432 protein-coding genes, 2 tRNA genes, 1 pseudogene and 3 riboswitches (2 of these 438 only partly in view) are annotated in these 461,373 nt (G+C 38.8%); of the genes and pseudogenes, 214 read left to right on the forward strand and 221 right to left on the reverse strand.

Annotated elements, in window-relative coordinates; genetic code table 11:
- Positions 1-628, reverse strand: partial view of an NADPH-dependent F420 reductase gene (locus tag K2F45_RS15830; RefSeq protein WP_248931848.1) — the 5' portion only. The gene continues 119 nt to the left of window position 1, outside the view; the window shows 628 of its 747 coding nt (coding positions 1-628); its start codon is at positions 626-628; the stop codon falls past the left edge of the window.
- A 345-nt stretch (positions 629-973) separates the two neighbouring features.
- Here K2F45_RS15830 and K2F45_RS15835 point away from each other — a divergent pair, with 345 nt between their 5' ends.
- The 3 genes from K2F45_RS15835 (at position 974) to K2F45_RS15845 (ending at position 3,681) form a co-directional block, all read left to right on the forward strand.
- Complete coding sequence (locus K2F45_RS15835; RefSeq protein ID WP_248931849.1) at positions 974-2,098, forward strand: NtaA/DmoA family FMN-dependent monooxygenase; 1,125 nt, start codon at positions 974-976, stop codon at positions 2,096-2,098.
- A gap of 177 nt (positions 2,099-2,275) precedes the next feature.
- Entirely contained in the window at positions 2,276-3,295 is a 1,020-nt protein-coding gene (locus tag K2F45_RS15840; RefSeq protein WP_248931850.1) for an LLM class flavin-dependent oxidoreductase, read from the forward strand.
- 89 nt (positions 3,296-3,384) lie between these two features.
- Entirely contained in the window at positions 3,385-3,681 is a 297-nt protein-coding gene (locus tag K2F45_RS15845; RefSeq protein ID WP_248931851.1) for a winged helix-turn-helix transcriptional regulator, read from the forward strand.
- A gap of 68 nt (positions 3,682-3,749) precedes the next feature.
- Here the strand turns inward: K2F45_RS15845 and K2F45_RS15850 are convergent, their stop codons facing one another.
- Complete coding sequence (locus K2F45_RS15850; RefSeq protein WP_248931852.1) at positions 3,750-4,082, reverse strand: hypothetical protein; 333 nt, start codon at positions 4,080-4,082, stop codon at positions 3,750-3,752.
- 335 nt (positions 4,083-4,417) lie between these two features.
- Between K2F45_RS15850 and K2F45_RS15855 the strand changes: the two genes are divergently transcribed.
- The 10 genes from K2F45_RS15855 to K2F45_RS15900 all read left to right on the forward strand — a co-directional run bounded on the left by K2F45_RS15855 (position 4,418) and on the right by K2F45_RS15900 (position 11,639).
- Complete coding sequence (locus tag K2F45_RS15855; protein ID WP_248931853.1) at positions 4,418-5,224, forward strand: SDR family oxidoreductase; 807 nt, start codon at positions 4,418-4,420, stop codon at positions 5,222-5,224.
- Positions 5,225-5,297: 73 nt separating this feature from the next.
- On the forward strand, positions 5,298-6,209 hold the full coding sequence (locus tag K2F45_RS15860; RefSeq protein WP_248931854.1) for a helix-turn-helix domain-containing protein: 912 nt from the start codon (positions 5,298-5,300) through the stop codon (positions 6,207-6,209).
- Between the two features lie 67 nt (positions 6,210-6,276).
- Positions 6,277-6,855 (forward strand): TetR/AcrR family transcriptional regulator, encoded by a 579-nt coding sequence (locus K2F45_RS15865; protein WP_248931855.1) that lies wholly within the window; start codon positions 6,277-6,279, stop codon positions 6,853-6,855.
- Between the two features lie 36 nt (positions 6,856-6,891).
- A complete protein-coding gene (locus tag K2F45_RS15870) occupies positions 6,892-7,506 on the forward strand; it encodes a hypothetical protein (protein ID WP_248931856.1) in 615 nt (204 codons plus the stop codon).
- 45 nt (positions 7,507-7,551) lie between these two features.
- The gene (locus K2F45_RS15875; protein ID WP_248931857.1) at positions 7,552-8,334 is read left to right on the forward strand and encodes an SDR family oxidoreductase; all 783 of its coding nucleotides are present in this window, start codon (positions 7,552-7,554) and stop codon (positions 8,332-8,334) included.
- An 86-nt stretch (positions 8,335-8,420) separates the two neighbouring features.
- Complete coding sequence (locus tag K2F45_RS15880) at positions 8,421-9,197, forward strand: SDR family oxidoreductase (protein ID WP_248931858.1); 777 nt, start codon at positions 8,421-8,423, stop codon at positions 9,195-9,197.
- Between the two features lie 27 nt (positions 9,198-9,224).
- A complete protein-coding gene (locus K2F45_RS15885; protein WP_248931859.1) occupies positions 9,225-10,229 on the forward strand; it encodes a saccharopine dehydrogenase family protein in 1,005 nt (334 codons plus the stop codon).
- A 196-nt stretch (positions 10,230-10,425) separates the two neighbouring features.
- Positions 10,426-10,953 carry a DNA-3-methyladenine glycosylase I gene (locus tag K2F45_RS15890; RefSeq protein WP_248931860.1) on the forward strand — a complete coding sequence of 176 codons (528 nt, stop codon included), beginning with the start codon at positions 10,426-10,428 and terminating at the stop codon, positions 10,951-10,953.
- 4 nt (positions 10,954-10,957) lie between these two features.
- Entirely contained in the window at positions 10,958-11,299 is a 342-nt protein-coding gene (locus tag K2F45_RS15895) for a nuclear transport factor 2 family protein (protein WP_248931861.1), read from the forward strand.
- A gap of 19 nt (positions 11,300-11,318) precedes the next feature.
- Positions 11,319-11,639 carry a nucleoside triphosphate pyrophosphohydrolase family protein gene (locus K2F45_RS15900; RefSeq protein ID WP_172392200.1) on the forward strand — a complete coding sequence of 107 codons (321 nt, stop codon included), beginning with the start codon at positions 11,319-11,321 and terminating at the stop codon, positions 11,637-11,639.
- Between the two features lie 384 nt (positions 11,640-12,023).
- Here the strand turns inward: K2F45_RS15900 and K2F45_RS15905 are convergent, their stop codons facing one another.
- Positions 12,024-12,869, reverse strand: coding sequence for an alpha/beta hydrolase-fold protein (locus tag K2F45_RS15905; RefSeq protein ID WP_276521418.1), 846 nt, complete (start codon positions 12,867-12,869; stop codon positions 12,024-12,026).
- The gene (locus tag K2F45_RS27375; RefSeq protein WP_276521419.1) at positions 12,862-13,269 is read right to left on the reverse strand and encodes an alpha/beta hydrolase-fold protein; all 408 of its coding nucleotides are present in this window, start codon (positions 13,267-13,269) and stop codon (positions 12,862-12,864) included. Before K2F45_RS27375 ends, K2F45_RS15905 begins: the two co-directional genes overlap by 8 nt.
- Before the next feature lie 212 nt (positions 13,270-13,481).
- Here K2F45_RS27375 and K2F45_RS15910 point away from each other — a divergent pair, with 212 nt between their 5' ends.
- Both K2F45_RS15910 and K2F45_RS15915 read left to right on the forward strand, forming a co-directional pair.
- On the forward strand, positions 13,482-14,060 hold the full coding sequence (locus tag K2F45_RS15910) for a hypothetical protein (protein WP_088161882.1): 579 nt from the start codon (positions 13,482-13,484) through the stop codon (positions 14,058-14,060).
- Positions 14,061-14,336: 276 nt separating this feature from the next.
- On the forward strand, positions 14,337-14,693 hold the full coding sequence (locus tag K2F45_RS15915; RefSeq protein ID WP_075993037.1) for an NINE protein: 357 nt from the start codon (positions 14,337-14,339) through the stop codon (positions 14,691-14,693).
- A 74-nt stretch (positions 14,694-14,767) separates the two neighbouring features.
- Here the strand turns inward: K2F45_RS15915 and K2F45_RS15920 are convergent, their stop codons facing one another.
- On the reverse strand, positions 14,768-16,801 hold the full coding sequence (locus K2F45_RS15920) for a right-handed parallel beta-helix repeat-containing protein (protein WP_248931862.1): 2,034 nt from the start codon (positions 16,799-16,801) through the stop codon (positions 14,768-14,770).
- A gap of 375 nt (positions 16,802-17,176) precedes the next feature.
- Here K2F45_RS15920 and K2F45_RS15925 point away from each other — a divergent pair, with 375 nt between their 5' ends.
- The 3 genes from K2F45_RS15925 to K2F45_RS15930 all read left to right on the forward strand — a co-directional run bounded on the left by K2F45_RS15925 (position 17,177) and on the right by K2F45_RS15930 (position 18,741).
- Positions 17,177-17,899: a metallophosphoesterase gene (locus K2F45_RS15925; RefSeq protein ID WP_147420879.1), complete on the forward strand. Its 723-nt coding sequence runs from the start codon at positions 17,177-17,179 to the stop codon at positions 17,897-17,899.
- 218 nt (positions 17,900-18,117) lie between these two features.
- Positions 18,118-18,249, forward strand: a complete 132-nt coding sequence (locus tag K2F45_RS27475) for a DUF7660 family protein (RefSeq protein ID WP_420833025.1) — start codon at positions 18,118-18,120, stop codon at positions 18,247-18,249.
- Positions 18,250-18,333: 84 nt separating this feature from the next.
- Entirely contained in the window at positions 18,334-18,741 is a 408-nt protein-coding gene (locus tag K2F45_RS15930; RefSeq protein ID WP_075993040.1) for a GNAT family N-acetyltransferase, read from the forward strand.
- A 54-nt stretch (positions 18,742-18,795) separates the two neighbouring features.
- On the opposite strand, the gene K2F45_RS15935 is transcribed toward K2F45_RS15930, so the two are convergent.
- Entirely contained in the window at positions 18,796-19,206 is a 411-nt protein-coding gene (locus K2F45_RS15935) for a hypothetical protein (protein WP_075993041.1), read from the reverse strand.
- Between the two features lie 1,045 nt (positions 19,207-20,251).
- Positions 20,252-21,199 carry an Rpn family recombination-promoting nuclease/putative transposase gene (locus tag K2F45_RS15940; protein WP_248931863.1) on the reverse strand — a complete coding sequence of 316 codons (948 nt, stop codon included), beginning with the start codon at positions 21,197-21,199 and terminating at the stop codon, positions 20,252-20,254.
- A gap of 778 nt (positions 21,200-21,977) precedes the next feature.
- Between K2F45_RS15940 and K2F45_RS15945 the strand changes: the two genes are divergently transcribed.
- The 5 genes from K2F45_RS15945 (at position 21,978) to K2F45_RS15965 (ending at position 25,255) form a co-directional block, all read left to right on the forward strand.
- The gene (locus K2F45_RS15945; RefSeq protein WP_248931864.1) at positions 21,978-22,559 is read left to right on the forward strand and encodes a Crp/Fnr family transcriptional regulator; all 582 of its coding nucleotides are present in this window, start codon (positions 21,978-21,980) and stop codon (positions 22,557-22,559) included.
- A 61-nt stretch (positions 22,560-22,620) separates the two neighbouring features.
- On the forward strand, positions 22,621-22,986 hold the full coding sequence (locus K2F45_RS15950; protein WP_232475547.1) for a DUF4406 domain-containing protein: 366 nt from the start codon (positions 22,621-22,623) through the stop codon (positions 22,984-22,986).
- A 31-nt stretch (positions 22,987-23,017) separates the two neighbouring features.
- Positions 23,018-23,803 (forward strand): PhzF family phenazine biosynthesis protein, encoded by a 786-nt coding sequence (locus K2F45_RS15955; protein ID WP_248931865.1) that lies wholly within the window; start codon positions 23,018-23,020, stop codon positions 23,801-23,803.
- Between the two features lie 93 nt (positions 23,804-23,896).
- Entirely contained in the window at positions 23,897-24,301 is a 405-nt protein-coding gene (locus K2F45_RS15960; protein WP_075993047.1) for an NUDIX hydrolase, read from the forward strand.
- 15 nt (positions 24,302-24,316) lie between these two features.
- Complete coding sequence (locus K2F45_RS15965; RefSeq protein WP_248931866.1) at positions 24,317-25,255, forward strand: proline dehydrogenase family protein; 939 nt, start codon at positions 24,317-24,319, stop codon at positions 25,253-25,255.
- Between the two features lie 109 nt (positions 25,256-25,364).
- On the opposite strand, the gene K2F45_RS15970 is transcribed toward K2F45_RS15965, so the two are convergent.
- From K2F45_RS15970 to K2F45_RS15995, 6 genes are all read right to left on the reverse strand, one after another.
- Positions 25,365-25,688, reverse strand: coding sequence for a hypothetical protein (locus K2F45_RS15970; RefSeq protein WP_248931867.1), 324 nt, complete (start codon positions 25,686-25,688; stop codon positions 25,365-25,367).
- Between the two features lie 449 nt (positions 25,689-26,137).
- Positions 26,138-27,277, reverse strand: a complete 1,140-nt coding sequence (locus K2F45_RS15975; RefSeq protein ID WP_088161885.1) for a hypothetical protein — start codon at positions 27,275-27,277, stop codon at positions 26,138-26,140.
- Between the two features lie 33 nt (positions 27,278-27,310).
- Positions 27,311-27,778 carry a toxin-antitoxin system YwqK family antitoxin gene (locus tag K2F45_RS15980; RefSeq protein WP_088161886.1) on the reverse strand — a complete coding sequence of 156 codons (468 nt, stop codon included), beginning with the start codon at positions 27,776-27,778 and terminating at the stop codon, positions 27,311-27,313.
- 645 nt (positions 27,779-28,423) lie between these two features.
- On the reverse strand, positions 28,424-28,744 hold the full coding sequence (locus tag K2F45_RS15985; protein ID WP_075993053.1) for a hypothetical protein: 321 nt from the start codon (positions 28,742-28,744) through the stop codon (positions 28,424-28,426).
- Positions 28,745-28,822: 78 nt separating this feature from the next.
- The gene (locus K2F45_RS15990) at positions 28,823-30,025 is read right to left on the reverse strand and encodes an FAD-dependent monooxygenase (protein ID WP_075993054.1); all 1,203 of its coding nucleotides are present in this window, start codon (positions 30,023-30,025) and stop codon (positions 28,823-28,825) included.
- A 228-nt stretch (positions 30,026-30,253) separates the two neighbouring features.
- On the reverse strand, positions 30,254-30,697 hold the full coding sequence (locus tag K2F45_RS15995; protein ID WP_198385921.1) for a hypothetical protein: 444 nt from the start codon (positions 30,695-30,697) through the stop codon (positions 30,254-30,256).
- Positions 30,698-31,074: 377 nt separating this feature from the next.
- Between K2F45_RS15995 and K2F45_RS16000 the strand changes: the two genes are divergently transcribed.
- The 7 genes from K2F45_RS16000 (at position 31,075) to K2F45_RS16030 (ending at position 35,772) form a co-directional block, all read left to right on the forward strand.
- On the forward strand, positions 31,075-31,773 hold the full coding sequence (locus K2F45_RS16000) for a DUF1963 domain-containing protein (RefSeq protein WP_248931868.1): 699 nt from the start codon (positions 31,075-31,077) through the stop codon (positions 31,771-31,773).
- 325 nt (positions 31,774-32,098) lie between these two features.
- Positions 32,099-32,677: an ATPase gene (locus K2F45_RS16005; protein WP_075993057.1), complete on the forward strand. Its 579-nt coding sequence runs from the start codon at positions 32,099-32,101 to the stop codon at positions 32,675-32,677.
- Positions 32,667-32,849, forward strand: a complete 183-nt coding sequence (locus K2F45_RS16010) for a hypothetical protein (RefSeq protein WP_088161889.1) — start codon at positions 32,667-32,669, stop codon at positions 32,847-32,849. Before K2F45_RS16005 ends, K2F45_RS16010 begins: the two co-directional genes overlap by 11 nt.
- 574 nt (positions 32,850-33,423) lie before the next feature.
- Complete coding sequence (locus tag K2F45_RS16015) at positions 33,424-33,750, forward strand: hypothetical protein (RefSeq protein ID WP_157698482.1); 327 nt, start codon at positions 33,424-33,426, stop codon at positions 33,748-33,750.
- 235 nt (positions 33,751-33,985) lie between these two features.
- Positions 33,986-34,531 carry an HAD family hydrolase gene (locus tag K2F45_RS16020; RefSeq protein WP_248931869.1) on the forward strand — a complete coding sequence of 182 codons (546 nt, stop codon included), beginning with the start codon at positions 33,986-33,988 and terminating at the stop codon, positions 34,529-34,531.
- 51 nt (positions 34,532-34,582) lie between these two features.
- A complete protein-coding gene (locus K2F45_RS16025) occupies positions 34,583-35,116 on the forward strand; it encodes a hypothetical protein (protein WP_157698483.1) in 534 nt (177 codons plus the stop codon).
- 98 nt (positions 35,117-35,214) lie between these two features.
- On the forward strand, positions 35,215-35,772 hold the full coding sequence (locus K2F45_RS16030) for a hypothetical protein (RefSeq protein ID WP_088161893.1): 558 nt from the start codon (positions 35,215-35,217) through the stop codon (positions 35,770-35,772).
- On the opposite strand, the gene K2F45_RS16035 is transcribed toward K2F45_RS16030, so the two are convergent.
- The 3 genes from K2F45_RS16035 to K2F45_RS16045 all read right to left on the reverse strand — a co-directional run bounded on the left by K2F45_RS16035 (position 35,741) and on the right by K2F45_RS16045 (position 37,575).
- Positions 35,741-35,977, reverse strand: coding sequence for a hypothetical protein (locus K2F45_RS16035; protein WP_088161894.1), 237 nt, complete (start codon positions 35,975-35,977; stop codon positions 35,741-35,743). The two genes, K2F45_RS16030 and K2F45_RS16035, sit on opposite strands and share 32 nt — an antisense overlap.
- Positions 35,978-36,032: 55 nt before the next feature.
- Entirely contained in the window at positions 36,033-36,788 is a 756-nt protein-coding gene (locus tag K2F45_RS16040) for a DUF6882 domain-containing protein (protein ID WP_198385922.1), read from the reverse strand.
- Positions 36,789-36,909: 121 nt separating this feature from the next.
- A complete protein-coding gene (locus K2F45_RS16045) occupies positions 36,910-37,575 on the reverse strand; it encodes a DUF4844 domain-containing protein (RefSeq protein WP_248931870.1) in 666 nt (221 codons plus the stop codon).
- A 65-nt stretch (positions 37,576-37,640) separates the two neighbouring features.
- Here K2F45_RS16045 and K2F45_RS16050 point away from each other — a divergent pair, with 65 nt between their 5' ends.
- Both K2F45_RS16050 and K2F45_RS16055 read left to right on the forward strand, forming a co-directional pair.
- A complete protein-coding gene (locus K2F45_RS16050) occupies positions 37,641-37,913 on the forward strand; it encodes a DUF6934 family protein (protein ID WP_088161896.1) in 273 nt (90 codons plus the stop codon).
- Positions 37,914-37,943: 30 nt separating this feature from the next.
- Positions 37,944-38,105, forward strand: coding sequence for a hypothetical protein (locus tag K2F45_RS16055; protein WP_157698484.1), 162 nt, complete (start codon positions 37,944-37,946; stop codon positions 38,103-38,105).
- A 9-nt stretch (positions 38,106-38,114) separates the two neighbouring features.
- Here K2F45_RS16055 and K2F45_RS16060 read toward each other — a convergent pair whose 3' ends face one another.
- Positions 38,115-38,510, reverse strand: coding sequence for a DUF6896 domain-containing protein (locus K2F45_RS16060; protein WP_088161897.1), 396 nt, complete (start codon positions 38,508-38,510; stop codon positions 38,115-38,117).
- Between the two features lie 463 nt (positions 38,511-38,973).
- Here K2F45_RS16060 and K2F45_RS16065 point away from each other — a divergent pair, with 463 nt between their 5' ends.
- The 7 genes from K2F45_RS16065 (at position 38,974) to K2F45_RS16095 (ending at position 42,775) form a co-directional block, all read left to right on the forward strand.
- Positions 38,974-39,318, forward strand: a complete 345-nt coding sequence (locus K2F45_RS16065; RefSeq protein ID WP_157698485.1) for a hypothetical protein — start codon at positions 38,974-38,976, stop codon at positions 39,316-39,318.
- A 20-nt stretch (positions 39,319-39,338) separates the two neighbouring features.
- Entirely contained in the window at positions 39,339-40,085 is a 747-nt protein-coding gene (locus K2F45_RS16070; RefSeq protein WP_088161899.1) for a metallophosphoesterase, read from the forward strand.
- A 13-nt stretch (positions 40,086-40,098) separates the two neighbouring features.
- A complete protein-coding gene (locus tag K2F45_RS16075) occupies positions 40,099-40,518 on the forward strand; it encodes a hypothetical protein (protein WP_248931871.1) in 420 nt (139 codons plus the stop codon).
- A gap of 140 nt (positions 40,519-40,658) precedes the next feature.
- A complete protein-coding gene (locus K2F45_RS16080) occupies positions 40,659-41,240 on the forward strand; it encodes a hypothetical protein (RefSeq protein ID WP_088161901.1) in 582 nt (193 codons plus the stop codon).
- On the forward strand, positions 41,227-41,715 hold the full coding sequence (locus K2F45_RS16085) for a hypothetical protein (protein WP_157698487.1): 489 nt from the start codon (positions 41,227-41,229) through the stop codon (positions 41,713-41,715). Before K2F45_RS16080 ends, K2F45_RS16085 begins: the two co-directional genes overlap by 14 nt.
- A 111-nt stretch (positions 41,716-41,826) precedes the next feature.
- A complete protein-coding gene (locus tag K2F45_RS16090) occupies positions 41,827-42,132 on the forward strand; it encodes a hypothetical protein (RefSeq protein WP_157698489.1) in 306 nt (101 codons plus the stop codon).
- Positions 42,133-42,136: 4 nt separating this feature from the next.
- On the forward strand, positions 42,137-42,775 hold the full coding sequence (locus K2F45_RS16095; protein ID WP_088161904.1) for a hypothetical protein: 639 nt from the start codon (positions 42,137-42,139) through the stop codon (positions 42,773-42,775).
- 55 nt (positions 42,776-42,830) lie between these two features.
- Here K2F45_RS16095 and K2F45_RS16100 read toward each other — a convergent pair whose 3' ends face one another.
- The 3 genes from K2F45_RS16100 to K2F45_RS16110 are packed head-to-tail and all read right to left on the reverse strand — an operon-like array spanning position 42,831 to position 46,958.
- A complete protein-coding gene (locus K2F45_RS16100) occupies positions 42,831-43,415 on the reverse strand; it encodes a hypothetical protein (RefSeq protein ID WP_248931872.1) in 585 nt (194 codons plus the stop codon).
- A gap of 28 nt (positions 43,416-43,443) precedes the next feature.
- Positions 43,444-44,766: an HlyD family secretion protein gene (locus K2F45_RS16105; protein WP_088161906.1), complete on the reverse strand. Its 1,323-nt coding sequence runs from the start codon at positions 44,764-44,766 to the stop codon at positions 43,444-43,446.
- Positions 44,766-46,958, reverse strand: a complete 2,193-nt coding sequence (locus K2F45_RS16110; RefSeq protein WP_198385923.1) for a peptidase domain-containing ABC transporter — start codon at positions 46,956-46,958, stop codon at positions 44,766-44,768. The genes K2F45_RS16105 and K2F45_RS16110 overlap by 1 nt, the downstream gene beginning before the upstream one ends.
- 152 nt (positions 46,959-47,110) lie before the next feature.
- Here K2F45_RS16110 and K2F45_RS16115 point away from each other — a divergent pair, with 152 nt between their 5' ends.
- The 6 genes from K2F45_RS16115 (at position 47,111) to K2F45_RS16140 (ending at position 52,124) form a co-directional block, all read left to right on the forward strand.
- A complete protein-coding gene (locus tag K2F45_RS16115) occupies positions 47,111-47,848 on the forward strand; it encodes an IspD/TarI family cytidylyltransferase (protein WP_276521420.1) in 738 nt (245 codons plus the stop codon).
- Positions 47,808-49,007, forward strand: a complete 1,200-nt coding sequence (locus tag K2F45_RS16120) for a LicD family protein (RefSeq protein ID WP_248931874.1) — start codon at positions 47,808-47,810, stop codon at positions 49,005-49,007. The genes K2F45_RS16115 and K2F45_RS16120 overlap by 41 nt, the downstream gene beginning before the upstream one ends.
- Before the next feature lie 8 nt (positions 49,008-49,015).
- A complete protein-coding gene (locus tag K2F45_RS16125; RefSeq protein ID WP_248931875.1) occupies positions 49,016-49,969 on the forward strand; it encodes a hypothetical protein in 954 nt (317 codons plus the stop codon).
- Between the two features lie 10 nt (positions 49,970-49,979).
- Positions 49,980-50,393, forward strand: coding sequence for a hypothetical protein (locus K2F45_RS16130; protein WP_075993066.1), 414 nt, complete (start codon positions 49,980-49,982; stop codon positions 50,391-50,393).
- A gap of 166 nt (positions 50,394-50,559) precedes the next feature.
- On the forward strand, positions 50,560-51,327 hold the full coding sequence (locus K2F45_RS16135; protein ID WP_075993067.1) for a T6SS effector amidase Tae4 family protein: 768 nt from the start codon (positions 50,560-50,562) through the stop codon (positions 51,325-51,327).
- Positions 51,328-51,338: 11 nt separating this feature from the next.
- Positions 51,339-52,124, forward strand: coding sequence for a hypothetical protein (locus K2F45_RS16140; protein ID WP_145330703.1), 786 nt, complete (start codon positions 51,339-51,341; stop codon positions 52,122-52,124).
- 58 nt (positions 52,125-52,182) lie between these two features.
- Here K2F45_RS16140 and K2F45_RS27480 read toward each other — a convergent pair.
- A pseudogene (locus tag K2F45_RS27480) lies at positions 52,183-52,380 on the reverse strand (integrase core domain-containing protein); the annotation flags it as partial.
- 108 nt (positions 52,381-52,488) lie between these two features.
- Between K2F45_RS27480 and K2F45_RS16145 the strand changes: the two are divergent.
- The 3 genes from K2F45_RS16145 (at position 52,489) to K2F45_RS16155 (ending at position 54,243) form a co-directional block, all read left to right on the forward strand.
- Complete coding sequence (locus K2F45_RS16145) at positions 52,489-53,244, forward strand: immunity 22 family protein (RefSeq protein WP_248931876.1); 756 nt, start codon at positions 52,489-52,491, stop codon at positions 53,242-53,244.
- Positions 53,245-53,352: 108 nt separating this feature from the next.
- Positions 53,353-53,760, forward strand: coding sequence for a GNAT family N-acetyltransferase (locus K2F45_RS16150; protein WP_075993070.1), 408 nt, complete (start codon positions 53,353-53,355; stop codon positions 53,758-53,760).
- A gap of 24 nt (positions 53,761-53,784) precedes the next feature.
- Positions 53,785-54,243, forward strand: a complete 459-nt coding sequence (locus K2F45_RS16155) for a DUF695 domain-containing protein (protein WP_075993071.1) — start codon at positions 53,785-53,787, stop codon at positions 54,241-54,243.
- 522 nt (positions 54,244-54,765) lie between these two features.
- On the opposite strand, the gene K2F45_RS27570 is transcribed toward K2F45_RS16155, so the two are convergent.
- Together K2F45_RS27570 and K2F45_RS16165 are read right to left on the reverse strand one after the other, a co-directional pair.
- The gene (locus K2F45_RS27570; RefSeq protein ID WP_237241702.1) at positions 54,766-54,945 is read right to left on the reverse strand and encodes a hypothetical protein; all 180 of its coding nucleotides are present in this window, start codon (positions 54,943-54,945) and stop codon (positions 54,766-54,768) included.
- A 451-nt stretch (positions 54,946-55,396) separates the two neighbouring features.
- Positions 55,397-55,738, reverse strand: a complete 342-nt coding sequence (locus tag K2F45_RS16165; RefSeq protein ID WP_075993072.1) for a winged helix-turn-helix transcriptional regulator — start codon at positions 55,736-55,738, stop codon at positions 55,397-55,399.
- 89 nt (positions 55,739-55,827) lie between these two features.
- Between K2F45_RS16165 and K2F45_RS16170 the strand changes: the two genes are divergently transcribed.
- A complete protein-coding gene (locus K2F45_RS16170) occupies positions 55,828-56,337 on the forward strand; it encodes a dihydrofolate reductase family protein (RefSeq protein WP_075993073.1) in 510 nt (169 codons plus the stop codon).
- 153 nt (positions 56,338-56,490) lie between these two features.
- Here the strand turns inward: K2F45_RS16170 and K2F45_RS16175 are convergent, their stop codons facing one another.
- Both K2F45_RS16175 and K2F45_RS16180 read right to left on the reverse strand, forming a co-directional pair.
- Positions 56,491-57,066 carry a Crp/Fnr family transcriptional regulator gene (locus K2F45_RS16175; RefSeq protein WP_075993074.1) on the reverse strand — a complete coding sequence of 192 codons (576 nt, stop codon included), beginning with the start codon at positions 57,064-57,066 and terminating at the stop codon, positions 56,491-56,493.
- Between the two features lie 12 nt (positions 57,067-57,078).
- On the reverse strand, positions 57,079-57,456 hold the full coding sequence (locus K2F45_RS16180) for a nuclear transport factor 2 family protein (protein ID WP_075993075.1): 378 nt from the start codon (positions 57,454-57,456) through the stop codon (positions 57,079-57,081).
- A 156-nt stretch (positions 57,457-57,612) separates the two neighbouring features.
- Here K2F45_RS16180 and K2F45_RS16185 point away from each other — a divergent pair, with 156 nt between their 5' ends.
- Entirely contained in the window at positions 57,613-57,867 is a 255-nt protein-coding gene (locus tag K2F45_RS16185) for a hypothetical protein (protein WP_248931877.1), read from the forward strand.
- 361 nt (positions 57,868-58,228) lie between these two features.
- Here the strand turns inward: K2F45_RS16185 and K2F45_RS16190 are convergent, their stop codons facing one another.
- From K2F45_RS16190 to K2F45_RS16250, 13 genes are all read right to left on the reverse strand, one after another.
- Positions 58,229-58,654 carry an SMI1/KNR4 family protein gene (locus K2F45_RS16190; protein WP_075993076.1) on the reverse strand — a complete coding sequence of 142 codons (426 nt, stop codon included), beginning with the start codon at positions 58,652-58,654 and terminating at the stop codon, positions 58,229-58,231.
- A 453-nt stretch (positions 58,655-59,107) separates the two neighbouring features.
- Complete coding sequence (locus K2F45_RS16195; protein WP_248931878.1) at positions 59,108-60,340, reverse strand: IS256 family transposase; 1,233 nt, start codon at positions 60,338-60,340, stop codon at positions 59,108-59,110.
- Positions 60,341-60,464: 124 nt separating this feature from the next.
- Complete coding sequence (locus K2F45_RS16200) at positions 60,465-60,872, reverse strand: hypothetical protein (RefSeq protein WP_075993077.1); 408 nt, start codon at positions 60,870-60,872, stop codon at positions 60,465-60,467.
- 55 nt (positions 60,873-60,927) lie between these two features.
- Positions 60,928-61,176, reverse strand: coding sequence for a DUF7710 domain-containing protein (locus K2F45_RS16205; protein WP_075993078.1), 249 nt, complete (start codon positions 61,174-61,176; stop codon positions 60,928-60,930).
- A 299-nt stretch (positions 61,177-61,475) separates the two neighbouring features.
- Positions 61,476-62,132: a hypothetical protein gene (locus K2F45_RS16210; protein WP_248931879.1), complete on the reverse strand. Its 657-nt coding sequence runs from the start codon at positions 62,130-62,132 to the stop codon at positions 61,476-61,478.
- 38 nt (positions 62,133-62,170) lie between these two features.
- On the reverse strand, positions 62,171-62,497 hold the full coding sequence (locus K2F45_RS16215) for a hypothetical protein (protein WP_248931880.1): 327 nt from the start codon (positions 62,495-62,497) through the stop codon (positions 62,171-62,173).
- A gap of 80 nt (positions 62,498-62,577) precedes the next feature.
- Positions 62,578-63,003 (reverse strand): DUF4844 domain-containing protein, encoded by a 426-nt coding sequence (locus K2F45_RS16220; RefSeq protein WP_075993082.1) that lies wholly within the window; start codon positions 63,001-63,003, stop codon positions 62,578-62,580.
- Between the two features lie 131 nt (positions 63,004-63,134).
- Entirely contained in the window at positions 63,135-63,872 is a 738-nt protein-coding gene (locus K2F45_RS16225; protein ID WP_075993083.1) for a hypothetical protein, read from the reverse strand.
- A gap of 17 nt (positions 63,873-63,889) precedes the next feature.
- Positions 63,890-64,810 (reverse strand): tetratricopeptide repeat protein, encoded by a 921-nt coding sequence (locus tag K2F45_RS16230; RefSeq protein WP_248931881.1) that lies wholly within the window; start codon positions 64,808-64,810, stop codon positions 63,890-63,892.
- Positions 64,811-65,212: 402 nt separating this feature from the next.
- The gene (locus tag K2F45_RS16235; RefSeq protein ID WP_248931882.1) at positions 65,213-67,876 is read right to left on the reverse strand and encodes a carboxypeptidase-like regulatory domain-containing protein; all 2,664 of its coding nucleotides are present in this window, start codon (positions 67,874-67,876) and stop codon (positions 65,213-65,215) included.
- Positions 67,877-67,882: 6 nt separating this feature from the next.
- Positions 67,883-68,638, reverse strand: a complete 756-nt coding sequence (locus K2F45_RS16240) for a GLPGLI family protein (protein ID WP_075993086.1) — start codon at positions 68,636-68,638, stop codon at positions 67,883-67,885.
- Positions 68,639-68,713: 75 nt separating this feature from the next.
- On the reverse strand, positions 68,714-69,001 hold the full coding sequence (locus tag K2F45_RS16245; RefSeq protein WP_248931883.1) for a hypothetical protein: 288 nt from the start codon (positions 68,999-69,001) through the stop codon (positions 68,714-68,716).
- 202 nt (positions 69,002-69,203) lie between these two features.
- Entirely contained in the window at positions 69,204-69,353 is a 150-nt protein-coding gene (locus tag K2F45_RS16250) for a heavy metal-binding domain-containing protein (RefSeq protein WP_248931884.1), read from the reverse strand.
- A 342-nt stretch (positions 69,354-69,695) separates the two neighbouring features.
- Here K2F45_RS16250 and K2F45_RS16255 point away from each other — a divergent pair, with 342 nt between their 5' ends.
- The 3 genes from K2F45_RS16255 to K2F45_RS16265 all read left to right on the forward strand — a co-directional run bounded on the left by K2F45_RS16255 (position 69,696) and on the right by K2F45_RS16265 (position 73,077).
- On the forward strand, positions 69,696-70,508 hold the full coding sequence (locus K2F45_RS16255) for a helix-turn-helix domain-containing protein (protein ID WP_248931885.1): 813 nt from the start codon (positions 69,696-69,698) through the stop codon (positions 70,506-70,508).
- A gap of 293 nt (positions 70,509-70,801) precedes the next feature.
- Positions 70,802-72,268: an alpha/beta hydrolase-fold protein gene (locus K2F45_RS16260; protein WP_248931886.1), complete on the forward strand. Its 1,467-nt coding sequence runs from the start codon at positions 70,802-70,804 to the stop codon at positions 72,266-72,268.
- A 281-nt stretch (positions 72,269-72,549) separates the two neighbouring features.
- The gene (locus K2F45_RS16265) at positions 72,550-73,077 is read left to right on the forward strand and encodes a hypothetical protein (protein WP_248931887.1); all 528 of its coding nucleotides are present in this window, start codon (positions 72,550-72,552) and stop codon (positions 73,075-73,077) included.
- 89 nt (positions 73,078-73,166) lie between these two features.
- On the opposite strand, the gene K2F45_RS16270 is transcribed toward K2F45_RS16265, so the two are convergent.
- The 3 genes from K2F45_RS16270 to K2F45_RS16275 are packed head-to-tail and all read right to left on the reverse strand — an operon-like array spanning position 73,167 to position 74,460.
- Complete coding sequence (locus K2F45_RS16270; protein WP_088161914.1) at positions 73,167-73,490, reverse strand: hypothetical protein; 324 nt, start codon at positions 73,488-73,490, stop codon at positions 73,167-73,169.
- A gap of 6 nt (positions 73,491-73,496) precedes the next feature.
- A complete protein-coding gene (locus K2F45_RS27490; RefSeq protein WP_420833002.1) occupies positions 73,497-73,691 on the reverse strand; it encodes a DUF1330 domain-containing protein in 195 nt (64 codons plus the stop codon).
- Positions 73,666-74,460 carry an SDR family oxidoreductase gene (locus K2F45_RS16275; protein ID WP_248931888.1) on the reverse strand — a complete coding sequence of 265 codons (795 nt, stop codon included), beginning with the start codon at positions 74,458-74,460 and terminating at the stop codon, positions 73,666-73,668. The genes K2F45_RS27490 and K2F45_RS16275 overlap by 26 nt, the downstream gene beginning before the upstream one ends.
- A gap of 125 nt (positions 74,461-74,585) precedes the next feature.
- Here K2F45_RS16275 and K2F45_RS16280 point away from each other — a divergent pair, with 125 nt between their 5' ends.
- Positions 74,586-74,933, forward strand: coding sequence for a winged helix-turn-helix transcriptional regulator (locus tag K2F45_RS16280; protein WP_075993094.1), 348 nt, complete (start codon positions 74,586-74,588; stop codon positions 74,931-74,933).
- Between the two features lie 152 nt (positions 74,934-75,085).
- Here the strand turns inward: K2F45_RS16280 and K2F45_RS16285 are convergent, their stop codons facing one another.
- Both K2F45_RS16285 and K2F45_RS16290 read right to left on the reverse strand, forming a co-directional pair.
- The gene (locus K2F45_RS16285; RefSeq protein WP_248931889.1) at positions 75,086-76,018 is read right to left on the reverse strand and encodes a DUF4267 domain-containing protein; all 933 of its coding nucleotides are present in this window, start codon (positions 76,016-76,018) and stop codon (positions 75,086-75,088) included.
- A 69-nt stretch (positions 76,019-76,087) separates the two neighbouring features.
- Entirely contained in the window at positions 76,088-76,666 is a 579-nt protein-coding gene (locus K2F45_RS16290) for a Crp/Fnr family transcriptional regulator (RefSeq protein ID WP_075993096.1), read from the reverse strand.
- 541 nt (positions 76,667-77,207) lie between these two features.
- Between K2F45_RS16290 and K2F45_RS16295 the strand changes: the two genes are divergently transcribed.
- From K2F45_RS16295 to K2F45_RS16315, 5 genes are all read left to right on the forward strand, one after another.
- Entirely contained in the window at positions 77,208-77,804 is a 597-nt protein-coding gene (locus K2F45_RS16295) for a Crp/Fnr family transcriptional regulator (protein ID WP_115049191.1), read from the forward strand.
- Between the two features lie 173 nt (positions 77,805-77,977).
- Positions 77,978-78,574 (forward strand): hypothetical protein, encoded by a 597-nt coding sequence (locus tag K2F45_RS16300; RefSeq protein WP_070565714.1) that lies wholly within the window; start codon positions 77,978-77,980, stop codon positions 78,572-78,574.
- 189 nt (positions 78,575-78,763) lie between these two features.
- Entirely contained in the window at positions 78,764-80,011 is a 1,248-nt protein-coding gene (locus K2F45_RS16305; protein WP_248931890.1) for a helix-turn-helix domain-containing protein, read from the forward strand.
- Positions 80,012-80,102: 91 nt separating this feature from the next.
- A complete protein-coding gene (locus K2F45_RS16310; protein ID WP_075993099.1) occupies positions 80,103-80,798 on the forward strand; it encodes a hypothetical protein in 696 nt (231 codons plus the stop codon).
- Between the two features lie 18 nt (positions 80,799-80,816).
- Positions 80,817-81,719 carry a hypothetical protein gene (locus tag K2F45_RS16315; protein WP_075993100.1) on the forward strand — a complete coding sequence of 301 codons (903 nt, stop codon included), beginning with the start codon at positions 80,817-80,819 and terminating at the stop codon, positions 81,717-81,719.
- Positions 81,720-81,764: 45 nt separating this feature from the next.
- On the opposite strand, the gene K2F45_RS16320 is transcribed toward K2F45_RS16315, so the two are convergent.
- From K2F45_RS16320 to K2F45_RS16330, 3 genes are all read right to left on the reverse strand, one after another.
- Positions 81,765-82,622: a helix-turn-helix domain-containing protein gene (locus K2F45_RS16320; protein ID WP_145330711.1), complete on the reverse strand. Its 858-nt coding sequence runs from the start codon at positions 82,620-82,622 to the stop codon at positions 81,765-81,767.
- A gap of 236 nt (positions 82,623-82,858) precedes the next feature.
- On the reverse strand, positions 82,859-85,123 hold the full coding sequence (gene ggpS / locus K2F45_RS16325) for a glucosylglycerol-phosphate synthase (RefSeq protein ID WP_075993102.1): 2,265 nt from the start codon (positions 85,121-85,123) through the stop codon (positions 82,859-82,861).
- A 1-nt stretch (position 85,124) separates the two neighbouring features.
- Positions 85,125-86,114 (reverse strand): NAD(P)H-dependent glycerol-3-phosphate dehydrogenase, encoded by a 990-nt coding sequence (locus tag K2F45_RS16330; protein WP_248931891.1) that lies wholly within the window; start codon positions 86,112-86,114, stop codon positions 85,125-85,127.
- A gap of 4 nt (positions 86,115-86,118) precedes the next feature.
- Between K2F45_RS16330 and K2F45_RS16335 the strand changes: the two genes are divergently transcribed.
- Complete coding sequence (locus K2F45_RS16335; protein WP_216640370.1) at positions 86,119-87,606, forward strand: mechanosensitive ion channel family protein; 1,488 nt, start codon at positions 86,119-86,121, stop codon at positions 87,604-87,606.
- A gap of 353 nt (positions 87,607-87,959) precedes the next feature.
- Here the strand turns inward: K2F45_RS16335 and K2F45_RS16340 are convergent, their stop codons facing one another.
- The 5 genes from K2F45_RS16340 to ligD form a co-directional block, all read right to left on the reverse strand.
- On the reverse strand, positions 87,960-88,640 hold the full coding sequence (locus K2F45_RS16340; RefSeq protein WP_075993105.1) for a DUF421 domain-containing protein: 681 nt from the start codon (positions 88,638-88,640) through the stop codon (positions 87,960-87,962).
- Between the two features lie 228 nt (positions 88,641-88,868).
- The gene (locus tag K2F45_RS16345; protein WP_088161924.1) at positions 88,869-89,732 is read right to left on the reverse strand and encodes an SDR family oxidoreductase; all 864 of its coding nucleotides are present in this window, start codon (positions 89,730-89,732) and stop codon (positions 88,869-88,871) included.
- 109 nt (positions 89,733-89,841) lie between these two features.
- Positions 89,842-91,956, reverse strand: a complete 2,115-nt coding sequence (locus K2F45_RS16350; protein WP_248931892.1) for a catalase — start codon at positions 91,954-91,956, stop codon at positions 89,842-89,844.
- Positions 91,957-92,109: 153 nt separating this feature from the next.
- Positions 92,110-93,021 (reverse strand): cation diffusion facilitator family transporter, encoded by a 912-nt coding sequence (locus K2F45_RS16355; RefSeq protein ID WP_075994853.1) that lies wholly within the window; start codon positions 93,019-93,021, stop codon positions 92,110-92,112.
- A 16-nt stretch (positions 93,022-93,037) separates the two neighbouring features.
- Positions 93,038-95,800, reverse strand: a complete 2,763-nt coding sequence (gene ligD, locus K2F45_RS16360) for a DNA ligase D (protein ID WP_248931893.1) — start codon at positions 95,798-95,800, stop codon at positions 93,038-93,040.
- Between the two features lie 310 nt (positions 95,801-96,110).
- Between ligD and K2F45_RS16365 the strand changes: the two genes are divergently transcribed.
- A complete protein-coding gene (locus K2F45_RS16365) occupies positions 96,111-96,674 on the forward strand; it encodes a YciE/YciF ferroxidase family protein (protein ID WP_153848118.1) in 564 nt (187 codons plus the stop codon).
- A 188-nt stretch (positions 96,675-96,862) separates the two neighbouring features.
- Here K2F45_RS16365 and K2F45_RS16370 read toward each other — a convergent pair whose 3' ends face one another.
- Entirely contained in the window at positions 96,863-97,048 is a 186-nt protein-coding gene (locus tag K2F45_RS16370) for a hypothetical protein (protein ID WP_075993108.1), read from the reverse strand.
- Positions 97,049-97,294: 246 nt separating this feature from the next.
- Here K2F45_RS16370 and K2F45_RS16375 point away from each other — a divergent pair, with 246 nt between their 5' ends.
- The gene (locus K2F45_RS16375; protein ID WP_248931894.1) at positions 97,295-97,579 is read left to right on the forward strand and encodes a hypothetical protein; all 285 of its coding nucleotides are present in this window, start codon (positions 97,295-97,297) and stop codon (positions 97,577-97,579) included.
- 164 nt (positions 97,580-97,743) lie between these two features.
- Here K2F45_RS16375 and K2F45_RS16380 read toward each other — a convergent pair whose 3' ends face one another.
- Entirely contained in the window at positions 97,744-98,244 is a 501-nt protein-coding gene (locus K2F45_RS16380) for an RNA polymerase sigma factor (RefSeq protein ID WP_248931895.1), read from the reverse strand.
- 413 nt (positions 98,245-98,657) lie between these two features.
- Here K2F45_RS16380 and K2F45_RS16385 point away from each other — a divergent pair, with 413 nt between their 5' ends.
- Positions 98,658-98,810 (forward strand): lmo0937 family membrane protein, encoded by a 153-nt coding sequence (locus K2F45_RS16385; protein ID WP_120333750.1) that lies wholly within the window; start codon positions 98,658-98,660, stop codon positions 98,808-98,810.
- 52 nt (positions 98,811-98,862) lie between these two features.
- On the opposite strand, the gene treZ is transcribed toward K2F45_RS16385, so the two are convergent.
- The 3 genes from treZ to treY are packed head-to-tail and all read right to left on the reverse strand — an operon-like array spanning position 98,863 to position 107,007.
- Complete coding sequence (gene treZ / locus K2F45_RS16390) at positions 98,863-100,680, reverse strand: malto-oligosyltrehalose trehalohydrolase (protein ID WP_088161926.1); 1,818 nt, start codon at positions 100,678-100,680, stop codon at positions 98,863-98,865.
- A 13-nt stretch (positions 100,681-100,693) separates the two neighbouring features.
- Positions 100,694-102,802 (reverse strand): glycogen debranching protein GlgX, encoded by a 2,109-nt coding sequence (glgX, locus tag K2F45_RS16395; protein ID WP_145330725.1) that lies wholly within the window; start codon positions 102,800-102,802, stop codon positions 100,694-100,696.
- 8 nt (positions 102,803-102,810) lie between these two features.
- Complete coding sequence (gene treY / locus K2F45_RS16400) at positions 102,811-107,007, reverse strand: malto-oligosyltrehalose synthase (protein ID WP_248931896.1); 4,197 nt, start codon at positions 107,005-107,007, stop codon at positions 102,811-102,813.
- Between the two features lie 205 nt (positions 107,008-107,212).
- Between treY and K2F45_RS16405 the strand changes: the two genes are divergently transcribed.
- The gene (locus K2F45_RS16405; RefSeq protein WP_083663667.1) at positions 107,213-107,695 is read left to right on the forward strand and encodes an adenylyltransferase/cytidyltransferase family protein; all 483 of its coding nucleotides are present in this window, start codon (positions 107,213-107,215) and stop codon (positions 107,693-107,695) included.
- 15 nt (positions 107,696-107,710) lie between these two features.
- Positions 107,711-108,193 (forward strand): adenylyltransferase/cytidyltransferase family protein, encoded by a 483-nt coding sequence (locus K2F45_RS16410; protein ID WP_201669027.1) that lies wholly within the window; start codon positions 107,711-107,713, stop codon positions 108,191-108,193.
- Between the two features lie 668 nt (positions 108,194-108,861).
- On the opposite strand, the gene K2F45_RS16415 is transcribed toward K2F45_RS16410, so the two are convergent.
- On the reverse strand, positions 108,862-109,503 hold the full coding sequence (locus K2F45_RS16415; protein WP_075993115.1) for a DNA alkylation repair protein: 642 nt from the start codon (positions 109,501-109,503) through the stop codon (positions 108,862-108,864).
- Positions 109,504-110,095: 592 nt separating this feature from the next.
- Here K2F45_RS16415 and K2F45_RS16420 point away from each other — a divergent pair.
- Positions 110,096-110,452 carry a VOC family protein gene (locus K2F45_RS16420; protein ID WP_248931897.1) on the forward strand — a complete coding sequence of 119 codons (357 nt, stop codon included), beginning with the start codon at positions 110,096-110,098 and terminating at the stop codon, positions 110,450-110,452.
- Positions 110,453-110,603: 151 nt separating this feature from the next.
- A complete protein-coding gene (locus tag K2F45_RS16425; RefSeq protein ID WP_248931898.1) occupies positions 110,604-110,837 on the forward strand; it encodes a hypothetical protein in 234 nt (77 codons plus the stop codon).
- 223 nt (positions 110,838-111,060) lie between these two features.
- Here K2F45_RS16425 and K2F45_RS16430 read toward each other — a convergent pair whose 3' ends face one another.
- Positions 111,061-111,642, reverse strand: a complete 582-nt coding sequence (locus tag K2F45_RS16430; protein ID WP_248931899.1) for a hypothetical protein — start codon at positions 111,640-111,642, stop codon at positions 111,061-111,063.
- Positions 111,643-112,047: 405 nt separating this feature from the next.
- On the opposite strand from K2F45_RS16430, the gene K2F45_RS16435 reads away from it, so the two are divergent.
- From K2F45_RS16435 to K2F45_RS16470, 8 genes are all read left to right on the forward strand, one after another.
- Entirely contained in the window at positions 112,048-112,869 is an 822-nt protein-coding gene (locus K2F45_RS16435) for a helix-turn-helix domain-containing protein (protein WP_088161931.1), read from the forward strand.
- Positions 112,870-112,946: 77 nt separating this feature from the next.
- The gene (locus K2F45_RS16440; protein WP_248931900.1) at positions 112,947-113,546 is read left to right on the forward strand and encodes an NAD(P)H-dependent oxidoreductase; all 600 of its coding nucleotides are present in this window, start codon (positions 112,947-112,949) and stop codon (positions 113,544-113,546) included.
- A 227-nt stretch (positions 113,547-113,773) separates the two neighbouring features.
- Positions 113,774-114,766: an SDR family NAD(P)-dependent oxidoreductase gene (locus K2F45_RS16445; RefSeq protein WP_075993121.1), complete on the forward strand. Its 993-nt coding sequence runs from the start codon at positions 113,774-113,776 to the stop codon at positions 114,764-114,766.
- A 143-nt stretch (positions 114,767-114,909) separates the two neighbouring features.
- On the forward strand, positions 114,910-115,719 hold the full coding sequence (locus K2F45_RS16450; protein ID WP_075993122.1) for a helix-turn-helix domain-containing protein: 810 nt from the start codon (positions 114,910-114,912) through the stop codon (positions 115,717-115,719).
- 141 nt (positions 115,720-115,860) lie between these two features.
- Positions 115,861-116,328, forward strand: coding sequence for a hypothetical protein (locus K2F45_RS16455; RefSeq protein WP_248931901.1), 468 nt, complete (start codon positions 115,861-115,863; stop codon positions 116,326-116,328).
- 253 nt (positions 116,329-116,581) lie between these two features.
- Positions 116,582-116,956 carry a hypothetical protein gene (locus K2F45_RS16460; RefSeq protein ID WP_248931902.1) on the forward strand — a complete coding sequence of 125 codons (375 nt, stop codon included), beginning with the start codon at positions 116,582-116,584 and terminating at the stop codon, positions 116,954-116,956.
- A 264-nt stretch (positions 116,957-117,220) separates the two neighbouring features.
- Entirely contained in the window at positions 117,221-117,769 is a 549-nt protein-coding gene (locus K2F45_RS16465; protein WP_075993125.1) for a hypothetical protein, read from the forward strand.
- A gap of 24 nt (positions 117,770-117,793) precedes the next feature.
- Positions 117,794-118,573, forward strand: a complete 780-nt coding sequence (locus K2F45_RS16470; protein ID WP_083663668.1) for a DUF4241 domain-containing protein — start codon at positions 117,794-117,796, stop codon at positions 118,571-118,573.
- 161 nt (positions 118,574-118,734) lie between these two features.
- On the opposite strand, the gene K2F45_RS16475 is transcribed toward K2F45_RS16470, so the two are convergent.
- Positions 118,735-119,820 carry a DUF4274 domain-containing protein gene (locus tag K2F45_RS16475; protein ID WP_075993127.1) on the reverse strand — a complete coding sequence of 362 codons (1,086 nt, stop codon included), beginning with the start codon at positions 119,818-119,820 and terminating at the stop codon, positions 118,735-118,737.
- A 149-nt stretch (positions 119,821-119,969) separates the two neighbouring features.
- Between K2F45_RS16475 and K2F45_RS16480 the strand changes: the two genes are divergently transcribed.
- From K2F45_RS16480 to K2F45_RS16505, 6 genes are all read left to right on the forward strand, one after another.
- Positions 119,970-120,647 carry a hypothetical protein gene (locus tag K2F45_RS16480; protein ID WP_248931903.1) on the forward strand — a complete coding sequence of 226 codons (678 nt, stop codon included), beginning with the start codon at positions 119,970-119,972 and terminating at the stop codon, positions 120,645-120,647.
- Positions 120,648-120,672: 25 nt separating this feature from the next.
- Positions 120,673-121,356, forward strand: a complete 684-nt coding sequence (locus tag K2F45_RS16485) for a hypothetical protein (RefSeq protein WP_075993129.1) — start codon at positions 120,673-120,675, stop codon at positions 121,354-121,356.
- A 263-nt stretch (positions 121,357-121,619) separates the two neighbouring features.
- Positions 121,620-122,549, forward strand: a complete 930-nt coding sequence (locus tag K2F45_RS16490; protein ID WP_088161934.1) for an alpha/beta hydrolase — start codon at positions 121,620-121,622, stop codon at positions 122,547-122,549.
- 79 nt (positions 122,550-122,628) lie between these two features.
- Positions 122,629-122,871 carry a hypothetical protein gene (locus tag K2F45_RS16495; RefSeq protein ID WP_248931904.1) on the forward strand — a complete coding sequence of 81 codons (243 nt, stop codon included), beginning with the start codon at positions 122,629-122,631 and terminating at the stop codon, positions 122,869-122,871.
- A 225-nt stretch (positions 122,872-123,096) separates the two neighbouring features.
- On the forward strand, positions 123,097-123,360 hold the full coding sequence (locus K2F45_RS16500) for a hypothetical protein (protein WP_248931905.1): 264 nt from the start codon (positions 123,097-123,099) through the stop codon (positions 123,358-123,360).
- A 540-nt stretch (positions 123,361-123,900) separates the two neighbouring features.
- Positions 123,901-124,629: an MBL fold metallo-hydrolase gene (locus K2F45_RS16505; RefSeq protein ID WP_248931906.1), complete on the forward strand. Its 729-nt coding sequence runs from the start codon at positions 123,901-123,903 to the stop codon at positions 124,627-124,629.
- 180 nt (positions 124,630-124,809) lie between these two features.
- Here K2F45_RS16505 and K2F45_RS16510 read toward each other — a convergent pair whose 3' ends face one another.
- The 3 genes from K2F45_RS16510 to K2F45_RS16520 form a co-directional block, all read right to left on the reverse strand.
- A complete protein-coding gene (locus K2F45_RS16510) occupies positions 124,810-125,655 on the reverse strand; it encodes a GNAT family N-acetyltransferase (RefSeq protein ID WP_088161976.1) in 846 nt (281 codons plus the stop codon).
- A gap of 131 nt (positions 125,656-125,786) precedes the next feature.
- Complete coding sequence (locus tag K2F45_RS16515) at positions 125,787-126,593, reverse strand: hypothetical protein (RefSeq protein WP_075993134.1); 807 nt, start codon at positions 126,591-126,593, stop codon at positions 125,787-125,789.
- A gap of 215 nt (positions 126,594-126,808) precedes the next feature.
- Positions 126,809-126,994: a winged helix-turn-helix transcriptional regulator gene (locus tag K2F45_RS16520; protein ID WP_317042057.1), complete on the reverse strand. Its 186-nt coding sequence runs from the start codon at positions 126,992-126,994 to the stop codon at positions 126,809-126,811.
- A gap of 605 nt (positions 126,995-127,599) precedes the next feature.
- On the opposite strand from K2F45_RS16520, the gene K2F45_RS16525 reads away from it, so the two are divergent.
- Both K2F45_RS16525 and K2F45_RS16530 read left to right on the forward strand, forming a co-directional pair.
- Positions 127,600-128,541, forward strand: a complete 942-nt coding sequence (locus K2F45_RS16525) for a hypothetical protein (RefSeq protein WP_088161977.1) — start codon at positions 127,600-127,602, stop codon at positions 128,539-128,541.
- Positions 128,542-128,825: 284 nt separating this feature from the next.
- Positions 128,826-131,687, forward strand: a complete 2,862-nt coding sequence (locus K2F45_RS16530; protein WP_216640371.1) for a response regulator — start codon at positions 128,826-128,828, stop codon at positions 131,685-131,687.
- A gap of 357 nt (positions 131,688-132,044) precedes the next feature.
- Here K2F45_RS16530 and K2F45_RS16535 read toward each other — a convergent pair whose 3' ends face one another.
- Entirely contained in the window at positions 132,045-132,998 is a 954-nt protein-coding gene (locus tag K2F45_RS16535) for a transporter (protein WP_248931907.1), read from the reverse strand.
- A 538-nt stretch (positions 132,999-133,536) separates the two neighbouring features.
- Between K2F45_RS16535 and K2F45_RS16540 the strand changes: the two genes are divergently transcribed.
- On the forward strand, positions 133,537-134,568 hold the full coding sequence (locus tag K2F45_RS16540; RefSeq protein WP_248931908.1) for a transglutaminase-like domain-containing protein: 1,032 nt from the start codon (positions 133,537-133,539) through the stop codon (positions 134,566-134,568).
- A gap of 149 nt (positions 134,569-134,717) precedes the next feature.
- Here the strand turns inward: K2F45_RS16540 and K2F45_RS16545 are convergent, their stop codons facing one another.
- The 5 genes from K2F45_RS16545 to K2F45_RS16565 all read right to left on the reverse strand — a co-directional run bounded on the left by K2F45_RS16545 (position 134,718) and on the right by K2F45_RS16565 (position 138,954).
- A complete protein-coding gene (locus tag K2F45_RS16545; RefSeq protein ID WP_075993139.1) occupies positions 134,718-135,557 on the reverse strand; it encodes an AraC family transcriptional regulator in 840 nt (279 codons plus the stop codon).
- An 81-nt stretch (positions 135,558-135,638) separates the two neighbouring features.
- Positions 135,639-136,340, reverse strand: coding sequence for a peroxiredoxin-like family protein (locus K2F45_RS16550; protein ID WP_075993140.1), 702 nt, complete (start codon positions 136,338-136,340; stop codon positions 135,639-135,641).
- 164 nt (positions 136,341-136,504) lie between these two features.
- Positions 136,505-137,803: a spondin domain-containing protein gene (locus K2F45_RS16555; protein ID WP_075993141.1), complete on the reverse strand. Its 1,299-nt coding sequence runs from the start codon at positions 137,801-137,803 to the stop codon at positions 136,505-136,507.
- A 102-nt stretch (positions 137,804-137,905) separates the two neighbouring features.
- On the reverse strand, positions 137,906-138,469 hold the full coding sequence (locus K2F45_RS16560; protein WP_248931909.1) for a dihydrofolate reductase family protein: 564 nt from the start codon (positions 138,467-138,469) through the stop codon (positions 137,906-137,908).
- 272 nt (positions 138,470-138,741) lie between these two features.
- A complete protein-coding gene (locus K2F45_RS16565) occupies positions 138,742-138,954 on the reverse strand; it encodes a PepSY-like domain-containing protein (RefSeq protein WP_248931910.1) in 213 nt (70 codons plus the stop codon).
- Between the two features lie 560 nt (positions 138,955-139,514).
- Between K2F45_RS16565 and K2F45_RS16570 the strand changes: the two genes are divergently transcribed.
- Positions 139,515-140,624 (forward strand): serine hydrolase domain-containing protein, encoded by a 1,110-nt coding sequence (locus tag K2F45_RS16570; RefSeq protein WP_248931911.1) that lies wholly within the window; start codon positions 139,515-139,517, stop codon positions 140,622-140,624.
- A gap of 68 nt (positions 140,625-140,692) precedes the next feature.
- Here K2F45_RS16570 and K2F45_RS16575 read toward each other — a convergent pair whose 3' ends face one another.
- From K2F45_RS16575 to K2F45_RS16590, 4 genes are all read right to left on the reverse strand, one after another.
- Positions 140,693-141,463, reverse strand: a complete 771-nt coding sequence (locus K2F45_RS16575) for a hypothetical protein (RefSeq protein ID WP_248931912.1) — start codon at positions 141,461-141,463, stop codon at positions 140,693-140,695.
- A gap of 81 nt (positions 141,464-141,544) precedes the next feature.
- Positions 141,545-142,012: an SRPBCC family protein gene (locus K2F45_RS16580; RefSeq protein ID WP_248931913.1), complete on the reverse strand. Its 468-nt coding sequence runs from the start codon at positions 142,010-142,012 to the stop codon at positions 141,545-141,547.
- Positions 142,013-142,184: 172 nt separating this feature from the next.
- The gene (locus K2F45_RS16585) at positions 142,185-142,823 is read right to left on the reverse strand and encodes a hypothetical protein (protein WP_075993146.1); all 639 of its coding nucleotides are present in this window, start codon (positions 142,821-142,823) and stop codon (positions 142,185-142,187) included.
- A gap of 317 nt (positions 142,824-143,140) precedes the next feature.
- On the reverse strand, positions 143,141-144,031 hold the full coding sequence (locus K2F45_RS16590; RefSeq protein WP_248931914.1) for a DMT family transporter: 891 nt from the start codon (positions 144,029-144,031) through the stop codon (positions 143,141-143,143).
- 111 nt (positions 144,032-144,142) lie between these two features.
- On the opposite strand from K2F45_RS16590, the gene K2F45_RS16595 reads away from it, so the two are divergent.
- The gene (locus tag K2F45_RS16595; RefSeq protein ID WP_248931915.1) at positions 144,143-145,558 is read left to right on the forward strand and encodes an aminotransferase-like domain-containing protein; all 1,416 of its coding nucleotides are present in this window, start codon (positions 144,143-144,145) and stop codon (positions 145,556-145,558) included.
- 62 nt (positions 145,559-145,620) lie between these two features.
- Here the strand turns inward: K2F45_RS16595 and K2F45_RS16600 are convergent, their stop codons facing one another.
- Positions 145,621-148,257, reverse strand: a complete 2,637-nt coding sequence (locus K2F45_RS16600) for an alpha-L-rhamnosidase (protein ID WP_248931916.1) — start codon at positions 148,255-148,257, stop codon at positions 145,621-145,623.
- A 160-nt stretch (positions 148,258-148,417) separates the two neighbouring features.
- A riboswitch (TPP riboswitch) is annotated at positions 148,418-148,513 on the forward strand.
- Between the two features lie 59 nt (positions 148,514-148,572).
- On the opposite strand from K2F45_RS16600, the gene thiS reads away from it, so the two are divergent.
- From thiS to K2F45_RS16640, 8 genes are all read left to right on the forward strand, one after another.
- Positions 148,573-148,779 (forward strand): sulfur carrier protein ThiS, encoded by a 207-nt coding sequence (gene thiS, locus K2F45_RS16605; protein ID WP_075993149.1) that lies wholly within the window; start codon positions 148,573-148,575, stop codon positions 148,777-148,779.
- A 51-nt stretch (positions 148,780-148,830) separates the two neighbouring features.
- A complete protein-coding gene (gene thiC, locus K2F45_RS16610; protein ID WP_248931917.1) occupies positions 148,831-150,645 on the forward strand; it encodes a phosphomethylpyrimidine synthase ThiC in 1,815 nt (604 codons plus the stop codon).
- Positions 150,642-151,259: a thiamine phosphate synthase gene (locus tag K2F45_RS16615; RefSeq protein ID WP_248931918.1), complete on the forward strand. Its 618-nt coding sequence runs from the start codon at positions 150,642-150,644 to the stop codon at positions 151,257-151,259. Before thiC ends, K2F45_RS16615 begins: the two co-directional genes overlap by 4 nt.
- On the forward strand, positions 151,205-151,837 hold the full coding sequence (locus K2F45_RS16620) for a thiamine phosphate synthase (protein WP_248931919.1): 633 nt from the start codon (positions 151,205-151,207) through the stop codon (positions 151,835-151,837). The genes K2F45_RS16615 and K2F45_RS16620 overlap by 55 nt, the downstream gene beginning before the upstream one ends.
- Positions 151,834-152,604 (forward strand): thiazole synthase, encoded by a 771-nt coding sequence (locus K2F45_RS16625; protein WP_075993153.1) that lies wholly within the window; start codon positions 151,834-151,836, stop codon positions 152,602-152,604. The genes K2F45_RS16620 and K2F45_RS16625 overlap by 4 nt, the downstream gene beginning before the upstream one ends.
- 10 nt (positions 152,605-152,614) lie before the next feature.
- Positions 152,615-153,739, forward strand: coding sequence for a 2-iminoacetate synthase ThiH (gene thiH / locus K2F45_RS16630; RefSeq protein WP_075993154.1), 1,125 nt, complete (start codon positions 152,615-152,617; stop codon positions 153,737-153,739).
- A gap of 4 nt (positions 153,740-153,743) precedes the next feature.
- The gene (locus K2F45_RS16635; protein WP_182981953.1) at positions 153,744-154,454 is read left to right on the forward strand and encodes a HesA/MoeB/ThiF family protein; all 711 of its coding nucleotides are present in this window, start codon (positions 153,744-153,746) and stop codon (positions 154,452-154,454) included.
- Positions 154,455-154,600: 146 nt separating this feature from the next.
- Positions 154,601-155,842, forward strand: a complete 1,242-nt coding sequence (locus tag K2F45_RS16640; RefSeq protein WP_083663830.1) for a YaiO family outer membrane beta-barrel protein — start codon at positions 154,601-154,603, stop codon at positions 155,840-155,842.
- Here K2F45_RS16640 and K2F45_RS16645 read toward each other — a convergent pair.
- From K2F45_RS16645 to K2F45_RS16685, 9 genes are all read right to left on the reverse strand, one after another.
- Positions 155,839-159,261 carry a sulfatase-like hydrolase/transferase gene (locus K2F45_RS16645; protein ID WP_248931920.1) on the reverse strand — a complete coding sequence of 1,141 codons (3,423 nt, stop codon included), beginning with the start codon at positions 159,259-159,261 and terminating at the stop codon, positions 155,839-155,841. The genes K2F45_RS16640 and K2F45_RS16645 overlap by 4 nt on opposite strands.
- Positions 159,255-160,322 carry a HEAT repeat domain-containing protein gene (locus tag K2F45_RS16650; protein WP_075993156.1) on the reverse strand — a complete coding sequence of 356 codons (1,068 nt, stop codon included), beginning with the start codon at positions 160,320-160,322 and terminating at the stop codon, positions 159,255-159,257. The genes K2F45_RS16645 and K2F45_RS16650 overlap by 7 nt, the downstream gene beginning before the upstream one ends.
- A gap of 13 nt (positions 160,323-160,335) precedes the next feature.
- Positions 160,336-160,692 carry a response regulator transcription factor gene (locus K2F45_RS16655; RefSeq protein ID WP_075993157.1) on the reverse strand — a complete coding sequence of 119 codons (357 nt, stop codon included), beginning with the start codon at positions 160,690-160,692 and terminating at the stop codon, positions 160,336-160,338.
- A 4-nt stretch (positions 160,693-160,696) separates the two neighbouring features.
- The gene (locus K2F45_RS16660) at positions 160,697-164,617 is read right to left on the reverse strand and encodes a response regulator (RefSeq protein WP_075993158.1); all 3,921 of its coding nucleotides are present in this window, start codon (positions 164,615-164,617) and stop codon (positions 160,697-160,699) included.
- Between the two features lie 321 nt (positions 164,618-164,938).
- The gene (locus tag K2F45_RS16665) at positions 164,939-166,093 is read right to left on the reverse strand and encodes a TIGR03364 family FAD-dependent oxidoreductase (RefSeq protein ID WP_075993159.1); all 1,155 of its coding nucleotides are present in this window, start codon (positions 166,091-166,093) and stop codon (positions 164,939-164,941) included.
- A gap of 32 nt (positions 166,094-166,125) precedes the next feature.
- Positions 166,126-167,463, reverse strand: coding sequence for a DUF5690 family protein (locus K2F45_RS16670; RefSeq protein ID WP_075993160.1), 1,338 nt, complete (start codon positions 167,461-167,463; stop codon positions 166,126-166,128).
- A 186-nt stretch (positions 167,464-167,649) separates the two neighbouring features.
- Complete coding sequence (locus K2F45_RS16675) at positions 167,650-168,228, reverse strand: helix-turn-helix domain-containing protein (protein WP_075994857.1); 579 nt, start codon at positions 168,226-168,228, stop codon at positions 167,650-167,652.
- 155 nt (positions 168,229-168,383) lie between these two features.
- Positions 168,384-168,857 carry a glycoside hydrolase family 16 protein gene (locus tag K2F45_RS16680; RefSeq protein ID WP_172840707.1) on the reverse strand — a complete coding sequence of 158 codons (474 nt, stop codon included), beginning with the start codon at positions 168,855-168,857 and terminating at the stop codon, positions 168,384-168,386.
- Positions 168,858-168,992: 135 nt separating this feature from the next.
- Entirely contained in the window at positions 168,993-169,478 is a 486-nt protein-coding gene (locus tag K2F45_RS16685) for a nuclear transport factor 2 family protein (protein WP_075993162.1), read from the reverse strand.
- Positions 169,479-169,845: 367 nt separating this feature from the next.
- On the opposite strand from K2F45_RS16685, the gene K2F45_RS16690 reads away from it, so the two are divergent.
- From K2F45_RS16690 to K2F45_RS16700, 3 genes are read left to right on the forward strand one after another with little or no spacing between them, the layout of a single operon-like run.
- The gene (locus K2F45_RS16690; protein WP_075993163.1) at positions 169,846-170,772 is read left to right on the forward strand and encodes a ring-cleaving dioxygenase; all 927 of its coding nucleotides are present in this window, start codon (positions 169,846-169,848) and stop codon (positions 170,770-170,772) included.
- Positions 170,772-171,110, forward strand: coding sequence for a GNAT family N-acetyltransferase (locus K2F45_RS16695; RefSeq protein WP_335682284.1), 339 nt, complete (start codon positions 170,772-170,774; stop codon positions 171,108-171,110). The genes K2F45_RS16690 and K2F45_RS16695 overlap by 1 nt, the downstream gene beginning before the upstream one ends.
- Positions 171,111-171,133: 23 nt before the next feature.
- Complete coding sequence (locus K2F45_RS16700; protein ID WP_075993165.1) at positions 171,134-171,766, forward strand: alpha/beta hydrolase; 633 nt, start codon at positions 171,134-171,136, stop codon at positions 171,764-171,766.
- Between the two features lie 67 nt (positions 171,767-171,833).
- Here K2F45_RS16700 and K2F45_RS16705 read toward each other — a convergent pair whose 3' ends face one another.
- Positions 171,834-173,117 (reverse strand): Gfo/Idh/MocA family protein, encoded by a 1,284-nt coding sequence (locus tag K2F45_RS16705; RefSeq protein WP_248931921.1) that lies wholly within the window; start codon positions 173,115-173,117, stop codon positions 171,834-171,836.
- A 574-nt stretch (positions 173,118-173,691) separates the two neighbouring features.
- On the opposite strand from K2F45_RS16705, the gene K2F45_RS16710 reads away from it, so the two are divergent.
- Together K2F45_RS16710 and K2F45_RS16715 are read left to right on the forward strand one after the other, a co-directional pair.
- Complete coding sequence (locus K2F45_RS16710) at positions 173,692-173,883, forward strand: cold-shock protein (RefSeq protein ID WP_046672944.1); 192 nt, start codon at positions 173,692-173,694, stop codon at positions 173,881-173,883.
- A 187-nt stretch (positions 173,884-174,070) separates the two neighbouring features.
- Positions 174,071-175,195 carry a DEAD/DEAH box helicase gene (locus K2F45_RS16715; RefSeq protein WP_248931922.1) on the forward strand — a complete coding sequence of 375 codons (1,125 nt, stop codon included), beginning with the start codon at positions 174,071-174,073 and terminating at the stop codon, positions 175,193-175,195.
- Between the two features lie 63 nt (positions 175,196-175,258).
- On the opposite strand, the gene K2F45_RS16720 is transcribed toward K2F45_RS16715, so the two are convergent.
- From K2F45_RS16720 to K2F45_RS16730, 3 genes are all read right to left on the reverse strand, one after another.
- Positions 175,259-177,526, reverse strand: a complete 2,268-nt coding sequence (locus K2F45_RS16720; protein ID WP_075993167.1) for a cation:proton antiporter — start codon at positions 177,524-177,526, stop codon at positions 175,259-175,261.
- 176 nt (positions 177,527-177,702) lie between these two features.
- The gene (locus K2F45_RS16725; RefSeq protein ID WP_075993168.1) at positions 177,703-178,425 is read right to left on the reverse strand and encodes a LytR/AlgR family response regulator transcription factor; all 723 of its coding nucleotides are present in this window, start codon (positions 178,423-178,425) and stop codon (positions 177,703-177,705) included.
- Complete coding sequence (locus K2F45_RS16730) at positions 178,415-179,155, reverse strand: histidine kinase (RefSeq protein ID WP_157626133.1); 741 nt, start codon at positions 179,153-179,155, stop codon at positions 178,415-178,417. Before K2F45_RS16730 ends, K2F45_RS16725 begins: the two co-directional genes overlap by 11 nt.
- Before the next feature lie 304 nt (positions 179,156-179,459).
- On the opposite strand from K2F45_RS16730, the gene K2F45_RS16735 reads away from it, so the two are divergent.
- Positions 179,460-179,678, forward strand: a complete 219-nt coding sequence (locus K2F45_RS16735; protein ID WP_075993170.1) for a hypothetical protein — start codon at positions 179,460-179,462, stop codon at positions 179,676-179,678.
- Between the two features lie 123 nt (positions 179,679-179,801).
- Here K2F45_RS16735 and K2F45_RS16740 read toward each other — a convergent pair whose 3' ends face one another.
- On the reverse strand, positions 179,802-180,980 hold the full coding sequence (locus tag K2F45_RS16740; protein ID WP_248931923.1) for a thiolase family protein: 1,179 nt from the start codon (positions 180,978-180,980) through the stop codon (positions 179,802-179,804).
- 320 nt (positions 180,981-181,300) lie between these two features.
- On the opposite strand from K2F45_RS16740, the gene K2F45_RS16745 reads away from it, so the two are divergent.
- A complete protein-coding gene (locus K2F45_RS16745; RefSeq protein WP_075993171.1) occupies positions 181,301-182,476 on the forward strand; it encodes an acyl-CoA dehydrogenase family protein in 1,176 nt (391 codons plus the stop codon).
- 30 nt (positions 182,477-182,506) lie between these two features.
- Entirely contained in the window at positions 182,507-184,618 is a 2,112-nt protein-coding gene (locus tag K2F45_RS16750) for a 3-hydroxyacyl-CoA dehydrogenase NAD-binding domain-containing protein (protein WP_075993172.1), read from the forward strand.
- 198 nt (positions 184,619-184,816) lie between these two features.
- Here K2F45_RS16750 and K2F45_RS16755 read toward each other — a convergent pair whose 3' ends face one another.
- The 10 genes from K2F45_RS16755 to K2F45_RS16800 all read right to left on the reverse strand — a co-directional run bounded on the left by K2F45_RS16755 (position 184,817) and on the right by K2F45_RS16800 (position 199,312).
- Positions 184,817-186,268, reverse strand: coding sequence for a bifunctional 2-methylcitrate dehydratase/aconitate hydratase (locus K2F45_RS16755; RefSeq protein ID WP_075993173.1), 1,452 nt, complete (start codon positions 186,266-186,268; stop codon positions 184,817-184,819).
- A 123-nt stretch (positions 186,269-186,391) separates the two neighbouring features.
- On the reverse strand, positions 186,392-187,543 hold the full coding sequence (gene prpC, locus K2F45_RS16760; RefSeq protein ID WP_075994858.1) for a bifunctional 2-methylcitrate synthase/citrate synthase: 1,152 nt from the start codon (positions 187,541-187,543) through the stop codon (positions 186,392-186,394).
- 10 nt (positions 187,544-187,553) lie between these two features.
- Positions 187,554-188,429, reverse strand: coding sequence for a methylisocitrate lyase (gene prpB / locus K2F45_RS16765; protein ID WP_075993174.1), 876 nt, complete (start codon positions 188,427-188,429; stop codon positions 187,554-187,556).
- A gap of 433 nt (positions 188,430-188,862) precedes the next feature.
- Positions 188,863-190,374, reverse strand: a complete 1,512-nt coding sequence (locus tag K2F45_RS16770; RefSeq protein WP_075993175.1) for a SusD/RagB family nutrient-binding outer membrane lipoprotein — start codon at positions 190,372-190,374, stop codon at positions 188,863-188,865.
- A 46-nt stretch (positions 190,375-190,420) separates the two neighbouring features.
- Complete coding sequence (locus tag K2F45_RS16775; protein ID WP_075993176.1) at positions 190,421-193,654, reverse strand: SusC/RagA family TonB-linked outer membrane protein; 3,234 nt, start codon at positions 193,652-193,654, stop codon at positions 190,421-190,423.
- A 271-nt stretch (positions 193,655-193,925) separates the two neighbouring features.
- Complete coding sequence (gene prfH, locus K2F45_RS16780; protein WP_075993177.1) at positions 193,926-194,549, reverse strand: peptide chain release factor H; 624 nt, start codon at positions 194,547-194,549, stop codon at positions 193,926-193,928.
- Between the two features lie 4 nt (positions 194,550-194,553).
- Positions 194,554-195,945: an RtcB family protein gene (locus tag K2F45_RS16785; protein ID WP_075993178.1), complete on the reverse strand. Its 1,392-nt coding sequence runs from the start codon at positions 195,943-195,945 to the stop codon at positions 194,554-194,556.
- A gap of 523 nt (positions 195,946-196,468) precedes the next feature.
- The gene (locus K2F45_RS16790; protein ID WP_075993179.1) at positions 196,469-197,782 is read right to left on the reverse strand and encodes a PDZ domain-containing protein; all 1,314 of its coding nucleotides are present in this window, start codon (positions 197,780-197,782) and stop codon (positions 196,469-196,471) included.
- Between the two features lie 598 nt (positions 197,783-198,380).
- Positions 198,381-198,460: transfer RNA gene (locus K2F45_RS16795), tRNA-Leu, on the reverse strand.
- A gap of 114 nt (positions 198,461-198,574) precedes the next feature.
- Positions 198,575-199,312, reverse strand: a complete 738-nt coding sequence (locus K2F45_RS16800) for an SIMPL domain-containing protein (RefSeq protein WP_075993180.1) — start codon at positions 199,310-199,312, stop codon at positions 198,575-198,577.
- A gap of 94 nt (positions 199,313-199,406) precedes the next feature.
- Here K2F45_RS16800 and K2F45_RS16805 point away from each other — a divergent pair, with 94 nt between their 5' ends.
- On the forward strand, positions 199,407-202,226 hold the full coding sequence (locus tag K2F45_RS16805; RefSeq protein WP_075993181.1) for a S9 family peptidase: 2,820 nt from the start codon (positions 199,407-199,409) through the stop codon (positions 202,224-202,226).
- Between the two features lie 175 nt (positions 202,227-202,401).
- Positions 202,402-204,591, forward strand: coding sequence for a glutamine synthetase III family protein (locus K2F45_RS16810; RefSeq protein WP_075993182.1), 2,190 nt, complete (start codon positions 202,402-202,404; stop codon positions 204,589-204,591).
- A gap of 106 nt (positions 204,592-204,697) precedes the next feature.
- Here the strand turns inward: K2F45_RS16810 and K2F45_RS16815 are convergent, their stop codons facing one another.
- Positions 204,698-207,148: a TonB-dependent receptor gene (locus K2F45_RS16815; protein WP_248931924.1), complete on the reverse strand. Its 2,451-nt coding sequence runs from the start codon at positions 207,146-207,148 to the stop codon at positions 204,698-204,700.
- A 343-nt stretch (positions 207,149-207,491) separates the two neighbouring features.
- On the opposite strand from K2F45_RS16815, the gene K2F45_RS16820 reads away from it, so the two are divergent.
- The 4 genes from K2F45_RS16820 to K2F45_RS16835 all read left to right on the forward strand — a co-directional run bounded on the left by K2F45_RS16820 (position 207,492) and on the right by K2F45_RS16835 (position 213,675).
- Positions 207,492-209,519 carry an FUSC family protein gene (locus K2F45_RS16820; RefSeq protein WP_075993184.1) on the forward strand — a complete coding sequence of 676 codons (2,028 nt, stop codon included), beginning with the start codon at positions 207,492-207,494 and terminating at the stop codon, positions 209,517-209,519.
- A gap of 181 nt (positions 209,520-209,700) precedes the next feature.
- Positions 209,701-209,813, forward strand: a riboswitch (SAM riboswitch).
- Between the two features lie 255 nt (positions 209,814-210,068).
- Positions 210,069-211,379 (forward strand): O-acetylhomoserine aminocarboxypropyltransferase/cysteine synthase family protein, encoded by a 1,311-nt coding sequence (locus K2F45_RS16825; RefSeq protein ID WP_075993185.1) that lies wholly within the window; start codon positions 210,069-210,071, stop codon positions 211,377-211,379.
- A 33-nt stretch (positions 211,380-211,412) separates the two neighbouring features.
- On the forward strand, positions 211,413-212,456 hold the full coding sequence (locus tag K2F45_RS16830; protein WP_075993186.1) for a homoserine O-acetyltransferase family protein: 1,044 nt from the start codon (positions 211,413-211,415) through the stop codon (positions 212,454-212,456).
- A 37-nt stretch (positions 212,457-212,493) separates the two neighbouring features.
- Positions 212,494-213,675, forward strand: coding sequence for a homoserine dehydrogenase (locus K2F45_RS16835; RefSeq protein WP_248931925.1), 1,182 nt, complete (start codon positions 212,494-212,496; stop codon positions 213,673-213,675).
- A gap of 65 nt (positions 213,676-213,740) precedes the next feature.
- Here K2F45_RS16835 and K2F45_RS16840 read toward each other — a convergent pair whose 3' ends face one another.
- Positions 213,741-216,071 (reverse strand): GH92 family glycosyl hydrolase, encoded by a 2,331-nt coding sequence (locus K2F45_RS16840; RefSeq protein ID WP_075993187.1) that lies wholly within the window; start codon positions 216,069-216,071, stop codon positions 213,741-213,743.
- A 299-nt stretch (positions 216,072-216,370) separates the two neighbouring features.
- On the opposite strand from K2F45_RS16840, the gene K2F45_RS16845 reads away from it, so the two are divergent.
- The gene (locus tag K2F45_RS16845) at positions 216,371-217,702 is read left to right on the forward strand and encodes a glucosidase family protein (protein ID WP_248931926.1); all 1,332 of its coding nucleotides are present in this window, start codon (positions 216,371-216,373) and stop codon (positions 217,700-217,702) included.
- A 68-nt stretch (positions 217,703-217,770) separates the two neighbouring features.
- Here K2F45_RS16845 and K2F45_RS16850 read toward each other — a convergent pair whose 3' ends face one another.
- Entirely contained in the window at positions 217,771-218,508 is a 738-nt protein-coding gene (locus K2F45_RS16850; RefSeq protein ID WP_232475551.1) for a GntR family transcriptional regulator, read from the reverse strand.
- 90 nt (positions 218,509-218,598) lie between these two features.
- Between K2F45_RS16850 and K2F45_RS16855 the strand changes: the two genes are divergently transcribed.
- The 3 genes from K2F45_RS16855 to K2F45_RS16865 are packed head-to-tail and all read left to right on the forward strand — an operon-like array spanning position 218,599 to position 223,074.
- A complete protein-coding gene (locus K2F45_RS16855; protein ID WP_075993189.1) occupies positions 218,599-219,936 on the forward strand; it encodes a sugar porter family MFS transporter in 1,338 nt (445 codons plus the stop codon).
- A gap of 54 nt (positions 219,937-219,990) precedes the next feature.
- The gene (locus K2F45_RS16860) at positions 219,991-221,745 is read left to right on the forward strand and encodes a class I mannose-6-phosphate isomerase (RefSeq protein WP_075993190.1); all 1,755 of its coding nucleotides are present in this window, start codon (positions 219,991-219,993) and stop codon (positions 221,743-221,745) included.
- A gap of 30 nt (positions 221,746-221,775) precedes the next feature.
- Positions 221,776-223,074, forward strand: coding sequence for an amylo-alpha-1,6-glucosidase (locus K2F45_RS16865; RefSeq protein WP_075993191.1), 1,299 nt, complete (start codon positions 221,776-221,778; stop codon positions 223,072-223,074).
- 375 nt (positions 223,075-223,449) lie between these two features.
- Here the strand turns inward: K2F45_RS16865 and K2F45_RS16870 are convergent, their stop codons facing one another.
- From K2F45_RS16870 to K2F45_RS16885, 4 genes are all read right to left on the reverse strand, one after another.
- Positions 223,450-224,862, reverse strand: coding sequence for a c-type cytochrome domain-containing protein (locus K2F45_RS16870; protein WP_237241716.1), 1,413 nt, complete (start codon positions 224,860-224,862; stop codon positions 223,450-223,452).
- On the reverse strand, positions 224,859-225,731 hold the full coding sequence (locus K2F45_RS16875) for a sugar phosphate isomerase/epimerase family protein (RefSeq protein WP_075993192.1): 873 nt from the start codon (positions 225,729-225,731) through the stop codon (positions 224,859-224,861). The genes K2F45_RS16870 and K2F45_RS16875 overlap by 4 nt, the downstream gene beginning before the upstream one ends.
- 4 nt (positions 225,732-225,735) lie before the next feature.
- On the reverse strand, positions 225,736-227,235 hold the full coding sequence (locus K2F45_RS16880; protein ID WP_075993193.1) for a DUF1501 domain-containing protein: 1,500 nt from the start codon (positions 227,233-227,235) through the stop codon (positions 225,736-225,738).
- Between the two features lie 176 nt (positions 227,236-227,411).
- Positions 227,412-230,168: a DUF1553 domain-containing protein gene (locus K2F45_RS16885; RefSeq protein ID WP_075993194.1), complete on the reverse strand. Its 2,757-nt coding sequence runs from the start codon at positions 230,166-230,168 to the stop codon at positions 227,412-227,414.
- A gap of 518 nt (positions 230,169-230,686) precedes the next feature.
- On the opposite strand from K2F45_RS16885, the gene K2F45_RS16890 reads away from it, so the two are divergent.
- Entirely contained in the window at positions 230,687-232,924 is a 2,238-nt protein-coding gene (locus K2F45_RS16890; RefSeq protein ID WP_075993195.1) for a glycosyl hydrolase family 95 catalytic domain-containing protein, read from the forward strand.
- A gap of 87 nt (positions 232,925-233,011) precedes the next feature.
- Here K2F45_RS16890 and K2F45_RS16895 read toward each other — a convergent pair whose 3' ends face one another.
- Positions 233,012-233,647 carry a nitroreductase family protein gene (locus K2F45_RS16895; RefSeq protein ID WP_075993196.1) on the reverse strand — a complete coding sequence of 212 codons (636 nt, stop codon included), beginning with the start codon at positions 233,645-233,647 and terminating at the stop codon, positions 233,012-233,014.
- Positions 233,648-233,982: 335 nt separating this feature from the next.
- On the opposite strand from K2F45_RS16895, the gene map reads away from it, so the two are divergent.
- Both map and K2F45_RS16905 read left to right on the forward strand, forming a co-directional pair.
- Positions 233,983-234,744: a type I methionyl aminopeptidase gene (map, locus tag K2F45_RS16900; RefSeq protein ID WP_075993197.1), complete on the forward strand. Its 762-nt coding sequence runs from the start codon at positions 233,983-233,985 to the stop codon at positions 234,742-234,744.
- A gap of 713 nt (positions 234,745-235,457) precedes the next feature.
- Complete coding sequence (locus tag K2F45_RS16905; protein ID WP_075994860.1) at positions 235,458-236,243, forward strand: alpha/beta fold hydrolase; 786 nt, start codon at positions 235,458-235,460, stop codon at positions 236,241-236,243.
- 76 nt (positions 236,244-236,319) lie between these two features.
- Here the strand turns inward: K2F45_RS16905 and K2F45_RS16910 are convergent, their stop codons facing one another.
- The 6 genes from K2F45_RS16910 to K2F45_RS16935 form a co-directional block, all read right to left on the reverse strand.
- Positions 236,320-237,618 (reverse strand): cryptochrome/photolyase family protein, encoded by a 1,299-nt coding sequence (locus K2F45_RS16910; protein ID WP_075993198.1) that lies wholly within the window; start codon positions 237,616-237,618, stop codon positions 236,320-236,322.
- 161 nt (positions 237,619-237,779) lie between these two features.
- The gene (locus K2F45_RS16915) at positions 237,780-238,835 is read right to left on the reverse strand and encodes an NAD(P)-dependent alcohol dehydrogenase (RefSeq protein ID WP_075994861.1); all 1,056 of its coding nucleotides are present in this window, start codon (positions 238,833-238,835) and stop codon (positions 237,780-237,782) included.
- A 480-nt stretch (positions 238,836-239,315) separates the two neighbouring features.
- Positions 239,316-239,579 (reverse strand): hypothetical protein, encoded by a 264-nt coding sequence (locus tag K2F45_RS16920; protein WP_157626134.1) that lies wholly within the window; start codon positions 239,577-239,579, stop codon positions 239,316-239,318.
- Between the two features lie 182 nt (positions 239,580-239,761).
- Positions 239,762-240,349 carry a TetR/AcrR family transcriptional regulator gene (locus K2F45_RS16925; RefSeq protein ID WP_248931927.1) on the reverse strand — a complete coding sequence of 196 codons (588 nt, stop codon included), beginning with the start codon at positions 240,347-240,349 and terminating at the stop codon, positions 239,762-239,764.
- Between the two features lie 32 nt (positions 240,350-240,381).
- Positions 240,382-240,948, reverse strand: a complete 567-nt coding sequence (locus K2F45_RS16930) for a DUF6624 domain-containing protein (RefSeq protein WP_248931928.1) — start codon at positions 240,946-240,948, stop codon at positions 240,382-240,384.
- Positions 240,949-241,066: 118 nt separating this feature from the next.
- On the reverse strand, positions 241,067-241,870 hold the full coding sequence (locus tag K2F45_RS16935; protein WP_075993202.1) for an AraC family transcriptional regulator: 804 nt from the start codon (positions 241,868-241,870) through the stop codon (positions 241,067-241,069).
- Positions 241,871-241,943: 73 nt separating this feature from the next.
- Between K2F45_RS16935 and K2F45_RS16940 the strand changes: the two genes are divergently transcribed.
- Positions 241,944-242,999 (forward strand): SDR family oxidoreductase, encoded by a 1,056-nt coding sequence (locus K2F45_RS16940; protein WP_075993203.1) that lies wholly within the window; start codon positions 241,944-241,946, stop codon positions 242,997-242,999.
- A gap of 140 nt (positions 243,000-243,139) precedes the next feature.
- Positions 243,140-243,823, forward strand: a complete 684-nt coding sequence (locus K2F45_RS16945) for a dihydrodipicolinate reductase C-terminal domain-containing protein (protein WP_075993204.1) — start codon at positions 243,140-243,142, stop codon at positions 243,821-243,823.
- A 530-nt stretch (positions 243,824-244,353) separates the two neighbouring features.
- Here the strand turns inward: K2F45_RS16945 and K2F45_RS16950 are convergent.
- Together K2F45_RS16950 and K2F45_RS16955 are read right to left on the reverse strand one after the other, a co-directional pair.
- Entirely contained in the window at positions 244,354-245,493 is a 1,140-nt protein-coding gene (locus tag K2F45_RS16950) for an acyltransferase family protein (protein ID WP_075993206.1), read from the reverse strand.
- 105 nt (positions 245,494-245,598) lie between these two features.
- On the reverse strand, positions 245,599-246,291 hold the full coding sequence (locus K2F45_RS16955) for a hypothetical protein (protein WP_248931929.1): 693 nt from the start codon (positions 246,289-246,291) through the stop codon (positions 245,599-245,601).
- Positions 246,292-246,841: 550 nt separating this feature from the next.
- Between K2F45_RS16955 and K2F45_RS16960 the strand changes: the two genes are divergently transcribed.
- Both K2F45_RS16960 and K2F45_RS16965 read left to right on the forward strand, forming a co-directional pair.
- On the forward strand, positions 246,842-248,041 hold the full coding sequence (locus K2F45_RS16960; protein WP_248931930.1) for a transglutaminase-like domain-containing protein: 1,200 nt from the start codon (positions 246,842-246,844) through the stop codon (positions 248,039-248,041).
- Between the two features lie 75 nt (positions 248,042-248,116).
- A complete protein-coding gene (locus K2F45_RS16965; protein ID WP_075993208.1) occupies positions 248,117-248,569 on the forward strand; it encodes a DUF1569 domain-containing protein in 453 nt (150 codons plus the stop codon).
- Between the two features lie 60 nt (positions 248,570-248,629).
- Here the strand turns inward: K2F45_RS16965 and K2F45_RS16970 are convergent, their stop codons facing one another.
- Entirely contained in the window at positions 248,630-249,076 is a 447-nt protein-coding gene (locus K2F45_RS16970; protein ID WP_075993209.1) for a GNAT family N-acetyltransferase, read from the reverse strand.
- Between the two features lie 247 nt (positions 249,077-249,323).
- Here K2F45_RS16970 and K2F45_RS16975 point away from each other — a divergent pair, with 247 nt between their 5' ends.
- Positions 249,324-249,869, forward strand: a complete 546-nt coding sequence (locus K2F45_RS16975; protein ID WP_075993210.1) for a hypothetical protein — start codon at positions 249,324-249,326, stop codon at positions 249,867-249,869.
- Between the two features lie 111 nt (positions 249,870-249,980).
- Here the strand turns inward: K2F45_RS16975 and K2F45_RS16980 are convergent, their stop codons facing one another.
- Positions 249,981-250,184 (reverse strand): hypothetical protein, encoded by a 204-nt coding sequence (locus K2F45_RS16980; protein ID WP_145327083.1) that lies wholly within the window; start codon positions 250,182-250,184, stop codon positions 249,981-249,983.
- A gap of 286 nt (positions 250,185-250,470) precedes the next feature.
- Here K2F45_RS16980 and K2F45_RS16985 point away from each other — a divergent pair, with 286 nt between their 5' ends.
- Positions 250,471-250,671, forward strand: a complete 201-nt coding sequence (locus K2F45_RS16985) for a YqaE/Pmp3 family membrane protein (protein WP_075994862.1) — start codon at positions 250,471-250,473, stop codon at positions 250,669-250,671.
- A 34-nt stretch (positions 250,672-250,705) separates the two neighbouring features.
- Here the strand turns inward: K2F45_RS16985 and K2F45_RS16990 are convergent, their stop codons facing one another.
- Complete coding sequence (locus tag K2F45_RS16990) at positions 250,706-251,491, reverse strand: alpha/beta fold hydrolase (RefSeq protein ID WP_075993212.1); 786 nt, start codon at positions 251,489-251,491, stop codon at positions 250,706-250,708.
- A 45-nt stretch (positions 251,492-251,536) separates the two neighbouring features.
- Positions 251,537-251,971 carry an SRPBCC domain-containing protein gene (locus K2F45_RS16995; RefSeq protein WP_083663671.1) on the reverse strand — a complete coding sequence of 145 codons (435 nt, stop codon included), beginning with the start codon at positions 251,969-251,971 and terminating at the stop codon, positions 251,537-251,539.
- Positions 251,972-252,278: 307 nt separating this feature from the next.
- On the opposite strand from K2F45_RS16995, the gene K2F45_RS17000 reads away from it, so the two are divergent.
- A complete protein-coding gene (locus K2F45_RS17000; RefSeq protein WP_075994864.1) occupies positions 252,279-252,725 on the forward strand; it encodes a hypothetical protein in 447 nt (148 codons plus the stop codon).
- 1 nt (position 252,726) lies between these two features.
- Here K2F45_RS17000 and K2F45_RS17005 read toward each other — a convergent pair whose 3' ends face one another.
- The 5 genes from K2F45_RS17005 to K2F45_RS17025 form a co-directional block, all read right to left on the reverse strand.
- The gene (locus tag K2F45_RS17005) at positions 252,727-253,173 is read right to left on the reverse strand and encodes a hypothetical protein (RefSeq protein ID WP_075993213.1); all 447 of its coding nucleotides are present in this window, start codon (positions 253,171-253,173) and stop codon (positions 252,727-252,729) included.
- Positions 253,174-253,262: 89 nt separating this feature from the next.
- Positions 253,263-253,757 (reverse strand): hypothetical protein, encoded by a 495-nt coding sequence (locus K2F45_RS17010; RefSeq protein ID WP_075993214.1) that lies wholly within the window; start codon positions 253,755-253,757, stop codon positions 253,263-253,265.
- Between the two features lie 29 nt (positions 253,758-253,786).
- Entirely contained in the window at positions 253,787-253,966 is a 180-nt protein-coding gene (locus K2F45_RS17015) for a hypothetical protein (RefSeq protein ID WP_157626137.1), read from the reverse strand.
- Positions 253,947-254,705: a DUF1266 domain-containing protein gene (locus K2F45_RS17020; protein ID WP_075993215.1), complete on the reverse strand. Its 759-nt coding sequence runs from the start codon at positions 254,703-254,705 to the stop codon at positions 253,947-253,949. Before K2F45_RS17020 ends, K2F45_RS17015 begins: the two co-directional genes overlap by 20 nt.
- Positions 254,706-254,738: 33 nt before the next feature.
- On the reverse strand, positions 254,739-255,386 hold the full coding sequence (locus K2F45_RS17025) for a hypothetical protein (protein WP_075993216.1): 648 nt from the start codon (positions 255,384-255,386) through the stop codon (positions 254,739-254,741).
- A gap of 224 nt (positions 255,387-255,610) precedes the next feature.
- Between K2F45_RS17025 and K2F45_RS17030 the strand changes: the two genes are divergently transcribed.
- The 3 genes from K2F45_RS17030 (at position 255,611) to K2F45_RS17040 (ending at position 257,537) form a co-directional block, all read left to right on the forward strand.
- A complete protein-coding gene (locus K2F45_RS17030; protein ID WP_075993217.1) occupies positions 255,611-256,135 on the forward strand; it encodes a Crp/Fnr family transcriptional regulator in 525 nt (174 codons plus the stop codon).
- A gap of 51 nt (positions 256,136-256,186) precedes the next feature.
- Positions 256,187-256,744 (forward strand): DinB family protein, encoded by a 558-nt coding sequence (locus K2F45_RS17035; RefSeq protein ID WP_075993218.1) that lies wholly within the window; start codon positions 256,187-256,189, stop codon positions 256,742-256,744.
- Between the two features lie 166 nt (positions 256,745-256,910).
- On the forward strand, positions 256,911-257,537 hold the full coding sequence (locus tag K2F45_RS17040; RefSeq protein WP_157626138.1) for a hypothetical protein: 627 nt from the start codon (positions 256,911-256,913) through the stop codon (positions 257,535-257,537).
- Between the two features lie 325 nt (positions 257,538-257,862).
- Here the strand turns inward: K2F45_RS17040 and arsC are convergent, their stop codons facing one another.
- On the reverse strand, positions 257,863-258,213 hold the full coding sequence (gene arsC / locus K2F45_RS17045; RefSeq protein ID WP_075993220.1) for an arsenate reductase (glutaredoxin): 351 nt from the start codon (positions 258,211-258,213) through the stop codon (positions 257,863-257,865).
- Positions 258,214-258,396: 183 nt separating this feature from the next.
- On the opposite strand from arsC, the gene K2F45_RS17050 reads away from it, so the two are divergent.
- A complete protein-coding gene (locus tag K2F45_RS17050) occupies positions 258,397-259,305 on the forward strand; it encodes a helix-turn-helix domain-containing protein (RefSeq protein WP_075993221.1) in 909 nt (302 codons plus the stop codon).
- 82 nt (positions 259,306-259,387) lie between these two features.
- Positions 259,388-260,389: an aldo/keto reductase gene (locus tag K2F45_RS17055; RefSeq protein ID WP_075993222.1), complete on the forward strand. Its 1,002-nt coding sequence runs from the start codon at positions 259,388-259,390 to the stop codon at positions 260,387-260,389.
- A gap of 123 nt (positions 260,390-260,512) precedes the next feature.
- On the opposite strand, the gene K2F45_RS17060 is transcribed toward K2F45_RS17055, so the two are convergent.
- The 8 genes from K2F45_RS17060 to K2F45_RS17090 form a co-directional block, all read right to left on the reverse strand.
- On the reverse strand, positions 260,513-262,249 hold the full coding sequence (locus K2F45_RS17060; RefSeq protein ID WP_075993223.1) for a HAMP domain-containing sensor histidine kinase: 1,737 nt from the start codon (positions 262,247-262,249) through the stop codon (positions 260,513-260,515).
- Between the two features lie 24 nt (positions 262,250-262,273).
- The gene (locus K2F45_RS17065; RefSeq protein ID WP_075993224.1) at positions 262,274-263,395 is read right to left on the reverse strand and encodes a histidine kinase; all 1,122 of its coding nucleotides are present in this window, start codon (positions 263,393-263,395) and stop codon (positions 262,274-262,276) included.
- 62 nt (positions 263,396-263,457) lie between these two features.
- Entirely contained in the window at positions 263,458-264,543 is a 1,086-nt protein-coding gene (locus tag K2F45_RS17070; protein WP_075993225.1) for a porin, read from the reverse strand.
- Positions 264,544-264,590: 47 nt separating this feature from the next.
- The gene (locus K2F45_RS17075) at positions 264,591-265,157 is read right to left on the reverse strand and encodes a K(+)-transporting ATPase subunit C (RefSeq protein WP_075993226.1); all 567 of its coding nucleotides are present in this window, start codon (positions 265,155-265,157) and stop codon (positions 264,591-264,593) included.
- 25 nt (positions 265,158-265,182) lie between these two features.
- A complete protein-coding gene (kdpB, locus tag K2F45_RS17080) occupies positions 265,183-267,192 on the reverse strand; it encodes a potassium-transporting ATPase subunit KdpB (RefSeq protein ID WP_075993227.1) in 2,010 nt (669 codons plus the stop codon).
- Between the two features lie 25 nt (positions 267,193-267,217).
- On the reverse strand, positions 267,218-268,903 hold the full coding sequence (gene kdpA / locus K2F45_RS17085; RefSeq protein WP_075993228.1) for a potassium-transporting ATPase subunit KdpA: 1,686 nt from the start codon (positions 268,901-268,903) through the stop codon (positions 267,218-267,220).
- Positions 268,904-269,044: 141 nt separating this feature from the next.
- The gene (locus K2F45_RS27495) at positions 269,045-269,122 is read right to left on the reverse strand and encodes a potassium-transporting ATPase subunit F (protein WP_075994865.1); all 78 of its coding nucleotides are present in this window, start codon (positions 269,120-269,122) and stop codon (positions 269,045-269,047) included.
- On the reverse strand, positions 269,123-269,500 hold the full coding sequence (locus tag K2F45_RS17090) for a DUF7674 family protein (RefSeq protein WP_075993229.1): 378 nt from the start codon (positions 269,498-269,500) through the stop codon (positions 269,123-269,125).
- An 831-nt stretch (positions 269,501-270,331) separates the two neighbouring features.
- On the opposite strand from K2F45_RS17090, the gene K2F45_RS17095 reads away from it, so the two are divergent.
- The 3 genes from K2F45_RS17095 to K2F45_RS17105 all read left to right on the forward strand — a co-directional run bounded on the left by K2F45_RS17095 (position 270,332) and on the right by K2F45_RS17105 (position 272,154).
- Positions 270,332-271,063, forward strand: coding sequence for a 3-keto-disaccharide hydrolase (locus tag K2F45_RS17095; RefSeq protein ID WP_075994866.1), 732 nt, complete (start codon positions 270,332-270,334; stop codon positions 271,061-271,063).
- A gap of 383 nt (positions 271,064-271,446) precedes the next feature.
- Entirely contained in the window at positions 271,447-271,638 is a 192-nt protein-coding gene (locus tag K2F45_RS17100; protein ID WP_248931931.1) for a hypothetical protein, read from the forward strand.
- Between the two features lie 54 nt (positions 271,639-271,692).
- The gene (locus K2F45_RS17105) at positions 271,693-272,154 is read left to right on the forward strand and encodes a hypothetical protein (protein WP_145327074.1); all 462 of its coding nucleotides are present in this window, start codon (positions 271,693-271,695) and stop codon (positions 272,152-272,154) included.
- A gap of 75 nt (positions 272,155-272,229) precedes the next feature.
- Here the strand turns inward: K2F45_RS17105 and K2F45_RS17110 are convergent, their stop codons facing one another.
- From K2F45_RS17110 to K2F45_RS17125, 4 genes are all read right to left on the reverse strand, one after another.
- Positions 272,230-272,700: a hypothetical protein gene (locus K2F45_RS17110; RefSeq protein WP_075993232.1), complete on the reverse strand. Its 471-nt coding sequence runs from the start codon at positions 272,698-272,700 to the stop codon at positions 272,230-272,232.
- A 160-nt stretch (positions 272,701-272,860) separates the two neighbouring features.
- On the reverse strand, positions 272,861-273,178 hold the full coding sequence (locus K2F45_RS17115; RefSeq protein WP_075993233.1) for a DMT family transporter: 318 nt from the start codon (positions 273,176-273,178) through the stop codon (positions 272,861-272,863).
- Positions 273,179-273,256: 78 nt separating this feature from the next.
- Entirely contained in the window at positions 273,257-273,814 is a 558-nt protein-coding gene (locus tag K2F45_RS17120; protein WP_248931932.1) for a Crp/Fnr family transcriptional regulator, read from the reverse strand.
- A gap of 17 nt (positions 273,815-273,831) precedes the next feature.
- On the reverse strand, positions 273,832-274,374 hold the full coding sequence (locus K2F45_RS17125) for a DUF4269 domain-containing protein (protein WP_248931933.1): 543 nt from the start codon (positions 274,372-274,374) through the stop codon (positions 273,832-273,834).
- A gap of 123 nt (positions 274,375-274,497) precedes the next feature.
- Between K2F45_RS17125 and K2F45_RS17130 the strand changes: the two genes are divergently transcribed.
- From K2F45_RS17130 to K2F45_RS17140, 3 genes are all read left to right on the forward strand, one after another.
- Positions 274,498-274,866 (forward strand): DUF1801 domain-containing protein, encoded by a 369-nt coding sequence (locus K2F45_RS17130; RefSeq protein ID WP_075993236.1) that lies wholly within the window; start codon positions 274,498-274,500, stop codon positions 274,864-274,866.
- 189 nt (positions 274,867-275,055) lie between these two features.
- On the forward strand, positions 275,056-278,322 hold the full coding sequence (locus tag K2F45_RS17135; protein WP_075993237.1) for a TonB-dependent receptor: 3,267 nt from the start codon (positions 275,056-275,058) through the stop codon (positions 278,320-278,322).
- A gap of 63 nt (positions 278,323-278,385) precedes the next feature.
- Positions 278,386-279,330 (forward strand): MBL fold metallo-hydrolase, encoded by a 945-nt coding sequence (locus K2F45_RS17140; protein ID WP_248931934.1) that lies wholly within the window; start codon positions 278,386-278,388, stop codon positions 279,328-279,330.
- 42 nt (positions 279,331-279,372) lie between these two features.
- On the opposite strand, the gene K2F45_RS17145 is transcribed toward K2F45_RS17140, so the two are convergent.
- On the reverse strand, positions 279,373-279,972 hold the full coding sequence (locus K2F45_RS17145; protein WP_075993239.1) for a nitroreductase family protein: 600 nt from the start codon (positions 279,970-279,972) through the stop codon (positions 279,373-279,375).
- A 142-nt stretch (positions 279,973-280,114) separates the two neighbouring features.
- Here K2F45_RS17145 and K2F45_RS17150 point away from each other — a divergent pair, with 142 nt between their 5' ends.
- The 3 genes from K2F45_RS17150 (at position 280,115) to K2F45_RS27505 (ending at position 281,145) form a co-directional block, all read left to right on the forward strand.
- The gene (locus K2F45_RS17150) at positions 280,115-280,411 is read left to right on the forward strand and encodes a winged helix-turn-helix transcriptional regulator (protein WP_198385931.1); all 297 of its coding nucleotides are present in this window, start codon (positions 280,115-280,117) and stop codon (positions 280,409-280,411) included.
- A gap of 108 nt (positions 280,412-280,519) precedes the next feature.
- Positions 280,520-280,987: a Crp/Fnr family transcriptional regulator gene (locus tag K2F45_RS27500; protein WP_420833026.1), complete on the forward strand. Its 468-nt coding sequence runs from the start codon at positions 280,520-280,522 to the stop codon at positions 280,985-280,987.
- A 41-nt stretch (positions 280,988-281,028) separates the two neighbouring features.
- Complete coding sequence (locus K2F45_RS27505; protein ID WP_075993241.1) at positions 281,029-281,145, forward strand: DUF418 domain-containing protein; 117 nt, start codon at positions 281,029-281,031, stop codon at positions 281,143-281,145.
- Positions 281,146-281,252: 107 nt separating this feature from the next.
- Here the strand turns inward: K2F45_RS27505 and K2F45_RS17155 are convergent, their stop codons facing one another.
- Complete coding sequence (locus tag K2F45_RS17155) at positions 281,253-282,161, reverse strand: NAD(P)/FAD-dependent oxidoreductase (protein ID WP_075993242.1); 909 nt, start codon at positions 282,159-282,161, stop codon at positions 281,253-281,255.
- 10 nt (positions 282,162-282,171) lie between these two features.
- Positions 282,172-282,780, reverse strand: a complete 609-nt coding sequence (locus K2F45_RS17160; RefSeq protein WP_075993243.1) for a class I SAM-dependent methyltransferase — start codon at positions 282,778-282,780, stop codon at positions 282,172-282,174.
- Positions 282,781-283,046: 266 nt separating this feature from the next.
- Here K2F45_RS17160 and K2F45_RS17165 point away from each other — a divergent pair, with 266 nt between their 5' ends.
- Positions 283,047-283,709, forward strand: coding sequence for a DUF1349 domain-containing protein (locus tag K2F45_RS17165; RefSeq protein WP_075993244.1), 663 nt, complete (start codon positions 283,047-283,049; stop codon positions 283,707-283,709).
- A gap of 45 nt (positions 283,710-283,754) precedes the next feature.
- Here the strand turns inward: K2F45_RS17165 and K2F45_RS17170 are convergent, their stop codons facing one another.
- The 4 genes from K2F45_RS17170 to K2F45_RS17180 all read right to left on the reverse strand — a co-directional run bounded on the left by K2F45_RS17170 (position 283,755) and on the right by K2F45_RS17180 (position 288,059).
- Entirely contained in the window at positions 283,755-284,534 is a 780-nt protein-coding gene (locus tag K2F45_RS17170; protein WP_075993245.1) for a helix-turn-helix domain-containing protein, read from the reverse strand.
- Positions 284,535-284,569: 35 nt separating this feature from the next.
- Positions 284,570-287,125, reverse strand: a complete 2,556-nt coding sequence (locus tag K2F45_RS17175; protein WP_075993246.1) for a BamA/TamA family outer membrane protein — start codon at positions 287,123-287,125, stop codon at positions 284,570-284,572.
- Between the two features lie 90 nt (positions 287,126-287,215).
- Positions 287,216-287,446, reverse strand: coding sequence for a GNAT family N-acetyltransferase (locus K2F45_RS27510; protein ID WP_420833027.1), 231 nt, complete (start codon positions 287,444-287,446; stop codon positions 287,216-287,218).
- Positions 287,447-287,603: 157 nt separating this feature from the next.
- On the reverse strand, positions 287,604-288,059 hold the full coding sequence (locus tag K2F45_RS17180; RefSeq protein WP_075993248.1) for a DUF1572 family protein: 456 nt from the start codon (positions 288,057-288,059) through the stop codon (positions 287,604-287,606).
- A gap of 500 nt (positions 288,060-288,559) precedes the next feature.
- Between K2F45_RS17180 and K2F45_RS17185 the strand changes: the two genes are divergently transcribed.
- From K2F45_RS17185 to K2F45_RS17245, 13 genes are all read left to right on the forward strand, one after another.
- Positions 288,560-289,873 (forward strand): ATP-binding protein, encoded by a 1,314-nt coding sequence (locus tag K2F45_RS17185; protein ID WP_075993250.1) that lies wholly within the window; start codon positions 288,560-288,562, stop codon positions 289,871-289,873.
- Between the two features lie 90 nt (positions 289,874-289,963).
- Positions 289,964-290,563 carry a TetR/AcrR family transcriptional regulator gene (locus K2F45_RS17190; RefSeq protein WP_046674552.1) on the forward strand — a complete coding sequence of 200 codons (600 nt, stop codon included), beginning with the start codon at positions 289,964-289,966 and terminating at the stop codon, positions 290,561-290,563.
- 78 nt (positions 290,564-290,641) lie between these two features.
- Positions 290,642-291,844: an efflux RND transporter periplasmic adaptor subunit gene (locus tag K2F45_RS17195; protein ID WP_075993251.1), complete on the forward strand. Its 1,203-nt coding sequence runs from the start codon at positions 290,642-290,644 to the stop codon at positions 291,842-291,844.
- Positions 291,845-291,858: 14 nt separating this feature from the next.
- The gene (locus K2F45_RS17200; protein WP_075993252.1) at positions 291,859-295,047 is read left to right on the forward strand and encodes an efflux RND transporter permease subunit; all 3,189 of its coding nucleotides are present in this window, start codon (positions 291,859-291,861) and stop codon (positions 295,045-295,047) included.
- Positions 295,048-295,053: 6 nt separating this feature from the next.
- On the forward strand, positions 295,054-296,499 hold the full coding sequence (locus K2F45_RS17205) for an efflux transporter outer membrane subunit (RefSeq protein ID WP_157626139.1): 1,446 nt from the start codon (positions 295,054-295,056) through the stop codon (positions 296,497-296,499).
- 286 nt (positions 296,500-296,785) lie between these two features.
- The gene (locus K2F45_RS17210) at positions 296,786-297,268 is read left to right on the forward strand and encodes a DUF4822 domain-containing protein (RefSeq protein WP_075993253.1); all 483 of its coding nucleotides are present in this window, start codon (positions 296,786-296,788) and stop codon (positions 297,266-297,268) included.
- A 384-nt stretch (positions 297,269-297,652) separates the two neighbouring features.
- Positions 297,653-298,756 carry a sensor histidine kinase gene (locus K2F45_RS17215; RefSeq protein ID WP_075993254.1) on the forward strand — a complete coding sequence of 368 codons (1,104 nt, stop codon included), beginning with the start codon at positions 297,653-297,655 and terminating at the stop codon, positions 298,754-298,756.
- Positions 298,756-299,517 (forward strand): LytR/AlgR family response regulator transcription factor, encoded by a 762-nt coding sequence (locus tag K2F45_RS17220; protein ID WP_248931935.1) that lies wholly within the window; start codon positions 298,756-298,758, stop codon positions 299,515-299,517. Before K2F45_RS17215 ends, K2F45_RS17220 begins: the two co-directional genes overlap by 1 nt.
- Positions 299,518-299,759: 242 nt before the next feature.
- Complete coding sequence (locus tag K2F45_RS17225; protein ID WP_248931936.1) at positions 299,760-300,878, forward strand: efflux RND transporter periplasmic adaptor subunit; 1,119 nt, start codon at positions 299,760-299,762, stop codon at positions 300,876-300,878.
- 122 nt (positions 300,879-301,000) lie between these two features.
- Positions 301,001-304,162, forward strand: a complete 3,162-nt coding sequence (locus K2F45_RS17230) for an efflux RND transporter permease subunit (RefSeq protein ID WP_075993256.1) — start codon at positions 301,001-301,003, stop codon at positions 304,160-304,162.
- A 1-nt stretch (position 304,163) separates the two neighbouring features.
- Positions 304,164-305,600 carry an efflux transporter outer membrane subunit gene (locus K2F45_RS17235; protein WP_075993257.1) on the forward strand — a complete coding sequence of 479 codons (1,437 nt, stop codon included), beginning with the start codon at positions 304,164-304,166 and terminating at the stop codon, positions 305,598-305,600.
- A gap of 291 nt (positions 305,601-305,891) precedes the next feature.
- On the forward strand, positions 305,892-306,761 hold the full coding sequence (locus tag K2F45_RS17240) for a DMT family transporter (RefSeq protein ID WP_075994868.1): 870 nt from the start codon (positions 305,892-305,894) through the stop codon (positions 306,759-306,761).
- 234 nt (positions 306,762-306,995) lie between these two features.
- The gene (locus K2F45_RS17245) at positions 306,996-307,361 is read left to right on the forward strand and encodes a VOC family protein (protein ID WP_075993258.1); all 366 of its coding nucleotides are present in this window, start codon (positions 306,996-306,998) and stop codon (positions 307,359-307,361) included.
- Positions 307,362-307,433: 72 nt separating this feature from the next.
- Here the strand turns inward: K2F45_RS17245 and K2F45_RS17250 are convergent, their stop codons facing one another.
- The 3 genes from K2F45_RS17250 to K2F45_RS17260 all read right to left on the reverse strand — a co-directional run bounded on the left by K2F45_RS17250 (position 307,434) and on the right by K2F45_RS17260 (position 311,620).
- Positions 307,434-308,660 carry a DEAD/DEAH box helicase gene (locus K2F45_RS17250; protein ID WP_075993259.1) on the reverse strand — a complete coding sequence of 409 codons (1,227 nt, stop codon included), beginning with the start codon at positions 308,658-308,660 and terminating at the stop codon, positions 307,434-307,436.
- A gap of 201 nt (positions 308,661-308,861) precedes the next feature.
- Entirely contained in the window at positions 308,862-310,049 is a 1,188-nt protein-coding gene (nhaA, locus tag K2F45_RS17255) for a Na+/H+ antiporter NhaA (protein WP_075993260.1), read from the reverse strand.
- 590 nt (positions 310,050-310,639) lie between these two features.
- Positions 310,640-311,620 carry a hypothetical protein gene (locus tag K2F45_RS17260; protein WP_157626140.1) on the reverse strand — a complete coding sequence of 327 codons (981 nt, stop codon included), beginning with the start codon at positions 311,618-311,620 and terminating at the stop codon, positions 310,640-310,642.
- Positions 311,621-311,892: 272 nt separating this feature from the next.
- Here K2F45_RS17260 and K2F45_RS17265 point away from each other — a divergent pair, with 272 nt between their 5' ends.
- Complete coding sequence (locus K2F45_RS17265) at positions 311,893-313,518, forward strand: ABC-F family ATP-binding cassette domain-containing protein (RefSeq protein ID WP_075993261.1); 1,626 nt, start codon at positions 311,893-311,895, stop codon at positions 313,516-313,518.
- Positions 313,519-313,647: 129 nt separating this feature from the next.
- Here the strand turns inward: K2F45_RS17265 and K2F45_RS17270 are convergent, their stop codons facing one another.
- A complete protein-coding gene (locus tag K2F45_RS17270; protein WP_075993262.1) occupies positions 313,648-314,634 on the reverse strand; it encodes an endonuclease/exonuclease/phosphatase family protein in 987 nt (328 codons plus the stop codon).
- A 203-nt stretch (positions 314,635-314,837) separates the two neighbouring features.
- Here K2F45_RS17270 and K2F45_RS17275 point away from each other — a divergent pair, with 203 nt between their 5' ends.
- From K2F45_RS17275 to K2F45_RS17285, 3 genes are read left to right on the forward strand one after another with little or no spacing between them, the layout of a single operon-like run.
- Positions 314,838-316,013 (forward strand): glycosyltransferase family 4 protein, encoded by a 1,176-nt coding sequence (locus tag K2F45_RS17275; RefSeq protein WP_248931937.1) that lies wholly within the window; start codon positions 314,838-314,840, stop codon positions 316,011-316,013.
- Positions 316,001-317,002, forward strand: a complete 1,002-nt coding sequence (locus K2F45_RS17280) for a lysylphosphatidylglycerol synthase transmembrane domain-containing protein (RefSeq protein ID WP_075993263.1) — start codon at positions 316,001-316,003, stop codon at positions 317,000-317,002. The genes K2F45_RS17275 and K2F45_RS17280 overlap by 13 nt, the downstream gene beginning before the upstream one ends.
- A 49-nt stretch (positions 317,003-317,051) precedes the next feature.
- Positions 317,052-318,143 (forward strand): glycosyltransferase family 4 protein, encoded by a 1,092-nt coding sequence (locus K2F45_RS17285; RefSeq protein ID WP_237241719.1) that lies wholly within the window; start codon positions 317,052-317,054, stop codon positions 318,141-318,143.
- A 70-nt stretch (positions 318,144-318,213) separates the two neighbouring features.
- Here K2F45_RS17285 and K2F45_RS17290 read toward each other — a convergent pair whose 3' ends face one another.
- The 6 genes from K2F45_RS17290 to holA all read right to left on the reverse strand — a co-directional run bounded on the left by K2F45_RS17290 (position 318,214) and on the right by holA (position 325,584).
- Positions 318,214-319,443 carry a sterol desaturase family protein gene (locus K2F45_RS17290; protein WP_248931938.1) on the reverse strand — a complete coding sequence of 410 codons (1,230 nt, stop codon included), beginning with the start codon at positions 319,441-319,443 and terminating at the stop codon, positions 318,214-318,216.
- Between the two features lie 341 nt (positions 319,444-319,784).
- A complete protein-coding gene (locus tag K2F45_RS17295) occupies positions 319,785-321,368 on the reverse strand; it encodes an MDR family MFS transporter (RefSeq protein ID WP_075993264.1) in 1,584 nt (527 codons plus the stop codon).
- A gap of 2 nt (positions 321,369-321,370) precedes the next feature.
- Positions 321,371-322,474 carry an HlyD family secretion protein gene (locus K2F45_RS17300; protein WP_075993265.1) on the reverse strand — a complete coding sequence of 368 codons (1,104 nt, stop codon included), beginning with the start codon at positions 322,472-322,474 and terminating at the stop codon, positions 321,371-321,373.
- A gap of 14 nt (positions 322,475-322,488) precedes the next feature.
- The gene (locus K2F45_RS17305) at positions 322,489-323,799 is read right to left on the reverse strand and encodes a TolC family protein (protein ID WP_075993266.1); all 1,311 of its coding nucleotides are present in this window, start codon (positions 323,797-323,799) and stop codon (positions 322,489-322,491) included.
- Positions 323,789-324,406: a TetR/AcrR family transcriptional regulator gene (locus K2F45_RS17310; protein WP_075993267.1), complete on the reverse strand. Its 618-nt coding sequence runs from the start codon at positions 324,404-324,406 to the stop codon at positions 323,789-323,791. Before K2F45_RS17310 ends, K2F45_RS17305 begins: the two co-directional genes overlap by 11 nt.
- Positions 324,407-324,576: 170 nt before the next feature.
- A complete protein-coding gene (gene holA / locus K2F45_RS17315; protein ID WP_075993268.1) occupies positions 324,577-325,584 on the reverse strand; it encodes a DNA polymerase III subunit delta in 1,008 nt (335 codons plus the stop codon).
- A gap of 411 nt (positions 325,585-325,995) precedes the next feature.
- Between holA and K2F45_RS17320 the strand changes: the two genes are divergently transcribed.
- The 8 genes from K2F45_RS17320 (at position 325,996) to K2F45_RS17355 (ending at position 335,880) form a co-directional block, all read left to right on the forward strand.
- Positions 325,996-326,457, forward strand: coding sequence for a type I restriction enzyme HsdR N-terminal domain-containing protein (locus K2F45_RS17320; RefSeq protein WP_075993269.1), 462 nt, complete (start codon positions 325,996-325,998; stop codon positions 326,455-326,457).
- 169 nt (positions 326,458-326,626) lie between these two features.
- Positions 326,627-327,328 (forward strand): ATP-dependent Clp endopeptidase proteolytic subunit ClpP, encoded by a 702-nt coding sequence (clpP, locus tag K2F45_RS17325; protein ID WP_046674530.1) that lies wholly within the window; start codon positions 326,627-326,629, stop codon positions 327,326-327,328.
- A 2-nt stretch (positions 327,329-327,330) separates the two neighbouring features.
- Positions 327,331-328,581 (forward strand): ATP-dependent Clp protease ATP-binding subunit ClpX, encoded by a 1,251-nt coding sequence (gene clpX / locus K2F45_RS17330; RefSeq protein WP_075993270.1) that lies wholly within the window; start codon positions 327,331-327,333, stop codon positions 328,579-328,581.
- A gap of 123 nt (positions 328,582-328,704) precedes the next feature.
- Positions 328,705-329,538 (forward strand): AMP nucleosidase, encoded by an 834-nt coding sequence (locus K2F45_RS17335; protein ID WP_075993271.1) that lies wholly within the window; start codon positions 328,705-328,707, stop codon positions 329,536-329,538.
- Between the two features lie 244 nt (positions 329,539-329,782).
- Entirely contained in the window at positions 329,783-330,946 is a 1,164-nt protein-coding gene (locus K2F45_RS17340) for an efflux RND transporter periplasmic adaptor subunit (RefSeq protein WP_248931939.1), read from the forward strand.
- A gap of 77 nt (positions 330,947-331,023) precedes the next feature.
- Positions 331,024-334,176: an efflux RND transporter permease subunit gene (locus tag K2F45_RS17345; RefSeq protein WP_075993272.1), complete on the forward strand. Its 3,153-nt coding sequence runs from the start codon at positions 331,024-331,026 to the stop codon at positions 334,174-334,176.
- Entirely contained in the window at positions 334,176-335,642 is a 1,467-nt protein-coding gene (locus tag K2F45_RS17350; protein ID WP_075993273.1) for an efflux transporter outer membrane subunit, read from the forward strand. The genes K2F45_RS17345 and K2F45_RS17350 overlap by 1 nt, the downstream gene beginning before the upstream one ends.
- A gap of 25 nt (positions 335,643-335,667) precedes the next feature.
- Positions 335,668-335,880 (forward strand): DUF6965 family protein, encoded by a 213-nt coding sequence (locus K2F45_RS17355; protein WP_075994871.1) that lies wholly within the window; start codon positions 335,668-335,670, stop codon positions 335,878-335,880.
- A 33-nt stretch (positions 335,881-335,913) separates the two neighbouring features.
- On the opposite strand, the gene K2F45_RS17360 is transcribed toward K2F45_RS17355, so the two are convergent.
- The 7 genes from K2F45_RS17360 to dinB all read right to left on the reverse strand — a co-directional run bounded on the left by K2F45_RS17360 (position 335,914) and on the right by dinB (position 343,860).
- A complete protein-coding gene (locus K2F45_RS17360) occupies positions 335,914-336,291 on the reverse strand; it encodes a response regulator (RefSeq protein ID WP_075993274.1) in 378 nt (125 codons plus the stop codon).
- Between the two features lie 251 nt (positions 336,292-336,542).
- Positions 336,543-336,746 (reverse strand): YwbE family protein, encoded by a 204-nt coding sequence (locus tag K2F45_RS17365; RefSeq protein WP_046674525.1) that lies wholly within the window; start codon positions 336,744-336,746, stop codon positions 336,543-336,545.
- A gap of 270 nt (positions 336,747-337,016) precedes the next feature.
- Positions 337,017-338,342, reverse strand: a complete 1,326-nt coding sequence (gene rseP, locus K2F45_RS17370; RefSeq protein ID WP_075993275.1) for an RIP metalloprotease RseP — start codon at positions 338,340-338,342, stop codon at positions 337,017-337,019.
- 16 nt (positions 338,343-338,358) lie between these two features.
- Positions 338,359-339,516: a 1-deoxy-D-xylulose-5-phosphate reductoisomerase gene (locus K2F45_RS17375; RefSeq protein WP_075993276.1), complete on the reverse strand. Its 1,158-nt coding sequence runs from the start codon at positions 339,514-339,516 to the stop codon at positions 338,359-338,361.
- A gap of 15 nt (positions 339,517-339,531) precedes the next feature.
- A complete protein-coding gene (locus K2F45_RS17380) occupies positions 339,532-340,338 on the reverse strand; it encodes a beta-carotene 15,15'-monooxygenase (protein WP_075993277.1) in 807 nt (268 codons plus the stop codon).
- A gap of 153 nt (positions 340,339-340,491) precedes the next feature.
- Positions 340,492-342,618, reverse strand: coding sequence for a S9 family peptidase (locus tag K2F45_RS17385; RefSeq protein ID WP_248931940.1), 2,127 nt, complete (start codon positions 342,616-342,618; stop codon positions 340,492-340,494).
- Positions 342,619-342,762: 144 nt separating this feature from the next.
- Positions 342,763-343,860: a DNA polymerase IV gene (dinB, locus tag K2F45_RS17390; protein ID WP_248931941.1), complete on the reverse strand. Its 1,098-nt coding sequence runs from the start codon at positions 343,858-343,860 to the stop codon at positions 342,763-342,765.
- Positions 343,861-344,098: 238 nt separating this feature from the next.
- Between dinB and K2F45_RS17395 the strand changes: the two genes are divergently transcribed.
- Complete coding sequence (locus K2F45_RS17395) at positions 344,099-344,506, forward strand: hypothetical protein (RefSeq protein ID WP_075993279.1); 408 nt, start codon at positions 344,099-344,101, stop codon at positions 344,504-344,506.
- Between the two features lie 152 nt (positions 344,507-344,658).
- Here K2F45_RS17395 and K2F45_RS17400 read toward each other — a convergent pair whose 3' ends face one another.
- The 3 genes from K2F45_RS17400 to K2F45_RS17410 are packed head-to-tail and all read right to left on the reverse strand — an operon-like array spanning position 344,659 to position 347,153.
- Complete coding sequence (locus tag K2F45_RS17400; RefSeq protein WP_335682243.1) at positions 344,659-345,615, reverse strand: exonuclease; 957 nt, start codon at positions 345,613-345,615, stop codon at positions 344,659-344,661.
- A gap of 1 nt (position 345,616) precedes the next feature.
- Positions 345,617-346,192: a dephospho-CoA kinase gene (gene coaE, locus K2F45_RS17405; protein ID WP_172840709.1), complete on the reverse strand. Its 576-nt coding sequence runs from the start codon at positions 346,190-346,192 to the stop codon at positions 345,617-345,619.
- Between the two features lie 10 nt (positions 346,193-346,202).
- Complete coding sequence (locus K2F45_RS17410) at positions 346,203-347,153, reverse strand: YbbR-like domain-containing protein (protein WP_075993280.1); 951 nt, start codon at positions 347,151-347,153, stop codon at positions 346,203-346,205.
- A 426-nt stretch (positions 347,154-347,579) separates the two neighbouring features.
- On the opposite strand from K2F45_RS17410, the gene K2F45_RS17415 reads away from it, so the two are divergent.
- Both K2F45_RS17415 and K2F45_RS17420 read left to right on the forward strand, forming a co-directional pair.
- Positions 347,580-348,251, forward strand: a complete 672-nt coding sequence (locus K2F45_RS17415; RefSeq protein ID WP_075993281.1) for a hypothetical protein — start codon at positions 347,580-347,582, stop codon at positions 348,249-348,251.
- A 6-nt stretch (positions 348,252-348,257) separates the two neighbouring features.
- Entirely contained in the window at positions 348,258-348,458 is a 201-nt protein-coding gene (locus K2F45_RS17420; RefSeq protein WP_075993282.1) for a helix-turn-helix domain-containing protein, read from the forward strand.
- A 98-nt stretch (positions 348,459-348,556) separates the two neighbouring features.
- Here the strand turns inward: K2F45_RS17420 and K2F45_RS17425 are convergent, their stop codons facing one another.
- Positions 348,557-349,546 (reverse strand): BtrH N-terminal domain-containing protein, encoded by a 990-nt coding sequence (locus K2F45_RS17425; protein WP_075993283.1) that lies wholly within the window; start codon positions 349,544-349,546, stop codon positions 348,557-348,559.
- A gap of 1,378 nt (positions 349,547-350,924) precedes the next feature.
- On the opposite strand from K2F45_RS17425, the gene K2F45_RS17430 reads away from it, so the two are divergent.
- From K2F45_RS17430 to K2F45_RS17435, 3 genes are all read left to right on the forward strand, one after another.
- Positions 350,925-352,157: an IS256 family transposase gene (locus tag K2F45_RS17430; protein WP_248931878.1), complete on the forward strand. Its 1,233-nt coding sequence runs from the start codon at positions 350,925-350,927 to the stop codon at positions 352,155-352,157.
- 609 nt (positions 352,158-352,766) lie between these two features.
- On the forward strand, positions 352,767-353,048 hold the full coding sequence (locus K2F45_RS27515; RefSeq protein WP_075993285.1) for a DUF6266 family protein: 282 nt from the start codon (positions 352,767-352,769) through the stop codon (positions 353,046-353,048).
- A 36-nt stretch (positions 353,049-353,084) separates the two neighbouring features.
- A complete protein-coding gene (locus tag K2F45_RS17435) occupies positions 353,085-353,285 on the forward strand; it encodes a hypothetical protein (RefSeq protein ID WP_075993286.1) in 201 nt (66 codons plus the stop codon).
- Between the two features lie 216 nt (positions 353,286-353,501).
- On the opposite strand, the gene yajC is transcribed toward K2F45_RS17435, so the two are convergent.
- Genes yajC through K2F45_RS17455 form a run of 4 tightly spaced genes read right to left on the reverse strand, consistent with a single transcriptional unit; the run spans position 353,502 to position 356,422 of the window.
- A complete protein-coding gene (gene yajC / locus K2F45_RS17440; RefSeq protein ID WP_075993287.1) occupies positions 353,502-353,819 on the reverse strand; it encodes a preprotein translocase subunit YajC in 318 nt (105 codons plus the stop codon).
- 26 nt (positions 353,820-353,845) lie between these two features.
- Positions 353,846-354,307 (reverse strand): DUF1573 domain-containing protein, encoded by a 462-nt coding sequence (locus K2F45_RS17445; protein ID WP_075993288.1) that lies wholly within the window; start codon positions 354,305-354,307, stop codon positions 353,846-353,848.
- A 27-nt stretch (positions 354,308-354,334) separates the two neighbouring features.
- Entirely contained in the window at positions 354,335-355,282 is a 948-nt protein-coding gene (gene nusB, locus K2F45_RS17450; RefSeq protein ID WP_075993289.1) for a transcription antitermination factor NusB, read from the reverse strand.
- A gap of 60 nt (positions 355,283-355,342) precedes the next feature.
- Entirely contained in the window at positions 355,343-356,422 is a 1,080-nt protein-coding gene (locus K2F45_RS17455; RefSeq protein WP_075993290.1) for a Glu/Leu/Phe/Val family dehydrogenase, read from the reverse strand.
- Positions 356,423-356,603: 181 nt separating this feature from the next.
- Here K2F45_RS17455 and K2F45_RS17460 point away from each other — a divergent pair, with 181 nt between their 5' ends.
- A complete protein-coding gene (locus tag K2F45_RS17460; protein ID WP_075993291.1) occupies positions 356,604-358,385 on the forward strand; it encodes an ABC transporter ATP-binding protein in 1,782 nt (593 codons plus the stop codon).
- A 94-nt stretch (positions 358,386-358,479) separates the two neighbouring features.
- On the forward strand, positions 358,480-358,824 hold the full coding sequence (locus K2F45_RS17465; RefSeq protein WP_075993292.1) for a magnetosome magnetite crystal formation protein family: 345 nt from the start codon (positions 358,480-358,482) through the stop codon (positions 358,822-358,824).
- Between the two features lie 96 nt (positions 358,825-358,920).
- Here the strand turns inward: K2F45_RS17465 and K2F45_RS17470 are convergent, their stop codons facing one another.
- From K2F45_RS17470 to K2F45_RS17495, 6 genes are all read right to left on the reverse strand, one after another.
- Positions 358,921-360,162, reverse strand: coding sequence for an MFS transporter (locus K2F45_RS17470; protein ID WP_248931942.1), 1,242 nt, complete (start codon positions 360,160-360,162; stop codon positions 358,921-358,923).
- Positions 360,163-360,375: 213 nt separating this feature from the next.
- Entirely contained in the window at positions 360,376-361,470 is a 1,095-nt protein-coding gene (locus K2F45_RS17475) for a dipeptidase (protein WP_237241722.1), read from the reverse strand.
- A 1-nt stretch (position 361,471) separates the two neighbouring features.
- Positions 361,472-362,578 (reverse strand): D-TA family PLP-dependent enzyme, encoded by a 1,107-nt coding sequence (locus K2F45_RS17480; RefSeq protein ID WP_075993293.1) that lies wholly within the window; start codon positions 362,576-362,578, stop codon positions 361,472-361,474.
- A 10-nt stretch (positions 362,579-362,588) separates the two neighbouring features.
- On the reverse strand, positions 362,589-363,053 hold the full coding sequence (locus K2F45_RS17485; protein ID WP_075993294.1) for a RidA family protein: 465 nt from the start codon (positions 363,051-363,053) through the stop codon (positions 362,589-362,591).
- A 30-nt stretch (positions 363,054-363,083) separates the two neighbouring features.
- Positions 363,084-364,412: a GntT/GntP/DsdX family permease gene (locus K2F45_RS17490; RefSeq protein WP_075993295.1), complete on the reverse strand. Its 1,329-nt coding sequence runs from the start codon at positions 364,410-364,412 to the stop codon at positions 363,084-363,086.
- A 234-nt stretch (positions 364,413-364,646) separates the two neighbouring features.
- On the reverse strand, positions 364,647-366,104 hold the full coding sequence (locus K2F45_RS17495) for an aminoacyl-histidine dipeptidase (protein WP_075993296.1): 1,458 nt from the start codon (positions 366,102-366,104) through the stop codon (positions 364,647-364,649).
- A gap of 128 nt (positions 366,105-366,232) precedes the next feature.
- Between K2F45_RS17495 and K2F45_RS17500 the strand changes: the two genes are divergently transcribed.
- A complete protein-coding gene (locus tag K2F45_RS17500; protein ID WP_075993297.1) occupies positions 366,233-367,717 on the forward strand; it encodes a glycoside hydrolase family 130 protein in 1,485 nt (494 codons plus the stop codon).
- On the opposite strand, the gene K2F45_RS17505 is transcribed toward K2F45_RS17500, so the two are convergent.
- Positions 367,689-369,902: a glycosyltransferase family 4 protein gene (locus tag K2F45_RS17505; RefSeq protein ID WP_075993298.1), complete on the reverse strand. Its 2,214-nt coding sequence runs from the start codon at positions 369,900-369,902 to the stop codon at positions 367,689-367,691. The two genes, K2F45_RS17500 and K2F45_RS17505, sit on opposite strands and share 29 nt — an antisense overlap.
- Positions 369,903-370,264: 362 nt before the next feature.
- Between K2F45_RS17505 and K2F45_RS17510 the strand changes: the two genes are divergently transcribed.
- Entirely contained in the window at positions 370,265-370,855 is a 591-nt protein-coding gene (locus K2F45_RS17510; RefSeq protein ID WP_075993299.1) for a sugar O-acetyltransferase, read from the forward strand.
- A 64-nt stretch (positions 370,856-370,919) separates the two neighbouring features.
- Here K2F45_RS17510 and K2F45_RS17515 read toward each other — a convergent pair whose 3' ends face one another.
- From K2F45_RS17515 to K2F45_RS17525, 3 genes are all read right to left on the reverse strand, one after another.
- Positions 370,920-371,336, reverse strand: a complete 417-nt coding sequence (locus tag K2F45_RS17515) for a GNAT family N-acetyltransferase (protein ID WP_248931943.1) — start codon at positions 371,334-371,336, stop codon at positions 370,920-370,922.
- Positions 371,317-372,840, reverse strand: a complete 1,524-nt coding sequence (locus K2F45_RS17520) for an NAD(P)H-hydrate dehydratase (protein ID WP_248931944.1) — start codon at positions 372,838-372,840, stop codon at positions 371,317-371,319. The genes K2F45_RS17515 and K2F45_RS17520 overlap by 20 nt, the downstream gene beginning before the upstream one ends.
- A 180-nt stretch (positions 372,841-373,020) precedes the next feature.
- Complete coding sequence (locus K2F45_RS17525; protein WP_248931945.1) at positions 373,021-376,443, reverse strand: trifunctional glycoside hydrolase family 18/polysaccharide deacetylase/glycosyltransferase family 2 protein; 3,423 nt, start codon at positions 376,441-376,443, stop codon at positions 373,021-373,023.
- A gap of 165 nt (positions 376,444-376,608) precedes the next feature.
- On the opposite strand from K2F45_RS17525, the gene K2F45_RS17530 reads away from it, so the two are divergent.
- Together K2F45_RS17530 and K2F45_RS17535 are read left to right on the forward strand one after the other, a co-directional pair.
- Positions 376,609-377,448, forward strand: coding sequence for a DUF4846 domain-containing protein (locus K2F45_RS17530; protein WP_075993303.1), 840 nt, complete (start codon positions 376,609-376,611; stop codon positions 377,446-377,448).
- Positions 377,449-379,110: 1,662 nt separating this feature from the next.
- Positions 379,111-379,731, forward strand: coding sequence for a hypothetical protein (locus K2F45_RS17535; protein WP_248931946.1), 621 nt, complete (start codon positions 379,111-379,113; stop codon positions 379,729-379,731).
- 160 nt (positions 379,732-379,891) lie between these two features.
- Here the strand turns inward: K2F45_RS17535 and K2F45_RS17540 are convergent, their stop codons facing one another.
- Positions 379,892-380,371: an SRPBCC family protein gene (locus K2F45_RS17540; RefSeq protein WP_075993305.1), complete on the reverse strand. Its 480-nt coding sequence runs from the start codon at positions 380,369-380,371 to the stop codon at positions 379,892-379,894.
- Positions 380,372-380,486: 115 nt separating this feature from the next.
- Here K2F45_RS17540 and K2F45_RS17545 point away from each other — a divergent pair, with 115 nt between their 5' ends.
- Together K2F45_RS17545 and K2F45_RS17550 are read left to right on the forward strand one after the other, a co-directional pair.
- On the forward strand, positions 380,487-380,987 hold the full coding sequence (locus K2F45_RS17545; RefSeq protein WP_248931947.1) for a GNAT family N-acetyltransferase: 501 nt from the start codon (positions 380,487-380,489) through the stop codon (positions 380,985-380,987).
- A gap of 9 nt (positions 380,988-380,996) precedes the next feature.
- Entirely contained in the window at positions 380,997-381,842 is an 846-nt protein-coding gene (locus tag K2F45_RS17550; protein WP_075993307.1) for a metallophosphoesterase, read from the forward strand.
- Between the two features lie 34 nt (positions 381,843-381,876).
- Here the strand turns inward: K2F45_RS17550 and K2F45_RS17555 are convergent, their stop codons facing one another.
- On the reverse strand, positions 381,877-382,458 hold the full coding sequence (locus K2F45_RS17555; protein ID WP_075993308.1) for a TetR/AcrR family transcriptional regulator: 582 nt from the start codon (positions 382,456-382,458) through the stop codon (positions 381,877-381,879).
- A 61-nt stretch (positions 382,459-382,519) separates the two neighbouring features.
- Here K2F45_RS17555 and K2F45_RS17560 point away from each other — a divergent pair, with 61 nt between their 5' ends.
- Positions 382,520-382,705 carry a hypothetical protein gene (locus K2F45_RS17560; RefSeq protein WP_075993309.1) on the forward strand — a complete coding sequence of 62 codons (186 nt, stop codon included), beginning with the start codon at positions 382,520-382,522 and terminating at the stop codon, positions 382,703-382,705.
- A gap of 826 nt (positions 382,706-383,531) precedes the next feature.
- Here K2F45_RS17560 and K2F45_RS17565 read toward each other — a convergent pair.
- Complete coding sequence (locus tag K2F45_RS17565) at positions 383,532-383,957, reverse strand: cold-shock protein (protein WP_075993311.1); 426 nt, start codon at positions 383,955-383,957, stop codon at positions 383,532-383,534.
- Between the two features lie 370 nt (positions 383,958-384,327).
- Between K2F45_RS17565 and K2F45_RS17570 the strand changes: the two genes are divergently transcribed.
- The gene (locus K2F45_RS17570) at positions 384,328-384,609 is read left to right on the forward strand and encodes a GNAT family N-acetyltransferase (RefSeq protein ID WP_070565582.1); all 282 of its coding nucleotides are present in this window, start codon (positions 384,328-384,330) and stop codon (positions 384,607-384,609) included.
- 52 nt (positions 384,610-384,661) lie between these two features.
- On the opposite strand, the gene leuS is transcribed toward K2F45_RS17570, so the two are convergent.
- Entirely contained in the window at positions 384,662-387,445 is a 2,784-nt protein-coding gene (leuS, locus tag K2F45_RS17575; RefSeq protein ID WP_248931948.1) for a leucine--tRNA ligase, read from the reverse strand.
- Positions 387,446-387,663: 218 nt separating this feature from the next.
- Here leuS and K2F45_RS17580 point away from each other — a divergent pair, with 218 nt between their 5' ends.
- Genes K2F45_RS17580 through K2F45_RS17600 form a run of 5 tightly spaced genes read left to right on the forward strand, consistent with a single transcriptional unit; the run spans position 387,664 to position 391,363 of the window.
- Entirely contained in the window at positions 387,664-388,542 is an 879-nt protein-coding gene (locus K2F45_RS17580) for a cell division protein FtsX (protein WP_046674489.1), read from the forward strand.
- A gap of 2 nt (positions 388,543-388,544) precedes the next feature.
- Positions 388,545-388,784: a DUF3098 domain-containing protein gene (locus K2F45_RS17585; RefSeq protein ID WP_075993313.1), complete on the forward strand. Its 240-nt coding sequence runs from the start codon at positions 388,545-388,547 to the stop codon at positions 388,782-388,784.
- Between the two features lie 22 nt (positions 388,785-388,806).
- Complete coding sequence (locus K2F45_RS17590; protein WP_075993314.1) at positions 388,807-389,601, forward strand: undecaprenyl-diphosphate phosphatase; 795 nt, start codon at positions 388,807-388,809, stop codon at positions 389,599-389,601.
- 9 nt (positions 389,602-389,610) lie between these two features.
- Complete coding sequence (gene truB / locus K2F45_RS17595; RefSeq protein WP_075993315.1) at positions 389,611-390,333, forward strand: tRNA pseudouridine(55) synthase TruB; 723 nt, start codon at positions 389,611-389,613, stop codon at positions 390,331-390,333.
- Positions 390,334-390,388: 55 nt separating this feature from the next.
- Entirely contained in the window at positions 390,389-391,363 is a 975-nt protein-coding gene (locus K2F45_RS17600) for a bifunctional riboflavin kinase/FAD synthetase (protein ID WP_075993316.1), read from the forward strand.
- Positions 391,364-391,452: 89 nt separating this feature from the next.
- Here the strand turns inward: K2F45_RS17600 and aroQ are convergent, their stop codons facing one another.
- On the reverse strand, positions 391,453-391,872 hold the full coding sequence (gene aroQ, locus K2F45_RS17605) for a type II 3-dehydroquinate dehydratase (RefSeq protein WP_248931949.1): 420 nt from the start codon (positions 391,870-391,872) through the stop codon (positions 391,453-391,455).
- A gap of 275 nt (positions 391,873-392,147) precedes the next feature.
- Positions 392,148-393,821, reverse strand: a complete 1,674-nt coding sequence (locus K2F45_RS17610; protein ID WP_237241726.1) for a gliding motility protein RemB — start codon at positions 393,819-393,821, stop codon at positions 392,148-392,150.
- 195 nt (positions 393,822-394,016) lie between these two features.
- On the opposite strand from K2F45_RS17610, the gene K2F45_RS17615 reads away from it, so the two are divergent.
- From K2F45_RS17615 to K2F45_RS17630, 4 genes are all read left to right on the forward strand, one after another.
- A complete protein-coding gene (locus K2F45_RS17615; RefSeq protein WP_075993318.1) occupies positions 394,017-395,432 on the forward strand; it encodes a glycoside hydrolase family 125 protein in 1,416 nt (471 codons plus the stop codon).
- 53 nt (positions 395,433-395,485) lie between these two features.
- The gene (gene murI, locus K2F45_RS17620) at positions 395,486-396,310 is read left to right on the forward strand and encodes a glutamate racemase (protein ID WP_075993319.1); all 825 of its coding nucleotides are present in this window, start codon (positions 395,486-395,488) and stop codon (positions 396,308-396,310) included.
- 70 nt (positions 396,311-396,380) lie between these two features.
- Positions 396,381-396,626, forward strand: a complete 246-nt coding sequence (locus K2F45_RS17625) for a hypothetical protein (protein ID WP_075993320.1) — start codon at positions 396,381-396,383, stop codon at positions 396,624-396,626.
- A 154-nt stretch (positions 396,627-396,780) separates the two neighbouring features.
- A complete protein-coding gene (locus K2F45_RS17630; protein WP_075993321.1) occupies positions 396,781-398,034 on the forward strand; it encodes a PQQ-dependent sugar dehydrogenase in 1,254 nt (417 codons plus the stop codon).
- A gap of 606 nt (positions 398,035-398,640) precedes the next feature.
- On the opposite strand, the gene rlmH is transcribed toward K2F45_RS17630, so the two are convergent.
- On the reverse strand, positions 398,641-399,114 hold the full coding sequence (rlmH, locus tag K2F45_RS17635; protein WP_075993322.1) for a 23S rRNA (pseudouridine(1915)-N(3))-methyltransferase RlmH: 474 nt from the start codon (positions 399,112-399,114) through the stop codon (positions 398,641-398,643).
- Between the two features lie 475 nt (positions 399,115-399,589).
- On the opposite strand from rlmH, the gene K2F45_RS17640 reads away from it, so the two are divergent.
- On the forward strand, positions 399,590-400,483 hold the full coding sequence (locus K2F45_RS17640; protein ID WP_248931950.1) for a DUF3078 domain-containing protein: 894 nt from the start codon (positions 399,590-399,592) through the stop codon (positions 400,481-400,483).
- Positions 400,484-400,611: 128 nt separating this feature from the next.
- Here the strand turns inward: K2F45_RS17640 and dnaB are convergent, their stop codons facing one another.
- Positions 400,612-402,222 carry a replicative DNA helicase gene (gene dnaB / locus K2F45_RS17645; protein ID WP_409994077.1) on the reverse strand — a complete coding sequence of 537 codons (1,611 nt, stop codon included), beginning with the start codon at positions 402,220-402,222 and terminating at the stop codon, positions 400,612-400,614.
- Positions 402,223-402,607: 385 nt separating this feature from the next.
- On the opposite strand from dnaB, the gene ubiE reads away from it, so the two are divergent.
- From ubiE to K2F45_RS17675, 6 genes are all read left to right on the forward strand, one after another.
- On the forward strand, positions 402,608-403,348 hold the full coding sequence (gene ubiE, locus K2F45_RS17650) for a bifunctional demethylmenaquinone methyltransferase/2-methoxy-6-polyprenyl-1,4-benzoquinol methylase UbiE (protein WP_120332660.1): 741 nt from the start codon (positions 402,608-402,610) through the stop codon (positions 403,346-403,348).
- Positions 403,349-403,412: 64 nt separating this feature from the next.
- Positions 403,413-404,174, forward strand: a complete 762-nt coding sequence (locus tag K2F45_RS17655) for an SDR family oxidoreductase (protein WP_075993324.1) — start codon at positions 403,413-403,415, stop codon at positions 404,172-404,174.
- Positions 404,175-404,184: 10 nt separating this feature from the next.
- Complete coding sequence (locus K2F45_RS17660) at positions 404,185-404,634, forward strand: GatB/YqeY domain-containing protein (protein ID WP_075993325.1); 450 nt, start codon at positions 404,185-404,187, stop codon at positions 404,632-404,634.
- An 88-nt stretch (positions 404,635-404,722) separates the two neighbouring features.
- Complete coding sequence (locus K2F45_RS17665; protein WP_083663676.1) at positions 404,723-405,175, forward strand: GNAT family N-acetyltransferase; 453 nt, start codon at positions 404,723-404,725, stop codon at positions 405,173-405,175.
- 11 nt (positions 405,176-405,186) lie between these two features.
- Positions 405,187-405,561: a DUF423 domain-containing protein gene (locus K2F45_RS17670; RefSeq protein ID WP_075993327.1), complete on the forward strand. Its 375-nt coding sequence runs from the start codon at positions 405,187-405,189 to the stop codon at positions 405,559-405,561.
- A gap of 6 nt (positions 405,562-405,567) precedes the next feature.
- Positions 405,568-405,630, forward strand: a riboswitch (Fluoride riboswitch).
- A 36-nt stretch (positions 405,631-405,666) separates the two neighbouring features.
- Complete coding sequence (locus tag K2F45_RS17675; RefSeq protein ID WP_075993328.1) at positions 405,667-406,905, forward strand: voltage-gated chloride channel family protein; 1,239 nt, start codon at positions 405,667-405,669, stop codon at positions 406,903-406,905.
- Positions 406,906-407,146: 241 nt separating this feature from the next.
- Here the strand turns inward: K2F45_RS17675 and mgtE are convergent, their stop codons facing one another.
- The 4 genes from mgtE to K2F45_RS17695 all read right to left on the reverse strand — a co-directional run bounded on the left by mgtE (position 407,147) and on the right by K2F45_RS17695 (position 410,499).
- Complete coding sequence (gene mgtE / locus K2F45_RS17680; protein WP_075993329.1) at positions 407,147-408,463, reverse strand: magnesium transporter; 1,317 nt, start codon at positions 408,461-408,463, stop codon at positions 407,147-407,149.
- 170 nt (positions 408,464-408,633) lie between these two features.
- Positions 408,634-409,344 carry a dipeptidase PepE gene (pepE, locus tag K2F45_RS17685; protein ID WP_248931951.1) on the reverse strand — a complete coding sequence of 237 codons (711 nt, stop codon included), beginning with the start codon at positions 409,342-409,344 and terminating at the stop codon, positions 408,634-408,636.
- A gap of 104 nt (positions 409,345-409,448) precedes the next feature.
- On the reverse strand, positions 409,449-409,625 hold the full coding sequence (locus K2F45_RS17690) for a type II toxin-antitoxin system antitoxin (RefSeq protein ID WP_075993331.1): 177 nt from the start codon (positions 409,623-409,625) through the stop codon (positions 409,449-409,451).
- Positions 409,626-409,635: 10 nt separating this feature from the next.
- On the reverse strand, positions 409,636-410,499 hold the full coding sequence (locus K2F45_RS17695; RefSeq protein ID WP_201667805.1) for an SPFH domain-containing protein: 864 nt from the start codon (positions 410,497-410,499) through the stop codon (positions 409,636-409,638).
- 97 nt (positions 410,500-410,596) lie between these two features.
- On the opposite strand from K2F45_RS17695, the gene K2F45_RS17700 reads away from it, so the two are divergent.
- The 5 genes from K2F45_RS17700 to K2F45_RS17720 all read left to right on the forward strand — a co-directional run bounded on the left by K2F45_RS17700 (position 410,597) and on the right by K2F45_RS17720 (position 416,708).
- Positions 410,597-411,079 carry a DNA-deoxyinosine glycosylase gene (locus K2F45_RS17700; RefSeq protein WP_075993332.1) on the forward strand — a complete coding sequence of 161 codons (483 nt, stop codon included), beginning with the start codon at positions 410,597-410,599 and terminating at the stop codon, positions 411,077-411,079.
- A gap of 53 nt (positions 411,080-411,132) precedes the next feature.
- Positions 411,133-412,311, forward strand: a complete 1,179-nt coding sequence (locus K2F45_RS17705; RefSeq protein WP_248931952.1) for an AIR synthase related protein — start codon at positions 411,133-411,135, stop codon at positions 412,309-412,311.
- 64 nt (positions 412,312-412,375) lie between these two features.
- The gene (locus K2F45_RS17710; protein ID WP_201667802.1) at positions 412,376-412,813 is read left to right on the forward strand and encodes an ATP-dependent zinc protease family protein; all 438 of its coding nucleotides are present in this window, start codon (positions 412,376-412,378) and stop codon (positions 412,811-412,813) included.
- A 57-nt stretch (positions 412,814-412,870) separates the two neighbouring features.
- Complete coding sequence (rimK, locus tag K2F45_RS17715; protein WP_070565651.1) at positions 412,871-413,806, forward strand: 30S ribosomal protein S6--L-glutamate ligase; 936 nt, start codon at positions 412,871-412,873, stop codon at positions 413,804-413,806.
- Between the two features lie 160 nt (positions 413,807-413,966).
- Positions 413,967-416,708 carry a DUF3857 domain-containing protein gene (locus K2F45_RS17720; RefSeq protein ID WP_248931953.1) on the forward strand — a complete coding sequence of 914 codons (2,742 nt, stop codon included), beginning with the start codon at positions 413,967-413,969 and terminating at the stop codon, positions 416,706-416,708.
- A 70-nt stretch (positions 416,709-416,778) separates the two neighbouring features.
- On the opposite strand, the gene K2F45_RS17725 is transcribed toward K2F45_RS17720, so the two are convergent.
- From K2F45_RS17725 to thrS, 5 genes are all read right to left on the reverse strand, one after another.
- Positions 416,779-417,228, reverse strand: coding sequence for a DUF3060 domain-containing protein (locus K2F45_RS17725; RefSeq protein WP_075993337.1), 450 nt, complete (start codon positions 417,226-417,228; stop codon positions 416,779-416,781).
- Positions 417,229-417,480: 252 nt separating this feature from the next.
- On the reverse strand, positions 417,481-417,825 hold the full coding sequence (gene rplT / locus K2F45_RS17730; protein WP_046674462.1) for a 50S ribosomal protein L20: 345 nt from the start codon (positions 417,823-417,825) through the stop codon (positions 417,481-417,483).
- Between the two features lie 98 nt (positions 417,826-417,923).
- Positions 417,924-418,124 (reverse strand): 50S ribosomal protein L35, encoded by a 201-nt coding sequence (rpmI, locus tag K2F45_RS17735; RefSeq protein ID WP_002993964.1) that lies wholly within the window; start codon positions 418,122-418,124, stop codon positions 417,924-417,926.
- 39 nt (positions 418,125-418,163) lie between these two features.
- Positions 418,164-418,724, reverse strand: a complete 561-nt coding sequence (gene infC / locus K2F45_RS17740; RefSeq protein WP_075993338.1) for a translation initiation factor IF-3 — start codon at positions 418,722-418,724, stop codon at positions 418,164-418,166.
- Positions 418,725-418,735: 11 nt separating this feature from the next.
- Positions 418,736-420,661, reverse strand: a complete 1,926-nt coding sequence (thrS, locus tag K2F45_RS17745) for a threonine--tRNA ligase (RefSeq protein WP_075993339.1) — start codon at positions 420,659-420,661, stop codon at positions 418,736-418,738.
- A 710-nt stretch (positions 420,662-421,371) separates the two neighbouring features.
- Between thrS and K2F45_RS17750 the strand changes: the two genes are divergently transcribed.
- Complete coding sequence (locus K2F45_RS17750) at positions 421,372-421,995, forward strand: 7-carboxy-7-deazaguanine synthase QueE (RefSeq protein WP_075993340.1); 624 nt, start codon at positions 421,372-421,374, stop codon at positions 421,993-421,995.
- Between the two features lie 103 nt (positions 421,996-422,098).
- On the opposite strand, the gene K2F45_RS17755 is transcribed toward K2F45_RS17750, so the two are convergent.
- The 3 genes from K2F45_RS17755 to K2F45_RS17765 form a co-directional block, all read right to left on the reverse strand.
- Positions 422,099-423,346, reverse strand: coding sequence for a hypothetical protein (locus K2F45_RS17755; protein ID WP_075993341.1), 1,248 nt, complete (start codon positions 423,344-423,346; stop codon positions 422,099-422,101).
- 135 nt (positions 423,347-423,481) lie between these two features.
- A complete protein-coding gene (locus K2F45_RS17760; protein WP_075993342.1) occupies positions 423,482-424,558 on the reverse strand; it encodes a Gfo/Idh/MocA family oxidoreductase in 1,077 nt (358 codons plus the stop codon).
- Positions 424,559-424,574: 16 nt separating this feature from the next.
- Positions 424,575-425,165, reverse strand: a complete 591-nt coding sequence (locus K2F45_RS17765) for a phosphatase PAP2 family protein (RefSeq protein ID WP_075993343.1) — start codon at positions 425,163-425,165, stop codon at positions 424,575-424,577.
- A gap of 579 nt (positions 425,166-425,744) precedes the next feature.
- Here K2F45_RS17765 and hisG point away from each other — a divergent pair.
- The gene (gene hisG / locus K2F45_RS17770) at positions 425,745-426,596 is read left to right on the forward strand and encodes an ATP phosphoribosyltransferase (RefSeq protein ID WP_120332653.1); all 852 of its coding nucleotides are present in this window, start codon (positions 425,745-425,747) and stop codon (positions 426,594-426,596) included.
- A gap of 21 nt (positions 426,597-426,617) precedes the next feature.
- Positions 426,618-427,904 (forward strand): histidinol dehydrogenase, encoded by a 1,287-nt coding sequence (gene hisD, locus K2F45_RS17775; RefSeq protein WP_248931954.1) that lies wholly within the window; start codon positions 426,618-426,620, stop codon positions 427,902-427,904.
- A gap of 98 nt (positions 427,905-428,002) precedes the next feature.
- Here hisD and K2F45_RS17780 read toward each other — a convergent pair whose 3' ends face one another.
- From K2F45_RS17780 to K2F45_RS17790, 3 genes are all read right to left on the reverse strand, one after another.
- A complete protein-coding gene (locus K2F45_RS17780) occupies positions 428,003-428,917 on the reverse strand; it encodes a YARHG domain-containing protein (protein ID WP_075993346.1) in 915 nt (304 codons plus the stop codon).
- A complete protein-coding gene (locus K2F45_RS17785; RefSeq protein WP_236582812.1) occupies positions 428,914-429,483 on the reverse strand; it encodes a DUF2306 domain-containing protein in 570 nt (189 codons plus the stop codon). The genes K2F45_RS17780 and K2F45_RS17785 overlap by 4 nt, the downstream gene beginning before the upstream one ends.
- A gap of 80 nt (positions 429,484-429,563) precedes the next feature.
- Positions 429,564-430,808, reverse strand: a complete 1,245-nt coding sequence (locus K2F45_RS17790) for an ABC transporter permease (protein ID WP_172840710.1) — start codon at positions 430,806-430,808, stop codon at positions 429,564-429,566.
- Between the two features lie 184 nt (positions 430,809-430,992).
- Here K2F45_RS17790 and queA point away from each other — a divergent pair, with 184 nt between their 5' ends.
- Both queA and K2F45_RS17800 read left to right on the forward strand, forming a co-directional pair.
- The gene (gene queA / locus K2F45_RS17795; protein ID WP_075993349.1) at positions 430,993-432,042 is read left to right on the forward strand and encodes a tRNA preQ1(34) S-adenosylmethionine ribosyltransferase-isomerase QueA; all 1,050 of its coding nucleotides are present in this window, start codon (positions 430,993-430,995) and stop codon (positions 432,040-432,042) included.
- A gap of 87 nt (positions 432,043-432,129) precedes the next feature.
- Positions 432,130-432,813 carry a 2-C-methyl-D-erythritol 4-phosphate cytidylyltransferase gene (locus K2F45_RS17800; RefSeq protein ID WP_248931955.1) on the forward strand — a complete coding sequence of 228 codons (684 nt, stop codon included), beginning with the start codon at positions 432,130-432,132 and terminating at the stop codon, positions 432,811-432,813.
- Positions 432,814-432,817: 4 nt separating this feature from the next.
- On the opposite strand, the gene K2F45_RS17805 is transcribed toward K2F45_RS17800, so the two are convergent.
- The 8 genes from K2F45_RS17805 to K2F45_RS17840 all read right to left on the reverse strand — a co-directional run bounded on the left by K2F45_RS17805 (position 432,818) and on the right by K2F45_RS17840 (position 439,698).
- Positions 432,818-432,973, reverse strand: coding sequence for a lmo0937 family membrane protein (locus K2F45_RS17805; RefSeq protein WP_104382583.1), 156 nt, complete (start codon positions 432,971-432,973; stop codon positions 432,818-432,820).
- A gap of 78 nt (positions 432,974-433,051) precedes the next feature.
- Positions 433,052-433,819, reverse strand: coding sequence for an MBL fold metallo-hydrolase (locus K2F45_RS17810; RefSeq protein ID WP_182984051.1), 768 nt, complete (start codon positions 433,817-433,819; stop codon positions 433,052-433,054).
- Positions 433,820-434,175: 356 nt separating this feature from the next.
- Positions 434,176-435,303 carry a glycosyltransferase gene (locus K2F45_RS17815; protein WP_248931956.1) on the reverse strand — a complete coding sequence of 376 codons (1,128 nt, stop codon included), beginning with the start codon at positions 435,301-435,303 and terminating at the stop codon, positions 434,176-434,178.
- A gap of 6 nt (positions 435,304-435,309) precedes the next feature.
- Positions 435,310-436,260, reverse strand: a complete 951-nt coding sequence (locus tag K2F45_RS17820; RefSeq protein WP_075993353.1) for a glycosyltransferase family 2 protein — start codon at positions 436,258-436,260, stop codon at positions 435,310-435,312.
- A gap of 98 nt (positions 436,261-436,358) precedes the next feature.
- On the reverse strand, positions 436,359-436,961 hold the full coding sequence (locus tag K2F45_RS17825) for a DUF4199 domain-containing protein (RefSeq protein WP_248931957.1): 603 nt from the start codon (positions 436,959-436,961) through the stop codon (positions 436,359-436,361).
- Positions 436,962-436,965: 4 nt separating this feature from the next.
- The gene (locus K2F45_RS17830; protein WP_075993355.1) at positions 436,966-437,640 is read right to left on the reverse strand and encodes a hypothetical protein; all 675 of its coding nucleotides are present in this window, start codon (positions 437,638-437,640) and stop codon (positions 436,966-436,968) included.
- Positions 437,641-437,644: 4 nt separating this feature from the next.
- Positions 437,645-438,913 (reverse strand): dihydroorotase, encoded by a 1,269-nt coding sequence (locus K2F45_RS17835; protein ID WP_248931958.1) that lies wholly within the window; start codon positions 438,911-438,913, stop codon positions 437,645-437,647.
- 215 nt (positions 438,914-439,128) lie between these two features.
- On the reverse strand, positions 439,129-439,698 hold the full coding sequence (locus tag K2F45_RS17840; RefSeq protein ID WP_075993357.1) for a UbiX family flavin prenyltransferase: 570 nt from the start codon (positions 439,696-439,698) through the stop codon (positions 439,129-439,131).
- Positions 439,699-440,047: 349 nt separating this feature from the next.
- Here K2F45_RS17840 and K2F45_RS17845 point away from each other — a divergent pair, with 349 nt between their 5' ends.
- On the forward strand, positions 440,048-440,698 hold the full coding sequence (locus tag K2F45_RS17845; protein WP_248931959.1) for an ankyrin repeat domain-containing protein: 651 nt from the start codon (positions 440,048-440,050) through the stop codon (positions 440,696-440,698).
- Here K2F45_RS17845 and K2F45_RS17850 read toward each other — a convergent pair.
- Together K2F45_RS17850 and ribD are read right to left on the reverse strand one after the other, a co-directional pair.
- The gene (locus tag K2F45_RS17850; RefSeq protein ID WP_248931960.1) at positions 440,695-441,978 is read right to left on the reverse strand and encodes a DUF2851 family protein; all 1,284 of its coding nucleotides are present in this window, start codon (positions 441,976-441,978) and stop codon (positions 440,695-440,697) included. The genes K2F45_RS17845 and K2F45_RS17850 overlap by 4 nt on opposite strands.
- A 66-nt stretch (positions 441,979-442,044) precedes the next feature.
- On the reverse strand, positions 442,045-443,091 hold the full coding sequence (gene ribD / locus K2F45_RS17855) for a bifunctional diaminohydroxyphosphoribosylaminopyrimidine deaminase/5-amino-6-(5-phosphoribosylamino)uracil reductase RibD (protein WP_248931961.1): 1,047 nt from the start codon (positions 443,089-443,091) through the stop codon (positions 442,045-442,047).
- Positions 443,092-443,125: 34 nt separating this feature from the next.
- Here ribD and prmC point away from each other — a divergent pair, with 34 nt between their 5' ends.
- From prmC to K2F45_RS17870, 3 genes are all read left to right on the forward strand, one after another.
- The gene (prmC, locus tag K2F45_RS17860; RefSeq protein WP_248931962.1) at positions 443,126-443,986 is read left to right on the forward strand and encodes a peptide chain release factor N(5)-glutamine methyltransferase; all 861 of its coding nucleotides are present in this window, start codon (positions 443,126-443,128) and stop codon (positions 443,984-443,986) included.
- A gap of 115 nt (positions 443,987-444,101) precedes the next feature.
- A tRNA-Lys gene (locus K2F45_RS17865) sits at positions 444,102-444,174 on the forward strand.
- A 647-nt stretch (positions 444,175-444,821) separates the two neighbouring features.
- Positions 444,822-445,859, forward strand: a complete 1,038-nt coding sequence (locus K2F45_RS17870; RefSeq protein ID WP_248931963.1) for a LacI family DNA-binding transcriptional regulator — start codon at positions 444,822-444,824, stop codon at positions 445,857-445,859.
- Between the two features lie 95 nt (positions 445,860-445,954).
- On the opposite strand, the gene K2F45_RS17875 is transcribed toward K2F45_RS17870, so the two are convergent.
- From K2F45_RS17875 to K2F45_RS17890, 4 genes are read right to left on the reverse strand one after another with little or no spacing between them, the layout of a single operon-like run.
- Positions 445,955-446,800 carry a hypothetical protein gene (locus K2F45_RS17875; protein WP_248931964.1) on the reverse strand — a complete coding sequence of 282 codons (846 nt, stop codon included), beginning with the start codon at positions 446,798-446,800 and terminating at the stop codon, positions 445,955-445,957.
- On the reverse strand, positions 446,797-447,180 hold the full coding sequence (locus K2F45_RS17880; RefSeq protein ID WP_070567719.1) for a GntR family transcriptional regulator: 384 nt from the start codon (positions 447,178-447,180) through the stop codon (positions 446,797-446,799). The genes K2F45_RS17875 and K2F45_RS17880 overlap by 4 nt, the downstream gene beginning before the upstream one ends.
- Before the next feature lies 1 nt (position 447,181).
- Positions 447,182-447,991, reverse strand: coding sequence for a hypothetical protein (locus K2F45_RS17885; protein WP_248931965.1), 810 nt, complete (start codon positions 447,989-447,991; stop codon positions 447,182-447,184).
- Complete coding sequence (locus K2F45_RS17890) at positions 447,975-448,826, reverse strand: ABC transporter ATP-binding protein (RefSeq protein WP_248931966.1); 852 nt, start codon at positions 448,824-448,826, stop codon at positions 447,975-447,977. Before K2F45_RS17890 ends, K2F45_RS17885 begins: the two co-directional genes overlap by 17 nt.
- 723 nt (positions 448,827-449,549) lie before the next feature.
- On the opposite strand from K2F45_RS17890, the gene K2F45_RS17895 reads away from it, so the two are divergent.
- Positions 449,550-450,026: a glycosyltransferase family protein gene (locus K2F45_RS17895; RefSeq protein ID WP_248931967.1), complete on the forward strand. Its 477-nt coding sequence runs from the start codon at positions 449,550-449,552 to the stop codon at positions 450,024-450,026.
- On the opposite strand, the gene K2F45_RS17900 is transcribed toward K2F45_RS17895, so the two are convergent.
- From K2F45_RS17900 to K2F45_RS17910, 3 genes are read right to left on the reverse strand one after another with little or no spacing between them, the layout of a single operon-like run.
- Entirely contained in the window at positions 450,027-450,803 is a 777-nt protein-coding gene (locus K2F45_RS17900; protein ID WP_088162209.1) for an enoyl-CoA hydratase/isomerase family protein, read from the reverse strand.
- Entirely contained in the window at positions 450,804-451,643 is an 840-nt protein-coding gene (locus K2F45_RS17905) for a hydroxymethylglutaryl-CoA lyase (RefSeq protein ID WP_248931968.1), read from the reverse strand.
- A 6-nt stretch (positions 451,644-451,649) separates the two neighbouring features.
- Positions 451,650-452,798: an acyl-CoA dehydrogenase family protein gene (locus tag K2F45_RS17910; protein WP_070567729.1), complete on the reverse strand. Its 1,149-nt coding sequence runs from the start codon at positions 452,796-452,798 to the stop codon at positions 451,650-451,652.
- A 154-nt stretch (positions 452,799-452,952) separates the two neighbouring features.
- Between K2F45_RS17910 and K2F45_RS17915 the strand changes: the two genes are divergently transcribed.
- The gene (locus tag K2F45_RS17915; RefSeq protein WP_248931969.1) at positions 452,953-454,560 is read left to right on the forward strand and encodes an acyl-CoA carboxylase subunit beta; all 1,608 of its coding nucleotides are present in this window, start codon (positions 452,953-452,955) and stop codon (positions 454,558-454,560) included.
- Between the two features lie 91 nt (positions 454,561-454,651).
- Here K2F45_RS17915 and K2F45_RS17920 read toward each other — a convergent pair whose 3' ends face one another.
- Both K2F45_RS17920 and K2F45_RS17925 read right to left on the reverse strand, forming a co-directional pair.
- Entirely contained in the window at positions 454,652-456,580 is a 1,929-nt protein-coding gene (locus K2F45_RS17920) for an acetoacetate--CoA ligase (RefSeq protein ID WP_248931970.1), read from the reverse strand.
- Positions 456,581-456,702: 122 nt separating this feature from the next.
- The gene (locus tag K2F45_RS17925; RefSeq protein ID WP_248931971.1) at positions 456,703-457,749 is read right to left on the reverse strand and encodes a ferredoxin--NADP reductase; all 1,047 of its coding nucleotides are present in this window, start codon (positions 457,747-457,749) and stop codon (positions 456,703-456,705) included.
- 262 nt (positions 457,750-458,011) lie between these two features.
- On the opposite strand from K2F45_RS17925, the gene K2F45_RS17930 reads away from it, so the two are divergent.
- Positions 458,012-458,728 (forward strand): superoxide dismutase, encoded by a 717-nt coding sequence (locus tag K2F45_RS17930; RefSeq protein WP_248931972.1) that lies wholly within the window; start codon positions 458,012-458,014, stop codon positions 458,726-458,728.
- Between the two features lie 53 nt (positions 458,729-458,781).
- Here K2F45_RS17930 and K2F45_RS17935 read toward each other — a convergent pair whose 3' ends face one another.
- Complete coding sequence (locus K2F45_RS17935) at positions 458,782-459,180, reverse strand: SRPBCC family protein (protein WP_248931973.1); 399 nt, start codon at positions 459,178-459,180, stop codon at positions 458,782-458,784.
- A gap of 19 nt (positions 459,181-459,199) precedes the next feature.
- Positions 459,200-459,850, reverse strand: a complete 651-nt coding sequence (gene pyrE, locus K2F45_RS17940) for an orotate phosphoribosyltransferase (RefSeq protein WP_070567741.1) — start codon at positions 459,848-459,850, stop codon at positions 459,200-459,202.
- 22 nt (positions 459,851-459,872) lie between these two features.
- Here pyrE and K2F45_RS17945 point away from each other — a divergent pair, with 22 nt between their 5' ends.
- The 3 genes from K2F45_RS17945 to K2F45_RS17955 form a co-directional block, all read left to right on the forward strand.
- Positions 459,873-460,460: an NUDIX domain-containing protein gene (locus tag K2F45_RS17945; RefSeq protein WP_232475558.1), complete on the forward strand. Its 588-nt coding sequence runs from the start codon at positions 459,873-459,875 to the stop codon at positions 460,458-460,460.
- Between the two features lie 58 nt (positions 460,461-460,518).
- The gene (locus tag K2F45_RS17950) at positions 460,519-461,235 is read left to right on the forward strand and encodes a 3-ketoacyl-ACP reductase (RefSeq protein WP_248931974.1); all 717 of its coding nucleotides are present in this window, start codon (positions 460,519-460,521) and stop codon (positions 461,233-461,235) included.
- A 119-nt stretch (positions 461,236-461,354) separates the two neighbouring features.
- On the forward strand, positions 461,355-461,373 hold the 5' end (the start) of the coding sequence (locus K2F45_RS17955; protein ID WP_248931975.1) for an NADH:flavin oxidoreductase/NADH oxidase. 1,043 nt of this gene lie beyond the right edge of the window; only the first 19 of its 1,062 coding nucleotides appear in the window; the start codon lies at positions 461,355-461,357; its stop codon lies off the right edge, out of view.

Genomic DNA, 461,373 nt, shown 5'->3' on the forward strand with positions numbered 1-461,373 from the left:
CCTTTTCTGCTGTATCCATCAAGGATGCTATTTCCTTTTGAGTTAGATCTGTACAGTATACCGGAGATCCAGGCTGCTGTCTCCAGGAATCAGACAGAGCGCCAGCATCAAATGCATCAAATCCGGTTTCATCGATCAATTTGATTGCAACCTGTCGATCTATATCCCTATCTGCAGATATTGGAATTGCTATACGCTGAGGAGCCCCAGAAGGTTTGCCATTCACGGCAAAAGAGTGAGCCCCAATTGCATTCCAAGCTTTAGCAAAGGGACGTCCCAACTGCTGTTTCACCCATAAACTTTCTACCTGCCCACTTTCAATGCTGTCAATGCTACCATCACGCGCAGGGTAATAATTAGAGGTATCTATAATGGTAGTTGCTTCCGAAACAGCAGAAAATAGTGGTGCTATAGCGGGTATACGGCTTAACGGAATAGATATAATGATAACATCTTTGTTATCAATAGCTTGCTGGATGCTGACTGCCTGCGCACCATTTGCGAGAATATCCTTTGCAATATTTTCTGGTCCCGAAGAATTTGCTACATCCACATTATGACCTCCTTCTGATAATTTTAAAGCTAATGTTTTGCCAATAAGGCCGACACCGATTATTCCTATATTCATATCTTAATATTTTAAATATTTAATTTTAATTAACTCCACGCATGTCCTTTACAAATCTGACATGTATTTTTAATCCTTGAGCTTCAAGTATTAAAAGATAATGAGACAAATCTACAGAAACTAAACTTTCCTTTTAATAGTACTTTCCCAAAGGAAAGTAGATTTTTAATTTAGTATGGAAAAAACATATTCCCTTATCAATAGATCAATTTCACTTTCCTTTAGGTAACTACTATATTTTGGTTAGTAATTTTGCTGTAATTTTGTAAGATGTAAAAATGTTTGGATCGATACTTTAGAAAATCTCGAGTTGAGATAAGGCATTTAAATAAATCACCAAGCAATATGGGTAATAAAAAGAAATTGAAACTTGCCGCCATTATCGAAGGTACAGGTTGGAATCATACCTCTTGGCAACATCCGGATATGCCGGCAGACGCAAGCGAAAACATCGACTTTTATGTTCAGCAGGCCAAACTTGCGGAAGATGCCAAATTTGAAAGTTTATTTTTGATTGATGTCAGCCACGTTGGTCCAGGAAATATTCCGCATTATCTGAGTATGTTCGAAGGCGTTTCTATCATGTCTGCCTTAGCCATGAAGACCGAACGAATAGGACTTTCTATGACGGCTTCAAGTTCTTATACAGATCCTTATAATGTAGCGCGTCAGGTTCTGTCTTTAGATAAAATAAGTCGAGGAAGAGCGTCACTGAATGCCATAACTTCCAATCCGGGAGGGATGGTCAATTTCAGTCGGGGGCACTTGTCGAAAGCAGACCAGTATCCTATGCATCGCGAGTTTTTAGAAATTATAAGGAACTTGTGGGACACCTATGAGGACGATGCATTTGTAAGGGATAAAGAAAATGGAATCTTTTTGAATCCGTACAAAATGCATTTAACAAACTACAGGGGGAAATATTTTTCTGTCGAAGGTCCGTTGAATATAAGCCGTTCTGTTCAGGGAAGACCTGTTTTATACACTGCTGGCAGTTCACCAACATTTGTTGACATAGCTACTACTTACACGGATGGTGCTTTTGTAGGCGGTTTTTCGCTGCAAGAGATAAAACATACGGCCATGGCACTTAGAAAAAAATTGGATGAGAAGAATAGAAATCCAGACAACTTTGTGATCGCGACTTCGCAAAATCCAATCGTGGGAAGAACGGATGCTGAAGCTCATCAAAAATATATGGAGCTGGCGGCACTGAATCCGTATCAGCGAATTGCACCACCGCTATTTTTTGGGTCTGCCGAAAGTGTTGCTGATGAAATTCAGAATTGGTACGAAGGGGGAATTATGGATATGCTGATGATCAAACAAGATCATCCGTACGGTCTCAGAGACTTTATCGAATTGGTCGTTCCTATATTACAAGAACGAGGAATCTTCCATACCGAGTATGAAGAAACAACACTTCGTGGAAACCTCGAGCTTCCAAAACCAGCATTCAGAAATTTTTAATCACATCAATCTATTTGCTTTTCAACATGGGAGCAATTTAAACGGATTCAGTGTCTTTTGTTAATTGCTATCAATAATAAAGTTTCAATTGATAACTTTGTGTTGATTTATTTGATAAGAGGTTAGGTGCTGTTATTCGTGTTATCTGTTATTTAATAAAATCAAAATTTCGAAAAAATGAAAAAACATATCGCTCACTCCATTTTAGAACTCGCCATCGTATCAGAAGGCAGTACATTTAGACAGACATTACAGCAGTCGCTGGAACTGGCTAAAGTGGCAGAAGCAAATAATTATAAACGCTATTGGTTTGCGGAACATCATAATTCGGCTTCGGTAGGCAGCAGTGCCACTTCGCTACTCATACTTTATGTAGCCGAAAACACCAGTACAATAAGAGTAGGGTCGGGTGGCATTATGCTACCCAATCATTCGCCTTTGATCATTGCGGAGCAATTTGGAACTCTTGCTCATCTTTATCCTAACCGAATTGATTTAGGTCTGGGAAGAGCGCCAGGTACAGATACGCTGACGGCTCAGGAGATCCGATCGGACTTTATGAAAGCAGCGCACTCTTTCCCTGCGGAAATTGAGAAAATTGAACATTATTTTTCAAAATCCAACAGTACGGGTAAAGTAAGAGCACCGATCGCAGAAGGTGCCGATGTTCCCATTTACATCTTGGGATCAAGTACGGATAGTGCACATCTAGCTGCTCGAAAAGGATTGCCTTATGCATTTGCAAGCCATTTTGCCACAGATCATTTAATGTCGGCATTAAAAATCTATCGGGATGAGTTTCAATCTTCCGAAATGATGAAAAAACCTTATACAATTGCGGGTGTCAATGTGATCATCGCTGATACGGATGAAGAAGCACAAAAATTGTTTACATCACTGATCAGGATGTTTTTGGCTATTTTGACAGGATATTCTCAGCCTTTGCATCCGCCTACAGAAATGACCGATGAACTGAAAGACATTTTCCATCATCCAAGTGTACATAAGATGCTTAAATATTCCTTTGTGGGCACTAAGGAAACCGTTAAAGAACAGACGAAAGCGTTTCTTGAACAAACGCAGGTTGACGAACTTATTGTCGTATCAACGATTTATGACATAAAGGATAGAATTAAGTCGATAGAAATGTTTGCTGAAGTAATGAAAGAAATCAATGAGGTCGATAGCGCAATCTAAAATTAACGTAATTGGCTCATCAGTATAATAAAAACAAAACAATGGCACAAAAAAAAATTCACTGTGACTGTCTAGAGACTATAAAACCAGTGCGAGATACTTTGGATGTTATCAATGGGAAATGGAAAATACCCATCATCATATCAGTTGGTGTTGGCAATGATCGCTTCACAGATATCCAGGAGAGTATACCCGGAATCTCACCGAAAGTATTAGCGAAAGAACTTAAGGATCTTGAACAGCATAAATTGCTGAAAAGAATTATCATTGATGAGTATCCAATAAAGATCTCCTACATACTTGAGCCTTATGCAGACACTCTAACCCCCATTATTTATGCACTTAAGGATTGGGGAATAAACCATAAGAAAAAGGTGACGGAGTAATTTTTTTCAGGCAAGAATTTTAAAAACACTCCTAAATCCGGGGAGACGTCACTTTTGACTACTGACATTCAATTGTCACAAACCAGATTTAAATGTGAGTGGTAATGATACGATTTTGCGGAAAGCACTTTTATAATGCTGTAAACCATGCTTGATTTGCCACTTGCATCGTCAGACTGGTACCCAACCGTAATCCTACAGCTGATGCTGCCCATCAATAAGGTGTTCCTGCTTCCCGTATAGGTATGGGAAAGTTCCAGTTTTTTGGTAAGCTCCGTCAATACCAATAAATTTGGTGCCCAGTTAGAAAATTTTCTCGTGTAAGGCGCATAATTCTGAAATGTCGCTGATGTCTGTATTCTCAAAGCGGATCCCGAGAAGCAATGTCCATTCGTTTCCAAGATCAAAATTTAAGGTAGCATAGGCTGAAAAAAAAATCTGCTATTTGTACTGTATACTTCCGGAGCGATTAGTATCTACTGGCAGTGCGCTGTTAAGAACTTCATAGACGCTCCATACTCCTGATAGTGGTCGGTATTGCTATATCGGTTAAATAATAACAGGATATAGGATTGGTAATATACCACCTACAAATAGCATTGAAATATTTGTCCTCCGTAGAAAAAAATTTCCATTATTACACTATCGTCATTTTGACTTACAATACTACGCTTTAGATTAATCTCAGGCTTTTTGCAATGCCCACTTTTGTATAGTTAAATAAAAATAAAGAGACATGCAAAAGACAATTTTCATTACAGGAGCCTCTTCAGGTTTAGGAAAGGCGACAGCTAAATTATTTCACACAAAGGGCTGGAACGTTATTGCAACGATGCGAAACCCTGAAAAGGAACAGGAACTGAAAGAACTTCAAAATGTAACCTTAATAAAATTGGATGTTACCGATGGTGTGGCAATTCAAAAAACAGTTTCGTCTATTTTACAATCCCATTCTGTTGATGTAGTATTGAACAATGCCGGTTATGGTCTGATAGGTCCGCTGGAAGCTTTGACCGATGAGCAAATTACGTCACAAGTGCACACCAATCTGCTGGGTGTAATTAATATAACTAGAGCATTTGTTCCTTACTTTAGAGAAAAGAAAAATGGAATATTCATCAATATTACCAGTACATTTGGCTTATTGGGGTATCCAACCTGTTCAATTTATAATGCCACCAAATTTGCAGTAGATGGTTTTTCAGAGGGTCTGGCCTACGAATTGGCACAATTTGGCGTTCAAGTCAAAGTAGTAGCACCGGGCGGAATGCAGACTGATTTTGCAGGGAGATCATTACAAGGAGGAATGCATAATGCTTACTCCCAGCTGGTGGCGAAAGTAAGTGAAGGCTATAGCGCGGAACAGCTCGCCAATTATACAAAGGCAGAAGACGTGGCCCAGATTATTTATGATGCAGCCACTGATAACAAAAAACAGCTCAGGTATATAGCAGGCAACGATGCTATTGGTCTATATAAGGAGCGTTTGGAATTGACACCCGAAGGACAATTCGAAAAAATACGTTCACAATTTATATTTTAATTTCGTTGTTTCTGTCAGATTTAACACCAACTTGGCAGAAACGACTTCTTTATGAATTGCTTAAATTTGTACTATGAAAAAACAGCCGGTCATATTCAGTTCGCTATTCCAATTGCATAAGGCAATGGGCCAAGCGGCACCGTCACATCCACTGATCAGTATAATGAACTATGGAGATGCTATATTTGACCCAAAGGATTTTGAACACGGGATTATACTCGACTTTTACAAGATATCTTTCAAGACAAGCTTTTCAGGAAAACTGAAATATGGTCAGGGATTTTATGATTTTGAATCGGGCGGTATGTCATTTATAGCACCCGGTCAGTTATTAAAAATGCAGGACGAAGAAGCGGATTTTAGTGGGATGACACTCCACATCCATCCCGATTTTATTCGACACTATACATTAAATACGCAGATCAAACAATATGGCTTTTTTGCCTACTCGGCTGCGGAGGCTCTTTATCTTTCGGAAAAGGAAAAAGCAACCATTCTGAGTATTTACAGATTCATTCAGGAGGAACTGAGCGAACGTATCGATAAATTCAGTCAAGATGTGATCATTTCACAGATTGAACTTTTGCTCAATTATGCCAACAGATTTTATGATCGCCAGTTCCTGACCCGAAAGGCGGCAAACAATGATATTCTTTCAAAATTGGAAGTGTTGTTGGAGAACTATTTTAAGGAAGATAAATTATTGATCAAGGGACTGCCAACCGTCCAATCAGTGGCAGAAAATCTTAATGTTACACCACGGTATCTAAGCGATCTGCTGCGCAACCTAATCGGATTGAATACCCAGCAGTTCATCCACGAAAAAGTAATAACAAAGGCGAAAGAATACTTGACAAAGGATAAACTGACCATCGCTGAAATCGCATATCATCTAGGATTTGAACATCCGCAATCTTTCAATAAACTCTTTAAAAGTAAAACTTCGTTGTCCCCTTCTGACTATAAAAAGAGCTTATTGAATTGACTAGAAGGAATAAATATTAAATTTTGAAATGATTGTTTCAAATATTTTTATATCTTTGCACTTGAATATGGCAAGAAATGTTGAATTTGACGAACAATTAGCGGTTTCCAAGGCAATGGATGTCTTTTGGAGAAAAGGCTATAATGGCACCACGATGCGGGATCTGACCGAGGCTATGGGTATCAATAGTAGCAGCCTTTACAATACCATTGGCGACAAGCACGAACTTTTTATCCGTTGTATAAAGCATTATACCGAGACAAGGATGAAAGAAGCCGTAAAGCAGTTGGAGCCCATTAAGTCTCCAATAAAAGGGATCGAAAAATTTATCCAATCTTCGGCTTATACCATTACAAATGAACCCAACAGTTGCTTGGCCATTAAAACTACTTTTGAAGTCGCTGCAACCGATGAGCAGGTGCAAAAAATCATTAAGGCTGACAATGAATTTACTTATAAACTTTTGAATGGCTTGGTCGAAAAAGCGATCCAAAAGGGAGAAATAACGGTAAGTCAAGATGCAGCTATGCTGACGGATTATATCATCAATCATTTTAGTGGCTGGCACGAATTTTTTATCATCCATAAAGACAAAAACCGCATTAAAAGCATGGCAAAGTTCCTGATCAAACAGATCAATCAATAATTTTTTTACCAAAATCTGAAACAAACGTTTTAAAAAATGGATATACTGAAAGAATACAAACATTACTACACAGCAGACGAAAAGCCTGAACTAGTGGAAATAGGCGAAGTTAGCTATGTGTCTATTCTTGGAGCAGGTGCTCCTGGAACTATTCTCTTCTATCAAAAGAAAGCAGCAATTAAAAAGTTTGTTACTATATTGGAACAGCAATATGCTAAAACCGATTTCGCATTTTCGAGCAAAGTGGTAGAAATATTCTACTGGTTTGAAGAGCAAAAAGTGGGATATGTAGATATCGGAAATTTCTATACCACTGTTGATTTAGACCTGTTGCTGTACCGCATTGTGATCCGCATTCCAGCTTTTATAAAGGCTGAAACCATACAAGAGATTGCGCAAACAGCCAATCTCCCTTTCGCAAAAGACTTTGAGCACTTTACTTACACCGCAGGAACTTGTGTACAGCTTTTACATAAAGGACCTTTTGCTGGAGAATTGCAAACATTGCCCATACTCCAAAAATTTGCGACGGAGAATGGATTTAAGAAATCCGGAATGCACCATGAAATCCACTTGACCCCTTTTGAGTCGGGGCAAAGTCAGGATCATCTGCAGACCATCTTGCGTGACCCAGTCAGTAAACAATACTAATTTTTTAATCAAATCTGAAACAAATGTTTCAATAATTTATCAATAATGGAGAACTCAACTCAAGAATTAAGGGGCAAGATTGCACTGGTTACGGGTGGAACAAAAGGTATTGGAAAAGCCATAGCAGATAAGTTGGCGTCCAATGGCGCAACAGTTGTGATAACAGCACGAAAACCATCCGAGGAAGAAACCGGACATCATTTTATAGCGGCCGATCTGACCGATAATAGCAATATTGCTGAGTTGTCAGGAAAAATCATCGAAAAATACGGAACGCTAGATATCCTGATTAATAATGTGGGCGGTACTTCTTCTCCGGCAGGAGGATTCCAGATGCTCAGTGACGATGATTGGAACAGGGATATCGAACTCAATCTTATGGCTTCTATCAGGCTGGATAAGGCTATGGTTCCAAAGATGATCGAAAAGAATTCGGGAGTTGTGATCCATATTTCCTCACTCAATGGCAAGATACCCTTGTACCAGTCCAATTTCTCTTACGGCGTAATGAAATCGGCGTTAAATGCCTACAGTAAAACACTTGCCAATGAAGTAGCAAAGAATGGTGTTCGGGTAAATACAGTTTCCCCGGGCATGGTCAAAACAACAGCTATGGAAACTTTTTTGGAAAGCTATGCAAAGACCATTAGCAAAACTGTAGCAGAAGCTTCACAACAACTTATGGATAGCCTGGGCGGGGTACCGTTGAACCGTTTGGCTGAACCTGAAGAAATTGCCAATATGGTGGCCTTTTTGGTATCGGATGGTGCAGGATACATCACCGGAGCTAATATAGTTGTTGACGGGGGTACTTATCCAACTGTTTAATGACCGGTTAGTTTAAGTATAATAAAAAAAATAATAAGATCGGAAACATTGATTTCGACATATCAATCAATTTAAAAAAAGATAAAATGGAAAAAGAACTTATAGGCAAAGTAGCCCTGATAACAGGAGGTACAAAAGGCATAGGCAGGGCAATCGCCGAAAGGTTGTCGGAAGCTGGGGCACTCATAATTGTAACGGCCAGAACCCGCCCTATAGAAACACACACAAAACATCATTTCATTGCAGCAGATCTGACTATTGCCGCTCAAACCGATAAGATGGTTAATGAAATCAACGAAAAATTTGGTTCAATAGATATTCTGGTCAATAATATGGGTGGTTCTACCAGTCCCTCGGGCGGGTTTGGAGCCCTTACCGATGAACATTGGGAAAATGACCTGCAATTAAACCTTCAATCTGCCGTACGCATTGATAGAGCAATATTGCCGCAGATGGTAGAAAAGAAGAGCGGTGTAATCATTCACATTTCTTCAGTCACAGGTACACTTCCGGTATATCAATCGCTAGGTGGCTATGCAGTTGCCAAAGCAGCTCTGAATAATTATAGCAAAAGTTTGTCGAAAGAATTTAGCCCAAAAGGGATCAGAGTGGCTACGGTCTCTCCGGGAATGGTAAAAACAGATACAATGGATGCCTACCTGCAATCACTGGCCAAAACATCGGATTTGAGCGTAGAACAGGTAACACTAGATTTGATGGATAGCCTCGGCGGAATACCGCTGGGAAGGATGGCCCTGCCGCAGGAAATTGCAGAACTGGTTGGCTTTCTGGTATCTCCAAAAGCATCTTATATCACCGGTGTAAATTATATTATTGACGGAGGGACAAATCCATCATTATAATTCTTAATCCTTAAATAATATCAGCATATGGACAACAAGAAAAATAAGCTCCTGATATATGGGGCAACAGGATATACTGGAAAAATCATTGCAGCCAGGGCAAAGGAATTGAATATTGATTTTGAGGTTGCAGGACGAGAACCCGATAAAACGCGAAAACTGGCAGAAGAATTAGCGGTTAATTATCACATTTTTGATGTAGATACCGAGTACACCTGGAAAATTGCATTAGATGGTAAACAGGCTCTAATCAATGCCGCCGGTCCGTTTAAATTTACTGCCGAACAAGCAATGAAAGCCTGCCTGAAAGCTGGTGTTCACTATTTGGATATTAGTGCGGAACTGGACACCTACCGATTGGCACAATCGCTGAATAGAGAAGCTCTGGAAGCTGGAATACAATTAATATCCGGAGCTGGACTTTTTGTAAGTTATGACGCTTTGGTGGTGCATCTTTCAAAATTAGTGACTGATCCCGAATATTTGAAAGTGGGTTTCCGACACTACGGCGGCTTTTCCAGAGGTTCGGTTTTAAGCAGTAAGAATATTGCCGATTTAGGTATATTAGTGCGTAGAAATCATGAAATTATTGATCATCCCGATCCACAGTCAAAACTTTTTTCGTTTGGCAAAGAGGAAGTGGAATGTATGCCAACGCCTCTGGGAGGAATTATTCTTAGCTATAAATCCACAGGAATTCCAAATATTGAAGAGTTTTTTTCCTTAAATCTGCCCGCCAATGAACTTCCTGATTTAACTGCCGAAAATCTGCCTGATGGACCAACAGCTGAGGAGCGAGCAGCGGGGCGAAATGGGATTTCAGCTGAGCTTACCGCTAAAGACGGGAAAGTAGTAAAAGCTTATGTAGATGCTCCATCGGGATATGACCTTACACCGCTTTCGGTAGTAGCTGTGGCACATCGCATCTTGAATGGTGATTTTAAAGTGGGCTATCAATCACCTGGCTCGGCGTATGGTGAGGATATCATCAACGATATTCCCGACACCTATTTAATAGACAATAATGCCTAACAATAAAATCAAATTTAAAAATGGGCGATGAACAGCAGATCCATAACTTAATTGTCCGATACACACATTATTTAGATAAAATGTTCGTCAAAATGGCAACTAACTCTTCCATTTTGACGAACTTTACCTTCGCACCTTAGTCGATCTTTGTACCAACGTAAATTAATAAACAATGAGTTATTGCGACTACATACCTATGATGAAGGAACCCAACCGGAGCCTTCATCAGAATTATCATGACAATCATTACGGATTTCCCATTCATGATGACAATGAGCTTTTCGGTCGCTTGATTATGGAAATAAATCAAGCGGGGTTGAGTTGGGAAACTCTCCTTAAAAAAGAGGAAAATTTCCGTAAAGCCTACGATGATTTTGACGTCAAGAAAGTGGCTGCTTATGACGGGAAAGATCGCGAACGGTTGCTGAATGATGCGGGAATTATCCGTAACAAATTAAAGGTTAATGCAGCCATTGAGAATGCGAAAACCTTTCTACTTCTGCAAAGGGAATATGGTAGTTTTGAAAAGTGGCTGGAGCACCATCACCCAAAAACCAAAGGAGAATGGGTAAAACTGTTCAAAAAAACATTCCGTTTTACCGGTGGAGAAATCGTAAATGAGTTCCTAATGAGTATTGGTTATCTCCCCGGTGCTCACTCCCCCTCCTGTCCTGTGCATAGAACTATATTAGAGACAAATCCAATGTGGGCTAAACAACAGTAATGATATGAATATAAAGACATTTATCAAAAATTTAATTGCTACGAGCAATGCATTCAATACTGAAAAATATCTTACCTTTTATCTGCCAGACGCTGTTTTAGATGACTCTTCGGTAGGAAGAATATTTGAAGGGCATAAAGGAATTCAGCAGTATTTTGATTGCTACTTTATCGGATACAATACACATACGGAACAGGCAGAACTGAAAATAATTGATGAAGCAAATGCTCATTTAGCTGTACAGTTCACAGGAGATTTTTCCGAAGGTAAAATTGAGGGTACCTTTGATTTTAAATTTAAGGAAGGCAAAATAGCCTTTGTAAGGGCAGATTTAATTCATTTATAATAACAACAATAGCAAAGATATGAATAAAGATAGTTTTGACGAAATCATTCGCCGCAGTATGGAAATTAGAAGAAAATACCGCCAACTGGAATTGATGCACCATGGAAGTGAATGGACTGTGGAAGAAGATGCTCTGGCTTATTTAACGGATGCTGGATTGGTAGGCAGAAACATTATGTCGCAACAACAACGTTGGCCGAAAGTAGATTCTGAAGCGCAATTGGAACATAAACTTGGTGAAAACATTTGGTGGCTGATTGTCTTGGCAAAAAGATCTGGAATTGACATCCGGAAGGCCGTTGATCAATTTTTAATCAAAACAGAGGCTGCTTTAGAATGAGCAGATTTCTTAATAATATGCCCACCATTTCGCTTTAAAAGATGGATATTATGTTCGGTTGCTGCGATTAGTAAATATAGTTAGTATCGTCATATCACAAATACAGTATACACTAACTTGAGCATGTCTGTAGCTCCGCTTGTAATTCCCTCTTCTTCTCATCGCTGATAGAGCGACTTCCGAAGAAATCTACATAAACTAGCACCGATAATGCTAAAGATATCGCTGCTGATAAAAACATTGGCAACAATTGGAATTGGTCCTGGTTATTATCATGGTATTCTACTTTTCAATCAGGTAAGGTTAATACCCAATCCGAATATACATTATTTATTGCGGGCGAAGTGGTATAAAATGCTGGTTTCGCGTTCCTATGTCCAGCATTTAGTTTCTCTGTTTTATTTTGCTATTTAATTCTTCTAGTTTCGTTTTTGCAGTATTATTAGTTGGAGAAAGTGTCAAGATTTTTTCATAACACTTTTTTGCTTTATCAATATAACCCCTGACTGTGTAGGCCTCGGCTAAGCTATCCCATACATTGATTGATTGCGGATAATTTTCCGTATTCAGCTCAAAAATAGAAATTGCTATATCAGGTAGTTGCCTATCATAAAGGGCAACATATCCAATTGTATTTACAAAACTTTGGTCCGGTTTAGTATCAAAGAAAAGTTCCTTTTTTATTTTTGCACTGTAATTTACCAATAAATTGGGGTCTTTTGTTACTTCATTTATATCAATATTATATGGCTCGAAGAGATATCTAAGGCCATAATATGTAGCAGGAATTGTTACTGTTAAATGCTTTTCGTCTTCAAAATATCTAAAGTCTACCTTCAGATCTGGAGATTTATTCTCTTTCAGTAATTTATAAAATTGATTTCCCCATTGATAATGCCTCTTATCCTCCTGCATATTATTGGCTAATGCAATGTATATCCTAGCTTTTAGGTCGACTCGATTCGCCAAAACTTCTTTACTTCTTTTCCCAATATAATTATGATCCCAAAACCAAGAGGGGTCGATAAGTAAATAATAACTAAACAGCTGTGGATTTTCTAACAGGCAATGTAACGCAAATAGTCCACCCAATGAGTGGCCGATAATCATACTCTGTGGAACGGTTCTGAAAGATTTATTTATTTCCACCATTAATTCATTCTCCATAAAACGCATGAAATCATCCGCTTTTCCGCTACTTTTAAATGCAGAAATATCTTCCCTATCCAAATAATTCAATGAATTTGTAGGAGTAAAATTCTTTCGTTCTATCGGTATTTTCTATTGATACAATAATAAGTTCAGGTATTTGCAGCTTAAGATTTGCATCTGAATGCATCGATTGTGCAATCCCCGACACTTCTAAAAATTTACTTCTGTCCCCATCTAAAACATAGGCAACGATGTATTTTTTGTCGACATTGTTTTTATAGGAAGCCGGTAAATAAACAGAATAATTTCTCCTTTCATTAAGTATTTTAGAGTTTATCGTATAGCGCTGTCCAATCACTAAAAAATTGTCATGTGATTGCGCAAAAGAATTGCTAAGGCTAAAAATAAAAAAACAGATTATTGTGGTTATAGTTCGGCTCGTCAGTATATCGCTGGAAGTCATCCGTATTGTTGCCATTAAAAAGGATTAAATAGATCTTATAAATACAAGTAAGCTTTAAATTTATGTAAAAATTTTAGATTTATAATATCTTCATGCATGATTTTAGGGAAAGAACGCAGCATTCTGTTTGTTCTAAACCTTATCATATTGAAATTCGTTTTTTTATTGCATATTAGCCATCGAAAATTGGACCATTTGAATTGGTACACCTATAAAACAAATTGAATATGGATAGGCCATATAGCGGTATTGCAACCCATTACGAAACTCCAACGGGGTATTCCATTATTGTCCCGGCAAAAAAGCATTTACCTATTATCATTATTTTTAGTTTATGGCTAGTTGGTTGGATACAATCAATTATTTTTTTTGCCCCGACACTTGAAAACTTTTACGATACCACTGGCGGTTTAAGCTTCGAGGGAATATTTTTTATAGTTTGGTTGATGCTCTCGATGGCAGCGGGCTTATTTGTAATGAAAACGTTGATGTGGTACCTCATTGGAAAAGAAATTATTACAATAGATCGCGAGCAAATAAGTATTGCCAGAAAAAACGATATTCTATTCAGGCATAAGATTTATGATCTACAAGAAGCGAAGAAATTTCATGTTGAGGAAGAACATTTTGAGTTTGTTTTTTGGAACCAGGGGAATAGTTTAGGTATTTTTAGAAACAGAGGCACTATTCGATTTGAATATGGTTTTAAAACCATAAAATTTGCAAATGATATGGATCAAGCTGAGGCAAACCATATCTTGGAATCATTACGTGCGTCGGGCTATCTGACCACCACTAATTTTTGATTAAATTTTTTATGAATACGGAAAGCACCTTCGATTTAAAAAAATTCATACCACATGTGTCCTAAATAAATTTTAGGAGTCGGTTTCTGTGTTACAACTATAGATTTTTTGTTTATTTGAATTTTGCCCCCAAAGTTACGATTAAAATAGCCTTACATACAATTTAAGGCCAAGATATCGGTTGAATGGAGGATTGGTTACGGGAAACCGTAAGAATGCCTAACAGGCAATCCGTAGGTTTGAAAAGACAATACAAACCGCATTAATCAATAACATATGAAAGATAAAACAACCGCAGCTTTAATGGCATTTTTCCTTGGAGGATTTGGTGCACATAGATTTTACCTCGGGCAAACCGGATTAGGTGTCCTTTACCTCCTTTTTTGCTGGACGCTTATACCCGCATTTATCGCTTTGATTGATTTTATCGTTTTTCTCTCCATGAATAAAGAGAGTTTTGATATGAAATATAACCGTGTATATTTTTCACAGCCCATTATTCATAATTATATACCCACTTCACCCATTCCCCAAAAGGATGCTGCGACTGAAATAGAGCGATTACATGGATTGATGGAAAAAGGAATGATTACAAAAGCAGAATTTGAGGATGCAAAACGTAAGCTGCTATAAAGGTATAAAATAGATCGAAAAGTCTCCCTTAACGGTCGTTAAGGGAGACCGAAGCAATAAGCCTTTCAAAAAAATTATGCCTGTTGGCCACTCGCTCTATCAGCAACCAATTTGGCATTCAGCGAACCGCGTACCTCACTAGTCAGAATGCGAAGCTCATTGTATTTTCCGATCAATGTATTTAGGTCAGTGACAATTTTTGGTAGTGTATCCGCTACCGAATCTGTAACTGCATTTGGCAATGGGCTTGCTGAACCTCCTACTGCTGCCGACTTTTTCACTAAGCCTGGAACCGTATTATTGGCCTCTAATATAATATTCTGATCCAGCACCTTTACTGCTGCCCCAACCTCATTGGAAACGCGCTGCGCAAACTGTCCGATCAGCATGTTATTTTTAATATAGGTTTCAGACAGCGACAAGGATGCACGAATACCGATCGACAAAGCATTCGCTGTTTGTAATATGGTATTATCCTCAACGACGATATTGGCACTGGCGGAAACGCCCGTGACATAAATACAAGGACCATTCGTCTTACCCGAAGTGTTGAAATTGTTAATGACATTCCCCTTAATAATACAATTGGACAACATCCCGCTATTGGAAAAGAAGCCCATGCTCAAGTTGGTACTATTATTATTGTAAATAAACAGATCGCTACAATTACTATAATTGTACGCCATCACCGAAGTTCCTATTTGCTTATTGATCGTGTTGGAATAAACTTTAATCTTGGAGCTATTGCCAGCGGATACCATGGCATGCATTAAGGTATCAACAGTATTGGCATGCACGGTTAGCCCCTGTACTTCTGTTTGGCATAGCACAAAGTGGAACGATCGCCAGGAGAAGTTAGAGCCAACCACAACATCAAAGACGGTATCGAGTTTGATCGAAGTGATGTCAAGATTGGTTTTAAATGTATTGCTGCTTATATCAATCACCTTTGCAGAACCGTAACAATAGATAAATGCTGTAATCTGAGGTACTCCATCAAATTCATAAACTAACTGATTATTTTTAATGGAGATATTCTTGGTAATCATATCATCCTTAAGCCTTTCGGCATTCACCTTGATCAGTGCGCTTACCGTCGCAGATTTTTGTTTAGTTACCTGAATGGTATTATTGTAAAAATTAACGTTCTCGATCATCGTATTTGTCCGCATGCAATTGCTTTCGAAATCATGCCCGACATTATTCAGGAAAGTATTATCATAAATATTGACGTTCAAAACGCTATTATTTTTATTCGGCTCAATGTCTATTCCATCCATGGGGAATTTGCCCTTAATCACTCCTGTATTGCTGATCCTCGACTTTGAAATACTGATGTTGCTTCCTTTCGTTACCGTAATACCCTGACGTCCATTATTGTCCACGATTACATGTTCTACAGAAATATTAATGCTCCCCCCGTCGGCAGTTTCTGCACCGCCTATACATATGCCATCGCCACAACAATTCTCAATCGTGATATCCTGAATGCTGATATCGCTACAGCCATCGACAATATTTATACCGTGCCCCCACTCACTCGAAGTTTCAATATGTGTTGCATTATCGCCGGTTATACGCCCCCTACCAAACACACCGCTATCGACGACCTCCGAAAATAATATAATTGCATACCGGTCATTGTTATTGGTTCGAATAGCGATCGTCGCATTGAGCTCCAAATAAACATGTGACTTCATCAATATACCTGGTCCATAATAGCTCGCTGGCAAACTTAAAAGCACATCTTGGCTGACTTCAACTATTTTTACGTTATTGTTTTGCGCATACACAATGGCACGGTTGATTCTTTCAAGACAATCGACAACGCCACCTATGGCACCAAAATAACTCACATCAACCCGATCACAAAATTCATGGATAAGCCCGATTCCACTAACTACAATTAGACTGCCACCATCGTCTGCCCCAGGCCCCGGAGTAGCCGCAGCCAGATAGTACTTGATCGGTGCTGGGGTATCCCCTTTTTCGTAATAGCCTAATAGCTCCACTCCTTCGTAGGTACCGTTTTGCAATGCTGTGATTTCAATGGCTGATATGCCTTGCATAGCTGCCAAAGTTTCCTTAACTAAAAATTGATTTGCCATATTTCTTTGATTTAAATGATATAGGCAAAAGTATGTTTGCTGCCAGGTCGATCTGAGAGAAAATAGGGCTTTGTAAGCGGTAGTTGGACGATACCGAAAAGTTGAAATGATTACGGTTCCTATCCGTTATTTTAAAAGAAAAATGCGATATTTTTTGGAATACCGCACTTTAGGTTTTTGTTATATGTTATTTAATTATTTTGCCAATATGCCTGCAGCCCTTAGCTTCGCTTTTAAGTCCCGCAATTCGCTCAAGATCCCTTGTACTTCAGTAAGGTATTGGTTTGGAAGTAGGATTGGATATGGGAAACCATAGTACATTAAGATTAGAATTGACATAAGCCGTCATTACACGGACAACTTACAAGAAGCAACTTGGCAAAACAGCTCCACTTTCGTATATTCGATATGGCTATGTTACTTCGCGAAGTCGCCGCACCATTATATACTATGCTGAAAACTACGATACATACATTCAACGACCTTGATAAATGGTTGTCCGACAACTTTTATTTTGAAGACGGACACGTTTTGGCAATAAAAGAAAATCCGCTTGAAATTATTGTTGGTTATAATGTGAAAGCAAATTACAAGGCAAATTCAGAAAGACACATTTTGCCTTTCAAAATCATTCCATCAAAAATTTACGAATGGACTTTTGACAAAGATCTAGCAAATGTTGGTGACGACAACTATATTGAATATATTGAAGCACAAGAAGTTGAAAATGGAATTTGCTTAGAGTTCTCTACACTTGCGACTTTTCGACTTGTTACAAACAGCCTTGAAATTGAAGAACAAGAGCTAATAAAAACAACATTTAAGCCTTGGACAAGCGAAAAAGAAATGTATTTGACCGCTGACCTTTCTGAAATTCCGAGACCTTTATTTTGGAAAGAAAAATTAAACAAATACGGACACGACATTCTGTTTCGTTATTATTCAGGTGAAGAAAGACAACCAGAGCAAGTTCCTTACCCAGACTATCAAGGTTACTATATACAACTTGCGGAGAGAATTAGCTCGACACAAGAAGGTATTTTTCTCAAGCATATAAAAGTAGAAAACGGAAAATTTAGTTTGAATTCTGAAAACTAGGACGATGAATTGAAAGATGTTTGGAACGACTTAACAGCAATTCTTGCAGACTTTCCTAATGCTCAAATCAAAAGCGGAAATTGCGAGTTTAACGGGGCAAAATGGAAACAATATTTAGCTGACAAACTATTACCGACAACAGAATGACAGGAAGCACAGCATATAACGGTGGCGACTTAATTCGCTTGCCTTAAGCCTCCGCGCCATTACCCGACTTTCTGGAGGCTTTGGCCTCATACGCAGAAGATATTCAAGGGTATTATGATAATACAGACGCAAATGTAGATGCTGAGAAAGCTGCGTGGTCAACATTTGCTGATATTTTCAAGGGAGCTAAAGTTTACGAGTAATAGTAAGCATTTCTTTCACATATTCGCATATTTACCAGCGAAGAATATTTGCTTAAAATACCAACGAAAACTACAGAATAATATATGAACATACAGCTAAGTGTCAATAGAGATTTAAACGCAAACGACATACTACAACTTTATCAAGCTAACAAATGGAGTGCAGCCAATAAACCAGAACTACTGATCAAAGCACTCTTAAATTCGCATTCCTTAGTTACGGCATGGGATGGTACGACATTGGTAGGTCTAGGAAATGCTATTTCCGATGGATACCTCGTGGTTTATTATCCACATCTACTGGTGCTACCCTCTTATCAAGGCAAAGGTGTTGGGCGTTTGATTATGGATAAAATGCAAGAGATGTATAAGGGTTTTCACATGCAGATGCTTACTGCTGATGGAAATGCTATCGACTTTTATAAAAAGAACGGCTTTGAACGAGCAGGTCAAACAGAGCCTATGTGGATCTATAAAGGTAATGATCACTGAGAGAAGGTTAATACTTTTTCATATGTGTATATTCGGGTGGAAGGGGAAAAAAAACTATGATGTGACGTCGTGATTAATCTTCCAGGAAAACTTTTTACAGTTATCAAGGTTTTCAAATTCAAATGATTCTATCCAATCATATTTTCCATCCTCATCTTGATATAAAACTAAATTGTCAGCTTTAATATTTTCAATAAATGATGATAATTCTGCAACACAAGCTTCTAAATCATCTAACACATAACATGGAATATGACTATGAATATCTGTTTTTCCATTTGGATCTTCGATTCCAATAGTTATTTCGGTATTATATGTTGCAATCCAAATTGAAAATATTCCGGATTCACTTTTCAAATCACAATCAAAAGATCCGTCATCTTGAAACTTTATTGTCTGAGCAAACTGTGGATAATTTCCTTCCAGGAATTTAAGTATTAATTTCGAAAATTCTCTTTGTTCCATTTAGTACTTGATTTACAACTATGTCACATAACTCTTAAATATACGCAATTTGCCAAATTAAAAAGTTAATTTTACCGTCGAACATGACTTCTGATCATCCAAAAGTAACGTTTAAAATAGCCTTACATACAATTTAAGGCCAAGATATCGGTTGAATGGAGGATTGGTTACGGTAAATTGTAGCTGATTAATCATTAATCCCAATTAAGGAATTTGTGAAGACTGATTTTATATTTTGCCAATACAAATACTGTTTTGTAAATTCAATTATTAGGAAGCCAATTTAATACCTAAATATCATAGCAATTAATTTTAGAGCATTCATCACATTATCATGGAACTAAGGGAGATAGAAAAAAACTATGAAAGAATGTCGGATAACAGGCTCATTGAGGTTATTACCACAAATGCGTAGGGAATTCAGCCGGAAGTAGTTAGTATCATAGAAAATGAAATTAAGAAGCGCAACCTCGACCCTGATCTTTTAAATAGCTTAATAGCCCAAAATGAACAGCATTCTATTGAAGATATTTATCATTATGCGGAACTGCTGCGGAATTGTCCCTGCCCTATCTGCAACAATACTCGGGACAAGTTAAATGGGACAATCTACCACAGTATCAAAAGCATCATAGTTACGAGCATTACCGAAACTAGATGGGTCATTGCCTGCCCGGATTGTTTGGACAAGCAAAATCGAAAAGCCATTGTGTCTTGCTCACTTCTTGGTTGGTGGGGAATTCCCTGGGGGATACTGAAAACCCCCGTGTACATCTATAGAAATTTAAAGGTAAAGGGAGAAAACAGGATCAGCGATCCAAACGGTCCGCTCCTTTCATTTACGGCTGACAACATAGGTCAAATAAAAGCTTTCGAGAATAATCCTGAAAAATTGAAAAATGTTATTAAAGATTTAAGATAACGATTAATACAAATTAACAATAAAAAGACCTTATAACAGTATAGCAACCCTTTATGAAACCCCAACTGGATATGGTGGTTGGCATTCATCTATTGGTGGAGCAGTCATCCAAAATAAAGAAACTTAGAGTTTTTCGACCTCTTCGACAGAAAGTCCAGTGCCCTTAGCAATATCAGCTATAGGTAGCCCCATTTCCTTAAATGCTTTAGCAGTCTCAAGAGCTTTTTTACGCTCTCCTTCTGCTAGTCCTTTGGCTTTACCTTCTGCTAGACCTTCTGCTAGGCCTTTAGCGTGACCTAAAGCTTCTCCGGATTTCTTGGCCGAATTAAATACGCTCTCAGCATCACGCTTATGTTTTAAACTTGCTTCGTATGACATTAGCTCCTCCTCCGTTAATTTACCTATCTCTCCTATCTCAAAGATAAGACCAAATATTCTTTTATCCAAAAATGATGGCAATCTATCCATGGTACTCAAATGTTTAAGTAAGTACAACCACTGATCCATAACTGTCTTTAGTTCTTCTGGCTGTTTATTAAATAATGGAAGCGAAATAATTTTATATCCCAATTTATCATAGAATATTTCTTTGGTCAATTTGTCACACAGCGCAACATCATAGAAATAAGGCCGCTCTGTGACACGGGATATACCAGAACTTCCATTTCTATCCATGTCAAACTCCAAAATACCAATAAAGTAAACCTCCGGTAGGTAATAATCACTACCCTTCTTACCTCGCGCTAATTGTTTATTGATGAGACGTGAGGTATAGTACACTGCACGGTCCTTAAAAAATTCTTGAAAGAGCTGCTGCATCTCAATGATGAAAACCTCACCATCGCTGCCGATACAATGTAAATCAAATACAACACGACGCATTTCCTCATAATCACCATCATGTTCTACAGGCTTATATCTTAGATCGGAAATTATCTTCTCTCCATGAAATAGACTATTGAGAAACTCAATCAGTAAGATTTTGTTGTCCTCCCTACCAAAGTAAAATTTCCAACCGAAATCGGTACGTGGATCTACATACCTACCCAAATGTTTTTTTGATCTAGCCATAATATTTATTAATTGGTTATCAGCCAAATATACAACAATAAACTGAATAATACTAAAATAATTAGTAAAAAAACATAAGTAGACAAGTAACATATGCTTGTTGACTGCTTGCTCTATCGGCAACTAATTTGGAATTCAGCGAACTACTAATTCGGGAAATCGTCGATTCAGAAAGGTCAAATCTAAACACATAGCGCATAAAGTTTTCAGAACGCTTTATTTAACCAGGGTATCCCTCTCATTTAAGGGCTTTCCAACTAAGACAAGTAAACCATTTTCAGAAGCTTCCCTGACAGAAGAAGATGCTTGTGGATCAACTGTATTAGTTTCAACATCGCATTTATTATACAATAGTATAATAAATATTAGCAAAAAATATCTATTTATCATTTTTCCTGAATATTAAAGAACGCGGTAAATTCTTATTCACTTTTTTGATTGTTTCATACATTAAATTAGGTATAATATTATAAAATATTGGTGTTCCAACACTTCCTCCATATTTATAAATGTCTCGATCAAAGGTCTCAATTCCAAAGCTGTTTACAGTTCTATCAACAGCTTGACCACAATTAGCAACAGTATATCGTAATAGCTGATCCAAAGTTAAACAAAAATGGATTTGTGACCTCTCAGCGTAATATTCAAATGATCAAAATTATCCGTATCGAATGGTAACCGGATGTTGAATCTGGATGGTCAATGGTATCGAAATCTCCAATATAATAAGCTGAACAAAAAAACAAAAATCACTACATTTGATTAAGATAGAATAAGAATGGAACATGGGTTAATTTTGGAGAATATTGCTAAGCACATAACATTAGACGATAATGAAGTTGCAGAATTTCTTAAGTTATTAAAAAAAGCAAAAATACCGCGTAGAAGTATGATATTAACTCAGGGACAATTATGTAATTCCATTTATTTTGTTGATACTGGAGCATTACGGGCATTCTACCTTGATGTGTCCGGCAGAGAATCGACTATTATGTTTGCCATAAAAGACTGGTGGATAACAGATATGTACTGCTTTATAAATGCACTTCCCGCCATGCTTACCATTGACACTATTGAAGAAAGCGTCATCTATCAGCTGCAAAAAAATGATCTGGAAAAACTCTATTTAACAGTACCAAAATTTGAACGTTTTTTTAGGATCTTGATGCAAAATGCCTATATAAGGGAACAATTGCGTGTGATTCAAAATCTCTCGTTAACCGCCGAAGAACGCTTTGACATATTCCTGAACAAATATCCTGATGTTGCCAATAAAGTGAAGCAAAAACAAATTGCTTCCTATTTAGGAATCACACCTGAGTTTTTAAGTATGATCAAGCGAAAAAAGCGGAAGTCTTAAAGTAGTTTATTTTTTTTCAAGTTTGGACACCTTTAATTTGCAGTAATTAACGAATGTAAATATGATGCTAATATTAATTGCGGGCCCTTATCGAGGTGGCACTAACGACGATCCGGTTTTAATGAAAAAGAACCTGGACAACCTTGAATCATTTGCTTTAGAAATCTTTAGAAAAGGGCATATACCGTTCATTGGTGAATGGATGGCACTTCCATTGATAAAATTAGCAGGATCAAAACATGTTGGAGATCAGCACTGGAATGAAATCCAATATCCTATAGCACATCGGATGCTCGAAAAATGCGATGCCGTATTGCGAATCAAAGGAGAATCAAAAGGAGCTGATCAAGATGTACGGTTAGCCCAGGAAAGAGGATTGAAAATTTATCATTCCGTAGAAGAAATTCCAGCATCGGAGCTTCTTTAACCAAATGTTTTACTAACAAAAAATATACTTTATGGAGTTAGAAATATATCAAGTCGATTCTTTTACAGAACAGGTTTTTCATGGTAATCCCGCATGCGTTGTTCCTTTAAAAAACTGGTTACCCGACGAAACACTTTTAAAAATAGCTCGTGAAAATGCGGTTGCCGAAACTGCTTTTTTTATCGATAAAGGTGATATTATACACCTGAGATGGTTTACGCCCGAGATTGAAATGGATCTATGCGGGCACGCAACCCTTGCAACAGCCCATTGTTTAGTTGCACACCTGAGTTATCAAAAAAACAGAATTATTTTTGATACGCAGGTGGGACCGTTAAAAGTAAATGTAGAAGATGGTGTTTATTATATGGATTTTCCTTCCAGAATGCCAGAACCTACTGCCCTGCCCGATATCATTGAGAGATCATTAAATATCAAGCCAAAAGAGGTATTCAAATCTAGAGACTATGTATTACTGTATGAATCTGAGCAGGATATAATAAATATCAGAATTGACAGATCCATTTTTGACCTTATCAATCTTGATCCGGGAGGCGTAGTAGTAACAGCAGCAGGGACAGACAGCGATTTTGTTTCAAGATTTTTCACCCCACAGTCTTCCATTCTTGAAGATCCAGTTACTGGCTCAGCGCATTGTTCGCTTATACCATTCTGGGCTAAAAGATTAACAAAGGATAACCTTTTAGCCCTGCAATTATCAGAAAGAGGTGGAAAGTTGTATTGTGAAAACAAGCCTGATCGCGTAATTATTGCTGGTAAGGCAAGAACATATTCTGTTGGACGCTTTTGGATTTAATTTCATTGTCAATAAAAACAGTTTAAAATCAATCTGAAGGCACATACACAAAGGCTGGCGGACAGCGCATTTTAAATTTATTAATTTTATAAGATGAAAGATAACATTATTGACAAAGTTGCTTTAATCTGTATAGTTGAAAAGAAAGTATTAACAGCTCTTTCCCATTCAAAATCAAAGCTATATCTGCCTGGTGGCAAGAGAGAAATTGGTGAAACAGATTTAGAATGCTTAAAAAGAGAAATTCATGAGGAACTTAATGTCCAAATCAAAGAAGATTCAGTGCAATATTTTGAAACTTTCGAGGCTCTTGCCGATGGTAAAACTGATGGTATATCAGTAAGGATGACATGTTATTTTGCTGATTATTCCGGAAATCCTGAACCGACAAATGAAATAGCATCATTGGAATGGATAACCTATCAGGATAGGGATCGAACATCAGCGGTTGTAAAGATCATATTGGATAAGTTAAATGCTTTGAAGCTTATACATTAATTTTAATATTATTAGATGGAACAATTACTATCAATCGGTGCTGAAGCATTAAGGAAAGCTGCATTAAATGAAGATGCAAAAGCTTATGTTTTAAATAACGAAGCACTCTACAAGCTAATGAAGAAAGCCGCTGACCGATACATTGGCGGTGAAAATCTTTCGGAAACTTTAATAAAAGTACAAGATTCAAATGATACCGGTTTTAAGTGTTCGATCGAGTATATGGGTGAAAGCACTCGATCTATTAAGGAAGCGGCAAAAGCGACGGATGAATTTTTGGATATCTGCAAAGCAATCGAGCAAAAAAATCTCAGTTCCACGATTTCACTGGACCTTTCGCACATTGGACTAGAAGTCTCTGAAAGTCTTTGTTATGAGCACTTATCTAAAATATGTGAAACAGCAAAGGACAGGGAAGTTATTATTAGTGCTGAAGGAACAGACAGAACTGACCGCATTTTGAAACTCTATCAAAATGGTTCAAAGAAGTATGCCAACCTGTCCATTACCTTACAAGCCTACCTCCATCGGGCAACTGATGATTTTGAAGCAATGTGTAATGAAAGGGGACGTATCCGTATCGTAAAAGGAGCATTTGAAACTGCTAAAGGACTGTCCCTACCACGTGGACAGGAACTCAATGACCGCTATATTTATTTTGTCGAACAGCTACTTTCAAAAGGCCATCCCTGTTCCATCGCAACCCATCATCATGAAATACAACAGGAAGTAAAAAAACTTATAGATACGCTAAAACCAAATAAAGAACTCTACGAGTTTGAAAGTCTTTTCGGAATCCAAACCGATCAGTTGGCCCAATTGAAAGATGAAGGCTATCCAACAAAACTCTATTTCGTTTACGGTCAGGAATGGTACCTTTATCTCTGCAACAGATTAGCTGAATATCCATTAAATTTGTTCAGAGCATTGCAGGATATTGTCGAATCAAAATAGCAATTATTAGTAGAAAGTTCATCAAAACGATGAATTTTCTATTAACACAAAATTTATTTCATTAATTTAATTATTGCACAGCTCAAATTTTTCAAATGAAAAATGAGGATCAATTCGAATCGCTCACTTTCCCACAGGACATAAAAAAGAAGTTTAGACGCTGCAGGCAAAATCTTTCCAAACAGACAAAACCAACATTAATAAATATGCCAAAGGCTGTATTTTTCTTGGCACAAACTTCCACTACCTGGCGTTTTACATGATGATAAAACAACTCAGGCACATCCTTATCAAAGCGAAGTATAAGAGCGTCAATGCACGCTTCCTTGATGTCATCGGCAAGTACACCGAATGACAATTGCCACACTACCTGAGATTTCCTGAAAACATAAAAAGCAAGACCATTTTTGCTGTAAAGATGATAATCTTTCATGCCCATGCTTTTATCATGCACAGTAATTTGACCGTACATTACCCGATTTCGGCAAAAGATTTCTAGCGGTTTCATTTTACAATACTACTAATAATATTAGTAATATTGTATACGGTAAAGATATTTAGGGTTTCCCATTTTTTATATGTAATCGGATGTATTAAGCCTATCATAGCCCTATAATAGCAGCGCAAAAATTGTCTGGACATGTTGCTTGAGCGTCTCTATGAGACGATTATACATTTCCTGCATCTTCTTCTCATAGCTGGTAGAACGACCACCAAAGAAATCTACATGGCTCGCTCCTTATAACTAAAGACAGTGGTGCGGATGACAACATAGGTAGCTATTGGAATGTTGGAATTGGTTGGGGTTGCTATCATAGCGTTCTATCGTTCAATCGGGCAAAGTCAATACCCAAGCAATCGGCCAAATGTTATATCAGAAAGCTATTTAACAAACATTCCGGAAAGCAACATACTTTCGTTAAAATTCAGGGTTACTGTATAAGGGGGCGTTTTGATTTCAATATAATTGGCAAAATCCACCGGATGATAAATTATTTTAAGCTTATCTAACAACTTAAGCACTTCTTCAAATTGTAAGCCTGGTTTTAAGTTATTTTCAAATGAGATGTTGACCTTTCTAAAGTCGTTGATGGCGTAACCATTGATAGTGTTTTCCTTTTGGTTCTCCGGATCACTTTTACTGACAGCAAAAAAAAGATTGAAATCATGATAAGTATTCTGATAATAGATCTCGTTGGTTTTTCCGGTAGTGCCATCAATTTCTGTCACTCGTTCAAAACGCTTATTTATAGGAGATTTCGTAAATTCTTCTTCCGTTGTTTTGCCAACAATCAAATTGTTTATATTCCAGTTCTTATCAATTTTCAGCGTGGGTTTGTCTCTAACATCTTCCGGTTTGGTCGCATTTTTTAGCAAGTCCGCCATATATTTTTCATTGTTGCATCCGCCAAAATCAATTAAACCATTCATGATATCCCAGTAACACGTTTTAGACAAGTTTGTGTTGTTCAAAATGATTAACCTATCGTAGTCTGGCGCGTATAAAATAAATTTATTTTGGGGCTTTAAATTCCAGTATAAACCATTGTCGGTATTTGGATTTTTTGTCCCTTTGCCATATTTTACCTCTAGTTTCTTTAAAATACTCGCCTTTAGCTGTTGCGTCTTGAGCTCAATTCTTACGCCATATATTTTATCATCAGCAGCGTATCGTTTTAAAGATTCTTCTAATTCACTTGCGGTTTTGGCTTGTTTGAGATCAATATGTCCACCGCCAAGACGTGTAATACTATCTGTTTTTAATGTTTCCGAATTGATTTGAAAAATAATCCGCTGCCCTGCTAAATCAATTCCATCGAAACTATACCTTTGTGATTTTTCAACCTCCAGCAACAGACTGAAGGGATACTCTACTGTCTCCACACCAATTAATAATCGATCATCATATTTACTGATTTGGTCAATCGGCTCATTTAAGTTCAAGTTTGCTAAATCTATTTTTTCTTGACCCCTACAAGAGATAACAAAGGGTAAAATAGCTAGTAATAATAATATCTTCATGATTCTTATTCTTTTTTAATAACAGGCAAAACACTACTTTTTACTGGATCTTTCCCACCTTAATCTCCGATCACCAAAAGGTTCTGTTTTCCCTTTTTTATAAATAACCCGTTTACGAATTGTTCCATCTTCTTTATAGTAAAACCATACACCTTCCTTAAGGTTGTTTAGATATGTGCCCCTCTCTGCCAGCTTCTTATGTCTATAAACTTTGGCCTCCCCATTTTTAAAACCATCTATAAATGGCTCGAAATTGGTTTGGAAACCATTAAATTTTATCGCATAATTCCCGTTTAAAGGCTCTCCCGTTTCCTTTAAACAGGTTTTATCAGTAGCATCATCGTATTCGGTTTGCTCAAGTTCAATATTGATCCATGTCTGTGCAAAACCATTACTGATTGGAATTAAAAAGAAAAATAAAAAAAAGATGCCGGCAAGCATCTTCCTTAAAGCAGATAGCTTTAAAATTAAAATCGATGGAATTAATATTACTTTATTCATTTGTCAGGATGCTAAAATGTTGATATTATTGTTTAAGATTTCAGCTTCATTTACCAAACAAATTTAGCTGTAAATTTTAGAGCTAAATGAACGGATTACGATTCACTGGGTATAAATAACGATTCGTGGCCATTTGCTTTTTTCCCTTCCTCGATGGGACGTTGAATTCATTATGCTGCTGCCCAATCTTAAGTTTTTCTATTCAAAGAATGGCTTCGAATAAAAACGGCCACGAGCTGTATCACCCTATGATTTGTTTAATTAATACATGGTATTATTTCTTTTAAACTCTTTTTGAATTCAAGGCTTTGCTCCATTGTGTTTTATTGCATCTTGGACATGCCTTGGAATCATTCTCAAAACTAAATACGACATGGCCGCAATACATGCATGCGAATAGCCCTTCAGCACTGAATACATCAACCTTTTTGAAAGATGACGGGAATAATGGCAGCCCATACCTCACATCACTATCAGCATAAAATAAAACGCTTAGCGTTCCATCAACTTCTAGAATCCCTTCCTTAACCTGTCCCAAATGTTCGATATTCGTATCCTTCCACCCCAATGTTGATCAATTATTGTAAAAACAAAGTAATCATCAAACCATTAAAAACAACCAAATACCACTTTTTAGTGGTCGTTTTATTCATAATATTCGATCTTTCTTTTTATTAAAATTCCACCTTCAAATTCGTCTTTAGGATTTCTTTTAATAATCTGCTTTTGTTCAACCCAATTTTCATAATGATCATAAATATATGAATAGGTTGATGATTGTATGGTAGGGCTTTCTTCAGATCTGCTTTTTTCTTCTTCTATTTCGCCATGTGAATTGTATTTATAATTTTTTGTTTCTTTAAAATAAGAAGAATTTAGCTCGATTGGTTTATTTGAATTGTCATATCTGATATCAACAACCCCTGATATATTGCCATCAAAATTGTCAGTTTTTTCTTGAATCATATTTTTATTCCGATCATATATTTTAGTGACAATAGAAACTAACAAAAACTCTTTTTTTGTTTCGCGGCTAAGTGTTACCTATTCGTAATCTGGTAGTATAATTTCTTTCTCTCTATTCTTCTTATTGTCTTTTTTATCTCCTGAAAAAACGCGCATCAACCATTTTACAGGTTTGCTTCCAACAATGGCTATCAATTGATTTAGGAGTGCAACTCCGACTCTCGACTCCGGATATACTACACGAGGAATTCCCGGAGGCAGCTTTTGACACTCTTGAACGTAGGGTTTCATTATTTTTTCGTAGTTACGGAAAGCCTCTTCATAATTACCTGCTCTATAAAGCTCTCCAGCAAGGATATAGGCTCCTGCCACGGCAAGGTCTGTACCTTTTCCTGCTATTGGTGTAGCACACCAAGCGGCATCACCTGTAATGACAACCCTTCCCCTAGTCCATTTATCAGTCTTGACTTGGCTGACCCTCTCAAAATAAAGATCTTCACTCTCTTTTATCTCATTAACTAATCGTTCAGATTCCCAGCCTGCACCTTGTATACGATCAATAAGCGCTCTTTTCTGATCTGCTTCACTTAGGTATTTATACGCGTTCTCTTTTGCCAGAAAAGTTACCGAAGCCCTTGTCTTTCCATAATTATCAGGCCTCAACATAAATACAATGCCCTTTGGCGCATTATACCAACGTGCCCACCGACTGTCGGTATTATTTCGAAGGATAGTAAGATAAGCGGTATATAAACCTAAATAGTTAAAACGAGGACGACCGCCAAAGGCAAGATCACGCGTTGCAGAACCGATACCTTCAGCTATAACCACAATATCAAAGACACCCTTCTTTCCACTTGCAAAATCCACCTTTACCTCATTTTCACTTTCTATCAAATCAATGATGTGATCACCAAAAATATATTCTACACGCTTCGCGGTGAGATCGTACAGTATCTTAACCAGATCGCCACGTAGGATCTCAAGTTCCTGAGTCATGCTCATTGAACTATCAGATGGAAATTCTGCTATTGTATGATTGTCGGAATTAACGAAACGTAGCCCAATCTCGGTGGTATTATGTGCGCGGATCTCTTCTAAAATACCCATCTTAAGCGCAATTTCTTTTGCTGGTCCTTTCACGTCTATATTCTGTCCACCCAGTCTCAAGGCTGCTGCACGCTCTATCACGGTAACCTCGAAGCCGTACCTATCCAGCCAGTAAGCCAATGTAGGACCGGCGATGCTAGCACCCGAAACTAATATTTTTTTGTCTTTCATAATTATAATTTTCAATTTTTTGATTAGACAAACAATCTAAAGATCAAAGTAGTTCAAAAATACACGCAAATTTTTCACACGGGTTCTATAAAAATCCGAAAAAGCAAGTAAAGCTTTTTTTGTGTAAAAACACACTATAAAGTCTCGGTACTTTATACCGGCATATGAAAGACTGAACACAAAAAATGCTGTAATCGAAACTGCAACAAGTACTGAAAGAATTTATAGCTAATGAACTAAGCGATATTTACTCCAAAAAGATGACCTATTAATGCAGTCACACCCATTGCTATGGTACCCCAAAAACAGATCCTGCCCACAGCAACGCCTATATTTGAGTCCCACGTGATCATCGGTCAATAAGCAATTTTCTTCAAGGTGGTAATTGAACTGCTTAGTGAAGGTGTCATACTGAATACTTCCTACATAAGCATTATTGAGATAAATATGCCAAAGGCTGTACTTCTTGGCCCGAACTTCCACTACCTGGCGTTTTCCATGATGATAAAACAACTCAGGAACATCCGTATCAAAGCGAAGTATAAGAGCGTCAATGCACGCTTCCTTGATGTCATCGGCGAGTAGACCGAATGCCAATTCCCACTCTCCCTGAGATTTCCTGAAAACATAAAAAGCAAGACCATTTTTGTTGTAAAGATGATAATCTTTCATGCCCATGCTTTTATCATGCACGGTAATTTGAGCGTACATTACCCGATTGCGGGAATCCGTAGCCAATCTATTTATTCAGTAACTTTAATGAGACAAACAAATTAAGCAATAAAAGCTCCTCTCGTTAACCACCAAAGGAGGCAATCTTAGCGAAATATGTTCATACGTATAAAGCTCACAAGATTGGACAGATTCCTATCCCGGTCTATCAAGGATAGAAACTGACTGAAAACACTATCCGCCACTTTTTTATACGAATTATCTTATCGTTTTGGACGGTAGTGGTAATATATATGTGAGGATGGATTGGCGAAACTTTTAGTATATTAGTTTCGCTAATACAGTTATTACCTGCAATTGCCCAAACGCGATTCACAATGAATAAAGTAGAAAAAATAAAGCAACAGATTGTAAGAAAAGCTATAGAGTTTAAAACAGGAGGTTTTAGGCCAACAAATTCTATTTCTGAAAGTTGGATAGGAAAAGTTTACTTATACAAAGAAGATGAAGAAATTCCGAAAGACAAAAATGGAAATCTAATGTTTCCTCTGTTCCAACTTTGCTTAGAAGATATTGAAATTAGACCTGATATTTTAGCTGATACAATGGTGATTACTGTTTTTATAGCAGAAGAACTTCCAATGGATATAACTGCCAACGGAAATGAATGGCTTTTGCGAGAATATAAAAAATCAGACAAATTAATAATTAAAGAATTAAACAATCCTGATTCAGGACTAAAACCATTTCCCCTAAAACCTTCAAAAATAGAAGAAGATTATCCTGTGTGGGATGGAGGTGGTTTAACAAGTGAAATGGAAGATGAAATATTAAAACTTGAAAATTCGGGAGTAATTGAAGGTTATTATGATATAGCTGACAATCAATATGGACACAAACTTGGAGGTTACCCAAGCTTTTGTCAACCGGGTGTTTATTTTGGTAACGACTTTGAATTTGTATTTCAAATTGCATCCGACGACAAAGCAAATTTGAATATAGTTGATAGCGGAACGATGTATTTTGCTAAAAATGCGAAAACAGAAGAATGGAATTTCTACTGTGACTTTTATTAAAAAAACAGCAGATAACATCCATTTGGCAAAATCTAGTAACTTTATAAAAGCCCGCAATATTTTATTTTCGCAGCATTGACCTTCAAGATATCGAATTCTTTGGAACAGGAAATAGAAAGTGTGACTACTTCCGCTTTGTGCCACTTTCCCTTTAGAAAAGAGCAAATAAGCGCAAAATAATCTTAAAAGGTAATTTCCGTCTACAAAATCTTTCTTAAAAAGATTTGGAAAACAATAAATACAGAAGAACCACACCGAAATAACCAATTTAAAATAAGAAATTAAAATTCGGTCAATTTTCCCTAATTTGACAAAAAAAACGCATATGCCAAATATCTACATTATCTCTGGGTGCAATGGAGCCGGAAAAACAACCGCTAGTTACACTGTGTTACCTGAGATATTAGATTGCAGAGAGTTTGTAAATGCCGACAATATAGCAGCAGGTATTTCTCCTTTCAATCCACAGAGCGTAGCTGTATCAGCTGGTCGAATTATGTTGGAGCGTATCACGGAGTTAATGAAGACTAGAGCTGATTTTGCATTTGAAACAACGCTTTCGACTCGAAGCTATAAAAATTTAGTAATCGAAGCTCAAAAAATAGGCTATTCAGTAACTGTACTCTATTTTTGGCTCGACTCCCCTGCACTAGCCATACAACGTGTAAAGAAAAGAGTAGAAAACGGAGGACACAATATTCCATCTGATGTGATAGAAAGACGTTATCATCGTGGTTTAGAAAATTTGTTTAACATTTATATTCCAATATGTGATCGCTGGTTGGTTTTTGATAACATGGATTTAATCCCCGAAATTATTGCTCAGGGTGATAAATTTGGAGAATTCGTTTCAAATAGCGAAATTTGGTCAACACTAAAATCGAAATACTATAATGAACGATAAGGTAAATATTGAAAATATTAATCTTGCTGAACGAATTCGTTTAGGAGTGCAAAAGGCTTTACGAAAACTAGCCGAAGAAAGTGCTGCAAAGGGTGAGAGTTTGGTGGTAAAAGTTGATGGTAAAATTCAAGAAGTACCTGCAAAGGAACTACTTATAAATTTACCAAAATAGTTTCTTCTGTAAACTATTTAACTAGGCCCCCGGCTATACGCCAAAAAATCTTTAATTCCTTAACGCGTATATTTATTATCTGGAGTTTCTCTTCTGTCTCTTGATTAAAATAGCCTTACCACTGCATATAAATCTCTGATATATCATACCGAGTGGCTTCATGCTTCACTGCTTTTAGATAGACCATCTATTCCTTGGCAAAAATTCCAGTCGGACTTTGACTTCGCCTGCATGTACCCCGAAATCTAAAGCGCTATTCCGTCCCTGTGGTAAATCGATAAAGTTTTCAATGCACCACCATGCTTCGTAATTTGGGGTAACTTTTGACCACACACGTCACATTCGAACTTTCTATCCTTTTTCATCGAATATCGTCCTTTATCCACTTTAATTCCCCACGTTGTATCAGGGCTATATACTTTTGCACGTGATCATCGGTCAATAAACAATTGTCTTCAAGGCTTTCTCAACTTCAAAAAATCTCAATTCCTTGTCAATATCTAGTGGTATCTCCATAAAAATTCCGATAGCTTCAGATTCCTCATTTAATGGCGCATCCACTAAATTATAACAAGTGACTTGGCAAAACAGCTCCACTTTCGTATCTTCGATACAGCTACGACAAGTCGCCGCGCCAATTACCTACAAGCATAACACGACACATCAAGAAAACACAATTGCATTTATGACACCGACAGAAAAACTGACATCCATTTTGACAGAACAATATATTTCAGAAGATGGCGACGAATATAAAGTAGAACTAAAAGAAGGTTTGACCAACCAACAGATTGACGAATTAGCCAAACGACTGCCGACAGGACAAATTCCGCCAGAGAAACAAATGATTATCCGATCAGAGTCTACGACCATGAATATGATGGTGATCTCGACGGACTGAGCGAAATTATCTTTTCGTCATTCAACAAGATGTTGGCATGCTTAACCCATTTTTTAAACGAAACTAATACAAGAAAAAATTTTGAAGTGATCGCTGACTTTTATACTATCGACCCAAACGGTGCTGGGTCTACGGGTCAATCATATTGGGAAAGCTGGATAGCAATGGGCCGGGCGAACTTTGAAGAATTTGGATATTAAAGTCAGAACACCGGAAATGAACCGGTATAAATCATATGAAGGAAACTCTTTTGGTATTGGATTTGGACGAAACATTGCTGTACGCTACAAAAGATAAGCTGGAACAGCGGGAAGACTTTGTTGTAGGGCCTTATTATGTATATGTTCGTCCAAATTTAGACTATTTTTTATCAGAAATGGCTGGAGATTTTAAACTTGCAATTTGGAGCTCTGCGGATGATGCTTACGTGCATGAGCTCGTTGATAAAATAAAACCAGACGCTGTCGATTTTGAATTTATCTGGGGAAGATCTCGCACAACAAAAAAACGGATCAGTGTGACTGATGAATATTATTACGTAAAAAGGTTATCCAAAGTAAAACGCAAAGGCTTCTTATTGGAAAGAACGCTTATAATAGACGACACCGCTGAAAAATCAATGCTGAACTATGGCAATGCAATCCAAATAGCTGAATTTACAGGGAACGCCAACGATGATGAGTTACTCCTATTGGCTTCTTACCTAAAACAATTAAAGAATGTACGGAATGTCAGACAAATCGACAAAAGATATTGGAGGAATCAAGATTTTCCGACATAGATGATTATAATAACGATCGGGGTTCATGAAGTAAAATCTAAAAACAGGAAAATGCAAATTATTAGAATAACCACGACTTCACTCTGCTGCATTTTGGCGGGCTTTATTTCTTCAGTTTTCATAAAATGGGATTGGTCATTTATCCTTATTCCGACATTAATATCATTAGCCGTATCATTAAGCAATTTTGATAGGATCAGTTTTCCCAAGAAATTGATAGGCATACTCCTACATTGGTTTTTGAGTATTGTTATCTTTATCATCACGATTGGCATCACTGTATTTATTCTTTCTCCGATGGGAATGCATGCGATGTATATTGGTTCGGCTTTAGCTGCCATACTATTTGCATTTATTACAAATATAAACTTGACTTTTCCAAAGTTCTGGCTGTCAATGGTGGTTATATTCGTATTGTCTTTACCAGTATGGCCGATAGCAGATTATATGCACGCCCATCCAACATTTAAATTAGCTGCGCTAAATGGGCGTGAAAATATCATCACGATATGGTGCTCACTTGTTGGATTTGGAGTTGCATTGGGTATACATTATAAGAGGTACAATTCCGATGACAACTCATGACTGCGATAAATTGATTCATTTTAGAAAAAGTCATGATATATGGTACAATTTTGTTACGCTAGAGTGTCTAGCAGATAACTATAGACTTGAATTAATACATGTCCAAAGATAGCGTAAAAGGCAATTCAGTAAACTCTGCTGATTATATAAAAGGCTTGCCATTTGACTACATCGAAACATATTCCCTCCAGCGCGGAGAGGAATACAATGCAGTGATCCAAATTCTAAAACCGGAACGACATAATTTAAAAGTAAGAAAGGAGAAAAGCAATAATCTGACCGACACCGAAGAAATTCGACTGAGCGAACTTGACGCGCCATTAGGTTTAACACAGTACTTAATTGATAGTACAGGTCGATTTCATTTTTCTAGTCAAAGAATCAATACTTTCCAGCATGGTAATGAGACAATCAGTCTACTAAAGAATATTTTACTTAAAAAAACAACGAACGTCAACAATTGGATATGTGCCCCCGTTTACAGGGATGCTATTGTGTTCTACAAAAGCTATGGCGAAATCGTATCTGTTTTGAATATCTGTTTAAGTTGTGAATCAATGGCGCTAGATAGTTCCAATCAGGTTAAAGCCGATAGTAGCACATATGAAATGCTTAGACAGTTTTTTAAGGAGATAGGTCATCCTGTAGAGTCATGAATTTTTCCTTGGCTTTCGTCTCTATCTCACCTAGATAGGCTACATCGACTTCATTCAGGTAATCCTTCTTATCACTCAGATTAAACTTGAATGTCTTCCCTACAACGTTTTTGGATAAAACAGACAATACGATCTCCTCTGTATCTCGAAATTGTCTCGCGCAAGACAAACAAAGCAGAATAGAAATAATTAAAAGCTTATTCATACATCTAATAATTTTGCAATGCTAGAGAGTTAAGCTCAAGAAAATAATCGTCTGTTTAAAGACAATTAAAGGATTTTAGTTCAAAGTAGCAATATTCACAGACCAGTTTGATCTTTGCAAACTCTTCAGCGTATTCGTTCCAACCGTTATTTCTGATCCTGACCTTTTCACATTCATCACACCATGCTTGAAAATCGTCATCTTCACTAAGTTCCATCCCCTTATATGTTTCAAAAGCCTCCTCAAAACCTTTCGGATGCTCCACGTTAAGATGCCGACAAACAAACGCTGGCCTTGACCGCCCATGGATTTTGCATTCAACTTTTGCCTGGTTAAAATGGACAACTTCCCGCGAATCTTCTTCCAAAACAGCGGTAATTAGAAGATAGCTTTGAAGTTTTTCGGTGGGAGCTCTATAAACTCCTATCCCCTCCAGAATGGCAAATGATATCGCAGCAAACTCCCAACAATCATATTCATCGGCCGAGAAAGTGCCTGCTGTCAATTTCGGGTAATCGTGTTCGAGGCCAAATTCCCTAACAGCAAATGTGCTGTCCTTATTAGGCTCGCAACTATGATCATTGAACCAACTCCACATCCATGTTTCTGACGTAAGTGAAAAGGTACCAACGGGAATATATTTTAGATACAATTGATCTGTACCGTCATTGTATAAGCGCAAGAGTGCAAGTTCAGCATCATAATACCAATGCTGATAGCTGCCGATACTCAACTGTTCCATAAACCTCTCCTGGATCTGCATAAGTTCCCGACATTTTTTACCGGCAAACTGTTCGTAATCTATTTTCAACGTTGTGTATCTTTAATTTGTGGCAATTTTTATAATATTTTGAGCTTATCATCTTGGTTCATTTACCAATTTGGCTACAACGGTTGTCCTCATCTATTATGTGCCGCCCTTCTTCGCTCTGTCATTTTTTTCTAAAGAATTTTATTTGTTCAAGTCTCACGTTGGCTTGCTCCTCTGTATATTCCGCTTTCGGCAATTGCTCAATTGATTTATAATTACCAAAACGCATTACTTTAATATTTGGACCTGTCGAAAGTAAATTAAATTCATTGCAATTGTTATATTGAATAATATTCCAACTATAGTCCGGAATACCTTCTTCTTTTTTTATAATGAATGTCTCAAGTTTTGAACCACATTGAGTAAAGTCTTGAGATAAAATTTCAACTATATTGTCTTGTCCTTTGAAAAATGAAGTCAATTTAAATAGTGTATTAAGCACTTTTCCATAAAGCCATCCATTTAAGTTGTCTTTAAAGTCAACTGAAACAATTTTTGAAAGTTTGTCGAAATAATCGCAGATAAATTCACGCTCTTCTGTATCATAATCTGAACGATCAATGCTGCCCAACGATTTTTTTAATACGCTTTTGAGTTGTATTGGTTTATAATCGGAATTTACAGCTTCAATTAAATTATTAGCACAATCGTTGAATAAACTTTGAAGTCGGTCGCAGGTTTCACTATCAGATGGGTTTAGTCCCCGTTCTTCCCAAGCAGAAATAGAAAACTTGTCCCGCAGTATAAAGGCATTTAATTTATTTAGTGTTGTCTGTTTGTTTGTCATTAAAATTGTCAGTTTGGTATTTAATCTTTCGGCCTGTTAGGATTGTACTTGCTTAATATTCTTCCATGAAACCAAATTACATAAAAAAATGGACTGTTTCTGCTCGACGCTTATATCTGCAGGTTATTGCTTTGATTGACTTTATTCATAAACATCCTCAAGTCATCGTAATGGCAAAAGGTAGTACGGCATCTAGAACGAGATTGTATCAAATGGGAATAGCGGAATTTTGGGAAGATATTCAAGAAATATTTGAAGTGAAAGCCTATTATAAAGACAGGTGGGAATCCTTTGAGAGAGGTAAAAATTATGATGCGTTTTTTATATTTAAAAAATAATAACGAACTTTGTATCAGGAGGTTTAAAACATGAGCACAAATACGAATAAAAAAGATAAAAATAACGCGGATATGACGGTTCAAGATCGTCAAAATATTTATAATATATCTTCATTTTTTAAGAAAAAAAACGAAGATGCTATTGAATTTCTGAAAAAGCATCCTATACCTAAGGAGTATATTCGAAAATAAAATTTTGTGTTAAATCTGGTATATTTCCCAAACCACGCCACCCAATACCAATTTGACAAGAGTGCCATCTTCAACCAGTGTATGTAGCACCTCATGTAATTCCAGCTCCTCCATTTTCACTATTCCATATGCTTTATTGGTCAAAATAAATTCACGCATTTTCCATAGGCAGAACTTTATGGAATATTCATTTGTAGGCATAAAATCAAATTCACATATAACACCGTCTTTCTCTAAACGGCAACCCGCGCCGTGAAACTGATATTTGAGCTCATCAATATGCCCCGAACGATTCCCGCTGCTCTTTTTTTCAAATTCTTCCATGTTTGGAGAAAACTGATGTTTGAAGTCATTAATGAAAGCAACATAATCATTCAATACCTTCCTGATAATTAGATTAATCATTTTGTATCAAGATACAAAATAGATATGTAAATTAGCTACTGAGTTATATATTAATAAAATGTGGATTTTCTCGGTTCGTGAGTTATCATTTATATGTACCCGCTGTCGTTTGATTCTGGTAATCTAGCATTAGAAAATAGTACAAGAAAAGCTAAATAATAACTAATATGTTTCCCATAGATCATGAATTCAAAATGGTATACGCACTGTACATACTGCTATTCTGCTATATCAGCTATAGGTTGGTAATTGGTAGCAGAGGTGAAAAAGTTCGACTGATATTCATTGTGTTCATTAGCGTTGTATCTAATATTTTTCTATATATAGACCCCGCTAATTTTCAGGGTGGAGCATCGTTAGGTGTGCTATTTTACTCATTAATCATTTGGTTGTTAACCACCCTATTAACAGTTGTCAATTGTATTTTTTCAAGTTGGAAGAAGGAAACTTTACCATTATAGTTATGGAAAAAGATAAACAAGATTACATCATAAACTATTACCTTCATTTGATGTCCCCAAAAGAAAAGCTTGCTTATAAACATGCGCATTCACTTTTAAAGATAGATCAAAAGGCAGATATTGATAAAATAAAGAGAGTTTACTTTAAAGCTGGATGGCTAACCATAGACGAAAATGCACTAAGTTTATTGAATAATGGACTAGAGAAATTTAATGAAGATACAGCAACGCGTATTATGCATGATCATGCTTCTGAAATTTTTTTTAATTACTGCCCCAATTGTGGGACGCTAGCCAGAACTCCAACAGCAAAACAATGTCGTTTTTGTTATTGCGACTGGCATTGAATTGACTAACATAATCTACAATGAAAATCCACATCGTTAGCGACCTGCATAGAGAATTTGGATACAACGATATCAATCTGAATATAGCAGATGTGCTTATACTAGCGGGAGATACTGATCTAGGAGTAAAAGGGATCGGCTGGCTCAAATCACTTTCTTTGGATATACCGATCATCTATGTGCTGGGCAATCACGAATATTATAAGGGAGCGTATCCGAAAACACTCCATAAAATCATGGACGCTGCAAGCAATTCAAATATTCATGTGCTGGAAAATGAATCTTTGGAGATCGACCACGTTTGTTTCCATGGCTGCACACTCTGGACTGATTTTTCCTTAAAGGGCAATCCAGCTGCATATGGGGCGCTATGCCAAAGCCGTATGAATGATTATAAGAAGATCAGACTAGGTGACAATTATGCCAAATTAAGAAGCATCGATACGTTTAGAATCCACCAAACTTCAAGGCAATGGCTGGAGCATAGTCTTAGTGTCAATCAAGCGAAGCATAATATCGTAGTGACGCATCATGCGCCGAGCATTCGATCCTTACCAATGAAGTATTTGGACGATCCGATCAGCGCTGCCTACGCCTCGGATATGGAAGACTTTATAATAAAGCATCAGCCTTCCTATTGGATCCATGGCCATATACATACTCCTGCAAATTATAAAATCGGCAACACCGATATTATATGCAATCCACACGGCTATATCAATGAACCGTACAACGGATTTAATAAAGATCTTATTATTGAGATATGAACAAAAAATGAGTATGGAACAACTCGAAGTCCTATGGCAGGGAAAAGTTAATAAATTTCCATATCGGATATATACATCCGCAACGAAAAACGACGTCGAAACGATGAAGGATTTTGAGAAACTAAGTCTAATGACGCGTCATCACGATGGGTACATTCGTGAGGTAGCTATCGTGAAATTAATGAAGCTTTTTCCCTCGGCAAGCATTCCATATCTAGTGCAGCTATTAGGTGAATATGTTATGGAAATTCATTTAACCATTATCGGACAGATCATCCCACAGCAAAAACTTTGGATAAATGACTTCTTTACTGAAAACTTATCATATGAAAGGACAATTCGAAATAGAATAGTAAGCTATTGGAATTGTTACTACAGATTTGATTATATCAAGTTGAAAAACTATCCAGCTTTTCAATTTTTATGCGATTGAGTCTATAATCAATACGACAACTATTAATGGGAAATTACTTAGCACTTCCACTCCACCCGTTTGCGATTTATTAATAAAAAATATTAGCCATAGATGGATAGTCCAGCCTAATTTTGTAAATTAAACGCATAAGCCATAGGATGAAACAGTTCATAAAACTATCCCACATTTCTGCCCTTATTATCCTCGTTGTTGGATGCAAGGATCCTTCTCGCACAAAGACAATGGATTTTGGTCTATTTACGCTTGAAGTTCCTTATAAGTGGCAACAGGTCAAACAAGACGGTATAGACAGTTATGTTGGCGCGATGGCTATAGACAACACGGATACCCTTTACTTTGATCTGGGCATGTATTCAAATAGTTTGACAGAACCAAATATTCAGGTAATTACAAGGCAAATGATGGAGGAAAATAACTTGGACTCCTCCGATTTCATTGTTGTTAAAGATATCATGTCGATGAATATTGATGCAGATCTGTACAGAAAACAAAATGTATCCTGGGATACCATTGATAACAGAAGAGCGAAAATCGTATTTCCGAGAATATCCGGAAAAGGAATCACCGGAGTGTATATCGGCAGCCTATGGGGAGACTCTTCAAAAGTCCGGTTTAATCTCCATGGAACAGATCTAAAAACGCAAACAGAAGAGGATCTTGTCAAAGCGATAAAAACATTGAGATTCCATAAACGTAATATAGATAATGAAGAGAATTAACGCTCCCCTATTTGTACACCTCAGTTTTATGGCTTTGACATTTTATGTAGCATTAACAGACGGTGATTGGCTGAGGTATTTTACGGGGAGTTTAAATTTTAATCTAATTATTTTTGGATTGCAAGTTGCAGGACTTATTTATGCAGGATACCTACAGGCGCAAAGAAATAGAAAGATATTCTCCATATTCTGGCCAGCATTGATTGGGTTGATCATACTTATATCGTGTGTACTCATCACGGGAAATTATCAGTTTAATACCCATATAAATATCACGATTTTATGGCTGATTCCTGAGGCCTATTACATAACATATGATGTTTTAATAGCTTATCTCATCAAGGAAATCCCGCTACCATTGAATATAAATTGGCAATTTCAAGCGAAATGCATTTATATTATTCTCTCAGCCATATCTCCCTCGATCGGATATACTATATTTAAATTGAAAAGAGTACGCTCAACACGTAAATAGGAATCTATGGAAGATAATTGGAGTAAATATGGATTTTCAAGTTCTATGGGGCCAAAATTAAGGAAACTAGTGCAAATCCAGCTTGCTAACGAATTAAATAATTTGTTAGGTATGAGTTTTAAATTTGACTTTGACTGGTCAGAATCCTGTATAGAAGGGCATGATGGAATGTTTCTGGATGGTAGCCTGGAGAATTACTCGGGTATTATATTGACCGACAAGCAAGCATCAATTAAAGCCGATGGCTGGATGGACTTTATTCAGGAAGGGGATTTCTTCCTGGCTTATTGGGATCAAATAACTGTTTGGCAAAATGATAGGGAACTATTCTCAAAAGATTTTGGAATCTCCAGCTTCGCCTTTGAATTAGTTCCCGAGGAATTGCGCTGGCATCTGAAAGAAGTCAGAAAACATTAAAGAAATGAAAAATTTGGACGAAAAAGTTTGGTATGCATGTTATGGTTCCAATCTGCTGCAAGAGAGGTTTCTTTGTTATATACAAGGTGGCCAGCCCGCCGGTGCAAACACATCCTATATTGGATGTGAGGATAAGACGTCGCCGATCGACAGTGAAGAAATGTATATTTCCTCAGAGCTATATTTCGCGAAGGTCTCGAAAAATTGGAACGGAGGTATTGCCTTTATTAGAACTACATTTAATCCTACTGCGTCTACTTATGGACGAATAAATTTGATAACAAAAGGCCAACTGATAGATATTGCTAGACAAAAGACAAATACAAGTACCAGCTTGGAAATTGACTTTGAAAAGGCAGTTAAAAATGGCTTTCATATTTTTAAACAGCCATCTTGGTATGGCAATCTATTATACTTAGGTGAGCACAACGGGTTTCCTATTTTTACGATAACAAATGAACAAGATTCACAGTCCTCGACTAAACCTAGCAATGATTATTTAAAAACAATTATTGATGGACTTCGGGAATCACATTGGCTGGACAATCCTGCCATCTTTGATTATCTGAAGACCAAACACGGTATTATAGAAAATTATTCTGAAGAAAAACTCAGGTCTATTATCGGTGAAAAGCAGAACTAATTTATTTAAATTAGAGGCTAAATACTGCGAAAAATTATATTGAGCCAAAATGAAATCAACGGAAGTATATCAATTTTTCCTTCGGAATCTTACCGTTTTTATACAACATTAGTTGCTTTAAATAGAATCCGACGCCATGACCATCAAGATAATCAAGTTTAGAAAGTGTTTCATCTATTTCCTGCTCACTAAACCATTTTACATTTTTCTCTCCTATGATACTGTCTTTAATTTGTTCATCTATTTTTTGAAACTGTTTTAATGTCATAACTTTAAAAGGAGAAATGCCGGTAAATCCAAAGTATACCTCGTTAACCCTTAAGGTATGTGGATCAAAATATATCGAGACAAAAATTTCTGCCTCTTTGTCAAAATCACTCAGTTTTGACTCATCCATATACCTTATTAAAATATCTCGAATTGTATCAATATAATTTACCTTTAATATATTACCATTAAAAGAAGCCGTATGTTTGATTCCATAATATTTGTTGTTTTTATCGCCAACAAGCGTATAGCTCATGTCAGCATTCGATGCATATGGTCTTTTTTCATTATGGTAAAATGTCTTTATCTCGAAACATATGCTACTTGTCAATATACAGGTAACTGTAGCAACTATTTTAAGAAAATCCGTCATAAATAACTATTGAAATAATGATCTTTATTCAGGTTGAATATCCATTATTTTTTTTCGAGAGCATATACTTCAGGTTATCAAATATGCGCTCTATCAGCCGTCTATCCCTGGTAATAATCTCTGCAACCCCTTTCAGCTCATATTTAAATTGTAATCGCTGAGCGTAATTTGTTTTTAGTCCATCGGGCAACTCTACATATATAAGATACTGTTCCAGATCTCCCTGACTAGTCTGCTGGATATTGGTCATTAATGATATCTCCTGAACAACGCCCCTTAAAGAGCCATATTCATTATAGGGGAAATTATCGAGCTTAATAATAACTTCTTGTCCTTTTAAGACCTTGCCAGCACCTGAATTGGGAAGACGCACATGGGCAACAATTTTACTGTCAGCCGGAACGATAGAAAATACGGCCTCTCCAGACCTAATAAAATAATCATCGTTCCAGAAATTTAAATATTGCAGAATCCCGTCTCGGGGAGACCTAAATATGTAATTCTCTTCAAACGATTTCAGGGCCATCGATAGCTCATGATAGGAAGATGTCAGCTGTAACGTCAGAGACTTTTCAACTTCATCTTTTTTAATCTGCGTCTCCGTAATTGCATTCTGCGTCCTGAAAAGTTCAAGCATAACCTGAGACGCCTCTGCCTTGGTATTGACTTCTGTGTAGGCCGCATTAATATGGTTTATTTTGTTTCGTTCAAATTCTGCAACACTGATAACTTTCTTTTCCAGGAGTATAGAATCTCTTTTGGCAAAATTCTCAATGTATGAAGTACTGTTGTGCGAAAGCTCCGCCTTTTTTCTTGATGTGCTCAAAATATTTTTTTGCTCATTGAGCAGTTCATTATACGTCCGCAACTGGTGGTCCAGTGTCTTATTATTATAATAATTTTTATATTGTTGAAGTGCATCGAGTAAAGCATAGTATTTATTATTTATTGCCCCCAAGTAAACTTTGCCGGGAAGCGATAGATTAATCAGCGAAAATCTATCGTTGATATCAATGCCTTCAACTAGTTTATTTACGAGCAGGATATCACCCATATTCGCAGGATTTTCTAGGTAGCCGATGATATCACCCTTTAATACCTCCTGTTGATTTTCTTTCTGTAAAATTAGTTTACCCGATGCCGGACTCACAACTTTTACAGCAGGATTTTCGGTGTTGATTGACACAGTCCCCGACTGCACATCAGGATAAGTAATCAGATAACCGAAAATAAGCAGTAAAAATATACTTACCATTACGATGATGGTTATCTGGACACCGAACTTCTTTGGCATCCTGTTCACAATATGGTCGAGTTCCTCTGTTTTTTTGACCTTATGTAAATCTTCCATTAATTTAAGCTTATCTGTGAATTGATGAGTTGATAATAGTGTCCTTTTCTTTCCATGAGCAGATCGTGACTGCCAATTTCTGCGACTTTTCCATCCCTCATGACGACGATCTGATGGGCTTTCTGAATGGTGCTTAGCCGATGTGCGATGACGACCACCGTTTTCTCCCTAAAGATCTTGTCCAAAGCTTCCACAATTCTTTTCTCGTTACGTGAATCAAGTGAATTGGTGGCTTCATCCAAAAACAGGTAGTCAGGATTTTTATAAAGGGCGCGCGCGATTAATATCCGCTGTTTCTGTCCACCGCTCAGCCCCCTCCCCTGCTCACCCATCATTGTTTTATAACCTTTGGGCATATCTTCTATCTCTTCCCTGATATTGGCAGCCTCCAGAGCCTTTTCCAATCTTTCAATATCTATATTATCATCTCCAAGAACAATATTGTTGATAACCGTATCATTGAATATCTTACCGTCCTGTAATACGACACCACATTTGGAGCGCCAATAATGCAGCGGGATATTATTGACGTTTAAATTTCCCAGATAGATCTCTCCGTGATTCTGACTGTAAAGTCTTAGTATCAGCTTCATCAGTGTTGTTTTACCACTTCCACTATCTCCTACAATAGCCGTTACTTTCCCGTGCGGTATGACAAGGTTAACCCCGTTTACGATATACGGATTTTTTGGTGCGTATTGAAAATAAAGACTTTTTAAAACAATGTCTTTCCCTTGAGGCAAAATCGTCTCATTAAAAGAGCCAACCTGCTCCTCGTCTTCCAAACCATGTATTTCGTTGATACGGGCAAATGAAATTTTCGCAAATTGGGCCGAAATGATAAACTGTATAAATTGTTGTATGGGAGCATTGAGCATGCCGATTATAATCTGGGTGGACATCATGATCCCAAAACTCATCTCTCCCTGAATCACCGCTTTTGCGCAAACAATTGTAATGGCAACATTCTTAAGGTTTTCAATAAACTGTCCACCAAGGTTCTGATAATTGGTTATAGACAGAAGTTTTAGATTTACCTTATAGAGCCTTGCCTGTAAGTTTTCCCACTTCCACCGTTTTTGCGTTTCATAATTATTTACCTTAATATCCTGCATTCCCGTTATCGTCTCTACCCAGTAACTCTGATCTTTTGCCATAAGACCAAAATAGTTGGTATCCAGCCGCCGCCGAATGGCCAGAAACCCAAATATCCAAAGGAAATAGATCACACTACCAGACACAAACACCCAGAATATAAAGGTATTGAAAGTCACAAGTATAACTGCAAAAACAATGAAGGTTAAGCCTGAGAAGATCAGGTTAAGTGAATTACCCATAATGAAGTCCTTGATACGCTGATGATCTTGTGCCCGCTGAAGAATATCACCTATCATTTTGTTTTCAAAAAAGCCAATGGGAAGTTTCATAAGCTTGACCAGATAATCAGAAATCAAAGAAATATTGATGCGGCTTGTGAGATGGAGAACAATCCAGTCCCTTACTGCATTGGAAAGTGTTGTGGCTAAAAGTATGGCAATATTTGCAAAGAGCATAATATTGACAAAATTCATATCCTGGGTGCTTATACCTATGTCAATTATTGACCGCGCAATAAAAGGGATGATGGCCTGAAGCCCTGTGACAAAAAGCATCACAATAAAAAGGTTAATAATACTCAGCCGGTATGGCTTAAAATATTGGAATATAGTATTAAAGCTCTTCTTCCGTCTGAAATTCTCTTCCTGGTGAAGATCAAAAAAATTACCGTCAGGCTCAAATCCGATCACCACCCCTTTCTTTGTTGTCGATTTATACCAGTTTTTAACAAACGTTTTTATGGGGTGTTTCACTAGTCCGGCACTGGGGTCAGAAACGTAAAAATACTTTCTATCTACTTTATATACGATCAAAAAATGGGAATCTTTCCAATGAACAACAACAGGAAGCGGAACATCGTGTTGCAACTGTGCGAGCGTACACTTAACACCCCTGCTTTTGAGCCCTATTTTTTCAGCTGCATGGATCAGGTTAATAATAGAGATCCCCTCTTTGGTGGTACCACATAATTCTCTTAAAAAATTTATTGGATAGAACCGTCCATAATATTTTGCAATCAATCTCAAGCAGGTCGGGCCGCAATCCATCTTATCCATCTGGATTTCAAATGGGAAACGCTTAAAAAACACCTTCATAAAATCTTAGGCTATTAAATTTACGTACACTTAATGTTAACAACATATTAATTTTATACTACTTTTTGTAAATAAAAATGAAAATTACTAAATTTCATCGACACAAAAAGAAGATTAAAGAAATTTTATAGCTCTTAAAAGATAAATAATCAATGCACCAAAATTATATAGTGATACTTGCAGGAGGTCTTGGGGAAAGATATGGAGGCGTTATGAGCAAGCAGTTTCAAGCCATAAACGGTGTTCCGGTGATTATTAAGACCATCTGTAAATTCTTACAACGTTTTGAACCGCAAAAGATAAGAATCGTGGTCAACCCTGACCACATTGCGCACTGGAACAAGCTTAAACTTGACTATCCGATTATCCGTGAAATAACATTTATTGACGGTGGCGAACAAAGATTTCATTCGGTAAAAAATGGATTAGCATCTATTGACTCCAGTGACAACGACCTGATAGGAATACATGATGGCGTACGCCCTTTTGTTACCTTAGAAACCATCGATCATGCTTACACCACCGCTTCTCAGTACGGTACCGCCGTGCCTGTCTTTAATGCGGTCAACACTATTCGGATAGCAAAAGAGAACCAGAATAACGCACTTGATAGGCAGTACGTCAAGATTGTCCAAAACCCGCAGGTATTCCGTTCCAAGATTATAAAAACCGCATACTGCCAAAACTATACGCCCGACATGCTGGATGATGGAACTATCGTCGAAAAGGCGGGCTACAAAATACAGCTCTGCCAGGGCAATTACGAAAATATAAAGATAACACATCCACAAGACCTTTACATCGCAGAAGGACTTGACAGATTGCTCGCTAGCAGTTCAATTGAAACAAATGGAAAAATATACGGTAACTCCTACACTAAAATATTATAAGAACGACTACAAAAAGTCGGCAAAAGAGGGATCGGATCAACTAGCTCTGGGAGAAGATTATCAGAGCAGGTATGGAGCAAAGATTCCTGATTACGAAGTCAATTTATTTCAGGTCCATCATGCGATCTGGAAAGACTTTTTGGAAAACTCCACAAAAGACTATTGCCTGATCCAGGAGCATGGCACCGCAATTTTGAAGGATCTAACGGAAATAAAATCGGTATTGCTGGAACAAGATCTAAATTTCCACGTCTTATTTCCCTTTGACCTCATTAACTCAGACACACGTCTTAAAATGCCAATCGCATTCAGCAGATTTGGATTTTATTGGGGTACTTCGTCCTATATTATCTCGAGAAAGTCCATAAAGGAACTCATAGAGAAATGTTCGGAAATAAGGTGGCCCTTAGCAGAACAATTTCTAGAACTGGGAATTGACCGTAAAATCAAGATGATTGCCGTTGATACCGACTGGACTATGTTCTCCGACCGAAAGGCCCCTTCTTACCTGGCAAGAAAAAACAGTATGATCGAATACATTAGGTCGTACAGTGTCTGGGAGAAGGACGAAATAAGTCAAGTTCGGGGAATCTTAACCTACCTTTCGGAAACCGCCGCATCACTGGATGTAAAGATATTTCTGCACGCTGGTACCTTACTCGGATCGATCAGGCATAGCGGAAAAATTATGCCTTGGGACGATGACATCGATCTCATGGTAAAAAAAGAAGATCTCATCAAATTGATCCCCGCTATCCGGCAGGATGGTATATATAATGTGACCGAATGGACATGGTCAAAAACAGGAAAAACATATTATAAGATCTGGAAAGAGGGCGGTTATAAAACAGAAGGCTATGAATACACTTTTCCCTTTGTCGACATCTGGTGGACTGAAGAAATCGGGAATAAAATCCATACCAATGACGGGTATGTTTTTGAGAAACAGAGCTACTTTCCATTGCAGCCTATCGAATTTGAAAATGCTAAATTCTATCATCCCGCCGTGGCAACAGATATACTGGACACAATGTATAAAGGCTGGAGAAATGAAATCAAGATATTTTCGTGGTCGCATAAATTTAAAAAGCACAGCGTCAAACAGATCAGCGTTCCCATCACCACAGACAAGAAAGGAAGATTTACAAATTATAAATGAATGAAAATATGAAAAGAAAGCCTATTTTAAATTTTTTCGACATTGCAAGCGATGTCGACCTGTTACCCGAGAATGAGCTATTTAAATTAAAAGGTGGTGACAGTGATATCGCATGGGAAACCGAAGGCCCTGAAATTGATGTATATCCCCCGGATGGTGGTGGTGACGATGACAATTGGGACGATGGTGGTGATGACGGTCCTGAAGAGCCATGGGATGATGAATGGGATGAAGACTGGGATGGTGATGATCACGGCGATGGCGGAACCGATAATGATGAGGAGGAACAACCGAAATGTACCTGTACAAAAGGAATTGTGGGACTTGGCTCTGGAGGGATTGTTGACTATTCTAATCATTTGGGTACTTTTAGAAGTGCAATAACTGCTGATTTAAATAACCCAAATACAAACCAGGCATTCAAAGACACGTTAAATGGACTGAATCAGATTTTTAACAGGATCGAGAGTTCTAATTTTAATCTGGTGATCAACTTTGGTGATGCCGATGGCAGCGCAGCGTATACATCACTCAGCGGAAATAAAGATGTTAAAATTACAATGGATCAGTCCGAATTGGTTTATAAAAAGGATATATATCTTGCCGGCACCGAAATCCTCCTTCATAAGAAGGGTGATTTAAACTATGCCGCTTTTAATGAAGTATTAGCTCATGAATTAAAGCATGTTGAGCAATTTTTAGATGGCAGGATCGGTTTTAACATGTTTGATAATGAAATAAAACTAAAATACGGCATCGAGGATGAAGTTGAAGCTTTCGCATTTGCAAATAATTATGCAACTTTTGGTAATCCGCCTGTTGAAATAAATGAAACTTGGGTAAAAAACCAGACGATCACAGTAACTGGTGCCGATGGTCAACCTCAAACGATCAAACCATACGCAAACTTAGGTGATGGTGGAAACTGTCCGATCCACGGCGTATCCTCTAACCCCAATTAATAGATAACAAATGAAGAATAACATTTTAACAATTGTAGGAATTTGCCTTTTAACATCTGCTTTTGGTCAAAAAAAAGAAAAGGAGTTATCGATACTTCAGACTTTGGTTGAAAAAATACATTTGGATCTCCGTGATGTTGCAATGATGTCTGGTGTTCCAAGTAAGACATCAGTCAATTGGGCTAAACTGGTTTATGTTCAGCAGGAAGACTCCATATTCAGAGTTCCATTTGACAGTCTCACTTCACCAAAATGGAATCATCTAGCATATGATATTACAGTCGAATTCGATAGGTTTACAGAAAACCGAACTCAGAATCTTCAAGGAGTAATCGTTCTAAAACGCATCAGTCCTGAAAGAGAGGAAAAACTCCGAAACTGGATGCTTAAAGAAATGGAAAAGGAGAAAGCTTTGAAGAGATAAATACTGCCGTATGACATCTTAGATCTGAAATATAAAGCCTGGCGCGAAGAAATAAGGTTATTTTCTTGGTAGCATAAGTATAAGAAGCATAGTATAAAAACAGACCACCGTGCCTATTATAACCGATAAATTAGGAAGATTTACAAATTACAAATAATTAAAAATTATGAAAAGAAAACCAATCTTAAACTTTTTCGATATCGCAAGCGAAATTGATCAATTACCAGAAAACGAGCTTTTTAAATTAAAAGGAGGCGATAGTGATATCGCATGGGAAACAGAAGGTCCAGAAATTGACGTTTATCCTCCTGAGGGTAGCGGTGACGATGACAATTGGGATGATGGAGGAGATGACGATTGGGAAGATCCTTGGGATGATGGAAATGACGAAGATTTTGAGGATTATGATGACTTAGGCGATGGCGGAATCGATAACAATCCTGATAATGATCCCGATGCAGATGAACTACCTGAATTATGTTTTGATGCTATTTGGGATGCTTATCCACATAATGTAAATGGTCAAACCCAACATCCAAGCCAAGATGATTACGCAAACCAATGTGCTATTCGCGTGGGAGCGGCATTAAAAGAAGTATATGATGTTGACTTCGGTAGTTATGGTACAGAATTTGACGACCCTTTATCATCAGAAGGTTATCCTATTAGGGCGGCTAACTTAAAAAATTATCTAGTTGATGACTATAAATCAAAAGGTATGGAGAGCCAAATAAAAACATATAATTCGACAAATGCATTCCTTGATTCGGCATCTTCAAAGTTAAATGGTATAGTTTATATGCAACGTGGTGGAGTAAATCACATTGATGTATTTAAAGGCGATGAAGGAAAAAACGAAGTAGGATCTCTTTGGTTATCAGGAAATGTTGACAAAGTGATCTTCATTCCTATAGATAATTCAGCATGTCAATAAAATTTTTTATTATGAAGTTTACTAAAATATTAGTTTTACTCTTTCTCTTTATTGATTTTTCTGTTGGTTTTGCACAGAAAAAAATAAATGTAAATACAGCCAAAGAGTATTGGTTTTCTGATAGATTATCAGACAGCCTCTCGGAAAAGAAAACACCCGATCCAAGCCAAGGCTTTCCTATACAGGCATTTTTAATACAGAAAGATAGATTATACTATCAACCGGCAATAGGTGACGACCTGATTCCCGTTTCTTTAACACCTGTGAAAGGCTCGGATAAATTATATCTGAATATCGGCGAAACAATGACAAGTAATCATATGTATGATTATTCATCAGATGGAAAGGATTTCTTATTAACAAAAAGGGCAAATGAAATGCTTTTAACTGTTAATGATAAAAGTGGAAACACTGTAGATTCTATCAAATTTATAAGACCTACAGATTTCATGATGAATAAAGACGTATCGGAAATTTACTTTGCACATTTGATAAACGGTACTTATAGATTAGGCGATTCTAATGATGAGGTCTCATTTGATATGGACGGAAATTTAAAGGGGATTAATAGCTTTTCAAAATGGAATGTGACTAGAGCTGCGGGAAAGATAAAACCTCGGGTAAACAGTCCCCATGCGTTTATAGTCCTTCAAACCTCAGGTGTTAAGCAAAAGGAATCATTTGTTGTCATCTTTGACGAACTTATTAAAACAATGAATTTCTTTAAATATAATATTCTTAAAGATGGATCCTACAGTTTAGAAAAGGAACCCTATTATATATTGAAACAAAGTTAGTTTATCCTATTTCCAGTAACTCTTTAAATCACTGGAAATAGGTTTTTATTTTCCCACGTTAGGAACGTGTAAAACCATAAACGGACGATACAGTGCATTTGTGGGGAGTTTGGAAATCCAAACTGCTGTGTGGTCGCTGCAAATTATAAACTTTAATAATTTTATCGATGCTTTTGGCTGCGTCCTTATGATTTTGGTATACTCGCTTGGGATAGAATTCATTTTTAAGAATACCATTAACACGTTCAGCTAGCGCGTTATCATAAGGCTACCACGCTGCGTCATACTAATCGCAATGCCATAAAGCCGGAGCATTGCTTTATCTTTACCATTGCTAATTCTGATTCTTAAATTACATCACAGGATGAAAAAAATACATGTATGGTTCGGAAAGTTTAAAACGGAGAAAGAATTAAAAAAATATCTGGATCAAAATGACTATCTGGAAGCATGGTCTGTTTATGACAACGAACCGCCAACCGGAAACGAAGAGGACGATAAAGAACCAAATACGGAGTTACGCTGTGATTTTTGCAAGGAAGTTCATTTGGATAACTATGATGAAGATCTCATGATAATGAAATATTATAAGAACTCTCTAAATATCAAAACCATTGCAAATGATATTGGTGTAGATAAAAATGAGTTAGAAACATTATTAAGAGGACATAGTTTCATTGGTTTTAACGCTGTTGTAGCTTTTGAAGACAATGACCTAGATGAAAAAGATGCTTCACGTTCTGAAACGATAAAGTACATTGGGAAATTGGCTCAGTTTTCTCACCAGTCTTTATCTGATTATGAGGTTCATTATTTATGGATAGGAGACAATAAAATTGATAAAAAGAATATTCTCCAACAAGCGGCACTAAATAAAAAGGATATTATAAAACTGAATTATTACCATACTTCAAAAAGCGAAAAACTTGACGAGATACTGATTCTCCAAATAGAAGATTACAACATTGCCGAAAAGATGATTCTCAAAGCTGAAGAGCTGAGAATGATCACCGCCCATTCCGTACTTGAACTTGTTGTAAAAGGCTCAATTGAAATACATGGTGAAAAAATTGCCGATATGCTCGGTATGAAATATATTGGAAAATTTGACAAGGAATAAAATCTAATTTGTTTTTTACGGTTCGTAATCGTCGATTTTCACCTGTTCGCATATTTACGAACGAAGAATATCTGCTTAAAAATACCAACTAAAACTACAGAATAATAGATGAACATACAGCTAAGTGTCAATAGAGATTTAAACGCAAACGACATACTGCAACTTTATCAAGCTAACAAATGGAGTGCAGCCGATAAACCAGAACTACTGATCAAAGCACTCTTAAATTCGCATTCCTTAGTGACTGCATGGGATGGTACGACATTGGTAGGTCTAGGAAATGCTATTTCCGATGGATACCTCGTGGTTTATTATCCACATCTACTGGTGCTACCCTCTTATCAAGGCAAAGGTGTTGGACGTTTGATTATGGATAAAATGCAAGAGATTTATAAGGGTTTTCACATGCAGATGCTTACGGCTGATGGAAATGCTGTCGACTTTTATAAAAAGAACGGCTTTGAACGAGCAGGTCAAACAGAGCCTATGTGGATCTATAAAGGTAATGATCACTGAGAGAAGATTAAGGTTATAAAATATATGGCAGAATTTAAAGTAATAATACCCGATGAATCCTATTCATTGCTTAATTTTCGACAAGATGATTTACCTGGAGTAGCCGTCGTCAATACGGCATTAAAGGAATTTGAACCAAAAATAGTTTTCTCATGGCATTTATCAATTATGATAGATCTAGACGATTTAATCGACAATGGAATGCCTTCAAAAAGTGAAATTGAAGTAATTGACAACTATGGCGATTATTTAGATAATGAAATAAAAGGAAAAAATAAGAAAAGGCCTAACGCCTTATTTCTTGCAAGAATAACCTGGAATAAAACTCGAGAATTAATTTGGAGAGTCTACGATCCTGAAATCTCAAATAGCTTTCTGCAAGAAATTATTACATCCAACTCCTCCCCTAGACAGTTTGAATATCGAATCGATCCTGACGATAATTGGGAATTGGCAAAATGGCATTTGACAGATTGGGAGTAGTAAATTCTTGAAGAATTGGATATTTAAGAAAACATCGACATCGCCGTATCTATAGAATCCTTAAAATTTATGAATAATAATGAGCAAATAATACTTTTTTTCCATTTGGATCTTCAATTCCAATAGTTATTTCGATATTATATGTTGCAATCCAAATTGAAAATATTCCGGATTCACTTTTCAAATCACGATCAAAAGATCCGTCGTCTTGAAACTTTATTGCCTGAGCAAACTGTGGATAATTTCCTTCCGGAATTTAAGTATTAATTTCGAAAATTCTCTTTGTTCCATTTAGTACTTGATTTACAACTATGTAACATACTCTTAAATATACACAATTTGCCAAATTAGAAAGTTAATTTTAAAGTCTAACATGACTTATGATCACCCAAAAGTAACGATTAAAATAGCCTAAAATGCAATTTTAGGCCAAGATATCGGTTGAATGGAGGATTGATTACGGGAAACCGTAAGAATGCATAACAGGCAATCCGTAGGTATGAAAAGACAATACAAATCGCATTAATCAATAACACAGGAAAGATAAAACAACCGCAGCTTTAATGGCATTTTTCCTTGGAGGATTTGGTGCACATAGATTTTACCTAGGGCAGACCAGATTAGGTGTCCTTTATCTCTTTTTTGCTGGACACTTATTCCCGCATTTATCGCTTTGATTGACTTTATTTTGTTTCTCTTCATGAATAAAGAGAGTTTTGATTTGATATATAACCGTGTATATTTTTCGCACCCCATTATTCATAATTATGTACCTACCTTTTATCAATGAGATAATTTGCAACTTTTTTAGGAGAAATTTGGCTTCGATACCCCCCCAGATTATCAAGAGGTTCCCACCTACTTCTATCCAAAGACAGGTCAATCTGGTTCAAATAGGCATATAAAAATACTGCAAAAGAATATTTAATTTTCATCTTTCTAATTCTGTTATGTTTACCATTTCCACCAATTCTTATTAAAAACCGGATTAGTTCCTTTCAGATCTAAGGGAGCACCCACTCTTACAATGCGACCTGATAACTTTTATGGACACACTGTCCGTGGCTGTAATTCGGGGATAAATCGATTGCAGTTCTAACCTAAAACATAATTTTCACTAATTTGTCTCTAAGGGGAATCTTACTAAATCGAGTCATTTTGCTTTAATTTTATCTCTATGCTTTAGACCAAATTTAATTAAAGCATTGGCAACTTCCTGCGTTTCTTTAGCATAGGCGGTAAGCGCATAAGAAACGGTTACAGGTTTGGTGTCATTAACCGTTCTACTAATCAGTAAATTGTCTTCTAATTCCTGAAGTTCCTTGGATAGAATTTTTGGGGATATTCCCTGAGCCATCTCTTGCAGATCTTTAAACCGCATTGTGCCGTGTTGCTGCAAATTGTTCAGGATACAAAATTTCCATTTACCACTGAGCAATTCAATGCCATCTTTTAATGCCAATATAGTTTCTTTATCAATATTTTTATTGCTCATATGATAGTTACTTTCCTAAAGGTAATGAATAGTGAATATATATTGAATATCCAATAGTTTTGTTGAACAGAAATTTAAGGAAAATCATTATGAAAGTAACAGTAATCGCAAATATTTCAGCTAATGGAAGAATTTTGATATCCGATAATCCGCATCATAAGCTGCCACCGGAAGCAATGGAATTTTACGTACATTTTGTAAGGCAGGTTGGAAATGTAGTGATAGGATTGAAAACATTTGAAAATTTTCTAAATTTTCCAGATCAGATAAAAGATCATTTTAATGGAATAGAAATCATCATATTGGCCGATAAACCTTATACGGCTGATGGCTACAAGACTGTAGCAAGTCCTGAAGAGGCAATTGCATATATGTCTGCAAAAGGAGTGCGGGAAATAGCCGTTGGAGGCGGAGCAGGTACTTTCAACGCTTTTTTGGACAAGGATTTGGTTACCGATATTTATTTTAACGTCAGCCCTATAATCACTGGAGCTGGAGCAATTTTAGCAAACAATGAGGAGTTAAGTTCAAAATTCAAGTACAAAGGACAGAGGCTTAGAAACGGTTTTCTTCAATTACATCTAACTAAAGAATACTGAATAACAACAGACAAAACATGTCCTTCAAAAATAGTTGAATGGCGGAAAAAAATCCGCTAATATTATTTCTTTCGGATCTATATCTTTCGATTGGCGACTGTATCCACAGACATATCAATGATAATAGAAAAAATCTTAAAACATATCACTAAATCACCCACCATTCTTGCGTCTTATATTGCTCAGGAAAACAGTAGTGATACCTAAATACGAAGCAATATATTTCTGTGGAATTCTAAGTTCTAGTTTAGGATATTGTTTACCAAACCAGGCATACCTTTTGGATGCATCTTGCGATAGTATCAGGTGCATTCTGCGTTGAAACAAACCAAAGGCATTTTGAAAAAGTAAGCGAAAAAAACGTGCTAACTTCGGGATTTTGTTTAACAATAACTCGTAATCTTTGGCTTCAAAAGCCAATATTTCGGTATCCTCCAAGGCTTCTATGGCAAACTTGGATGGCTTGTTGCTGCTAAAACTATCAATTTCGTTCATCCACCAGTTTTCTGGAGCAAAAAGAACGGTCGCTTCGTTGTTACCATCATAAGCATACAATCGTAGGCAGCCTTTTACTACAAAATAAATATGCTTACAATACGCCCCTTCCCGAAGCAAATGAACACCCTTATGTACTTGAATGGGTTTGACGTAAGATGCTACGATGTGTTGCTCCTCTGCCGTCAGGATCACGTGTTTTGCGAGGTTAGAAAAAAGCGTATTGTATAGCATAGTCCTTAATTCTTAGTCCTTTTTGTTGGCTGGATGATCGGCAGGAAGCTTATAAAAACTGATCAACTTGGTAATTTTAAAGTCTTCATTAAATTCAAAATAATCATCGCCCACATTTGTTTTACCATCTACCGTTGACTGCCATTGATAACGTACATAGTTGTGATGAAAATCAAATTTTCCTATAAGATCAAAACGGCGGCTCGGAGCCATAGGCAATGTGTCGATGGCAAATTTAAGCAATTCATCCAGACTATTTAAGTGAAAGTAAGGATCGATGTAAATCCCATCTTTGTGCCATACTTTGGCAAATTCCTCGCCATAAGCTTCAGCTGTATTTTGGTTCCAGGCATGTAGATACTGTTGTATCATTTTTTCTACGTTGTTCATACTATTTAATTCTTTTCTACAAAGTAACAGCGTATTTTCTAGCGGCTCGTTAAACTAGTTTATTAAATGAGCTCAATCAAATTAAGATAAATTTTATTTCGTTACGCTTTCTGGAATTACTATTTTTATAAAGTTTACAACTTAAAATAAAAAACTATGCTTTTTAAAATCAAATCTGTGCTATCATGTCTTTTCATATTTGCCGGTATAATAATTATAGCAATTAGTTTTAAAAAAGATAAATCAATCAAATTGAATCATGAAATTACTATAATTGATAAACAAAAAGGTCTTTTTGATACTAATTTATTGATTTTGGGAAGTGTATTTATTCTTTCGGGTTCAATAATTTTATCAAGGATAGAGGTTATTAAAAACCAAAGCGGACTGCCCCATCAAATGTCAAAATAAAACTTGCTGTGTTTAGTTATTGTCCATATAATTAAGCTACCTTGTTGATAAGTTTAGTAACCTTTTTATAAATTTCTGTAATTTGGATTAATCTGCAGCACACCATGCTTCGTAATTTGGGGTAACTTTTGACCACACACGTCACATTCGAACTTTCTATCCTTTTTCATCGAATATCATCCTTTATCCACTTTAATTCTCCACGTTGTATCAGGGCTATATATTTTTGCACCTGATCATCGGTGAATAAGCCATTGTCTTCAAGCTGGTAATTGAACTGCTTAGTGAAGGTGTAATATTGATATCAGCCCCACTATTGCCAATACGATTAGGGTCTCTGATGCTCTTCACGTAATAAGTTTCATTTGAACCATTCTTGTCCGTTGTCTAATCGTTGTAAAAAGTCAGTAAAAGAGATTCCAATTTCAATATGATATTGTTTGTCCAAATCAATAAAAGGCGTAAGTACTACCCTAATTGAATCATCAACTGTCTGTTCAATTGCAATAAATTCACTACTTCCATTTCCGCCAATTGCCAAAGTCTTTGGAAGGTTCTCAAAAATTTGATAGTCGGTATTGACTCCAATTAATTCGTCAATGTCCCAAAGTCTCACGAACTCTGATCCTATAAACAGTTCAAAACCCGAGTAATTCTGTAAAAAAAACAAGTAATCGTTAGGAAGATTGAAGTTCAAAATTCTTTGTATTTGTTCAATTTTTGTTTTGGCTTTTTGAGTGCTTTTTGGAAAATTGTATTTCAATAATAGTTCATTGACTGTTTTCATATGCTAAGTTACTATTTTTTGTAAAGTTCTATTTTTCTGTTGTCATATTTTCTCGTCCTGAAAAACTTTACAGATCAGCAAATGTTTTCTTAAAGCTTTTGGAAAGTTGGAATTGGTGGTGGTATACTGATTTAATAGGCTTACAGTTATTAGCTTTTAAGATGATTACAAACTGTATGGCTAAGGTATGGGTTTGAAAGTCGGAATGGCTACGGGAAACTATAGCTAATTTATTCAACATAGTTAATAAGACAATAAAGTAACTAACATAGCCTCCCTTGTTAACCGCAAAGGGAGACTATGATGGTTAGATGCTCGCTTTACAACGCTAGGAATCGAATGATAAACTACATTGCTGGAGAGTTTCATTGACTGGGGTAGTGTAAATTGAACTGTGTCACATCACTCCTTTTAGGGTTCGTTCTCGGAGGCTGAAAGCCTCGAGAGCGAACCCTAAAAGGAGTTGCCGAAGGCTTTAATCCTGTCCCCAAATTTAATATGTAATTGTTGCATTGTCAATCCCCAATTCCGAATAGGCATGGTCCATTTTTTTGATATATCCTTGATGGTCAGGTAAACTAGCTTTAATAGAGCCTGATCGGATGTAAATGCTCCCTTGGTTTTTGTAATTTTTCTGACCTGCCGGTGCATCGCCTCGATGGCATTTGTCGTATAGATAGCTCTGCGGATATCGGGCGAATACTCAAAGTAAGTAGAGAGGTTCCCCCAATTATCCAGCCATCCTTTTACAGATAAGGGATATTTCTTGCCCCATTTCTCATCAAACTCCAATAGTTTTTCGTAGCCCTGATCCTGACTATTTGCTTGATAGATAGGCTTTAAATCTGCAACAACGGCTTTTTTATCTTTTTCCGGAACATACCGCAGACTTGAGCGTATCTGGTGAACTATGCAAAGCTGTACCTGGGTTTTCGGATAAACAGCTTCGATAGCATCGGGAAAACCCTTTAATCCGTCGACGCACGCAACCAGAATATCTTCTACGCCGCGCTGCTTCAGATCGGTCAGTACCGAAAGCCAGAACTTGGCCCCTTCATTTTCCGAAAGATAAATGCCGATCAGGTCTTTACGACCATCCCTGTTTACCCCAAGTATATTGTACACCGCACGGGTCTGGACACTGCCATTGTCTTTAACTTTATAATGCATACAATCCAGAAAAACAAAGGGATATACCGATTCAAGCGGACGGTTTCGCCATTCGTTCAGGGCAGGGATAACCTTGTCGGTAATATTGGAGATCTCCGTAGCAGATATATCCATGGCGTACATCTCCTTAACATAACCCGAGATATCCCGCGTACTCATGCCCCTGGCATACATCGCTATAACGTTGCCTTCCAGTTCGTCAGTGATAATCAACTGTCGTTTAGGAACTATTTTTGGCTCGAATGTACCGTTTCGGTCCCGGCCGCTCTCCAGTTCAAAATGTCCTGATTGAAGGCTCCTGACCGTTTTTTTCGTCTTCCCATTTTTACGGTTGATCTCTCCGGAAGCTCTATTCTCCTGTAGGTGGTGGTCCAGCTCTCCCTCCAACATGCTTTCCAGAAGGTGTTTCAGCATCGGAGCAAAAACTCCGTCTGTACCGCCCATTTTCTTGCCATCATAAAGGCCTTTCATTGCTTCCTCTTTGAAGCTTTCGAAGTCAAAATTGTCTTTACTCATATTCTGTGTCTAAATATAGAAATTCTTTATTTGACACAGTTCAGTTTACACCCTCTTGACTGGCATATACTGAAACAACTTATCCTCCTTGGACTGATTCCTTTCACGAGTAAGGTTAATGATGCTACATGTGGCGGAATTCAGGAACAACTGTTTCTACCCATTCCTCTTCCATGTATTCTACAACTTCATTATAATTGTCCTCTTTCGGCAAGACCATTGTAAAATTTTGGTGCCAGGTCCCTTCCAAATCCAGATGCTGATAAATATAAAATACATCGCTATTTGAAAGCTTGACGAAGTAACTTGTCAATTCATCTTCTTTAATTTCTGTAATGTGCAATGAATCTTTTTCAAGTTCTTTATAAATTAGTTTATTCCAATTTTTCCATCCATCAAATTTAGGAGCATCAGTATATATAAAATTCGTCGAATCGAACAGCAGGTATAAACCGTCCAAATCAAACACAACCTTAAGCCCATAATTTCCTTCTTCAAAATTGTAAAAGATATTTTTCAGAATTCTTGTCATATTATTTATTTTCTAATTCGACACGGCAATGTTGGCTAAATGCTCACTTTGTCGTCTAATTTAAACCATGACTTGCGGAAGTAAATTTTTGGATAAAACTGGGTTCCATTTGAGCTTGTTTTTTCACACTGAAAAAATCATTAAATAATGCCCAGTCGTAAACCCCTTCATCAATTGGATATGCTGTTAAAACTCCTGATAACTTATGTCTATCTATCCATATTTCCGCCTTTTCAATTGAAGTAAAAACTCCACTTGAAAACCGCCCTCCTTCTCCATGAAAAACCCAAATTGTATCTAACATATTGCTTATTTTTTAAAATTACCCTGGAAATCTTGTATGCAGGACAGTGCGACCTGGACTCTTTTCTATCTGCTCAAAATCATCTATTTTTCTACAATTATTGAAAATAACCATTTCGATGTGCTCACATTCATTTACGTCCTTTACAGATTGTAAGTTTCTGCCGTAGTCGATACGAAATGTTCTTAGATTTTTGAGCCTCTCGATACCTTCCAAATTTTGCACATTAGTATAATGGACCAATATTTCTTCCACATTGGGAAAAGCATCCAAATTCACATGGAGGAAGAATTGCTTTATTATAAAATTTTAATTTTCCACATTTCTATATTTTGTCTCGATTTATTGCGGATAGTTATATAATTGTTGCCATCCCATTTATAATCTAAATAATAAACTATTTCACCACCGCTAGGCTCACCTTCTGTTATCAAATCTCGATTGATTTCACGACCAGTTTTGTCAAATAAAACCCAAAATAATTTAAAACAGTTAATCTCCCATTCACACCAAAGTCCTAATTTCCATTGACAATTTGGTGAGCGTTTGTATTTACTATTTATAAAGAATTTGTAATTTAAATCGTTGTCAAGACAGTATTTATATGCTTTCAGTAATGGTTCAGTATCCCACTTTTCCAATCCACAAATAGTTGTCATTCCGGAATGAATCAAATCAAGCTGTAAAGACTTCTTTTCAAATGGATTCATTTCAAAATACTGGTCAAAATTTATTTGCTTATAAACTTCGCGAAAACCTTTATGCGATGTTATTTTATCCACCTCTGAAGGATCCTCTCCAACAGAAATCATACATTTTCTGACATCATCAGTATTATATTCACGAAGAAATGACCAATACATTTCGGCAATACTCCAACATTCTTTATTAAATTCTCTAAAATTTTTACCTGGTAAAAATTTCGCTCTCAGACTAATTTGACTTAATTTCATCATATCCACTATTTACTTGGAAGCGAGATATAGTTATTTCCCTATGCATCATGAATCGCGTAATTATAGAGTAATTCTGCCAGTTCTTCATTAGAAAGGGATCTGTTTTGACTATTATTTGCATCTTCAATGGCATCTAAGAAATAATAAAAATCAAATAAATTATGGTAATTTATTCCATTATCTGAATATGCTATACTACCGCCAGTTTTCTCGATTTCAAAATATCTCAATTCATTATGAATATCCAATGGGATCTCCATAAAAATCTCAATCACTTCGGATTCCTCATGTAATGACTGCAGATGGCAGAATTCTTTGAACGAACCACCATCCCTAAAAAAATCAATTAATTCTAAAAGCTCCATGATAAAGATTGTTAGGGGGTAATACTTTTAAATGCTCCAATTTTTCGGGGAGAGGTAAGTTTTAGTGCAATAGTCTAATGTTAGAAGTTTCGGTTATAAACCCCATTATTTAGTACGCCTCCAGAACTTTTCAACTCTACCGCATCCATAATCTTTTCAAAATAACCAGAAACATACTCCCTATCCTCCGTATCTAAATTAAAAGTTTCGAACCTTTGGAGGCTTTCTTTTAAAAGTTCTTTATATTCAGCCTCGTCAAAATTATCCTTTGTGCCTTCAATAAAGTCATCAATACTGTCGTTAAGCAAGTCTGATAAAACTTTTTTGTCATGCCTTTTTTCTAAACCTGGATAAAAAGCACTTGCCTGAAATTTGGGTTCTTTCTTTAGTATCTCAAGGTTTTTTGTATGTTTAATTGAATAGTTTGATTTCTTGTTACAGGCAAATACAATCAATATTATTGAAATTGCTGTAATAAATACTGAACTTACTTTTAATTTTCTCATAAATTAGAATTCCTGTTTTATCTTTTTATCTTAAAAAATCTCTCCAAATCCGCTTTGAATTTTTATTTATTGAAACCTCGGCACACACTCCCGTCGTACATCAATTTGACAAACCGGTATTATATGCGATATTACTTTGATGCTCTGACTTCTTTAAATATTCCTCTATCAGAGAAATCACTACTTTCTATTTTACTTTCTGGACTAAGAAAATAGGCAACTGTCTGAATAATCTCCTTATTTAGAGGGTTTAAAGTTGTTTGGTTTATTACAATTCTAGTTATTTTTCCAGCTTCATTTTCACTTAAATAAACTTCTCCCTTTTTTAGTTTCAATTCATCTAAATGCGTCTTATACACGCTTTTAATATCATTAAGATTGAAGAAGTAAATACTATCTTTTGTTTCAATAAACTTTTCGAAAACAAAATCGCCTCTTAATCCTCTATCTTTTTCGCTTAAACCACGATATTGAAATACAATATTTTCAATAGCTATTCCTTCAGATTTTAATTTATCTATTCTAAGTGGTAAATAATTTGGTTTTGTTTTATAATACTCGTCACCACAATCATTTTTACATTCGTGTTTTATACCAGAGATTTTATTTTTGCTTGGAATTTCTGAAAGATTATACATAGGAAGAGTGTTATCTAAATTAATTTTAAAAGATTGTGTAGAATCGATAATTATAAAACCAGATATGTGAGAATCTCTTCCCCCCCAAGCATCATATTTATAAAGTAATTTAGACGACCCCTCTATTTTTTGTACATATAATTCAGTAATATCCCATTCACTAGATAGGTCAAAACCACAGCTATTTAAGAGGATAGTAAGTATAGATAAAAATAAAAACTTAAATTTCATTTTTATGAGCAGTTTTTCTATTTGCAGTATTCATTAATTCGTTCTTTCGCATATTCTGCTCCGTTGTCCAATGCTTTATTCCAATTTTCGCAAGCTCTCTCTTTGTCTTTTATATTGAAATAAGTGTTGCCTAAATTAAAATATGCCTGTTGTTTTGCTTCCTGCTCCAGTTTGTCAAGTTGCAAAACTGTCTCATAGTCAGCGATTGCACCTTTATAATCTCCATTTTCGTCTTTAAGTCCACCACGATTTATTAAAGCACTCGCAAATTTTGGTGCAATTTCTATTGCTTTGTCGTAGTCTTTAAGTGCCAATTTCCAAGTGTATAGCTCGTTTTTTACGATAGCTCTTGAATAGTAAGCATTTGGGTCTTTGGGGTCAATTTGGATTGTTAAGCTCCAATTAAATATTGCTCCGCTTAAATCTCCATTGTTATAACATGCTAAACCTTTGTCAAAATAATAGTCCGCCTTTGTTGAGTCAATTACTGGAAATTTCTGCTCCTTTGGATCAAAAGGTCCACCGTAAGCATCAAGTTTTGCGTCAAATTCAAAACCTCTTTTATACATATCCAAATCCCAAAAAAGTAAGTTGTCGGCTGTCATTGGAATTTCATTTGTCTCTCCGTTTAGTTCCCATAATTTTCCGTATTTCTTAACTTCTTGAACAGTGTATGGATAGTGTGCCTTGATAAATTCTCCAAGCTTTTGTAAGTTCTCACTTTTATCTGAGATAAAAGTAAAGTCCATTTTTGTTAAGCAGTTGTCTTTAAGACCACTCTTGACCATACTATTAAAAACGTCTTCGGCAGAAACCATTTCTTTGGCAAATCCGCCAACAAAATTGTCCCAGGTGAAGAATGTCTGTTCCATTTTCTTTTGTCCGTAGGATATTAAGGTTGTTAATAAAAGTAATAGTGTCAATATCTTATTTCTCATTCGTGGTGTAAGTTTTTAAATCGACCAATAAAGCTGTTCGCTTAGCAATCTGATATGTCCCTTCAATTTTTTTGATTGATATAGTGATCATCTTTATAACTATTAAAATCAACATAAATGCTACTGTTATTAGTTACTATTATGGCATTATACTTTTCAATCGGGCAAGGTTAATACCCAAGACTAATATACATTCTTTATTCTGAATTAATAGGTCTACAGCTATTAACTTTCAAGGTTAATACAAACTGTAAGGCAAAGGTATTGATTTGAAAGTAGGATTGGTTACAGGAATCCGTAGGCTCTAGGCATTCAACCCTAATTTAGTATGCAAAGTTGAGGCGACATTGAACCAAATCATCCATGATGTGCATAGAATGGCTACGGGAAAACGTAAGAATATTATAGACTATACGATAAACCCAATAGGAAAATACGGGGCATCGTATAGATGATTTTTTCGGAACTGATGTACTCTGTCAGTACCGCAGTGCGGTAGCTCGTATTTTTTAACACATTTAGCCCTTGAATATAAAAACTGAATGGAGATTTTACTTTCTGGTAACGCAATTCAAAATTTCCATTTATAGTAGTTGGATCAGCACTGCTATCCCCCAGCCCTGTCTTCAAGAGACTCCAATCTGTCTTAAATACAATATTCTTCAGCTGATATTTCCCGGTAATGCTCCATTTATTAAGCGCGACCTTTTGACTATCGCCCAAACTCTTCTGCCAACTATCTGTTCTTGTCCAGGCCACTTTTACATCTGCCAACTTTGGTATAAACCATCTTAAGGAAAGATCTGTTGAAACTGTATTCTGACGTAGATAAATCTCGCTGTTATCGATACGCTGCGCTAACCTCATATGGATATAGGACAGGAATACACCAGGTTCAAACCTACCGTATCTTATACTATAGCCCCCGATATTGGTGAAATTGAGATCAGGTCGATCAAACAACTGCACCGTCTTCAACTGCTCGTAGGAAGAAGTCAAAAGGCTGTTCCCTTTGATCTTATCTTTCAAAGTCAATGCACTGTTAAAATGGATTACCCGAAAGTCCGTAAGTCTAAAATTGTTATAGGTAAAAGTAAGTTTATGGAATGTCTGTCCCTCCAGCAGGATATTTCCCCGGGACAAACTATTGTAACCTGTGATCCAATAAGACGGATTAAGGTCCATTGCTGTCGCAAAAGTATAACCCCTTCGGTAATTAAGGCGAAATCCATCCAACGCACTTTTCCCATATTTAAGATCCAGCTCCGGTTGTAGAAACCATTGCCCATGACGATCATCGTTTGTTGGAGTCTGATTGATTAAGTATAAATAGTACTGCTTTAAGGAAAATAGTATTTTTAACTTATCAAAGTCCAACCGATAGCTCCCACCCAAATAATTGCTGCTGTTTCGATAATACTGCTCGTGGTCAAATATGTGCGCACCCGTTGTATCCTGGGCTCCAACTGACTGTCCATTCTGCCGTAATAATTCATTTTGGGAGTTCGCTTCCAGATGAAGCTGCTGGTTCTGATTGATGACCCAATAGTATTTATAAGACCCATTGAAAAGATGCATCTTCCGCTCTACAGGTCTCACTATACTATAGTTCGCCATAGAATCAAAACGTATGAAGCCACGTAGGAAAAGGCTGTCCGAAGAAAGGGAGAAATTATCTTTCTCTGAGGTATACTGGTGCTGAAAAGCAAAAGAACTGTAACTTCGCAAAGAATGCTTCCAGCTCCCTTCGAGATATTGTTTTAAAACAATGGAATGTCCATCCTGGATTTGTATACTATTGTTGTCTACTCCAAATCTGTCAATGACATTGTTCATATGTACCTCCTGCCTGGGCATTGTCCAGAATGTACCCAGGTTGTAATCCAAGCTAAAATAGGGATTTGGCTTAAAATTGCTCGAAATATTGAAAGACGCCTGTCTATTGACCTGCGAAGAACGCATATTGGTTTGTTCTGTATACCGAAGATCGGGAAAAGAATAATGATTAGTGCCATCTAACATGGTACCCAACCTGTTTTCGGCATACACGCCATAGAGGTTTACGCTAAATTTCTTCTTTAGTCCCTTTTGAAAACCGTTGAATGCGGCGAACTTATTGATGTTCTTTATCACATTTCGATTGTCGCGATCATATCCAGCCAGGTTATTCTTATTAACTGAATTAGAAAAATATTGCAATTCGGCACCCTGAACCCGATCAATATCTTCTTTGGAGACCGGTGAAGTACCGATATTATTGATATCCCCAATAAAAGACATGGTTTTTTCCGGTGAGTAATAAAATAGGGCGGCGTGTTCCTTGTAGGATTTTTCGCTCCCCAATGACGATTCAAGATCCCCAAAGATGAAATTCTTCTTATTCTCTTTCAGTTTGATGTTCATGGCGAGCTGATCATTTACCTGCACACTTTTCAGCAGGTCGTTCTGGGAAAACCTACTGATCATTTCAACCCTGTCCACTGCTTTTGCGGGAATATTCTCGATAGCGAGCTTACTGCCGCCACCAAAAAAGCGTTCATTTTCCACCAAGGTTACATTGACCTGCTTCCCCTGAAAACGCACTTTTCCATCTTCAATGGAAAAGCCAGGCATCTTTTCAATAAGATCCTGTAATTTTCGGTCGGTACTGTCCCGGAAATAGTCAGCAGAAAAACGGATCGTATCTTTGGCAATTTCAACTGCACGGTATTGGTAGTCGATCTTTACTTCTTCAAGTCTCTTGACGGATTTTAATAATTTGAATTTTTGTTCTGCCGATCGAATATCCAAGGTATCAACAACTTTCTGATAGCCTAACCTGGAGATCGTAAGCTCAATTTTTCCTGTGTTCGAAAATTCGAGCTGAAAATGTCCCTGCTGATCAGTTTTCTGAAATACGGGAGCAATTCCGGAAGAAGGAATACGTTTGATCACGATACTTGCGTTCTCCAACGGTTTGTCGCTGTCATCCACAACAAGGCCTTTAAATAGCAAGTTTTGTTGCGCCAGTAAACTATTGGTCAGTAGACATAGGAGAATAAATAATAGTATATATCTAAACTTCACAAGCTATTAATAGGGAATATTCAAATCTTTGGCTTTTTCATATAATCTAGTACGCCACTCTTCTTTAGTAATAATTTCTTTATTTGGTAATGGTGCAATCTCAGGTTTACTTGCAAAATTCAATTCCTTCAATCCATAAAGAGTTCCACCTTCTTGAAATTCAAAGATCAGTCCTGGAAGATTCCGTGTGTATATAGGACCAAAGGATACCGGAATATCAGGGCAAAACCAAGCTATAACGAGCCTTTTCTTTATCTTAGTAACTCCTTCCTCGATATAGCTTGTTTCCCTATTTCCCGTTGCTTTATAACAGATGAATTCACCTATCTGCTTAGTTTCAGCGCTAATTTTCCAATCAAAATTATTATTTGTTTTTAGCATTAAACCCTTTTTATCAAGCGGGTTTTTCATATCCCGATCAAAATTATAGCAATACGCTGTATCCTGCCATGTAGAATCCCTATATCCTATTAAAGTCTCAGTACTCCTTACATCTGCCTTGGCCAACTTGTCAATTTCTTTACTTTTGACTCTGGTAAATAAGGACCTGCTTGCTGTAAATTCAAGTTTAAAAGTCATCATGGAAGCGATTTTCGGGACAAAAGAATGGGCGCTCAATATCCAAAGCTCCTCTGGCGTGTTAAGTGAACTATCGGCGCTTTTTATTACTGAATAATATGCATAGCCGGAAGTTCCCTGACCTTGGCTTTTTAAAATAAAAAATAATAAAAAAAAAGGAAGTAGAGTTCTGTGTAATCTCATTCTTAAAATTATTAATATGGCTGGATAAATCCAGCCATATTTATGAAATATAAATTTACCAAATTAATAATGACATTATGTCTGCGGCAATGAAGAGTGTGTACCATCTGCACACTTTTCCATTTCAATCTGCAAAATGTCATCCAATACATCTTGTGGATATGCCCCAACCATCTGACTCCCTCGAATTAGTACTTGTATAACGCAAATTACCCTCGGATCTTGAGCTTCAACCAGCGCATTTTCTTGTTTGGTAGGAGTTTCTTCAACCAACACATTTTCATGTTTGACAGGAGCTTCTTCAGCGATGGTTGATGCTTGAACTTGGCTCGCTCCAAAGATAACACCACCTAGTAGCATCATCTTTAAAATACTTTTTTTCGTAATTTATATTTAATATAATATCGAATATATTTATAAAAATTATGATTATAAGGCGGTTTTTTGAAATCTACACAAATGTGTAGCAAACAAAAATCGTACTAATTAATTAAATTCCCCATAACTGCAATTATTTAAATATTTATCACATAACACGCTTAAGAAATTATCGACTTATAGTAAATTACACGAATAAGCGACCGCCAAATAAATCGACATAACTCGCTCCTATATCGCTAAAGACAGTGGTGCCGATGACAACATTGGCCGCTATTGGATCATTATAGCGTGAAATCTCCCTCCCTTCGATGGAATTGGTCGTGGTTACTATCATGGCATTATACTTTTCAATCGGGCAAGGTTAATACCCAAGCCTAATATACATTATTTATGCTGAATTAATAGGCTTACAGATATCAACTTTCAAGATGATTACAAACATTTAAGGCTAAGGTATTGGGTTGAAAGTAAGGTTGGTTACGGGAAACCGTAGCTGATTTAGGACAGTTCGATAGTGAATTATATTAGACTAAAGTAGCCCTTTACTAACCGCTAATCTCCAACAAAGCTGTATAGGTTTTTTCCCAATCTCCATTATTATTTAGCCGATCAGATATATGTTAACTTTTTTCTTATTTTTGAAATTATTGCAGATTTGCGAGGTAGAAAGTTAAAAATGAAGGAATTATTTCAAACATTCAAACCAAAAAATCCTATAGTCAAAAAGTATGTTGATTATTACTATTTGGACATTAAACCAAATAATGTGATCAATGAATTCCTATGTTTCCCCCATTTTAATAATACAATTTCAATTTATAGATATCATGTGAGATTGGAAAATGGAGAAATAAAATTTGATGATAACGCAAAACCATTTCAGATTTTCACCCCTATTCGGGAAAAAGTACTTAATGTAAAACAATCTGGAACAGTTTACAGAATCGTCATTGTATTTCATCCTTTAGGTATTCAGCAATTTTATGAAAATTTAAATTTTGCAGATTATATAACAGATTACGAGTTTTTCGGTCCAAAAGAACTAAAAGAAATCTTTTCTACAACTCAAATAAAACGTATTTCAGATTTTTTAGACAACGCTTTATTACATCGTTTTAAAAAATTTGAGAGCCCAATTTTAGAACAAGCAGTTCAATATATTTTCAGTAATGACGAGAAAATATCTGTCACAGAACTTTCAACTTACATTGGAATCAGCAGACAACATTTAAACAGAGTCTTTCAAATTAATTTGGGAGTTTCCATCAAAAAATTTTACGAAATAGTTCTTTTTAGACAGTCCGTTAACAAGAAACTTTTTGAGAACCCTGAAAGTAGCTTCACTGAAATTGCTTACGAGTTTAATTTCAGCGATCAATCTCATCTCAATAAAATCTATAAAAACCTCGTTGATAATTCACCAAGAAACTTTTTTAGCAAAGGAACTATTTTAGGAAAAGAAGATACTTTTTGGCATCTGGATCCTTAACGAGTAATGTTCCATTTTTACAAGTTTCCGAAATAGTTTGTCTGTAGATTTGCCTCATTAAATTTTGATTTATGAGATATTGTATTGTTTTATTTTTAGTTCTGTTAAGTTTATTTGCCCAAGCACAGGAAAATTATTCAACTTTGATTCGAAAAGCGGTCGAAAACAAAAAAAATGCAAAAGATTCAATTGCGTATCTTCATGCATTAGGATTGTACGAAGACGCATTCGCAAGATTTCCGGATAGTATAGATCAATTTAGCCGCTATAACGCTTCAATCTTAGCTTATAAATTGAATAATAAAGATAAGGCATTTACCTATTTATCTCCGCTGGCAAAGAAGGAAACCGACTGGAAAACTTATCCCGCTTGGAATTACATAATTAGAGATTATGCTTCGGAAGAATATAAAGATCTAATAGGTGACCCAAGATGGCAAATTTTGAAAAGCGATGCTATTAAAAATAAAGATCGTTTTTACAGCCAATTAAAAGTAAAGGAAGATGAATTTTTCAGCATAGAGCAAACTAATTTAGATAAACTTCAGGATAAAAAATCTCTTTATGGGAAAATAAAAAACTTTAATCCCTACAAAGCGAAAAAGAATCAGGATTATTCTATTTCATTCAAAATAAACGATTCAACCAAAACTTCTTTTTTTATTCATTTACCAAAAAATTACAATCCTGAAAAGAGGTATCCCCTGCTTTTCTTTCTCCACGGAGCAGTAAGAAATAATGCATTGATTGATTATCAGTTTGCCGATTGGAATTTAGGTGGCTGGAATAGGTATTACACAAAATATGCAGAGCAAAATGATGTCATTTTAGTTTTTCCAAAAGGGAGCAGGCAATACAATTGGATGACATCAAATGAGGGCTTTTTTATGATTCCAGAAATTCTTCAAATTATCAAGAAAGCAGTCAACGTTGATGACAATAAAGTTTTCATTTCGGGACATTCTAACGGAGGAACGGGGTCGTTTTCATATCTGATGAAACAACCTACACAATTTGCAGGTTTTTACGGATTTAACACTTATCCAAAAATTTTCACTGGTGGTACTTTCGTTGAAAATATTAAAAACCGTTCATTTATCAATTTTTCAACAGATGAGGATTATTATTATCCACCAAACGCAAATGATGATTTAACAAAATTAATGAACGGAATAAATGCCGATTACAAAGATTATCGGTACAATGGATTTCCGCATTGGTTTCCACAATTTGACGAATCTGAACCAGCTTATCAGATTCTTTTTAACGACCTAATACCCCGAAAGAGAAACCCTTTTCCGAAAGAAATATCTTGGGAATTCGATGATGAAAAATACGGAAATATTGATTGGTTTTCTGACATAAAATTAGATACCTTAAGCCAAAAATCAAATTGGCACAAAGAGCTAAATTTTAAAATCAGCCAATGGTTGAAATATGACAAAGACGATAGCTTAATTGTTCAGGAAGTTGATAAAAAAGCTTTTGATTTTCCAAGAAGATCAGGAAAAATAAAAGCTGAATATCAAAACAACATTTTCAGAATTAAAACTTCTTCTATTAAATCATTTTCAATCAATATTTCGCCTGAAATGGTCAATCTGAAGAAGAAAGTAAAGGTTTACGTAAATGGCAAGTTGTATTTCAATAAAAAAGTAAAGTACAATCGTGAATATATGTTGCAGAACTTTGAAAACAACCAAGACCGAGAACAAATTTGGATAAATCGTATTAACCTTAATATATCCCAAAATATGTAAGTGTCCTTTTCATCAAAAGGTTGTTAAAAAGAATATCTACAGCTCTTAATTTCAAGATGATGACGCATTGTTAAGGCTACGGTATGGGTTCGAAAGAAGAGTTGGTTACGCGGAAGAACAGTCGATTCGTTCGGCAGTTTTAACAAAAGAAAAGGCCTCCTGAAATGCAGGTTTATATCAATGCCCAGCTTGGAGCGAATCTTGCGAGAGTAGCCAATATGGTAGGAACTAATCCTGGGACGGGAGTGAAAAACTGGGATCCTAATTGTAAATAAATTCAGATGCGAAAGGAACAAATAACGGAGCAGTTAAAAGAGTATTATCCGGAGGGTCTTACCCTCGACGATATCATGGCTTATTCCTCTTCAGAACCTTACAGTAACCGGAAACGATGTATTGAATCAGCCTGGTCAGACCGCGGGCAATGGGAACAATTAAAAGAATCCCTTACCGACCTGTCTGCTGAAATCTGGGACTACTCCTTCTTAGGGGGAAGCCCTTCGTATCACTTTTCCTTCCGCCTTGAGCAGAATGAAGACATTTTATACTCTTTATTTGTCAGTGTTATCTTACCCTATTTTGCGATCAGGATAATGAGCCTTTCCAATCGGGAAAAATCATTTACCTCTGTAAGCGATACTGATTTTCAGGTATTTGAAAAGCTGAAAAAGAAAGTACAAAATGTTTTCCCCGCGCATCTGATAATTAAAGATGATAGGTTGCTACAAACTAAGGTTGATATCTTCGAGGCAGATGGGGAAAATCCTCCGTCAATACAGCACCTTTTATTCTCGACGATAGAAACATAGTTACAGCAGCACTATTCCGCAGTCTTTCTCCAGATCAACCCACTCTTCGATAAATACCACCGATACCCTTTGGTCCATAAAATTTCTCCTTATCCTGTAATTTTTAGAAATTGGATTTGATTACCAACAATATTGAGCCGGTAACTCAATACAATAGGGCTTCCAGGAAAATTACCTGAGACTTCCGCTTTCAAAATACTTTGATCCTCATTCTTCTCAAAGCTGATAGGCTTCATAATTGACTTATAGTTTTTATTTGCATCTGAAATCCATTTTTCGATCTCTTTTCGTCCATTGTGCATTTTGCCCTCATCATAAACTACTGCTGTTTCGGCGAAACACTTGGCATATGCAACGCTATTGTAGCTCGCTTGTGCTGCCACTAAATCTATTAACACTTTTGGTAATTCCATGATTTCTTATTTTATCTGATCACCTTCGAGAACTTCAAAGTCTCCATAAGGAGAAAGAACTTCAATTGGGTAACCCTTCATAGTCTCCCTGATCAGGCTCCAATATTTCTCTAGCTCTTTTTGATCAATAGTTGTGATTCTTGTAAATATTATGTATGCTGGCATATGACTAAATTCAAACGGTTGGTATTGTCCCGCCATCGATTACAAATTCGGTTCCGGTGAGATATCCTGCTCGTGGTGATACTAAAAAACCGACCAACTCCGCAACCTCTTCGGGTTTTGCCGGCCTGCCAAAAGGTATTCCTCCCAGGCTATTCATGACCTGTTGGATTGCTTCCTCAACACTAATACCGTTTCGCTCCGAAATTTCCTGCATCATTCCCGTTGCACCATCTGTCTGAATCCAGCCCGGCGAAACAGTTAAAACTCGTACTCCTTTCGGAGATACTTCATTTGATAGATTTTTACTGTAATTTAACAAGCCTGCCTTTGCTGCCGCATAAGGTAATGTTGAATCATGTAGTGGTAACCTAGCTTGTATGGAAGCGATATGAATAATGACACCATTTCCCCTTTCTAACATATGAGGCAAAAAGCCTCGGTCTAAACGGACCGGCGCAAGCAGATTAGTATGAATAGCCTTTTCCCAATCTTCATCGCTCAATACTGAAAAACCTCCGCCTTCTGCATCTGAACCGCCCAGATTATTGACGAGTATATCCAACCTTCCAAATTTTTGAAGAACTTCTGAAACTATTTTTTTGGTTCCGGCAGATTGGCTTAGATCAGCAGAAATAAAATGTAACTTGTCGTTGGCTTGTTTAGGGGTATTTCTTGCCGCAATAATAACCGTTGCGCCTGCATTTAACAAGCGCTCAGCTATTGCCTTTCCCGCGCCTTTTGTACCACCTGTCACCAAAGCAAATTTACCCGATAACTCCTTGTTGAAATCAACTATATGTTTCATTATTGAAATATTTTTATACAAATTTCCGACCTATAAACAGTTTACACAAGTACGGAAAAACGAATTGCATAGGGATAAATTTATCCCATATTGTATATTTTCGAACATTGACTTAATTTTGGAATATGTACGAAAAGAAAATACCTTTAAGTCTCAACTGTGGTTTAGACCTGATTGGTGAAGTTCTCTATGGTAAATGGAAAATAAGATTATTGTGGTTTATCAATGAAGGGTACAAACGCCCAAGCGAACTCCAGCGCAAAATACCGGATGCTTCACGAAGAGTTCTAAATGTTCAGCTAAAAGAACTTGAAGAGCACGAATTGGTTGCAAAAGTTATTTACCCTGTTGTACCACCTAAAGTGGAATACAGTCTTACAGAATTTGGGAAGACTTTAATCCCTGTAATTTCTGCACTAGGAAATTGGGGTGATGAGCATCAGGAGCGTCTAAGGAAAGTAATTTTGAAATAAAACATCCAATTTCCCTGAGGGAAATTCAAAAAAATGACGTGCTAAATATCAAAAAAAGTCGATTCTTCATTTAGAATCGACTTATATACATACGCTAACTATGATATATGACGTAAAATTTGCGACCTCGATAACGCTGGTGGCCAGCTTCATCATTTCAGATCACCATAGCCTTGTAGACCAGTTGTCTTACAATAGGCTTCCTCAAGAATTTTCAATCGTCCGCTTTTTATTGCAATTTTCGCAACAATACTCAGAAGAGGTTCTACAATTTTCATTACTCCTGTCATCTTGGAGTTATTCAGGTAAATGAACAGAGCCAGGTCTGAAAAATTCTTTGGAATTCCGTTCCCGTCCGTAAGACCATCCTTTGCCAGCCCCAATAGAATCAGTGCGGCCTTCTCAAATTCAATATTTCCTGGATCGATGGTTGTCCGTAACCGGCACACACCTTTAGATCTATTATTAAAAAGATGTGTTTCATTAGCCGATATGAAGATCTTATCCCCCGACTTGAGTTGGTAACGTTTACCGCTTCTACCCACTTCCAATTCACCTTCAAGGACTTCAAACCTTTCAGAAAATAGTGTATGATAATGCCATGGCGTTTTTGCTCCGGGGAGTAGATCACATTCACTTATAGTAGAACCACCATTGGCCGCAGAATGAATAAGATCAAAAGATACTTGATTATAAGGATTGTCGGTTCTCTTTTTTTGCATTAAAAGCACCGGCCCCACTATAATGCAGATCAATACAGCTATCATATGAGCTATGCCATGCTGCCAGTCGCTGCCATTTTTGCCCATTACAATCATGAAATCGCCTAAGGGCACGACGGTCGCTGCTAGCAACGCTATGGCCAGTGCTTTCCTTTCATTTGCCAATACTAAAAGCACCAGAAGAATACCAGAAAATAGATCGCGAATTCCTTTGATGTAGTGAAAGGAATAATCAGCATGTGTATTAGTAGAGATACCGTAATCGAATTCAGCGTTAAGCGGTGAAAACAAAAATCTTAGACCTATAAATAGTAAACCTATTCCGGTCAAAAATGAAATGATGTAACATATTCTTGTTGCCATAATATATAATTTTATTGACAACAAAGTTATCTGGACCGATTTCACTATTCATGCACCTAAGTTAATAACTCAGTCCCTCCTCGTATTTCGGCTCCGGATACGGCTTAACGATTGTGGTTTCACCCCGACGTACGAAGCAATATAATATTGAGGAATTCTTTGTACTAGCTCAGGGTATTCTTTTATAAATTTCTCATAACGAATTTCGGGAGAATCAGTATAAAAAGAATTAAGCCCTTGAAGGGTCTGAACAAAAACCTGCTCTATCACTAACCTGCCGAAACGTTCGCCATTCTTGATCTCAGAATAAAACACTTGAAGATCATTATAAGAAATTACCAATAGTGTACAATCTTCAAGAGCTTGAATAATCTGCCTAGATGGCTTTTGGGGAATAAAACTTTCGTTATTGCAGACAAAATCCATTTCTTTACCAAATCCATATGTTTTCTCCTCCCCATCATTGTTGATATAATACTGCATAACACCGCTGATAATAAAACCAACATAACGGCAAACGTCCCCTTCACGCAAAAAATATTCACCCTTCCTGTATTTCTTTTCCCTAAAAAGTTTTGAAATCAGGTCCCTATCTGCTTGATTAATGTCTATTGCATCTGTGACCGTTTTTAATAATATATTTATCATAATAGCGACGTATTGGTTCTTTAAAGATCGTAAAAATTTTTATGCCAGGATCAGAAAGTCAAAGGGTGATCGGGATAGCTGGTGTCCTATAACTTAAAGGAAAGCTTGCCGAAGAAAATGCTGCAAAGGATGAGAGTTGATGGTAAAAATTGACAAAAAAAACAATAAGCCCCTACAAAGGAGCCACTTATGAAGTAGCCAAAATAGTTCCTTTATTTCGACACTTATAACTTATTCTCAGATTTGGACTTATCTGGAAATTTTATTCGTTGAGGTCGGCCAGGGATCTCGATACGGAATCGGTAGAGATTATTCTCACCGCAGCTACTGGGATAACGCTTCGGTTTCAAAAACGAAACAGAACAATAAATACAGACGACTATTATTGCCGCTACAAATTCAGGCACAATAATACCAAGATAAAATCTATCATATATATCTAGTGGTCATTGATATCGAAATATCCAAAGAAGAAGAAAAATCAATTTTAGCTATTTAAAATATACGTTATATTTATTCGAATATAGCCCCGCTAAAGCAAATGACAGAAACAGAAAAATATCTTGCTGACTTTAAAACAGCTGTTACAAGCGTATATCCCATTTCGGATAAGGCATTTGATTTATTGGCTGAAACGGCCTACGTTCAGCAGTTTAAGAAAAATGAAGTTTTACTTAGGGAAGGGCGTGTCGCCAATGACATTTTCTTTGTCTGTAAAGGAGCCTTAAACTCTTATTTTATTGATGAAAAAGGAGCTATCTGGAATAAATGGATTTATTTGGAGAGGGATTTTGCGAGCACAAGATTTTCGGCAATCATAAAAACGCCCAACGATTTTAAACTGCAAGCTATTGAAAACACTACTGTGGTATGTATGCCTTATCATCAAACAAGAGCAGCTATCAATCAAAATGATGAACTAAAAAACCTTTACATTGCCTATTTGGAGAAAAAATGGATCGTCATTAATGAAGAAAGAGAAATTTCTTTACTGACCGAAAGTGCAACCACAAGATATCTCAAATTGCTGGCGGCACATCCGGGAATTGACAGCAGAATTCCACTACAATATATTGCTTCGCACCTGAGCATTACCCCAACACAGTTGAGCCGAATACGTAAAGGGCTAACCAAATAAAAAAATCATTACGCTCAACCTATGTAGAGTGCGTTTTCGAAATCACACTTTATTTTTGCTTATTATCAAACAATAATAAAGGATACTATTAAACTCTTTGAAATAGAACGCATCGTACTATTAATTGAAGTTTGGAATAGGAGACCGTAATAATTAACAATTGAAATTAAATTATGCAAACAATTTCCAAAACACTAAAAATATTTCTAACCGCACTTATTCTTTCCAATATCGTACTGATGGCTTGTGTGGTCTACTTTTTTCTGAACAACAAGCACAGTTTAAGCGCGGAAAGAATAGATATCAAGGACAGATCTGGAAATAATCGTGTCGTTATTGCAAACACAGATAACATTCCGCAACCTATTATCAAAGGGAAAACATATAAAAGGGCTTACGCTCCCGCGGGCCTGATTTTCTATGATAAAAATGGAGACGAAAGAGGCGGTTTGGCAATTACCGATAATGAAGAGACTAACCTGAATGCACTTGCATTTGATTATCAGAATGCCGATGCCATTGGTATCCTGGCACAGGATAATAAACACGACAATTATTTCAGGGCTGGTCTATTGATTAATGATAAAGATCTATCCGGTAAGCCGGGGCATAATATTAACCGGATAAACCTACTAACAGAGAATGGGAACGCTTCTTTGGTGATGAAAGATAACAATGAGATACCGAGAATTATTTTAAAGGTGGACAGTCTGGGTAACCCTTCTATCGAAATGTTGGACGATAAGGGAAAAGTGAAATGGAAACAATAAGCTATAATCGAGAACTGTGCTGTCATTGATAAAATCACTATCTCCGCTTAAGCGATCGAAGCATAAACCGAAAAACGAAAAAGCAACCTATATCAGTAATCTCATTCGACAGCAGTTTGATATTGTATCGCATGGAACCCTAACAGATTTATCCGTTTGGATGGACACGGACAAGACCAGTAAAGATCATTGCTAATTTGTAAAAAAAAGCTTATTCGTCGCCCCGCTATCCGTAAATGGTTGGATCGGGGTACTTATATGGATGATGTAGCACCATTTGATCAATTATGTTTAAATTCACGTTACAATGATAACTTGCTACGGCCCATGATCAATATACTCTATACCTTTCATGCTTTTTCAGCGGGTGCATTTCTGTTGCTCGGCACCTTAATCGTTATGGGTGTCAACCACAGTTGTTCCCACGCAGACCGGTGGCTTGGGACTTGGTATTATTTGATGGCATGCTTATTTACCCAGCTTTTTCTTGAAGGTTTTCATATCGAGAGCAATGGATTGATCCATACGCTGGAACTCCCGCGATGGGCTACACTCCCCTGCTTCTACCTGGCCGTTCACTACATGGTCAAACCAACAGCAAAAATTCGGTATTGGGGACTACATTTTTTTCCATTCCTCGCTTTCGTTTTCTTCTCCATCATCTATTTAATACCCGGACTTTTTAATAGACACATCCATCCGCCTCAATTACCGCAATGGATCATCTTTGCTATCAAATATTTCTTTTTTGCACAATGTATCTTTTATTGGATTGCCTGTTATAACCTCTTTAAAATACACCAGAAAAACATTCGCCAGCTATCTTCCTATACGGAAAAGATAAACATGGCCTGGTTAAAGTATCTATTGATTGCGCTATTATTGATGATTGTTGTCCGTCTGCTGGCTATGGTTCATTTAGTTTTCAGTGCTGTCGCCCCAATTTTATATTTTATGGGCGCAGTGGCACTTGGGTACGCAACGCTAACACAACGGTCAATTTACACAATTGAGTCTACAGAAAACCTCATCAACAAAGCGCAGCATAAAAAGGTTAAAGCCGAAGAGCGGCTGACAGCACAACAAGTAGACGCATTAAAAGAAAAACTAGTACAGAAAACAACAGCTGAAAAGCTATATCTCGACCCGGCTTTAACACTATCGTCTCTCGCTGAGCATATCGGGATCAATCCGCACGATCTGTCCTACATCATAAACAATGGACTGCAGAAAAATTTTTACCAGTTTATCAACGAGCTTCGCACGGAGGAAGCGAAACAACTTTTATTATCCGAAGAGGCCAAGCTACTTGATATGTTTGGAATCGCAATAAGGGCAGGTTTCAATTCAAGAACAACCTTTTATGCCAGCTTCAAAAAAGCAACAGGCATTACGCCGACAGAATATATGAAAGTCAATAGTAAACAATCAAACTAACTCGGCACAATGAAGTTTGTTCGATTGCATCCATTCGGACGGTTAGCCTATCAAAAAGACCTACTCTTGTATCATATCAACAAAAGAAATTATGATACAATACACCAAACCAAGCGGGTACTCGAGAGCGATCCGCCAATTTTCCAAAGCAACATATGGTCTTCTGGTGGGAGCATGTTGTCTTTTTGCTTCGATTGATACATTTGCCCAGTCCGCCTCTAAAGATAGCCCCCAGCAACAACAGTTGGTTCCACTAAAATCATTTCAAGGCTACTACCAGCTACCCAATAAAGTAGCTTTCATTGCTTTCGAGGAGCAAGATAACAACCTGTATGCGACACAGCTGTGGGATCAGAAAAAAAGATATCAGCTGGTCCGCAAAGATGATACGCATTTTGAATCCAAAAACGAAGGCTATGCCATAGAATTTTTAAAGGATGATTCCGGCGATTTTAGCCAAACCAAGATACTGGGTAGGATTTTATGTGAGCGCGTGCCATTTGACCCCACTAAAATCGCGAGTTTAACCGCATCTCAACTGAAACAACTTGCCGGAACTTACCTCAAGGTAAATGACAACAACTTTAAAATTCAAATAGATCCCTCCTCAACAGGCCTAACGCTTACTCAATTGTGGGATAACAAAACAATTTCATTTACCCCACGATCGGAATTTTTCTTCCTCAATGATGATGGCACCTTTCCATTGACATTTTCTGTTGCCAATGGAAAGGTAGAGCAGATGCAGTGTTTCGAAAATGATCTTTGGCTAAAAACTGATCAATAATCCTAATAAAAAAATATTATGAACAGATTTATTGCCTGCTTATTCCTGCTGCTGGGTACAGCTCAGCTTAGCGCCCAACAGGTGGCGGATGAACAGTTTCATTATCCCATCACCGATCCGCACCACCGGATCGGTGATGGACCGCTACTCCTATTTGACGAGGCACACAACAATCCGGTTACTTTGAGAGGAGCCTACGCTCCTTTTTCAGATCTCCTTCTGGCTGATGGATATCGCCTCCGAAGTGCTAAAGAAAAAATCTCTTACGATCAACTAAAAGAAGTAAAAATCTATATCAGTATAAATGCCTTATATAATCCGGAAAACTGGAAATTACCCACCTATTCAGCCTTTACCGATCAGGAGATAGAAACTCTCCGCCAATGGGTATTTGATGGTGGAAGCCTATTTCTAGTCACCGACCACATGCCTTGTGGCGGATCTGTACAAACGCTCGGTGCGGCATTTGGTATTCATATCGTGAACGGTTTTGCCTTACCTAAGAATGGACGTCCCGAGATCTTTTCAAAGGACAGAGAAACACTGTTATCAAATTCTATAACCACTGGATCAGGTAAAGAAATAGACAGTATTATGTGCTGGGGCGGAACTGGCTTTATCGTACCAACGACGGCACGTATTATTTCTTTATTAAATGAAGAATATGACATCTACCTACCCAATGATGCGAATCAGATAAAAAGGCCTATTCCAGACAATATTCCCCGATTGTCGGGCAAAGGGTTTGCAAACGGTGCTTACCTGCAGTTCGGGAAAGGGAGAATTGTGGTATTCGGAGATGGTGCTCCTTTTTCGGCACAACTCCATGGCATCAAAAGTGAAAAAAGAGGAATGAACCATCCGGCCGCAAAACAGAATGCTCAATTTTTGCTCAATATAGTTCATTGGCTTGACCAATGAACTGATTTGGTTAGGCTAATGCTGATTCCTCTGGGAATAAATTTGTCATATAATTGATATACGATAGTCGAGTGGACTAATTCTTGTTTTCTTTTTAAACAGTCTGGTTAATGACTGAGGTTGATCAAATTGCATTTTTTTAGCGATTTCAGCTACTGATAAATCAGTTTCAGCAAGTAATTCCTTTGCTATTTTAACAATAAAATTATCAATATGATACTGTGCTGTATTTTTAGAAGTTTTTAAAGAAACATCATTGAGAAATCGTGTTGTACAATTTAGTTTCCTGGACAATAATGTTAAACTAGGAAGTAGGGACAAGCATTTTCTTTTGCTATCAAAAAGAGTGTGCAGCTCGCTCATGAAATCTTTTTGTAACGCTCTAAACTCATTCAGCTTATCTTCCATTAACTGTTGATAAAACCTTTGCATATGTTGTAAAAGCAAATCAAGATAAGAAATAAGTATTTTAGACTGCGTTTCACTCATGGGCATCTTAGTCTCGAGGTCTATCAGTTCAAAGATATTTTTTATAAGTCTGTAATCGTTATTCGATAAGATCATCGATTCCTGAATGGAGTATTCTAGAAACCCAAATTCTTTCAATTTATTTCGCAGACTATATCCTGTAAATAGATCTGAACGGAATGCAAAATAAGCCCCTTCTTTAAAATATCCTCTTATTTCTTGGACCGGAAAATACTGGCTGCTGAAAAATAATAAGATATGTTGTCCACGATGATCCTTATTTGAACATCCAAACACAATCAAGAAATATTTATCATCAATCCATCTTTTGGCAGAATCAAAAAATTGCTCCTCATTTCCAAAATTGTCAAAATAATAACTGAAGCTTGCACTGAAAGCATTTTGAAATTCATTATTATTACCAGTATTTATCATATTTTATTTTTTCTTCGAGACTTTGCGCGTTATTTTTTATTGAATTATTCCCTCAAGAAAAACCCTCGTTAAAACAATTTTGTTTGTAAAATAGAGGGATTTCCTAAAGGATACATCCAGCAGCTTCGTTTTCAACGTTATTTTGTCTTCTATTCAAGAAACCAGATTAACACGGATTTCTAATTCTTTTTTTCTAAGATGACTAAAAAAGCACGTTTGACACCTAAGACTAGCAGTTACTTCTTTTCAGGAACAATTGCCTTACCCGATTTTTCGAGCTCTTTCACAAAATCCCGCCCCCAGTAATGGATATCGTAGTGCTCAATATGCTCGTACAGCCTGCGCGCCCTGACCTGAGCCTCTCCGGGTTCCATGACCAAGGCTTTCAACAGTGCATCTTTCATGCTCTTACGGTCGTAGGGATTGGTCAATATGGCATAAGGCAATTCGACCGAGGCACCTGCAAATTCTGAGAGCACGAGAATCCCGGGAGTCTCCAATAACCCATGGGTCGCAATGTATTCCTTTGCGACTAGATTCAGTCCGTCCCGCAGAGGCGTGATCCAGGCAATATCACTCAGCGCATAGTGTTTGACCACTTCCTCAAAAGGTAAGGCCCTGTAAAAATATTGGATCGGGGTCCAGTTCATCGTTGCATATTTACCGTTGATCTCACCCACGGCCTGATTCACCTGATCCCGAATTTCGTCATAGATCGTCATCCCCTGTGATGGCGGCGTACAGACATTGACCAGTTCTATCTTGCCCCTAAATTCTGGGTATTCGGCCAGAAATTCACCAAAAGCCTGGATTTTTTCCAAGGGGCCTTTGACGTAATCCAGGCGCTCGATGGATATGATACGCGTTATTCCCGATCCGGCTTTGTTTTCTTTGAGGGCATTGATCTCGGTCTTAACCTTATCATCTGTCAAAATCTGTTCGATATGATCCCTGTTGACCCCCACCGGCTGTGCGCCAAGCCTAATCTGCCGGCCATCTACCTCTATGATCTTGGTCATCTGATCGACGCCGAGCGCACAGCTATAGGTCAGGAACTGATTGGCGACATCAACTTTTTTGACCACTTTAAATGGTGTATGGCTACGGATCACATCCACAAAATTCTCGACATAACGGGGGATATGAAAACTGATAAAATCACAGAGCAGCAGGCTGCCGATAATCTCTTTGCGCCAGGGAATAATATTGAAGATATCTGCTGCCGGAAAAGCCGTATGATGAAAAAAGCCAATTTTCAGATCCGGGCGCATGGTCTTTAAAAAAGAAGGCACCATCCACAGATTATACTCGTGGATCCAGACCAGTGCCTCCTCGTCGGCCTCGCGGGCAATCCGCTCGGCAAAGCGCTTGTTTATCATCAGGTAATGTTCCCAGTCCTCGTGGTTGAATTTTGCCCGGTCCACAAAGGAAAAGATCGTCGGCCAGAACGCCTCTTTGGAGAATACACGATAGAACTTATCGATATCCTCTTTAGACAGCGATATGGTGGAAGCGACCAGATTAGGGTATCGGCTTTCGTCCACCAACTGATTTGGAACCGGCTTTCCGTCCTGTTGGATGACTTCCTCCCCGATCCAAAGACCGGAGCGTCCCTTTTCAAATAAGCCCAGCAGCGAAGGAATGATGCCGTTCGGGCTTTTGGGCGTTACCCTTACCGTCTTACCGTTTACCGACTCCTTTTCAAAAGGCAGCCGATGGTACACCATCACCAGCTGGTCTGATTTTTTGGATTTTCTTTTTCGAGGCACCGATTTTTGTTCCCCGCGGATCAGCTGCTGAAACGGGCGGTATTTACCCATGTACTCCAGTATACCGCCCGCTCCAGCGGCCTCTGCACTGTACGCTGTATCCAACTGATCAATGGCCTGCAGCAGCCCCGGCTCAGATTTTCCGACAGCAACACCACGAAAGCCGATTTCAAACAAGGCCAGATCATTCAGTGTATCGCCAGCTACCATCACATCATCTGGGTCAACGGCCAGAAATTCAACCAGCTTCTTTAATGTCGTACCCTTATTGACCCCTCTGGGGAGCAAGTCCAGGTATTTATCGGCCGAAGTAATGATGTCGCATTCGTACCTGTCCGCTACCTGCTGCACAAGGCTATGGTCCACGCCGGCTTCAAAATAAAAGGAGCTGCGGCGCTGCTGCGGTACATGCTGGTAATTCAACTGCGGTATTTCCTCCAACGCCGACCGGATGGCATAAGTCTGCGGCCATTTTTCCTCGATCTCACTCTGCAGCGGCTCAATTGCTTCCAGGCTATGGCCGTTAACGACCGTGGCGCCCACATCCGCAATAATGAAATCTGGCACCGGAATAAGCGGATCGCTCAGCAGCGGCAATACCGACTCCAGCCCTCTTCCGGTGACAAAGACCAGCTGCATATTCGGGCTAGTTTTTATCAATCTATATAATCTGAGGCGGTCTTCCATCCTTCCGCCCAAAAAAGTTCCATCTAAATCTGTTGCTAATAGCATATTATTTTATATTCCTTTCTAAAAGTTTAAATTCATCAATTGCGGCCATATGGTTGTATAGCACACGATATGTTGTCTGCAAGAGGGGTAAATTGAGCCCGAGGCTCGAGACCGTCGCCATCAGCCCCCGGGTTGCAAAATATCCCTCAGCAACCATTCCCATGAGTTGACGGGCTTCGAACACCGAATATCCCTGGCCAAGGTATTTACCGAAAGTCCGGTTACGGCTATGCGCGGAGTAGCCCGTCACCAATAGGTCGCCCAAATAGGTGGAACTGCCCAGTCGGACATCGGGCGCACCAAGGGAATGCAGCAACAGCCCCAGTTCGTCAATCGCATTGGCCACAAGCACCGCCATAAAGTTGTCACCGTAATGGAGTCCTTCGGCCATGCCACAGACGATGCCGACGACATTTTTGTAAATAGCGGCGTACTCCACGCCCAGCATATCGGGGTTATAGTTTACCTGCATATAGCTTGAAGCGAAGCCCTTGGAAATCTTACTGATAAAGGATTCGTTGGGACCGCACAGGGTCATATAGGTTTTCTTGTTCCGTGCGATTTCTTCGGCATGGCATGGTCCCGCAATGATTGCTTGCTGAAAATCTTCCAATTCAAAATACCTAGCGAGATAAGCACTGGGAAGCAGGTTGTCCGGGCCGACGGTTCCTTTAATAGCGGTGATCACAAACTTTTCGGCAAGGTCCTTTTTGGGGATTACGGCGCAAACTTTGTCCAGATGCGCACTGGGCACGACGAAAAGAATTACTTTCGATCGGGCCACGATCTCGTCCAACTGATCGGACGCATAAATTTTTGTATTGTCAAGTTTTAAAAACGATAGGTAGTCAGGGTTAACAGCATCCCGGTTTATCGAGCGAACCTGCTCTGAACGCCGCAAGTACCAGTTGGTATGGATGCTATTTTCTGTCAAAATTTTAACCAGGGCCGTGGCCCAACTCCCACCACCTATCACACTAATCTCATTCAAATCGTTGGGGGTTTTAAAGACGCGAAAAAGAAAATTTTCGGCATCGGGTTATCTATTAATTTACCAATATACGCAAAAATTAATCAATAAGCAAACTTTAGGCGTTAAAACAGGGTTAAAGGGGTATTTTCCACGCCAAAATCCGTGTTTATATTTCTTCGTAAATTTGTTTGTTCATATGAAAAATTTAAACATGCTTAACTTCAGTGAACAATCATCAAGTTCAATTTATCAGTACATTTTTAATTTCTTTGGCAAATTGGGTTTATCCGAGCAGCAGGCACATATTGTTACGGCCACCGGATTACTTTTTGCTTTTGCGGTGCTGCTCTATGCACTCGATTATATCATGCGCAAAGTATTTTATTCCGCATTGAACCGGATTGCCCGGAGGACCTCGACCAAATGGGATGATTATCTGTTGGAAAACAAGGTGCATGTACGCGTGAGCCGTACCCTAATCGTGCTGCTCACACGGCAGCTGCTTCCGGTGATCTTCATTGGTTTTCCGGTGCTGATAGCGGCTATTGTCAAGTTTCTAGATATCGTGGTATTGTTCACCATCTACCATTTGGCCAATAGCTTGTTAAAAACCTGCCGCGATATTTTTCGTGGTTCAAATGCGTTTAAGGACAAACCCATCGACAGCTACCTGCAGGTGGTACAGATCTTTTTAATTTTTGTGATCGGTACACTGGTCGTTTCCCTGCTGACCGGCAATTCACCTTGGTCCTTTCTAGTCTCACTTGGGGCGGCGTCCGCCGTCCTCATGCTCGTATTTAAAGACACTATCCTGGGCTTTGTGGCCAGTATTCAGGTGTCGGCGAATGACTCGGTCCGTGTAGGAGACTGGATAGAAATGCCCAAATACGGTGTGGACGGCGACGTGCTGCAGATCAACCTCAACAATGTGAAGATACAGAACTGGGATAAGACCATTGTCACCATTCCGACCTATACCCTACTGAGCGATTCATTCAAAAACTATCGTGGAATGCAGGAGACTGGTGGCCGTCGGATAAAGCGGGCATTGAACATTAAAATGTCTTCGGTGCGCTACCTCAGTGCGGAGGAAATCACGGCATTAAAAACGATCCGGCTGCTGGCTCCTTATATCGAAAAAAGAGAGCGCGAGATTGCCGAGTACAATAAAACCTGGCGTACAGACAGCTCCTCGCCCGTCAATGGTCGCAGGATGACCAATATCGGCCTGTTCAGGGCCTATGTACTCGCCTATGCCAAACATAACCCCAATATCCATCAGGAACTTACTTTATTGGTCCGTCAGTTAGCCCCTAGTGAATACGGTATTCCGCTGGAACTCTACATGTTTACCAAGGGGACACAATGGGCCTATTTCGAAGATACGATGGCCGATATATTTGACCATCTACTAGCTGCCATTAAGCACTTTCACCTGCAGGTATTTGAACTGCCTGCATCGGACGACCTGCGGCTGCTCGGCGCGATGGCCCCCCGTTCCCAACAGTAGCTCCTTTGTTGCGATAAACCTAAGCTTGCCCGGTGGTTTCAATCTTATTGCCGCTGGGCAGCTATCAAAAGACCGGCTAAATTGGTTTCCCATAGTTTAGCATACGGGCCTTCTTTGCCGGCATTTAGAGGCCTGACATCATACATTCCATATCGTAAATAGTTTTCACTATATCAACAGGATATATTTTCAAAAGTACAGTGTAGATTCGGCGATTCAGATTGAAGAGTCTATATGTCACAAACTTCTTCCCAAATGGTATTTTCATCTGATCAACCCTTAATCCTTCGAATAAAAACGGTCTTACTGCACCATCCTATGATATGTTCAAATAATACATGGTATTATTTATTCTAAACTCTTCGTGAATTCAAGGCTATGCTCCATTGTGTTTTATTGCATCTTGGACATGACTGGGAATCATTCTCAAAACTAAATAAAACATGACCGCAATACATGCATGCAAATGGCCCTTCGGAACTCGATACATCAACCATTTTGTAAGATGATGGGAATAATGGTAGCCCATATCTCACATCATTATCCGCATAAAATAAAACGCTTAAGGTTCCATCGACTTCTAGAATCCCTTCCTTAACCTGTCCCAAATGTTCTACATTTAAATTTCTCAGTTCAGAAAAAAATTCCATATGTGAAAAGTTATTATCCTTTTCATGTTTTATATCAAAGACACCATCTTTTACTACAGGTAAAACTTTACCTTCCAATAAATGGGCAATCTTCTCTGATCGGGAGGCGAGCCAGGTTATCAACCTATAGACGAAAATTACACCTATAAAAACAACAATCGCATGAAAAATCGGTATGTCTTCTTGAAACATTGGATCTCCCGCAGCTGAGCCCAAACTGATAATAATCGCAACCTCAAAAAGAGTTAACTGTCGAACTCCCCTTCTACCCGAGAGCCTTAGAATTATCAATATTAGAAGAAACATTATTACTGTTCTCGCTCCTATTTCAACAAGAAAGGAGATTTCCACCCCCTCAGCAAATATTTTTTGTATATCAATCATAACCTTTTAAAACCAAAAATCTTAATGTGGCCTCCGCACATTCAATCCTAAAACATTCCTCCGGTTGCAATAGTTCCTTACTCAGCAAAAACAATATATATAAATTATTGATTGTTAAGAAGCAATTAGTTTGACGAAAATGCGCAATTAGCCGAAGCGTGTTACCTCTCGGTTTTCAAAGATCGCCCGGTAGACGACTTCCTGGGCTGATTATGAGTTATACGTTTACTAACCATTTACGACTTCTCCTCCATTGGGATGTAAAACTTGACCGCTCATAAAATGTGAATCTTCGCTGGCTAGAAATAGAAAGCTTGGCGCAATTTCATTAGGCATTCCTGCCCTGTTCATTGGAGAGTCGCTTCCAAATTCGGAGTTCTTTTTAGGATCAAAAGATGATGCTATCAATGGTGTCCATACCGGACCTGGAGCAACAGCATTGACCCGAATTCCTTTAGCTATAAGATTTGCTGACAAACTCCGTGTGAACGAAATTATTGCACCTTTTGTTGCAGAATAATCGATCAACTTTGGACTGCCTCGATAGGCAGTGACCGAGGATGTATTAATTATGCTTGCTCCCTTCTTAAGATAAGGTATGGCATACTTCGTAACCCAGAAATAGGAAAAGAAATTATTCTGAAAAGTATTGATTAACTGCTCAGTGGAAATTTTCTCAATTGATTCTGTTTCCCAGTGAAGCCCCGCATTATTAACTATAATATCAATTTTCTTATGCGCTTTTATTGCAATTTCAATGACTTTTTTACAGTGATTTTCTTTTCGCAAATCACCTTTAATCAGCGCACATTTTCGAGAGAAGGATTCAACCTCTTTTTTGGTTTGTTTTGCATCTTTTGTTTCACTAAGATAGGCTATAACAATATCAGCACCCTCCTTCGCAAATAACAGAGCGACAGCTTTGCCGATACCGCTATCTCCGCCCGTAATCAATGCTACCTTATTTTTTAATTTTCCTTCTGCAGGATACTGTATTGGAGACGTGTCAGGAATTGGTACCATATTTATTTCCAATCCCGGTCGCTTTTGCTTTTGCAGCGGTCGAATCTTTTTACTTGCTTCTTTTTTCATGCTACTTCTTGTAAATAATTATAAGCAATTTCTGATTTCCGGTCCTCCTTCTATTCGACTACAACAAATAGTCGTTCTACCGAAGGACTATTTGTTGTATATCAAGAAATCAAGAAGGTACCTTTCTGGATTTTTCTCTCTCCCAAACACGGTGGCCTTTCATTACCGCTATAAAATCTTCTGTTAAATTGTCCTTGCTTTCGAAAATAACGCCTTTATCTTTTTTAATAAATGATCTTTCAGCTAACTCTTCAGCACCTTGTGCAAATGCCAAGGCCTTACAGTGTCGGTAACCTTCATTGATAAAATGAAGGTAATCGGCATTTTCCGCAAGAGTTTTGACCGATTCGCCTGCTGCTGTGTAGAATGCATCGTAACAAACTGATGCCTCCGTAAGATAGGAATGTTGGATATCTTCTTCTGTCCCTTCCTTGAACCGGATCTTTCCTACATGAGATGCGATTAGCACTGCTTGCGCCCCTTCCCTTTCGAGTGCTGTTTTCATTTTATCTATGGAGGATTTGCTAGCTCCATGATCAACAAGAAAAGCAACCTTTCTACTCTTGATCGTACCCTCGCCGTCTTTTACTTTCATACTCAAAGCAGCAGACTTTTCAACTTCGGGTTTGACTGGTTTAAGCGGATATTCGGGATGGTTCTGACGTGCAAATTTGAGGGTTAAAGGATCAAGTTCTTTTGGCGGTGTAAGCCCGAGGTTTGAACCAACATTTTTTGCTAATCCTTGGTCTATCTGGTTCAAAATAGCCAGTTCTCGCTTTCGTATATTGACATCATTTACTTTCGAAAGCTCAAAACTCAGGGCATTGACCATGTGATCCTGTTCTTCTGGGCTCTGTGAATTAAAAAATAGTCTTGCTTGTGTAAAGTGGTCTGCGAAGGAATCTGAGCGGGCCCTAATTTTCGAGCCATCAAAAGGTTGCTTATGGGATTCAAATCCTACTCCATCATTGAGCATTGCATGATAAGGACAGCCTGCAGCTTTACTATTAGGGAAATAACTCACGGCACCTGTAGGAATCTCAGACCGCGCAAAACCATCTTTTTGGTTATTATGTTTGCCGGTTACGGGACGATTGATAGGAAGCTCATGGAAATTCGGACCACCTAATCGATAATTTTGGGTATCCATATACGAAAATATTCGCCCTTGCAAAAGCGGATCATCCGAAACATCTATACCTGGCACTAACCTTCCGGGATCGAAAGCGGCTTGTTCGGTCTCTGCAAAAAAATTCTCTGGATTTCGATTTAGTGTCATCGTTCCGACAATCTGAACAGGCACCAGTTCCTCTGGGATAATCTTTGTCGCATCCAGAATGTCAAACGAATATTTAAATTCATCCGCTTCAGGAATTAATTGAACGCCGAGATCCCACTGCGGAAAATCGCCCCTTTCAATAGCTTCATAGAGATCTCTTCGATGAAAATCAGCATCAAATCCTGAGATCTTTTGGGCTTCGTTCCAAGCGACTGAATGTACTCCTAATCTGGGTTTCCAATGAAATTTAACGAATGTGCCTTTTCCTTGGGCATTCATAAATTTAAATGTATGGACACCAAAACCTTCCATCATCCTTAAACTTCGGGGTATTGCACGATCTGACATCGTCCACATGATCATGTGTGCAGATTCGGGCATCAGTGATACAAAATCCCAAAAGGTGTCATGTGCAGATGCCGCCTGAGGCATTTCGTTGTTCGGCTCTGGTTTTACGGCATGGATGAGATCTGGAAAATTCATCGCATCCTGAATAAAAAAAACTGGGATATTGTTTCCCACAAGATCGTAGTTACCTTCTTCGGTATAGAATTTAACAGAGAAACCTCGTACATCTCTAGCAAGGTCGGTAGAGCCTTTGAAACCTGCTACTGTGGAAAATCTAGTAAAAAGAGGCGTTACCGTTCCTTTTTTTAAAAATGCTGCGCTTGTATATTGAGATAGGTCAGCGGTCGCTTCGAAAATTCCATGAGCTCCTGATCCACGCGCGTGAACGACACGTTCTGGTATACGTTCGCGGTCAAAATGCATCAGCTTATCAAAATAAATATGATCCTGTTGTAATGATGGCCCCCGCTCACCCGCCTTTAATGTATTGTTGTTGTCGGAAATAGGCACACCATCATTGGTGGTCATAATCTGCTCGGAATTATCCACTAAATGCTGATCTATCTCAGCAGTTTTTAAATTCTTTTCTTTTTTCATATCTAATGCTCTTCTGGTTTGATCCATCAGGTGAACAAAACCAAAGTCTGAAAGGTTTGGCAGGTATTTACATTTGCCAGGATTACCGACAATTCTGACGCTATTGGCCTGAAGATGATGTATTGATTGCGTGTTAAATGGGCTTGTATTTGATTATTCTGGTTGAATAATCACAAAGTGTACAAACTTAAATTCATTTTTTATATCCTCACGAATCCGGCGTATCGCCTCGGTGATTTCCTCTGTTTCAAGATGATCTTCAAAATCAATAATAAGCATCAATACAACGTACTCTGGCGATTGATAAGTGGATAGTATGTTTTTAGTTTTTATAACAGCCGAATCCTTTTCAGCAAGCTGGGCAATTTTCAATCTTGTTTCTGAAGCAATTCCCTCTCCCATTAATAAGCTTCTGCTTTCTCTAGCCAATATAAAGGATACAAAAACCAACAACAAGCCTACGATTACTGAAGCTAGGCCATCTAATTCAGGAATCTGCAAGTAATGACTTAGTCCCATGAGTACCATAACGATTATTAGCCCTGCCACAGCTGCACCATCTTCAAAGACCACAAGGAAACTGGAAGGATCTTTACTCTTAATAATTGCATCCCACCACCCCATACCATTGCGGGTTTTATTGAATTCTTTTAAAGCAATAAAAAAAGAAGTTCCTTCAAAAATTAAGGAGAGTATGAGTACAATATAATTCCAAAAAGGATCGCTCATTAATTCGGGTTCCATGATATGAGCTACACCCTGGTAAATAGATAATGTACCACCAAGCCCAAAAATCAGAATGGAAACAACAAAAGACCAAAAGTATAGTTCTTTGCCATAACCAAAAGGATGAGACTGGTCGGGTGACCTCTTACTTCTATTCAAGCCATAAAGTATGAGCAATTGATTTGCTGTATCTACCGTTGAGTGAATACCCTCTGAAATCATGGAGGAACTATTTGTAAATGCTCCTGCAATGAATTTAGTTAATGCAATTAATACATTCGCCGCGAGTGCACTGTATATTGATTTTTTATTACTGGTTTTTAATTCCGGATTATCCATGGAGGTTTTGATGCGTTTATTTCGTATATTTTTCAATTACTTTTTTGAGATCAATACCTTTACCAAGGACAGGCTTAAAAATATCACCTTCACTATTCATCCTTTCTATGGCATTCAAGAGATGAAAATCACTTATTTTCAGCCCCTTCTTAACTTCATCCCAATGAAGCGGCATAGATACCGTTGCACCGGGTTTAGGACGGACAGCGTAGGCTGCAGCAATGGTTGCATGGGGTCTATTCTGTAAAAAATCCAGATACATTTTTCCTTTCCGATCCTTAATGGACCGTTCTAAACTGGTGAACTTGGGCAACTCATTATGAACTAATGTGACAATCACCCTGGCAAATTCCTTGGACTGATCATAGGTGTATTTCCCCCCGAGCGGAATATAGATGTGAAGGCCAGTAGAACCGCTGGTCTTACAATAACTTGGAACGCCCATATCATCTAGGATGCTCTTCGTTACCTGTGCTGCCTCAACGACCTGATTAAAGGAATTTTTATCCGGGTCTAAATCGATAATACAGAATGATGGATTTTCGGGCTTTTTGACCGTACTACTCCAGGGGTTCATCTCAATGCAGCCAAGATTGACCATGTAAAGCAGCGTCGCTTCATCTTTTCCGACCAGATAATGCTTATCCTTGTTATCAGTCTCGCTATGGTAAAGATATGTCTCCGCCCAGTCCGGAGCAGTATCCGTTACGTTCTTGAAATAGAAACCTTCACCTTCAATACCATCGGGAAATCTGTTCATGCTTTGGGGACGATCTTTTAGATAAGGCAATATAAATGGAGCTGCCTGATAATAATAATTGATAAGATCTCTTTTTGTTATTCCCTCTTTTGGCCAAAAGATCTTATCTAGGTTCGTGAATTTTAACTCATGCCCATTGATCTTTTTGACCTGCGTATTATCTTTCGGATTCAATAGGGTCTTACGCTCACCTTTACTTCGCGGTTTAATCATTTTATCTTCCATGTCATTAACGAATTCTGCTATAGGAGATTCCTCCTCCAAAATAACTTTCTTAGGACTTTTGTCCTCGCGTATTCCATCAAAAGAAGGATGCCGCATTACGCCATCACTTGTCAATTCCGTAAAACTAACCTCACAGACGAGCTCGGGTTTAAGCCAGGTCACCGAGGCGTGTGGTGGATTGGGTCTAAAGCGTGATGGTTTGTTTAAATCTGGTTCTTCACTGAAAGGCGTTTTAGAAATGATCAGCGGTTTAAAACGCTGCATCATCTGCTTCTGTAATTTTTCATCGAAACCTGTACCGACTTTACCTGTATAGACTAATTTTTTTCCTTCATAGACACCTACAAGAATACTACTGAATAACTTACTGGAGTTATCATTCAGCATGTATCCGCCTATCACGACCTCCTGCCTTTTATTCGCCTTGATCTTTAGCCAGTCCTTTGAACGGTTATGAACATGGTATATACTATCTTTTCGTTTGGCCATAATTCCTTCAAGGCCCAGTTTCCTGGCTTCTTCGAGGAACTGGGTTCCCGAAGTTTCAAAATGTTCACTGACTAGAATACTTTTCCGTTCTGGTAAGATTTCCTTTAATATAGTTTTTCGTTCAAGCAGCGTAAGATCTTTTAAATCTTGCCCATTGTACCAGAGGATATCAAATACGTAATAAACCAGATCGCCATCTGCTTCACTGCGCCAATTTTGTAAAGACCCGAAATTGGCCTTTCCGTTTTCACCAAGCACCACTACTTCCCCATCCAATATGGCATTTAATCCAAGCTCCTTTAAATTGTCATAAATGGGATAGAATTTTTCATTAAAGCTTTTATCGTTGCGAGACTTCAATTCCACTTCCCCTTTGTTCATAAAAGCTACCGCCCGATACCCATCCCATTTTACTTCATAGATCCATTCTTCATCATCAAAAGGCTTATCGACCAATGTGGCAAGCATGGGCTCAATGTGGGAATAGAATTTTTGCTTTGGTGTATTTTTTAACAAATCTTGAAGATCTGTTTTTTTCGAAGATTTATTTTTTGGAACTGCATCAAGCTGATCATTGATAAGCTCAGATGCTTTGGCTTTTACGGAGCGTTTATCTTTAACGGTACTGTCTTTTTTAATGATACGTTCTCCATATACATGATCTGGAGATTGCTCCATCTGCGCAATGGATTTGCCAGATAGCACCGACTTATCTTTCGTCGTAATGTCTTTTTCACTGGCATATTTATCATCCAGTTTTATCAGCAGCCAGCCGTTATCTCCCCTGCCCTTGGCTTTAACAAGAGCAAATTCACCTTTGAGTTTTTTGCCATTGAGTTTGAATTTTAGCTTACCAGAATACAGCTGATGTAAAAGTTCTTTTTCTTGTTTCGGAACATCCTTAAAATCGCCTTCAGCAGGTTCATAGCTACCTTCGTCCCAGACAATAACTGTACCGCCGCCGTATTGCCCTTTTGGGATGATTCCTTCAAAATTCCGATAATCATAGGGATGGTCTTCAACCATCATGGCAAGACGTTTTACACCTGGATCGACTGAAGGCCCCTTAGGTACCGCCCAGCTTTTCAGAACACCATCCATTTCAAGACGAAAGTCATAATGGAGATGTGAAGCATCGTGTTTCTGAACCACAAAGCGTAATTCTGTTCCACTTGGTTTCCCGCCGAAGGGTTCCGGGGTTTTCTCTTCGGTACGCTTTTGCCGATATCTAGCTAATCCAGTAACTGTATCTTTAGGTGATCTGTTTCTAGCTGTTTTTCCCTGTTTTGATTTATTATCGGCCATGATCGGTATTTTAAAAATTAATATATTGGTAAATAATAAAATGCATATTACGCTACCAGTTAATTCGATTTTGATATAGCACAAAACTCAATACGAAATGGTTTTCTCTCATTTATCAAATTGCTGTTTATGGCCTGATGAATATTAATCTGAACAATATTGGCATGCGAAAGATTTTGCTACCAGGATTGTACCCAAACTTAGAAGAGAATATCGCTTTCGTTTTTATTTGATAACAGTTAAATATATTTTATTGAACTAAAGTGGTTTGGGCTGGGTTATCTATGCAATAACACTTAAAATTTTTATTATGGCAACTACGAAATCTGTACCGGCAAAAAATGCCACAAAAAAACCTTCTGGTAATACCGGAAAAATGAAAGACAGTGAATTCCACGAGTTTTTTGTCGATGAACTAAAAGACATTTATTGGGCCGAGAAACACTTAGTGAAAGCTTTACCCAAAATGCAGAAAGCTGCAACTAGCGAAAAACTCGCTGCTGCTTTTGAAAAGCATACCAAGGAAACTCAGAAACATATAGAAACACTTGAACAGGTATTTGAGCAATTGGGAGAAAAAGCTGTTGCTAAAAAATGTGACGCTATGCAGGGTCTACTTGATGAAGCCGATTCGATCATTTCTGACACAGAAAAGGATACTTTTACCAGAGATGCAGGCCTCATCCTTGCAGCACAGAAAGTAGAACACTACGAGATCGCTACTTACGGTACTCTTCGCACATTTGCAGAAACGATGGGACACGACGATGTAGCTTCACTGCTCCAAAAAACCTTAGACAATGAGAAGGATACCGACGAAGCATTAACAGGGATAGCAGGCGGTTTCGTAAACGACAAGGCTGCACAAGAATAGCTGAAATACAGCAAAAACCTTGGCCAACAGCTAAAGGCTTTTTACGAAAACAATGCGAGGTATATAGTTGTTATTTATATTCTCAACTATATTAAGTAAAATTCATGTGTGAGGGTCGGACTTGATAATCCGACCTTCATTAATTTTTAGCAAAAGCCGAAAATTAGACTTCCAAAAATGAACCGCCTTTAAGACTCGTCTTTCGTGTTCTTCACAAGACTTATTCCTGATGAGAAGAAAATAAGCGCCAAAATGCCGACTACTGCCAAATTCGTATAGGCATTACTTTTCATGATCAGTTCATAGCCGGTATAGATTAGCCCTACAATACCCAATACTGTGAGAATAGTTCCAAATATTCTTTTTACGTTCATGATGAATATATTATTTTTTTGAATCCTTTTTGCCTGAAAATTTTTCTATTTCATCCTCAAGCTCCTGCTTTTAATTACTGATATAACACGTCTCAAAAACAAATAGATTGCTTTTGCGAAATAAATTATTGGATCGCCAAAAAAACAAAAATGGTATACGACTGTTAAAATTATCGCAGATCAAAATTCCAAAATTTATGATCTGAGATAAGATCACTATAACTTTAACTTTCAATTTGTAAGATTATGAATGGTATTATTTTTCATGGTACTGAGATTCATTATGGTGGCATAGCTGAGTTCTTATTCAGCCCGGAAATTGGTTATAATGCGATGCCAGCAATTATCGAATTCCTCGGCGGCGAAAAAGCCTACGCCGAAATTATTCACGCTCTTCCTTCAGAGATCACGATTACGGTGGGTGAACATTCAACCGATAAGGAAGAGAAAGTGCCCCAGGAAACCTGGCTACTTCGCTATGATAAAAAAGAGGACAATTGGAAAATAGCTAAAAAGCTGCAGCCGGGATGAACCTTCGCCGGAGTGCAGTCATGTTCAGTTGATGAACATACGATTTCCGCAAAGGAACTATTGTTTTGAAAGTATACGAAAGAAAGGCTGACCTTAAAAGGTCAGCCTTTCGCAAATATCAAACTAAACTGAAACGTTAGCTCTTGTTTTATTTGTTGGAATTGTCAATTTAACCGGTAGACCTTAAGCTGTTTTTGCAGCTTTTTTCTTACCATATGGATTCGAGTTTTTATTGTACCTTCTGGCATATCAAAATAGGATGCAATTTCATGGTATTTATAACCATCTAAAAACAAACGAAAAATTTCATAGTTTTCCGCCGTTAAGCTGTTCATCGCCCGTTCGATATCTTCGGCCATAAACTTATTGATCCCTTTGTTGAGTTCTATTGTATTTGTACTTTCCAAGACCACATATTGATCTTGAATTTCGGTGGTACGCTTTGCTTTTCTATACTTATTGATGTAAGTATGTTTCATAATTACATATAACCAGCTCATTAGCTTCGGATGCTGAACAAAATTGTCTATGGACTTCAATGCGCGTATCCACGTTTCTTGGATCAGGTCTTCCTTTTCATCCGGATCAGCTGTAAATTTAGCAGCAAAATGATTAAGTAAACTTCTTTTTTCGGTGATGAGTATATTTAAATTGTGGTTGTTCATAACTTATCCTCTTTCTTTATTCAACTGATTGTTTAAAATGATTTTACAAGAAAAGGATAACAAGAAGAGTGCTAATTTTGAGGGCCAATTTGCATGTAAAATAAATAGCATTGTTAGTGGTAAAAATACGTTGTCCTTATTTACAAAGCCTATTAAGCAAATTTTAATGGATTTTTGCCCTTAATTTTAAATACAGATAAAAAAATAAGCAAATAATAAAAAAAGACAATAGGGTATTTATATATAGGGAAATGTTATAAATACGTTTATTCTAAAGTGTTATTTGCAAACCAGTTTGCTAGTCAGTCGCTAAAAACTGTACACTTTATTGATAACTAACAACTAACGTTTAAATTTTATCCATTCAAACCATAATCCATCGAAGGCTGTTCTACTGCAAAAACAAATATATTATGGGAAATTTATTATATATCATTGCTGTTATTTTAGTCATTATTTGGGCGTTTAGTTTCTTTGGAGGTTATGCTACAGGTAATATAATTCACGTTTTATTAGTTATCGCCATTATTGTCGTTCTGTTACGTGTCATCCGAGGGGCTGCTTAACGAGAGATAAAAATCTGATGTATGGTATATAAAATTTTTATATACCATACATCTAGATAGAAATATAGACCTGACCTGACCAAGGCTTTAGCGATGCGACAGTGATTTGAGCATAATCAGTATCTGACAAAACCGCGGCATCCATTTCATTCGTATTAAATATAATTTTCCATTGCAGATCTTCAGGCAGCGTTACCTGTTGTACAGTGGCAGAAAAATTCATCATTGCAAATAAAGAACTATCGCTTTTCTTCATCGCTAAGATAAGTACTTTTTGCTCCGGGAGGCATTTGGCCGTCATTTCATCGCGCTGTATATTTTTCAGCACAGGATTGGTTTTACGGAATGCTATCAGGGATCTATAATAAGATAAATGTTTCTGATGGACCTCGCTATCCTGTTCGTCCCAATTCAAAACGGTATTCCTAAATATCGTCTCGTCCTGCGGATCGAGAAATTCTGAATCTTCAAAAAAATCTTCAAACTCTTTTTTTCTTCCCTGTCTCACCTGCTCTACAAGTTTGGGGTCACTATGACTGGTAAAATAGGGAAAAGCTCTTTCTGTACCCCATTCTTCTCCCATGAATAGTAAAGGAAGATACGGGGATATGAACACGGCAAAGGCCATAAGTCGCGTTGTTTCTACAGGATAGAGTGAAGCCGCGCGATCGCCCATCATCCTATTGCCGACTTGATCATGATTCTGGCAGAAAACTATAAAATGATCCCCTTTGATACCGAGAGTGTCCGTTCCAAAGAATTTTTCCCGATGGGGAGAATAGTTACCATCGAATACATATGCTTTTTCATAAGCTTTTGCGAGATCGGCCAATCCACTAAATTCCTCATAGTACCCTTTTTTGGGTTCGCCCACGCTTACTCTTAAAGAGTGGTGAAATTCATCTAGCCATTGTGCGTCCATCCCGAAACCATTTTTCGCTAATGGGTCTAAAAATCGTCTATCGTTGAGATCGCATTCAATAAAAAGAAAATGGCTTTTTTCGGATTTAGCAATAATTTCATCCGTTTCCTTACGAATTTGCTGAAGGATATGAACAGCGTTAAAATCCTTGATTGCATGTACCGCATCCAAACGCAGCGCATCGATATGAAAGTCTTCAAACCACATGCGTACATTGTTCAGTACCAAATCCCGCTGTCCATGACAATAGCTATCGTCATAATTCAGCGCATTACCCCAGGGCGTATGGTATTTGTCGGTAAAATATGGGCCATAATTCGAGAAATAGTTTCCCTCTGGCCCGAGGTGATTATAGACAACATCCAAAATTACCGCAATATTGGCCTCATGACAGGAATTCACAAGCCTTTGAAATTCCGAAGCGCCACCATAGGAATGCTGCACTGCAAAAGGAAAAACACCATCGTAGCCCCAATTTCTTTCACCAGGAAACTGTGCAACAGGCATAATTTCAATAGCAGTGATCCCCAAATCTTTCAGATAGGGAATCTTTTTGATAACACCATCAAAATCATGGGATGAGGTAAATGTTCCTACATGAAGCTCGTAAATAATAAAATCAGACAATGCTGGAGGCCGATAGTCATTATCGGTCCAAGAAAAAGTAAGATCAACGACTTTTGAGGGACCATGTACACCTTCTGGCTGGGAGAGCGAAATCGGATCCGGCAATTCGTTGCCATCGACACTGATCCAGTATAAATCTCCAGCTGTTAACAAATCAGTCTCCGCGTACCAATAACCATATTGTTGGGGCTTAAGCGCGATCTCCATATCTTTTTGATAAAATCGGCAAAGCACATTCTTTGCCATTGGAGCCCATACGCGAATCTGCCAAAGGTCACCATTGCGACGAATACCCAATTGTTGAATTCCTGTCTTGCTCATATATATCCCCACTTTATTGTGACTGAAATAAAAGTATAGAACGTGAGGGCACTAAAATAGCATCTCCTGCTGAATAGTTTCCAAAGCTTTCTATCGTATCATTATTCGTATCTAAGATCTTAAACCAACCAGCACCATAATTTTCACCGGGGAGCGTGTAGGTTACATCTTCCCAATACGCATTAAATAACAGGTAAAAATTAGCATCCACGATTTTCTTTCCATCGGTATCTACTGATCTAATTCCCGCACCGTTTAAAAACACAGCGAGTGAGCGCGCATAGTCTTCCTGCCAGTGATGATCATCCATCTCAGATGCATCTGGAAGAAACCATACGATATCTTCAACACCTGTACCGCGGATAGGCAATCCTTGAAACCATTTGCGACGACAGAATACCGGATGTTCTCGCCTAAAATGGATCAATTTTTTAGTGAAGTCCAATAAAGATACGTCCACATTGTCCCAGTTGAGCCATGAAATCTCATTGTCCTGACAATAGGCGTTATTATTGCCCTGCTGTGTTCGCCCATGTTCATCGCCAGCGACAAGCATAGGTACTCCCTGGGAAAGAAATAATGTGACGAGCATGTTTCTTTTTTGTTTTTCTCTTAGGTTATTTACCGTAGAATCATCTGTAGGTCCTTCTGCCCCACAGTTCCAGGAGCGGTTGTGGCTTTCTCCATCTTTATTATCCTCACCATTAGCTTCATTGTGCTTTTCGTTGTACGATACCAGATCGTGGAGCGTAAATCCGTCATGAGCAGTAATGAAATTTATACTGGCGGAAGGTGTACGATTGTCTCCCCGGTATAAATCGGACGATCCAGTCAGGCGATTAGCAAATTCAGCGATCATACTGTCCGCTCCGATCCAATAATCGCGGATACAGTCACGATACTTTCCATTCCATTCGGCCCAACCGGCGGGGAACTCGCCGACCTGATACCCCCCTTCTCCAATATCCCATGGTTCGGCAATTAGTTTAACCTGTGAGATCACGGGATCCTGATGGATAACGTCAAAGAAAGAGCTCAATTTATCTACGTCATGGAGCTCCCGCGCTAATGCTGATGCCAGATCAAAACGGAATCCATCAACGTGCATTTCCTGCACCCAATAGCGTAAACTATCCATGATCAACCGTAGTACGTTAGGCTGGCGGGTATTCAATGTATTGCCTGTTCCAGTAAAATCCATATAATAACGTGGATCTTCAGCCAAACGATAATATGAAGCATTGTCAATTCCTCTAAAAGAGAGTGTTGGCCCCATTTCATTTCCTTCTCCAGTATGATTGTAAACGACATCAAGGATAACTTCTATCCCTGCCCCATGAAGTGCCTTTACCATTTCCTTGAATTCCACGACCTGTTCTCCATGGGTACCTGAAGCAGAGTAGCGTACATCAGGGGCAAAAAAACCAACACTGTTATATCCCCAATAGTTAGTTAGTCCTTTATCCTGTAGGTGACGGTCTGTAATAAAATGGTGTATAGGCAATAATTCTATTGCAGTGATCCCCAATTCCTTTAAGTAATTTATGGTGACAGGATGCGCCAAGGCAGCGTATGTTCCTCTTATTTCTTCGGGAATCTCCGGATGAGTTGCTGTAAAACCTTTTACATGTGTTTCATAAATCACACTTTGGTGCATCGGTATACGCGGAGGATGGTCGTCCCCCCAATCAAAATGACCGTCTATAACTACGGATTTCGGGACGAAAGGAGCGCTATCAGTTGTATCCAAACTCAAATCGTCCTCTCCTATATTGTACGCAAATAAAGCATCATTCCATTGTACGACACCCGAAATTGCTTTTGCATAGGGATCAATCAGTAATTTATGCGGGTTAAAACGATGCCCCTGGGCCGGATCGTAAGGACCATGCACACGATAACCGTATAGTTGTCCTGGTTTAATTCCCGAAACATAAATATGCCAAACTTGATGCGTCTTCTCCGTTATTTTAAATTTCTCGATTTCTTGTTGGTTCGAACTATCATAGAGATAAAGTTCGACAGCTTCGGCATTTTCGGAGAAAAGGGCAAAGTTAACCCCTTCTCCATCGTAAGTTGCGCCTAAAGGATAAGGGCTTCCAGTATTGATTTTTGTTTCCATCTTTATGTTTAACGGTTGTATAATTTTGTATAATCATTTAATCTCGCCTGAAGTTTTGGAGAAAAAGCCCTTTTCTGCATGCGCCACAGCCAATTTCCGGTCGTACTGGCAGGTCGGTTCATACGACACGATCCATCAAGATTGAGGATATCTTGCATCGCAACAATGACTGTATCTGCGACAGAAGCGTAAAGTGATCGTATGAGGACCTCATTTACATTTCCACTGTCAACAATTTGTCCAAAATAGGTATTGATATTTATTTTACTCGATGATTTAAGATCTTCACCATACCAAGAAAGTGTCGTATTATTATCGTGTGTTCCAGGATAGGCAACAGAATTTCTGCAATAATGATGTGGAATATGTGGTGAATGTGCCATATCGTTATCAAAAGCGAACTGTAAAACCGCCATGCCCGGAAAGTTGTATTGATCGCGCAGATCATATACCTTCGCATCGATATCTCCAAGATCTTCAGCGATAAAAGGCATGTCATCTAAATGAACTTTTACTTGATCAAAAAAATCCGAACCAGGACCTGTTGACCAACGTCCATTCTTGGCGGAAGTTTCTTCAAAGGGAACTTCCCAATAGGAAGAAAATGCCCTAAAATGATCAAGCCGTAACCTATCAAACAGCGCGCAATTGTGTGACAGTCGCTCAATCCACCATTTGTAGCCATCTTTTTTGAGCGATCCCCAATGATAAGTCGGCATTCCCCATAATTGCCCCGCTGCATTAAAGTAATCAGGCGGAACCCCAGCAACATTTTTAATAATACCATTTGCTCCTATGGAAAAATAGTGCGGATTGGCCCAAACATCGGCAGAATCATAGGCAACATAAAATGGGATATCACCAATAAATCTTATGCCATAATCGTATGCGTACTTTCTTATGGCATCCCATTGTCTGAAAAATAGGTATTGAAACCATTTTTCCTTTCGCAATTCATCTGCGAATTCAATTGCAAAATCGTTAAGTGCGGCGCTGTCGCGATGTTTGTATTGTGTTGGCCAATCGTACCAAGGACGATTCCCATGTCTGTTTTTTAGAACTTTGAAAAGCGCATAATCCTTAAGCCACGAAGATTCACGGTCTACAAATTCGGAGAAATCAAGCGCATGTTGAACAGAAAGACTATTAAATGCCTTCTCCAAAAGTTTGTATTTTGTGAACACTATAGCAGCAAAGTCTATTGTTTTAGAACTATTTCTTTTTAAAGTCTTTAGTTCCCCTCTTTCCAATAAGCCAAATTCTAGTAATTCGTTTAAATCGATGAATAACGGATTACCTGCTCTACTACTTAGGGTGCTGTAAGGAGAATGGTTTTGCTCAACATCTGTCGGCCCTAAAGGAAGTACCTGCCACCAGCTTTGGCCGCTATAATGCAGCTGTTTAACAAAACGACGAGCTCCGGATCCCAAATCACCAATTCCATAGGATGATGGCAATGAGCTGATATGCATCAAAACACCCGCACTACGCTTAGGTGGGGCACTTTTGTATTTTAAAATAGCCATTGGAAGATCCCTAAAAATGGCATTCACTGAAATTTCTGTGCCTTCGCCCACTATGTCAAATAGCATGTGATGCCAGGTCACGGAATGATTTACGGAAAGATGAACGCTCGTATCTGCCCAGTCAAATGAGCCAGGTACGAATTTGGAGATTTTACCGATAGCAGCCAAGTGTAGCGGAAGTACTACGATCATCCAATCATCGCCAGATCTACGCGCGAATGCCAAAATATGTTTACGATAACGACCGCTTACTTTTAATGGAATATAACTGCTATCTGATGCAAGTGCAGCATCATGCTTTCTGAGTTTTACCAATTCCCTAACTAACCATAGCTTAATTGTCCCATCGTATCTATTTTGCCATAATTGTCTAATTCGACTGTCGTTGGGCATATTTTCAATAGCCTTCAGCAGATTTTCACTTAATTGATAATCTATCGGTCGTCGATTGTCGGGATCAACAAAACTATGGTTCCAGAGTTCCGACCCCTGGTAAATATCAGGTACACCGGGACAAGTAAATTTCAAGATTTGCTGTGTAAGCGAGTTTAAAATCCCGAAATCAGCTACCGCTTCAATAAATTGATAAAAGCTCGTAAAAAATGGACGATCTTTATCAAGCAAAAAAGAGGCAAATTCCCGAACAGCGTCTTCATAGGTTAAATTTGGATTTTCCCAGCTCGAGCGCTCTTTCCCTTCGCGTAGATATTTAACCATGTAGTCCAAAAAACGTTTTTCAAATACGTCATATGCTTCTCCATGCTGTTTTTCCATTGGATAAGAGGCTACCAGCGACTGATAAATAAAATATTCATCATTCGGATGTGGGAGGTCTTTTCGATATTCATTCCAAACCACATCTTGCCAGATCTGAACCTGTTTAACCCATTTCTGAGCCATAGCAGTGAGGACTAATAAGCGACTTCGCGAATCCTCACCACGTTTGGTGTCGTGTGTAGAACTTGCATTGATGGACAGTGGCCAAAATTTTTGCCTTTCCTGCATTAATCTGTGGAATTTCTTTTTACTTAGCCCCCAGTTATCCGGATGATCGCCGACTTCATTGTGTCCTATAAAACGGTTGTATGTATACATTAACGTATCTTCCACACCCTTAGCCATTACTGGGCCCGCCAACTGCATACATCGGAGAAAAAAATCAGCCACAACAGTATGGCTCAGCGATTTTGAATCTGCCTGTGCTTGCTCAAACAGTTCTCGAAATTGATTAACCAGCTTTTGATCGAGCTCGGGCTTTCGGGTCAACTTTTTAAAAAGAGAAGACAGCAGATCAAAATTGTTTGCCACCAGTGGAAAGCTTTCGTCATATAATCGATAAACAGGGAAAAATCCTAGAAAAGAGGTTAGAATATCTTTTAAAGGCCCTAGCTTATTCGGACTTTTAACGGCTAAAAGTGATGCCAATGACCGGGCCAGGTTATTAAGCTCGCCCTGCATGTATTCATCGAGAATTATGCTCTTTTTTATATACTGTTGTTTTTTAATGGATAGATTTTCTCCAATGACTTTTCTATAATACTTATCCAATATTTTCTTTCCCGATTTACAGGAGCAAACATTATTGGAAACCGACAAAAAATCGTAGCCTGTTGTTCCCTGTATAGGCCATTCGAGTGGAAGTTTCTCCCTCTGTTCAAGTATTTTTTCAGCAACGATATAAGTTTGTGGACCGATTAATTTCCTCAAATTAAATAAATAGTCAGTAGGTTTATAAAGTCCATCAATATGATCAATCCTTAATCCATCAAACAGTTCTTCATCGACAAGTTTTTTTATCAGCTTATGAGACTGCTCAAATACATGTTTGTCTTGTACATTTAAACAAATCAATTCATTGACCGTAAAAAAACGTCTAAAATTTATACGTTGATTTGTAAACCACCAAGGACAAAGCTCATAAATCTGACTAGCTACCAGTTCGTGAATACTTTCCAGATTATTATTAAATTGATCAAGGACATGCTTTAATTTCTCATTAGAAAGGTTCTTAAAAATATGGACACGCAGCTGTCTCCATTCCTCGACATCTCCATTAGCTTGAACCGTATTTATTTGAACCAGAAGTCCACTAAAATCCGATTGGCTCTCTTTTAAATAATCATTAAGGACGAAAAAATAGGATTCAGGGGAAAGTGGATAAAGGTTTTCCTGATAAGAAAGCCGAAGACTATCGTCTGAGAAAACGACAGCAATTTCATGGTTTGAAATCGCTTCGTCTAAAGTCTTAGACAAGATAGGCACCATTAACTTTCCTTTCTCGAATAAATTGGAACTATAGCAGGTATCAAAAAAATGGCTAAATTTTGATGTCTGTCCAAATTCGAGCAGATTCATTAGCCATTCATTCGAGGGATGAAACGCCATATGGTTAGGAACAATATCCTGTAACCATTTGATATGATATTCACTTAACTCTTTTTTAATGGATCTCAGCTCGTCCAGCGTACCAAGTTCACTATTTATTTTATTCAAATTTGTGCCGTCATAACCATGCATACTCCCTGGTGTTGACTGAAAAATAGGTGCAGCATAAATTGTATCAATGCCCAGGTCTCCTAAGTAAGGAATGATTCTTTTGAAGTCGGAAAAGTTAAATTCTTTGTGAAACTGAATTCTGTAAGTAGTCTTTGGTGTATTTATAGATACATTTCTATTCATCTGCATGGCTCGCTGAATTTCATTTTAGATCAGAACGTCGGCCAGCAATTTTAGTTCATACGAATTTCAAAAAAGAGAGATGGAAAAAGGTCTAAGAAATCTGAAAATACTGCAGAAAAAAAATAATTTAAAATTAAAACGAATCTTTTTGAGCTACGTTCTACCTATACCTCTTCAATAATTGCAGTTTATAAAATAATATAAAATGAAAAAAATAGGAATTACGTTTTCTGCTTTTGATCTGCTCCATGCAGGTCACATTAAAATGCTCGAAGATGCCAAAGAACATTGCGACTTTCTGATCTGCGGCCTACAAACCGATCCAACACTTGATCGTCCAGAGAAAAACAAACCAACACAATCTGTATTTGAACGCTATATGCAATTAAAGGCATGTAAACATGTAGATATGATTATTCCATATGCAACAGAACAGGATCTGGAAGATGTACTACGTTCGTTCAAAATACATGTGCGGATTTTAGGCGATGAATATATGGATAAAGCATTTACAGGAAGGCAATATTGCGAAGAAAAAGGAATAGAATTGTATTTCAATAGACGGGAAAACAGGTTTTCGAGTTCTTCTTTACGCCGAATAATTGCATCGAAAGAAAGAGTCAGTCCGGGTTCTGTCGTGAACATAAATGAGGGAGTTAACTACGCCTTAAAGCGTATAAATGCATAAACTAATAATGAATATATGAACGTAGGTATTATTTTCGGCGTATTCGACATGTTACATGTGGGCCATATTGTTGCACTACAGGAAGCTAAGAGCAAATGTGATTATTTGGTTGTAGGACTTAAAACCGATTCAAACATACAGAATGCTGAATCCCAAGATGCAGCACAAACAATGGTTGAACGGTTTATCAAATTGGAGGGTTGTCAATTTGTTGATGAAATTATTCCTTTTGAATCGGATAAAGACATCACGGATATGCTTCAGTCGCTGCCCATTCACAAGTATTTTATAGGTGAAGAATATAAATTGGTCGATTTTTCAGGAAAGGATTATTGTATCTCGGAAGGAATCGAAATATGCTATACCAAAAACAAAAATAGGTTCTCGAGCCAATCACTTCGAAAAACTGTAAGTGATAAAGAAGCCGAAAAGGGAGAAAATGCTTTTCAGCACAAATCTGACATGCTATCCCTAAATCAACGTATACCTCAATTTTAAAGGTGTCAATATATCGGTAGCGATAAGTAGAAAGCTTGTAAATAACAATAATATCGTTAGATATGGAAAAAATCAATATTGGTATTATTACGAATTTGAGAAAGCTACTGTTCGCCTACCGTATACTTTTTTCTGAGCATATACAAAGTCCGGCAAATATTGTACTTGAAGCAACTTCTATTGATTCTATCAGCAGCAATTCTTACATCAATGAAAGGCCAGAATTGCTGTTGATAGATTATCGCCTCGTATTTAAAGACACAGCACTTTTCTTTTCGTTTGTAAATTATTTTTATCCCGACACGGTCGTTTTACTCATTGTACATCAAACTTTTCTTGGGGAAGCAAAGCGATGTACAAATTATGTCCAATCGGTTTTATCCCCTAACCTGGACATTAATCAACTTTTTATGCTTATAAGAAATTCAGTTTTACAGTCTAACATTGTTAAACAGTGAATTCCCTTTTTTTAAACTAGATCATAATTCACAAAGAGTTAGATAATCATTTTTTATAAAAAATAGATGTGTAATTTAGATACTGAGCTATATATTAATACAATAGGGATTTTCTCGATTTGTAAGCTATCATTTATATGTATTCTACTAATAGGCCTATTATCACAGGCTTTTGGTCAGTCAGTTGTGGATATTCGAAAAATAATGCTTTTATAGCTTTCGTTTATCGCTTTCAATGACAATAAATTCTGGTAAATATTCAGGTGTACAACCTTTTGAAACCATTTTCCCTTTATAAAGTCCAGTTTTTTCGCCAAGTGCTATACAACGATTTCGATATTTTTTTTCATAAACTCCAATCCAACCTGTTGTGAAATTCATTGCCCATTGCACTTCCGGCTCTTCTTTTTCAATTTTACTTTCAATTTTAGTAAGTAATTCTTCGCTGTTGGGTTGTGGTTGTCCAGTCCAGCGCAAACGGCCTTGAAAATACCAATAAATTCGTCTTTTTAGCGAGGACTGGTTATCTGCCCAACTTTCTATTAAAGCAATTGTCTTTTTGTCTTTTGTTAGTTGGTTCGCCATGAGCCAATCAATCATTTGAAGTTTCTCGTTTTCGTTATGTTGCTTAATGTCCGCAATTAATTGATCAATCACTTCTTCGGTTAAAAGTTTCTTGTCCATAATCAAGATTGCCAATTGACGAGCAAAAAAAAGCTTGGATGACCAAAGTTCCATTGCCAATTCGTGGTCTTTTTTAATATCCTTGGCAACAATTCGTAAGTCTCCAAGTTTCGTGTTCTTTTCAGTGATCTTTGTCAGTATATTTTCTAATTTATGTGAAAGTTTCATTTCAGTCCTGTTATTTGTTTGACGTCATTTTCACGGTTGCTTGTAACGGTTCGGCAGCTTGGTGAAGACGGCCCTTTCGCAGCACCAACATGTCAAGCTACGACATAAGTTCTTTTAGAGCCGAAAAGTTTCTGCCCCCAAGTCCTCCCCGCTTTTGGCAATACTATTCTATTTCATCAGAATTCGATTTAGTAAATTTTCTAGATTCTTTAAATCAACTTCTTTGGTTGATTTATCACTAAACTCTCTTTCTGTTAAAGAAAGCACATTGACGTAATTATAATAATGTCCCATAGTTTTTTAGATTTAAATTGTGAAGATATTATTTATTTTGGTTGAGCTTTGGTTTAAAATTACAGCCAACGGGTCGCGTATTGGCGATAGCCGCGGATTAGAAATCCTTCAATCTTTCAAGAAAAGCAACAGCCTTTTATTATCTTTTAAATTTATAAAAAAGGAAAGATAAAAAGCCATTTCGACTAAAAAAGAATAAAATGATAATGTTCAGTATAAAATGTGCAAATCTTGCCATAAGATAAGAGTATTGATTTAGCATTTTGATTACTTTGTATAGTACCTAAAGTCACAAAATATGAACACAAAATTTGAGGCAGGAATTAATATTGCCCTAAAAATTCCCAAAAGCAAATATGAAAAGACAGTCGTTTTTTATAGGGATGTTTTAAAGTTTAACGTGGAGGAAAAGCCGATTAACAACCCAACTGTGTCGAGGACATGTGAAGTAAAATTCGGCAATAATATTATATGGCTTGACTGTGTGGACAATTACACACATTCTGAAACTTGGTTACAGCTTATGGTTCCTGACGTAGAAATGGCGACAGCATATTTACTATCCAACGGGGTGGAAACCTGTGATGAAATTGAAGAATTACCGGAAAATATGCATTGGATTACTGACCCAGCCGGGACGGTATTCAACCTATAAAAAACGCAAAAAAAATAACGAAATCCACTGGGTAGCGTATTTTACAGATTTAAACAATTTTATTGCTGAATGGTATTATTTTTCATGGCACCGAGATTCATTATGGCGGCATAGCTGAGTTCTTATTCAGCCGGGAATTGGTTACAAGGCGATGTCAGCAATAATCGAATTCCTTGGTGGCGAAAAAGCCTATGCCAAAATTATTCCCGCACTTCCTTCAGAGATCACGATTACGCTTGGTGAACATTCAACCGATAAAGGAGAGAAAATCTCTCCAGAAACCTGGCTACTTCAATACGATAAAAAAGAGGACAATTGGAAAGGAAGTTATCTGTTAAGGATAGTCTTCAAAATGTGCAGATTCTTTTCTGTCAATCCGCTATAAGGAGATGTCAATACTAACCTTGATTTTAATGCTTGTTGGGACCAAAATTAAGGGAACTAGTGCAAATCCAACTTGCGGATGAACTAAATAGTTTATTAGATATAAACTTTAAATTTGATTTTGACTGATCAGAATCCTGTAGATTTTTCCAGACTTATTGGGACCAAATAACAGTTTGGCAAAATGATAGGGAACTATTCTTAAAAGGGCTTTCTCGCAAAGGCTACATACCAGGAGGAGTGTGATAGGTCATGATTTCCGTACCATTAGACTTTTTCACAATCTCCTTTGTATTTCTAAGTATTAATGTATGACTTCCAAGTTTGCTATATGATACAAAGTCTCCATCCGGAGTTTGTTTGCATATAACAAACATATGCCAGCCACCATCTGCCGGAAGGGAGATAATAACCTTTTTCCCAGACTTCAATTCATTTTCTATCGTTTGAAAAAGGCTGTCCACAGGAAAGCTAGAATCTCGGGGTAAAACAAATTTTTGAGTAAAAGTAATACCGTATAATTCTTTATTGTCAAAATCCCGGAAAGAACCATCTGCTTTGTTTTGCCATTTAATTTGTAAGCCGTAAAAATCAAAATCCACCACTTTGTAATACTTTAAGATCATTTCGATAGCAGATGGAATGCAAGACATTTGAAAGAGTTGATTGTGGTTATTTATGACAGTATCAAAAAAATCGTAATTGTTGTTGTTGTTGTTGTTGTTGTTATTATTTGTTTGAGCCTTCGCATGAAAAATAACCGCTGTGGATATTAGCATGACTAAAATAAAGTGCATCCTTTTCATAATTAACGTATTTTTGATTAATTGACCTTCCACGTGGCAGACAAAAACTTTGATGTGCGAAAGTAACAAAATGGAACAGCTTGCTTTAAAATCTTCATTGGTTATCTGATGTTTTCTCAAATATTTTGAGATATCGTTTAAAGTTTTACAATTATAGAAAAATACATTAAAAGCAAAAATTTTAGTAGCCTTTCTGTCTCAATTTTTTGTCGATTTTTATCATTATTAAGCCGCTGTGAAGGACAAATAAGAATGCACTGTTCAGATAGTCAAAAGTGGAGTTTCCGGCTTTGTCTCCCTGTGGTAGGAAAAATACTGGGCGGGTTATAAAGGAATAAAGAGCTTTTAAATAATCCAAACTATGAGGATCAAAAACATAGATTTTTCTTATATTGGTAGTTATAAATGAAACCAAAGGAAGAAACATATCGTAGTTTCAGAATTTCTGCTCCTAAAGAGTTTGAAACAGTGTTCTCTCATTTCTATTATGCTGAAAATAAGTCTGAACATACCATAACCAAAACCCTTCTCCCTTCTTTTCAAACCATTATGGTTTTTAATTTCGGAGTTCAGGCATTTTTGGTTTCCAAGCAAAAAACAAAAATTGAAGTTGACAAATGTATCGTTTTGGGACCTATTAAATCAGCATTTGAATACAGCCTTCCCCCCGATTCCATTATCCTAGTTGCTAATTTCATGGCTGATGCATTTTATCGTTTTTTTGGCAAAGCATTTCTATCTGATCATTTGCCTGTTCACCCAGATGAAGCTATGGAAGAAAATTGTTTTACCCGTTTATGGTTTCAATTAGATAGTATTTCCGCCACAGAAGAAAAGGTAGACCATATTCTTAATTTCTGCAAACCCTATCTTAATCAGCAGAATGCCACCTCTACGCTATTGGCTAATTTCAGATCGGATACGATGAACTCCATCAAATCCATTGCTGAAGAAGCTAGACAAAGTGAAAGAAACATCCAATTGATCCATAAAAGGCACTTTGGCTTCAGTGCAAAGGAAGTGAATCGATACCATCGTTTTGTTAAAGCCATTGAATTGATTCAGCAGACAGATTTTTCTAAAGAAAAAGTCAACTGGTTTGAAATCATCGATCAATGTGGTTATTATGATCAAAGCCAGCTTATTCACGACTTTAAACATTTCATTAATCTTTCGCCTAAGAATTACCTAAAATTCCAGCAGGATATTTGCCGGGCTGATGAATAACCCGTTTCGTTTTCTTACAATTTTTGAGGTGTTCCCTATTTTACTTTTGTACTGTTCAATCAATTAAAAGTAACGGTATGAAACATCTTATTATTTACGCCCATCCCAATCAGGAAAGTCTGAATGCTCAGTTTAAACAATCTATTGAAAACGTTCTGCAACAACAGAAGCATAAAGTAATTACCAGAGACCTGTATCAACTGGGATTTGACCCTGTATTATCATTGGAAGATATGGACGGACAACGAAAAGGCTACGTTAATGAACTTATCAGACAAGAACAGGAGTATATTTCCTGGGCAGATGTGGTCACCTTTATCTATCCGATTTGGTGGACCGGCATGCCGGCCATTATGAAAGGGTATATCGACAGGGTATTCAGCTACGGGTTTGCCTATCGTTATGATCAGGGAATACAAAAAGGATTATTAGCCGGAAAACAGGCTATAATTCTCAATACCCACGGAAAATCCCACGAAGAATATACCGCTATCGGTATGGATAAAGCATTATTACTGACATCTGATAAAGGTATCTATACGTACTGCGGTTTTCAGATCAAAGAGCATCTCTTTTTTGATAAAGCTGACCGGGCCACTCCTGAAGTCGTTGAAATGTGGCTTGCTTCAATCAGTAATGTATATACGATTATGGATCCTCAACTTTCTAATCATTAAAACTGATGTATTTTGCTTATGAGGATTCATGGCTTGGGAGTAATGTAACACTTGCCCAAAACATCGAAATAGAAGGCAGAATTTTGAAGATCCTGCCTTTTTTCTGCTTATATCCTGATCAAGATCCCCTGCCCTTTTGAACAAAGTTAATTAGGCCTTTTGAACAAAACAGAACACATTGATCCGTCCTAATTTTGTCTCAGTAATAACAATTAAATGTATCCAAAATGGAAAAGAATAATTATCAGGGAGCTCAACAACAACCTATAGGTTCGGGCTTCAATGTAAAATCAACGGCTAATGATGTGATTCAAAACATCGATCTTACCGGCAAAACAGCTATCGTAACAGGCGGCAACACAGGGATTGGACTGGAAACCACAAGAATACTCGCCGCAGCCGGAGCTACCGTAATTGTCGCTGCACGTGATATCGACAAAGCAAAGAAAAATCTGGAAGGAATATCCAATATTGAAATTGCAGCAATGGATCTAATGTCTCCCGCCTCTATTGATGTTTTCGCAGAAAATTTTGTCGCTTCAGGAAGACCTTTACATTTACTCATTAACAATGCAGGTATTATGTGGGTCCCTTTGCGTAGAGATGAACGGGGTATAGAATCACAACTCGCTACCAACTATTTAGCCTTGTTTCAGCTCAGCTCCAGATTATGGCTTTCCCTTAAAAAAGCCAACGGAGCGCGAGTGGTTAATGTTTCCTCTCATGGCCACTATTTCGCACCTTTTAATTTTGATGATCCTAATTTCCTGCACAGAGAATATGAAACATTACAGGGCTATGGACAATCCAAGACCGCAGTCAATCTTTTTTCAATGGAATTGGACGCTCGAGGACAATCTGTTCATATCAGAAGTTATGCGGTTCATCCCGGTTCTATCGGCGACACAGAATTGGGCAGAGAAGTCCCATTGGAGCTATTCCACAAAATGGGGTTTGTGGATGCAGACGGTAATATGTTACCCGAAGTAGCTGCATCGCTAAAAACGATCCCACAAGGAGCTGCCACAACGGTATGGTGTGCAACAAGCCCTATGCTTGATCATATTGGCGGCGTTTATTGTGAAGACGGAGATATCGCAGTAGTCTCATCAGATATTACCGTCCAAAAAGGGGTACATCCCTATTCACTGGATGAAACTAACGCCAAAAGACTTTGGAAACTCACCGAAGAGATGACAGGTATCCGTTTCAATCCATAAATCCATTTATTACTTTCAAGCATAAAAGAGAGGCAAGATGGCCCTTCTGCCTCTCTATTTTCAGCAATGAACTTTTAAACAAAGTAAATTATGTTATTTCTTATATTTACCTCATTTATTTCTTTCATAAAAAAGCAAAAATCATGGAATACCAAGCCCGATACATCACCGAAGATATAAAGCTTTCCAGCTACGAAGACCAATTTTTTAAATCGGACATTATGTTTGACCAACATATGTTGGTCTGGTTTCTTTCCGGAGAAACCAAGATTGTACAGGCTGATGCCACCTATCTATTTGGAAAAGGGGATATCTTTTTAATTCCTAGAAACCAATTGGCTACAATAATTAATTACCCTAAAGATGGCGAACCTCACAAGACGGTAGTCATGCATTTATCATTAGAAACATTAAAAAATTTTTATGCTGGTAAGACCATAGATCCCCAAGCACAAAATTCACCGAAGATTTTTTGTTTCAATAATCATCCTCTCCTAGAAAGCTGTCTAGCTTCGCTTATCCCTTATTTTGACATGAAAGATATCCCTGAGGATATTGCTGCGATTAAAATTACCGAAGCCATCAGCATTCTCAGAACCCTGGATAAAAGGATCGATCAATTACTTGCTAATTTTGAAGAACCCGGAAAGATCAACCTAGTCGATTATATGGAGAAGAATTTTATGTTCAATCTTCCGCTGGAAAAGTTTGGTTACCTCACTGGCAGAAGCCTCACAACATTTAAACGGGATTTCAAAAAAGCATTTACCATGACCCCACAACGATGGTTAACTTATAAACGTTTGGAGCTTGCCTATTATCAACTAACAGCAAAGAAAAAAAAGCCTCTGGAAGTTTGCTATGAGGTAGGCTTTGAAAACCTTTCCCATTTTTCATTCGCCTTTAAGAAGCAGTTTGGATTTGCACCAAGTCTGCTGAAAAGTATTTCCTGACGCCAATTCAATTTGAATTAATCAAAATCCATTGCTTAATCCCTACTACGCTTTTCGAGCACTGGAACAGATCCAGTTATTTCGTAAAAATTTGTATAAAACCGTTGGAACAATATTCCCATTATTCTTTATTTTTAGACTATGAGTGATTATACTATTTCGCTTGTGCCAAGAGTGTCCAGGTACGCTTTCGCTGAAATTGCTGTAGATGATATTTTAAAGTGGTTAGTTTCGAAAGATATCGTCAAAGCTGAATTATCGGAATGCACACTGGGCAACCTTGGATATGCATTTTCTGACGGTGCTCAATACATTGTATTTGAGCCTCATTTCCTTCCACACCAACTTGATGTAAATGGTCTGGAAATAACAACTGAGCGTACTATATTTAATACCGGACAAAATGGTATCGATCGTATAGTATGCCCCAATTGTACTGAAAATATTGTAGACAATGAATGGGATCTGGATCCCTGGTACCAGGGTTTTACCGATAACTTGTTGTGTCTCCGATATGCGGCACTGAAAGTGACATCCATCAATATGTTTTCGAACCACAGTCGGGATTCAGCAATCTTGGATTTACATTTTGGAACTGGCCTGAATTGAAACCTGAATTTATAGTTGAATTGCAGGAAAAGTTAAACTGTGACCTGGTAGTTGTAGGGTCCCACATTTAGTCATCATGGAAAAAGACAACAATGAAGGAAGAAGTATCATTAGAGGAAGTGGTATGCTCCATGTCAATTAGGGTGATGAAAAAAATGGATCAGTACTATTTTTTCAGGGGGAAACGATCTTATTAGGAATTTGTAATGTTCCCTTTGCTTTATACACAACAACTCGGTTTGACAGAAATACCTTGCCAAATGAACATGTTAAACACCTTGACCAGCTTGAAAAACTATTTCTAACAGGTGATTATAGCAGTAGAAGGGTAAAAGAAAACAGTCCATATGATATCCCGTTATGGATAAATGACCTTGAAAATATAAGTTTGTTGTATTTGGATCATTTTGATTTAATTGGTTTGACCAACCTAAGGATAAAAAACCTAAAAACACTGGTTCTTAAAAATGCTCATATTATTGATATTCCAAACCTTCTAATTGAGCTATTAACTTACAAAAACCTAACTCATATTGCTTATGATGCGTCTTGTATTCCATTAATCGACCAATTAAGAAAGCATCATGCTGGAGGGATTACTTTTGAGCTCTTAGATGGTTCGAGCTAAATTTATCCACCAATCTAAAAAGTGACGCTGCAAATTTGATTGCAAATGACTGATAAGCTCGATCTCTTTTTAAATGAGAAAATAAGTTAAAAAAACGCTAAGAGTTATGATCTGGGATAGCACCAAAAGTAAGACAGAAAATTTCTTAGCGATTTTTTAAAAGTTCTATTTGAAGAAGCGTATTAAGATTCTTATTAGCTACTACAATCTATTTTTTATACTTTTATCGTTAGGATTTAGAGAAATAACCGTTCACTTTCAAAGATGAAAAGGATCACGAATTCAATCACATCTTCTCATTATATACAGAGTTTTGCATTTGACCAGGTTGAGACCTATTCCCTCCAGCGCGGAGAGGAATACAATGCGGTGATCCAAATGCTAAAACCAGAACGTAATGGGTTAAAAGTGAGAAAGGAGAAACGAAACAATCTGACCGAAATCGAAGAAATTCGACTGAGCGAATTGGACAAGCTATTAGGTGTAACACAATATTTAATTGATGATACAGGGCAGTTTCATTTTTCGAGTCAAAGAATCAATACTTTTCAGTATGATAATGAGGTAGTCGGTCTACTAAAGAATATTTTACTTACGAAAACAACTGACGTGCCCAACTGGATGTGTGCCCCCATTTACAGGGATGCTATCGTACTCTATAATAGTTCGGGCGAAATTGTATCAGCACTGAATATCTGTTTAAGTTGTGAAGCAATGGCAATAGATAGCTCCAATCAGGTTGTCGCTGATTGCAGCACATATGAAATGCTCAGAAAGTTTTTTCAGGATGTTTCTCATCCTATAGAGATATGAACTAAATAAAGAAAATTATTTCCCATGCACAAAATAACAATAACAATATGTCTGATGGCCGTTGTGCTATTTTTATACATTTCAAGAAACAAAGTTCCACGTAATACTAACGATGTCATTGTACAAACAGCCAAATTTGACCTGACGGATACCATACCGAAAATAACCATTAAGGATACATCGCTCACATTCCCACAGATATTTGAGGGAAGTTTCACGAAGGCCACAAAAGTAGCGCAATTCGGTACGGAAATAACTTTTGATAAGATAGCTTTAGGAAATCTAAAGGTATCATCAGGCCAGATTATCGCAACTGATCCCGTTACCTTAAGGGATGCGGCAGCTTTTAGTGAAAATTTTCCTGTTGGAGAGTTTCCAGTCGAATTGGCAATGGCCAATATTAATGCCAATAAGGATCGAAGGGTCGCATTTGCACGCGTAAAATTCTCAGATAAGCCCATCCAAGAATGGGAGTTTGCGTTATTACCTGGAGAGACTTCTATCCCCCTCAAATCCAAAGAAATATATGGATATGGAGTAGACGCAGGACTAGGTCTTTTCGTTGATCAGGCAGCTAAGAATAGTCTGAATACGCTGCTCGGTAAAAATTGGGACATTATATTCTCCGAAAAATTCGAGGATTATTTAAATTACAGCTTTCAAAATCACAATGCCATCTTTTTCTCCACGGGGTATGGAGATGGTTTTTATGCGACTTACATCGGAAAGGACAGCGAGGGTACAATTTGTCAGCTGTTGACTGACTTTAATATTGTACTGTGGCGGAATGTTGCAGAATATTGATATTTATTATAGTCCGTAGTTTAGCTGGAGATTTCAAGCATTGAGACCATGCGATTCCGAAGCGAATTGATTGGTCATCAGTTTTCGAATCTGGAGGGTCAATGGCATCGAAATATCCAGCTAAGTCACTAAAGTCACTGTAATATTTCAATTCATAGCGATTACTCCAATGAACAATTGCTGATCAAATTTTTAATCACTTCGTTATTCAGATTTTGCTGCTGATCTGAAACAACTGAGAATGAAAATAAAACGCCGCCTTTTTCCACTAAGATGAGCCTCAGGAATTTTAAATTTCCGACATCATTTATTTTGACCTGCATGCCTTTACTGACAGCAAACCAAGTATCACTATGTTTGATGCGGGCTATCTTATCAAAATTTTCTTCAACAGCAACTATTTCAATAAAAGCCGGAATATAGAAAAACTCATTGCGCATCATTGTAGAAACATTGGTGGCCGCATTTTCCAGCTGTAATGCTTGGCTATTAAATAGAAAAAGAACCACTAGAATATCATCATTCTCAATGACAAGATCCGGCTGCATTATGACCTTTCTTAGTTTCTTTTCATTTGCTCCAAAACGGTCTTTTATAACCGAAGGAAAAGTATAACAATCTATAAAACTCTTTATCGTATTGTCCTTTACTATCCTAAAATCTCCTTCAGGTACCTTAAAAATAAAATTACATCTGTCAGTTATCAGCTTTAGAGCTTGAGATGATTTTACAGTTTTTATTGTGCCATTATAGAACTTCAGATCCCTGCGGTGAAAATTATCTGCAAATGATGTTTCGAGTTTTTTTCCCCTGGGTTTATTAAACAGAACAGCATCCTCCTTAATGTATTTTTTTAACTCTTCTACATCAAAAGATAAAGCACCAGGGTCACTAACGGGATCATAATAGAATTTTTCATGCTTGTAGAATCCATTATCTAAATGGGTAATAATAGCCTTGATCAGTTCGAAATCACCTGACCTCTCAGCATCCGTTAAATAACCTTCAACATCAGCTCTATGCAAGATCATCTTAACAGTCGAAATATCACAGTAAGGATGGGTTACAATAGCAAGTAGCAGATCATTCCCATCGTCGTAATTGTGATTTTTTGCAATAAAATCAAGTTCGATAGGTTCGTTGATTTCCTCCAACAGCTCCCTATCAAGCACATTTTCTTTAAAACTGTATTCAAAAAATGCTTTGCTTAGAAAAGCTGCTCTTTTTTCTGATATCTTATACTTCATCTACTAAAATTCTATTAAAATTTTGGCTAAAGATAGTTGGAAATTTACCGACTATTGTCGGCAAAACTATTTTACACTATTTCGTTTAAAAAGCACAACATAGTAACCAAAGTGATATATTTGCAACCTTAAACAATTAACTAATATTTATGAAATTAAAATTAGCCTATTTAATGCTTATAGCGATAGCATTTGTATCTTGTAAGAAAACAACCGAGGTAGAGATGTCTCTCTCCAATAGTGGAAAACTTACTTACAAATTAACTGACGCAAACGGTAAAGGCCTATCTAATGTAAAGATATCCTTGTTTGATCACTTGGACAGCTATTATGCAAGCAACAGTATATTAATCGATGAGCGTCGCACCGACGGAAACGGCCAAGTTGATTTTGGTGATCTAAATCCGAAAAGTTATCTAATAGTCGCTGATTCGGCAAAAGTAAACAATGTAAATTATACTGTTAGAGATTATGTTCAGGTCACCACTGGTATGACAAAGAACAAAGAGACCAAAGTGACAGACTTTTCAGGAACATTAGTCGTTAAAGTAACTTCCTATAACACGAATCAACCCGCAAAAAATATAGGTGTTCTCATCATTCCTGTTAATAACTACGAATATGAGCAATATATTTCAAAAAACTTAGCTAACGCAGAATTTAAAGGTGTGACTGGCGAAAATGGAATTGCTACATTAAAGATCGCATCTGGCAAAGATTATGTCGTCTTACTCTATAATACAACAACCTTGTCAAACCTTAACTGGGGCACAACATCCATTCAAAAAGGTATGACGATGAACTATTTTGCAGGTTTTTATCAATAATTAGCTGATAAAAAACTTTAATGATATGAAAGGCTATTTTTTTATTGTGCTCACACTGTTGATTGCAACAGTCTCCTGTCAGAAGGAGGTCGTTGTCAAACTGGCGGAAGGGGAAATTACGGGAAAACTAAACTACAAATTGACAGACGATACTGGTAAGGGATTGTCTGGTCTCAAAGTTTACATTTATAACCCTGGGAGCAAGCAAGATCCTAATTCACCGATAGATTCAGCTATTACGAGCAGTGTTGGCGAAATCAATTTTACGGATTTGTTACCTAATAATTATCAACTAAGGACAGATTCTATAAAATTAAATAACAACGATTACAGCGTCGATGAATATGTACAGATTACAGCGGGTATAGAACGTAAAAAGACAACAAAGGTAACTGATTTTTCGGGCACCCTGATAATTCAGTTACTATCGTACGAAACCCGCACCCCTATCCAAGATCAGGGAGTCGTCGCATTTCCTGTCAATAAGATCCATGTCACCTCTGATAATATCGCGGATATAGTAAAAAGCTCGACGCTGAAAGGGCTGACGGATAAAAATGGATGCGTAAGCCTAAAAGTACCAGCTAACCAAATTTTTGATTTTATTGTTCACCACAAGACATATGGTAACTATGGCTGGGGGTTTGGTTCTTACCAGGTAGCTAAGGGTAAAACGTTAAATATAACACTCTACAGCAGTTTTCTTTAACACAGTAACATTTCTTCATAACACTTACTGCCGCCTGAAAGGCAATCGACTTTTATAAAAAGAACGCTTTTGAACGAGCAGGTCAAACAGAGCCGATGTGGATCTATGCGGTGATGATTGACTTACGAAGATAAACTTACAATAAGCGTCTCGGCAAAACAGCTCCTCTTTCGTATCTTCGATACGGCTACACTACTTCGCCAAGTCGTTGCCCCATTGCCGATAATTTTATCTGAATTCATAACTGAACATAGCACCTTAAAATGAAAAAAATTTTTTTACTACTTTTTTGTACGCTAACATCAATAATTGGAAAAGCTCAAACGGAAAAGATTTACTCAAAAACATACGGAAAGAGTGAAAATCCGACAATAATTTTCATTCACGGCGGACCAAGAGGAAACTCGACACTCTTCGAGGGAACAACTGCAGAAAATTTAGCCGGAAAAGGTTTTTATGTTATCGTTTATGACAGACGTGGTGAAGGTCGTTCAATCGACACAACTGCAACATTTACTTTTCAAGAAGCAATTAGTGATTTAAATAGCATTTACGAAAAATATAACATCAAAAGAGCAAATATCATTGCTCATAGTTTTGGTGGTTTGGTTGGAACACTTTTTACAGAACAAAATCCTGAAAAAGTAAGTTCATTAATTCTTGCAGGTGCACTTTTTTCCCAACAAGAAACGTATAACCATATTTTGGAAACGACACGAAAAATCTACAAAAAAAAGAATGACACTTTAATGCTTTCCAAAATTTCTGAAATTGAAAGATTAGCTAAAAATTCGGCTGAATACAGAAAGCAATGTTATGAAATTGCAAGTATGAACAACTATTTCAAAATGCCATTTCCGACAAATGAAGCAAACCAATTGCGGGAAAATTATGAAAATAGTGAATATGGAAAAAGCAATATCCGAAATGACGACGCCCCTATTTTGTTCTATAAAAATGAAAACAAAAATAATATTGACACCAAACCTATTTTAAAAAAACTAGAAAAAGAGAATGTAAAATTATTTGCAATTTATGGTTTGCAAGACAAAATCTTTTCAGAAAAGCAATTAAGTGATATGAAGAAAATAGTTGGAAAACAGAATTTCAAGACAATTGACAATTGCTCGCATTATCCATTTGTTGACCAGCAAAACCCATTCATTGAAATAATAGAAAAGTGGATTAAATAAAAAACTACCACCAACAAGGTATTAGCAAAAAGTTAGCTGCAAGCATAACAAAACACACCAAGACAGCAAAATTGAATTTATGACACCAATAGAAAGACTGACGTCCATTTTGACAGAACAATATATTTCAGAAGATGGTGACGAATATAAAGTAGAACTAAAAGAAGGTTTGACCAACCAGCAGATTGACGAATTAGTCAGACGACTGCCGACAGGACAAATTCCGCCAGAGATAAGAGAATTACTAAAATTTGCAAGCGGTTTTGAATTTTTCGGATTTGAAGAAGTCACATTTGACGGAGTAGGTCAATTTGGATTTTAAGAGTTTTTTCCTAATTCAGTTCAACTTGCGGGAGACGGACTCGGAAATTTTTGGATTTTAGATGTTGACAACAGTGGAAGTTGGGGAAGCGTGTTTTATGTGTGCCACGCCCCAGCTGTAATCGTAAAACACTCGGACAACTTAACTCAGTTTATAGAACACATCGACGATTTTGGAAAAAATGGGAATAAGTCAAACCTTGATATTATTCACGAAAAAGTGGTTATGGATATTTGGAGCAAAGGAGATGGATTTATTGAACTTGAAAATGCAAGACAATCTAAAGACACAACTTTGAAAAACTTTGCACTATCACTTCCTGACAATTTTGTAATTGCAGACTTGAGAAACAAACAAATTCAGAGCGGATTTGCGTGGGGCAAATTCGGGCCGAACATTGACAAAGCAAAACGACACGAAACGGAATTAATTTGGGGAATTGAGAAGCCAATTAAAAAAGGATTTTTATCAAAATTATTTGGACGATAATGATATCTGACAATTTTTAGGCGTAGCCAAAGTCAGATCAAGTAGTGGTGGTTACACTCATGCTACCTGCGGTAAGTCTTGTCTTCTCTTTACCCACCCTACTTATTTATATTTTAGTCATCTACGGGCTTAACAAACATAGTAAAATGGGCACAAAATGGTTACAACTAATTTTGGTTTCTACCACAATTCTTGGCATTGGCGCCACAATCTATTTGTTTAATACCGTTGGAGTTATGTAACCAATAATCTGCTATTCAATCGCTGCAATTCTCTCTAGTTACTTTCTTGAGTTAGAAAAGGATGATTTGGAAAATTCAATAAACTTTCAAATCCAATAGCTTTTTAGACCATTCTTAAACATGTATTAAGGGCAAACGTTGAAAAATCAAGAATTGGGTATTCCGTCTTGAAATTTCGTTGATATCTCTACGGGAACCGTAATTAATTCAATAGAATGAGGATTTTGCTTTTGGGATGTTTAGTTTTGTTTAATACGCTTTATCGGTCAATAGCATAAGTGAGATTAAATAACAACAAATGAAAATATATCCTTTAAAAGACGGTGATTTCAGTGTAGATAAGAACAAAAATTTCACCTATCTAGAAGATACGGAAAACGATAAAAATTTAAAGATGGCGGTGCAGCCTTTTCTTATTGAAACAGCTGGCAATCTAGTGCTACTAGATGCAGGATTAGGCTGGATGGGAAACGGTATCCCAAAAATTCATAGCAACATGATAAAAGCAGGTTTCCAACCAAAAGATGTCAAGCTAGTTATGCTTTCTCATTTGCACAAAGATCACATTGACGGACTTGTGAATAGAGAGAAAAATGATTGGACGCTTAATTTTCCAAATGCCGAAGTCTATCTGCAAAAGCGTGAATATGATTTTGCGCTCTCAGAAGAAGGGAGTCCTTCTTTTGATTTGGATGTTTTGAAGTTCATTGTTGAGAATGCCAATATTGTCTGGATGGATTCTGATAAAGGAAGTATTACTTCAGAAATTGATTTCGAAGTGACTGGCGGACATACCCCTTATCATCAGGTTTTCTGGATTAAGGAAGATGGAGAAACCGCTTTTTATGGTGCAGACAATCTTCCTCAAATGGGATATCTAAACTATCAAATAGCATTTAAAACTGATTATGATGGCAAAAAAGCAATGGAAAAACGGATCATTTGGAAGCAAAGAGCACAAGAAGAACAATGGAAAATCCTGCTTTACCATGATATTGAAAATGAAATAATTAGACTTGGTAAATAGTTTCCTATTTCAAATCCTCACTCATCAACGTTAATTTTTTAGAAAAGACAATAAAAAAATCATCTGCATCGTTACCTGATATTTAAATCAACAAGTAGTTTTGCATCCCTATTAATTTCCTTTTTTTAAACAAAAAAGAAAATGGGATCGTGAGAAAAGAAAAAAGGAATCGGAAATTTGTCACAGCCTTTTGATCATTTCATATTGCTTTCCAACTGGTTCAATATTCACGGATTTCAGAAAAGCTGTCATAGATTCACAGCTAATGTCTGTATTGATAATTTTTATAGCGTCAGTTTGCATAGTCTCTATTATATGCTGAAGCAATAGGGTACCAGCACCTTTTCTTCTGTGTTCTTTATTTACCGCCAGTTGTGTAATATCTCCTGATCCTGGCTCAAATACGCAATATCCAATCAGCTTATCCTCTGAAAAAACGCCTGTGCAAATAAAATTGTCGAAAGACCTACGAATTGATTCAATGCTATTTTGCCAGGATGGTTTAAAATCCCAAAAAGTTTCAATTTCAGTATATTCAAAAATATCTATTGGTTTTATATTAAAGGTTGAACTTTTGGCCAATAAAGTAATTGCCTCAATCTTTTGCTTAAAATAAAAGAACTTTCGGACCACAGTAAAGCCGATCTTTTTATAAACCGATACGGCACTTTTATTATGCTGCAGTACTTCCAGCAGATAATTATGGACTCCAGCCTTCTTCAGATAGGGAATCGAATAATTAAATACCGATGTGGCAAGTCCTTGTCCCTGATAATTTTTAAGAGTACCTGTCCCCGTATCATAAGCCGTTAAAACCTCATCGAAATCACCGATCCCGTTAAAGGTGAAAGATACGATAGCATCACCGTCAAAAACCCCAAAGGAAAGATCAGGCCTAAAACCGCGCCTCTTGAGCATAGCCAAGAGCTGACTTTTATCCAATTGCATTTCATATTCGGCAAAAGCTCTCTGAAATGCATAAAACAAAATTTCAGGATCTATTTTTTCCAGGGATCTAATTTCCATAATCAAAGTGGCCGACGGTAAAAATTGAAATGAAATATAAGACAATTTTTACAAACAGCTGCTTTTTAAGTAGAAATCTCCAAGCAGAAACCAGTTTAGACATTCTAAATTAATCCTGTAGTACGCAAACTTTACCTGTTTTCATAATAATCTGTACGACGGTAATAATGAATGGTCGAATTAGATTTTTTCATCCTATTATTGTAGTCTTTTCTAAACAAAAACGCGATGATTACAATGAATAAGAATAGTAATAAATAGACAAACAATATATCGTACAGCCAAGATCCCTGCAGATAAAAAGAATCGTCTGCAAGGCAAAACTTCTGCTGTTCAGTATTTTGTGGATTGTAAAACAATATGTATTCCTTATTAGTTATTATTCCATTTGCTCTATCCAGCAGTTCGGTTCGCATCTGCTCAAAACGTCGCTGGCTCACAATAGGTAAAAATGCATACTGCTTTTCCGCCTTATCTAATTTCCGCAAGTATAGCTGTCCATTGGCAGTATATCGGTATTCGACATTTAAATAGGCGTATTTTGTCTTGCCTCTATGTATTTTAGATTCGAAGTTTATGATAGCGGGCGCTGTTGCAATCCAGCTCGGATGCGTCCGCGCAAACTCTTTACGCTCCAAAGATGGACTTACAGAAAAAACGGAAATTATTAAAACATACACTGCTGCCAACAGAACAACAAACGCTATGCGATTGCCACTTCGCATTGTTATGCGCTTTCCATTCACATTATAGCGGACTTCATCCCGACCATCTCCTTTACCTAATTTGCTAAGGATTATTTTTTGCAAAGGGAAATAAAGCAGAGAAGAGCATACCAGCGCGTAAACAAAATAACGGTAACTGTTGCCCCAGAAAACGATGACAAAGATGAAGGCAGCAGCCACAGACCATTGAAGAAATTTGCCAATTGATTTCATAACCCTTTGTTCAGATGTAAGCACTAAGCATAGCAATAACTTTTTTAGTTTATTCCGTTGCAGCTCTCTATTATTCCAAAATAAAAATAAGGTATTCGACAATACCCATGGCCCTCTATTTAAAATCCGTGAGCAGAAAATTACGATTCGCTGAACAGTGGTAAATTTTGCATACCCACCTATTCTGAAAAAGGCGACTATCCTCACCCTTTTTATCATTCTGAAATTCTTTTTAAAATTACTCTTCTCAGTCTATCTTCATTCTGGTCTCCCCAATATCCAAGTGCGGAAATTACTGGGATCAGCGTCATTCCAAAATCTGTGAGTGAATATTCTACTTTTGGTGGTACAACAGGATAAATTTTCTTGCTGATAAGTTCATGGTCTTCCAGTTCTTTCAGCTGGGTATTTAAAACCGTCTAGAGGCATCTGGTATTTTATGCTGCAATTCACTGGGGCTTTTATGCCCCTTTAAATTGATAATGGCCTAAGAACTTATAATAAAACTTAAGTATACCTCATTTTATCGCATAATATATCGTCCTATATAAGACTCATATCGTCCTGAAAGGTCTAAATCAAAATATTTCTGTCCGTAAATCATGCATGAGAAGCAAGACAGTCTAATAATTAGTATCATCAAAAAAATAGTATTTATTGATTTTTTCACAGAGAACTGTTGCATTAAGATACAAATTAGTTATGTAAATTAGCTACTTAGTTATATAGAAATACAATGGGAATTTCCTGGGTTCGTAAGCTATTATTTATGTGTATTGTATCGATAAGTATGTTATCACAGAACAACATATGAAATTGAATAACATCCTTTTTAACGAATTTTAAACGATAGTCAGCGAATTGTAAACGGTTTACACTGCAAAAATTGATATTTTTACATTTGACAATTACCAATACTTCTTAAGCAATACGGCTAGTATATCGGAAAGCTGTTTAATAGCGTTGGCCGAAATATTAAACCAACACGCTCCAACAAAATTGACTTATGAAAAAATATATGTTATCAATTATTGTTTTACTGACTTTAGCCTCTTGTAAAGGACAAGAAAGTAAGACAGAAATTTTGGATAAACTAAAATATAATGCGGACAAGAGCAACTATGGTATCCAACCGACGTTTTATTATCCTACTGAAATCTCAATAAATGATTATCCTGTAGTCAAAGGGCTTGAATTCTTTGGAAACACAATTCCAAACTTTATTGACATTGCGATCAACAAAAATGGCGAACAAGAGTTAAAAATACTAATTGACTTATCCAATTATAAAAAGCAAGGAAATCCGATTTTAAAAATTCTATTAGTCAGGTCAGCCCAAGGAATATCAATCATTTCCAATGAATCAGATTTTCCCAAAGAAAATATTTTAGTAAATTATGAATTATCAGATGATGATATTACTCAAGAAAACATTAAAAGTGGTTACTTCTTGAAAACGATAAAGTTTAATGCCAAAATTCCTGTCGAACTATCTTCCTTAAATAAATCAGTTCAATTAAAGAATTCAACAGAACTACTTGACAACCTGTATAGTGCTCTTACCAACCTGACGAAAGATTTAAATGATAAAAATAGCAATAACGTTTTGGAAATTATCCAAAACGCAGAATTTGAGGTGGCACAATTACGAGGGATGAAAAAAGAATGGATATTAAAAGAAAGAGAAGCTCTTCTATCAAATACTTTTACATTGCTACCAAAGGATAGTTGCGACGTCAAAATTTATGGAAACGGAACAATGGCAACTCTTGTGAAAAAGAATTCAGAAATAATCAAACAATCGGCAATAACTTCAAAATTTACCAAAGGTTTCCCTAGCGGTAAAGTTGTTCAATTTTATAACTTTTATTACAACATACCGAAAGGAAAGGAAGAATTAGAATTAATAAGATTTGACGGTTATGCAATAACAAAATACAAAAAATAATAAACGCTATCGGCAGAAAAGCTGTTGTTTCAGGCTAGCTAAAGTGGAATCGCATGATCTCAATAGGTGAAATCTCCAATATCAGCTATCTCGTAGAAACATGATGAAAGCCATCAAATATTACTGACTGATTAGAGATACAATTCTACTTTTTTAGTATCTTAACAGTAAACTACCGACCAATGCCAAAAAAAATTATAAGAAATCTCCAGATAGGTGTAATGCTTTCTTTGATACTACTGATTGCGGGTTCTATAGCATCTTATATTAGCATACATAACCAGATGGAGAGCAGGAAAAGCCTCTTAAAAACGAAGGAGTCTATCAGTTTAATAAAAGATATTTTAAACACGCTGTTAAATGCCGAAACAGGCAATCGGGGATATCAGCTTACCGGCCGTGAAAATTTTCTTGAACCTTTCAATAAAAGCAGGAATGAATATCCGCTGCTTGTTGCTAACAAAGATAAATTTAATCTTAACGATAAACGCCAGATTAATATCCTTCATGAACTGCTGCATACCTCAGACAGGTTGATGAAAGAATATGTCTTGTTGATTGATAATCGTACTAAGGGAATAGTAATGACTCCAGAGGAACTTGTTCAAAACAAGATGGCCATGGATAAATGCCGAATGCTCGTTCAGGAATTTGTAAAACACGAGGAAGTTCAGCTTGCCCTAAAAAATGAAGATCTGAATAACTCCACCAAACGGACCGTTTTATTCATTATCTTTTCAGCGGTTGCGGCCATTGGCGTCACCATTTTCGTTTATATTCAACTAAAATCGGACATTATGCGCCGCGATAAGTTGGAAAAAGATCTGTTTTATACGAAGGAAATGCTCGAGGAAACAAGCGCGGTTGCCCAAGTGGGAGGCTGGGAAGTCAATATAAAGAGCGGAAAGCTCACCTGGTCTCAAAGTGTACGAGAAATTCATAAAACTAACATTAATTTCCAACCAACTTTTGAAAATGTCCTTGGATTTTACGAAGGAAAAAACAGAGAGAGAATAGAATTTCTATTCAACAGAGCAGTACAACAAGGGATCTCTTTTGATGAGGAGCTACAACTTCTGCGTAATGACGGTGTCACCATCTGGGTAAGAGTAAAAGGAATTCCCGAATTTGAAAATGAAGTTTGCCACAGGGTTTTTGGAATTATTCAGAACATTGATGCCTTCAAAAAAATGTTTCTGGAAGTTGCTCAGAAGGAAGCTATGATGCAGTCCTGTGCTACAGATGTTCCTATTCCTTTGGCGATGCTTGACAAAGCCCTTAACTACGTTGCCGTCAGCAGCAGATGGCGAGATGAATTTAGTATGAATAATGTCGACCTTATCGGCAATAACCTGTTTACAATATCGCCCAATATTCCCGAAGAAAGAAAAAAGATTTACAGGAATGCGCTTTTGGGAGAAACGTACATCGACGGGGATTTTGCACTAAAGGTGGAAGGAAAAGAAGAAATTCAACATTACGATCTTAAAGTCGGACCCTGGTATCTTACAAAAGATGAGGTTGGAGGTATAATTATTTCCATACAGAATATTACAAATGCCGTAAAAATAAACGAGGAACTGAAAAATGCCAAGGAAACTGCAGATATAGCCAGCAGGGCAAAATCCGAATTCCTGGCCAATATGAGTCATGAGATCCGTACTCCCTTGAACGGAGTTATTGGTTTTTCAGACCTCCTCCTCCGGACACCACTGAATGAAACACAGACGCAATATCTAAATTACATCAATGAATCAGGGGAAAACCTCCTTAGCATCATCAATGATATACTGGATTTTTCTAAAATAGAATCCGGAAAAATGGACCTTTTGATTGAAAAAAGTGATGTGTATGATATGTTAAGCCAAGTCATCAATGTTATTCTTTATCAATCCCAGAAAAAAAACATCGAACTTCTTCTCAACGTTGAGCCTGGCCTCCCAAAAATACTTTTCATTGATGAAGTCAGATTAAAACAAATCTTGATCAATCTGTTAGGAAATGCTGTAAAATTCACAGAAAAGGGCGAGATCGAACTAAAAGTAGAGAAATTGCGCATGGATGATCATACGATTGCCTTGCGCTTCTCGGTAAGAGATACTGGAATCGGCATTCCTATAGAGAAACAGAAATATATTTTTGATGCCTTTACCCAGGAAAACAGTTCAATCAGTAAACGATTTGGCGGCACAGGACTGGGACTAACCATCTCGAACAATATCTTGGGATATATGGGAAGTCATTTGTCGCTGACCAGCGAAATGGACAGCGGTTCTGTATTTTTCTTCGATCTTGAGGTTCCTTACGAAATGTCTGAATGGAAAGAAGAGGATGAAACGACAATTAAAACTGCCTTAGTGGTGGATGATAATGAAAGCAACAGGATTATTCTTGAACACATGCTTACCTATAAAAATATCAAATCCACGTTAGCTTCTAATGGAATGGAAGCCTTGGATATCATGTTGAAAGGTGAGCGGTTCGATGTCATTCTGATGGATTATCATATGCCTATCATGTCCGGATTGGAAACAATAGAAAAAATAAAAGGCTTGTTAAATCAGCGAAAAGAAGTTGCTCCATTTATAGTACTTTCGTCTTCTTCGGAAGAACTGGATATACTTACATCGGTTAGGAAAATAGAAAATACACATTTGCTATTGAAGCCTATAAAATCACATGATCTATACAAAACCCTTAAAAAGGTAGACCGAAGTACAGTAATAGAAATTATTCAGGATCAGACTGAGAAAGATTCGCATGCATTTGCACGAGAGTTAGACGTACTTTTGGTTGATGATAACCCAGTGAATATGGTCCTGAACAATAGGATAATGAAGTCTCTTGCTCCCAATATACTTCTAACGGAAGCAGCTAATGGTTTACAGGCTTTGGAAGAATGCAAAAAAAAGCAGTTTTCCCTTATTATTATGGATGTACAAATGCCGATCATGAGTGGTATTGAGGCAACACAACATATTAGAATGCTGTCTGCATATCAACATATACCTATCATAGGCGTTACCGCTGGAAATGTGCTGGGGGAAAAAGAAAAATGCCTTGAATCCGGAATGAATGACTTTCTTCCCAAACCGATACGGCGGGCAGACCTTCTTGAAGTACTCAAAAAATATATTAGTGTTTAGTAATTATGGCTGTTCGAATCTGAATGGTCAACGGTATCAGAATATCTACTAAGATCAAGAAACAGGAGATCCTCAAATAAATACTAACACGATGAAGTCTCAGCGAGTCTATTAAATGAATCTTGAATACAAAATAAAAAGGAACGTAAATATTACTCTTATTTAACTAGAGTCTAAAAAATAGATGAAGTCCGAATGCTGACGGCACAAGCTCCTGAAAGGTATAAGCTTTTATTATGCACAAGCTTTCTTAAATATCACATTTCAAAAAATCAGAGTTGTATTGAAATGTGAACGATCAAGGAATCATATGTTTTGGCATTTTTTGGTAATTATTCTTTGTTTTTTGAATGTCAGTTACTTTGCTGGTATCAAGAAATTTACGCCTGTTTGAAAAGCAATCCCACCAAATCTATTTTCAGTCGCAAAATTCTGCGTTACTCGAGCCATTATACCGATTCTATGAGGTACTATCCAATACGATCCGAATGCACCTATTCCCGCATTCTGGTCAGAAAGAAAACTTCCTTCCGTTCCTTTATCATCGGATATTTGTTTGGAATAATTGCCAAATACCCCTACTTCATTTCCCCGAGCATTCAGTAGATACGAACCACCTAAATCAAATGTAAGATGACTTCCTTCTTTAAAGTCAGTGTTTTTTTGCCACTGATTGATTTCTAATGTAGGAGCAATACTTAAATTGATCTTGGAAGTTGCTTTGTATTTTAGGGCACCACGTATATTATGTGACCAATACCCATGTCCCCCATTATCTAAACTACCATGCTCATATTTCCCAGTCGGCGCCCATACGCCATAATTTAACGCATATTGAAACCTTCCCTGCTTCCATGATAACCAGATTGGTTGCACATACATGTCGCCAAATCCTAAACTCTTATTGGTAAAAACATAGCTTCCAGGACCTGTCTGTTGCGAATAGTAGTCCAAAGCAATATTGGCGGTAGGACTGTTTATTGTCGGAATTACCATCAGTCCCCAATTAGCACCCAAAATCTTTCCCTTTCCTCCGTAAATTGCCATTAGGATAAAAGAATGCGTGATCACCTTTTGTTCAATTTGTAAAGCAGTAGGATTTCCAGGAACCGGATTAATCAAGTGATCTGTCTTTTTACCCTGACCATTGAAATAATTCATATTGGCATAACCATACCATACCGGTATAATAAAGCCTTCATGCGGAGCAAAATAATCGTTGGGATTAAACGATGAACCGTAGTAATGCCCCTGACCATAAAGTTTCATCATGGACTGGATAAATAGAAACACATAAAATATCTTTTTCATTTGACAATCATTAATCCCTTATAATATCGTTCAAAATGTTAACAACTCAATAGGTTTATTTGTTGCATTTTTCAAATAATTTCATATCAATATTCACCCGTGCATCATTGATACCTCCTACTCGCGTAGAGCTTAAATGGATTAAAGACGATCTTCGATCACGGCGAATTAAGCAACAACTATTTAAAAGTATTCAGATAATATTTTACAAGCCAAATGTAATATTTCACATGGTATAGTTGTCTTAAAGCAAAAATCTATTGTATAAAATCGCAGGACAAAGCTTTTTAAGCGCACACATTACAGTTGATATTTATACAATAAAACTATTTACTTTAACTAAAACCTCCAATGAAACTATTATTTAACCTTCTTCTTTTCATGCTGCTGACCCACCTGTGTATTCGCGCAGACAGCTTCGACGACATGGCATAAATTTCTCTCAGAGTTTAAGAAGTCAGAACAGGAATATAATAATTATTATCCGGCAAAGGATTATCAAAAAGCAGCCACAGTATTAAACGCCATTGCAGCCAAAATGGAAAGCTTACAACTATCTGAAAAAGAAAAGCAGGAATATCAAACAACTATAAGCGAGATTAATGCGAATATAAACTACAACCTTGCCTGTTTGCAATCATTACTCAATCAAAAAAAACAAGCTGTATCAAGTTTTGAAAAGGCAATTTTGTGGGGATATACTGACTATCGTAATGCTTTAAATGATCCTGATTTAGATAATCTCCGTAAGGAAAAAAAATTTGTAAAAGCATTAGGCGAACTGAAACAATACGATAAATTGACCCTTTTGCAACAATCAGGCGGATATGTTTCTGCAAATAGTGACTCTTTGCCGACATTTACCTACCAGGTAACAAGCAGTCCTAATTTATTAGCGGTAAAAAGTTTTTTCAACTTGGACTCGATAGCCGGTAATGGCGACGAAATTTCGAAAATCCGTAATATCATGTTTTTTGTAGCAAATAACATTAAATATGACGGCAGCAATTGGGCACTATGTGAGTTTGACGCAATCGATTTTTACAACTACCACAAGGCAACAGGAAAAGGTATCAACTGTCGGCACAAAGCGATGACATTAAATGAAATGTATCTCGCGATGGGATTTAAGTCACGCTATGTTACATGCATGCCAAAAGACGACAAAGATACTGACTGCCATGTGATCAATAGCGTATATGCTGAAACTCTAAAAAAATGGTTGTGGATGGATCCTTCCCATGGTACATTTGTGATGGACGACAACAACAATTTACTGAGCATTGAAGAAGTTAGGGAGCGTTTAAAAAATAATCAATCGCTCAAGCTAAACGCAGAGTCCAAAGTAAATAAACTTTGGTACCTGGATTATTATATGGCAAAGAATTTATACTGGATTCAATGCACGAATAAAAGCCAGTTTAACACAGAAAGTAGATATAGGCCCGTAGCCCCTGATCTGCAATATATTTCTTTAGTTCCTAGCGGGTTTGACAAAAGCAGTAACAAATATTTAAAAAACAACGTGATTACGTTTGATCCTGCCTACTTCTGGAGATCCCCGCAATAAATAACAACACAATAAAAATAGAGTTTGCAAGCAGTCAGCTCTAATTGAAATCAACTGGCGTAATTTATAAATGCAGGGGAATCACATAGTCTCATTGAACGAAATCTATGTTGTCATAAACATGAAGAAAAAGTCTCCCTCTTTGATGATCAAAGGTTCTTAAATGCAGAAATATTTGTTCCGGAATACATCTTGAAAAACCGGCTAAAATGAGCAGGACTTTCAAAACCAAGTTCGTAAGCGATCTCTTTCGCTGACTTCTCGGTATAATGGAGATACCTTTTAGCCTCAAGAATTATTCTGTTGCGGATTAGAACGGATGGCGCCGACTGTTTCAACAGCGCAAATACATTGCTTAGTGTTTTTGGTGATTTGTTGAGTGCAGCCGCATAGAACCTGACTTCATGTTCCTCTTTAAAGTTACATTCTAGTAGCAAAGCAAACTTTCTCACAATATCCATTTTTTCGTCGGGGAATAGCTGATAACTTTCACTTTGGAGCTTTGCAATTCTTGTGGTATTGATGATCACTCTCTTAAGAAGGGTGCGCAGCATTTCACCCTGGAAATTATCTTTTACCATCATCTCATTTGAAAACACATTCTCCAGATGAGACATTTCTTCCACAGCAGTTTCATTTAATACAATGAACATTGGATGTCGAATACCATAGAACAGAAAACCAACGCAACCGACCTCAGCATCGTGATCAACGATACAATAGAACTCCCTATTAAACTGCCAGGCAATCAGCACATCGGGCTGTTCAAATACAAAATGTTGATTGGAAACCAAGGGAAGTATACACCTTGATGGCATCGTATAGCTGATCTCATCGATCGTCACTTTTTGTTCGCCGCCCTTGTTATAAATAAATGTATTGATAGGCAGGGAATTCGCATTACGAAGTCCCCTGCCTGAAAACTGGTTGTTGTCACTGTGCATCACAAACAGTGCTGCTGTTGCGTTATCGCTATACTCCCTAATCATGTTGTCATTTACTTACAGCATTTCAATTCGCTTAAATTTAATCATTTTCTTGTAAGAGCCTAACGCCCACAAGCTAGAAATTTAAAGGTCTTCTTTAATACTGCTTGCAGCAGCAAGCAGCAGATTGGAGGATAATCTTTGTTTAAAATCGGGATTGATAAATTCAAAATGAATTGTTCCCTTTTGATCAAGTATAAATACTGATGGAACCGGAAGCAGCAAGTCGGTGTCTTTACCTCCAGTTGTTTTCGGTAGCATCTCCCAGTAGTCTTTCGGAGCTTTAAACGCAATCCCCATTTGTTTCGACAGTGAAAGATCTGCATCCGATAAAAGTGTGTAGCTTAATTTTTCTTTCGCTGCAGCTTTCATTAATCCCTCGGATTCGTCTGTACTTATGGCAATCAACTGATACCCCATTTCTTCCAAGCCGGGAAAGGCCTCTTGTAAGCCCGAAAGCTGTCTGGTACAATAAGGACACCAGCCACCGCGGTAGAAAACCAAAATGGTCGGCTTTTGGGAAATCGCTCTATTGAGATCAAACCTTTTACCTGAAACGTCTACCAATACTGCCATCGGTATTTTTTCTCCACACAATAACGGACTGATGTCTTCCGGATTTTGCGGAATTCGATAAGGGATTTGCTTCATATCCATTTTATCTATCCTGCTGTCAGCTCTCCGCATGCTGGACCGCTCCTGCGCATTGGCTATGCTTGCGATGCAGGTCGTGAACAACAGCAGCGCAACAAACGCAGCTAATTTTGTTTTTATAGGATTTTTCATTTTATAATACGTTTATTACTTAATAAATATTGAATCGATACTTTTTGTCCATGGAAACTCAATCGATACTTTGGCCACTGCATTTAATAGGTTGCTGATCGTCCTGTCTCCAATAAGGACAATAATAGCCATGAGATTTTCGTTCGTATAACCGGCCTCAAAAATTAGTTGATTGTTACTTTAATAATGCTAGAAATTGATGGCAGTGTGGTGAACCCATTTGGATTAGGTACTTCTCCGATTGGTTTACTTTCGGTCACAGGAGTGCCACCTAATCCTGCCTGCTCATTGCCAGCTCCGGGAAACTGATTAATCGCTGTCCCATTGTCAAACAATCCAATTGAATAGGATACATCTCCTTTTACTGTTGCATCAATTCCATTATTTTTTGTTGCAAAGAACCAATCGTTGGAAAGGCCATACATGCTTGCAATGGCAATTCGATCTCCACTTGCTATACTTAACTGCTGTGAAACGCTACTTCCTGCCTGCGCTCCGATTTTAGGAAGTAATACTGTTGAGCTAGCCGCCGGAAGGATATAAACCGCTTTTACACCGGAGAGTGTTTTAAGATAAGCCGCCAGGCCCGATGCATCACCTTTTTGCGCTAAAGCTTTCAGTCCTTTACCACGGTCATTTTCACCGATTTTATATATTGGGTTTTCGATGCCTTTATATAGCACCACCAAAACTGGAGATAATGGTGTAAAAATACCTGTTTGCGTATCAATGTAATTCCCCAACACGCTATTGTCTCCCATCTCCGCAATATTTGTCAAGCCATTTACACTTGGTTTTCCTACTTCAAATAATGGATTAGGATTTAACAGGTTGCCTCCCACGTTATATGAAATCGCCCAAACTCCGGGACTGAAGGGGGTCGGATTGGTCGTACCGCCCGAGACATTAGTGATTATAAGTGTAAAATTGGAATTACCTTCATAATGAAGTGTTGCTTTCATTAAAGTAGAAGCTGGAGCATAAGTATTGCCCTGTGCATCGGTTCCGTTTACTTCCGTAATAGCTCTTGGAGCAGTTTCTGTTGTTCCCGGGTGAATTACAGCTGCACCTGGCATCTGATTGATACGAGTACCATTATCCCATAATTTAATCTGTGCCGAAACATCGCCCTCAACCGGAGTTCCATTGTCCTGATACAGCTTTATGCCAGGATTTTCGGGAGCAAAAAACAAGTCATTCGACCAACCATACATCGTTGCAAAGCTCAGCGCTTGTCCTTTGGCTGCAGAAAACTTAATGGAAATTGCTTCGCCAGGCATAACCACTGGCGAAGCACCAGTGTTTTTAAAGCTACCGGACTCGACCAATGGTTTTGAATCCAATACATTTTCTATCGTAATAGTTGTCGCCGACGTTGATGGCATAGCATCATTTTTATTGCAAGCGATAATTAGCAAAGGGATTGCTGCCATAGCCCACAAAATTGAATCTTTATGTTTCATAATGAATTCTTTTTAAATTACATTACAAATGTAAATTTCATGGGAGGAGCTGTAGGTATCTGAATTTCCCGCTGTGTTGCCGATATTTCCCGAGGGAATAATTTATGAGGAAGTAGATGTTGGACTGTACTGATAGTACAGGAGGACTGAACCACTAGAGAAACACCTTGTTTTTAATAGTTTAAAAACTATTCTATCGCTTATATGTTCAAATAGTGAAAGCCCCTGTCCTACCACAAGGGGATAAATGCACAATTGAAGTTCGTCGATCAAATTGAGATTCATCAGCTGGACAATTAAGCTTCGACTCCCAACCAAAATATCTCTACCGGGTTGCTGTTTCAATTTCAATATTTCATCTTTTAGCATCCCTTCGGCCAATTTTGCACTCGCCCAGTCTACATTTTTTAGCCTGTTTGAAAAAACAACTTTTGGAATTTTATCGATAGCCAATGCAAAGTCATCCATTGATTTTTCACCTGAGGGATTTTTCACAAAAGGCCGCCAGTATTCCATAAGCTGATAGGTAATCCTACCATATAAAATGACATCAGCGCTATTTAACAGATGCGTATAATGAAGATGTATTTCCTCGTCGGGAATGCCAGCTGTATGATCACAAAACCCGTCAAGGGTCATATTGAATGCTGCAATTACTTTTCTCATGTCCTTCCAATAAGCTTCTTTTACACCGTAAATCTAACATTTTACACATTGAATAGGCTTTGCATAAGACAAGAAATAAACCGGGGTAATGATAGAAAAGAAAGCTAACGTTTCAAAGAATAAATAATAGCCACCGAATAAAATTGCAGGTGGAAGGAATTAAAACAAAAAAGTCAAACCACTAAAGATAATTACCGTTGAAGGGGGAGCACAATGCTGAGCTCCTGCCCCTTTTTTAAAATATGAAGTCTATTTCAGATCATCGAAGCAGGCTAGTCACGATCTGTTCTCACAAATTGTCCATTGAAATCGAAAATAAGAGCATCTCCACCCCTGATATCTATTCGATATGAACTGCGTTTTTTTTCGATAAACTCAACCTGATTCCCAGGATAATTTTTTATGATAAAAGTTAAAATACTCCTTCTGACATCCTGGGAAGAAAGTTTTTCACCCTTGCCGGTTACTAAATTCCAATTGACCATATGATTAAGATTTAAAATGTTATAATAATCTAAACCTATCCATCAATTTGGGAAAGAAATGGGAATTATTTATCTATTTTCCCAATCTAAATCCAACCGTTATACCGCCAACAGGTGTAAATTCGCTTTGGCTTCAACTGCTGTATTCGTTTGTGCAAAGGACATTGAGGCAAAAGCCACCGTCATAAAGAGTGTAAAATAATTTCTTTTCATTAATAATTAATAATTTGACACCGCAAAGATATTAAAATAAATAATGTGTAAAAATCAAACTCCTATTGTCAAATCGAAGGCATTTCGCTTCAAAAATAGAACATCAATAAATACAGACTCAGTTTATTAAATAAGCTCGATGTGCTATTTCACATATTTAACCATCAAGATTATTATTTTAATTCTTATTTTCACAAGCGCAACAGGCAACGAAATCCGTTACCCCTACTGCGAAGTCGATGCATTTGCAGGTGCAGAGGCGATTGCTAGTGAAGTAGCAAAGAAATATACTTAGCAAATGCTCAGAGAGTTTTTGAGTCTGAGGCACAATGTTTAGAAAAGAACATATGAAAAAAATAGTGTTATTAAATACCTTGTTTACTCCGTTGATCGGATTTGCTCAATTACAGACCGTTTTTAAGCAAAAAGTAGATTCAATTTATAATAAAAATAAGGATGCAGTAGGGATTATTGTTCATGTAGAAGCACCGAAACATAATATTTCCTGGAGCTATGCAAAAGGTGTAGCAGACACCAGCACGAACCAAGCGCTAGAAGACCAACAGCCCGTTTTGATTGCAAGCAACACGAAACCCTATGTCGCTGCAGCAATCCTAAGATTGGTAGAAAAAGGTGAACTTTCTATTGATCAACCAATTGCAAATTTATTATCAAAAAAAACATGTCATTTATTTGAAAGCGATGGTTATAATCTAGCGGTAATTACGATAAAGAATTTGCTCTCACACACTTCGGGAATTCAAGATTATGTAGATGAAGCTTATTTTGAATTCGTCAATCAGCATCTTAAATATAAGTGGAAAAAAGACGAGCAGATCAAAAGATCCATCGATATCGGAAACCCTCAGCCTGTCGGTGAAAAATTTAGTTACGCTGATATTAATTATCTACTTCTTACCGAAATTATTGAGCAAAAAACACAGCAGCCATTTTATGCAGCCATCCGAAACTTACTTAGATACAGAGAATTAAATCTAACAAAGACATGGTTTATAAACTTAGAACAATATCCTGAAAACACCTTGCCTCTCGCCCATCAGTACGCAAGCAAGTACAACTGGGACTCTTATACCATTGATCCTTCTTGGGATCTCTACGGAGGCGGTGGGATAGCAGCGACAGCCAAAGAGGCAGCCCTATTTTTCCAATATGTATTTGACGGGAAAATCATTCAGGATAAACAACTTCTTGAAGCGATGCATACCTACGTCTTACCACCAGATAAATCTAAATACTGTTTGGGAATTTATCATTTTGACATGGGGTTCAACGCTTACTATCATGGCGGTTGGTGGGGAACAGATGTCATCTATTCACCGGAGTCTGATGCGACTATCACTGTCTTTACGCTGCAAAAAGGATTTCAGCATGTCATCAATCCATTTATCGGAAAAGAATTTCAAAAGCTATTGATTGCGGAATCAGCAATAAAATAGCAGCTGACTACAATACGATGGAAAGTTTAAACTTTGATTGCCAAACCACTATCATTTACTAATAAGCACTAGACAGGCAGTCGTTTACGATATTGGATATAGTATACAATTACATTTAGCAAAACAATAAGAGCCGCTATTATAGCCGCTGTATATCCAGTGCTATTAACTAATTTATTGGCAACTGAAATTGCTATTAAAGCCCATACAGCTACAAGTCCAAATAAGGGCATATGACGTTGCCATATCATCAATAAGTGAATGATTAATGCAATTACAAACATGATAATAACCCATGTTGTAGCTGATAATCCAAAACCGTCCCAGCCTATCTTCGTGAGATAGGCTGCAATGTCGGCAATCAAAGCGACAGAAATCCAGCCTGCATAAAGTTGAAAAGGGAACTTAAGAAATATGCGCTTGCTGCGTGCAGCATGAAGCGCAATAGATTGAGTATGATGAATTATCTTTAATAGCGACACAAAAAGTAAGATCATCAATAAAATAGTTAAAAAGGTATAGTCATACAACCAGGTAATGACCCATAGACTATTTGCTAGACAAGAAATCAAAAACCACCATCCGACTTTTAAAACTACTTTTTCCTTTTCGTTTGTCTGTCTGACAAAAGGACCAAAATAAATTACAAATCCAAACAACCCTAAATAAATGAGGCCCCATATGGAAAAGGCATATCCCGCGGGTGTAAATAGATTTTGATATTTAGCAGAAACCGTTGCCATGGTCTCCCCATTAAAAATTCCCGTATTGGATAGGTAATTAATAATCACCGTGATGACCAAAGCAACTCCATTGGTTATTTGATAGATTTTCTTCATTGTATACAGCATAAGATATGTTGAAAAGCTCATCTGACCTCCTTCTCACCGGTCACGTGAACTGCAATAGACTCGTTATCACTAATTCTTAGTTTGATTAAATAATTTTTCTAAAACCTGATAACGGTAATCGAAGATTTGCTCCAACTTTTTTTTAACAAAAACTCCATGCACAATTGTGCCTAGAATTCCCAAAGGCAATTCATAATCTACCCTGTCTTTTACGAGCACTCCTCTTTCATTCGGAATAAACTCATGAAAATGATTCCAATAGGCATAAGGTCCCTTTAGTTGAAAATCAGTAAAACTTTTATTCTTTTCCACTTGCGTTATTTTGGTCTTCCACTTCAGCGGAAACCGAAGGATCGGAGATACCAAATAATCAATAATCATTCCTTCAGCAATTTCTTGCCTACAAAAGTTTGAGACGACAACAAACCCCATATCTTTTGGTGTAATTTCTGAAAGATTCATGGGTGAAGAAAAAAAAGACCAAGCGGTATCCAAATCGCAGGCCAATTGTTGTTCTCTATATAATTTGTATCTCATCTTATTTGAACTAACTTTATTGCTTGTCAATATAACAACATTACCGCAATTTAGTTTACAAATATACTATAAAAAACATTTAAAGAAGCTATATCGTCAACACAAAGAATAATTATACACCAATACTACTGTTTGATTTGAAGCTAGCTTTTAAATATATTTTTATCGATGGTTATTTAGCGGACATATCCTTTTCTAGAGCCTTAACAAGGGCTTTCGTATAACTTTTAGAAAAATCAGCTAAGCTGGAAGGGTTGATTGTTTCAGACTGCACACTCCAAACCAGTTGTTCGGAACTAACGTCATATAGATTGCTTTCCAGATAGTACATTTTATCCGTGGTATAATATCCCGGATCGTATGCAATCGGGTACCAATGGGAGTAATAGCTCCAAAAATTACCATACCATCCAAACCTCGGATAAGGCATATAAGGTCCACTTCCCGGTACATATCTGGTCTCGCTGGTTTTGTCGATCAGGGTAACAGTGAAAATAGCATCCGCATTCAGACTGTGTACTGCTTTCATCACTAAATCTTTATTTTGACTTTCATCTTTGGTGAACGTGCGTTTAAAAACATCAGTACTTTTAATAGCCTTGTAGCCATGCATGGAAGCCGCTTCAGCCAAATTGGATTCAATGACCTCCTGTGCTTTAGCATGGTTTGTCATCGCAATAATGAATATTGTTTGGTATTGTTTTGGAGTCAGATCTCTATTTTTATAGATATCTGTTATCCTTGTGGAGGTACTACAAGCCAACAATAAGAAGCTTGAGACAATTGCGGTTAAAAATGACTTCGATTTCATATGTTTTAAAAATTAGTGTCCTTTTGAAGTGTAGCAGAGAGTCTCTTCGTATTTTCCGTGGGATAAGTCAGTACATCGATCTATTTTGGGTAGTCTTAGCGTAAAAACTGTAGAACCACCTATTAGACAACAAATTTACACTGACAATTGTTTTGCAGTTATTAATTATAAAAGAAATACTTTAATTCTTAATTGATATTATCAAAAAAGATCCTTAAGAAGTAAGGACACCACTCATTAGGGATTAAATTTCATCATTCAGGCAAAATCTGATTTCTGTAATGAACCTATAAACCAGTTCTCTTTTTCCAATGCATTTATTGGGCAAATTTCTTCGTCGCTACGACACAGAGGATAACACCAACTGTTACGGCAAGCATGCCAACACTGACTTGTTCATGAAGAAGCCAGGCGGCTAAAGCCAAACCAAAGAATGGCTGTAATAACTGTAACTGTCCGATGGTTGCCGTGCCACCTTGAGCGAGTCCTTTATACCAAAAAACAAAGCCAATAAACATACTGAACAAAGAAACATAGGCTAAACTAGCCCAGGCGTCCATAGGTACAGCATCAAAAGTGGATGGAAGATAGATAAAAGTAAGTGGCAACATCAGCGGCAGCGACAAAACCAGGGCCCAGGAAATGACCTGCCAACCACCCAGCGTCTTGGTCAATTTAGCGCCTTCAGCATAGCCCAAACCACAGAGAATGACAGATAAAATCATTAAAACGTCCCCTAAAGGCGAGGCTGTTAGTCCTTGTGCCAGCGCATAGCCGATCACCAGTAGGCTCCCTAAAGCAGAGAACAGCCAAAAGATTGGCTTCGGACACTCGCCACCACGTATAATACCAAATACGGCTGTCGATACGGGCAAAATACCGATAAAAACGATAGAGTGCGCAGACGTGATGTGCTGCAGGGCTAAAGCGCTCAGTAAGGGAAATCCAACGACACATCCTATTGCAACGATGCATAGCGAACCCAATTTTTTTCTTTCTGGTCGTTTTTCCTTAAAAACCATCAATGTTACCAGTGCCAATATACCTGCAATCGAAGCTCTGGCTAGCGTCACAAATACGGGGTCAAATGCTAAAACCGCCATTCGTGTTGCCGGCAACGAACCGCTAAATAATAGCACCCCGATAAAACCGTTTAACCAACCGCTTGCGGTATTTTCTTGTAATTTACTTATACTTAATTCTGCCATGTTTCCATCTTTTACACAAAGTTCGTCCATTACAAGAACTAAGCACAGTCACAGTTTTTGATAATTCAACGGACACAGTTACCTTTGAAGACAGATATTAATCCTTATTTTATGAAAAAAGATTATTTGTATAATGAAATAGCAGACAATATTGCCAATAAGATTAATTCAGGTGTCTTAAAAGCCGGCGAGAAACTACCTTCAGTGAGAAATCTAAGTGCTGAACACGGTATCAGTATAAATACCGCAAAAAGGATATTTCTAGAGCTGGAAGGACGTTCACTTATACGGTCCAAACCTCAGTCCGGCTACTTCGTTAGTCCTCCAAACTATTTGCAGCTTCCTTTGGCCGCAGCCAGTCAACCTATTCCAATCGCCAATAACCGAGAACCAGATCAATTAATGAATAAGGTGTATTCAACCATTGGGCGCCGGGATTTAACCTTATTTTCGATCGGTGTTCCTTCGGGAAGTCTCCTGCCTACCGCAAAATTGAAAAAAGAAATCGTTCTCGCTACACAGGAGCTCAGCGATGGTGGCACAGCATATGAGCCCCTGCAGGGCAATATAAAATTACGTCGTATGGTAGCTGTACGTTCATTGGCCTGGGGTGGAAATCTAAACGAAGATGAGGTCGTTACCACCAACGGCTGTATGAATGCTTTGGTTTTATGTCTGATGGCCTTAACCAAACCTGGAGATACACTGGCTCTTGAAAGCCCCTGCTATCCGGGTATCCTCCAACTTGCCGTTAGCCTGGGACTTAAGGTGCTGGAACTAGCCACGGACCCCATCACGGGAATAGACATTGAAGCCCTCAAAAAGCTATTGCCCGAAATCAAAGTCTGCTTACTGGTTCCCAATTTTAACACCCCTCTGGGCTATTGCATGCCGGATGAGAACAAGCGGGAAATTGTATCACTGCTAGCAAAACATCATATCCCGCTGATCGAAGATGACACCTACGGCGACCTCCATTTTGGTATCCAACGCCCCAAATGTTGCAAATCTTTTGACCTCGATGGCAATGTACTCTGGTGCGGATCAGTTTCAAAGACATTGGCTCCGGGCTTCCGTGTCGGATGGGTCGCTCCTGGAAAATACAAGGAGCAGATTATCAAACTAAAACTAATCCATTCCCTATCATCTACAACGATCATCAACGAGGCGGTGGGAAATTTTCTATTAACAGGAAAGTATGAAAACCACCTACGTAAACTCCGTAGATCATTAACAGAAAACTACCAGCAGTATGCCGCTATCATCGCGGACCATTTTCCGGAAGGCACTAAAATAAGCCGCCCACAGGGCGGACTCGCCCTATGGGTTGAATTTCCAAAACACATCGATACAGGCAAGCTATACAATTATGCGCTTAAACTACAGATTAGCATTTCACCGGGAAGGATCTTCACCTTGCAGGATCAATTTCACCATTGCATGCGGCTCTGCATTGGTTTACCCTGGAGCAATGAAATCGCCTTAAAATTAAAACAGCTTGGTAAACTCGCAAAAGCCCTCCAATAGATTATAACATTAAAGAATAAAACCAACAGTCAAGACAGGAAACAACAAGTCGAAGCCTATGCTTACTTGAGTTCCAGTTCCAGCCTGTGTTTACCAGCCTCCAATTGGACGATATCGCTGCTTCTAACATTATCCGGTGGATAAAATGTTGCCGTCGCATTAGCAGGTATTTGGATATTATATACGATCATTTTATCCGTTAACTTCCATTCGGAAACAATTTTACCGTAGGGTGAATCGTAAGAAATAGAAGATTCTTTCAATTCCTGGGGGAAGATAGGTTTTAAGAGCACATGTTTAAATCCAGGTTGTTTAGGATCTGGCAGAATCCCGCCGATAGATTTAAAAAACCAACCACCGATTTCGCCAAACATCATGTGGTTGTCTGAAATATCCCGTGTTGCTTTTAAATCCCAGTTCTCCAACAATGTTGTCGCTCCATTTACAATCCACCATCCCCAAGACGGGTAGGTATCTTGTACCGCGACCTTATAGGCTGTCGTTGCGTAACCGTTATCTTTTAACGCATTCAATAATGCTTTAGCACCCAATACACCTACATCCAAATGAAAGTTGGTCTCTTCCACTTTCTTATTCAGGTTGGCTGCAACGCGGGCTTTCATTTCATCGGGTACAACACCCCAATAGAGTGGTACACTCAGTTCGGTCTGTGTTCCATTGCTATAAACACCTTTGGAAGCATCTAAAAATTTAGCGTTGATGGCCGTTTTAATTTTCTCGCTTAGCAGTTCATATTTTTGCTGATCTGCTGTGTACCCAAACAATTTGGCCGCAGCAGCCAAGATGGTCGCATCCACATAAAAATAAACAGATGAGGTCAACTCCAGATTGGACTGTGACTTAACCGGCACCCAGTCTCCACGCCCAAAAGTTGTTAAGCCAGACGGGCTGATTCCATCTACATAATCGACATAGCGTTTGATATTTAGATAACATTCTTCTAATGCACGTGGGTCTCCATAAAACTGATAGATCTGCCATGGAATGATGGCAATGGTGCTTGTCCAATCCAAACCATTTGCGGTACCATAGCCCCATCCGCCAGTTGGAATAATATCGGGTAAGACACCATTCTCCTGTTGTTCATCACGATGATCTGCCATCCACTTTTCATAAACTGTTATCCCGTCAAAATTGTAAAAAGCTGTTTCAATCGCTAGATGCCCATCCCCTGTCCAACCGTTCTTTTCGCGCTGCGGACAGTCTGTAGGATAGCCCATCAAATTGGACAAGTAGGCATTGTTGGTCGCTTCCCATAGTTTGTTGACCAACGCTGATGATGTCTTAAGCTGTCCAATAGCAGGCACATCACTATGCATAAAATAGGCGGTCACAGCCGAACTATCCAACGCGATCGCTGCACTACTACTAATTTCGACGTAACGAAATCCCTTGTAACCGAACTTGGCCATAAACTCATCATCCCGACCACTTAAGGTCAATATATCGGTCTGAAAGGGCTCCTTTTCCTTATCGCCCCGATTATAAACATCAATATTGGACTGATCAAGATGCCCATCCGCCAACAACCGCTCACCATGCTTGATACGCAGCATAGTACCCGCAGCTCCTTTCACCTTAATTTTTGTAATCCCGGCCATATTCTGGCCCATATCGAACACATAGGTACGTTGGTCTATCTTTGTCACTGATTTCGGCTTATAGGACTTCACGAGCCGAATCGGTACCATCTGTTGGGAAACGATATGTGCAGATGGCGCATTTCTATACTGAACAGCCTGCCAGGCCGAATCATCGTATTTTGGTTTATCCCAGTTGGGTATTTCCAGTCTTGCATCGTAATGCTCACCAGTGTAAATATTATTATAGGTGATTGGTCCTGACGCTGTCTTCCACTGCTTATCCGAAACAATGGTTTCCGTCGTTCCATCTGTATAAACGATTTTCAGTTCTAAACAGAATGTTGGCCGGGCCCGCCATGGTGCTTTATCAAAATTCCAAACGGCCAGTGGTTGATGATTATACCAGCCATTCCCCAAAACAACGCCAATGGCGTTCTCTCCTTTTTGAAGCTGCTGGGTTACGTCCGTCACGACATACAATGTCCGTCGGTCAAATCGAGTATACATTGGATCCAGACGATGGTCGTTAACGCGCTGGCCATTAATGGAAAGTTCATATAATCCTGCTGCGGCAATATATGCGCGGGCAGATTTTATCTGCTTATTTGCCTTAAATTCTGTTCTAAAATAAGGCGTTTCTCGCGCATGAATATCCTTATTGTCGCTGATCCATTTTCCTTTCCAAAGGTCCATTCCCATCATGCCCGTTTCGAACGATGCTATTTCTGAACGTGTTGATACACCATCCTTATCCCATACTTTAACCTTCCAGAAGTACTTGGTCTGTGGCTTTAACTGTGCGCCATTATAGGACACTAACATAGCCGAGCTGAACTGTTTGCCACTATCCCAGTTATCTTTGGTCTCTCGCAGCAGTGCCAGCGAATCTTGCCCTAAAAAGATCTGATAAGCCTGTTGTACCGCACCTTTACGTTGGTCCTCAAGTCGCCAGCTAAGTCTTGGGTGAATTGCATCAATACCCAATGGATTGACCAAATGTTCGCATGTCAACTGCACGGCGCTGCAGTTGTTTTTAGGTTGGGCATAAGTGTTGCTAGCGATACACAACAATGTTGTCAATAAAATCCTACGCATTAAAAGATACTATTCTTGGTGGTTGTTAAATTGTTTTAGCTGATTCAAAAAACTAATATATCAAATATTTCCCACATACTGACCTGTACTTTCCTGTACAATAAACCCAAGTCTGCAAAATAAAATTCTTGCAACTTTCATAAAAATAACCTTATCTTAGTCACAACTTTAGGGGTGTCTGCTCGTGCAGGCTGAGATTTTACCCTTAGAACCTGATCCGGATCATACTGGCGTAGGGAAAAGTGAGCTGTCTACAAGGTGCATTGCTGTGCCTTTGTGTAGCCATTCCTAAAGTTTTACCAAAAAAATTAAGGAATGGAACTTACAATAAACCATCAGATTCGATTTTTCGACCCCTCGCTTACTTCATTGGAAGGCTTGTTGCTTTTGGAATTATCCGGCCAAACTCAGGGCGTGGCTGTAGCTATTAACAACAAAGTCATACCCAAAAAGGACTGGGCTACGACACCACTAAAACCGCACGATCAGATTATTTTAATCACCGCGTCCCAGGGCGGATAGCTATTCCCCAAAAATCAATCGAACCGAGTAATTCACCCCAATAAGAAAAAAATGACAGCTGAAAAAATTACGCAATCGCCCTTTCCAAATGCAAAGAAAATTTTTGTATCCGGAAAACTATTTCCTATTCAAGTCGCTATGCGTCAAATCTCCTTGAGTCCAACCAAATTAACGAATGGAGAAGTAGAAATTAATCCCCCGGTAACAGTCTATGATACTTCTGGACCATATACCGATGACACCATCCATATCGATATCCGAAAAGGCCTCCCGCGCCTTCGCGAACAGTGGATCTTAGATCGTCAGGATGTCATACAGCTGCCTGGCACCAGCTCTGAATATGGACAAAAACGCCTTTCTGATCCAACGTTGGATGAACTCCGATTCGCGTATAGCCATAAACCGAAAATAGCCTCTGCCGGCAGGAATGTCACCCAATTACATTATGCAAAGCAAGGCATCATTACCCCAGAAATGGAGTACGTTGCTATCCGTGAAAACCAACGTATCGAGCAGCTCACGGCCAGTACCTCCGGAATGGATCATCAGCATAAAGGACAGAATTTTGGTGCCAGAACACATGATAAAGCAATTACACCAGAATTTGTCCGTGAGGAAATCGCTGCCGGAAGAGCAATCATCCCCAATAATATCAATCATCCTGAAAGTGAACCCATGATTATCGGGCGCAACTTTCTTGTTAAAATTAATGCCAATATTGGCAATAGTGCTGTAAGCTCAAGTATAGAGGAAGAAGTTGAGAAAGCAGTATGGGCCTGTCGTTGGGGAGCCGATACCATCATGGACCTGTCCACTGGCAAAAATATTCACGAAACCCGCGAATGGATTATCCGTAACTCGCCCGTTCCAATCGGTACAGTACCGATCTATCAGGCGCTCGAAAAAGTGAAGGGGGTGGCCGAGGACCTTACCTGGGAAATATTCAAAGATACCTTGATTGAACAGGCCGAACAGGGTGTTTCTTACTTTACCATACACGCCGGCGTACTGCTTCGTTATATCCATCTCACCGCTTCTCGAGTAACGGGAATTGTCTCCAGAGGAGGGTCTATCATGGCCAAATGGTGTCTTTTCCACCACAAAGAGAACTTTCTCTATACCCATTTTGAGGAGATCTGTGAGATTATGAAGCGATATGATGTTGCTTTTTCACTTGGCGATGGTCTCCGTCCAGGAGCCATTGCGGACGCCAACGATGCGGCTCAATTTGCGGAGCTCGAAACACTGGGCGAGCTCACCAAGATCGCCTGGAAACACGATGTTCAGGTGATGATCGAAGGTCCGGGCCATGTTCCTATGCAATTGATCAAAGAGAATATGGACAAGCAATTGGCTTGTTGTGACGAAGCACCATTTTATACCTTGGGCCCCTTAACAACTGATATTGCTCCAGGTTATGACCACATCACATCAGCCATTGGAGCTGCGATGATCGGATGGTATGGATGTGCGATGCTTTGCTATGTGACGCCCAAAGAACATCTGGGCTTACCAAATAAAAAAGACGTTAAAGACGGTGTAATCACCTATAAACTAGCTGCCCATGCGGCCGATTTGGCCAAAGGACATCCAGGTGCGCAATACCGTGATAATGCCTTGAGTAAGGCGAGATTTGAATTTAGATGGGAAGATCAATTCAACCTTTCCCTCGATCCAGATACAGCACGTGAATATCATGACGAAACATTGCCGGCAGATGCGGCCAAAGTGGCTCACTTCTGCTCCATGTGCGGTCCCAAATTTTGCTCGATGAAAATTACACAGGAAATCAGAGATAGTGCCGCACAAGGGATGCTGGAAAAATCGCAGGAATTCATCGCGCAAGGAAAAGAGATTTATTTATGATCATCGCTTTGACAGCAGCAGAAACGATTCCTTCTGAAAAAGTGATTATAGATGCTTTGTTCAAAGAAGGACTCGATATCCTGCACTTGCGCAAGTATCATTTTACAGACCTACAAATGTCCCAATATGTGGAATCTATCGATTCCACATACCTGGACAGATTGGTCCTACATTCTCACCCTCACCTATCGGCTGAGCTCGGAATCGCACGTATTCATATGAACGAAAAGGATAGAAAGGATAGATCAACAAATCAAATGCTGCCTACAACAATCTGTTCGACATCGGTGCATGATATCGATCAATTCAATAGCCTTGATGAATGTTGGGCCTATGCTTTTTTAAGTCCATTATTTCCGAGCATCTCAAAAGTGGGGTATGGCGTGTATAATGCAAGGTTGGATCAGCTCCCGTCACGCTCCAACTTTACTGTTCGTCTCATCGGTCTTGGAGGGATAAATCAAGATAACTGTCTTATCCCGATGCAGCAAGGTGCAGATGGAATTGCCTTATATGGTACTTTATGGAAGCACCCTGATCCAGTTCAAAATTTTATAGCATGCAAACAAAAACTATGGAAAAACTCCAATATATATCGCAGGGACAAACATTAACTGAACAAAAAAATAACATACTGAAAGCGCTGGATGCGGGGGCCAAATGGATACAGATCAGATGGAAGAACGCCGATGAAAAGAGCCGCTACATGCTTGCAGAACAGATCAAGCAAACCTGTTCTGAATTTGGTGCCAGCTGTATTATCAATGACCATCCTTTGCTTGCAGCGGCTGTAGATGCTGATGGCGTGCACTTGGGACTGGATGACTGCAGCGTCACAGCTGCCCGGAACATATTGGGTACAGGAAAAATAATCGGCGGTACTGCCAATAGCTTTGCGAATGTAAAACAAAGAATAAGTGAACATTGTGACTATATCGGACTCGGACCATTCAACTATACCATAACAAAACAAAAACTAAGTCCCCTATTGGGGATTGCAGGATATGAAAACATCATCCAACAAGTCCGCCTAGAAGGCTTGCCCCCTATTCCAATATTCGCAATTGGCGGTATAAGCCAACTTGAAGATATCCAACAGCTATTAGAAATTGGAGTTTACGGTGTAGCACTCTCCGGAATCGTAACCAAGACTCCAAACATTGTTTCATCCATCAATAAAATTTTATTATGAGCAACCTACATATAGCCGATCGCGTATTTGAATCCAGATTATTTCTTGGTACGGGCAAATTCGGTAATCTCACAGAAATGAGCGATGCCATTGTGGCTTCGGCCTCCCAATTGGTCACCGTTGCCCTCAAACGAATCGACCAGACCAACGCAGACGACAGTCTCATCAGTGCGCTCGATCTGGCGGCAATCCATTTGCTTCCCAATACTTCGGGAGCACGAACTGCTGAAGAAGCTGTGCTCGCAGCCCAACTTGCACGGGAGGCATTGGAAACCAACTGGGTAAAGCTGGAAATTCATCCCGACCCCCGTTATTTACTGCCCGATCCTATTGAAACCCTGCGTGCAACTGAATCGCTGGCCAAACTGGGTTTCGTTGTCATGCCCTATATTCACGCAGATCCAGTACTTTGTAAAAGATTGGAAAATGCAGGTACAGCAGTTGTTATGCCTTTAGGTGCTCCTATTGGTAGTAATAAAGGGCTTCGCACACTGGACTTTCTCGAAATTATTATTGAGGAGAGTAATGTCCCTGTGGTTGTAGATGCTGGGATCGGAGCTCCATCCGATGCCGCCAAAGCCATGGAAATCGGAGCGGATGCAGTCTTGGTCAATACGGCAATTGCGGTCTCGAATAATCCGATACGTATGGCCGAAGCATTCAAAGAGGCCGTTATCGCTGGCCGAAAGGCTTATGAGGCCGGTTTAGGAAAGATCGGATCACAAGCAATCGGTTCGAGTCCCTTAACTTCATTTTTATTTGATTGATGATTCACTTATGACAGATTTCAAAACGATACTCGATGAATACTCCTGGAATGACGTCCACATGCAGATTTATGACGCTACCAATCAGGATGTACAACATGCGTTAGAAAAAGACCATTTAACGCTCGCTGACTTTAGGGCGCTCATCTCACCGGCTGCAGCACCGTATCTGGAACAAATGGCACAAAAAACACAACAAATCACCCAACGTCGCTTCGGTAAAACCATACAGCTCTATGCCCCTCTTTACCTGAGCAATGAGTGCCAAAACATCTGTACATATTGCGGTTTTAGCATGGACAATAAAATTAAACGCAAAACCCTCAGCAACACCGAACTATTACTGGAGGCGATGACACTTAAATCCATGGGAATCAACCACATTTTGCTAGTCAGCGGAGAAGCCAACAAAACGGTCGAGATCAATTATTTCCTAAACGCTATTCACCTTTTAAAACCTCATTTTTCACAGATATCCATTGAGGTACAGCCACTGGAAGAATCCGAGTACCGACTACTACAGACCGCAGGTGTATATGCAATTTTGGTCTATCAGGAAACCTACCATCGGGAAGTTTACAAACAATATCATCCGAAAGGAAAGAAGTCCAATTTTGACTATCGTTTGGATACGCCCGACCGTATAGGCCGGGCTGGAATCCATAAAATCGGTCTGGGGGTATTACTTGGGCTAGAGGACTGGCGGGTGGACAGCTTTTTCACCGCGGCACACATTGCCTATTTGCAAAAACAATATTGGCAGACACGCTATTCCATTTCCTTTCCACGCTTACGACCAGCCGCGGGTTCTGTTGAACCAAATTTTCATTTGGCCGATCGTGATCTGCTGCAGTTGATCTGCGCATATCGTCTGTGGAATGAAAATTTGGAAATCTCCATTTCAACCAGAGAAAACCAAACCTTCAGGGATCATATCATACCCATTGGCGTAACCACAATGAGTGCAGCTTCAAAAACCAATCCTGGAGGCTATGTTGTCGATCCCCAAGCTTTGGAACAATTTGAAGTAAGTGATGAAAGAAATATGGAAACAATAAAAAATCAAATCCGAAAAATGGGCTATTCTCCAGTGATGAAAGACTGGGAAAGCAATTATGCCGGTATAGTACGTTAAATACATGAAAAAAGATAACATTTTTGATCGCTATAGCAGACAGATTTTTATCGAAGAGATTGGCGTTGCCGGACAACGGAAGATTATGGATGCCAAGGTATTGGTCGTCGGTGCAGGCGGACTCGGGAGTCCTGTCGTTCAATATTTAGCCGCGGCCGGTATAGGCAAACTTGGGCTGGTTGATTTTGACCGGGTTGAAATCCACAATCTTAATAGACAGATCATTCATTCCGAAAATAATATACACCAAGCAAAAACAGAAAGTGCCACAGCCTATGTACGACAGCACAATAGCACAATTGATTTTGAACCCTTTCAGGTAAAAATAGATGCTGACAACGCGCTAGCAATGCTCGCGCCCTATCATATCATTGTCGATTGCTGTGATAACTTTACAACGCGCTATCTGCTTAATCAGACCTGCCTACAACTCGATAAACCTTTGGTATACGGTAGCATCTATGGTTTCGAAGGCCAGCTGGCTGTCTTTAACTATCAGGGTAGTAAAAACCTATTAGATATCTTTCCAACACCGCCCGATCCGGAGCAGGTTCCAAATTGCGATAAAAATGGGGTGCTAGGCCCCCTGCCCGGTATTATCGGCAGTATGATGGCCATGCAGGTACTTAAAATAGTAACCGGATTACCCGTAGATAGCAACCAGTTAACGATTGTTGACACATTTCATTGGCGTTTTTCGAAACTCCTATTCTAAGGATTATTTCGGAAGACGTACCACAAAATGAGATAGAACGCTTTAAAAGAGCTCAAAAATTTATTTTAAAACAACTAGCGACAAACAAAATTTCCTAATTTTAGTTTATATATTAGCAAGCTTAAATGTCAAATTTACGATCTGGAATGAAAAAAGTAATTTATCCATTACTCTCCCTCTCTTTATTACCCTTATTTTCTGTCGCGCAAGAGACGAAACTCACCGCTGATGATCTATTTGTAAAAGCGCGAAAAGTAGCTTTTGATTCAAAAGATTATCCGCAAGCCATTCAATTATCAAAACAGGCCCTACTTCAAGCACCAGATTACACGGATATTAGCATTTTTCTCGGACGTCTTTATACCTGGTCGGATAAAATTGATTCGGCACGAACCATTTTTACAGAACTGGAAAAAAAGAATGCAAGTGATGAAGATTTCTTTTTAGCCTACGCCTCATTGGAATATTGGAATGATCAGACTGACAAAGCGATTGCAATTACAGACAAAGGGCTTAGCATACATCCGCAGTCTCAGGATTTACTTCTTTTAAAAGGTAAAATAAGTTATGGCAATGATCATTATGAGGCAGCCGAAAAGGCAATTAATAGTTTATTGGCAATTAATCCTAAAAATACGGAAGCAAGAGCGCTGGCAAAAAATATTGAAGAATATACGGCTAAAAATGCAATCGGTCTGACGTACAATTTCGTATATTTTGACAAACAGTTTGATCATAATTGGCACATTGTTGGATTAAGCTATAAACGGGCAACACCAATAGGATCCGTTATTTTCAGAACGAACTATGCGAATAAATTTGCAGAAAATGGCGTCCAATTTGAGATGGAGGCTTACCCACGGCTTTCAAAAATATTTTACCTATATGTCGGTGCTGGATATTCCAATAATGTGGGGATTTTTGCGAAATATAGAACTGGTGTGTCTCTCTATGCCAATCTTCCGAACAGCTTTGAGGGGGAAATCGGATATCGTCAGCTTTATTTTAGTGACAATATCTGGATGTACACGGCTTCAGTCGGAAAATATTACCAAAACTTTTGGTTCAATCTGAGGACTTACCTTACACCGGGCGAAAAGAATATTTCCCAATCCTATACCGGAACAGTCCGCTATTATACAAAAGGAGCAAATGATTACTTCGGATTTAGTGCCGGAACGGGTCTGAGCCCCGAGGAAAACCGAAATAATCTATTGGACAACGCTTCCTATAAATTAAAAACATTCAAAGTAGGTGCCGAGTATAATTTCTCCGTTAAGCAAAGTAACTTATTTTCAATTTCGGGCACCTATTATAACCAAGAATTCAGGCCGAAAGAGCGAGGAAATCAATTGGACATCATCCTTGGTTATATTCGAAAATTCTAGTTGTTTTTTGTTCGATTAAAGTAATTTGTATAAACACTATCCGGAAGAAGTCGCTTTTGCGTATAAAAAAGTTTGTTCTTGCGCTTAAATAATTCAAAGCGCTTGGACAATTCTTCTTTCGCATTATCCGCGGCGGCATCTTCATTGAGCACACCATCCAGTTTATACAGTTGTCCATCGGAAAGATGGTAACTGCCTTTCACAAAATCATTCAATTGATTTTTACTCTGCATCATGGCTATACCATCACCCTGTGCCGATGCACCCTTATCGAGCCCCTGACCGATCCATGTAACCTGGGTAGGCGTTTTAAGCCCAAAATTCTCGCGATAGTAGGCCAATATAGAAGGCGCGACATCAAAATGGCTAACAAAATTATGAAAAGTCTTTGGCTCTTTTAAAAGTGGTGAATAAATCAACAAGGGAACATGATAACGATCGATTTTGCTTTGTAAGGGTATCTCAGGCATCGCGTGGTCTCCAGTTATGACAAAAATAGTATTTGCAAAATCTGGTCTCTTTTTATATTCTTTAAAAAACTGCTCCATCGCATCATCCAAATTCAGTACCGAAACAAGTTGGGTACGGTTTTCCAAAGCCCACTTTTTTTGTTCCGGTGTAAGGTTCAATGTTGCTATACGTTGATCAAACAATTGCTCATAATGAGCCGCATTATTGATCAAAAACGGATTATGGGTTGATAGCGTTAAAAGCACATGGAAATAAGGGTGTTCCTGTACTTTCTGCACTTCAAGAAGTTTGCTAAAGACAGCTTGATCTTCATATCCCCAGCTCTCCCCACCCTTTTCGGGCAATTTTTTATAGGGAGGTCCAAATGCCGCTTGGTCCATGAGCATATCTATTTTATTATAATCCATGAACTTTTTCATGAAATCAAAATTAGAATGACCACCATAGAAAAATCCAGTATTGAATCCATTGCTCTTCAGAATATTAAAGAGATTGAAGTTGTCTGGCAAGGTGTCTTGTTCCAGGAATCCATGTGTCGCAAAAGGCAACGAACCTGTTATGGTCGGTAAAACGGAAAATGTCCGACCTGAGGAACTCATATTATTATCCCAATACAAAGACTGTTGCTTCAATGTACCTATAAAAGGTGTAAAGTTGCCAATATAACCATTTTCAGCACTATAGGCATGTCCTAAACCCTCGATAACAAGAATGACCAAATTGGGTACTTTCGCTGTTTTTTGCATGTATGTCCCCAGGAAATCTTTCGTGTCCTCTTTTTTCAAAAAAGGAAATTTAGTATCTAATACTTTTCCATCATCGCCGTCTTTACTGAACATCGCGAGCATCCCCGGGTGTTCATCCACGTAATTGGATAAATTGGAGTCGAAAAAATAACGCCATTTACTCCGGCTTGCATTGGCTACGAATTCATCTTTTTCGGCGCGACCTCCCAAAAGCGAAGCCGAGGAGATGAAAAACGATATGATCCCCAAAGATAACAGTGCAATACTAGCATAGGACTTTTTGAATGTTTGCTTATTGGCAATCCAAAGGGGGACCCAAGAGATTACAATCAATAATAAAAGCAAGGCAATATTGGTAAAACTCAACATACCGCTAGCCTCCAAAATTTGCTTCATCTCTTCCGAACTGTAATAGAACATATCAGCTCCAAGCAAATTTCTGGATTCGCCAAAATACAGAAACAAGATGAATTGCATAACGACAATAAACGAGAACGATATGACCATAAGAAGTCTCGCCCAAAAACTGCTTATGAACTGAAGCAATAAATAGCCGATTCCCAAACAGGCCAAGGCTTGAAAGATGAACAGGGTGTTATCCAAAAACAGGTACTTCCCGGCATGTGACTCCGAAAGCTGAACAAATCGACGACCGTACCACCACCATTCTACTCCAACGGATAACATATACAGCGCAAAGACCACCAACATAACAGGCCCTAAGCTCTGTAACGACAGATTTAATCGCTGACCGAGGTATTTCCAAACCGACTCATTCGCATCTTTTTGTTGAAAGCCTTGTCGCGTCATTTCTCCCCAGCCATGCTGCTTCCGAAAATAATCAACAACCCCCTGTACTCCAGCTTTAACAACAATGGGATGAAAGTATAAAGGTTCTAATATCGCCGTAGTAATTAGCGTGGAGAGATCTCTTTTCTTAGAATAAACCTGATGGCTAACAAGATCAACCAAGATTGCATAGATCGAATATAAAATTCCGGAAGCAATCACCAATGCAAATAGCGCAAAGAAAAATGGCCAGTTGATGATGCCCAGAATAAAGAAGATTATAAAAACTATATAGCCGGTAAATTCGACAATGGGCCCCAGGAATTCAAAGAAAAACCAATAAGGCATACTGACCATACCAAAACGGCCATATTTCGGATTGAACATGAGCTTCCGATGTTTCCATAAGGTCTCCATTGTGCCCCGCATCCAACGATTACGCTGTTTACGTAATACTTCTTTTGACTCGGGTACTTCGGTCCAGCACAATGGATCAGGAATGTTGACCACCTCGTAGGCTTGCTTTTGCTCCTCCATATAACGGCGCATACGAACAACAAGCTCCATATCTTCTCCTACCGTATTTCGGTCATACCCCCCACAAGCCAATACGATCTCCCGGTCAAAAGCGCCAAATGCCCCGGAAATAAGAATTAAACCCGAAGCCCTTGACCAAGCCATTCGACCTAAAATAAAAGCACGGATGTACTCTAAGGCCTGCGTACGCCCCAACCATGATTTTGGAAGATTAACGTCCACGACAGAACCATTCACGACATTACAGTTATTGGCCAAACGTATAACTCCGCCGCAGGCTATAACGCGTTTGTCGGTCTGTTCCAAAAATGGCTTTGCTAATTTTAGAATAGCATCCTGTTCCAAAATACAATCTACATCAATACAGACGATATAATCTCCAGAAGAAATATTAACGCCGACGTTGAGCGCATCAGCCTTACCGCCATTTTCCTTGTCAACAACAATCAGCTTCTTAAATGCTGGATTTTTGCTCTTATAGATTCCCCTTATATCCTTGGTCTCAATATTTCCCTGAACAAAAAAAGACGTTGGCTCAAGTTCATAAGAGGCGATCAATTTCAAAATTGAGTCGTCTTTACTACCATCATTGACGATGATAATTTCCAGATTATGATAATATAGCGACAATAAAGAACGTACATTTTCAACGATGGTCATCCCCTCGTTGTAGGCTGGAGCAATCAGACTGAATGTAGGCGCGTTGGGGTTGGTCGCAATAATACTATAATCCGTAAACGTATTATTGTGTTTGTAACGAAACACCGCTCCATAAGCGTATAGCCCTATCCACGTATAGATAATGAATACTGCTGCCGAATAAAGCAAAAATAACCAAACTATAATTTCGTATACGATATGGGAAAACTCTAACATTTTTTCTCTTGCAATGCGTGTTTAATAATTTGTGTAAGTTCGTCGTATGTATCTTCACGTTGTGAAATTTCGCGGAGATAATGTTCTTCTCCCAGCACAACAAGTACTTCTGCAGCAGAAATTTTAATTGACACTTCGCTATGGTTCCAAAGTTGATCCTTTAGAAAATGCTCACTTTCTCTACTTTTGGCAATTTTCATCGCTTTAAGGATTTCAATCTGGACTTCGATGGGTTGCAGATCAAAATTCTGTATAAATTGCTGAATTGTCCCACTGTTCTCAATGGCCTGCAATGTTCGTATGGCTTGTATACGCACCTTCGTAGATGGATGATCCAATAGGTTAAAAACTTCCGTATAAAAAGTCATCAATCTAAATTTTCGGATCAAGCGCAATGTAAATATGACAACCGAATCATTTGAACTCTTAAGCCAGGTATCCACATGTAACTCCGAGAGTTCGGGTATTTCATGAATAGAAAACAATAAACGTAATTGTTGCCAGTCGGATAAGGGGCGATCAAAATGATCCAAAAAACCAAGTCCCTCATACCCTTTGAAACTTACGATTGCATATTGTGCCTCTTGATATACCGCAGTGCGGGAATCATTAAGCTTGGCTGTTATCTCGGGGATTGCTGATTCGACATTCATCGCAGCAAGCTCCTGAACCCCACCGGCAACCAAATAAGCTTTTCTATGGCGAAGCTTTCGCCAAGCTTCATCCTCCAATTTAAAATCTTGAAACAACCTATTGATCGATTGTTTAGCCCCACCAGAAAATTTTCTATCAGAATCAACTAATACATCCAAAAAAAGAGCTCGAAAAGAAGGTTCTTTCAAATACTCCGCAAACTGCAGGTCTCGATCGCCATTCTCATCGCCACCAACAATAGTCTCCATAATTTTGTACTCGATGATCTGTCGCCACGATTGCCTATTATGAAGGATTCTATAGCTATAGAAGCTGTATCCCAGTACCGTGATAATCAGCAATAGTACTAAAATCAATACGATAACAATCGCCAAAATAAGCTCATGTAGCTCGATATTGTGATGCATAATTTAGTTTTATTTATTTATTTATTAGGCGTTTTATCCTAAGAATCAGTTCGTTTGGACTAAACGGCTTAACCATAAAATCAGATGCGCCTAGATCAAATGCATCGACCACGACCTCCTCCTGGCCCATGCTCGATAATACGATGACCGGGATTTTCTTTCCGATAGTCTTTATTGCTGAAAGAATTTCAATACCGGAAGCAAAAGGCATCATAATATCCGTTACAACCAAATCCAAATCCAGCTCATTAATTTTCTCGATGGCTTCACGACCATTTCTGGTCAGCACCACTTCGTGTCCCTCTTTTACTAATTTGTGTTCAACAGTACGTAGTATCAATTCGTCGTCTTCCGCTATTAAAATCAACATATCATTATTTATTTAAGATTTTTCCAATTAATTCCAATCCGATATCCATTTCCTGTTCGATTGCCACAAAAGCGATGGCAAGCTCTGTTTCAATCGTTGGGCTAGTCTCCAAGTCTTTGGTCATTTGGGCCAACTTGATAAGTCCGGCTGTCGATGAAGTTCCCCGCAACTTATGAAGGAGTTCCTTGATGCGTACAATATCGTTTGTATCTATTGCCTCCTTTAACTGCTTTCTAGACCCCGTTATTTCCCGCACGACCAAATCCAGAAAAAAGGTTAAAAATGCGGGATCATCACCGGCCTGTTCTTCGAGGCGCTGCATATCCAAATGCTCATCCAAATCCTCTAGATCTGAAGCTTCGGCAGCACTAGGTTTTACCGATAACATCGCCTTTTCCAGGGCCTTGAACAAATCCTGTTGTCGAATGGGTTTAGCGAGAAAGTCCGACATCCCCGCATCGAGACAGCGTTCCTTTTCGCCAGAAATATTACCTGCAGTAACACCGATAATGGGTGTTTCAGCATAAGCTGCCATTTGCCGGATCTGTTTGGTTGCTTCGATCCCATCGACTTCGGGCATCTGAACATCCATCAAAATAAAATCAAATTGTTTTTCTTTGCAAGCTTGAATGGCTTGTGCTCCATCAGAAACTTCGGTTAAATGTGCTCCAGGCATTATGCTTGCCATCATGCGTAAATTAAGGGCCATATTAACGGCATTGTCGTCTGCCAACAACACTTGAACGTCTTGACCGTACGAATCCGATGATAACGATAAGTTTGCATTCGCCTTTAATTGCACGGCATCCTCCCTATTCTGCTGTATCGCCCTTCTTAAAGTCGAATACAGTTCCTCAGATTTAATCGGCTTAAGTAGACAGAATGACCGCTCCTCCTGTCTAAATGCTGAAATTACCTCATGCTCTTCAGACGAAGTGTGCAACACGATCAAAGGGATACCTTCTTCCTGTTTTTTAAAGAGTTCTTTGATTTTTTCTATCGTTTCGAGGCCCGATAAGATCGGCATATGGTAGTCCATTAAAATAACATCGAAACGTTCCCCTTTCATCAGCAACTGTAAGGCTTCCATGCCGTTTTCTGCGAGGACAGATTCGACGTTTTTATAGGCCAGCATATGCTGCAGGATAATCCGATTATTAGCATTGTCATCGACAACGAGAACACGATTTAAAGGTAAAGCTGTATCTTCATCTTCCATTTCTTCACATCGGACCTCGATATCAAAATAGAACGTCGATCCGACACCCAGTTCGCTTTCCAGATTCAATTTACTTCCCATGTATTTCAAGAGGTTGTTGGAGATTGTCAAACCGAGTCCCGTGCCGCCATATCGTTTACTTACTGAGCTATCTTCTTGCGTAAAGGCATCAAAGATGCGTTGTTGTTTCTCTGGCGGAATTCCTATCCCGGTATCTCTAACCGCAAAACGTAAGGTTAATTTATTCTCATCATTGCGAAGTTTGCTGATCTTAAATTCGATTTCGCCTTTTTCCGTAAACTTAACTGCATTACCTAATAAATTCACCAACACTTGCTTAATACGTGCCTCATCAATCCAAACAAAAGCCGGCAGTCCCTGCTCAATGTTCAAAAGCAGTTCGACTTCTTTTCGTTGTGCTTGATAGAGAACAACATTAATAACCTGATTGGCTACATCATATACGTTATACTTATCGACAAATAATTCGAGTTTACCCGATTCAATTTTTGAAAAGTCTAAAATGTCATTAATAATATTGAGTAAGCTATTTCCCGATTCATTGATATAGCCGAGGTATTGTAGCTGTGTATCATTTAACGGTGTTTTTAATAACAAATCGGAGAATCCGATCACACCGTTTAAAGGCGTTCGAATTTCGTGACTCATATTGGCGAGGAATTCGGACTTTGCTTTACTCGCCAGATCGGCCAGTTCCTTCGCTAACTTTAATTCATCATTTATTTTTACCGATTCCGTGGTATTTTGTGTAAAAATAATGATCCCACCTATACTTCCATCAGCAAGATGCCAAGGTCTTACTTCCCAATTGAAATGTTGCGCTTCGGCAAGTCCACCAGCCTGTATGACCTCATCCGTATTCTTATAAGGTATTCCCTCCAGCGCATCAAGGTAGATTTTTTTTCTATTTTCTGGGATATTTGGGAACAGTTTAAAAAAGTTACTATTTGGCGGCAAGCTTGCCCCTTCGTGAAAATCTTCTAACCATTGATTACTTACCGAAATATAGTTAAAGTCTCGGTCAAACATAGCAACCGAAGCAGGAACATAATCCACAAACGCACGTAACATCGATTCTTTGCGTTCCAGCTCCAAGTATAGCGATTTACTTTGATCGATATCCTGAATAATTCCAAAAACACGCTTACACACATCGTTTTCAAATTCGGGAATACCCTTTACCCGTACCCAAATTGATTCGCCATCTTGCTTTAATAGACGCAATTCCGTATCGTAAGGTGTTCTTGATGTAATGGCATCTTCAAAAATTCCACGCAAAATAACCTGGCTTTCCGGCTCATAAAATCCGATTGCATGTTCAAAATCAGGTGTAAAATCAGGAGCCACACCATGAATTAGCTTCGTGGAGTCGGACCAATAAACCTTATTTTCAACTAAGTTGACCTCCCATCCGCCAACCTGAGCGACAGCATTGGTCTGCTCCAGGATCTGTTTGGTATGCAAAAGATCATTTTCAAGTCGCAATCGATCCGTCATATTCAAGGCTGTACTGACAACATAAGATCGCCCATTTTCATCCGTTTCCAACATATTGTGGTATAGCCAAGAAATATCTTCACCATCTTTTGTTTGGAGAACCATCATTCCAGAATCCTCTTTATTGCTGGCAATGCGCTTGAGATATTCCTCAACCAGACCCACATGATGAGACGGAACCAATTTCTTCAGGTTAAGTCCTTTTACCTCTTCTTTGGCATACCGCAATATCTCTCTTCCTTTTTCATTGACGGATAGAATATTACCGTCCAAATCATGCATACTCATGAGGCCAATCGCATTTTCAAAAAAGCTACGAAATCTACGTTCGGAATTCTCCAACTTGAGTTTTTCTTCGCGTTCTTTTGTTACGTTTCTGCCAAAGGCCAGAATATCATGGTTTATCGGATCATATTTGAAATGCCATTCAATTTCTACAACTTGACCATTTTCTGTTTTAGTCCTACTTGTAGATTGAACGCCGTATTTTGTTTCCTCAACTCGACCTAAGTCCGACACTAACTCCCTTTCAGTGTCTCCCAATAATGTAAAAATAGATTTGCCTAAACTATTCGATCTGGACAATCCCAAGACTTTACTAAATGCAGGGTTAACTTCTCTTACCTTGCGCGTCTCATCCAATACACAAATAATATTGTTCGTCAAGTGAAAAATTTCGGAGAAATAACCAGCCTGTACTTTTCGTTTTTTTCCCAATAATATTTTGGTTACTGCCTTGCCAAGCTCCTCCAACGAGTCTTTTTGTTTATCCGAAAGCTTTTTCGAATGGAAATCAATGACACAGATTGTTCCAAGAGCATCGCCATCATCATCCAAAAGAGGAACTCCGGCATAAAAACGAATATTTCCTTCGCGAATTAATGGATTGGAAGACGAGCGTGGATCTTCAAAAGTATCTTCAATAACAAGGACCTCCTTGCTCATTATGGTATATTGACAGACCGTATTCTTCCTTTCAACGGTATCCAGCTCCATCCCAACACAACTTTGAATACGTTGTGTTTCTTCTTCCATCATGGCAATTAAAGATGCAGGGCAATCTGTAATCAGACAGGCTGCCTGCGCAAAAACATCCAGCTCAGGGTCTTTCCCGAGTCCCATTAACTCATAGGACTTTAATTTTTCTATCCTTCTTAACTCATTTTCAGGAAAAACATTATTTGCCATTCACTTCTAATATTTAGATCTGGTTTATTGTGACCGTGAAGTTAATAAAAACATTGTTTAACGCCTAAACAATAAGGAAATATTGATCAGATAATGTTTTATAAAGAACAAACAACTGGTAAATTAGTTGATGCAATAAAAAGATTTACCAGACATCCTTTTCATAATTTAGTTATTTACTAATTGAATTTTATAAAGCTTGACCTTATTAAGAAAGACAACTGTATATTTTATGAAGTCTGTACAAACTGATCAAATAAATAGCTTAAAAACGAAAGAGCCCCGCTAGATGTGATAGCGGGGCTCTTCAATATATTTAAATTAAAAAAGTTTTCCAATACTCTGTTCGGCATAGCCAGCACTTGCTGTCATTCCCTTCCCTCCAATACCGGTTCTGACATGTATTCTTGGGCTAACGTCGATTTCAAGAATATGATCTTTGTGCTGCGAATAATAACCTGCCCAAGAAGATGAAATCCAGGTACGCTCCATTGGCATGATACGGTTGGCTTCTGCAATCATTAATTCATTGATATAGGAGCTTACTGAGAAGCCCAGTTCATCCAGTCTGTTGCCCGCTGCATATTCATGCGAATCACCGATAATAATACTACCATCCGTGGCCTGTTTAAATAGGATATGAATTCCATAATTGCGCAGCTCCTGATAGTGATCAGGCATTGGAATTGTCTGAAACGATGGACAATATTCTTCAAAACTCTCGTATCGACGAATGGTCAACCCAGTTAAGATATTCCCCGGAAGATGTATATGAGCGATAGGCTTTGTACGCATCATTTGCAACTTGCTAATTTCAAGCCCGCTATTATCAAACAAGGAACGATATAAAATTTTAAACTCGTATCCATTGCAGATAAGCAATTTCTTCCCTTCAAAGTTTTCTAGCGTGCTGCTTGTGACAACAACAGCATCATTTTTATCCTCGCAGGCCACAATTGTCGTATCGTATTTCAACGTATAGTCCACAAACTTATTTTGCATATAAATATGCAGTTGTCTAATCATTGACTCGGGTTCTACACTGAGTTCCTGCGGAAAAAAGATAGCTTCTTTAACATAATCAGCATTCATTACGGGATATTTCAATAAAACCTGTTCCTTTGAACAAAGTTCATGATCATATCCTTTTCCCTCATAGTGCTTAGATAGCTCGTGAAGCACCTGAACTTCATCACTATCCGAAGCAATATAGATGCTGCCGTTATTTCTAACAGATATATCCATCTCTTTCTGAATAGACTGATATATTTCAAGTCCTCGCACACCATAATCAAACCATTCGCCTGCCATCCCCGATGGCACTACCTGTCCGAAATTACGAACAGTAGATCCCACGGGGAAATTATCTTTTTCGAGTTGGAGCACGCGTAATCCCATTTGTAACGCATGATAGGCATGAAAGGTCCCTAAAATCCCCCCCCCAACAATAATTAAATCATATGTATTTGTTTTCATCTTTATAAATAGAATATCATAAAAAAGTATAGTTAACTAATTTGCACTTCTCCTTTTGTGGTATGCCAAGGGGCCAACAACTCACCATCACTTCCTTTCATCTGTTCTTTTTTTCGAATAAAATAGAGTAGAGAGAAGATACCCAAAATAGCTCCGATAATAGAGGCTAAAAAGACCAATTGAATAAAGTAATTTCCCCAAGTAACAGAATTTGGCATAAACTCTTTGTTTACCAATATCAGAAAACTACCCAAATAACCGATAGAGTCAGCCATATACATAACAAAACCGATGTTACTTTTCATACGATATGTTGCGATCATTCGCTCAAAAAATATCGCATTGTAAGGGATGTATGCCATATACAAGCCCAAACCGACGAGCAACATCCAACTTAAACCGTCAATCCATTGTTTCGTAAACAAATAGGTAGAAATACCTGCAGTCAGAAAACCTATAATGATCATATAGTGGATCAACTTAAATGCTTTAAGATTATTTTTAACCATGATTAGACAACTTACCAGCAGCAGTACAATCAAGGAGATAGTCCCATCAACTTTTGCAAAAATGCCCGCCCCTTTCACATGTAACATCTGCCAGATTTCAACCTCAAAATTATCGCGTACATCACGTAAAATAGTAAGCATGGTGTAAACGATAATAGTCAAAACGATACCCGGCATAAAGGTTTTAAAAAAGTGTTTTCGCATTTTACTATCCATCGCAATGCGTTCCGTCCGTAGCCTCTTATCCTCTTCTGTTGGCCCTGGAGCATTTTCCAATATCCATACACACAAAACAAAGGGCAGAAAAAACAGTAAACCCGTCAAAAATGGCATCCAAAACTCGTTAACATGAAAAGAAGACATCAACCACCGTCCAACCGTTTTTATCAGTCCTGACGCGAAAATCAAGCTCACAGACATCACTGCCCCCATAATCTCTGTAAACCGCCTTCCCTCTAAATAACTAAATACCAAGCCCCAAACCATTCCCAATGGAAAACCATTGATAAAAAGAAAGACAACATTCCAAGGTCTCGGACAAACTGCAAATGCCAAAAGTCCTATCCATGAAATACAAATCAAACCGATTAAATATCGCCCTCTATTACGCTGTTTACTTTCAGAGATAAATTTAATGCCATAAAACTTGGACAACAAATACCCCAGCATTTGAATGACCACCATACAGACTTTATAATCGACACCAAAAACAGTATCATTTGCAAAAGCAGATGCCGTAAATGACTTTCTAAATGAATACATACTCGTGTAACATAAAAATGCTGTAACAGCCAGAACAATAGCCACAGATTTCTCATCCAATCTATTTATGCGTCTTTTTATTCGTTGGTTTAACTCCATATTTAAACTTGTTAACAGACCTCATTGTCCGCAATCAAAAGTAAATTTTGGAAATTAACACAAGACTAAACTTTTGTTAAGTATTTATAAACAAATATAAACATCCCTTTGCGATACGAAAAGTATAAAATAAAAAAAGCATCACTGAATGATTCAATGATGCTCTGACAATTAACAGGTTGTCCTCTATTTCTTATTTTCAAAAAAGTATACAATTAGCATAACGGCCTTTTCACTTCCAACATTACGCGGTGTATGTGACAATCGTCCATTAAAAAAGATCGAATCGCCCTCTTCTAAGCTTATTTTTTGATCATTGAAGATGTACTCAACCTGTCCGCTAATGATATATTTATATTCATAAGCTTCGGTCTCAACCATTGGTCGCTGTGCATCTGGAAGCAACTCCAAAAGAACAATGTCCATGGTCGAACTATCCATCGCAGATGTAAAAATCCTTTTATAATGGAAACCAATCGCCGACTCTTTTTCAAACGGACTATACGTATCTTTTTTCCGAACGACCACAGGACCTGAATCCAATTCAGAATTAAAATCTTTAAAAAACTCATTAAGATCAATATTCAGTGCATTGATGATATTAATCAATACGAGTAAGGAGGGTATTGTTCTATTATTTTCAATCTGCGAAATAAGTCCCTTGCTTACCCCCGCTCTATCAGCAACTTCCTGTATGGTAATTCCTTTTTCTTTTCGAATTTCCTTAATCTTATTACTAATCTTGAATATCGTATTATCTTCCATAATTTGGCCAAAAGTAAACATTTTTCCTATGTCGCGTATATTAAGTTTTTATCACCTAATCATAGGCCACCTCTAAAATTAGGATATTTCACTGTTATCAGAAAACTGCGGTTCAATAGTCGGCGATATTGTACTCTTCTGATTTGATCGAAGCGCTACCAAAATGTTTGGGATTCTCCTTTTGCCCCAGATCTAAGGTGTAGTATGAATGTCCACATGGCGGGCCATGCCCCTTTTGCACTTCCAAGTTTAGCTCGGATTTCTATACGCCCGTACTGAAAAGCAAACTTTCCCTTACTCCATATCCCGCCTGTCAAAAATGGTCTTGAATCTCTATTTTTGTCTGTATTTTTAATTCCTTTAAGAATCAACTCTCCATTTTCCCATCCAAAACAGGCGTCATCTGTACTCATGTGTCGATTCCAGTCAGCTCCGCCTGCTGGAATCCGGGACCATTTACTACTGTCTAGCTTAGGGGAATTAAAGTGCTCTTCCCATACCAGCTTCCATTCCTTAACCTCGCGATCTTTCTTTTGCACATATACATAAGGATGATCTTTGGGACTATAATGAACACCACATGCAGAAAACAACAGATAAAAAAAACTTAGTCCTAGGACTCTTTTCATGATTAACATTAATTGTTTGCGAAAAAAATGAGTTAGGCCTAAATTTAGACATAATTTACCATACCTGATAGATTCCCGAACAATTAAGAGGGACTAAAACGCAAAGGAAAAAGGAAATGTAATTTTTTACTATCCTTAAAACATAGGATGTGCGTTTGCTGCATTTTTAGGAACATCTTGCTGTGCATCCCAATGCTCCACAATTTTACCTTTTTCTAGCCTGAAGATATCAATAGTCGATTTAAGACTACCATCTGGATTCTTATTTTTTAGGTGAATGAAGACCAAATCTCCATCCGAAGCAATGTGTTGCACATCAATCTTCGTTTTAGGCTGTCCTTCAAACCATTTCGCCGCAGCGAGCTTAAATGCTGCTGCTCCATCCGCAACAGAGGGATTATGTTGGATATATCCGGGAGAAATGTACTTATCAACTGCAGAAACATCCTTATCACCAAACATTTGCTGATAAAAATCTAAAACGATTCTTTTGTTCTCTTTGTTTTCGTCAAGTTGTTTTTGTGCAGCCTCCTTTGATTCATTTGTCTGTGGCTGCTGACAGCCTAGCGTTAGCAATAAAACAGAGAAAGTCATGACCTTAACTATTGTTCTATTTTTCATCTTTAAATCTATTTTTAATTGAAGTCTTCGATTTCCACCTCACATTAGCACAATCCAATTTACCTAAATTATACAATATATAAGGCTTTTATTTGAGTTCATTTACACGATTAAATATTGGCATGAAAATTGGATTTACTGTCTATAGTATAATATTCAGAAATATACATTTCATAAATTTAGGTTAATAATTGGTTAGGTTAAACACCTGAAGCCCCCAACTTCAGGTGTTTTTTTATAGATTTTCGAAAATCACTATCGCCTAAAAAACAAAATTGCCAATTATTGCTTTTATTAATCTAGTTCAATAAAATTCCCTGTTGGTCGGCGTAACTTTACATTAGTTAAGAAAATAAAATTATCAGCTATGGAAAATAAAATATTAGGGTTACATCACATTACTGCGATAGCAGACAACGCAAAGCGAAATCTCGATTTTTACACGAGAGTACTGGGTGTACGCCTTGTCAAAAAAACAGTTAATTTCGACGACCCTGGCACCTATCACTTCTACTTCGGCAATGAACAGGGCGAACCAGGAACGATCCTTACATTTTTCCCATGGGAAGGTATCGGAAAGGGTACCGCAGGAGCAGGAATGGCAACTCATATTGGCTATGCCGTACCTCAAGGAAGTTTGGATTTTTGGAAAAATCGCTTAGGGGAACATCAGATTAGTTTACAGGAAAGTGAAATTTTTGGAGAGAAGCTAATTTCATTTAATGATCCCGATGGATTGCAGCTTCAGTTTATTGAAACGAAAGATGATAGAAAGGCATGGACAACGACTGACATCAATAGCGAACATGCACTAAAAGGCTTCCATAATATCACACTTTCATTAAAAGAAGCAGATCCGACGCTAAAAGTATTGACCGATATTTTGGGTTATTCGCTGCAACAACAACAAGATAATCGTTATAGGTTAACAACGGATAGCATTGATACAGCTAACATCGTTGACATAATAGCGGATAAAAATCTGCCATACGGCAAAAATGCAGCCGGTACAAACCATCATGTCGCATTTCGGGTAAAGGACGACAATGTTTTGATGGAGTATCGTGAAAAGGTGCTTTCAGCAGGGTTAGATATCACACCAAAAATAGATCGAGATTACTTTTTCTCACTCTATTTTCGTGAACCTGGTGGTGTCTTATTTGAAATCGCGACAGACAATCCCGGATTTACGGTAGACGAACCGCTATCCAGTTTAGGATCGGCACTCAAATTGCCAAAGCAATATGAAAGCTACCGTTCGCAGATTGAACAGACATTGCCAAAAATCGATTAATTAAATTATATAAACATCATTATACAAACGAGGAAGTTATGGAAAGAACTGAAATTGTATTAGACAAAAATCAACGTGGAGAGCTCCAATTATTCTCCGATGAACGCAAAGCAGGTTTGATGAGTATCGCTATCATTGACGGTAATCTCGTTGTTTACCATACAGAGGTGGACGAAGCCTATGAGGGAAGAGGATTTGCAAAAATACTGCTCGAGAAATTGGTATCTCATGCGCGCGAAAACAACATGAAAATTGTTCCATTATGTCCTTATGTAAATGCGCAGTTTCATCGTCATCCAGAACTATATCAAGACGTTTGGTTTAAAAAAACGGTATAAACTATCCTACATGAAAGCATAAAATGAGTCATTCAATAAATATTAAAACAGCTGGTAAAAATTTAGAACAGACAGAAAAAGCCATTGTCATGATCCATGGTCGTGGGGGGAGTGCAGAAGACATCCTTGGCATGTCATCCTATCTTCATGTCGATAATTTTGCACTACTTGCACCGCAGGCAGAAAATCACACTTGGTACCCCTACTCTTTTATTGCTCCCGTACAAGAGAACGAACCCTGGTTGAGTTCCGCAATTGATTTGATCGATCATACAGTTAAACTAGCTTTAGACAATGGGATCCGCGCCGAAAATATCTATTTTTTTGGTTTTTCTCAGGGCGCCTGTTTAACACTAGAATACCTTGCACGGCATGCGCAGCGCTATGGTGGGGCTATAGCAATTATAGGTGGGGTAATCGGTGAAGAAATTAACAGGGATAATTACACGGGTGACTTTGCACAAACGCCTATTTTTATTGGCACGAGCGATCCTGATTTCCATGTTCCTCTTGAGCGGGTTGAAGCTACGGTATCCATCTTAGCACAAATGAATGCCAATGTAAAGCTCATGGTATATCAAGACGCGGGACACACCATCAATCGCGAAGAGATCGATCTCGCAAACGAATTCGTTCTTCAAGAAATACAGAAGTGATCCATTGGTAAACAGTGATCCATTGGTTGTTGATTATAATAATTAATCAACAACCAATTTTAAGGCATTATACTTTTGGGTATTTATAGCCGTTATGATAAACCGAAGCTAAGTATTTATTTGCTTTCTGATCGGTGAAATGCTGTTTATCTTTATTCCAGTAGAGTTTTTGTCCAGTCCTGAATGCAATATTTCCGAGCTGGGAAAAGATGGCAATATGCGCCCCCACTTCAATTGGTGCATGAAGTACTTCTGGATTACGTTGGCGAATTGCTGCTACAAAATTTTCCATATGTTTGTCCAGTCCATTATCTAAAGAAGGTTGGATAGTGACCGCTTCCATCCTCCCTTTTTCTGGAATAACCTCCCAGCCCGACCTGTTCAAGACCAGCGTACCATTGTTACCAATAAATGCGACGCCATGATTACGGCTATAAGGTCCGAGATCAATTCCTTTGGCATGTTCCCATTGGATATTGAAGCCATCAAACTCGTACACAGCAGTCATCGTATCAGGTGTTTGTCCAGCATCGTCTGGGAACGCAAACTTACCTCCAGAGGCCATAATAGATTTTGGATCGGAAACCTTCATCCCAAGTAAAGCATAATCCAACATATGCACGCCCCAATCTGTCATCAAACCTCCCGCATAGTCCCAAAACCATCGAAAATTAAAATGGAATCGATTCGAATTAAATGGTCTTTTTTGTGCCGGCCCTAGCCATTCCGTATAATGTACACCTGCAGGAACCGGTTCATCGGGCACGATGGGAATAGCACTTTTCCACCCTTGATAAGACCACGCTTTTACCAATCTTATTTTGCCCAATTTACCGGAATGAACAAAATCAATGGCATCCTTAAAATGTTGCTGACTTCTTTGCCATTGCCCGACTTGTACAATAGCCTTATTCTTTTTTGCTGCCTGAACCATTAATTGACATTCAACAATGGAGTTACCGATGGGCTTTTCGACATATACATGCTTTCCAGCATTTACGGCATCTACCATTTGCAGGCAATGCCAATGATCCGGAGTTGCAATAATAACCGCGTCCACAATCGAGCTATTGAGCATCTTCTTATAATCTACAAACGTTTCGACCTGTATATTTCTTTTTTGAAGTTCTTCTGCTCTCTTTTTAAGAATATTTTCGTCCACATCACAAAGTGCAGTACACACCAAACCATCATTCTTTAACAATGCATTCAAATCAGACCAGCCCATACCATTTACACCGATTAATCCAACCCGGATGGATTGATCTAAAAAGTTTGAACCTTTAGCATTAAAAAAAAATGACGATGCAGCTAAAACAGTGGACGTTTTGATAAAATCTTTTCTATTCATTGGATATTGGTTTAAGTTTTGTTTTTACTGGATAGCATCTAAATTCTCAATACGAATAGAATACATACGCTTGGATGAATACCCTAAATAAGAACTGCCTTCTTAATTATTAAAAACAAATTGCTTCGATGAAAATACAAAAATGTATTTAGGTGCTCGCAAAAAGCATTGTAAAATATATATAGACAAACCTAGCGTAACCCTATGAAAAAAACGAAAAAAATGGTCGAGTTAGAATTACTCGACCATACATCTACCTATGAAAAACATGCCCTTGGGAGGGGCGGTTGAAGTTAATACTAATTTCCCTAAGAACAAACATTTAGAAAAAATATTTATCTAAATAATTAATAATACCATTAATAACAACATCATGAGTTGACCATGTTACATTGCTTGGCGAGATTGTGTTTTATTATACATTTATGTTCGATAAATTCCTTCCGCTAACACCGTTTCAATCAACATCTCGTTCAAAAAAAGACTCAGTTATACAACATATTTTATAATTCATTAAAAAAAATAAAAGATTAATCATTTATTATGCCTACCTTGCCGCACTTAATTAAAAATAATGAATACAGGTAAAATTAAATTTTTCAATGAAACTAAAGGTTTTGGTTTTATTACACCAGAGGATGGTAGTGCAGATGTTTTCGTACACGTTTCTGCGCTTAAAAACCAAGTATCTGAAGGCGACGTTGTTACTTATGATGTAGAAAGAACTCCAAAGGGGATCAGCGCTACAAATGTAAAATTGGCGTAATCCAAAAAATACACTTTCTTGTTAATGGGGTAATTCTTAATGACTTATCCCATTTCTTTTTCCTATTCTTCCTTTACAATTTTTCAGCAATCTTTTACTTTTCCGTTGAAGACTTTTAGTTTTCAAATAAAAAGCATAAAAAGGATTCTCAGAGGTTTTATTTAAGACAAATTCGAACATACTATTTATGGAATTTAAACAACTCAGTTTAATCGCTCCGCTTTTAAAAGCAATAACAGAAACAGGATACACACACCCTACAGCAATTCAACAAAAAGCCATTCCAATTGTATTGCAAGGCAACGACCTTATCGGTTGTGCACAAACAGGAACCGGAAAAACGGCCGCTTTTGCTCTTCCGCTTTTACAACGTCTTGAAGAAACTAAGACATTAGGTAAACTCGTTCCCATTAGAGCTTTGATTCTTACGCCAACACGTGAACTAGCCATTCAAATTGGAGACAATATCAACTTATACCGAAAATATCTAAAACTAAACTATTGCACTATTTTCGGTGGAGTAAGCCAAGAAAAGCAAGTTAAAGAAATTAAAAAAGGGATCGATATTCTTGTTGCCACCCCCGGGCGCTTATTGGATTTAATGAACCAAAAAATAGTTTCTCTAGATAAAATCGAGATCTTGATATTGGACGAAGCGGACAACATGCTTGACATGGGTTTTATCCATGACATCAAGAAGATCCTCGCCAAGGTTCCTTCAAAGCGACAAACATTGTTTTTCTCGGCGACAATGCCTCCTAATATCCGTAAATTCGCACATGGAATACTACATAAACCTGTCGAGGTTGACGTCACACCGGTAAGCTCAACGGCTGAGAAAGTAAATCAATCTGTATTTTTTGTAGAAAAGAAGGAGAAGATCAGATTATTGACAAGCCTATTAAAAAAGCTGAAAAATGAGCGCACTATTGTCTTCTCCAGAACAAAACATGGTGCCGATAAAATCGTTAAGTTGCTTGCTAAAAATGGCTTGAGAGCAGCGGCCATTCACGGAAATAAATCGCAAAATGCAAGACAAAAAGCTTTAGGTGAATTTAAGGACAGTCATCTAAAAATTTTGATCGCTACCGATATTGCGGCTAGAGGAATAGATATCGAACAACTCCCTCTTGTCATCAACTATGATCTTCCCAATGTACCTGAAACCTATGTCCATCGCATTGGTAGAACAGGAAGAGCTGGTCAGGAAGGAAAAGCCATTTCTTTCTGCGATGTGGAAGAAAGACCGTATTTAGCTGATATTGAAAAATTAATCGGGTTAAAAATCAAGATAGAAAAAATGAATAAATAGGCCTTTATAGCCCATGAACAAAAAGCGGCTAGATCAATGGATCTAGCCGCTTTTTGTTTTTATTTATGGCTTACGATCCGCCATCAACAATGTCGATGGCGTGAAAGGAAGCCAATGTACTTTTTTATTGACAATTTTGTTCCAGCTGGGCAGGCTGATCAACATTAAGTCCTGTTCCTGCCAGGCCTCCCTATTTAATTCTCTTTCAGTTATTGTGAGGTGGTTTGGAACAAGTTGTTCCAACTGCCTAAGTTTTTCTTTGAACCCCGCAGTGTTTCTCAATACTTGATTGAGATCCCAAACGATAATTTGGGCATCCGAATGTTGAATCAGGCGCTGTATCATTTCACATAGAAATTCATCATTTTTCAAAACAACAGGAACTATCACTCGCTTCGCCTTCACAAAGTCTTTATCAATTAAAATGCCTACCATTGCATTCACTTTGGCGTTGATCTGCTGATTTCTGTCAAATGTCGTAAAGGGAGACTCGGCATTTGTAACCGTATGGAATAACTTTTCAGGATTTACAATCCGCGTAGTAAAATCTAAAAATCGTCCCAATAAACTCCCCTCATAGATGGATTCGCTGACACCCAAAAGTAATAAATCCTGATCGCGCTCATTGGAAGTTTGAACAATCTCGCTATCGATATCACTAGAAATTTTAAATACTGTCTGAATAGGCTGTTCGAGTTGCTGAGCGACCTGCTTGATTTCACGAAAACTATCCAGTTCCTGGGTTTCCACCTCATAATGATGTAATTCGTTGGAGGGTTCAATATGTAATGCAGTAATTTCAGCATTCTTTTTCGATTTCAACGTTAAAGCATCAGCTAGATACAGTAGTGAAATCCCGGTATTACTTTTCGCAAAAGACAATAAAATCTTAAATTTTGATTTATCCTGGATATCTTGCTGTAATAAACTTTTCTTTGGTCTATAGAGAAAATTGATGAGATCTAAGGATGGCCCTGTCATAAAGGTGGTCACTAAGGCCATAACGACCATCATCGAAAATAATTCAGCACTTAAAACGCCAAGATCGTATCCAATATTGAGGACGATAAGCTCCATCAAACCCCGCGTATTCATTAACGCGCCGATACTCAAACTATCTTTCCAGCTTTGACCGACAAAACGTGCCGCCAACGTACTACCTGCAAATTTCCCAATAACCGCGACCAAAATAATACCAACGGTAATCATCCATAACTGAGGATCATTAAGTAGACCGATCTGCGTACGCAGTCCAGTATAGACAAAAAATAAAGGCAACAACAACAAAGTAGAGACATCTTCGATTTTTTCGATGAATGCTGTTCGGAATCGACTTCCTTCGGGCATGATTGCTCCCGCCATAAATGCACCAAAAAGGGCATGGATACCGATTACTTCGGTTGCATAAGCAGACAATAACAGCACAATAAAGAAAATAGCAACAACAGGTTTACTCAAAGCTTCCTTACTCCCTTTAACCTCTCCTACGCGCATCAAAAATGGGCGCACGATCTTAATCATAATGAGCACATAAGCAACAGCAAGCCCTATTGTATACAACGCACTGGCGAAATCGCCGGCTTTGACGATTGCAATTACGACAGCGAGTATACACCAAGCCGTAATGTCGTCTGCAGCCGCGCAGGTAATCGCCATTGCACCTAGCTTACTTTTTTGCAATCCTCTTTCTTGTATAATTCTGGCAAGGACAGGAAATGCTGTGATACTCATGGAAATACCAATAAACAAGCTATAGGATAGAAACTCTACATTTGTAGGTGGATGGAATAGGTATAAAAAATAAGCCAATGAAATTCCCAACGTAAATGGGATCACAATGCTTGCATGAGAAATGACAACAGCATCATGCGCTTTATTTCGCAGCACATTCAGATCCAGCTCCATTCCAATGATAAACATAAATAAGATTAGCCCAATTTGACTCAAAAACTGCAAATTACTGAGCGATTCTACAGGAAAAAGTGTATGCGAAAATTCAGGAAAATAGAGCCCCAGCAATGATGGTCCCAATATGATACCTGCGAGCATCTCTCCGATTACCACAGGCTGCTTAATCTTAATGCAAATCCAGCCCATAATACGTGCCGCGATAATGATCGTCACGATTTGAGCCAATAATATCGCTAGCGGATGCTGCAGACTATGGAATAAAGTTGATGTAAAATCCTTCCAGGCACCTTGACTTGTTTTCTCCCCACGCAGTAGTTCTGGAGCCTCTAGCTGTGCCCCCAAATGAATCACCCAATACATCACCCCAAGTAATGTACCAACTAAAACTACATAGAAAATTGTATTCTTATATTTCCTCATCTTCAATAGCAATTAAAATAAATATAATGACAATAGCATACTAAGTCCCAACCAATATTCTCTAAACAAGGAGGGATAAAATACAGTCTCAACAAAAATATAATTCTGTAAGAGTTTTAGTGCTTTTCAGCTGCTAGGTGGAAGGAAATATGTAATGAAACAAAAAAAAATTGTAATCAACTGAATTTCTCGAAAAACATTTTCTTGTACGATTCCCCCAAATTAAACAAAAGAGGCATATCCTGTTCGTCAAACAAGTTGCTTGTTATTTGATCAGCGGAGAAAAATTTAACGATCTTGGTTGCAATGATCTCTTTTTTATTGATGCGTATAAAGTCATGCTCAGGCAAAATCTCCATCAACTTATCGAAGCTTATATTTTTCAACAAAATGAACGAACCATCAGCCAAATAAACTGTTTTATCACGGCTGTCTACTTCAGCTATTTGAACATAGTTAATCTGATCGAAATACAATACCGTTTTTCCTTTATTCGTATTAAACTGTGCAAACGAGACAATTTCAGCTTTATTATTGATTATTTGTTCTACTTTCATAATGGCCTGCTGAAGACGTTGCAGAGATATTGGTTTACGCATGTAATCTACAGCATTAATATCAAAAGCATCGCTCGCATATTGTTTATATGCGGTAGAAAAAACAATCGGAAAATCCTTGAGTTCTCTGGCTACATCAAATCCATTAAATTCCGGCATTTCAATATCCAGAATACAAAAATCAAAACTTAGTGAACGGTATTCTCTCAACAATGCTGCTGGTTCATTAAAGGTTTTCACCACCTCTACCCCTGGAATTTGCTCACAGAGCATTTTCAAGAACCTCAAGCTTGGTATTTCATCATCCAGAAGAACACATTTCAAACTTCTTTCAATCCGCATACAATCTAATTTGAAGGTTGGCAGTATAGACATCATTTTCTACAAATCGACGCAGTTGATGTCTACCTGGATAATACAACATGAGACGCTCTTCCAACGTTTTGCTGCCTATTCCACTTTTGGCCTTTTGTAGGGGCGAACGTTTTGAAATTCGATTGCTCACAATGAGCTCCAGCAAACCATTCTTAAAGGTCAGCATGATAGAAATAAAAGAATCAGGGCCATGGAAATCTGCATGTTTAAATGCGTTTTCAATTAAATCCACAGACATCAAAGGGACCAATGAAGGTGTATTCAACAAGGAACTATTTAGTTCATCAATATCAAACTTAACGCGTATATCAAATAAGGGACTCAGTTTTACCTTATTAATCTCAATGAGATTACGCGCAAACTCAATCTCTGCTTTAGGTGAAACGAGTTCATCTTCACTTTCATACAAAACGTAGTCCAATACCATAGCCAACTTATCCATGGTGTAATAGGTTTGATAGGCATGTGAAAGTATTCCGTTCAATGAATTTTTAAGCAAGTGGGGATTTAATTGGGCCCGATGGAAATCGTCAATCTTCTGATTGTCCATACGATTAAAAAGCTCCTTTTGTCGTTTATTTTCTACCTCAAGTTTCCTATATTTTTGTCTTAACAAGAGGTACAAACCCGATATTAAAGCAACAATTGCCAGCAATAACAGGATGATTATATTCGAGGTCTCAGTCGTCATGTTCATTTCAAACTTACTTAAAATTTCTATACCAATGAAAACGTCGTATTAGAAAATCCGAAATCCACATATAGACTTGTTCGATTACAATAAAATGAAATCCGGTGTTTTAAAGGCAATCTAACGACTATAAAATTTCCATATATTTATTACAAAAATTAACAGTTTCATTACAATTTAGTCATTTCAAAGCATTAATTTAAGATTATTATCCTTATATTGAGACTATTGTAATTAGCCGATCAAATGATTGTCTACGCTATTTTGGTTAAACCCGCCTGATTTTTAATCAGGCCTAATATGAAACACTATGGAAAAGCTCATTTTCGAAACTAATGCACAACATCCCAGTCTTGTAGACAAAATCAAACAAGCTGTTGAAAAACTGAATGGCATCCACGAATGGAAGCTCGACTTGGATTCTATTTATAATCTGTTAACCATAGAAGGCATTCGACTCAACCCAACGGAAATCGAATCAGAACTGGCGCTCCATGGAGTAGAGGCAAGCCGTCTATATGAGGAGTAGAAGTACGACCCTGTATAGCAAATAAAATAAGTTTCCAGGAAGCTATGTGGTTAAAAACACCCGAATTCAATAAGCGTGAGCTTCTTCCAGATAAAATTAAAGCAATCTTATCTGGAAGAAGCATCAAATCTTTTTAATAATCATTGCAGAGGCACCACCGCCACCATTGCATATCGCTGCCAGCCCTACTGATCCCCCCTCCTGTCTTAAGATGCTGCTTAGTGTTACAACAATTCTAGCGCCCGAACATCCCAATGGGTGCCCCAAAGATACCGCTCCTCCATAAACATTTACTTTGTTCATGGGTAAACCCAAAATTTGTGCATTCACCAAAGCCACCACGGAAAAAGCTTCATTATATTCAAAATAATCAATGTCTTCTAGTGTCAATCCAGCTTTTTTTAACACCTTTTCTGTGGCTACACTTGGTGTAGTCGTAAACCATTCCGGAGCCTGTTCAGCATCAGCATAAGCAATAATCTCTGCTAAGGGAACAAGTCCAAGTTCTTCCAATTTCTCGCCAGACATAAGCAGCACCGCAGCAGCACCATCACTTATTGTCGATGCATTTGCGGCAGTTACAGTCCCCTCTTTTTTAAAGGCGGGCTTAAGCTCAGGTATCTTATCAAAATTGACCTGCGAAAACTCTTCATCGCGCGAAACGACGACGTCTCCTTTACGACTTTGTATCGTTATAGGTTGAACCTCGTTTAAAAACTTATTTTTTTGCCAAGCGTCCAGGCTTCTTTTATAGGAACTTATCGCATAAGTATCCTGTTCTTCACGGCCAATACGATATTTCTCGGCACACAACTCTGCAAACATTCCCATTGCATCATTCGAATAAGCATCGCTCAAACCATCACGTTGTAAACCATCAACAAGACTCTGAGCTCCAAATTTGGCCCCCCAACGCATACTATTCGTATAATATGGCACCCTACTCATGCTCTCCATCCCACCAGCAATCACTATATCAGCATCTCCCAATAGAATACTTTGCGCAGCAACAGCTATTGCTTTCATTCCACTAGCACATACTTTATTAAGGGTCGTTGCAGCGGTATGATCCGACAAACCTGCTAACCGGGCTACCTGCCGGGCAGGCGCTTGTCCCAAATCAGCTTGCAAAACAGTACCAATAATAATCTCATCCACTATATCGCGGGAAATACCCGCCTCATCAACTACAGCCCCAACAACCTGGGCCGCAAGACTTGGCGCCGAAATAGATGACAAGGCACCACCAAAACTTCCAATTGGTGTGCGTTTCGCTGCAACGATAAATACACTCTTTGACATGATATAAAAAGTTTATAATTGTTCTGCTAAAATTTTGAGGGCTTATTGCTAGCATATCCCCAACAACCCTTCCTAATCTTAAAGATAAAAAATATAACAGATAACCCACAACAAGTCGGTTTTATTTTTTTTATCAAAACAGAATAAATAGAAAAAAAATAATGCAAAAACTTCCCTACTTAACCAATTGAACGAAAAATAAAGAATAAAAATTTGCAAAAAGCCAAGGCTTTTCGTTAAATTCGTTTAGATAACATCCTACTAGATGGTCATTCAAAAGACCGCCTTACATAAGATAACCAAAAGCAAGATAAACGATTATGCAGACAATCAAGTTTACAGCTGAGCATCAGATTTTTCGCGATACACTTCGCGCATTTATTCGAAAAGAAATTACACCTTACGTCGATGATTGGGAAAAACGGGGTGAGATCGACCGAAATGTGTGGAAGAAAATGGGTGATATGGGATTGATGGGACTCAATTATCCAGAAGTTTATGGTGGACTAGAGCTTGATTTTTATTATTCCTTGATACTCTGCGAAGAATTATCGTATTGTTTTTCTGGAGGATTTACCATTTCCGCACTTGTCATTCAGTTTATGTCGGCTCCATACCTACTGAAATATGGATCAGAAGATCTGAAAATACGCTATCTTAAACCGGTTATTGCCGGTGATATGGTCAGTGCTGTTGCTATTACTGAACCCGGGGCTGGTTCTGACGTAAAGCAGATCAAAACAACAGCTGTCCGGGATGGCGATTTTTATATTGTCAATGGATCTAAAACATTTATTACCAACGGTTATTACGGTGATTTCTTCATTACAGCAGTCAAAACTGCTTCTGATCAGGGAACAAAGGGTATAAGCTTATTACTTATTGACAGAAATGCAACTGGGGTCTCGTCAAGCAAAATCAATAAACTAGGCTGGCACGCCTCTGATACCGCCGAGCTAGGGTTTAATAACGTACGAGTCCCTATTTCTCATCTCATCGGCATGGAGGGAGAAGGATTTCGCTATTTAATGGATGGACTTCAATTGGAAAGGCTTACCGCAGCTATCCATAGTCTCGCTACCGCAGAATCCGCATTTCAGTATACACTTGATTATATCGCACAACGTGAAGCCTTTGGAAAAAAAATCCAGGAATTTCAAACAATACGGCACCGAATCGCACAAATGGCAGCAGATATCGCTACCACGAAAGCCTTTGTCTACCATTGTTGTGATCTCCAGGACCAAAACGAATATGCAGTCCAAGAATGTTCCATAGCGAAGCTACAAGCAAGTGAGCTCGCCGTCAATGTCGTAAACCAATGCCTCCAATTATTTGGTGGTTATGGGTTTACAGAAGATTATAAAATCGCACGTTTATATCGCGATGTCCGTGTCGGCACCATTATCGGGGGAACCTCAGAAATCATGCTTGAAATTATCGCGAAAATGACAATAGATCATGTGACTTATCAATCAGGAAAGTCAAAACAATAGAAAGCTTTTTAAAAATTATCACCAAGCACAATGGATGAAAATAAATCTTATATGACCCACACGCTCTTTCGTGTAGAACAGGATAATCATCACATCATTACAATCCATCCGCTATCGACAGCAGCTCCCGAGCAGTTGGACATTATAGACTATCTCACGCAATTTGTTGATTTGGTTACGTTCATTCTCGAACGGGAAGATACCATAGGTGTCGTATATAGCTGCCCGATTCAAGACAAAGAAATCGAATATACGCAATTATTTGAGCAGTTTTCTTCAAGCCGCTCAAGACCTTCGGACTTATACAAGCTTACATCAAAAGTATTGCATTGGGAAACGTTTAAAAAACCCATTGTATCTATTATTTCAGACAATTGTACAGCTATGGCCCTAGCGACGATGCTATGGTCTAATTGTCGTATCGCCTCCGAAAAACTTCAGTTTGGCTTTCCGGAGAGTAAGTATGGTTTGTTTACAGCTTTTGGTACAACGATCTATTTACCAGCATTGATAGGTACTGAAAATGCCCTAAATCTGCTGACACAAAGCAAACTTCTGAGCAGTGAAGAAGCGCATAAACTTGGGTTAATCAATGAATTGACGCAGAAGCCAAGCGACAGCCTATCATTAGCAATAAACTGGATACTTAATCTACCCAACACCAATGCTGGCCATCACACGGAACAAACTGACGAACTGAAGCCTGAAGCAATTCTTACTATCCAAAAAAAAGCACGCGGTTTGTACCCTGGCACAAACGCAGTTATTGAATTACTAAGAAAAAACCCGTCATCCACAGCGGTTGAAGCTAGTGAGAGAGAAGCAATTTTATATCTGGAAGTCTTAAATCGCCCCGAACCACTCAGCATGGTCCGTACACTTCACTATGCTGTCCAATTGGCAAAATCACCCAATAGAATAAAACATCTCGACAACTATAAGTTAAATAAAATAGGTGTACTGGGTGCTGGGATGATGGGCTCGGGGATTGCTTATGAGGCCGCCCGGGCAGGAATAGAAGTTGCTTTAAAAGACGTTACACTTCCCCAAGCCGAACGGGGCAAAGCCTATTCTAGCCAGGTTTGTGAAAAATCATTGGCTTTAGGAGCCATGAGCCCATCACAACGGGAGCAATTGCTTGCACGCATAAAACCAACTGACCAAGTCGATGACCTTAATGGATCTGACTGCATTATAGAAGCTGTATTTGAAGATTTCCACCTAAAGGCTGAGGTTACAAAAGAAAGCCTACCCTATTTAAACGAAAATGGCTTTTTCGCTACAAATACCACTTCATTGCCTATTACTGAGCTTGCTAAAGCAACCAATGATCCTAAAAAATTTATAGGAATGCATTTCTTTTCGCCTGTTGACCGCATGCCCCTTGTCGAAATCATCTGCGGTAAACAAACCGAGCAAAAAACCTTAGAGAAAGCACTTATCACAGCTTTACGCCTCAATAAAATTCCAATAGTCGTGCAGGATGGTCCGGGTTTTTTCACCTCACGTATTTTCTTCAATTATTTACTCGAAGGTATTACAATGGTACTGGAAGGCATCTCACCGACACTGGTCGAAGAGGAAGCGATGGCTGCAGGATTTGCCGTGGGCCCATTGGCAGTATTGGATGAGATATCATTGGAATTGATGCTACACGTTTATGATCAATTACCCGGTCTGCATGCCAGCCAAAAACGTGCATATACCTACCTCAAAGGAATGGTCGATCAGGAACGAAAAGGAAAAAAATCGAGCGCTGGATTTTACGATTATGACGTTGAAACCAAAAAGAAAACCATTTGGAAAAACCCTGTAATTGCATCTGCAAAGGAAAATGTAACACCTTCAATTATCCGGAAACGTTTGTTGCATGTCATGGCATTGGATAGCTATCGATGTCTCGCAGAAGGCGTACTCAACCAACCCATCGATGGCGATATTGGTTCTATTTTAGGTGTAGGGTATGCATCCTATACAGGTGGAGTATTTGGACATATCGACCGTACAACGCTTCCTACTTTCATTGCTGAATGCGAAGACTTTCAGGCCAAAGGTGAGCAATGGGATATACCAGAATCTTTAAGAGAACTGGCAAAAGAGAATTTCAGATTTTATAGCGGTTTTGACTCAAATTGGCGATAGATTAGCCAATCTATGTTCTTTCGTCTAAAGAAGCGTGCATAAGCTGTTTAAGTGCACTAAAGTACAGGTAATCATAAAAACAACAAAACAAAAGGTTGCGACCTTAAAAAGAATATTCGGTGTAGTTTAACGCTGTAATAGAAACGAAAGCAGGGGTGACAAAACAAATAGTTTGATCACCCCGTCCTCTCTATATCATTAGCGTACAAACAGATCCATCAGCTGCGAGACATCCTGTTCGAGAAAAGTATCGTAGTCCAAAGTAGCTGTAAGTATTTCCTTTTGCTGTTTTTCAGAAAATACCCGAGCAAGATTTGTTTTGTATTTTTCGATTAATTTAGGAATTCCCTCTGCCCTCCTTCTTGGATGGCCTATCGGATATTCAACGACCAATTCAGGCAATATTGTACCGTCAACCAGTTCAATTGTCAAAGCATTTGATATGGCACGTTTCTGTGGGTCGTGATAATCAGCGGTGAATTGAGCATCTTCCACGCAGGAGATCTTATCGCGCAGTATATCAATTCTTGGATCCGAAGCGATATGATTTTCATAGTCATCAGCCGTCAAACGTCCAAAGATTAGAGGCACAGCAACCATATATTGGATACAATGATCGCGGTCGGCAGGATTATGCAAAGGCCCCTTTTTATCAATAATCCGGATAGCAGCTTCATGTGTACGAATGGTTACACGGGCGATATCTGAACTGCTTTTTCCAAATTCTTTCAGTTGTTGATTGAGCTGCATTGCCGCTTCGGCAGCTGTCTGTGCATGGAATTCTGCGGGAAATGAAATTTTGAAGAGAATATTTTCCATCACATAAGATCCATATCCTCGCTGAAACTTAAATGGATTCCCCTTAAAAGACACATCATAAAATCCCCATATTGGTGCTGTCAAAACAGATGGATAGCCCATTTCTCCAGTTTTTGCGATCAAGGCCAATCGGACAGCACGCGAAGTTGCATCGCCGGCTGCCCATGATTTTCGGCTACCGGTATTTGGCGCATGCCGATAAGTCCGTAAGGCTTGTCCATCAACAAAAGCCAAAGAAACCGCGTTGAGCAGCTCTTCTCTTGTGAGGCCAATGAGCCTACCTACGACCGCTGTTGAAGCTACCTTCACCAAAATAACATGGTCTAGCCCCACTTTATTAAACGAGTTTTCAAGTGCTAAGACACCTTGTATCTCATGGGCCATAATCATTGCCTCAAGAACCGTCCTAGCTTTCAGCGGTTTTTGCCCGTTCGCAATATTCGTTCGGCTCAACCAATCTGCCACTGCTAAAATTCCCCCTAGATTATCGGATGGATGTCCCCATTCTGCTGCCAGCCAGGTATCATTAAAATCCAACCATCGAACAATCGTGCCGATATTGAATGCTGCCTGAACGGGATCCAATTGAAAATCTGTACCCGGCACCCGAGCACCGTTCGGCACAATGGTCCCGGCCACAACTGGCCCCAACAATTTGGTGCAGGCAGGATAGGTCAATGCTTCCAAGCCGCAGCCAATGGTGTCAAGAAAACAGTAAAAGGCCGTATTCCAAGCGACTTTTTCCTCAATTTTATAATTTAGGACATAGTCCACAATGTCCACTAAAACCTGATCTGGTTGTGGTCTTTCATTTGATATTGCTGAACTCATTCGTGTATTTCGTATAAGACTCTCGTTCTATTTATTAATATAATTCGTTTTTTCCTGCGCTAAATTCTTCCTCAGAGCCCCCTGTTCAAAAAGCACCTTTTAACGCCTTTTCCCGACCCGAATTTACCGTTCGGAAAGAGGTACAAACGGTCTGTCATCGGGACCAACATAGTTTGCACTCGGCCGGATAATTTTTCCATCTTGACGCTGTTCGAAAACATGCGCTGACCAGCCAGTAGTACGCGAGAGAACAAATAATGGCGTAAACATCTCCGTTGGAATGCCCATAATATGATAGGACACCGCAGAATACCAGTCCAGGTTCGGAAACATTTTCTTTTCTTCCCACATGACTTTTTCTAACCGCTCAGCGATCAGGTAGAGCGTCATGTCGCCCGCTTCTTCCGACAGCTCTTTTGCGACTTGTTTTATCACTTGATTTCTTGGATCCGAGATTGTGTATACAGGATGGCCAAAACCAATAATGACTTCTTTGTTTGCCAATCGCTTCCGGATATCCGCTTCCGCCTCATCAGCATTTGCATAACGACTCTGAATTTCGAAAGCGACCTCATTAGCTCCGCCATGCTTAGGTCCACGTAGCGCACCTATTGCGCCAGCGATGCAGGAATACATATCTGATCCTGTACCGGCAATTACCCGAGCTGTAAATGTAGATGCATTAAACTCATGTTCGGCATATAAATTGAGTGAAATCTGCATCGCTCTTACCCAAGAAGACGACGGCGATTTTCCGTGTAGCAGATGCAAAAAATGCCCGCCCAACGTTGCATCTGATGTCTCTACCTGCACCTCACGTCCATGCTGACTAAAATGATACCAGTACAAGAGTGCTGAGGCCATCGAAGCCATCAGGCGAGTTGCAATGTCACGGGCACCAGCAATGGGATGACTGTCTTTCTCGGGCGAAACACTGCCGAAAAAAGAAACATAAGTCCGTAAAACATCCATGGCATGTGCCGTCGATGGCAACTGCTTGAGGACCTGTTGAACAGTAATAGGCAGACCACGTTGACTGATCAGCTGACTTTGATAAGTGACGAGCTGGGCCTGTGTTGGTAGACTTCCATAAATAAGTAAATAAGCGACCTCTTCAAAACTTGCCTGATGCGCCAGATCTAAAATATCATAACCCCTATAATGCAGATCATTACCACTTTTTCCGACAGTGCTCAAAGCCGTATTACCAGCTGCTACACCAGAGAGTGCTACACTTTTTTTGGGCTTAAAACCTGTGCTGTTTGTCTCTTCCATCTGAATATAATTATTTGTTAAACAATTGATCCAATCGATTTTCATAGGCATAATAATCAATACTTCTGTATAACTCTTCTCTCGTCTGCATGTCGTCGATTACATTAACCTGCCCGCCGTCTTCCCGAATATGACGATAAACAGTTGTAGCCGCTTTATTAGCGGCGCGGAAAGCAGAGAGTGGGTAAAGAACAATAGAAACATCGGCTTGACGTAGTTCATTCAGGCTAAACAACGGTGTTTGTCCAAATTCGGTGATATTCGCCAAAATGGGAAGGCCAGTTGCTGCACTAAATTGAACGTATTGCTCCAGATGATGTACTGCTTCAGCAAAAATAAAGTCCGCTCCAGCTTCTTTATAAGCCACCGCTCTTTCCAAAGCAAGTTCAAGGCCTTCAGAAGCAAGTGCATCCGTACGTGCACCAATGGCAAAATGCTCGTCCGTTCGTGCATCCACGGCCGCCTTTAGGCGGTCAACCATTTCAGATCGCGAGACGAGCTCTTTCCCAGGCCGGTGACCACAACGTTTAGCCCCCACCTGATCCTCCATGTGAACTGCCGCCGCGCCCACTTTAATTAAAGACTTTATTGTACGTGCCACATTGAATGCCGAAGGACCGAAGCCAGTATCAATATCCACCAGCAAGGGTAGTTTACACACATTTGTTATGCGATCCACATCAATCAAAACATCCTGAAGTGTTGTAATCCCAAGATCTGGAATTCCAAGTGAACCTGCTGCAACACCGCCTCCAGAAAGATAAATAGCTTTAAAACCAGCCTGCTCAGCCAAAAGCGCATGATTAGCATTAATCGCTCCAACAATTTGTAATGGTTTTTCATTCTTGATCGCTTCCTTAAAAAGGAAGCCCGGGGATTTTATCATAATATCGAATTTGAAATTCCAAGCCCTATAACCTCCTTTAGATGCAGGTTACAGCGACTACTTAAGTTTACTTAGTCTGAAGGAATTCTTTTGAGGCCCTTCCTCTTAAAGATACTAATTATCACCGCAATAAAACAAATTATTTTCTACATTAAAGGTCAATGACAGAAGAAAATACGGTAATAGCCCCTATTAATTATAAATAAATTATTTCAGTGGTAAAGCTTCCCCTCAGTCTGCTAAATGGCCTTACAACCGTGTACTATTTTTTCTAAGGGAGGATACATGATCAATTAAAAAGCCTCAGCTTTTGATGTTGAGGCTCTATCCGAAATGTTAACAGGACTCCTTGCTACAAAGGGTAGCAAAATGTTATCTAAACGAGTAAAAAAAAGCGGGATCTTTCGATACCCGCTCAATAAAGCATTTTAAACTAGTTTTTACCGTTATTTTTAGCCCACCATAAGCGTTTTCCCCAGTTATAATCCACAGTCCCTTGTGCAGCGGCTGTAACGTTATCCTTGTTATATAGGTATTCATTATTCGGATAAGGCAGTCGAAATGGTTGATCTGTATGTGGAGTTGCTGAATTTTGAATTTTTGAAGGATAGTTGGTGCTAGGAATTCCCGTCCTTCTATACAAACTCCAGGCTTCAAAATTTTCTTTAAATAAAGCGACCCACATATCCCAATAGATACGATCCTTTGTTCCATCAAATTTTCCCGCTCCGGCTAGATAAGCATTCACAGCTGATTCAGCAACCTCATTATCTTCCATAGAAAGCCTAACGGCTGTTTCATAGGCTGCTTTAGCCGTAATTCCAACATTATAACCCAATAATGCGGCTTCCGCCAACATATAATAAGTTTCACAGGCTTTATAAAAAGGTACTGCCCCAGCAGGATTATTGATGTAATGTAATCCAATCCATGAAATTGACGTTGATGGCGAAGGATTGGTTAACGAACCATTAACAAATCCAACATATTTACCGGCATTATTTTTCTGAGCGATCGACTCAATCCGAGGGTCGTTCGTTTCCGTTAAATGATTGATAAAAATATCGAACATTCCCCAGTTATTGATGCGTTTACCGTAAATACCAGACTCATACCAAGGCTCCATATAGGGCAGTGTTCCAGGGAAAAACATTTGACAACTTTCCGAATTGGTTTCAATGATTGGATATTTCGTCTTATTTCCAGCAATTTCTTCAATCGTAGATTTAGCCAAAGCCGGGGCAACAGAAGAAATACGTATTGCCATCCGTAAGCGCAGCGAATTACAAAACTTCTGCCACCTTAACATTTGTGTTTTTACATCTGGACTACCACTATTAGCCTGTCCATAGATCACGTCATAGTTACCAACATCATCCGTTCCAATACCAGCTGCCAACTCATCAGCAATGGATTTAAGATCCGCCAATACTGCAGGAAAAACGTCCTCCTGTTTATCGTATTTGGCTTTCAATACCGAACCATCTTCTGGCCGACCTTTAAATGCCTCTGAATATGGAATATCACCCCATCCGTCCAATAAATAGGACCACATATAGTTATTCCAAATTCTTGCTATAGCCCTAGTATTTTTATACCCTTCAGCTTTATCATCTGTCTTTTTAAGCAAGTCTTTCATTTGGGTGATATTATAATAACAAGCGGCCCAACGATTGCCATAAGTATTATTTGTCGGAATCAATCCACTCAGGTTATCGGGATATTGAATTTTGACAATATATCCAGCAAATGTACCATAACCATCAACGTCGCCACCAAATTGGTCTCCAGCATTTCGCATCACGTTGACCAACATATTTTGTGGTGGAACATCATTTAATGCATCCGGATCGGTATTAATTTTCTCAAAATTCTTGGTACAACCTGTCACCAAAAGAACGGCTAATAAAGGCGTGTATTTTAATTTTTTAATAAAAGTATTCATAATCATAATTTTTTGAGGGTTCTATATCTTAAACTCTATCTGTCGATTAAAATGTAAAACCAAGTTTAAGACCTATACTTCTTGAGTTTGGAACACTGGCTTGCTCAAATCCTACACCTCTAGAATCGCTAGATACACCTCCGCCTTCCGGATCTAATCGCATCGTATTCGATTTATGCACCCAAAGCAACGCTAAATTGGTTCCTGTAACAGAGATATTAGCACGCTTAATCCCTTTTATTTTACTATACAAATGTTTGGGTAAATTATAAGAAATATAGGCCTCTCTTAATTTCAGAAAAGAACCATCAAAAACATACATTTCGGCAATGCCTCCATTTTCATACCAGTCTTGTGCTGAAGTCTCAATGGTATTTGCAACCCAGCCTCCTTTTCCGTCCGACATTGCAAACCTTTCGTTTTTCATCACGTCACGACCGGCAAGAATAGCACGTTCACGAATGCCATCTGCAGCAGTAATTTCCGCTATACCCGTCGCATAACCATGGGACATTGTTTGTGACCAAATATCTCCCCCCTTACGGAAATCGAGCATAAAGCCGAATCTAAAATCTTTAAAGGTGAAGTCATTACGCATCGAAGCCAAGAAGTCCGGCACAGCATTACCAATCACTTGACCATCAAGTGGTGTAGAAACCAGACCGTTGGAACCCACTTTAATAGCACCTTTCATCGGTCCATCTGTTACACGATCATAACCTGGCCCTACCAAACTACCCCAAGGATGCCCAACAGAAGCCATATTGGAAATACCCCAAGTCCAACCCTGCCTCAAATCATCCAAGCCTAATTCCGGGTAAAGTTCTATAATCTTATTTTTATCTTTTGAAAAGTTGACAGTCGTTGTCCAATTTAACCCATCTTCACGCTTCAGGATATCACCGCGTAATTGAACTTCAATCCCCTTGCTCCGAATTTCTCCGGCATTTAAGAAGATACTGCTAAACCCAACCACATTGGAGGTAGGTACAGAAAGTAATTGTTTTTTATTTACTTTTTGATAATAGGTAAGGTCCAAATGAAGACGGTCTTTGAATAAACCCAGCTCAGTACCAATTTCATAAGAAGTAATGGCTTCAGGTTCTAGGCCTTCAATCGCATAGACCATGCTTTTATACATTTGCGCCAGGTTATTATAAGCGTCTGTTTGTGCATAATAATAGTTTCCATTTTGATAAGGTTGTGTAGCGTTACCCACTTTCACCAGATTAAATCGCATTTTCCAAAAATTCAAATAATCACTTTTCAGACCTTCAAATGAAGCTGTTGGGATCCAGCTTAAACTTGCCGAAGGATAGAAAAAGGATTTCTTTAACGTTGAAGACCAGTCGTTCCGTGCGGTCAAATCTAAATACAATTGATCTTTCCAGCCCAAATTAGCCTGTCCATATACCGAATTGGAGCGGCCTTTTGAATGGTCCATAAAGGTGTAAGCATCACCAATTTTATTCGAAATGGTATAGACACCCAATACATTTAATCCTTTTGCGCCTATTGTATTTGTTTCAAATTGATAATCCCGGTAGTTGGCACCCAAAATACCGCTTAAACTCAGATCGCCAAATTGTTTATTAAAATTTGCAATAAAATCTGCATTAAAATCAGAATTGCTATTTTTTATTTCATTGAACTTACCATCTTGGTTATCAAAGTTAAAATACGTCGTTTCAAACATATGGGTATTATAGTAATCCAATCCTACACGCCCCTCGAATTTTAAAAAATCAAAAGGTTGATAATATAAGGAGGTCTTACCGAAAACACGATTCATCTTCATTGCATTGCGCGATTCGTGCATCGTATAAAAAGGATTCATATGGTAAGCGGAATTCCAATTGTAATAGGTATAATTCCCTTGTGCATCTTTTTGATCCCAATTTTTTTTCAGGTCCTGCATATCCACCTGACGGCCAAACCAGATCAGGCCATTCATTGGATTGGCAGCATCATATCCCTGCGTGACCAAATTGTTACTTTCTGTACGCGTAAAATTACTCATGATATCATAAGATACTTTATCACTGACCTTATATTCATTGTTCAGCTGCGCGGTATATTTTTTCTGATCTGTATTGGGAACCGTTCCCTTTTGATCCCTAAAGGAAATAGATGCGCGTGTAGACGATCGATCTGATTTGGAAAGTAATGAAACATTATGGTTTTGAGAAAAACCGGTTTGAAAGAACTCTCTAACATTGTTTTTATGTGAATTCCATGGGGTTGCCTGGCGTACACCATTCACAACCGGACTGTTAAACTGTGGTATCAACAAGCCAATGTCCATGCGAGGACCCCAAGATTCATCGATATTATCATTAACCCCAATGTTTCCTGTACCATCAACATAACTGAATGAATTCTGCGTTACATAATCCTGATAGGATAGATTTCCGCCAAATTTCTTAAAACTGTATTCATCCCCACGTGATCCCTGACCGTATAAATTTTGGTACTTCGGTAAATTGGCCGCCCTGTCGATGGAAAAATTTCCGTCGTACGAAATCTGCACTCCGTTTTCGGCGCGTTTTCCAGATTTTGTCGTAATCATAATAACGCCTGTACCAGCACGCATACCATATAATGCTGCAGCCCCACCTTTCAGTACGTTGATGCTTTCGATATCATCTGGATTAATGTCGTTTAAACCCGAACCGTAATCCACCCCAGTATACGTATTATCACCACTACGCTGAGAATTATTTGTAATAGGAATACCGTCCACTACAATAAGCGGCTGCTGATTTGCCTGCAACGATGTATTTCCACGAATTGAAATACGCGCTGAAGAACCTATCGCTCCACCAAATTGGTTCACCTGTACACCTGCAACTTTACCCGCCAATGCTCCTGTTAGGCTATGTTGCCCGGCATCTGTCAATTCTTTCGCTTTGACCTCCTGCGTGGCATAACCCAGGGATTTTTTCTCTCTTGTGATACCTAATGCGGTAACCACGACTTCATCTAAATTCTCTGCTGAAGATTCTAATGTAACGTTTAAATTCGTTTGATTATTCAGTTGAAACTGCTTGGATTTGTAACCAACTGCAGTGACATTTAAAACTCCTCCACCTGTATATGTTAATGAAAATCCACCATCAATTCCTGTCTGCGTGCCGGCACCGCCTCGAATGGTTACCGATACTCCCGGTATTGGTTTGCCGTCCTGATCCAACACTTTGCCTTTAAGTGCTGTTTGGGCATAAAGCGCAGAACATACTAGTATATTGGATGCTAGTATTGCAATACTTCTTTTGTTCATAAGCTAGTCTCTGTTAGTTAGTTTAAAATGCTTTTATAAAATCTAATTTATGCAAATGTTAAAACAGAGCTCGCTATGATATTGACCAATATTACCCATATTTTAACCTCAAATGTTAAAATATTACAACCTCCAAACAATAAACCCATATCACCCAGCTTGAACAAACAAACCACAAGCACCTATTAAACAAGACAATACCACTAAAAAAACAAACCCTTGCCAACATATTGACAAGGGTTTTCGCTTCAGTAAAAACAATACAAATTACTTAATTTTCAATAAATTTCTGTCCAACAAAGACCCGTTTCGCCTGTCCCCGCGTCACCTCGATTTGGTTTTTCCATTTTTCTTCTTTGGCTGTATTTAACTCAACACTTTCCAAATCCCGCAGACGTGCAGCCAAGCGCAGCATTGCGATCTCTTTATTCTGCAATTGTGATCTCGTATCCATCACCTGAACACTTATCCCTGTCGGAGCATGCGTCGCTCTAACGCCAGAACTTACTTTATTGACATGCTGTCCACCTGCACCGCTACTTCGCATCGTTTGGAAATTTACATCCTTCACATCCAACACCTTTTTCTTTTCACCCGGATGATACGTTTTAACTTCGACAAACCAATTCTTCCGTTTGTGTAAAGGACGAAAAGGGCTTTTACACACCCAACAGATTGTACCAATCCAATGATCAATCAATTGATCCATATCTTTTCCTCTCAATCTGACGATTAACGAACAAGGAAGTCCATCCACTTCTTCTTTTTCTATTTCCGTGACCTCAACTCCTACTCTACTACATTCAGAAGAGATTCTGTCGACTACCAACCTAACGGCCATATTACATTCCTTAGGACCTCGTCCCGAAGAAATTTGTAAATACCTTTCATTCATAACCTTATTTGTCCATACGTACAATCTTCGGACTGAACGTTCCGAGAACAGTTACCAACTCCTGCTGTAATTTCATCACCCGATGAATATCTTTATATGCACGGGGTGATTCATCCAATGCGCCGCCAATCAATTCCACACCATGTGCATCCAGATCTTTCAGCATAGCGCTTTTTGTCAAATTATTTTTGCAGGCAGATCTCGACATGACACGCCCCGCTCCATGGGAAGCAGACTGTAAACTTAAGGGGTTTCCCGTTCCCTCCACAATGAACCCTGGTGCTGTCATCGAGCCGGGAATCACCCCCAGCACGCCCTTGCCTGCAGGTGTTGCTCCCTTCCGATGAACGATGCATTCCTCCCCATTCACAAATTCCTTCCATGCGAAATTATGATGATTTTCGATCGTTACCACGGGATTACCGCCAAGTGCTTTCGCCAAACGTCGGTGGATGTCTGCATGACAGGCCTGGGCATACTCTCCAGCCAAATTCATTGCCATCCAGTATTCTTGTCCTTCTTGGCCTGCTAAATCTAACCAGGCCAAATGTTGGACATGACGCGGTAATGGACATTGTTGTGCTGCAAGACTTGTGTAATGCTTAGCGATATTCGCCCCCAAACCTCGAGAGCCACTATGGGATAAAATCCCCAAGTACTGTCCTGGATTTATCCCCCATTCCTCCCGCACGGTTTGAAGCTCAACAATGCCCAATTCGACAAAGTGATTTCCACTACCAGAAGTCCCAAATTGTCTGTAAGCTTTACCCAACAGGGATTTTAATAGTGGGATTTCCTGAAATTCAGTTCTACTGAAAACAACATGGTCATGCTTATCACGATGTGTGTCATTTAAACCAAATTTGGTATTTTCCTTCAATATATTTTTCAGTTGGAATTCCCTTCCTTTGAAATAACTGCCTGGTAAATCGAATATCGACAGGCTCATCCGACAACCAATATCTACGCCTACACCATACGGTATAACGGCATTTTCTGTGGCCAGTACTCCGCCGATGGGAAGTCCGTACCCTGTATGTGCATCCGGCATCAGTGCACCTTGCCTTGAAATAGGCAATCTCAGTGCATCATACAACTGTCTTTTTGCCTGCTCATCAATTTCATTTTCACCAAATATGCTAAATGGAGCACAATGTGAATGAAGCTCCTGCATGCGTACTTCAACAGGTTTAACAAGTCCTTCAGAGACCTTTCCCCATATTTTATGCCCCATAAATCGCTCCGGAGCTTCTATCAATTCAGTAAGTTCAAGAAGAATGTTTTCTTTATTTTCCTTCTTTCGATACCTTGTGATCAGCCCTAAAGCTGTATTAACTATATTATTTTGTGGAAAACCTATTTTTACTAGATCTTTTCCCGCTAATTTACTTCCCATTTTTATAAAAAATATAAATAATTAGCCATCAATTTCCTCTTGGAAATCGGCAGCCTTTTTGAAAAAATTTCGGGAATATTCTTTTGGGGATTACGATTCTATTAAGCATTTTTTCTTAATGCACAGTCAATTACTCCTATAGAGTCGAACGCACCTGTTTTTCAAAAACGCTGCAGCCCTGAAGAGCTTTGAATAGCTAAATAGAAACGAAAATCCGGAAAATTAAAAAGCCCGAATGAACTTCGGCTTTTTCATCTGTATAAATTGGTTTTTCAAAAGAAGTAAAGCGACCTGATTATTCACTCCAGCGGATTGAACAGACACGATGCGCTCCTATTTCGAAGAATATCTTAAATAGGACGAAAAGCACGAAGATTGCTTTCGGCAAATCCATTTGCCTTAAAAGCTTGCTGTGTTATTATTCTAGCGACCAACATATCTTTTCGTGTATAAATTATTAAAATAGTATTATCAAGTGCAAATATAAGCAAGTTCAGTTTAAAATGGAAAAATTCGCAAAAATTTAATCCGAGTTAAATGGAAGCGGATCCTTTAACACAAATTTAAAATCGAGTGTTTTCTCGCCTCTGGTCACTCGAAAATGCATTTCCTTTCCCTCTTCTGATTTAAAAAGATTGTGAATTGACTCCAGGGAAAATGACGATGCAGCTCTACCATTGATCCGTACAACCTTATCTCCAGGCATTAGTCCTGCGATTGCCGCAGGCGAAGCATCACGAACGGTCGCAATTTTGTACATATTTCGAAGTACAAAGCGATACTGTACGCTGCTACCCATTCTTACCTCTGTACCACCATCTTTTTGCAAAACGACAGGTATTTCTTCTTTTTCGTATTTAATGCCATCATGTATAATCTCCAAGCCACTCATATTCAAATAATAAAAGCGGTCAAAATCTTTATTCTTATGAAGATATATCGACTTGTTGGGATAATCAAATACGACTTTAAATCGGCGCAACAACTCGTTGCCAATGGAACCTATCCTACCACTTACAAATGTTGCATGCTGTAACGAGCTCAGCTCAGGATATGCCACAAGCGGGTAATTCATTGTAAATGGCCCAAGTTCGAGCGATCGGATTCGATTTCTCTTTCCATAAATCTCACCGTTAAACCCCTGCCCTATGTAGTCATCGATAAATGGGGGTTTAATATCAAAATTGTTTAATTTAGAAGGAATAAGCATCAAAGCATCGCTATTTCCCATATCGATCAATACACGACCATCAATAGAAACATCCCCCTGTTTAAAAGCAACCGAAGTATAGGGACGACTATTTAAAATATCCAGCGGCAAACGCTGCATCTTGTCAAGTCCCTTGGGCCGGTTCGCCTTGGCATATAAGGTAATACGATGTTTTTGAAAATCCATTTCCATCATTTGGTTTTCAAAAAAGCGACTTCCCATAATTCCATTAACTTCCACGCCTATCCGGGTAGAGATATCAATATGCGCATTTTGAAGAATATAGATCGGTTGGTCTAAATCTTCATATACCCCAGCAATATTCACCTGATTATGTATGGATAAATAGCCATCCAACCCCTCTTCCCTGCCCAGTCCCTGAAATTTATTAACAAAAACAGCGCTATCAATTGACTTTAATGTTTCGCCAAATATCATGGTTTCTTTAACCCCCGTATCCAACAGGAAGTTCATCATATATCCATTTACCTGTACAGGTATAATCACCAGGTTATGTACGAAAAGAAAAGGAATTTTAACATTCTTTTTTCCGTTTAAGACAAACCCCACTTGCCCATGAGTAATGAAAAAACACAGCAGTGCCAGCGATAAAAAAACTGTTTTCATCCAAGTTTATATTTGGTATTTCCAATTTAAACAAGAATATTCAGATTAAAGAACGTTTATAAAAAAAAGCCCATTTCTTATTGCCATTTCGACGGTAGTTAATTTATCCTTCTTATCTACAAGTCTGGTTCAAGATTACACCTACTTTACCGTTTCTGTGCTATTTCTTTGCTGTTTTATTGCTGTTTTATTGTTAAAATACCAAAGAAACACCAAAGAAACGGCAAACGAATACCGAGGAAGGTCTAATGAAAGTAGCTACAATAAGCGAAGAAACACCAAAGAACAAGCAATAGCTGCAGCAACTTAGAATCAAGTAGTGACCAAATTAGATCTTAAGACAGTGCTTATTCAGTGCTTGCTCAGTGCTCGTTCAGTGATTGTTCAGTGATCATTCAGTGCAAATTGAATAAGCACTGAATGATCACTGTCTAAAGATTGATTGAAAATTGTTATTAGATATAAATTGATATTAGGATGTATCTGTTTTAGTACCTACCTTGATTAGTTATAATCCGGAACTTGAGGCAATCTTCAGGTCAGATGCAGCATAGGCGCACAAAAAAAGCCTCTTTACAGTAAGTAAAGAGGCTTTTAGTACCCGGAGCCGGAGTCGAACCGGCACGGTTTCCCACTGGTGTTTGAGACCAGCGCGTCTACCAATTCCGCCATCCGGGCATATCCGTTTGGGATGATGCAAAAGTAGGTTTTTTATTGAAAAGGAGAAAACTTTTTGAACAAATTTTCAATGAAAACCAATATAGAACTGAAATTCAGTCGAATAATTTTTCATTAGTTACTCAAAAAACTTGCTTTAACCGTGATATTAGCTGTTTTTTTTCTCGAGCTTGTATTAAATGCACCGCCAGAAGAGTACTCTTCATTGTCGTTTTGTCCTGTTATCTGAAAAATTCCGAGATCGGCCTTTACCAGATTACCTAATCCGGCATTCGATTCCTTTGCAATATTGTCTGCACGTTGATGTGCATTTTTTGAAGCCTGTGAAATAAGTTCCAATTTCAGATCCTCTAGCTTGGAGTAATAATAATTGGGGGTGCTGGAGCTAAGTTCTATCCCTTTGGAAATTAATGTCGATATTTCTCGTGAGGCATTGTCCACTTTATTTAAGTCTTTTGATTCGACACTTACGGCCTGCGATAAGGTATAACCGGAAAAAGTATTATAACCATTCCCCTTTCCATCTGTATGATATTCGAAATCTTTGGCAATATTAACGGCCTCGAAACGGATCTCGTCGGCTTTAACCCCCTGTTGTACTAAAAAATCCCGCACCAAATCACGATCAGTGGCCAATTGTGCTGAAGCGGCACTCAATTCATAATTCTTTCGGCTAAAAGTAGCACTCCATTTGACTAGATCGGATTCGAAATCTTTTTTGGCATTACCATTAACAGTGATTGTCTGCGTCGATTTAAACTTATAGCGATAAGCTGTACCCAATATCCAGGTGCCAAGCAGGAGCACAGCGCCCATTATAATCGAAATAATAACAGCGGATGATGATTTCATAACCAGTTTTTTATGTTTACGTAACAATGAATATACCAAAAAATCGATGTTTATTTATTTTTTATGAATAAATTGCGACAAAAAGGTTTAAAATATGAATAAGAAAAGTATCTGTATTCCATTTTGTTTTCTGGCAGCATTCGCTGCCCATGCACAAAAGAAACCATTGGATCATACGGTATATGATAGTTGGCAAAGCGTATCATCGCCCTATATCAGTAAATCGGGAAAATTTGTCCTGTTCCAGGTCGTACCACAAGAAGGCGATAATCAGCTTTTTCTCAAAACCAAAGAAAACAAAGAACTCATTCAAATTCCCCGCGGATATAATGGAAAACTGACAGATACTGAAAACCATCTGCTAAGTTTGGTAAAAGCGCCATTTGCCGTAACCCGCGAAGCCAAAATCAAAAAGAAGAAAGCCGAAGAACTCCCAAAAGATTCATTGGCGATCTACAATTTAACGACTTCATCCCTTGTCAAATTTGCGCAGGTAAAATCCTACAAAATTGCCGATCAAAACAACAATTTCGTTTCTTTTCTTTTCGACAAGGAAATAAATGAAAAATCTGAAACAAAGACGGCCACTGATGCCCCATCAGCAAAGAAAAGCAGCGATAAAAAGAAAAAAACGGTTGCCACTCTTGCTTTATATGATTTAAATTCTGGTGATTCGGTACAATTTTCATCCGTAGACCAATACGAATGGAATAAAAACGGATCAAAAATTGTTTTTTCAAAAAAAACAGATTCTAAAGATAGCCTGTCAAAAGATTCTGGAGTCTACCTCTACGAAATAGCAACTAAAAAGCTTAAAAAGATATCAAATGGAAAAGGCAATTATAAAAATTTCAAATTTGATGAATCAGGCAACCAGCTCGCTTACCTAGGGGATCTCTCCAATGAAAAGGCATTGCTGAAAAATTATAATTTATATTACTATTCAAATGGTATAGATACAGCCCAATATCTCGCAACAAAAACCAGCAATGGTATACCTAAAAACTGGGCCGTTAGCGGGGATGGGGATATCCGTTTCAGCAAAAATGGAGAGAAGTTATTTTTCGGCATAGCACCAATACCGCGTGTCAAAGACACCACTTTGGTTGATTTTGAGCATGCTAAAGTAGACGTTTGGAACTGGCAAGACGATTATTTACAACCCATGCAGTTGGTAAATTTAAAGAAAGACCTTGCAAGAAACTTCTTAGCGGTCACTTACCCCAAATACAATCGTAACATTATCCCCCTAACGGACCAAACATTCAACTCCACCGCACTTACACCGGACGGAAATGAAGAGTATATCTTAGCGCGTACTGATTTTGGCAAGCGCATCGCAAGCCAATGGGAAGGTAGAACAAGAGATGACATCTATCTGGTTTCGACAAAAACAGGAAATAAAGAGTTAATCCTTTCAGACTTTTCGGGAAATGCAATCTTAAGTCCTGACGCAAAATACATCGTATATTTCGACCAAGATAAAGGAACCTGGAATTCCTATCAGGTTAGTTCAAAGAAAAAAACAGTTCTAAATGACGGTATACCGGCGTCCTTTGCCGACGAGGAAAATGATATGCCTACCTCAGCACAAGGATACGGCATGACGGCGTGGAGCCCAGACTTTAAAGGGATTTACGTCAATTCGAGATATGATATCTGGTATTTTAACTTGGACGGATCCAACAAATCCATCTTGACAAACGGCTATGGAGCTGCTTCCCAGACAACTTTCCGCTACTTGCCTTTAAAAAGAGAAGAGGATCGCGAACAAGCCACAACACTCGACTATAAAAAGGGTGGTTTTCTAACGTCTTTTGACAATAAAACCAAAGAGTCTGGTTTCTACCAGTTCAAGGGACAACATAACGATCCTAAACGTCTTTTGGTAGAGGCAAAAACGTTCAAGAATATCAGCTCATCAGCAGATCAACAGACGATACTGTACAGTAAAGAGGATTATATGAATTCACCTAATATATATACCAATACCATTAAGTTCAAAGACGAATTACAGCTATCCAATATTAACCCCCAACAGGCTAATTACAATTGGGGTACAGCGGAGCTTGTTCACTGGACAACGCCTGAAGGAAATCAGGCTGAGGGAATTCTTTATAAACCAGAAAATTTTGATCCTGCAAAAAAATATCCCATTATAGCTTATTTCTATGAAAAGCTTTCCGATGGATTATATACATATCAACCTCCTGCTCCTACGCCATCACGTTTGAACATCCCCTATTTTGTAAGTAACGAATACCTTGTATTTGCACCAAATATAAGCTACAAAACAGGTCACCCTGGTCAATCAGCTGAAGAATACATCAATTCGGGGATGAGATACCTCGCTCAGAATGCATGGGTTGATAGTACGAAGATGGGAATACAAGGTCAAAGTTGGGGCGGCTATCAAGTTGCTCACCTCATTACACGGACCAATATGTATGCTGCAGCTTGGACTGGTGCTCCTGTTGTCAACATGACATCTGCCTATGGCGGAATACGCTGGCAGACCGGTATGTCGCGTCAATTCCAATACGAACATACACAAAGCCGCATCGGAAAAACCCTATGGGAAGCTCCGGAACTGTACATCGAAAACTCACCTTTATTCCATTTGGATAAAGTTAAAACTCCCGTTGTCATTATGGCCAATGACAATGATGGGGCCGTACCATGGTATCAAGGCATTGAAATGTTTACTGCATTGCGCCGATTAAACAAACCTGTATGGATGCTGAATTATAATGGTGATGAACATAACCTCATGCTGCGACAAAACCGCAAGGATATACAAATTCGCGAGCAGCAGTTCTTCGATCATTTCCTAAAAGGTGCCCCCGCTCCTGCTTGGATGAAGAAAGGAGTACCTGCCACCGAAAAAGGAATAGACTGGGGATTCGAATTATAACACAAAACAATAAAAAAGGTGTGATTTATAGAAATCACACCTTTTTTATTAGCCAAAAACCATAATTTTTGAATTATTTCACAAAAAACATCAAAAAAAATTTCAGTTTTCAATAAAAACACAATATTTTTGAAAAACAAAATCAACAAAACTGTAATTTAACTACAAAATACAAATGTCGAACCTAAGATTCAAAGCAGTAGAAGCAGCAGGCTCACGCCAAATTGCTTCATTTGAAAAAGTTGAAACTAAAAAAGCAACTGACATCTACGGAAAGAATGTTTTTTCCGTAAACAAAATGAAAGACTACCTTCCTAAAAATTCATACAAGGAGTTAGTTGCATCCATTGAAGAGGGACAGATTATTTCAAGAGATTTGGCTGAACACATTTCACAGGCCATGAAAACTTGGGCACTTAACCACGGCGTTTCTCACTACACACACTGGTTTCAACCGCTGACAGGTTCGACTGCTGAAAAACACGATGCTTTTTTTGAGCCAGATGAAAACGGTGAAGCCATTGAAAAGTTTACAGCTGACGCACTGGTTCAACAAGAGCCTGATGCATCTTCTTTCCCAAATGGCGGTATCCGTAACACGTTCGAAGCTAGAGGTTATACAGCTTGGGATCCATCTTCTCCTGCCTTCATTTACGAAACAGGCGCTGGTAAAACATTATGTATTCCAACAGTTTTTGTTTCCTATACGGGTGAATCATTAGACTATAAAGCTCCTTTATTGAAAGCGATCAACGCTGTAGATAAAGCGGCAACAGATGTTGCTCAATATTTTGATAAATCGGTCACTAAAGTAAATGCTTCTCTTGGTATTGAACAGGAGTATTTCTTGGTTGACCTTTCCTTATATAATGCTCGTCCAGATCTTCAGTTAACTGGCCGTACGTTATTTGGCCACATGTCGGCAAAAGGCCAACAATTGGAAGACCACTATTTTGGTGCAATTCCAGAGCGCGTATTAGCTTACATGGTGGATTTGGAAAATGAAGCGTTAAAATTAGGCATTCCTTTAAAGACTCGTCACAACGAAGTTGCACCTTCTCAATTTGAATGTGCTCCAATGTACGAAGAAATCAACTTGGCTATCGATCACAACCAATTGTTGATGAATCTCATGGAACAAGTTGCTTTAAGACACAACTTCAAAGTATTGTTGCATGAAAAACCATACTCCGGTGTCAACGGATCTGGTAAACACAACAACTGGTCTTTAATCACAAATACCGGTGTAAATTTATTATCTCCTGGAAAAACGCCTAAAAACAATTTGATGTTCTTGACTTTCTTTGTCAATACCATTAAAGCTGTTTATGAATATGCTGATTTGATGCGCGCTTCTATTGCTAGTGCAAGCAACGATCACCGCCTAGGCGCAAATGAGGCTCCGCCAGCAATTATTTCGATTTTCTTAGGCTCTCAATTGGATGAGCTTTTAGAAGAAGTTGAATCTGCTCGTGTTGCTAAAAAAGTAAAAGCAGAGGCAAACTTATGGCATGGTATTCCTAAGGTTCCTGAATTGAAATTGGACAATACAGACCGGAACCGTACTTCGCCATTTGCTTTTACAGGTAACAAGTTTGAGTTCCGCGCTGTTGGTTCTTCTGCAAACTCTGCTTTACCGATGACCGTATTGAATGCAATCGTTGCAGCACAATTGATCGAGTTCAAAACGGAAGTAGATAAACAAATCAAAAAAGGCATTAAAAAGGATCTTGCGATCTTAAATGTTGTCCGCAAATACATCAAAGATTCAAAAGCAATCCGTTTCGAAGGCAATGGATATAGCGAAGAGTGGGAAAAAGAAGCTGAGGCACGTGGTCTTTCTAACATCAAATCTACACCTAAAGCATTAGATGTTTATGTAAAAGAAGAATCTTTAGCCCTGTTTGAATCACTAGGTATTTATACTAAACGTGAATCAGAAGCTCGCCACGAAATCTTGCTTGAAAACTTCTATAAAAAATTACAAATTGAGGCACGTGTCATCGAAGAGATGGTTAATAACCAAATTGCTCCTGCATGTTTCATTTATCAAAACGAATTGATTGAAAATGTCAAAGGATTAAAAGACCTTGGTCTAGCGCAGGCAGCATTCAGCTCTCAATTGAACTTTGTAGAACGTATTTCAACACACGTAAATACCATCCTAGAGCAGGCGGAAGCAATGCGTCAGGAACGTAAAAAAGCAAACCAAATTGATGACGTACGTGAAAGATCAATCGCTTACGATGAATCGGTTAAACCATATTTCGATGTGATCCGTTATCATGTCAACAAATTGGAGAAAATTGTTGATGACAAAAAATGGCCTCTTCCAAAATTGAGAGAGATCTTATTTTTAAGTTAAGATAACTTCTCTAAAACAAAAAGAGCCTGCGATACCGCAGGCTCTTTTTGTTTTAGGGAAACGTTCGTTATCTCTTGCTCCTTATCTCCCCTCACAACAGTAGCTCCTATTTTTTTAAACGATTATCTTCATCATTATTACCAGCCTTCTTATTGACTGACTTAATATTCATATTACCAAAACGATAAGAAACTGACAATCGGATAACCCGACTATCATATCCATTGCGGATACGATAGTATCCATTTTCCTGATAACTCGACAATCTGCGCTGACCTCTTGTATTCAACACATCATTTACAGCCAACTTCACATTCAATTTTTTGTCAAGAAATGTTTTTCCAGCACCAAGATCGATACCATAGTAAGACTGAAAACTAAATACCCCATAAACTGCTGGCGAAAAATAATTGGCTGTCAGCTCCAGGTTTGTTGTTTCCCCAATTCGAATATCATGATTGGAACTTACCTGGAAGGATAACTTTTCCAATTGGCGTTGCGCTCCGGAGTGCTCATCAAAACTAAACTTATTATAAAAAGCGCTGGCATTGTTAGAAATACTCCACCATTTAAAAAGTTTAACTGGTATATTGACATTCATGTTGTAATAATCAAAATAAGCCAGGTTTCGGTCTGTCTGTGCAATAGCTTTGGTCTCCGAATTGCTTTCTATGACCTGAGTGATGGCATCGTTGGTCCTCTTGTAGCCCAAACTCAATAAATAGCGCTCTTTAAAAGTATAATTTACTTCATACGAATTAGTATATTGTGGATTTAAATAAGGGTTGCCATACTGATACGTGTATTGATCCAAATAATACACAAAGGGATTCAATGACCCATAATCAGGGCGGTCAATACGTCTGCTATAACTCGCACCAAGCTTGTGATTATCATTAATCTGTTGCTGTACAAATATGGATGGAAAAAAATCGGTATAGGTCCGTTTTGTTTGTTGCCCTAGCGTCACCGAATTTCCCAGGGAGCTCGTATTTTCAACACGCAGTCCAGTTTGTACGGAAAACTTTCCGAACGATTTATTTAGGCTGAAATAAGCTGCAGCTATATTTTCAATATACAAAAACTGATTACTTTGACCATTATTTTGCACAAACTCGCCTTGCTGATCCTGATCTTCGTACAACAAATTATTATCTGTTTTTACGCGGCTATATTTTAAGCCCGCCTCAAGTTTCGTCGTTTTATTAAAAGGATGCACAAAATCAGTTTTAAAAACTAATATGTTTGTCTTAGAAAGCATATCATTCCGGAAAATATTCGGTGATTTAAATTCTTCCCAATTTGCGTCCAGAAAACGGTTTCCAACAGTGCTATTGTCATTATTTTTCGAATATGAATAATCCCCATTAACGGTCAATTCAGTCCCTAAAGTATCAAATGTCTTTTTGTAGTTAAGATTATAAGTGAGGTAATGGTATTTAAAATCTGACAAATTGCTTCCTAATACAATCGAATCAAGCTTTCCTTTTTGAGAGGCGATCAGATTGCTTCCCTCGCGTGTTGAATGGCCATTGCTTACATTACCATTAACCACAAATCCAATGATTTCCTGTTTTCCCAGGTTAAAATCTGCCGCAAATTTGAAATTATGGCCTCGATAACGGAATTTCGAATAAGAATCCGAATTGAAAAAAGTCGTTCCATTTTTGGTATCTACAGCCCTATCGATATCTAAATCATTAAATCCTAAGGCATTTGCGTAGTTATAAGAAGAAAATAAGTTTACCCAATTGTTACGATGGTTTATTAGAAAGCCACCATCCGCCTTTGTATATTTACCTTGCCCTAAATTGAGGTTTAAACTAACATTACTTCCAAATTGCGTATTCTTCTTTGTCTTAATATTAATGATTCCTGCATTCCCTGCGGCATCATATTTTGCGGGTGGATTGGTCAGTACTTCGATCGACGCTATTGCATTGGAAGCCGTATTTTCCAATAATCGCGATATTTCATCAGCAGAAAGATAAGTAGGCTTACCATCAATCATGATAATCACATTACTTTTTCCACGTAGATTGATCTTTTTGTTGTCTAAAGTTACTCCTGGAACCTTTTGCAGGAGCTCCAATGCGTTATTCCCTGTTGCCAAAATACTGTTTTCGACATTGAGGACAACTTTATCGAGATGACTTTCAATCAATGGCTTCTTACCGATCACCTGTGCCTCACTCAACACTTTACTTTCCATTTGTAAACGAATCGTATCCAGCACCTTGAGATCTCCCGTACTTACAACCATTTCAGCAGAACGATAAATAGCATACCCTACCGTGGACACCTGTAGGCTATACTTGCCCTCGGGAATCGCAGATAACACAATTTCTCCATTTTCGTTGGATAAAGTTCCTTTTAACAAGATATCATTGGGCTTCCGAAATAGTGAAATATTTGCAGCCACAATAGGCTGGTTGTCTTGTCCAACAACGACTGTACGTAATCTTCCGCCGTCAGACTGTGCTGAAACGGGTCCGGCAATAGAAAACAGGAATAAAATAAGAGAAAATAAGAGCAATTTAATTTTTTGTGGTTTCATAATGTAATTTCTTTAGGCTATCGATTAGATAGTCAACTTCATAATAATGACAACAAACCTCGTGTATTCATTACACGTTGACTAGTAGAAATAGATAGATCGTCCGATTCACTCGGTAGACAACCAAATAACATCGGTAAACCATATCCCTCACTGATCGATGCTAAAGCCGGTGAAATCATCCCAGCTAATCTTGAATCTCCAAAAAGCACAGCGCAAGAAAAGCACATCGAATCAAAATAAAAATTCAAAAAATAAACAAAAATCAAAACAAATAAATTGTACACAAAAAATATCAAGCATAATATTTGTATTTTTACACAGAAAATTAGTAAACTGATTAATGAGCACTGTATCATTGAAGAAAAGATTCTACCGTATTTATATCCTTATGATACGATTTATGCATGGCGAGCATTCTGGAGACGCATTACGTAATGTTTCCATCAGCATCTTGCCAAGTTTAGCGATCTACTTATTGGGAGCGCAAGCGAGCACGGCAATTGGAATCGGTGTCGGATCGTTATTAACAACACTCACAGATCCTCCTGGAAACAGAAAGGATAAACTTTCTTCTGCTCTCGTATGTATTCCCACCTTTTTCGTTGCATCATTGTTTACAGCGATTGTATTTCCGTATCATTGGCCCTTGGTTATATTGCTAGCGGCGGCCGGTTTTATATGTACGTTATACGGTCTTTTTGGAGCTCGTTATGCTGCAATTGGAAACATGACATTGATTCTCATGAGTTTTGTGATCGGAATGGCCCCGCAACACCCCCTTGCAGTTAGTTTACAGATTACAACAGGATCCATTATATATTACTTTTTTAGCCTTTTACAGGCCTATATACAACCTTATCGCTCGCTAAAACATGCGATGGCCAATGGTTTTCATGGATTATCCCAATTTCTATTGATACGATCCCAGTCTTACGATCCCGATATTCCTTTGAATATAACGTACAGTCGTGTAGGCAAAATTCATGGCCAGATCAGCGAACAGCAGGAACAAATCAGGTCCCTTCTTTTTCGAGAAAAAAAAATCATAAGCCAACAGTGGCATAAAAGCAATTATTGGCTCAGTCAAGTTTATGGGTTAATTGACCTCCATGAGTTAATTATTGCACTTGATCACGACTATGATGCGATTCGCAAAAACCTTGCAGACACGGGCAGCCTCCCTTTAATCCGTCAAACAATCAAATTATTAGCTTTAGAAATTGATAGCTTTTCACAACCTAACAAGAGGTTTCGGTATGCACATCAATTATATCACAATAACTTTAAAATTAATGCCCTCTTACAGGATTTAAAAGAAATTCAAGAAGAGCAGGCCGGTCAAGCAAAAAGTATATTATATTCGATCATAAGCAACATCGAAGCAATTATTGAAGTGCTCAACCGAATTCAGGTGGCTTTTTATCAAAATCAGGAAATCCAGGATAAGATTGACAGCAGTGAGTACCAACAATTTATCAATCGACCTTTGCGCAATCTTGCTGATCTAAAAAGTAAACTCCATCTGAATAACCCGCTTTTTCGATTTGCCGTTCGGATGGCTCTTCTTTTTGGAACAGGCGCATTGATCGGTATTTTATTTTTAGATTTTAAATATACCTATTGGATCTTACTGACGATCGCTATTGTTGCCAGACCAGCATTTTCAATGACAAAAAAGCGTAATATAGAGCGTATTGTAGGCACATTCTCGGGTATAATCGTTGGCATATTCTGCTTAATTGCTATTCATTTTCTCCCGGCTCTTCTTACCATAGCTGCATTAGGTCTTTTCGGATTCTTTTTATTCAATCGATCTAATTATATGGTCAGTGTCATCTTTATTACCTTGGGAATTGTGATTGCACTCAATTTGTTTGAAGGCAATATCAATCTCATTTTAGGCAGCCGAATGCTTTTTACACTTATTGGAGCATTCTTGGCTATAGCAGGTTATTTCTTGATACCTGTACGCCAGAGCACAGGCATGGTTCAGCTGGCAAAAGAGGTATCTCTTTACAACGAACATTATTTCCAGATCATCAATAACCGTCTGTCGGACGAGAGACAAAGTTCGTTTGATATACGGCTGGCTCGCAAAAAAGCGCAGACTGCCATGGCCCTGTTTTCAGACGCTATCAATCAAATGAAAAAAGAACCCGAACACAAATGGATGGATTGGTCACATATACACCATTTTCAGGCACTCTCTTATCAGGTCAACTCCCATTTGGTGGGTCTTTCGCTATCGTTAAGCAAAAAGACGAATCGCCACCTGACGTATGACATCCATAGTAGAATTGATGCACTTAAACCTCTTTTAACAGATTTAAATCAAATTGCAGAACGGATCAACTTAAAGAAATCATAATACCCGATTGGCAGTTACTTATCAAGTTTCATCGAACAATATGCGATCCGATCCGTATGTTATTCAAAATTCCTTTAACTAAAAAACAGCTTTTCTTTTGCTTTAATAAAAAAAGAGTTTATATTTGTATCGTCTTCGAAAGAAGATTTCTAATCAACACCTCCCTTAATCAGTAGGTCTTGATTTATAAAGAAGTGGCGAGAGACTGGCTCAATGACCCACTGGCAACCTTCAATTTGTTTGAAAAGGTGCCAATTCCTGTCCAAAACAATATCGTTTTGGAGCATATAAATAACATAAGACAATGATTATTAAACTACTGAAGTCCATTAAAAATTCAGGTTCAACACAAGTGAGCCGCACGATAAGCGAAAGTGTAAGCCATCATACAACTGTATTGATGCGAATGCGTATGCATATGCACTTCCACGCTTGTTAAGAATCATTTCCTTTTTCTTGGATAAAGATTTAACAGACCCTTCAAGGAGGTGTGTATGCTTCTCTTTTTACTTAGCAATTTCTTTTTGAACCCTTAAAATCTGATATATTATGTCTTCAAACAAAAATTTAAAATTCGAAACTCTTCAGGTTCACGCTGGCCAAGTCGCTGACCCTACTACGGGATCTAGAGCAGTTCCTATATATCAAACAACATCTTTTGTATTTGAAAATGCCGAACACGGCGCAAACTTATTTGCATTAAAGCAGTTCGGCAATATTTATACACGGATTATGAATCCTACCACGGATGTTTTCGAACAACGTATTGCGGCACTGGAAGGTGGAGTCGCGGCTGTTGCTGTTGCATCTGGCCAGGCGGCACAGTTTATTGCATTAAATAATATCTTGGAAAGTGGTGACAATTTTGTTGCCGGATCCAACTTATACGGCGGTACATTCAACCAGTTTAAAGTTTCTTTTAAACGTCTGGGCATCGAAGCTCGATTTGCAACGGACGCCGAGGCAGATAAAATTGAAGCCCTCATTGATGATAAAACAAAGGCCATCTATGTTGAAACAATTGGAAACCCAAGTTTCAATATTCCAGACTTTGAGAAAATTGCTGCAGTAGCAAAAAAATATGACTTACCGTTAATCGTCGATAATACTTTTGGAGCTGGGGGATATTTATTTAAACCTTTGGAGTATGGTGCGAATGTGGTGGTTGAATCGGCTACTAAATGGATCGGTGGACATGGTACAAGCATTGGTGGTGTCATCGTCGACGGCGGAAACTACAATTGGGGCAATGGAAAATACCCTCAATTTTCCGAACCATCTGAAGGCTATCATGGCTTAGTTTTTTCCGAAGTTTTCGGTGAAGGCGGACCGTTTGGAAATATTCAATTTGCCATTCGGGCACGTGTGGAAGGGCTTCGGGATTTCGGGCCAGCACTCTCTCCTTTCAATTCATTCTTATTATTACAAGGGCTTGAAACCCTGTCTTTACGGGTGCAACGCCATGTAGACAACACTTTAGAGGTAGCTAAATGGCTTGAGGCGCATCCACAGGTAGAAAAAGTAAACTATCCGGGCTTAAAAAGCTCTCCGAGCTTCGCTAACGCACAAAAATACCTTAAAAATGGCTATGGTGCAGTGCTTTCTTTCCAGCTCAAAGGTGACGCAGCACAAAAGGCCAATAGCTTTATCGACAGCTTAGAATTGATCAGTCACCTGGCCAACGTCGGTGATACGAAGTCATTGATTATCCATCCAGCAGCGACTACTCACCAACAATTGAGTGATGAAGATCAAGCCAATGCCGGAGTGTTCAAAGGTTTATTACGTCTTTCTGTAGGAATAGAACATATTGATGACATCAAAGCTGATTTACAACAAGCTTTTGATAAAATTAAATAATCAGATTTTTTCGGCTTAAAACGTAAACGTAAAATGAGTAAGCATATTTATCTGCACCCGGAGCCTTTTGTATTTGAAAATGGAAGAGAGCTTACTGATTTACAAATCAGTTATGAAACATTTGGCAAACCCAATGCAGATCGCAGTAATGTGATCTGGGTTTGCCATGCACTAACGGCCAATGCGGATGTACTGGATTGGTGGTCAGGTCTTTTTGGAACAGGTGAACTATTTGATTCAAACGATTATTTTATTATCTGCGCCAATGTCATCGGATCAGCATATAATAGCAGTAATCCGCTATCTATAAACCCTGCTACTGGACAACCTTACTACTTATCTTTTCCTGAATTTACAGTAAGGGATTTGGTCAAAGCCCATCAATTTCTTGCAGACCACCTGGATATCAAACAAATAGAGATCCTTATTGGGGGCTCATTGGGCGGTCAACAAGCATTGGAATGGGCCGTATCACGCAGTATAGCCATCAACCATCTAATCGTCGTTGGAACAAATGCCGTCCATTCAGCATGGGGTATTGCATTCAATGAAAGTCAACGTCTTGCCATTACTACTGATCGAACCTTTTATGCGAATCATCCCGATGGCGGAGCTAAGGGTTTAAAAGTTGCACGCGCTATGGCACTGTTGTCTTACCGCAACTATACAACGTATGCCAACACACAAAAGGAGTATGATAACGAAAAACTCGATCATTATAAAGCATCCTCCTATCAAAACTATCAGGGTGAAAAATTGGTAAAACGCTATAATGCGTACAGCTATTACTTCCTAACCAAAGCAATGGACAGCCATAATTTAGGTCGTGGAAGAAAATCTATCGAATCCGCTTTAGCGAGCATCGACTGTCCAACTTTAGTGCTGAGCGTCAATACAGATTTGTTGTTTCCTCCACAAGAGCAACAATTCATCGCTCAACATATTCCGAATGCCCACTATCAGGAGATCGAATCTACTTATGGCCACGATGGGTTTTTGATCGAAACAAAAAAACTCACGAAAATCATCAGCAGCTTTCTGCGGAAACAAAAAGAATACATCAACGAATTAGTATAAGAGAATAAATAATATATAAGAGAATTTAAGAAGAGATATGAGTAATAAATTAACAATAGGGATGTTTGGGTTTGGTGTAGTAGGCCAAGGTCTTTACGATATCATCAAAACCAAAAACCTTAATCTGGAAATCAAAAAATTTGTCATTAAAAACGGAGATAAAAAGCGCTCGCTACCAGCAGATCTATTTTCTACCGATGCCGAAACAATTTTAGGTGACCCAGAAATTAATACTGTTGTCGAACTAATAGATGATGCCGAAGCAGCCTATCAACTAACTGTTCGTGCCTTGAAATCGGGAAAAAATGTGGTATCTGCCAATAAAAAAATGATTGCCAGCCATTTGGAAGAGCTGGTTGATATCCAACATGAATACGGCACCAGTTTATTGTATGAAGGTGCCGTTTGCGGAAGTATTCCCATTATACGGAATTTAGAAGAGTACTATGACAATGAATTACTTCATTCTGTCAGCGGTATTTTTAATGGATCTTCCAACTATATTTTATCTAAAGTTTTCAATGAAAACCAGCAATACACAGACGCTTTAAAGAAAGCGCAAGAACTTGGTTTTGCAGAAACAGATCCAACCCTTGATGTAGGTGGATTTGACCCAAAATTTAAAGTATGTATTGTTGCTTCCCATGCGTACGGAATCTATGTCAAACCAGACGATGTCTTTAATATTGGTATTGACAAATTGAGACAGCAAGATATTCGTTTTGCTAAAGAAAAGAACCTCAAGATCAAATTGATACCAACAGCAAAAGAGATCGACGGCAACAAAGTTGTACTTTATGTATTACCACGCCTAGTAGGCAAAGACAGCATGCTCTATAATGTGGAAAATGAGAACAATGGTGTATTGGTAAAAGCGGCCTTTGCAGACGAACAATTTTTCTATGGTAAAGGGGCCGGTGGCCACCCTACGGGTTCTGCTGTACTATCGGATATCGCTGCCCTTCGCTATGGATACCGTTATGAATATAAAAAACATTTAGAATCCAGCACATTAAATTATAGCCAAGATTATTTAATTAAGGTTTATTTGAGATACACAGATGATACGCTGATTGAAAAGTTAAATTTCAGTGAAATCACAGAACGATATTACGCACCAGATTTCAAATATGTCATAGGACATATTAATCTTCAACAAATCGCAGCTCACAAAGCCGATTTGGATCAAGAGGGCAATTTTATTGCTGAAATCGCGTAGGCAATCAACAAACCAACCTACCTTGAAAATAGCCCCGAATGGGGCTATTTTTTTATTGCTTAAATTTAGTTGCCTTTCAACTTGACATCTAAAATCCCACCTTCTACCAGGCGTTCAAAAGGAAGCTGCCAACCTTTCCACAGGCGGTTATTCAACCGAACCTGATCAACAATATAACTATTGGGTTGCTCCTTCTTCACCTGAATGATAAATTTATTTTTTCTTAATTTCTCCGGTAATTGTATCGTTACCCGATCAAAAAGTGGCGCGCCAATCTGAAGCGCGGGCTTCTCGGTGGTGAGACTTCGTACGTCGAATAGGCCGATACTCGACAAGACATACCATGCGCCAAGCTGTCCTTGGTCTTCGTCTTGTCCGTAGCCATAACCGTGTATTGCATCATTACCATAAAATTCATTGCAAATTGCCCGTACCCATTTCTGACTTAAATCAGGTCTACCAGAAAAATAGAATAACCAAGAGATATGCAGGTTCGGTTGATTACCATGATTATAAAGACTTTCAATCCCTGCGAAAGCGTCAATTTGTGTACCGCCTCCAAACACATTCTTCTGCGACACCGTAAAAATACTATCCAACCGCTGATTAAACAGATCCTTTCCAACCAGTTTAACCAATTCCTGTGGGGCATGCGGAACATAGAAGGTATACTGCCAAGCATTTCCCTCCTGAAATCCACGCCATGGTTCATAAGGGTTAAAGTTTGAAATAAATCGCCCAGTACTATCCTTTGGTCGCATAAACTTCGTCGTAGTATCGTACAGATTGCGCCATCCATCGGATAATCCCTGAAATTTAATGTAGTCTTTTTGGTGCCCCAATGATTTTGCAAACTGTGCGGCTGCAGCAGCAGAAAAAGCATATTCCAAGGTATGCGAAGCACCAAATGGAGATCCATTGGTCATTAATTCGGGACTACCATTATCATCTTTTATATAGGGTGAATAGCCCTTGCGAACGAAAACTCCTACATCTAACTTCCCCGCTCCAGGCAGACGGTCTTTCCCTTCCAATTCATTTTTGCGCACCGCAGCATAGGCAAGATTCACATCATAGTCACGAATACCCACATTATACGCCGCTGCAATTGCCAAACCTGTAAAATTAGTCCCTACACCCGAAACGTATTTACTGTTGGCAATACCGTCTCCTAACCAACCGGCATCGCGATAAACCAACAATTGACTCTGAATCCAGTCGTTGTAATAGTCCGGATAAGCAATGGACCATAACTGTGTCAAATTCCAAAATGCGCCCCAGATCGCATCGGTATTATAATGATGATGAATAGGTTGCCCCTGTTTATTTAGAGCAATCTGCCCTACCGAGCCATCATTTTTGGGATATGCACCATTGACGTCGCTTGCAAGCCCACGACCAAGTAAAGCATGATACAATCCAGTATAAAATTTAATGCGGTCGTCCACTTTCCCCCCTTCCACCAAAATTCTTCCCAGTTCACTATTCCAGGTTTGCAAGGCATTTTTCTTTGCCGTATCAAACGACATATCTTTTGCTTCTTTAAGCAAATTCAGTTGTGCATTTTCCACGGATGTATAAGACAAACCGGTCTTGACTTCGATAGATTCCCCTACCTGGGTATCAAATTTCAGGAACAAGCCAGCCCCTTTTCCCTTTATACGACTATGTTGATCGAAAGTTGTGGAATCTCTAAATGTCCCAAAAGATTTAGGCTGTTTGTTTATCTCCGCGAAGAAAAACATCTTAACGTGAGCACCCTGCTGATATTTTTGTACGTATACAGGGTTGGTAACCACATATCCCCAGACGCGCTTTTTGTCATAATTCACTTCAGCATCAACGACCGGGCCACTTTCCCCCATAACATGGCCAATATCGAAAATAAGGTTGGCTTCTTCAGTTTTTGGAAAAGTATACCGATGAAAACCGACGCGCTTGGTTGCAGTGAGCTCCGCAAGTATATTATAATCTTTTAACTTGACGCGGTAATAGCCAGAAGTAGCAAACTCATCTTTCTTATCGAAAGCAGAACGATAGCCGCTTTGTGGACGATCAAGTTGACCAGGAGTTGTCTTCAATTTTCCAACGGACGGTGCAAATACCACTCCGCCTACTTGGAATTCGTGAAAATTAGCGAATCCTTCTATTGACCCATGCCTATCATCGTACCCCACAGCTTCCCAGCCTGACTTGTTCCCATAGCTTCCATTTGTGCTCGGAGCGAGCTTAGCCATTCCAAAAGGCACTGCTGCTGGTGTATAAAAGAAATACCGGCTATGAACGGATCCAATATTAGGTTTTACAAAAACGGTCAGATCTGTTTTCTGCTGTGCGAAAACAGCTGCCGTACTAACAAATAAACTACAAAAATAATAAATGATACGCTTTACCATTGTTTTCAATTAGGTTCTACAGCAAACTTACAAAAAAATAGAGTATGTATAAACATGATATCTATTTTCTTACGCGATTTAAATACGAAAGCGGCCTCACCATACTGCCTAAATTTGTAAAATTTTAAATACTAACCAAATAAAACGTTATTAAAGCTTAAATAATGACATTTTTCCATAACTTTGATTGTACATACATACTAAAAACATAACCAGTAAATAAATTCAAAAAACACACATTGGACGGCTGATCTTCGATCAAAAGCCCTGAAGTAGATGAAAATTACAATAAAACCACAATGAAAAAAAACACCCTATTTTTTAGTCTAATACTTCTGTTACTCGGAACCCAACTAGCTGCACAACAAACAAAACCCGACGGTATAACTCAACTTAAGTTGGCAAAAAGCATTCTCGCGGATCAAAACTTAAAATATGTCGACAGCCTTGCCCGAGAGGTCATCAAAGAAGGTTTCAATGCTGGAAGTGGCTATTCACAGATTTGGGCCAGGGATCTCAATACATTTATTGAAACCGCCTTGGAAGAGCGGTCCCAAGCGGACATTAGAGGGGCCATTTTAGTATTCTTTCAGATGCAACAGCCTAATGGTGAAATGGTAGACGGCTATGTCCTTAAGAAGGATTTTACCTGGCACGATGACACACCTTATTATTCAGAAAATGCGCCAGGCCATGTTGGATTTAAAAATACAGTAGAAACAGACCAGGAAACGTCACTCATCCAACTGCTCGGTAAATATATCCTGAAAACAAAGGATTACAGTATCCTGGAGGAGTCTATCGGTGGAATTTCTGTCAAAGATCGCATCCAACTCATGTTGGATTATTTGAAAAGAGAACGGTTCAACCACAAGTATCAATTGCTTTGGGGTGCGATGACGGCAGATTGGGGAGATGTACAACCCAACGATAGCTTTGGTTGTGACTGGAATGAGCTCTCCAATGAGGCGATCGATATTTATGACAATGCGATGTTTATTATTGCATTGCAGACATTGATTGATATTCAGCCCAACTCTCCGAAGGTGACAGAATGGAAGGGATTAAAAAAGAGTCTCGAAACAAACAGTAGACGTCATTTATGGGATAAGAAAAAACAAAAATTCATCCCTCATCTCTACCCTAAGACATCTCCTATCCCAAAAGGATTTGATGAAAATACGATTCATTATCATGGGGGCACCGCCATCGCGATAGAAGCCGGGTTACTTTCCCTTTCAGAAATAAAAACAGTTAATACGCAAATGCTGGAAAACGTGCGGTTATCTGGCATGCCGAGTATTGGATTGACCTTATACCCGACCTATCCGGTTGGATTTTTCATCGGAGGAATGGCTCAGCCTTACCAATACCAAAATGGTGGTGATTGGACTTGGTTCGGCGGACGGATGATCCAGCAACTCGTTTCAAACGGTTTTTATCAAGAAGCCTATGCAGAACTCCAACCGATGATCGATCGGGTTGTGAAAAACAAAGGATTTTACGAATGGTATGGTCAAAATAACATCCCTAGCGGATCAGGGAAATTCAAAGGTTCAGCAGGAGTGCTCAGTAAAGCAATAGCGCTCCTAGAAAGCTGGGCAGAAACTACCGTAGAAAAGAATCATTAAAAGAAAAGAATAAATAAATGAGCTATTCACACATCCTATTATCCATTCAAAAAGGATGTGTGAATTACTTAATAATCTCTTCTGCTTTCAACAGTATAGGTAAAACTTTCCGCACGGTAGAACCCTAAATTATATTCAATTGGCTTTCCAGATTGGTCAAATACGAACCGCTTGCGGGACAAAATAGGATCACCGATATTAATCTCCAATTTATCCGCTATAAATTTATTTGCAGCCATTGCATCCAACTCTTCCTGAGAAAGATCTGCAACGACATGATAATCGGCTTCTAAGATTTCATATAGAGGCCGCTTAAAATCTTCATCGCCGTTTAAACCTATACGTGGATGGAAATAAGAGATAAAATAAACAAATGGGTCATCTTTCTTTCCTCTCAGACGTTCTAGTTTTAACAGCTTCTGATCCTCATCTACATTAAAAAACTTCGAAACAGCTTTATCCGGAACAACCCAGCTGACGTGAAGTTCAAAATTCTTCACCTCAATCCCACGATTTTTCATCTCTTGTGAGAAACTCAACCAATTTTTGGATTTTGAACTGAATTTAGAACTAGCCACCTTCGTTCCTATCCCCTTCTTTCTAATTAGCAGCTCCTCATATACCAGTTTATTGATCGCTAAACGCAAAGTAGAACGGGAAATTGCCAATCTTTTTGCTAATTCAATTTCATTGGGTAATAATTTCCCTTCTATATATTCAGGCTGCTTAATTAATTCGCGTAACAAATTCTCAGCTTGTATATGCAGCGGAACAGGACTTTTATGATCTATTTTTAAATTCATCATTTGGATTGCTTGTGCTAAAATAAGATTTTTTGCATAATTAAAAAAATAGATATATGTTTGTATGTATATACATACTAATATAAACCGCAGATGTCAAAGAGATTTATCATCATTTTATGTATCGTTTCACTTGGAGGACTCCTTTTCGGTTTCGATATGGCTGTAATTGCAGGTGCTTTGCCGTTGGTGAAGCAATTTTTCGGGCTATCTCCTGCTCAAGAGGGCGTTTTTGTCAGTTCAGCTTTGCTAGGCTGTATTGTTGGTGTATTTTTCACAGGACCATTAACAGATAAATACGGCCGAAAACCAGCCTTTGTTACTGCGGCCCTGCTTTTTTTATTCTCAGCAATTGGCTGTGGATTCAGTCCTTCTTACAGCATATTGATTGTGAGTAGAAGCATTGGGGGCCTGGGTGTTGGAATAGCCTCAATTGTTGTGCCCTTATATCTCGCGGAAATATCGCCAAGCAAATTTAGAGGAAGATCAGTCACCTGTTACCAGCTCGCTATTACATTCGGTATCTTATTTGCCTATATCAGCAATTACCTGATTCTTGAATATACCTCCGCCCAGCAAAATGAACTGTGGCGAACTATGTTTTTAGTTGGCGCAATACCGGCTTTATTGTTATGCATTGGAGTTTACTTTATTCCTGAAAGTCCGCGTTGGCTTTCTAAAAATGGACGAGACACTGAAGTTGCAGCGATCAGTGCCACATTAGGACTATCGGATATACAAGAGGTCAGCCATGTTTCCTCGAAAGGAAATCTACGTGATCTGTTCTCTCCTATTTATCGCAAGGCCTTTCTATTGGGCTTATTCCTCCCTTTATTTTCACAGCTCAGTGGAATCAACGCAATTGTTTATTATGGTCCGAGCATATTGCTTGAATCAGGTATTTCATTAAACAATTCCTATCATGCCCAGTTATTCTTTGGAGCCGCCAATGTGCTATTTACTTTCTTCGCAATCTGGAAGGTTGATAATTGGGGCAGACGTCCCTTATATCTTTTGGGAACTGTGGGTGCTACCGTGAGTTTGCTGGTTACTGGTTATCTTTTTAATCAAGGTCAAGTCAATAATATCGCATTGATTATCGCGATACTTTCATTCTTATTTTTCTTTGCTTTTTCCATTGGCCCACTAAAATTTGTCGTCGCAGCCGAAATTTTCCCTAATGCCATCCGGGCTCGTGCCATGGGTATCAGTATTATGGTGATGTGGATTTCCGATGCGATCGTGGGGCAACTAACGCCTATTCTTCTCGCTTCCTGGGGCGCCCGCTATACGTTCTGGTTGTTTGCATTTTTCTGTGCCATCGCATTCCTTGTTGTACTTGGATTTCTTCCAGAAACGAAGGGCAAACCTTTGGAGGAGATCGAAAAATTCTGGATTGAAAAACACAACAAAAAATCAACAAACAAGTAAGCAAAAAGCTATTTACTTCAACATCATTCATTTGCAATAAAAAATTACATCAATATGTATTCTAATACTCAAACAAAACCTTTTCAGTACGAAATCGCACCGACGTTTCCAGTTCAAGGATCCTTATCAAATTCTTACCAAGATCTTGTTGCACATCTCATTACACATAATATACATAGCATTGATGGTTTTGTAGGTGTTAACTGGGACACAATCATCCCCAACCTGGAGCAAGAATTTGAAAAACAGGGCATAGCCACACGATTTATTGCGATGGATTCTGCCTTAAAATCGGAATCAGCCATCCAGGATATTGTCTCCCCCTACCTAGGCGGCAATGACCCATTGTTCGGAAAAAAGGCCGGGATTCAGCTCATTGAATACTTTGATACCGAAAAGCTAGCGGATTTTCAAACAATATTAGCGAACTCCAATTCAAAACAAGGTGAATATACCATCTTTTATGGTCCTGGCGCATCATTAGTCGATACGTCTAGTCAACTGATGTTTATTGATCTGCCCAAAAATGTGCTTATTCAACGCATGCGGGCGGGCGAAGCTTTAAATTTAGGCTGTTCAACACAAACCAATCAAAAGGAAACCTATAAGCGTTATTATTTTGTCGACTGGGAAATATTGAACCGACATAAAAGATCCATCTTGTCCCGTGTCGAAATTCTTGCCGATCAACAATCATCACACAACTTACCATGGATTACAGGGAAAGATCTACACAATACTTTGCAAGCCATGTCCAAAAATTACTTCCGCGTACGACCAACTTTTGAACCCGGAGTATGGGGTGGACAATGGATGAAAGAGCACCTTACAGGCATCGATCAGGATGTCAAAAACTATGCGTGGTCCTTCGAAATGATTGTCCCAGAAAATGGTATTTTGCTCGAAGCAGATGGACATACTCTCGAAATTTCATTCGATCAATTGATGTTTCAAGAAAGTGCCAATGTACTCGGTCATGCACAGCAACGTTTCGATGTTGAATTCCCAATACGCTTCAATTTCCTGGATACCTTTGATGGCGGCAACCTATCCATTCAATGTCACCCCAGTCCAGCTTATGCAAAAGCAGAATTTGGAGAAAACTTCACACAGGACGAATCATATTATATCGTTGATAGAAAAGAAGACGCGCAAGTGTATCTGGGCTTTCAGCAAACAATTGATGCAGACAAATTTCGCTCAGCTTTAGAAGAGAGCTTCCATAGCGGAATAGCTATGGATATCGAGCAATACGTTCAAAAATTCGAATCCAAGAAACACCAGTTATATTTGATTCCACATGGTACCGTACATTCTTCCGGCGTGAACAATCTCGTACTCGAAATCAGTGCAACACCTTATAATTATACCTTTAAAATGTACGACTGGGTGCGTCCCGATTTAGATGGGAAACCACGTCCATTAAATATCGATAGAGCATTCGCTAACCTCAATTTTAGCCGGAAAGGTGATGTCGTAAAAAACACACTGCTATCTCAGCCCAGTGAAAAAGTCCTTGATGCGCAAACAACAAGAATACATTTGCCAACGCATGAAGATCATTTCTACGATGTTTTTAGATACGAATTCGATCAGAATGTTTCGATTGAAACGCAGGGACAGTGTCATATCATGATGCTTGTCGAGGGCGAGGCAATTGAGCTGACGACAGCAAATGGCATGAAAAGGGTCTTCCATTATGCCGAGACTTTTGCCGTTCCTGCTGCTGCTGGGTCCTATACATTGCGTAATTTAGGAAACGGTAAGGCCAAGGTTATCCAATCTTTTGTCAAAGAATCCAAATGTTAATTAAACCATTTATTATAAACAAACAGCACAATGAGAACTATATTTTTTGCATTATCTTCATCGCTCCTATTACTGTCCTGCCAAAACGCGGGCAGTAAAGTTTCTACGAACAATTTACAAGACAGCATCCAAAAAGATAGCAGTTTCCATATTGTCAAAGATATGGCTACGAACATCATCAAAAGCGGATTCAATGCGGGGGATGGATACAGTGAGGTATGGATTAGAGATTACAACACATTTATCACCTTAGCAACAAAAGTACATCCCCATGAACAGATCAAAGATCAATTGGCTTTGTTCTTTAAACTACAAGGTTCTGATGGTAATATTGCCGACGGTTTTGTCAAAAAGTCCAGCTTAAAAAATGGCGTATCGGACTATTACACAATCACCAGCTCCTTGGCTCCTGATTATGCTGCACATAAAAACACCGTTGAAACAGACCAGGAATCTTCTTTAATTCAAGCGGTACACAAATATATCGTTGCTACTAAAGACAAAGCTTTTCTCAATGAAAAAATTGGTGATGCAACTGTAAAGGATCGCATGGAACATGCTTTGCAATTTTTATTGGACAAACGTTATAATGATACTTATGGTTTACTTTGGGGTGCAACCACGGTTGATTGGGGCGACGTTCAACCCGAGCATGACTGGGGTGTACATCTAGATGAAAATTCGCATATTGCTTTGGACATCTACGACAATGCGATGTTTTTGATCGCCCTTGACAACTACATGGATCTACTTCCTGAGAAAAAAGAAAAATGGGAAAAAATCAGAGCTTCCATAGCAAGTAACACCATGAAACACCTTTGGGATGAAAAGAACCAAAAGTTTATTCCCCATATTTATATCAAAGGCTCTCCATTTGCAGCTGATTTTGATGAAAATCAAATCTATTATCATGGAGGAACAGCTATCGCTATTGAGGCAAATTTACTCAGCAAAGAGCAAATAAAAGTTTCATTGGATAAAATGATTAAAAATGTAAAAGACGCTGGTGCGGCAACAATTGGACTCACCGTGTACCCAACTTATCCTGCAGGTTCATTTAAAAACAAGGGCATGTATCCGTATGGTTATCAAAATGGTGGGGACTGGACCTGGTTCGGTGGGCGTATGATTCAGCAGCTCGTTAAAAATGGTTTTCAACAGGAAGCTTATGAACAAATACAGCCGATGCTTGCCCGTGTTATCAAAAATAAAGGTTTTTATGAATGGTACACAAAAGATAATAAACCAGAAGGTTCAGGAACTTTTAGAGGTGAAGCAGGTGTGCTTTACGATGCTATCGAATTACTAGAACATGCTGGCACGAAATAAAAACAGCTTATCGCGATGTAAAAAGAGCAGCAGGAAATTTGCAGTGCCCCCAAAAAGTTAGACACTTTCTGGGGGCATTTTTTCTGAAAGTGTCTAATCTTATTGGCCAGAAAGAACCTTCAGTTTGCTTTCATTGCTGTTGATGTCTACGAAGTCATGAAGGTTTTATTTGAAATCGTCACCTTAGCATTCCTATTTTATATTACGCTAAAGCCTTTTCCGCATTCTCCTTTGTATAGTCGTTTCCTATCCGCTAAAATATCCTGTTTATTTTCCTTAAATTACTTGTCCTTCTCGCTCAATCGTTAAATTGTACAAGAGCATTCCATTTGGATCGCGGATTTTCATCGTGTAGCCAACAGGTCCAATAACAGCTTAAAACCTAATTGTATCGGTTTCAATAAAAGGCAAACTATAATTACCGGTATCTGCCTTAATCTTAGCATTCAACTGCTTTATTGCGACGACTTCCTGATTTACCGTCTTATAAAGATAGACGTTCTTTAAACTCGGAAGCTCGTTCAGTTTTGATAGACCTTTTGATGTAACTTTTGTGCCTGTCAGATTCAAATACGTTAATTTTGACAGGCCTTTCAGCTGGCTCAATCCAGCATCGGAAATTTTTGTATTTTCCAGATGCAGACGGGAAAGAATGGGCATTGCCGAAAATGTTGAAAAAGCAAGATCTGTAACAGCCGTATTTCCTAATTTCAGCTGTACAATATTATCCTTAATGGCTAACAATTCCTGTAGGTCCCTATCATTAAATTGAGGATAATTAATCGCATTAACCAACACGAAGTTATTATCTCTTGCAACTTGGATGATCTTAATACCCTTAGCCTGCCAAGCATCAACTTTATCTTTTGGCAAAGCTGGTGCTGCTGGTAGATCAGCATACAATACAGCAGACTCCTCTTTTTCCCCTGTTTCCAATTTTTTCAACAAATGAGCTATTTCCTCTGTTTGTGGTATTTCATGCACTTTTTTATCAAAATTGGCTCCTTGGTCAATCCACCAGGCAATCAGTTTTATCTGATCAGCGGTTATCGGTGTACGACCTTTAGGTGGCATACGTTTCTTATGTCCCTCGGGCAACACCAATCGGGCATATAATTCACTCTTTTTCGAATCATTTGCATTTAGTACTGTGCCGTTCTCTCCTCCTTTTAACAAATTCTCTTTTGTATCCAGTGCCAGCCCCCCTTCCTGCTTTCTTTGCCCGTGGCAGCTTTGACAACGCTGTTTTAGAATAGGTTGAATAATTCCCTTATAGGCTTCTGCTTCCTGCGCATTTTGAACGATAAGAACCTCCTCTTTATCTTCTTCCGCTTTAAACAGCTTTTTAAGTGCTACTGGCATAGCTTCCACAAAGTAACCCTTTCCATGTGTCAGTGTTCCACCGTAGTGTCCAGTCACCCCAATTAAGAGCACCAGGATGAAAAAAAGCCAAAAGCGAAATGCACCAGAAGATTCTTTACGATAAAGAAACCAAAGCCATAAACTACTGATAGCCACGGCAATTCCCAGCCATTTGTGATAGCTCAGGACATCCTCCTCATAACCTCCATTTCGTGAAAGCAGATAACCCGATAAAGCAGCTACTATAGCAGCGATAGTCCCTAGGAATAAGGAGAGCTTAATAGCAGGCAAATACATATCACCGCCTTTAAACCGAGTCCTAATTGCCATAACAAAAGCCAACAATAATATGCCGATCGGTAAATGGACCAAAAGCGGGTGAAATCGTCCCAAAAAGCCCAATAATTCATCAAAGAAAACTATCATTCTTTATATCTGTCTTTGAGTAAATGCAACATATAAACATTGATTGACCATTGATCGGCCACCGGTTGTTGTGTAAATGGTAATGTGGGTAAATAACCCGCTGGACCAAACTCGGTCGTTATGGTCAATAACTTCACCCCATTTTCCTTGTGCTTAGCAACAACTTTATCCCACCAGGTCAAATGTTGTGCAACGATACTCTTCCATTCAGGAGCCGCGGGGTCATTGACTTGTGGTCCTTCAGGATGCCCAATTCGTGCATGAATGTGCTCCGTTCTGGAAAGTGCTTTTGTTACAGCCTCGGGCTGATCAGAAAGCATTGATTCATGCACATTGCACCAATGCGAGATATCCAATGCAAGTTGTAAGGTCGGAATCTTCTCTAAATATTCTTTTGTCACATGAGCTGCAAAACTAAATCTTCCGCGATGAGTCTCATGATAAACGGGGATGTGGTACTTATTTTTAGCCGCATCGGCAAGCTCAATCAATGTTTTATTCTGCTCAAACGAGTAATAATCTTTACCTGTATGGCAATTGATATAATCGGGTTTCAGCTGTGCTGCTTCATCCAAATTACGCTTAAAACTTTGTTTATATTCCTCGTAAGTTCCGCCCGATCCGCCTGAAAGCAATCCTAAACTCAATCCATATTTATGTAATGCATCAATCATCTCCTTGCGCTCATTTGGACTACCGGGTAACCAGGATTCAACACCATCGTAACCAGCATTTTTCACCCGGAGACAGAATGTATCCCAAGAATCGCTATTTCCCCAATTGGTGCAATAATATTTGATGTGTAACTGCTGGGCAGTCATGGATAGAAAACTGCTCATAAATAAAATTAATACTAGAAATTGTTTCATGTTTTTAAATTATAGCTTGAATAAGTTCACCCTCCACATCTGTCAATCGGAATGGCCTTCCTTGAAAATCGTATGTAAATTTCTCATGATCAAAACCCAAAAGGTGGAGCATGGTCGCATGGACATCGTGTACAGAACTGCGCCCTTCTACCCCAGCGAACCCAATATCATCGGTTTGACCGTAACTTATACCATTACGAACTCCCCCGCCCGCCATCCAGATGGTATAGGCGTCGGTATGATGATCTCGTCCCAGGAATGGCATATCGCTGTTGTCCCTATTTTCTTGCATCGGTGTGCGTCCAAATTCCCCGCCCCACACAACTAGTGTTTCTTCCAGCAAACCACGTTGTTTGAGATCCATAATCAATGCGGTCATTGGTCGATCTATCTCCCGGCATTTATTTCTAAAGCCAAGATCAATCGAATCTGCGGGATTTGTACCGTGACTGTCCCAACCCCAATCAAATAACTGCACGAATCGTACCCCCTGTTCTACAAGTTTTCGAGCCAAAAGGCAATTATTGGCAAACGATTCTTTACCCGGCTCAGTTCCATACAATTCGTGAATATACGCAGGTTCATTATTGATGTCCATCACTTCAGGAACTGCAACCTGCATTTTATAAGCCATCTCATATTGTGCAATCCGCGACAAGGTTTCTGGGTCTTTAAAGGTATCGTATTCTGTTTTGTTGACATTATTTATGGCATCAATCAAATCACGCTTCATATCCCTTCCCATCCCTTCAGGATCGGCAATATACAATACGGGATCACCCTTTGAACGACATTGAACGCCTTGGTATACGGACGGTAAAAATCCACTTCCCCAGACACTTTTTCCTGCATCCGGTGTTTTACCTCCCGATGTTAACACAACAAATCCGGGTAAATTGCTATTTTCAGATCCCAGACCGTAAGTTACCCATGAACCAATGCTTGGCCGGCCGAGACGGGCACTTCCCGTATGCATAAACAATTGCGCTGGACCGTGATTGAACTGATCGGTATGCACGGCCTTCAGAAAACTCACTTCATCAACAACTTTACTAAAGTGAGGCAAATGATCTGATACCCAAGCCCCACTTGCTCCATATTGTTTAAAAGTAGCCTGTGGCCCTAACATTTTTGGAACCCCACGAATAAAGGCAAATTTCTTTCCTGCGAGCAAGGATTCCGGGCAAGGTTGATTATGTAATTTCTGCAATGCAGGCTTGTAATCAAATAACTCCAATTGCGACGGAGCGCCGGCCATATGCAGATAAATTACGCTTTTAGCCTTACCTGGGAAATGGGGAGGCTTGGGTACCAGCGGATTGAGTGCATTCAGATCCAACTTTTCTGCTGATTTTGACTGTCCCCATCCATTACAACTCGTCAACAAACTCCCTAAAGCAATACCTCCGATACCTGCCACACAGTCCTTTAAAAAATGTCTCCTTGTGACAGCCTGCAATTCAAATTGTTGCGCTTCTTTTATTAGCTTATTTAGATCTTTCATCTGACTATCATTACGTATGAACGGTCTGTGTCACTAAATTTTTAGTCCGCAGCTTTAGCTCATTTCGGTTTATATTCTTATTATTTCATAGGCCTTATCCTTCTTAACAAGAGACTTCGTTTTCATACGAAAAGCCCTTATCCAGAAGTTTCAGTCCATATTTATTATTTCATTATTTATGATTTCGTTAAAAACTCGTCCAGATTCAACACTGCATTGGCAACAAGCATGTAGGCAGCTTTTGAAGGCAGGACCTTTACATTGCTTTTTGCTAAATCTTCATTCAAAAATTTGGCTGCTGAATCAGGCTTTTTGCTGAAATCAATCAACGCTTTTTGATAAAGATGTTCCAGCTCTTTGAGTTTCTTTTCATCGGCATCCTTCAACATTGCACGTTTATAACCGACACGGATACTATTTCTAAGGTTTCCATTTCCCTCCTTTTCCATAATAGCCCCCAGATGTTTAGCTGCTTCGAGATAAACAGGATCGTTTAATGTGGCGAGCGCTTGTAGCGGTGTATTGGTACGGATTCGGTCGACCAAACAAACCTCCCGACTAGAAGCATCGAAAGAAACAAAGGAAGGATAAGGACTCGTACGCTTTAAAAACGTATAGATGCCCCTTCGGTATTGATCTTCTCCAGCACTTTTCACCCAGGCCTCACCGCTGTATACAGTCATCCATACCCCATCCGGTTGGTATGGCATTACACTTGGTCCATACATTTTATTGCTGAGCAATCCACTTACGGCTAAAGCCTGATCACGAATCTGTTCGGCAGATAACCTAAAGCGAGGTCCCCTTGCCAAATAATAATTCTGTGGATCCTTTTCAAAATTGGAATTGTTCAGGCTAGAGGACTGCTTATAAGTTCCGGATAATACCATCTCGCGGATCAATTTTTTAATACTCCACTTTTTGGTATTCATCAGATCTAGGGCAAGATAATCTAGTAATTCTCGATGAATCGGCGGAATACTCTGTGTGCCCATATCTCCCAATGGTTCAACTAGCCCCCGACCAAATAGTTGAGCCCATACGCGATTAACTAAAGTTCGCGCTGTCAATGGGTTTTCCTTACTGACAATCCACTGCGCAAAACCCAAACGATTGCGTTGAGCCCCCTTAGGGAAACTATTCAGTGACGCCGGAACCGTGGGCTGCACTTCCGCACCTAGGGACAAGCGGTTACCGCGTATAAATACATTTGTCTTACGATGCATGTCTTTGGGATTTTCAATCATGATTGGTACTCCCTCAGGTTGCATATTGACCAACTGGAGAAAAGTTTTTTGAAAATTCATATTATCCAGTGACTTTTCATGTGGAAAGTTCTCGCGAAATGCAAACCATTCAATCATGCAGATCGGCTGTCCATGAGCGACAGATGGATTCTTGAAAACCAGATATAAGTCATGTACACCACGAGTCGCACTTATGGGAGACTGAATAACCTGTCTTCCATTCGTACTCGGTAAATCAATAACGGCAAGTATTGGTCCGCTAGGTTTATCCAAGTGAATTTCCAATTTTCCTCCTACTGCACCTGTCCAGAAATTCATGAAGAATTGTTGTTTATTATTCAGGTTTATTGCCCTTAATCGAGCCGATCCTCCAGTTCGCACCCCCAACCATTTCGTATCATAAAGCGCACCATCTACTATTTGGTCGCTGTAATGCGCATGGACTTTGGGCTCAAGGGTGTGAAGGAATAGATCTGTTGATTTTACCAAGCTTGCATTTCCTGTCGTCGACAACCACCTCTTTATACTGTCAATTCGCTTTTCATCCTGTGTAGTATAAAAACGCAGTTTAGGATGATCACCTTGGGTATCTTCATCTCTGGTGTTGTTAAAAAAAGCTAACGATTTATAATATTCTTCAAATTTAAACGGATCATAAGTATGACTATGACATTGCACGCATTCGAAGGTCGTACTCAACCATACTTGATAAGTTGTATTTAAACGATCCAAAACCGCAGCCATCCGAAATTCCTCACTATCGGTCCCACCCTCATCATTATTCATGGTATTGCGATGGAAGGCGGTTGCGATAAGCTGATCCTTGGTTGGCTCCGGCAGCAAATCCCCGGCAAGCTGTACAATCGTAAATTCATCATAAGGCATGTCCTTGTTTAAGGCCTTGATGACCCAGTCCCGATAAGTCCATATCGTGCGCGAGCCATCCTTTTCGTAGCCCTTCGTATCGGCATATCGTGCCATATCCAACCACCAACTCGCCCACTTTTCGCCATATTTCTGAGAAGCCAACAGACTGTCTACCCGCCGGGTATAAGCATCATCACGCTGGTCTGCTTCAAAGGCTTGAATCTCCGCCAACGAGGGTGGGATACCAATTAGATCCAAATACACTCTTCGGAGCAACAATGCTTTATCGGCTTCATCTGCAAAGGACAATTTCTTCTCCTTCATCTTATCCAAAACAAAAAAATCTATCGTATTGTTCACCCCTTTGGGCTTTACACCAAATATACTGAGCAACGAAAAAGGTTTAGGGACCTCCGTTTCCTTAGGTGTTGTATAGGCCCAATGCTCTCCCCACTTAGCTCCTTCATCGATCCATCTTTTGAGTATATCAATTTCATCGTCATTCAGTTTAGGGGCATTGTAAGGCATACGCAATTCAGGATCATCGGAAATCAGTCTCTTTACCAGTTCACTGTGTTCGCCATCGCCACGAATAATTGCTGATTTGCCTGACTCGGCTTTGGCGAATGCCTCATTTTCAAAAAGAAAACTTAAACCACCATTTTTTTTAACCCCACCATGGCACGTGATACAATGTTTATTCAATATCGGTTTAACATCAGCGCTAAAATCAACTGGCTCTTTTTTTCCAAAAGTCAAAATGCTTGTACCAATAAGCACAAGCGCCAATAATATTAGCACCAAAATCTTTTTTTTCATAGCCTGGGGATATATCTATTCTGTATTATTTTAGGTTTATGCACTAAACGAAATGAATAATGATTATTTTCTTCGTTAAGTGGAGCCGAAACTATTCCATAAATGTGCTCGTTTCGAGTAGGATAAAATTAGAGAACAACACTGGATTATACTAAAACTAGATTAACAGAAACATAAACAATATTACCCCTTGCCCTTGCGAGATTTTCTGGACACTATAGACCCACCTGCTCAAAAGGTTGATTTAAGACAGCATAACGTACTTTCCTTGGTTAAACAGCAGACAATAAAACAACACTTTTGCGACATATTTATTCGAATCAAAAAGTATAACAATTTCGATACGAATTAACTTTTTTAGTTTTCTGCACTGCATACAACCACCGCTAAATTTGCTATTAAAATGATTTCAACAGGCTCAAGGGCATCGCATAGATAAAATAGTATGCAAAAAAGTAACAATAGTGTCAGTATCTCCCCTTCCAGAGTTTTAAATTTACAAGCTAACCCTTTCAATTATGAAATATCTTTATTTAATACTCTTCTGTTCGTTTACAGTGTTCTCTTTCGGTCAACCGACACCGGACAACAACCTCCATTTCGATCAGTTAGCTTCGCGGTGGGATGAAGCCATTCCGTTGGGAAATGGTCAATTGGGTGCACTGATTTGGAAAAAAGATAATACGATTCGATTTTCACTTGATCGCGCAGATCTATGGGATGAAAGAAAGGCCTTTGCAATAGAAAACCACAATTTCAATTGGGTCCAACAACAAATAAAAAACAACAGCTATGGCATTGTACAAGAGTGGGGAGACGCTCCTTACGATAGATCCCCCTATCCCACCAAGCTTCCAGCAGCGTCGCTGTTCTTTGACTTAGCGAAATTTGGCCCTGTCGTTTCGAACGTACTTGACCTGGAACAGGCCACCAATATTCTTAAATTCAAAGATGGTCGGATATTAAGAACCTTCATACACGCCTATAAACCCTTTGGCTATTTTGAAATTACAGGAAACAATGTGAGTGAACTTGTTCCTCAATTAATTCCCCATCAATATGAAAATAGCGCAAACAAAGATGAAAACAAAAGCGTTGTAGAAGGTCAAGATTTAGCAAGATTAGGATATAAGCAAGGAAATATAACCAGAACCAGCAATTACGAAGTGCTGCACCAAAAAACTTATGACAATCATTTTTTTGAAGTTGTATTGAGATGGGAAAAAATATCAGCTAAAAAACTGATTGGATATTGGACAATCGTCAACGATCAAAGGGCAAACCCTTCTGAACTTTCCCTCAAAAAATACACCGAAGAACAAGTAAGCCATTTGCATTGGTGGTCAAACTATTGGTCCAAATCAAGTATAACTATTCCTGAAAAAAATCTTGAAAAGCAATATTATCTTGATATGTACAAGCTCGGTGCTGTCGCAAGAGAAGGCGCTCCAGCAATTACGCTTCAGGCCGTCTGGACGGCAGATAATGGTGGCCTCCCCCCTTGGAAAGGAGACTTTCACAATGACCTTAACACCCAATTGAGCTATTGGCCAGCCTATTCGGGGAATAGATTAGCCGAAGCCAAAAGCTATACAGATTGGCTCTGGAAGATCCGCAAAAAAAATCGCGACTTTACGAAGCAATATTTCGGTGTCGATGGGCTGAATGTACCCGGTGTCCTTACTTTAAATGGAGACCCTATGGGTGGATGGATTCAGTATTCTCTTTCTCCTACGATTGGTGCTTGGGCGGCCCAACATTTTTATTGGCAATGGAAATATAGTATGGATAAAACCTTTCTAAGAGAACAAGCCTATCCCTATATCATTGAGTCTGCGACTTACCTTAAGAATATAACCACATTAAAAAATGGACTCCGTTACCTGCCTTTGAGTAGCAGTCCCGAATACAACGACAATAGTGTATCAGCGTGGTTTGACAACTGGACCAATTTCGACCTTAGCTTAGCGCATTTTCTATTCCAGGCTGCTACTGAGGTGAGCACAGCAATGGGAAAACCGCAAGAAGCGCAAGCTTGGTTAAAATGTAAGGCCCAACTACCTCATTATGCGACGGATAAAACCGGACTACAAGTTGCTGTAAATCTTCCAATGAAACATTCCCATCGGCATATGTCTCCCTATATGGCAATTTATCCATTGGATTTATTAGACATCAATAATCCGCAGGAAAAAAAGCTCATCGAAAGTTCCCTAGATCATATTGAAAAACTGGGTACCCGTGCGTGGGTAGGTTATTCCTTTGCATGGATGGCTTGTTTACACGCGCGAGCTAAACAAGGAAAGGAAGCCGTTAGCAATCTTCAAAAATTTGCACAGAACTTTTGTTCCACCAATTCCTTTCATCTGAATGGCGACCAGAAAGGTGGGCAATATTCAGACTTTACGTATCGACCATTTACGTTGGAAGGCAACTTTGCATTTGCGCAAGGAATACACGAATTGCTCATTCAGAGCAAGAATAACTATGTAGAAATCTTTCCAGCCTTACCTGCTGAATGGGCAACAGCATCTTTCAAAAATTTAAGAACGATGGGCGGATTTATCGTAAGCGCTGAGAAAAAAGGAGATAAAATCGTTATGCTGAAAATAACTGCGACCGAAGATGGTACCTTTCGAATTTTTGAACCCAAGACGCTCATGCATGTCAGTACGAAAAAGACCTTACAGAAAGATAACACCATACAATATGTGAAACTAAAAAAGGGGCAAACAGTAAACTTATGTAGTCTATAAAGGCGGTCCCTATGTAAGTTGGAGGCAACTATAAAAAAAGCGTTTCAACCAAGTGTTGAAACGCTTTTTTTAATACTGTTCTGCAATTTATGCGAGTTCAATCAAAAATTCCTCTTTCGGAAGTCTAAATTTTTTCAGCTTCAGCAACCAATCTTGTTCTTCCATCCGATAGCCTAAAGGAAGCATAACTGCACTCTTCAATCCCAGTTTATCTAAACCAAGCAGTTCATCCAATTCGGCATTTGAAAAACCCTCCATAGGGGTTGCATCAACGCCTAATTCAGCTGCCTGAGCGATTGCCAAACCAAAAGCAATATAGGCTTGTTTAGCCGCATGGGCTGCTTGTTGCTCAACGGATAGGCTTGATAACTGTGCTTTCAATCTATTTTTATACTCGTCAGTGGTGTCTAAAGGTAAACCTCTCAAGGCATTCATCTTGTCGAAGGTACTATCAATACGTTCGTCCGTATAGCTATCCCATCCTGCGAAAACCAATAAATGTGAGCTATCAGCAACAATTTGTTGGCCCCAAGCCACAGGTACAATTTTTTCTTTTAATTCCTGATTCGTAATCACAATCACACGGAACTGTTGAAGTCCAGACGAGCTCGGAGCCATACGTGCTGCCTCCAAAATCTTATCCACATCTTCCTGAGCGACCTTTCTTGTAGGGTCGTATTTTTTTGTGGCATAACGCCATGCTAGGGTATCTAATAAAGCCATTTTATTCTAATTTAAATGATCAATAGCAACATCATAAAGTTATGTAAAGATACATAAAAAAATAAATGTCTAAACATCAAAACAAAAGACTAAAACAATAAAAACTAGGACAAAAACACAATGCTTTTCGGCATTTGTTACTAGACTTTTAATGCCCAAACACAGTATATTTACTTGTAATCGCAAGCAAATGCCTATTTTATTCAAATTTATTAAGACCTTTGTACTGGTTTATATCCGATCAAAACAAAATGACCTTTAATCATTGTTCCCGGTAGTTATAAATAACAAAATAAAAAACAGAGCTCACCTGCTCCACAATAAAAACATCAGCGATGTCTATAACGAATGAAACAGAACTAACAGGCATACAAAAAGCGAGCGATGCCGTTGCCATCACCTTAAAAGCTATGATAGCACATGCTCAAGTGGGTATGTCCACGAAAGAGCTTGACGAATATGGAGCCGAAATATTAAAAAGCATGGGTGCAAATTCTGCTCCTGCTCTTACCTATGGTTTCCCGGGCTACACCTGTATCAGTATAAACAACGAGTTTTGCCACGGAATACCTACCGCGGAAAGGCTATTGCAAGAAGGTGATTTGATCAATATCGATGTATCTGCCGAACTGGATGGATATTGGGCCGATAATGGTTGTTCCTTTGTTATAGGAAAGGACATATTTCAACACGAAAAATTGGTAAAAGCATCAAAAGAAATTCTTCAAAAGGCAATCAATACTATTCGTGGTGGTGTGAAAATAGCCGATATTGGGCATCTCATAGAAACTGAAGCGAAAAAAAGAGGTTATAAAGTCATCAAGAACCTTGGCGGACATGGTGTAGGAAAAAGTCTTCACGAGGAACCCGATGAATTGCTTAACTATAAAAATCGCTTCGACCAACGAAGATTTCGAAAAAATACCGTTGTTGCTATTGAAACCTTTATTTCAACGACCTCCACATACGCGACCGAACTCAACGACGGCTGGACAATGGTTGGGGACAAAGGTGGATTCATGGCTCAACATGAACATACAATTCTCATTACCGATGGCGCTCCTGTTATATTAACAGCACAGAATGCAATTTACTAAGCAGGAATAAGAAGGCACCTATAGGTCTTTTCGAACAAGTTATTGAAAGCTATCGAAAAGACCTATTTTCTTTGCAACAAGACTTCAAGCTTGCGGTGGCGTACATAGTCCCTTCATCTCAGAACTAGAGGTTGTTATAAAAATTAAGGGGCCTCTCATAACGAGAAAACCCCCAAATAATATATTTTTATGGCTAAATAATTTTTGTCAATACCAAAGACTAATCTTACTGGATAAATGGCTACGGCAGTAAATGTAGCGTATTCTTCCCAACAAAAAAGTGATGAAAATCACTTTTACCAAAAATTTTATTTCCATTTTCAAAATTCAGCTTCTCTCATAACATCCCCCCCAACTCATCTATGCTCTGTTAACTGTTTTGATAACTATTTTGAGAGACACCAAACATTGGAAAGACTTTTACTATCCAAACATGTGTCATCCATCCTTTACTTCTTGCTTAGTTGTCTTAATAAACATTGGGATTGCTCATCTATTTTATGAATTAAGTTTACACAAAATTAAGGTGGACATGGCGGCGATGAACTACCAATAAATCACCAAATACTACCATTTTGATAAGAGCGACAAGATGGGATCAAGTGGGATTTATATAAATGTTTTACATAATTTCGATCAAAAAATCACCAACAAAAGCTAACTTCGCTGCATATACACATCACAGAGAGGTAATAATTGCAATAATAGATAGCATGGCATTGAAAGAATTACAACACAGCAAAATATATGGCGCAGATAACGGTGGCACTCCATTAATTGTTCTGCATGGGCTTTTTGGTATGGCAGACAACTGGGGATCCTTTGGTCGTAGTTTCGGAGAGAAAAGACAGGTACATTTACTCGATCTTCGTAATCACGGACGAAGTTTCCATAGTGAAGATATGTCGGTGGAAGTTATGGTAGAAGATCTGCTGGCCTATATAACATCCATTGGAGCAGATAAAGTACTCCTATTGGGCCATTCTTTGGGCGGAAAAGTAGCGATGCAATTTGCTATTGATCATCCCGAAAAAATTGAAAAACTGATCATCGCTGATATAGCCCCTAAAGCTTATCCTCCACATCATGAGGATATCTTCGATGCGCTATCTGCTGTCGATATCACAACACTGGAAAATAGGAAAGATGTACAAATAAAGATTGAACACTATTTGAGTGATCCGGGAGTGATCCAATTTTTATTAAAAAATGTATATATCAGAGAAGATCGGAAATTAGATTGGCGCTTTAATCTGGATGTTTTAAAAAATAAATATACGGAGTTCATCACTGTCGGGGTCAAATCAGGAATATTCAACGGTCCCACATTATTTCTACCTGGAGAGAAATCAAGATATATATTACCTGAGGATAAAATTAAGATCAGGGAACAATTTCCAAATGCCGTGTTTAAGACGATTCCCAATGCCGGTCACTGGGTTCAAGCCGAAAATCCACAGGCATTTGACGCATTTGTTGCCGAGTTTTTAGATCAATAAAAATTAGCTACATCGAATGTCCACTCCTATCTATTGGTTCTTACCACCTTTAGTTAGGAGTAGACATTCAATACTATTATTTCAACGCCTTTGCGTAGGTCTTTATCGCGCGATCACGGGCAAACTGATGGTCAACAATAGGCTCACAATAGTCTGAAGTGTCTAATTCAGGAACCCATTGTTTTATATATTCCTGATTTTTATCGAACTTCTCAGCCTGAAGCGTCGGATTAAAAACCCTAAAGTACGGGGCTGCGTCACAACCACTACCGGCGGCCCACTGCCAGTTACCATTGTTGGCCGAGAGATCATAATCATTTAGCTTTTGTGCAAAGTAGGCCTCTCCCCATCTCCAGTCGATCAAAAGGTGCTTACAGAGAAAACTGGCTGCGACCATTCGTACGCGATTGTGCATATAACCCGAACTATTCAATTGGCGCATACCCGCATCTACCAAAGGATATCCAGTGTCTCCGTTGCACCATTGCTGGAATTCTACCTCGTCATTGCGCCATTGTATGGCATCGTATTGCTTTCTAAAAGATTCCGTAACAACATGCGGATAATGGTAGAGGATCTGCATAAAAAATTCACGCCAGATCAATTCAGACAACCAGGTCGCATTGTGTTTTAAAGCAAAAGTAACACATCGACGAACACTGATTGTTCCAAAGCGAAGTGCAATCCCCAATTTGGTTGTACCCATTAATGCCGGATAATCGCGGGTGGTATCATAATGGTCAATAATCGTCGCATTCAGCTCTGGTTCTTCAAAAATAAGGTCAGTTTCCAGAAACCCCAAGTCCGCCAAAGAAATAATCTGCTGATGGTTTTGCTGAAAGAAAAATCCCGTTGTGCAGGTATAGGAAAGATGGTCCTCAGGACGTAATTTCTCCCGCCATTTTTTTGCATACGGCGTATAAACCGTATAGGGTGTTCCATCGTTCTTTAAAATATCTCCTTTATCGAAAATAACCTGATCTTTCACAGCTTTGAAAGGAATTCCCATAGCTGTACAAAGCTCGAAAATCTCTTTGTCCCGACGAATTGCTTTCGGTTCATAATCCCGATTACAATAGATTCCCTGCACATCAAATTTTTCAATCAGCTCCCTGAAGATAGTAATAGGTTTACCGTAGAACGTATTCAAAGTTGCACCGCTTTCTCCGAGTATGGTATTGATACGGATTAAAGCCTGATGGATGTAATGAAGACGTCGATCTTTTTTATCCTCCAATTGCATTAGAATATCCTCGTCAAATATGAATATAGGTAATACAGGATAGCCCGAAGCTAAGGCGCGAGTAAGCCCAGCATTATCATTCAGACGTAGATCCCGACGAAACCAAAACACAATAATTTTATCTTTTTCCATAAAAACGACTAATAGTTGAATTCACTACCCCATGTTAACAATTTTAAAGGGCAAAAGGTTAGCTCGATAATCTAGGTGTAAAATACCTATATAAACAAACTGAACCATCAAAGGTACTCGAAATTCCCCTTGATGGTTCACCATTGAATAATTTTATTGCGTTAGTTTTTCAAACTCGCCATGTCAATAACAAACCTGTATTTAACATCGCTTTTCAATAGTCTATCATAAGCATGATTGATATCCTGCATTTTAATCAGCTCTATATCAGAGATAATATTGTGTTTACCACAAAAATCAAGCATCTCCTGTGTTTCGGCTATCCCACCGATCATAGAACCTGAAAAACTCTTACGTGTTGGAATCAGACTAAAAGGAGCCACAGGAAGTGGATGTTCCGGAGCGCCAACAAGAGTCAAGGAACCATCTCGTTTCAATAAACTTAAATAGGCATTGATGTCATGTTGTGCAGAAACACAGTCCAAAATGAAATGTAATGTTCCTGCATGTTCCTTCATTTGTTCTGCATCAGTTGACAAGATCACCTCATCGGCACCTAAACGTTTGGCGTCATCAACTTTAGAAGCAGACGTTGTAATAACAACGACCTGCGCTCCCATTGCTTTTGCGATTTTGACTCCCATGTGTCCCAAGCCACCGATACCTACTATACCAACTTTTTTTCCTGGTCCCACATTCCAATGCCTCAAAGGTGAATAAGTGGTAATTCCAGCACATAATAGAGGTGCTGTCGCTGCGAGATCCAAATTTTCAGGAATGTGGAGCACAAAATCCTGATCTACTACAACACGTTCAGAATAACCACCAAATGTCTGTTTATTAAGGTGCTTATCGTGTCCGTTGTATGTTTGGATATTTCCATTTTCACAATACTGTTCCAGTCCTTCCTTACAACTTTCACATTCGCGACAACTATCGACCATACAGCCTACACCGGCCAAATCGCCAACTTTAAACTTGGTTACAGCGGATCCAACTTTAGTAATTCGACCCACAATTTCATGACCGGGTACATTCGGATAAACGGTTCCGCCCCATTCATTTCGCGCTGTATGTAAATCCGAATGGCAAACTCCACAAAATAAGATATCAATCTCGACATCTTTATCCTTCACTTCACGGCGTTCAATATCCATCTGTTTTAGATCAGCCGTTGGTGCGCTTGTTCCAAAAGCTCTAATTGAAAATGTACTCATACTTGATAAAATTGTTGTTTTCTGTTTTAAATAAATGCATAAAATTCCCATGATACAACACAGATTCCATCCGCACGATAAAATTAACCAATGGATGTGAAAAATGTTTTGAAGGAACGATATCAAAAGTAAAAAGTAACTTTCAGAATGATTTTGCTATAAAGCTCAAATTGATATTTCTTTACGGCTCATCGCATCATGCCTGAACATCTCTAATAGGCTAGCTTTGTAAAGCGGACAGACTAATCAGTATCCTCGACTTGCACAAATTGCATTGCCAAGCCCTGTTTCTGGCATATATTCAGAATAGAAAATTCCAGTCGGGTACTAATCCGCAGAACAAGCAAAAATTGCTGGTCATCCAACAATAAATCAATATTTTTTATCTCCGGGAAACTCTGATAGAGAAAATGATAAATCTCGCTAGCTTTCCACTTCAGCTTACGAGATAAAGAATAAACAACTTTATACATATTTAGATTATTTCAAAATTTTAACGGCAATTTGTTGTAATTGGTGGTTCAAAAAACGCATCTGTTTCAGTTCCTCAAAATCTCGGGCTAGTCGAACCTTTTTATTTTCATTTTCCAGCGCAAGAGCTAGGCTATCCAAGCGCTCCACATCGTTGTGTATTAATAAATAACAATCAATATCTGGATCCAACAACCCCATCATTTCAGGGCGGATTGTTTCCTCTGTCTCCACCATAACCAAAACGCATCTTTCTGATGCAAAGCTATCCACCGACTTTCCTACTTTCGCATTTAACACCATAGTTGTAATCCTGTTTATTGTCTGTATAAAAAGAATCGACCAATCAAAATAGACATATTTTGTATTTTTGTCGAAACAAGCTTCAAAAAAAAGAACAATAAATCTACATCCTTACTGTTCAAAATAATTACTTCGCGCTACCCTCCGAATTGCTAGCGTAGTCCCTTAACACATATACTTGTCAACCAGGAAAGCCTAGCTTCAAAATCTGGAAAACGATCAAAAAGTAAAACTTCCTGCTCAAAACAACGTGATGTTGTCACTAACATTTCGGATAAAAACAGGATATCCTTTTCCTCTAAGGCCTGAATTTCTTTTTTCCCAACGGCTAATTCAATCATTTCACGAATCAACTTAATCTCGTCGTCCAGCATATAACGTGTTTTCGAAACCATCAAGGCTGGATCGGATTTCATATCTTCGAATGCGAGATGAAAACGTTTGGTAATTAAATTAATCTGACGTAGTTTTGCTTGTAAAAAACCGACTAAATTATCTTCCAGTGAAGCGTCCCTGTTATAAGTTCTACGCGCGACCTCAAACACTTGCTGACATAGATACTCCGCAATTGCATCAAAGACATCCATTTTACTGGTAAAATAGTAATATAACGTGCTCCGACCCTTTCCACAAGCTTTTGAAATATCCTGCATAGAAACCCTTGCAAATCCATATGTTTCAAACACTTTCATGGATGATAAGATAATTTCCTCTTTAATATTTTCCTGTTGACCTGTCATTACTCGACAAATCTACAAAAAATGTCGAAAAATCAATTCACCCAGCCAACTTTTTTTCGCCACTCATTGTAGGTGTCATTCTCCTGATCCAGTAATTGAATTCGCTCCACATGTTCAATTTTATTCATTTCTATAGGATTAAGGGGTAAAAGGTTCATTCGGCTCCTCAAGCTGTTTATTGCACTTTTATCTTCAACGGGATAAATACTGCCACCGCTGCTTAACTGTGTCCCATAACGTTGCGGCTTACTTTTGAAAACCTGAATTCGATCGTGCAAATAAGCCAGATTTGCGAGATTGATGTCCATAATATTATCAAGAAGCAACTGATAACAATCTTGCATAAATTGAGGTTCTCCTATCGCATGCTGAACAATCAGCCAAGCTGAATTGCTAGCCGCTTCGCCGACTTTTGAAATAGTTGGATAACCTATTTCGGCAATGATTTCACGTAGTCTTTCTGCATTCCGTTGGTGAATTGTTTCCATCTCCGCATGATATCGACCATGAAGCTCTCCCCTCTGTAATAACTTTTCCCGCATTGATTCGTCGTCCTGCGCTAATCGGATAATCTCTTCCGCAATATTTCTATATAACATCTCAATTTTCTAAAATCTTTACTACGTATTTTACTTCTCTAAATCCTTTCCGCCTGGGTCGGTAACCCATTATATTCATAAGCTATTAATCTCAACTACTTCTTTCGACGGGAATAGACTACGCTTTATGTATAATCTTAGTCAGGTGACTTACATCGGTCAGCCCAAATTCAGCAGCAATTTCCTTTAAGGTAACTCTTCCTACTGCTATTCGTTGACGTATTAATGTACTGCGGTAGTTTTGAATATAGTCCCGTAAGGTAATCCCTGCCTGACGTTTAAAATAAATACCGAGATAATCGTTGGCAATATTAAAGTGCTCCGCCATCATTTGTATCCGCAGACAGTTGGGATCGTAAATATTTTTATGAATATAGCAAAACATAGCCTGCAGATCGCGACTTTTGGTACTACTACGACGCAATTCAGGCATATTTCGCTGCAGAACATGTGCAATGCTGAATAATTGCAACCAAATAAGTTCCTGATTTCCGATTTGATCTTTCTTAAATAAAAGGAGTATATCAAAGATCTGTTCTATCACCATCTTATCTTCCCCCGCTAATTGAAACCCCATCTGATGGGTTTCTCTACTTTTTATGATATATTCCAGCTGTTGTATTGCGGGCGTAGCACCCGAAGTGTCACGACCAAGGTAGGCGTCGGTAAATTTAAGATAAACAAAATGTGTGAGTTGTTCGATTTCAAAATAATGCTGATCATCTGGCCCAAGTAGAAAGATCGTTCCAGCCTCGTATGGAAATGAATGTCCATTAACGATATGTCGTCCGACACCCTCCCGAATAAAAATAAACTCGTAATGATTGTGATTGTGTTCGGGATGGTTCCATTCGAGCATCTTAAATCCTGAAATAAGCACCGGTTCAAACTGACGATAACGTTTCATTTCAGAAATATACATAATTATGTTGGATTTTTACATTAAACCCCACCAGGCTTCCAACTAACTTTGGCCTTATAAATAATAGATAAAGATGAAGACTAGAAAAAACACCGCTTTAGTTGTGGGCGCTAATGGCGTCATAGGCAACAATCTCATAGACTACCTTGAAAAGACGGAAGAATGGGAAATTATAGGTTTATCACGACGAACAAATGCCGATCGGAATAAGGTTCGTTTTATTGCCGTAGATTTATTAGATATAGCCGATTGTATCAAAAAACTAGGCAACTTGGATTCAGTCACTCATATTTACTATGTTGCATATCAGGATAGGCCGACCTGGGCTGAGCTGGTAGAGCCCAATATGAGAATGCTAAGCAATGTTTTGACTGTGGTGGAACCAATAGCAGGTAATCTTCAACACATCAGCTTAATGCAGGGGTATAAAGTATACGGTGCTCACCTGGGCCCTTTCAAGACGCCGGCCAAAGAATCAGATGCCGGACATATGCCACCTGAATTCAATACCAGCCAACAGCAATACCTCGAACAACTGCAACAAGGTAAGAAATGGACTTGGTCGGCGATCCGTCCGTCCGTTGTTGGTGGAACGGCTCCCAATAATCCGATGAATCTAGCGTTGCTCATTGCTGTATATGCTTCTATCTCAAAAGAACTCGGTATTCCGCTTCGGTTTCCAGGAAAAATTGGCGCTTTTCAGACATTGATGGAAATGACCGATTCAACACTATTAGCCAAAGCAACGGTATGGGCATCGACCAATCCACAAGCGGCCAATCAAGCCTTCAACATTAACAATGGCGATCTCTTCCGCTGGAAGGAACTATGGCCCAAATTAGCAGCCTATTTTGATATGAAAAGTGCTGACCCGATCCCGCTATCGCTCGAAACAATGATGGCAGATAAGGAGCCTGTATGGCAAAAATTAAAAGAAGAGCATGCATTAAGCTATAACTATGCGCAGGTTTCAGCTTGGCCTTTTGGCGACTTTGTCTTTTCTTGGGATTATGATTTTTTTGCCGACGGCACAAAGGCAAGGCGGCTCGGTTTCCATGAATTTATCGATACTGAACAAATGTTTTATCAGCTCTTTGACGAAATGCGTGAAAAAAGAATAATTCCATAATAGCAAAGATTAAATTTTACCGTCTATTTTTGTAACTTACCTAGCTCAAGCACAACCTTTACTTCATTACAAATTCATCCGGTATCATTTTATCGATTCATAGTCAGAAGGATAGCGGATATTTTGATAAAACAAGCAATATGAATACAAAAAAAGCCTTTGTAGTAGGATCAGGAAAACTTGCAAACGCAATACTGGAAGCCGATTATTCCATTCCCAATGTAGAAGTTTCACCTTGGCAACCATCCATTACAACGACATCTCCATCTATTGTTATACATGCCGGATCTGGCCGGGAGTTACAAGATTGTCTTGATTTTTGTGCACGTACGGGTTCGGTATTAATTGAACTGTCGACGGGGCTAGAGACCGAAAAGCTTGAGACTGCTTTTCCACTTGTTATTTGCCCGAATACCTCCATACTTTTGCTAAAAACGCTCCATATGCTTCAACAATTTGGTCATAATTTCAAAGACTATGAAATATCTATTACAGAGTCTCATCAGGCCTCCAAGAATACTGAACCAGGTACAGCTTATCATATCGCCAACTCTTTACAGGTCGCTCATGAGCGTGTTGTCTCCATTCGCGATGCGAAAACGCAAGCTTATAAAATAAATATTCCCGTTGCCTACTTAGAAAAGCATGCCTACCATCAGATTGTGATCAAAGATAAAAATGATGAAATTAAAATTGAGACCAAGGTCCTCGGACATGATTCTTATTCAAATGGTGTCAAAAAAATCCTTGAAGCATGTGTCAAGAATAAATTAGCTAACAGAAGGCATACGGTGTTGGATTTGGTCGCTATGGGGCTACTTTAGTTAAAACTTTCAATTTAGATAGTAGGTTTCTATAAGAGGAGTAAAAGAGAATCCATTTGGTTTTCTTCGAAGCCACAACAATTTATAAAATGGGATTTGGGGCCAATTTTTTCATTGTTTTTATTTTTCTACCACTGCTGGTAATTCTAATGTTATGCGGAATTTTCACAGAAAGACGCTTCTTTGGTTACGCAATTTTATCTCTCATCGGTGGCGCAATTCTACTTTTTTCTTTGTCTCAACTTTTTCAATGGATCGCTAGCCCAAAAATCTTAAAAAAATAAGATTATTATGGGACTTCTTGCGTCAGATCCAACGGTGTACCGAAGTCCTTTAGGCTTCTATTTGGTATTTTATTCGTCGAAATATAACAACGTTTTTTTTGAAAAAGACTGACATTCAAGCGTTATTTAACATGTCACGATATTTTCTCTGTGTACAGGTCACTGTCCTACGTAATATGCATAAAAAAACACCATAAATTGGTGTTTTTTTATTTTATAATAAATATAGGATTAGTTTGCCGACTGCTATTTCCCTTTTGATCTTAGAAATCGTTTTGACAAATATCGCCGCACGGGGATATCATATAACTTCAAACAGCCGTATGCAAGCACAATACTTCCGATCACAACAGCTGCTGCTCCCGGCAGAGATTCTTCAAAACTCAGATTTTCATTCTTGACCCAAGCATAGTATAGATAAATAAAGGGATAATGTACCATATATAAAGGATAGGATATATCGCCTAAAAACTTGCAAAGCCAACTTGTAATACCGCTTTCTCCCTTGCCAGATGCTCCTAAAACAACAAGCAAAGGGAAAACAACAACACAACATAATGTATCGTACAGACCATTCATCCATAAATGCTCGGCCCCACCAATGCGCGGCATAGCCAAAAGAGGTACTAAGATCAAACTACAAATCCAAAATGCCCCCTTGATCTTTAAAGATTTAAATATCCTCGATAGAAATAGACCCGCTGTAAAAGAAAATAAAAGTCGAAGTGAACCTGCCGTAAATTCTGTTCCTGTGAGTGAAAAACCGGCACAGATATCTCCCAAGGGTCCCAATATCGCAAATGCAGCCAAACCTATTCCGAATAAAATAACGAGTCCGGCTAATGCTTTGGTCGAAAATCTTCGAATGACCAATGCATACAGGATATTACCGATGTATTCAAAAAACAACGACCAGCTTGGTCCATTTAATGGAAACATCTCCCCAAGCCCTCTCACCTCATGTCCCGGAATCGCAGGAATTAACAAAGCATTCAATAGGGTTGCGATTGCCAGCGAAGAAAATGTCACTTTTGTCACATCCCAAACAGAACAACCCTGAAAATAGAACATAACCGCTCCAATGATCGCTCCCATAACAACCATCGGATGTAAACGTATTATTCTTCGTTTGATAAATTCTTTTGTTGTCATCGTCTTCCAGCGATCATCATAAGCATAGCCCACAACAAACCCTGAAAGCATAAAGAAAAAGTCGACCGCCAAATAACCATGATTAATTCGCTGATCTAAATGGCTCGTTGCAAAGGCTTCAAAAATATGAAAGCAAACCACTGTAATAGCTGCGACACCACGTAACCCATCAAGTACAGCATAATGTGGTTTGGTATCTGCATAAGCGGAAGTCGGTATTTGAGTATCTGACATAAAAATAAAACGATTTGATTGATTTTTTTACAAGGAAGTAAATATAAACAAATTCGCTTATGCAGGTTTGTAACAAGTTTGACGGTTACCCATTATCTACATCTGTCATTTGATAATGGGAATATAATCCGGTAAGTAAACCTGCTCTTTTTGCATATTTTGGATGTAAATTTTAGAATAAATTTCCAAACGGATATCGGTGATGTCTGTAGTCGTCGGCTTGTCGTCTTCATCTTCTCCAAACGAAAAAATCTGTTCTTCCCTTCTATTTTTTTTATGTAGAAAATAGTAAAAGTCTTTATTTTCCCAACCTTTTATACCACTTCCCGCATCATCTTGAAGCGTCAATTTTGTAAACGAGTTCTGTAGATAGTTGTAAATATTTTGAAAATCATCTTTATTTTTTGAAGTCTTCAGTGCATATAGATAAACCAATTCACCATTTTTATCCTCTGCCATAGTCAAGGCTGGAAAAGAAACTCCGTTTAATACAGCTAAAGTATCCTTTTCTTCATTGTAAGAAACAGTTGTATAACGGTAACCGAAATCTTTAACTGGCTTTAATTTCCGTGTTCCCCAAGCTGCGGTAGACTCGATATAAAATAACGTTGGCAGACTCCCTTCTGAATTAAAAATAGCAAGCGTATCCTTTTTAAATATGGCGGTTTCAAAGACTTCTTTCAACTCTTTCTTATCCATACTTTTAACGTCCGCATGCAGCAACTCTTCACTCCTTTTTATTTTGGGGCCATAAAATTTGGATGCATTAAAGGTCCTATCCAATTTTTCAAGTATCACCCGATCCGGATTTTGCGATTGACAGGAATACAGCATACCAGATAAAAGGATCAGACAGCATACACTATAATATAGAAAATGAAACGGCTTCATCGGAATTGTCATTCAAATTATTTTTTGGGTTATGATCTTTACTTTGCCGTAAAGATCTTCAAACTAAAATAAATTTGTATTCATTTGCAAATGAAATTGTGCGGGATTAACACCTTTTGACTTTTTAGAAGTGCAGCGCAATCCAAAAGTACATCGTCGTACCTCGTTCGCTTTGGATCCACGTTGAGTCCACCTTAATAAAGGGCTGTCACTCCAAGAGAATGTCGGATTCATCTCGGATTCACAGGGACTGTGATACGGCTCTGTCCCAATGCAGGTAGCTATCGGGCTAGAACAGAGGCTCACGGGCTGTCAAAGAAGAAATTATGTAAATTGGGCTTCTAAGTTACGAGTCAGACTATAAAACCTATTTTTGCATATAAAAATCAATTTATCTATGTTTGAAATATACAAATTGTGTTAATTTAAATAGATAAAGAACAAGCAAGCGTATATTATGTTTAAAAAGGTATTTTCTTTAGTTTTCTGCTGTTTATCTACAGCCATTTTTTTCAAAGCATCTGCACAAGATTTCAAGCTTTCCTCTTTACCAAGTCAGTATCAAAAACCGGTCAAAAATGGACTAAAAGCTGCCGGCACGAATCGTAATGAATTGGAAAAAGTACTAGAGAAACTGCCCAAAGAAATGCGTGAAGGCGCGGCTTTTCTCATAGCTTATATGCCTAAGAATGATTTAACGACGATTAAGAGTGATCATCTTATCCATAATATTGAAAAGGCTTACCAGGCAAAATCAACATTTTCCTGGGCTAAGGAAATTCCAGATTCTATTTTTCTAAATGAGGTATTGCCCTATCGTGTATTTTCTGAAGATCTAGACGACTGGCGTGGTGATTTCTACGATCGTTTCTCAAAATATGTAACAAATAGCAAAACGATGAAAGATGCCATTGTAGCCATAAATAAGAATATCAGAGATGAAGTAAAAGTCGATTACAACACCCAACGAAAAAAAGCAGATCAAAATCCATCTGAATCGATAAGCCAAGGGATGGCATCTTGTACCGGATTATCCATTTTACTGATCGATGCATTGCGATCAGTAGGTATACCGGCCCGGATTGCAGGTACACCAAACTGGCATGACAATCGTGGTAACCACAGTTGGGTCGAGGTATGGATGAATGGTAAATGGTATTTTACTGAATATTATCCGGACAAAGACCTAAATTACAGCTGGTTTTTGGCCGACGCAGGGAAAGCCGATCCGAATAGCAAGGAACATTCCATTTATGCGGCTTCCTACAAACCGGCAGCTACCTCATTCCCAGCATGGAGCGAAACAGAAGTATATGCAGATAATGTTTCCCAGCGCTATATTGATCTATTCAATCAGCAATATAGCCAACAATTGAACGACAAATCTTACACCCGTCTAAACGTAACCATGTATCTCAGTAACGATCAATGTCAACCGGAAGGCAGAACAAAATGCAATGTAGATATCTTTCAAGGAAATGATCAAATTGGCGGTGGTTCGACCGCAACTAAACTGCAGGATGCGAATGATTATTTAACATTTATCGTGAAAAAAAATCAGTCTTATACCTTGAGGTACAGCAATAAAAATGGGCCCACCGAAAAGAAAGTAACTGTAAAAGATGAGCCTTTAAATGTGATATTATACTTCAATTAATATAGATTATTATTTCGTACGTTATCATCCCCAACCAAAGTTCCAGCAACCTGAAAACCAATTAGCATTTAAATTATGAAAAATATTTTTGACAAAACAGTGAGTGATGAAGTGATAGCACGGATTCAAAATCTTAATCCAGACAGCAGTGCCCAATGGGGTAAAATGACTGTCGATCAAATGTTAGCCCACTGCAACGTGACCTATGAATTAATCTATGAAGACAAGCATCCTAAGCCTACTGGATTAAAGAAACTACTACTAAAATGGTTTGTAAAGAATCTGGTGGTCAATGAAAAACCTTATAAGAGAAATAACCCTACTGCTACAGAGTTTCTGGTAACATCCAGACGTGATTTCGAGATCGAGCAACGTAGGTTAATCGATTACATTAGAAAAACGCTGGAATTGGGCGAAAATTATTTTGATGGGAAGGAGTCCCATTCTTTCGGCAAGCTGAAAAGCTGGGAGTGGAACAACATGTTTTATAAACACCTGGATCATCATTTGACACAATTTGCCGTCTAATTAATCTCAGTTGCCAACTGGATCGCCAGGCGCAGAAGTGCCCTGACGATCCAATTAAGGTTATCGCCACCAATGATAATAGTTATGCATGCCGTCGTATTCAAATCCACACCTCGGATAAAGACTATTACCGATAACATTTGTTTTCTCGGTCTCAAGCATCAGACCACAAGCTCCAGTCTCTTCACACCAGACTTTACTACGATCTATAAGCCGAACCGAAAGACCTTTACTCCGGTGATCAGGATGCACAAATAGATCACTCAACAACCACTGTCGCTGCAATTTAGTATAATGAAACAATTTATAAAGCTGAACAAAACCAACAGCTTGTTCGCCCTGAATTGCCAAAAAGATTTCTGACTCTCCGTACAAAAATCGGTCCCTCAAAAATTCTTTGGCTTTTTCCAAATCCGATTCCTGTCTGTAGAAAATCCGATAAAGATTGAATAACGCCGCTGCTTGGTCAAGATCCTCAAGACTTGCCTTTCTAATGTTATAATTCATTTCATTAAATAGTTTGATTTATAGTGCAAATGTATCGCAACTCTTTCGTATCGACCTCATCCAGATAGCAGATGTACAGTGGTCCAATCTTCCGTAACATGGATTTCGACGCGACCAATAAACAAGTTCATAATAATTTCAAAAACAGACTTCATGCCTTTATAACAATAGTTATCGAATTATAAATGCTTCTGAACGAATTGTAAGTCTTCTGTACGGTCAATTTATAAGGTCCCTATATTTAGATATGAAAAGGAGAAAATTAGCAGCCACAGACAGTGAAACCTTTATTAATTATTACCTACCCAATTGGCGATCCATTATCATCGGTAGTATCTTGATTTTAATAGGGATATCTACATGTTTCATCGGTTATCATCCGAATGATTCATTTAAAGAGAATTTCAGTGCCATGGTACTTGACTTTAAAGATGTATTTCGCTTTTTAGTCTCATTATTTATGTTGTTGCTCCACTTATCTTTTATTATCGGCGGCTGCCTTCTTCTAAAGAGCAGTAGGAAGATCATCCGAGCCCGAACAGATAAAAAAGGATTGTATTTTAAACGGATTAAAAAGAAGACCGGGAGTATGTGGGCTTTAGCAGATTTGGATGCGCTGGTATTCGTGCCCTACATTCAAATCGTTAATATCCGTATTATTGAAAGCAATTGGTTGGGTCCTAGACTTGAGCTTGAGACTTTTCAAGGTAAAGAAATCCTTACCATGTTGAACGTATTAAGCCGAAAACAAAAAGAGCAAATTTGCCAAACCGTGAAAGAATATGGTATTTAATGGAGATGTGGTCTGCTCTCCCCTGTTTAAACAAGTAAAAGTTTACTAAAATCAGAAAAAACTGATTCTAGTAAACTTTTACTTTGAACGATTTGCGGGTATAATTTATAATCAATCGTTGGGCAACAACTGATCGACATATTCTCTGATCTCTTGGGGTAACATAAGATAAACCGAGGTTTTCAGATTTGCTTTACTTGGTTCCCCATCGATGAAAATATTCTTAAATCCATCATTGAGCCATTTCCCCTCATCCTCTAGATATCCACGATATTTGCTGTCTAAATTTTCAATAATACTATTGTTGTTTCCCATGTTTTCCGTCATTTATTCTATGTAATCTGCATCTAAAATATTCGACAGGGGAACATCAACATTGGTGCCACACCTCCTTAAAATTTTAAAATTCATCTGTCGGAAGGCATATTTTAAGTTTTCTTAACATTTACCTATTCTACCAACACAAAACTACTACACATTAATTATCAACACATTACAACCAAACAAAAAAATAACTTAATTTGCTTTAATTGATATTATTCGCGATTTTTAATGGTGAATACCGTACTTTTGTATTTTAATGTTTATAACCCTATTATTTATGATATTAATAGCAGTCTTACTTCCTTGGTTATCGTTTTTCTTACGCGGTAAGATTCTAAGTGGCATTCTCTGTTTGATCCTACAGATGACCATACTGGGTTGGATACCCGCAGCCATTTGGGCGGTTGCATCTCGTGTTGACGGAAAAAACGAACAGCGCATACGTAAGATGGAACGTAATATGCGTAATTATCGATAAACCTTTGGCGCGAACTTAATCGATTGAACAGGTATCAATTGGGTGCCAAAAAATGCTGTATTTGTCCTAGTGTAAAATCGATCAGTTGGTCATTTACATCGCCATTAAAATCAGCCATCATATAGTTCCCATGATTAGCCGGTAAAATAAGCAGTCGGGCATGAGGAATCTGCTGTTGCATGGCAGCTAGATGTGTCGTTTTTACAACATCTTGGTCTCCCCCTATCAAAAATACCGGGCAGGTCAAAAGGCTTAAGGATTCCATTTCGAAGTCTTTAAAGTTTATCATGCGCTGGCTATCTTTTTCATACATATTTCGAAATTTCTCTGGATCTGGGTTCAGCTTCATAAAATTTTCTTTGAGAAAAGGCGGTATATCGTTAATTGTTGAAGCTTCCATACTTTCAAAAAAACCATCTAAAAGCCCCTCTCTTTTGGTATTTCCCGATGCAGCAATCAGCTTTTCCACCTTGTCCGGATACATCGTCGCAAATTTCAAAAGTGTTGTCGCTCCATTGCTAAAACCGAAAAATGAAGCTTTTTCGATAGAAAAGAAGTCAAGAACAGCCGAAATATCTTTCGCATCCTGCTCGAAGGTTTCGGGAGTGGTTCTGTGTTCGGATCTTCCATGATTTTGCAGGTCTATCACAATCAACTGGTACTGGTCATGCAATCTTTTTACTGTCTCTTCAAAATCAGCGTAGCCAGAGGAACCTCCGCCATGAATCAATACTAAAGGCTTTCCTGTGCCGAATATTTCGTAGTAAAGTTTTATTCCATTTGCAGGTGCATAACCGCTTTTCGATTCTATTTCACGCATAATTTATCCTATAAAGTCTATATTTCTGTCAGTAGCAACACGCTTTTACAGCGATTTGTTTTCTATAAATTTTTTAAAACTCAGCAAGACCCCATCTGTAAAAGACTGTTGTAGGGCCAAAGGTGTAAATGTATCAGGTTCGAAAGTTTCCCGGATAATTGTATTGTTATCAATCGCCTGAAATTCAACAACACAGGTTCTCCCTCCACTGATACTTCCAATGTATTCCATCCAAATAATCTCATCGTAAACGCCTACATAATCAAATCCCTCACGGCTATTTTTTTGCTCCATTCTAAAATTAAACATCCCGCCTTCCCTAAAGTCAATATGAACAGCAGGACAGTGCCAATCGTCAAATGGAATATTCCATTGCATAATTGCATCAGCATCATTCCAGTATTTCCAAACATCGGCTAGTGGCTTTTCAACTAAAATAACCGAAACCAAATTTTTGACAGGACGATCTTTACGTTTCATACGATGTTTTTAAATGATAAGAATACTTTTGTCTATCTACACTGGCTTAAAATCATTCCGTTCAATATATTGAGATAAATGATTGCATCGAGCGGCATCACAATATTAATAAACTATACAGAAATTCGACTTGTCCTATGACAATATTGACTTACGCTACACACATTTTTCTGCTATACAGCGGAGCTTCACTCTATATTTAAGAAAAGGATGAAAGCCTACCGTAATAAGTCAATTATTGAATAAACAGAAGACTATGGTATATTTATTGTGTGAACATGAGAGAACATATAAAAAACCGATTCAAATGAGAAAATTAGCATTTATAGTCATGAGCCTTGTTACTTTTACAGCCTGTAACAATGCTCCCAAGAACAGCGAATCAAAAGAAACAACTGATCAAAGCAAGGAAGCAACTCCGTCGATCGGCGGCAGCAAGGATGAGCACGGTTGTTTAGTCGCGGCGGGACAAACTTGGAGTGAGATCAAACAAGGATGTATCCAGGTCTTTAATATTGGCTTACGCCTGAATCCAACGGAGAAAGAAGAAGGGAAAGCTGTCATTAGTGCCTTTGTTGTCCTTAGCGAGGATAAATCAAAGGTAGAATTATTTTTACCTGATGACAGTAAAAAAACCATTATCCTGGATAAAGTCGAAAACGACATTTACCAAAAGGATAACTATAAATATGATGCTAAAAAATCAGCTCTTTACGTGGATAATACGATTAAGTACACAGGTGATGTTGAGTAGCCTAGAAAGATTGAACTATTGGCACAATTTGTACTACATATGGTCCTGAGTAATGATTCCCTATCATTTTATTCTCATTTACAGTAATATGATATTGGCCAACATCTTTAAATCTATAGGCAAACTCTTGGCCAAAGGGGCCATCAGCCGAACCATCGGGCATAAAAAGCTGACTAATTCGTACATTGGCTGTATCCGTGGGAGTTTTTATTTTGATAAGAACCGAATCCGCCTGATGGACTGAAATGAAAATAGTATCCGTTTTCCCCGATACCATATTCATTTCCTTAGATCTTCCACCACCAAAAAAGGTTATGTTAGAAGGTAATTCCTGTGCCCTGTGCTTAGATTCATTTGTACTGGACTGTGGCGGGCGCTGAGGTAATTGACAAGCTCCATACAGAAAAACAGCCAACACATTCATGATTACTAATCGTAATTTACCCATAACGTTTTACTTAGGATAACAAAAGCAATTAGATTACAGTTTTAGCCATTTTTCTTTTTCTATACATTCAACCGTTGATATTGAATTTGTTACATCGTCCACAAACTCCATTTTGATTTGATTGCATGTGGATTTAGTTCTCGTATTTTTTGATAAAAAACATAGAAATTTCTATTCCAGAGGGAATAGTTATGCGTAAAACTGAAAATGGACTGTCCCTTACTATCCAATTGAACGACAACTTGCCAGATATAGTGATTATTAATTTGAGTCGATGTCCTACGAAGTTCAATGATATCCACTAACCTAAAGGATCTACCTGCCCCGCCTTTTCGACCGACAGCATAAAAATAATTTTCATCAAAAAAATAATCTTCGTCACTTAACAGATTATCTTCTATACCAAATAGAAAGGGTCGTGACGACAGTTTTCTTAATTTATCTGTTTCAAAATGATCATTCATCTCATAGCTTTTTTTAACACCGTATAAATAATTTTCAGCTACAGTTTTCTTATAGACTTCTGTCAACACGACAACGATCAACATACAACTGATAACCAAAACAATGCCTTTAGAATTCATTTTTCGCAAAAAAAATTAACTGACACAAATCAGACAGAACATAGGAATTTCCCCTTCATCTCGATAGCATCTAATCCTTCGAAATAGCTATGGTCGCGTAGTTCTTTCTGAGCAATTTGTTGTTCCAATTGATAGCGCAAATCAATAGCCGTAAGATGTAGTGGATGTGAAGGCCACATGAGATAATACTCAGACGGAATGATTACCATTCCACCATGCGACATTATTCCAGGGACTTCCTTTCTTTTCTTTAAGATATCCAATATACCTTTTCAAGTAAGATTTCCCAATTTTACTATTTAACCCAACTTGATCTTCTCCTTTCATAAATTGATCGGAAAATAGCAACCAATCACTAAAATGCTTTTTCGCATATACTGACAACTTTTTGAGAACATCTAATGCCACAGGTTTTGATAGATATCCAACGTCCGTTGCGGATGTCGTAATATGACTTGCTACAGCAACAACAAAGGCATTTACCCCTACTTTGGAGATATCCCAAACGGCTGTATCGATCTTGCTGTTTTTTCCTTCCAATGCGGTCCCGGTCTTTTCGATTCCAAGTAATGTAAAATATGAACTCAACATTTCAAGACAGCTGTCTGTATCTGTTATACCAAAATCTCTTTTTAACAATTTGATAAAATCACTTCTATATTGATCAATTTTGGGATAATTTCCAAATTGATATAAGTGAATCGGATAACTTCCATCATCTCCCGTACTGCCGAATACCGTAAACCAGTCCCCAAAAACAATGACTCTAAATGCGGCTCCTAATGCATTTCCAAACTGTTCTTCATAAGGAATATCCAGAAGTATATTGTTATCAATTGCTAAACTCTCCGCCATTTTTTCCTCTTCGGCTTTCAAAGTAACTTCATCTTTGGCTTCATGCACACCTTCCTTTGCCGCATTCAATAATTCTCTTAAAAATTTAAACATAACGGTATTGATATTAACTACTTAAAAGAAATCTTACTTACTATATTTTGCTACAAGTGCATAATCATAGGGGATTCTCATGGACAAGTCTCGTGCTTGCCAAATATCTCCTTCAGACGCCTGGTAAAAATCATAGGCATTTTTCAAGAAATTTTCACCGTTTGGAGCCTCCACCCAACTTTTCTTCTCTCGATTGTAAAGTAAAATCATACAACTCACGCAACGATAATTACCTGCTGTTTTTAGGTTTTCAAAACAAGTTCCAACTTTAATATTAATCTTCTGATTGATTATCACATCGGTCAATTTACGATCCGTGAGATGAATTAATGCGATTTGTGCATCCTCATGATCCGGTGGTAACTTCGCTATTACTAATCGTCCAAAATCTGTCTTTCTAATTTTTTCGATTTCTAAAGCCCTAGATTCTGGAGATATGCGATTTGTATCAACCGGATATAGATCATCTTCTACAGCTGCCACTTCAGTCGTCGTTACTTCGGTAGCCTCAGCGGCAAGTAGCTGTTTATTGTTTTCATAATTTTCCCAATCTGCTGTATCGTAGGTAACCCACTGCTGTATCTTATAGAGCAAGGTTTCCCTCTTATTGACTTTGATAAAAAACGCCGCTATTAAAAATGAAACCAGCAAAATGAACAGGATAACGAGGACTCTTTTCAAACTAAAATTATTTAATGAAGTATTTAAATCTGTAAAATCGTGAAAACATATTCCATATTTTCATTTAATACCGTAAATCTGCACATAATTATTCAACCGATAAATCTGGAACCCATATTAGGTCAAAACTTGGCGATATTTGTAGCTCAATAATCAATATTTGAAAACAGCAATACAATCGCTAATTTCGAAGACCTTTAATGATTCAATTAAATCCAACGTGTATGCATAAGCTGTTAGATCTCATATCACCTCGAATCTTTAAAAAAGAAATTTCTTTTAGGAGGAACGAATACATTAAAATGAATGGTTCGATTGATTCAAAGATTTATTTCATAAAAAAAGGCAGCATCAAAATCTCTATTTTTCAGGAAGATCATGAACAGATTATTCGCTTTGGATATGATGGAGATCTCATTGTAGCTATGGATTCTTTTATTCATGGTAGCTACTCGGATTATGCAATTCAGGCAATAAAGAAAACAGATATGCTAATCGCCGAGAAGGAAGATTTTATGAATTTTATCTATTCCACTTCAGAAAACACAAAATTATATATCACTATCTTGGAACAGTTGGTATTACAGCAGCTTGAAAGAGAACGAGATCTATTGCTGGAATCCCCAAAAAACAGGTATGAAAGACTCGTTAAACGAAATCCTAGATTATTTCAACTAATTCCGAATAAGCATATCGCCAATTATCTTAGAATGAGTCCCGAAACTTTATCAAGAATCAGTAAATCTTGAGTTAAATCAATTTTTTTCCAATTTATTTTCGAGTATTTTATCAAAAAAAAGATGAAATATAAATCATTAGAACTACTTGATCAACTGGAAAAGCAAGTACAGGAACATATATCATTTGTCAATTCCCTAGAAGCCCTTTCTCAGGAGACATTACATAAAAGACCTCATGAAGGGTCCTGGAATATCCTCGAATGCATACAGCACCTGAATCTGTACGGAAGTTTCTATTTACCTGAAATCACAAAAAAAATATCCGAAAGCAATTTTGGCTACAATGTTGATTTCAAAAGTGGTTTTTTAGGGAACTATTTTGCTAATTCTATTTTACCAAATGATAAGGAAAAAAAGATGAAAACTTTTCGAAAAATGGATCCTAGAAATCTTATGCAGAGCGCCGAACCGATTCCAGTTTTTTTAGAACAGCAAAATAGACTACTTCATCTACTCGATAAGGCAAGGTCAAAAGATTTAACTAAAATTCGCATTAGGCTATCTTTCAGCAACTGGATACAGCTCCGTTTAGGAGATATATTTCGTTTTATTATTCATCACAATACCAGGCATATTGTACAAATAAAGAATATCTTATCGTTAACTACAAAACATTAAAATAGGGTCCTAAAGAAGCCCACAGCATATACACCAAAAGCATGTGGGCTTACCGATAAATAATATTGACTAACCGATGTAAACCCCATATTGACCGAATAGCCCTATCATGATATAGATTATGTGTTTATTTTGGCAAGATCAGATAACCAATAAAATAAAAACAATGCATAGAATTATAGGAATATGGATCGTCTTCTTGATTTGCTTTACTCAAAATAGTTTTGGACAAGTAAAAGATTCAAACTATTTTCTCGAAAAAGATAATACTAAGGTACCTCCGCAGGCCAACATTTTACCGCTACAAAATTTCAACTTCCACGTCAAACCCTATCAGGCTGTAGGAACCAAAGTGATCGTAGACTCATTATCGATCGGAGCAGATAATTATATCATTTATACATTTAGTATAACCAAATCTCCTCATGGCAAGGAATATTATTCTTTCTGCAATATTGTCGTTAAATTAACCTCGCAGGAGTCAATGATGACTTTAGCTCAAACGAATAAAATTTACGCGGGAAATGTTTCTAGAAACCACCCCGACTATTTTGGCCAGGGCTCCTTAATACGGGATGACTATCGTATTGATTTTATCGCATTTACGCAAGAAAACCATGATATTAGCGTAATTAACACTAAAATTTATAACCTTTCAAAAGGTAGAACCATATTGTTGGAACAAGATACCTTCCACCAATTTATGCTAAATGATTACCAATTTTCGGACATTGGACTACAATCAACCAATGACCTTAAAGAACATATTGCAGGACTAATAAATAAACGGTAAATGCAAAAATTCATCCTTTCATTTGAGCTTTAAAATAAATATGAAAACCTGGACGATCATGCTATTCTTCGTTTCCATTGGGGTCATACAAACGTATGCACAGCAAACGGCTAATATTAAAGTTACAAGTATAAATGTCCTCTTTAAAAGAATAACCCACTAAATCATGTCGATTAAAATAATATCATAGGAGATATCTTTAACCGTTCAAAAAAAGCCAAAATTAGTGATTAGAAAAAAAAATTTAAGTACATCCAACACAGATGCAGCTATATTCAAAAAATGTTTCATACAATCAAGAAATATAACAATCAAGCCAGCATCGTCACTTAGCACCAATGAGTGCTAAAACTTTTTCAATAGGTCGACCAATTACTGCTACACCGTCCTTTACAACGATAGGGCGCTCAATCAAGATCGGATACTCCAGCATCACATCGATCCACTGCTCATCTGTTAAGTGAAGATTTTGGAATTTTTCCTGAAAGACCGATTCTCCTTTTCTGATAAGTTCCAAAGGTTTTAAAGCAAGTTGACCCAATAATTCAATCAATTGGCCTCTCGTCGGAACATCGTTTAAGTACTCCTGTACTTCTATATCCACAGCTTGATGCTGTAGCAGTTCCAATGCATTACAACTCTTACTACAATTTTTATTATGATAAATTTTAATCATGGTCGCAATATGTAAAGGATATCCTTGTGATAAAAAATCAATTATTGGATACCCTCAAAAATAGTAACAAAATCACAAACAGTTCAAATAAAATGCCATTGGCTAACCAAATATTCGAATTCATTTTCGAGAAACTGATCCGTTTATGACGTAGGATTGTTTCTCTTTTTTTAATTTAGTAATATGCAATCAGCCGAAAGTGTAACAGATTTTTACAAAAGGCAACCAGGTTTAACTCATCTGGATTTGCCGCTAAATAATACGGGAATTGGGCATTTCAATGTTTTCAGCAGGGAATCCTGTACTGTCGTCTCTCCGTACAATCGCCGCGATTTTTATAAAACCTCCCTTATCATAGGGCGTGGAAAACTATATTACGCGGATAAGTGGATACAAATCGATAGACCTGCCATGTTATTTGCGAATCCGGTTGTTCCATATGCTTGGGAGCCCGAATCCTCAGAACAATCCGGATGGTATTGTGTATTTACAGAGGAATTTATACAGCATAGTGAACGGATAGAAAGTCTAAAAGACTCTCCCCTGTTCAAGATAGGTAGCAACCCGATTTATTTTCCGGATGAAACACAATTAGCAGAAATTTCTACAATCTTCCAAAAGATGATGGTTGAAATGAACTCGAGCTATATCCATAAAGATGATATGTTGCGAAGTTATCTACATCTTCTAATTCATGAAACGATGAAATCGAGTCCCGCAGCGAGTTTTGGATCTTATACCAATGCATCGACCAGGGTATCGGGGCTATTTCTTGAGCTGTTAGAAAGACAATTTCCAATCAATACCCTTCAACTTAGCCTGCAATTGAAAAGCCCAGCAGATTATGCGCATGCGCTTTCGGTTCATATCAATCACCTCAATAGGTCGGTAAAAGAAGCCACAGGCAAAACCACCAGTACACATATTGCAAACCGTGTGGTCCAAGAAGCCAAAGCTTTGTTGCTGCATACCAATTGGAATGTATCGGATATTGCCTACAGCCTAGGATTTGAATATCCATCCTATTTTACCAATTTCTTCAAAAAGCAAACCGGGATGTCTCCAAACCAAGTCCGAAGCAATACTGTTTGAATTGTATAACAATCTGTTTGATTGTCTTAACTCGCTTCGTTTGTTCCATATGTACTTTTGTATTGAACAAAATGTAATCATTATGAAATATAGAAATCTTGGAACAACAAATGAAAAACTCTCTGCGATTGGATTAGGTTGTATGGGAATGAGCTTTGCTTACGGACCTACGGACGAAAAAGAGAGCATTGCAACATTGGAAAGAGCATTGGACCTCGGCATTAATTTTTGGGATACCGCGGATATGTACGGCAACGGAGCCAATGAGGAACTTATTTCAAAAGTGCTTGTTCCCAACCGTGACAAAGTTTTTATTGCAACAAAATTTGGATTTCGCTTTAAAGATGAAATAGCAGGTCCAAGTGGTACGGCAAACACCTATTTCGATGGCTCGCCCGAATGGATAAAATTAGCGGTAGAAAAAAGTTTAAAACGCCTTGGAATCGATACCATAGATCTTTATTATGCGCACCGCGTAGACCCCAATATTCCTATCGAAGAGACCGTAGGCGCTATGGCAGAATTGGTTAAAGAAGGAAAAGTGAGGTATTTGGGTTTAAGCGAAGCATCTCCCGCATCAATCATTAAAGCAAATGCCGTACACCCTATAGCTGCTTTACAGAGCGAATATTCGCTCCTTACACGTGATGTAGAAAAAGAAATCTTACACACCGTAAGGCAATTGGGGATAAGTTTAATTCCTTATGCGCCTCTAGCGCGTGGATTATTTTCCAATTCTTTAAATTTAGAAGATCTTGCTTCGGACGACTTTAGAAGAACCTTACCTCGAAATCAAGGTGAACATGCATTGAACAATGCACATTTAGTCGCCGACTTTTCCCTACTGGCAAAAGATAAAAACTGTAGTCCAATACAACTCGCTTTAGCCTGGGTACTGGCACAGGGAAATGACATCATTCCTATTCCAGGAACTAAAAAAAGAAAATACCTGGAGGAAAATGTCGGTGCCCTTGATGTACAATTATCGCATGATGATTTAAAAAAAATAGATGAGATACTTCATAAATACCCCAATATCGGAGCACGATACAGCGAAGGCGCTATGGCTTTAGTCAACCATTAATCCATTTTTGAGATTATAAGTGGCTTGCTGGCGCCGCTTATAATCTCAAAAATTGTTCTCATCCGTCCTTGTTCTATTGTCATGATATGCTGTAGGAACAGTTACGAATCGTTTAATATGGTATTAATTATCGGAAATTGCGGTACGCAACGAAAAATAGAAAGAACTTCCTGCGCCATAATCACTTTCAACACCAATTTCGCCACCTTGCGCTTCTATAAACTCCTTACTAATACTTAAACCAAGTCCTGTTCCACCCTTTTTTGACCCTGGCACACGGAAGTAACGCGCAAATATTTTATCCAAATATTTCGGCTCGATCCCTTGCCCACTGTCGGTAACGATAAATTTTGTTTTAAGTTCGCTGTTTTCCACTGCGATACGAATAAGCGAATCCTCATGGGAGTAACGTATTGCATTGGAAAGAAAATTTGTAAGAACCCAGGCCGTTTTCTCATTGTCAGCAAATATAGCTTTCACATTAGGTCCTACCTCGATAACAAAGTGGATATTTTTTTGATTCGCAGCAAATTGATTTGCCATGATAGCATATTCAATAATAGGCTGTATTTCTGTCGTATGTAAGTTAATTTGAATAGAACCACTTTCAACCTGCGTCATATTTAACAGTTCACCGGTTATTTGAAGCAAGCGGTTAGAATCATCTTTTATTCCATTTAACAACGTGAGCTGCTCGGTATTCAGATGACCTATTTGCTCGTTTTCCAACAATTGAACCCCCATCTGAATCGCCGCAATAGGTGTTTTGAACTCGTGCGAAACAGTACCGATGAAGTTTGTTTTTGCAAGATCAAGTTCCTTAAATGGCGTAATATTCTTTAGGATAACCACCTGCCCGATAAACTTTGGCTCAAGTTCACCCGTAGGCAAAACATTGATATCGATAACATCTTTTTCAAAATAGCTTTCTCTATCATCTGCATAAATTTTAACAGCATTTTTTTCACGTTTTTCTACAGGAAGAAAAAGATCTTTAAAAATATCCTTAGCAAGATCATTTTCATCTGAAACCGCTAAAGCAGATCTTCCGAGAAGTTGATCTTTATGTAGATTTGTGATGCGAAGTGCTTCCTCGTTGACAAAAATGACACGTCGCTCTTCGTCGAAGCCTATCACCGGATCATGCATATGATCAACAAGAGACTCAATTCGTCTTTTTTCCTTTAAAATTTTTTCAAGTTTACTTTCAGCGTATTCTTCAAGTTTCTCTGCCATGGAATTAAATGAAGCGACGAGTTCGGCAAACTCACCACCGCTCTGTACCTGAATACGCTCTTTGTAGTTCTGTCCTGCAATCTGTCGAATACTCGCTGTCAATTTCGCAATGGGATCAGCTATATTGGACGGCAAATTGACCAGCAATATAAAAGCAATGATAAAACAGAGCGCCCCGGCAAATGAAATGACCAAAATTGCATGTTCGGCAGTGCGATCCGCAATAATACTCTTCCGAGAAATTGCCGTCATATTTTGTTCCATTAACAAGGCAATATCCTTTCTGATAGACGAGACAATAGTAACATCTAAGGGCTTATCTCGCAGTTTTAAAAAATGTTTGGCAATTGCGTTTGTTGTTTGCTGCTCTCCGACTTCGGTAACATTTTTCCGTTGTTTGTCAAGATTAATCTGGAAGTTGTTAAAAGCAGCTTTTTCAACAGGAATTTCCTCCAATGCCAATAACATATTCTTGGCGTACAGCAGCGTATTGTAGTTCGCTGTCAGTATATTTGCGGTATCCTTTTTTAACCGGTTTACATACCAACCACTCAGCGCGGCAAGTAGAAAGATCATGAGAAAAAGTGATCCTACACCAAAGGTAAGTTTCGTTTTTATTTTCATCTTATTCACAATTTGTCTTTATCATTAAGACAATATAATCAGGTCGATGTCTTCGGTCGACAGTTGTGCCAGCAGTTTGCTAAATGTATCCTTAGCAAGTAACATCCTTAAAAGAGATAATCGTGGTTTTCCAATGCAAACTGTGGTGATCTTGCGGAGCTCGCACAAAGCGATGATCTCTTTTGCCACACTATGACTTTCTACTTTGATAATTTCTCCACCAAGTTCTGTCGCCAGTTTAAAGTTATTGATCAGGTGCCGTTGTTTATTTAACGCTATCCGATCTCCGCGCTCTTTTGGCAACTGTACATACAGCAAAAACCAACTGCTATTGTAATATCCTGCTAAGCGTGCTGTTTTTCGGATGACGTTTTTTGCTTTTATTTCATTAGAACTTATACAAGCCAGGAAACGCTCCTTTCGCACCCATCGTTGGGGTTGAACTTCAATCTCTACTTTGCGTTGAACCTGGGAGGCAACTTCTTTCAACGCCATTTCACGCAATTGTAAAATATGTTCGCTTTTAAAGAAGTTTTGAAGCGCTGCCTGAATTTTTGACGCGTCATAGATCTTGCCCTCTTTTAGTCGAATGATAAGCTCTTCTGCAGTAAGATCAATATTAACGACTTCATCTGCGGAATCAATAACACTGTCGGGAACACGTTCTTGCACTTCAACACCTGTAATCGCTTTGACCTCCTCGTTTAAACTCTCAATATGCTGGATATTAACAGCGCTGATCACATTAATCCCCGCCTCAAGAATCTCCATAACATCCTGCCACCTTTTGGTATTTTTACTGCCTTCAATATTTGTATGTGCGAGCTCATCGATAATGACAACCTCGGGATGTGAATTCAAGACAGCATAAAGGTCCAGTTCCTCCAACTGTTTGCCTTTGTAAAAAAGATGGCGTCGGGCGATAAGGGGTAGACCATCGAGCAATTGATGTGTTTCCTTCCGATTATGTGTCTCAATATAGCCAATACGCACATCGATTCCTCCCTGTAAAAGGGTATGTGCATCCTGTAACATGCGGTAGGTTTTTCCTACGCCTGCACTCATACCGATATAAAGTTTGAAGCGACCTCTTCTCGATTTCCGGATAAGGTCCAAAAAGTGTTCAGCGCTTTTCCTCTCTTCCATTTTTATTGCCTTTCATTTCAGAAGGTTCCTGCCGATCCAACACACGGCAGGAACGATTGTTTTTAAAAACTAACGGTAAGTGCTGTTACAGCCGTCACACTATTTTTCACCAACTTATTTGTCCGATCAAGGAAAATAGCATCTTTATTTGTGAGGTTACGTAGTTCCGTACGCCAAAGAACATGGGGAAGAATGGCATAATCTGCATTTAAAGAATAGCCAAACGTTTGAAAACCTTGCTCTGTAGTCGTAGAAACGATCACACCATGCTTATCGTTGTAATATTCTCCTCTTGCAGTTAAGCTAAATTTTTCGGTCGTCGCGTATCGTGCAATTAACACTGGGGTGTACCATACATTGTACTTCGAACTACCTTTTGCTTTTTGTTCCGCTCCAATATCAAATCCGAATGTGATTCCCAGCTTTTCGTTCATTTGATAAATTGCATATAGGTTATGAAAATAGCGCATCTGTCTGACGCTATCCGCTTTGTCACTGCCTATAAAAGAACCACTATTGATGGTCCATTTATCTGTCGGTTTATAGACCAATTGATGCCCAAATGCCGGTAAACTGCTACCATCTACACGTTGAATCCGCTGCCATCCGTTTAAAATAAGCCCACTTAAAAATAGTTTTCCCGATGCGGATGTATAGGATATTTTTGCTCCTGTTTCAAAATAAGGGGAATTATCCGCAAAAATACTCCTTGTTACAGTCCAATTATCCTTTCCTATAGCGCTTTCAAAGCCCAAATGGGAAGAAAATATGCCAGCATCGATCCATAAATTATGTTTTTTCGAGATACGTATACCGGCGTTCGCTTCGTAAATATTTTTTAAGACTCCGGGTTCCGCACCGTAGTTGGCATTCATATATGTGCCGACACCTAAAGCAAGATTTGCACGGGTATTTGTTGTTTCGTATGCAGCTTTTAAAAGTGCCAAGTTTATGTTTACTTCATTCGTCCTATTGTGACTATATACAAAGCCTGGACGTGTATTTCCAAGTGGATTATTAAAGTCACGGAGGTAATATGCTTCAAGGTAACCACTGATAGAAAATCGGGTATTTTGAGTCGTATCTTGCTGTGCAAATAATTGTGTTGCCCCTGCGAGTAAACAGGCCAACATCGCTAGTTTTTTCATGTAAATTGTTCTTATAAAATGTATATCGATGACCCTTTAGGTCAATTTTATTTTTCAACCATCTTGTCCAAAGCAATATTTAGTTCAAGGACATTGATTTTGCGAGGTCCAAACATATTCCATAAAGGCGTCTGAACGTGGGCGTCAACAAGAGACTGTAGGCTATTTACCGATACACCTCTCGCTTTCGCAACACGATCAATTTGTATTTTTGCGGCCTCGATGGAGATATCTGGATCCAAACCACTACCACTGGCTGTAACAATGTCTACCGGTACCTGTTCGCGTTTTACAGTAGGATTGTGGACTAAGAAAGTATCGATACGGGCCCTAACTTCCGAAAGATATTCCCCATTAGAGGGTCCTTTGTTACTTCCACCCGATCCAGCAGCATTATAACCAACAGCTGAAGGACGCGACGAGAAGTAATCATCACGCGTAAAGGCCTGTCCAATATTTCTGTAATACTTTTGCCCATTGTACTCAAGCATTTCCCCATTTCCATGATTGGGTGCTATTTGAGCTATTGCCCATACGAGGGCTGGATATACCACTGAGAGCAGGAGCGATAAAACAATTGTAATCTTTATTGCCGGATATATATGTGTTTTCATCTTTGCTTTTATTATTAAAAATGTATTAGATAAATAGGGAAACCAGTAGGTCTATGACCTTGATACCAATAAATGGAACGAGTACTCCACCAAGTCCAAAAACGAGCAGATTTCTCCGTAACAGTGCGCTTGCACCTATAGGTTTGTATGCGACTCCTTTCAATGCCAAAGGAATCAGTAATGGGATAATAATTGCGTTAAAGATGACAGCTGATAGTATGGCACTTTGTGGACTACTGAGCTGCATAATGTTTAAACCTTGAAGTGCGGGTATTGCTGCAATAAACAAGGCCGGAATGATAGCAAAATATTTGGCGACATCGTTTGCAATACTAAACGTTGTTAGCGTACCTCTGGTCATCAACAATTGTTTGCCTATCTCCACAACCTCAATCAGTTTGGTTGGATCATTGTCGAGATCGACCATATTTCCAGCCTCTTTTGCAGCTTGTGTACCGCTGTTCATCGCTACACCAACATCGGCTTGTGCAAGTGCTGGAGCATCGTTTGTACCATCCCCCATCATGGCGACCAATCGTCCATCAAGCTGTTCTTTTTTGATATAGTTCATCTTGTCTTCAGGTTTCGCTTCGGCTATGAAATCATCCACTCCAGCTTTTTCCGCAATATATTTGGCCGTCAACGGATTGTCTCCCGTCACCATAACAGTCTTGATACCCATTTTTCGCAACCTTTCAAAGCGTTCATGAATTCCAGGTTTTATCACATCCTGCAATTCTATGACACCGAGAACCTGTTCATTCTCTGCAACGACCAATGGGGTTCCCCCATTTTGAGAGATAAGCTTTACGCGTTCATCTATTTCCTGAGGAAACAGATTTCCAGTCTTTACAATGATATTCCGAATAGCATCTGTTGCACCTTTACGAATACGTGTCTGTGCAAAGTCTATTCCTGAGCTACGGGTCTCCGCGGTAAACTTAATGAATACAGGATTTTCGACCTTATAGCTCGATGGGTTGACACCAGCCAATTCGACAATTGATTTCCCTTCCGGTGTTTCATCCGCCATGGAGCTCAATGTGGCTGCACGTACCAGAGCTTCCTTCAGGACGCCATCTGCGGGGTAAAAATTTGTCGCCTTACGATTTCCGATCGTAATAGTTCCAGTTTTATCAAGCAACAAGACATCAATATCTCCTGCCGTTTCAACTGCCTTGCCACTTTTTGTTATAACATTTGCACGAAGTGCACGATCCATTCCCGCGATACCAATTGCCGATAAAAGACCACCTATTGTTGTTGGAATCAGACAGACAAAAAGTGAAATAAACGAAGCAATGGTGATACCAACATTGGCATAATCCGCAAATGGTTTTAAGGTCACCGTTACGATAATAAATACAAGTGTAAAACCTGCCAGAAGGATTGTTAATGCAATCTCATTAGGTGTTTTTTGGCGGCTTGCCCCTTCAACCAATGCGATCATCTTATCCAAAAAGCTCTCCCCCGGTTCTGTCGTTACCTGCACGACAATTCGATCGGACAAAACCTTGGTACCACCGGTAACTGAACTTTTATCACCTCCAGCCTCGCGGATCACCGGTGCTGATTCTCCAGTAATTGCACTCTCATCTATGGTTGCCAATCCCTCAATAATCTCCCCATCCAACGGAATTACATCACCAGCCTGGCAAACAAAAACATCATCTTTTTTCAGTTGAGCGGACGAAACTACCCGACCATCACGCAGGGTTGCTGGAGTTTCCTCCCGAGTTTTCCGAAGACTATCTGCTTGCGCCTTACCGCGGGCTTCGGCAATTGCCTCAGCAAAATTTCCAAACAACAAGGTTAAAAATAGAATAAGAAATACCGTAAAATTATAACCAAGTGTACCTTGTGATTTTTCCCCAGTCATTATCCAAAGACAAACGACGGCCATAATCAGCGTCCCGATTTCCACAGTAAACATCACTGGATTACGGAACATTATTTTAGGATTTAGCTTCACGAAAGATTGCTTTAAAGCCTGTTGTACAAGTTCTTTCTGAAACAATGTTTGTTGATTGCTCATTTTTAGAATTCTTTAATTTTAAGTACTACATGGAAAAATATTCCGCAATTGGACCCAATGCCAACGCAGGGAAGAAAGAGAGTGCTGCAATAATCGCGATCACAGCGAATACCATTAAACCGAATGTACTTGTATCTGTTTTTAGCGTTCCCTCACCTTCAGGTATAAATTTTTTCTCAGCCAATAATCCCGCAATAGCAATTGGGCCTATAATCGGTATAAAGCGGCCGAGTAACAATACGATACCTGTCGAAATGTTCCACCAAATTGTATTATCTCCAAGACCTTCAAACCCACTACCATTGTTAGCTGCGGATGAAGTATATTCGTACAATATTTCACTAAAACCATGGAATCCAGGGTTATTCAATGTAGAAGCACCTTGGGCTGGAAAGGCTGTGGCAAGTGCTGTACCGACAAGGATTAGAAAAGGATGGGCAAGAGCAACAATCATAGCAATTTTCATTTCCCGCGCTTCAACTTTCTTACCCATAAACTCTGGTGTGCGCCCCACCATCAAGCCACTAATGAAAACGGCGAGTATAATAAAAATGAAGAAATTGAGTATTCCCGCGCCTACACCGCCATAAAAAGCATTCACCATCATCGCTATAAGTTCGTTCATACCAGATAAGGGCATGTAACTATCATGCATAGAATTGACAGAACCCGTCGAAATCATCGTTGTAACAATGCTCCAAAACCCCGATGCCGCTGCACCAATACGTATTTCCTTTCCCTCCATGGCGCCCATAGACGTGTCAATACCCATCTGTGCGATCGCTGGATTTCCAGCCATCTCCATTTTTATATTTGGTATTGTCAGGATGATAAACCCAATGGTCATCACACCAAACATCATCCATGAAAATTTACGCTTGCGAATAAAAAAGCCGAATGCAAATATCATCGCCATCGGGATAATAAACTGGGCAATCATTTCCACCATATTGGTCAAATAATTGGGATTTTCAAATGGATGCGCACTGTTCGCACCGAAAAAACCACCTCCATTTGTACCAAGATGTTTAATTGGGACAAAGGCAGCTACTGGTCCTCGGCTTACCTGTACGGTATCTCCAGCGACAGTAATCATGCTGTCCTTACCTTCGAAAGTCATCGGCATGCCTTGGAATACGAAGATGGCAGCAACCAAGACAGAGATAGGCAGTAAAATCCGGGTGCAAGACTTCACAAAGAAATCGTAAAAATTGCCCAATTGTGTTGTTGTCTTATCCCTAAAAGCTTTGAAAATAACCACTGCAGCAGCCATTCCCACGCCTGCGGTAACGAATTGAAGAAACATGAGCCAAATTTGTCCTAGATAGCTCACTCCTGATTCACCGGAATAGTGCTGGAGATTACAGTTGACCAAAAAAGATATACTGGTATTAAAGGCCAAATCAGCAGTCATTCCAGGATTCCCATCTGGATTTAAAGGCAAATGTCCCATATTCATCAGGATAGCCATGCTCAACAGGAACCACAGTAGATTAATTGTCAAAAGAGCAACGAGGTGCTGTTTCCAAGTCATCTGGAGGCTAGGATTAATTCCTGTCACCCGATAAAAAAATCGTTCCAATGGTTGAAACAATGGATCTAACCAGGTTTTTTCATTGCCATATACCTTAGCTATATATTTCCCAAGGGGAAGTCCGAGTAGTAATGTTACGATGAACATCACTATGATTCCAAGAATCTCTGTATTCATTTCTTTAGTTGATTTGTATAAAAAGTGTATCATGACCGATCGTCATCTAACCTCAAGCTCTTCTTTTCGCTATGTAACACGAAAAGAACTGACTGAAAGCGGGATTTCATCGCAGACGATAGAGAATGAGTAATCTTGTTATTAAAATTTTTCTGGCTTTAGAAGTACATAACAGATATATGCAAAAACCAGTAGTGCTACAATAAATAAAGCTGTCATTTACTTTGATATTAATAGATTATGAATTTGTTGTCCTTTAAGGACCTCTAAAAATGGTATTGGTAGCTGAGCTTCGATTACCGCCCATGCATTGACCGAACTGATGCGCCGAAGACCTCCTAAAGATCTTACAAAGAGATTTTCCAGAATGTATTTGACATAATGGTTTCCTCGCCCATAAATCATTCCGAGGAAATGAATATGCTGGCAAATTTTGTCCGTACTTTGCAATATAATTAAGCTCCGAAGGTGATTAATAACGGCCTGTAGGGCTCCTGCAAAATTGTGCTTCCGCAATAAGAAATTAATCTCTGATCGGATTTCCTTATAATGGAGCGCCATATACAAACCTGCACCGTATTGATTTAATTTTTTCATGTTGTGCGTAAAACTATACTTCAAAATCTAACCGATATAGAGTTGAAAAATCATTGCAATAATCAACACCACTACTATGATCTTCGCTATACGGTCTCCCGATAAATTATGTGCGGAACTTCTGCCTTTATTTTCTTGCTTCTCTTTCATATTATTTCTTTCATATTTTGCCGAAAAAATCGACCATTTTATAGAATAACCAGAAGAACAAAATTCCAGTTATGACGAGTATGATTGTTATTACCATTGTTAAATTTTATTAGTGAATCGCGATTTCATTTTGTTAAACTCAATTACATACCAGCAGCTTTACCGATCGTCCCTCTCGGAGGACTCTTGCCACATACTTTTCTTTTCCGTCCTGTTTTCATATTTACATTCATTTGTCCCAATAAGCCAAACAATGTTCCACTATGCCACAAAAAATCATAACACACTGTTATTCAGGTGTTATAAAAAATAAGCCACAAAATAGCATTGGCGAATCCTATCATTTTGATAAGGTTATTTTATCAAAATGAGAATGACTGTGCTGAAAATGTGATCAAATCATTATAATGTGTAACTTGTCATTTATACTTGAAAGGTGACCAAAAAACATAGAGGGTTTGAACCAGTCTATTCTATAAAATGACGGAAAAGAATGTTTTAAAAATTCATAAATGAATAGGAGAATAGGTGAACCTCCGAATGAGTATTAGCAGAAGTACTATGTAACAAATTTGCAAAGTAACATGAAATTATCGCCAAAAGTTCATATTAGAAATTATTTTAGGGGATACATATTAAATGGGAAAACTTATTAAAGAGACACTTATACAAATAAAAACAATGATAAACTTAAACCTTTTCAAAAAAATCATCTTATCGGTCTTTATGGGCTGTATTTTACTCTCCTGTCAAAATGAAAAAAGCAGTCCGAATACATTAACAGAAGAAGAGCAAAGTAACGGCTGGCAACTTCTATTTGATGGTACCACGCTTAACAATTGGCATACCTACAATAATAGTAAAAATGCTCCTACAGCCTGGGTCGTTAAAAATGGGACTATTTACTGCAATCCAAACAGTGAAAGCCAAAAATATGACTTAGTATCGGACAAAGAGTATAAAAATTATGAGTTTAAGTTTGAATGGAAGCTCGAAAAAGAGGGAAATAGTGGCGTTTTTGTCAATGTACAGGAAAGACCGGATATCAATGCGACCTACCATTCAGGACCAGAATATCAATTGTTAGCAGATTCCCATCCTGATTTTGATAAGCCGCTAAAGCGTTCCGGCTGTCTTTATACATTTCTACCGCAGCAGAACTTTGTCAATATTAAAGCACAGGATGATTGGAATGAATCCAGTATTATTCAGAAAGACGGAAAGGTAACGTTCTACCTGAATGGTAAAATCACTGCTGAAATGGATTTTAATTCCGCTAAATGGAAAGATTTGGTAAAACATAGTAATTTCAAAGATTATCCAGAGTTTGGTAAACATATTAGTGGGAAATTAGCACTACAGGATTGGTCCAGAGGTGTTTCATTTAGAAACCTAAAAATAAAAACCTTATAATAAAAAAGTCCTTAGCAAATGCTAAGGACTTTTTTTATGCAATAGCCTCAGCCCCATCATCCCGCTTTAACCCTCCTATTATCTTCCTGTTCCGCTTTCAATCCCCGCCTTTTGTCGACTGTCTTTGCCAATGAAATCCGTCAGGAGTTAAGCTCTCCCATCGCTAGACATTCAGTCCTTAATAAAGGATCTGCACCTTGATTTGAAAAAGATGCCTTATACACCCCAAAAACTTCACAAGCCTTTAGTAAGTTAAAAAGAATTTAAAATCAAAATATGAATTAAATAAGAAATAAAATACTATGTAAAATAAATTGTAGCGAATTAAATTTCAAAAACGTTACCTATTGTAAGTCACATAAAATCCTGACTTAACTATATTAATGAAGAAAATTATATTCATCGTCCTAGCAAAATTTAACAATAGACAAAAAGAAGATAGAGAAAGCTTCGGTGCGCTATCCTATCAATTTACACCGATAGCCATTCGTTATGGCAATAAACTAGGTGTCTATGGCGAATTTGGATTCGGTTACCTTGGGATTGCAAATGTCGGGATATCCTTCAAATTGTAAATTATCCAATTTTGGTGTTTCATTAACAGTTAAAACAAAACAAACAAAAAAAATATGATGTTAAAACTTACAATATCAGTAATTGCTGTCGCACTCGCTGCAAGCAGTTGTTCAACAACATTGAATACGAAAAAAATGAATACGGATACAACTGGTCTTTCCGTAAAAATTCAATCAACAAATGCTATTGCAGTTAAAAATCCAACGGGCAAGATTCGTCTGTATGCAGTTTCGGCCCAGATAGCAGATGTACCAGCTACAATGATTCTGGAAAAGAGTTTTACAGCGAACCAAATACCTTTTGATCTCAAACTCGATTTACCTAAAAATCACCTTAAGCTCATCCAGCCTAAAGTCAGTGACGCTGAGCCCATAAAATACTACGTAACATTAGATTGGGATTCCAACGGAGACGGCGAAAAGGGAAAAGGAGATATTGCGATTGACTTCAACAAAAAGTTTCCTACTGTGGTCATTGGACAAGAAAATGAAATTTTTGTCGCAGAATCCAAATAATAAAAAAGTTTCCCAAGAGGTATTCGTCGGAGAACGAGATAGCTCTTGGGAAACCACACTTCAATTAGCAGTAAACTACCGCCAGTCAATTCTTGTATCTATCCAAAAACAATCTCTATTCCGCCGAAATAAGTCGTCCGGTCTTTGGTGATTGTAGATAAGTTCTTCCAAGGCGTTAAAATTATAGCGAAACATGTCTTCATCTTTTGATTGAATGGGGCGCAGAATTGAATCTTCATCATCGATAAAAATGTCGGATTCAAAAATATTGATTCGATGCGCATTCACCCATGCAATAGCCGTCTCTTTACTCATGCGCTCCAATGCTTTGGTCGCTTCCTGAAATTGTTTCATTTCCCAGGGAAGATCTTCGGGATAATGTGAGGCAATATAGTCTTGATAAGCTTTTATATCACCTTCACGGAGACATTCGTTGCGAAGCAACAGCCTTGTTGTATCCCGAGCAAAGCTAATATACTCCGGTCGCATAAATAGGCCGTACCTTTTACTATACAATTCTATTTTTTCAGCTAGTTCTTGCCTCATAATTTAATTGCGCAGCAAAAATCATCCCAACCTACTCTCTTCTAATGAGTTTAGACTAAAAAAAATAGATTTTATATATTTTTAACAATCCAATTGAAGAAAATTGAGCGCACATTCTATTTTTTTTCGTACACTGAGATAAATAACATTTCCAATATTTTTAAAAAATCTTTAAGCCAATAATTCCTGCGACGATCAATGTTGCAGACAGGAGTCTAAATACATTGGCTGAATCTCCGAAAAAAAAGATTCCGACCATTAATGTGCCCACTGCCCCTAAACCTGTCCATACGGCATATGCTGTACCTATAGGAATAGTTTTTTGAGCATAAAATAATAATCCGCCACTAATGCTCATGGAGACAATAGCTAATAGAATCCAACCAAATTTATTGGAATCTGGCTGTTGAGCCATTTTTAATCCGAGCGGCCAGCCAATTTCAAAAACGCCAGCAATAATCAATGCAATCCAATTCATTTTCAATAGTTTAAATTTCTAAAGCAAAGATAATCGCTATATAAGGGGCATTTTTTGACTTATATCAAAATCGCGTACTTATCGCCGTATCCGGCTGAGCGTTTCCTGTGTAATTCCTAAATATGATGCAATATGGCCAAGATTAATTCTATTTAACAAATTTGGCTGTAGGCGGATGAGAGATTGATATCGTTCTACTGCAGATTCGGTATGCAGGGACATAATCCGTTCTTCAAGAATAATACAAACCTCCTCAGCAATCTTTCGGCCTATAAGATTTAGTTCAGGATAAATCCTATACAATTCATTCAAATCGTCCACAGAAATTGCATAGATCTCGGAGTCTTCCAGAAACTGGATATTTTCAAAAGAGGGCTTTTCAGTATAAACGGGCAAAATCGATCCAAAAATCTGGTTTTCTTCACCAAACCAACTGTTTATTTCACGTCCATTTTTTAAGAAATAAGCACGAATCAGTCCTGTACGCAAAACAAAATAGCTTGATAAATGCTGCCCTTCCCTCAAAAAATGCTCACCCTTTTTCTTAAAAAAATAACGAGTTCTATTTTCTACCGCTTTCTCAAGTGCTTCATTGAGATAGCCATATTTTTTAAATTGTTCAATTAGGGGATTCATACTATTTTAGATTAAAATCATTCATAGTTTATCGAATTATCTGCTGGATTATACTTTAGAAGTTCTGTATATGCATCGCCTTCAATTCCCAATAGCTGACAAAATGCCGGCTCAGTTTTTACCCCGCTCCTTTTGAGCTGTCTGACCTGCTCAGCGAATTCTACCCCCCTCAATTGAATGATTTCATGCTCTTTAAGCATATGTAAATATCCATTCTGAATTTCAGTTGCTTTATCCGTTGCATAAATTTCAAAAAGCTGTTCCTCAATCGAGAAGCTGCACACGATTACATGACCGGTAGCCCGCTGTAACCGAAAATGTGCATGCTGCGAAAAATTAAGATACAGCTTTTCTTCAAGAGCATCAAAATCATCTACACACAGAATAATGTCTATATCGCTCCCATCAATATCTATCTGAATCGGTATCGTGCCAACTACAATCGGACTGTAGCCCTCAAGACGGTTAATAATCTGATAATCCCTCAGTAACCGATAGGCTTTTTTTTGCACTTTATTTCCACTCTTCAAATACTCTATATTTCTAAAATTTATGGTCATAAGCAAATCGATAATTCGATCACACAAAATAGGTCAGAATATACTAAACAACAAAAGAAAATTGTAACTAAATCATATAAAAAACGATAAGTCTTGTATCTTTATTTGCAACACATCATTCATATGCAGGAGATCCAACATTTCTATCTGAACCAAAAAGAACCAAATAAAAGCTGTCTTTTAGCATTAAGACATATTATTCTTCAACAGGATACGGATGTGAGTGAGACCATAAAGTACGGTATGCCTTGTTTTTGCTATAGAAAAAAAGCTTTCTGTTACCTTTGGACCGACAAACGGACTACATTTCCGTACCTACTGATGGTTGAAGGTAAACATTTGGACCAGTTACAACTGGAAGCAGGTCAGCGTCTTCGGATGAAAACATTGCCTATTGATCCACAGGAAGATCTTCCGATAGACACAATCGAAAGTATTCTGACGGCCGCCTTAAACCTCTATCGCAATGGCACAATTAAAATTAAAAAATAGCCATCAACCAGTGAAATAACCTATCATCAACCATTAAACGATAAGCTATATAATTACCAAATGAAAGCTTCATATAGCAGCGATTGTGGAAATATTTAAATAATATTTACTTAACACAAAATCAATAATACTCTCCTACCTTTATCGCGGTTTAAAAATCACCTAGTCATTTAAACAGCTACAAAACAAATGAGAAAACATTTGATTACCAGCATTTTGCTAAGCACAATTGGTACATCACTTACCTATGCGCAAAATGAAACCACCTCTGCTCTGAATGGAACCGTCAGAGAGGGAAATTCGCCAATCAATGGGGCGACAATTGAAGCCATACATTTACCTTCTGGGACAAAGTACGTTACTTCATCGCGAAGTGACGGTCGCTACAATCTCCCCAATATGAGAATTGGTGGCCCTTATCAAATCACCGTAACTTATCTGGGGCATTCACCCAATATCAAGCAGATCGAGAAACTAGCTTTGGGACAAAGCTCAACATTAGATATTCAGATGCAGTCCGCATCGCAAGTGCTGGATGAAGCTGTCGTTGTAGGAACGAGACAGGGAAAAGTCTTCAACTCCGGCCGAACAGGTGCAGCACAAAACATTTCCAGAACAGCGATTCAAAATCTACCTACACTCAATCGAAGCTTTACAGATTTTGTCAAACTGACCCCTCAATTTTCGATGCAATACGGTAATCCTTCTTTTGCGGGAAGAAGCAACCTTGCAAATAACTTTACGATCGACGGAGCGCTATTTAATAATGCTTTTGGATTACAGGGAACTATCGGAAGTCAAACAAACTCGCAACCCATCAATATGGACGCCTTTGAGGAGATTTCAGTAAACATCGCTCCTTATGACGTCAGACAAAATGGTTTTACCGGTGCTGCAATCAATGCTGTAACAAGAAGCGGTACAAACGAAGTACAAGGTTCGTTAAATTATTATTTCAGAAATCAGAATTTAGTCAACAAATACAATTCGGCCGGGTTAAGAGCACCAGTCAACAACTTCAGCTTAAAAGGCTATGGTTTTACCGTGGGTGGACCAATTATCAAAAACAAGCTTTTCTTTTTTGCAAGCGGTGAGCTTGAGCGAAGAACAGACCCAGGAACAAATTTTATAGCTTCACGTGGAGGAAATACGGGGCCGAATGTTTCAACCGTATCTGCGGAAAAACTTGATGATCTAGCCAACTACCTAAAATCGATCGGCTATAATCCTGGATCTTATCAAGATTATCCTTTAGATACACGCAGTGACAAATTTTCCGTTAAATTAGATTACAATATCGATCAAAAAAATACTTTAAGCGCCAAATATTTCTACTTTCGTTCCTATCGCGACATCCTACCGTCCAATAGTGGTGCGCCCAAAAATAATCGGCAACCGTCCAACCTTGGCCTACCTTTCAGCTCAGCAGGCTACGGTATAAACAACAATATGGACAATGTGAATTTAGAATTACGCACACGTATCAATAGCAAATATTCAAATTCATTGACCGTAGGTTACAATGTCATGAACGATTTTAGGGAATCCAAAGGTGGTCAGCCATTTCCTTTGGTAGACATCATGAACCCCGACGGTAGTAGCATGACAGCATTTGGTTACGAGCCATTTACAGCATTTAATAGTTTAAAGACGAAGGTATTTCAAGCTACCAACAACTTTAATATTTATGCCGGAAAACATGAGATTACATTGGGTGCCAATTTTGAAAACTACAAAACCACCAATGGATTTGCACCGAACTATTATGGTGCCTATACATTTGCCAGTTTAGATGATTTCTACAACTCTGCAAAAAATAATGTTTCTAACGCAACCAAATACCAAATCCAGTATTCTGTTTTACCTGATGGATCATTTCCTTATGCAGAGATTTCAGCACGTATGTTTGGCCTATATGCACAGGATGCCTATGCTGTAAATGATCATTTTAAATTGACTGCTGGATTGAGAGCCGATTTGACGAACATATCATCCCCCAATGAACTGAAAAATGATAATGTAACCAAGTTGAATTTTGATCAAGGTGAAAAGATCGATGTATCAAAATATCCAAAGAGTGCAATTCTTTGGTCGCCACGAATTGGATTTAATTGGAATGTCAATGGAACAAATCAAACACAGGTACGTGGTGGATCGGGAATCTTTACAGGTCGTCCGCCATTAGTATGGATTTCTAATCAGGCCGGCAATAATGGTGTCATGTTTGGTTCTGAATCCATCAATAATCCAACAAATAGACCGTTTACACCTGATGTGGATGCTTATCGCAACGTGAACCACCAAACTGCAGCCAACAACTCGAGTTATAACCTGGCGGTAACGGATAATAACTTCAAATTTATGCAGCTTTGGAGAACGAACCTTGCCGTTGACCAAAAATTACCGGGCGGTGTTATTGGTACTTTTGAAGCCATGTATTCGAAAGATATCAATTCGGTTTATTTCCGTAACGTCAATCTAAATACAACGGATGGAAAATCTTTAGCTGGTGCCGATAACCGTATGCGTTATACAACACCACGTATCTATGGCGCCGCACAACCGACTCCTGAAAATCCTAACATTTCGGATGCTATTGTGATGTCCAATACATCAAAAGGCTATAGCTACACCCTGACGGGAACATTATCGAAAGAATTCAAAGGTGGTTTCTTTGCAAATATCGGTTATACCTATACAGATTCAAGATCTGTGAACGATGGGGGATCTATTGCACAGTCGATGTGGCGTGATCGTTATGTTTCGGGCAATCCAAATAGTGCTGATCTTTCTTATTCGACTTATCTGGTTAAAAATAGATTTATTGCCAACTTCTCTTATCGTAAAGAATACCTGGATCATTTAGGAACGACATTCTCCTTATTTTATCAACTGCAGGATGGGCCTCGTTACTCCTATACCTATGGCGGTGACCTGAATAATGATGGTTTGTCGGGCAATGACTTGATTTATATCCCGAATAGTAAAGCTGAAATTGCTCTTGTTGGCGACAATGCGCAAGACACTCGGACAGCTGATCAACTATGGTCTCAATTGAACGGCTACATTAATCAGGACAATTACCTGAATGCGCACAGAGGCCAATACGCGAAACGTAACGCATTGGTAGGAAAAATGATCGGAACACTGGATATTCGTATTGCGCAAGATGTGTTTTTAAATACCAGCGGAAAGAAACATCAATTGCAGATTACCTTTGATGTATTTAATTTCGGTAATATGATCAACAAAAGCTGGGGAGTTGCCCAATTTGCCAACAAAGCAAACGGTATCTTAAATTACAAAGGATTGAATGCACAGGGACAACCGACATTCTCATTCCCTTATTTAGATGCAACAAATCAGATTCCTTTAACCAACACTTTCTCGAACAGTGTGGATGAAACTTCACGCTGGAGAATTCAGCTGGGTGTACGTTACCGATTCAACCAATAAACAAAAAATAGTGTAAATTTGAACCCATCCTATAACAAAGGATGGGTTTTTAGTTTAATAATCATGAAAAAACTAGCGCTTTCCATTTTTACATTTCTTGTGACCATGACCTGTCAGGCACAGCATTTTGACCTTGTCCCGCTGGGAATATATGGTGGCGAACAAGAAGACAATCTTTCTGCTTATTTAGTAGGAACTCCAAAAGACACGGCCTTCCTTTGCCTCGATGCCGGAACCATAAATACAGGCATCAGAAAAGCCATTGCATTGAAAAGTCTAAATGGTTCGGTCGAAACAATTTTACATAACCAAATAAAGGGATATTTCATTTCCCATGGACATCTCGATCATTTATCGGGTCTTATTATTAATTCTCCTGCCGATAGCAAAAAGAACATTTTCGCTATTGATCCCGTCCTTCAAATTCTACAAAATCACTACTTTATCACGGATACCTGGATCAATTTTGGGGATCAGGGCCAAAAACCCATACTAGGAAAGTATCATTACAACAGTTTACAAGAGGGGCTGGAAACGCAAGTACCAAATACGACATTATCTTTGACGGCATACGAGCTGAGCCATGTAAATCCATATAAAAGTAGTGCTGCCCTCGTCCACTACGACAACCACTATCTCCTTTACCTTGGTGATACCGGTGCCGATCGGGTGGAAAAATCCGATCAGCTAGATAAGCTCTGGAATACCATTGCCCCACTGATCAAAAACAAACAATTAAACAGTATATTGATTGAAGTCTCCTTTCCAAATAATCAACCGGAAAATTTACTCTTTGGTCACCTAACCCCCAATTTGTTGCTAGAAGAACTGCTAAAGCTCAAAGAAAAAACGGGACTGAAAAACTTGCAAGGGCTAAGCATAGTGGTCACACACCGAAAACCAACTGGTGACAACCCTGAAATCATTAAAAACGAATTGCTCAAGAATAATCCACTTAAAGTAAATTATATTTTCCCCGAACAGGGCAAAAAGATAAGTTTAAACTAATGTAAAAAAGATGAAACCGATAGTGGTTTCATCTTTTTTTACCTAGAACTCTTCAATTATATCTGCAATTGTCAAGCGTGATTTTGCGGTAATGGCAGGCTGATTTGCATCCTCCACATGTCGATAGCCAATAGCAACTGCAAACAGCGTCTGATAGCCATCGAGTTCCAGTATTTCATCGTAGACGGAATTTTCAATTCCTTCCATTGGGGTTGCGTCAATATGATTTGCAGCACAGGCTGCAAGGAAAAATCCCAAAGAAAGATACACTTGTTGCTTCATCCAGGATTGAACATGGACCTCCCCTTTCGACTGCAAAAATTGCTTATAGTAATTAATCGATCCCTCTGGAAGCGTGTTTGCGATTTGCTCTTCAAAGCGATCTACATCAGTAAGTGCACTAAAGACAACCAGATGGCTTGCCTCATTTATCTTCTGTGCGTTCCAATAGGATGCGGCAGCGAGTTTTTGTTTCATGTCCGCAGAAGAAACAAAGAAAAACTTCCATGGCTGGCTATTGATGGAAGATGGACTCAATCGGATTATTTCCTTTAATTCAGCGATTTTCTCCTCCGGAATTAGCGCTTCTGAATTATACTTTTTCGTTGTGTAACGTTGCTTTGCAGTTTCTAAAAAATCCATAATATACAAGATTAAATTAACTATATTTTTTATAGTTGCAAACTTAAATATAGTGTTATATATTTGCAATAACGGTCAAACTTGATAGTAACAGATGTATTTGATAGACAACAAACAATATCCATGCAGTACCAGCCTGACTATGAAATACATAGGCGGCAAGTGGAAGGCAGTAATTTTGATCCATTTAATTGAAAAAAAACGCTATAATGAGCTAAGAAAAGAATGCGCCTTAATTACAGAGCGTACATTAAGCTTACAATTAAAGGAACTTGAGGCTGATGGTTTAGTAAAACGTACAGTACATACCGACAAAGCTCCTCTGAAAGTAGATTACGAACTGACAGAATTCGGAAAAACACTTGTTCCACTACTCGAGTCGATTGCTGAGTGGGGAAGAGAAACGGCGGGTCGGACCGAACGGATTCAACAAATGTAACGTCAGCAACTTTCGATCACTCAAATCAGCTATAATGAATGAGCATCTAAAAAAATCAATGCTTTAATTGACGGTTTTGATGCGGAAACAGACTCAGCATTACAGGCCATTTCCAAAACCAAAAAATACAAAAAGGGCGAATTTCTTTTATACCAAGGTGAGGTCTGTAAGTCTAGCTTTTGGATAGAGGAAGGTATTACGAGGAAATACTATATGAATGAGAAAAAAGAAGTAACGACTGAGCTACTTTTTAAACATGATCTCGCAGTCGCCTTTAGCAGTTATGTTTCGAATCAGCCTAGCAGGGAGTTTATTCAGGCAATTACAGACGTTACTGTCTCGTGTATGGATAAACACGCTTTTCAGTATCTCAAAATAAATCATCCTCAACGCATTCAACTCGATCTTTTAATGACAGAATACTATACAATGTGGTTAGAAAAGCGTCTATTTAATTTCACACCCTCAGCGCCATGGAAAAGTATAAGCTACTCCTTAAGGAACAGCCAGATTTCATACGCCATATACCGCTTACCTATATTGCTTCTTATCTGGGAATTTCCCTGGAAACATTAAGCAGGGTCCGTACAAAAATCTAATTATTCTTATCACCAGGGATGATTCTCTTCCTATCATCGACCTATTTTATCGGCAGCTATTATTTTAGCAAAATTTGGACAAAAAAATTTAAGAACGGTCCATTTGAATTTCTTTTAAGACAAGCATCGAACTAGGGACACGCTTAAAGACAGCATTTACGCATCAGGAAGTTTTTGTGATATAAACTTCCTGATAAATTAACAAAGTGCGATTACAGCCGGAAAACAGATCAATGCTGCCACTAAAAAACCTCGTCGACAAGTTCTTTATTAACCATTGCTCCAGCTAGGTTTCCTGTAGCAACAGCATTCGCCACCGAACGCATCATACTAGAATTATCTCCACAGGCAAAAACTCCTGCAAGTGAAGTTTTTTGAAAATTATCTATTTTGATATGTCCCTGTTCCGTTATTTCACAACCTAGTGCGGCAGGAATAGCCGAATGTTGCCTGAAAGGAATGGCCGCATAAACAGCATCAAAGGCAAGTTCACGGCCGTTTTTTAATTGTACCTGCTGAACCCATCCATTCTTGTGCTGGATTTTACCTATTTCTTCTTCAATAATCGAAATACCGTGTAACTTCAGTTTTGCTTTCTGCTTAACATCAAAACTAGCCTTACCCAAAGTCAATAGCGTTAAGTCGGATGACAGATTGTGAACCAAACCTGCAAGGTGAAGAGCTCTTTCACCATTGGCCATAATAGCAGTTTTTCCTTTTCGAAATTCATAACCGTGACAATATGGGCAATGGATAACGGAAATTCCCCAACAAGCTGAAAATCCCTGTATACTAGGCATAATATCTTCCACACCGGTCGCAAAAATGAGCTTTTTAGCCTGAAAGACGTCCCCATTTTCGGTCGTTATTTCATACCCTGTAGCTGTCTTCGTGCCGCTCACAGCAAGCCCTTTATGGAACTTGACACTCGGGTAGTTCAGGACTTCTTCCCTTGCTTTTTTCGCTATACTGAGCGGCTTTTCACCATCATGCGTGATGAAATTATGGGAGTGCGGCGTCTGTCGATTACAAGGTAGCCCACTATCGATAATCAACACATTCCGCAAGGAACGTCCCAATGCCATCGCTGCAGAAAGCCCCGCATAACTTCCCCCAACAATAATTACCTCATAGCTTCTATCATCTTTCATATATACATTATTAAATATTAATCCTCTTCTGACAAATGATGAAGTAGAATGGAAAATTTTCCTCCACTTCCCTAATTTCCATTAATCCATAGGGATCGAATTCGGCATGAATGGAATCAACATCGTAAAAGAACATATGTACTCCAGCAAACATTGCAAATCGATCAGTGCCTATGGCCTCCCCTTTTCCGTAGATGCCTGCCTGCTTTGATACGGTCGTAAAAATCATATAACCGCCTTCAGCTAATTGGTCAAAACAATGCTGGATTAACGCATTACGTTCTTCAGCATCCAATAAATGAATAAGCCCGTAACAAAATACACCGTCATATATATCCTGATCAAAAGGCATTTCATTAACTGAACCATGATGGATAACCGTATCTGCCCCAAAGGATTTCCGGGCGAGCTCTATTGCCGTTTTCGAGATCTCAATGCCTGTAATTTTTATTCCATTTTCCAAAAAAGGGCGACCGTTGCGACCGTAGCCGAACCCAGGAATCAGTATATGTTTGATGTTGTGCTCCAAAAAAAAGCCTAATGCAAAAATTGTAGACTTTGCGGCTTCATCCCCCCACATTTCTTGCTTCTCTATAAAATTACGTTCCCAAAATTCCATACTACTGTTGCTTACATTGTTTAAAATTGAAATCGATCCTGTTGGCTATACCAATTCGGTACTACAATGGATTAAAAGTCAACTCAGCGAAGATAGTATTTTTCACTATTGCAACTATGTAGCAAAAACATTAAATGCAATTAAATTGCAAATAAATTACAATAGGATGAATTATTGAAATCATGGTTATTTATCAGTATTGAAAACCTGTGCTATGCTTAAATATCTTTGCTGATGAAAATGAATATCATCACAAAAACAAAAACATGAAAACTATAAAGACATTTTTAGCAGCTTCATTATTTCCATTGCTTACGATACAGGCCAGCGCACAAAAATTGGATAAGATGCTTTGGTTTAACGAACCAACAGAATGGAACATCAAAGACAATTCGCTTTCGATGTTCGTTACGCCTAAAAGCGATTATTGGCGTATCTCTCATTATGGATTTACAGTAGATGACGCCCCCTTTTTCTATACGCTACGCGGGGGAGAGTTTGAAGTCAAGGCGAAGATCTCGGCGAACTATCAAACCCGGTTCGATCAAGCAGGTATTATGCTGCGCATTGATCATGAAAACTATATAAAAGCAGGAATCGAATTTGTTGACGGAAAATACAATTTAAGTACGGTCGTTACGCATAAAACAAGTGATTGGAGCATTGTTCCGATCGATAAGGAAATCCCCTACATCTGGATCAAAGCGATACGTCGATTAGATGCTGTAGAATTTTTCTATTCCTTTGATGACAAGGAGTATATCATGATGAGAAATGCCTGGCTACAGGATAATCACCCTGTTATGGTCGGTCTAATGGCAGCTTCACCAGACGGCAATGGCTTTCAGGCCAAATTTGATTATTTTACGATCAAACACCTTGCAGATCAACGTCGAAGCAAATGGCTGAAAGAGAATAATTCAAACTAAAAATACCGACGCCCGCCTAAGACAGTCGCATAGGTGGGCGTTATCTTAAGTCAGTATATCCTGCTGCATCTTGTTAAACACACTCACTGCTTCATATGAATTTCGTACACGAAGCTTTTGGAGTATATTTTGCCGATGCCGATTAACTGTATTTATGCTCAGGCCTAGTTTTTCGGCAATTCGCTTGCTAATCATTCCCTCCTTGATACAACTTAAAATTTCTTTCTCGCGTGTGCTAATCGAAGTTTTTGTGCCATAACCATCCAGGTGATGGACAACGCCCGTTACCTGATTGACAATATAATTTCGGAGATTGACTGATGTTTCAGTTTCTGGTAATAGCGTATAACAGCATAAAGCCAACTGTGGAAATTCCGGTCCCGGGGTGTCTAAGTAAAAAATTTGATGGAACAGCTGCATGATTTGCCCCTCTCGCCCCTCGACCCGCAGGACGCTATTTGCTTGATAATTGAATCGCTCCGCTAGATCCATTTTTTTGACCAAGTCAAGAAATTGAAGCTCCAAAGCATGCTTAATGGCCAAATCGTCGGGGTAAACACGTTCGAGCAGAAAATCTTCCCAAATACCGTTTATTTCCATTTTCTTTTCACCTGCAGGAAGATGAAGTCGCTCCGCAATTGTTCCGATATAGGTATAACTCCAGTTCGCTGTCAGGTCACTCAGTACAGCTATACCATTATGAATGTCGGCAAAAGTTTTTGCGTAACTCTTATAGTGTTTTAGCACAGATAAATCAATGCTGCTATTTCGTAGTCCACGCTCCGAAAAATTCTTATCTAATTTTTTTTTGATCTCCGATTTCATTTCATTTCACACTTAAAAAGCTTCATTTTAGGTCTTTAAAAAGAAAGTCCAACGCGAAGATAAGGCAAGGTTGCTTCTTTACTAAAACCGACTACCCCCTGGATAGTGAGCAGGTCTCCAGGCATAAAATAAATTCCGCCGCCGTACCCCATATGCCAGTCATTGGAATTTTCATGACTCATCCATACCCTTCCGACATCATAAAAACCAATTGCCCCGACTGTTCCAGGGACGATGTAAGAAGAGTAGCTAAATAATTTTAATCGCATGTCAAAATTATTATAAAGCGCTGTTTTCCCAGTGAACCGTCGGGAATTATACCCTCTTAAGCTCATTTCCCCTCCAATTTGCGCATGCTGATAAAAATAGGGATCTCCCCATACCGCATCAAATCCCACACGATTTGCGAAAGTAATATAGTTGTCTGCAACCGTTTTATAAAAACTCATGGAATGCTGCAATTTTGTATAGTTGCGGCCCTCCCCTCCAATTTCAGCATTCCAGCCCAGCCTGGTATGTATGTGTACTCCAGATTTAGGATTGGCCATATTATCACGTGTATCATAATCTATCCCGCCAGTAAGCCCAGTGAAGAAATTACTCCCATAGATAGGTTCCGATGGATATTTTTGATGGAATTCCTCAAAATAACGTCCAACATTATTCGATTCTTTACTCGTATAATATTCGGAAGAAGATCCATAGAACACCTTGAATTTAGGTTCTAGGAACTTTTCCAGAAAAATGTCACCGCTCACAAGATCAAATCGATTTCGGTAATACGAAATGCGCTTTGAATCCGATTTATCGAAAATAGTATTGTTTCCATATCCAAAGAAATTACTCAGGTTTTTGGGACCAAGGGACGAAAGATGAATATAAAGATCATGCCCTGCAATGAAATCTTTATAATTCCCTTTGTAATCAAACATAAATGATTCGCGACCAGTCAAATAACTTCCAAGAAACTGATGCCGATAGGCATAAGGCTTCTTTCTGAACCCCTGATTCTCGATCATATACCCCAGTCCAAAAATAAGTCCACGATCAACCCCATAATCTAGGTTAAAAACGACCCCTTTACGATCATAGATAAAATTTTCATAGTCAAACTTATGGACAGCGCTGTCTTTGCTCAACTTCAGATGAATAGCATCATCAACCTGCATAGCACCCGGCACCTGATTTTTACCATCATAGATATAAACTTTGCTGCCATTGGCAAATTTATCAGTTGTACGATATAGATTCTGTCCATCCCCCCCGATTAGCCGGATCTTTATGGACGATTTGCCCGATCCATGTAACTTATATTCGTCAGTGCCCGATATGCCATATATACGAACTTCTTTGGTCTGATCAGGTACAAAGGTGCGTTTTAGCAGTTTTCGCCCTTCGGTACCATCTTTTTTCTTGTTATGGATATTGACAGTGACCGAGCCATCCTTATTGTAATCGACATCCACAAATTCAGATTTGGCGGACAATGGTAGTTCAACGACACGCGCAAGAAATCGATAGTAGGTCAGTCCGCTTTCCATCAGCTCGTCCCTTCTTGAACGAATATTTGTTTCCAATTCATTCGCACTCATTCTCACAATTGTATCAGGCATCGTTAACATCGCTTGATGAATCAACGAATCCGTCAGTGTTTTCTGAACAAACTGTATTTCGTCAATCCATTCATCCTCTGTAAGATGAGTGAGAAAAAAATGATCAAAAGTACTCGCATTAAAATTCCAATGGGGCACATTTCGGATATGTGGACTAAAGGGTTGCAAATGAGCCTTCAGCCATTGATAGGAAAGTAATGTGGGAAATACACCCGAAGTTTTATAATATACCTTATCCCGATCCCTTGGGACGGGAGTATAGATCTTTTTACCTTTTTCTTTTTCGGGATCCCAACGCCAATTATCTTGATGACGATCCCAGTCCCCAAGCGTAAAGTCGAGCATCCGCGCACGTAGCGTGAGCTTCTGATCAATTTGCGTATCATTGTCTTCCAACACTTTACGCATGACTTTTGCGCTATTATCTGTTTTTTGATCCTCAAAAGGTGTACGCGCCTCAAACATATAGGCCCTATTTTTAAATACCTCACGATACTCGCCGAACCTAGGGTCATCTCCTACAAAAACCAGTTCTGGCGAAGCTGAAGGAATACCTAAGGCTTTATTAAATGGCGGAACGGTCAATGCACCAAATGGATGATGTATCGAAATCTGATCTTGTACGATATCTTTTGCAAATGTCTTTCGAAGGCTTTCCGGTAGGCTACGTTCAGGGTATTTCTGAATAGACCTAAGAACCCACTCCCTACCCATAGAATCTACCAGTCGAAGTGACTGTGTCTGCATGCCACCACCCAACTTAACAATCTGAAGCCCGCCCCGCTCTGTAGCGAGATCCATCACACGCATCTTAACAGGAGTATTATATAATTTACGATAACTATCTCCAAGCCAAAATCGATGCAGTAAACCCACTCGGTCATATTCAGGTGCGATCACCGTGGTAATACTGTCCATACGTTGTGCATGCGAATTAAAAACACAGCAACAGGCAATTAATGTAAAGATTCTTCTCATTTTATCTAAGTCGGGTCTTCGAGAAATCAACAGTCGATACAGGTAGAATGTTTGATGGTCTCGATATCTAATTGGGCTAAAGTTCACCTTTTAAAGCAAAGAATCAAAAACTTTCTGCTCCTTTTTTAGTATAAAACCACTATTTTGATAAAACTTATGGCTCTCGGTCCGAATGCTATTGCATCTTACACGCAAACGGTAACAATCGAGAGACCTAGACCAATCAGATGCCGTATGCAATAATAATCGACCTAGCCCCCGACCTCGATATTTTTCATCGACAACCAAGCCAATGATTTCTACATAAACACCAGTCTCCATACTGATGACCTGATGAAGTTGAATATCGGCTGGATAACCCAGCTGTTCGGTCAAGGTTGCGAGCTCCGGAGCATCAGATAATACCGCTTTTCATATGTCCATACTATAAATTTGTTTCCTATGTTTTAGAACAAGAATAGGTTTACCAATACATTAACTATACCTCAGGTTGATCCAGCAGTCGCCGGTGATAGTTTATTTGGCCAAGGTGATAAGTTAGATGGGTGGTCAGATGAACAAGCAAATACTGCGTTGTTGTTTTTTCCTCAAACACGCGTAAAGGATATATCTCAAGAAGGTTCTCCTCCGACAACAGATCCAGAGAACGTGTAACCACATCAATCGTATCATCTATCTGATCTAATAATCGTGTTCGAGGAATGTCTTTTAACGAAAACTCAGCCGCTCGATCTCTGATATACCCCGTCTTGCCTATTTCAGCACCAATATATGTTTGAAGATTTCCGATCAGGTGTAAACATAGGTTGCCAGCTGAATTGGAAATATCACGTTCAATAAGCCATATATTTCCTTCCTGTTTGTACAAAGAAATTTCATCACGCAGCCTGTTTAAGTCCCGTCGGAAAAGGTTTTTTAAAGTTTCTATAAGCATAGACTAAATTTAGATATATTTTCTACCAAAAAAGCAACTTCTATATCAACACATCAACTTTAGCCGTCAATGGCCATATGTATACGAATGAAAAGTATACATCTCCACATGATATTATGTAATTTTAAGCTACTTAAAGCCCAATAACCATGAAGATAGTTTCAAATTTCCCAAAGAAAACCTGGGTAATTTTTAGTGTAATAACAGTTGCGGCCACCATTCTCTTCGCTAAATGCGATAGTCCATCCGATGGAAATGACAGATTAGGCTTTCCATTTCCTTTTTATGAATATATTGGCGGCAAACGCTCAATAGAACCTGAGAATCGAAATAGTTTCAATTTTATTTATCTTCTTTTCGATCTTATTATCTATTTTGGACTTGCTTATTTTTTCACATTTTTAATCAAGAGATCTAAAAAATAGTGTACATTGAAATGGAATTAATCGACCAAATTATTTCCATCTTTTTTACAAGTTTTAAGCTAAACCGCCTTTACGATGAAGAGGAGCACAAAAATAACCAACCAAAGTATCGAATCTGCAGGACTTCCCAAAGACCCTAAACATGCCATTGCTGAATATATCTGGAATGGATTTGATGCAAAAGCCACACAGATCGAACTCTCCATAGACAGTAACGAATTAGGCTATATAAATCGTATAAGCATACAGGACAATGGCGAAGGCATATCCCTAGAGACGCTTTCTTCCTCATTTGGAAACTTTTTGGATTCTATAAAAAAGAACAGCCTCAAACGCAGCTCCTATACAAGAGGAAAAAAGGGAAAGGGCCGATTTTCGTTCTCGCTTTTTGCAACACGTGCAATTTGGAATACTGTTTTTCAGAAGGATGAATATTTCTCAAACTACCGAATTCAAATCGATCGCGAAAGTAAAGAGCAATACGATATCAGTGAAAACACACCAGTAGGACATAAAAATACAGGAACCCAAGTTACTCTTGAAGGTATTTTTGGACTTAATGCTACATTTTTTGAAAGCGATGACTTTAACAATTTCCTCGCACAAGAATTCGGTTGGTTTCTCTACTTGAATAAGGAAAGGGATTACGCCATACGCGTCAATGGAAAGCTGTTGGTTTATGATCATTTAATCCAGGAGACAGACCAGCTTTCGTGGACAGGTTATAGCCCGGATCGTGATACCTCTTATCATTTTACCATCAATTACATTCGCTGGAACCAGCAAATTGGTGATCGATATTATTATTATTTTCTTAATAGTGATAAAAAGGAAATTGCCAAAGTACTTAGCAGTTTCAATAATAACGCGATCAATTTCCACCACTCCGTCTATGTGGAATCTACTTTCTTTGATCATTTCGAACAACAAGATATCCTCCTATCTACAGAAGATAATCTTTTCTCGGGGAAAGCCAAACAAGTTATTTATCGAAATTTACTTGCCGAGTTACGTGACTTACTCGATAGAAAGCAAAAAAAATATGTACTTGAGCACGCTGTCGCGGTAAAATTAACAGATCTTGAAAGAAAGGGCCTACTACCCACCTACAACAACTCGGAAAAGGATAAAAAAAGAAAAAACCTATTGTTAGCATTAGTACAGGAATTATATATTGTAGATCCACGCATTTTCTTCGGCATTAAAACAGACCTTATCCGCACCTATCTTGGTTTCATCGACCTGTTATTACAATCGGAAAAAAGTACGGAAATTCTCCCTATCATCGAACAGGCACTTCCCCTAACTGAGAAAGAAAAAAATCGCATAAAACAGATTTTAACCCTTGCTGCAAGCCCTGAAAACGCTTCTTCGGAACCGAAAAAATAAGGCCTTTTTATTTAATGACTTTTAGATGTCAATAAATAAAATTAAAAGTATCACTTTTGCCTAACACTGTTAAATTATTTACGCATTAGCATGGGTAGTAAAGAACGTATACAACGGCTCAAAGATGAGAATAGAACCAATATTCTAGATGCTGCGCTCCAAATCGTCAAAGAAGAAGGATGGCAGGCCTTAAGTATGCGCAAAATTGCAGATATCATCGAATATACCGCCCCCATGATATACGAGTATTTCGCCAATAAAGATGCCATCTTGATGGAACTTGCCAACCAAGGCTATCTCCTACTTGCCAAAAAAGTAAAGCAAGCCAAATCAACTGAAACCGATCTGGAGAAACAATTGGAAGCAATGTGGTTTAGCTATTGGGATTTCGCCTTCGAAGAACGGGAATTATATCAGTTAATGTTCGGTGTGGGAACTGCCTGTTGTGGATTTGAAAAAACCTATAAATGTGCAGAATCCCATGGAAAATTGATAAGTGATGTCATCCGTGAAATCATGAAAGAGAAAAATCCATCCGAAGAATTGATCTGTAGAAAGTATTTCACCTACTGGTCTATTATACATGGATTGATTTCGATCAATCTGGTAAACCAAGGCAATGGCGACAATACCAATCAAGAAGTATTAAAGGATGCTATTTATGGCATCACGCGCTCACTGACTGACTAAATTTTTTTACAGCAAAAAATACAACGTTAAGAAATCTAACACCGTTAAATACACCAAAACTTCAATTTTTAATATCACATGAAAACAAATTTATCACCAAGTCTTAAAAAGATTTACGTTCCAACACTTAACAGTGTTAAACGAATTAATATCGTAAAGACTGCATATGTGTTGAGTGCAATCTTTCTATACAGTTGCTCAACAGGAACAAGTAAACCCATTGATCCACCACCAGTTAACCTCCCGGTCGTTACCATCGAGAACGGTAACGAGACGGTTTACCAGGAGTATCCAGCGACTATTGAAGCTTCCGCCAATATTGAGATCAGACCTCAGGTAGAGGGAATTTTGGAAAACATCTATGTCGATGAAGGAGCCAAAGTAACTAAAGGTCAAGCACTTTTCAAGATCAACGACCGCCCCTATCAGGAACAATTAAACCAGGCGAAGGCAAATCTACTGGCAGCAAAAGCTAGTCTGGAAAATGCGGAGTTAGAAGTCGAGAAGAAAACAAAGCTGGTGAATACCAAAGTACTGACAGACTTCCAGCTAAAAACAGCTATTAGCGCACGTAATGCCGCTAAAGCAAACGTACAATTGGCTCTATCGGCCGTTGAAACTGCAAAAATCAATGTCGGATATACGCTAATACGGGCTTCAGCCGAAGGATACATCGGTAGATTACAGCGCAAGCAAGGGAGTTTGGTTGGTCCTACAGACGCACAACCACTTACCGCATTGTCAAATGTAAGAGATCTTCATGTTTATTTCTCACTGGGAGAAAATGACTTTATCGCATTCAAAAACAATACAGAAGGGAGCAATTTACAACAAAAGCTTCACAACCTCCCTCCGATCAGCCTAGTTCTTTCGGATCAGACAATTTATGATCAGAAAGGAAAAATAGATATGGTGGACGGGCAGTTTGATAAAAATACCGGTGCGATTACACTTCGTGCAACGTTCAACAATCCAGAAGGAGTTTTACGCAACGGAAATACGGGTCGTGTAAGACTACAAAAGAAGTATGCACAAGCATTGTTGGTACCACAACTTGCTACCCTTGAAATGCAGGATAAAATCTTCGTTTATACCGTTGGTAAAGAAAATAAAGTTGTTCAACAGCCTATTACTGTCATTGGAAAAAGTGGTGCAAATTACCTGGTAAGTAAAGGACTGAATGCGGGAGATCGAATTGTCTACAAAGGCATTGACTTGCTTCAGGATGGTCAGAAAATTACACCGCAAGCCTTATCAAGAGATAGCATCAATTCATTATAATATTAGAAAATCACATGCTTAAGAAATTTATAGAAAGACCTGTACTTGCTACCGTTATCTCCATATTACTTGTCATATTGGGGGTGATTGGTATCCTAAAACTGCCTTTGCAGCAGTTTCCCGATATTGCACCGCCCGCGGTGCAAGTAACGGCTTTATATCCCGGGGCAAATGCCGAAACGGTCCTTCGTGCCGTAGCCCCCTCACTAGAAGAGTCAATCAACGGTGTTGAAAATATGAGCTACATGAGCTCTACCGCCAGCAACGACGGTTCGTTAATGATTACGGTATATTTTAAACTTGGTACAGACCCTGACCAAGCTGCTGTAAACGTCCAAAATCGTGTGGCTCAAGCAACCAGCCAATTGCCGGCTGAGGTTGTACAAGCCGGGATCACCACGGCAAAACAGCAAAACAGCTTGATCATGGTATTGGACCTTTACACGGAAGATCAGAGTAAATACGATCAGACCTTTATTACCAATTACGCCCAGATCAATATTATTCCTGAACTGAAACGGATACCTGGGGTTGGACAAGCATTGCCATTTGGTGGTAGCAAAGACTACTCCATGCGTGTATGGCTCAATCCAAATCAAATGGCTACCTATAAATTAACGCCAGAGGAAGTAATGGCCGCCATTCAAGATAAAAACGTCGAAGCTGCTCCGGGTAAATTCGGAGAGAGCAGCCGTGAAGCTTTTGAATTTGTAATCAAATATAAAGGTAAACTCAACCAGCCAAGTGATTACGAAAATATTATTATCCGCTCCAATACAGACGGTTCTGTATTAAAACTCAAAGACGTCGCTCGTGTCGAACTGGGATCTTATACCTATGCGAGTCATACGCGCATCAACGGTAAAGCAGGATTGAATATTGGGGTAATGCAGCTTGCAGGTTCGAATGCAAATGAAATTCAGATTGCCATTCAAAAATTCATGGAGAAAGCCTCTTTAAGCTTTCCAAAAGGTGTCAAATATCTCGTTTTATACAACACAAAAGATGCACTTGATCAATCTATTGACCAAGTAAAACATACACTAGTTGAAGCATTTATACTGGTATTTTTAGTTGTCTTTCTATTCCTTCAGGATTTTAGATCGACATTGATACCAGCGATTGCGGTACCGGTAGCCATCGTGGGAACATTTTTCTTCATGCAGCTCTTCGGCTTTTCAATCAATCTACTGACTTTGTTTGCTCTGGTGCTAGCCATTGGGATTGTCGTCGATGACGCGATTGTGGTCGTGGAGGCTGTTCATGCCAAGATGGAGCATGAAAATCTCCCGCCTAAGCTTGCTACGACATCTGCCATGAGTGAAATCACAGGCGCCATCATCTCGATTACATTGGTGATGTCTGCCGTATTCCTTCCCATCGGCTTTATGGAAGGTTCAACCGGGGTATTTTATAGACAATTTGCTTTCACCTTGGCGATTGCAATCGTTATTTCAGCAATCAATGCTTTGACACTAAGTCCTGCGTTATGTGCACTCTTCTTAAAACCAACGCATCATGGTCATTCTGAGGCTAAAAGCCTTAATTTCAAAGAGCGTTTCTTCGCTGGATTCAATGTTGGATTTGATCGGTTGACGAAGAATTATTTAGGTAGTTTACGCTTCTTGATCCGTTATAAATGGGTTGCATTTGCAGGATTGGGAATTACCCTACTTTTGACTGTATTTATGATCCGTAAAACACCTACTGGATTCATCCCATCAGAGGATCAAGGATTCATTGCCATATCCTTATCTATGCCAGCAGGTGCTTCTTTGGATCGTACCTCCGGAGCATTAGCCGAAGCAGAGAAGCAACTTCAACATGCTGATTTTACCAAAACTTTAAATGTACTTGCTGGTTTCAATATTTTGACACAATCCACAAGTCCATCAGCAGGTGTTGCATTTATCCTCCTTAAACCACATGAAGAACGTGGTAAGATAAAAGACATCAATGCTATTATGGCCGATGTCAATCAGCGCTTGGCAAATATCAAAGGCGCAAATTTCTTTGTCTTTACCTTCCCTACTGTCCCAGGATTCAGTAACGTGGATGGTCTGGATATGGTACTGCAGGACCGGACCGGTGGACAACTCGGAAAATTCAGTGGCATAGGCCAAAAGTTTATTGGCGAATTGATGAAACGTCCAGAAATTATGATGGCTTTCACAACCTTTAAAGCGGATTATCCACAATATGAACTCCAGGTAGATGATATCAAAGCAGAACAACTTGGCGTAAGCACAAAAAGCATCTTACAGACTATGCAAGCCTATTTTGGTAGTGCCCAAGCCTCAGATTTTAATCGTTTTGGAAAGTATTATCGTGTGATGGTCCAAGCTGATGCCAAGGATAGAAGTGAACCAACTTCAATGGACGGTATTTTTGTAAAAAACAGATTGGGAGACATGGTCCCCATCAATACATTAGTCAAATTAGAACGTGTATATGGTCCGGAAACAGCATCTCGTTACAACTTATTTAATTCGATTGGAATAAATGCGATACCAAAACCAGGATATAGTTCTGGAGATGCTATCCGTGCAGTTGAAGAAGTTGCAAAACAACAATTGCCGACCGGATTTACTTATGAGTTCTCAGGTATGACTAAAGAAGAAATTGTCTCAGGAGGCCAATCCACATTGATTTTTATTCTCTGTCTGATCTTCGTTTATTTTCTGCTTGCAGCACAATATGAAAGCTATATCATTCCATTGGCGGTTATTCTCTCTATTCCTACAGGTATATTTGGGGTCTTCGCAGCAATTAGCTTCACTGATATTGCCAACAACATCTATGTACAAGTCGCACTCGTTATGTTGATTGGATTATTGGCCAAAAATGCCATTCTGATCGTAGAATTTGCCATCCAAGGGCGTAAACAAGGACTATCAATTCCTAGTGCCGCACTTAAAGCAGCGAGATTACGTTTGAGACCTATTATTATGACTTCCTTAGCTTTTATCGTTGGTATGATTCCAATGATGACAGCGGTAGGTCCATCAGCGCAAGGAAATCACTCAATCAGTATCGCCGCTGCGGGTGGGATGTTCACTGGAGTAGTTTTAGGACTCTTTATCATCCCTATTCTTTTTATTTTCTTCCAATTTATCCAAGAGAAAATCGGAGGTACTCCACGGCAAAAACAACATGAAAGCGATGTCGTTTCATTGGAAATACCCGTGCATACAAACAATTAGTACATCATGACAGCATTTAAATATATCAATAGTAAATCAAAATTACTGACGGTTTTCATCTTATCTTTTGTCGCATGGTCTTGCAAAACAGATAAGTTGGTCAGCAATCAACACCTTGCCCCCAACTTGCCCGAACAGTACCGCGACCAGGCTAAAGCTCCGCAGGAAACTAGCATAGGTTCTATTCCATGGCGTAATTTTTTTAAGGATCAAGTCTTACAAACCTTGATCGATAGTGCTATACAACATAACTTAGATATGCAACTGGCACTAAAAAATATAGAAGCGTCTCAACTGAGCCTGAAACAGGCAAAAGCTAACTATCTTCCCACGGCCCAGCTACAGATCCGCGGAAATAGCACCAACCCATCCAATAACAGTATGAATGGATTGAGCCTGGGGCAGTTTTTAGGCCAACACCATGTGGAAGATTATACGGCATCCTTAGGTTTATCCTGGGAGGCCGACATATGGGGTAAAATCAAAAATCAAAATATCGCTGCTTTAGCTTCCTATCTACAGACAGAAGAAGCGAAAAAAGTAATTCAAACCCAATTAATTGCACAAGTTGCACAAGGTTATTATCAACTACTGATGCTTTATCAATTGCGTGATATCGCCAAACAAAACTTGCAATTGAGCGATACAACTTTACGTATTGTCCAGCAACAATATGAAGTTGGTGACATTACGCTGCTTGCATTGGAACAGGTCGATGCGCAGCGATTGTCTGCAGCTGCCTTGATCCCCGACTTTGAACAACAGATCCGTATTCAGGAAAATGCCATTCAGATTCTTAGCGGAAAACTCCCGCAGGAAATTAAAATAGCGGGGAAATTGTCGAGTATTCAATTCCCCGAAGAATTAGCAACTGGCGTCCCAGCCGATTTGTTAAGTCATCGTCCGGATGTAAAACAAGCTGAACTGGCTATTACAGCCTCACAAGCTTATCAACAATACGCAAAGGCACGCATGTATCCTTCCTTGGTTATTAGCGCCGAAGCAGGCGTAAATGCATTCAAGGCAAGCAATTGGTTCAACTTACCGGCTTCATTATTTGGGGCAATTACAGGAAGTATTACGCAGCCAATTTTACAGCGGAAGGAATTGAAAACTCAATATGAACTGGCACGTGTCGAACAAGAAAAGAACGTATTGATCTTCAAGCAAAAAGTAATCTCAGCAGCTGGAGAAGTTTCCGATGCTTTAATTTCAATTCAAAAATTGAAAGAAAAACAAAAGATTACTTCGGATAGAACGACGCGTCTAAAGGAAGCAACGAAGCACGCCAATCTTTTATTTGAAACAGGAATGGCCACATACTTGGAAGTAATTACGGCACAAAGCAATATCTTGCAAAGTGAGCTCGAACTTGCTCAGGTAAAAAAAGCGGAGCTTTCTGCAGTTGTTGACCTGTATCGTTCATTAGGTGGTGGATGGAGCAACAATTAGTGCTGTAAAAAAGCAATTTTCTAATTTTATTATACATATCTGGTAGATGGGGGGCCTTAGGGTCCCCTGTTTTATTTTATCCAAAGCGCATGCTTCCATCACCTTTAATTTGTTTCCATGTGAAGCATACTTCAAAGCAAATTAAAAGCAAGCTTTTTCTTTTGTTTAACCTTCTTCTACAACGCGATCTCATTCAATTTATAAATCCTTCAAACCTTGGAATAAAAGAGACAAATGCAGCTGAAACAATGCGATTACTTTTGTGACATCATATAAATTTTATAAAATGAGAGATTTAAAAAAAATTGCATTAGCGGTATGTATCGCCTTAAGCACGTTAGTAGCGATGAGCTGCAGTAAAGATGACGAAACTGTTGTTGAACCACAGCTTACACCAAGTGAAATATTAGCCAGTACACCCTGGGAAACAACAAACGCAAAGAATAATAAAGGAGAAAGTGTAGTGTTAACAGATGCTAACGTGTCAAATTTTGTAGGATTTGCTTATTTCAAATCTGACGGTACATTTACAATGTTCAATCTTGACAATTCTCCCAAAATGCACGGCGACTGGACCGTATCTGCAGATGGTAAAACGAGAACAATTGTTGCTAAAAATGCTGCTGGTGAAACATTGTTTACTCGTGTGGTTGATATTACCGTATTAACGAAGAAAGAATTCACGTATAGAGTTTATCCAAACGCTAATGACAAAACAATCTATTTCGATATTATCCATACACCAACAACACATCAAGAGCCAAAATAATTTACAGGATAACACATCGAAAAAATAGTTACCTCAATAAAACAGAAAGGCTTGACGAAATGATGTCAAGCCTTTCTGTTTATAGCTAAAAACGAACCCCATCTCCAAAGTCATTCTTTGACACTGTTAGATCAACCGATAACAAAAAACCAATAACAACAAGATTTACAATCCATTAAAAAACAGAACATCCGAATTTCATAAAAAAGTATATTCTGATATGCCAAGGCAAGATAATCTATCGACCTTCGTCAATATACGTCTGAGTACATCAAATTGATATTTCAGTCGGGGCTTTATACGCTTCAGCAGAAATTTGTCGTCCAATACTAAAAGGAATTACGAAATTTGCATAGATTTCACCGATACATATAAGTTAAAAGAATGCAGGATATAGCGATCTATAAAAACGATAAGACTCTAATTAGTACAAATAAAAAAAGGCTGATATTTACCTTTCTGTCCTTTCTGCTTATTTATCTCGTCGCCTATATTATTGATCCTTTCTCGACTTGCTGGGATGGCTATTTTAAACGGAATATGTTCGAAATACTCGGTGAATGGACCTTTACGATCATTTACAGCTTTATCATTTCCGAATTTAGCATCATTGTCCATGACAAGCTTAATAAGTTCTTAACTTGGAAAGATAGTCCGACAGAGCGACTTCTACTTGAAACCGTCATCAACCTTTTTGCAGTACTCTTTATCAATTTACTGCTGGAGTACCTGATTTCAAAATATTATTTTGGACCTCAAAATGTTACTATAGCCCCATCTTTGGAGGAAAAAAGGGGGATGATTCAAAACATTACAATCAGTGTATTGATTGCGCTCATGATAATGGGGATCAATATTGGTAGTCATTTGATCACTAACTGGAAAAATGAGTCCATGCGTGCGGCAAAGCTCGATCAGGTCATTCTTGAAACAGAACTTCAATCGTTAAAATTACAGATCGACCCCCATTTTGTCTTTAATAACCTGAGCGTGCTCTCAGAAATCATCCTCGAAGACCAACAATTAGGCTATGAATATGCAGAAAACTTCTCCAAAATATATCGCTACCTTCTTGTCAATTCCAAAAAGGACATTATCTCACTCGAAGAAGAACTCAACTTTCTAAATTCATACATATTTCTCATCAAAAACCGATTTGGCGATGGGGTAAACTTCGAAATAAACGTCAATCCCGCCAAACGCAATTGCCAATTACCTCCCCTTACCTTACAATTATTGGTAGAAAATGCATTAAAGCATAATCAGACAAATAAGAAAAAACCGCTGAAAATAAAGGTATACACCAACTCCCAGAATCAACTTGTTGTTGAAAATATATTAATCCCTATTGAGAATGTATCCGAATCATCGGGAATCGGGATTTCAAACATCATTAAGAGATACGATTTGCTATCCAACTTAAAACTGCAAATAAAGAATGATGGCAAAACATTTAACGTTATCCTCCCACTTTTAGCGCAAGCATAATGAATATAACCAAAGTATTAATCATCGAGGACGAAAAACTCAATGCCGATCGTTTAAAACGACTTTTGAAGGAAATAAAGCCATCCATCGTTATTTTAGATGTGCTGGATAATATCGCTGATAGCATCAACTGGTTCAATGGCAATGAACTTCCCGACCTGGTGATGATGGATATTCGTCTATCCGATGGTTTAAGCTTTGAAATATTAGAGACTATAAAAATAGATTGCCCAATCATATTTACAACAGCATTTGACGAATACGCTGTGAGGGCCTTTAAATTCAATAGCATAGATTATTTGCTTAAGCCTGTAGAAAAAACAGAGCTGGAAAACGCCATCCAAAAACTTGACTATCAAAAAGATATCCAGATCAACCAACAACCGCTTCAAGGTTTATTGGATTTTATCTATCCGAAAGATTTTCGCTCACGCTTTCTAATTCCATTCAAAGACGGCTATAAAACCGTTCTTGTTGAAGAGATATTATACTTCTACTCCGAATTTAAACTTACCCATGCGCAACTCAAATGTGGCACTGTCGAAATTGTCCCTCAAACAATGGAAGAACTCGAACAGCAATTAAATCCAAAAGTATTTTTTCGCGCCAACAGGCAATTCATTGTGCATATAGATGCGATCAAAAGATTACATAACCACTTCAACGGAAAACTAAAAATAGAAATTAAAAATAACGATCAAGTGGAAATCCTTGTGAGCAGAGAAAAGGCTCAACTGCTAAAAAATTGGTTAGACTATTAATATTAAAACTGATCCGCTTACTCCTTTTTTCGTCAGAAAGGTAAAGTAAGTTTTTCGCGATGAAGAAGGGGATGTCAATCGGTAAGACCAATATTTCCAACACAATCGGATCGGACCATTTAATATCGTAAAATTCAGATCATCACTGATACGTTTCAGTAAGCAATTGTAACGTCTCGGTAGATTTCTTTGCCTTACGGCTTAAAAGAATTCTTTTCTTTGTTTCATTATAAAATGATAAAATGGCACAAAGAACGATGACTTTAAAACCTTTCCTTACACTTATTACAGCAGCAGCATTATTATCGTCCTGTGGAGGCAACCAAGAACAACCGCAAGAGCAGGCAGTTACTGTTGACTTTATCGAATTATCTCCTACCCACGCGGAGACCGAAAAAAAATATCCTGGTACATTAGAGGGGACCGTCAACGTCGATGTCAAAGCGCAGGTAACGGGGTATCTCGAGCAGATTTATGTCAAAGAAGGAGACTATGTATCCCAGGGTCAACCCCTTTTCAAAATAAAAGCTGATGTCTACAACGAACAAGTAAACAACAGCAAGGCAGCTTACCAAGCTGCTTTATCGGCAGAACAAAACGCTAAATTGGAGATTGAAAAAATCAAACCACTTGTTGAAGGTAAAGTGTATACCGAATTACAGTTAAAAACTGCAGAGGCCAATTATGCTGCAGCTAAAGCACAGGTAGCACAAGCACAAGCTGCACTCGGTTCATCTCAAATAAATGCCAAATTTACGTTGATCAATGCGCCAGTGAGTGGTTATATCGGCCGTATTCCTAATCGGATCGGAAATTTAATTACCGCAGCAGACGCGACACCTTTAACAACGCTATCTGAAATCAATACCGTAAATGTGTATTTTTCATTGAGTGAGGCCGACTTTATAGCCTTTATCAAAGATCAGAATAACAAATCATCCAATCAACAAGCAACGCTCTTACTGGCTGATGGAACAGCATACAACCATTCGGGGAAAGTAGAGTTAGCCAGTGGTAACATCGACAGAACAACAGGAAGCATGGCACTTAAAGCAAGTTTCATCAATCCCGAAAAAATTCTCCGTTCGGGTGGCTCAGCAAAAGTAATATTGAAAAAAGCGCATGAAAACGTATTGTTGGTACCTATGGCCGCTGTCAAGGATATTCAAGACCGCTATTTCGTTTATGTTATTGGTGAGAAAAATAAAATTTCCATGAAACAGATTGAAATTGCAGGAAATACCGCTAACGCCTATTTACTAAAATCGGGACTCACAGCTGGTGAAAAAATCGTTATGAATAGAATTGATATGCTTAATGATGGAATGCAAGTTCAACCGACTAAAAAATCCACCATGTAACAAGGATAGCAGGTATAGCAAAAGCTGAACTGCTCAAAGAAAGGCAAGGCAACAAGCCTATACATTCAGTATTCACTTTTGGAAAAAAACGGTACTAAAAGCTTTATAAAATTTAAACTAAAATGTTAAAGAAATTTATTGACAGGCCAGTTTTGGCAACTGTTATATCTATCATATTTGTCATACTGGGGGTCATCGGTCTTTTTAGGCTGCCTCAAACGCGATTCCCGGATATCGCCCCGCCCACGGTTCAAGTTACCGGAAGCTATCCCGGAGGAAATAGCGAAACAGTATTGAGATCAGTTGTTACACCCCTTGAAGAGCAAATCAATGGTGTGGAGGACATGGAATACATTACATCTACTGCAAGTAATGACGGTACATTCTCTGTACGCATTGTCTTTAAAGCAGGTGTAAATCCAGATCAGGCAGCCGTTAATGTGCAAAACAGAGTACAACAGGCTACTCCTATCCTGCCACAGGAAGTTGTCCGAATGGGATTAACGACCTCCAAGCAACAAAATAGTATGATCATGATATTTAATATCTATACAGAAGATAATAAAAAATATGATGAACTATTTTTACAGAATTATGTGAACATCAACTTGATCCCACAGATCAAGCGTGTACCTGGCGTTGGTCAGGCTATGGTATTCGGTTCCAAAGACTATTCGATGCGTGTATGGTTGAATCCGCAAAAAATGGCGAGTTATGGACTTGTGCCACAAGAAGTCATTGCTGCAATTTCCAAACAAAGTTTGGAATCTGCACCTGGAAAATTAGGGGAAGAATCAAAAGCACCACTGGAATATGTCATACGCTATAAAGGGAAAAAGAACCTTCCTGAACAGTATGAAAACATTATCGTCAAAAACAATGACGTTCAGATCGTACGCTTAAAGGATGTGGCACGTATCGAGTTTGGCTCGATCAGTTATAGTGGTAATTCGCAAAATAACGGCCTCAATACAGTTACCATTGGTATATTCCAGACATCAGGCTCCAACGCCAATGAAATTGAAATCGGAATCGATAAACAGATTGAAATAGCACAACGCTCTTTCCCTCCTGGGATCAAGATTTTTAAATTGATCAGTACCAAAGAACGCTTGGATGAAAGTACGGCACAAGTACGTTCGACATTGATTGAAGCCTTCATTTTGGTTTTCCTCGTTGTATTTTTGTTCCTGCAGGATATACGGTCGACTATTATTCCAGCAATCGCAGTTCCGGTAGCCATCGTAGGTACTTTTTTCTTCCTGCTGGTGTTTGGCTTTACCATCAATATATTGACGTTATTTGCCTTAGTACTCGCCATTGGTATCGTTGTCGATGATGCAATTGTCGTTGTCGAAGCAGTACATGGAAAGATGGAGACTTCCAACTTAACCGGTAAGCAGGCTACCCATAGTGCCATGAGTGAAATCACAGGGGCTGTAATCTCCATTACCTTGGTCATGTGTGCAGTTTTTATTCCCATTGGATTTATGACAGGTTCATCGGGCATGTTTTATAAACAGTTTGCCTATACCCTTGTTATCGCCATTGTGATCTCTGCGATCAATGCATTGACACTGACACCGGCACTCTGCGCATTATTGCTTAAAAATACGCACGCCGAAAATCACGATGGGCAGACCCCAAAAACAGGATTTTCTCAACGTTTTTTCAAAGCGTTTAATGCTGGCTTCGAAAACATGACCAACCGATACGTTGGTTCATTAAAATTCCTGGCAAAGAAAAAATGGATTTCGGCACTTTTGATCCTGGCTACAATTGGCATTGCCGGATACCTCATGACAAGCACTTCCAAAAGTTTTGTACCAATGGAAGATGATAACTTTGTTGTATACAGTTTGGAAATGCCCCCAGGAACGGGACTTGATCGAACCACAAAAGCAGTAGAAAAAATCGAAAAACTACTTGCCGATATCCCTTCTATTGAAAGCCATACAAGTATTACTGGATTCAATATGATCGGTAACAACTCCAGCGCAGCCTATGCAACAGGATTCATACGTCTGAAAGATAAAAAGAAACGTGGTGAGATGAACGATATCGATCAGATTCACCAAGTGATCTCACAAAAATTATCCAGTGTCAAAGAAGGTAACGCAATGGCCTTTCGCTCCCCTCCTGTTGATGGTTATGGTATGATGAATGGCGCGGAACTCGTTTTGCAGGACAGAGCTGGTAAATCACCGGTAGAGCTCAAAGCAATGTCTGACTCCGTTATTGCGCAGATTATGAAACAACCAGGGGTACAGTTTGCCTATACCATGTTCAGAGCAGATTATCCACAGATGGAGTTAGAAGTAGATGAAGACAAAGCTGCCCAACTTGGCGTAGATGTCAGTGAAATGCTTTCGTCCGTTCAAACTTACTTTGCGGGTGACCAATCATTGAATTTCAATCGTTTCGGTAAATTCTATCGGATAGCAGTTAAAGCAGATGGCATCTATAGAACCGATAAAGAAGCCTTCAACGAAATATTTGTCAAGAATAATCTTGGCCAAATGGTTCCGGTGAACACTTTGGTTACACTTCGTAAAGTTTATGGTCCTGAGTCGGTAACCCGTTATAATTTATACAATTCACTCACGATAAACGTGGTTAGTACGCCTGGTATCAGTAATGGTGCGATCATGGAAACATTGGAGAAAAATGTATTGACTAAGTTACCGGGAGACTATAGCTACGAATGGACGGGACTTAGCTTGGAAGAGAAGTCTTCGGGCAATCAGACTGTGCTTATCCTAGCATTAAGCTTACTATTTGTATATTTCTTACTATCAGCACAGTATGAAAGTTATTTATTGCCCCTTGCCGTCCTGTTATCAATCCCAACAGGTATGATCGGTTCTTTCCTAGGAACACGTGCCATTGGATTGGACAACAATATCTACGTCCAGGTCGGCTTGATCATGCTCATCGGTCTTTTGGCAAAAAATGCCATTTTGATTGTTGAATTTGCTTTACAGCGGAGAAGAGCAGGCTCCTCACTCATTGATTCGGCTTTAGAAGGCGCAAGAGCTCGTCTACGCCCAATCTTGATGACTTCATTGGCTTTCATTGCGGGTATGGTCCCCTTGATGTTTGCGACCGGCGGAACGGCTACAGGTAACCATTCCATCAGTACCGGAGCAGCAATGGGTATGTTAAGCGGTGTTATCCTTGGGGTAATCATCATACCGTTGCTATACCTGGTGTTCCAATATTTGCAAGAAAAAGTTTCGGGTAAAAAGCTTACGGACAATACAGTACACAATACAAACGATTAAAATGAAAAAATTTCATCACTATATAACAATTTTCGCAAGCAGTTCCCTGTTATTGTCCGCATGCAGTGTGGGCAAAAAATACACAGGTCAGGAGATAGCCATGCCCGAAAATTTCAAAAACAGCGAGGTTGTCCTGACGTCTGATACGCTACAGCTATCCTGGCGTAACTTTGTACAGGATCCCTTGTTGACCTCACTCATTGAGAAGGCATTATCCAACAATACAGACGTCAATGTTGCACTCCTCAACATGCAACAATTGGAACTCGCGTACAAGCAGTCTAAGAAAGGGTTACTGCCAACAGCTGATTTAAGCGTTGGAGCGAATAGAACCTGGTTATCGAGCAACTCCTTGAATGGCTCGCTGAGTGACCAATTTATCGGGACACCTTATATGGACGATTATAGTGCCACGCTCAGATTGTCTTGGGAAGCCGATATCTGGGGAAAGGTAAAAATGCAAAAAGAGGAATCTATGGCCAATTTTTTTGGCCAAAAGGAAAATTTATCGGCTCTGAAAACCCGGGTGATTGTACAGGTCATCCAGTCCTATTATAATCTGATTGCTTTGGATGAGCAGCTTAAGATTGCGCAAAGAAATGTTCAATTGAGCGACAGCACACTGAATATGATACGTTTGCAATACAACTCATCACTGGTCAGTTCGCTTGCCGTGGAGCAAGCCGAAGCTCAGAAGAAAACTGCTGAATTGTTGATTCCCCTAGCCCATCAAAACATGGCTGTAGAAGAAAATGCACTGAGCATTCTTTGCGGAGGTTTCCCCCAGGGCATTCAACGTACAGCAAGTTTAGATGATACGATTGTTGGAGACGGACTTGCTACAGGGGTGCCGGCCGAACTCTTGAGCCGCAGACCAGATGTCAGAGCAGCTGAATACGCGGTTGTGGCTGCCACAAGCAGAATGGGACTCGCCAAAGCAGCGATGTACCCTTCCCTAAGCTTGACACCATCCATTGGTACAAACTCCATTCAATTTAACAAATGGTTTGATCTACCAGGTTCGATTGTGAAAACAATAGCGGGGAATATTGCACAGCCAATTTTTCAGAAAGGTGCTTTAAAAACAAACTATGAGATATCGGTCATCGAACGCGAAAAGATAGCATTGCAGTTTAAACAGTCGGTTATGGTTGCAGTTTCAGAAGTTTCGGATGCCTTGGCAAAAATCAAACATACGGAACAGCGCCTGCAACTTATCCATGCCAAATCAAATGCCCTCGCCAAAGCCACCGCTGATGCAGCCTTACTTTATAAAAGTGGGATGGCAAACTATTTGGAAGTGATAACTGCCCAAAACAATGCGCTACAAAATGATTTGGAACGTATTACAGTAAAACGGGAAAAGCTCAACGCAGCCATAGATCTTTACCGTGCACTGGGTGGCGGAACAGATACTTTACCGCCAAATACGCCATAGAATCACAAAATAAAGGCAACTGACTAAATATATGCCCCTAGAACCAAAGACTTTCTAGGGGCTTTTTCATTCCTTTTTTGCAGCTGCGCCCAAAATTTCCTATCTTCGGGTAAATACAAATATGATGAATAGAACGAGTTGTCTTCCCCCTCCAATAGCGTAATATTTTTTCTCTATATTACTGAAGCCCAATACCAGAAATGGACCAATTTGCTGTGCTTCTTATTTACGATCAATTTTATGATTTAACACCTTTCGTCCTTAATGGACGGAACTGGAAGACAATTTCTTATGAAACATTCATATTTCATGCTGCACCTCGCTGTGCTGTGCCTGGGACTATCTGGCGTATTTGGAAAACTGATTTCACTTAACGAGGGGATACTCACATGGTACCGTGTATTTTTAGCTGCCGTTATCCTATTTTTTATTCTAAAATGGTATAAAATACCTACAGATTTTACGTTCAAAGAGAAACTGCATATTGCAAAAAATGGGCTACTATTGACAGCATCCTGGCTATTATTCTATGCTAGCATCAAATATTCAAACATTTCCATCGGCGTGATCTGCTACTGTATGGCAAGTTTTTTCACCGCTATTTTTGCACCGATGATCAATAAAACGAAATTCAGATTGTCTGAACTTCTGTTGAGTGGACTTACGTTGTGTGGGATAGCACTGATATTTCACTTCGATACCTCACACCAGCTTGGCATAGTCTTAGGGATAATTTCTCCGGCTTTTGCCTCACTCTATGCGGTTCACAATGAAAAATTGACCAAAAAGTACAATGCAATATGCATTAACTATTATCAAATGATCGGTGGAACAATAGGGCTGGCATGTCTACTTCCTTTTTACATTCAGCACTATCCAATCAGCACTTTTATTCCCAATGCCCTGGATATTTTCTATCTGATCATCCTATCTTTATGTTGCACTGTGGGAGTCTATCTCGCATTTACAGAAATCTTAAAGAAGATATCAGCATTTACATTGAACTTAAGCTTAAATCTTGAGCCAGTATATGCTATTTTGATTGCTTTTTTACTTCTTAATGAAGCAAGAGAATTAAACCTATCCTTCTATGTTGGACTGTTTTTGGTTGTTTCATCTGTGTTATTGCAGTATTGGATCAGCAGTAAAAAGAGCGCTTAACAACCTCCATTCATTTCCCAGTCCAACGAAGATTGGGAAATGAATATTGTTTCCTCCTTTTGCCAAGCAGGTAGCCCCGATAAACAGGTAGCCCCGAAAAAACATGTTGAAAAGAAAAATGTGTGTCATTTTCAACAAAGCCTTATATTTATGAGACGGTTCGGGTTTTAATTCCAAAACCGGCACAACCGGTCAAGCAATTTATTATATATACATTAAATAGATAGTTCCGTTATGAGCAATAGCAGTACAGAAAACAAATTTGTCAACCAGCAGATCCAATACCTTGAGTTTGTATCAAGCGACCTTGAACGTGCCAAAGCATTCTACTCAACGAGTTTCGGTTGGGAGTTTACGGATTATGGGCCAGCATATACGGCTTTTGGCGGAAAATATGTTGATGGTGGTTTTACACTTGGTGACCCCATAAATGGCAGTATTCTCGTCGTTATCTATGCCGACGATCTGCAGGCTACGCGTGATCAGATTATCCGTGCTGGCGGGACTATATTAAAAGATATTTTTAGCTTTCCCGGAGGAAAAAGATTTCAGTTCCAGGATCCTGACGGATATGAATTGGCCGTATGGACTGTTGAATAATAGTTGAATACAGTATATACTCAAATACAAAGCCCCCATATTTTTCTCATATGGGGGCTTTGTATTTTAAGATCAGGCTCTTTTAGCTTTCTGATAGTTTTTATTTTTATTCCTATTGAAACGCTTCTTCTTATGCTGTGGATTCTTTTTGGCAGGATTGTAAGTAGGTCCCGCTTCAAACCCCTCTGGCAATGGAAGTTGTTCAATCGGATAACCTATTAAATTCTCAATCTGAGCGAAACGGTTTTGGTCTTTCTCATTGACAAAGGTAATGGCTGTTCCTGTAGTTGCTGCCCGCGCAGTACGTCCAATACGGTGTACGTAATCTTCCGGATCCGGTGGAACATCGTAATTAACGACCAAACTGATCCCCACCACATCGATACCGCGAGATATCACATCTGTCCCCACCAGTACCCGCACCTGACGAGACCGAAATCTGGCCATGATATCTTCCCGTTTCGACTGCTCGAGATCCGAATGGAAACCCTCCGCATCAATCCCCTGCTTCTGTAATTCCTGAGCGAGAAGTTTGACTGTAGTTTTTTGGGATGCAAAAATAATAACAGATACATAGTTGGGATCCTTCAGTATATTCTTTAGAAGCTCCATTTTCTGTTGATCATAGGCAAGATATACACGTTGATCTATCCCTTCCGAAGGTTTAGAAATGGCAATATTGACTTCCACAGGCTCTTGCAGAATTTTTCGGGCAAAAGACCTGATCTTCATCGGCATCGTCGCCGAAAACAAAAGCATCTGCTTTTTCTTCGGTAGATAACTTACAATACGTAAGATATCGTCTTGAAATCCCATATCCAGCATACTATCGGCTTCATCCAAAACAAAGTGCCTTAAATGAGAGAGATCAATCTTCATGGAGGTAAGATGGCTTATCAACCTTCCCGGCGTAGCAACAATAATATTTACCCCCTCTCGTATGGCCCGTTTTTGCTGTTCATACCCCATACCATCACCACCACCATAAATGGCTATGGATGTTGCACCCGTATAATAAGACATGCCCATAATCTGCTGGTCAATTTGCATAGCAAGTTCCCGGGTCGGAACAAGGATAATAGCGAGGATAGATTCCCTTGAATTCCGTGCTATTGCATCGAGGATCGGCAACATATAAGCTGCTGTTTTACCTGTACCTGTCTGTGCACAGGCAATCATATCTTTTCCCTCTTTAATAATCGGGATGGTCTGTTCTTGGATCGGCGTAGCCTCCTCAAACATCATACTTTCTAAACCTTCTTCCAAAGCTGGAACAAAGCCAAATTCATCAAATCTCAACGTATTGTTTTTATTGTTGTGCCCTAAATTACTAAATCTAATTCATAAAAGTCTAAAATTAATACCTATAGCTCGTTATCCGCTTTCAAATAGATGTCCAGATAGGAATAATCCATGAGAGAATCAGTAATTAATTTGACCAAAAACAACTGTCCTACACATTCCCGTAAGCCAAGCATACGACTGCTATCTATTCAAAATCTAATCAATAACCGCTGTTTTCTTTGCGGCTGACACTGCGCTCAAAACAACATAGCCTAGCAAGCCAGCGCATAAAGAAGCGATCAGAACCGCGAACTTTGCTTCTTCAATCAGCATGCTATCATCAAAAGATAGTATCGAGATGAAGATCGACATCGTGAAACCGATTCCCCCCAACAAACCTACACCAAAAATCTGTTTCCAGCCAGCCCCTTCCGGTAATTGCGCAATCTTCAATTTTTTAGCAATAAAACAGATCAAAAATATCCCAATTGATTTACCAGCGATTAGGCCAAGGATAATACCGATCCCCAATTTTGAAGTCAAACCACCAATCATTTCCCCATGGATTGGAATAAGCGTATTCGCAAATGCAAACAAAGGAATGATAATGAAATTGACAGGTTTGGTCAATAGATGCTCAAGTTTTTCCAAGGGAGATTCTTCCGCATCCGGTGTTGTCGGCAGCGTCATGGCCACCAGCACGCCAGCTATTGTTGCATGAATACCCGAGTGGTGAACAAAGTACCAAATAAATAGTCCCGGAATCAGGTAAGCCCATATCGCTTTAACGCCCAATTTATTTAACACGATCAAAAACAGAAATATACCTAAAGCAATAAATAAATAGGTCGCATGAATACCATTGCTATAAAAGATCGCAATAACCAATATGGCAAGTAGGTCGTCAACAATCGCTAGCGCAGCCAAAAAGATCTTAAGACTGGCAGGTACCTTATTTCCCAGAAGCGTGATAACCGCTAAAGCAAATGCAATATCCGTTGCCATAGGGATTCCCCAGCCGTTTGCAGTATCGGTTCCCTGATTTAATGCAAAATAAATGATGGCAGGCAAAAGCGCCCCACCAACCGCAGCCAAAATGGGCAGAATTGCTTTACTTGGCGATGAGAGTTCACCCTCTACAATTTCACGTTTTATCTCGAGGCCCACCAGTAAAAAGAAAATCGCCATCAAACCATCGTTGAGCCACAACAACCAGGAATATTTTAAATGAATATGACCGCTCTCAAAACCTACTTCCCGGTTCAGAAATTCCATTACACTGGCATACAATGATGTATTTGCTACGATCAATGCCAGAATAACACAGGAAAAAAGTATAATTCCGCCAGCAAAGCTGGATTTTAAGAACTCTCTAAAGACAGTTAAATTGATAAGTTTTGACATGATTTGAATATCTAAAAACGCTTACAAAGGTTCACAAGATACGATTTTTAGGACCATTTACCGAATTCCCTAAACAATATCCGGAGCTATATCCAATGTAAAAAAGCTGAATTAGCTGTGTTTTATTAGTGGTAAAAGAACCAAAAAGCGAATAAAAAGACAAAAGCTCTTCTGCTATCCTTTTATTTTTCGAACCTAACGAATCAAATGTGAGAAACAGAGGTTATACCTTAAAATTTCATAAAAATCTAACTTATTTTTTACCGAATTAATTTGACTTTGTTGCAAAAAATACTTAGCTTGCTACTATAGTTAATAAACCGTTTATTATGTGCAAGAAGTGGATTTTCATGGTGCTTCTTTTCGTAGCAAATTTTACATATGCGCAGACGACAGAGGATAAAACCCAACATTCAGGTTCCCATTACATTATTTTAGCAATCATCGCTATCATTGTCATTGTTTATATATTATACAGGAGGCAAAAGAGGAAATTTAATGAATAAGGGAGATCAGTAGATCTCCCTTATTCATTAAATTTCCTTCCACATCCCCTTCACTTCCCATCAAACTTTCAATGAATCAACATATTAATCACGAATCGGTTCATTCGTTTGTGCTAATCGTTGCGACCCCGTATTTGCCGGACAGGCAATATCATCTGTTGCATCGTATACAAGCTTCTTACCATTCAATTTTGTAATCAATTCTTGAGGGACATACACCTGAACTTTGGTAACCGCATAACCACTTGGATAATAACGAACATAATAACCATCAGGATGAAGCGTCCAAATACCACTTGGCACGTCCGTACGAGGCTCAGCCATACCAGCTAAGATCGCATATTGTTCAAAATCAGCGTACGAATAGTTTCCTGAGGAAACGAGCTGCCGAATATTATTTTCTGCTTCAAAGATTGTCTGTACTGCCGGTGGCATTTGGTCTTTTGCCTTTTGGACAACGTCAAATGGCAAAACGCCGAGTGCACCACCTTCCAAATGTAAAATTTGTTCAGCTGTAAGCAATTTTAAAGCTGTTTCTTTCACCGGACCCGAATAATCAATAAATTTTGTCTTCGCAATGATCGTCCACAATAGCATCTGTATGTCTGATTGTGCAACTTCAGGGTGCTTTTCAGCGCTTTTCAAAATTGCAATGACCACGTCTCTCTTCTTGCCCAATGTAGGTGCATACATATATCCATCACCTTTCGAAGGCGCATAGGTACCCGCTTTCAAGCAATAGCTCTTATTGGTCATTTCAAAATGTCCAGCCTCCAATAAGTAACCATCATTGCCATTCTTTTGCAAATTTTCTAAAGGTTTATAAACAGCCGTATTTTGAAAATCGGGCATTTGCTCCCCCTTCCTATTTACATCTTCAAAACTTGTACTAATCGCTTCGGGCTCTTTTAAAAGTTTATCCAGCCCAAGTACCTTGCTTCCCTTGGAAGCAACGGCTTTGCTTGCCTTATCCAATAGCCCTCCAAATTGAGCCGAGGCTCCTTGGATATTAAATAAAAAAGCAACTGCAAGTATAACGACACCCGTTATTCTATTTCTTTTCATAATTGATTTCATTTCAGCTCTTGTCCACAAAAAAGAAGCCAATTTAAATCACCAGCACAATATTTATAATTTATTAATTCATAATTTGCACACATTGCTGGATTTCACGCTTCATTTCAAAGATCCTCTCCATCCATTGAAATTTCAGAGCATACAGGTTTGCCAAAGAAGCTAAAAACAGTGGATTTCCCCAACATTGCTCTCCTCAATTTCTCTAGAAACTGATCACCGCAAATAGTTAAAAATACAATATTAAAACGTATCTTTGCAGCATGATTAATGTGTCAAATCTCTCCCTTCGTTTTGGTAAACGTGTACTATTCGAAGATGTCAATCTAAAATTCACACCTGGAAACTGTTACGGTATTATTGGCGCTAATGGAGCAGGTAAATCTACTTTCTTAAAAATTATCTCAGGGGAAGTTGATCCTTCGACAGGTTCAGTGGCATTCACGCCAGGCGAACGCATGTCGGTTTTAAGTCAGGATCACTATGCTTTCGATGAGTTTACTGTTCTTGAAACCGTCATGATGGGTAACCAAGAGCTTTACAAAATCATGAAAGAGAAAGATGCCATTTACATGAAAGAGGATTTCTCTGATGCCGACGGCGAACGCGCCGGCGAACTGGAAAGTCTTTTTGCTGAAATGGATGGATGGAATGCCGAATCTAATGCCGCAACTTTATTGAGCAGTTTGGGCATTAAAGAAGAACTACATTATAAGTTAGTTTCTGAAATTGACGGTAACCAAAAAGTCCGCGTACTCTTAGCGCAAGCATTATTTGGCAAACCAGATATTTTGATTCTCGATGAGCCTACCAATGATTTGGATATTAATACCATCGCATGGTTAGAGGATTTTTTAGCAAGTTACGAGGCAATCGTCTTAGTTGTATCCCACGACCGTCACTTCCTGGATGCTGTATGTACGCATACGGTGGATATTGATTTTGGTAAGATGACAATCTATACGGGTAACTACTCGTTCTGGTACGAATCTTCTCAATTAGCGTTAAAGCAACGTTCTGATCAAAACAAGAAAATGGAAGATAAAGTAAAAGAACTTCAGGAGTTTATCCGTCGCTTCTCTGCCAACGCTTCCAAATCCAAACAAGCTACTTCTCGTAAGAAAGCATTGGATAAGATTAATATTGACGAGATTAAACCGTCCAACCGTAAATATCCTGCCATCATGTTCAATACCATGAATCGTGAACCAGGAGATCAAACGCTACAAGTTGAAGGCTTAAGCAAAACGGTCAATGGCGAGGTATTCTTTAAGGATATTACCTTTATGATTAATAAAGGCGATAAAATCGCTGTTCTAGGTCCAAATTCATTGGTAACCACAGCATTTTATGATATTATAACTGGTAGAGACACCGATTTCGGTGGCGAATTCAAATGGGGCGTTACCATCACTCCTGCCGATATGCCGATTGAAAATGCCGCATTCTTCGAAGGAAAAAATGAGAATTTAGTGGACTGGTTGAGAAACTATACGACTAACCCGGAGGCGGACGAACAATTTATACGCGGATTTCTAGGGAAAATGTTGTTCTCTGGTGAAGAAGTTATGAAGAAAGTATCTGTGCTTTCAGGAGGAGAAAAAATGCGTTGTATGTTTTCTCGTATGATGCTTCAAGGCGCCAACTTCCTCATCTTTGATGAACCAACCAACCACTTGGATTTGGAATCTATCACTGCATTGAACAATGGAATGTCTGATTTTAAAGGATCAATGTTGTTCACATCCCGTGACCACGAATTGACTGAAACTGTTGCAAATAGAATCATCGAATTGACTCCGAAAGGTATCATCGACAAATTGATGACTTACGATGAATACATTAATAGCGATGTGGTGAAAGCACAACGTGAAGAAATGTATAAATAAGATAATTTATCCCAATTTAATAAAGGCTCCATAATTCATTTTATGGGGCTTTTTTGATGTGCAACAAAAAAGCACTGAGGGGTTCAGTGCTAATCGCGATTGATATGAAAGAATTGAGAAAGTTTTACTTTACTGAACCGAAGGTTTGACAACACGCCAACCTAATTGTAAGGACACCGCACAATGGTCGGATAAATCCTGTCCCTTTTCGTTTTGAAAAAGCTTTTTTTGAACCTGATAATTCTTTGCCTCAAATAGCAAATGATGGTTATTGCGATAGTAAATTTTATCAATACCTTCGCAATCCTCTGTCAGCTCCAATGCTGTTTTCGCTTCAAAATTCACTTTATGCCCAGGAATATTACCTTTGTTGCGTAAACTTACCCATGCATCTACCAAACCTAAGTCCTTCTGAAAAGAACCGATGTTATCCAGCTCGTAAGCGTAATGTGCATTAAAGTCGCCCATAATCAAAAGTGGTCTGTCAGCCGAATACTTTTTAATATAGGCTTTTAGCTGATTTATATTCTTCTGCCGGGCAGTCGTTGCATTCGGATCGTCCTGAGCAGTCGCATGTACATTATAAACATCAATAAATACCTCTTTGGCCAATTGAATTCGAGCATAAGAAAAGCCTTTAGGAGTCAGACAATCTGCACCATTGCAATCAGTCCAGCCTACCCGCTCAAACTCAACAATAGGATATTTTGAAAGTGTACTCAGCCCGTCCCCAAAAGGTACCCCACCCATATTTGCCGTTCGGTAACTATGCTTATTTTCGCTGTAGAGGAACTTGTTGTAGTTAAAATCTTCCTGTACATTGACAATATCAAATCCATTGATCCGATTGCCGATCGACGTAATACTGGAAGACCGCTCGGTTACAGCACTGGAAATCCATTCAGGAAGGCCAGCTATATTGTACGTTAACAAATTTAGCTTTCCGTAAGTCGCTTCCGGCATAGCTGCATACACAGCATTACTGAGCTTTGGCTGTTGTCTTGGCCTCAACTTAAAACCCAACATAACACCGGCAGACGCACAAATAAATAGGATGACAATCTTTCGAAAACCCTTAGGTCTAATTTTTTTTTCGAACAATAGATCTAATAGCATGGACTGAATATTTCGTTCACTCCAAAGCTACTGCGCCAACATTAGCTCTATTATCATATTCAATTAATTCTATTTTTAATAATTATGCACAAATTATTAAAAACTAATAATTTATAAACACTATAATGACAAAAGGTTAATACCTGCATAGCATAGGAGTTACAGCTTTCAGCTATTTTTATACAACCCCTAATAAGAATAAAATGAGAAAGGTAGCCTTCTTTACAGAGATACTCGTCGAGGATTTCGACGGTGCATCACGGACAATGTTTCAGCTAATAAACCGTATAGACCAGCAGAAATTCAACTATTTTTTTATTTATGGTGGCGGCCCTACGCAATTCCGCAATTTTCATTCTTACAAGGTGCCCACATTCAAAATACCGGTTAACGACGATTATTGTCTCGCTATTCCACAGCTTATTAAAAAGAAACTTGAGCTCGCCTTAGATAAATTTGCTCCCGACATGATCCACATTGCTACGCCTTCCCTTTTAGGTTTTTTTGCATTAAATTATGCCAAACGGAAAGGTATTCCTGTCCTTACGATCTATCATACACACTTCATTTCATACATTGCCTATTACTTCAAAAACATACTACCCTTGGTCAAGCCAACTGAACAATGGATGAAAAAAGCAATGAATAACTTTTATAACAAATGTGATATTGTCTATGTACCCACCAAATCTATTCTAAACGAATTACAGCAGATCGGCTTACAACAAGAAGGATTAAAACTGTGGCAAAGAGGAATAGACACAGCCTTGTTTAATCCCAATAAAAAGAATCTATCTCAGCTGCAGACTATCACAAAGAATGACAAACCAACAATCCTCTTTGTCAGTCGTATCGTCTGGGAAAAAAATATTAAAACGCTTATTGAAATCTATCAACAGATACAGGCTCAGAATCTTGACTATAATTTCATTGTGGTCGGTGAAGGAACAGCCAAAATAATTGCAATGCAAGAGATGCCCAATGCCATTTTCTTAGGAAAGAAAAGCCATGATGAGCTTGCAATTCTATATGCTTCGGCAGATGCCTTTGTTTTTCCGTCGGTCTCAGAAACGTACGGAAATGTCGTTGTCGAAGCATTGGCATCTGGACTTCCTTGTGTTATCGCCGATGGTGGGGGTTCGGCTTCCTTGATTCAGCATGGGAAAAATGGATTTAAGTGCCAACCTGAAAATGCAGCTGGATATGTTTACTACCTCAAAAAAATTCTCTCTGACGTGAGCTTAAAAAAGAATCTCATCAATGAAGGTCTATCCTATGTCGGACAACTGGATTGGAATAGACTATCTGGGTGCTATTTTGATGACATTGAACTATTGATTGACAAAACACAGGAAGTCGATTTGGCATGGGCAAACTAACAAACCCAAGCCAACTCATCAAAGGTATTTTTCTATTTTTGATTCTGGCGTCCATCACTGTCTTTTTAGCGAAAAGCGACTTAAATGCCTTGAAAAAAGAGCTCTCCTCAGTTGGTTATCGCTTCATAGTTATTTTGTTTACGACTTTCGCGGCTTATTTTGTAGGCACATTAGCTTGGTGGATATGCTTGGGCTCCGCAAAAAAGAAGGTCAATCTGATCGAACTCTTTGCCATCCGTCAAATCGGGGAAACCATTGGACTATTCAACCCTACAAGCATTATAGGTGGTGATTTATTAAAGGCACAATTGATAACCCGTTATGACATTCCCTTAAAAGAAGGATTGAACTCAGTTGCAATATCCCGTATTACCGCCGTACTTTCTCAATTGACACTCTTTTTGATTGCTATGCTTTGGTTGGTATTTTCTCCTTTAAAAAATGAAATTATACGCTACGCCGGCCCGGTAATATATATGATCAGTCTATTTTTGTTCCTTTTGATGATCCTGATACTTTATTGGTTAATGGTTGCAAAAAGTCCCTCGCAAACCAAGGCTTCAACAGCGACACTTTTTGGAAAAGCAAAAGCGCATTTTCAGTCACTACTTTGGAACGTAAAAGACTTTTATCGGCATCAAAATAAGGTTTTTTGGTATTCTTACTTACTTTTTGCACTACATTGGATTATTGGCAGCCTTGAATTCTATTATATTCTAAAATTTTTGGGTGTTGCAGTACAACCAATACATGGTTTAATAGTAGATATGAGTGTCATTGTGCTGAAAAGCATCGGTGCTTTTATTCCAGGGCAACTGGGTATTGAAGAAATCGCCAATAGGCTCCTACTCCATTTGATCGGTATTACTGGGGGTAGTATTTGGCTCAGTGCATCATTATTACGTCGCGGCCGACAGCTCACCTGGGTAGCGTTGGGTTTTATATTTTATCTATGCATCAAAAGGAAACCAGTACATGTATCCATCTGAAATAGAAATACTATTTGTCAGCCACAAATATCCCCCAAGTGTTGGCGGTATGGAAAAACAAAGCTTTGAACTGATCAATACTGCGGCTCTTTACTTGAAGGTACACACCTTAGTCTATGACAACAAGGAACCTCTTTTAGCCTTCTTCTTTCAACTGAATCGCCGAATTCTCGCCAAAATTAACGATAACCCCGGCATCAAGGTTATTCACTTTAATGATGGATTAATTGCATCTTTAGCCTCTTTTCACAAAGGATACCCCCATTTAAAACGTGTTGCCACGCTTCACGGACTGGATATCGTATTTCCCTTTCGCTATTTTCAACGTAAGATCATACCGCGGTTTAATACATTTGATCAGCTTATTGCGGTTAGCCAAGCTACCGCCGACGCCGCCCAGTTACGTGGTATCGATCCATCCAAAATTATTGTTATACCCAACGGTGTAGATCCGATAAACCACTCCACTGAAAACAATGAACCAGCCTGCGAAAGCAAGCCCTATTTTATCACTTTGGGACGCCCTGTTAAACGGAAGGGCTTTTCGTGGTTGATGAAACATGTCATTCCCGCTATTCAGGGTGATTTCAAATTACTGATGGTCGGTCCATTCGATCACGAACCTACATGGAAAGAACGCCTATTGCAGCTTATACCCAAAAAGATAAATCATTTAATCACCTTATTCCTCGGATTTCCGACCGATCAGAGGGAGATCAGAAAATTACTGAAAGCGTACCCCGAAAAAATTGAGCATCTTGGAAAAGTCCCATTCGAACAACTGCAAAGCCTCTTGGCCAACGCACAGGCCTTCTTAATGCCCAATATTGAAGTGCCCGGAGATATGGAAGGCTTTGGGCTCGTCTGTTTGGAGGCTTCCACAGCAGGCACCATTGTTGTGGCCGCCGAATTAGAAGGAATTACAAGCGCCGTGACACATCATTGCAATGGCCTGCTCCTGGCAAGCAAAAACCAAAATGCATGGATCGAACAACTTCAAGCCATTTTAGCAAATCCAGTCCATTATAAAAGCCTGAGCCTACAATTTAAACAAAATACCCTAAAACAATATAGCTGGGATATTATGGCCAGATCCTATTGTCAATCATTTGCAGACTTAATTACAGCAGCAGACCAATAATTGACCGTAACACTTCATAAATTTGACCGCATCTATCATTCAGAGGGAATGGCTCTCCAGAAAGCAATTTTCAACATCTTTCAAGACGCAAAATTTTTTTATAGTGACCTGCTAACGTTTTATAAGAAATCAATTGAATCAAAGCGAAACATCCTACCAAAACAAGCCCCAATGGTGAATAAAAAGTTAGACTGATATACAGTAGTAATAAGAATAGCCGAAGCATCTCAAGTGGAAAAACCCAGTCTTCATGTTCTAGAAGCCCCCCAATACAAATGACGCTACAGAGAATAAATCCTCCGCCAATAAGGAGTTGTATGAGTTGCTGATAATTACCATAAAGCAAAAAAAAGAAAAGCAAGAGCATCGTCAGCATGGACTGAAAAAAGATATAGCGGCTTAACACCTGTGCATGAACTTGTGGCCTTGCTCCTGCAAATATGCGCTCTTCCAGTTCTTCTCGAATTTCAGGCTGTATATCGTCAGGCCTACCGAATATAGTCCGCATTTTGTTTTTAAATCCTTCGGCCCGCTTAAATGATAAACCAATTTCAAATAAATAATGAAAATGCTGCCATAGAAAAGTGTAGCGATGAATGGGTTTTGTGAGTCCATAAACACAAGGTTCTTCTTTTTGCTCCGGGATAAATGTTCCGAATAGCTTGTCCCAAATAATCAGGATATCTCCATAATTTTTATCCAAATAGATTTCATTGCTGCTATGATGCACCCGGTGGTGAGATGGCGTTACAAATACGCGCTCCAAAATCCCCAAATTTCCTACCGTCTGCGTATGGGAGAAAAATGGATATACGCCATGGATCAACAAAATAGTGGTCATCATAAAGGGAGGGAATCCCAAAAGAGGAATAAAAGCCCAAAATAACGAACGGAAAACGGCTTGAAATATGGTGATCCGGGCTGCTACGGTAAAGTTATAATCTTCACTTTGGTGATGTACAACATGAGCTGCCCACAACAAGTTTATTTCATGGCTATAGCGATGATACCAATACCAGAGAAAATCTGTAAATAGAAAAAGTATAACCCAGGTCCAAACATTCGCTTCAATGTGAAATATCGCAAAGTTTTGATACACCCAAACGAAAAAAAAGTAAAATAAACTAACAGAAAACATATCACACATACGCTCGACGATACCAACATTGAGATTTGAGATCGATTCATCAAAAGAATAAAAACGTTTCTGTTTTTTGAGGCTATACCAATATTCCAACACCATCAAGATTAAAAATAAGGGAATGATAAACGCCAAAAAATTAAGTTTTTCTGTATACATGCAGTCGCTATTTTGAAGACAAAAAATCTACCTTAATCGCAATTCAACAAGAACCGTCTTTTCTGATGCCAAAAGATCAATTCTTCCAAACTCTTTATTATTAAACAATCAATTTTAAATCAGGTTTTTCAATGGACAAAAATGTATGCTTTCTAACGCCCCTACAATAACAAACGCCAACTCAAAAAGAAACGCCAACTCAACGTGATTTTCTACCACAAAAGAACGTGCACAAAAAAAGTCCTCAAAAAGTTAAACACTTTTGAGGACTTCTGATTGAACGATAAATTATTCTTCACTGATGGTGCACTATAATAACAGCGCAGCAGACGAATCCAATATTAATGTACACTGGACATATCGATCTGTGTTTTCCCCTGTTTGATCATCAATACAAAAGGGACACAAATCAGAAAGACAACCCCGAGGTACAGGAACACATCCATGTAAGATAGCACTGTTGCTTGTTTCATCACACTCAAGTCCAATATTTGATGCGCTTTGGCCAAAGCCTCATTAGGTGAAAAACCTTTCGCCTGAAAACTCATTTGCAATTGCTGCACCCTTTGTTGCACATCAAACTTACTTGGATCTAAATTAGCTACCAGATCAACACGGTGTTTTTGGCTATCACGGGCGATAAATGTCGTAATCAAAGCAATTCCAAATGAACCACCCAATTGACGCATCATCCCTGTAAAAGCAGCTCCTTCACCGATTGACTTACCATGTAATGTTGATAAAGACAGTGTCATAACAGGCACAAACAACAATCCTAGGCCAACTCCGCGGAGAATCAATGGCCAAAACATATGCTCCGAACCTGTATCGTTTGTCATGAGGCTATACATCCAAAAACAAAAGCCAAAAAAGATACATAGCCCTAAAGCAACCATATACTTCTGAGGAACACCATTTTGGATCATCTTACCGATAAAAGGCATCATGATACCGGTCATAATCGAACTCGGTAACAAGAGCAAACCCGCATCTGTTGCCGTCCATCCCAATATCGACTGCGTATAGATTGGAATAATAAACGTCGATCCGAACAAGCCAAAACCAAGAATAAAGCTCATCACCACACCCACCTGTAAATTCTTATCCTTCAATACACGCAGATTAACAATCGGTTTATCGTACACCAACTCCCGCCATATAAAAAACAGCAATCCAAAGACAGACAAAATCGATAAACCTAAAATCAAAGGATCGTCAAACCAGTCATCCTGTTGTCCGTGTTCCAATACAAACTGAAGTGAACCAATAAACATGATCAAAAATATCATACCGAACCAATCCACTTCCTTAGCAGACTGCTTTTGACTGTATTTAGGACTGCGTACAAAAGATAAGGTCAACAAGGTCGCAATAATGCCAAGCGGCACATTGATATAAAATATATAAGGCCAAGAGAAGTTATCGATGATGTACCCACCCAACGGTGGCCCTAATGTAGGACCAACAATAACACCCATCCCGTAGATAGCTTGGGCCATACTACGTTTTTCTTTGGGATAACTTTCCGTGATAATAGTCTGGGCTGTAACCAGTAAGGCTCCCCCACCCATCCCTTGTATAAAGCGAAATGCAACAAGCTCCCACATATTGGTTGCATTACCGCATAAAAATGAAGATACTGTGAATATGATAATAGAAGCCGCAAAGTAATTTCTACGCCCAAACTGTTGGGACAACCAGCTTGTCATCGGAATCACAATGACGTTAGCGATTGCGTAAGCCGTAATCACCCATGCGACATCCGTCAGCGTCGCCCCCAGTGAACCTTTCATATCGTTCAGGGCCACATTGACAATCGTTGTATCTACAATTTCCAACAGCGCACAAAGCACCGCTGTAATCGTGATTACAACGCGACGAAAACCATATTCAACCAGACTATCTTGTTGATTTAAATTTTCCATAGTTATTTAACATGCACATCTACGTCAGCATTCATCCCCGGTCTGAGCAAAGCCACATTTTCTGCTTTATTGTCTTTTGTCAATTTGATCTTTACGGGTAAACGCTGAACCGTCTTTACAAAGTTACCCGTTGCATTATCTGGAGGCAATAAAGAGAAACGTGAACCAGTGGCTGGCGAGAAAGAGTTTACCTCTCCTTCAAACTCAATAGCAGGATAAGCATCCACTTTAATACCGACTTTTTGTCCAGGTTTTATTTTTTCCAATTGCGTCTCCTTAAAGTTAGCAACGACCCAAGTTTCAATATTATCTACAATGTAGAACAAAGATTGACCTGGATTGACCATCTGCCCTGGTTGTACCTTGATATTCGATACCTGACCATCCACAGAAGCAAGTACTGCAGTATAAGAAAGGTTCAATTTAGCCGCTTCAAGTTGCGCATTCGCTCTTTTTATATTTGCCTCAGCAACAGAAGTTTGCTTTGAAGCTACTGTAGTCTTACTCACGATTGCATTACGTTGTGAAGCACTGGCGTTACGTTGTTGTTGCAAAATTTCAACCTGCTTGTCAGCTTCCAGTTTCGCTGTCAATGCCTGCTCATACTGTTGTTTCGTAATTGACTGATTGTTGTATAAGTTTTGGTAGCGGATATAATCATTATTCGCTTGCTTAGCACGAATGCGTGCTGCATCGATGCTACCCAAATTAGATTGGATCGTTGCATCCGAAATAGCTACATTCGCCGAAGATGCAGATACATCTGCCTTTGAAACATCAAAGCTACTTTGAGCTGCTGCCAAGGCTGCTAGCGCTTCATCCACACGAACCTGATAATCTTGGCTCTCAATGGTGAACAACGTATCCCCTTTTTTAACCAAATCATTATCTTTTACGTACACTTTCGAGATAAACCCACCAACGCGTGGAATGATCGGACTCATGTTTTTCTCTACCTGCGCATCGTCTGTCGTTTCATGCGCCTGACCATGCATATATTTATAAGCACCATAGGCTCCTCCGAAGATGACCAATGCTGCCAAAATAATTGTGAATTTTTTATTTGTACCTTTCTTTTCAGGTGCGTTTTCTACTGTATTTTCCATGTCTAGATTAATTGCTATTTAATGTTTAAAGACCCATTTGCTAACAGCAGGTCGTAATATTTTTCAATGGTATTTGCTTTGCTGATCGCAAGATTGATCTTGCTTTGAAGCTGCTGTACGTCGGCCGTTAACAAATCGTCCGTATCCGCGATACCATTATCGTACTTATCTTTTGTAATACGATAATTTTCAACTGCCTGATCCACCGCCTGATGGTAAACCACATCCTGCTTTTGTGCCAGCATATAGTTTTCATTGGCCTGTTGAACCTGAACTTTCACCTTATCATTTAATAATTCAATGTGCTCATCAATTTCTTTTATACGATTTTTCGCAACATTCACTTCTCTTTTGTTTTTATAAAGTGAACCGATGTCGTAGGATACACCTACACCCACCATGGCCGCATTTGTTACAGTAACCACTTTTTGCAAACCAAAAGCATTGTAACCTGCCGTTGCAGAAACCTGTGGCAATGTGGATGCTTTTGTTACCTTCAACTGGTCTTCTGCAACCAAACGTTGAGACTCCAAAGATTTCACATCAGAACGCGAGGTTTTCGCAGCGTCATAAGATGCTTTTAACCCCAAATCAACACCGTTCACCTCAGCAAGATTGATCTGATCCAACTGTGTATCCTCATCAATTTTCAAAAAATTAGCCAATTGATAGTTCAGCACCTTGATATTTTTCTGCGCCTCCTGAAGCGAAACCTGATAATTTGAAAGCTGCAATTCTGCTTTTAACAGGTCGTTACGCGCGATCAAACCATTGTCCAACATCGCTTTAAAATCCGAAACACGCTGCTCCGACTGTTTGATATTTTCAGCAATCAACAAGTTGGTTTGCTGAGCCTTATAAAGACTTAAATAAAGATTCACTGCACGTATAGCCAGTTGTTCTTTACTTGCTACAGCGTTGTATTCCTCAGCTTTTAATGCATCTTTTGCAATATCAATACCGCCTTTAATACGTCCACCTGTATAGATTGGCATACTCACCGAAGCCTGTCCTAACCACAATTGGTTTGCAGCAATATCCGGAGCAGATCCCCCCTCACCTAAAGCCAACTTTAAATTCACATTTGGAGTAGTCATAGCCATGTATTGTCCACTCAATTTTGCATCAGGAAGCTGTTTCGATTTGGCCGTTTCAACTTCGAGCTGTCTCCCCAGTACTTTGGTATCGGTAGACTTTGCTTCCACGCTTTGATTTGCGGCCAAGTGAATTATCTCTTCCAAAGTCATGTGCTTGTTGTCTTGCGCCAACAGACCCATAGGACTTAAAAGCAATAAAGCACTCAAATTGGCCAACTTATTTTTCATATGTCAATAAAGCTTTAATTGTTTTCTGTATAAATTCTGTTAAAGTTGTTTCTATATAATTTGCATAGTCCTCATCGTTATCGATATGCAACTGATCCTGTAAAAAACAATGATTCATCTGAAAATTCATAAATACGCCCATCATCATGGAGTGGATCAAGATGGGATCATACCCCGCTTTGAATACACCCTGTTCTACCCCTGCATTGATAACAGACGATATCACTTCAAGATTGTGCAGCTTGAGTTTGCGAAAAGCCTCCGAGATCAGCATGCGTTGTTTTAACGAACTTTCAATGGTGATGATATGATACAGTTTACGATGCGAGTTCATGGACTTAAACGATTTATCCACCATAGCGTCAATTTTATCCAACGCATTATCGACAAGCGCCAACTCATCCACGTTGATCATAAAATCAGGAACACGCCATTCAAAAAACGTATCCAGTAGCTTGTCCTTTGATCCAAAATAATAGTTGATCATCGCAACATTTACATTCGCCTCATTGGCGATATCACGAACGGAAGTCCCATCAAATCCTTTTGTTGCAAAAAGACGCTCTGCTGCAAGCAGAATATCAATCTGTTTCTCGTTAAATTCCATTTTAAACCTCGATCTTTTAAAGATACAATCGCATATTCATAGCGATTATAAAATACGTTCTCGCTAAATGCGCGACAAAGTTAAACAAACGTTTAATTTAAACAAGTGTTTAATTATTAAATTTGTGTAAAAAAAAACACCATTTCTGGTGTTCTTGCTTTTGGATGGGATTAGTTAAGTATCCGATAGATCATTTCTTTTAAAATCTCTTCACTATTGAAATTGCTCGGCACATTGACACCTTTGGATTTTAAATCAGTCTCCTTCAACACATTGAGCACATCGAAAGTTTTCCGCCGGTTGTAATTTCTTGCAGCAAGCTCGTATTCTTTCAGAAAGAAAGGATGTACCCCTAATTCTTTTGCTGCGACCGATTTGTCGATCAGATAATGGTATTTGAGAATCTTCGTGAAGTAAGTGGCAATTTGTCCAATGACCATTACCAGCGGATTATTTTTGGGGTTGGCCACAAAATAATCAACGATCTGATAAGCCTTTAGGGCATTACGTTTAGCCAATGCAGTATTTAATTCAAAAACATTATAATCTTTGGAGATACCAATATTTCGTTCAACATCTTCCATGCTGATCTCTTGACTCTTTGGAACATTAAGCATCAGCTTGTCAAGTTCATTAGACACTTTGGACAGATCATTCCCGAGATAGTCCGCAATCATCATCGTCGCTTGCGGATGAATGCGCCAGCCGGCGTCTTTCACATACGCTCCGATCCAAGGGCCCACCTTATCGTCGTATAGTTTGGCTGCATCAACAACTAGCCCTTTTTTTTCAAAGACTTTATAGATCTTTTTGCGTTTGTCAAATTTCCCATGTTTAAAACAAAACACAAGAATGGTTGTCGGTGTAAGATGTTCCAGGTATTTAGTCAACAGTTCTTCCGTATCCGATTTCCATTTTAGCTCCTGTGCCTCCTTGATAATAATCACCTGATAATCACTCAACATGGGATACCGTTTTGCTGCATTGACAACGGTAGACATATCAATATCTTTTCCGTAGAAAATCGATTGATCAAAGCCCTTCTGCGCATCATTCAATACGGTTGCTTCCAAAGCGTCGGCAATGGTATCAATGAAATAACTCTCCTCCCCTTGCAATAAATACACTGGTTTAAAAGACCTGTTCTTAATATCGGATAAGATCGGATTGATGTTCATATATATAGTCTATTTATTCGTCCGCAATAGATCAGTTGCCCAAATTTCTTTCCGGTATCCAAGCTATCTACGAAGGCTAAAATACCCCATGTCACCACATATCAAAATGTCTGTCGAGTTCGACCATGGGCATTTTATGCGAAGCAAAATTACGATTTTAATGGCAATTCAACCGAGTAAACTCCGTAAAATTACGCTTTTATAATTGACTCCTGCACCGCGATTACATTAAACTATTGATTTAATGCCATGAACATTCAGCAACATAGCTTTCACCATCTCGTTAAGTAATCGCATCATAAATACAGACCTCGGGTTTCATCAACCTAAAAAATCAGACTAGTCAAAAAAACACCATATTTCAGACTTCACGAATTTATTTCTTTTGCTAAAATTTTAGTATATTTGTGTATGTTTTCACCGACTCCACTGAACTTACCGCCATTTAAAGCTAAAATATCCAAAAAGAACAATGCGATTTACATCTTTGATGAGCTCAGAAAAAAGGACTTGGTATTAACGCCAGAGGAATGGGTTAGACAACATTGGATCAATTATTTGTCGCTCATGAAAAATTACCCCAAATCACTGATGCATATTGAAGGCGGATTGAAATTAAATAACCTTCAGAAACGAAGTGATTTATTGATTTACAACAGTAGCGGGCATAAGGTCGTGTTAGCCGAGTTTAAAGCGCCACATATAAAAATCACACAACAAGTATTTGAGCAAATTGCAAATTATAATACGGTTCACCGTATCCCATACCTGTTAGTGAGCAATGGCATGAATCATTACTATTGTAAAATTGATTTTATCAACGCGTCTTACGAATTTTTGGAAGACCTCCCCAACTACAACGAAATTGACTAAGGAGCTATGCATGAAATAGATAAAGAATTAATCCGGAGATACAGTGTCCCCCAAGTCTTGAAAGGGGATCACCGAAAAAATGTAAAGTAGATGTAAAACATCTTTTCAATTTATTTGATTTTTAAAATATAGTTTTATATTAGTCCTACAGAATAGAAAAAATAAAAAGATGAATATAGATAAAAACGAATTCAGAAAATATGCAGTAAAGCATCACCGTATTGGAAGCCAACATGTTGATAGCTTCATTGCTCGTACAGAGACAAGCATTCCGACAAACCTTACACCTTACATCGTTGAAGAACGTCAATTGAACGTTGCTCAGATGGATGTGTTTTCGCGTTTGATGATGGACCGTATCATATTTTTAGGCAGCGGTATTGATGATCAGGTAGCCAACATTATTCAGGCACAGCTCTTGTTCCTACAATCTACCGATGCACAACGTGATATCCAAATCTACATCAATTCACCAGGTGGCAGCGTATACGCTGGACTAGGAATTTATGATACCATGCAATATATCACACCAGATGTAGCGACGATCTGTACAGGTATTGCTGCGTCTATGGGAGCTGTTCTTTTAGTTGCTGGTGCAAAAGGCAAACGTGCAGCCTTACGTCACTCACGCGTCATGATTCACCAACCTTCCGGTGGTGCACAAGGAGTTGCCGCCGATATGGAAATCAACTTACGTGAGATGATGAAATTGAAAGAAGAATTATACACCATTATTTCAGATCATTCTGGACAAACTTACGAATGGGTAGAAAAATCTTCAGATCGCGATTACTGGATGAGAGCCAATGAAGCCAAAGAATTCGGTATGATTGACGAGATTTTACTTCCTAAGAAGGAGATTATTAAATAACAATGGCAAAGAATAACGATAGAGACATTCACTGTTCGTTTTGTGGCATAAGCAAAAATGAGGCCCAGATGCTTATTGCAGGCAACGGAGCACACATCTGTGACAGATGTATCCAGCAGGCAGGCGAAATCTTGGCCGAAGAATTAAAACAACGAAAAAGTAAAACTTTACAGACTGCTTTAAAGTTGATCCGTCCTTTGGAGATTAAAACTCACCTGGATCAATATGTAATCGGTCAGGATGATGCGAAAAAAGTAATTTCAGTAGCAGTTTATAATCACTATAAACGTTTAAATCAGAAAGTGGATAAAGACGAGATTGAAATCGAAAAATCCAATTTGATTATCGTTGGTGAAACAGGTACAGGTAAAACCTTGCTGGCAAAAACTGTTGCCAAGATACTCAACGTCCCCTTCTGTATTGTGGATGCAACTGTATTGACAGAAGCAGGGTATGTAGGGGAAGACGTAGAAAGTATATTAACACGTTTATTGCAAGCAGCAGATTATGATGTAGCCTCTGCAGAACGCGGTATTATCTATATCGATGAGATTGATAAAATCGCACGTAAAAGCGACAATCCGTCTATTACAAGAGATGTATCGGGTGAAGGTGTGCAGCAAGCTTTATTGAAGATTCTGGAAGGTACGATTGTAAACGTTCCACCTCAAGGCGGCCGTAAACACCCGGATCAAAAAATGATCGCAGTCAATACAAGTAATATTCTATTTATCTGTGGTGGTGCGTTCGACGGTATTCAAAAGAAAATTGCAAACCGTCTGCGCACGCAAACAGTAGGTTATAAAATGAACGAAGACGAAGAGGAAATTGACTTGAACAATCTGTACAAGTATATTACACCTCAAGACTTGAAGAACTTTGGTTTAATTCCAGAGTTAATTGGCCGTCTTCCTGTATTGACTTACTTAAATCCATTGGATAAGGAAACTTTACTGAGCATTTTGACTGAACCAAAAAATGCATTGGTAAAACAATATAAGAAGTTGTTTGAATACGAAGGTATCGAACTAAAATTTGATCCTGACGTATATACGTTTATTGTTGATAAAGCTGACGAATTTAAACTTGGAGCCCGTGGCCTCCGCAGTATCTGCGAAGCCATTATGCTGGATGCCATGTTTGAGATTCCGTCAACAAAAGAGCAAACGGGACAGAAAGCCTTAGAAATTACCTTGGACTATGCGAAGAAAAAATTCGAAAAGTCCGATTTAAAAAAGCTTAAAGTCGCTTAAAAAAATCCCGTTCGCTGAACGGGATTTTTTTTTAGAAAAGAATTAAAAATCTTATATTACAATAATAACATAGCCATAACGGAATGTTGACAGGAAGATAAGAGATTCAAGAAATTAAATTTAATGACTATGACAACAAAGAAAAGTGCAAAGAATACCGTAAATAGTCCGATCACACCAGGTTTAAAAACCAAAGAAGAAATCGTGAACAACTGGCTTCCCCGTTATACGGGAAGGCCTTTGGAAGAGTTTGGGGAGTATATCCTTTTAACAAACTTTTCAAAATATATCCACCTGTTTTCTGAAATGCATGATAATGCGCCTATTTACGGGGAAGACAAACCGATGCAATCCGTCACTGCCGGAGGCATCACCATTATCAATTTCGGAATGGGAAGTCCAATGGCCGCAACCATTATGGATCTATTATCAGCAATTGCACCAAAAGCCGTTCTATTCTTGGGTAAGACCGGGGGTATCAAGAAAAAAATTCCTGTAGGTGAATTGATTCTTCCAATTGCCGCTATCCGCGGCGAGGGAACATCGAATGACTACTTTCCACCCGAAGTACCTTCATTACCAGCCTTCGCCATGCAAAAGGCCATATCCACTACAATTCGGGATCACCAACGCGATTACTGGACTGGAACGGTATACACCACCAATAGACGGGTTTGGGAACATGACAAAGCTTTCAAAAAATATTTAAAATCAATCCGTGCCATGTGCGTTGATATGGAAACCGCAACGATATTCAGCGTGGGATTTGCCAACAAGATTCCAACAGGTGCTTTACTGCTCGTTTCGGATCAACCGATGGTGCCAGAAGGAGTCAAAACTTCGGTCAGTGATGTAACAGTTACAGCAAAATATGTCGAAGCACATATCGGTATAGGTATTGATGCTTTAAAACAGCTTATCAATAACGGATTGACCGTGAAGCACCTTAAATTCTAAGCTACAATACAAGCAACATCATATTTTCCTTTGGCGGGAAAATATGATGCACCCCCTCCATAAAACCATAACTATCAAATATTTAAAACTATTAAACATTATTATTGATTAATAATTGAACAGTTATTAACTAAAATTTGAGATGTTAACAAATGTTAATCTTCACAATAATTAAACTATTTGACGTTTATATTGTAATAATCATATTACACTACATATATATCGTAAAAATTAATCAAACATTGTGAAGAAAAAAACATTATCTATTTTCAAAGTATCCGTATTGATTTGTTCAGCCTTAGCCACGCAGGTAAGTTGTTCTTCAAGTTCTTCAAAAGAAAATAAAACCAGTGAAAAAGCCGTAGCCTTACCCGTTTATACCGTCACTAAATCAGATGCGATCACCATCAAGGATTATTTAGGGACTATTGAAGGTAAAGTCAATGTCGAAGTTCGCCCGCAGGTCGAAGGTCTGCTGCAGGAAATTTATGTTGATGAAGGTTCTTTTGTACAAAAAGGCCAGAAACTGTTCAAAGTAGACCCCTCTACCTATCAGGAAAACCTCAATAACATGGTTGCTACAGAGCAGGTCGCCAGAGCCAAACTTAAAAATGCACAGCTCGAAGTCGACAGACTGAAACCACTGGTTCAAAACGACGTTATCTCCGATGTCAGACTGGCATCGGCCAAATCAGACTATCAGGTAGCCAAGGCAACACTGGATCAAGCCATCGCTGCCGTACGTTCGGCTCAGATCAGCAAGGATTTTACAGTGATCACCGCTCCGGTAAGCGGTTATATTGGCCGGATTCCAAAACGCATTGGAAATTTGGTATCAAAAGGAGATAAAGAACCCCTCACCTATCTTTCAGACATCCAGGAAGTCTATGTTTATTTCTCCATGAATGAATCTGACTTTCTTTATTTTTCCAAAGCACAGGCAAAAAAAGATAGTTTGGAAGGAAAAAAATACAACCAGAATCAGAAGCTTGTATTCCCCGAAGTTACGCTCGTCCTTGCAGATGGTGAAGAATACGCAAAAAAAGGTATAGTGGATGCCGTCAATGGCCAGATCAACCGTACTACAGGTGCGATCTCCTTGCGTGCGACATTTCAAAATCACGACAATATACTTCGGTCCGGAAGTAGTGGTACGCTTAAAATTGCAGAGGTTAAAAAAGACGTTCTTCAAATCCCCCAGATTGCAGTCAATGAATTGCAGGATAAAACCTTCGTGTATATACTGGACCAAAACAACAAAGCACAAAAACGAAATATCCAACTGACAGGTAAAAGTAAAAACAATTATATCGTCTACTCAGGACTACAGGAAAACGATCGCGTTATTACCAGTGGATTTGACAAATTGACCGACGGTTCACCAGTAACCCCGATTTTACAGAAATAATTATCTATCATTTTTACATGCTACAAGGTGTCCGGCATACTGTACACTTCATGTAGCGTGTTTAAAATTCCATATATATGCTAAAAACATTTATAAATAGGCCTGTATTAGCCACGGTGGTTTCCATTATCCTGGTAATCTTAGGCTTAGTGGGGCTAAAACTTCTGCCTGTCTCGCGCTTTCCAGAAATTGCACCACCAAGTGTGCTTGTTTCACTAAGTTATCCGGGAGCTAATGCCGAGACTGTAGCAAAAAGCGTTTTACTACCTATCGAAGAAGCCATCAATGGTGTAGAGGATATGACCTATATCAAGTCATCTGCCTCCAATTCAGGATCGGGAAGTGTGTCGGTCTATTTTAAGACAGGTACCAATCCTGATATTGCCTCGGTCAACGTACAGACACGGATTTCCAAAGCAATCAGTTCCATTCCCGCAGAAGTAAATGAGGCTGGAATCACAGTCATGCCGCGGCAAACGGGTGTCATTATGACCATCAATCTCTACTCTGATCACCAGGATAGTGCCTACGACGAAACCTTTCTCCAGGCTTATGCACAGATTAACCTGATGCGGCCTTTGCTGCGTGTTGATGGCGTAGCCCAGGTTTCCCGTCTGGGAGCACGGGATTATGCGATGCGACTTTGGTTGAACCCCGAAAAACTAGCCCTGTATAACCTCGTCCCACAAGATGTGACCAACGCCATAAAAGATCAAAACTTTGAGATTGCCCCCGGTAAATTTGGAGAAACCTCAGATGAAGCTTTCGAAACAGTGATCCGTCATAAAGGGCGTTTCACCACACCGGAGGAATTCCAGAGTATTGTGATCAAAACCAACACCGACGGTTCAGTGCTCTATTTAAAAGATGTGGCACGCGTCGAATTCGGTGCTACAAATCTAAGCAGCGACAATAAGGTAAATGGACATCCCGGTCTTACACTCAACTTAACACAAACCAGTGGTTCCAACGCCCATGATATTGATATTGCCGTCAGAAAGGTTCTCGAAGAACAATCCAAAACATTTCCAAAAGGCATACACTACGAGGTGACCTACTCGGTACGTGACCAGATCGATGAATCGATCAACCAGGTTGAGCACACCCTTTTTGAAGCCTTTATCCTGGTATTTATTATTGTCTTTATCTTCCTGCAAGATTTTAGATCCACCTTGATCCCTGCAATTGCAATCCCCGTTTCATTGGTGGGAACCTTCTTTTTTCTGCAGCTTTTTGGATTTTCGCTCAATGTCCTCACGATGTTTGCCCTGGTGTTGGCTATTGGAATCGTAGTGGATGACGCGATTGTAGTCGTCGAGGCCATCCACGAAAAAATGCACAGCACAGGAATGAAACCCAGAGCCGCTACATTATCGACGATGTCCGAAATTACGGGAGCGATCCTGTCCATAACCATGGTCATGGCCGCTGTATTTTTGCCTGTGGGATTTATGGAAGGGCCAGCAGGTATCTTTTATCGCCAGTTTGCTTATACCCTTGCAACAGCGATTCTGATTTCAGCACTCAATGCTTTGACCTTAAGCCCAGCCTTATGTGCGCTACTCCTGAAAGCCCCGCAACAGCATACCAATCAAAAAAACGGCAAAATCAATCAATTTAAAGATCGCTTCTTTAAAGCATTCAATACCTCTTTTGATCGACTGACCGCCCGTTATGTCTCGATTGTAGAAATACTGATCAAGAATAAGAAAATAGCCTGGGCAGGCTTAATTTTAATTACAGCACTTGGCGTTGTGTTTATGATTAAAACACCCAAAAGTTTTATTCCGACAGAGGATGATGGATTTATCACATACAACATTGCTCTTCCTCCCGGCGCTTCATTGAGCCGAACAACTGAGGTTCTTCATCGTGCCGATAGTATTTTAAAGAAAAGACAGGACATCAATGGAATGACAACAGTTTCTGGTTTTAATGCCCTGGACGGAAGCTCAAGCCCGGCATTTGCCGCTGGTTATATCACCTTAAAACCACATGCCAAACGCGAGCACATCAAAAATATCAATGCATTTATGGATACCATCAGAAATGATCTATCCCAGATTAATGAAGCAACGTTTACAGTATTCCCCCGCCCTACCGTACAGGGCTTTGGAGATTTTGCCGGAATTGAAATGGTTCTTCAGGATCGAATGGGTGGTGACATTCGGGATTTTAACACCATTGCAGATACCTTTATTAACCAACTCAATACCTTACCGGAAATACGAAGTGCTTACACAAGTTTTAAATCAAACTTCCCTCAGTATGAAGTAAATATCGATGCCGTAAAGGCAAAATCCCTGGGAGTTGAGATCAAAGACCTCATGTCCACAATCCGATCTTATTTTGCGCGTGTACAGGCGAGCGATTTTAATCGGTTTGGTCGCCAATACCGTGTTTATGTCCAATCAGATTTCGACTTCCGCAAAGATCCCGAATCCTTCAATTCAATTTTTGTGCGTAACAGTAAAGGCGAAATGGTGCCTATTAACACCATATTGACCTTAGAAAAGACGGTGGGTCCAGAAACCATTACGCGTTACAATCTATACAATGCAATTGCGGTAAATATTACACCCGCGGAAGGCTATAGTACAGATGACGCGATGCAGGCTATCCAAAAATTGGCCGACAACAAACTTCCGGGTAATTATGGTTTTGAATGGACGGGCATGAGCTATGAAGAAAGTCAATCCGGCTCACAGACGATCTTGATTTTTGCTCTTAGTATCCTATTCGTCTACTTCCTGCTTTCCGCTCAATATGAAAGCTACATTCTTCCTTGGGCAGTATTACTGTCTATACCTGTGGGACTCATCGGCGTATTTTCCGTGATCAACCTTGTAGGACTTCAAAACAACATCTACGTGCAGGTGGGGCTTATTATGCTCATTGGCTTATTGGCCAAAAACGCAATTCTGATCGTAGAATTTGCCGTTCAGGAGCGTAAAAACGGAAAAAGTATCGTCGAAGCAGCCATTAGCGGCTCCAAACTGAGATTACGGCCAATCTTGATGACCAGTTTAGCCTTTGTTGCTGGCCTGGTGCCCTTGATGTGGACGGTGGGCCCGTCGGCGATCGGTAACCATTCGATCAGTTTCAGCGCTGCCGGCGGCATGCTCTTTGGTGTAGCCTTCGGCATCTTTATCATCCCTGTACTCTTTGTCGTATTCAAAAGCCTGGATGAAAAACTACATGATAAACTAGCTAAAGAAGAGGAAGAATAATGAAAAACATAAAAAAATACCTTTCGGGAATATCGATCATCATTAGTCTCTTAGGTCTGATGAATGCCTGTAAGATCGGCAAAGATTATGTGCAGCCCAAACTCAAACTTCCCGAAAACTTTCGTGGCGATACGTTGGATTACTTCGGAGACACCTCCAGTATGGGACTGATCCATTGGAAATCCTTCTTTCACGACCCTACCTTGAAACTATTGATTGATTCTGCCTTAGCGAATAATTTTGAGATGAAGACAGCATTGCTCAACCTGCAGATTTCAACCCGAGTTTTGGCCCAGAACAAAGCCAATTATCTGCCGAGTGTAAATGCGACAATTGCTAATGGAAACCGCACCTGGCGATCGAAAGACTTTGGCAGCGGTCCCCTGACCAAATATTACGATCATAAAGGTGAAAAGGCACCGCAAAATATGTTTGTCTATCAATCTATGTTTGGTTCCGATATTAATTTTAGCTGGGAAATAGATATCTGGAAGAAAATAGGTAGCAAACAGGAGCAGCTATTAGCCGAATATTTGGATACACAGGAGGCAAAAAATGCGATACAGACCTCTATCATAACTGCTGTCGCAAAAGGTTACTTCAATCTCTTGATGCTCGATGCCAAGATCGAGGTTGCTAAACGCAACGTTCAGTTAAACGACAGTACGCTGCGTATGATCAAGCTCCAATATGAAGCGGGTGAGATCACGGCCTTGGCGATCCAACAAACACAATCACAGCGCCTATTGGCGGCCTCCCTCGTTCCCGAAATCGAAAAGGAAATTGTCATCCAGGAAAATGCGCTACAGACACTGACCGGAAAATTACCCGATAGCATCAAAAGAGGCACTTCTTACGAGCATCTCTTCGCTGAAAGCAAAGACATCTCCTTAGGTTCCCCAATCGAAATTGTGCGCAATAGACCAGATATCCGATCATCTGAATTTCAATTGATGGCTGCCAATGCAAATGCCAATATCCAACAGGCCATGCGTTATCCTTCATTGACCGTAGGCGGCGTATTGGGGGTAAATAGTATGCTCCCCAAAAATTGGTTCAATATACCCGGGGCATTGCTCGGTGGAATAACCGGGAATTTGACCACACCTATTTTCAAAAACAAAACCTTGAAAACACAGTATGAGGTAGCTAAATTGGAACGTGATAAAGCCGAAATCCAATTGCAACAAAAGGTCGTCGAAGCCGTAGCCGAAGTCTCTAATGCAGTGGTCACGGTCGACAAGCAACGGGAGCAATTGTCTTTGGCCAAAGAAAGAGTCGATAATGCACATCTTGCCGTCAAAAATGCGGGTTTACTCTTTAAAAGTGGTTACGCTACATATTTAGAGGTGATTACAGCGCAAAGCAATGCCTTAAACAGTGACCTCGATCTGGTCGAGTTAAGGCAACAGCATTTAGATGCATTTGTGGATCTGTACCGGGCACTCGGTGGAGGTTGGAGATAAGGATTTAAAACCCTATTTTTGTGGTATGACTCCGGAAGAATTACAACACTATTTTCAATCCAAAGACTTGCCTGATTCGCTAGAAATACAGCAGGACATGCAGGTCTTCGACGTACAACGTTTCTTGAGCACAAGTTTTATCCATGTTGGATTATGGAAAAAAGATCTAAGCAAATGTCCATCTTGGATTAGACTTTTAAAATTTAAGGATGCTTTAGAAAATAAAGAAAAAGCCTAACATCCGTTAGGCTTTTTCTTTATAACTATTTTTCTATGCTTTGGGGGCAAGTTGCTTCATTAATAGCGGCATCTGCTCTTTCGAAAAAATCTCTTCTGCGCCAGCGTCCAACAATTCCATCCGTTCATTCTCATCACTACTTGATGTCAGCCCAAATATTCGAATAGCGGGAAACCGCTCCCGTAAGATTTTTGCCGTTTCTATCCCGTTTAATACAGGCATATGCAGATCTAATATACATATTTCAGGAAGTTCGTGCTCGTTTTCATCGAGGTAGTCGATTAAATCCCTACCATTGGAAGCACAATAAACCAAATCCAATAAATGAGATTGAGCCATAGCTCGCATCAACACATGATGAATCAGCGCATCATCTGCGTAGACAACCGTACATTTACTTTTGGTATCCATTTGAAAAAGCTATCATTTTAATAATTATAAAAATAATATTATATAAATATGTAATAAAATAAAAAATACAGAAAAAAGTTAGCAATAATTATGTTATTATACAAATTTTATTTCAAAATGTTCAGTATTAACAATCCAACAAGCTTTTAGTTTGATTTATACAATAAGAACATCATAGGTAGTAAATCTCTCCGTGTCAATATCGTTAGAAAAGATTAAGTAAAGAGAAATAAAGATCGGTAGCCTATACCTTAAAAATCATCTTCAATAATTTCAGCCACTCTTCCTACTTGGCCATCCGTCAACCTGACTTTAATTCCCCTCGAATGATATGAGGATGATGTCAGCAAGTCTTTCACAATGCCTTCTGTTAAATTTCCTGTACGTTGGTCCTTTTTTAAGATTATATTCACCAACATGCCTGGCTTTACATCTGCTCTATTTCTTCCATCCATGGTCAAACTTAGAAAAATTGTTTTTTAAATGCAATATAAATAAACAATTTATTGTTAGAAAAACCTTCGTCTCGTATTTTGGAACAGGTACAATGAAAGCAAATGAAAGCCAATAGCGTAGATGAATGTTATAAACCGAACTGCAGGCTATTTTATTCAATACCTAACTACCATAAAAAATGGTCGGAATTTCTTCCGACCATGATTGGCTTTAAGCCTTTTTTTATGGTATGTAGGTCATCAGCATATTGGCTGTTTGACCAATTGAATTTATTTAAATAGCTTAAAAATATCGTTTCCGAATATAAAGACCATTAAAGCCAATAAAATAAAGAAACCGACCATTTGTGCTTTCTCCAGGAATTTTTCGCTCAATGGCTTGCCTTGTATCATTTCAACCAACAAGAACAATACGTGACCGCCATCCAAAGCTGGAATAGGCAATAGGTTCATAAATGCCAATGCCATAGACAACATCCCTACTAAGGACCAAAAACGGATCCAATCCACTTCTGTACCGAACAAGGTCGCAATTCCAATTGGGCCAGATAATGCTTTATCAGCACGTACCTCGCCTTTGAAAATTTTGCCAAATCCTTTGGCGTTGTCGGTAATCACCGTAAATGCTTTTTTAGCGCCGATTGGAAATGCCTCCATTAAGCTATATTGCGTTGTAAAAGATTTGATGGAATAATCACGGTTAATGCCTATTCCCAGCATGGCATCCGCAGGAACATTCCCTTGCAATGAAACTTCAGTTCCTTTGCGTAAAACTTTAATCGCTACAGCTTTATTGATATTCGCTTTTATTTGTGCTTTAAACTCGTCGAAGAAAGGAACCTGTACCCCATTCACCGCAATAATGCTATCGCCTTTCACAAAACCCATTTTACTTGCTGCCGATCCAGGTGATACTTCAGCAACACTTGTTGTTTTAACACGAGGTTCAATAAACTTCTCACCTTTCTTATCAGAAAGCGTGTTCAATAAATCCGCTGGAACTTTTACTTCTGTTGTTGCACCATTGCGCTCAACTGTAAGTGCCACTCCGCCCATCAATACTTTAGAACTGATCAACTCCGAGTAATTTTCGATACGGTGACCGTCTATTGAAATCACTTTATCACCAGCTTTCAAACCGATGGATTCACCAATGGATCCCGGAACAATACCATTTACCAGCTGATCCATTTTGATATCTGTATTGCCCATTTTAAAAGTCAGCATCCAAAAGACAACAACGCCGACGACAATATTGACAATAATCCCCCCAAGCATAACGATTAAACGTTGCCAAGCTGGTTTTGATCTAAATTCCCAAGGTTGTGGCTCACCCTTTAATTGCTCAGTATCCATCGATTCATCGATCATACCCGCAATCTTGACATAACCACCTAAAGGCAACCAGCCAATACCATATTCACATCCTTTATAATTGAATTTAAATAATTTCACTCCCCAGGCATCAAAGAACAGATAAAATTTTTCCACCTTGATACCAAATGCACGTGCTGCTAAGAAATGTCCTAACTCATGTAGAACAATTAAAATTGACAAGCCTAAAATCACTTGTCCGACCATAATTAAAACACCCATGTATGCTTTTTAAAATTTAATCTTTGATTATTTCCTTTGTTATTAATCTTGCGACACGATCCGTCTCCAGATAATCATCCAGCGTCGGTGTCGCAATGAATTCTACTTTACCTAATGTCTGTTCAATAATATCACTCATTTCCAAAAACCCGACTTGATCTTTCAGGAAGGCATCCACAACAACTTCATTGGCTGCATTTAATACACAGCTTCTATTTCCGCCGGCACGAAGGCTCTCATAGGCAAGTGCCAAATTCCGAAAAGTTTCCATGTCTGCTTTTTCAAAACTGAGCGTTGGATAGTCCATGAAATTAAATCGCTCAAAACTGTTTTCAAAACGTGCCGGATAGGTCAGTGCATACTGGATCGGCAATTTCATATCAGGAACCCCCATTTGGGCCTTCATGGAACCATCCTGAAATTGGACCAGCGAATGTACAATAGATTGGGGATGTACAATCACATCGACCTGATCTATTGACAGATTGAAGAGCCATTTTGCCTCAATCACTTCTAGCCCTTTATTCATCAAGGACGCCGAGTCAATCGTAATTTTGGCACCCATCGACCAGTTGGGATGTTTCAAGGCTTCAGCCTTAGTCACTGCGAGAAGATCGGCTCTCTTTTTACCACGAAAGGGTCCTCCGGAAGCTGTGATATATATTTTCTCGATTGGATTATGCTCCTCGCCAGCCAAACACTGGAAGATCGCCGAATGCTCCGAATCTACAGGAAGCATGCGTACACCATATTCTTTCACTAAAGCCATAATCAGCTTACCGGCGACAACCAGCGTCTCCTTATTGGCCAGCGCAATATCTTTCTTTGACTGAATTGCTTTAACAGTGGGTTTTAATCCCGCAGATCCAACGATCGCATTCAAAACAACATCTACTTCTTCGTACTGCACCACTTCAACCAGTCCTGCTTCTCCCAAAAGAACAGCAATATCATGTCCTTTTAAAGCATCCTGCACATAACTGTACTGAAGGGAATCTGTTACAACAACCGCTTTGGGCTTAAACTCCAAGGCCTGTTTAACCAACAATGTGGCATTGCTACCACAGGTCAGAACGATTGCTTTAAATTTAGTAGGAAAGGCTCGAATCACATCCAAGGCTTGTGTACCTATACTTCCCGTTGCCCCTAAAATGGCAATTCCTTTTTTACTCAAAACCTTTGCTATTAATTAAAATATATTATTTAAAATCTTTGGATCCTCTCCCCCATGGTAATCCGCCATCATGGATCGGTAAGCGACCGAAACAACAATACTAGCCAAAGGTACCACCAAGAAAGAACTCACGAGGTTCAAAATAATAAAAATTATGTAATATTCTAAATAATTAAAATACATCTGCAATAACTGAAAAAAAGCAAATACAGCCAAAATCAATAATAGTTTAAATACATTGCCCTTCGTCAGTGCAAAACTGAAGCGTAATGACCTCAATGTGCCCGCGTGTTTATCGATAATGAAAAATGGATAAAATGCCACTCTAATAATCAAGATGAAAGTCAATATTGCCGCGATAAAAACAACAAACATCGTAAAGTTACTCATCAGCTCCATCCGATTGTCACCATTTTCAAATAGATAAAGGAATGGTAAAGAAACGGCTCCTAAAATCATCAGGAGTGCTATGGAGAGCACCATTATACTTAACATGGCACCAAAAAAATAGGCAAGCTCCTTTGAGCTGGGAATACATTGAATCAGTTTCTTATCATGATTTCCATCTATCAGACTTAAGATATACTTAAATAAAGTCATATTCAATCCGAAATACATCACCATGAAAAAAAACGCCATGAAACCACTCAACACCACATTGAAATCACTGATGGTAGTCGCGAGATAATTAGAGAGTCCGGAGGTCACGAACAGTAAAAAACAAAGCCCTGCCACTGAAAAATAATGTCTTTTCAGCAACTCCCATGACTTATTAAAAACCTCATTAACAGCAAAAGTACTTTCCTTTAGGAATTGAATCATTTTTTCTTTGAATAAACTTCTACAAAGATGCCATATTTTTTAATTTTCAACAATTTACACTCCCATAAAATTCATTTTTTTTATAATATTTAACATAAAAAAAATCCCCTATCCGAATGGACAGGGGATTTTATAGGGTATATCGAACTATGCCTATTTAAATTCTTTGGGAAGCGGCTTCTCCAATAAGTATTGGTAGTAGAAACGTGCACGCTCATTAGAATCATATTTACTTTTCGAACGGTCAAATCCATGACGGCTTCCCGGATAGATCATCAACTCAAAAGGAACACTTCGATCTGTCAATTTATCAACAAGTTGGATTGTATTCTGTAAATGAACATTATCATCCATATCGCCATGCATAATACGCAAAACGCCTTTATAGTTATTTGCATAGGTTAACACAGAACCAGCTTTATAACCTTCAGGATTGTCTTGAGGCGTATCCATCCATCTTTCCGTATAATGACTATCGTACAGATCCCAGGAGGTAACAGGCGCACCCGCAATACCGAAATCAAATACATCTGCGGCCTTCGTCATCGCCAAACAAGTCATATAACCTCCGTAGCTATGCCCGGTGATAAGCACTTTGTTTTTAGCTACCCAAGGTTGCGATTTTAACCATTTGACAATCGTTGAATAATCAATAATCTCCCAGTGACCAAGATTGCGGTGCATATAAGCAACACCTTGTTTACCAAAATGACCAGATGCCCGGTGATCGGCAGAGACTTGAATAATTCCTTCATTAGCCCAATATTGATTATTCGTTCCTTTCCAGGTATCTTTTACCGTTCCAGCATCAGGACCACCATAGATACTGAAAACAACAGGATAAACTTTTGATTTATCGAAATTTGTCGGATAAGTAATTGTTAAGGGAAGATCGAACAAACCATCATCTGATTTAAGATGTAAGTATTCGGTTTTACCATACGTATACGAATCAAAATCAGCCGCTTTACTATCTGCTAACTGACGGACGACTTTACCTTGGTTATCCAACAAAGCAAACCGATCGGGTGTACTCACATTGGAGTATTTGGTAATAAAATACTTGCCATCAGGCGATACATTGACATCGTGTGAGTATTCACCGAAAGTCAGACGTTTTAAGTTTTTACCCGAATAATCCACGCGGTACAAATCAAAACGTGCCGAATTTTCTTTACGTGCGGTAAAATAGATCACCTTATTTTTTTCATCAATCCGTTTTAATTCGGTTACCTGCCATTCGCCTGAAGTAATTGGATTGACCAATGTTCCATCCAATTTATAGAGGTAGTAATGCGCCCAGCCCGTCTTATCCGATTTTAAGATATAATATTTGTTGTCCGCAAGATAGGTGATACGCTCATCGTGATCCAAATTGATCCATGAAGCCTGACGCTCGTCGTAGATTTCTTTTTTCGAGCCAGAATTCGGATCCACTTGATAAAACTTCAAATTGTTCTGATCCCTGTTCATCCACTGCACCATCACATTTTTGCTATCAAAGGCCCAGTAAGGCTGCCCAAAATACTGATCATCTTTTTCGTTGAAATCAGCCCAGGTAACGTTCCCCCCATCGAGATGAACGATACCCACCTTCACTTCCGGATTTGGGTCTCCAGCTTTGGGGTATCTTGTCTCCTCCAGGTAGCCATGCTGGCCTTTGGACGAATAAATCGGAAACATAGGAACCTTGGTATCATCGAAACGCATGAAGGCGATTTTACGGCTGTCCGGAGACCACCAAAAAGCTTTGTATTTTGTTGGACGCCCAAGAATTTCCTCGTAATATACCCAAGATGACCAACCATTGTAAATAACGTCGGTACCATCATTTGTATACTGCATTTCCTTTCCCGAAGTCACGTCCACGCTATACAAATTGCTTTTGCGGGTAAAGGCAACATATTTACCATCCGGCGATAAGGTCGGATTCTGTTCCGCAACATCAGGAGAGTTTGTCAACTTCTTGGCTACACCATCTGTACTTTTCAGGAAGATATCATTGTTTTCGACATAGACAACCGTCCCTTCTTTAGCGGGAACTGTATAAATGCTTCTGTGACCTGATTTAATGTTAACCTGATATAAACGACCATCATTTACATCATTTTCCAGATAAGCTGTCCCGTCTGCCCAGCCAGGATACTGATTCGTACGAATTGTCAACGATGGCTTTTGCCCCCAGGACTGTGCAAAATCCAATTTCTTTTGTGCAAAACCAACCTCATGCACTAAAAAAACGATAGACGCACCTAAGAGTACTCTTGATACCGTATTCATTAATTTTTGGATATGTTTATTAATTATTTTGGCTAAGATAAAGAATTGTGGCAAATAACGACGATTTTGCCTGTAACAAGCTTAATTCAGATTGCGCGTACCAAACGGCTTGCCAAAGACTTGATTAAACCAGATGATTCCTTGCTAAGGACGCTGCTCGAAAAGTGCAAGCTGTATACCTTCCTTTGGAAAATCAGCTTCTTCCACAAAATTTGATATCGAAACCCCCAGCAACCTCACTTTGTTCACCAGCTCAACCTTGCTCAACAAACTATGGGCGGTGGCGTAAATTTTGTCTTCCGAATCAAAACTATTTTCTAAGGTTATACTCCGTGTCAACTGAACGAAATCGGCATATTTAATTTTTATGGTTAAGGTTCTTCCAGAGATTTCCTTTTTCCCGATGCGTGTCCACAACTGTTTGCAGAGCCGTTGCAAAATGGTATTTAATTCTTCAAATGCTTCTACATCCTCGCCAAACGTATCCTCAATCCCGACCGATTTACTGCTGCGATTGGGGACAACAGGACGGTCGTCGATCCCGCGTACGATACGGTAAAAAAAGTGCCCAGTCTTTCCAAACCAACGTACGAGGTCCTCTTCACGCTGTTTTTTTAAATCGAGTCCGGTAAACAGCCCCAGTTCATGCATTTTTTTTGCGGTCACCTTACCTACGCCAAAAAACTTATCCACGGGCAATGACTCCATGAACTTGACAATTTTCGAAGGGCCTATAAATGTTAAGCCGTTGGGCTTGTCCATATCCGAAGCAATCTTTGCAACAAATTTATTGACGGAAACACCAGCAGAGACGGTCAGATTCAACTCTTCTTGGATAGCCTCTTTAATGGCTTTGGCGATATCAATAGCCGAACCAATACCCTGTTTGTCTATGGTCACATCCAAAAAAGCTTCATCCAGGGAAAGCGGCTCGATTAAATCCGTATAACGGAGAAAAATCTCCCGAATTTGGTAGGAAACCTGACGATAAACATCAAAGCGAGGATAGGTAAAGATAATATGGGGGCACAACTGAAGAGCCCTTCGGGAGCTCATAGCAGATTTGACACCAAACTTTCGCGCTTCGTAACTGGCCGTTGCAACTACTCCCCTCCCATCCGGGGAACCACCTACTGCAATCGCTTTTCCCCGATATTCGGGAAAATCACGCTGATCTACAGAGGCATAAAATGCATCCATATCCAAATGAATAATCTTGCGATGTACCTGTTCGGAATCCATGATCCAAATTTACAAAAATTAGCATTATAGACTAAGAAAACCAAAAAATAACTAATAGAATTAGCAACACAGCAAAAAACGACAATCACTAGGCTCGCCAAGCGTTAATCTAGGTATAATGCATTCGTCATTATGCTGTTAATTATTTATCTTTAGGTGAACCTATCCGTTGGACAGAAAAATCATCGTTCCGGCGCATAGTCCTAGGCACTGCATGAAATGGTTTTAATTAGCACACATGATGGAAAATTTACCCGAACAAAAACCGAAAAAATCCGGATTTAAGAAGTTCTTACTCCTGCTGATCCTTTTCCTCCTTGTGGGGGCCGGTTCCTACGTTTACTGGAAGTATTACTACGTATTCGGTGAAGGCGTAAAATCTGGCTATCTTAATTATGCTGTAAAAAAGGGCAATATTTTCAAGACCTACGAAGGCAAGCTCATTCAGGAGGGATTTGGAAGTATCAAAACGGGTGGTATCGCCAGCAATCAATTTGAATTTTCCATTGAAGATGATTCTATATTCCGTCAATTGGAGCTCAATAGTGGAAAATACTTCGATCTTCGCTACAAAGAATACCATGGTGTGCTTCCCTGGCGTGGAAACACGGTTTATATCGTTGACAAAATTGTCAATATGAAATAGCGAACTCCGCCGTGTTTACCAGCGGAGTTATCGAAGTTCCGTTTAAATAAGTTAAACTACATCAGCACGCTATTGTAGGGGTGCCCTTCCATGAGCTGCTTATTGTCCGCCGCATTTGCGTTTCCGATAGAAGATTTTTCGAAAAGGCCTATTTATGCAGAAAGCACATCCCGGACGATCAATTTTTCGTTAAAATAACGTTTTAAAATGCTGCCGTCACCGTGTAGTGTCCAAACTTCTTTGGGATTTACCATTTTAATGTACTGAAGAATGTCATTCCAGTCCACATGATCAGAAATATACAGCTCGATATCATTCTGTGCCTGTAAACGTTTCCAGCCTGAGGCAAATGCGCGTAATACTTTGGTCGCCCTAAAATAACTATTGAAGGTCATCGGCGGTACCAAGTACACTTTGTTCTGTTCGCCCTGTTTCATTTCTTTTCTGTTGTAGGGCTCATAGTCTAACTTCTTCAGCCCGTGTTGATCATAAAGGCGATGGTAGGGCAATATTCCACTATGCACAAGCACTTTTCGATCCGGGCAGTACCTGTTGATCAAATCAGTAATTCGCTGCGCCTTGCCCAACACATAAGTACCTAATAAGATATTACTGGCATGTCCATCAAGTTTTTTTATCTCCTCCGCCGGATCGGGATGGATAATCTCGGGATTTGCAAAGGTACTTTCCGTAATGAGGACATCGGCCTGCTGCAGCTCGATCGGTTCACAGGTATCATCAGTTTGTAATTTATAATCGCCGGTGTACAAGTAACGTACCCCCCGATATTCCATTAGAATCTGTGCTGAACCCAGTATATGACCTGCTGGTAAAAATGTGATTTCGACCGCACCTATTTTAAAGGGACTATTAAACAATTTGACCTGATAAGAATCTTTGCGATTTTGTTTATACCGATAAGTCATAAACAGTGAGGTCGCCTGTGTGGCATACACATAGTCGTGTCCTGAACTGGCATGATCGCCATGGGCATGAGAAACGACATTGTGCATAACGGGATTGCTGGCATCAATAAAAAAATCACCATAACGGCAGTAATAGCCTTCTGGCTTTCTGACTAAGAAGTCAGCCAATAGTGTAGACATCATATTATTTTAGAAACTTTTGATGCAAAGTCCACACCTGCGGTAATAGCGGAGTGGTTCCATCATTAATGATGACGAAGTCTGCCAATTTTAATTTTTCTTCGTCAGATAGTTGCTTATTAATTCGCTCCATGACCTGTTCCTCAGTAACAGCATCACGTTCCATGACACGTTTAACGCGTATGGGTAAAGGCGCAGTAACCAGTATGGTATAATCAAGATCCTTGTAGGACCCACTTTCAAAAAGCAAAGCAGCCTCTTTGAGTGAATAACGTGACTTTTGCTGTTCGGCCCAATCCTTTGCCGCCTGAATAACGATGGGGTGTACAATGCTGTTCACAAGTTCGAGCTTCGCCTTGTCGGAGAATATCTGTTCAGCCAAAAAAGCCCGATCCAGCTTTCCACCCTTATAGGTCTCTTCGCCGAACTCCGCAATCAAGCGTGCTTTGATCCGCAAATCGGTATTCATAAGCTTCTTGGCTTCCTCGTCAGCATTATAAACAGGTACAGCCATGGCTTTAAAAAGCTGACAGATAAAAGTCTTACCTGATCCAATTCCGCCTGTTATTCCAATCTTCATGAAAATATTGTTATTTACGTACAAAAAAGTCCACGTTTTGAGGGACAATACTGATAACCTTACAATAGTCAGGTACTTTGGTCAGCAAAATAGGCAGATATTGCACCTCATTCTTCTCCCAGTCTGCCAGGTCTACCACAGCCTCAAAATCACGCGATGTATAGTTATTATAATCTTTGACAGACATCAACACGGTGACGACAACTTTGCTCGGACTAAGCCTGACCGAACTATAACGTTGACCATTCTCCACCTTTACGGGCAGCTCGATTATTTTCTCGGTCAATTCACCTACAGGCATGAGCACCTCGACCGAAGTCGGATAAACATTGATATTCGCTTTTTGGTTACGTGCCAGGTTGGCCACGGTCCGAACGTCGGTTTCGACTTCCTTTCCACGAACGGTATCCGTTTCCCAATACTCGATAGCCGAAACATCCTCGTAAGGTCCGGTTATTGTCACATAAGCTGGTGTAACTTTGGTATCAGCGATAAAACCGTAGCCGCGTTTAAATCCGATATTAGCAAGGGGTTTTACAGGCACCTTACGCTGGGTCTGTTTGGAAAAATCAAAAAACAGGGTATCTGGGCTAACTGACACCACGCGTTGTTCGTGTGGAAACTGTCGGTTGATAAAGCCCAATTGGTTGGAAAAAACAATCCAGTCTTTGGTTTTTAACGAGCTTAGGTCCACCTGAACCTTTGGGGTTTCCAATGCAGCTTTGGAAAACAGGAATTGCCATCCCGTCATCTCCAGCTTCACTTTTACCGTATCGGATTGCTGGGGGTGAAATGCGCGTTTCTCGGGAAGATTGACATATTCAATCGCCGCCTTGACGGAAACAGTATATTGATTGGAGATCGAAAACAATAACCAAGCTAACAACGAAATTCCAACACAACGCACGAAGACATTAATCTTACGCCGTTGGGTCTTATTTATTCGAACTGCATTCGCCATGATACAAACTTAATCAATTTGCGTAAAAATCAGCCCATAGGCAAATAAAAACTTAGTCCACTAGGCGTATAAATCAGCTAATAAAAAATTGTCTGTCCAACGACAACTCACTTATCACCAAAAAAATCCATGAACATCTTTCATAAGGAGAGCACTTGATCTGTTCGTAAAGGCAGACACGGTCATCCAAAGTAAAAAAACACCAATTGCATGCGTCTATCCAAATAAGCTGTACTTAAAATTTGGTCAAAACCGAAAGATGGCTTGATCAAATCTAGACTAAAATACTGTAATCGAAAGAGCACCCGATACAACCATAGCTCGAATAAATAGTATAATTCAATAAAAATTTAAAATAAAACATTAAATAATATATGTTTTATTTTAAATTTCATTAAATTTGTGTTAATCAAAAAAAAATCAATTATGAAACTATCCACTAATAACACAGCGCGATATCTCTACTATCTTTCTCGCGTAGTAATGGTATTCTATGTCCTATTCTTGGCATCAAATTTATTTTCATCCGGCATACCTGTCGCAGGTAGCGGTCTCAAAGCTTATGGGGTTTATAATGTTAATATAATACCCAAAGCCGCAGATGGCCCAGCAAATCAACAAAAGGATGTTTCTCAAACATTGGATCACTGGTTCAAGGACACATTGATTATCAGTCCTTACCATGCGAAGGGCTTCGTTCAGTTGAGATTTCAATCCCTGAAAGAATTACTTTCCTTCTCATCTATTCTTTATCAAACCGCACAGTTATGTTACTGGATTCTAATTGGTTTATTAATTCTCGTTGTTCAGAAACTTTTTAAATCGTTTAGTAATAATACATTTTTTACGGATAAAAATGCTTCATTAATCGTTTTCAGCTCATTCTGCCTAATGCTTTTGCCTGTTATGAGATGGATTACACAGGAATTTTTCCTTAATTGTATTACAAAATTAAGTTTAAATAGTTCGGACTATATGTTACACAATGGAACACATCTTTTCGATACGGAGACAATCATTGGATTAGTATTATTAGCTTTTGGCGCAGCTTTTAAATCCGGTGTCGTCTTAAGTAGGGAGAATGAATCCTTTATTTAATTAAACATGCCCATTATAATTAATTTAGATATTGTCTTAGCCAAGCGTAAAATGTCTTTGACAGAATTATCGGAGAAAGTCGGTTTAAGCCTTGTCAATCTTTCCATCTTAAAAACAGGTAAGGCTAAAGGCGTCCGGTTTGAAACCTTAGAAGCCATCTGCAAAGTACTGGACTGCAAACCTGGAGACATTCTTGATATCGAGTAAACCAAAAAGATACAGAACAGTATAGTGCCAAATTTCTCTTTATCTCAAAATTAAGCTAACATAGAAACGGGCAACTCCTGTTTTTACAGGAAACCGCATCAGCTGGCACCGTGTTCTAATGAAACCAACAGCTTCATTGCATTTTTCTCTTTTGTGGCAAGGGTTTTGAGAATTTCCGATGCCTGTTGCACGTCATCGAAACTGATTGTCTCCGCAATTTGATTAAACAATTCCGACAAGGATGTCCACAATAATGCAATCTGCACAAACTCATGATGAACCTCAGCGATCTGCTCTATTTCGAGCAGATCATAACTTTCTTTTATAAAGTCGCGATATAGATTTTGAAACAAGGCGCCGCCAGTACCTGCGTTTTCCATCAAATTTGTAGCCATTTTAAACTCACTTTCAATCGCATGACTCGTCTTGTACCATTTGGTCAATTTCTCAGCAGTCTTCAAAATTCCTTTATATGAAATGTTGCTGATGGGCGGTGCAAGATATTCCTTTGCATTATTGACCATTGCAGCAATCAGCACTTCTTTCAATTCCAAATCCCTACCACTACCTGCTATCGTGTAATACAGATTTTTAGACGCCATAGGCCCCTTCTTAGCCCTAGCTAGCGCCAAACTCGCAATGGATGTACGCGCGCTTCCACCCTGCTGCCGCGTATCCACCAGATAGGCATTATCATGGTCATAGCCATAAATAGCTACATAATGACCCGCGAAATGAAAGGGGTTTGCAAAATACTCCAGATGATAGGCGTCGAGTTTTAAGCCTACTGGTTGCCCCCTATCCAAGAGCTGTTGTACAGCCCGCCAAGCTTTTACTTTTGAAGAAGTTTCATGAACGCTGAGGTTTAGACCGAGATTTTTGCAGATATGCTGCGTCAGGAGATCTGGTTTTATTCGTCCGCCCAAAAATGGAAAGTCCATGGTTTTCATTTTCCAGTAGATAAAACTGAGCCCTTCCCCTAGTCCAAAAAGCATCGGCTCCGAAAGCTCAATGCCTATATGGGCCAGTAATGTACCTGTTGCCGTTGTTTCACAATGCTGCCCATCAAATGGTCTAAGATTTTTCATAGCATTCTTTTTCACAAAATTAGAAGCTCGATTGACAACTAGATGTCAACAATAAAGAAATCCGCTTTCTGTAGGCTTGTATTGAATAAATTTATCCCATTAAGATTAGAAATTGTAGTAACTATTCAGCGTCATCAATAAGTTTCATAATTTTCGGTTTGTCACGGGCGGAAAAATTAGATTAAGATAATATTCATCAGTCTCTTCCCAGCCATTAACTGCGGAAAACAAAACATCAAAATATATCCATGATGCATACTTAATCAAGTTGCGTAAAAATTAGCCTTATTGAGATGAAAATATAATACACTTGTAATCTGAACACTAAATTACGACTACATCAAGTTTTGCAATATAATAGTATATCAGATAATCGTGGATTCTAAAGATTATTGAATGCGCTCTTCCAGGATCTTTTATAAAAAAATTAGAGAAAAAAACATAAAAAATAAGTTTTTCTATATATTTAAGTAACCATATATATAATAAATTATGAAAAAAAGATTAAAATTCTCTCAGTAAAAAAGCAGAATCATTAAGAAGTGTTGAATTAACATTTTTAAATGGAGCAATTAAAGAAACGCTTTACTTAAAAAATGGCGTCTGGGTTCCAAAAACAGAAAATATCATCAAAAGAGAATATAAAGATTCAAAAAGCAGCCAAATTATATATGGCTATACTTATTTAAAATCTATTGGTAAAACTTCTTCCGCCATAAATAAAACTGCTAAATCTCCGATCACAACATCAACAGGTTTGTATGGCTGGAACGGAAGATGCTTTGTTTGGGGGACATTAATTCGTAATGAAGAAGGAGTAGAACTATTTTTCCCCGCAGATTATACAACACAAAGTCTTTTAAATATTTGCCCTGGCCCAAATGAGGCTTTTGCAAAGGTTCCGAAAAATTAAATTTAATAAATTATGAAAAAGTTCAAACTAATCTATCTTTCAATATTATTTTGTTTACTGTTCTTTAGCAGATTATATAGTCAACAGAAAAATGATATGGCTATGTTAGAGAATAAAAAAGAATCTCAATATATTCTCAATAGCTTATACAAACACAAAAACAATAAAACTTTGATACTCTACAATAATAATTTTTACAGTTTAAATAATTTCAATTTGATAGATACACTCGCTAAAAATGAGAAACTGAATTTTAAACTAATTAACAAATCTGATTCAATTAAAACACTAATCTCAAAAGAAGTAAAATCTATTATTATAGTAAAGTAATAATACTACACCAAAAATCATCCTGACCAACAAATGTTTTACTGAAAGCTACGATTTCTCAAAACGTCGACCAGCACAACGAGGGTGTAAACTGAACTGTGTCAAATAAAGAATTTCTATATTTAGACACAGAATATGAGTAAAGACAATTTTGACTTCGAAAGCTTCAAAGAGGAAGCAATGAAAGGCCTTTATGATGGCAAGAAAATGGGCGGTACAGACGGAGTTTTTGCTCCGATGCTGAAACACCTTCTGGAAAGCATGTTGGAGGGAGAGCTGGACCACCACCTACAGGAGAATAGAGCTTCCGGAGAGATCAACCGTAAAAATGGGAAGACGAAAAAAACGGTCAGGAGCCTTCAATCAGGACATTTTGAACTGGAGAGCGGCCGGGACCGAAACGGTACATTCGAGCCAAAAATAGTTCCTAAACGACAGTTGATTATCACTGACGAACTGGAAGGCAACGTTATAGCGATGTATGCCAGGGGCATGAGTACGCGGGATATCTCGGGTTATGTTAAGGAGATGTACGCCATGGATATATCTGCTACGGAGATCTCCAATATTACCGACAAGGTTATCCCTGCCCTGAACGAATGGCGAAACCGTCCGCTTGAATCGGTATATCCCTTTGTTTTTCTGGATTGTATGCATTATAAAGTTAAAGACAATGGCAGTGTCCAGACCCGTGCGGTGTACAATATACTTGGGGTAAACAGGGATGGTCGTAAAGACCTGATCGGCATTTATCTTTCGGAAAATGAAGGGGCCAAGTTCTGGCTTTCGGTACTGACCGATCTGAAGCAGCGCGGCGTAGAAGATATTCTGGTTGCGTGCGTCGACGGATTAAAGGGTTTTCCCGATGCTATCGAAGCTGTTTATCCGAAAACCCAGGTACAGCTTTGCATAGTTCACCAGATACGCTCAAGTCTGCGGTATGTTCCGGAAAAAGATAAAAAAGCCGTTGTTGCAGATTTAAAGCCTATCTATCAAGCAAATAGTCAGGATCAGGGCTACGAAAAACTATTGGAGTTTGATGAGAAATGGGGCAAGAAATATCCCTTATCTGTAAAAGGATGGCTGGATAATTGGGGGAACCTCTCTACTTACTTTGAGTATTCGCCCGATATCCGCAGAGCTATCTATACGACAAATGCCATCGAGGCGATGCACCGGCAGGTCAGAAAAATTACAAAAACCAAGGGAGCATTTACATCCGATCAGGCTCTATTAAAGCTAGTTTACCTGACCATCAAGGATATATCAAAAAAATGGACCATGCCTATTCGGAATTGGGGATTGACAATGCAACAATTACATATTAAATTTGGGGACAGGATTAAAGCCTTCGGCAACTCCTTTTAGGGTTCGCTCTCGAGGCTTTCAGCCTCCGAGAACGAACCCTAAAAGGAGTGATGTGACACAGTTCAATTTACACTACCAGCACAACATTTGTTAACCGCTATAGTATGTACTTACCAATCCTCAGAAGATCGATGAAACATTTACACCTAATATAAATCCATCATAAAGGCAGGATCTCTTCGCGCACTTATATCTGTTTTCCGAAAAAATACGTTTAAATCTTCAGTTTGAACAGCAGCAACATCATCTATTTCTTGCTGCTTAAACCAGACTCAAATTATATAATTCATGTTTCATCTTCTCCTTTGGGGGAAGTTAGCATTTCTTGCGATATACTTTTTTTTACATAATGTAGCCCCATCCCTATTTTCTCTTTTAATTTTTTAGCTGCAACAAAAGAATATCAGCTGGTAACCAAACTAGGATTTTTTACAGTGATTGTTCAGTGATTGTTCAGTGATTGTTCAGTGATCGTTCAGTGCAGACTGAATAAACAATGACTGATTACTGTCTAAACATAGACTAAAAATTGTGATTATGGATTACCTGATATTAGCATATCTTCTTTTTAATGCTTATCTTAATTATGTATAAGATAACCAATAAATTATGGCAATTATCAAAAATGGCGTTAATGGGACTGTTTCCGGGAAAGCAGGCTCTGTTGTATTTGTGTCGACTAAAACAGGAAATTATGTACGCTCTCTCCCTCGCGTTAGAAAACGAGAGCCCACACCTGAACAACTGCTGAGTAGAACACGCTTCAAAACTACGAGGTCGCATATGAGCGTGTTAAACCCAATCATCAATATGGGTTACAAGGCATACAGTTATCCGAAACGGGCCTATGATGTCGCAATTTCTTATAATTTGAACCATGCGCTTATTTAGGAAGAGAACGGTTTTGTAGTGGACTGGCAAAAATTTATGATTGCCAAAGGAAGCCCTAATCCCATCACTTCCTACACGATGGATTTCGATCAAGAAAACCAAGTACTTCTGGTTACTTGGGAATATAACGCCTATCTGGAGCAGAAATTTGACATGGGAACTTATGATTCGTTCTTATTCCTATATAATGCAGCGGATATAATGCAGCGGATAATGGGGCTGAATATCCATTTTTGACGAATGAGGCGAAAAATAGCTTAATAGCTTGTAGACAAAATATTGATATACCGAAACATAAAAAGCAAGTGACCTATGAAGTGTATATCTTTTTTGTAGAGCGCTATGGAGGAGGTAATACAGACAGTATGCACTTAGGTAAGATAAAGGTTTGACCAGTACATAAAAAAGCCAGTTTTCTACGAAAACTGGCTTTGATTTCTTTCAGGAAAAAGCTTAAGAAGCGCTCTTCTCCGTATTGTTAGCAGCTTTAGAAGCATCTAAAGCAATTGCTGATTTATCAAAACGGATTTTTACACCCGAACCTACATCGACTAAGAAAGTAGTTTCTGATACTTCTACAATACGGCCATGAATACCAGCTGTAGTAACAACTTTAGAGTTCACACCAAGTTCTTCAATATATTTTTTGTGATCTTTTTGCTTCTTCATCTGCGGTCTGATCATAAAGAAATAAAATACCACGATAATCAAAACCATTGGTAAAAAACTCATCAAATTGCCTCCCGCTGCTTGTAATAATACTGTGTTCATCTTCTATTATATCGTTTAATAATGTGTTATTTTGCTAATACTTCGCCTTTGAGCTGCACCGTTGTTAAGCCATTGGAAGCATTCGATTGAATCGTAATGATTTTCTGCTGTTTACCAACCTGTCCTTCACTATTGAAAGTTACATGGATCTCAGATTTTCCACCTGGCAAAATAGGGCTTTTCGAAAACTCAGGTTGTGTACAACCACATGAAGCAGTCACTTTCGAGATAATAACAGGTGCATCACCCGAATTTTTCAACACAAAGGTATGTTTTACCTGTGCGCCTTCTTTCACCTGACCGAAATCAAATGCAGCCTCTTCAAATTCTACTTTTCCCAATTGTGCTGCTGCCTTAGAAAGGCTATCCGCAGCTGCTGTTTCAGTCGCTGTCTTGGTTCCCTCTTCTTTTCCTTTTTGTGCATTTCCACAAGAAAATAAAAGTACTGCCGACAAAGCTAAAACCGAATATTTGCCAAAGTTTTTCATTCGTATAAATTATTTATGCGTTTGGTTTTAATCTCTTAAACCACGACCTGCCTTCTGAATTCTTCCTTGTTGGTTCAGATCGTTCAGTATTTTATCCAAGATACCATTGATAAATGTATTACTTTTCAATGTACTGAATACCTTAGAAATTTCAATATACTCATTTATTGTCACTTTCACTGGAATAGATGGAAAATTAACCAATTCACATATAGCCATACGCATCAATAATGTATCCATTAAGGCAATACGATCTGATTCCCAATTCTTCGTTTTATCAGAGATAAGTTTTTGATACTCATTTGTATTGCGGATAGTTTTACCCAACAATGCAATGACATAGTCGCTATCATCATTCCAGTTTTGCGTAATCTCTGCAAGTTTATTTTTACGTGGATCTTCAGAACTAAAATTCTTAAAAGTCTTCGCAATCAAAGCTTGCAATACTTCTTTATCTACCGGCCAGTTGATGAATTTTTCTTCAAAAACCTGCTCTATAACCGGCGATTTCAAGATGATCTTTTTAAAGATATGCTTGATGATATCTTTTTCCGTACCGATCGAACGATCTTCTTGTTGCAAGTACTCCAAATAAGCTTCAGAATCCTTTAACTGCAAAAATACAGTACGTACGATCTCCGGATCAAAGCTCCAGGAAATCTTATACTTTTTGACACCTTCTCCATATTGTGGATTTTGTCTCAATGACTCAATAAAAGTGTTTGTACTTAACTTGGTCGTTAAAGACAAGTCTTTTTCAGTTGGTAAAAACTTATTGGCCCTACCCTCTGCATCTATTAAGACATAATCAGATACTTCATCTAAAAGATTCAGTGTCCACATATACATCTCATAAACTTCATCCACATTTTTTAATAGTGCTTTCTCAAATGTTTTGATGTCTTTATCTTCCGAAAGACTGTACGCATAAAGCGTTTGCACTACTTTTACCCTCAGGTGTCTCCTGTTTAACATAGTAATTTTAAAGAACGATTTTTTATAAAATAATAAATAAGAACGATTTTGGGATGAAGACTATCTCTTGATTTTTTTAATATCTTGGATACGCTTCTCCGCGATGCGATTGGCCGCTTCAAAAGTAGAGATATTCTCTTCTTTTGATTTTTTTAACACGTCTCTAGTCGCATTATAAATATTTTTGATCACAAATTCAGTGTGATCTACGCCATAACTTTGAATTTCTGAATAACAGCCGATTAATGCACCAGCGTTGATCAAATAGTCAGGAGCGTATAATATACCTCTTTCATGAAGGATAGAACTTGTAACAAGTTCATCTTTCAATTGATTATTGGCAGAACCAGCAATAATTTTGCATTGCATTTTCTGCGCGGATTCTGGATTTACGGTACCGCCTAATGCACAGGGAGAATATACATCAAATTCGTGATCGAATACTTCACCGTAAGGTATTGGTTCAGCTTTGTACTTAGCCGCTACTTTTAGCATTTTTTCTTCCGTAATATCGCTTACATATACACGCGCATTCTCTTCACGCAACATCGCAATTAAACGCTCACCAACACCGCCTACTCCATGTACAATTACTTTTTTACCAGCAACATTTTCCGATCCGTATAATTCCTTTAAGCAGGCTTTTATACCGAAATAAACACCTTGAGCAGCGAAAATCGAAGGATCACCAACGCCACTGCCATGAATTGCTTTTGGTAAACCAGCAACATGGTCAGTTTCGGTATAAATATGTTCTAAATCGCGTTGTGTGGTACCTACATCCAAGGAAGCAATGAAATTTCCATTCAATCCTTCAATAAACTGGCCCAAACGGCGCAATAAAACCTCAGATTTGTCCAAACGGCTATTCCCAATAATAACAGCACTACCACCGCCTAAATTCAATCCAGTGATGGCTGATTTATACGTAATGGCCTTGGATAAACGTAAAGCATCCTCAATAGCTTCTTCTGTACTTTCGTAAGGTAACATACGAACCCCTCCTATCGCTGGCCCTAAGGTTGTATCATGGATCGCAACGATAGCTTTCAAGCCCACCAATTCATCATTACAGAAAAATAAGTTTTGATGGCCAGACTGGCTCATCAATTCAAAAATAGAATTTTGAGATGTTGACATAAAATGTACTACTCTAATTTGTTTTAATTTTTTAAGGTACTTGATGCAAAAGTAGGAAAATTATTCGTTGTGCATAACAACTTTTTTTATCCAAGACTTAACATTTGATTTCCGAATGACAGTAAATTCACTCAAATCGTAAAGCATTTTGATGAATTAGTCCTACTTTTGTATTCGTAATATGAAGGATCTCGCCTACTTAAATAAGTACTTTTATAAATACCGCTGGAAACTGGTTCCAGGGGTTATTTTTGTTATCATCTCCAACTATTTCGGGGTATTGCCTGCAAAGGTAATTCGCGAAGCATTTGATTTGGTACAGGAAAACATCTATCTATACCGTCTATTTGATGGTTTCGACAGACAGGAACTCATCTACAAGGTATTTGGCACCAGCCTCCTGTTTTTTGGTTTCGTCGTCCTCCTACTGTCGCTCTTGCGGGGCATATTTTTATTCTTTATGCGTCAGACGATTATTTTAACCTCGCGTTATATTGAATACGACCTCAAAAATGAGATCTATAATCACTACCAAGATTTAAACTTCGGTTTCTTTCGGAAGAACAATACCGGAGATCTCATGAGCCGAGCCACCGAAGATGTCAATCAGGTACGTAACTACTTAGGCCCCGCCATCATGTATGCGATCAATACGGTAGTTTTATCGATCATGGTCATCTATGCGATGTATAGCGTCAATGGACGATTGGCTACTTATGCATTGGCGCCAATACCGGTCCTATCGGTTATTATTTTATTTGTCAATAGGATTATTAACAAGCGTAGCTTAAAAATACAGAAACAGCTGGCGAACCTTTCTTCTTTCGTGCAGGAAACTTTTGCAGGTATACGCGTCATCAAGACCTATACCAGAGAACAAAATAAAATGCAGGAATTTGAGAAGGAAAGTACCATTTACCGCAATACGGCTCTTGATCTCGTCAAAGTACAGGCTGTTTTCTTTCCGCTTATTCTATTGCTGATTGGGCTCAGTACGGTAATCACCATTTATATTGGTGGAATTGAAGTTGCCAAAGGAACAGTCACTGCCGGAAATATTGCTGAGTTTATCATCTATGTCAACCAGTTGACTTTCCCTGCCATGTCTTTGGCTTGGGTTACATCATTGGTACAACGTGCTGCAGCCTCACAAAAACGCATCAACGAATTTCTCCATACTGAATCTCCAATTGTTAACGGAACAGCTACCCAAGAACTAGCGGGTGAAATCAGGGTTGATGGGATCTCCTTTACCTATCCAGAAACAGGTATTCAGGCGATTAAAAATATATCGTTCCAAATTCCGGTTGGCAAAACACTTGCTATTATCGGAAAAACAGGATCCGGAAAATCTACGCTGGCCAACTTACTCCTTCGGATGTATGATATCGACAAAGGAAGTATTCATTATGATAGTCTTGAAATTAAAAACCTTGATTTCAAAAGCTTGCGCCAACAAGTTGGATTTGTCCCACAAGATGTTTTCCTATTTTCAGATACCATTGCCAATAATATAGGCTTTGGTTTAGACCACTTTACACAGGAACAAGTGGAACAGGCCGCCAAAGATGCCGCTGTATACGACAATATTATAGCTTTTGAAGATGGATTTGAAACTGCCGTTGGGGAACGTGGTATCACCCTCTCCGGTGGACAAAAACAACGGGTATCCATCGCACGCGCTTTAATTAAGGAACCCAAAGTATTGATTTTTGATGACTGTCTTTCCGCCGTGGATACAAAAACAGAAGAAACAATTCTCCGTTCGCTAAGCCGCATCATGAAAGGCAAGACCTGTATTTTTATTGCCCATCGCATCTCGACGATCAAGAATGCAGACCATATATTGGTGATGGATCAAGGCGAAATTGTAGAACAGGGTACACATGCTGAATTGATGGAGAAAAGAGGTGAATATTTTGAACTCCATGAAAAGCAATTACTGGAAAGTGTCGAAGGATAATTAAAATATCCCTGAATTCAGCTAAAGGATAGAAGGGATATCTCTCCTAAATTTGTCTTAAATATTTAAGTCAAACATTTTACAATAAAGGATCATGGAGAGAACCCCTATTCAGAAGGCTACGTCAAGTGACGGAAAAACAATTGCTATTATTTCTTACTTAACCATCATCGGCCTTGTTGCTGCCATCATTATGAACAACAAGGAAAAGACTGCTTTAGCGCAATTCCATATCCGACAAAGTATAGGCATTTCAGTAACAGGAATGGCTTTGGGACTGTTACGTTTTGTTCCGGGTATTGGCGGAATCGCCATTAGTATTGTTGGATTGCTCCTACTTATTGCTCTTATACTAGGATTAATGTCCGCATTTTCCGGAGAGCGGAAACCACTCCCCTTCATCGGTGAAAAATACCAGGAATGGTTCAATATGATCTAATCGACATTTTCAAGACATGGAGCACCTTCCCATCAAAGATGCTCCATGTTATCGTTTTTTATGAACGTTCTGCCTTTAATTGAACATAGCGCATCTTTAGCTAGCTTTCATATCGGGCACCGCTTTCTCTTCTTTAAAAAACAGGGCAAATAGCACAAGACAAAAACCAGAAATACTTGCAGGAATAAACCAAAGATATTCCCAAAATTGAGCAGCATAAGCTGTTTTTAGATAATCTGAAACAGCACCGGCAACCCAAAATCCGATCAGCATCCCTACACCATACATCGCAATGGTAATAAAACCCTGTGCAGAAGCCTTGTATTTTTCACCAGCAATTCGATCGGTATAGATCTGACCCACTACGAACATAAAATCATAGCAGATGCCATGCAATAAAATTCCAAATAGCAATAAGAATGACCGTTCCTGTCCGTCGCCGTAAGCAAAAAACAAATAACGGAGTGCCCAGGCCGCAATGCCCAGTAAAATCATCTTTTTATACCCTAAGCGTCTAAAGAAAAATGGAATCAACAGCAGGCAGATGGCTTCGGAAAATTGCCCCAACGCCATTTTTGCTGTGGGGTTCGGTATTCCGGCGTTGACCAAAAATGGGTTCGCATTTTGATAATAGAACGAAATGGGAATACAGATGACAATTGCTGTTACAAAAAAAATCAGAAAACTCCGCTGTTTTAAAAGCTTCAATGCATCCAAACCGATTGCCTTTCCAAAATCAAACTTTTCATCCCTGAGTTTCACCTGAGGTGGAGTTTTTGGCAGGGCCAAACTAAAGAATGCCAGTAACAACGAACAAACCGCGCCCATAATAAAGGTATTATGCAAGGCACCTGCCTGTATCGATTCGGGAGCATCCCAACGGAACAAATAACTGATCACGAGTCCCGAACAGATCCAACCGATCGTTCCCCACACGCGTACCCCCGGAAAATATTTCTTCGCGTCTTCAATATGCCGGAATGCGATCCCATTGGATAAGGATAGCGAAGACATGTAAGCCATAAAATAGACAAATACATAGGGATAAAAATGTGTCGCATCGGGTGCCTGCGACATCCCGTAAAGTAGTGCAGCTCCAATGAGATGTAATGCTGAAAGTACCCGCTCGGCATTAAAATACCTGTCGGCGACAAAACCCACAAAAAAAGGAGCAAATACAGCACCAAGGGATTGTGTTGCAAAAATATTCGCGACCTCCATACCCGAGGCATTGAGCGATTTAATAAGGTATGTTCCCAAAGTAACAAACCAGGCCCCTTTGATAAAATATTCTAAAAACATCATCAGGGACAATTGGACGCGTAATACTGGTTTCATCGATTAATTCGTGTTGGAGGTGTTTGTTTTGATTTATTTCATCGGTTTCAATGACCACGTAGACGCCTTATGTTATTGATACACACAACGACAGCGAGCGATACGATTGCTGAAATAACGCGCTCGTTGTCCTCGAGTGACTATCGCTTAAACAGGCTATTGTCTTCAGTTGTCATTGCTCTATACAAGCTCAAATAGAGCTCTATTTTATTCTTATGATTCGGGCAATGCATTTCGCATAAAATTAAGCCAGTTCTTGCTGGCAATCTTTTCAAGATCCGTGTTATCATACCCTCTTTTTGACAGGATACCAAATACTTTTTGGATATCAGCAATCGTTTCCAGATCATAAGGACACTGCTCACGGCCAAATGCTCCGTCTAAATCGCTCCCCACGCCAACATGATCGACATTTCCTGCCAATTGACAAATATGATCAATATTGTTGGCCATGATATCCATGGAGCAATTGCTTGTTTTAGGGTCGGATACACCGCGGACCCAATTCGGTACCATCATCCAAGCATCGAGCGCTACACCGATCACCGCTTTTTTCTCCACAAGTGTCTTAATCATTTCATCACTGAACTGCCTATTATGGTCCACAAATTTGCGGCAATTATTGTGACTGGCCCAAATCGCCCCCTGATAACGTTGTACAGCATCCCAAAAAGCATCATCATTTAGGTGTGTCGCGTCCAATATCATCCCCAATCGCTCCATTTCCTGCAACAACCTTATTCCCTGCTCATTAAGCTTGCCGGATGAATCTGTTCCGTTGGCATATCGACCTGGCCCGTAATGTGCTGGCCCAATCGCTCTTAAACCATAGTTATAGGCTGTTTCGAGATAGCTGATATCCACAATGGAATCGGCACCTTCCAGACTCAGCAGATACCCGATTGGCCTATCGGCATGATCGCCACCATCCGACCAAAGCGCCAAATGTTGGTCCAGATCAGTTTTTGTACAGATCATTTTCATTTGGCCATCGGCTTCCATTGCTTTATACCATGCAAGCTGTCCTTGTGTTTGCGCCCATGCCTGTTCCGGTGAGTACCAGCCTGGTAATGGGCTATCGGGTTTTACGAAACGGGCGATTTGTGTAGCAACAACCAAACCAATATGACCACGACGCAATTCGTCAAAAGTGACTGTTGCCTTAGCACGATCGGGCTTGTCATCCATCCCCTTTTCCCTACGGTTCAGTTCGGTAATCGGCAATCGAAGATCCCGATTCCATTCCATGGCATTCATACTCAAATCCAAATGTGCATCGACCAAAAATGGCATTTCAAATTCGTACATATCAATAATTTATTTTTTTATTTCGCGCATAAACAGTCCAAATTTGATCTGCCTGCCGTTCATTGACAACTTGAAGTTCGCCATAACAAGCTACTGTTGGGCAGATGTGCCTTGGCATGGCATAAAGGGCATCGCCGATATTAAATTGTGCAGTATTGGAAACTTCAACCACCAAATGTTCTTCACTCTGCATTTTTATTTCGCCAATACGCGGATCAAAAAACTTGACGCGGGGTTGCGGCGATTCACATGCAACTGATTTATACCCCAGATCCAAACAAAGGTGCTTGTGATCAACGATAGAAACGACACGCGTCAAAAGTACCGCCGCAAGCATAAAATCTTGTTCTGCGTAATTTTCGGCATAGCCGAAATCCCAAAACACAAACGTTCCGGGACTGCATTCTACATCGCTGCGTTCGGCATGAAAAGGGAAACTTGGCGAACCGCCAATAACTTTAGTCAAAGGTTTAGAAGTAGACCCCTGCGCCATAAGATAGGCGGTTTCGAGTATACTATACGAATGTTGGGATTGCTTTTCGCGAAGTTTATAATCTTTGTCATGAATATGACCGTCATAACCATGCACACCTACCAACTGAATACCTTCCAAAAGATGGATATCCATAACGAGACGCTCAATCCCTTCTAAAGATACTCCTGTACGGCCCATGCCAATATTAACATCGAGATAAACAGCGCTGCGTAAGCTTTTCGACAGACTACGCTTTGAAATCTCCTGTGCTGCATCGACATGATCCACAAGACAGGCAAAATGTGTCTCCGGAAAGGCGGTTACAAGATTCAAAAAACGATCTATCTTTGGCCCTACGGGCTGGTATGCCAGCAAAACATCTTTTGCACCGATAACACCCAATAGTTCAGCTTCTGCAATGGTTGCACACTTAAACTTTGTAATCCCCCTATCCATCATCAGTTGGCATACTTCCCGACACTTGTTCGTTTTGATATGCGGCCGCAATCGATCAGCCCGCCCATGCACAATATGTAAAGCGCGGTCTATGTTCTTGATAATGCGATCAGGATAGACCAGCAAGGCTGGCGAATCGACCTGATCGACATCATGTATATGGCACCAAGTTTCCATACAATTCCGATTAGTATAACTCAAATAATGCTTCGATTTCTACGGGAATATTATCGGGCAAAGAACCAAATCCAACTGCACTACGTGTTCCAATACCATTCTCTTCTCCCCAAACCGCAGCGAATAGCTCACTACAGCCGTTAATTACGCCTGGATGATAAAGAAAATCCGAGGTACAGTTGACCATGCCCAATACCTTGATCACACGCTTGATTTTGTTTAATGAGCCCAAGTTGGTTTTAATGGTCGACAACATGGTTAGACCAACTTGTCTCGCCGCAAGTTTGCCTTCTTCAGGACTGATATCACTTCCAATTCGACCGATAATTAATGCAGCATCATCTTGTACAGGACCATGCCCAGAAAGATACAGGTACTTGCCGTCAATGACGTATGGTTTATAGACACCTTTAGGTGCCGGTGCTGGTGGTAATGTCAAACCTAATTTTTCGAATTGTTCATCTGCGTTGTACATCTTTAACGATTTTAAAGTTTAAAATAAAAGCTAATATAAAATTAATTGCAATAGTAAAACTGCAAGCAGCCCAACAATGGAAACAATCGCCTCCATGATGGACCAGGAAAATAAGGTATCCTTTATGCTAAGTCCAAAGTACTCTTTAAATAGCCAAAATCCGGTATCATTAACATGGGAAAACATCAAACTGCCGGCTCCTATCGCCAACACCATAAGGTTGGGATCCACTTTTCCCCCTGTAACAATCGGTAGCAGCACACCAGCGGCCGTTAAAGCGGCTACTGTGGCCGAGCCGACACAACCTCTGATAACAGCTGTAATTAACCAAGCCAATAGTAGAGGTGAAATCGACAGCTGCTGCAGGGTATTGGCCAATAATAGACTCACACCACTATCCTCCATCACCTGTTTAAAGATTCCCGAGCCAGCAATAATCAGTAGGATCATGGCAATATCTTTCACTGCAGATTCATAGATTTTCATCACATTGGTCATCGATCGCCCCAATTTCAATCCCAATAAATAGGTTGCTACACTGACCGCAATAACCATAACAACGGTGGGGTTGCCGATAAACTTAACTCCCTGCTGCAGCGCTATATTGCTTGTATGATAGCAATAAGGAAGCAATGTAAATAAGACAATGAGCAATACCGGCAGCAAGGCTACAACCAAACTCACGGCCACTGTGGGGCGCAGATACTGCGCTGATTCCGAGTGATCTTTCTCGCGGAAAATTGATTCCTGACTTGCCCGTATATTTTTGAGGCTTCTTCCAAAAATTGGCCCACCCAATATAATAGCGGGTATGGCGATCAAAAGACCATAGATAAGTGTTAGTCCCATATCAGCGTGAAACAGGGCAACTAATGCAACCGGGGAAGGATGCGGCGGAATAAAGCCATGTGTGACAGACAGGGCTGCCAGCATCGGTAATCCAATATATACTGTCGGCAACTTATAGCGGTAGGAAATCGAAAATATCAAGGGGACTAATAAGACAAATCCGATTCCATAAAATAGCGGTATTCCAACGATAAAACCCGTCAACATAAGCCCCCACTGCAGGTATCGCTCTCCCATCAGGCGGACCATTTGCTCAGCAATTATCTCAGCGGCCCCACTTTCAGCAACAATTTTCCCCAACATTGCGCCCAGAACAATGATTAAAGTTAGGCTTCCCATGACGCCTGCAACACCTTTTTCAACTGTACCCACCAACTGTGCCGGTGGAATACCCAAACAAAGTCCGCTGAGTAGGGAAACAACTAAAAAAGCGAGAAAGGCATTGATCTTAAAATAAGTTATGCAAAGGATAAGCAAACAAATGCTGATTACAATGAGGAGTATAGTCATTATATCACTATTAGGTTTTCCCTCAATTTGAGAGCTTGTATAAAATTTGGTCTATTAAATCATTTTTTCATCCTGAAAGTAAGGTAATTTTTCATTTTTTGCAAGAAAAATGAAAAATTAATGAAAATAAAAAAGGTATGGCTTACACCATACCTTTCTGTTTCCGTGACCTATCTCTTTTTGCTTTCATGACCTATCGTCAAAAAAAACCAGCAATAGGCCCTTGTTGAAAATTTATTTTTTAGGGATCTCTTTGAGAATTTCGAGCACAAAACTCCAAAACTTCTGTACCGAAGAAATGGAGACACGCTCTGCAGGCGAGTGTGCCCCCAAGATTGTTGGTCCAAAAGAAATCATATCCATTTCGGGATAGTTTGTTCCCAAGATACCGCACTCAAGCCCGGCATGGCAAGCGACGACTTCTGGAGCTTCACCATGTTGTCTTGTATAAATTGATTTGAGCACTTCTAAAATTTCAGAATTCGGATTAGGTGCCCATCCTGGATAATTGCCCGAAAAATTGACAGTAAAACCACCTAGTTCAAATGCGGCTTTTAAAGATTGGGCTAAATCAAATTTAGACGTTTCAACAGAAGATCTGGTTAGACATTTGATGGAAACCTTTTCCCCGCCTACTTCTACTTTAGCAATATTATTGGAGGTTTCTACCAAGTCTTCAAAATCGGCGCTCACACGATACACACCATTTAAGGACGCATAAACACTGTTGATCAGGTTTTCCTGCACGTTTACTGGAACTACTGTTGCATAAGCAGCATCAGTTTGCTTTACGACAATTTCCATAGCCGGTTCTGTCGTTGCAAACTCCAATTTAATATCCTGAGCCAATTGTGTCAAATTCTGAACAAAGTCAGTTGCTTTATCCTTCGCGATAACCACCTTTGCAACACTTTCTCTCGGAATGGCATTGCGTAGACTTCCGCCCAACAAAGAAGCAATACGCAATCCATAATGTGCATTGGCGCCAAAGAGCAAACGGTTCATCACTTTATTAGCATTGGCAAAACCTTTATGAATGTCCATACCAGAATGCCCGCCATGTAGTCCTTTTACGGTAATTTCAAAAGATAACGTATCAAAGGGACAAGGCTCTGCAACGTAGGACTGCGTTGCCGTCACATCAATGCCCCCAGCACAACCAATATCAATTTCAGTATCGTTTTCGGTATCCAGATTCAACAGGATTTCACCCGAAAGCACACCGCCTTTTAAACCTAAAGCTCCCGTCATACCTGTCTCTTCATCAATGGTAAACAAGGCTTCAATAGCAGGGTGTTCAATAATGGATGATTCCAAAATCGACATGATTGTCGCAACACCAAGACCATTATCAGCCCCCAAGGTGGTGCCCTCAGCTTTCACCCAATCCCCATCAACATACATCTTAATACCTTCATTATCGAAGTCAAAAACAGTATCGTTATTTTTTTGGTGCACCATATCCAAATGCGACTGTAATACAATCGTTTTACGGTCCTCCATTCCCGGAGTAGCGGATTTTTTGATGAGCACGTTGCCAATCTCATCAACGTTTGTTTCTAAACCCAAGGATTTACCAAAGTCTACCATAAAGGCGATCACGCGCTCTTCTTTTTTAGAAGCTCTCGGGACCGCATTCAATGCAGAGAAATTTTTCCAAATTGCTTTTGGTTCTAAACTATTTTCAATCATATCTAAAATTTTTCCTTGGTCAAAGTTACTCCATTTTTATTAGATATCCGTTGATTATTGGTTTAGAATAAAAACAAAAGCCAATCGCTGTTCGTTCTAATACAGGGTATAAACATGAACAAATTAATATGCATAGACCAGTACAAGTTGAACGAAAGGATATTTATTTTAAACCTGATAAAAAGAGAGTGCTAGCACGTTTTTTTTCGTTGGGCGATGATCGCACGATAAAAGTTATTAAACGCATTTTATCCCTTAACGAGGCGCAACGGAAAGAAGTTTTTGGACAGGTTTTACGAAGTTATACGAAAAGACATCGCAGCATTGTTAATATCTTTGAACGTAATTTTGACCGCATAAGCCACTTATTGGAAAAGATTCCATTTCCAAAAGAGAAACTGAGCCAAATTGACAAGCTACTGATCGGCTCCTATTTCACGATGGAATATTCGATTGAATCGGCGGCATTGTTTAATCCTTCCATTATAGAACATCCGGATCAAACAGAATTATTTCGAGGTGAAAAACGGGTTATTTTGAGTTTCAGGGCTACAGGAGAAGGCCATGTCTCTTCGATCGTTTTTCGGTCCGGCACATTGGATGTCGACAACAATATACATATCGATTACGTCGGCAATCTATTGGACAAACCTATGCAAGTCAAAAATCACCGTTATCACAAGGAGTCATTCTTAAAGAAGATGAATGAGTTGCATGCCGAGCCAACGGAAGTTAAGTCCAAACTGGAAGCCAAGCTAACGGAGACATTTACCTACGAGGAACTCAAACGGTACATCGATGAAGTACGGCGCGATAGCGACGAAAACCTGGAAAATGTGACATTTCTACAACAGGCGCTCTGGCTCGCTTCCTCGCATTATGAAATGACTTTCTCCCTGGATACCTCCATTTCAGAACGCGTGATATTTCCGATTGCCGATACCGAAAAAAGAGGAATTGAAGATGCGCGTTTCGTTCAGTTCAAAAACGAAAGAGGTGAGAGCACGTACTATGCAACATACACCGCTTACGATGGATTCAGCATCCTCCCGAAATTACTCACCACAAAAGATTTTTACCATTTTAAAGTGAAACCTATTTATGGTGAAATTGCCAACAAGGGGGCTGCACTATTTCCACGTAAAATAAATGGACGTTATGCCATGCTCTGCCGTATTGATGGTGAGAACAACTACATCGCCTACTCCAATAATATCAATATATGGCAGGAAACGGCAATCCGGATTCAACAGCCAGAATATCCGTATGAATTTGTTCAGATCGGTAATTGCGGTTCGCCGATAGAAACGCAATACGGCTGGCTGATTTTAACCCATGCCGTTGGACCAATGCGTGAATATGTCCTCGGCGCGGCTCTTTTGGACTTGGATAACCCGCATGTGGAAATTGGGCGCCTACATAGCCCATTGATGACACCCAATGACGAAGAGCGAGAAGGCTATGTACCAAATGTCATTTATTCCTGCGGAGCCATTGTACACAACGAACACCTTATCTTACCTTATGCGATGTCCGATTATGCATCAACCTATGCGACCATCAAGCTCGAAGATCTATTGCTCGCTATCTTGAATCCTGATCGTTATCAATAAAAGCCCGGTAAACTACGATATAAGCCAAATAGAAACAAAGGGTGCTCTCCGCCCCTTGGTTTCTATTGATGCCATAGGATTCAAGGCCATCACAGCAACCTTTGGTTTCTTCATCATACAAAGCGAGCCGAAGATCATTCTCGCCCAAAAACCAGCGAAAGGAAGCAATCATACGGGTAAAATAGACCTTTTTATTCGTCAGTCGAAAAGCTTCACGATACATAAATACCATTGCCGTGACATCAAGGGGCTGCTGACCAAACTTGCTGATATGCTTTCCTTGCTTGGCCCATTCTTGGTTTCCGACCAATGAGAGCGCACCGTTTTGGACTGTAATACTTTCGAGAAACTTTAAAGTCGATAGTCCCAACTGTTTTATTGTTTCATCGTTCAAAAAAGGATAGGCCGTCAATAACGCATAGGGCAAAATTGCGTTATCATAACTCAATACCGCTTCAAACCATTGCCAGTTTTCATCTGAGCTTGCTTCGTATTCCCGTACCAGCTTGCCGATAAGTGCCCGCATCAACTCTATCATCACCTCGTCATTGGATTGATGATGCAAATATTCCGCAATTCCCAGTACAGTATAAGCTATCGCCCGGTTGGAACGCAACTGGCCAAAATTTGGCACGGCCCTAAAAAACAGTTCATGCCCCAATTGATAATAGCTTGTCAATTTTGTCTCCCGAAGAAGTACGCCCAATGCCCACATGGTCCGTCCAAAGGAGTCCTCCGAACCGACCTCATCGAGGAAACTATGTTGGAAATTCATAAAATTGTGAAAAAGCCCATCTTCGCGCTGATGATAATAGATATAACTCAAGTAGGTCGAGATGCGACGATCAAGCCTTTTGTCAGCAAAATCTTGCTGCGCCAATAAAGTAACTAAAAGCGCTCTTGCATTATCGTCAAGACAATAGCCCTCTTTGTAGTTCGGTAGAGAATAAGTTGCATGCTGTACGATACCGACCTGATTGGTCAGTCTGTCGATATGCTTCCAGCTAAATTTGGGCATTTCCTCTCTGTTAAATCCGACATTTTCTTTGAGGCTATCGTAGGTAGGAATAATTTTATTTAAAATTCGTGTGTACCGGAGGCCTATATTTTTCCAGGTCATCTCTTTCCCAAATGCGCTGGCATTGTCCCGCAATGTTGTTCGATAGTCCAAATTTGAAAACAAATTTTTGAGCACCTCGGCCATCTTGCTGGAATTTTTAAATTCGACGAGCACTCCCCTTCCATCAGCGAGCAATTCTTTGGCGTGCCAATAAGGAGTGGACACCACCGCAGCTCCGGCACCGATGGCGTAAGATAATGTTCCACTTGTAATCTGTGCCTCATTAACATAAGGTGTAACATAAACGTCGCAGGCGCTTAGATAATCCACAAGATCGGCCTGGCTCACAAAGGAATTAACAAATTGTACGTGTTCCTGCAACTGATAAGCTTCGACTAGACTGCCCAGGTATTCCCGGTACTCCTCACCGGAATGTGCCAATACATTAGGATGCGTTTTACCAACAACGAGGTACAACAGGTCCGGTTCATCCTTGACGACCTCGGGGAGAGCTTCGATCACCATTTCAATTCCCTTGTTTCGCCCCAAAAAACCGAAGGTCAATAAGACTTTCTTTCCGGAAAGCCCCTTCTTAAGTTTTGCAAGCTCATGATCCAAAGTAAACTCTGGAACCCCGTGCTGAATCAATCTCACTTTAGAGGTATTTACCCGATAAATCGATTTGAGTAAAGTGATTGCATAATTGCTCATAACGATCACAATGGATGCTCGCTTAACAATTTCAATAAGAATAGCCTTTTCATCAACATTGGGCTTCTCAAGAATGGTGTGAAAATTTACCAGCAAGGGAATATGTAACGCGTTAATCAAGGACAATATATATGTTCCACTGTTTCCGCCAAATATGCCATATTCGTGCTCCAGTATCACACAATCGTAGCCGTTTTCATTAATATAATTTGCGGCTTCAATATAGGACAATTGATGATGTTGGTCTATTCTAAACACGACCTCACTGGGATAAACATAGTCCCGATCCGCGACCGCAAACACATGTTGCGTCAGCTCCTGATTATGCAGTGCTACAGCATGCAACAAATCTGATGTAAAAGTGGCAATTCCACATTCTTTGGGCAAGTAGGTACTTATATAAGCAATCTTCATTGAAATAATAATTTTGAATATAGCCCGGACAAAGGCAATAGCATCGTGTGCTCCACTATCTAAATGCTTCTCGAACCCAAATTGTTTGTCACAACTGTATGATTTAAATCAGAAGAGGGTTTAATGATACCTTGTACAAATCCGTACGGTGCTATAAAACTTGGTGTGGCAAGGCTGTCAAGTTGATGGAAACAGCGTAATTTGATGGAAACAGGCTATGCTTTGGTTATGCTTAGCAAAAAACAAGGGTTTCACTGATTCTGCGAAATAAGAGAACCTAAAACCTAACGTCTTAACGCGTAGATTGCTATTGTATTTAAACATCAATTTATCTAAGTTTGTTGCAGAAAAATGGCCATTGAATGAAATCAGCAAAGGAAAAAATGATTGCCGGCCTTCCTTACATCGATTCGGAGGGGCAATTATTTAAGGAAAGACAATACGCAAAAGAAGAACTGAAGCGATTTAACGATTCAGAGCCTAAACAACTGAAATTCAGAAAACAGATTATTCAAAAGCTGTTTAAAGCGACGGGAACTCGATTCTTTCTCGAACCTCCTTTTCGTTGCGATTATGGATATAATATTACGATCGGTGAGAACTTTTACAGCAATTATAACTGTACGATTTTAGACGGCGCACCGGTTACCATAGGTGAGAATGTATTATTTGGGCCTAATGTAAGCCTCTTCACAGCGGGTCATCCCCTCCATTTTGAAGCAAGAAATCAAGGTTGGGAATTTGCTTTGCCGATCGTTATCGAAGATAATGTATGGATCGGTGGACATGTTGTGGTCAACCCCGGCGTGCGAATCGGAAAAAATTCGGTCATTGGTTCTGGATCGGTCGTCACAAAAGATATACCAGCGGATGTCGTAGCTGCAGGTAATCCCTGCCGGGTGATACGTAACATTACCGAAGCGGATCGGATCACCTACACTGAAAATCTATAGGGATAACACAGGTCACAAGGGATAACATGGGTCACATTTATGGGAAAAAGGATCCCACTTACAGTTAATGTATAGGATCATCTGTTATAGATAGTGAATAGGTGACGGTGTCTTCATGCTGTTTTAGAAGAACAAATCCATTACTTGTCCAAAAATGTTGCTGATCGCCGGTCACATTTGCAAGAAGATATTTACCAGCAAAAGTATGGATAAATAGTCGCGCATGCTTCAATAATGCTGTACCTACACCTTTCAGCCTTACATGTGGAGCAACAGCGAGGAAATGGATTGTATAAGTATCACCTAAACTAATCAGGCTCAGCACGCCTACCACGTCGTTTCCATCGTAGGCCGCAAAATGTGTCGCTTCAAAATCGCCCTCCAACATCACCTCGGCCAACTTTCCTTCCGAAGCGAAAACCTCTTTTCGAAGTTTCCAGGTCCGGGCAGCAAAGACTTGTTCAATGTACCAATCCATCATAATCCTTATCTAATTCGATAAATGCATTGGAAAGATGACTAATGGTATCCGACGGTAACAGGGAATAGGTACCGATGGTCTTTACCGCAATATCTGCCGCGCGCCCATGGATATATACCCCCATAATTAAAGCCCCTTTGGAAGAATAGCCCTGTCCAAGCAAGGAGGTAATTATCCCCGTCAGGATATCACCACTGCCTCCTGTTGCCATCCCAACATTGCCCGTACTATTGAAGTACACCATTCCATCGGGCATAACCATAGCACTATTAGCTCCTTTTATTAACACGTAAAACTGATGTTTACGCGCAAAAACTTTCACTTTCTCCATCTTTTCGAAATCATCTTGCCAAGCACCCAATATCCGGCTAAGTTCTTTGGGATGGGGAGTCAATATACTGTGCGCCGGAACGAAAGCCCAAAGATTCGGTTCGCGGGCAAGAATATTTAAAGCATCAGCATCTAATACCAAAGGGGTATCATTAATACGGGTTATAAATACCTTTAGCGCATCAATTGTATGCAGCGCTGTTCCCATGCCTATTCCGATACCCACAGACTGATAGCCATCGATTGCCGGGAATTGGCTAATAAAATCCTGCTCAGGATCTGTTATCACCATCGCTTCGGGCACAGCGGTCTGTAAGATGGTATTACCACCGTCAGGTACATAAGCGGAAGCTAAACCGCAGCCCGCTCGAAGAGCCGCTTTTAGCGCAAGCTGAACAGCCCCCATTTTACCTTTACTTCCGCCAATAATCAGGGTATGACCAAATGTTCCCTTATGATCAAATTTCCTCCGTTGCCGATAAAAGGACCTGACAAGCGGCTCGTCGACATAAAAAAGATTGGTTTCTGCCGCTTCAATTGCTCGTTGGCTAAGATCGATATCCAATACCTTGAAGTCTTTTACATACCATTGGTTTTCGGGCAGCAGCAAGGCCAGCTTTGGAAACTGAAAGGTATAAACCAAATCTGCCTTTACAATTGGAACATCTGCAGCAGTCTTTCTATCTGCCAGTAGTCCAGAAGGCATATCGACGGAATAGATCCTTGCACCACATCCATTTATACTGGAAATTATACCGCTCCAATCAGTTGTCAATACACGCTTTAATCCATAACCAAACAAGCAGTCCAGTACGATTGCATCGGAAGGGATAGCAACCTGGTCTTGCGCAGCAACTTTTTGAATGACATGATTGGGTAAACGCTTTTGATTGGCAAGATTATCAGCGGAGTAATCCTCCACATCGACTAAATAGACCTTGACTTGGGCCTGTTGTTGGTCCAACAAACGGGCCAACACCAAGCCATCGCCGCCGTTGTTTCCTTTACCGCAGAAGATAAAAAAAGTACTGTACTCCAATCGGGGATGAAGCCTTTTAATTTCCTCAAAAACAACTGTTGCAGCTCGTTCCATCAGGTCTAGGCTACTGATTTTTTGATCCTTTAGGGTTTCACTATCAATCCTGTTTATCTGCTGAGCGGAAAGTATCTTCATGTGGCTGCTATTTTTATTGAAAGTACCTATTCTCAAGGTCAATTAAAAATTTCGGTATCATTTTTTGGCGAGCTGGTGATAGTGATCCTCGTGTAGGATCCCACAGAGGAACCACATCGGATCGCTATCGTTTAGCTCATGCACGTGCCTGCTTTTTATTCACTTGTTGTTACCAGCTTCTTATTCACTTGTTATTACCTGCTTTACTCCCCCTGTCCGTTTCAAAGTACCCCAGGTATTCAATTCACCTTTAATCGCTTTTCTGACAGACTTGAATAAAACGAAGTACATCAGTTGACGCCAGAAAAAACGCTGTGGAAACAAATAAATTAAATTGCTAAGCTTCTCGCCTTCCATTTTAAAGGCAATACCTGCAAAGAACATATCCACGAGTACAAAAAGGAAGTAATAAAACATCACTTGACCAAAACCGTTATGCAGTGAAAATAATCCTGCAATTCCTGTCCAGCTGATACCATTTACCTCGCTTAAGGAGAAAAGACCACTCACGAGAGCGAATAACATAAAAATATCGGCCAAGGGAGCAAATAAAGGCAGTATAATCTGAAAAATCAGAATATTAGGCATTCCGACCATACCAAAATAGCCATATTTGGGATTCAACAGGGTCTGTTTATTTTTCCAAAAACTCTGCAACACACCAAAACTCCAACGGAAACGTTGCTTGAAGAGCATTTTGACCGTATCCGGTGCTTCCGTATAAGCGATTGCTTCAGATGAATTTCGCACGGTATAACCCGCTCTTAATATGCGCATGGTTAAATCACAATCTTCCGCTAAGGTATCCGTAGTAAATCCACCCACTTCCAAAATAACAGCTCTACGGAAGGCCCCAATTGCTCCTGGTACGACCGATATCATATTGAGCAAATCGAACGCTCTCCGATCCATATTCTGTGAGGTGATATATTCGATCGATTGCCAATGTGTTAATATATTATGCACATTTCCCACTTTAACACTACCCGCAACAGCGGCGACCTGAGGTTTATTGAAATATTTCATCAACTGTTTTAACGCATCTGTTTTCAGTTGTGTATCGGCATCGATACAAAGCACAAACTGTGCTTCGGATTGTTGGATACCATAGTTAAGCGCAGACGCTTTCCCCCCATTTGGTTTTGTAAATAACCTTATCTTAGGATGATCGCCATACACCTTACTGACAATCTCAAAAGTCTTGTCTTTTGATCCATCATCAACAAAAATCAATTCATAATTGGGGTAATCCAAATTCAACAGGCTTTTTATCGTTGCCAAAACTGTTATTTCCTCATTATAGGCAGGAATGATCACACTTACCTTTTCACGAGGTTCCACAACCAATTGAGATCGCTCTTTTTTACTTTTTTGTTTTTGTCGGATTGCCAGATAAGCAATCATTGCTGTTCTAAAAATTGCCAATACAATTGCAATGGAAAAAACCAGGTTAAGGAAGATGTTACCGTAAAACAATGTTCCTAAGAACAAGCGGTTGGACGATCCACTAAATCCCGAATCGGAAGCATTTTCTACAGGAGGCATCAGTTCATCACGTTTTTTCCCCATTAAATCTCCAATCGTCGCAAATTTATAACCATGAGATTTAAAATAATGAATAATACGCGGCAAGGCGGCTATAGTCGCTTCTCGATTGCCTCCGGCATCATGTAATAGAATAATGTTTCCATTATCGCGTTGTTTTATGACTTCATTATAGATTTCATCTGCAGTACGACCAGGTAACCAGTCGTTGGGATCAATATACTCGCCGATATTGATGTAGTTCTCTTTCCGGCTCTGAGCAACAGGCAGAATTTCAGCAACAGTCTGTGGCTCGGCATCAGCATTAAAAGGAGCCCTGAAAAGAATTGTACTATGACCGGTTATGCATTCGATGATCTTTCGGGTGGCATTCAGTTCAAACTTAACGCGATTTGGGCCTATTGTAGACATATCAGGATGAAAAAAGGTATGGTTACCGAGTTCATGGCCTTCTTGATATTCTCTCCGAACCAGATCCATATTTTTCTCAGCCATAACACCAACAAGAAAGAAAGCTCCGGGAACATGTTCCTTTTTTAAGATATCCAATACTTGTGGTGTATACGTAGGATCGGGACCGTCATCAAAGGTCAGGACTACCGTATTATCCCGTTCTCCAAAGCGTTTGATTACATAATTACTTGGCGTTTTTACATACTCCTGATTCTGAACCATAAGCGTTGATGGGTCGTAAGTGAATTTCACCTCTCCCGGAGCAGGACTATTGACCAAGTCCAAAATTTCCCCATCCCCAATATATTGAATCCCACCGACATTGATCTGGCTTATCTTTCTAAAGTCAAAAGATTCTTTTTTCAGATTTTCTCGGTCCAATGATCTTGAAATAAACGACCATAAACGGGAGTCTTCACTTCCTAAACGCCAAAGTGCAATACCAGCTAGCCCCCAGTCATCTGCTTTGCGGATAAGATTAAAATAGGTTGCAGCGTCTGTAAAATAAACATCATGATGCATCCCTGTCCCATCTTTATAGCTAAAGTTGAGATTTGCAGATTCGGGATCAAAAGTAATCTTAGCATTGTAATTATGCGCCAAAATAACCGCATTATCATAAGTCAATGTCTTGCCGACACTGCCTTTTGGCCAATCATATCCATAACAGGCCAAAGCCAGAATCACCTTGTCTGCATCGATCTTATTGCAAAGTTCATCGAGATTTTTTTCGACCCATGCCTGATGTGAAATTGCGCCGGCATTACTTTCAATGGAATGTTGATCATAAGCCATCAAAATAATATAGTCGTTGTATTTTTGTAAGGCAATGGGATCGTAATCATCATTTTCAGGTGAAATATCCTGCGTGACAAGTAGGCCTTCCGTATGAAATACAGTATAGATATGCGCCATAAAATCGTTTAATGGCTTGTGATCATCCAACTGTAAATTCTCAAAGTCAATATTTATGCCGGCAAAGCCATTGCGCTTCACTTTAAGAAGGATGTCGTCTATAAAACGCTGTTGTTTATCCGGATTAAGTAAAATAGCCTTTACAGTCTGCCCGTCAAAATCATTACCACTGAAATTGGAAATCTGTGCAATAGCTTTGCGCTTATATTGATGAATGACCTTAAGTGCAGCAGTATCTGCTTTATCCACTACTGTATCTTGATTAGGCACAGTAAAAAAGGATTCCATAGCAACCATATCCAAATGACCAATATTGCGGCGTAGATCCGATAAAGACTGCTCTCGGACTTCATTAGACCAAGAACTGACATAAAACCCCATATTGATTCTATCTTTGCTACCAATATGTTTCAAATGCTTCAGCTCGCGGTCACGTTTAATCTTCTCTAATTCGGATTTTACAATGTTAAACTCCTTAAATTGTTTGGATTTTTTTAATCTGGCGGTGGACTTTTCAGTCAATGCTGTGTTGGTATTAATTGTTGGAAAAGGAGGAATCTGAATCTTTCCCAATGTATAAACCACACAGATAACACCAATGATCAAACCGATCACCAATGCTCTGCTCATCCATGAAAAAGCGTACCAGCGCTTTTTGCTTGACGTCTGAAAAATCTGTTTTCCTGACATAATCTTATTCTTATTAACTTCGGCTAAGCTACATCAGAAAATGATCCAAAAAGTGGATGAATAGCTTAAAAATTTCTTAATTTTTTCAGACGATTCACACTTCGAATTCTATCTAAATTTAAGTATATTCGATGAAACGCAATACACTAGCTCAGAAACTTTTATATGAGATCGATATATATACTCATTCCCCTCCTCTCGTGTCAGGTTTTCAGTGGATGTGGGCAGCCAAATGTTGCTGCACCTAATAACAAAACTTTGAATCCGGCAACTACTGAGTCAATAGCACCTGACGAAAATCAGTTTATCAACCCCGATGGGATGACGATCAAATCGCGCATTTTGTTACCAGAAGGCTTTAAAAGGCCTACCTACCGGGTCGAAGAATTTGGAAATTTTCTCGAAAATCTTCCATTATATCCCATCGACCAGGAGGTACATTATTATAACGGAAAAATTAAACCTAGAAATAACATCTACAATAGTGTTGTAAAACTAAACATTGGAAAGCGCGATTTACACCAATGCGCCGATGCTGTAATGCGGCTCAGGGCAGATTACTTATACCAACAAAAGCGGTATAAGGATATCAAATTTAACTTCCTTTCCGATAGCAAACCCCGCGCTTTTACAAACTATGCAAAAGGAGACTATTCCTACCCAACCTATTGGAAATACCTGGAATATGTGTTTGCCTATGCCAACACAGCCTCTTTACACGATGAGCTACCCAATGTAAAAACGACTCAGGAAGTTAAGATTGGAGATACTTTTATCCAGAAAGGATCACCCATTGGCCACGCAATCATTGTAGTTGATCTAGCCAAGGACAGTACTGGAAAAACAATCGTACTCCTCGCACAAAGCTACATGCCAGCTCAAGAAATACAGATTTTAAACAATTGGAACAACAGCACGCTTAGTCCTTGGTACGATATAGACCAGGATATTATAAAAACCCCTGAATGGACATTTTATCCTAAAAACCTCAAAACTTGGCCATAGTCTGCAATGAACAATCCGCTCATTAAAATTGAGCGGATGATTAAATTCTGTTTCGAAAAGTACCCCTGACCCTTTCACCATGAGTTCAAAAGCATACGCAATAACCTATCGGAAATGCTTCAAAAAACAACGGTCGGCCAATTCAACGACGACCTGATTAAAGGGAAAATCCTATTAACAAAAAGCCATATCAACCCTGATAAAACCATAGGTAATTCCTTGGATTAACAGGCTAATTCTTCAGCTTCTTCCTTCATTTTTTCTATTGAGTACTATTCTGAAAATAATTCGGAAGACGTAAAATTCGCTTTTTTCGTATAAAACCACACATTCATATAATCCACATAATACAACTGATTAAAAGCAATATAAAAATTATAAAACATTAAAATGTATCGCATTTAAGCGTCCCGCCATTCAATTATTCAAATCATTGAAATTACGCGAAATAAGATGATCCTAGGACCATTTCTAAACTTGTAATAAGGTCACCACCAAACTGGCTATAACTCCCTGAAAGTAACCCTCCCTTTTAATTTAATCCGCTCGATAAAACAAAGAAATAGGCTTTTTGTCAGCCTATACCAAGGTAACAACGCTCCTTTTATGACGTCTTTCCTTTGGGTTAAACCAAAAAAATATGGATCATTTTCTGACTATAACACCATTTTCACACAATTTTACAGTTTTTAAAATAAAATCAAAAAAAACACAAATTAATATCTATATAGCAATACATTACATAGATTATATAAATAAAAAAAACACATTAAAACGATTTAAAAAGATCGGTTTTTAGAGCAGAAAGGGCATGGATAAAATTTTATCCATGCCCTTTCTGCTATTCATGGATAGCGCCAAAGCGGGCATTCCATCCAGTGTCGGATAGAAAAAAAATACAGGAGACCACAATCTTTAAATTCTTCATGTGCATTGTACAGTTCGAGGTCACAGTTCCCGCCATTAACGATGGCCGCCTACCCAAAAGAGCATCCATGCAGCAGAGCGTGCACATGTACTTTACTATATTTCTCTACCGCTTCTACCAACATCATGCGAAACGTTTCGCCCCCCAAGCAAGTCCATTTGCAAAGACCACTTCATTAGATATAAGTAAACACCGGATTTAACATCATTTTAATTCGATCTAAGACAATATCTCTACACAATCACCCGTTTACTCACAATTTACATAAAATTGCTTAGAACGAGTAATAACAACCTTTCATCAAAACTATAGGATGATGTAAAAAACTTGTCCGCTACATAGACACACAACTCCCACCTGATTCGATCTGCGGCAACCGAGACTAACCATCCTAATCGCCCGACTTAATTCTAGCCCTCTTTTAATCAATTTAAGACATCATCTCCGAGTTGAGCAGCGCATGGTTGCTCAGGAAAAAGAGAGGCACAAACGAGCTTAAAACAACATTTACAGCATCGGGACCGCAATCGAATTTGATGGGTTAGATACCCCATTCGGTATACTTAACAGCGTCAAAAAACAACAAAACAAATCAATAAGAAAATTTAATACAGCTAAATAAACAGAATAACCTTAAGTAAAACATTACAACTAAAACTACCCAAATCCATAAAATCAAATTCACACAGAACAAAACAAACGCTTTTATTATATTTAAGTTTTCCAAACAAACCATGCGTAACGACCCCTCTGTATTGAGATCATTTTTAAAAACAGAACTTATAAAAATCAGGAAAACCCGCAATGTGACCATTGGCATCTTCCTCGCGATGTTCGTTTTTTGTTACGGATTTTTTCTGGTGGCTTTTTTTCAGAAATGGTCGGACAGTGAAGACAGGCTGTCGTTTTTTTCAAAATCACTCCCTACCCTATCCTTTCTTTTCGTTTATCTAGGCTTTGCGTTCGGCCTATTGAGCTGGATAGCTTACATTAAAAACCAAAAATTCATCCATGCACTGCAACAACTAAACGATGATGATCTTGACATCTACCAACAATATAGCAGACGACTGGTCCGCATCTTTTCAGCTATCGCCCCATATCTTTTTTGTGAAAATGAAATTTTATTTTTCCCATTCATTGGAGACAAACAGATCCCAATTAGTCAAATTAATCGCATTGAAACAAAAATCATCAGAAACTACCGGGGGCCCAACAGCTATCGCATCTATTTCTATAATGAATTCAACAAAATCTATCAGGTCACCATGAATCAGAAAGGAGCTTTTGATTTCTTACAGGAGCAACTTCGGAAAGCAAATCCAACGATAGTTGTTGTTGCTAGAAACCATTAAACACATACGAGCTTTCAGATAATTCAGCGAAAAAGTGGAGCATCCCAACATCATCGCTTATTGAACTGCTAAATGTGATCTAGTTGAAAAATTTACCCCAATGTTTCTCGCGAAAATTGAAAGTCGACACCTACAACCTATCGCTTATTTCCGAAGGAAACTAGACCGGAAGATACAGCCGGTATTTACCCGACTCAGCAACTTCTTTGATCGCCTGATTTCTTTCTTCAAGAAAGCGCAGCATGTATCGGGTTAAAAATAGCCATTCCACAAGCCTTCCCAGAACCCCGAGCGGAGCCTTAAAATTGAACACATCGCGCATTAATACTTTACCATGTTCTAGTTCCTTGAAAATATGCTGGGGATCCATCGAATGAAACACTCCTTGAGTCATACGATCTTCGAAAAAATGAGGTTTTTCCATCACTGTTATCTGCACAGTCAATGTTTGCTTTACACCAAGATGCCTTGCGCGCCAGCGCACCTGCTGACCTGCCTCGATTAATCCCGTCGTCACCCCATCAATTGCCTTCTCTCCAGTTTTCTTTGTCGAATACATATGCAGATCAATACTACGTGCCAAATCAAAAACAACCGATAAAGGAGCTTCTATAATTGTATCTAAAATAAGCTGCGGCATATTGCTCTTTCAATATATTTCGCACGAATTTCGTAAAATTCAGTAATTTCTTTAGGATCGGGCTCGAGAATTTTCTAAATTGATTTGCCTTCAGAACGGCAACTAGACAATAATCATGGTAACACTACTTCAATTCGAAAAATCAGATTTCCCGCTTTTTAAGTCATGGATTCGATCAGCAGAGGAACTATTACAGTTTGCAGGACCGTATTTTTCGTTTCCGCTTACTGACGACCAACTTGAAAAATACATTCAAGACCCAAAGCGAAACGCCTTTAAAATAATCGATACAGCAACCAAAGAAATTATCGGCCACTGCGAATTAAGCTTCGAACGGGATATTCCAAGACTTTGCCGTATTCTGATCGCAAAAAATTGGGAACGAAATAAAGGTTACGGCAAGAGCACTGTAAACACACTACTCAGACGGCTTTTTATTGAAGGCAATTATGAAACAGCCGATTTAAACGTTTATGACTGGAATCACAATGCAATCCGATGTTATGAAGCCGTAGGTTTTCGAATTAACGAAAATATGATTTCGGAAGTAACAATTGGCAACGAAACCTGGAAAAGCCTCAATATGAAGATTAGCAAATCTGACTGGAAAAGTTAATTTAGCGCTATGAAAAATAAGCGAAAATTAAAGCATATAGCAATATGTTTATTCGTAATGGGTGCATTGCTCGGTTTTTACAGCTGGAAAATCGAGCCACATTGGGTAAAATACGAGCAGATCAATCTAACTGTAAAACATTTACCAGAAGCATTGGAAGGAAAATCATTGATCCAGATCTCGGACATCCATATCGGCAACTATGTGGATAAAGATTTTATAAAAAGAACCTTTCGGGAAATCGGAGCATTAAAGCCCGATATCGTGGTATACACCGGCGATTTTGTACGTCTTGTTAACAATAAAATCCCCTTAGAACAACTCAATGAAGTCATGCAAGATGCCCCAAAAGGCAAACTTCAAACATTGGCAATTCTAGGCAATCATGACTATGGAAAAAATTTTCAGGACAGTGCGGCAGCAGATTCAATCGTTAGCCTACTCCATGGATATTCGATAAAAGTATTGAGAAATGAAAGCGTAATAACCCAGGGGTTAAGAATATTTGGTATAGATGACTTTTGGGGAACAAACTTTGACCTTGTAAAGGCCATGAAAGACTACGATCAATCTCAAGCCAGTTTAGTATTATGTCATAATCCGGATGCCGCAGACCTCGACGGCTGGAATAGATACAATGGCTGGATCCTGGCAGGACACACACATGCTGGCCAAGTAAGAATTCCTTTTTGGGGCTCCCCGATTATTCCCGTAAAAAATAAAAACTACGATCAAGGAATCAAGAAAATAAGCGGAGACAGAACATTATATATCAACCGCGGACTGGGACACAGCATTCCCATCAGATTCAACGCCCGACCCGAGGTTACCATTTTCACATTAAGGAAAGAATAACAATCCAAGGATCGATCCAATTTGACCCGTTCCTTTAAAGAAGATATGGATAAAAGGCCGTGTGAATCGTCTGTCTATAATCTTCCAGTGGATTTCCATTTTGGTGTGCACCCAAAACAGCATAGCTTGAGCTCCAAAAATCTGAAATGATAAAAAGTTGGCGCACGAACCCCTGTAAATTTACCAAGGGTATATCAGAACGAAACATGCCTAACTCAGCGTAATACAAAAATAGAGAGACGAGTTGCTCTTCACGCTGTGCCACCAAATTTCTGTAAGCTTTTGCAATACTGGGGATCCAGTTGCAAATTTCAACAAAATTCTCAAAAATAAACCTGTATTTCGATATCAACGCATAAGAGCCATCAATAAAACTATCCAGCACCTGGCGAAATGTGCTTGCATCATCTTCAGGCTTCAAAATCACCTTTTCATACTCATTTTGCAATAATTGGAAGAGTTGAAAAATAATATCCTCGGTATGTTTAAAATGATAATGAAGATTACCGGCACTTATATTCAGTTCCTGAGCAATTTGACGCGTTGTTACCGTACGTATACCATCACGATTATAAAGCTTCAACGCACCCACAATAATTTTTTCTTTCGTATTCATGACGTAAAATTAGAACAATTGTTCTAATTTTACGTCATGAACTAAAAATAAGATCATATACATGGAAAAATCAACGGGAAATTGGCTAAAAAGGCAATACATCGAATTAAAACAAACTTTAATCCCAGCTCATCCAAACGACAGTTCTTGGAAGAAATTCGGTAAACAGACTGCTTTCTTTATGTTTTTAACTTTAATGGCATGTGGTGCTATAGCAATGTTAATCGCCGTCTCCTTCGCTCATTAAGTAGGGAGCTGTTTGACGGCTTATTTATCTTCTACTGGTTTTGTTGGTTCTTTATTCGATTTACTCGGTCTAATCATTTCCCTATCCCCTTCCTGAACGACTGGCTGACTGATTTCGTTTTTGTACCGATCATTATCCATTGTTCATCTATCGTGGGTAGTTATGTATTCAACAATGGCAGAGCCCATGGTTATCCGCTTTACCAAATCTGGATAATTTCATTCTTTACCTCCTTACTTTTTGAATGGATCATGCCTCAATATACCATTTATAATACTGGAGATATTGCTGACGTCGTAGCTTACTTTGCTGGAGGGTTATTTTATTTCTGGTTCCATCAATCCTTCTATATCAAAAAAAATCATCAACTTATACAAGAGAGGAACAATAACCAGAAATTTACCCTATAAATTCTTAGAAGACAACTTAGAATCAACAGCATTTAAGGCAAAATATCACAAAACTACAAGGGTAACCCCAGAAGGACCATATAAAAAGCATACAGATCACGTAAAAAGTATACAGATCACATCAAAATTAGATCAGCGACATATTCGAAATAAAGGGAATTCTAAAAATTGAACTTTTTTTATAAAGGTAATCGTGAAATTATATCGGTAGGGAAAAACTCTTTTCGCTCTGAAGCGAGCGATTAATGAACGCGATTTAAAAGCTAAAACTGCGGGAAGCCTCTCTTTTAAAGAATACCATTAACGGGAAGCAGGCATTCAGATAAATGTAAAAAACCTTTGTTTGACTCCAAATACCCTGACATCAAACAAAAGGCCTTATAATCATCAATACTCGATTAAGAGTACTTTTTTAGCTAATACTCGATCAAGACTTCAGTGACTTGAGCACCTTGTTTAGCACTTTTAAATTTAAACTTCACTTTCTGATTCAGGTTCAATTTCTGTCCAGCAAGACGGTCATTGAAATAAATCGATTGCTGAGTTTCGTTGTCTCTAATAAACCCATAGTTGGAGTCGTTATTGTAATGGACAACTTTTCCGAAGGAATACTCGTCATGATGATTTGAGGCCATGCTTGGACTCTCCCCTTCTTTCAATTTTATCGCAGGTCTGTCTGAAATATTCCCATGTTCATCAACATAAGCAAACAATTCTTCCAAAGATTTCCCCTTGTCGTTGTTTGTTTTGTTGAATTCTTTTTTCTCAATTTTTTGTTGTTTTTTGAGTAGTTTCTTTTTTTCTCGTTCTTTTTTGTTAAATGTAATTTGGCTTTTGCTCATTCAATATGGATTAAAATAAATGTTCCCGAGGAGGTTACGGACCTTTAGAGCTTCGTTGAAAAGATAAAAATGCGATGTGTTCTAAGGAGATAATTGCAAAGGTACAAAAAATTCTTTAAAAAAGGGATAGTGAGCGATCCTGTACAAAGTGATCTCAACCTGGAACCGATTCGTTTCTTCGACTTTAAACACGAATATCAAGTTCATAATTTTTTGTCTAAACTTAGTCGCGTACAATGGCCCCTGATAACAGTCAGCTACCTGAAGCCATCGATCTTTCGATCTTTTTAAACAAGATTTATTTCGATCACAAAATTGAAAAATTCCATAAAACAAAAAGATCATTTGGACGTTATTTTTAAAAAAAACTATGGAAATAAGAAACATCGAAAGGGACGAAAGAGGCAATTTTATTGCAGAAGTTGAAAATAATGAAGCCGGAATTTTAGAGTACACCTGGCAAAACGATCATGAGTTTTCCATTGATCATACGGAAGTCTACGATGAGTATCAGGGAATGAGTGTGGGAAAAAAATTGGTATTGGAGGCTGTTGACTATGCCCGAAAGAATGACGCCAAAATTATCCCAAATTGTCCCTATGCGAAAGCTATCTTCGATAAAACAATAGCTTTTCAAGATGTATTGGCATAAAAAGCCGTTTTATCCTGTCGATAAAACGGCTTTTTATACTGTATTGGGTGGGTTAAATCACGATATTGATTATTTTTCCTTTGACAAAAATAATCTTTTTGATCGCCTTCCCATCTAAATGCCGTTGTACATCAGCATGTGCTTTAATCGTATCTTCTACTGCTTTTTGATCTAAATCAAGCGCTAATGATAGATTGAATTTCATCTTACCATTGAAAGATACGGGATAAGCAAATTCAGATTCAACCAAATATTCTGCCTTGAACACAGGATATGAAGCGTAAGAAAGTGTGCCGGCGTCGTTACCCAACAGCGCCCACAACTCTTCCGTAATATGTGGTGCATAAGGCTGAAGAACAATGACGAGCTGTTCCAATATCTGTCTTTTATTGCATTTCAACTCAGTCAATTCATTGACACAGATCATAAAGGCTGAAACAGAAGTATTGAATGAGAAACGTTCGATATCATCTTCCACCTTTTTGATAATTTTATGTAAGGCTTTAAACTCTGCTTTGGATGGATCTTCATCGGAAACACTGAAATTACCCTCAGCATCGTGGAACAGTCGCCATACTTTACGTAAGAACTTATAAACCCCTTCAATACCATTTGTATTCCAAGGCTTAGCCTGCTCCAAAGGCCCTAAAAACATTTCGTATAGACGCAATGTATCTGCTCCATAGGATTCGATAATATCATCAGGATTGACCACATTGAATTTGGATTTAGACATTTTCTCCACCTCACTACCGCAGATATACTTCCCATTTTCCAATACAAATTCAGCATTTGCAAAATCCGGCCTGAAGTTTTTGAATTTTTCCAAATCCAGTACATCATTATGAACAATATTCACGTCTACATGTAAAGGAATAGTTTTGTATTCATTTCTTAATCCATAAGACACAAATTGATTTGTACCTCTCCCTTCGTCATCAAGTACACGATACACAAAATTAGAGCGCCCTTGAATCATACCTTGATTAATCAATTTGCGGAATGGCTCTTCCTCATTTTGGTAACCCAAATCTTTCAAGAACTTGTTCCAAAAACGCGAATATAATAAGTGCCCTGTAGCGTGCTCAGAACCACCGATATATAAATCCACCGCTTTCCAATAATCCACAGCCTCTTTAGACGCAAAATTACCTTCATTTTTCGGATCCATATACCTAAACCAATACCATGAAGAGCCCGCCCATCCTGGCATCGTGCTCAGTTCATACTCGTACTGATCTTCATATTTCCAATCTTTGGCCCTTCCTAAAGGAGGTTCTCCTGATTCTGTCGGTAAATATTTATCAACTTCGGGCAATAAGAGCGGTAATTCTTCTTCTTTAATTAAATAAGGTAATCCATTTTTAAAGTAGACAGGAACGGGTTCTCCCCAATAGCGCTGACGACCAAAAATAGCATCACGCATACGGAAGTTTATTTTCGCTTTACCTAATTTCAATTCTTCTAATTTCGAAATCAAAGCCGGAACCGCTTCTTGGTAAGTCATACCATTGATAAAATCGGAATTGATGTATTTTCCATCTTTATTTGGATCAGCTTCTTCTTCAATATTTTGAGTATCCGAAATAGGAATAATAGGAAGAGCGAAATGTTTAGCGAATACGTAGTCGCGTTGATCGCCACTAGGAACAGCCATTACAGCACCTGTACCATAACCAGCAAGTACATAATCTGCGATCCAAATCTGTACATCCTGTCCAGAAATTGGATGTTTCGCGTAAGAGCCAGTAAAAGCACCAGAGACTGTTTTTGTATCGGCCATACGATCCAATTCAGATTTTTTCGAAGTTTTCTCGATATAGGCGTCTACTTCTGTTTGCTGCTCAGGGGTAGTCAATGCTGCAACCAATTCATGTTCTGGAGCCAAAACGACAAAAGAAACACCATATATCGTATCTACACGCGTCGTAAACACTTCAATTGCTGTATTTAATTGTGGTACGGGAAATTTCACCGAGGCACCTACCGATTTTCCGATCCAGTTACGTTGCATTTCAACCAAAGGTTCTGGCCAATCAATGGTATCCAAACCTTTCAATAAACGATCCGCATAAGCAGTAATACGCATAGACCACTGCATCATCTTCTTTTGCTCTACAGGATAACCACCACGCTCAGAGACACCGTTGATGACCTCGTCATTCGCTAATACTGTACCTAAAGCAGCACACCAGTTTACTGTACTTTCACGCAAATAAGCAATCCGATATTTCAACAATTCCCGTTGTTGTTTTTCTTCATCAAAAGATTTCCATTCGTCAGCGCTGAATTCCAAGACATCTTCATCCGAAACTGCTGAAATGCCAGTTGAACCACTTACAACAAACCTCGCGATTAACGTTTCGATCGGTTCAGCTTTATCTGATTCCTTATTATACCAAGAATCAAACAATCTCATAAAAATCCATTGTGTCCATTTGTAATACGACGGATCAGAAGTACGTACTTCTCTACTCCAATCATAAGAGAACCCAATGTTATCCATTTGCTCACGGTACCGATTGATATTTACCTCAGTCGTCACTGCAGGATGCTGACCAGTTTGAATGGCATATTGCTCTGCAGGAAGTCCAAAAGAATCATATCCCATCGGATGCAATACATTGAAACCTTTCAAACGTTTATATCTTGAAAAGATGTCCGAAGCAATATATCCCAGCGGGTGACCAACGTGCAGCCCCGCTCCGGAAGGATAAGGAAACATATCCAATACATAGTATTTTGGCTTTTGATGCGTATCGGACGTTTTGTACGTTTTATGATCCGCCCAAAACTTTTGCCACTTTTTCTCTAATGATTTGTGATTATACTCCATTTTTATTCGTAAGGAATTTTTATGACTTGCGAAATTACGATTTTAATACTGAAATGTGATAAAAGTTTTGTAGTTTGAACAATAAATTATAGTATTGAAAAGTTAATTAAACATAGGAAGAAAACAGCCCTCGAATTGATTTTTATCAAAGTAATTACAAGATTAATTCGAAATCTTCCACTCAAATAGTTACTTTCGCAAATAAATTTTTGCTTATTATGTCAGAATACGAATTAAGCACACAAAAAAGAAAAACAAAATCTGTATATGTATCTACGGTTATCAGTATCGCTCTCGTGTTGTTGGTAACAGGTATGTTGGGATTACTCTTGGTGCACGCTAAAAATCTTTCGAAATACGTTAAGGAAAATATCGTCTTAAATGTCATCGTAAATGATGGCACAAGTGAAGGTGATGTCCTTTCTCTACAAAAAGACCTTGAAAAAGATCCCTACGTGCTTCGCACCGAATATATTAGTAAGGAATTGGCTGCAAAAAACTTGAAAGAAGATCTTGGTGAAGATTTCGTACAATATTTGGGCCATAACCCACTTCTACCTTCTTTGGATGTTTACATGAAAGAGAATTATGCCAATACAGATAGCATTAAAACTTTTATTGAAAAGATCTCCAAAAACAATAAAATTAAAGAAGTTGTATACCAAGAGTCATTAATTGACATGGTCAACAAAAACGTACGCATCATCGGAATGATTGTTCTTGCTTTTGCGGTTATTCTATTGATTATCGCCGTAGCTTTAATCAACAATACGATACGTCTTGCGATCTATTCACAACGTTTCTTAATCAAAAGTATGCAATTGATTGGGGCTACTAAAAACTTTATTCGTAAACCATTTATAACGTATGGCATCATTCATGGTTTACTGGGATCTTTGATCGCGATTTTACTCCTCATTTTAACGCTGAAATTTGCACAACAGCAAATACCAGAACTGGTCTTTTTACGCAACTGGTTCGAATTTGCGGTGATCTTTTTAGGCGTAATCTTGATTGGAATTCTCATTTCGGGACTTAGCACCTATTTCGCAGTAACAAAATATTTAAAGGCACAATCTAACGATTTATACAGATAAAAATGGCTCAAATAAAGAAATCTACTGAATCAGTCAACAAAGGTTCATTTGTATTCTCCAAAGTAAATTACCAACTGTTCATAGCGAGCTTAGCTATTGTAATCATAGGCTTTACATTGATGTCTGGTGAAACTGATATCTATAGTTTTACCAAGATTACCTTGGCCCCTATTGTTGTTGTTCTTGGGTTTGCGATAGGCTTTGCGGCAATCCTATATCGTCCCAAAAACAAATCAAATTAAAGCATAATCTTATCTTAAACAGATGTCTATTATTGAAGCTATCATCCTTGCTATCATTGAAGGATTAACGGAGTTTTTGCCTGTATCTTCGACAGGTCATATGATCATTGCTACTGCCTTAATGGGTATTCAACCATCGGCATTTGTCAAACTATTTACGATTGTCATCCAGTTAGGAACAATATTATCGGTTCTGGTACTATACTACAAACGTTTTTTTAAAACGCTATCATTTTACTACAAATTGGTCATTGCAGCTATTCCAGCCTCTATATTGGGTTTGCTATTCAACGATTATATTGATGCATTATTAGAGAGTCCTTTAATGGTCGCAGTGATGTTGGTAGTCGGCGGCGTAGTGCTACTTTTCGTTGACAAGTGGTTCAACAAACCAACTGTTGAAGATTCGGACAAGGTTTCCTACAAACAAGCTTTTATGATCGGGGTATACCAATGTCTTGCATTAATCCCGGGTACCTCAAGATCTGCAAGTACAATTATTGGCGGTATGGCTGAGAAACTAACCCGTAAAGCTGCTGCGGAATTTTCCTTTTTCCTTGCTTTGCCTATGATGTTTGGTGCTTCTGCAGTAAAGCTTTTAAAGTTTTTTAAAGAAGGTAACACCTTCACAGGAGAAGAACTTAATTTGCTTATTATTGGAAATCTAATTGGTTTCGTTGTTGCAATTGTAGCCATTAAGTCTTTTATTGGCTTTTTGACCAAATATGGTTTTAAAGCATTTGGTTGGTACCGAATCATCGTTGGTGTTATTATTCTTGCCCTCCTACTTTCGGGCCATAGTTTACAAATTATCTAAAATCTTCGGATGGAAAATATAGAGGTTAGTGAAAATTCAGCAAAGTTCAACTTTGCTGAAGGAGAAATGTTGTTGATCGATAAACCTTTAACATGGACAAGTTTTGATGTTGTTGGTAAAGTTAGAAACTCAATCAAGCCATTAAAATTAAAAGTCGGTCATGCAGGAACTCTAGATCCACTGGCAACAGGTCTACTGATTGTATGTACCGGAAAACTAACAAAGAAAATAGACAGCTACCAAGCTGAAGACAAAGAATATACAGGTTCGATCACATTAGGAGCGACAACGCCTTCTTACGATCTGGAAACAGAAATTGACCAAACCTTTCCAATCGATCACATCACAGAGGAAATGATCTTCGAAGCAGCAAAATCCTTTGAAGGCGAAATTCAGCAGTTTCCTCCAGCCCATTCAGCCATAAAAATTAATGGTGAACGCGTCTATGAAAAGGCCCGTCGTGGCGAAGAGGTTGAAATAAAATCCCGTCAGGTACGCATCAATAGCTTTCTCATTGAAAAGATCGAGCTTCCCAACGTGTATTTTCGCATATCCTGTTCAAAAGGAACCTACATTAGATCATTGGCCTATGACTTTGGAAAAATCTTACAGAGTGGATCACATCTGAGTTCTTTAAGACGCACCAAAAGTGGAGATTATTCGGTAGAAAATGCCTGGAATCTAGAACAACTTATCGCTGAAATAAAACGTCATAAAGAAATCATTAAATAACTTTACCCTCCCATTTTATTGATTCTTTATCTTATTTTTGCAAAAACTCCTATAAATGAAAATCTACAGAAGTTTAGATGATTTCTCACCAGTTGAAAATGCAGTTGTAACCATCGGTACTTTCGATGGTGTTCATATTGGCCATCAAAAAATATTGGCTCACTTAAAGGAAGCAGCTCATAAAATTAATGGTGAGACAATTTTGCTTACTTTTTTCCCACATCCACGGTTGATTATCAATCCAGATGATGATAGTTTACGCCTAATCAACGATATCGAAGAAAAGGTCAGTCAATTAAGCAAAGTGGGAATTGACCACTTAATTATCATTCCTTTTTCCCGTGATTTTTCAAATCAGACTCCGGAAGAATATATTAGTAATGTTCTTGTAGGCAAATTGGGTACAAAAAAGATTGTGATAGGTTATGATCACCATTTTGGAAAAGACCGAAAGGGTACTATGGGCGATTTAGAACAGTTTGCATCTATATTTGACTACAGTGTTGACGAAATTCCGGAGCAGGATATCAACGATATTGCAGTATCCTCTACACGAGTACGTGAAGCGCTTATAAAAGGCGATATAAGAACAGCTAATCTCTATTTAGGCTATCCTTTCGAATTAACGGGAACTGTTATTAGAGGCGACCAAATCGGGCGTACAATCGGATTTCCAACAGCAAACCTACAGGTTCACGAACCTCATAAACTAATACCAGCCTATGGTATTTATGCTGTTGAGGTTTACATCTATAATCATATCCAAAACATCACTACTGGCGAGTATAAAGAGGAAAATCCGGTTTCAATTGCGAAAGGTATGGGCTATATAGGGACCAGACCCACTGTTGATGGGATGAATCGTGCTATTGAAATCAGCCTATTCGATTTCGATCAGGATATTTACGGCAAGACACTACGTGTCAAGTTCCTTCATTTTATCCGACATGATGAACGCTTTGACTCGCTTGAAGAAATGAAAGCTCAGATCAAAGCAGACGAAGTCGAAATCAGAAGTCTTATTGGTTAGAGCAAGTCTGTTAGCTATAAAATAAAAAAGCGGGAATTCCCGCTTTTTTATTTTATAGCTATTTTTTCTCTTCCTTGCAAAAGAAGATATTATTTAATAAAAGCCTCGATACCCAATCTGTAGCTATCCAGCCCAAAACCACAGATCACCCCTTTACAATTCTTTGCCAAGTACGAATGATGGCGAAATTCCTCTCTTTGATGAACATTGCTTATGTGAACTTCAATAACGGGTGTTGTGACTGCCGCAATTGCATCTCCAATAGCAACAGATGTATGCGTATATGCTCCAGCATTCAACACAATTCCATCAAATTCAAAACCAACTTCGTGGATCTTATCGATTAACCCTCCTTCTGAATTGCTTTGAAAATAGTGCAATTGTACTATTTCAAACTGTTGTTTAAGCTCTTCAAAGTAGCTAAGGAAATCCTGGCTACCATAAATCGATTTCTCCCTTACACCCAACAAATTCAAATTTGGGCCATTCAGTATGAGGATTTTTTTCATTGAAATATAATTATTTTTGTACTGGGCCATTGGCTAACTGAGCTAACCCATACCATTTTTGTTTAAATAGATCGTTTTTAAGCCGTAATAAATTATAAGAACGGATTGTCAACTATCGGATATTTTATTCTGGCTGTATCAAAGTTGCCTTTCCTATCTTCTCAATTTGTCCTGAGACCTCGTTTTAAAAACAAACTATATTGATTTTTGCAGCGTTTATGGCCAAATCAATATAGTTTGTCTTATTTCTAGTATAGATCAGTTTATAAAAATTTCTATAAATCGTTATAAATTGCTCGGAAACTTGAGCGAAGTCCAAATGAAACAACACCAGACTTATTGACTACAGGTGTTTCGTATTGTGCTTTTGCGTAACGTTGGGTATAACCAAGTTCTAAGCGAAGGTTATACTTGGGGTTAAGCACATAGGCAGCCTTAGCATCCGCATAATAGATATTGTTCTTTATTCCTTGCGCTATATGGTTTCCATATAGATTTGGTATCGTTCGATAGGATTGAAAAATATCTCCTCCCATATTACTTCCATCAGGTAGATCCAGCCCATTTTGGGTAAACATGCCCTGTAACGAAAAGTCCCATCTATCCCATGCATAATTCACAAGACCAACGAGCTCTCTAAAGTTTGCCCCTTTCGGATGAGCCAATGGTTCGGCATTATTACTGTAGTTTGAATACGATTTAAAGTGTGCGTAAGTATATGGTCTTGCTGTATTATACTCGGCAAGAAAATTTAAATTCTTCACACCAAACATATCATATCCCCTCACGCCAAGTTGTGCTCCCCATTTGTTGTGCGCATATCCGTTACCAGCGAAGAACTCTTTCGCAGTAAATTCACCCAGTAAAAACTGTCCATATGCAGTCAATCTATAAGGTAATTTATATTTGGAGGTCAATCCCAAAAACATTTTGTCGGGCGACGTTGAGTTATTACTTTCAACAGGTCGAATAAAGATAATTGGACTAATATAGCTAAAATCAAAACCTCTTTTACCAGCTTCATCTTGAGCAGCCCAAACGACAGACTGAAAAAAGCCTATCGATAACTTATTTGTCACATTCCAATCCAAATATTGAAAAGCCCCCCATTTTTTTCCGTCTCCTAAACGTGTATTATTCTGCCCTTCCATCGGAGTTGTACCCGTCAAATCCTGTCTAGGATGCGTCGGATCATTCATATAGGCCCAAATCGAAGTATATTGAACATTTCCTATGGTCCCGGTCAATTTCAAATGGGCATAGTTTGAAGAAAAATCCGATAAAAGCATCGATCGATAGCCATCCCCGATAAAGTTTTTGTCGTAAGCCAAAGTTGCCTGGATATACTTATGGGCGTCATAAGTCATACTAGCTGTCGCATACATCCAGTCCATTTTATTCTTGGACTGAAATTTTGTATTTCCTTGACCCGGAATAACTTTATGTGCAACAATATAGTCATCTAAATATTTAGGAAAGACAGCTTGACTTTCAAATGCGGAAGTATTAAATGTAAATTTATTTCCTACGTTCAATCCCACTTGAAATCCTCTACCATTCATCCATGTACGGCGCTTGTCGCCCTGCATGTCCTTTCCAATATAAAGATCCGGTAGAAAATCAGCATAGAATGTGTAATCGTCTTTTTCAACCTGCACAAGATGTTCGTTAAAGATCTTGCGCATGAACCAATTAGACGAAGAAACGGGTTTATTAGATTGGATTGAATCAAACTTAGCTAACAATAAAGAGTCTTTTATGACGAATGGTTTAGCAGAAGTATGCATTCTCGTTTCAGTAGAATAAACCGCATCGTTCATTTTTTGATAAAAATGATACGAATAGGGCTGACTCTTAATCTGGGCAAAACCTCCGCAGGAAATACCTACTCCCATGCCTGCCAGCACGATTCGGAGTAAATTATTATTTTTTGTTATATTAAGCCTCATAAAATTATTTCAAAGATTATTTTTTCTAGCAAAATGCATTCCTAAACGCAAATTAACCGAATAAAATTGACTTTATTCATATGTTCAGTCAATTTTATCATGCTAAATCGTATTTGCTGTTCCTTTTATTCAAAAATATTTATATCTTGCATTTCAGTAAATAACCTTCAATCATAAAAAATAGCCCTAATAAGCATGAAACGCAGAACATTTATCCAAAACGCAACCCTGTTAACCGCAGGTGCACTTACAAGCAAATTTTCATTCGCTCAGGAACATTCTTTTCCCACTGTTCGGACAGGTAAAGAGAAAAGACTTTTCTCGAGCAAGGTAATCGAAGATGCAATTGTAGAATTTCAGAAAAATGTTAAAAATAAGGAACTGGCTTGGTTATTTAACAACTGCTTTCCTAATACCCTAGATACTACCGTATTTCCCTATGTCCAAAACGGAAGAAATTATACCTATGTGATTACAGGGGATATTGATGCCATGTGGTTGCGTGACAGCAGTGCGCAGGTATGGCCGTACCTCCCTTTTATGAAAAAGGACAAAAAACTGCAGGATCTTATTGTTGGCTTAATCCAAAAACAGAGTAAATGCATCAATATTGATCCCTATGCCAATGCATTTTATAACGATCCAACAAAGAAAGGCGAATGGTTCAGTGATCACACAAACATGAAACCGGGAATTCATGAACGAAAGTGGGAAATCGATTCATTGTGTTATCCAATTCGATTAGCTTATCATTATTGGAAAGAAACAAATGACAGCAGTCCATTTAATGAGGAATGGCTGGAAGCTCAATATAAAGTATATCAGACTTTCGTTGAGCAACAACGTAAAGATAGTCTAGGCCCATATAAATTTGAGCGAACAACCTCCAGAGGATCCGACACATTACAGGTAGATGGCTACGGATATCCTGTAAATCCCGTTGGTTTGATCTGCTCTAGCTTTCGACCGTCGGACGATTCTACAATCTTCTCATTTTTGATTCCATCCAACTTATTTGCGATTGTTAGCCTTAGACAGTCTGCCGAAATTTTGAAAAAGGTTAAAAATGAACACGAACTCGCTGCAAAAATGGAAGCGCTTGCCAATGAGGTCGAAGCAGCAGTCAATAAATATGGTATCATCGACCACCCGACACTGGGCCGGATATATGCTTTTGAGGTAGACGGTTTTTCGAGCCATCTTATGATGGATGATGCAAATATCCCTAGTTTGTTGGCCCTACCATATTTGGGAGCTGTAGATCTAAATAACGAAGTTTATCAACGTACGCGTAACTTTGTTTTGTCTGATAAAAATCCATTCTTTTTTAAGGGGACAGCAGCAGAAGGCATTGGTGGACCTCACATAGGAAGAGATATGATCTGGCCGATGTCCATTATTATGCGGGCGCAGACCTCAACAAATGATGATGAGATTCGTAATTGTATTAAAACCCTGGTAAATACACATGGTGGAACCGGATTTATGCATGAGTCTTTTCATAAAAACGATCCTAAAAAATTCACAAGACATTGGTTTGCTTGGACAAATACATTATTTGGCGAATTAATTTGGAAAATATACAAAGAGAAACCATCTTTGCTTCAATAAATCTGAAACTTATAACACAATGTTGTAAGTGAAAGAACTTATAACATTGTGTTATGGATAATTTATCAAAATCAGGTCCGATTGGCATTTTTGATTCCGGTTATGGAGGACTCTCCGTATTCAAGGAAATTCAACAACTTTTACCTCAATACGATTATATCTATTTAGGCGATAATGCACGTGTTCCATACGGTACAAGATCCTTTGAGACCGTTTATAATTACACCAAACAATGTGTTTTTAAATTATTTGACCTGGGCTGTAATCTCGTTATTCTCGCATGTAATACAGCTTCTGCAAAAGCATTAAGGACTATTCAACAACATGATCTTCCCCCTGGAAAGAAAGTCCTTGGCGTCATCAGACCCACTACAGAAATCGTACACAATTTTACGAAAACTAACAAGATCGGTATTTTAGCCACTACAGGAACGGTAAAATCCGAATCCTATAAAATAGAAATACACAAATTCAATCCAGAAATTGAGGTTTTTCAGCACGACTGCCCTTTTTGGGTTCCCTTAGTAGAAAACAATGAAATCAATACAGAAGGCGCACATTACTTTATAGAAAAAGATTTACGGGAGCTTTTACAGCAATCCGATCAGATCGACACCATTGTACTTGCCTGCACCCATTATCCTTTATTGCTACCCGTAATCCAAAAATATACACCAAGTAATATAAAGATCATCTCCCAGGGACCTATTGTTGCCAATAGCTTAAAAGAATATCTTGATAGACACCGGGAAATTGAAACAATTTGTTCTCAAAATGGCCAACTGGCCTTTTATACAACAGATGATCCAAGGGACTTTGAAAACAAAGCAAAAATATTTTTTGGACAGCCGATAGCCGCAAGCCATATCAGTGTTTAAAAAATAAAAGGCAATAATTTTTAAAACTTTTACTTCCCAATTTTCGTTATTCTGATAAAAGGCGAGTAAAATGAAAAAGAACTTTATAACCATTGCTTATAATCAGGATACACAGCATTGCGAATCCAAAGAGTTTTCAAACATACAGGAAAGTGCAGATTATTTTAAAACTTTCGAGACCTCCGCACAACCCAACTACGTTCCCGTGTGTATTTACAATCTAAATACAAACACCATTCTAGATATAAGTGATTATTATATAAACAACGATATTGAGCTCCACCGAATCGTAAGAAACTGCCTGGCGGGAAAATAACTCCTATAACACTTAAAAACAAATTAGCTGGCTAGCATTCCCCTTTCTTATTAGTATGAGTTATATATTTATATTATTACATTCTGAAAAATAATATTTCATTAATTTTTAATATCTTCAAGCAGATAATCAGACCAAAAACAAGTCACAGATAATGAAAACCAAACTGACAATAAGCCTCTTAACAGTATCTTTAGGATTAACTGCATGTAATTCCAACCATGCGAATTCAAATTCAAGTTCGGATAGCAGTGCAAATTCTGCAACTGATACAACAAGTTATCCTCCCGTAGAAACACAAAAGGCAAACACAAATTATAAACCAGCATTTGCTGGACAAACCAGAATTAAAGGTGCAAAGACGAGCACGCCATTCGAAGGTAAAGTAATTGCCGAGGGATTAAAATCTCCTTGGGGTATCGCTGCGCTACCCGATGGTCGATTATTAATCTCAGAAAAAGAAGGTGATTTTCGCATTGCAACGGCAGACGGCAAATTAGGTGAACCAATTAAAGGTTTACCTCAAGTCAATAGCAGTGGGCAAGGTGGGCTTTTGGGATTACGTCTTGATCCAAAATTCGAGTCAAACCGTATGATATATTGGGTTTTCTCTGATAATACCGCTGCTGGAACTTTGACGGCTGTCGCAAAAGGAAAGCTCTCAGCCGATGAGAAATCAATAGAAGGCGCTAAAGTTATCTATCAGGCTACTCCCGCTCATAAAGGGAATCTGCATTATGGTGGACGAATTATCTTTGATAAAGAGGGAAATATTATTTTGAGTACGGGTGAAAGATCTGATTTGGTCACGCGACCATTGGCACAAGATCTGAATGCAGCATTGGGCAAGATCCTACGTATCACCACTGATGGACAGCCTGCCCCTGGGAATCCATTTATAGGCAAGGCAAATGCACGTGCGGAAATTTACAGTTATGGACATCGTAATCCACAGGGACTTGCCTTACATCCTGAAACTGGCGATCTTTGGGAAACCGAATTTGGTCCACGGGGCGGCGACGAGTTGAACAGAATTGAAGCTGGCAAGAATTATGGATGGCCAACGATTACGTATGGTATAGAATATAAAGGAGATAAGGTTGGTGAGGGCATACAACAAAAAGACGGTCTGGAACAACCCGTCTATTATTGGGATCCTGTTCTCTCGCCTAGTGGAATTACATTCTATACCGGACAGAATATTCCAGAATGGAAGAATAATCTCTTTATTTGCGGTTTAAGCAGCATGCACATTGCCAGAATTATACTAAAGGATAACAAGGTCGTTGGAGAAGAACGCCTCCTAGGTAGTGAAGGGCAACGATTTAGAGATATCACGCAGGGCAAAGATGGCGCGCTGTACGCTATCACAGATATCGGAAAATTATATAAAATTGATAAAAAATAAATACTTCGATTCGACGCAGCCCCTTTCAAATGGGCTGCGTTTTATGTTGACCTAGCCCTAAAAAACACACTTTCAACTATTTTTTATTGACCTTATTTGCTATATTTCTTTTCGAACATGACAAGCCCTATAGTTTGGCTCGATTATTGATCACTTATTAGCGAATCAATAAATTATTATATGGTAAAAAAAGAAAAAATGAAAAAATTATTAGAAATTAATCCCTTGTCATTCTATATGACCAACTGGGGATTCGTAAACAACACCGCCCCAAAAAGAACGCGCAAAACCTGCCAACCTTCTCCCAAAAATTAAGCGTTCTTGCTTAAACAATTCAATTAAAATTTATTAAAATCATCTGCTGATATCCTCCATACGGATATTAAGTAAGAGATTTATTTCTTTTACTAGATCCGTATGGAAGGGCATTAAGCTATGCGAAAAAATAGGCCAATGCGATTACGATTATAATACAAGCAATCATAATGTATTTATTCAATTGGCTATTTTTTTCTCCTTCGTCACTTTTATAGTGATAATCTCGTTTGTTGGGCAAATTCATAAGCTTGTTTTTATTCATGATGAAGTTACGGACTTTTTTCCATATTACTCGTGATGATAAGGCTCTCCCTTCATGATAGAAAATGCACGATAAAGCTGCTCTGTAAAAAACAAACGAATCATTTGATGCGAAAATGTCATCTTGGACAACGAAATTTTCGAATTTGCTCGATCATAAATTTTTTGGTCAAACCCATAGGGGCCACCAATAATAAATACCATATGCTGAACACTTTGCACCATCATTTTTTCCAGATAAGCAGAAAACTCCAAGGAACGAAACTCTTTTCCATGTTCATCCAGCAAAACGACTAAATCTTGAGGTTGTAATTGTTTCAAAATCAGCAGAGCCTCCTTATCTTTCTGCTGCTCAGCAGAAAGATTCTTGACATTTTTGATATCTGGAATGACCACAATACTAAAATTTACATAAAACTTTAACCGTTTAATATACTTGTCAATACCCTCAATCAGGTACTTATCATCTGTCTTACCTATACAAAGTAGCGTTATCTTCATCTAAACATTTTATAAGTGTTTGTTATGAATAGCACAATAGAAGCCGGTTTTCTCGATCCAAAATAATGGCTTTGTTCTTGTTTCCGGGTATTGTCAAAAGCTGCTCATAAACTTTTATCCAAGAGCTGCTACGCTAATAAATAGCGCATACATACAATTGAGCAAAGTTCTGATTTTATTTAAAATAAACACAATCAAAAGGACAAAAAAACATTAACCTCATTTATTCGTTTAGTTATAAAACATTTATTTTCTCGTACACGCTTAAAACATCACGCTGAAAATGGATAATGACCTCGTTTTAAGAGCATCGATCAGATCAAACTTGTTGTTTATAACGACAGGAACGAAATATATTTCAACAAATCCAATACGCAGCTATAAAACCACTGCGTTAGTTGCTAATAAGATGGAAAGCTGTACGTGCTCATTTGGATTACAATAATATGGAAATGCAAACAAATTAAGTATACACATGAAAATAATAAAATCAATCATTCTTATTGCTCTTGGCTTATTAGCACATGAAACCTACGCTCAGACAACCGCGGTAGACAGTACAAAAACCTGGATTATCAAAGGAGAAAACACCTTTCTGATCAACCAAAGTTCATTTTCTAATTGGGCTGCAGGTGGGGTGAATTCTTTCTCCGGCAACCTAACTCTTAATTACGACTTCAATTACAAGAAAGGCAAATGGTCATGGGACAACAAGGTCCTTGCGGCTTATGGGCTAACCTTTCAAAAAGAGTCGGACTGGCGCAAAAATGATGACCGATTAGTTTTAAATAGCTTGTTGGGACATCAGGCATCTCAATATTGGCTTTATACCTTTTTTCTAAACTTTAACACACAATTTGCCGATGGTTATGACTACACAGCTTCACCCCAAAAAAGGATATCCAAGTTTTTAGCGCCGGCATACCTGAGCTTCGGTCCGGGTTTTGCGTACAAACGATCGGACAACCTCAGATTTAATCTTTCGCCTGCGGCTGTGCGGTTTGTATTCGTAAGTGATACGCTCCTTTCCACACGATATGGACTAAATCCGAACAGCAAGTCCCGCACTGAATTCGGCGCATCATTTGATGCTTATTATAAAGTAAATTTAATGGAGAACATTTCATTTGAAAATATACTAAAACTCTATTCAAACTATCTAGATAAACCTCAAAATGTAGATATTGACTATACGGCCAATCTTTTTATGAAGGTAAACAAGTTTATTACAGTAAACGCAGGCGTACAGATGATCTACGATGACAATACGGCTATTCCGATTATTAAAGATAATGTTGAAGTTGGAAAGAGAAATTCTGCCCTACAAATTAGGCAAATTGTCGGTGCTGGCGTGACATACAAATTTTAAAGGTAAAAAAACAGCAGGAACAAGTCCACATAAGCAAGACAAATTACGAAGGCGCCGTAAACGAAAAAACCGAATTTAAATCATTCGGTTTTTTCTATTATTTAGGAATACTTATGTAAAATTAATCACTAAAATGGCGCATCATCAGGCATGTCGTTCATGCGGGATGGCATCGTAATACCCCCACTGAAGCCCCCAGCACTAAAATCATCAGCAAAGTTTGGCGACGGATTTAATGCAGAAGCAGAAAATGTAGCCGGCGCATCACCGAATCCATCTCCACCACCCATACCCGAAAACTCATCTTCTAAATCCACAAACTTCACAAATTTACCCACAAATCGAAGTGGAACAATTCCGGTCTCACCATTACGGTGTTTTGCAATAATAACTTCACCAACACCGGCAGTAGGACGTCCCTCTTCATCTTCTGTCAAACCATAATATTCGGGTCTATATAAGAAAAGAACCATATCCGCATCCTGCTCAATGGAACCAGACTCCCGTAAATCGGACAACATAGGACGCTTACTATTTCCTGGTCTTGACTCTACAGCACGACTCAGCTGCGATAATGCCAGCACGGGGATGTTTAGCTCCTTAGCTACAGATTTCAAAGCACGGGAAATACTACCGATCTCTTGTTCACGGTTCCCCCCACCTTTACCTTCAGCTTTTCCATGCATTAACTGCAAGTAATCGACAATAACCATTTGGATATCGTATTGTGCCTTTAAGCGCCTACATTTAGCTCTAAATTCGAACACGTTCAACGCCGGCGTATCATCGATAATAATAGGCGCATCAGTTAAACGACCAATTCTCGAATGTAATTGTTGCCATTCATGATCAGCAAGATTTCCTTTTTTCAATTTCTCTTGCTCAATTTCCGTTTCACCAGCGATTAGACGATTGACAAGCTGAACAGATGACATCTCCAGCGAGAATACGGCAACTGCTTTTCCGTGTTCCACTGCAGCATTACGTGCAACGGAAAGTACGAATGCCGTCTTTCCCATCGCTGGACGTGCTGCAATAATAACCAGATCAGAAGGCTGCCAACCTGAAGTCATACGATCCAAGGCAGTCAAACCCGAAGGCACACCTGTCAGACCATCTGTGCGGTCACGCAGCATCTCAAGATTAGAAATCGCCTCACGCATAATATCGTCCATCTTTCTTGAATCTCTCCGCAAGTTATTCTGCGCGATATCAAACAAGCTTTTTTCGGCATGATCCAACAGATCGAAGATATCTGACGTTTCATCGTATGAGCTATTAATAATTTCAGTAGAAACTTTAATCAGCTCACGCTGAATATATTTCTGTGAAATAATACGTGCATGATACTCAATATTAGCTGCCGAAACCACGCGATCTGTCAATTGCGTAATATAATAGGCACCGCCGACCATTTCAAGAGCCCCCATCCGTCTGAGTTCCGAGGTAACGGTTAATATATCAATTGGAGAAGTCTTTTGAAAAAGGCCAAAAATCGCTTCAAAGATCTTTTGATGTGATTCCTTATAGAACGATTCTGGTTTTAAAATATCAATAATTTCACTCAGCGCATTCTTTTCAAGCATCAAAGCTCCTAAAACAGCCTCCTCAAGATCCACTGCCTGCGGCGGAAGTTTACCCAAACCACTCACCAAATTATTTAATTTGGTACGACGTTCGCCATAATTACCCCGTTTGTTATTATCCGTGTTATTCGCCTCAAAATTACTGTCGTTCATCATGATATTATATCAGAAATATAGCTTTGCTATCCTTATAAATTTTAGATAGGATAACAAATGTATAAAAAATAAAATTCACCACCATGCGGAGTTACACACAGCGAAATTCAACGATCACACCCGAAACCTCAAAAAGCTTTGAAGGACACAGATTTACATAGTGAGTTTTCAACACTTACTGTTGAAAAGATGTTGAAAATAAAAAATTACCACTTAAAATCAACACATTAAAAAATGTTAATAACTTAAGCCATTGTGAATAAGCAAAATGGTAAAAAGCAAATCAATACGCTCCACTATCATCAATACAAACTGACTTTAAGATGAAAACAAATCCCTTTTTTAGCACTAAAAAATATTCATATATTGTATCTTTGTAACTATGACGCACGACTCCTCAACATTAAAACCCTATAAAGATACCAACGATGGGAAGAAGAAACAGGTAGCAGATATGTTTGACAACATCTCCCATTCCTATGATTTTTTAAACCATTTCATGTCTTTGGGTATTGACATTATATGGCGCAAAAAAGCCATCAATGCTTTAAAGTCCATAAAACCGCAACTGATGTTGGATGTAGCGACAGGAACTGGTGATTTTGCATTGGAATCAATTAAAATCTTGAATCCAAAAAAGATTATTGGTGTCGATATTTCCCAAGGAATGCTTGAAGTCGCTAAGAAAAAAATTGCAAGCAAGGGATTAGCGAATCAATTTGAGGTAGCGTTAGGAGACTCAGAGAGGCTTCAATTTGAAGATAATACGTTCGACGCTGTTACCGTAGCATTTGGTGTCCGTAATTTTGAAAACTTGGAGAAAGGCCTATCAGACATATACCGCGTATTAAAGCCTGGTGGGAAAGCTGTTATTTTAGAATTTTCGAATCCGAAGAAATTCCCCATTAAACAGCTTTATAATTTTTATTTCAAGTTTATTACACCAACCATTGGAAAATTCTTTTCAAAAGATTCCAGTGCATATGAATACCTACCAGAATCTGTTGCTCAATTTCCAGATGGACAAAAGTTCGTTGCCATAAACAAAAAAGCAGGCTTTAACGAAACGATTGTTAGACCGCAAACATTTGGTATCTGTACAATCTATATTGCTACAAAATAGTACCAGCTAAGATCTGGTTTTGAGTCAAATCGGATTCATTTTTAATATCAACGAGTTACATTATATGACTAAAACAGTTTTTATTACAGGAGCAAGTTCAGGAATTGGTCAGGCTTGCGCCGAAGTTTTAGCGAAAGAGGGTTACAATCTTTTACTTTGCGCGCGCAGGTTAAACCGTTTAGAGGCATTAAAAGATGCATTGTTAGCGGCCTACCCTACTATTCAGATCCATATTTTTGAGCTTGATGTTCGCGATGCAGAACAAGTTGCGAATCAAATTGAGGGCCTACCTCCAGCATGGAAAAAAATAAATGTTCTCATTAACAATGCTGGTTTGAGTCAAGGATTGGATCCTATTCAAGATGGTGATATCGGAGATTGGGACAGAATGATTGATACCAATATCAAAGGTTTACTGTATGTGAGTAAATCTGTGATACCACTTATGGATACCGAAAACGGCGCCCATATTGTTAATTTGGGATCTATTGCAGGGAAAGAGGTTTATCCGAATGGAAATGTGTACTGTGCTACCAAACATGCTGTTGATGCTTTAACTAAAGCTATGCGCATTGATTTGCTAACTCAGGGCATTAAAGTAACATCTATCGACCCCGGAATGGTGGAGACAGAGTTTTCGGAAGTTCGTTTCCATGGAGACCGGGAAAGAGCTAAAAATGTTTACAATGGTGTACAACCCCTGACAGGGAAAGATATTGCCGAAACGATCCTTTTCGTCATTACCAGACCTGCACATGTTAATATAAACGATCTATTAATAATGCCTACAGCACAAGCGACAGGCGCAATTGTCAATCGAAAATAATTTAAATATCATGTCATTAGAAATACAAATAAATCAAGACATTAAGGCGGCAATGATCGCAAAAGACACGGCAAAATTACGTGGCTTACGTGCAATTAAGGCAGCTATACTTTTAGCAAAAACAGAAAAAGGTCATGCCGAAGACCTTAATCAGGAGGCGGAGATTAAAGTTTTACAAAAACTTGTAAAACAACGTCGCGAATCTGCGGAAATTTATAAGACTCAAAACCGGGAAGATCTTTATGAAATTGAAATTGAGGAAGAAAAAGTAATTGAGGCTTATTTGCCAAAACAACTAAGCAAAGAAGAAGTTGAAACGATTGTCAAAGCAATTATCGCCGAAACAGGAGCTTCTTCCATTAAAGATATGGGTAAAGTAATGGGCGCTACAAATCAAAAGCTTGCTGGACAAGCAGATGGGAAAACCATCTCTGAAGTTGTTAAAAGTCTTCTCGCATAAAACGCTCAAATCAATAGAGTCAAATTAAATTGGATATGTCTTTCCAGCCATATCGATCGCATAATTTGACTCTATTTTTATTTCAATTATGGCTTTTCAGTGGAATCTAAAGAGTTTTCACGAACTCAACACGAAAGAATTATATCGTATTTTAAAGCTTCGCATGGAAGTGTTTGTTCTGGAGCAGGAATGTTTATATCCTGAATTGGACGATAAAGATTTTGCTTGTCTGCATCTGTGGACAGAACAAGATGATCGTATTATTGCATACACGAGATTAGTTCCTCCGGGCCTTTCCTACCCACAAGCTTCCATTGGTCGGGTTATCGTTGCCGAGGAAGCGCGCGGAACCGGTCTGAGTCAACAATTAATGATTCATTCCATCGAATCGCTCTACAAAGAATTTGGTGAAGGCGAGATACAGATAGGTGCGCAATTTCATTTAAAATCCTTTTATGAAAAATTAGGCTTTGAGCAAATTTCCGAGCCCTACCCTGATTATGGAATCCTTCATATTGATATGATTAAACCCGCAATTTAGTAAATTTAGGCATGCAAAACGTTGTCATCATCACAGCCGCCCTATTTGGCGGCCTCGCTATTATCCTAGGTGCATTTGGAGCCCATGCATTCAAAAAAATCCTATCACCTGAAAAGCTGGAATCCTTTGAGGTCGGCGTTCGATATCAAATGTATGCTGCTCTTACACTGTTGATTTTAGGATTTAATTTCTCCTTTGAGCTTCAGTCTGAACGAGTTGCATTTTATCTGATCACATTAGGAACTCTTTTATTCTCAGTAAGTATATATTTTCTATCGTTTGCCGAATACTGGAAAAAGAATCTAAAGTTTCTTGGCCCAATTACCCCGCTCGGCGGATTATTTATGATCGCAGGCTGGGTTGCTATTATCATTCGCTTTTTGTAGATTTGAAATAAATATGGCAATGATGTCTGCCCTGAACCGCCCTAATAAGCTGATGACGTCTACTATTTTAGTATAAAACAACAATTTTATATAAAGTGTAGACTTATGGCTATAACACATTCAAATCAAAGCAATCTTCATTTTTTTCGTAAATGGCTTATCTCCTGTAGTGCGATAGGTTTCATCGTAGGATCTATTTGTGCATTTTTTCTCTTTTCCCTCAATTGGGTAACGCAGTACCGAGAAGCTCATCCTTGGATAATTTATGGACTCCCCCTAGCGGGATTTGCCATTGCATTGTCCTATAAGTATTGGGGCAATCCATCAAGCAAAGGAAATAATCTGCTGATTGAAGAATACCTGCATCCCCAACACCGCATTCCGCTTATCATGGCGCCTCTTGTCCTATTCGGAACTTTACTTACACATCTGTTTGGAGGTTCGGCAGGCCGTGAAGGAACTGCCGTGCAGATAGGTGGAGCAGTTTCCGATCAGCTCAATCGCTGGTTTGACTTCGATAAAACTGAACGCCGTATCTTAATTTCAATTGGCATCACTGCAGGCTTTGCCGCTGTGTTTGGCACCCCACTCGCCGGAACAATATTTGGTCTGGAAGTCCTACTGATTGGCAAAAAAAGATATTTCGGTATCCTGCCCTGTTTATTTACCGCCTATTTTGCGAACTTCAGCTGTCAATTATGGAATATTCCACACACTCATTATCCAATTCATGATGTTATTCCAATGCTGTCTTTGACCAATATTGGATTTAGCCTTGCCGCAGGCATTCTATTCGGTGTGACGGCATGGCTTTTTATATTTACCAGCGATTTCTTTAGCCTTCAATTCAAACGAATTAAATATCCTCTGCTTAGACCGGTAATTGGCGGTATTATTTTGGTACTTATCATTACGTTACTCCATAGCAGCAACTATATTGGACTTGGTATCCCGATGATTCAGAACGCATTTGTCGATCAGTCGAATTATTATGACTTTATCATCAAATTACTTTTAACGACTTTCACCCTTTCTGCCGGATTTAAAGGCGGAGAAGTCACCCCACTGTTTTTTATCGGGGCAACCTTGGGGAGTGCGTTAAGCACCGTTATTCCACTTCCCATCAGCCTGCTGGCTGCCATGGGCTTTGTATCCGTATTTTCAGGCGCTACAAACACCCCGCTCGCCTGTATTGTAATGGGTTATGAATTATTTGGGATTCAGCCTATTTTATTTATAGCAATAGCGTGTATAGTCGCTTTTTTATTTTCCGGAAAAAAAGGAATTTATGTTGCACAAAAAGGCGGTTTAAAGGAAAAATTATACCGCAGACTCAATTTATAAGCAGACTCAATTTATAAACAAGACAATGCGCTTTCAGCTTCTCAGTCTATCTCCTTGTATTCCATTATGAACTACTTCAAATAAAAACAGGATAGGCCAAAAAAACATGCTAAAAAGAAGAATGCAGACCACAATGAATGGATAGATGATTTTAATAAAGACACGAGAAAATTTTTTGATAAAAAAAAGCCTAAATCATAAGTATGCTTTAGGCTTTTTTTAAAAAATCTTATCATCTGAACTACAGTAGTTTTCCATGCAGAAAGAATGCCGCAACAGTAAAATAGATAATCAATCCTGAAACATCCACCAAGGTAGCTACAAATGGCGCTGATGCCGTCGCCGGATCTAATCCAAACCGACGTAGAATAAATGGAATAAACGATCCTGACAAAGTCCCCCATAAAACAATAAACAATAAGGAAACAGCAACCGTAAAACCAATTGAAATCCAATAAGGACCATAGTCATACAGACCAAGAAAATGCCAAGCCAATATCCTTAAGAATCCGATCGAACCCAATATTCCACCTAAGATTAAACCAGAAGAAATTTCGCGCTTCATCACGTACCACCAATCTTTCAACTTTAATTCACCGAGTGCCATGGCACGAATAATTAAAGATGCCGCCTGCGACCCGGAATTACCCCCGCTGGATATAATTAAAGGAACAAATAAAGCAAGCACAACCGCCTTTTCCAATTCCCCTTCAAAAAATCCCATTGCTGAAGCTGTAAGCATTTCGCTAAAAAACAAGATGATCAGCCAGCCGGCTCTTTTTTGGATCAATTGCAACAAAGGAGTTTTCGTATAGGCCAGATCCAATTCTTCCATCCCTCCAAATCGCTGGATATCTTCTGTATCCCGATCTTCAATTCGATCCAATACGTCATCAAATGTCACAATTCCGACCAATACCCCTGCTTCTGTAATGATAGGTAAAGCACTTCGATCGTACTTTTGAAAAATCTCGAATGCCTCTTCCATGGGTGTGGAAGCCTTAATCGCGGCAAAATTGTAGTCAATTAAGTCGGAAATCTTGGTAGAAGAATCCGATAGTAGTAATTGACCAATTTTCAAGTCATCGATCAAGACGTTTTTCTCATCAACTACATAAATAAAATTAAGCGTTTCTGCCTTCCTTCCAAACACCTTGATATGCCGAAAAACATCATCGACGGTATAATAAGGACGAACTTGCACATACATTGGTGTCATAAGTCGGGCAATACTGTCCTCTTTATAACCAATCAGCTCCAAAGCCATTTGCTTCTCGCGCTCATTCAAAAGATTGATCAGATATTTGATCAGATCATCCGGCAATTCCGACAACAGTTCATTACGCGTATCCGGCTTCAGGTTATTCAGCAATTCGGACAGCTCATGTTCCGTCATGGATTTGATCAACGTATATTGGACATCCATTTCAAAAAAAGAAAAGATCTCCAATCTATCCTCCAAAGGATAGTCCATAAACTCTTGATGTTGCTCCCCTTTACTTAAACGCGATATTTCTTCCGCGATATCGGCTGGGTGTAATGCTGAATTTTGTTCCATTGGAAGAAAATTTAATGGATTTAGCGCAAAAGTAGCTTATTTTGTATGATTTTCAACAATCTGAAAAACTATTTTTTCCAATGGGAATTGCTGCTAGTCTTCCGTAAAATCGTCTACTACCACATTGAAGAGCACATTTGACTTGATATGCCCATGAACTTTACACTATCTTAAAAATTAATTAATCCAGGCGCTAGCTCCTCGGGCTCGAAACCAGCTTTAAATAGCCGGGCTGTTAAATTACCTTTCAGTTCTATGTTTCCTTCATTTACATGCAACCAGCTCCCTTCACGTAAGCCTATGACTGGCTGAGGATTAATTTGATGAAATTCCTGGATTCGCGTTTCCCTTGTCTCTCCTTTGTGTGTAGAATTTGGATCCGGATCCAAATAATGTGGATTGATATTAAAAGGCAAGAAACCAAGTGCGTCAAAGCTAGGCGGATAAACAATAGGCATATCATTTGTAGTTCCTATTGTTAGTCCGGTCAAATTGGACCCCGCCGATGTACCGACATATGGAATCCCCTTTGCTAATTGTACGCGCAATTGCTGTACCAAATCCAGCTCATACAACGTTTTTAACAGTAGAAATGTATTTCCTCCACCAATAAAAATAGCTTTAGCATCCTGAATAGCCTTCTTCATGTTATGAAACTCATGCAGCCCCCTAACCGTTATACCCCTATCTTTCAATGCGTCCTGTACCTTAGCCGTATAACCATCAAACGAAATTCCTGAAGGTCTCGCAAAAGGGACAAATAGCAATTCGTCTGACTGAATAAATTCTACAAAATCTTGCTTAATATAAGCTAAAAACTCACTACCATGGATCGTGCTTGTACTTACGACCAATAACTTGTACGCTGGATTAATCTTCATCTTCTATCGTTAAAACATTAAATAAAAAGTACCTTTGGTTTTTGTCAATTGCGAGGCCAAAGGTACAGTTTTCATTCCTTACTATAGGCATTCCTTACTATAGGCTATTTCTTATCGGCAGTCTTTTTTTCTGTGCCCAATCTTTTATTTTCTTGCAGCGCTTTATGTAAAAGATATTCGATCTGCCCATTAACACTTCTAAACTCATCTGCAGCCCATTTTTCCAATGCTTTGTACATCTGGTCGTCTAAGCGTAGCATAAAGTTTTTCTTATCCGCCATTTCATTTCGTTTATTGGTACAACGTACCTGTATTTACAATTGGTGTCGCTGCTTTTTCTCCGCAAAGTACCACCATTAAATTGCTGACCATTGCTGCTTTTTTCTCGTTGTCCAACTCTACAATATCTTTTTCAGACAACTTATGCAAGGCCATTTCCACCATCCCAACAGCACCGTCTACAATCTTTGCTCTTGCAGCCACAATAGCAGCTGCTTGCTGTCTTTGAAGCATAGCACCTGCTATTTCGGAAGCATAAGCCAAATGACTGATTCTAGCCTCTTTAATAATAACCCCGGCAGGCGCCAAACGATCAGACAATTCTTGTTCAAGAATATGATTTACGGTATCGCCACCTTCACGCAAGGTGATCTCCGCTCCTTCATCCTCCAAGTTATCATAAGGAAAGCTTCCAGCCAAATGTCTTACCGCTGCTTCGCTCTGCGTACGTACATAAGAGGTATAATTACTTACATCATAAGCAGCTTTATACGTGTCTCCCACTTGCCATACAATCACTGCTCCGATCTCAATTGGGTTTCCCATCTTGTCATTGACTTTCAGTGTCTGTCCCTGTAAGTTATCCGACCGAAGACTTATTTTAATCGTTGAATACAACGGATTGACAAAAAACAAACCGTTTTCCTTAACCGTACCTACATATTTCCCGAAGAAATTCAGTACACGCGAATGGTTTGGATTAATAATCATCAATCCTTTCAGAATAAAAAAAGTAGCGATCATCAGCACAACCCCCAATACGACATAAAGTGAGCTTGCTTCTACGCTGGCAAATGAGAATATTGCCGCCACAAACGAAACGACAGCTATCAATAAAGCTAAATAGCCTGACATTGGTTTAATTAGTTTTTCCATAATTTGTTAATATATATTTGATATCATTTTAATATCATAAATATACTATAATATTTTTCAAATTTCAAATGAAAATTTAAAATTACTATTTTTGATTATGCGCAAAAGATCCTTTCTACCTTTAGTAAACTCTACCACAGAAATACTCATCCTTGGCTCTTTGCCCGGAGATAAGTCTTTGGCAGAAAATGAATATTATGCACACCCACAAAATCGATTCTGGAAAGTAATCACCTCTTTGTTTAACGCGCCGGAGCAAACAAATTATACGGAGAAGATAGATCTATTATTCAAAAACAACATCGGTCTTTGGGATGTTTGCGCAGAAGCCTCTCGTCCCGGCAGTATGGATCTAGCCATACAAAATGAAGTTCCAAACCAGATTGTTGAGCTGCTAGAAGCCCACCCTAAAATCACACAAATTATTTTTAACGGGCAAAAAGCGCACACGTTATACTTAAAGCATTTCAACAAAAGAGAGGACATTATTTACAGATGCTTACCTAGCACAAGTCCAGCCAATGCGAAAAGTAATCTCGAAAATCTAATTCAACAGTGGTGCGTAATAATAAGTGATTAAATTACACGAATTAGATTCGTTAATTCAGTCCTATTGCTTATTTTTGCCCTAAGATGTCAGATTTAAAATACAATCAACGAGGCGTATCCGCAGGGAAAGAGGATGTGCACAATGCGATAAAAAATATAGATAAGGGTCTGTTTCCCAAAGCATTTTGCAAAATAATTCCAGATATTTTGGGTGGAGACCCAGACTGGTGTAATATTATGCATGCGGATGGTGCTGGTACCAAATCTTCATTAGCGTATGTCTATTGGAAAGAAACTGGTGATATTTCAGTTTGGAAAGGTATCGCACAAGACGCAATTATCATGAATATTGATGACTTGCTTTGTGTGGGTGCCATCGATAACATTCTTTTATCCTCAACGATTGGCAGAAATAAAAATCTCATTCCTGGAGAGGTGATTGCAGAAATCATCAATGGCACAGAAGAGATTCTGGCGGAACTTCGAGGTTTGGGAATCGGCATCTATTCTACTGGCGGTGAAACTGCCGACGTTGGCGACCTTGTTCGTACCATCATTGTTGATAGTACAGTAACCTGTCGGATGAAACGTGAAGACGTTATTTCAAATCATCGTATCAAAGGGGGTAACGTTATTGTTGGCTTAGCATCAAATGGACAAGCAACCTATGAACAGGCATACAATGGCGGAATGGGTTCCAATGGACTAACTTCTGCACGTCATGATGTATTTAACAAAAAAGTAGCTGAAAAATATCCTGAAGCGTATGATCCAGCTGTTCCTTACGAACTAGTTTTCGCGGGAAGCCAAGATCTTACAAATGAAATCGAAGTTGAAACTGGAGAAAAAATAACCGCGGGCAAGCTAGTCCTTTCCGCTACACGTACTTATGCGCCTGTTATCAAACAGATACTAGACAAGTACCGTTCACAAATTGACGGAATGGTACATTGCTCAGGTGGAGCGCAAACCAAGGTCTTGCACTTCGTCGATAATGTGCATGTCATCAAAGATAATCTTTTCCCGATTCCACCTCTTTTTGCGTTAATACAGAAAGAATCCAATACTGACTGGAAAGAAATGTACAAAGTATTCAATATGGGACACCGTATGGAATTATATGTACCTGAATCGATTGCATCGGATATCATCGCCATTTCAGAGTCATTCGGGATTCCGGCCCAGATCATAGGCCGTGTAGAGGAATCTGCATCCAAAAAAGTAACTATAACCTCCCCTTACGGAGAATTTATCTACGAATAAAAGTTTTTTATCCTTGTCTCCTATTTACCTAGGAGACAAGGATATTTTTTTCAATTTGGTATACATGAAAGAAAAACTTCTTGTGGGCTGGAAAGAGACCCTTGATTTACCTGAATTGGGAATATATGGTATAGAAGCAAAAGTCGATACCGGCGCTGCTTCATCGGTACTACACTGCAACTCGTACAAGATCGTTAACGAGGATGGTCAGGACTGGATTATCTGCGAGCTGATCATAAATTTTGAGACAAAAGAGACGAAAACGCTAAAGTTAAAGCTCTATAGAACAAAACTCGTAAAAAGTTCTTTTGGCCAAGAAGAAAAGCGTTACTACATCCGCACAACAGCAACATTATATAACCAGGTATTTAGCATTAAAATCTCCTTTAGAAATAGATCACAAATGACTTACCCCATGCTTTTGGGTAAAAATTTCTTGAACAAAAGGTTTTTGGTTGATGTTTCCAAAGAAAATCTCTCGGAGAAGACCTTGGTAAAATAAAACAAATAGCCAAGCAATTTTGTTATCTTAGCACAAAATATACTCATTATACAAATCGTGAAAATTGCCGTATTATCGACAGTAAAGAGTTTATACTCGACTCGTCGTCTCGTAGAAGCCGCACAACAAAGAGGACACGAATGTGTTGTCATTGATCACAGCAAGTGTTATGTCGGTATTCAGCAAGGTAAACCAAGTATCCATTACAAAGGACAGGATCTGAGTGATATTGATGCCATTATTCCCCGAATAGGAGCATCGGTAACATTCTATGGATCTGCCATCGTTAGACAATTTGAGGTGATGGATGTCATTTCCGCGAATCCCAGTCAAGCCATTACGCGATCTCGGGACAAATTGAGGTGCCTGCAGATTTTATCCGGTGCAGGAATCGGACTCCCGATTACGGGATTTGCACGCACGGCCTCTGACGTGGACGACCTTATTAGCATGGTTGGTGGAGCTCCTTTAGTCATTAAACTACTTGAGGGAACACAAGGTATCGGTGTTGTACTTGCCGAAACTAAAAAAGCAGCCTCTTCTGTTATTGAAGCGTTCTACGGCCTGGGCAATAACATCCTGATTCAAGAGTTTATCAAAGAATCAAAAGGCTCAGATATCCGGGCTTTTGTGGTTGACGGTAAAGTTGTTGGTGCGATGAAACGCACAGCCAAAGAGGGTGAGTTTCGGTCAAATATCCATCGGGGTGGCACTGCCCAGATTATCCGGTTAAGTAAAGCCGAAAGAGAAACAGCAATTGCGGCAGCTGCACAATTAGGACTTACGGTTTGTGGTGTGGATATGATCCCTTCTGACAGAGGCCCTCTGGTACTGGAAGTAAACTCATCTCCAGGTTTGGAAGGCATCGAAAAAGCGACAAAAAAAGATATTGCCTCAGAAATTATACAATATATTGAGCGACAATATGAAGCAAAACAGGCTCAAATGCCTAAAGTTGTTAAGAAAAAGAAAAAAAGAGAAAGTAAATTATAAGGTTACCGAATCAGCAACTAAAAGGGGTGTCCGTTATATATGGACACCCCTTTTAGTTGCCAAATAACCTAGACTCAACTAAAGTCGAATTTCCAATATTCCCCAAATTCGACTATCGTCGCTTCCAATTTTTACTTATCTTAGGCTAAATTATGAATTAATGAAAAGATTTAGCCATCTTCTATTTGCCTTTGTACTCGTACTAGCTGCATTTTCCTGGTCTTTTAGCCAAACAACCATCCAAAAAACAGCATCGCCAGCTTGGCTGCGCTCCACTACAAAAAAGGCCATAAAGCCAAATTTGGATGATATTAGTGATGGATATTACTATGAGTTAATCGAACATCAAATAAACTTAGCTACCCAAACGAAATATTATAAGGACATCAAAGTTCTCTTTGATCAGACTGGAATCGAAAATCTGGGACAAGTTCAGGTAACCTTTGACCCGCATTTCCAAAAACTTCAACTACATGAGCTAAAGGTTATTCGTAACGGCAAAGATATTAACCTATTACCGCAGGCAAAATTTAAGCTGCTTGCCGCTGAAACGGAGCTTTCGAGATCCATCTACAACGGAAGTCAAATGGCCCATTATGTTTTGGAGGATTTACGTAAAGACGACAAGATTGTATTCGCTTATTCAATAATAGGTGTAAATCCGGTATTTAAACAGAAATTTTTCGACAGCTATTACTTACAGGGATATGAACCTACAGGTCTGGTTCATCTCAACTATATTGTACCCAATGGTCGCAAACTTCAGTTTAAAAGTTTCAATGGCGCACCTGAGGCACAGCAACAGTCAACAGGAAATACAACAAATTTTTTCTGGGAGCTGACGGCGGACAAAACGGTTCAGTACGAGGATTATAGTCCGTCGTGGTACAGCCCTTTAAAATATATCCAATGCTCGGAATTCAATACCTGGCAGGAAGTTGATCAATGGAACCGTAAAATTAATCCTATTCCACAAATAGCAACGACAAGTACACTTCAAGCCTTCGTCAATCAACTTTGGAAAGAGTCCAACGGGCAACCCTATGCGTACCTGAAAAAGGCCTGCGACTTTGTACAAAATGAGATACGCTATATGGGTATTGAGATGGGAGAATATTCGCACCGGGCAAATGTTCCAGAAAAAGTATTTTCCCAGCGCTACGGCGATTGTAAAGATAAATCAATGCTGCTGGCCACAATGCTCAAAAACAAGAATATTGATGCAGGACTCGTATTAGCCAATACCTATAAGAATAGAGGCCTGCAGGAAGAACTCCCCTCACCTTATGCTTTCAACCATATGGTTATTGAAGTTAATATTGGTGGACGGTCCCAATATATTGATCCAACCATAACTAATCAGGGTGGAGATATCAAAAACAGGTATTTTCCAGCTTATGGAAAAGTACTCTCGACTATAGGTAGTGGAAAGCTTACAGACGTACCGCAGCATGTTACTGGTAATATTAAAGTCAAGGAAACCTTGACAATGGAAGGCAAATTTGAGGCTACCCTTGATGTCCACACAACTTATGTTGGAAATGAAGCGGACGATATGCGTACTTATATTCAAAGTAGTGCAAAAAATGACATACAGAAGCAATACTTGGAGTATTATGCCAAGATCTATCCGAAGATCAATAAAATTGGTCAAATACAATACAAAGATGATCTGGAGAACAATATTGTGGAGATCATCGAAAAGTATAAAATAAAAAACATTGGAAAGACAGAAAGCGGATCTACTAAAAAATATATTCCTTTGTTGGGAACAAATATAAATGACAAGCTTCCAGAGATTATGGAGGATCGTATTGCTCCCCTAAGCCTTTCTTTTCCAACAGATCTAACCTACGAAATGTATATCGTCAACAAAGGGAAAAAGGAATTTGGCAATTATAGAGACAATAGTTATTTCGACCGCACTGCGTATGTTTTCGGCAAAACACTGGAAGTTGAACAGGATAGTATTAAGGTTGCATACACGTTAAGTTTCCACGAACCCTTTGTCGAACAAAAAGACCTGAAACAGTATTATACAGATTTTGCAGATCGTGATCATATCTTTTATAATGGTTTCTATCTTGACAATGATGGATATGTAACAGATGGGATAACTAATCTGAATACGCCGGCATCAGTGAAAGACATTAATTGGTTTGTCCTGATCCTATTCGTTCTTCTGGTGCCAGCTGTCATCTGGTATATTGTTAAAAAGTATAATAGGACCAAAGCTTTTATCATCAAACCTTATGACGAAATTTATTACGATCAGATCGGCGGATGGATGATCGTACTACTTATTGTACTATTTATAAATATATTGACCTTATCCGGTATATTTATCTTCCAACAGTCTTTCTTTAGTTTAAATACTTGGCAAGCGGTAGATCAACTGGAAGGTGTTTCCCCCGTTCTATACAGAACTTTACTATTATTGGAAATAATCGGTAATATATTGATACTGTCTGGATTGATTTATAGCTGTATCCTTCTAATTAAGAGAAGGGATATTTTCGCTCAGACCTTCTTTATGGTTGCACTATTTATGGCCATATTTTGTACACTAGATGCAATTGCAGGCTATTTTATGTTCAAACAATACTTGAATAAAACCGATGACATATTTACCAAATATGAAGATACGATAAGAACTATTATCTTTTTCTGTATTTGGGGAACTTATGTCTATAAATCGGAACGTGTAAAGGGTACCTGTGTTCGCCCATATCAGAACGATCAGATTATTCCCAAGGCTGCGACAGAGCATCCTTTTGATCAAGACTTTCTAAAGCCTTATTCAACGATGAAACAAGGAGAAAACGAAGCTGGAGCGGAATTTCAATCCCAGGGGGATACAGTTGCTCGCAGTCATCCCGAGGACGATCAAGACAAACCGTAGCTACCATTTTCATAAAAAAGGGTTCTGTAAATAATATACACAACCCTTTTTTATGGAAATCTGATTTACATTATTTCATTTTCATCACCATATTATCCGCGCCTTCAGTAGACACTTTTACCTGACCAGACTTGTTCTTCGTAGACTTATAATGGACATGGTTTTTGACTCCCTCAATTTGAACAGTCTCTACTGAACCAATATTAACCATATTGTCTGCCCCCTCTATCGTCACCGTTGTGATGTCATTCCCTGTTACAGTATTCCCCTTCCCCTCAATAATCAATTTACTTACATTGCCACGGATTACAACTTTATTGTCAGCACCTTCTATTTGTACAATCTCCCCCCCTTTGGCCTCTATCGTACGATTATTGTTCACCCCTTCAATTGAGATAACTTTTCCCTGCTGATTAACCACTTCGTTCGTTAGAGCCTTGGAAACTGGCTCTTTGGCCGCCATCAACAAACTTCCGATCAAAAGAAGTGAAAATCCGAATGTAATTGTTCTTAGTTTCATAATGTTATGTTTTCTACAGATCAACAAAAATCAAACCTAATTTCAAATCTAAAAGAGCTATAAGTTGTAATATACAGCGTCACTTGCATCAAGAGTATAATTGGGGAGTAAGAACTAAAATGAAACATAGCATTGAATTGGGTTTACCTGGCACATAACGTCCCAAAAAAGATACAGTAACCGTCATAACAAAAAAAGGAGCCTAAAAGGCTCCTTTAATATCTCTAACAAATTGACAGCGGATTAAAAACTCTATTTTACTGCGTCTACAACTGCTTTGAAAGCTTCTGGGTTATTTAAAGCTAAGTCAGCTAAAACCTTACGGTTCAAACCAATGTTTTTAGCGTTTAATTTACCGATCAATTGGGAATAAGAAATTCCGTGTTGACGAGCTCCAGCGTTGATACGTTGAATCCATAAAGCTCTAAACTCGCGTTTTTTGGTTTTACGATCGCGGTAAGCGTATTGTAAACCTTTTTCTACTGTATTTTTAGCAATAGTATAAACTTTGCTACGTGATCCAAAGTAACCTTTTGCAAGGCCTAGGATTTTTTTGCGTCTTCTTCTAGAAGCTACTGCGTTAACCGAACGTGGCATATTTTTAAAATTAGTTTGGTAGAAGGTGTCATGTATTTCAATGAACTTACAACCTTATACCCGGTTAAAAAATTATTATTAATAAAATCGAATAAAACTTATTTACCGATAGCAAGCATACGTTTTACGTTGCCCATATCGCCATCAGATACATAACTTGTTTGTGTTAAGTTACGTTTACGTTTTGTGCTCTTTTTTGTCAAGATGTGGCTTTTGAAAGCGTTTTTTCTTGCAATTTTACCTGTTCCAGTCAATTTGAAACGTTTCTTTGCGCTGGAATTGGTTTTAACTTTTGGCATAATACTTATAAATTTTATATCAATCTGTTAGAATTCTTATTATTTTTTAGGAGCCTTTGGAGCTACTGTTAAAAACATGCGTTTACCTTCTAATTTCGGTAAAAGCTCTACTTTACCGTAATCCTCTAAAGCCTGAGCAAAGCGTAACAACAAGATTTCACCTTGATCCTTGTGTACAATAGCACGACCTTTGAAGTGTACATAAGCACGAACTTTCTCTCCACTTTCAAGAAACTTAATCGCATGCTTCAATTTGAACTCAAAATCATGCTCACCAGAGTTAGGTCCGAAACGAATTTCTTTAATAACAGTCTGTTTTGCATTAGCTTTGATTTCCTTTTGTTTCTTCTTCTGTTCGTAAACAAACTTACTGTAGTCGATAATCTTACAAACCGGCGGTACAGCATTTGGCGAAATCTCCACTAAATCAAGTTCCAACTCATCAGCCAACTCTAACGCTTTGCGCGTAGGGAAAACTCCTTGCTCCACATTATCTCCTACCAAACGTACCTCAGGTACTTTGATTAACTCATTAATGCGGTGATCTGGTTCTTTCTTTCTCATTGGTGGTCTTGGACCACCGGGTCTTTTTAATGCCAAATGTTTAAAAATTAAACGGTTATTTCCTTAATTAATATATCTCTAAATGCCTCAGCAGTCATAGTTCCTAATTCCACTGAGCCATGTTTACGTACAGAAACTGTGCCATTTTCCACCTCTTTTTCCCCTACAATCAACATATAAGGAAGCTTTTTCACTTCGGCGTCTCTGATTTTTCTGCCCACTTTCTCGTCACGTAAGTCTATCAGTCCGCGAATATCGGAATTATTTAGCGAATTCAAAACATTTTGAGCATATTCTTCATATTTTTCTGACACTGGCAAGACGATAAATTGCTCAGGAGCAAGCCATAATGGGAATTGTCCAGCACAATGTTCGATCAATACAGCTACAAAACGTTCTAAAGATCCGAAGGGCGCACGGTGAATCATCACAGGGCGATGTTTCATGTTATCACTTCCTGTATATTCCAACTCAAAGCGCTCAGGCAAATTGTAATCCACCTGTATAGTACCTAACTGCCATTTACGACCTAAAGCATCTTTCACCATAAAATCCAATTTTGGACCATAGAAAGCCGCTTCACCATACTCTACGACTGTCGGCAAGCCTTTTTCCTCCGCCGCTTCAATAATTGCAGATTCAGCCAAAGCCCAATTTTCGTCAGTACCAATATACTTCGTACGATTCTCAGGATCACGTAACGACACTTGGGCTGTATAATCATTAAAGCCTAAGGCTCCAAAAACATAAAGTACTAAATCGATTACCTTTTTGAATTCACCTTTAACCTGATCTGGACGACAAAATAAATGGGCATCATCCTGAGTAAATCCACGCACCCTTGTCAATCCGTGAAGCTCACCAGACTGTTCGTAACGATATACAGTACCAAACTCAGCAAATCGAACCGGTAAGTCCTTATACGAGCGTGGTTTTACTTTATAAATTTCACAGTGATGCGGACAGTTCATTGGTTTTAACAAAAACTCTTCTCCTTCGATAGGAGTTTTTATTGGTTGAAATGAATCCGCGCCATATTTCTCATAGTGTCCAGAAGTCACATATAGCTGCTTATGTCCGATATGCGGAGTAACAACAGGCTCATACCCTGAGTTTAACTGTGCTTTCTGTAAGAAGTCTATCAGCTTTTGACGTAATGCAGCTCCTTTAGGCAACCAAAGAGGCAAACCTGCACCAACCTTTTCAGAAAAAGCAAAAAGTTCCAACTCTTTCCCCAGTTTACGGTGATCGCGTTTTTTCGCCTCTTCTATAAATTTCAAATATTCTGTAAGCTCCGATGCCTTAGGGAACGTAACACCATAAATACGTGTCAACTGTTTGCGAGACTCATCACCTCTCCAATAAGCACCGGCAACATTAGTCAATTTAATCGCTTTAATAAACCCAGTATTTGGAATATGAGGGCCACGACATAAATCTGTAAATTCCCCTTGAGTGTAGAAAGTAATCTTTCCATCTTCCAAGTCTTTGATTAAATCTAGCTTATACTCATCTCCTTTTTCAGTAAAGTAAGCCAATGCATCCGATTTCGAAACAGCTTTACGTTCAAATGTTTCTTTCCGTTTAGCCAGCTCCAGCATCTTGTCTTCGATCGCTTTAAAGTCATCAGACGAGAATTCACGATCACCAAAATCAACATCGTAGTAAAATCCGGTTTCAATCGCGGGACCAATACCAAATTTAATCCCAGGATACAATGCTTCCAAAGCCTCAGCCAACAAGTGTGCTGAAGAATGCCAAAAAGTGGATTTACCTTTGGTATCATTCCAGGTCAATAACTTGACAGTAGCGTCATTTTCAATAGCACGGGCAGAATCCCACACTTCACCATTTACTTCGGCAGCAAGGACGTTTCTTGCAAGCCCTTCTGAGATTGATAACGCAATCTCTGCAGCAGTGATCCCTTGTTGATACTCTCTTACGGAACCATCTGGTAGTGTAATTTTAATCATTTACAACTATGATCTTTAAATTGTTAAAAAATAGAAAACATAAAACAACATGTACAATTATGTTATTACACTTATGTTTTCAATAAATAAATTGTGACACAAATTTAGTAAAAATTCTGATAAAATAACAGGTTTTTTGCGCTATTCAACGCATTCTATCGTCACAATTTAACAAAGTTGTTTTCAGCTTTTATAATTTATGACCCGACAAAAATAGAAAGCCGAACCTACACCCCTCTTGTCCATAGTTTAAATGCGCTAAATTCATCAGCTTTACACGCTTTACATCCTCATCATTGCTGTTTAAAGCGAATTAATAATCTGATCTTATTGATCAACAGCTCCTCGCTATTGCCCCCTGTACATCCCAACAATGAATGAAAATCAGGTTATATATTAACAGGGTAATTACAGGGGGTTAACAGGGGTATAACAGGGGGTTAACAGGGGTAAATCCCTATTACCCCCTTGTTAACCCCCTGTAAAAAGAGTATTGTTTCGCTGTTAATAGAAAACATCGTATAAACCTGGTACCATAGTAGCGGTAAACAATGTGCTTTGCTTAAACATCAACCTAAAAACAAAGGGATAAAACAGATTATTACCAGCAACTATATATAAAAAAAATGACAGGACAGCTACTTAAAAGCCACAGGACAAATTGAGCATCTCATTAATATTTGCTACCTTTGCAGACTGAAATTTTAACTATGTCAAATCAAGTACCAGAAGACGGAACACTATTGCCCTTAATGGAAGAATTTTACACTATTCAGGGAGAAGGCTACCACACCGGGACTGCTGCTTATTTCATACGATTGGGTGGTTGCGATGTGGGCTGCCACTGGTGCGATGTAAAGGAAAGTTGGGATGCATCTATCCACCCCCTTACAACCGCAGATTCGATTATCGAAAATGCAAAGAAATATCCTGCAAAAACAGTTGTCATTACGGGTGGCGAACCACTTATTTATAATTTGGATTACCTAACAAAAGGACTTCATGAGGCGGGTATTAAAACGTTTATTGAAACCTCAGGTGCATATCCTTTGAGTGGCGAATGGGACTGGATTTGTTTATCTCCAAAAAAATTCAAAGCTCCACGCAAAGATGTGTTAGAAGCTGCTGGTGAACTTAAAGTTATCGTTTTCAATAAAAGCGATTTCGCCTGGGGAGAAGAATACGCACAACTTGTAGGACAAAACTGTAGATTATACCTTCAACCTGAATGGTCGAAATCGAAAGAGATGACACCTTCTATTATTGACTACGTAAAAGAAAACCCTAAATGGGATATTTCACTACAAACACATAAGTTCTTGAACATTCCTTAATCGTGCAAATGCACGATTAAATTGACACATAAAAAAGGCCTTCGATAGTATCTAAGGCCTTTTTTATAAATAATAAATCTATATTAATGCATATAATTTAAAATCACTTCACATAGGTCTTTAAAAAAGTTTCCAGGTCTAACGTTTTCGTTTCTTCACCTTCCTTCTCCCGGACCAGAACATTTCCAGCATTATCAGCATCTAAAAATAATAAGTTCGCCTTTAATAAAATCTTCCCATTTTCATCCAACAATCCAACTTTTCCATTTTCAGAGAACATCAAATAATTGTCTAGAAATTTACTGATATTTTCCTTTTTGTCAAGCAGAACTTTCCCTTCCTGTGTGATCAATCCAAAATTACCATCTTTCTGAAAAATGGCCAGTTTTTGATTTGCAGGCGTAAGCCAGTCAAACCCTTCTTTATTCACCTTCCCCCCTTTCTTATCCAACAACCAGAAATAATTATCTTTATCTGAAACAATTGCAGTCTGCTCATTAAAATAGGCTAAAGAGAAAAGAGAGCAAGGCAACACCTCTTCTCCAGCCATGTTTTTTATACCATAATATTCATCATTGGTATCTTTATCCTTGACCATCGTCCATTTAAGTGATTTTTCCAATGGAAAAGTATCTTCAAACAAACTCACATCTTCCCCTTCACTCGTATACCCTCCCCCTGAGATATCAATCACCTTTGCATTTTTAGGAAGTGTAAAATCTGTTACAGACGATACATTGGTCACTTTCGTTGTTTCAAAACCAAGGTCATTGTTTTCACCCAAAGACAATTTGAGCACAGCTCCGGGTAAATCATTGATAAATGAAAATGCCGTCAGATAATACGTGGGCACTGCTTCCGAATACCATACCGTTGCTACCGCGGAATCGGCATGATTTTTTATAAATAACTTTGCTTTCTTACAGGTAATTCCCGCTATCGATTCGATCTCGCCCATATCTTGCAGCTGCACATAAGGCCCTTCCGACTCCCCTAACTTCGTACTGACAATCTTATAGGATGGACTGTATGCTTCGGCAGTAACAATATCATCTCCGACCGAATACGAATATGTTTTTGCTAATTTTCGATTTAAAATAGCATGTGCTTTTTGATTCACTACAGTGGAAGAATAATCGGCATCAGCCAAAATCTCCACGTTCCGATAAGCCATTTTTCCTTTCAAAAATGGCTCATAAAACTCTTTTGCAAATTCCGGAACTTCATTTTCAAATTTTTCAGGAGAAACTTCACCTTTAAACACCAACTCCATCTGCCATTGCTTATCTTGTGCATAGGTTGTCGAAATTGATAATCCAAATAATAGTGCAACGTTGAGTAAATTATTCATAAGAATGATAAATATGTAGCTAAATAACAAAAGACAGACCAAAAAGCCTATCTTTTACGCTATTTTTTTATTTATTTACTTTTTTCGCTTCATATTTCGATAAAAAGCAAAAAAAAGGCCACTAAGCAAAATATACTACAATTTAATCATCTGCCTAGTTTTCACCGCTTCGTCACATGCCAAAGCAATTCGTAGACTATTAACAGCATCTTCCATCGAATCAGAAAGGTCCAAATTATCTACAATCGCCTGCTGAAAGAATAACTGCTCCCGGTTACATAATTCCTGATGATCGGGCTCATCCGATAAGTTGACCCACTCATCAACCTTCGTAAATTCATTTGCCGAATCTAAATCAGCATAATGTACGCGAAGGCTTTCTGTTTGTGTATGGGATGCTACCGAATCCGATTTACCTTCATTGCTTGCTTTTTTTGCGACAATGGAAACTGCACCTTTAGGCCCAAAAACATCCTTTACAAAAAAAGCGTTCTGACTAACCATTGGTCCCCATCCAGCTTCATACCATCCTACGGACCCATCTTCAAAATGCAACTGCAATTGCCCGTAGTTGTAGTTCCAAGCAGGAATCTCATCGGTTAACCGCGCGCCGATTGCAGATACATACAATGGTTTCGCACCCACCATTTGACACATAACATCAATATAATGAACTCCACAGTCAACAATAGGACTTAAACTAGCCATTAGATTTTTATGCACATCCCACATATATCCATGGCTCTGTTGATTCAGATTCATACGCATAACAAGTGGCTTTCCCATCGTTTTAGCTATTTCAATAAATTTGACCCATGAGGGATGATATCTCAAAATATATCCAACAACCAATTTTTTATCATATTTCACTGCAGCATCGACGACCTCCTGCGCGGAAATCACATCTTCAGCTAAAGGCTTTTCAATAAAAACATGAGCACCAGCCTGAAAGGCTTTTATAGCATACGCTTTGTGTGTATCCGGATAGGTCGCTATACAAACGGCATCCGGTTTCGTTTCCTGAAGTGCATCCTCATAAGATTCAAACAATTTATAGTTGCCTCCCAATTGTTCATTCAGTTTACTTTTGCTCTCCCCACGAGCTACTAGACCCACAATTTGAAAGCCATCTAAATCGTGATATGCCTTCGCATGAGATGCGCCCATATTTCCACATCCAACAACCAATATTTTAATAACCTGTTGCATCATTTTTTCTATTTCTATATTATTTCTTTAATCCATCTAAAGCAAAGGCCGCTCCTGTTCCCAATACAGCACCTGCTAACACATCGGAGGGAAAATGTACGCCCAGATACATCCTAGAATACCCCACGCTACTCGCCCATAAAAGCGATGGCGCGACGACGTACCACTTTGAGTAAGCCCGAGACAAAGCAGAAGCAGTAGCAAAAGCAGATGACGTATGACCAGACGGAAAGGAATACCCACCGGCCGTACGAACCGATATGAAATTAGGATATTTTTTAAATGGCCTGCTTCGCTTAAAAATATGTTTTAACCCAACATTCACGAGCGCTGTTACAGCCGTACTGCTAGCAACATACAAGGCATTCTGACGCATTGCCTTATCATCGTTGACTGCACCTGCAACCAGTAAACCAACCGGAACGGCTATCTGAACATAGTTATTGATATCAGAAAGCACTTTAAATGTTTGTGTTTGCGGCGCTGTCCGAGTCTCGGCTATGGACTCCAATATACGGATATCTAACGTCGACGCTGGCTTTTCCTGTCCTAGAACAGGACCATATAGACAGTTAATCCAACAAATAAAAATAAAAGCTAATCTTTTCATCAAATAAATAATCTATCTAATTTACAATCTCTTTGAAACATGTACCACTAAACACATTCCTCCTATTTATTAAACAACAACTTATACTTCCTACTACTGTAACTCTTATTCGCTGCTAATGTAGTATGTCACCCCCAACTCCTAAAAATAAGAAAATTTATGTGAGTTGTCAGCCTATAAAAAGCGTTTCGATTGGACAAGATTTCACAACTTGCTATTGGCGTGATTCAAACAGCTTACTATAGGATAGGAAATCAACATTACCTTTTGTCTAAATTATGGTATATTCCCCCAATCAACAGTATTGTTTTCACATTTTTTTCAAGAAAATTGAATTCATTTCAACAACAAGTCCATTGGGATAAGAATTTTAAAATGATAGTCTTGCATTTCCCATTAATTTACTATACATTTGCTTGCAGTTATTAATACAAACATGGTTTATACTTACGTACATCATTTTCATTTGCATCATCGCCATTGTGGCGATATGTTAATTTAATGTGTTCTTACGTAGAATACCTTCCCTCTTGTTTGATTTCTTATTATTAATAATTTACTGCTAACATTTATAAAGCGTTGAAAAATCTTAAAATTGCTATCCAAAAATCGGGTAGGTTAAACGAAAAATCTGTTCAATTACTGAAAAATTGTGGTTTAGACTTCGAGAACTACAAAAGCTCTTTAATCACAACTGTTGGGAATTTCCCACTGGAAATATTATTTCTGAGAGACGATGATATTCCGGGATATGTGGAACAAGGCATAGCCGACCTGGGCATCGTCGGTGAAAACATCATCGATGAGACTGAATCCAAAGTAGAATACATCAAACGGCTTGGTTTTGGAAAATGTACATTGAAACTGGCTATTCCCAAAGATAGCACCATCCAAGACATTAAAGACCTTAACGGCAAAGCAATCGCAACCTCTTATCCAAATATCCTAAAGAATTTTCTAGACGATTATAAGATTAATGCAGACATCCGTTTGATATCCGGCTCAGTTGAGATTTCACCGGGCTTGGGTCTTAGTGACGCGATCTGCGATATCGTATCTACCGGAGGAACACTAAAAAGCAACGGTTTGAAACCTTTTGCTGATGTCAAAAATTCAGAAGCCATTTTGGTTGGAAGAAAGGGATTAGAAGGCAATGAAGTTTTGGCTGAATTAGTACAACGTATCGAATCTGTTCTTTTAGCAAAAGAAACTAAATATGTGGTATTGAATGTCGAAAAGAAAAATTTGCCAGCCATCACTTCTTTATTGCATGGTGTTAAGAGCCCTACGGTTGTTCCATTGGCAGAAGAAGGTTGGGTAGCCGTACACACCGTTATCACTGAAGATGACTTTTGGGATAAGATCAATAAGTTAAAAGCTGAAGGTGCCCAAGGTATCGTTGTGATGCCCATTGAAAAAATCATTCTTTAAACTTGATGCACTTATACAACCATGTTAAAAAAATATGATTACAAAACGTTAGGAAAAACCGAAATCCAGCAACTGGTCGCTAGGAATACGGATCCAAACAATGCAATACAAGAGGTTGTCCAGGAAATTATTCAACAAGTACGCCACCAAGGTGATATCGTATTACGCGAATATGCGGCCAAATTTGATAAAGTTGAACTTGACAGATTATATTTAGACGAGGAAGATATCGACGCACTGGCATCTACCATTGACCGCGATCAACAAAGAGCATTGGAAATCGCGTTTCAAAATATACATAAATTCCATAGTACACAATTAAAAAGGGAGCGCACTGTCGAAACGATGCCCGGCGTAAAATGCTGGCGCGAGGTTCGTCCCATTGAAAAAGTTGGCCTTTATATCCCAGGGGGATCAGCAGTTTTACCTAGCACACTTTTAATGCTCGGTATTCCTGCGAGAATAGCTGGATGTAAAGAGATTGTCGTTTGTTCTCCTCCACAATCCAATGGAAAAATAAATGGCTTTGTTGCTTTTTGTTTAAAATTACTTAAGATAAATAGAATATACCTCGTTGGAGGCGCTCAAGCTGTTGCTGCTATGGGGTTTGGAACAGAGACTATACCAAAAGTCGATAAGATATTTGGCCCAGGAAATCAGTTTGTCACAAAAGCAAAATCCATCATACAGGGCCTTGCAAATGTTAGCATTGACATGCCTGCGGGACCATCCGAAGTACTGGTCATCGCTGACGAGTCGGCTAATCCAGCATTTGTCGCCGCAGATCTTTTGGCACAGGCCGAACACGGAGCCGACAGTCAAGCTGTGCTGGTTGCAACTTCCGCGGCTATAGTTGATGCCGTCAACACAGCATTGGTAGCCCAATTAGCGGTTTTGCCTCGCAAGGAACTTGCTGCAAAAGCGATTGAAAATTCCTATGCAATAACTGTCGAGAATCTTCAGGAGGCCATACAGTTTTCAAATGACTATGCGCCAGAACACCTTATTTTGGAGACGGACCAATGGGAGTCCTTAACACGTTATATCAGTAACGCTGGTTCGGTTTTCTTAGGGCACTTAACCCCTGAAAGCGCAGGAGATTATGCCTCAGGTACAAATCACACGCTGCCTACATCAGGCTATGCACGCTCCTACTCTGGCGTATCTGTAGATTCTTTTGTGAAAAAAGTTACTTTTCAACATATAAGCGAAACTGGACTTCAACAAATCGGGTCGGTAGTTGAAATACTCGCTGAACTCGAAGGCCTGCAAGCGCATAAAAATGCGATTTCTATTCGGAAGAAATGATAAAACATAAACTCTTGATATCACAAAAAAGGCTTTACGATGTAAAGCCTTTTTTGTGATACTGATCTTTCGAATATTCATGACTAATGTTGACTGCATTACCTTCCGAAGGTGTCATAATTATCCGTTGCATATTTTTCAAATCTAGTCAGCAAAGCTATATTATCTTTTTCTAAGGGACTTAAGTCTGCGGACACATCTTTTGAAATAGGCACATACCAATCTACAGGTTCAAAAAACTGGCGAATGCTAGGTTTGGTAAACGCATAGCCATGTCGGGCAAAAATCGTATTCCGAATAATCTCCAGATCTAATTTCTTGAGGTTTTTAAGGTCTTTCTCCGTCAACTTTTGTTTAGATGCATTTACAGTAAAGACCGCAGGGGATGCCGATCGATAGTATTGAATAATGTAAGTATAAGTTGAATCTCCATCCACATCAGTCTCCTCCTTTCTTTTTTCGTTAATCCAGTCGACCAAAGTTCCGTCTTCTCCATCCTGATTTTTTAGCATCAGATTTGGATTATAGGCGAACTGCTTTTTCAACAATTTAAAGCTTCGCTTTTTAATCTTTACCCCTTGGTCATATGCGGTCCAATTACCTATTAAGGTATCGTGATTAAGCTTAATTTCAAATCGCCCGTCGGACTTTTTGTCGCCGGGCTCATCCAATAATAACCGAATATCGGCACCATTTTCCTCCAATTTCCCCACAAAAGAACGCAGATTTCCTTTGACAACATTCTGTCCGAAGATATTACCCTTATCCGTAATTTTTTTTATGGTCAAATTTATCTTCGGAGAATAATCTGTCGTGGGCAGCCCTTCTCCTTCTTCAAGAGTACTTTCATCCACAACAAATTCGCCCACCCAGTTGCCATAAAGTTCCTGATGTGCCTCAGCTTCGGCCACAACAGTATCTTTTGTTTCGGTGGCTTCATTCTTTTTGCTTTTCCCGTCCTTACAACCAAGGATTGCTCCAAGCATTAACATTAAACAAAGGTTCTTCCTCATAATTTATGATTTTTTTGATAAATAATAAATTCCGCCAACAACAAATTAGGGATCCACCCCAACCAGGCAATAATTTGATAGAGATCCATCGGATTGGGCTGAAACAGGTACACTAAAACAAGCTTCCAAAAACGTAGGGTAAGTGCTGAACAGGTTAAGGCAAAACTACGGATCATAAAATCACGGTGTTTATCAAATTTTCGCTGACTCGCCAAACGAACTGCCATCCAGGTGAAATAAAACCATCCAAGCCCCAATAATTCAAAGGCAATAATAGACGTTAACCCGCCATTTGCCACGGATCCAATAAGCAAACCTGAAGGAGCGGCAAAAACCAAAATGGCGAATACATACAAATACCCGATACTTCGATGGACTCGCGGATATTTATTCAATAGATAAGTATTAAACTGCGTAAAGCCGGCAGGCAAGGCAAAGATAGCTGTGCAGACATGGACATAAAACACGTAGCGATACCACCAAAGTTCTTCAATTTCCGTTTGTTTAATCATCAGGAAATTAGCATCGAGTGAGAAACCACGATAGCGAAGTGTGATTTCTGCCATCAGCATACAGCTATAGGCAAAAATTAAAAGCCAAAATCCTTGTAATATCGAAAATTGAGCTTTTTTAAACATATCGCTTTCTATTTACTCCGGATCGCTTCTACCGGATCCAATCGAGAAGCCATGAGCGCCGGAACAATACCAGATATGAGACCAATAAACGTCGAAAGCGAAACGGTAAGCATAACCATTTTCAAACTTACGACAATAGCAACGCCAGTTGCAGCTTGTACTAGAAACGCCAAAAAATAAACAACAACGAGGCCTATCCCTCCCCCCAACAAACATAGTACGATAGACTCAACTAAAAATTGTGAAAGAATAAAGAAATTTTTAGCCCCCAGCGCTTTCTGGATTCCGATGATATGTGTACGCTCTTTGACACTGACAAACATGATATTGGCAATACCGAAGCCACCAACCAAAATCGAAAAAATACCGATTGAAAAACCCGCAAGATTAATTATCCCAAAAAGCTGATCCAGCGCACCTGTAATCATTGTTGTCTGGTTAATGGAAAAGTTTTCCTCCCGTTGTGGCGATATACGACGAATCGAACGCATGAGTGTCTTCGCTTCGCTCTCCGCCTCGCCAAGCGTATAGTTCGATTTAATAACCATCGCTATGCTCGGTGAGAAATTATCATAGTTGACCAAATTTCTCGCAAGCTCAAATGGAATAAAGGCGGTATCATCGGGGGAGGTATTGATCAATACACCATTTCCTTCTTTCTTTAATACACCGATAACCTGAATTTTTCGGCCTAACATATTAATATATTTGCCAACAGGTTCCTCATTAGGAAAAAGCCCTTCCGCAATATTTGCTCCCAATACAGTTACAAGAGCTCCACCCCTCGACTCGCTTTCAGCAAAGTAACGACCATCCACAATATTCAAATTTTGAATGTACAGGTTCTCATAGGTCGCTGCATTGACCGATGAGCCTTGGGCCGAATTATTCTTATATTTTATAGTCGTATTACCAATATTGATCATATACGCCATATACTCGGCTGTCGTCATCCGACTCTTCAAATCCAGGTAATTATTGTATGTAGGTTCGGGTCTATTCAAGTATTTCCACCAAGGAAAATTTGGACCTCCATCCCAGGGCCATTTCTCAATATAAAGTGTTTTGCTACCGATCTTCTTTACTGATTCCTCTATATTATTCCGTAGGGTATCTACCGCAGAAAATACACCAATAATCGTAAAAATACCGATGGTCACACCCAACAGCGATAGTAAGGTGCGAGTACGATTGTCTTTTAATGCCGAAAAAGCAAACTGACAACTCTCCAATATCAATCTAAAAAATAGCATAATTGTATTCTAAAATACAATATAGTTTTGATTTAATGTCAAAATCGTTAAAAATATATACATAAATTAGAAATAAGCCCTTTCTATACCCGAAAAAGTTATAACTTTGTATGCTTTTTGCAACCTAGTATTTGGTGCACTGTAATGCACTGAAAGGCAGACATTAAAATATATATCATTAAAGATGAAGTTATCTCAATTTAAATTCAACTTACCAGAATCATTACTTGCTTCTGAACCTTCTGAAAATCGTGACGAATCACGCTTGATGGTCCTACATAGAGATACTGGTAAAATTGAACACAAAATTTTCAAAGATGTATTGGATTATTTCGATGACAAAGATGTCATGATCTTAAACAATACTAAAGTTTTTCCAGCCCGCCTTTACGGTAATAAAGAAAAAACTGGAGCTACGATTGAAGTTTTCTTGTTGCGTGAATTGAACAATGAACTTCGTCTTTGGGATGTGTTGGTAGATCCTGCGCGTAAAATCCGTGTAGGCAACAAATTATATTTCGGTGATGATGACTTATTGGTTGCCGAAGTAGTTGACAATACAACTTCTCGTGGCCGTACAATTAGATTTTTATTTGATGGTACCGATGAAGAGTTCCGTCGTAATATTGAAATCTTAGGTGAAACTCCACTTCCTAAATACATCAAGCGTAAAGCTACACCGGAAGATAAATTCCGTTACCAAACGATCTACGCAAAAAATGAAGGTGCTGTTGCTGCTCCTACAGCTGGACTTCACTTCTCAAGAGAGTTAATGAAACGTCTGGAACTAAAAGGTGTTGATTTTGCAGAGGTTACTCTTCACGTTGGTCTTGGAACTTTCCGTACTGTTGAAGTCGAAGATTTAACCAAACATAAAATGGATTCGGAACAGTTCATCATCACTGATGAAGCTGCGCGCGTTGTCAATAGAGCAATCGACAACAAACGTCGCGTATGTGCTGTAGGAACGACTTCTATGCGTGCAATAGAATCTTCTGTATCTGCAGATCACCATTTAAAAGCGGCGTCTGACTGGACGAGTAAGTTCATCTATCCTCCTTACGATTTCAGTATTGCAAACTCGATGATTACAAACTTCCATACACCAGAATCCACACTTTTAGTGATGATTGCTGCGTTTGCAGGCTACGAAAATGTGATGAATGCCTATGAAGTTGCTGTAAAAGAAAAGTATAGGTTCTACAGCTATGGCGACGCTATGTTAATCGTTTAACGATGTGGCTTAAAAGATAAAATAAAAAAAACGTGGATAGCCTTAAACTATCCACGTTTTTTTAAATAATAACCTTTCAATAACAACATGAACTTTGTAATTATCGTTGCTGCCGGAACCGGAAATAGAATGAATAGCGATCTTCCAAAGCAGTTTCTTGACTTAAATGGACTGCCGATTGTTATGCATACAATTAATCGTTTTTGCCAATCAGAAACTATTTCGGAAGTTATTTTGGTCATCAGCGAGCTAATGGAAAGTTTTTGGACCGAACTGTGTTTGAAGCATCAGTTTGATCGCCCTATACATATCGCTTTTGGCGGACAAACCCGCTTCGAAAGTGTAAGGAACGGAATAGATTACATTCAGCAAAATTTTGATATCGGTCCAAAAGACTATATTGCGGTACACGACGGAGCTCGTCCTATCATCACTGAAGCTCTTATTAAAAAAGCCTTCCAGGGGGCGTATGACCATCAGGCAATTGTCTTAGCACAAAAGAGCATTGAATCAGTTCGGATGGGAGACACCACATCCAACTCCGCTGTTGATAGAAATCATACCTGGTTAGTACAAACTCCACAGATTTTTCATGGAGAATTGCTTCTAAAGTCCTATCAGCAAACCGAAGATCCCCTTTTTACAGATGATGCGTCGGTGGTAGAGAAAATGGGCAAGCGTATCGCTATCATTGAAGGTGACTCCAGAAATATAAAAATCACCTACCCTCAAGACTTACAAATTGCCCAGTTCTATTTGAATTTGATTTAATGGATTAAGCATTGCCACGAATAACGCGCAATAAAACCACAATAATGGCAATGACCAAAAGGATGTGGATAATGTTATTGCCAGCCGCATAACCTCCAAAAAAACTTATCGCCCAAATGATAACTAAGATAACGGCGATGATATACAGTAAATTTCCCATTTCTTTATAATTTAATACCTAAATCTATTTTTATAGGTATAACAACGAAAAAAGAACTATAGTTTTATTTTAAATGGATTAGCTAATTTCAAGCTGTAATCTATCGTAAGCTAGAAACATATTTTCGGGCAATTCTCTGGAAACAGCTTCATGCAGTCCCATTCGATGCCCTATATGTGTAAAATAGGTTTTATCGGCATGAATGTCATAGGCAAATTCAATCGCCTCATCCAATGTTAAATGTGAAATATGAGATTCCTTTTGCAAAGCATTTACCACGAGAACCTTTACTCCTTCCAATAATTTCCGTGATTCTGCGCTGATAAATTTCGCATCAGTAATGTAGGCGAAATCTCCGATCCTAAAACCCAAGACTGGCATTTTATAATGGAGAACTTCAATAGGCATAATTTCTTTTCCAAATAAAGACAAGGGTACACCGGCCTTTATCTCTTCCAAATCCAACCTCGGAGCTCCGGGGTATTTAACTTCAGTAAACGCATAATAAAATTCTCGCCTGAGCGCTTCATGGAGAGCTGCTGTACCGTAAATAGAAATTGAGCTATGCTGCTGATAATTAAATGCCCTTACGTCATCTAAACCAGCAATATGGTCTTTATGTGAGTGTGTCATTAACACCGCATCCAAATGCATAACTTTCTCGCGCAACATCTGATACCTAAAGTCTGGCCCAGTATCCACAACCAATGTATGTTGATTGTATTCAATAAGAATAGAAGAACGTAACCTCTTATCACGTCTGTCTTCAGATTGACAGACCTGACATTGGCATGCTATTACAGGCACCCCTTGTGATGTTCCGGTTCCTAAAAATGTTATTCTCAAGCTACAATTTTTGATTTCAATACTTCTTCATAAATCGGAAGAAGTTTTTCAGAAATAGCTTCCGAATCAATTTCAATATCCAATAATATGTTCCACAATGACTGGATTTTTATTTCAAGATTCGAAAACTTATTGACTACTACAACTTTTGTCGTCTGCAACATACAAGCGCCCGTGCGGAATGAACCTTTCTCGTACCTAACTTTATACCCTTGCTCCTTAAAAAACTCTTCTAACTTAGTTAAACTGCTTTGTGTAAACGGCAACAAAATCTCTCCTTCCTTTTAAATTTCTACCTCAGTCTTCCAAACTTAGATAAATTTGATTTTATATACAAATAAAATCAATGCTACTCATCAACGCGCCAACTTAAGAAGTTCATTGCCAAAAGTTTCCCAGCTGTATTTCCTTTTTTCATCGATAATATTCGTTCTAAATTGCTCTTCTTTGTTGTAATGGTAAAATGAAAAAATACCGTCGGCTATTTGACGGGCATCAGGTTCCACAACATATCCAACGTAGCCATCTTGAACCAATTCCGGCAATCCCCCAACATTACTCACAATCATGGGAAGATCAAAATGATAAGCAACTTGGGTGATTCCACTCTGAGTAGCGCTACGATAAGGCAAAACAACGCAATCCGCAGCTGAAAAATAATGCCCCACCTCCTGATTTGGAATAAAATCGGTATGCATAAAAATAAACTCTTCGAGTTTATACTTTTTTATAAGCTCCAGATAGGGAGCAGGATCACCATAAAATTCTCCGGCAAGCAATAATTTAACACCGAGATCGCGAACCTTGGAATTAGCTAATGCTTCGAGCAAGATATCTAATCCCTTGTATTGACGAATAAAACCAAAAAACAATACGACTTTGTCCTCTTCGGCAATATTAAGTAATCGACGTGCTTCCTTTTTACTTTGATGCGCACCATAGTTATCGTAGAGGGGATGCGGCGTATATACCGCTGGCATTTTGGGGCTTAACATTTTCAGATCTGCCAGCACACTTTTACTCATCGTGAGACAAGCATCAACAGATTTCAAAAAGTAGCGGATCAACATCTTATCCCCTATGCGTTGTTCATGAGGGATTATATTATCAGCGATACATACAATTTTAGTATGTTTATTTTTTCGAACTTGTCGCTGGATTGTTCCCAAACAAGGCCCAAAAAACGGCATCCAAAATCGCACGATAAGCAAATCGTAGTTCGCCTTCCTAAGCTCCCTACCAACCTTTATCCAATTAAGTGGATTAATAGAATTCACTGTCGTTTTAATATGAAGACCGGTTGGTGCAGGCTCATCTGAATATTGCGACTTTCCTGGGAAAAGAAAATTGGGATACTGTAGACTAAAGGAATAGATATCCACTTCATGACCTAACTCCTGAAAATGGGATGCCAATCGTTCATTAAAAGACGCTATCCCCCCTCCCCTCAATGGATAGGCGGATCCTAAAATCACAATTCGCATAATTATTTAAATGACTTTCTCAATTTGATAATCATTCCGATCGGAGCTGCTTCTAGAGACTAATTCTGCCAAGAAACCTGTCAGAAATAATTGTGTTCCCAAAATAATCGCTGTTAGCGCAAAGAAAAATAATGGTTGATCTGTTATATCTCTAAATGGTGTGCCGCTTGCTATACTCATCAGTTTGTGGCAAATCAGATAAATGGAGATAAATAAACCTGCAAGAAAACTAATCACTCCCATAACACCAAAAAAGTGCATCGGTCTTTTCGCAAATTTGCCGACAAAAAATATGGACAATAAATCCAAGAAACCTTTTACAAAACGGCCCGGCCCAAATTTGGTTGTACCGTATTTACGTGGGTAATGCTGTACAACCTGTTCCTGTATATTGGTAAATCCAGCCCATTTCGCAATAACGGGTATATAACGATGCATCTCGCCATAAACCTCAATGTTTTTAACAACATCTTTTTTATAAGCTTTAAGACCACAGTTAAAGTCATGCAGGTTATGAATTCCAGACATAGATCTTGTTACCCCATTAAACAATTTGGTTGGGATTGTTTTGGTTAACGGATCATAGCGCTTTTGCTTCCAACCCGATACTAAATCCGCTCCCTTGTTCACGATCCGATCATACAGTTCAGGAATCTCATCTGGACTATCCTGTAGATCCGCATCCATTGTAATAACAACATCGCCCTGTGCAGCAGCAAAGCCTACATTTAAAGCCGCAGATTTTCCGTAATTGCGTCGGAACTTTATCGCAGAAATATTCGTGTTCTTTAACTTCAACTCTTCAATAACTTTCCAAGAATTATCTTTACTCCCATCATCAACTAAAATAATTTCATAGGAAAAATGATTGGCCGCCATAACACGGTCGATCCAAGCTGTCAATTCGGGTAAGGATTCTTCTTCATTAAATAAAGGAACAACAACAGAAATATCCATGTGAATGTTAATCATGCTAAAAATGTAGTATTATTATACCAACAAAGGTATTACTTTTTCAGTAATACCTTATAGGGTCAATTTTATTTTATTAAATACTAATTGGTCTCTTGCTTAATTATTAATTTTTCTCGTTTCGTCAAGGCTGATAATAGTAATGCAAAAACAAATTGAAACATCAATGTGATTGCCAATCCTTTGAACACCTGCCCTAAGGTTATCTTTCCTATAGCATCAACTTGCTTTTCAAGTTCTGCAATTTTTGAATCTATAACTTCATCTGGCACATTGTTTTTCTCCATATACTCAATGGTAACGTTAATTGTATGCGTCACCACCTTTTCTTGTAAAGTTGGATTAATGAAATTAACATAAAGTTGCGTACCAATAGTAGAAATAATCGTAGAGATAGCAAGCATCATAAAGATCGATTTCAATGCTATAGAAAAATTCCAGTATCCACCATTTGCTTTCCTAAGAGAGAAGGCGAACAGCGCAGAGATAACAACAAAAATCCCCGTATTAACAATAAATGACATCGACATTACCCCCCAAAAGGAATTTAAGTCTTTGACAACAAACAAAACAACTAATCCTAGAATAAAAGAAATTATTCCTAAAATAACACCATAGATAATACTTTTCTTTTTGTCGATTACCGCATCAAATCCTACATTACTTTGGTTGAATGATTCTGCCATAAAATTATTTGTTATAGTAAGTACTAATTATTTGGTAAAGGGCGATATCAAAAGCCTTATTGGAAGAAGCGTCAGCATACTCTTCAAATTGCTTTTCAGATGGTTTCAACTCGCTAAAGAAACTCATAATAGGATAGAAAAGTTCATAAACTTCGCTTCTCGGATTTATTCCTTTTCCTACTTTTGCAATTTCAGCATATGGGCTATCTACGACAATCTGATTAGCAATGATATCTTCATAAATTTCATGTTCGTCTTGGAATTCATCTTCATCGACCAGTAAAAATTCTTTTAGGAAATCATCCAATTCAGGTTCAATCTCATCATCCTTACATTCTCCTAAATAAAGAAAAATATTCAACAATTCTGTTCCACGATCTATTGTTTCATCTTCGATCGCTTCCCATTCTTCAGAATCCAAATAATCATCTTCCAATTTTAATACGTCATTGGAGAAAAAGTTCATCAATAAAAGATCGACATATACTTCACGAAGTTCGTCAAACAACGGATAGTCATCAAAAGACTGATCCAACAGTTCTAATTTCTCAAGATAGCTGGCCTCCGTATTGAATACGCCAATAATCTTTTCGAGAAACTCTGGGGCTGTCGAGATTCCATCAACCTTGCCATAATTTAATATACCTGCCTCAACGGCTGCTTTAACATTTGCTTCCATGGTTTTAATCGTTTTTAATGATTTGACTATTATTGATGACCAATTCGACAGCCCCTTTTAAGGTCTGTCCGAACAATGGAGAATTTTTTGATTTGGATTTATTGGTTTTCTCATCGAAGCTCCAAGTCTTCGCTGAGTCAAATATGACAAGATTGGCTACTGCCCCTTCTTCAATAAGAGGAACTTCAAGTCCTAGAATCTGTCGGGGTCTAACTGAAAGACTATTGACAATTTGTTCTTCGTTTAATCCAGCACGAACCATGAGTGGCAATACGGTCTGTAGTCCAATAATTCCATTTTTTGCAATATGAAATTCTACATTCTTAAATTCTATTTCATGCGGTGTATGTTGCGAAACAACAGCGTCAATAGTACCGTCCTTAATTCCTTTAAGTAATACCTTAAGATCTGCCTTTGTGCGTAACGGCGGACTCACCTTATAATTACTATCAAAACCGACAATATCTTCGTCAGTAAAGACCAATTGATGTGCAGCAACATCACATGTCACTGGAAGACCTTTTGCTTTAGCTTTTTTTATCAGGTCAACGGCTTCTGGTGTGCTAATAGATGCAAAATGAATTGGAGCTCCGGTATATTCCGCCAAATACAGATCACGAGAAACCATTAACGATTCGGCAAGATTGGGAATACCCTTCATCCCCAAATAAGTACTCATCGCACCTTCATTCATTTTGTTTCCACCTGCCATAGATTCATCTTCAGCATGTGAAAAAATCAATCCATCGAATCCCTTCGCATATAACAACGCTCTGCTCATTAATCCTGCCTGCTGTACACTCCTATTTCCATCACTGAAAGCGACAGCACCCGTTTGCTTCATATCAAATAGCTCGGCTAGTTCCTTTCCTTCTCGCTTTTTACTGATAGCTCCAATTGGATGTACATCAACAAGATTTCCTTTCGCTGTATTGACAATAAGTGCAACTTCAGAACGGCTTTGAATCGCCGGTTCGGTATTTGGCATTACAGCAACTCCAGTAAATCCTCCCGCTGCTGCTGCTGCGGTTCCACTTACAATGTCTTCCTTGGTTTCTAATCCAGGTTCTCCAAAATTGGCATGTAAGTCAAAAAAACCTGGCGCTAAAATTTTTCCGGCGCCATCGATGGTCTCTATGTTTTTATCAGCTACTTTGACAGATTTTCCAATCTGTGCAATCTTTCCCTTTTCGATAAATACATCAACTTGCTGCTGATGAAATTCATTACCAGGTAAAATTACTTTAACAGAAGTAATCAATAAGCTTTTCATATATGAATGTGATTGAAATTAAAAGGATACAACTTATTTATCGAAGCATATAGCGTGCGCAGTGTTAACAGACAAACGGTGGCTTTATCACTATAAATCATATAGCTGCAAATAACTTTTTCGCGTGATGCCTGTGATTGCTTCATTTCGAGAAACAAAGTTACAAAATACAAATTTATTAAAGAACATTAAAAATAGATTTCAACGAGGAATAACTAGGCATTTTCTCCCCACTGATAATGTTTAAATTCAAACCCCGCAAGACTCAAAATCCGATCAACCACCGTTTCTGCAACATCCTCCAAAGTCTTTGGCAAACTATAGAATGAAGGTGATGCAGGACAAATGATACCTCCGGCCTCTGTCACCAATTTCATGTTTTGAATATGTATAATACTTAGCGGTGTCTCACGGGTAACCAAAATCAATCTTCGTCGTTCTTTTAGCATTACATCTGCCGCGCGAGTTGTCAGATCAGAAGAAATTCCGTGGGCGATCCTTGATAATGTCCCCATTGAACACGGGCAGACAATCATCGTATCATAGCGAGCCGACCCGGATGCAAAAGGAGCAAAGAAATCACCCTTATCATAAAATTTGAACGGTACATCCTGATAACTCTCATCGCCTAACTCTGCACGCCATACATCCTTCGCATTATTCGACATTACAATTCCAACTTCTGCGATCTGTGTTTTTAATACCAATAGTTTTTTAAGTAAAACTTTAGCATAGATTGAGCCGCTAGCTCCAGTAATGGCAATAACAATTTTTCTCTTAGACATCTCTTTTAAAATAATAAAAACAAAGCTATAAAAAAAGGGTCGTAGTGAGAAACACCCGACCCTACATCTACCTATGAAAAACATGCCCTTGGGAGGGGCTTAACAAAAGTACATCTACTTTTTAATTTACAAAAACATTATGCGCATTACTACACATTTGTGTATATAAAATACCCCAAAAATAACTTTTTTCCGGATTTTAAGATCCAATTCACCCCGTAAAAACACCCTTCTTCTAAATTTCAGTTTAATTCCAAGCAAAATTAAATACAAATATTTTCGCAAATCAAACATTTATTCTCATCAATAAAGTCTATTTTAGTGACAACGTTAGACAATTTGTTAAGACATGAACCTTTCCGTTTTAGAACAATATATTGAAGAAGGCAGAAGCCATGATATCGACTTATTATTGATTGGAAATCCCGAACTTTTACAAGAAACAACGAGTCATGGAATTTCTCCCCTCCTATTGGCTTGCTATTATAACAAACCCCAGATCATTCGGACACTTTTACAGCACACCAAATCCATGACTATCCATGAGGCCTGTGCGGCTGGGTTAACCTCATACCTGGAGGCTATTATTTCGCAAGCTCCATCTGTTGTCAACGAATGGTCATCACAGGGTTTTACGCCATTGACCTTAGCAACATATTTCAACAAAGCAGACATTGTCCGTCTTTTACTATCCAAAAAAGTCAATCCGAATGTTGTAACCAAAAATGAACAACGCACCACTGCGCTACATATTGCTGCGGCAAACAACAATGAAGAGATCGGCAAGTTGCTTATCGATGCTAATGCAAATGTCAATGCCATTCAAGCTACTGGTGAAACTCCACTTCATTTCGCTGCTCAATTTGGTAATATCGACTTTATTGTTGCCTTACTCGAAAATGGAGCCGACACCAGAGTCATCAATATTTCAGGATTAGCTCCAATGGATATGGCATATGAAAAAGGCCATAAGGAGATTGCAGAGATTTTAAAGAATTAATTTCTTTTTAAAATTTCGGATCCTATGCTGCAATGAAGGCAGCGCTTTCTATCACAGTAAAATCTCTTTAACTGCAAAATTCCTTGACTTTGCAATGCGCTTTGAACAGGCCAGTCATATTGAGCAAATTGTCTCACAACAACATTTTTTTCTGCAGGAAGCTGCTCCAAAAGATCTAGCGCTTTATCAATATATGACTGGATACTAAAATATTTACCGTATGTAAAAAGAAATACGATAATCACATTAATAACAAGTGTGTCAATAGTTTCTTTACCCAGCCGAACCGATGTTTTTACCTTCGTTTTTGTACCGAAAGAAAAATATCCCCCAAAATAATCACCCGGCGACTCTATCTTAAATAATTTTCGAGCAGCCTCCAAATCATCCACAGCCAAAATCTTAGCAACGCCCAACTCGTTCTTACTAAACAAAACAGCTAATTGCGTGATTCGCCGTTCAGGAAAATTATAAGGTCTCATTCTCATCCTTTTCCAAACCCCATAAATAGCCTCTATACCGTGAATATGTTTTTGGTACTCAAATTCATCAGCTAGCCGCTTCATATACTCGCTTTCTTGTCCCTGAATTAACAGCCTGCTGATCCCAAAGAAAAGAGCCTCTATTTTAAATAGGTTGGAACGATATTTTTGTAAAATGTTCCAAGGTAATTTTTCCCCAAGTTCCTGAAATGTATCTGCATTAACTTTTAATCCCATACATCTGCAGATCCATACCCATAAAGTTTTTTCCCAATCCGTATTAAATTGTTTTAGGATCACCGACATTTGTTGAACCTTCATTTCTAGGCGTTCAATAGCTAAACTACTCAGCCACATGGATTTTTTAAAAAGATCAATAGAACCAAGCTGAAATTCACAAGGAATCGAACTTTTAGTATTCATCATCACTGAATACCGTTCCAAGAGATGCTGTTCCACATATTCCGAAAGCACCAATGTCGGTATCGATGTTCCATCATTTCGGTAGATAACTTTATCATTTTTCCAAACCACATGTAAGATAACATTATTATAAACGGAATCTTCCTGATGACAATGTCGATCCCAATCCGAAGATTGGATATGCATCTCGACATGACCAAACCAATCATTATCTTTACACCTAATATGTGACATGAGAAAATCGGGGCCGGAATCTGTATTATATTGCCCCACATGAACAACGACCAAGGGTTCTCCATCAGTAGAATTCAACCCATTTGCACGGAATAGCCGAAGTTTCCAGATAAACTGCATTAAGCTTTCTGTAACTAACATAATTGTAATTTTAGAATTAAATCAACCGGCTATGGCTTATAATTCCTTAAATATACAATTTAATAATTACTGTTTCTTATAGATCTTTAAAAGATCATTGGAAACCAATTTGCTTTCTAGCAATTGTCCCTTAAATTGAGGAGCCTCAATCCCGTTCAATAATGTTGTTTCAGACTCAAATACCCTTGCCTCATCCCAGAGATCCGCATCTATAAACATTTGCAGAGTAGCACGCCCTCCTTCTATGATTATTGACTGAACATCCATTAAATAAAGTTGATAAAGAATATTCTGTGGCAGATACAACCCATAATTTTCAAGCTCAATATACTTCACATTTGCTGTCCATTCTGTCTTTTTAGCATTGAACACAATTGTATCAGCTTGATCATTGAGAATATTAGCATCTAGCGGGATAGCAAGATCTCTATCTAAAAGAATACGCAATGGGTTTTTACCCTGCCATTCTCTTACGGTCAGACTGGGATTATCTACGACTGCAGTATTTGTACCAACCAAAATAGCATCTTCCTCCGCTCTCCAACGGTGAACCAACTGTTGGCTTGCGGCATTACTTATCCACACCTGCTTACCCTCTTGTCCTATAAAAACATCCTTGGTTTGTGCCCATTTTAAAATAACATAGGGACGAAATTGACCGATACGTGTAAAAAACCGACGGTTGAGCCATACGGCCTCTTTTTCCAGTAAACCAATTTCAACCTCAATACCAGCTTCCCGTAGTATTTCTACTCCTTTGCCATTGACCTTTGCGAAAGAATCCAAACAGGCTATAAAAACCTTCAAAGGTTTCAGCTCCGCAATCATATTAGCACAGGGTGGCGTCTTTCCATAATGCGCGCAAGGTTCAAGGCTGACATAAAAAGTACTTTCCGCGATAATCCGCTTTGCCTTTTCCCCATACTTTTGCATAACCTGTTGTACAGCATTGACCTCAGCATGTGGTCCACCATACGGAGAAGTATACCCTTCACCGATAATTTTACCGTCCAAAACAATGACAGCCCCAACCATTGGATTGGGACTCACTGAACCCGCACCCATTTGGGCCAGTTCCAAACAACGATGCATATATTGCTTGTGCATATCCATAGATACAAATCTATGAAAATCGTACCTTTGACACATGAAAATACTTCAAGATTTGGAATTATTATTTCAACATGAGCTTCAGGAGTTATATGATGAGGATGAAATAAAAGCTATATTTTTAGTGATTGTTGCCGAAAAGTTTGGGTTAAATAGAACCAATTATCAATTGAGAAAAACAGCTATCGTCAATGAGGCGGATAAGGCTGAAGTACTTAGCATCCTTCAGGATCTAAAAAAGCACGCACCTATACAGTACATACTCAATAAAGCAGATTTTTATGGTGAAGTTTTCCAGGTCAATAAATCGGTCCTCATTCCACGCCAGGAAACTGAAGAACTTGTCGATCTGATCATCAAAAACCACAAATCTTCTCAAAACCTAAAAATTATAGATATCGGAACTGGCTCTGGCTGCATCCCTATCACCTTATCAAAGCATCTCAATAATGCCCTGGTAACAACGATAGACATCTCAAAAGAGGCGATAAAAACAGCACAAGAAAATGCTAAGAATTTAAAAACTCAGGTTCAATTTATCAATGCGGATATATTTGAATGGGAATACATTTTCTCCGACCAACAATACAATATCATTGTATCCAATCCGCCCTATATAACTCCGGGAGAAAAGCAGCATATGAACCAAAACGTATTAGCTTATGAACCTGAGCTCGCATTATTCATTGAAGAAAGCGCTCCGCTGATTTTTTATGATGTTATTTCATCCTTTGCACTGAAACATTTAGTCCCAGATGGAGATCTATATTTTGAAATCAATCAATATCTCGGTGCAGAAATGAAAGAACTTATGGTCAAAAAAGGATTTGAGCAGGTCAAACTCATAAAAGACATCAATGGAGCAGACCGAATAATCCATGCAAAAAAAGCGCGATAAAAAATAATCCGTTTATTTATTAAGCAGTTAAGGCCTTTTCATCAAAATTTGCCTGCAATAATTTGGCATATATCAAAAGAAATTCTACCTTTGCATCACTTTCAAAAACAGAAAGGATTCCGTAGCTCAGCTGGTAGAGCAATACACTTTTAATGTATGGGTCCTGGGTTCGAATCCCAGCGGGATCACTAAAGAAAAGCTAATCGCAAGATTAGCTTTTCTTGTTTAACACGCACGGGAACATTTTTTTTGTTCTGCAAAAATTACCGGTAAAACCGAAAAGCTACAACAACTCCAATGCGCAACCCCATTTAGCCTATAGTTTACCGATAATCTAATATTGGACTATTCTCACAAAACTATTTTCATTATCAGTTGTCTCTATTTATACAGACAAAGATTTAAATGATGAAAAGGCAATTAACATACATAATAATATCATCCTCTTTTTTCCTAATTACAAGTTGCTCCGTAATAGAAGGGATATTTAAGGCTGGTGTTTGGACAGGTATCCTCATCGTAGTTGTTATAGTCGCCCTTGTCCTTTGGCTCATCAGTAAACTTTTCGGCGGCACCAAATAACAGCCTACTCTTTTAACAAACTTTTCGACACCTTTCGCCCGAATACCAACAACATCTCATCAATTCTCATTAACAACGCTTTTCTTGATCTCCATTTGAAAACATGTTTTTTATCTTATCTTTATAATTTCAAGAATTTACGGGCTCAATACATTAAAAATAGTAACCGATAATTCAAGAATAATTCTAGCGCACTATCTTACCATCGTATTGACGCTAGAACATTTGTAATCAATGAAAGAGGATCGAGCACATGAAGAGATTTACGTTAAAAGAGATTGGCCAACAGTTAAACCTATCTCCAGGAACCATTTCCAAAGCACTAAACGATAGCCATGAAATAAGTGCAGAAACAAAAAAGCTAATCTTAGATTTTACGCAGAAAATCAATTATATACCAAATTTCTCCGCAAAAAGCTTAAAGACTGGGCGCTCAAACACCTTAGCAATCATTGTTCCATTTATCTCAAGCTCATTTTTCTTTGATTTCTACGAAGAGATCTCGCACATTCTATCGCAGACGAATTATAAACTGATCCTATTGCAGACTTTTAACGACGAGAAAAAAGAAAAAGAAGCGCTGGAACTTTGCATACAAAGCAATATCGAAGGAGTGATCATTTCCCCTGTGAAAAATGATTCAAGCTTATCGCTTTTGTTTTATATGATGGAGCAGGTTTGTCCTGTTATTATTTTCGACCGAATAAACCATCAGCTCGAGACATTCAAAATCGGAATTCAAAATAACAAGGTCATCTACCAGGCAACAGAAGAAATGATCAAAAACAGAAGAGAAAATATCATTCTCTTACTATGTAAAGATATTGGCGGAAATGTAAGTCGTATAAAAGGATATAAAGATGCACTCTTCAACGCCGGCGTACCCTTCAAAGAAGAAAATATTATAGAAATATCCTATTCCAGCCCTAAAGACAATATCGATGACGAACTGGAAAGCAAAATAAACACGTTAATAAATAAGCCCTCCGCTCCAAATGCACTCCTCTCAACGACAGACACCTTGTCGTTAAAAGTTTTGCACATATTAAATAAATTGAAGGTGAAAATTCCTGATGACATGAACTTAATTGGCTTTAGCAACACCCCTTTTGCCAACAGTCTCAATCCATCTCTAACAACAATCACCCAACCAACACAGCTGATGGCAGAAAAATCGGTAGAACTCCTCTTGCAGATGTTAAAGAAAAAAAACAAAAAGAATTATTTCGAATTCGAGACGTATTTTTTGGACTGCAGTATCGAACACCGAAAATCTACATCATCCCTTTAAAGAAAAGGTCAAAATTCCATAGCGGAATTTTGACCTTTTCAGAAAATACCGATCTCTACTATTAACGATCGACCGCAACATCCACCAATTAAACCCTACTTAATCAATGATCGTAATGCATGGACAGGCAAATCTATTTTAGTATCATTGGATAGATTTCCGTTCAATGTTCCCCATTGCAAACTATCTAAACGGACAGATGATTTCCCTTCAGTTTTAATATTCAGAAGACCAACTTTGGCCTCAGGTCCTTTCCTATTGAAATAAACTTCTGAATTATTTACCACAATATCTGCACTTTGATAATTCGTACGCGGAAGTCCCAAAACACTATTCGTCGTGTTAACAAATAAACGACCAACAAGAGAATTCCCCTTACTGTCCGTCCCGCCAAGATCATCAATAGTGGAATTTGTCAGGTTCAGGTTCAACGTATTTATAACGGATTTCTCTGCAAGGGAAAATACCTCAACGCTATCACCTACAACAGTCAACTCGTTCAACTTGGCGGACAACTCGTTAATACCCGCATTTTTTAATTTTAAAACCTTAAGATCAGGTGAAAAAATATAGATTGACTTATAAAACCCCTCTCCTCCTGATAAAAGATCTAAGGTAAGATTGCCAGATTGATCAACATTCGCTTTCACAAAGTCGGCTTGACTTTTATTAACTTTAACCATAAACTTATCGCTTTTCACCCAATACAACCCTACACCGCTTGCATTGGTACCTACAATATAAAGCTTATCGAAAGCTGCCAAGGGGAACGACCGGTAATAAACATCCTTTGCACCTGGCTTAGATACCTCCTGCTCAACATCAGCATTATATTTTTTCGCATCCACTCGATTTATACGAACAAGGTAGGACGCGACAAGCATCGGAACCGCGAATAAGCCTATTGCTAATCCCATTATTATTTTTGTACTTAATTTCATGACTCATTTTGATTAAAATTCTGACTTACAAACCGTCTATAACGTTGCTCTAACTCATCCAAACCGATTTCCAATAAATAAATATTACGAAAAAACAAGGGAAGGTCTTCTTCTAGAAAAATTGCCTTTCTATATAACTTCACATTCTTCACCGATTCTTGTGTCAGAAAAAAACCGATCCCGCGCTTATTGGCTATAATTTCTTTCTGCTGCAACATATCGTAGGTCCGCATAACAGTATTGGGGTTAACCTCCATCTGAACTGCCAATTCCCTTACTGAGGGGAGTTTTTCATCCACTTTCCAGGTCGCTAGCAAAATATGATCACATACGTACTCAGCAATCTGAAGGTAAATGGCTTTATTTGCATTGAACTCCATACTAAATCTCCTTTTCTTTTAACCTTAAAAAAGCAACCGCCCAAATCATTATGGTAAGCAACACTCCTACAGCGCCGATCAATGCAAAAATATGATTTGAATCAGACCAATAGTTATTATCCATTGTACCTACGGTATCATGGGTCTGAGTCTTCATTAAGTAAACAAAAAGACACATCCAAACAACACAGTAAAGCACAAGAAAAATAGCCGTCTTTACGTATTGATAGTTTTGGTAGACGATCCCACCAAGTAAGAAAATTGCATTCAGAAGAATTGGTACAAAACAAAAATAATAAGCTGGTTCAGGGTATTGAACCTTGAAAAAGTACTGCCATAGATCCACACTGACCGTCTCTCCTGATGGCTGTACTTCATTTACAACCACAGAACCAACGCTCCTCAAATAAGAAACAAATGCCAAATCGATCAAATAAAAAACCAATAAGTATGAACCAATACTCACGACAACCGTATAGAATAAGCTGACCAGAAACTTTTCCAATTGTGAAGCTGGAATCATCAGCTCAAAAATCGCCCGGGTCTTCTTCCCTAAATCAGCAAAATAACTGCTCGAGATAACCGTTACAAAAAAGAGTCCCAAGATACAAAACAACGGTGCTCTGAAATTTAGCAACGAATAAACAGTATTCTTTTTGATGTCATCATAATTTGACCCCAAATTAACCGCATAAAAACCAAAAATTACCCCGGCAATAATCCCTATTGACATCAGATAAATTCGCCCAAAACCAATCCATTGTCTTCGAATTAGTCCAAAAAAACGCGTAGCATTAAATAGATTTGACATATTCATCATGTTTAATAAGGTCCGTAATTTTTTCCTTGCACTGTAACACAGCATTAAATAGCAACTCCAAATCCAGTTTCGAATCTTCTACCGCCGAGTTTGGGAGAATAACATTAAAACCGCCTACTCCTTCTTCGGAATAGAGTGTATCCAAAGGCAATTCTCTTACTTTTTTAAAGCATAAACGATCAGTAATCACTTGCATCGGAGCATTGAGTGCAACCTTATGATCATCAAGTAATATAACAGCATCAATAAGATTATCCAGATCACGCACCTGATGTGTGGAGACAATCACACATCGATCGTCAGTAATGGCAGAAGCCATGATCTTTCGAAACTGAACCTTAGAAGGAATATCCAAACCATTCGTTGGCTCATCCATGATGATCACTTTTGTGTTAGACGCTAAACCGAAAGAAATAATATATTTCTTTTTCTGTCCATAACTCATGTTTGCTAATTTTTGCTCAATGGGAATATCGAACTCACGAATAAGCTGATCAAAATATACCTGATCGAAGTTGGGGTAGAACCCTGCATTAGCCTTCAGAAACTGTTCTGATTTTACGGCAGGAAGATAAAACTCTTCCGGAATAAAACTAATCTCTCTTAACAAGGAAGGTTCCCTTCGATTAGGGTTATGCCCCAGCACATCAACTCGCCCCGAAACAGGATATACCAAACCGGCAATATTCTTAAGCAAAGTTGATTTGCCAGCACCATTCTTCCCCAACAAGCCATAGATATGCCCCTGCTTCAATTCAAGATCCATATGAAGAAAGAGTGGCCTTGATTTACTATAGCTGAAATTTAGATTTTGGATAGTAATCATACTACTGTATTATTTAATTAATACACTAATATAGAAACGAATTTTATATAATTCCAAAAATATTTTAAAAAAAACACAGGCAGAGCTTTGCTTACGCTCAGGCATTACGTTAATTTAACAGCGCAAATCGGACATAAGTCAACATAAACCCTCAATTTACTTAATAAACATAATATAATGACAAACAAATAGTTATTTAAATATATTATGAAATTCATAATAAACAAAAGGCAACTTTGGGATAGGTGTTATCCGTGTTAAAAAACTGAACAAATTATAACTATCCGCCAAAAGTAAAATAACCGCATTCTAAGCCTAAATAAATCAAAACCACACAAAACCCCTTGCGAATAATAAACAGCACCTCAGAGGGGCTAAAAACTACCAAAAAGAGAATACACAAGAGCAGTATTGATTATTCAACAGGAAGCATCTTTGTTCTTCCAATCATTTGAACTGTGTGTTTGGACTAGTCAATCGTTATTCTCCACCTGACCGACGAATACCAAATTACACGTAATAGTAGTATTAACCAAGAGTTAAAAAAAATACAAAACAAACTAATAATCAAAACAATAAAAAACTTATATAAACAAGAAATACACATAAATATAACATACCTTGAACAACGGATTAGTCAACTGATGAAAAACCCTCGTTTATTTTATATGATGATATTGCTTAAAATAGCTTTAAATCTATTTTATTACCATCTTTGTCTGTATGATGAATTACATTTATCCTTTCATTCTAGCGATGCATTCTTTATGGAGATGGGAGGTATTGATTGTATTAACGATTAGTCTCGTGAACTTTTTTTACAAAAGAAAAAAGGAACTTCCATTCTCCCCTACTGATCAATTTCTTTTAAAAACTACGGTTATTTCTTTTTATATTCAGCTAGCTTTAGGTTTTAGCCTCTATGTACTGAGCCCCATCACACAGTACTTCCTGCAACATTTTGACGAGGCTGTTCACCTCAGGCAAATTCGCTTCTTTGGCATGGAGCACAGTAGCATGATGATTATTGCCGCAATCTGTTTAACATTAGGTGCCCTTAAAAGCAAAAACGCCGATACAAACGATCGACGTTTTAAAATATTATTAATCTGGTTTGGACTAGCTCTCCTGATCGTCCTTAGCTCCATTCCCTGGGAATTCTCGCCGCTGACAAGCAGACCTAGTTTTCGATCATTTTAATTAGCTATTTTGCCAGTTGGCTTTTCTCTTATTTCGCATTGCATCCATTCCCTCTTTGAAATCATTGGTTTTACGCAAATCCGCCAAGCTCTCCAATAGAAAGTTATACTTATCATCATAATCTTGCTCTTTTAATTTTCGCAGTGCTACAAAACCCCGTGATATGGCCAAGGGAGCATTTTCCAGGATCGTCCTTTTCAATTCAATCAATACTGTTTCTTCAGCATCCAGGATGCCATAAACGATTTCCCTTTTCAAAGCCTCCTCCGCAGAAAAAGACCGACCACTGATACAGAGATCCATGGCTTTTCTTTCAGGCATATATTCTGTAAGCAACGCCAACACCTGAAATGGAAAGAGCCCAATTTTCACTTCAGGCAAAGAAAAACGTACATGTGGGAGAGCAAATAAATACGTACAGGATAATGCTATCAAAAAACCACCTGCAATAACATCTCCCCTAACAACACAGATTGAAGGCTTATCTAAACAGGCAAATATTTCTGCCAGTGACTTTTCAACCTTGGGAATTGCCGAATTTCCAATATCTAATGTAGGGTCCTCAAAAGCTTTAAGATCCATACCAGCACAGAACACCGGACCTTCAGCCTCTATTTGTACTAAACGAACATCAGGATTGCTATTCGCCAGATTCAATGCATAGGCTATTTCGCTCACCATTGTCGGACTAAAAGCATTTCTTTTATCCGAACGGGCTAAGGTCAAGTTGAACACATGCCCCTCAACGTGCACTTTAATAAAATTCAGTTTTTCCATCTACAAAATCATTTGTCTGAAGCTATGCTCCAATCCGATTATTTCAGCATCAGTTCCTCGTCCAAAATAATGCAACAACAGCTCTGAAGGTATATTACCGACCAAATCATCTTTTGCAAATGGACAACCGCCATAACCGAGCAATGCGCCTTCAAATTTACGGCAACCCGCCAGATAAGCTGCTTCAATCTTTGCAAGACTCTCCTCTCGCCTCGCATGAAAATGTGCGCCTACTTCCAGTGTTGGAAAACGAGTTTTAACAAATCTAAATAATTCTGAGATCTGATTTGCATCGGCTTCTGAAGTTGTGTCTGCCAAAGAAAATTCCCGAATGCCAAGATCGCATAATTTTCCAATCCACTCTTCTACCAAAAGCGGGGACCAAGGGTCACTGTATGGGTTTCCAAAAGCCATGCTAATATAAACAACCAGAGATTTATGCTGCGAGTCGGCCAAAGCTTTCATTTCTTTTACCTGCTGATAAGAAGCCGCCAAGCCCATATTGGTATTTCGAAGTTGAAATGTTTCCGATATTGAAAATGGATACCCTAAAAAGTGGATTTTTTCCTCTAGAGCTGCCTCCTGCGCGCCCCGAAGATTGGCGACAATCGCCAATAACTTCACTTTTTCATTCGTTCTGATTCCTTCCAGTACTGCTTTTGTATCCGCCAACTGCGGAACTGCTTTCGGCGAAACGAAAGATCCAAAATCAATAACATCAAACAGCCCACTTTCGATTAACGTATTGATATGTTTAATTTTCTTATCCGTCTCAATAAAGTTATGAAGCCCTTGAACAGCGTCTCTTGGGCAATCAACCAATACAACTTGATCCCTCATAATATGCTATAAAATATCTTTCTCAATCTCTCTAGCAATCACCATTTTCTGAATGCTTGAAGTCCCTTCACCTATTGTACATAACTTGGCATCTCTAAAAAACTTCTCGGCGGGATAGTCCTTTGTAAATCCATAACCGCCAAAGATTTGTACAGATTCATTCGAGACACTAACGGCAGCCTCTGACGCATAAAGTTTAGCCATCGCACCAATTTTAGAAACACGATCTCCATGATCCTTTAAATAACCCGCCTGCCTCGTCAACAGTTCACTGGCTTCCACCTGTGTAGCCATATCTGCTAGCGCAAAAGAAACCGCCTGAAATTCGTAAATCTTTTTCCCAAACTGCTCACGCTCGTGCGCATATTTCAACGCGCACTCGTAAGCTCCGCGTGCAATACCCAAAGAAAGTGCCGCAATAGAAATACGTCCGCCATCCAATAATTTTAAGGCCTGCACAAAGCCCTGCCCTTCTTCACCAATGAGTTGATCCCGATGAATCCGACAATTATCAAAAAACAGACAGGCAGTTTCTGAGGCACGCATCCCCAATTTATTTTCTTTCTTTCCTGCGGTAAATCCAGGTGTACCTTTCTCAACAATAAAAGCTGACATCCCTTTTTTATCTCCCTTAGCCCCCGTCCGCGCAATAACGACAGCAACACTAGAACTGATGGCATGCGTGATAAAATTTTTAGAACCATTTAACACGTAGTGATCACCATCTCGCTCAGCAAATGTCGTCATTCCACCAGCGTCCGAACCAGAACCTGTCTCTGTAAGTCCCCAGGCACCGATCCATTCAGCTGTCGCCAACTTTGGAAGATAACGTTTCTTCTGTTCTTCACTGGCAAAGCTTAATATATGATTTGTACATAACGAATTATGCGCCGCTACGGAAAGTCCAATTGAGCCACACACCTTGGAAATCTCATCCAAAACGGTAATATACTCCTGGTATCCGAGTCCCGATCCACCATATTCTTCAGGAACGATCACACCCATGAAACCGTGTTCGCCTAACTTTTTAAAAACTTCTATTGGAAATATTTGGGCTTCGTCCCATTCCATCACATAAGGTTTGATATGATACTGTGCAAAATCTCGTGCACTTTGTCTGATCATATCCATTTGTTGTTTATTTTCAATAAACATAAGCATGAATATTAAATTTACAATCGGTAATTCAATTCAAATATATCAAAATATTTAGGAATAAAATTGCAAATATTTTAAAATTTTATTTTAAATTTATCTAAAAATAAAAAATTCTTAATTCAACAGCTTTTTAAAACCAAGATTATAAATTATGAAGGAGCTACTCGCATTACTTCGCCAAAAAAGAGAAAATTTAAAATTGGGTGGTGGCATCGATAAAATAAAAAAACTGAAAGAAAAGGGTAAAATGTCAGCCTGGGAACGAATAGAATATCTACTGGACCCAGACCGAGAATATCTGGAAATAGGCATGTTTGCCGGCGAGGGAATGTATAAAGAACATGGCGGATGCATAAATGCAGGCTGCGCAGCGGTACTGGGCTATGTAAAATCCAAACTATGTGTCATCGTCTCTAACGATGCAACCGTAAAAGCAGGAGCTTGGTTCCCTATTTCTGCCAAGAAAAATCTACGCGCACAGGAAATTGCCATGGAAAACAATCTTCCAATTATTTATTTGGTAGATTCTGCAGGTGTGTTTTTACCGATGCAGGATGAAATATTTCCCGATAAAGAACACTTTGGCCGCATATTCCGTAACAATGCCCGAATGTCTTCCATGGGAATACCTCAAATTGCAGCAATCATGGGAAGTTGCGTGGCAGGTGGCGCTTATCTCCCTATCATGTCTGACTACGCCTTTATCGTCGAAGGAACAGGCTCTGTATTTTTAGCAGGCCCATACCTGGTCAAATCTGCGATAGGTGAAACCGTAGACGCTGAAACACTCGGCGGAGCTTCTACCCATTCGGAGATATCCGGCGTGACAGACAATAAATTTCCCGACGACCAAAGTTGTTTAGAGGCTATAAAAAATGTTATCGACAAAATAGGTGGAAATCCAAAAGCTAATTTCAACAGAAAAAAAAGCCTTCCTCCAAAAACAGATCCGAGTAAAATAGTAGAGATTCTTCCCGAGGACAGGACAAAACCTTATCGCATGCAGGATATCTTGGATGCAATTGTAGATGCAGATACTTTAGAGGAATACAAACCCGATTATGGAAAAACCATTGTCTGCGCCCTCGCACGTGTAGACGGTTGGGCCGTCGGCATTGTTGCCAATCAACGTGAAATTATCAAAGCCAAGAAACCCGGCAACGCAATGGAAATGCAGATGGGCGGGGTCATCTATAGTGATTCAGCAGATAAGGCAGCGCGCTTCATCATGAATTGCAACCAGCAGAACATTCCGCTTGTGTTTTTTCAGGACGTCACCGGATTTATGGTAGGAAGCCGATCAGAACAAGGGGGGATTATCAAAGACGGAGCAAAAATGGTAAATGCAATGGCCAATTCCGTAGTCCCAAAGTTCACTTTTATTGTTGGAAATAGTTATGGCGCAGGAAACTATGCGATGTGTGGAAAAGCGTATGACCCACGACTAATCTACGCTTGGCCTACTGCCCAAATGGCTGTCATGAGCGGTGCCGCTGCGGGCAAGACACTGTTTCAAATCCAAGAATCAGCTTTAAAAGCCAAGGGTCAAGAAATTAATGAAGAAGAAAAAAACAGTCTCCTTAAATCAATAGAAGATCGGTACAACGAGCAACTAAGTCCGTATTACGCTGCTGCAAGATTATGGGTTGATGGAATTATAGCGCCTGAAGAAACACGAAAAGTCATCAGCATGGGAATTGAAGCTGCCAACGAAAAGCCTATTCTAGAACGGTATAATGTAGGTGTTATACAGGTCTGAGTGGAGTAAAATTAAATTAGAAAACCCCTCAAACGATAAACTTCGTCATCCGAGGGGTTTTCTAATTAGGTATTTTTATCTTATACTATACTTAAGATCTTCTCCAGATTTTACTGATCGCTTCAAAGTCTAACAAAGATTCTCTGTTCCGCATAATATCTACTGACACCGCTTTTTCTACAGCCATTCCCGAAAAAATCTTCTTAATAGGCAGCTCCAGTTTTTTACCGCTTAACGTGTAAGGAATAGCCGATACCTGAAAAATATCGTCAGGCACATGTCGCGGACTATATTGCTGCCGAAGCTCCCGCTTAATCTCTCCTTTTAACGCATCATTCAATAAACCATTGTCCAATTGAACAAAAAGCAACATATCAGATGATCCATTTTCATGATCTACGCAGATAACCAAACTATCCAAGACCCCTTCGGTTCTATTTAAAACATTATAGATCTCTGCAGTACCGATACGTACCCCACCCCGGTTCAGCGTTGCATCTGAACGACCGTACATAATTATTCCATCATGTGCAGTGATCTTAATCCAATCACCATGACTCCAAACACCGCTATATTTATCAAAATAACTATCAAAGTATTTTTTATTCGCCAAATCATTCCAAAAATAGATGGGCATACAGGGCATGGGAGCTAAAATAACAAGCTCTCCCACCTCTCCATAAAGATGATGACCATTCTCATCAAATGCTTCTATCTTAGCTCCTAGGGTGCGACATTGAATCTCCCCTGCATAAACATCAAGCAATGTACACCCCGAAAGAAAGGCACTGCAAACGTCTGTACCACCACTTAGCGAGACAATTTGACTCTCTGGAAACTGTACATTTAGCCATTCAAATACATCCGGTGGAAGTGGTGAACCTGTCGACCCTATTGTTTTCGGCTGATAAGCCAAGGATTTTAAATCTTGATCTTGACAGGAGATGAGATAAGCAGCGCCAACACCAAAATGGTCCACCTTGCTTTCCTGTGCAAACTTCCATAAACTTAATTTATCGGGATAATTCGTAGCCCCATCATATATACACAATGTATTTCCCATTAAAAGGGCCGAAAGCGCGTAATTCCACATCATCCATCCAGTAGTGGAATACCACATGAATCGATCCCCGTCCTGCACATTTTGATGCAGTCCAAGTGCTTTCATATGTTCCAGCAGCATACCACCAACTCCATGTGTAATGGCTTTGGGCTTCCCGGTTGTTCCCGAAGAATACAAAATCCATATTGGCGCATCAAAAGGCATTGCCGTAAATTGGAGCTCAGCCTGTGTAAGATCCCTTTTCAGAATCTCTTCCCAAATATTGTCATCAATCAAAACACAAGCCAGTAAAGATGGTAGTCGCAGAGAAAGCTGTTTAATACTCTCCGCTTTTTCAAAAAGACGGCCATTATAGTAATAACTGGAATTTGCGAAAAGCACTTTGGGTTCAATCTGCTCAAAACGATCCTGAATACTCGCCTCCCCAAAATCGGGCGAACAACAGGACCAAACAGCACCAATGGAATTAACAGCCAAAAATAACGCAACAGCCTCAATGCCATTAATTAATACACCAGCGACGCGATCTCCACTTTGTACCCCTAGTTCTTTCAAATAGACCTGAAGTTTGAGAACCATGGATTCCAACTCAGTCCATGACACCTCTCTTTTAACTTGCTGTTCAGATTGAAAGATTAATGCCGGACGCTTTTCCGTTGTGTTTCGAAATACGTGTTCAGCATAATTCAAGGTAGCCCCAGCAAACCACTTTGTTCCGATAAAGCTTGTAGGATCTGCTAGCGACTCAACAATAGTTGTAAAGTCTGAATGAAACTTTATATTAAAATAGGTGGCTATACTCTTCCAAAAACTAGCCAGTTCCGTCGTAGACCATGCCCAAAGCTCCTGATAGGATGGAAAGAATAAGCCATGCTCCTTCTCAACATATTGTTTAAACTTATTGATCTCAGATTGAGATTTTTGCTCTTCTGTTGGGCTCCAGAGTAATTTCCCCATAATAGTTAGATATAAAACGGTTATATCCAAACTTAGATAAATTTACTTGTATATGCAATTTTAAATATTTCTGGAGCCCCATAACTGCACAGCATATTTTTGGATTAAATACGAATGCTCAATTATAGCACTTCAATAGCGGTATTCATTTCTACCGGATGCCCCGTGCACAAAAGTATCCTTCCTTGTTCAACTTCGCGATCTGTTAACACCTCATTATAGTCCATTCTTACTTTCCCCCTTGTACAATGCGAAATACACGTACTACACATACCGGATTTACAAGAATACGGCAACTTAATTTTATGTTCCAGCCCGATGTCCAAAATGGATTTATTGTAGGGAACCTCTAGATGATAAGTTTTACCTTGAAAAGATAGTTCGATGGCATAGGTTGTTGTATCGACTTCCTTTTCAGTCTCATCATCATCATCCTCTTCATTTTCGGGCAATAGAAATGTCTCTCGTTTTATCTGATTGGAATCAAATCCCATCCCCAAAAGTGTAAAACGGCATAGGTCCATATAAATCACAGGGCCGCAAGTATAAAACAAAGCATCTTCCTTATTTCCAAACAAATGATCGTTAACAATAGCATGTATATAATCTCTATTTAGCCTGGCTTTCATCAAGTATTTACTATTGGAGTAAATCCACACAATAGTTAAGCGATCAGGAAATCGATCTGCCCAGTGCTCCAATTCCGATCGGAACGGTGTTAACTCCAGCGTACTATTACTGTAAATTAAAACTATTTTGGACTTACTTTCAGCAAGAAGCGCTGTTTTCAGAATAGCATACAAGGGTGTAATGCCAATTCCTGCAGCAAACAAAAATAAGGTCCGAACCTTTTCCGGTTCAGGTTCATATACAAATAAACCCTGAGGTTCCATTGCATTGACGATATCCCCCTCCACAATAGTATGGTGGAGCAGTCGGGATATTTCCCCATTTTCGACACGCTTAACAGTGATACTTAAGGGCTCATTATTATCAGGCGAACTATTAAAAGAATAAGAACGACGTACCTCACGATCACCAAACACAAAAGAAAGTGTAATAAACTGCCCAGCTTTATAGGAAGGATAGTCTCCTGCTATAGACTCAAGCTGAAAAGTAATGTTATTATTAGGTTGGGGGATAATTTTTGAAATCCTTAATGTATACATAAATCAAACTTAGCTAAATTTGACTTTATAAACAATTATAATTCTCTAGCTACCCTGTCCTATGGCTGCCTTGAAGCGTTCTTAAAAGAATGCAAATTATATGTTACGTAAATAACATAAACCAAAATTCAAAACAATATATGCCACCCTAAAAGATGATTTTATAACAATTTTGTTGTATTACAATTGACAGACAATTCTTGCACAATATTTGTAAAATTTCACGTTATATTTATATCAAAACTAATCACAATAAGATTATATGCAAACACGCAGAAACTTCCTTCAAAATGCAGCAAAAGCTACACTTGGCATCGCTGTATCTGGATCAATATTACAAGATATTGCTTCCGCGAAAGCTACTGAATTAAATGCCGCTACCTTAAAGTTTTCCCAAGTAAAATTACCTTTCAGTTATGCCGCTTTGGAACCTAATATTGATGCGTTGACAATGGAAATCCATTATACAAGGCACCATATGGCCTATATTAACGCCATTAACGAAGCCATTCTTGCTGAAAATATCAAAGAAGCCTCAGAGGAGCAACTTCTAGCAAACATATCTAAGTACTCTCCTAAAGCAAGGAATAACGCTGGTGGAGCTTGGAACCATAACTTTTTTTGGGAAAGTCTGTCCGATAAGCCGAGCCAGCCCTCTGAAAAATTATTGTCCATGATCAATAAGACATTTGGTTCTTTAGACAAATTCAAAGAACAATTTGCCGCAGCAGCAACCTCACGATTCGGTTCGGGATGGGCCTGGTTGATTTTGGATGACTCAGGTAACTTAAAAATTACCTCTACTCCAAATCAAGACAACCCTTTAATGGATGTCGCAGAGGTAAAAGGTATCCCCGTTTTAGGCCTTGATGTATGGGAGCATGCTTATTACCTGCACTACCAAAACAAAAGAGCTGATTATATTAAAAATTGGTGGAATGTTGTGAATTGGAAAAAAGTCAATGAAAGACTAGCATAAAAAAAGCTCGATTATTACTAATCGAGCTTTTTTTTATATCCGTTATGAACAACCTACCCTAACTTTTCTTTTAATTTGTTGACCTGAAAATCAACTAATTTTTGAAGTGGTCCAGAAGCGATCATCTTCATCATCATGTTGAGATCAGCATCTATAATGAAGGTTGCCTTTGTCACCGTATCAGCAACAACTTGCAATTCCCAACGAAGAGTAACTTCAAAAGGCGCCTTCTCCGAAGGAACCAACTTAATAAATTGATTCTCACTACGTTCTTCTACCTTAAGAGCTAATTTTGCCATATTCTGTATTGTAAATCGAGCTTCGTCCGTAGTCGAGGACCAATTGTAGATATTTTCCGGCATCAACTGTTCATGATTGTTGAGATCCGCCAAAAATGCATACACCTCGCTGACATTTTTGTTGATTTCTGTTGTGTTCTGAATAGTAGTCATAACGATAAATTAATCTTTTTTATTGAAAATTATCTCCCCAAGTTGCAGGGTTCAATCGCCATTTTTTCAAGATCTCAATATCCTCTTCCAATACATAACTATTTTCAGCAGCGACCTGAATCAAAGCATCATAATTACATAAACTGAAATAAGGACATTTTGCATCGGCAAAATTATCAGTAGCTTGTTGCAATCCATAAGTAAAAATAGACACCAAGCCAACAACATTGCAGCCAGCCTCACGTAATGCCTTTACAGCCACTAAACTACTCTTACCTGTCGAAATTAGATCCTCAATTACAACTACACGTTGACCGCTAACTACCTCACCTTCAATTAAATTCTGACGACCATGATCCTTAGCTGAGCTTCTAACATAAGAAAATGGTAGTCCCAAATCCTGTGCTACCAAAACGCCTTGTGGAATACCTGCCGTAGCAACTCCAGAAATCATATCCACTGATCCAAACTCTTCTTGAATAAGCTTAGAAAGCTTTTGACGAATGTATGTACGAATCGCAGGATGAGATAAAGTGATACGGTTATCACAGTAAATTGGAGACTTCCAACCCGACGCCCATGTAAAAGGACTTTTAGGTTGCAATTTTATTGCTTTAATTTGCAATAAGGATTCAGCAACTTTTTGTTCAACCTCATTTAAATTATTCATGGCGCAAATTTATAAAATTTATATGAACGAAACCGTGCTAATTTTAGCAGATTTTGTTCCATCGAAAACCAAAAACCCACAAACAATTAGTTTTCAAGAGATTGACCTCCAAAAACTTTTCAAACAATCTGAAATTGATAAAGTTCCAAAAACATATCTCTACATCAACAAGGATTTTGAAACTGTATTTCAAAACTTAAAAAATAAAATTAAGCTCATCAAAGCAGCCGGTGGATTGGTGAAAAACGGTGATGGAGATTATCTTTTTATCTACCGATTGGGAAAATGGGACCTCCCTAAAGGTAAAGTGGAAGACAATGAAAAAATGCGGGAAGCAGCTGTACGCGAAGTTGAAGAGGAATGTGGCATTAAAATCAACTACTTAGGAAAAAAAATTACCACATCATACCATACTTATTTTTTGCGAAATGGAGAATTCGTCCTAAAAGCAACAAACTGGTATGAAATGGGTGTCAACAAAGTCCCTAAATTGATTCCACAAACCGCAGAAGATATTACCAAAGCGGAATGGCGTCATGTGGACCAATTTGAAGACATACGGAACAACACTTACCCTATTATCGAAAATATCCTCAAAAAGGCAAAATAAGTTGCCTTTTTGAGGTTCATCTGACACGAATAAAAAAGATCATACCTATTTTTATGTTATGGAAAATATAACAGGAAAAAGAGCCTTAATTACAGGTGGCGCGCGGGGATTAGGAAAAGCAATTGCCTATGCATTAGCGAAAGAAGGTGTTCATATCGCGATTACTGGGAGAAATGAAGCGGCTTTGAAGGATACGGCTGCGGAGCTTGCCAAGCTAGGCACTGAGGTCACCTACGCCGTTTTTGACGTATCAAATTATAGTGCTGTACAACAGGAGATCGAGCTACTGAAAAACACTTTCGGTACCTTTGATATCTTAATTAACAATGCGGGAGTGGCATCATTTTCCTCTGTGCTCGACATGGACGTTGCCGATTGGACAGCGATCATTCATACCAATCTCTTGGGTACATACTTTGTTACAAAAGCTATCCTTCCACAACTGATTGAAAAAAATCAAGGCGATATCATTATGGTATCTTCGACAGCCGGATTAAACGGTGCGGCCACCACTTCCGCTTATAGTGCGTCAAAGTTCGGCGTCATCGGCTTCGCCGATTCTTTAATGCGAGAAGTACGGAAAAACAATATTCGGGTATGTACACTTATGCCTAGTACGATTGCTTCCGATATGTCCAAAGAACTTGGACTTACCGATGGCGATCCAGAAAAAGTTCTCCAGCCCGAAGATTTCGCAGAGTTGGTGGTTGCCAATTTAAAACTGCCAAGAAGAGCAATGCTAAAATCAGCATCTTTATGGTCTACAAATCCTTAACAGTTGAACCACGGTTCGCAAGGATTTAAATAAAGGCTTCTAAGAGCCTCTCTTTACAAAACAAAGAATTGATCGAGGCAGGAGCTTCCCTTGCTCCTGCCTTCTATAAACACGCAATTATGAGTCAATTATTTTCAT

Source organism: Sphingobacterium siyangense, assembly GCF_023277505.1.
Lineage (GTDB): Bacteria > Bacteroidota > Bacteroidia > Sphingobacteriales > Sphingobacteriaceae > Sphingobacterium > Sphingobacterium siyangense.

What these genes read in the sequence shown, in the direction of transcription:
- K2F45_RS15835 (WP_248931849.1), top strand. Translation starts at nt 974, where the DNA reads ATGGGTAATAAAAAGAAATTGAAACTTGCCGCCATTATCGAAGGTACA.
- K2F45_RS15840 (WP_248931850.1), top strand. Translation starts at nt 2,276, where the DNA reads ATGAAAAAACATATCGCTCACTCCATTTTAGAACTCGCCATCGTATCA.
- K2F45_RS15855 (WP_248931853.1), top strand. Translation starts at nt 4,418, where the DNA reads ATGCAAAAGACAATTTTCATTACAGGAGCCTCTTCAGGTTTAGGAAAG.
- K2F45_RS15860 (WP_248931854.1), top strand. Translation starts at nt 5,298, where the DNA reads ATGAAAAAACAGCCGGTCATATTCAGTTCGCTATTCCAATTGCATAAG.
- K2F45_RS15865 (WP_248931855.1), top strand. Translation starts at nt 6,277, where the DNA reads ATGGCAAGAAATGTTGAATTTGACGAACAATTAGCGGTTTCCAAGGCA.
- K2F45_RS15870 (WP_248931856.1), top strand. Translation starts at nt 6,892, where the DNA reads ATGGATATACTGAAAGAATACAAACATTACTACACAGCAGACGAAAAG.
- K2F45_RS15875 (WP_248931857.1), top strand. Translation starts at nt 7,552, where the DNA reads ATGGAGAACTCAACTCAAGAATTAAGGGGCAAGATTGCACTGGTTACG.
- K2F45_RS15880 (WP_248931858.1), top strand. Translation starts at nt 8,421, where the DNA reads ATGGAAAAAGAACTTATAGGCAAAGTAGCCCTGATAACAGGAGGTACA.
- K2F45_RS15885 (WP_248931859.1), top strand. Translation starts at nt 9,225, where the DNA reads ATGGACAACAAGAAAAATAAGCTCCTGATATATGGGGCAACAGGATAT.
- K2F45_RS15890 (WP_248931860.1), top strand. Translation starts at nt 10,426, where the DNA reads ATGATGAAGGAACCCAACCGGAGCCTTCATCAGAATTATCATGACAAT.
- K2F45_RS15895 (WP_248931861.1), top strand. Translation starts at nt 10,958, where the DNA reads ATGAATATAAAGACATTTATCAAAAATTTAATTGCTACGAGCAATGCA.
- K2F45_RS15900 (WP_172392200.1), top strand. Translation starts at nt 11,319, where the DNA reads ATGAATAAAGATAGTTTTGACGAAATCATTCGCCGCAGTATGGAAATT.
- K2F45_RS27375 (WP_276521419.1), bottom strand. Translation starts at nt 13,269, where the DNA reads ATGGCAACAATACGGATGACTTCCAGCGATATACTGACGAGCCGAACT.
- K2F45_RS15910 (WP_088161882.1), top strand. Translation starts at nt 13,482, where the DNA reads ATGGATAGGCCATATAGCGGTATTGCAACCCATTACGAAACTCCAACG.
- K2F45_RS15915 (WP_075993037.1), top strand. Translation starts at nt 14,337, where the DNA reads ATGAAAGATAAAACAACCGCAGCTTTAATGGCATTTTTCCTTGGAGGA.
- K2F45_RS15920 (WP_248931862.1), bottom strand. Translation starts at nt 16,801, where the DNA reads ATGGCAAATCAATTTTTAGTTAAGGAAACTTTGGCAGCTATGCAAGGC.
- K2F45_RS15930 (WP_075993040.1), top strand. Translation starts at nt 18,334, where the DNA reads ATGAACATACAGCTAAGTGTCAATAGAGATTTAAACGCAAACGACATA.
- K2F45_RS15935 (WP_075993041.1), bottom strand. Translation starts at nt 19,206, where the DNA reads ATGGAACAAAGAGAATTTTCGAAATTAATACTTAAATTCCTGGAAGGA.
- K2F45_RS15940 (WP_248931863.1), bottom strand. Translation starts at nt 21,199, where the DNA reads ATGGCTAGATCAAAAAAACATTTGGGTAGGTATGTAGATCCACGTACC.
- K2F45_RS15945 (WP_248931864.1), top strand. Translation starts at nt 21,978, where the DNA reads ATGGAACATGGGTTAATTTTGGAGAATATTGCTAAGCACATAACATTA.
- K2F45_RS15950 (WP_232475547.1), top strand. Translation starts at nt 22,621, where the DNA reads ATGATGCTAATATTAATTGCGGGCCCTTATCGAGGTGGCACTAACGAC.
- K2F45_RS15955 (WP_248931865.1), top strand. Translation starts at nt 23,018, where the DNA reads ATGGAGTTAGAAATATATCAAGTCGATTCTTTTACAGAACAGGTTTTT.
- K2F45_RS15960 (WP_075993047.1), top strand. Translation starts at nt 23,897, where the DNA reads ATGAAAGATAACATTATTGACAAAGTTGCTTTAATCTGTATAGTTGAA.
- K2F45_RS15965 (WP_248931866.1), top strand. Translation starts at nt 24,317, where the DNA reads ATGGAACAATTACTATCAATCGGTGCTGAAGCATTAAGGAAAGCTGCA.
- K2F45_RS15970 (WP_248931867.1), bottom strand. Translation starts at nt 25,688, where the DNA reads ATGAAAGATTATCATCTTTACAGCAAAAATGGTCTTGCTTTTTATGTT.
- K2F45_RS15975 (WP_088161885.1), bottom strand. Translation starts at nt 27,277, where the DNA reads ATGAAGATATTATTATTACTAGCTATTTTACCCTTTGTTATCTCTTGT.
- K2F45_RS15980 (WP_088161886.1), bottom strand. Translation starts at nt 27,778, where the DNA reads ATGAATAAAGTAATATTAATTCCATCGATTTTAATTTTAAAGCTATCT.
- K2F45_RS15985 (WP_075993053.1), bottom strand. Translation starts at nt 28,744, where the DNA reads ATGATTCAAGAAAAAACTGACAATTTTGATGGCAATATATCAGGGGTT.
- K2F45_RS15990 (WP_075993054.1), bottom strand. Translation starts at nt 30,025, where the DNA reads ATGAAAGACAAAAAAATATTAGTTTCGGGTGCTAGCATCGCCGGTCCT.
- K2F45_RS15995 (WP_198385921.1), bottom strand. Translation starts at nt 30,697, where the DNA reads ATGAAAGATTATCATCTTTACAACAAAAATGGTCTTGCTTTTTATGTT.
- K2F45_RS16000 (WP_248931868.1), top strand. Translation starts at nt 31,075, where the DNA reads ATGAATAAAGTAGAAAAAATAAAGCAACAGATTGTAAGAAAAGCTATA.
- K2F45_RS16005 (WP_075993057.1), top strand. Translation starts at nt 32,099, where the DNA reads ATGCCAAATATCTACATTATCTCTGGGTGCAATGGAGCCGGAAAAACA.
- K2F45_RS16010 (WP_088161889.1), top strand. Translation starts at nt 32,667, where the DNA reads ATGAACGATAAGGTAAATATTGAAAATATTAATCTTGCTGAACGAATT.
- K2F45_RS16020 (WP_248931869.1), top strand. Translation starts at nt 33,986, where the DNA reads ATGAAGGAAACTCTTTTGGTATTGGATTTGGACGAAACATTGCTGTAC.
- K2F45_RS16025 (WP_157698483.1), top strand. Translation starts at nt 34,583, where the DNA reads ATGCAAATTATTAGAATAACCACGACTTCACTCTGCTGCATTTTGGCG.
- K2F45_RS16030 (WP_088161893.1), top strand. Translation starts at nt 35,215, where the DNA reads ATGTCCAAAGATAGCGTAAAAGGCAATTCAGTAAACTCTGCTGATTAT.
- K2F45_RS16035 (WP_088161894.1), bottom strand. Translation starts at nt 35,977, where the DNA reads ATGAATAAGCTTTTAATTATTTCTATTCTGCTTTGTTTGTCTTGCGCG.
- K2F45_RS16045 (WP_248931870.1), bottom strand. Translation starts at nt 37,575, where the DNA reads ATGACAAACAAACAGACAACACTAAATAAATTAAATGCCTTTATACTG.
- K2F45_RS16050 (WP_088161896.1), top strand. Translation starts at nt 37,641, where the DNA reads ATGAAACCAAATTACATAAAAAAATGGACTGTTTCTGCTCGACGCTTA.
- K2F45_RS16055 (WP_157698484.1), top strand. Translation starts at nt 37,944, where the DNA reads ATGAGCACAAATACGAATAAAAAAGATAAAAATAACGCGGATATGACG.
- K2F45_RS16060 (WP_088161897.1), bottom strand. Translation starts at nt 38,510, where the DNA reads ATGATTAATCTAATTATCAGGAAGGTATTGAATGATTATGTTGCTTTC.
- K2F45_RS16065 (WP_157698485.1), top strand. Translation starts at nt 38,974, where the DNA reads ATGGAAAAAGATAAACAAGATTACATCATAAACTATTACCTTCATTTG.
- K2F45_RS16070 (WP_088161899.1), top strand. Translation starts at nt 39,339, where the DNA reads ATGAAAATCCACATCGTTAGCGACCTGCATAGAGAATTTGGATACAAC.
- K2F45_RS16075 (WP_248931871.1), top strand. Translation starts at nt 40,099, where the DNA reads ATGGAACAACTCGAAGTCCTATGGCAGGGAAAAGTTAATAAATTTCCA.
- K2F45_RS16080 (WP_088161901.1), top strand. Translation starts at nt 40,659, where the DNA reads ATGAAACAGTTCATAAAACTATCCCACATTTCTGCCCTTATTATCCTC.
- K2F45_RS16085 (WP_157698487.1), top strand. Translation starts at nt 41,227, where the DNA reads ATGAAGAGAATTAACGCTCCCCTATTTGTACACCTCAGTTTTATGGCT.
- K2F45_RS16090 (WP_157698489.1), top strand. Translation starts at nt 41,827, where the DNA reads ATGAGTTTTAAATTTGACTTTGACTGGTCAGAATCCTGTATAGAAGGG.
- K2F45_RS16095 (WP_088161904.1), top strand. Translation starts at nt 42,137, where the DNA reads ATGAAAAATTTGGACGAAAAAGTTTGGTATGCATGTTATGGTTCCAAT.
- K2F45_RS16100 (WP_248931872.1), bottom strand. Translation starts at nt 43,415, where the DNA reads ATGACGGATTTTCTTAAAATAGTTGCTACAGTTACCTGTATATTGACA.
- K2F45_RS16105 (WP_088161906.1), bottom strand. Translation starts at nt 44,766, where the DNA reads ATGGAAGATTTACATAAGGTCAAAAAAACAGAGGAACTCGACCATATT.
- K2F45_RS16110 (WP_198385923.1), bottom strand. Translation starts at nt 46,958, where the DNA reads ATGAAGGTGTTTTTTAAGCGTTTCCCATTTGAAATCCAGATGGATAAG.
- K2F45_RS16115 (WP_276521420.1), top strand. Translation starts at nt 47,111, where the DNA reads ATGCACCAAAATTATATAGTGATACTTGCAGGAGGTCTTGGGGAAAGA.
- K2F45_RS16120 (WP_248931874.1), top strand. Translation starts at nt 47,808, where the DNA reads ATGGAAAAATATACGGTAACTCCTACACTAAAATATTATAAGAACGAC.
- K2F45_RS16125 (WP_248931875.1), top strand. Translation starts at nt 49,016, where the DNA reads ATGAAAAGAAAGCCTATTTTAAATTTTTTCGACATTGCAAGCGATGTC.
- K2F45_RS16130 (WP_075993066.1), top strand. Translation starts at nt 49,980, where the DNA reads ATGAAGAATAACATTTTAACAATTGTAGGAATTTGCCTTTTAACATCT.
- K2F45_RS16135 (WP_075993067.1), top strand. Translation starts at nt 50,560, where the DNA reads ATGAAAAGAAAACCAATCTTAAACTTTTTCGATATCGCAAGCGAAATT.
- K2F45_RS16140 (WP_145330703.1), top strand. Translation starts at nt 51,339, where the DNA reads ATGAAGTTTACTAAAATATTAGTTTTACTCTTTCTCTTTATTGATTTT.
- K2F45_RS16145 (WP_248931876.1), top strand. Translation starts at nt 52,489, where the DNA reads ATGAAAAAAATACATGTATGGTTCGGAAAGTTTAAAACGGAGAAAGAA.
- K2F45_RS16150 (WP_075993070.1), top strand. Translation starts at nt 53,353, where the DNA reads ATGAACATACAGCTAAGTGTCAATAGAGATTTAAACGCAAACGACATA.
- K2F45_RS16155 (WP_075993071.1), top strand. Translation starts at nt 53,785, where the DNA reads ATGGCAGAATTTAAAGTAATAATACCCGATGAATCCTATTCATTGCTT.
- K2F45_RS27570 (WP_237241702.1), bottom strand. Translation starts at nt 54,945, where the DNA reads ATGAAGAGAAACAAAATAAAGTCAATCAAAGCGATAAATGCGGGAATA.
- K2F45_RS16165 (WP_075993072.1), bottom strand. Translation starts at nt 55,738, where the DNA reads ATGAGCAATAAAAATATTGATAAAGAAACTATATTGGCATTAAAAGAT.
- K2F45_RS16170 (WP_075993073.1), top strand. Translation starts at nt 55,828, where the DNA reads ATGAAAGTAACAGTAATCGCAAATATTTCAGCTAATGGAAGAATTTTG.
- K2F45_RS16175 (WP_075993074.1), bottom strand. Translation starts at nt 57,066, where the DNA reads ATGCTATACAATACGCTTTTTTCTAACCTCGCAAAACACGTGATCCTG.
- K2F45_RS16180 (WP_075993075.1), bottom strand. Translation starts at nt 57,456, where the DNA reads ATGAACAACGTAGAAAAAATGATACAACAGTATCTACATGCCTGGAAC.
- K2F45_RS16185 (WP_248931877.1), top strand. Translation starts at nt 57,613, where the DNA reads ATGCTTTTTAAAATCAAATCTGTGCTATCATGTCTTTTCATATTTGCC.
- K2F45_RS16190 (WP_075993076.1), bottom strand. Translation starts at nt 58,654, where the DNA reads ATGAAAACAGTCAATGAACTATTATTGAAATACAATTTTCCAAAAAGC.
- K2F45_RS16195 (WP_248931878.1), bottom strand. Translation starts at nt 60,340, where the DNA reads ATGAGTAAAGACAATTTTGACTTCGAAAGCTTCAAAGAGGAAGCAATG.
- K2F45_RS16200 (WP_075993077.1), bottom strand. Translation starts at nt 60,872, where the DNA reads ATGACAAGAATTCTGAAAAATATCTTTTACAATTTTGAAGAAGGAAAT.
- K2F45_RS16205 (WP_075993078.1), bottom strand. Translation starts at nt 61,176, where the DNA reads ATGTTAGATACAATTTGGGTTTTTCATGGAGAAGGAGGGCGGTTTTCA.
- K2F45_RS16210 (WP_248931879.1), bottom strand. Translation starts at nt 62,132, where the DNA reads ATGATGAAATTAAGTCAAATTAGTCTGAGAGCGAAATTTTTACCAGGT.
- K2F45_RS16215 (WP_248931880.1), bottom strand. Translation starts at nt 62,497, where the DNA reads ATGGAGCTTTTAGAATTAATTGATTTTTTTAGGGATGGTGGTTCGTTC.
- K2F45_RS16220 (WP_075993082.1), bottom strand. Translation starts at nt 63,003, where the DNA reads ATGAGAAAATTAAAAGTAAGTTCAGTATTTATTACAGCAATTTCAATA.
- K2F45_RS16225 (WP_075993083.1), bottom strand. Translation starts at nt 63,872, where the DNA reads ATGAAATTTAAGTTTTTATTTTTATCTATACTTACTATCCTCTTAAAT.
- K2F45_RS16230 (WP_248931881.1), bottom strand. Translation starts at nt 64,810, where the DNA reads ATGAGAAATAAGATATTGACACTATTACTTTTATTAACAACCTTAATA.
- K2F45_RS16240 (WP_075993086.1), bottom strand. Translation starts at nt 68,638, where the DNA reads ATGAGATTACACAGAACTCTACTTCCTTTTTTTTTATTATTTTTTATT.
- K2F45_RS16245 (WP_248931883.1), bottom strand. Translation starts at nt 69,001, where the DNA reads ATGATGCTACTAGGTGGTGTTATCTTTGGAGCGAGCCAAGTTCAAGCA.
- K2F45_RS16250 (WP_248931884.1), bottom strand. Translation starts at nt 69,353, where the DNA reads ATGATAGTAACCACGACCAATTCCATCGAAGGGAGGGAGATTTCACGC.
- K2F45_RS16255 (WP_248931885.1), top strand. Translation starts at nt 69,696, where the DNA reads ATGAAGGAATTATTTCAAACATTCAAACCAAAAAATCCTATAGTCAAA.
- K2F45_RS16265 (WP_248931887.1), top strand. Translation starts at nt 72,550, where the DNA reads ATGCGAAAGGAACAAATAACGGAGCAGTTAAAAGAGTATTATCCGGAG.
- K2F45_RS16270 (WP_088161914.1), bottom strand. Translation starts at nt 73,490, where the DNA reads ATGGAATTACCAAAAGTGTTAATAGATTTAGTGGCAGCACAAGCGAGC.
- K2F45_RS27490 (WP_420833002.1), bottom strand. Translation starts at nt 73,691, where the DNA reads ATGGCGGGACAATACCAACCGTTTGAATTTAGTCATATGCCAGCATAC.
- K2F45_RS16275 (WP_248931888.1), bottom strand. Translation starts at nt 74,460, where the DNA reads ATGAAACATATAGTTGATTTCAACAAGGAGTTATCGGGTAAATTTGCT.
- K2F45_RS16280 (WP_075993094.1), top strand. Translation starts at nt 74,586, where the DNA reads ATGTACGAAAAGAAAATACCTTTAAGTCTCAACTGTGGTTTAGACCTG.
- K2F45_RS16285 (WP_248931889.1), bottom strand. Translation starts at nt 76,018, where the DNA reads ATGGCAACAAGAATATGTTACATCATTTCATTTTTGACCGGAATAGGT.
- K2F45_RS16290 (WP_075993096.1), bottom strand. Translation starts at nt 76,666, where the DNA reads ATGATAAATATATTATTAAAAACGGTCACAGATGCAATAGACATTAAT.
- K2F45_RS16295 (WP_115049191.1), top strand. Translation starts at nt 77,208, where the DNA reads ATGACAGAAACAGAAAAATATCTTGCTGACTTTAAAACAGCTGTTACA.
- K2F45_RS16300 (WP_070565714.1), top strand. Translation starts at nt 77,978, where the DNA reads ATGCAAACAATTTCCAAAACACTAAAAATATTTCTAACCGCACTTATT.
- K2F45_RS16310 (WP_075993099.1), top strand. Translation starts at nt 80,103, where the DNA reads ATGATACAATACACCAAACCAAGCGGGTACTCGAGAGCGATCCGCCAA.
- K2F45_RS16315 (WP_075993100.1), top strand. Translation starts at nt 80,817, where the DNA reads ATGAACAGATTTATTGCCTGCTTATTCCTGCTGCTGGGTACAGCTCAG.
- K2F45_RS16320 (WP_145330711.1), bottom strand. Translation starts at nt 82,622, where the DNA reads ATGATAAATACTGGTAATAATAATGAATTTCAAAATGCTTTCAGTGCA.
- ggpS (WP_075993102.1), bottom strand. Translation starts at nt 85,123, where the DNA reads ATGCTATTAGCAACAGATTTAGATGGAACTTTTTTGGGCGGAAGGATG.
- K2F45_RS16340 (WP_075993105.1), bottom strand. Translation starts at nt 88,640, where the DNA reads ATGATTGATATACAAAAAATATTTGCTGAGGGGGTGGAAATCTCCTTT.
- K2F45_RS16345 (WP_088161924.1), bottom strand. Translation starts at nt 89,732, where the DNA reads ATGAAAAAAGAAGCAAGTAAAAAGATTCGACCGCTGCAAAAGCAAAAG.
- K2F45_RS16350 (WP_248931892.1), bottom strand. Translation starts at nt 91,956, where the DNA reads ATGAAAAAAGAAAAGAATTTAAAAACTGCTGAGATAGATCAGCATTTA.
- K2F45_RS16355 (WP_075994853.1), bottom strand. Translation starts at nt 93,021, where the DNA reads ATGGATAATCCGGAATTAAAAACCAGTAATAAAAAATCAATATACAGT.
- ligD (WP_248931893.1), bottom strand. Translation starts at nt 95,800, where the DNA reads ATGGCCGATAATAAATCAAAACAGGGAAAAACAGCTAGAAACAGATCA.
- K2F45_RS16365 (WP_153848118.1), top strand. Translation starts at nt 96,111, where the DNA reads ATGGCAACTACGAAATCTGTACCGGCAAAAAATGCCACAAAAAAACCT.
- K2F45_RS16370 (WP_075993108.1), bottom strand. Translation starts at nt 97,048, where the DNA reads ATGAACGTAAAAAGAATATTTGGAACTATTCTCACAGTATTGGGTATT.
- K2F45_RS16375 (WP_248931894.1), top strand. Translation starts at nt 97,295, where the DNA reads ATGAATGGTATTATTTTTCATGGTACTGAGATTCATTATGGTGGCATA.
- K2F45_RS16380 (WP_248931895.1), bottom strand. Translation starts at nt 98,244, where the DNA reads ATGAACAACCACAATTTAAATATACTCATCACCGAAAAAAGAAGTTTA.
- K2F45_RS16385 (WP_120333750.1), top strand. Translation starts at nt 98,658, where the DNA reads ATGGGAAATTTATTATATATCATTGCTGTTATTTTAGTCATTATTTGG.
- treZ (WP_088161926.1), bottom strand. Translation starts at nt 100,680, where the DNA reads ATGAGCAAGACAGGAATTCAACAATTGGGTATTCGTCGCAATGGTGAC.
- glgX (WP_145330725.1), bottom strand. Translation starts at nt 102,802, where the DNA reads ATGGAAACAAAAATCAATACTGGAAGCCCTTATCCTTTAGGCGCAACT.
- treY (WP_248931896.1), bottom strand. Translation starts at nt 107,007, where the DNA reads ATGAATAGAAATGTATCTATAAATACACCAAAGACTACTTACAGAATT.
- K2F45_RS16405 (WP_083663667.1), top strand. Translation starts at nt 107,213, where the DNA reads ATGAAAAAAATAGGAATTACGTTTTCTGCTTTTGATCTGCTCCATGCA.
- K2F45_RS16410 (WP_201669027.1), top strand. Translation starts at nt 107,711, where the DNA reads ATGAACGTAGGTATTATTTTCGGCGTATTCGACATGTTACATGTGGGC.
- K2F45_RS16415 (WP_075993115.1), bottom strand. Translation starts at nt 109,503, where the DNA reads ATGAAACTTTCACATAAATTAGAAAATATACTGACAAAGATCACTGAA.
- K2F45_RS16420 (WP_248931897.1), top strand. Translation starts at nt 110,096, where the DNA reads ATGAACACAAAATTTGAGGCAGGAATTAATATTGCCCTAAAAATTCCC.
- K2F45_RS16425 (WP_248931898.1), top strand. Translation starts at nt 110,604, where the DNA reads ATGTCAGCAATAATCGAATTCCTTGGTGGCGAAAAAGCCTATGCCAAA.
- K2F45_RS16430 (WP_248931899.1), bottom strand. Translation starts at nt 111,642, where the DNA reads ATGAAAAGGATGCACTTTATTTTAGTCATGCTAATATCCACAGCGGTT.
- K2F45_RS16435 (WP_088161931.1), top strand. Translation starts at nt 112,048, where the DNA reads ATGAAACCAAAGGAAGAAACATATCGTAGTTTCAGAATTTCTGCTCCT.
- K2F45_RS16440 (WP_248931900.1), top strand. Translation starts at nt 112,947, where the DNA reads ATGAAACATCTTATTATTTACGCCCATCCCAATCAGGAAAGTCTGAAT.
- K2F45_RS16445 (WP_075993121.1), top strand. Translation starts at nt 113,774, where the DNA reads ATGGAAAAGAATAATTATCAGGGAGCTCAACAACAACCTATAGGTTCG.
- K2F45_RS16450 (WP_075993122.1), top strand. Translation starts at nt 114,910, where the DNA reads ATGGAATACCAAGCCCGATACATCACCGAAGATATAAAGCTTTCCAGC.
- K2F45_RS16455 (WP_248931901.1), top strand. Translation starts at nt 115,861, where the DNA reads ATGAGTGATTATACTATTTCGCTTGTGCCAAGAGTGTCCAGGTACGCT.
- K2F45_RS16465 (WP_075993125.1), top strand. Translation starts at nt 117,221, where the DNA reads ATGAAAAGGATCACGAATTCAATCACATCTTCTCATTATATACAGAGT.
- K2F45_RS16470 (WP_083663668.1), top strand. Translation starts at nt 117,794, where the DNA reads ATGCACAAAATAACAATAACAATATGTCTGATGGCCGTTGTGCTATTT.
- K2F45_RS16475 (WP_075993127.1), bottom strand. Translation starts at nt 119,820, where the DNA reads ATGAAGTATAAGATATCAGAAAAAAGAGCAGCTTTTCTAAGCAAAGCA.
- K2F45_RS16480 (WP_248931903.1), top strand. Translation starts at nt 119,970, where the DNA reads ATGAAATTAAAATTAGCCTATTTAATGCTTATAGCGATAGCATTTGTA.
- K2F45_RS16485 (WP_075993129.1), top strand. Translation starts at nt 120,673, where the DNA reads ATGAAAGGCTATTTTTTTATTGTGCTCACACTGTTGATTGCAACAGTC.
- K2F45_RS16490 (WP_088161934.1), top strand. Translation starts at nt 121,620, where the DNA reads ATGAAAAAAATTTTTTTACTACTTTTTTGTACGCTAACATCAATAATT.
- K2F45_RS16495 (WP_248931904.1), top strand. Translation starts at nt 122,629, where the DNA reads ATGACACCAATAGAAAGACTGACGTCCATTTTGACAGAACAATATATT.
- K2F45_RS16500 (WP_248931905.1), top strand. Translation starts at nt 123,097, where the DNA reads ATGGATATTTGGAGCAAAGGAGATGGATTTATTGAACTTGAAAATGCA.
- K2F45_RS16505 (WP_248931906.1), top strand. Translation starts at nt 123,901, where the DNA reads ATGAAAATATATCCTTTAAAAGACGGTGATTTCAGTGTAGATAAGAAC.
- K2F45_RS16510 (WP_088161976.1), bottom strand. Translation starts at nt 125,655, where the DNA reads ATGGAAATTAGATCCCTGGAAAAAATAGATCCTGAAATTTTGTTTTAT.
- K2F45_RS16515 (WP_075993134.1), bottom strand. Translation starts at nt 126,593, where the DNA reads ATGAAATCAATTGGCAAATTTCTTCAATGGTCTGTGGCTGCTGCCTTC.
- K2F45_RS16525 (WP_088161977.1), top strand. Translation starts at nt 127,600, where the DNA reads ATGAAAAAATATATGTTATCAATTATTGTTTTACTGACTTTAGCCTCT.
- K2F45_RS16530 (WP_216640371.1), top strand. Translation starts at nt 128,826, where the DNA reads ATGGAGAGCAGGAAAAGCCTCTTAAAAACGAAGGAGTCTATCAGTTTA.
- K2F45_RS16535 (WP_248931907.1), bottom strand. Translation starts at nt 132,998, where the DNA reads ATGAAAAAGATATTTTATGTGTTTCTATTTATCCAGTCCATGATGAAA.
- K2F45_RS16540 (WP_248931908.1), top strand. Translation starts at nt 133,537, where the DNA reads ATGGAAAGCTTACAACTATCTGAAAAAGAAAAGCAGGAATATCAAACA.
- K2F45_RS16545 (WP_075993139.1), bottom strand. Translation starts at nt 135,557, where the DNA reads ATGATTAGGGAGTATAGCGATAACGCAACAGCAGCACTGTTTGTGATG.
- K2F45_RS16550 (WP_075993140.1), bottom strand. Translation starts at nt 136,340, where the DNA reads ATGAAAAATCCTATAAAAACAAAATTAGCTGCGTTTGTTGCGCTGCTG.
- K2F45_RS16555 (WP_075993141.1), bottom strand. Translation starts at nt 137,803, where the DNA reads ATGAAACATAAAGATTCAATTTTGTGGGCTATGGCAGCAATCCCTTTG.
- K2F45_RS16560 (WP_248931909.1), bottom strand. Translation starts at nt 138,469, where the DNA reads ATGAGAAAAGTAATTGCAGCATTCAATATGACCCTTGACGGGTTTTGT.
- K2F45_RS16565 (WP_248931910.1), bottom strand. Translation starts at nt 138,954, where the DNA reads ATGGTCAATTGGAATTTAGTAACCGGCAAGGGTGAAAAACTTTCTTCC.
- K2F45_RS16570 (WP_248931911.1), top strand. Translation starts at nt 139,515, where the DNA reads ATGAAAAAAATAGTGTTATTAAATACCTTGTTTACTCCGTTGATCGGA.
- K2F45_RS16575 (WP_248931912.1), bottom strand. Translation starts at nt 141,463, where the DNA reads ATGAAGAAAATCTATCAAATAACCAATGGAGTTGCTTTGGTCATCACG.
- K2F45_RS16580 (WP_248931913.1), bottom strand. Translation starts at nt 142,012, where the DNA reads ATGAGATACAAATTATATAGAGAACAACAATTGGCCTGCGATTTGGAT.
- K2F45_RS16585 (WP_075993146.1), bottom strand. Translation starts at nt 142,823, where the DNA reads ATGAAATCGAAGTCATTTTTAACCGCAATTGTCTCAAGCTTCTTATTG.
- K2F45_RS16590 (WP_248931914.1), bottom strand. Translation starts at nt 144,031, where the DNA reads ATGGCAGAATTAAGTATAAGTAAATTACAAGAAAATACCGCAAGCGGT.
- K2F45_RS16595 (WP_248931915.1), top strand. Translation starts at nt 144,143, where the DNA reads ATGAAAAAAGATTATTTGTATAATGAAATAGCAGACAATATTGCCAAT.
- K2F45_RS16600 (WP_248931916.1), bottom strand. Translation starts at nt 148,257, where the DNA reads ATGCGTAGGATTTTATTGACAACATTGTTGTGTATCGCTAGCAACACT.
- thiS (WP_075993149.1), top strand. Translation starts at nt 148,573, where the DNA reads ATGGAACTTACAATAAACCATCAGATTCGATTTTTCGACCCCTCGCTT.
- thiC (WP_248931917.1), top strand. Translation starts at nt 148,831, where the DNA reads ATGACAGCTGAAAAAATTACGCAATCGCCCTTTCCAAATGCAAAGAAA.
- K2F45_RS16615 (WP_248931918.1), top strand. Translation starts at nt 150,642, where the DNA reads ATGATCATCGCTTTGACAGCAGCAGAAACGATTCCTTCTGAAAAAGTG.
- K2F45_RS16620 (WP_248931919.1), top strand. Translation starts at nt 151,205, where the DNA reads ATGCAAACAAAAACTATGGAAAAACTCCAATATATATCGCAGGGACAA.
- K2F45_RS16625 (WP_075993153.1), top strand. Translation starts at nt 151,834, where the DNA reads ATGAGCAACCTACATATAGCCGATCGCGTATTTGAATCCAGATTATTT.
- thiH (WP_075993154.1), top strand. Translation starts at nt 152,615, where the DNA reads ATGACAGATTTCAAAACGATACTCGATGAATACTCCTGGAATGACGTC.
- K2F45_RS16635 (WP_182981953.1), top strand. Translation starts at nt 153,744, where the DNA reads ATGAAAAAAGATAACATTTTTGATCGCTATAGCAGACAGATTTTTATC.
- K2F45_RS16640 (WP_083663830.1), top strand. Translation starts at nt 154,601, where the DNA reads ATGAAAAAAGTAATTTATCCATTACTCTCCCTCTCTTTATTACCCTTA.
- K2F45_RS16645 (WP_248931920.1), bottom strand. Translation starts at nt 159,261, where the DNA reads ATGTTAGAGTTTTCCCATATCGTATACGAAATTATAGTTTGGTTATTT.
- K2F45_RS16650 (WP_075993156.1), bottom strand. Translation starts at nt 160,322, where the DNA reads ATGCATCACAATATCGAGCTACATGAGCTTATTTTGGCGATTGTTATC.
- K2F45_RS16655 (WP_075993157.1), bottom strand. Translation starts at nt 160,692, where the DNA reads ATGTTGATTTTAATAGCGGAAGACGACGAATTGATACTACGTACTGTT.
- K2F45_RS16660 (WP_075993158.1), bottom strand. Translation starts at nt 164,617, where the DNA reads ATGGCAAATAATGTTTTTCCTGAAAATGAGTTAAGAAGGATAGAAAAA.
- K2F45_RS16665 (WP_075993159.1), bottom strand. Translation starts at nt 166,093, where the DNA reads ATGAAAACAAATACATATGATTTAATTATTGTTGGGGGGGGGATTTTA.
- K2F45_RS16670 (WP_075993160.1), bottom strand. Translation starts at nt 167,463, where the DNA reads ATGGAGTTAAACCAACGAATAAAAAGACGCATAAATAGATTGGATGAG.
- K2F45_RS16675 (WP_075994857.1), bottom strand. Translation starts at nt 168,228, where the DNA reads ATGGAAGATAATACGATATTCAAGATTAGTAATAAGATTAAGGAAATT.
- K2F45_RS16680 (WP_172840707.1), bottom strand. Translation starts at nt 168,857, where the DNA reads ATGAAAAGAGTCCTAGGACTAAGTTTTTTTTATCTGTTGTTTTCTGCA.
- K2F45_RS16685 (WP_075993162.1), bottom strand. Translation starts at nt 169,478, where the DNA reads ATGAAAAATAGAACAATAGTTAAGGTCATGACTTTCTCTGTTTTATTG.
- K2F45_RS16690 (WP_075993163.1), top strand. Translation starts at nt 169,846, where the DNA reads ATGGAAAATAAAATATTAGGGTTACATCACATTACTGCGATAGCAGAC.
- K2F45_RS16700 (WP_075993165.1), top strand. Translation starts at nt 171,134, where the DNA reads ATGAGTCATTCAATAAATATTAAAACAGCTGGTAAAAATTTAGAACAG.
- K2F45_RS16705 (WP_248931921.1), bottom strand. Translation starts at nt 173,117, where the DNA reads ATGAATAGAAAAGATTTTATCAAAACGTCCACTGTTTTAGCTGCATCG.
- K2F45_RS16710 (WP_046672944.1), top strand. Translation starts at nt 173,692, where the DNA reads ATGAATACAGGTAAAATTAAATTTTTCAATGAAACTAAAGGTTTTGGT.
- K2F45_RS16715 (WP_248931922.1), top strand. Translation starts at nt 174,071, where the DNA reads ATGGAATTTAAACAACTCAGTTTAATCGCTCCGCTTTTAAAAGCAATA.
- K2F45_RS16720 (WP_075993167.1), bottom strand. Translation starts at nt 177,526, where the DNA reads ATGAGGAAATATAAGAATACAATTTTCTATGTAGTTTTAGTTGGTACA.
- K2F45_RS16725 (WP_075993168.1), bottom strand. Translation starts at nt 178,425, where the DNA reads ATGCGGATTGAAAGAAGTTTGAAATGTGTTCTTCTGGATGATGAAATA.
- K2F45_RS16730 (WP_157626133.1), bottom strand. Translation starts at nt 179,155, where the DNA reads ATGAACATGACGACTGAGACCTCGAATATAATCATCCTGTTATTGCTG.
- K2F45_RS16735 (WP_075993170.1), top strand. Translation starts at nt 179,460, where the DNA reads ATGGAAAAGCTCATTTTCGAAACTAATGCACAACATCCCAGTCTTGTA.
- K2F45_RS16740 (WP_248931923.1), bottom strand. Translation starts at nt 180,980, where the DNA reads ATGTCAAAGAGTGTATTTATCGTTGCAGCGAAACGCACACCAATTGGA.
- K2F45_RS16745 (WP_075993171.1), top strand. Translation starts at nt 181,301, where the DNA reads ATGCAGACAATCAAGTTTACAGCTGAGCATCAGATTTTTCGCGATACA.
- K2F45_RS16750 (WP_075993172.1), top strand. Translation starts at nt 182,507, where the DNA reads ATGGATGAAAATAAATCTTATATGACCCACACGCTCTTTCGTGTAGAA.
- K2F45_RS16755 (WP_075993173.1), bottom strand. Translation starts at nt 186,268, where the DNA reads ATGAGTTCAGCAATATCAAATGAAAGACCACAACCAGATCAGGTTTTA.
- prpC (WP_075994858.1), bottom strand. Translation starts at nt 187,543, where the DNA reads ATGGAAGAGACAAACAGCACAGGTTTTAAGCCCAAAAAAAGTGTAGCA.
- prpB (WP_075993174.1), bottom strand. Translation starts at nt 188,429, where the DNA reads ATGATAAAATCCCCGGGCTTCCTTTTTAAGGAAGCGATCAAGAATGAA.
- K2F45_RS16770 (WP_075993175.1), bottom strand. Translation starts at nt 190,374, where the DNA reads ATGAATACTTTTATTAAAAAATTAAAATACACGCCTTTATTAGCCGTT.
- K2F45_RS16775 (WP_075993176.1), bottom strand. Translation starts at nt 193,654, where the DNA reads ATGAACAAAAGAAGTATTGCAATACTAGCATCCAATATACTAGTATGT.
- prfH (WP_075993177.1), bottom strand. Translation starts at nt 194,549, where the DNA reads ATGAATGAAAGGTATTTACAAATTTCTTCGGGACGAGGTCCTAAGGAA.
- K2F45_RS16785 (WP_075993178.1), bottom strand. Translation starts at nt 195,945, where the DNA reads ATGGGAAGTAAATTAGCGGGAAAAGATCTAGTAAAAATAGGTTTTCCA.
- K2F45_RS16790 (WP_075993179.1), bottom strand. Translation starts at nt 197,782, where the DNA reads ATGAAAACAGTTTTTTTATCGCTGGCACTGCTGTGTTTTTTCATTACT.
- K2F45_RS16800 (WP_075993180.1), bottom strand. Translation starts at nt 199,312, where the DNA reads ATGAAATCATCATCCGCTGTTATTATTTCGATTATAATGGGCGCTGTG.
- K2F45_RS16805 (WP_075993181.1), top strand. Translation starts at nt 199,407, where the DNA reads ATGAATAAGAAAAGTATCTGTATTCCATTTTGTTTTCTGGCAGCATTC.
- K2F45_RS16810 (WP_075993182.1), top strand. Translation starts at nt 202,402, where the DNA reads ATGTCGAACCTAAGATTCAAAGCAGTAGAAGCAGCAGGCTCACGCCAA.
- K2F45_RS16815 (WP_248931924.1), bottom strand. Translation starts at nt 207,148, where the DNA reads ATGAAACCACAAAAAATTAAATTGCTCTTATTTTCTCTTATTTTATTC.
- K2F45_RS16820 (WP_075993184.1), top strand. Translation starts at nt 207,492, where the DNA reads ATGAGCACTGTATCATTGAAGAAAAGATTCTACCGTATTTATATCCTT.
- K2F45_RS16825 (WP_075993185.1), top strand. Translation starts at nt 210,069, where the DNA reads ATGTCTTCAAACAAAAATTTAAAATTCGAAACTCTTCAGGTTCACGCT.
- K2F45_RS16830 (WP_075993186.1), top strand. Translation starts at nt 211,413, where the DNA reads ATGAGTAAGCATATTTATCTGCACCCGGAGCCTTTTGTATTTGAAAAT.
- K2F45_RS16835 (WP_248931925.1), top strand. Translation starts at nt 212,494, where the DNA reads ATGAGTAATAAATTAACAATAGGGATGTTTGGGTTTGGTGTAGTAGGC.
- K2F45_RS16840 (WP_075993187.1), bottom strand. Translation starts at nt 216,071, where the DNA reads ATGGTAAAGCGTATCATTTATTATTTTTGTAGTTTATTTGTTAGTACG.
- K2F45_RS16845 (WP_248931926.1), top strand. Translation starts at nt 216,371, where the DNA reads ATGAAAAAAAACACCCTATTTTTTAGTCTAATACTTCTGTTACTCGGA.
- K2F45_RS16850 (WP_232475551.1), bottom strand. Translation starts at nt 218,508, where the DNA reads ATGATGAATTTAAAAATAGATCATAAAAGTCCTGTTCCGCTGCATATA.
- K2F45_RS16855 (WP_075993189.1), top strand. Translation starts at nt 218,599, where the DNA reads ATGTCAAAGAGATTTATCATCATTTTATGTATCGTTTCACTTGGAGGA.
- K2F45_RS16860 (WP_075993190.1), top strand. Translation starts at nt 219,991, where the DNA reads ATGTATTCTAATACTCAAACAAAACCTTTTCAGTACGAAATCGCACCG.
- K2F45_RS16865 (WP_075993191.1), top strand. Translation starts at nt 221,776, where the DNA reads ATGAGAACTATATTTTTTGCATTATCTTCATCGCTCCTATTACTGTCC.
- K2F45_RS16870 (WP_237241716.1), bottom strand. Translation starts at nt 224,862, where the DNA reads ATGATAGTTTTCTTTGATGAATTATTGGGCTTTTTGGGACGATTTCAC.
- K2F45_RS16875 (WP_075993192.1), bottom strand. Translation starts at nt 225,731, where the DNA reads ATGAAACAATTTCTAGTATTAATTTTATTTATGAGCAGTTTTCTATCC.
- K2F45_RS16880 (WP_075993193.1), bottom strand. Translation starts at nt 227,235, where the DNA reads ATGAAAGATCTAAATAAGCTAATAAAAGAAGCGCAACAATTTGAATTG.
- K2F45_RS16885 (WP_075993194.1), bottom strand. Translation starts at nt 230,168, where the DNA reads ATGAAAAAAAAGATTTTGGTGCTAATATTATTGGCGCTTGTGCTTATT.
- K2F45_RS16890 (WP_075993195.1), top strand. Translation starts at nt 230,687, where the DNA reads ATGAAATATCTTTATTTAATACTCTTCTGTTCGTTTACAGTGTTCTCT.
- K2F45_RS16895 (WP_075993196.1), bottom strand. Translation starts at nt 233,647, where the DNA reads ATGGCTTTATTAGATACCCTAGCATGGCGTTATGCCACAAAAAAATAC.
- map (WP_075993197.1), top strand. Translation starts at nt 233,983, where the DNA reads ATGTCTATAACGAATGAAACAGAACTAACAGGCATACAAAAAGCGAGC.
- K2F45_RS16905 (WP_075994860.1), top strand. Translation starts at nt 235,458, where the DNA reads ATGGCATTGAAAGAATTACAACACAGCAAAATATATGGCGCAGATAAC.
- K2F45_RS16910 (WP_075993198.1), bottom strand. Translation starts at nt 237,618, where the DNA reads ATGGAAAAAGATAAAATTATTGTGTTTTGGTTTCGTCGGGATCTACGT.
- K2F45_RS16915 (WP_075994861.1), bottom strand. Translation starts at nt 238,835, where the DNA reads ATGAGTACATTTTCAATTAGAGCTTTTGGAACAAGCGCACCAACGGCT.
- K2F45_RS16925 (WP_248931927.1), bottom strand. Translation starts at nt 240,349, where the DNA reads ATGACAGGTCAACAGGAAAATATTAAAGAGGAAATTATCTTATCATCC.
- K2F45_RS16930 (WP_248931928.1), bottom strand. Translation starts at nt 240,948, where the DNA reads ATGTTATATAGAAATATTGCGGAAGAGATTATCCGATTAGCGCAGGAC.
- K2F45_RS16935 (WP_075993202.1), bottom strand. Translation starts at nt 241,870, where the DNA reads ATGTATATTTCTGAAATGAAACGTTATCGTCAGTTTGAACCGGTGCTT.
- K2F45_RS16940 (WP_075993203.1), top strand. Translation starts at nt 241,944, where the DNA reads ATGAAGACTAGAAAAAACACCGCTTTAGTTGTGGGCGCTAATGGCGTC.
- K2F45_RS16945 (WP_075993204.1), top strand. Translation starts at nt 243,140, where the DNA reads ATGAATACAAAAAAAGCCTTTGTAGTAGGATCAGGAAAACTTGCAAAC.
- K2F45_RS16950 (WP_075993206.1), bottom strand. Translation starts at nt 245,493, where the DNA reads ATGTCAGATACTCAAATACCGACTTCCGCTTATGCAGATACCAAACCA.
- K2F45_RS16960 (WP_248931930.1), top strand. Translation starts at nt 246,842, where the DNA reads ATGTTTAAAAAGGTATTTTCTTTAGTTTTCTGCTGTTTATCTACAGCC.
- K2F45_RS16965 (WP_075993208.1), top strand. Translation starts at nt 248,117, where the DNA reads ATGAAAAATATTTTTGACAAAACAGTGAGTGATGAAGTGATAGCACGG.
- K2F45_RS16970 (WP_075993209.1), bottom strand. Translation starts at nt 249,076, where the DNA reads ATGAATTATAACATTAGAAAGGCAAGTCTTGAGGATCTTGACCAAGCA.
- K2F45_RS16975 (WP_075993210.1), top strand. Translation starts at nt 249,324, where the DNA reads ATGAAAAGGAGAAAATTAGCAGCCACAGACAGTGAAACCTTTATTAAT.
- K2F45_RS16980 (WP_145327083.1), bottom strand. Translation starts at nt 250,184, where the DNA reads ATGGGAAACAACAATAGTATTATTGAAAATTTAGACAGCAAATATCGT.
- K2F45_RS16985 (WP_075994862.1), top strand. Translation starts at nt 250,471, where the DNA reads ATGATATTAATAGCAGTCTTACTTCCTTGGTTATCGTTTTTCTTACGC.
- K2F45_RS16990 (WP_075993212.1), bottom strand. Translation starts at nt 251,491, where the DNA reads ATGCGTGAAATAGAATCGAAAAGCGGTTATGCACCTGCAAATGGAATA.
- K2F45_RS16995 (WP_083663671.1), bottom strand. Translation starts at nt 251,971, where the DNA reads ATGAAACGTAAAGATCGTCCTGTCAAAAATTTGGTTTCGGTTATTTTA.
- K2F45_RS17000 (WP_075994864.1), top strand. Translation starts at nt 252,279, where the DNA reads ATGAGAAAATTAGCATTTATAGTCATGAGCCTTGTTACTTTTACAGCC.
- K2F45_RS17005 (WP_075993213.1), bottom strand. Translation starts at nt 253,173, where the DNA reads ATGGGTAAATTACGATTAGTAATCATGAATGTGTTGGCTGTTTTTCTG.
- K2F45_RS17010 (WP_075993214.1), bottom strand. Translation starts at nt 253,757, where the DNA reads ATGAATTCTAAAGGCATTGTTTTGGTTATCAGTTGTATGTTGATCGTT.
- K2F45_RS17015 (WP_157626137.1), bottom strand. Translation starts at nt 253,966, where the DNA reads ATGGTAATCATTCCGTCTGAGTATTATCTCATGTGGCCTTCACATCCA.
- K2F45_RS17020 (WP_075993215.1), bottom strand. Translation starts at nt 254,705, where the DNA reads ATGTTTAAATTTTTAAGAGAATTATTGAATGCGGCAAAGGAAGGTGTG.
- K2F45_RS17030 (WP_075993217.1), top strand. Translation starts at nt 255,611, where the DNA reads ATGCATAAGCTGTTAGATCTCATATCACCTCGAATCTTTAAAAAAGAA.
- K2F45_RS17035 (WP_075993218.1), top strand. Translation starts at nt 256,187, where the DNA reads ATGAAATATAAATCATTAGAACTACTTGATCAACTGGAAAAGCAAGTA.
- K2F45_RS17040 (WP_157626138.1), top strand. Translation starts at nt 256,911, where the DNA reads ATGCATAGAATTATAGGAATATGGATCGTCTTCTTGATTTGCTTTACT.
- arsC (WP_075993220.1), bottom strand. Translation starts at nt 258,213, where the DNA reads ATGATTAAAATTTATCATAATAAAAATTGTAGTAAGAGTTGTAATGCA.
- K2F45_RS17050 (WP_075993221.1), top strand. Translation starts at nt 258,397, where the DNA reads ATGCAATCAGCCGAAAGTGTAACAGATTTTTACAAAAGGCAACCAGGT.
- K2F45_RS17055 (WP_075993222.1), top strand. Translation starts at nt 259,388, where the DNA reads ATGAAATATAGAAATCTTGGAACAACAAATGAAAAACTCTCTGCGATT.
- K2F45_RS17060 (WP_075993223.1), bottom strand. Translation starts at nt 262,249, where the DNA reads ATGAAAATAAAAACGAAACTTACCTTTGGTGTAGGATCACTTTTTCTC.
- K2F45_RS17065 (WP_075993224.1), bottom strand. Translation starts at nt 263,395, where the DNA reads ATGGAAGAGAGGAAAAGCGCTGAACACTTTTTGGACCTTATCCGGAAA.
- K2F45_RS17070 (WP_075993225.1), bottom strand. Translation starts at nt 264,543, where the DNA reads ATGAAAAAACTAGCGATGTTGGCCTGTTTACTCGCAGGGGCAACACAA.
- K2F45_RS17075 (WP_075993226.1), bottom strand. Translation starts at nt 265,157, where the DNA reads ATGAAAACACATATATATCCGGCAATAAAGATTACAATTGTTTTATCG.
- kdpB (WP_075993227.1), bottom strand. Translation starts at nt 267,192, where the DNA reads ATGAGCAATCAACAAACATTGTTTCAGAAAGAACTTGTACAACAGGCT.
- kdpA (WP_075993228.1), bottom strand. Translation starts at nt 268,903, where the DNA reads ATGAATACAGAGATTCTTGGAATCATAGTGATGTTCATCGTAACATTA.
- K2F45_RS27495 (WP_075994865.1), bottom strand. Translation starts at nt 269,122, where the DNA reads ATGACAGCTTTATTTATTGTAGCACTACTGGTTTTTGCATATATCTGT.
- K2F45_RS17090 (WP_075993229.1), bottom strand. Translation starts at nt 269,500, where the DNA reads ATGAAAAAATTAAATCAATACGGTGCAGGTTTGTATATGGCGCTCCAT.
- K2F45_RS17095 (WP_075994866.1), top strand. Translation starts at nt 270,332, where the DNA reads ATGATAAACTTAAACCTTTTCAAAAAAATCATCTTATCGGTCTTTATG.
- K2F45_RS17100 (WP_248931931.1), top strand. Translation starts at nt 271,447, where the DNA reads ATGAAGAAAATTATATTCATCGTCCTAGCAAAATTTAACAATAGACAA.
- K2F45_RS17105 (WP_145327074.1), top strand. Translation starts at nt 271,693, where the DNA reads ATGATGTTAAAACTTACAATATCAGTAATTGCTGTCGCACTCGCTGCA.
- K2F45_RS17110 (WP_075993232.1), bottom strand. Translation starts at nt 272,700, where the DNA reads ATGAGGCAAGAACTAGCTGAAAAAATAGAATTGTATAGTAAAAGGTAC.
- K2F45_RS17115 (WP_075993233.1), bottom strand. Translation starts at nt 273,178, where the DNA reads ATGAATTGGATTGCATTGATTATTGCTGGCGTTTTTGAAATTGGCTGG.
- K2F45_RS17120 (WP_248931932.1), bottom strand. Translation starts at nt 273,814, where the DNA reads ATGAATCCCCTAATTGAACAATTTAAAAAATATGGCTATCTCAATGAA.
- K2F45_RS17125 (WP_248931933.1), bottom strand. Translation starts at nt 274,374, where the DNA reads ATGACCATAAATTTTAGAAATATAGAGTATTTGAAGAGTGGAAATAAA.
- K2F45_RS17130 (WP_075993236.1), top strand. Translation starts at nt 274,498, where the DNA reads ATGCAGGAGATCCAACATTTCTATCTGAACCAAAAAGAACCAAATAAA.
- K2F45_RS17135 (WP_075993237.1), top strand. Translation starts at nt 275,056, where the DNA reads ATGAGAAAACATTTGATTACCAGCATTTTGCTAAGCACAATTGGTACA.
- K2F45_RS17140 (WP_248931934.1), top strand. Translation starts at nt 278,386, where the DNA reads ATGAAAAAACTAGCGCTTTCCATTTTTACATTTCTTGTGACCATGACC.
- K2F45_RS17145 (WP_075993239.1), bottom strand. Translation starts at nt 279,972, where the DNA reads ATGGATTTTTTAGAAACTGCAAAGCAACGTTACACAACGAAAAAGTAT.
- K2F45_RS17150 (WP_198385931.1), top strand. Translation starts at nt 280,115, where the DNA reads ATGAAATACATAGGCGGCAAGTGGAAGGCAGTAATTTTGATCCATTTA.
- K2F45_RS27505 (WP_075993241.1), top strand. Translation starts at nt 281,029, where the DNA reads ATGATTCTCTTCCTATCATCGACCTATTTTATCGGCAGCTATTATTTT.
- K2F45_RS17155 (WP_075993242.1), bottom strand. Translation starts at nt 282,161, where the DNA reads ATGAAAGATGATAGAAGCTATGAGGTAATTATTGTTGGGGGAAGTTAT.
- K2F45_RS17160 (WP_075993243.1), bottom strand. Translation starts at nt 282,780, where the DNA reads ATGGAATTTTGGGAACGTAATTTTATAGAGAAGCAAGAAATGTGGGGG.
- K2F45_RS17165 (WP_075993244.1), top strand. Translation starts at nt 283,047, where the DNA reads ATGAAAACTATAAAGACATTTTTAGCAGCTTCATTATTTCCATTGCTT.
- K2F45_RS17170 (WP_075993245.1), bottom strand. Translation starts at nt 284,534, where the DNA reads ATGAAATCGGAGATCAAAAAAAAATTAGATAAGAATTTTTCGGAGCGT.
- K2F45_RS17175 (WP_075993246.1), bottom strand. Translation starts at nt 287,125, where the DNA reads ATGAGAAGAATCTTTACATTAATTGCCTGTTGCTGTGTTTTTAATTCG.
- K2F45_RS27510 (WP_420833027.1), bottom strand. Translation starts at nt 287,446, where the DNA reads ATGGAGACTGGTGTTTATGTAGAAATCATTGGCTTGGTTGTCGATGAA.
- K2F45_RS17180 (WP_075993248.1), bottom strand. Translation starts at nt 288,059, where the DNA reads ATGCTTATAGAAACTTTAAAAAACCTTTTCCGACGGGACTTAAACAGG.
- K2F45_RS17185 (WP_075993250.1), top strand. Translation starts at nt 288,560, where the DNA reads ATGAAGAGGAGCACAAAAATAACCAACCAAAGTATCGAATCTGCAGGA.
- K2F45_RS17190 (WP_046674552.1), top strand. Translation starts at nt 289,964, where the DNA reads ATGGGTAGTAAAGAACGTATACAACGGCTCAAAGATGAGAATAGAACC.
- K2F45_RS17195 (WP_075993251.1), top strand. Translation starts at nt 290,642, where the DNA reads ATGAAAACAAATTTATCACCAAGTCTTAAAAAGATTTACGTTCCAACA.
- K2F45_RS17200 (WP_075993252.1), top strand. Translation starts at nt 291,859, where the DNA reads ATGCTTAAGAAATTTATAGAAAGACCTGTACTTGCTACCGTTATCTCC.
- K2F45_RS17205 (WP_157626139.1), top strand. Translation starts at nt 295,054, where the DNA reads ATGACAGCATTTAAATATATCAATAGTAAATCAAAATTACTGACGGTT.
- K2F45_RS17210 (WP_075993253.1), top strand. Translation starts at nt 296,786, where the DNA reads ATGAGAGATTTAAAAAAAATTGCATTAGCGGTATGTATCGCCTTAAGC.
- K2F45_RS17215 (WP_075993254.1), top strand. Translation starts at nt 297,653, where the DNA reads ATGCAGGATATAGCGATCTATAAAAACGATAAGACTCTAATTAGTACA.
- K2F45_RS17220 (WP_248931935.1), top strand. Translation starts at nt 298,756, where the DNA reads ATGAATATAACCAAAGTATTAATCATCGAGGACGAAAAACTCAATGCC.
- K2F45_RS17225 (WP_248931936.1), top strand. Translation starts at nt 299,760, where the DNA reads ATGGCACAAAGAACGATGACTTTAAAACCTTTCCTTACACTTATTACA.
- K2F45_RS17230 (WP_075993256.1), top strand. Translation starts at nt 301,001, where the DNA reads ATGTTAAAGAAATTTATTGACAGGCCAGTTTTGGCAACTGTTATATCT.
- K2F45_RS17235 (WP_075993257.1), top strand. Translation starts at nt 304,164, where the DNA reads ATGAAAAAATTTCATCACTATATAACAATTTTCGCAAGCAGTTCCCTG.
- K2F45_RS17240 (WP_075994868.1), top strand. Translation starts at nt 305,892, where the DNA reads ATGAAACATTCATATTTCATGCTGCACCTCGCTGTGCTGTGCCTGGGA.
- K2F45_RS17245 (WP_075993258.1), top strand. Translation starts at nt 306,996, where the DNA reads ATGAGCAATAGCAGTACAGAAAACAAATTTGTCAACCAGCAGATCCAA.
- nhaA (WP_075993260.1), bottom strand. Translation starts at nt 310,049, where the DNA reads ATGTCAAAACTTATCAATTTAACTGTCTTTAGAGAGTTCTTAAAATCC.
- K2F45_RS17260 (WP_157626140.1), bottom strand. Translation starts at nt 311,620, where the DNA reads ATGAAAAGAAATAGAATAACGGGTGTCGTTATACTTGCAGTTGCTTTT.
- K2F45_RS17265 (WP_075993261.1), top strand. Translation starts at nt 311,893, where the DNA reads ATGATTAATGTGTCAAATCTCTCCCTTCGTTTTGGTAAACGTGTACTA.
- K2F45_RS17270 (WP_075993262.1), bottom strand. Translation starts at nt 314,634, where the DNA reads ATGCTATTAGATCTATTGTTCGAAAAAAAAATTAGACCTAAGGGTTTT.
- K2F45_RS17275 (WP_248931937.1), top strand. Translation starts at nt 314,838, where the DNA reads ATGAGAAAGGTAGCCTTCTTTACAGAGATACTCGTCGAGGATTTCGAC.
- K2F45_RS17280 (WP_075993263.1), top strand. Translation starts at nt 316,001, where the DNA reads ATGGGCAAACTAACAAACCCAAGCCAACTCATCAAAGGTATTTTTCTA.
- K2F45_RS17285 (WP_237241719.1), top strand. Translation starts at nt 317,052, where the DNA reads ATGGAAAAACAAAGCTTTGAACTGATCAATACTGCGGCTCTTTACTTG.
- K2F45_RS17290 (WP_248931938.1), bottom strand. Translation starts at nt 319,443, where the DNA reads ATGTATACAGAAAAACTTAATTTTTTGGCGTTTATCATTCCCTTATTT.
- K2F45_RS17295 (WP_075993264.1), bottom strand. Translation starts at nt 321,368, where the DNA reads ATGGAAAATTTAAATCAACAAGATAGTCTGGTTGAATATGGTTTTCGT.
- K2F45_RS17300 (WP_075993265.1), bottom strand. Translation starts at nt 322,474, where the DNA reads ATGGAAAATACAGTAGAAAACGCACCTGAAAAGAAAGGTACAAATAAA.
- K2F45_RS17305 (WP_075993266.1), bottom strand. Translation starts at nt 323,799, where the DNA reads ATGAAAAATAAGTTGGCCAATTTGAGTGCTTTATTGCTTTTAAGTCCT.
- K2F45_RS17310 (WP_075993267.1), bottom strand. Translation starts at nt 324,406, where the DNA reads ATGGAATTTAACGAGAAACAGATTGATATTCTGCTTGCAGCAGAGCGT.
- holA (WP_075993268.1), bottom strand. Translation starts at nt 325,584, where the DNA reads ATGAACATCAATCCGATCTTATCCGATATTAAGAACAGGTCTTTTAAA.
- K2F45_RS17320 (WP_075993269.1), top strand. Translation starts at nt 325,996, where the DNA reads ATGTTTTCACCGACTCCACTGAACTTACCGCCATTTAAAGCTAAAATA.
- clpP (WP_046674530.1), top strand. Translation starts at nt 326,627, where the DNA reads ATGAATATAGATAAAAACGAATTCAGAAAATATGCAGTAAAGCATCAC.
- clpX (WP_075993270.1), top strand. Translation starts at nt 327,331, where the DNA reads ATGGCAAAGAATAACGATAGAGACATTCACTGTTCGTTTTGTGGCATA.
- K2F45_RS17335 (WP_075993271.1), top strand. Translation starts at nt 328,705, where the DNA reads ATGACTATGACAACAAAGAAAAGTGCAAAGAATACCGTAAATAGTCCG.
- K2F45_RS17345 (WP_075993272.1), top strand. Translation starts at nt 331,024, where the DNA reads ATGCTAAAAACATTTATAAATAGGCCTGTATTAGCCACGGTGGTTTCC.
- K2F45_RS17350 (WP_075993273.1), top strand. Translation starts at nt 334,176, where the DNA reads ATGAAAAACATAAAAAAATACCTTTCGGGAATATCGATCATCATTAGT.
- K2F45_RS17355 (WP_075994871.1), top strand. Translation starts at nt 335,668, where the DNA reads ATGACTCCGGAAGAATTACAACACTATTTTCAATCCAAAGACTTGCCT.
- K2F45_RS17360 (WP_075993274.1), bottom strand. Translation starts at nt 336,291, where the DNA reads ATGGATACCAAAAGTAAATGTACGGTTGTCTACGCAGATGATGCGCTG.
- K2F45_RS17365 (WP_046674525.1), bottom strand. Translation starts at nt 336,746, where the DNA reads ATGGATGGAAGAAATAGAGCAGATGTAAAGCCAGGCATGTTGGTGAAT.
- rseP (WP_075993275.1), bottom strand. Translation starts at nt 338,342, where the DNA reads ATGGGTGTTTTAATTATGGTCGGACAAGTGATTTTAGGCTTGTCAATT.
- K2F45_RS17380 (WP_075993277.1), bottom strand. Translation starts at nt 340,338, where the DNA reads ATGATTCAATTCCTAAAGGAAAGTACTTTTGCTGTTAATGAGGTTTTT.
- K2F45_RS17385 (WP_248931940.1), bottom strand. Translation starts at nt 342,618, where the DNA reads ATGAATACGGTATCAAGAGTACTCTTAGGTGCGTCTATCGTTTTTTTA.
- dinB (WP_248931941.1), bottom strand. Translation starts at nt 343,860, where the DNA reads ATGGATTCCGAACAGGTACATCGCAAGATTATTCATTTGGATATGGAT.
- K2F45_RS17395 (WP_075993279.1), top strand. Translation starts at nt 344,099, where the DNA reads ATGATGGAAAATTTACCCGAACAAAAACCGAAAAAATCCGGATTTAAG.
- K2F45_RS17400 (WP_335682243.1), bottom strand. Translation starts at nt 345,615, where the DNA reads ATGATGTCTACACTATTGGCTGACTTCTTAGTCAGAAAGCCAGAAGGC.
- coaE (WP_172840709.1), bottom strand. Translation starts at nt 346,192, where the DNA reads ATGAAGATTGGAATAACAGGCGGAATTGGATCAGGTAAGACTTTTATC.
- K2F45_RS17410 (WP_075993280.1), bottom strand. Translation starts at nt 347,153, where the DNA reads ATGGCGAATGCAGTTCGAATAAATAAGACCCAACGGCGTAAGATTAAT.
- K2F45_RS17415 (WP_075993281.1), top strand. Translation starts at nt 347,580, where the DNA reads ATGAAACTATCCACTAATAACACAGCGCGATATCTCTACTATCTTTCT.
- K2F45_RS17420 (WP_075993282.1), top strand. Translation starts at nt 348,258, where the DNA reads ATGCCCATTATAATTAATTTAGATATTGTCTTAGCCAAGCGTAAAATG.
- K2F45_RS17425 (WP_075993283.1), bottom strand. Translation starts at nt 349,546, where the DNA reads ATGAAAAATCTTAGACCATTTGATGGGCAGCATTGTGAAACAACGGCA.
- K2F45_RS17430 (WP_248931878.1), top strand. Translation starts at nt 350,925, where the DNA reads ATGAGTAAAGACAATTTTGACTTCGAAAGCTTCAAAGAGGAAGCAATG.
- K2F45_RS27515 (WP_075993285.1), top strand. Translation starts at nt 352,767, where the DNA reads ATGGCAATTATCAAAAATGGCGTTAATGGGACTGTTTCCGGGAAAGCA.
- K2F45_RS17435 (WP_075993286.1), top strand. Translation starts at nt 353,085, where the DNA reads ATGATTGCCAAAGGAAGCCCTAATCCCATCACTTCCTACACGATGGAT.
- yajC (WP_075993287.1), bottom strand. Translation starts at nt 353,819, where the DNA reads ATGAACACAGTATTATTACAAGCAGCGGGAGGCAATTTGATGAGTTTT.
- K2F45_RS17445 (WP_075993288.1), bottom strand. Translation starts at nt 354,307, where the DNA reads ATGAAAAACTTTGGCAAATATTCGGTTTTAGCTTTGTCGGCAGTACTT.
- nusB (WP_075993289.1), bottom strand. Translation starts at nt 355,282, where the DNA reads ATGTTAAACAGGAGACACCTGAGGGTAAAAGTAGTGCAAACGCTTTAT.
- K2F45_RS17455 (WP_075993290.1), bottom strand. Translation starts at nt 356,422, where the DNA reads ATGTCAACATCTCAAAATTCTATTTTTGAATTGATGAGCCAGTCTGGC.
- K2F45_RS17460 (WP_075993291.1), top strand. Translation starts at nt 356,604, where the DNA reads ATGAAGGATCTCGCCTACTTAAATAAGTACTTTTATAAATACCGCTGG.
- K2F45_RS17465 (WP_075993292.1), top strand. Translation starts at nt 358,480, where the DNA reads ATGGAGAGAACCCCTATTCAGAAGGCTACGTCAAGTGACGGAAAAACA.
- K2F45_RS17470 (WP_248931942.1), bottom strand. Translation starts at nt 360,162, where the DNA reads ATGAAACCAGTATTACGCGTCCAATTGTCCCTGATGATGTTTTTAGAA.
- K2F45_RS17475 (WP_237241722.1), bottom strand. Translation starts at nt 361,470, where the DNA reads ATGTACGAATTTGAAATGCCATTTTTGGTCGATGCACATTTGGATTTG.
- K2F45_RS17480 (WP_075993293.1), bottom strand. Translation starts at nt 362,578, where the DNA reads ATGGAAACTTGGTGCCATATACATGATGTCGATCAGGTCGATTCGCCA.
- K2F45_RS17485 (WP_075993294.1), bottom strand. Translation starts at nt 363,053, where the DNA reads ATGTACAACGCAGATGAACAATTCGAAAAATTAGGTTTGACATTACCA.
- K2F45_RS17490 (WP_075993295.1), bottom strand. Translation starts at nt 364,412, where the DNA reads ATGACTATACTCCTCATTGTAATCAGCATTTGTTTGCTTATCCTTTGC.
- K2F45_RS17495 (WP_075993296.1), bottom strand. Translation starts at nt 366,104, where the DNA reads ATGATTGAAAATAGTTTAGAACCAAAAGCAATTTGGAAAAATTTCTCT.
- K2F45_RS17500 (WP_075993297.1), top strand. Translation starts at nt 366,233, where the DNA reads ATGCATAGACCAGTACAAGTTGAACGAAAGGATATTTATTTTAAACCT.
- K2F45_RS17505 (WP_075993298.1), bottom strand. Translation starts at nt 369,902, where the DNA reads ATGAAGATTGCTTATATAAGTACCTACTTGCCCAAAGAATGTGGAATT.
- K2F45_RS17510 (WP_075993299.1), top strand. Translation starts at nt 370,265, where the DNA reads ATGAAATCAGCAAAGGAAAAAATGATTGCCGGCCTTCCTTACATCGAT.
- K2F45_RS17515 (WP_248931943.1), bottom strand. Translation starts at nt 371,336, where the DNA reads ATGATGGATTGGTACATTGAACAAGTCTTTGCTGCCCGGACCTGGAAA.
- K2F45_RS17520 (WP_248931944.1), bottom strand. Translation starts at nt 372,840, where the DNA reads ATGAAGATACTTTCCGCTCAGCAGATAAACAGGATTGATAGTGAAACC.
- K2F45_RS17525 (WP_248931945.1), bottom strand. Translation starts at nt 376,443, where the DNA reads ATGTCAGGAAAACAGATTTTTCAGACGTCAAGCAAAAAGCGCTGGTAC.
- K2F45_RS17530 (WP_075993303.1), top strand. Translation starts at nt 376,609, where the DNA reads ATGAGATCGATATATATACTCATTCCCCTCCTCTCGTGTCAGGTTTTC.
- K2F45_RS17535 (WP_248931946.1), top strand. Translation starts at nt 379,111, where the DNA reads ATGCGTAACGACCCCTCTGTATTGAGATCATTTTTAAAAACAGAACTT.
- K2F45_RS17540 (WP_075993305.1), bottom strand. Translation starts at nt 380,371, where the DNA reads ATGCCGCAGCTTATTTTAGATACAATTATAGAAGCTCCTTTATCGGTT.
- K2F45_RS17545 (WP_248931947.1), top strand. Translation starts at nt 380,487, where the DNA reads ATGGTAACACTACTTCAATTCGAAAAATCAGATTTCCCGCTTTTTAAG.
- K2F45_RS17550 (WP_075993307.1), top strand. Translation starts at nt 380,997, where the DNA reads ATGAAAAATAAGCGAAAATTAAAGCATATAGCAATATGTTTATTCGTA.
- K2F45_RS17555 (WP_075993308.1), bottom strand. Translation starts at nt 382,458, where the DNA reads ATGAATACGAAAGAAAAAATTATTGTGGGTGCGTTGAAGCTTTATAAT.
- K2F45_RS17560 (WP_075993309.1), top strand. Translation starts at nt 382,520, where the DNA reads ATGGAAAAATCAACGGGAAATTGGCTAAAAAGGCAATACATCGAATTA.
- K2F45_RS17565 (WP_075993311.1), bottom strand. Translation starts at nt 383,957, where the DNA reads ATGAGCAAAAGCCAAATTACATTTAACAAAAAAGAACGAGAAAAAAAG.
- K2F45_RS17570 (WP_070565582.1), top strand. Translation starts at nt 384,328, where the DNA reads ATGGAAATAAGAAACATCGAAAGGGACGAAAGAGGCAATTTTATTGCA.
- leuS (WP_248931948.1), bottom strand. Translation starts at nt 387,445, where the DNA reads ATGGAGTATAATCACAAATCATTAGAGAAAAAGTGGCAAAAGTTTTGG.
- K2F45_RS17580 (WP_046674489.1), top strand. Translation starts at nt 387,664, where the DNA reads ATGTCAGAATACGAATTAAGCACACAAAAAAGAAAAACAAAATCTGTA.
- K2F45_RS17585 (WP_075993313.1), top strand. Translation starts at nt 388,545, where the DNA reads ATGGCTCAAATAAAGAAATCTACTGAATCAGTCAACAAAGGTTCATTT.
- K2F45_RS17590 (WP_075993314.1), top strand. Translation starts at nt 388,807, where the DNA reads ATGTCTATTATTGAAGCTATCATCCTTGCTATCATTGAAGGATTAACG.
- truB (WP_075993315.1), top strand. Translation starts at nt 389,611, where the DNA reads ATGGAAAATATAGAGGTTAGTGAAAATTCAGCAAAGTTCAACTTTGCT.
- K2F45_RS17600 (WP_075993316.1), top strand. Translation starts at nt 390,389, where the DNA reads ATGAAAATCTACAGAAGTTTAGATGATTTCTCACCAGTTGAAAATGCA.
- aroQ (WP_248931949.1), bottom strand. Translation starts at nt 391,872, where the DNA reads ATGAAAAAAATCCTCATACTGAATGGCCCAAATTTGAATTTGTTGGGT.
- K2F45_RS17610 (WP_237241726.1), bottom strand. Translation starts at nt 393,821, where the DNA reads ATGAGGCTTAATATAACAAAAAATAATAATTTACTCCGAATCGTGCTG.
- K2F45_RS17615 (WP_075993318.1), top strand. Translation starts at nt 394,017, where the DNA reads ATGAAACGCAGAACATTTATCCAAAACGCAACCCTGTTAACCGCAGGT.
- murI (WP_075993319.1), top strand. Translation starts at nt 395,486, where the DNA reads ATGGATAATTTATCAAAATCAGGTCCGATTGGCATTTTTGATTCCGGT.
- K2F45_RS17625 (WP_075993320.1), top strand. Translation starts at nt 396,381, where the DNA reads ATGAAAAAGAACTTTATAACCATTGCTTATAATCAGGATACACAGCAT.
- K2F45_RS17630 (WP_075993321.1), top strand. Translation starts at nt 396,781, where the DNA reads ATGAAAACCAAACTGACAATAAGCCTCTTAACAGTATCTTTAGGATTA.
- rlmH (WP_075993322.1), bottom strand. Translation starts at nt 399,114, where the DNA reads ATGAAGATAACGCTACTTTGTATAGGTAAGACAGATGATAAGTACCTG.
- K2F45_RS17640 (WP_248931950.1), top strand. Translation starts at nt 399,590, where the DNA reads ATGAAAATAATAAAATCAATCATTCTTATTGCTCTTGGCTTATTAGCA.
- dnaB (WP_409994077.1), bottom strand. Translation starts at nt 402,222, where the DNA reads ATGAACGACAGTAATTTTGAGGCGAATAACACGGATAATAACAAACGG.
- ubiE (WP_120332660.1), top strand. Translation starts at nt 402,608, where the DNA reads ATGACGCACGACTCCTCAACATTAAAACCCTATAAAGATACCAACGAT.
- K2F45_RS17655 (WP_075993324.1), top strand. Translation starts at nt 403,413, where the DNA reads ATGACTAAAACAGTTTTTATTACAGGAGCAAGTTCAGGAATTGGTCAG.
- K2F45_RS17660 (WP_075993325.1), top strand. Translation starts at nt 404,185, where the DNA reads ATGTCATTAGAAATACAAATAAATCAAGACATTAAGGCGGCAATGATC.
- K2F45_RS17665 (WP_083663676.1), top strand. Translation starts at nt 404,723, where the DNA reads ATGGCTTTTCAGTGGAATCTAAAGAGTTTTCACGAACTCAACACGAAA.
- K2F45_RS17670 (WP_075993327.1), top strand. Translation starts at nt 405,187, where the DNA reads ATGCAAAACGTTGTCATCATCACAGCCGCCCTATTTGGCGGCCTCGCT.
- K2F45_RS17675 (WP_075993328.1), top strand. Translation starts at nt 405,667, where the DNA reads ATGGCTATAACACATTCAAATCAAAGCAATCTTCATTTTTTTCGTAAA.
- mgtE (WP_075993329.1), bottom strand. Translation starts at nt 408,463, where the DNA reads ATGGAACAAAATTCAGCATTACACCCAGCCGATATCGCGGAAGAAATA.
- pepE (WP_248931951.1), bottom strand. Translation starts at nt 409,344, where the DNA reads ATGAAGATTAATCCAGCGTACAAGTTATTGGTCGTAAGTACAAGCACG.
- K2F45_RS17690 (WP_075993331.1), bottom strand. Translation starts at nt 409,625, where the DNA reads ATGGCGGATAAGAAAAACTTTATGCTACGCTTAGACGACCAGATGTAC.
- K2F45_RS17695 (WP_201667805.1), bottom strand. Translation starts at nt 410,499, where the DNA reads ATGGAAAAACTAATTAAACCAATGTCAGGCTATTTAGCTTTATTGATA.
- K2F45_RS17700 (WP_075993332.1), top strand. Translation starts at nt 410,597, where the DNA reads ATGCGCAAAAGATCCTTTCTACCTTTAGTAAACTCTACCACAGAAATA.
- K2F45_RS17705 (WP_248931952.1), top strand. Translation starts at nt 411,133, where the DNA reads ATGTCAGATTTAAAATACAATCAACGAGGCGTATCCGCAGGGAAAGAG.
- K2F45_RS17710 (WP_201667802.1), top strand. Translation starts at nt 412,376, where the DNA reads ATGAAAGAAAAACTTCTTGTGGGCTGGAAAGAGACCCTTGATTTACCT.
- K2F45_RS17720 (WP_248931953.1), top strand. Translation starts at nt 413,967, where the DNA reads ATGAAAAGATTTAGCCATCTTCTATTTGCCTTTGTACTCGTACTAGCT.
- K2F45_RS17725 (WP_075993337.1), bottom strand. Translation starts at nt 417,228, where the DNA reads ATGAAACTAAGAACAATTACATTCGGATTTTCACTTCTTTTGATCGGA.
- rplT (WP_046674462.1), bottom strand. Translation starts at nt 417,825, where the DNA reads ATGCCACGTTCGGTTAACGCAGTAGCTTCTAGAAGAAGACGCAAAAAA.
- rpmI (WP_002993964.1), bottom strand. Translation starts at nt 418,124, where the DNA reads ATGCCAAAAGTTAAAACCAATTCCAGCGCAAAGAAACGTTTCAAATTG.
- thrS (WP_075993339.1), bottom strand. Translation starts at nt 420,661, where the DNA reads ATGATTAAAATTACACTACCAGATGGTTCCGTAAGAGAGTATCAACAA.
- K2F45_RS17750 (WP_075993340.1), top strand. Translation starts at nt 421,372, where the DNA reads ATGTCAAATCAAGTACCAGAAGACGGAACACTATTGCCCTTAATGGAA.
- K2F45_RS17755 (WP_075993341.1), bottom strand. Translation starts at nt 423,346, where the DNA reads ATGAATAATTTACTCAACGTTGCACTATTATTTGGATTATCAATTTCG.
- K2F45_RS17760 (WP_075993342.1), bottom strand. Translation starts at nt 424,558, where the DNA reads ATGATGCAACAGGTTATTAAAATATTGGTTGTTGGATGTGGAAATATG.
- K2F45_RS17765 (WP_075993343.1), bottom strand. Translation starts at nt 425,165, where the DNA reads ATGAAAAGATTAGCTTTTATTTTTATTTGTTGGATTAACTGTCTATAT.
- hisD (WP_248931954.1), top strand. Translation starts at nt 426,618, where the DNA reads ATGTTAAAAAAATATGATTACAAAACGTTAGGAAAAACCGAAATCCAG.
- K2F45_RS17780 (WP_075993346.1), bottom strand. Translation starts at nt 428,917, where the DNA reads ATGAGGAAGAACCTTTGTTTAATGTTAATGCTTGGAGCAATCCTTGGT.
- K2F45_RS17785 (WP_236582812.1), bottom strand. Translation starts at nt 429,483, where the DNA reads ATGGCAGAAATCACACTTCGCTATCGTGGTTTCTCACTCGATGCTAAT.
- K2F45_RS17790 (WP_172840710.1), bottom strand. Translation starts at nt 430,808, where the DNA reads ATGCTATTTTTTAGATTGATATTGGAGAGTTGTCAGTTTGCTTTTTCG.
- queA (WP_075993349.1), top strand. Translation starts at nt 430,993, where the DNA reads ATGAAGTTATCTCAATTTAAATTCAACTTACCAGAATCATTACTTGCT.
- K2F45_RS17800 (WP_248931955.1), top strand. Translation starts at nt 432,130, where the DNA reads ATGAACTTTGTAATTATCGTTGCTGCCGGAACCGGAAATAGAATGAAT.
- K2F45_RS17805 (WP_104382583.1), bottom strand. Translation starts at nt 432,973, where the DNA reads ATGGGAAATTTACTGTATATCATCGCCGTTATCTTAGTTATCATTTGG.
- K2F45_RS17815 (WP_248931956.1), bottom strand. Translation starts at nt 435,303, where the DNA reads ATGCGAATTGTGATTTTAGGATCCGCCTATCCATTGAGGGGAGGGGGG.
- K2F45_RS17820 (WP_075993353.1), bottom strand. Translation starts at nt 436,260, where the DNA reads ATGGATATTTCTGTTGTTGTTCCTTTATTTAATGAAGAAGAATCCTTA.
- K2F45_RS17825 (WP_248931957.1), bottom strand. Translation starts at nt 436,961, where the DNA reads ATGGCAGAATCATTCAACCAAAGTAATGTAGGATTTGATGCGGTAATC.
- K2F45_RS17830 (WP_075993355.1), bottom strand. Translation starts at nt 437,640, where the DNA reads ATGGAAGCAAATGTTAAAGCAGCCGTTGAGGCAGGTATATTAAATTAT.
- K2F45_RS17835 (WP_248931958.1), bottom strand. Translation starts at nt 438,913, where the DNA reads ATGAAAAGCTTATTGATTACTTCTGTTAAAGTAATTTTACCTGGTAAT.
- K2F45_RS17840 (WP_075993357.1), bottom strand. Translation starts at nt 439,698, where the DNA reads ATGTCTAAGAGAAAAATTGTTATTGCCATTACTGGAGCTAGCGGCTCA.
- K2F45_RS17845 (WP_248931959.1), top strand. Translation starts at nt 440,048, where the DNA reads ATGAACCTTTCCGTTTTAGAACAATATATTGAAGAAGGCAGAAGCCAT.
- K2F45_RS17850 (WP_248931960.1), bottom strand. Translation starts at nt 441,978, where the DNA reads ATGTTAGTTACAGAAAGCTTAATGCAGTTTATCTGGAAACTTCGGCTA.
- ribD (WP_248931961.1), bottom strand. Translation starts at nt 443,091, where the DNA reads ATGGATATGCACAAGCAATATATGCATCGTTGTTTGGAACTGGCCCAA.
- prmC (WP_248931962.1), top strand. Translation starts at nt 443,126, where the DNA reads ATGAAAATACTTCAAGATTTGGAATTATTATTTCAACATGAGCTTCAG.
- K2F45_RS17870 (WP_248931963.1), top strand. Translation starts at nt 444,822, where the DNA reads ATGAAGAGATTTACGTTAAAAGAGATTGGCCAACAGTTAAACCTATCT.
- K2F45_RS17875 (WP_248931964.1), bottom strand. Translation starts at nt 446,800, where the DNA reads ATGAAATTAAGTACAAAAATAATAATGGGATTAGCAATAGGCTTATTC.
- K2F45_RS17880 (WP_070567719.1), bottom strand. Translation starts at nt 447,180, where the DNA reads ATGGAGTTCAATGCAAATAAAGCCATTTACCTTCAGATTGCTGAGTAC.
- K2F45_RS17885 (WP_248931965.1), bottom strand. Translation starts at nt 447,991, where the DNA reads ATGTCAAATCTATTTAATGCTACGCGTTTTTTTGGACTAATTCGAAGA.
- K2F45_RS17890 (WP_248931966.1), bottom strand. Translation starts at nt 448,826, where the DNA reads ATGATTACTATCCAAAATCTAAATTTCAGCTATAGTAAATCAAGGCCA.
- K2F45_RS17895 (WP_248931967.1), top strand. Translation starts at nt 449,550, where the DNA reads ATGATGAATTACATTTATCCTTTCATTCTAGCGATGCATTCTTTATGG.
- K2F45_RS17900 (WP_088162209.1), bottom strand. Translation starts at nt 450,803, where the DNA reads ATGGAAAAACTGAATTTTATTAAAGTGCACGTTGAGGGGCATGTGTTC.
- K2F45_RS17905 (WP_248931968.1), bottom strand. Translation starts at nt 451,643, where the DNA reads ATGAGGGATCAAGTTGTATTGGTTGATTGCCCAAGAGACGCTGTTCAA.
- K2F45_RS17910 (WP_070567729.1), bottom strand. Translation starts at nt 452,798, where the DNA reads ATGTTTATTGAAAATAAACAACAAATGGATATGATCAGACAAAGTGCA.
- K2F45_RS17915 (WP_248931969.1), top strand. Translation starts at nt 452,953, where the DNA reads ATGAAGGAGCTACTCGCATTACTTCGCCAAAAAAGAGAAAATTTAAAA.
- K2F45_RS17920 (WP_248931970.1), bottom strand. Translation starts at nt 456,580, where the DNA reads ATGGGGAAATTACTCTGGAGCCCAACAGAAGAGCAAAAATCTCAATCT.
- K2F45_RS17925 (WP_248931971.1), bottom strand. Translation starts at nt 457,749, where the DNA reads ATGTATACATTAAGGATTTCAAAAATTATCCCCCAACCTAATAATAAC.
- K2F45_RS17930 (WP_248931972.1), top strand. Translation starts at nt 458,012, where the DNA reads ATGCAAACACGCAGAAACTTCCTTCAAAATGCAGCAAAAGCTACACTT.
- K2F45_RS17935 (WP_248931973.1), bottom strand. Translation starts at nt 459,180, where the DNA reads ATGACTACTATTCAGAACACAACAGAAATCAACAAAAATGTCAGCGAG.
- pyrE (WP_070567741.1), bottom strand. Translation starts at nt 459,850, where the DNA reads ATGAATAATTTAAATGAGGTTGAACAAAAAGTTGCTGAATCCTTATTG.
- K2F45_RS17945 (WP_232475558.1), top strand. Translation starts at nt 459,873, where the DNA reads ATGAACGAAACCGTGCTAATTTTAGCAGATTTTGTTCCATCGAAAACC.
- K2F45_RS17950 (WP_248931974.1), top strand. Translation starts at nt 460,519, where the DNA reads ATGGAAAATATAACAGGAAAAAGAGCCTTAATTACAGGTGGCGCGCGG.